392 protein-coding genes, 3 tRNA genes and 2 pseudogenes (1 of these 397 only partly in view) are annotated in these 411,828 nt (G+C 60.1%); 238 read left to right on the top strand and 159 right to left on the bottom strand.

Translation table 11 applies throughout. The annotated features are described in order from the left end of the window. Window positions 1-95: 95 nt before the first annotated feature. The 15 genes from B1722_RS09335 to yaaA form a co-directional block, all read right to left on the bottom strand. Window positions 96-920, bottom strand: a complete 825-nt coding sequence (locus B1722_RS09335) for an SDR family oxidoreductase (RefSeq protein WP_086792238.1) — start codon at window positions 918-920, stop codon at window positions 96-98. A 37-nt stretch (window positions 921-957) separates the two neighbouring features. After that, window positions 958-1,422 carry a hypothetical protein gene (locus B1722_RS09330; RefSeq protein ID WP_041064846.1) on the bottom strand — a complete coding sequence of 155 codons (465 nt, stop codon included), beginning with the start codon at window positions 1,420-1,422 and terminating at the stop codon, window positions 958-960. Window positions 1,423-1,656: 234 nt separating this feature from the next. Beyond that, window positions 1,657-3,108 (bottom strand): mannose-1-phosphate guanylyltransferase/mannose-6-phosphate isomerase, encoded by a 1,452-nt coding sequence (locus tag B1722_RS09325; protein WP_003221833.1) that lies wholly within the window; start codon window positions 3,106-3,108, stop codon window positions 1,657-1,659. 211 nt (window positions 3,109-3,319) lie between these two features. Continuing rightward, window positions 3,320-3,976, bottom strand: a complete 657-nt coding sequence (locus B1722_RS09320; RefSeq protein ID WP_086792236.1) for an alginate O-acetyltransferase AlgF — start codon at window positions 3,974-3,976, stop codon at window positions 3,320-3,322. A 15-nt stretch (window positions 3,977-3,991) separates the two neighbouring features. Then, complete coding sequence (locus B1722_RS09315) at window positions 3,992-5,164, bottom strand: alginate O-acetyltransferase (protein WP_086792234.1); 1,173 nt, start codon at window positions 5,162-5,164, stop codon at window positions 3,992-3,994. 10 nt (window positions 5,165-5,174) lie between these two features. Further along, a complete protein-coding gene (locus B1722_RS09310; RefSeq protein ID WP_086792232.1) occupies window positions 5,175-6,740 on the bottom strand; it encodes an MBOAT family protein in 1,566 nt (521 codons plus the stop codon). 210 nt (window positions 6,741-6,950) lie between these two features. Then, a complete protein-coding gene (locus B1722_RS09305) occupies window positions 6,951-8,075 on the bottom strand; it encodes a mannuronate-specific alginate lyase (RefSeq protein WP_086792230.1) in 1,125 nt (374 codons plus the stop codon). 8 nt (window positions 8,076-8,083) lie between these two features. Continuing rightward, window positions 8,084-9,544, bottom strand: coding sequence for an alginate O-acetyltransferase (locus B1722_RS09300; RefSeq protein WP_086792228.1), 1,461 nt, complete (start codon window positions 9,542-9,544; stop codon window positions 8,084-8,086). A gap of 10 nt (window positions 9,545-9,554) precedes the next feature. Next, the gene (gene algG / locus B1722_RS09295) at window positions 9,555-11,141 is read right to left on the bottom strand and encodes a mannuronan 5-epimerase AlgG (protein WP_041064886.1); all 1,587 of its coding nucleotides are present in this window, start codon (window positions 11,139-11,141) and stop codon (window positions 9,555-9,557) included. A 26-nt stretch (window positions 11,142-11,167) separates the two neighbouring features. Then, window positions 11,168-12,649, bottom strand: a complete 1,482-nt coding sequence (locus B1722_RS09290) for an alginate export family protein (protein WP_086792226.1) — start codon at window positions 12,647-12,649, stop codon at window positions 11,168-11,170. Continuing rightward, entirely contained in the window at window positions 12,646-14,157 is a 1,512-nt protein-coding gene (gene algK, locus B1722_RS09285) for an alginate biosynthesis TPR repeat lipoprotein AlgK (protein ID WP_174377057.1), read from the bottom strand. Before algK ends, B1722_RS09290 begins: the two co-directional genes overlap by 4 nt. A gap of 9 nt (window positions 14,158-14,166) precedes the next feature. Continuing rightward, window positions 14,167-15,336, bottom strand: a complete 1,170-nt coding sequence (locus B1722_RS09280; protein ID WP_086792223.1) for an alginate biosynthesis protein Alg44 — start codon at window positions 15,334-15,336, stop codon at window positions 14,167-14,169. A gap of 35 nt (window positions 15,337-15,371) precedes the next feature. Then, window positions 15,372-16,853, bottom strand: coding sequence for a glycosyltransferase family 2 protein (gene alg8, locus B1722_RS09275; RefSeq protein ID WP_217436834.1), 1,482 nt, complete (start codon window positions 16,851-16,853; stop codon window positions 15,372-15,374). Window positions 16,854-17,049: 196 nt separating this feature from the next. Beyond that, on the bottom strand, window positions 17,050-18,366 hold the full coding sequence (locus B1722_RS09270) for a nucleotide sugar dehydrogenase (protein WP_041064820.1): 1,317 nt from the start codon (window positions 18,364-18,366) through the stop codon (window positions 17,050-17,052). Window positions 18,367-19,176: 810 nt separating this feature from the next. Then, window positions 19,177-19,956, bottom strand: coding sequence for a peroxide stress protein YaaA (gene yaaA / locus B1722_RS09265; RefSeq protein WP_086792221.1), 780 nt, complete (start codon window positions 19,954-19,956; stop codon window positions 19,177-19,179). A 373-nt stretch (window positions 19,957-20,329) separates the two neighbouring features. Between yaaA and B1722_RS09260 the strand changes: the two genes are divergently transcribed. The 6 genes from B1722_RS09260 to B1722_RS09235 all read left to right on the top strand — a co-directional run bounded on the left by B1722_RS09260 (window position 20,330) and on the right by B1722_RS09235 (window position 25,593). After that, a complete protein-coding gene (locus B1722_RS09260; RefSeq protein WP_371260339.1) occupies window positions 20,330-21,406 on the top strand; it encodes a polysaccharide deacetylase family protein in 1,077 nt (358 codons plus the stop codon). 337 nt (window positions 21,407-21,743) lie between these two features. Beyond that, window positions 21,744-23,138 (top strand): PhoH family protein, encoded by a 1,395-nt coding sequence (locus B1722_RS09255; protein WP_041064814.1) that lies wholly within the window; start codon window positions 21,744-21,746, stop codon window positions 23,136-23,138. A 240-nt stretch (window positions 23,139-23,378) separates the two neighbouring features. Continuing rightward, entirely contained in the window at window positions 23,379-23,852 is a 474-nt protein-coding gene (moaC, locus tag B1722_RS09250) for a cyclic pyranopterin monophosphate synthase MoaC (protein ID WP_008080206.1), read from the top strand. After that, window positions 23,849-24,091, top strand: coding sequence for a molybdopterin converting factor subunit 1 (gene moaD / locus B1722_RS09245; RefSeq protein WP_041064806.1), 243 nt, complete (start codon window positions 23,849-23,851; stop codon window positions 24,089-24,091). Before moaC ends, moaD begins: the two co-directional genes overlap by 4 nt. Before the next feature lie 3 nt (window positions 24,092-24,094). Next, window positions 24,095-24,547: a molybdopterin synthase catalytic subunit MoaE gene (gene moaE, locus B1722_RS09240; RefSeq protein WP_086792219.1), complete on the top strand. Its 453-nt coding sequence runs from the start codon at window positions 24,095-24,097 to the stop codon at window positions 24,545-24,547. 269 nt (window positions 24,548-24,816) lie between these two features. Beyond that, window positions 24,817-25,593 carry an ABC transporter substrate-binding protein gene (locus tag B1722_RS09235; RefSeq protein ID WP_086792217.1) on the top strand — a complete coding sequence of 259 codons (777 nt, stop codon included), beginning with the start codon at window positions 24,817-24,819 and terminating at the stop codon, window positions 25,591-25,593. A gap of 123 nt (window positions 25,594-25,716) precedes the next feature. On the opposite strand, the gene B1722_RS09230 is transcribed toward B1722_RS09235, so the two are convergent. From B1722_RS09230 to B1722_RS09210, 5 genes are all read right to left on the bottom strand, one after another. Further along, a complete protein-coding gene (locus B1722_RS09230; protein WP_047292678.1) occupies window positions 25,717-26,343 on the bottom strand; it encodes a transcriptional regulator in 627 nt (208 codons plus the stop codon). Between the two features lie 92 nt (window positions 26,344-26,435). Next, the gene (locus B1722_RS09225) at window positions 26,436-27,563 is read right to left on the bottom strand and encodes an FAD-binding oxidoreductase (RefSeq protein WP_086792215.1); all 1,128 of its coding nucleotides are present in this window, start codon (window positions 27,561-27,563) and stop codon (window positions 26,436-26,438) included. Window positions 27,564-27,714: 151 nt separating this feature from the next. Next, a complete protein-coding gene (locus B1722_RS09220) occupies window positions 27,715-28,659 on the bottom strand; it encodes an ornithine cyclodeaminase family protein (protein ID WP_086792213.1) in 945 nt (314 codons plus the stop codon). A gap of 137 nt (window positions 28,660-28,796) precedes the next feature. Then, window positions 28,797-30,269 carry an ATP-dependent RNA helicase RhlB gene (gene rhlB / locus B1722_RS09215; RefSeq protein WP_041064789.1) on the bottom strand — a complete coding sequence of 491 codons (1,473 nt, stop codon included), beginning with the start codon at window positions 30,267-30,269 and terminating at the stop codon, window positions 28,797-28,799. A gap of 96 nt (window positions 30,270-30,365) precedes the next feature. Further along, the gene (locus tag B1722_RS09210) at window positions 30,366-31,022 is read right to left on the bottom strand and encodes an alpha/beta hydrolase (RefSeq protein ID WP_041064786.1); all 657 of its coding nucleotides are present in this window, start codon (window positions 31,020-31,022) and stop codon (window positions 30,366-30,368) included. A 467-nt stretch (window positions 31,023-31,489) separates the two neighbouring features. Here B1722_RS09210 and B1722_RS09205 point away from each other — a divergent pair, with 467 nt between their 5' ends. The 9 genes from B1722_RS09205 (at window position 31,490) to B1722_RS09165 (ending at window position 39,891) form a co-directional block, all read left to right on the top strand. Then, window positions 31,490-32,521 carry an amino acid ABC transporter substrate-binding protein gene (locus B1722_RS09205; protein ID WP_007965188.1) on the top strand — a complete coding sequence of 344 codons (1,032 nt, stop codon included), beginning with the start codon at window positions 31,490-31,492 and terminating at the stop codon, window positions 32,519-32,521. A 65-nt stretch (window positions 32,522-32,586) separates the two neighbouring features. Beyond that, window positions 32,587-33,768, top strand: coding sequence for an amino acid ABC transporter permease (locus tag B1722_RS09200; RefSeq protein WP_041064783.1), 1,182 nt, complete (start codon window positions 32,587-32,589; stop codon window positions 33,766-33,768). A gap of 10 nt (window positions 33,769-33,778) precedes the next feature. Further along, the gene (locus B1722_RS09195) at window positions 33,779-34,876 is read left to right on the top strand and encodes an amino acid ABC transporter permease (RefSeq protein ID WP_041064780.1); all 1,098 of its coding nucleotides are present in this window, start codon (window positions 33,779-33,781) and stop codon (window positions 34,874-34,876) included. 13 nt (window positions 34,877-34,889) lie between these two features. Further along, on the top strand, window positions 34,890-35,654 hold the full coding sequence (locus B1722_RS09190) for an amino acid ABC transporter ATP-binding protein (protein WP_003221897.1): 765 nt from the start codon (window positions 34,890-34,892) through the stop codon (window positions 35,652-35,654). Between the two features lie 232 nt (window positions 35,655-35,886). Then, window positions 35,887-36,546 carry a FadR/GntR family transcriptional regulator gene (locus B1722_RS09185; protein WP_041064777.1) on the top strand — a complete coding sequence of 220 codons (660 nt, stop codon included), beginning with the start codon at window positions 35,887-35,889 and terminating at the stop codon, window positions 36,544-36,546. Next, a complete protein-coding gene (locus B1722_RS09180) occupies window positions 36,536-37,822 on the top strand; it encodes a CynX/NimT family MFS transporter (RefSeq protein ID WP_041064775.1) in 1,287 nt (428 codons plus the stop codon). The genes B1722_RS09185 and B1722_RS09180 overlap by 11 nt, the downstream gene beginning before the upstream one ends. A 236-nt stretch (window positions 37,823-38,058) precedes the next feature. Next, a complete protein-coding gene (locus tag B1722_RS09175) occupies window positions 38,059-38,529 on the top strand; it encodes a nuclear transport factor 2 family protein (protein WP_003221901.1) in 471 nt (156 codons plus the stop codon). 39 nt (window positions 38,530-38,568) lie between these two features. Then, the gene (locus B1722_RS09170) at window positions 38,569-38,871 is read left to right on the top strand and encodes a GIY-YIG nuclease family protein (RefSeq protein WP_041064772.1); all 303 of its coding nucleotides are present in this window, start codon (window positions 38,569-38,571) and stop codon (window positions 38,869-38,871) included. A gap of 84 nt (window positions 38,872-38,955) precedes the next feature. Then, on the top strand, window positions 38,956-39,891 hold the full coding sequence (locus B1722_RS09165) for a glutathione S-transferase family protein (protein ID WP_041064767.1): 936 nt from the start codon (window positions 38,956-38,958) through the stop codon (window positions 39,889-39,891). Between the two features lie 145 nt (window positions 39,892-40,036). Here the strand turns inward: B1722_RS09165 and B1722_RS09160 are convergent, their stop codons facing one another. Both B1722_RS09160 and yejK read right to left on the bottom strand, forming a co-directional pair. Further along, on the bottom strand, window positions 40,037-40,387 hold the full coding sequence (locus B1722_RS09160) for a glutaredoxin family protein (protein WP_041064764.1): 351 nt from the start codon (window positions 40,385-40,387) through the stop codon (window positions 40,037-40,039). Next, window positions 40,387-41,391: a nucleoid-associated protein YejK gene (gene yejK / locus B1722_RS09155; protein WP_027610948.1), complete on the bottom strand. Its 1,005-nt coding sequence runs from the start codon at window positions 41,389-41,391 to the stop codon at window positions 40,387-40,389. The genes B1722_RS09160 and yejK overlap by 1 nt, the downstream gene beginning before the upstream one ends. Before the next feature lie 395 nt (window positions 41,392-41,786). On the opposite strand from yejK, the gene B1722_RS09150 reads away from it, so the two are divergent. Continuing rightward, window positions 41,787-42,068 (top strand): HU family DNA-binding protein, encoded by a 282-nt coding sequence (locus B1722_RS09150; RefSeq protein ID WP_003221909.1) that lies wholly within the window; start codon window positions 41,787-41,789, stop codon window positions 42,066-42,068. A 225-nt stretch (window positions 42,069-42,293) separates the two neighbouring features. Here B1722_RS09150 and rlmF read toward each other — a convergent pair whose 3' ends face one another. The 5 genes from rlmF to B1722_RS09120 all read right to left on the bottom strand — a co-directional run bounded on the left by rlmF (window position 42,294) and on the right by B1722_RS09120 (window position 49,026). Continuing rightward, complete coding sequence (gene rlmF / locus B1722_RS09145; RefSeq protein ID WP_041064757.1) at window positions 42,294-43,313, bottom strand: 23S rRNA (adenine(1618)-N(6))-methyltransferase RlmF; 1,020 nt, start codon at window positions 43,311-43,313, stop codon at window positions 42,294-42,296. Between the two features lie 226 nt (window positions 43,314-43,539). Next, on the bottom strand, window positions 43,540-46,386 hold the full coding sequence (locus B1722_RS09135) for a valine--tRNA ligase (protein ID WP_041064754.1): 2,847 nt from the start codon (window positions 46,384-46,386) through the stop codon (window positions 43,540-43,542). 265 nt (window positions 46,387-46,651) lie between these two features. After that, window positions 46,652-47,038 (bottom strand): hypothetical protein, encoded by a 387-nt coding sequence (locus tag B1722_RS09130; RefSeq protein ID WP_041064751.1) that lies wholly within the window; start codon window positions 47,036-47,038, stop codon window positions 46,652-46,654. A gap of 8 nt (window positions 47,039-47,046) precedes the next feature. Then, on the bottom strand, window positions 47,047-47,475 hold the full coding sequence (locus B1722_RS09125; RefSeq protein ID WP_041064748.1) for a DNA polymerase III subunit chi: 429 nt from the start codon (window positions 47,473-47,475) through the stop codon (window positions 47,047-47,049). A 60-nt stretch (window positions 47,476-47,535) separates the two neighbouring features. After that, window positions 47,536-49,026 carry a leucyl aminopeptidase gene (locus B1722_RS09120; protein ID WP_047292705.1) on the bottom strand — a complete coding sequence of 497 codons (1,491 nt, stop codon included), beginning with the start codon at window positions 49,024-49,026 and terminating at the stop codon, window positions 47,536-47,538. 308 nt (window positions 49,027-49,334) lie between these two features. Here B1722_RS09120 and lptF point away from each other — a divergent pair, with 308 nt between their 5' ends. From lptF to pdxJ, 8 genes are all read left to right on the top strand, one after another. Further along, window positions 49,335-50,456, top strand: coding sequence for an LPS export ABC transporter permease LptF (lptF, locus tag B1722_RS09115; protein ID WP_041064742.1), 1,122 nt, complete (start codon window positions 49,335-49,337; stop codon window positions 50,454-50,456). Beyond that, window positions 50,449-51,510: an LPS export ABC transporter permease LptG gene (lptG, locus tag B1722_RS09110; RefSeq protein ID WP_041064739.1), complete on the top strand. Its 1,062-nt coding sequence runs from the start codon at window positions 50,449-50,451 to the stop codon at window positions 51,508-51,510. Before lptF ends, lptG begins: the two co-directional genes overlap by 8 nt. 172 nt (window positions 51,511-51,682) lie before the next feature. Next, on the top strand, window positions 51,683-53,479 hold the full coding sequence (gene lepA / locus B1722_RS09105; RefSeq protein ID WP_041064736.1) for a translation elongation factor 4: 1,797 nt from the start codon (window positions 51,683-51,685) through the stop codon (window positions 53,477-53,479). 9 nt (window positions 53,480-53,488) lie between these two features. Beyond that, on the top strand, window positions 53,489-54,343 hold the full coding sequence (lepB, locus tag B1722_RS09100) for a signal peptidase I (RefSeq protein WP_041064734.1): 855 nt from the start codon (window positions 53,489-53,491) through the stop codon (window positions 54,341-54,343). Window positions 54,344-54,526: 183 nt separating this feature from the next. Further along, window positions 54,527-55,216, top strand: a complete 690-nt coding sequence (gene rnc / locus B1722_RS09095) for a ribonuclease III (RefSeq protein ID WP_024011703.1) — start codon at window positions 54,527-54,529, stop codon at window positions 55,214-55,216. Further along, the gene (gene era / locus B1722_RS09090; protein ID WP_041064729.1) at window positions 55,209-56,111 is read left to right on the top strand and encodes a GTPase Era; all 903 of its coding nucleotides are present in this window, start codon (window positions 55,209-55,211) and stop codon (window positions 56,109-56,111) included. The genes rnc and era overlap by 8 nt, the downstream gene beginning before the upstream one ends. A gap of 167 nt (window positions 56,112-56,278) precedes the next feature. Beyond that, window positions 56,279-56,968 (top strand): DNA repair protein RecO, encoded by a 690-nt coding sequence (gene recO, locus B1722_RS09085; protein ID WP_041064726.1) that lies wholly within the window; start codon window positions 56,279-56,281, stop codon window positions 56,966-56,968. 39 nt (window positions 56,969-57,007) lie between these two features. Continuing rightward, complete coding sequence (gene pdxJ, locus B1722_RS09080; protein ID WP_065118207.1) at window positions 57,008-57,754, top strand: pyridoxine 5'-phosphate synthase; 747 nt, start codon at window positions 57,008-57,010, stop codon at window positions 57,752-57,754. 85 nt (window positions 57,755-57,839) lie between these two features. Here pdxJ and mltF read toward each other — a convergent pair whose 3' ends face one another. Continuing rightward, a complete protein-coding gene (mltF, locus tag B1722_RS09075) occupies window positions 57,840-59,300 on the bottom strand; it encodes a membrane-bound lytic murein transglycosylase MltF (RefSeq protein WP_084234320.1) in 1,461 nt (486 codons plus the stop codon). Between the two features lie 285 nt (window positions 59,301-59,585). On the opposite strand from mltF, the gene purL reads away from it, so the two are divergent. The 3 genes from purL (at window position 59,586) to B1722_RS09060 (ending at window position 65,249) form a co-directional block, all read left to right on the top strand. After that, window positions 59,586-63,482 (top strand): phosphoribosylformylglycinamidine synthase, encoded by a 3,897-nt coding sequence (gene purL, locus B1722_RS09070; protein WP_041075026.1) that lies wholly within the window; start codon window positions 59,586-59,588, stop codon window positions 63,480-63,482. Between the two features lie 5 nt (window positions 63,483-63,487). Then, window positions 63,488-63,799 (top strand): YqfO family protein, encoded by a 312-nt coding sequence (locus B1722_RS09065; RefSeq protein ID WP_041075024.1) that lies wholly within the window; start codon window positions 63,488-63,490, stop codon window positions 63,797-63,799. Window positions 63,800-64,886: 1,087 nt separating this feature from the next. Then, window positions 64,887-65,249: a DUF6124 family protein gene (locus B1722_RS09060; RefSeq protein ID WP_041063089.1), complete on the top strand. Its 363-nt coding sequence runs from the start codon at window positions 64,887-64,889 to the stop codon at window positions 65,247-65,249. Between the two features lie 247 nt (window positions 65,250-65,496). Here B1722_RS09060 and nagE read toward each other — a convergent pair. The 7 genes and pseudogenes from nagE to B1722_RS09025 all read right to left on the bottom strand — a co-directional run bounded on the left by nagE (window position 65,497) and on the right by B1722_RS09025 (window position 74,110). After that, window positions 65,497-67,213: pseudogene (gene nagE / locus B1722_RS09055) on the bottom strand (N-acetylglucosamine-specific PTS transporter subunit IIBC). A gap of 35 nt (window positions 67,214-67,248) precedes the next feature. Beyond that, window positions 67,249-69,762, bottom strand: a complete 2,514-nt coding sequence (gene ptsP, locus B1722_RS09050) for a phosphoenolpyruvate--protein phosphotransferase (RefSeq protein ID WP_041063095.1) — start codon at window positions 69,760-69,762, stop codon at window positions 67,249-67,251. A 34-nt stretch (window positions 69,763-69,796) separates the two neighbouring features. Beyond that, window positions 69,797-70,807 carry an SIS domain-containing protein gene (locus tag B1722_RS09045; protein ID WP_041063098.1) on the bottom strand — a complete coding sequence of 337 codons (1,011 nt, stop codon included), beginning with the start codon at window positions 70,805-70,807 and terminating at the stop codon, window positions 69,797-69,799. Further along, window positions 70,800-71,906, bottom strand: coding sequence for an N-acetylglucosamine-6-phosphate deacetylase (gene nagA / locus B1722_RS09040; protein ID WP_041063102.1), 1,107 nt, complete (start codon window positions 71,904-71,906; stop codon window positions 70,800-70,802). The genes B1722_RS09045 and nagA overlap by 8 nt, the downstream gene beginning before the upstream one ends. Window positions 71,907-71,936: 30 nt before the next feature. Beyond that, a complete protein-coding gene (locus B1722_RS09035) occupies window positions 71,937-72,668 on the bottom strand; it encodes a GntR family transcriptional regulator (protein ID WP_027610964.1) in 732 nt (243 codons plus the stop codon). Window positions 72,669-72,950: 282 nt separating this feature from the next. Beyond that, a complete protein-coding gene (locus B1722_RS09030) occupies window positions 72,951-73,466 on the bottom strand; it encodes a murein L,D-transpeptidase family protein (RefSeq protein ID WP_041063109.1) in 516 nt (171 codons plus the stop codon). A gap of 92 nt (window positions 73,467-73,558) precedes the next feature. Further along, a complete protein-coding gene (locus tag B1722_RS09025; RefSeq protein WP_041063112.1) occupies window positions 73,559-74,110 on the bottom strand; it encodes an NUDIX hydrolase in 552 nt (183 codons plus the stop codon). 146 nt (window positions 74,111-74,256) lie between these two features. Here B1722_RS09025 and B1722_RS09020 point away from each other — a divergent pair, with 146 nt between their 5' ends. The 5 genes from B1722_RS09020 to purT all read left to right on the top strand — a co-directional run bounded on the left by B1722_RS09020 (window position 74,257) and on the right by purT (window position 77,607). After that, window positions 74,257-74,856 carry a CoA pyrophosphatase gene (locus B1722_RS09020; RefSeq protein ID WP_007967803.1) on the top strand — a complete coding sequence of 200 codons (600 nt, stop codon included), beginning with the start codon at window positions 74,257-74,259 and terminating at the stop codon, window positions 74,854-74,856. A gap of 47 nt (window positions 74,857-74,903) precedes the next feature. Then, the gene (locus B1722_RS09015) at window positions 74,904-75,428 is read left to right on the top strand and encodes a gamma carbonic anhydrase family protein (protein ID WP_084321873.1); all 525 of its coding nucleotides are present in this window, start codon (window positions 74,904-74,906) and stop codon (window positions 75,426-75,428) included. Continuing rightward, window positions 75,425-75,634 (top strand): DUF1289 domain-containing protein, encoded by a 210-nt coding sequence (locus tag B1722_RS09010; RefSeq protein ID WP_007967801.1) that lies wholly within the window; start codon window positions 75,425-75,427, stop codon window positions 75,632-75,634. Before B1722_RS09015 ends, B1722_RS09010 begins: the two co-directional genes overlap by 4 nt. A gap of 224 nt (window positions 75,635-75,858) precedes the next feature. Beyond that, window positions 75,859-76,326: a preQ0 transporter gene (locus B1722_RS09005; RefSeq protein ID WP_086792211.1), complete on the top strand. Its 468-nt coding sequence runs from the start codon at window positions 75,859-75,861 to the stop codon at window positions 76,324-76,326. Window positions 76,327-76,425: 99 nt separating this feature from the next. Then, a complete protein-coding gene (gene purT / locus B1722_RS09000; protein ID WP_086792210.1) occupies window positions 76,426-77,607 on the top strand; it encodes a formate-dependent phosphoribosylglycinamide formyltransferase in 1,182 nt (393 codons plus the stop codon). A gap of 114 nt (window positions 77,608-77,721) precedes the next feature. Here the strand turns inward: purT and B1722_RS08995 are convergent, their stop codons facing one another. From B1722_RS08995 to B1722_RS08980, 3 genes are all read right to left on the bottom strand, one after another. Beyond that, complete coding sequence (locus tag B1722_RS08995; RefSeq protein WP_086792209.1) at window positions 77,722-79,038, bottom strand: MFS transporter; 1,317 nt, start codon at window positions 79,036-79,038, stop codon at window positions 77,722-77,724. A gap of 357 nt (window positions 79,039-79,395) precedes the next feature. Continuing rightward, window positions 79,396-80,628, bottom strand: a complete 1,233-nt coding sequence (locus tag B1722_RS08985; RefSeq protein ID WP_086792206.1) for an HlyC/CorC family transporter — start codon at window positions 80,626-80,628, stop codon at window positions 79,396-79,398. Between the two features lie 12 nt (window positions 80,629-80,640). Next, window positions 80,641-81,453, bottom strand: coding sequence for an inner membrane protein YpjD (locus B1722_RS08980; RefSeq protein WP_041063136.1), 813 nt, complete (start codon window positions 81,451-81,453; stop codon window positions 80,641-80,643). 195 nt (window positions 81,454-81,648) lie between these two features. Here B1722_RS08980 and ffh point away from each other — a divergent pair, with 195 nt between their 5' ends. From ffh to B1722_RS08950, 6 genes are all read left to right on the top strand, one after another. Beyond that, window positions 81,649-83,025, top strand: coding sequence for a signal recognition particle protein (gene ffh / locus B1722_RS08975; protein WP_041063139.1), 1,377 nt, complete (start codon window positions 81,649-81,651; stop codon window positions 83,023-83,025). A 249-nt stretch (window positions 83,026-83,274) separates the two neighbouring features. Further along, window positions 83,275-83,526, top strand: a complete 252-nt coding sequence (gene rpsP / locus B1722_RS08970; protein ID WP_003185073.1) for a 30S ribosomal protein S16 — start codon at window positions 83,275-83,277, stop codon at window positions 83,524-83,526. A gap of 5 nt (window positions 83,527-83,531) precedes the next feature. Continuing rightward, complete coding sequence (rimM, locus tag B1722_RS08965) at window positions 83,532-84,068, top strand: ribosome maturation factor RimM (RefSeq protein WP_041063145.1); 537 nt, start codon at window positions 83,532-83,534, stop codon at window positions 84,066-84,068. 3 nt (window positions 84,069-84,071) lie between these two features. Further along, window positions 84,072-84,824, top strand: a complete 753-nt coding sequence (gene trmD, locus B1722_RS08960; protein ID WP_003221981.1) for a tRNA (guanosine(37)-N1)-methyltransferase TrmD — start codon at window positions 84,072-84,074, stop codon at window positions 84,822-84,824. Window positions 84,825-84,869: 45 nt separating this feature from the next. Beyond that, window positions 84,870-85,220 carry a 50S ribosomal protein L19 gene (gene rplS, locus B1722_RS08955; RefSeq protein WP_003175895.1) on the top strand — a complete coding sequence of 117 codons (351 nt, stop codon included), beginning with the start codon at window positions 84,870-84,872 and terminating at the stop codon, window positions 85,218-85,220. Between the two features lie 91 nt (window positions 85,221-85,311). Beyond that, window positions 85,312-85,725, top strand: coding sequence for an acyl-CoA thioesterase (locus B1722_RS08950; RefSeq protein WP_086792204.1), 414 nt, complete (start codon window positions 85,312-85,314; stop codon window positions 85,723-85,725). Window positions 85,726-85,831: 106 nt separating this feature from the next. Here B1722_RS08950 and B1722_RS08945 read toward each other — a convergent pair whose 3' ends face one another. Further along, the gene (locus B1722_RS08945; protein ID WP_041063161.1) at window positions 85,832-87,640 is read right to left on the bottom strand and encodes a sodium:proton antiporter; all 1,809 of its coding nucleotides are present in this window, start codon (window positions 87,638-87,640) and stop codon (window positions 85,832-85,834) included. A 108-nt stretch (window positions 87,641-87,748) separates the two neighbouring features. Between B1722_RS08945 and xerD the strand changes: the two genes are divergently transcribed. The 7 genes from xerD (at window position 87,749) to B1722_RS08910 (ending at window position 94,976) form a co-directional block, all read left to right on the top strand. Beyond that, on the top strand, window positions 87,749-88,645 hold the full coding sequence (xerD, locus tag B1722_RS08940) for a site-specific tyrosine recombinase XerD (protein ID WP_041063163.1): 897 nt from the start codon (window positions 87,749-87,751) through the stop codon (window positions 88,643-88,645). Between the two features lie 236 nt (window positions 88,646-88,881). Then, window positions 88,882-89,613, top strand: a complete 732-nt coding sequence (gene dsbC / locus B1722_RS08935) for a bifunctional protein-disulfide isomerase/oxidoreductase DsbC (RefSeq protein ID WP_007967782.1) — start codon at window positions 88,882-88,884, stop codon at window positions 89,611-89,613. A 131-nt stretch (window positions 89,614-89,744) separates the two neighbouring features. After that, window positions 89,745-91,049, top strand: coding sequence for a homoserine dehydrogenase (locus B1722_RS08930; protein ID WP_007908972.1), 1,305 nt, complete (start codon window positions 89,745-89,747; stop codon window positions 91,047-91,049). Between the two features lie 66 nt (window positions 91,050-91,115). Beyond that, window positions 91,116-92,525, top strand: a complete 1,410-nt coding sequence (thrC, locus tag B1722_RS08925; RefSeq protein ID WP_041063169.1) for a threonine synthase — start codon at window positions 91,116-91,118, stop codon at window positions 92,523-92,525. Window positions 92,526-92,644: 119 nt separating this feature from the next. Next, entirely contained in the window at window positions 92,645-93,997 is a 1,353-nt protein-coding gene (locus tag B1722_RS08920) for a transporter substrate-binding domain-containing protein (RefSeq protein WP_041063172.1), read from the top strand. Between the two features lie 127 nt (window positions 93,998-94,124). Then, window positions 94,125-94,532, top strand: a complete 408-nt coding sequence (locus tag B1722_RS08915) for a response regulator (protein WP_086792202.1) — start codon at window positions 94,125-94,127, stop codon at window positions 94,530-94,532. A 162-nt stretch (window positions 94,533-94,694) separates the two neighbouring features. Beyond that, entirely contained in the window at window positions 94,695-94,976 is a 282-nt protein-coding gene (locus tag B1722_RS08910; protein ID WP_041063178.1) for a DUF3509 domain-containing protein, read from the top strand. A 176-nt stretch (window positions 94,977-95,152) separates the two neighbouring features. Here B1722_RS08910 and B1722_RS08905 read toward each other — a convergent pair whose 3' ends face one another. Next, window positions 95,153-96,133: a TIGR02285 family protein gene (locus tag B1722_RS08905; protein ID WP_174377144.1), complete on the bottom strand. Its 981-nt coding sequence runs from the start codon at window positions 96,131-96,133 to the stop codon at window positions 95,153-95,155. Continuing rightward, window positions 96,060-97,259, bottom strand: coding sequence for a CaiB/BaiF CoA-transferase family protein (locus B1722_RS08900; RefSeq protein WP_047292761.1), 1,200 nt, complete (start codon window positions 97,257-97,259; stop codon window positions 96,060-96,062). Before B1722_RS08900 ends, B1722_RS08905 begins: the two co-directional genes overlap by 74 nt. A gap of 146 nt (window positions 97,260-97,405) precedes the next feature. Here B1722_RS08900 and B1722_RS08895 point away from each other — a divergent pair, with 146 nt between their 5' ends. From B1722_RS08895 to B1722_RS08880, 4 genes are all read left to right on the top strand, one after another. Continuing rightward, complete coding sequence (locus tag B1722_RS08895) at window positions 97,406-97,948, top strand: YaeQ family protein (protein ID WP_041063193.1); 543 nt, start codon at window positions 97,406-97,408, stop codon at window positions 97,946-97,948. Between the two features lie 55 nt (window positions 97,949-98,003). Beyond that, on the top strand, window positions 98,004-99,713 hold the full coding sequence (recJ, locus tag B1722_RS08890; RefSeq protein WP_086792200.1) for a single-stranded-DNA-specific exonuclease RecJ: 1,710 nt from the start codon (window positions 98,004-98,006) through the stop codon (window positions 99,711-99,713). A 253-nt stretch (window positions 99,714-99,966) separates the two neighbouring features. After that, window positions 99,967-101,073, top strand: a complete 1,107-nt coding sequence (locus tag B1722_RS08885) for an NADH:flavin oxidoreductase/NADH oxidase (protein ID WP_041063201.1) — start codon at window positions 99,967-99,969, stop codon at window positions 101,071-101,073. A gap of 89 nt (window positions 101,074-101,162) precedes the next feature. Next, window positions 101,163-101,696, top strand: coding sequence for a GNAT family N-acetyltransferase (locus B1722_RS08880; protein WP_086792198.1), 534 nt, complete (start codon window positions 101,163-101,165; stop codon window positions 101,694-101,696). A 125-nt stretch (window positions 101,697-101,821) separates the two neighbouring features. Here B1722_RS08880 and B1722_RS08875 read toward each other — a convergent pair whose 3' ends face one another. Then, window positions 101,822-103,450 carry a glucan biosynthesis protein D gene (locus B1722_RS08875; protein WP_041063208.1) on the bottom strand — a complete coding sequence of 543 codons (1,629 nt, stop codon included), beginning with the start codon at window positions 103,448-103,450 and terminating at the stop codon, window positions 101,822-101,824. A gap of 393 nt (window positions 103,451-103,843) precedes the next feature. Between B1722_RS08875 and B1722_RS08870 the strand changes: the two genes are divergently transcribed. Further along, a complete protein-coding gene (locus B1722_RS08870) occupies window positions 103,844-104,029 on the top strand; it encodes a hypothetical protein (protein ID WP_041063212.1) in 186 nt (61 codons plus the stop codon). 106 nt (window positions 104,030-104,135) lie between these two features. Here the strand turns inward: B1722_RS08870 and B1722_RS08865 are convergent, their stop codons facing one another. From B1722_RS08865 to B1722_RS08830, 8 genes are all read right to left on the bottom strand, one after another. Further along, on the bottom strand, window positions 104,136-105,620 hold the full coding sequence (locus tag B1722_RS08865) for an APC family permease (protein WP_086792196.1): 1,485 nt from the start codon (window positions 105,618-105,620) through the stop codon (window positions 104,136-104,138). Between the two features lie 212 nt (window positions 105,621-105,832). Next, window positions 105,833-107,257 carry a gamma-aminobutyraldehyde dehydrogenase gene (locus B1722_RS08860; protein ID WP_086792194.1) on the bottom strand — a complete coding sequence of 475 codons (1,425 nt, stop codon included), beginning with the start codon at window positions 107,255-107,257 and terminating at the stop codon, window positions 105,833-105,835. 161 nt (window positions 107,258-107,418) lie between these two features. Next, the gene (locus tag B1722_RS08855; RefSeq protein ID WP_007967757.1) at window positions 107,419-108,228 is read right to left on the bottom strand and encodes an ABC transporter permease; all 810 of its coding nucleotides are present in this window, start codon (window positions 108,226-108,228) and stop codon (window positions 107,419-107,421) included. After that, on the bottom strand, window positions 108,218-109,153 hold the full coding sequence (locus B1722_RS08850; protein WP_086792192.1) for an ABC transporter permease: 936 nt from the start codon (window positions 109,151-109,153) through the stop codon (window positions 108,218-108,220). Before B1722_RS08850 ends, B1722_RS08855 begins: the two co-directional genes overlap by 11 nt. A gap of 1 nt (window position 109,154) precedes the next feature. After that, a complete protein-coding gene (locus tag B1722_RS08845) occupies window positions 109,155-110,192 on the bottom strand; it encodes an ABC transporter ATP-binding protein (protein ID WP_041063227.1) in 1,038 nt (345 codons plus the stop codon). 251 nt (window positions 110,193-110,443) lie between these two features. Next, entirely contained in the window at window positions 110,444-111,595 is a 1,152-nt protein-coding gene (ydcS, locus tag B1722_RS08840) for a putative ABC transporter substrate-binding protein YdcS (protein ID WP_086792190.1), read from the bottom strand. Window positions 111,596-111,678: 83 nt separating this feature from the next. Next, window positions 111,679-113,166 carry a gamma-aminobutyraldehyde dehydrogenase gene (locus B1722_RS08835; RefSeq protein WP_084234106.1) on the bottom strand — a complete coding sequence of 496 codons (1,488 nt, stop codon included), beginning with the start codon at window positions 113,164-113,166 and terminating at the stop codon, window positions 111,679-111,681. Between the two features lie 100 nt (window positions 113,167-113,266). After that, window positions 113,267-114,181: a LysR family transcriptional regulator gene (locus B1722_RS08830; RefSeq protein ID WP_007954670.1), complete on the bottom strand. Its 915-nt coding sequence runs from the start codon at window positions 114,179-114,181 to the stop codon at window positions 113,267-113,269. Window positions 114,182-114,358: 177 nt separating this feature from the next. Between B1722_RS08830 and B1722_RS08825 the strand changes: the two are divergent. From B1722_RS08825 to B1722_RS08755, 15 genes and pseudogenes are all read left to right on the top strand, one after another. Next, window positions 114,359-115,095 (top strand): annotated as a pseudogene (locus B1722_RS08825) (tellurite resistance TerB family protein). 357 nt (window positions 115,096-115,452) lie between these two features. Continuing rightward, a complete protein-coding gene (locus B1722_RS08820) occupies window positions 115,453-117,075 on the top strand; it encodes a methyl-accepting chemotaxis protein (RefSeq protein ID WP_041063242.1) in 1,623 nt (540 codons plus the stop codon). Continuing rightward, window positions 117,075-117,593 carry a chemotaxis protein CheW gene (locus tag B1722_RS08815; protein ID WP_086792189.1) on the top strand — a complete coding sequence of 173 codons (519 nt, stop codon included), beginning with the start codon at window positions 117,075-117,077 and terminating at the stop codon, window positions 117,591-117,593. Before B1722_RS08820 ends, B1722_RS08815 begins: the two co-directional genes overlap by 1 nt. Continuing rightward, complete coding sequence (locus tag B1722_RS08810) at window positions 117,590-118,858, top strand: protein-glutamate O-methyltransferase CheR (RefSeq protein ID WP_086792188.1); 1,269 nt, start codon at window positions 117,590-117,592, stop codon at window positions 118,856-118,858. The genes B1722_RS08815 and B1722_RS08810 overlap by 4 nt, the downstream gene beginning before the upstream one ends. Continuing rightward, a complete protein-coding gene (locus B1722_RS08805) occupies window positions 118,855-119,550 on the top strand; it encodes a chemotaxis protein CheW (protein ID WP_041063251.1) in 696 nt (231 codons plus the stop codon). Before B1722_RS08810 ends, B1722_RS08805 begins: the two co-directional genes overlap by 4 nt. After that, window positions 119,547-121,841 (top strand): hybrid sensor histidine kinase/response regulator, encoded by a 2,295-nt coding sequence (locus B1722_RS08800; RefSeq protein ID WP_041063254.1) that lies wholly within the window; start codon window positions 119,547-119,549, stop codon window positions 121,839-121,841. The genes B1722_RS08805 and B1722_RS08800 overlap by 4 nt, the downstream gene beginning before the upstream one ends. Then, window positions 121,838-122,848, top strand: coding sequence for a chemotaxis response regulator protein-glutamate methylesterase (locus B1722_RS08795; protein WP_041063258.1), 1,011 nt, complete (start codon window positions 121,838-121,840; stop codon window positions 122,846-122,848). Before B1722_RS08800 ends, B1722_RS08795 begins: the two co-directional genes overlap by 4 nt. Before the next feature lie 48 nt (window positions 122,849-122,896). Further along, on the top strand, window positions 122,897-123,898 hold the full coding sequence (locus B1722_RS08790) for a PleD family two-component system response regulator (RefSeq protein WP_047292797.1): 1,002 nt from the start codon (window positions 122,897-122,899) through the stop codon (window positions 123,896-123,898). A 202-nt stretch (window positions 123,899-124,100) separates the two neighbouring features. Continuing rightward, window positions 124,101-125,196, top strand: a protein-coding gene (gene prfB / locus B1722_RS08785; protein ID WP_096795805.1) for a peptide chain release factor 2 whose coding sequence is annotated in 2 segments (ribosomal slippage) — window positions 124,101-124,172 and window positions 124,174-125,196 — 1,095 coding nt in all. Because the reading frame shifts where the segments join, the coding sequence is not laid out codon by codon here. 112 nt (window positions 125,197-125,308) lie between these two features. Further along, window positions 125,309-126,811 carry a lysine--tRNA ligase gene (lysS, locus tag B1722_RS08780; protein ID WP_041063265.1) on the top strand — a complete coding sequence of 501 codons (1,503 nt, stop codon included), beginning with the start codon at window positions 125,309-125,311 and terminating at the stop codon, window positions 126,809-126,811. Window positions 126,812-126,916: 105 nt separating this feature from the next. Beyond that, window positions 126,917-127,630 (top strand): TetR/AcrR family transcriptional regulator, encoded by a 714-nt coding sequence (locus B1722_RS08775; RefSeq protein WP_007964212.1) that lies wholly within the window; start codon window positions 126,917-126,919, stop codon window positions 127,628-127,630. Between the two features lie 156 nt (window positions 127,631-127,786). Next, window positions 127,787-128,344, top strand: coding sequence for a hypothetical protein (locus B1722_RS08770; RefSeq protein WP_041063270.1), 558 nt, complete (start codon window positions 127,787-127,789; stop codon window positions 128,342-128,344). Between the two features lie 24 nt (window positions 128,345-128,368). After that, complete coding sequence (locus tag B1722_RS08765; protein WP_003222055.1) at window positions 128,369-129,646, top strand: flavohemoglobin expression-modulating QEGLA motif protein; 1,278 nt, start codon at window positions 128,369-128,371, stop codon at window positions 129,644-129,646. 176 nt (window positions 129,647-129,822) lie between these two features. Next, on the top strand, window positions 129,823-130,728 hold the full coding sequence (locus B1722_RS08760) for an alpha/beta hydrolase (protein ID WP_041063273.1): 906 nt from the start codon (window positions 129,823-129,825) through the stop codon (window positions 130,726-130,728). Then, window positions 130,725-131,054: a hypothetical protein gene (locus tag B1722_RS08755; RefSeq protein ID WP_007964217.1), complete on the top strand. Its 330-nt coding sequence runs from the start codon at window positions 130,725-130,727 to the stop codon at window positions 131,052-131,054. Before B1722_RS08760 ends, B1722_RS08755 begins: the two co-directional genes overlap by 4 nt. A gap of 139 nt (window positions 131,055-131,193) precedes the next feature. Here B1722_RS08755 and B1722_RS08750 read toward each other — a convergent pair whose 3' ends face one another. From B1722_RS08750 to B1722_RS08740, 3 genes are all read right to left on the bottom strand, one after another. Further along, complete coding sequence (locus tag B1722_RS08750) at window positions 131,194-131,982, bottom strand: OmpA family protein (RefSeq protein ID WP_041063276.1); 789 nt, start codon at window positions 131,980-131,982, stop codon at window positions 131,194-131,196. Window positions 131,983-132,038: 56 nt separating this feature from the next. Further along, window positions 132,039-132,443 (bottom strand): DUF4398 domain-containing protein, encoded by a 405-nt coding sequence (locus tag B1722_RS08745; protein ID WP_007964219.1) that lies wholly within the window; start codon window positions 132,441-132,443, stop codon window positions 132,039-132,041. Between the two features lie 367 nt (window positions 132,444-132,810). After that, the gene (locus tag B1722_RS08740; RefSeq protein WP_086792187.1) at window positions 132,811-133,155 is read right to left on the bottom strand and encodes a pilin assembly protein; all 345 of its coding nucleotides are present in this window, start codon (window positions 133,153-133,155) and stop codon (window positions 132,811-132,813) included. A 210-nt stretch (window positions 133,156-133,365) separates the two neighbouring features. On the opposite strand from B1722_RS08740, the gene ppc reads away from it, so the two are divergent. The 7 genes from ppc to B1722_RS08705 all read left to right on the top strand — a co-directional run bounded on the left by ppc (window position 133,366) and on the right by B1722_RS08705 (window position 140,749). After that, window positions 133,366-135,996 (top strand): phosphoenolpyruvate carboxylase, encoded by a 2,631-nt coding sequence (gene ppc, locus B1722_RS08735; protein ID WP_086792186.1) that lies wholly within the window; start codon window positions 133,366-133,368, stop codon window positions 135,994-135,996. A 290-nt stretch (window positions 135,997-136,286) separates the two neighbouring features. Then, a complete protein-coding gene (gene adk / locus B1722_RS08730) occupies window positions 136,287-136,934 on the top strand; it encodes an adenylate kinase (RefSeq protein ID WP_025112233.1) in 648 nt (215 codons plus the stop codon). 93 nt (window positions 136,935-137,027) lie between these two features. Further along, window positions 137,028-137,702 carry a tRNA (adenosine(37)-N6)-threonylcarbamoyltransferase complex dimerization subunit type 1 TsaB gene (tsaB, locus tag B1722_RS08725; protein WP_086792185.1) on the top strand — a complete coding sequence of 225 codons (675 nt, stop codon included), beginning with the start codon at window positions 137,028-137,030 and terminating at the stop codon, window positions 137,700-137,702. A 313-nt stretch (window positions 137,703-138,015) separates the two neighbouring features. Next, the gene (locus B1722_RS08720) at window positions 138,016-138,324 is read left to right on the top strand and encodes a hypothetical protein (RefSeq protein WP_086792184.1); all 309 of its coding nucleotides are present in this window, start codon (window positions 138,016-138,018) and stop codon (window positions 138,322-138,324) included. Then, window positions 138,324-139,184 carry a DUF72 domain-containing protein gene (locus B1722_RS08715; RefSeq protein WP_041063287.1) on the top strand — a complete coding sequence of 287 codons (861 nt, stop codon included), beginning with the start codon at window positions 138,324-138,326 and terminating at the stop codon, window positions 139,182-139,184. The genes B1722_RS08720 and B1722_RS08715 overlap by 1 nt, the downstream gene beginning before the upstream one ends. Before the next feature lie 33 nt (window positions 139,185-139,217). Then, the gene (locus B1722_RS08710; protein ID WP_086792183.1) at window positions 139,218-140,054 is read left to right on the top strand and encodes an oxaloacetate decarboxylase; all 837 of its coding nucleotides are present in this window, start codon (window positions 139,218-139,220) and stop codon (window positions 140,052-140,054) included. A gap of 2 nt (window positions 140,055-140,056) precedes the next feature. Then, entirely contained in the window at window positions 140,057-140,749 is a 693-nt protein-coding gene (locus B1722_RS08705) for an extensin family protein (protein WP_041063291.1), read from the top strand. A gap of 4 nt (window positions 140,750-140,753) precedes the next feature. On the opposite strand, the gene B1722_RS08700 is transcribed toward B1722_RS08705, so the two are convergent. Continuing rightward, window positions 140,754-141,374, bottom strand: coding sequence for an energy transducer TonB (locus B1722_RS08700; protein WP_086792244.1), 621 nt, complete (start codon window positions 141,372-141,374; stop codon window positions 140,754-140,756). A gap of 93 nt (window positions 141,375-141,467) precedes the next feature. Between B1722_RS08700 and B1722_RS08695 the strand changes: the two genes are divergently transcribed. Beyond that, window positions 141,468-142,250, top strand: coding sequence for a class I SAM-dependent methyltransferase (locus B1722_RS08695; RefSeq protein WP_086792182.1), 783 nt, complete (start codon window positions 141,468-141,470; stop codon window positions 142,248-142,250). 129 nt (window positions 142,251-142,379) lie between these two features. On the opposite strand, the gene B1722_RS08690 is transcribed toward B1722_RS08695, so the two are convergent. After that, window positions 142,380-143,015, bottom strand: coding sequence for a TetR/AcrR family transcriptional regulator (locus tag B1722_RS08690; RefSeq protein ID WP_086792181.1), 636 nt, complete (start codon window positions 143,013-143,015; stop codon window positions 142,380-142,382). A gap of 94 nt (window positions 143,016-143,109) precedes the next feature. On the opposite strand from B1722_RS08690, the gene B1722_RS08685 reads away from it, so the two are divergent. Both B1722_RS08685 and B1722_RS08680 read left to right on the top strand, forming a co-directional pair. After that, complete coding sequence (locus tag B1722_RS08685) at window positions 143,110-144,210, top strand: efflux RND transporter periplasmic adaptor subunit (RefSeq protein ID WP_041063297.1); 1,101 nt, start codon at window positions 143,110-143,112, stop codon at window positions 144,208-144,210. A gap of 6 nt (window positions 144,211-144,216) precedes the next feature. After that, window positions 144,217-147,285 carry an efflux RND transporter permease subunit gene (locus tag B1722_RS08680; RefSeq protein WP_086792180.1) on the top strand — a complete coding sequence of 1,023 codons (3,069 nt, stop codon included), beginning with the start codon at window positions 144,217-144,219 and terminating at the stop codon, window positions 147,283-147,285. Between the two features lie 1,191 nt (window positions 147,286-148,476). Here B1722_RS08680 and B1722_RS08675 read toward each other — a convergent pair. The 4 genes from B1722_RS08675 to plsB form a co-directional block, all read right to left on the bottom strand. Continuing rightward, window positions 148,477-149,166, bottom strand: a complete 690-nt coding sequence (locus tag B1722_RS08675; RefSeq protein ID WP_086792179.1) for a DUF4197 domain-containing protein — start codon at window positions 149,164-149,166, stop codon at window positions 148,477-148,479. 21 nt (window positions 149,167-149,187) lie between these two features. After that, entirely contained in the window at window positions 149,188-149,586 is a 399-nt protein-coding gene (locus B1722_RS08670) for a YbaY family lipoprotein (RefSeq protein WP_086792177.1), read from the bottom strand. A gap of 50 nt (window positions 149,587-149,636) precedes the next feature. Beyond that, window positions 149,637-150,323 carry a hypothetical protein gene (locus tag B1722_RS08665; protein ID WP_041072373.1) on the bottom strand — a complete coding sequence of 229 codons (687 nt, stop codon included), beginning with the start codon at window positions 150,321-150,323 and terminating at the stop codon, window positions 149,637-149,639. Between the two features lie 97 nt (window positions 150,324-150,420). Continuing rightward, window positions 150,421-152,919, bottom strand: coding sequence for a glycerol-3-phosphate 1-O-acyltransferase PlsB (gene plsB, locus B1722_RS08660; protein WP_041072371.1), 2,499 nt, complete (start codon window positions 152,917-152,919; stop codon window positions 150,421-150,423). A gap of 236 nt (window positions 152,920-153,155) precedes the next feature. Here plsB and B1722_RS08655 point away from each other — a divergent pair, with 236 nt between their 5' ends. Next, window positions 153,156-153,365, top strand: a complete 210-nt coding sequence (locus tag B1722_RS08655) for a cold shock domain-containing protein (protein WP_041072369.1) — start codon at window positions 153,156-153,158, stop codon at window positions 153,363-153,365. Window positions 153,366-153,502: 137 nt separating this feature from the next. On the opposite strand, the gene B1722_RS08650 is transcribed toward B1722_RS08655, so the two are convergent. The 4 genes from B1722_RS08650 to B1722_RS08635 form a co-directional block, all read right to left on the bottom strand. After that, window positions 153,503-153,880 carry a hypothetical protein gene (locus B1722_RS08650; RefSeq protein WP_007964251.1) on the bottom strand — a complete coding sequence of 126 codons (378 nt, stop codon included), beginning with the start codon at window positions 153,878-153,880 and terminating at the stop codon, window positions 153,503-153,505. A 75-nt stretch (window positions 153,881-153,955) separates the two neighbouring features. Beyond that, the gene (locus B1722_RS08645; RefSeq protein WP_086792175.1) at window positions 153,956-154,765 is read right to left on the bottom strand and encodes a putative RNA methyltransferase; all 810 of its coding nucleotides are present in this window, start codon (window positions 154,763-154,765) and stop codon (window positions 153,956-153,958) included. Next, complete coding sequence (gene dapE, locus B1722_RS08640; protein WP_086792174.1) at window positions 154,765-155,916, bottom strand: succinyl-diaminopimelate desuccinylase; 1,152 nt, start codon at window positions 155,914-155,916, stop codon at window positions 154,765-154,767. Before dapE ends, B1722_RS08645 begins: the two co-directional genes overlap by 1 nt. A 238-nt stretch (window positions 155,917-156,154) precedes the next feature. Continuing rightward, the gene (locus tag B1722_RS08635) at window positions 156,155-158,746 is read right to left on the bottom strand and encodes a glycosyltransferase (protein ID WP_086792173.1); all 2,592 of its coding nucleotides are present in this window, start codon (window positions 158,744-158,746) and stop codon (window positions 156,155-156,157) included. A gap of 382 nt (window positions 158,747-159,128) precedes the next feature. Between B1722_RS08635 and tcdA the strand changes: the two genes are divergently transcribed. Then, window positions 159,129-159,947, top strand: coding sequence for a tRNA cyclic N6-threonylcarbamoyladenosine(37) synthase TcdA (gene tcdA, locus B1722_RS08630; RefSeq protein ID WP_086792172.1), 819 nt, complete (start codon window positions 159,129-159,131; stop codon window positions 159,945-159,947). Window positions 159,948-160,063: 116 nt separating this feature from the next. On the opposite strand, the gene B1722_RS08625 is transcribed toward tcdA, so the two are convergent. The 4 genes from B1722_RS08625 to B1722_RS08610 all read right to left on the bottom strand — a co-directional run bounded on the left by B1722_RS08625 (window position 160,064) and on the right by B1722_RS08610 (window position 163,249). Next, the gene (locus B1722_RS08625) at window positions 160,064-160,468 is read right to left on the bottom strand and encodes a SufE family protein (protein ID WP_041072360.1); all 405 of its coding nucleotides are present in this window, start codon (window positions 160,466-160,468) and stop codon (window positions 160,064-160,066) included. Then, window positions 160,465-161,670 carry an aminotransferase class V-fold PLP-dependent enzyme gene (locus B1722_RS08620; RefSeq protein WP_086792171.1) on the bottom strand — a complete coding sequence of 402 codons (1,206 nt, stop codon included), beginning with the start codon at window positions 161,668-161,670 and terminating at the stop codon, window positions 160,465-160,467. Before B1722_RS08620 ends, B1722_RS08625 begins: the two co-directional genes overlap by 4 nt. A gap of 149 nt (window positions 161,671-161,819) precedes the next feature. Then, window positions 161,820-162,854, bottom strand: a complete 1,035-nt coding sequence (dapD, locus tag B1722_RS08615) for a 2,3,4,5-tetrahydropyridine-2,6-dicarboxylate N-succinyltransferase (protein ID WP_007954762.1) — start codon at window positions 162,852-162,854, stop codon at window positions 161,820-161,822. A 32-nt stretch (window positions 162,855-162,886) separates the two neighbouring features. Continuing rightward, a complete protein-coding gene (locus B1722_RS08610; protein ID WP_041072357.1) occupies window positions 162,887-163,249 on the bottom strand; it encodes an ArsC family reductase in 363 nt (120 codons plus the stop codon). 293 nt (window positions 163,250-163,542) lie between these two features. On the opposite strand from B1722_RS08610, the gene B1722_RS08605 reads away from it, so the two are divergent. Continuing rightward, on the top strand, window positions 163,543-165,174 hold the full coding sequence (locus tag B1722_RS08605) for a Na+/H+ antiporter (RefSeq protein WP_041072355.1): 1,632 nt from the start codon (window positions 163,543-163,545) through the stop codon (window positions 165,172-165,174). 21 nt (window positions 165,175-165,195) lie between these two features. On the opposite strand, the gene B1722_RS08600 is transcribed toward B1722_RS08605, so the two are convergent. The 4 genes from B1722_RS08600 to map all read right to left on the bottom strand — a co-directional run bounded on the left by B1722_RS08600 (window position 165,196) and on the right by map (window position 171,037). Further along, entirely contained in the window at window positions 165,196-165,945 is a 750-nt protein-coding gene (locus tag B1722_RS08600) for a hypothetical protein (protein WP_254616358.1), read from the bottom strand. Between the two features lie 158 nt (window positions 165,946-166,103). Beyond that, window positions 166,104-167,303, bottom strand: a complete 1,200-nt coding sequence (gene dapC, locus B1722_RS08595) for a succinyldiaminopimelate transaminase (protein ID WP_041072351.1) — start codon at window positions 167,301-167,303, stop codon at window positions 166,104-166,106. A gap of 207 nt (window positions 167,304-167,510) precedes the next feature. Then, a complete protein-coding gene (locus B1722_RS08590; RefSeq protein WP_047291863.1) occupies window positions 167,511-170,213 on the bottom strand; it encodes a [protein-PII] uridylyltransferase in 2,703 nt (900 codons plus the stop codon). Window positions 170,214-170,254: 41 nt separating this feature from the next. Then, a complete protein-coding gene (gene map, locus B1722_RS08585; RefSeq protein WP_086792169.1) occupies window positions 170,255-171,037 on the bottom strand; it encodes a type I methionyl aminopeptidase in 783 nt (260 codons plus the stop codon). Window positions 171,038-171,410: 373 nt separating this feature from the next. On the opposite strand from map, the gene rpsB reads away from it, so the two are divergent. From rpsB to ispD, 23 genes are all read left to right on the top strand, one after another. After that, complete coding sequence (gene rpsB / locus B1722_RS08580) at window positions 171,411-172,148, top strand: 30S ribosomal protein S2 (protein ID WP_003222119.1); 738 nt, start codon at window positions 171,411-171,413, stop codon at window positions 172,146-172,148. Window positions 172,149-172,351: 203 nt separating this feature from the next. Further along, window positions 172,352-173,215: a translation elongation factor Ts gene (gene tsf / locus B1722_RS08575; protein ID WP_025110889.1), complete on the top strand. Its 864-nt coding sequence runs from the start codon at window positions 172,352-172,354 to the stop codon at window positions 173,213-173,215. A 211-nt stretch (window positions 173,216-173,426) separates the two neighbouring features. Beyond that, window positions 173,427-174,170 (top strand): UMP kinase, encoded by a 744-nt coding sequence (gene pyrH, locus B1722_RS08570; protein ID WP_011332683.1) that lies wholly within the window; start codon window positions 173,427-173,429, stop codon window positions 174,168-174,170. Continuing rightward, window positions 174,167-174,724: a ribosome recycling factor gene (gene frr / locus B1722_RS08565; RefSeq protein ID WP_008019552.1), complete on the top strand. Its 558-nt coding sequence runs from the start codon at window positions 174,167-174,169 to the stop codon at window positions 174,722-174,724. The genes pyrH and frr overlap by 4 nt, the downstream gene beginning before the upstream one ends. Window positions 174,725-174,737: 13 nt before the next feature. Then, window positions 174,738-175,493 (top strand): polyprenyl diphosphate synthase, encoded by a 756-nt coding sequence (gene uppS / locus B1722_RS08560; protein WP_041072340.1) that lies wholly within the window; start codon window positions 174,738-174,740, stop codon window positions 175,491-175,493. Beyond that, window positions 175,493-176,299: a phosphatidate cytidylyltransferase gene (locus tag B1722_RS08555; protein WP_086792168.1), complete on the top strand. Its 807-nt coding sequence runs from the start codon at window positions 175,493-175,495 to the stop codon at window positions 176,297-176,299. The genes uppS and B1722_RS08555 overlap by 1 nt, the downstream gene beginning before the upstream one ends. After that, window positions 176,296-177,486 (top strand): 1-deoxy-D-xylulose-5-phosphate reductoisomerase, encoded by a 1,191-nt coding sequence (gene ispC / locus B1722_RS08550; protein ID WP_086792167.1) that lies wholly within the window; start codon window positions 176,296-176,298, stop codon window positions 177,484-177,486. The genes B1722_RS08555 and ispC overlap by 4 nt, the downstream gene beginning before the upstream one ends. A 54-nt stretch (window positions 177,487-177,540) precedes the next feature. Then, window positions 177,541-178,893: a sigma E protease regulator RseP gene (gene rseP, locus B1722_RS08545; RefSeq protein ID WP_086792166.1), complete on the top strand. Its 1,353-nt coding sequence runs from the start codon at window positions 177,541-177,543 to the stop codon at window positions 178,891-178,893. A 74-nt stretch (window positions 178,894-178,967) separates the two neighbouring features. Beyond that, window positions 178,968-181,358: an outer membrane protein assembly factor BamA gene (gene bamA, locus B1722_RS08540; protein WP_041072332.1), complete on the top strand. Its 2,391-nt coding sequence runs from the start codon at window positions 178,968-178,970 to the stop codon at window positions 181,356-181,358. 45 nt (window positions 181,359-181,403) lie between these two features. Continuing rightward, window positions 181,404-181,907 carry an OmpH family outer membrane protein gene (locus B1722_RS08535; RefSeq protein WP_003222140.1) on the top strand — a complete coding sequence of 168 codons (504 nt, stop codon included), beginning with the start codon at window positions 181,404-181,406 and terminating at the stop codon, window positions 181,905-181,907. Between the two features lie 3 nt (window positions 181,908-181,910). Further along, the gene (gene lpxD, locus B1722_RS08530; RefSeq protein ID WP_086792165.1) at window positions 181,911-182,966 is read left to right on the top strand and encodes a UDP-3-O-(3-hydroxymyristoyl)glucosamine N-acyltransferase; all 1,056 of its coding nucleotides are present in this window, start codon (window positions 181,911-181,913) and stop codon (window positions 182,964-182,966) included. A gap of 106 nt (window positions 182,967-183,072) precedes the next feature. Continuing rightward, a complete protein-coding gene (gene fabZ, locus B1722_RS08525) occupies window positions 183,073-183,513 on the top strand; it encodes a 3-hydroxyacyl-ACP dehydratase FabZ (protein ID WP_003222142.1) in 441 nt (146 codons plus the stop codon). After that, window positions 183,510-184,286 carry an acyl-ACP--UDP-N-acetylglucosamine O-acyltransferase gene (gene lpxA / locus B1722_RS08520; RefSeq protein WP_086792164.1) on the top strand — a complete coding sequence of 259 codons (777 nt, stop codon included), beginning with the start codon at window positions 183,510-183,512 and terminating at the stop codon, window positions 184,284-184,286. The genes fabZ and lpxA overlap by 4 nt, the downstream gene beginning before the upstream one ends. A gap of 2 nt (window positions 184,287-184,288) precedes the next feature. Continuing rightward, the gene (gene lpxB, locus B1722_RS08515) at window positions 184,289-185,419 is read left to right on the top strand and encodes a lipid-A-disaccharide synthase (protein WP_086792163.1); all 1,131 of its coding nucleotides are present in this window, start codon (window positions 184,289-184,291) and stop codon (window positions 185,417-185,419) included. An 8-nt stretch (window positions 185,420-185,427) separates the two neighbouring features. Beyond that, a complete protein-coding gene (gene rnhB, locus B1722_RS08510) occupies window positions 185,428-186,054 on the top strand; it encodes a ribonuclease HII (protein WP_086792162.1) in 627 nt (208 codons plus the stop codon). 76 nt (window positions 186,055-186,130) lie between these two features. Beyond that, window positions 186,131-189,652 (top strand): DNA polymerase III subunit alpha, encoded by a 3,522-nt coding sequence (gene dnaE / locus B1722_RS08505; protein ID WP_086792161.1) that lies wholly within the window; start codon window positions 186,131-186,133, stop codon window positions 189,650-189,652. A 139-nt stretch (window positions 189,653-189,791) separates the two neighbouring features. Then, window positions 189,792-190,739 (top strand): acetyl-CoA carboxylase carboxyltransferase subunit alpha, encoded by a 948-nt coding sequence (locus B1722_RS08500; protein ID WP_041072320.1) that lies wholly within the window; start codon window positions 189,792-189,794, stop codon window positions 190,737-190,739. Between the two features lie 132 nt (window positions 190,740-190,871). Next, complete coding sequence (gene tilS, locus B1722_RS08495) at window positions 190,872-192,200, top strand: tRNA lysidine(34) synthetase TilS (RefSeq protein WP_086792160.1); 1,329 nt, start codon at window positions 190,872-190,874, stop codon at window positions 192,198-192,200. A gap of 274 nt (window positions 192,201-192,474) precedes the next feature. After that, on the top strand, window positions 192,475-194,106 hold the full coding sequence (locus B1722_RS08490) for a CTP synthase (protein WP_003222153.1): 1,632 nt from the start codon (window positions 192,475-192,477) through the stop codon (window positions 194,104-194,106). A gap of 4 nt (window positions 194,107-194,110) precedes the next feature. Continuing rightward, window positions 194,111-194,956 carry a 3-deoxy-8-phosphooctulonate synthase gene (gene kdsA, locus B1722_RS08485; RefSeq protein ID WP_007954807.1) on the top strand — a complete coding sequence of 282 codons (846 nt, stop codon included), beginning with the start codon at window positions 194,111-194,113 and terminating at the stop codon, window positions 194,954-194,956. A 156-nt stretch (window positions 194,957-195,112) separates the two neighbouring features. Beyond that, on the top strand, window positions 195,113-196,402 hold the full coding sequence (gene eno / locus B1722_RS08480) for a phosphopyruvate hydratase (RefSeq protein ID WP_041072316.1): 1,290 nt from the start codon (window positions 195,113-195,115) through the stop codon (window positions 196,400-196,402). 171 nt (window positions 196,403-196,573) lie between these two features. After that, the gene (ftsB, locus tag B1722_RS08475; protein WP_007964293.1) at window positions 196,574-196,852 is read left to right on the top strand and encodes a cell division protein FtsB; all 279 of its coding nucleotides are present in this window, start codon (window positions 196,574-196,576) and stop codon (window positions 196,850-196,852) included. Next, complete coding sequence (gene ispD / locus B1722_RS08470; RefSeq protein ID WP_086792159.1) at window positions 196,849-197,556, top strand: 2-C-methyl-D-erythritol 4-phosphate cytidylyltransferase; 708 nt, start codon at window positions 196,849-196,851, stop codon at window positions 197,554-197,556. The genes ftsB and ispD overlap by 4 nt, the downstream gene beginning before the upstream one ends. Window positions 197,557-197,644: 88 nt before the next feature. Here ispD and B1722_RS08465 read toward each other — a convergent pair whose 3' ends face one another. Then, window positions 197,645-198,541, bottom strand: coding sequence for a LysR substrate-binding domain-containing protein (locus tag B1722_RS08465; RefSeq protein ID WP_041072312.1), 897 nt, complete (start codon window positions 198,539-198,541; stop codon window positions 197,645-197,647). A 117-nt stretch (window positions 198,542-198,658) separates the two neighbouring features. Here B1722_RS08465 and B1722_RS08460 point away from each other — a divergent pair, with 117 nt between their 5' ends. From B1722_RS08460 to rpoS, 8 genes are all read left to right on the top strand, one after another. Beyond that, on the top strand, window positions 198,659-199,771 hold the full coding sequence (locus tag B1722_RS08460) for an S-(hydroxymethyl)glutathione dehydrogenase/class III alcohol dehydrogenase (protein WP_027611042.1): 1,113 nt from the start codon (window positions 198,659-198,661) through the stop codon (window positions 199,769-199,771). A gap of 65 nt (window positions 199,772-199,836) precedes the next feature. Continuing rightward, the gene (gene fghA / locus B1722_RS08455; protein WP_041072310.1) at window positions 199,837-200,682 is read left to right on the top strand and encodes an S-formylglutathione hydrolase; all 846 of its coding nucleotides are present in this window, start codon (window positions 199,837-199,839) and stop codon (window positions 200,680-200,682) included. 42 nt (window positions 200,683-200,724) lie between these two features. Continuing rightward, window positions 200,725-201,198, top strand: a complete 474-nt coding sequence (gene ispF, locus B1722_RS08450) for a 2-C-methyl-D-erythritol 2,4-cyclodiphosphate synthase (protein WP_007964300.1) — start codon at window positions 200,725-200,727, stop codon at window positions 201,196-201,198. Further along, complete coding sequence (truD, locus tag B1722_RS08445; RefSeq protein ID WP_041072308.1) at window positions 201,195-202,253, top strand: tRNA pseudouridine(13) synthase TruD; 1,059 nt, start codon at window positions 201,195-201,197, stop codon at window positions 202,251-202,253. The genes ispF and truD overlap by 4 nt, the downstream gene beginning before the upstream one ends. Continuing rightward, a complete protein-coding gene (gene surE, locus B1722_RS08440) occupies window positions 202,241-202,990 on the top strand; it encodes a 5'/3'-nucleotidase SurE (RefSeq protein ID WP_041072306.1) in 750 nt (249 codons plus the stop codon). The genes truD and surE overlap by 13 nt, the downstream gene beginning before the upstream one ends. A 41-nt stretch (window positions 202,991-203,031) precedes the next feature. Next, window positions 203,032-203,667 carry a protein-L-isoaspartate(D-aspartate) O-methyltransferase gene (locus B1722_RS08435; protein ID WP_169841266.1) on the top strand — a complete coding sequence of 212 codons (636 nt, stop codon included), beginning with the start codon at window positions 203,032-203,034 and terminating at the stop codon, window positions 203,665-203,667. Window positions 203,668-203,879: 212 nt separating this feature from the next. Then, entirely contained in the window at window positions 203,880-204,761 is an 882-nt protein-coding gene (locus B1722_RS08430; RefSeq protein ID WP_041072302.1) for a peptidoglycan DD-metalloendopeptidase family protein, read from the top strand. 105 nt (window positions 204,762-204,866) lie between these two features. Further along, window positions 204,867-205,877: an RNA polymerase sigma factor RpoS gene (gene rpoS, locus B1722_RS08425; protein ID WP_016985073.1), complete on the top strand. Its 1,011-nt coding sequence runs from the start codon at window positions 204,867-204,869 to the stop codon at window positions 205,875-205,877. Between the two features lie 606 nt (window positions 205,878-206,483). On the opposite strand, the gene fdxA is transcribed toward rpoS, so the two are convergent. Continuing rightward, window positions 206,484-206,807, bottom strand: coding sequence for a ferredoxin FdxA (gene fdxA, locus B1722_RS08420; protein WP_007908827.1), 324 nt, complete (start codon window positions 206,805-206,807; stop codon window positions 206,484-206,486). 163 nt (window positions 206,808-206,970) lie between these two features. Beyond that, window positions 206,971-209,553: a DNA mismatch repair protein MutS gene (gene mutS, locus B1722_RS08415; protein WP_041072297.1), complete on the bottom strand. Its 2,583-nt coding sequence runs from the start codon at window positions 209,551-209,553 to the stop codon at window positions 206,971-206,973. Window positions 209,554-209,762: 209 nt separating this feature from the next. Between mutS and B1722_RS08410 the strand changes: the two genes are divergently transcribed. From B1722_RS08410 to recX, 46 genes are all read left to right on the top strand, one after another. Continuing rightward, entirely contained in the window at window positions 209,763-210,497 is a 735-nt protein-coding gene (locus B1722_RS08410) for an XRE family transcriptional regulator (RefSeq protein WP_041072295.1), read from the top strand. Window positions 210,498-210,525: 28 nt separating this feature from the next. After that, window positions 210,526-210,834, top strand: a complete 309-nt coding sequence (locus tag B1722_RS28840) for a hypothetical protein (RefSeq protein WP_140395996.1) — start codon at window positions 210,526-210,528, stop codon at window positions 210,832-210,834. Window positions 210,835-211,023: 189 nt separating this feature from the next. Beyond that, a complete protein-coding gene (locus B1722_RS08405) occupies window positions 211,024-211,599 on the top strand; it encodes a DUF642 domain-containing protein (RefSeq protein WP_041072293.1) in 576 nt (191 codons plus the stop codon). Window positions 211,600-211,673: 74 nt separating this feature from the next. Next, on the top strand, window positions 211,674-212,015 hold the full coding sequence (locus tag B1722_RS08400) for a phage holin family protein (protein ID WP_003222183.1): 342 nt from the start codon (window positions 211,674-211,676) through the stop codon (window positions 212,013-212,015). Between the two features lie 72 nt (window positions 212,016-212,087). Then, a complete protein-coding gene (locus B1722_RS08395; protein ID WP_041072291.1) occupies window positions 212,088-212,609 on the top strand; it encodes a hypothetical protein in 522 nt (173 codons plus the stop codon). A gap of 3 nt (window positions 212,610-212,612) precedes the next feature. Beyond that, a complete protein-coding gene (locus tag B1722_RS08390; RefSeq protein ID WP_041072289.1) occupies window positions 212,613-213,221 on the top strand; it encodes a phage baseplate assembly protein V in 609 nt (202 codons plus the stop codon). A 14-nt stretch (window positions 213,222-213,235) separates the two neighbouring features. Next, the gene (locus tag B1722_RS08385) at window positions 213,236-213,568 is read left to right on the top strand and encodes a phage baseplate protein (protein ID WP_003222189.1); all 333 of its coding nucleotides are present in this window, start codon (window positions 213,236-213,238) and stop codon (window positions 213,566-213,568) included. Further along, a complete protein-coding gene (locus B1722_RS08380) occupies window positions 213,565-214,560 on the top strand; it encodes a baseplate J/gp47 family protein (RefSeq protein ID WP_041072287.1) in 996 nt (331 codons plus the stop codon). Before B1722_RS08385 ends, B1722_RS08380 begins: the two co-directional genes overlap by 4 nt. Beyond that, window positions 214,557-215,192 (top strand): phage tail protein I, encoded by a 636-nt coding sequence (locus B1722_RS08375; RefSeq protein ID WP_041072285.1) that lies wholly within the window; start codon window positions 214,557-214,559, stop codon window positions 215,190-215,192. The genes B1722_RS08380 and B1722_RS08375 overlap by 4 nt, the downstream gene beginning before the upstream one ends. Next, window positions 215,193-217,970, top strand: a complete 2,778-nt coding sequence (locus B1722_RS08370; protein ID WP_086792158.1) for a phage tail protein — start codon at window positions 215,193-215,195, stop codon at window positions 217,968-217,970. Window positions 217,971-217,980: 10 nt separating this feature from the next. Next, the gene (locus B1722_RS08365) at window positions 217,981-218,490 is read left to right on the top strand and encodes a DUF4376 domain-containing protein (RefSeq protein ID WP_041072281.1); all 510 of its coding nucleotides are present in this window, start codon (window positions 217,981-217,983) and stop codon (window positions 218,488-218,490) included. Between the two features lie 103 nt (window positions 218,491-218,593). After that, window positions 218,594-218,779 (top strand): hypothetical protein, encoded by a 186-nt coding sequence (locus B1722_RS08360; protein ID WP_047291936.1) that lies wholly within the window; start codon window positions 218,594-218,596, stop codon window positions 218,777-218,779. Between the two features lie 2 nt (window positions 218,780-218,781). Further along, window positions 218,782-219,948, top strand: a complete 1,167-nt coding sequence (locus B1722_RS08355) for a tail protein (protein WP_041072277.1) — start codon at window positions 218,782-218,784, stop codon at window positions 219,946-219,948. Further along, window positions 219,948-220,454, top strand: a complete 507-nt coding sequence (locus tag B1722_RS08350; protein WP_007908799.1) for a phage major tail tube protein — start codon at window positions 219,948-219,950, stop codon at window positions 220,452-220,454. The genes B1722_RS08355 and B1722_RS08350 overlap by 1 nt, the downstream gene beginning before the upstream one ends. Window positions 220,455-220,605: 151 nt before the next feature. Next, a complete protein-coding gene (locus B1722_RS08345) occupies window positions 220,606-221,187 on the top strand; it encodes a phage tail assembly protein (RefSeq protein WP_086792156.1) in 582 nt (193 codons plus the stop codon). 128 nt (window positions 221,188-221,315) lie between these two features. After that, window positions 221,316-223,442: a phage tail tape measure protein gene (locus B1722_RS29995; protein ID WP_086792154.1), complete on the top strand. Its 2,127-nt coding sequence runs from the start codon at window positions 221,316-221,318 to the stop codon at window positions 223,440-223,442. After that, window positions 223,442-223,825, top strand: a complete 384-nt coding sequence (locus B1722_RS08335; protein WP_086792151.1) for a phage tail protein — start codon at window positions 223,442-223,444, stop codon at window positions 223,823-223,825. The genes B1722_RS29995 and B1722_RS08335 overlap by 1 nt, the downstream gene beginning before the upstream one ends. Next, window positions 223,818-224,030 (top strand): tail protein X, encoded by a 213-nt coding sequence (locus tag B1722_RS08330; RefSeq protein ID WP_086792149.1) that lies wholly within the window; start codon window positions 223,818-223,820, stop codon window positions 224,028-224,030. Before B1722_RS08335 ends, B1722_RS08330 begins: the two co-directional genes overlap by 8 nt. Before the next feature lie 9 nt (window positions 224,031-224,039). After that, window positions 224,040-225,068, top strand: a complete 1,029-nt coding sequence (locus B1722_RS08325) for a phage tail protein (protein WP_086792147.1) — start codon at window positions 224,040-224,042, stop codon at window positions 225,066-225,068. 172 nt (window positions 225,069-225,240) lie between these two features. Further along, window positions 225,241-225,825, top strand: coding sequence for a hypothetical protein (locus B1722_RS08320; RefSeq protein ID WP_086792145.1), 585 nt, complete (start codon window positions 225,241-225,243; stop codon window positions 225,823-225,825). Next, window positions 225,822-226,004, top strand: coding sequence for a DUF2635 domain-containing protein (locus tag B1722_RS08315; RefSeq protein ID WP_041072263.1), 183 nt, complete (start codon window positions 225,822-225,824; stop codon window positions 226,002-226,004). The genes B1722_RS08320 and B1722_RS08315 overlap by 4 nt, the downstream gene beginning before the upstream one ends. Further along, window positions 226,004-227,500 carry a phage tail sheath subtilisin-like domain-containing protein gene (locus B1722_RS08310; RefSeq protein ID WP_041072261.1) on the top strand — a complete coding sequence of 499 codons (1,497 nt, stop codon included), beginning with the start codon at window positions 226,004-226,006 and terminating at the stop codon, window positions 227,498-227,500. Before B1722_RS08315 ends, B1722_RS08310 begins: the two co-directional genes overlap by 1 nt. A gap of 67 nt (window positions 227,501-227,567) precedes the next feature. Then, the gene (locus B1722_RS08305; RefSeq protein ID WP_007964335.1) at window positions 227,568-227,915 is read left to right on the top strand and encodes a phage tail tube protein; all 348 of its coding nucleotides are present in this window, start codon (window positions 227,568-227,570) and stop codon (window positions 227,913-227,915) included. Then, window positions 227,912-228,208: a phage tail assembly protein gene (locus B1722_RS08300; protein WP_003222226.1), complete on the top strand. Its 297-nt coding sequence runs from the start codon at window positions 227,912-227,914 to the stop codon at window positions 228,206-228,208. Before B1722_RS08305 ends, B1722_RS08300 begins: the two co-directional genes overlap by 4 nt. A 130-nt stretch (window positions 228,209-228,338) precedes the next feature. Further along, on the top strand, window positions 228,339-230,237 hold the full coding sequence (locus B1722_RS08295; protein WP_086792143.1) for a phage tail protein: 1,899 nt from the start codon (window positions 228,339-228,341) through the stop codon (window positions 230,235-230,237). Further along, on the top strand, window positions 230,224-231,462 hold the full coding sequence (locus B1722_RS08290) for a DNA circularization protein (protein WP_086792136.1): 1,239 nt from the start codon (window positions 230,224-230,226) through the stop codon (window positions 231,460-231,462). The genes B1722_RS08295 and B1722_RS08290 overlap by 14 nt, the downstream gene beginning before the upstream one ends. Before the next feature lie 2 nt (window positions 231,463-231,464). Further along, a complete protein-coding gene (locus B1722_RS08285) occupies window positions 231,465-232,514 on the top strand; it encodes a phage baseplate assembly protein (protein ID WP_086792134.1) in 1,050 nt (349 codons plus the stop codon). Window positions 232,515-232,667: 153 nt separating this feature from the next. Next, window positions 232,668-233,177 carry a phage baseplate assembly protein V gene (locus B1722_RS08280; RefSeq protein ID WP_041072253.1) on the top strand — a complete coding sequence of 170 codons (510 nt, stop codon included), beginning with the start codon at window positions 232,668-232,670 and terminating at the stop codon, window positions 233,175-233,177. Then, the gene (locus B1722_RS08275; RefSeq protein WP_007964342.1) at window positions 233,177-233,575 is read left to right on the top strand and encodes a phage GP46 family protein; all 399 of its coding nucleotides are present in this window, start codon (window positions 233,177-233,179) and stop codon (window positions 233,573-233,575) included. The genes B1722_RS08280 and B1722_RS08275 overlap by 1 nt, the downstream gene beginning before the upstream one ends. Next, window positions 233,565-234,611, top strand: a complete 1,047-nt coding sequence (locus tag B1722_RS08270; protein ID WP_086792132.1) for a baseplate J/gp47 family protein — start codon at window positions 233,565-233,567, stop codon at window positions 234,609-234,611. The genes B1722_RS08275 and B1722_RS08270 overlap by 11 nt, the downstream gene beginning before the upstream one ends. Next, complete coding sequence (locus B1722_RS08265; protein WP_007964344.1) at window positions 234,599-235,198, top strand: YmfQ family protein; 600 nt, start codon at window positions 234,599-234,601, stop codon at window positions 235,196-235,198. The genes B1722_RS08270 and B1722_RS08265 overlap by 13 nt, the downstream gene beginning before the upstream one ends. Before the next feature lie 14 nt (window positions 235,199-235,212). After that, a complete protein-coding gene (locus B1722_RS30095; RefSeq protein ID WP_371851368.1) occupies window positions 235,213-235,833 on the top strand; it encodes a hypothetical protein in 621 nt (206 codons plus the stop codon). 7 nt (window positions 235,834-235,840) lie between these two features. Beyond that, window positions 235,841-236,302: a phage tail assembly chaperone gene (locus B1722_RS08255; protein ID WP_086792130.1), complete on the top strand. Its 462-nt coding sequence runs from the start codon at window positions 235,841-235,843 to the stop codon at window positions 236,300-236,302. A 250-nt stretch (window positions 236,303-236,552) separates the two neighbouring features. Beyond that, window positions 236,553-237,647 carry a hypothetical protein gene (locus B1722_RS08250; protein ID WP_041072245.1) on the top strand — a complete coding sequence of 365 codons (1,095 nt, stop codon included), beginning with the start codon at window positions 236,553-236,555 and terminating at the stop codon, window positions 237,645-237,647. A gap of 8 nt (window positions 237,648-237,655) precedes the next feature. Beyond that, on the top strand, window positions 237,656-238,222 hold the full coding sequence (locus tag B1722_RS08245) for a tail fiber assembly protein (protein ID WP_041072243.1): 567 nt from the start codon (window positions 237,656-237,658) through the stop codon (window positions 238,220-238,222). 23 nt (window positions 238,223-238,245) lie between these two features. Beyond that, window positions 238,246-239,172, top strand: coding sequence for a hypothetical protein (locus B1722_RS08240; protein ID WP_041072242.1), 927 nt, complete (start codon window positions 238,246-238,248; stop codon window positions 239,170-239,172). After that, window positions 239,172-239,639: a phage tail assembly chaperone gene (locus B1722_RS08235; RefSeq protein ID WP_041072240.1), complete on the top strand. Its 468-nt coding sequence runs from the start codon at window positions 239,172-239,174 to the stop codon at window positions 239,637-239,639. The genes B1722_RS08240 and B1722_RS08235 overlap by 1 nt, the downstream gene beginning before the upstream one ends. 37 nt (window positions 239,640-239,676) lie before the next feature. Further along, window positions 239,677-240,597, top strand: coding sequence for a hypothetical protein (locus tag B1722_RS08230; RefSeq protein ID WP_041072238.1), 921 nt, complete (start codon window positions 239,677-239,679; stop codon window positions 240,595-240,597). An 80-nt stretch (window positions 240,598-240,677) separates the two neighbouring features. Further along, entirely contained in the window at window positions 240,678-241,040 is a 363-nt protein-coding gene (locus B1722_RS08225; RefSeq protein WP_256578840.1) for a phage tail assembly chaperone, read from the top strand. Window positions 241,041-241,072: 32 nt separating this feature from the next. Beyond that, window positions 241,073-242,275, top strand: coding sequence for a carbohydrate binding domain-containing protein (locus tag B1722_RS08220; RefSeq protein WP_041072234.1), 1,203 nt, complete (start codon window positions 241,073-241,075; stop codon window positions 242,273-242,275). Between the two features lie 9 nt (window positions 242,276-242,284). Then, window positions 242,285-242,503 (top strand): hypothetical protein, encoded by a 219-nt coding sequence (locus B1722_RS08215; RefSeq protein ID WP_041072232.1) that lies wholly within the window; start codon window positions 242,285-242,287, stop codon window positions 242,501-242,503. A gap of 33 nt (window positions 242,504-242,536) precedes the next feature. Then, a complete protein-coding gene (locus B1722_RS08210; RefSeq protein WP_086792126.1) occupies window positions 242,537-243,103 on the top strand; it encodes a glycoside hydrolase family 19 protein in 567 nt (188 codons plus the stop codon). Next, window positions 243,082-243,600 (top strand): lysis system i-spanin subunit Rz, encoded by a 519-nt coding sequence (locus tag B1722_RS08205; protein ID WP_086792125.1) that lies wholly within the window; start codon window positions 243,082-243,084, stop codon window positions 243,598-243,600. The genes B1722_RS08210 and B1722_RS08205 overlap by 22 nt, the downstream gene beginning before the upstream one ends. 68 nt (window positions 243,601-243,668) lie before the next feature. Then, window positions 243,669-244,169, top strand: a complete 501-nt coding sequence (locus tag B1722_RS08200; RefSeq protein ID WP_041072379.1) for a CinA family protein — start codon at window positions 243,669-243,671, stop codon at window positions 244,167-244,169. 83 nt (window positions 244,170-244,252) lie between these two features. Next, complete coding sequence (gene recA, locus B1722_RS08195) at window positions 244,253-245,311, top strand: recombinase RecA (RefSeq protein ID WP_003222269.1); 1,059 nt, start codon at window positions 244,253-244,255, stop codon at window positions 245,309-245,311. 8 nt (window positions 245,312-245,319) lie between these two features. Further along, entirely contained in the window at window positions 245,320-245,790 is a 471-nt protein-coding gene (recX, locus tag B1722_RS08190) for a recombination regulator RecX (RefSeq protein ID WP_041072226.1), read from the top strand. Between the two features lie 55 nt (window positions 245,791-245,845). Here the strand turns inward: recX and B1722_RS08185 are convergent, their stop codons facing one another. After that, window positions 245,846-246,964 carry a TIGR00730 family Rossman fold protein gene (locus B1722_RS08185; protein WP_041072224.1) on the bottom strand — a complete coding sequence of 373 codons (1,119 nt, stop codon included), beginning with the start codon at window positions 246,962-246,964 and terminating at the stop codon, window positions 245,846-245,848. Window positions 246,965-247,322: 358 nt separating this feature from the next. Here B1722_RS08185 and B1722_RS08180 point away from each other — a divergent pair, with 358 nt between their 5' ends. Then, window positions 247,323-247,517, top strand: a complete 195-nt coding sequence (locus tag B1722_RS08180) for a hypothetical protein (RefSeq protein ID WP_041072222.1) — start codon at window positions 247,323-247,325, stop codon at window positions 247,515-247,517. Here B1722_RS08180 and B1722_RS08175 read toward each other — a convergent pair whose 3' ends face one another. After that, the gene (locus B1722_RS08175) at window positions 247,518-247,943 is read right to left on the bottom strand and encodes a PA3611 family quorum-sensing-regulated virulence factor (RefSeq protein ID WP_041072220.1); all 426 of its coding nucleotides are present in this window, start codon (window positions 247,941-247,943) and stop codon (window positions 247,518-247,520) included. A 189-nt stretch (window positions 247,944-248,132) separates the two neighbouring features. Here B1722_RS08175 and B1722_RS08170 point away from each other — a divergent pair, with 189 nt between their 5' ends. Next, the gene (locus B1722_RS08170) at window positions 248,133-248,879 is read left to right on the top strand and encodes a tRNA-uridine aminocarboxypropyltransferase (protein ID WP_041072377.1); all 747 of its coding nucleotides are present in this window, start codon (window positions 248,133-248,135) and stop codon (window positions 248,877-248,879) included. A gap of 72 nt (window positions 248,880-248,951) precedes the next feature. Here the strand turns inward: B1722_RS08170 and B1722_RS29565 are convergent, their stop codons facing one another. Next, window positions 248,952-249,110, bottom strand: a complete 159-nt coding sequence (locus B1722_RS29565; protein ID WP_155416796.1) for a hypothetical protein — start codon at window positions 249,108-249,110, stop codon at window positions 248,952-248,954. Between B1722_RS29565 and erdR the strand changes: the two genes are divergently transcribed. Beyond that, a complete protein-coding gene (gene erdR / locus B1722_RS08165; RefSeq protein ID WP_041072218.1) occupies window positions 249,103-249,753 on the top strand; it encodes a response regulator transcription factor ErdR in 651 nt (216 codons plus the stop codon). The two genes, B1722_RS29565 and erdR, sit on opposite strands and share 8 nt — an antisense overlap. Window positions 249,754-249,827: 74 nt before the next feature. Continuing rightward, window positions 249,828-250,190 carry a diacylglycerol kinase gene (locus B1722_RS08160; protein WP_003222276.1) on the top strand — a complete coding sequence of 121 codons (363 nt, stop codon included), beginning with the start codon at window positions 249,828-249,830 and terminating at the stop codon, window positions 250,188-250,190. Here B1722_RS08160 and B1722_RS08155 read toward each other — a convergent pair. Then, window positions 250,187-251,113: a LysR family transcriptional regulator gene (locus tag B1722_RS08155; protein ID WP_007964377.1), complete on the bottom strand. Its 927-nt coding sequence runs from the start codon at window positions 251,111-251,113 to the stop codon at window positions 250,187-250,189. The two genes, B1722_RS08160 and B1722_RS08155, sit on opposite strands and share 4 nt — an antisense overlap. A gap of 133 nt (window positions 251,114-251,246) precedes the next feature. Here B1722_RS08155 and fpr point away from each other — a divergent pair, with 133 nt between their 5' ends. Beyond that, a complete protein-coding gene (gene fpr, locus B1722_RS08150; RefSeq protein WP_003222277.1) occupies window positions 251,247-252,026 on the top strand; it encodes a ferredoxin-NADP reductase in 780 nt (259 codons plus the stop codon). A gap of 179 nt (window positions 252,027-252,205) precedes the next feature. Here fpr and tsaA read toward each other — a convergent pair whose 3' ends face one another. The 5 genes from tsaA to rimO form a co-directional block, all read right to left on the bottom strand. Continuing rightward, a complete protein-coding gene (gene tsaA / locus B1722_RS08145; protein WP_041072214.1) occupies window positions 252,206-252,904 on the bottom strand; it encodes a tRNA (N6-threonylcarbamoyladenosine(37)-N6)-methyltransferase TrmO in 699 nt (232 codons plus the stop codon). A gap of 9 nt (window positions 252,905-252,913) precedes the next feature. Further along, window positions 252,914-253,381 carry a DUF1456 family protein gene (locus tag B1722_RS08140; protein ID WP_041072212.1) on the bottom strand — a complete coding sequence of 156 codons (468 nt, stop codon included), beginning with the start codon at window positions 253,379-253,381 and terminating at the stop codon, window positions 252,914-252,916. A gap of 72 nt (window positions 253,382-253,453) precedes the next feature. After that, window positions 253,454-254,164, bottom strand: a complete 711-nt coding sequence (locus B1722_RS08135; protein ID WP_047291998.1) for an rRNA pseudouridine synthase — start codon at window positions 254,162-254,164, stop codon at window positions 253,454-253,456. Window positions 254,165-254,353: 189 nt separating this feature from the next. Further along, window positions 254,354-254,827 (bottom strand): GNAT family N-acetyltransferase, encoded by a 474-nt coding sequence (locus tag B1722_RS08130; RefSeq protein WP_041072208.1) that lies wholly within the window; start codon window positions 254,825-254,827, stop codon window positions 254,354-254,356. A gap of 327 nt (window positions 254,828-255,154) precedes the next feature. Then, window positions 255,155-256,492, bottom strand: coding sequence for a 30S ribosomal protein S12 methylthiotransferase RimO (gene rimO, locus B1722_RS08125; RefSeq protein ID WP_041072206.1), 1,338 nt, complete (start codon window positions 256,490-256,492; stop codon window positions 255,155-255,157). A gap of 348 nt (window positions 256,493-256,840) precedes the next feature. Here rimO and B1722_RS08115 point away from each other — a divergent pair, with 348 nt between their 5' ends. From B1722_RS08115 to B1722_RS08105, 3 genes are all read left to right on the top strand, one after another. Further along, window positions 256,841-258,682 carry a potassium transporter Kup gene (locus B1722_RS08115; RefSeq protein ID WP_371260436.1) on the top strand — a complete coding sequence of 614 codons (1,842 nt, stop codon included), beginning with the start codon at window positions 256,841-256,843 and terminating at the stop codon, window positions 258,680-258,682. Between the two features lie 172 nt (window positions 258,683-258,854). After that, entirely contained in the window at window positions 258,855-259,145 is a 291-nt protein-coding gene (locus B1722_RS08110; RefSeq protein WP_086792120.1) for a Phd-YefM, read from the top strand. A gap of 11 nt (window positions 259,146-259,156) precedes the next feature. After that, on the top strand, window positions 259,157-259,444 hold the full coding sequence (locus B1722_RS08105; RefSeq protein WP_086792119.1) for a type II toxin-antitoxin system RelE/ParE family toxin: 288 nt from the start codon (window positions 259,157-259,159) through the stop codon (window positions 259,442-259,444). 248 nt (window positions 259,445-259,692) lie between these two features. Here B1722_RS08105 and B1722_RS08100 read toward each other — a convergent pair whose 3' ends face one another. From B1722_RS08100 to B1722_RS08085, 4 genes are all read right to left on the bottom strand, one after another. After that, window positions 259,693-260,985: a virulence factor family protein gene (locus B1722_RS08100; protein ID WP_047292008.1), complete on the bottom strand. Its 1,293-nt coding sequence runs from the start codon at window positions 260,983-260,985 to the stop codon at window positions 259,693-259,695. Then, window positions 260,985-263,624: a bifunctional lysylphosphatidylglycerol flippase/synthetase MprF gene (mprF, locus tag B1722_RS08095; protein WP_041072202.1), complete on the bottom strand. Its 2,640-nt coding sequence runs from the start codon at window positions 263,622-263,624 to the stop codon at window positions 260,985-260,987. The genes B1722_RS08100 and mprF overlap by 1 nt, the downstream gene beginning before the upstream one ends. A 279-nt stretch (window positions 263,625-263,903) precedes the next feature. After that, a tRNA-Met gene (locus B1722_RS08090) sits at window positions 263,904-263,980 on the bottom strand. Between the two features lie 208 nt (window positions 263,981-264,188). Next, window positions 264,189-264,265, bottom strand: a tRNA-Met gene (locus tag B1722_RS08085). 279 nt (window positions 264,266-264,544) lie between these two features. Between B1722_RS08085 and dinB the strand changes: the two genes are divergently transcribed. Continuing rightward, the gene (dinB, locus tag B1722_RS08080) at window positions 264,545-265,606 is read left to right on the top strand and encodes a DNA polymerase IV (protein WP_041070728.1); all 1,062 of its coding nucleotides are present in this window, start codon (window positions 264,545-264,547) and stop codon (window positions 265,604-265,606) included. Between the two features lie 85 nt (window positions 265,607-265,691). On the opposite strand, the gene B1722_RS08075 is transcribed toward dinB, so the two are convergent. The 4 genes from B1722_RS08075 to B1722_RS08060 form a co-directional block, all read right to left on the bottom strand. Beyond that, on the bottom strand, window positions 265,692-266,645 hold the full coding sequence (locus tag B1722_RS08075; protein ID WP_027614341.1) for a hypothetical protein: 954 nt from the start codon (window positions 266,643-266,645) through the stop codon (window positions 265,692-265,694). A gap of 17 nt (window positions 266,646-266,662) precedes the next feature. Next, entirely contained in the window at window positions 266,663-268,378 is a 1,716-nt protein-coding gene (locus tag B1722_RS08070) for a proline--tRNA ligase (protein WP_041070725.1), read from the bottom strand. A gap of 129 nt (window positions 268,379-268,507) precedes the next feature. After that, window positions 268,508-270,067, bottom strand: coding sequence for an AmpG family muropeptide MFS transporter (locus B1722_RS08065; protein ID WP_041070722.1), 1,560 nt, complete (start codon window positions 270,065-270,067; stop codon window positions 268,508-268,510). 43 nt (window positions 270,068-270,110) lie between these two features. Continuing rightward, on the bottom strand, window positions 270,111-270,464 hold the full coding sequence (locus B1722_RS08060; protein WP_041070719.1) for an MGMT family protein: 354 nt from the start codon (window positions 270,462-270,464) through the stop codon (window positions 270,111-270,113). 166 nt (window positions 270,465-270,630) lie between these two features. Here B1722_RS08060 and B1722_RS08055 point away from each other — a divergent pair, with 166 nt between their 5' ends. Next, complete coding sequence (locus tag B1722_RS08055; protein ID WP_041070716.1) at window positions 270,631-271,638, top strand: DUF481 domain-containing protein; 1,008 nt, start codon at window positions 270,631-270,633, stop codon at window positions 271,636-271,638. Between the two features lie 163 nt (window positions 271,639-271,801). On the opposite strand, the gene B1722_RS08050 is transcribed toward B1722_RS08055, so the two are convergent. Continuing rightward, window positions 271,802-272,011, bottom strand: coding sequence for a cold-shock protein (locus B1722_RS08050; protein WP_002554837.1), 210 nt, complete (start codon window positions 272,009-272,011; stop codon window positions 271,802-271,804). 353 nt (window positions 272,012-272,364) lie between these two features. On the opposite strand from B1722_RS08050, the gene dcd reads away from it, so the two are divergent. Continuing rightward, window positions 272,365-272,931 (top strand): dCTP deaminase, encoded by a 567-nt coding sequence (gene dcd / locus B1722_RS08045; RefSeq protein ID WP_003222308.1) that lies wholly within the window; start codon window positions 272,365-272,367, stop codon window positions 272,929-272,931. 102 nt (window positions 272,932-273,033) lie between these two features. Continuing rightward, entirely contained in the window at window positions 273,034-273,243 is a 210-nt protein-coding gene (locus B1722_RS08040; RefSeq protein ID WP_027614346.1) for a hypothetical protein, read from the top strand. Window positions 273,244-273,288: 45 nt separating this feature from the next. Here B1722_RS08040 and pdeM read toward each other — a convergent pair whose 3' ends face one another. The 10 genes from pdeM to B1722_RS07990 form a co-directional block, all read right to left on the bottom strand. Further along, window positions 273,289-273,945, bottom strand: coding sequence for a ligase-associated DNA damage response endonuclease PdeM (gene pdeM / locus B1722_RS08035; protein WP_041070644.1), 657 nt, complete (start codon window positions 273,943-273,945; stop codon window positions 273,289-273,291). Beyond that, the gene (locus tag B1722_RS08030; protein ID WP_041070642.1) at window positions 273,942-276,431 is read right to left on the bottom strand and encodes a ligase-associated DNA damage response DEXH box helicase; all 2,490 of its coding nucleotides are present in this window, start codon (window positions 276,429-276,431) and stop codon (window positions 273,942-273,944) included. The genes pdeM and B1722_RS08030 overlap by 4 nt, the downstream gene beginning before the upstream one ends. A gap of 170 nt (window positions 276,432-276,601) precedes the next feature. After that, window positions 276,602-277,366: an ABC transporter ATP-binding protein gene (locus B1722_RS08025; protein WP_003222314.1), complete on the bottom strand. Its 765-nt coding sequence runs from the start codon at window positions 277,364-277,366 to the stop codon at window positions 276,602-276,604. Window positions 277,367-277,379: 13 nt separating this feature from the next. Further along, window positions 277,380-278,498 carry a succinylglutamate desuccinylase/aspartoacylase family protein gene (locus B1722_RS08020; RefSeq protein WP_041070640.1) on the bottom strand — a complete coding sequence of 373 codons (1,119 nt, stop codon included), beginning with the start codon at window positions 278,496-278,498 and terminating at the stop codon, window positions 277,380-277,382. Window positions 278,499-278,509: 11 nt separating this feature from the next. Then, complete coding sequence (locus B1722_RS08015) at window positions 278,510-279,220, bottom strand: ABC transporter permease (RefSeq protein WP_041070638.1); 711 nt, start codon at window positions 279,218-279,220, stop codon at window positions 278,510-278,512. Further along, window positions 279,217-279,945 carry an ABC transporter permease gene (locus B1722_RS08010; RefSeq protein WP_003222319.1) on the bottom strand — a complete coding sequence of 243 codons (729 nt, stop codon included), beginning with the start codon at window positions 279,943-279,945 and terminating at the stop codon, window positions 279,217-279,219. Before B1722_RS08010 ends, B1722_RS08015 begins: the two co-directional genes overlap by 4 nt. Before the next feature lie 57 nt (window positions 279,946-280,002). Next, a complete protein-coding gene (locus B1722_RS08005; protein WP_041070636.1) occupies window positions 280,003-280,785 on the bottom strand; it encodes a transporter substrate-binding domain-containing protein in 783 nt (260 codons plus the stop codon). 388 nt (window positions 280,786-281,173) lie between these two features. Beyond that, a complete protein-coding gene (locus B1722_RS08000) occupies window positions 281,174-282,862 on the bottom strand; it encodes an ATP-dependent DNA ligase (protein ID WP_041070634.1) in 1,689 nt (562 codons plus the stop codon). Then, complete coding sequence (locus B1722_RS07995; RefSeq protein ID WP_041070633.1) at window positions 282,859-283,893, bottom strand: ligase-associated DNA damage response exonuclease; 1,035 nt, start codon at window positions 283,891-283,893, stop codon at window positions 282,859-282,861. Before B1722_RS07995 ends, B1722_RS08000 begins: the two co-directional genes overlap by 4 nt. A 179-nt stretch (window positions 283,894-284,072) precedes the next feature. Continuing rightward, window positions 284,073-286,523 carry a penicillin acylase family protein gene (locus tag B1722_RS07990; RefSeq protein WP_041070631.1) on the bottom strand — a complete coding sequence of 817 codons (2,451 nt, stop codon included), beginning with the start codon at window positions 286,521-286,523 and terminating at the stop codon, window positions 284,073-284,075. 442 nt (window positions 286,524-286,965) lie between these two features. Here B1722_RS07990 and B1722_RS07985 point away from each other — a divergent pair, with 442 nt between their 5' ends. After that, on the top strand, window positions 286,966-287,523 hold the full coding sequence (locus B1722_RS07985) for a cysteine hydrolase family protein (RefSeq protein WP_041070629.1): 558 nt from the start codon (window positions 286,966-286,968) through the stop codon (window positions 287,521-287,523). Window positions 287,524-287,716: 193 nt separating this feature from the next. Here the strand turns inward: B1722_RS07985 and B1722_RS07980 are convergent, their stop codons facing one another. After that, entirely contained in the window at window positions 287,717-287,920 is a 204-nt protein-coding gene (locus B1722_RS07980; RefSeq protein WP_003198420.1) for an SEC-C metal-binding domain-containing protein, read from the bottom strand. Next, window positions 287,917-288,411 carry an LEA type 2 family protein gene (locus tag B1722_RS07975; protein WP_041070625.1) on the bottom strand — a complete coding sequence of 165 codons (495 nt, stop codon included), beginning with the start codon at window positions 288,409-288,411 and terminating at the stop codon, window positions 287,917-287,919. The genes B1722_RS07980 and B1722_RS07975 overlap by 4 nt, the downstream gene beginning before the upstream one ends. 798 nt (window positions 288,412-289,209) lie before the next feature. Here B1722_RS07975 and B1722_RS28830 point away from each other — a divergent pair. From B1722_RS28830 to B1722_RS07950, 5 genes are all read left to right on the top strand, one after another. After that, window positions 289,210-289,938: a hypothetical protein gene (locus tag B1722_RS28830; RefSeq protein ID WP_140395995.1), complete on the top strand. Its 729-nt coding sequence runs from the start codon at window positions 289,210-289,212 to the stop codon at window positions 289,936-289,938. Further along, window positions 289,935-290,300 (top strand): hypothetical protein, encoded by a 366-nt coding sequence (locus tag B1722_RS07965; RefSeq protein ID WP_086792115.1) that lies wholly within the window; start codon window positions 289,935-289,937, stop codon window positions 290,298-290,300. Before B1722_RS28830 ends, B1722_RS07965 begins: the two co-directional genes overlap by 4 nt. 374 nt (window positions 290,301-290,674) lie before the next feature. Continuing rightward, entirely contained in the window at window positions 290,675-292,846 is a 2,172-nt protein-coding gene (locus B1722_RS07960) for a hypothetical protein (protein ID WP_086792113.1), read from the top strand. Further along, window positions 292,843-293,121: a hypothetical protein gene (locus B1722_RS07955; RefSeq protein ID WP_086792111.1), complete on the top strand. Its 279-nt coding sequence runs from the start codon at window positions 292,843-292,845 to the stop codon at window positions 293,119-293,121. The genes B1722_RS07960 and B1722_RS07955 overlap by 4 nt, the downstream gene beginning before the upstream one ends. 406 nt (window positions 293,122-293,527) lie before the next feature. Then, complete coding sequence (locus B1722_RS07950) at window positions 293,528-294,154, top strand: hypothetical protein (RefSeq protein ID WP_086792109.1); 627 nt, start codon at window positions 293,528-293,530, stop codon at window positions 294,152-294,154. A 437-nt stretch (window positions 294,155-294,591) separates the two neighbouring features. Here the strand turns inward: B1722_RS07950 and B1722_RS07945 are convergent, their stop codons facing one another. Next, on the bottom strand, window positions 294,592-295,431 hold the full coding sequence (locus tag B1722_RS07945) for an AbiJ-NTD4 domain-containing protein (protein ID WP_086792108.1): 840 nt from the start codon (window positions 295,429-295,431) through the stop codon (window positions 294,592-294,594). 402 nt (window positions 295,432-295,833) lie between these two features. Between B1722_RS07945 and B1722_RS07940 the strand changes: the two genes are divergently transcribed. The 3 genes from B1722_RS07940 (at window position 295,834) to B1722_RS07930 (ending at window position 297,004) form a co-directional block, all read left to right on the top strand. Next, entirely contained in the window at window positions 295,834-295,968 is a 135-nt protein-coding gene (locus B1722_RS07940) for a multidrug transporter (RefSeq protein WP_086792107.1), read from the top strand. 55 nt (window positions 295,969-296,023) lie between these two features. Beyond that, window positions 296,024-296,239: a hypothetical protein gene (locus B1722_RS07935; protein WP_086792105.1), complete on the top strand. Its 216-nt coding sequence runs from the start codon at window positions 296,024-296,026 to the stop codon at window positions 296,237-296,239. A 144-nt stretch (window positions 296,240-296,383) separates the two neighbouring features. Further along, entirely contained in the window at window positions 296,384-297,004 is a 621-nt protein-coding gene (locus B1722_RS07930; RefSeq protein WP_086792103.1) for a recombinase family protein, read from the top strand. A gap of 340 nt (window positions 297,005-297,344) precedes the next feature. On the opposite strand, the gene B1722_RS28825 is transcribed toward B1722_RS07930, so the two are convergent. From B1722_RS28825 to B1722_RS07910, 5 genes are all read right to left on the bottom strand, one after another. Next, window positions 297,345-297,572, bottom strand: coding sequence for a hypothetical protein (locus tag B1722_RS28825; RefSeq protein WP_140395994.1), 228 nt, complete (start codon window positions 297,570-297,572; stop codon window positions 297,345-297,347). A 152-nt stretch (window positions 297,573-297,724) separates the two neighbouring features. Beyond that, entirely contained in the window at window positions 297,725-298,252 is a 528-nt protein-coding gene (locus tag B1722_RS07925) for a hypothetical protein (RefSeq protein ID WP_140395993.1), read from the bottom strand. 950 nt (window positions 298,253-299,202) lie between these two features. Next, on the bottom strand, window positions 299,203-300,867 hold the full coding sequence (locus B1722_RS07920) for a recombinase family protein (protein ID WP_086792101.1): 1,665 nt from the start codon (window positions 300,865-300,867) through the stop codon (window positions 299,203-299,205). Window positions 300,868-300,883: 16 nt separating this feature from the next. After that, the gene (locus B1722_RS07915; protein ID WP_086792100.1) at window positions 300,884-301,363 is read right to left on the bottom strand and encodes a YchJ family protein; all 480 of its coding nucleotides are present in this window, start codon (window positions 301,361-301,363) and stop codon (window positions 300,884-300,886) included. 4 nt (window positions 301,364-301,367) lie between these two features. Next, on the bottom strand, window positions 301,368-301,865 hold the full coding sequence (locus B1722_RS07910) for a DUF6231 family protein (RefSeq protein ID WP_041070621.1): 498 nt from the start codon (window positions 301,863-301,865) through the stop codon (window positions 301,368-301,370). 197 nt (window positions 301,866-302,062) lie between these two features. Between B1722_RS07910 and B1722_RS07905 the strand changes: the two genes are divergently transcribed. The 4 genes from B1722_RS07905 (at window position 302,063) to B1722_RS07890 (ending at window position 304,760) form a co-directional block, all read left to right on the top strand. After that, the gene (locus B1722_RS07905) at window positions 302,063-302,758 is read left to right on the top strand and encodes an OmpA family protein (protein WP_041070618.1); all 696 of its coding nucleotides are present in this window, start codon (window positions 302,063-302,065) and stop codon (window positions 302,756-302,758) included. A gap of 90 nt (window positions 302,759-302,848) precedes the next feature. Then, the gene (locus B1722_RS07900) at window positions 302,849-303,571 is read left to right on the top strand and encodes an OmpA family protein (RefSeq protein ID WP_041070617.1); all 723 of its coding nucleotides are present in this window, start codon (window positions 302,849-302,851) and stop codon (window positions 303,569-303,571) included. Between the two features lie 162 nt (window positions 303,572-303,733). Beyond that, entirely contained in the window at window positions 303,734-304,009 is a 276-nt protein-coding gene (locus B1722_RS07895) for a DUF1145 domain-containing protein (protein WP_041070615.1), read from the top strand. Further along, the gene (locus B1722_RS07890; RefSeq protein ID WP_041070613.1) at window positions 304,002-304,760 is read left to right on the top strand and encodes a collagen-like triple helix repeat-containing protein; all 759 of its coding nucleotides are present in this window, start codon (window positions 304,002-304,004) and stop codon (window positions 304,758-304,760) included. Before B1722_RS07895 ends, B1722_RS07890 begins: the two co-directional genes overlap by 8 nt. A 172-nt stretch (window positions 304,761-304,932) precedes the next feature. On the opposite strand, the gene B1722_RS07885 is transcribed toward B1722_RS07890, so the two are convergent. Continuing rightward, the gene (locus B1722_RS07885) at window positions 304,933-305,397 is read right to left on the bottom strand and encodes a CopD family protein (RefSeq protein ID WP_041070611.1); all 465 of its coding nucleotides are present in this window, start codon (window positions 305,395-305,397) and stop codon (window positions 304,933-304,935) included. 98 nt (window positions 305,398-305,495) lie between these two features. On the opposite strand from B1722_RS07885, the gene dinG reads away from it, so the two are divergent. The 5 genes from dinG to pdxH all read left to right on the top strand — a co-directional run bounded on the left by dinG (window position 305,496) and on the right by pdxH (window position 313,329). Then, window positions 305,496-307,640 carry an ATP-dependent DNA helicase DinG gene (gene dinG / locus B1722_RS07880; RefSeq protein ID WP_041070609.1) on the top strand — a complete coding sequence of 715 codons (2,145 nt, stop codon included), beginning with the start codon at window positions 305,496-305,498 and terminating at the stop codon, window positions 307,638-307,640. Between the two features lie 92 nt (window positions 307,641-307,732). Continuing rightward, window positions 307,733-310,069: a beta-galactosidase gene (locus tag B1722_RS07875; RefSeq protein WP_086792099.1), complete on the top strand. Its 2,337-nt coding sequence runs from the start codon at window positions 307,733-307,735 to the stop codon at window positions 310,067-310,069. 192 nt (window positions 310,070-310,261) lie between these two features. Beyond that, window positions 310,262-311,407 carry a serine hydrolase domain-containing protein gene (locus B1722_RS07870; RefSeq protein WP_086792098.1) on the top strand — a complete coding sequence of 382 codons (1,146 nt, stop codon included), beginning with the start codon at window positions 310,262-310,264 and terminating at the stop codon, window positions 311,405-311,407. 113 nt (window positions 311,408-311,520) lie between these two features. Then, a complete protein-coding gene (locus B1722_RS07865) occupies window positions 311,521-312,657 on the top strand; it encodes an OmpA family protein (RefSeq protein ID WP_086792097.1) in 1,137 nt (378 codons plus the stop codon). 24 nt (window positions 312,658-312,681) lie between these two features. Continuing rightward, window positions 312,682-313,329, top strand: a complete 648-nt coding sequence (gene pdxH, locus B1722_RS07860) for a pyridoxamine 5'-phosphate oxidase (RefSeq protein WP_086792096.1) — start codon at window positions 312,682-312,684, stop codon at window positions 313,327-313,329. Window positions 313,330-313,334: 5 nt separating this feature from the next. Here the strand turns inward: pdxH and B1722_RS07855 are convergent, their stop codons facing one another. Then, window positions 313,335-313,571 carry a hypothetical protein gene (locus tag B1722_RS07855; protein WP_047292092.1) on the bottom strand — a complete coding sequence of 79 codons (237 nt, stop codon included), beginning with the start codon at window positions 313,569-313,571 and terminating at the stop codon, window positions 313,335-313,337. 167 nt (window positions 313,572-313,738) lie between these two features. Between B1722_RS07855 and B1722_RS07850 the strand changes: the two genes are divergently transcribed. Further along, complete coding sequence (locus tag B1722_RS07850) at window positions 313,739-314,203, top strand: glycine zipper 2TM domain-containing protein (protein WP_007969461.1); 465 nt, start codon at window positions 313,739-313,741, stop codon at window positions 314,201-314,203. Window positions 314,204-314,277: 74 nt separating this feature from the next. On the opposite strand, the gene B1722_RS07845 is transcribed toward B1722_RS07850, so the two are convergent. Genes B1722_RS07845 through B1722_RS07835 form a run of 3 tightly spaced genes read right to left on the bottom strand, consistent with a single transcriptional unit; the run spans window position 314,278 to window position 316,033 of the window. Then, window positions 314,278-314,529 carry a pyocin S6 family toxin immunity protein gene (locus B1722_RS07845; protein ID WP_086792095.1) on the bottom strand — a complete coding sequence of 84 codons (252 nt, stop codon included), beginning with the start codon at window positions 314,527-314,529 and terminating at the stop codon, window positions 314,278-314,280. A 27-nt stretch (window positions 314,530-314,556) separates the two neighbouring features. Further along, on the bottom strand, window positions 314,557-314,802 hold the full coding sequence (locus B1722_RS07840; RefSeq protein ID WP_041070595.1) for a colicin E3-like toxin immunity protein: 246 nt from the start codon (window positions 314,800-314,802) through the stop codon (window positions 314,557-314,559). 7 nt (window positions 314,803-314,809) lie between these two features. After that, a complete protein-coding gene (locus B1722_RS07835) occupies window positions 314,810-316,033 on the bottom strand; it encodes an S-type pyocin domain-containing protein (RefSeq protein WP_086792094.1) in 1,224 nt (407 codons plus the stop codon). 336 nt (window positions 316,034-316,369) lie between these two features. Between B1722_RS07835 and B1722_RS07830 the strand changes: the two genes are divergently transcribed. Continuing rightward, complete coding sequence (locus B1722_RS07830) at window positions 316,370-317,464, top strand: PLP-dependent cysteine synthase family protein (RefSeq protein ID WP_041070591.1); 1,095 nt, start codon at window positions 316,370-316,372, stop codon at window positions 317,462-317,464. A gap of 133 nt (window positions 317,465-317,597) precedes the next feature. On the opposite strand, the gene B1722_RS07825 is transcribed toward B1722_RS07830, so the two are convergent. Beyond that, window positions 317,598-319,211 (bottom strand): NAD(P)/FAD-dependent oxidoreductase, encoded by a 1,614-nt coding sequence (locus tag B1722_RS07825; protein ID WP_041070589.1) that lies wholly within the window; start codon window positions 319,209-319,211, stop codon window positions 317,598-317,600. 97 nt (window positions 319,212-319,308) lie between these two features. After that, window positions 319,309-319,962 (bottom strand): COG3650 family protein, encoded by a 654-nt coding sequence (locus B1722_RS07820; RefSeq protein WP_086792093.1) that lies wholly within the window; start codon window positions 319,960-319,962, stop codon window positions 319,309-319,311. Between the two features lie 144 nt (window positions 319,963-320,106). Between B1722_RS07820 and B1722_RS07815 the strand changes: the two genes are divergently transcribed. Continuing rightward, window positions 320,107-321,213, top strand: a complete 1,107-nt coding sequence (locus tag B1722_RS07815; RefSeq protein WP_086792092.1) for an acyltransferase — start codon at window positions 320,107-320,109, stop codon at window positions 321,211-321,213. 21 nt (window positions 321,214-321,234) lie between these two features. Here B1722_RS07815 and B1722_RS07810 read toward each other — a convergent pair whose 3' ends face one another. Beyond that, window positions 321,235-321,834 (bottom strand): short chain dehydrogenase, encoded by a 600-nt coding sequence (locus tag B1722_RS07810; RefSeq protein ID WP_041070583.1) that lies wholly within the window; start codon window positions 321,832-321,834, stop codon window positions 321,235-321,237. 104 nt (window positions 321,835-321,938) lie between these two features. Between B1722_RS07810 and B1722_RS07805 the strand changes: the two genes are divergently transcribed. Then, window positions 321,939-322,853: a LysR family transcriptional regulator gene (locus B1722_RS07805; protein ID WP_041070581.1), complete on the top strand. Its 915-nt coding sequence runs from the start codon at window positions 321,939-321,941 to the stop codon at window positions 322,851-322,853. 132 nt (window positions 322,854-322,985) lie between these two features. Here the strand turns inward: B1722_RS07805 and B1722_RS07800 are convergent, their stop codons facing one another. From B1722_RS07800 to B1722_RS07785, 4 genes are read right to left on the bottom strand one after another with little or no spacing between them, the layout of a single operon-like run. Beyond that, window positions 322,986-323,462: a DoxX family protein gene (locus tag B1722_RS07800; protein WP_086792091.1), complete on the bottom strand. Its 477-nt coding sequence runs from the start codon at window positions 323,460-323,462 to the stop codon at window positions 322,986-322,988. Next, complete coding sequence (locus tag B1722_RS07795) at window positions 323,459-324,217, bottom strand: DNA-binding domain-containing protein (protein WP_086792090.1); 759 nt, start codon at window positions 324,215-324,217, stop codon at window positions 323,459-323,461. Before B1722_RS07795 ends, B1722_RS07800 begins: the two co-directional genes overlap by 4 nt. Beyond that, window positions 324,214-325,101, bottom strand: coding sequence for a DUF692 domain-containing protein (locus B1722_RS07790; protein ID WP_086792088.1), 888 nt, complete (start codon window positions 325,099-325,101; stop codon window positions 324,214-324,216). Before B1722_RS07790 ends, B1722_RS07795 begins: the two co-directional genes overlap by 4 nt. A 25-nt stretch (window positions 325,102-325,126) precedes the next feature. After that, window positions 325,127-325,435 carry a DUF2282 domain-containing protein gene (locus tag B1722_RS07785; RefSeq protein WP_007969475.1) on the bottom strand — a complete coding sequence of 103 codons (309 nt, stop codon included), beginning with the start codon at window positions 325,433-325,435 and terminating at the stop codon, window positions 325,127-325,129. A 303-nt stretch (window positions 325,436-325,738) separates the two neighbouring features. Between B1722_RS07785 and B1722_RS07780 the strand changes: the two genes are divergently transcribed. Then, window positions 325,739-327,112: a DUF2599 domain-containing protein gene (locus tag B1722_RS07780; protein WP_086792087.1), complete on the top strand. Its 1,374-nt coding sequence runs from the start codon at window positions 325,739-325,741 to the stop codon at window positions 327,110-327,112. A 30-nt stretch (window positions 327,113-327,142) separates the two neighbouring features. After that, window positions 327,143-328,381: a DUF2599 domain-containing protein gene (locus B1722_RS07775; protein WP_086792085.1), complete on the top strand. Its 1,239-nt coding sequence runs from the start codon at window positions 327,143-327,145 to the stop codon at window positions 328,379-328,381. A 154-nt stretch (window positions 328,382-328,535) separates the two neighbouring features. On the opposite strand, the gene B1722_RS07770 is transcribed toward B1722_RS07775, so the two are convergent. The 5 genes from B1722_RS07770 to B1722_RS07750 form a co-directional block, all read right to left on the bottom strand. After that, the gene (locus B1722_RS07770; protein WP_003222380.1) at window positions 328,536-329,237 is read right to left on the bottom strand and encodes an ABC transporter ATP-binding protein; all 702 of its coding nucleotides are present in this window, start codon (window positions 329,235-329,237) and stop codon (window positions 328,536-328,538) included. Next, window positions 329,238-330,005 (bottom strand): high-affinity branched-chain amino acid ABC transporter ATP-binding protein LivG, encoded by a 768-nt coding sequence (gene livG / locus B1722_RS07765; RefSeq protein ID WP_007969480.1) that lies wholly within the window; start codon window positions 330,003-330,005, stop codon window positions 329,238-329,240. Continuing rightward, complete coding sequence (locus B1722_RS07760) at window positions 330,002-331,258, bottom strand: high-affinity branched-chain amino acid ABC transporter permease LivM (RefSeq protein ID WP_041070567.1); 1,257 nt, start codon at window positions 331,256-331,258, stop codon at window positions 330,002-330,004. The genes livG and B1722_RS07760 overlap by 4 nt, the downstream gene beginning before the upstream one ends. Next, a complete protein-coding gene (gene livH / locus B1722_RS07755; RefSeq protein WP_027614381.1) occupies window positions 331,255-332,178 on the bottom strand; it encodes a high-affinity branched-chain amino acid ABC transporter permease LivH in 924 nt (307 codons plus the stop codon). Before livH ends, B1722_RS07760 begins: the two co-directional genes overlap by 4 nt. A 230-nt stretch (window positions 332,179-332,408) precedes the next feature. Continuing rightward, entirely contained in the window at window positions 332,409-333,536 is a 1,128-nt protein-coding gene (locus tag B1722_RS07750; RefSeq protein ID WP_041070565.1) for a branched-chain amino acid ABC transporter substrate-binding protein, read from the bottom strand. A 352-nt stretch (window positions 333,537-333,888) separates the two neighbouring features. Here B1722_RS07750 and B1722_RS07745 point away from each other — a divergent pair, with 352 nt between their 5' ends. Next, entirely contained in the window at window positions 333,889-334,194 is a 306-nt protein-coding gene (locus B1722_RS07745) for a DUF2288 domain-containing protein (protein WP_041070563.1), read from the top strand. A gap of 319 nt (window positions 334,195-334,513) precedes the next feature. Here the strand turns inward: B1722_RS07745 and B1722_RS07740 are convergent, their stop codons facing one another. After that, window positions 334,514-336,712, bottom strand: coding sequence for a hypothetical protein (locus B1722_RS07740; RefSeq protein ID WP_041070561.1), 2,199 nt, complete (start codon window positions 336,710-336,712; stop codon window positions 334,514-334,516). A gap of 197 nt (window positions 336,713-336,909) precedes the next feature. Here B1722_RS07740 and B1722_RS07735 point away from each other — a divergent pair, with 197 nt between their 5' ends. Then, on the top strand, window positions 336,910-337,806 hold the full coding sequence (locus B1722_RS07735; RefSeq protein WP_161794905.1) for an NAD(P)-dependent oxidoreductase: 897 nt from the start codon (window positions 336,910-336,912) through the stop codon (window positions 337,804-337,806). Here B1722_RS07735 and B1722_RS07730 read toward each other — a convergent pair. After that, window positions 337,697-339,979, bottom strand: a complete 2,283-nt coding sequence (locus B1722_RS07730; protein ID WP_086792084.1) for a bifunctional diguanylate cyclase/phosphodiesterase — start codon at window positions 339,977-339,979, stop codon at window positions 337,697-337,699. The genes B1722_RS07735 and B1722_RS07730 overlap by 110 nt on opposite strands. A gap of 147 nt (window positions 339,980-340,126) precedes the next feature. After that, window positions 340,127-340,495, bottom strand: coding sequence for a YkgJ family cysteine cluster protein (locus B1722_RS07725; protein ID WP_041070557.1), 369 nt, complete (start codon window positions 340,493-340,495; stop codon window positions 340,127-340,129). A gap of 301 nt (window positions 340,496-340,796) precedes the next feature. Between B1722_RS07725 and B1722_RS07720 the strand changes: the two genes are divergently transcribed. Further along, window positions 340,797-342,146 (top strand): MFS transporter, encoded by a 1,350-nt coding sequence (locus tag B1722_RS07720; protein ID WP_086792082.1) that lies wholly within the window; start codon window positions 340,797-340,799, stop codon window positions 342,144-342,146. Between the two features lie 185 nt (window positions 342,147-342,331). On the opposite strand, the gene rapA is transcribed toward B1722_RS07720, so the two are convergent. Next, window positions 342,332-345,178, bottom strand: coding sequence for an RNA polymerase-associated protein RapA (gene rapA / locus B1722_RS07715; RefSeq protein WP_041070553.1), 2,847 nt, complete (start codon window positions 345,176-345,178; stop codon window positions 342,332-342,334). 252 nt (window positions 345,179-345,430) lie between these two features. On the opposite strand from rapA, the gene B1722_RS07710 reads away from it, so the two are divergent. The 3 genes from B1722_RS07710 (at window position 345,431) to ccoM (ending at window position 346,308) form a co-directional block, all read left to right on the top strand. Next, window positions 345,431-345,772 (top strand): hypothetical protein, encoded by a 342-nt coding sequence (locus B1722_RS07710; protein WP_003222394.1) that lies wholly within the window; start codon window positions 345,431-345,433, stop codon window positions 345,770-345,772. Window positions 345,773-345,884: 112 nt separating this feature from the next. Next, window positions 345,885-346,046: a hypothetical protein gene (locus B1722_RS29560; RefSeq protein ID WP_086792081.1), complete on the top strand. Its 162-nt coding sequence runs from the start codon at window positions 345,885-345,887 to the stop codon at window positions 346,044-346,046. A 148-nt stretch (window positions 346,047-346,194) separates the two neighbouring features. After that, complete coding sequence (ccoM, locus tag B1722_RS29990; protein ID WP_041070550.1) at window positions 346,195-346,308, top strand: cytochrome c oxidase subunit CcoM; 114 nt, start codon at window positions 346,195-346,197, stop codon at window positions 346,306-346,308. Window positions 346,309-347,389: 1,081 nt separating this feature from the next. Here the strand turns inward: ccoM and B1722_RS07700 are convergent. The 4 genes from B1722_RS07700 to B1722_RS28805 form a co-directional block, all read right to left on the bottom strand. Then, on the bottom strand, window positions 347,390-348,865 hold the full coding sequence (locus tag B1722_RS07700) for an inorganic phosphate transporter (RefSeq protein ID WP_007963152.1): 1,476 nt from the start codon (window positions 348,863-348,865) through the stop codon (window positions 347,390-347,392). Continuing rightward, window positions 348,862-349,113 carry a hypothetical protein gene (locus B1722_RS28810; RefSeq protein WP_140395992.1) on the bottom strand — a complete coding sequence of 84 codons (252 nt, stop codon included), beginning with the start codon at window positions 349,111-349,113 and terminating at the stop codon, window positions 348,862-348,864. Before B1722_RS28810 ends, B1722_RS07700 begins: the two co-directional genes overlap by 4 nt. Before the next feature lie 128 nt (window positions 349,114-349,241). Further along, entirely contained in the window at window positions 349,242-349,442 is a 201-nt protein-coding gene (locus tag B1722_RS07695) for a hypothetical protein (RefSeq protein WP_003222398.1), read from the bottom strand. Window positions 349,443-349,925: 483 nt separating this feature from the next. Next, window positions 349,926-350,105 carry a hypothetical protein gene (locus B1722_RS28805; protein WP_140395991.1) on the bottom strand — a complete coding sequence of 60 codons (180 nt, stop codon included), beginning with the start codon at window positions 350,103-350,105 and terminating at the stop codon, window positions 349,926-349,928. Between B1722_RS28805 and pcaR the strand changes: the two genes are divergently transcribed. The 11 genes from pcaR to pcaC all read left to right on the top strand — a co-directional run bounded on the left by pcaR (window position 350,094) and on the right by pcaC (window position 361,163). Continuing rightward, the gene (pcaR, locus tag B1722_RS07690; protein WP_041070522.1) at window positions 350,094-350,936 is read left to right on the top strand and encodes a pca regulon transcriptional regulator PcaR; all 843 of its coding nucleotides are present in this window, start codon (window positions 350,094-350,096) and stop codon (window positions 350,934-350,936) included. The genes B1722_RS28805 and pcaR overlap by 12 nt on opposite strands. A 294-nt stretch (window positions 350,937-351,230) precedes the next feature. Further along, entirely contained in the window at window positions 351,231-352,577 is a 1,347-nt protein-coding gene (locus B1722_RS07685; protein WP_086792080.1) for an MFS transporter, read from the top strand. A 264-nt stretch (window positions 352,578-352,841) separates the two neighbouring features. Further along, complete coding sequence (locus B1722_RS07680) at window positions 352,842-353,699, top strand: CoA transferase subunit A (RefSeq protein WP_041070518.1); 858 nt, start codon at window positions 352,842-352,844, stop codon at window positions 353,697-353,699. Further along, complete coding sequence (locus B1722_RS07675) at window positions 353,699-354,478, top strand: CoA-transferase subunit beta (RefSeq protein ID WP_041070516.1); 780 nt, start codon at window positions 353,699-353,701, stop codon at window positions 354,476-354,478. The genes B1722_RS07680 and B1722_RS07675 overlap by 1 nt, the downstream gene beginning before the upstream one ends. After that, window positions 354,475-355,680 (top strand): 3-oxoadipyl-CoA thiolase, encoded by a 1,206-nt coding sequence (gene pcaF, locus B1722_RS07670; protein WP_174376848.1) that lies wholly within the window; start codon window positions 354,475-354,477, stop codon window positions 355,678-355,680. Before B1722_RS07675 ends, pcaF begins: the two co-directional genes overlap by 4 nt. A 37-nt stretch (window positions 355,681-355,717) precedes the next feature. Further along, the gene (gene pcaH, locus B1722_RS07665; protein WP_041070512.1) at window positions 355,718-356,422 is read left to right on the top strand and encodes a protocatechuate 3,4-dioxygenase subunit beta; all 705 of its coding nucleotides are present in this window, start codon (window positions 355,718-355,720) and stop codon (window positions 356,420-356,422) included. Between the two features lies 1 nt (window position 356,423). Beyond that, window positions 356,424-356,990: a protocatechuate 3,4-dioxygenase subunit alpha gene (gene pcaG / locus B1722_RS07660; protein ID WP_003222412.1), complete on the top strand. Its 567-nt coding sequence runs from the start codon at window positions 356,424-356,426 to the stop codon at window positions 356,988-356,990. 259 nt (window positions 356,991-357,249) lie between these two features. Further along, window positions 357,250-358,545 carry an MFS family transporter gene (locus tag B1722_RS07655; RefSeq protein ID WP_041070509.1) on the top strand — a complete coding sequence of 432 codons (1,296 nt, stop codon included), beginning with the start codon at window positions 357,250-357,252 and terminating at the stop codon, window positions 358,543-358,545. 46 nt (window positions 358,546-358,591) lie between these two features. After that, the gene (locus B1722_RS07650; protein WP_086792076.1) at window positions 358,592-359,956 is read left to right on the top strand and encodes a 3-carboxy-cis,cis-muconate cycloisomerase; all 1,365 of its coding nucleotides are present in this window, start codon (window positions 358,592-358,594) and stop codon (window positions 359,954-359,956) included. 12 nt (window positions 359,957-359,968) lie between these two features. Then, window positions 359,969-360,760, top strand: a complete 792-nt coding sequence (gene pcaD / locus B1722_RS07645) for a 3-oxoadipate enol-lactonase (protein WP_086792074.1) — start codon at window positions 359,969-359,971, stop codon at window positions 360,758-360,760. Window positions 360,761-360,770: 10 nt separating this feature from the next. Further along, on the top strand, window positions 360,771-361,163 hold the full coding sequence (gene pcaC, locus B1722_RS07640; protein WP_041070503.1) for a 4-carboxymuconolactone decarboxylase: 393 nt from the start codon (window positions 360,771-360,773) through the stop codon (window positions 361,161-361,163). 92 nt (window positions 361,164-361,255) lie between these two features. On the opposite strand, the gene B1722_RS07635 is transcribed toward pcaC, so the two are convergent. The 5 genes from B1722_RS07635 to emhA form a co-directional block, all read right to left on the bottom strand. Further along, a complete protein-coding gene (locus B1722_RS07635; RefSeq protein ID WP_086792073.1) occupies window positions 361,256-362,062 on the bottom strand; it encodes a methyltransferase domain-containing protein in 807 nt (268 codons plus the stop codon). Between the two features lie 288 nt (window positions 362,063-362,350). Then, on the bottom strand, window positions 362,351-363,610 hold the full coding sequence (locus B1722_RS07630) for an OprD family porin (RefSeq protein ID WP_041070499.1): 1,260 nt from the start codon (window positions 363,608-363,610) through the stop codon (window positions 362,351-362,353). Between the two features lie 442 nt (window positions 363,611-364,052). After that, entirely contained in the window at window positions 364,053-365,513 is a 1,461-nt protein-coding gene (gene emhC / locus B1722_RS07625; RefSeq protein WP_041070497.1) for an efflux RND transporter outer membrane subunit EmhC, read from the bottom strand. Then, the gene (emhB, locus tag B1722_RS07620; protein ID WP_086792071.1) at window positions 365,510-368,659 is read right to left on the bottom strand and encodes an efflux RND transporter permease subunit EmhB; all 3,150 of its coding nucleotides are present in this window, start codon (window positions 368,657-368,659) and stop codon (window positions 365,510-365,512) included. The genes emhC and emhB overlap by 4 nt, the downstream gene beginning before the upstream one ends. A gap of 3 nt (window positions 368,660-368,662) precedes the next feature. Beyond that, window positions 368,663-369,817 carry an efflux RND transporter periplasmic adaptor subunit EmhA gene (gene emhA / locus B1722_RS07615; RefSeq protein ID WP_041070493.1) on the bottom strand — a complete coding sequence of 385 codons (1,155 nt, stop codon included), beginning with the start codon at window positions 369,815-369,817 and terminating at the stop codon, window positions 368,663-368,665. Window positions 369,818-370,084: 267 nt separating this feature from the next. On the opposite strand from emhA, the gene emhR reads away from it, so the two are divergent. After that, window positions 370,085-370,717 (top strand): efflux system transcriptional repressor EmhR, encoded by a 633-nt coding sequence (gene emhR / locus B1722_RS07610; protein ID WP_008080104.1) that lies wholly within the window; start codon window positions 370,085-370,087, stop codon window positions 370,715-370,717. A 217-nt stretch (window positions 370,718-370,934) separates the two neighbouring features. On the opposite strand, the gene B1722_RS07605 is transcribed toward emhR, so the two are convergent. The 3 genes from B1722_RS07605 to B1722_RS07595 are packed head-to-tail and all read right to left on the bottom strand — an operon-like array spanning window position 370,935 to window position 373,507. Then, window positions 370,935-371,984, bottom strand: coding sequence for an alkene reductase (locus B1722_RS07605; protein WP_047292174.1), 1,050 nt, complete (start codon window positions 371,982-371,984; stop codon window positions 370,935-370,937). Between the two features lie 30 nt (window positions 371,985-372,014). Continuing rightward, window positions 372,015-373,181 (bottom strand): MFS transporter, encoded by a 1,167-nt coding sequence (locus B1722_RS07600; RefSeq protein WP_086792069.1) that lies wholly within the window; start codon window positions 373,179-373,181, stop codon window positions 372,015-372,017. Window positions 373,182-373,186: 5 nt separating this feature from the next. Then, window positions 373,187-373,507: a helix-turn-helix transcriptional regulator gene (locus B1722_RS07595; protein WP_003222436.1), complete on the bottom strand. Its 321-nt coding sequence runs from the start codon at window positions 373,505-373,507 to the stop codon at window positions 373,187-373,189. Between the two features lie 169 nt (window positions 373,508-373,676). On the opposite strand from B1722_RS07595, the gene B1722_RS07590 reads away from it, so the two are divergent. Continuing rightward, complete coding sequence (locus B1722_RS07590; RefSeq protein WP_041070485.1) at window positions 373,677-374,255, top strand: ACP phosphodiesterase; 579 nt, start codon at window positions 373,677-373,679, stop codon at window positions 374,253-374,255. Window positions 374,256-374,380: 125 nt separating this feature from the next. Here the strand turns inward: B1722_RS07590 and B1722_RS07585 are convergent, their stop codons facing one another. Next, the gene (locus B1722_RS07585) at window positions 374,381-375,172 is read right to left on the bottom strand and encodes a 1-acyl-sn-glycerol-3-phosphate acyltransferase (protein WP_086792067.1); all 792 of its coding nucleotides are present in this window, start codon (window positions 375,170-375,172) and stop codon (window positions 374,381-374,383) included. Next, on the bottom strand, window positions 375,172-375,927 hold the full coding sequence (gene olsB, locus B1722_RS07580) for an L-ornithine N(alpha)-acyltransferase (RefSeq protein ID WP_007963187.1): 756 nt from the start codon (window positions 375,925-375,927) through the stop codon (window positions 375,172-375,174). Before olsB ends, B1722_RS07585 begins: the two co-directional genes overlap by 1 nt. Window positions 375,928-376,080: 153 nt before the next feature. Here olsB and B1722_RS07575 point away from each other — a divergent pair, with 153 nt between their 5' ends. The 5 genes from B1722_RS07575 to B1722_RS07555 all read left to right on the top strand — a co-directional run bounded on the left by B1722_RS07575 (window position 376,081) and on the right by B1722_RS07555 (window position 380,385). Continuing rightward, window positions 376,081-376,962, top strand: coding sequence for an acyl-CoA dehydrogenase family protein (locus B1722_RS07575; protein ID WP_041070480.1), 882 nt, complete (start codon window positions 376,081-376,083; stop codon window positions 376,960-376,962). 74 nt (window positions 376,963-377,036) lie between these two features. Beyond that, window positions 377,037-378,131, top strand: coding sequence for a serine hydrolase (locus tag B1722_RS07570; RefSeq protein WP_086792065.1), 1,095 nt, complete (start codon window positions 377,037-377,039; stop codon window positions 378,129-378,131). Beyond that, window positions 378,128-378,445: a hypothetical protein gene (locus B1722_RS07565; RefSeq protein WP_041070476.1), complete on the top strand. Its 318-nt coding sequence runs from the start codon at window positions 378,128-378,130 to the stop codon at window positions 378,443-378,445. The genes B1722_RS07570 and B1722_RS07565 overlap by 4 nt, the downstream gene beginning before the upstream one ends. A 190-nt stretch (window positions 378,446-378,635) precedes the next feature. Further along, entirely contained in the window at window positions 378,636-379,226 is a 591-nt protein-coding gene (locus B1722_RS07560) for a YceI family protein (RefSeq protein ID WP_041070474.1), read from the top strand. Between the two features lies 1 nt (window position 379,227). Then, a complete protein-coding gene (locus tag B1722_RS07555) occupies window positions 379,228-380,385 on the top strand; it encodes a phosphatidylserine/phosphatidylglycerophosphate/cardiolipin synthase family protein (protein WP_041070472.1) in 1,158 nt (385 codons plus the stop codon). Window positions 380,386-380,517: 132 nt separating this feature from the next. Here B1722_RS07555 and bglX read toward each other — a convergent pair whose 3' ends face one another. Beyond that, entirely contained in the window at window positions 380,518-382,809 is a 2,292-nt protein-coding gene (gene bglX, locus B1722_RS07550; RefSeq protein ID WP_086792063.1) for a beta-glucosidase BglX, read from the bottom strand. A gap of 258 nt (window positions 382,810-383,067) precedes the next feature. On the opposite strand from bglX, the gene B1722_RS07545 reads away from it, so the two are divergent. The 4 genes from B1722_RS07545 to B1722_RS07530 all read left to right on the top strand — a co-directional run bounded on the left by B1722_RS07545 (window position 383,068) and on the right by B1722_RS07530 (window position 386,594). Then, window positions 383,068-383,676 carry a LemA family protein gene (locus B1722_RS07545; RefSeq protein ID WP_007963199.1) on the top strand — a complete coding sequence of 203 codons (609 nt, stop codon included), beginning with the start codon at window positions 383,068-383,070 and terminating at the stop codon, window positions 383,674-383,676. Between the two features lie 13 nt (window positions 383,677-383,689). Then, window positions 383,690-384,439 (top strand): YgcG family protein, encoded by a 750-nt coding sequence (locus B1722_RS29985; RefSeq protein ID WP_086792061.1) that lies wholly within the window; start codon window positions 383,690-383,692, stop codon window positions 384,437-384,439. Between the two features lie 33 nt (window positions 384,440-384,472). Then, on the top strand, window positions 384,473-385,090 hold the full coding sequence (locus B1722_RS07535) for a TPM domain-containing protein (RefSeq protein WP_041070466.1): 618 nt from the start codon (window positions 384,473-384,475) through the stop codon (window positions 385,088-385,090). A gap of 280 nt (window positions 385,091-385,370) precedes the next feature. Then, the gene (locus tag B1722_RS07530) at window positions 385,371-386,594 is read left to right on the top strand and encodes an SAM-dependent methyltransferase (RefSeq protein ID WP_086792059.1); all 1,224 of its coding nucleotides are present in this window, start codon (window positions 385,371-385,373) and stop codon (window positions 386,592-386,594) included. Window positions 386,595-386,653: 59 nt separating this feature from the next. Here B1722_RS07530 and B1722_RS07525 read toward each other — a convergent pair whose 3' ends face one another. After that, entirely contained in the window at window positions 386,654-387,559 is a 906-nt protein-coding gene (locus tag B1722_RS07525; protein ID WP_086792057.1) for a DMT family transporter, read from the bottom strand. A gap of 207 nt (window positions 387,560-387,766) precedes the next feature. On the opposite strand from B1722_RS07525, the gene B1722_RS07520 reads away from it, so the two are divergent. From B1722_RS07520 to B1722_RS07510, 3 genes are all read left to right on the top strand, one after another. Continuing rightward, window positions 387,767-388,348, top strand: a complete 582-nt coding sequence (locus B1722_RS07520) for a DJ-1/PfpI family protein (protein ID WP_086792055.1) — start codon at window positions 387,767-387,769, stop codon at window positions 388,346-388,348. A 13-nt stretch (window positions 388,349-388,361) separates the two neighbouring features. Next, a complete protein-coding gene (locus tag B1722_RS07515; protein ID WP_041070458.1) occupies window positions 388,362-388,673 on the top strand; it encodes a ribbon-helix-helix domain-containing protein in 312 nt (103 codons plus the stop codon). Window positions 388,674-388,859: 186 nt separating this feature from the next. Continuing rightward, window positions 388,860-389,204, top strand: a complete 345-nt coding sequence (locus tag B1722_RS07510) for a YegP family protein (protein WP_041070456.1) — start codon at window positions 388,860-388,862, stop codon at window positions 389,202-389,204. Between the two features lie 131 nt (window positions 389,205-389,335). On the opposite strand, the gene B1722_RS07505 is transcribed toward B1722_RS07510, so the two are convergent. Further along, window positions 389,336-390,220: a dihydrodipicolinate synthase family protein gene (locus B1722_RS07505; protein WP_174377386.1), complete on the bottom strand. Its 885-nt coding sequence runs from the start codon at window positions 390,218-390,220 to the stop codon at window positions 389,336-389,338. Window positions 390,221-390,242: 22 nt separating this feature from the next. Then, complete coding sequence (locus tag B1722_RS07500; RefSeq protein WP_086792051.1) at window positions 390,243-391,025, bottom strand: aldolase; 783 nt, start codon at window positions 391,023-391,025, stop codon at window positions 390,243-390,245. A 106-nt stretch (window positions 391,026-391,131) separates the two neighbouring features. On the opposite strand from B1722_RS07500, the gene B1722_RS07495 reads away from it, so the two are divergent. Next, window positions 391,132-391,674, top strand: a complete 543-nt coding sequence (locus tag B1722_RS07495) for a helix-turn-helix domain-containing protein (protein WP_041070450.1) — start codon at window positions 391,132-391,134, stop codon at window positions 391,672-391,674. Window positions 391,675-391,771: 97 nt separating this feature from the next. Here B1722_RS07495 and B1722_RS07490 read toward each other — a convergent pair whose 3' ends face one another. After that, window positions 391,772-392,791, bottom strand: coding sequence for a DUF4917 family protein (locus B1722_RS07490; protein WP_086792049.1), 1,020 nt, complete (start codon window positions 392,789-392,791; stop codon window positions 391,772-391,774). A 153-nt stretch (window positions 392,792-392,944) separates the two neighbouring features. On the opposite strand from B1722_RS07490, the gene yiaY reads away from it, so the two are divergent. Beyond that, the gene (gene yiaY, locus B1722_RS07485; RefSeq protein WP_041070446.1) at window positions 392,945-394,093 is read left to right on the top strand and encodes an L-threonine dehydrogenase; all 1,149 of its coding nucleotides are present in this window, start codon (window positions 392,945-392,947) and stop codon (window positions 394,091-394,093) included. 144 nt (window positions 394,094-394,237) lie between these two features. Here the strand turns inward: yiaY and B1722_RS07480 are convergent, their stop codons facing one another. Further along, window positions 394,238-394,726, bottom strand: a complete 489-nt coding sequence (locus B1722_RS07480) for a DMT family transporter (RefSeq protein ID WP_086792047.1) — start codon at window positions 394,724-394,726, stop codon at window positions 394,238-394,240. 77 nt (window positions 394,727-394,803) lie between these two features. On the opposite strand from B1722_RS07480, the gene B1722_RS07475 reads away from it, so the two are divergent. From B1722_RS07475 to B1722_RS07440, 8 genes are all read left to right on the top strand, one after another. Next, complete coding sequence (locus tag B1722_RS07475) at window positions 394,804-395,715, top strand: LysR family transcriptional regulator (protein WP_174377385.1); 912 nt, start codon at window positions 394,804-394,806, stop codon at window positions 395,713-395,715. Window positions 395,716-395,737: 22 nt separating this feature from the next. Then, window positions 395,738-396,472 carry a hypothetical protein gene (locus B1722_RS07470; RefSeq protein WP_086792045.1) on the top strand — a complete coding sequence of 245 codons (735 nt, stop codon included), beginning with the start codon at window positions 395,738-395,740 and terminating at the stop codon, window positions 396,470-396,472. Between the two features lie 37 nt (window positions 396,473-396,509). Next, window positions 396,510-397,226, top strand: coding sequence for a hypothetical protein (locus tag B1722_RS07465; protein ID WP_086792043.1), 717 nt, complete (start codon window positions 396,510-396,512; stop codon window positions 397,224-397,226). A gap of 4 nt (window positions 397,227-397,230) precedes the next feature. Continuing rightward, entirely contained in the window at window positions 397,231-397,647 is a 417-nt protein-coding gene (gene fos / locus B1722_RS07460) for a fosfomycin resistance glutathione transferase (RefSeq protein WP_086792041.1), read from the top strand. A 60-nt stretch (window positions 397,648-397,707) separates the two neighbouring features. Next, window positions 397,708-398,346, top strand: coding sequence for a LysE family translocator (locus B1722_RS07455; protein WP_086792039.1), 639 nt, complete (start codon window positions 397,708-397,710; stop codon window positions 398,344-398,346). 77 nt (window positions 398,347-398,423) lie between these two features. Continuing rightward, the gene (locus B1722_RS07450; protein ID WP_041070430.1) at window positions 398,424-399,773 is read left to right on the top strand and encodes a bifunctional diguanylate cyclase/phosphodiesterase; all 1,350 of its coding nucleotides are present in this window, start codon (window positions 398,424-398,426) and stop codon (window positions 399,771-399,773) included. Between the two features lie 118 nt (window positions 399,774-399,891). After that, on the top strand, window positions 399,892-400,050 hold the full coding sequence (locus B1722_RS07445; RefSeq protein ID WP_084234198.1) for a general stress protein: 159 nt from the start codon (window positions 399,892-399,894) through the stop codon (window positions 400,048-400,050). Between the two features lie 75 nt (window positions 400,051-400,125). Next, window positions 400,126-400,629: a DUF4142 domain-containing protein gene (locus tag B1722_RS07440; protein ID WP_041070428.1), complete on the top strand. Its 504-nt coding sequence runs from the start codon at window positions 400,126-400,128 to the stop codon at window positions 400,627-400,629. A gap of 117 nt (window positions 400,630-400,746) precedes the next feature. Here B1722_RS07440 and B1722_RS07435 read toward each other — a convergent pair whose 3' ends face one another. After that, window positions 400,747-401,157, bottom strand: a complete 411-nt coding sequence (locus B1722_RS07435; RefSeq protein WP_027614440.1) for a low affinity iron permease family protein — start codon at window positions 401,155-401,157, stop codon at window positions 400,747-400,749. Between the two features lie 187 nt (window positions 401,158-401,344). Here B1722_RS07435 and tam point away from each other — a divergent pair, with 187 nt between their 5' ends. Then, complete coding sequence (gene tam, locus B1722_RS07430) at window positions 401,345-402,115, top strand: trans-aconitate 2-methyltransferase (protein WP_086792037.1); 771 nt, start codon at window positions 401,345-401,347, stop codon at window positions 402,113-402,115. A gap of 128 nt (window positions 402,116-402,243) precedes the next feature. On the opposite strand, the gene B1722_RS07425 is transcribed toward tam, so the two are convergent. The 7 genes from B1722_RS07425 to B1722_RS07395 all read right to left on the bottom strand — a co-directional run bounded on the left by B1722_RS07425 (window position 402,244) and on the right by B1722_RS07395 (window position 406,401). Continuing rightward, on the bottom strand, window positions 402,244-402,972 hold the full coding sequence (locus B1722_RS07425) for a class I SAM-dependent methyltransferase (RefSeq protein ID WP_041070422.1): 729 nt from the start codon (window positions 402,970-402,972) through the stop codon (window positions 402,244-402,246). Between the two features lie 148 nt (window positions 402,973-403,120). Continuing rightward, window positions 403,121-403,528, bottom strand: coding sequence for a type II toxin-antitoxin system HicB family antitoxin (locus B1722_RS07420; RefSeq protein WP_041070420.1), 408 nt, complete (start codon window positions 403,526-403,528; stop codon window positions 403,121-403,123). Between the two features lie 36 nt (window positions 403,529-403,564). Next, window positions 403,565-403,744, bottom strand: coding sequence for a type II toxin-antitoxin system HicA family toxin (locus B1722_RS07415; RefSeq protein WP_007963251.1), 180 nt, complete (start codon window positions 403,742-403,744; stop codon window positions 403,565-403,567). Window positions 403,745-404,010: 266 nt separating this feature from the next. Continuing rightward, window positions 404,011-404,084 (bottom strand) — tRNA-Gly (locus B1722_RS07410). 159 nt (window positions 404,085-404,243) lie between these two features. Then, complete coding sequence (locus B1722_RS07405; RefSeq protein WP_041070418.1) at window positions 404,244-405,128, bottom strand: alpha/beta fold hydrolase; 885 nt, start codon at window positions 405,126-405,128, stop codon at window positions 404,244-404,246. Between the two features lie 316 nt (window positions 405,129-405,444). Continuing rightward, window positions 405,445-406,137, bottom strand: a complete 693-nt coding sequence (locus B1722_RS07400) for a pseudouridine synthase (protein WP_086792035.1) — start codon at window positions 406,135-406,137, stop codon at window positions 405,445-405,447. 33 nt (window positions 406,138-406,170) lie between these two features. Continuing rightward, window positions 406,171-406,401, bottom strand: a complete 231-nt coding sequence (locus B1722_RS07395; RefSeq protein WP_086792033.1) for a cysteine-rich CWC family protein — start codon at window positions 406,399-406,401, stop codon at window positions 406,171-406,173. Window positions 406,402-406,775: 374 nt separating this feature from the next. On the opposite strand from B1722_RS07395, the gene B1722_RS07390 reads away from it, so the two are divergent. The 5 genes from B1722_RS07390 to B1722_RS07370 all read left to right on the top strand — a co-directional run. Further along, window positions 406,776-407,039: a hypothetical protein gene (locus B1722_RS07390; RefSeq protein ID WP_041070412.1), complete on the top strand. Its 264-nt coding sequence runs from the start codon at window positions 406,776-406,778 to the stop codon at window positions 407,037-407,039. A gap of 179 nt (window positions 407,040-407,218) precedes the next feature. Next, window positions 407,219-407,617 carry a hypothetical protein gene (locus B1722_RS07385; RefSeq protein WP_041070410.1) on the top strand — a complete coding sequence of 133 codons (399 nt, stop codon included), beginning with the start codon at window positions 407,219-407,221 and terminating at the stop codon, window positions 407,615-407,617. A 203-nt stretch (window positions 407,618-407,820) separates the two neighbouring features. Next, window positions 407,821-409,029: a glycosyltransferase family 4 protein gene (locus B1722_RS07380; protein ID WP_041070408.1), complete on the top strand. Its 1,209-nt coding sequence runs from the start codon at window positions 407,821-407,823 to the stop codon at window positions 409,027-409,029. A gap of 36 nt (window positions 409,030-409,065) precedes the next feature. After that, window positions 409,066-409,926 carry a hypothetical protein gene (locus tag B1722_RS07375; protein WP_086792031.1) on the top strand — a complete coding sequence of 287 codons (861 nt, stop codon included), beginning with the start codon at window positions 409,066-409,068 and terminating at the stop codon, window positions 409,924-409,926. A 2-nt stretch (window positions 409,927-409,928) separates the two neighbouring features. Continuing rightward, window positions 409,929-411,828, top strand: partial view of a calcium-binding protein gene (locus tag B1722_RS07370; RefSeq protein WP_086792029.1) — the start only. Its footprint extends 3,620 nt past the window's final position; 1,900 of the gene's 5,520 nt are visible here — the first part of the coding sequence; it begins with the start codon at window positions 409,929-409,931; its stop codon lies beyond the right edge, outside the window.

Genomic DNA, 411,828 nt, shown 5'->3' with positions numbered 1-411,828 from the left:
GAGATTCTAGGGTTGCTGAGCAACATAGAATCTCCCACATTAGGAATGCATTCTCCTGTGGGAGCGAGCCTGCTCGCGAAAGCGTCAACCCGGTCTCAGAGCTTTGCGCGCAACCCGAACCGCCGCATCAACGTCGACTCCAGCAACCCCTTGGGCAACACCATCGCCAGCAACGGCAACGCCCGGCTACCATTACCCAGGCGGATCAGTCGTGGCGGTGTGCTTTGTTGCACAGCCTTGAGCAACTCAGCCGCAAACTCACTGGCCGGCGTCGGCTTGTCCTGCGATGCTTTGGCCCGCGCGCGAATCCCCTCGCGCAACGGAAACCACGGCGATTGCTCGTTGATCAACTGCTCGGCCTCATGCCCTGCGTTCTTGGCGAAGCTCGACTGAATCGCCCCGGGCTGGACCTCCATCACGCGAATGCCGAACGGCGCCAGCTCCATGCGTAAGGCATCGCTCAGCGCATGCACCGCCGCTTTCGAGGCGCAGTAGGCGCCAGCGAACGGCGTCACCAGCACGCCTGAGACACTGCCGATGTTCACCACCAGGCCCTTGGCCCGGCGCAGCATCGGGAACAGTGCGCGAGTCACGCCGACAATCGAGAACACGTTGGTTTCGAACTGGCGCTGCATGGCCGGCACGCCGCCGTCGAGCAGCGGCCCCATCGCGCCATAACCGGCGTTGTTGATCAGCACATCGAGGCCGCCGTGTTGCTGGTTGAGGCGTTCGGCGAGCTGTTCCAGCGCCACGTTGTCATTGACGTCCAGCGCAATGGCGGTGAACCCGGCAGCGGTGAGGGCCGCGACATCTTCGGTTTTGCGCGCAGTGGCCCAGACTTCGTAGCCGGCGGCTTTGAATGCATCGGCGAGGGCGCGGCCAATGCCGCTGGAGCAACCGGTAATCAACGCAACGGGCATGGCGCATTCCTTGTGCAAAAAAAGCTGGGGAGAAGGATCAGTCGGAGAAACTGCCCTGCAAACGCTCGGCGCGAAACTCCAGGGTTTGTGGGCGATAACCGGGGCGCAGCGGAGGCAGCGGCAGGCAGTCTTCCCAGTCGCCACCGGCCTGCAGTTCGCCGGGGCCGCGATAGCGCGGGGCGGTGTATTGGTTGTCGGCCAGATTGACCGTGTCGCCGGGCGCGTAGGCTGCAATGCGCCAGCGTAATTCGGTCAGCGGCACGTCGTTGCCGTTTTTCATTTTCAGTTGCAGCGGACGATCCGCCGGGCATTGTTCAGGCGCATAGACAATGCGCATCTCCAGACGCGCCAGTTGCTTGAGCTCGCGGTTGTCCAGCCACACCACCCAGACCGCGACCAATCCCAAACCAATGGCAGCCGCGACAGATACCGGCACAGCCTTGGCCGGATAGCGCAGCAACAGGATCAGCCAGGTAATGACCAGCAAGACGCCGATGAACATGTCGCACAACCTCGAGTAGAGAGAGGGTCATCCTACCTAAGCGTAGGTGAGGTTGGCGATGGGCAGGGTAAAGTCAAAAGATCGCAGCCTGCGGCAGCTCCTACAGTTGGAACGCGTTTTCCCTGTAGGAGCTGCCGCAGGCTGCGATCTTTTGCTTCTAAAAAAAGCCCCCGCCCAACCCACTGCGGATAGGGGACGCAGCGGGCTGGACGGGGGCTTCTTATTGCCGGGAGATCACTGCGCGATGGTTTTCACCGACACGCCGCGTTCGATCGGGGTGGAGCGACCGTAGATGTCTTCGAATCGTTCGATATCGTCTTCACCCAGGTACGAACCCGACTGCACTTCGATGATTTCCAGCGGGATCTTGCCCGGGTTGCGCAGGCGATGCACCGAAGCGATCGGGATGTAGGTCGACTGGTTCTCGCAGAGCAGGAACACGTTGTCATCGCAGGTCACTTCGGCGGTGCCGCTGACCACGATCCAGTGTTCGGCGCGGTGGTGGTGCATCTGCAACGACAGGCACGCGCCCGGCTTCACCGAGATGTGCTTGACCTGGAAGCGGCCGCCCATGTCCACCGAGTCATACGAGCCCCACGGACGGTAGACCTCGCAGTGGTTCTGGGTTTCGCTGCGGCCCTGCTCGTTGAGGGTGTTGACCATCTGCTTGACGCCCTGAACCTTGTCCTTGTGGGCGATCATCATCGCGTCTTTGGTTTCGACCACGACGATGTTTTCCAGGCCGATCACCGACACCAGTTTGCCGTTGCCGTGGATCATGCAGTTCTTGCTGTCCTGGATCACCACGTCGCCCTTGCTGACGTTGCCGTTGGCGTCTTTCTCGTTGACTTCCCACAGCGACGACCAGCAACCGACATCGCTCCAGCCGGCGCTCAGCGGCACCACGCAGGCGCGCTGGGTTTTTTCCATCACCGAGTAGTCGATGGAGTTGTCAGGGCAGCAGGCGAAAGTGGCTTCGTCCAGGGTGACGGTGTCGGCGTCCTGCTGGCTGCGCTCGAGGGTCAGCAGGCAGGTGTCGTAGATGTCCGGATCGTGCTTTTTCAGCTCTTCGAGGAAGCGGCTGGCGCGGAACAGGAACATGCCGCTGTTCCAGTAGTAGCCGCCGGATTCAACGTATTCGGTGGCGCGTTTGACGTCAGGTTTCTCGACGAAGTGCGAGACGCGGCTGACGCCTTCGGGCAGCAGCGAGTCGCCGGTGGATTTGATGTAGCCGTAGCCGGTTTCCGGTTTGGTCGCCGGCACGCCGAACAGCACCATCTCACCGTTTTCGGCGGCGACGGTGGCCAGGGCCAATGCGCGTTGCAGGGCTTTCTGGTCTTCCAGCACGTGGTCGGCCGGCAGCACCAGCATCAGTTCGTCACGGCCTTCGTTGACCAACATCATCGCGGTCAGCGCCACGGCCGGCGCGGTGTTGCGGCCAAACGGCTCCATGAGGATGCGCTGGCATTCAAGGTTACGGTTGGCCAACTGTTCGTTGACGATGAAACGGTGATCCTTGTTGCAGACCACGATCGGCGTGTCCATGCCTTCGAACACCAGGCGCTCCAGCGTTTGCTGGAACAGCGTGTGTTCACCGGTCAGGGCCAGGAATTGTTTAGGGAATTGCTTACGCGAAAGCGGCCAAAGACGTGAACCGCTACCACCTGACAAGATCACCGGAATCATGTTGTTTACTCCATAAAAATCGATTGGTTAGAGGCACGAACGTTGTGTCGTTTCACTCTTGTTGTTGTCGCGTATCCGAACTCTTGCCTCGGTCCCTGTGGGAGCCTGGCTTGCCAGCGATGGCATCACCTCGGTGTATCTGCAGAACCGAGGTGTCTGCATCGCTGGCAAGCCAGCTCCCACAGGAGGCCGGGTCAGTTCATGAAATGTGTTAGCGCGTCGACACCGGGCGTTTTACCCAGACTGGCGACAGGCTGCTGCCGGAGCCGGTGACGTACAGCACCGCGGCTTCACCACGCTCCAGCGCGACCGGTTTCACGTCGCCGACTTTCTTGTCGCCTTCGTACAGCGCCAGGCTGACTTTCACCGGGTTGATTTCACGCTCGCCACGGCCCTTGGCGGCCACGTTCGGCACCACCTCGGTCTTGCCGTCGGCGGTCTTCAGGGTCAGCGGCTTGTCGCTGAGGTTCTGCACGCGCACCAGGGATTTCTGCTTGTTCTTGAACGGCGGTTCTTCGATCAGTTGCGGCGCGCCGGACGCGTTGTTGACCAGGGTGTAGTAGTGGTCACCGGCCAGTTTGACCGGCAGGGTCTGGCTGCCGACTTTGGCGCTGTAGTCACCGCCCGGCATGAAGCTGAAGTCGCTGCTGGCCAGTGGCGCTACGTCACTCAGATTGGTGCTGCCGACGGTGGCGCTGACTTCGGCGTTGCTGGCGTTGTAGACCCGCACGAAGGTCGAGCCTTTCGGTGCGGTCGGGCCGTACAGCGCGGCGTCGCCAGCGGCGAAAGCCTGGACGGAAAGCACGCTGAGGCCTGCAACCAGTGCGAAGCGTTTGGCGAGACGACGAGGAGTAGTAGTGAAAGTCATGGTGTTACCTCTCTTTCAGTTTTGCGCCCGATCGGGCGTCTCGGATTTAGTGTTGATGGCTACGTTTTGTTGGCGAGCACCGGCTTGTTTGAGCTCTGCGACCCACTGCGGGTCGGCGTCGCCGATTTCGTTGTTCACAGGCAGATATCGTTCAGGAAACTCCCAGATCAGCACCTGTGGCGGGCTGTTCTTGAAGTCATCGCTTTTCAGGTAGCTGAGCATCGGCAGGATCGGGCCGTGGCCGTCCTCGGCGTAATTCACGACGTCGCTGTGCAGCGCTTGTTTCAGCGCCCCGACGAAGTTCCAGTTGGGGTTGGCGCTGTAGCTGGTGCCGATCAGTGCGACCGGGACTTCGTTGCTGGCGAACAGCGCGTCGTCACCGGCCGGTTGCTCGGCGGCCACGGTGTTGCGCTTTTGCAGCGGCTCTTGCGCCGGCATCAGGTTTTCGAACAGCGGATCCAGCGGCAGGAACAGACGCAGGTCGCCCTTGTGCGTGACCCTTTCCGCTGGCGTGGTGACAAAGCGCTGCGGCTCGCCGCTGAGCGGGAACTTGTCGGCGATGGTCTTGGCCAGGGTGTTGGCCGCAATCTCGGCGCCTTCCGGGGTCCAGTGGGTGTCGGTGCGCAGGAACACTTGCTGACCGTTTTGCTTGGCCTGTTGCAGCGGGCCGAGCAGGTCCGGGGCGAGGATCTTGTCCGCCGCGACACGGGCGTGGAAGTCCTGATAAAGGTTGGCGTGAATGCTCGCCGGTTTCACTTCACCCAGGTGTTCCGGGTACAGGCGCACCTTGGCCGGCACGATCGCCATCACCAGTTTCACGCCTTTCTCTTTCAGGGTCTGACGCACGCCTTCAACCAGCGCGTAGTTGCCTTGCAGGTTCAGCTCTTCGTTGACGATCGGGTTGAATTCCTCGTCGCTGTACAGCCACTGATCGCGACCAAGCACTACGCCCGGACGCCCTTCGTTGAACAGTTTGAAATCCAGCGCCGCCCAGAGGTTGGTGCCCAGTCGCTTGATCGGAAACTGATCGTCGTAGTGGGTTTCCACGGCTTTGGTCCAGCGACCGTTGAGCACCGTCGCGTCGGCATTGGTGTTGAAGCCGAAGAAGCTGCGCATCGACCACAGACCGAGCACCAGCAGGGTCAGCAGAAACAGCGCGATGTAGAAGATGCGTAATGAGCGGGTCATGTCAGATCCCTCAGAACTGGAAGTAAAGGAACGGCGAGAAGCTTTGCGCCGAGAGTTTGAGAATCGAGGCGATGAACAGCAGCAGGATCAGCCCGCGCATCACGTAGCGCGACCAGTCCGCCGTCCAGTACGCCGGTTGCACCTGGGCTTCGACGCCGACGGTGTAGCCAGGCTCGTGGATGCTCGCCGGGTTTTCGCCGGGGGCTGCCTTGATCATTCCCGGGGTCGCGGTGGCAGGGCCGTTGGCCTCGACGTTGACTTCAGGTTTGCTCTTCACTGGAGGCTGGTTGGTGTACAGATCACGCAGGCCGAAGAACGCCAGCGTTGCGTACGCCACCACCAGGGTTGCCACTTGCAGACCGGTGAGGCTGGCGCGGTTGAGTTCCGACAGCGACCAGTCGCTGAAGCTGAACATCGCGCCGTACATGCGCCCGGCGACGTGCAGGTTCTCGGCACGGAAGATCACCCAGCCCATCACCACCAGCAGGAAGGTCAGTACCCAGCGGATCGGGTTCAGGCTGCGCGGCGAGGTGTTGATGCCGAGCATTTTTTCGATCGCCAGCCACATGCCGTGCCAGGCGCCCCAGACGATGTAAGTGATGTTCGCGCCGTGCCACAGCCCACCCAGCAGCATGGTCAGGAACAGGTTGCGATAGGTCATCAGCGTGCCTTTGCGGTTACCGCCGAGGGTGATGTACAGGTAGTCACGCAGCCAGGTCGACAGGCTGATGTGCCAGCGACGCCAGAACTCGGTGATCGACTGGCTGATGTACGGCTGCTTGAAGTTTTCCATGAAGCGGAAACCCATCATCAGGCCCAGACCGATGGCCATGTCGCTGTAACCGGAGAAGTCGAAATACAGCTGCGCGGTGTACGCCAGTGCGCCCAGCCAGGCATCCCCGGTGGTCGGGTTTTGCAGGGCGAAGCAATGGTCGGCGACCACCGCGAGGGTGTCGGCGATGAACACCTTCTTGATGAAACCCTGCATGAACCGCGTGCAGCCTTCGGAGAACTTGTCGAGGGTGTGGGTGCGGTTGTTGAACTGGTCGGCGAGGTCGCGAAAACGCAGAACCGGGCCGGCAATCAGGTGCGGGAAGATCGCCACGAACGCCGCGAAGTCGATCAGGTTGCGCGTGGCCGGGGTATCGCCGCGGTACACGTCGATGATGTAGCTGATCGACTCGAAGATATAGAACGAGATACCGATCGGCAGCAGCACATGGGTCAGGATGAACGGCTCCAGACCGAACGAGGTCATGATCGCGTTGATGCTGTCCACGCCGAAATTGGCGTATTTGAAGTAGCCGAGGATGCACAGGTCGACCGCGACGCCGAGCAGCAGCCAGCGCTGCGCCGGTTTGGTGCGCACGCCGGCGGCACCGACTTTCAGGCCGATCCAGTAGTTCCACAGGGTGACGCCGGCGAACAGCGCCAGGAAGTCCACCCGCCACCACGCGTAGAACACGTAGCTGGCGATCAGCAGCAACAGGTTGCGATAGCGTTGCCCGCTCAGGTAGTACAAGCCGAGAAAGATCGGCAAGAACAGAAACAGGAACACGTTGGATGAAAATACCATCCCGATCTCTCCATGTTTGAACCAACAGTCAAGGGCCAAAGCCCCCCCAAACCCCCCATGAAAATTCCGGGGGATGTATTGCATCCAGATTCACCACAACCCGTGTGGGAGCTGGCTTGCCAGCGATAGCGTCAGGTCGGTCGACATCCGTGTTGAATGTCGGATTGCAATCGCTGGCAAGCCAGCTCCCACAGGGTTTTGTGTCCTGCCTTATGAACCCTTGTTGCCCTTCTCGTGGGACGGGTCGTAGACCTTGGTCAGGTCGCCGCCGAGGCGGAAGGTCTTGAACGGTTGCATGCCGTGCTTCTTCTCGATCACATCCGCCGGGCAGGTGTAGAGGGTGCAGAACGGTTCGAGCCAGGCGAATTTCATGTCCTCTTTCAGGTCGGTCATGTCCTGCTCTTTGCCGTTCTTATTCTCGAACTGATCCGGGTCTTTCACCCCGGCCAGCACCCGGTCACCCAGACGCTTGAGCGCGCTGTTGTTTTCCTGACGCAGATCGACACCGTTGACCTGGGCGAAGCTGGCGATCATCGCCAGTGGCGGCAGGGCGTAGTTGTGATAGGCGAGGGCGCGTTGCTGGCGCTTGAGTTCGTTGGGCAGGAAGCCGTCGGCGTCGACTTGATTGACCCCGACCTTGTATTCCTTGACCGCCCAATCAAACAGGTCGCGACGGTTGGTGGCGATCGAGGTCGCCATCACCGACCACGCGGCCCAGTACGAGTGGTTGTTGGTTTTTTCCAGCGGCAGGTTGTCCCAGTCGCTGACCACCTGATCGGCCATCTTGCTGAACCACGCCTCGATCTGCTGCGCTTCTTGCTGATGCGTGGCCAGCGGATGCGAGTCGGAGAACTTCAGGCGAATGTACGACGAGGCCATGCTGCCCAGCGCCCATTTGCGCATCGACTTGCCGGTGTGGTTGAAGTCTTTCGACATCAACGCATCGGCCTTGGCCCACGCGGTCAACCAGTTGAGCGTGCAGTCGAGCTGCTCCGGACGACCGTCGCGCATGAACTGCATGACGCGTTTGGCGGTGCCGCGCTCCAGCGTGGTGATGTCCTTGGTGGTGTCGCGGAAGGCTTTTTCCGACTGCACGTTCAGGGTCGCGCGGGCCTTGTCCGAGCCTTCGTATTTGCTGCGAAATTGCAGCGGTCCGGTGTACGGCGCCGGCATCGCATCGCAGCCTTCGCTCTTGTCGCCGGACTTGAATTTATCCACCGGGGCGAAGTAGCCCTGCGGCGGGCGCAGTGGCGCGGCGGCCTGAGTGGCCCCGGCGAACATCGCCAGGGTCAGCAGGGATGGTGCAAGCAAATGTTTGATCGTTCGATTTCGCATAGCAGACCTCATTGCCCGAGCTGAGCGGTTTGTGGCCCAGCGCCCGGGAATACGTTGCGTTTGCAGATTTTCGCTTCGACTTTTTGCGGCGCAGTACCCGCTTCCGGGCCCTGGACTTCGACTGCCAGCAGATTTTGCGAGGCCCAGTCTTCGTCCGTGCGCAGCTCAAAGGCGAAACGACCGTCGGTGTCGGAGGTTTCCGGTTTCTCGATCTTGATGTCCTCGTGGCGACCGTTCATGTACCAGAGGGTGGCTTGCAGGGTTTTCACCGAGGTGTCGGCGAAGCGGATGTCGACCTGATGGCTGCTGTTCTGCAGGTTCAGGTTCTTGCTGTTGACCAGCAGTTCCTGTTTGCCGCCAGGCCTGAGCGTGGTGCTGGCGGACATTTGCGCGTCTTTGCCTTCGCAGCCGTTGTCGAGCAGCGACATCATCTGGCGGTAGATGGTCTCCTGGTCGAGACGGTACAGCGGCGAGAATTCCCAGATCAGAATCTTCGGCGGGGTCTTCTGGAATTCGTCGCTACCGAGGTACTGCAGCATCGAACCTTCGAGACCACCGCCGGGGAAGGCGACGTTGAGGATGTCGGCGCCGATTGCCTCTTCGAGGAAGCCGGCGAAGTTGTAGTTCTTGCCGCTGTGCGAGGTGCCCACGAGGGTGATTTGCGGGTTGCCGGAATCACCGAACAGGTCGCCGTCACCGGCCTCGCCTTTTGGCTCGGTGGTGAACTGGTCCATGTACTGGATCGCGTAACTGGTGCCGCACAGTTGCCCGGCCATGTTGTGCAGGGTGCCGGTCTTGCCCATGCGCCCGGTGCGCTTGGTCTCGAATTCACGCTTGGGAATGTCGGCGAAGGCCGGGATCTGCTTGACCTTCTCGGCGACGATTTTCGCTGTGCGCTGAGCACCGTATGGCGTCCAGTGCTGGTCGCCACGGAAGTAGAAATCGTGGGCGGGCAGGGTGTCCGGCAGCGATTCGTTGGTCAGCGGCGACAGGTCCGGTACCACGTAACCCATCTTGGCGAAACGGCCGAGCATGGTCTTGTAGTTGCCCAGCGCTTTCTCGTAATCGAACGCGGCTTTTTCCTGCGGGTTGAGCTTGTTGCGGTTCACCAAACCACGGGTCGGCTGATAGACGATCACCAGTTCGACGCCTTTGGCCTTGAACGCATCGTGCAGCTGTTGCAGGCGTTTGTAGCCGGCCGGGGTGGTGTTGAACTCGGTGCGCAGATCTTCCTGGGTACGGAACAGCCAGTCGCCCTGCGCCTGCACCAGGGTGGTGAAGTTCTGCTGATAACGCGTGGTGTAGTTCTTCGCGTCGTGCGCGGCCGGGCACAGGTTGCAGCACGGTTCGGCGCTGAATTTTGGTGCGGTGGCGCCCGCCGCTTCATCGGCGCGGGCAGCATTGCTGGCCGCCAGAATGCCCACGGTCAGGGCCGACAGGCTGAGTAATTTGATCAAGTGTGGGTGCATAAAATTATCCTCAGTCCCGCAGTTCGGTCTGGCGTTCGACAGGGTCGATCAGTACGGCTTTCTGCTGGCGTACCAGCAGGTCGAGAATTTCATCCTGGCGCTCACCGAGGATGCCGTTGAAGCTGATGCCGCTGGATTTGGTCGGCGCCAGCATCGATACGCGATACAGCTCGACGCTCAACGGCGAGTCGATGGCCATCGGGCCGCTGCCGTTGGCCGCCAGTTCACCGCCAACCACGATCAGCGAGACCTGGGCGTCGAACGGGTCGAGCTTGATGTCTCGGTCGGTGTCGGTCAGGTCCTTGATGTGGCCGTAGACGCCGGTCAGCCCGTTGGCCATGGCGACGTTTTCGTAGAGGCGGATGTTCACGCTGTTACGAATGCGGATGCCGTGGCGCTTGTTGCTGATGACCTTGTTGCCCCACAGCAGGTTGTCGGCGGACTCGTAGAGGGTGATGCCGTCCGTGTGGTTCTTGTAGATCTCGTTGTAGGCGATGATGTTGTTGACGCTGTTACGGTCGATCACCAGGCCCGAGAGGTGGTTGTCGTAGCTCTTGTTGTTGAAGATGAAGCTGTCGTTCACTTCACGGGAAATGATGATGCCGTGCTTCTTCTTCGTACCGTGGACGGTGTTCTCGGCAATGATCAGACCGTGGGAACGGTCGTGCGGGTCGATGCCGTAGACGATGTTGTCCTTGTAGGTGTTGCCCTTGACCACGAAGTCGCGGGTCTCGTAGCAGTAGAAGCCGTACCACATGTCGGAGAACTCGGAGCCGACGATCCAGCCGGTCGGCTCTGGACGCTTGAGGACCTTGGCCATGTTCGGCGTGTACTGGGAAATACTCACCCCGTACGACTTACTGTTGGCGTAACCGAAACTGGCCATCTTGCTGTTGACGATGTAGGTCTCGGTGCCGCCCCAGGCCAGCAGGAACGGACGGAATTCCTTCGGCGAACGGAAGGTCGCCGGGCCGTTGTCCTTCTCGCGCCAGCCAGTGACTTTGGTGTCACGCACGAACAGCTGACCGTCGTTGACCAGGAACGAACCAGCCTCTTGCGACAGGCGCAATTCCTGGGTCTGGCCGTCGATTTCGAGGATGCCTTTACGGCCCACCACGATCGGCAGCTTCGCCAGGTACACGCCCGGCGAGGTCTCGCTGAAGTACTGCTTGGGCAGCTTCTGCGCCAGATCCTTGAGGTTCAGGTAACCGTCGTCGACGAAGATCGCCTGCGGGATACCGTGCTGACGCACCACCCATTCGGCCATCTTGTTGTCGCCGCCGATGAAGTCCTTCAGGGCGTCTTCCTGCATCATCCGGCGCACGCTGATCTTGCCCGGTTTGCTGCGGTTGATCTTCGCAGCGGCAGCCTCGGCGGTGAAGCCGGACAGGTCGGGCAGTTTCGGCTTGGCCAGTTCCAGCGCCTCGGTCGGCGCGCTGCTGACGGTGTAGGTCTTGGCTTGTTGCAGCTCTTTGGCGGTGGTCACCGGCTTGCCCTGTTGAGGCACGGCCGGTTCCACCGTGGCGAACGCGCCAGCGGAGGCCAGCAGCATGGCGCCGGCCAACAGGCTGAGCGAGCCTTTCCTTGCGTGGTGCATGTCGGGCACTCCCTTGGCGGTTTGCATCAGAAGCGCCAGATCACGTCGATGAACGCGCGGTGCATGTACGAATCGACCTGGCTGCCATAGGCATCACCCGGCTTGAACACACCGCCACGGAAACGCACCAGCGCCGACGGTTCGTCGATCGACTGGCTCAACGCCGCCGGCAGCAAGCCTTGCTTGAAGTACTTGGTCACCACCAGGTCCATTTCCTGACCCAGGTCCTTGTTGCCATCCTGCAGCGGCAGCGAGGTGCTGGAGAGGATCGCGCCGGTGACGTCGTCGGTGTTGTTCTCCACGGCGTTGATGCCGTTGCTGCCCACCGGCTTGTTGCCGTCCACGCGCCAGAACTTGTGGTAGATCAGGCTGGCGTCGTACTGGTCGTTGAGCATCCACGAACCGAACAGGGTCGCAGTCTGCATGTTGTTCATTTCGCCACGGAACGCTTCGCCGAAACGGTGCACGCGCGAGCGGGTACCGGTGTAGTTGGAGCGGTTGCTTTCCAGACCGTTCTGCTGGTAATCGGCGCTGGCGCGGGCGTAGGCCGCACCGACCTGCCATTGCGGATCGAGGCGCAGACGCACGCCAAGGTCGGTGGCCCAGCCGTTGATGTCATCACTGCGCTTGGCTTGCGCCGGACGGCTGCCATCGGCGTTCAGCGGGTTGACCGAATCGAGGTCGCCGCTCATGCCAGTGATGCTGCCCCAGTAGTTGACGGTGTTGGTGTTGCGCCAGTTGTAGGCGTCGCTGTCGGCGGTCAGACCGAGCCAGCTGATGTCGCCGTTCTGGGTTTTGTCGAGGGTGTCGCGGGGCACGCCCGGTTCGGCGTAATCGAGCTTGCCGTTGTCGTGGGTGTGATGACCGCGAATGCCGACCCAGTTACCCGGTGTCCACTGGTAGGCGGCATCGGCGTAGGCGTGCAGGCGATCCTTGTCTTTCGGCGCCAGCTCTTTGAGGTCAGTGCGGTATTCGCTGAAGCGTTCGGCAACACCGACATTGGCGCGCAACAGGGTGGTGTCGAAGGTCCAGTTCAGCGCTTCGATGTTGGTGTCGCGCCATTGGCCGTCGTCATTGCGCAGACGCTGGCGACCGAACTTGAGCATCTCGCCGGGGTACGGCGTCAGGCCGCTGTAGCCGACCCAGAACTCGCGCATCGCCAGGTAGTTTTTCTTGGTTTTGCGATCACTGTTGTCGGTGGTTTGTTCACCGTCGGACTGCTGCAGGGTGTCGGTCTCGATGATGTCGGTCGAGGTCACGGCCTGACCCATGGCGTAGGCGCTCCACGCGCCGCTTTCGCCGTAGATCCATGGACGCAGGTCCAGGCCCACACCGTTGACGTCGCCACCGCTGGCGGTGCCGAGGTCGCGGTCGTCTTCGGACTGGCCGGTGATTTTCACTTCCAGACCGAAGTTCTTGGTTTCCGTGATCGCGGCCAGTGTCGGGCAAGACCAGATCAGCGCGAACGTGAGGCCAATGCCGGCCTTCACAAAGGGATTCAACTTCATAGGGATTCCTCGCCGTCTTCTTCTTGCAGGGCGTGCAGTTGCAGCGTGTTCTGGTTCAGGGCGCCACGGCTGGCCTGTTCCTGTTGCAGCAGGCGCTGGGCTTCGGCCAGACGCTCGGGCGGCAATTGCGCTGCGAGGGTGGTCGCCAGTTCATCGGCTTGCGGGGTGTTCTGCGCCTTGGCCAATTGGCTGAATACATAGGCGTTGAGCGGATCGGGCTTGGTGCCCTTGCCTTGGGAAAACAGTTGGGCGATGGCGAAATCGGCGCTGTTCTGGCCATTGCGCGCAGCGGTCAGCAGGTGGTCGAGAGCCTTCTGCGGATAGACCTTGCCCAGGTAACCACGGCGATAAATCTGGCCGAGGTAATAGTCGGCGGCGACTTCGCGGCCGACGGCTTTCTGGAAGTGTTCTTCGGCGACTTTCGCGTCGGCCGGCACCAGTTTGCCTTCGTAGTAGAGCTTGCCCAGCAACAGTTCGGCGCGCGGCTGGTCGGCGGCGCGGCCGTTGTCCAGGTACTTCATCATCTGATCGACGTCGCCCAGTTCCGGGAAGTCGTAAAGCAGTTGCGCGAGGGTCACCCACGATGCCGGGTAGCCCGGTGCGATCGGTTCGAGCAGCGACTGCGCGGTCTTCTCGTCGGTTTTGCCGAGGGTCGAATCGGCCAGCACGCGGGCCACCGAATCGACGCGCTGCGCGCTGACCGTGCCACGGCTGTAACCGGCCTGCATCTGCTTGATCAGCTCGGCCTGTTGCTCCGGCTGGGCGCGTTTCTGATAGACCGTGGCCAGTTCGACGTAGCAGATGTCGGTGGTGTTGAGCGCGGCCTTGCAGATCTTTTCCACGTCATCCAGATGCTGGTCGTAAGTGCCTTGGGTGCGATACAGCAGCACCTGCGCCAGACCCGCTTCCGGGTAGCCGGATTTGCGCCACTGATCGATCTGCTGCTGCGCGTTGATGTTCGGGAAGCTGTGCGGGAATTGCAGGTACAGCATCGCCAGCGGGATCAGCGTGTTGCCTTCGCCATTGGCGGCGGCTTTTTTCAGCAGACTTTCGGCTTCGTGGTGCTCGGCTTCGGTGGAGCCCGGTTTGGCCACCAGCAGGCGACCGAGACGGGCCTGGGCCCGTGGCGAAACATCGGCGGCGGCGCGGTAGGTGGCCTCGGCCTGTTTGATCTGCTCGGGGTCGCGGCTGTCGACCTGGATATCGGCCAGACCGACCTGCGCCTCGCTGTAACCCAGATCCGCCAGCGCACGGTAGTTCTGCGCGGCGGTGGCGGTGTCGCCACGCTTGAGCGCTTCGTTGGCCAGACGCTGGTCGGGCAGGCCGGCGCAACCGGCCAGACTGACTGCCAAAGCCAGCGAGCACACCATATGACCTTTGTGGGAGCTGGCTTGCCAGCGATTCAGGCGACTCGGTGTGTCAGACAGACCGCAGTGATCCAATCGCTGGCAAGCCAGCTCCCACAGGGATCGCGGTGTTCTCAGGAGACTGATGATGGTCACAGGCATGTCCTCGACTTAAAGACCGGCAGCCATGGCTTTGTCGATCAGCCAGTTCAGGTTCGGACCACGGTCGCTGTTCACTTCCACCGGGCGGCCGGCGAAGCTGCTGTCCAGCGGTTCGTCCGGCTGGATCTGCACGCGGATGTCGGAGGACAGGTCGGCGCTCTTCAGGCTGGTGCTGCTGACGATCTTGCCGGTGCGGCTCTTGTCTTCGCCGGCGATCTGGAAGCTCACTGGCGTACCCGGACGCACGTCGCCGAACTGGCGATAGGAGAAGCGTGCATCGACGGTGGCCTGGGTGTTGCGCGGCACCAGAGTGAAGATCACATCACCCTTGCTCGCGTACTGACCGTCAGCCACCAGTTGCTGGGCCACGGTGCAATCGCACGGCGAGGTCAGGGTGCCGGTCATTTGTTTGCCGAACAGTTCTTCCACCTTGGCCGGTTGCAACTGGTCTTCGTCCAGATGGCCCTTGAGCACGTCGAGCATGCTGGTGCTGAAGGTCGCCAGCGGGGCGCCTTTGGCGGCCACGCCGTCGGACTTGACCAGGCTCTGCACGGTGCCGTCACGCGGCATGGTGATGTTCATCCCCGGCACGCTGACCAGACCGGCTTGCGCATGGCTGACGAAGTACATGCCGTACACCGACTTGAAGACGAAACCGAACGCCACCAGGCCGATGGCGAATACCCCGGCGCTGAAGGTCACCGCTTTCAGACGCCCGAACGGGGTCATGCCGCTGCCGCCGTCCTTGACCTTGCGCGCCTTGGTGAAGTTGTCACGCTGCAGGGTCGCCAGCACTTCACCCATGCTGACGATGTCGCCGGCCAGGTGCGACGTGATCAGGTGACGCAGGGTCGAGATGTCTTGCGGTTCGAGGTTCTGGAACTGGCAACCGACGCGGCCGCTCTGGCGGTCGTAGGAGCGCACTTGCAGTTCGACGTCCATGGCCAGGCCGAGATTGTCGATCACGAATTGCAGGCGTGCCTTGTACACGTCGCCGGTCTTGAGCGGCAGTTGTCCGGCGTTGAACGCCAGACCACCGGCGGACAGGTCCAGGACCCGCGCCTCGACCGGCGTCCGGTCCGGGCCGAAGAAGCGCAGTTTGGCCGGGATTTTCACTCGGGCGTGCTGACGCTGGGCTTCGGATTCATGCACTACGTTGGCGTTGACGGCGGTATTCATGGGGGCGATTTCCTTGTTAATTCAATAGGGGCAGGTCAGACCATCATCAGCAGCACGGCGACGAAAATGCTGCCGGCGGAGAAGGTCATGGTCCGAGACGACCAGGTGTTGAACCAACGTTGAAAGCTGGCGAGATCACGGGTCAGGGAAGTGGGTTGGCGCGTCCAGGATTGCTGGTCGAGGCGGAAGAACACGTAGATCTTCACCAGCGCACCGACGATCTGGTTGTAATACAGAATCACGGGATAGGCCGGGCCGATCCGGTGACCGGAGCACGACAGCAGCAAGGTCAGAATCAGGCGCGTGATGCCGATCCACAGCAGGTAGGCGAGGATGAACGCGCCGCCGTACTTGAAGCTGGCGATGATCGCCACGGTCAGGCCCAGCAGCGAGGTCCACATCGATACGCGCTGGTCGAACAGCACCACCGAAGTGAAGGCGCCGAGGCGTTTCACACCCAGGCCCAGCGCTCGCGAGTTCTGGCGCAGGTTGTTGCCGTACCAGCGGAACATCAGTTTGCGGCTGGCCTTGATGAAGCTCTTTTCCGGCGGGTGTTCAACGGTGTTGATCGCGGCGTCCGGCACGTAAAAGGTGTCGTAACCCAGGCGCATCAGGCTGAACCAGCTCGATTTGTCGTCACCGGTGAGGAACTTGAAACGGCCCAGGCGCCAGTGTTGCAGCGAGTCGCTTTCGACGTCAGCGATGAATTCCGGGTCGGTCACCACGGTGGCGCGGAACACCGACATACGCCCGGTCATGGTCAGCACGCGCTTGGACAGGGCCATCGAGCACATGTTGATGTGACGCTGGGCGAAACGCAGCTTGTGCCATTCGCTCATGATGTAGCCGCCGCGCACTTCGCAGAATTCGTTGGTGGTCAGGCCGCCGACATTGCCGAACAGCTGGAACCACGGCACGGTCTTGCGCACGGTGCCTTCACCGAGCACGGTGTCACCGTCGATCACGGCCACCACGGCGCGGTCGTCCGGCAGGTGACGGGAGATCGCGCGGAAACCGTAGGCCAGGCCATCACGCTTGCCGGTGCCGGGGATGCGCACGAAGTCGAGCTTCACCCGGTCTGGCGGATTCATCCGCGCCCACAGCGCCTTGACCAGCAGCTCATCGGACATTTCGACGATCGAGCAGACTACGGTGGTCGGCAGTTCGCAGTCGATGGCTTCGCGGATCACCGAGCTGTAGACCTGCGCGGTGGTGAGCGCGTCGATACGGAAACTGGTGACCATCAGAAACACATGCGACGGGTCCGCCGCTTTACCCAGCTTGCGCACTTTGCGGCGCAGGTGCGGGTAGACGATGTAGAGAAAAATCATGCCGCGCACAAAGTGCGTTGCACCCATCGAGTAGCGCCAGATACCCACGGCGCCAATCAGGAAAATGAAGTCCTTCGACTCGGAGTCGAATGTGGACGTGGGCAGCATCAAGGCCAGACCCATCAACAAACTGAGGTAAAACAGCCAACCGGCGGCCTGAAGTAGGCCGTGCTTTAGCCTGTGCATAATCTGCATCCGTCTCTATCTCGGGCGAGCCTGTCGGGTGGCCCGATGGGGTTAAGGCAGGCATACAAAAACTTGCAAGGACATGTAGGAGCTGCCGAAGGCTGCGATCTTTTGATCTTTGCGGGTTCACTCAAGACTCAAGTGGCCGGGGTAAAGATCGCAGCCTCGTTTCACTCGTCAGCTCCTACAGGGCTGTTTACCAGCAGATACCTTCAGTGCGAGTACCTGGGTTGGTGGCTTTGGCCATGAAGCCGACCAGGTCGATGACCTGTTTGCCTTGCGGTGCTTCCTGGGCCAGCGCGCGGAATTTCTCGTCGCGGTTGCCGAGGATGATCACGTCGGAGTTGTCGATCACCGAATCGAAGTCCGCGTTGAGCAGGGACGACACGTGCGGGATCTTCGACTCGATGTAGTCCTTGTTCGCGCCGTGAACACGGGCGTACTCGACGTTGCTGTCGTAGATGCTCAGGTCATAGCCCTTGCCGATCAGCATTTCGGCCAGTTCCACCAGCGGACTTTCGCGCAGGTCGTCGGTGCCGGCCTTGAAGCTCAGGCCGAGCAGGGCGACTTTGCGTTTGTCGTGGCTTTCAACGATGTCGAAGGCGTTCTGCACTTGTGATTCGTTGCTGCGCATCAGCGAGTTGAGCAGCGGAGCTTCGACGTCCAGCGAACCGGCGCGGTAGGTCAGGGCGCGTACGTCTTTGGGCAGGCACGAACCGCCGAAGGCGAAGCCCGGGCGCATGTAGTACTGGGACAGGTTGAGCGTCTTGTCCTGGCAGACCACGTCCATCACTTCACGACCATCGACGCCGACCGCTTTGGCGATGTTGCCGATCTCGTTGGCGAAGGTGACCTTGGTTGCGTGCCAGACGTTGCAGGTGTACTTGATCATCTCGGCGACCGCGATGTCCTTGCGGATGATCGGCGCGTCGAGTTCTTCGTACAGCGATTGCAGAACGTCGCCCGAGGCCTTGTCGAACTCGCCGATGACGGTCATCGGTGGCAGGTCGTAGTCCTTGATCGCGGTGGATTCACGCAGGAATTCCGGGTTGACCGCGACGCCGAAATCGACACCGGCCTTCTTGCCCGAGCAGTCTTCGAGGATCGGGATGACCACGTTGGCGACGGTGCCCGGCAGCACGGTGCTGCGCACCACGATGGTGTGACGGGTGGATTTTTCACGCAGCACGAAACCGATCTCGCGGCACACCGCCTCGATGTAGTTCAGTTCCAGGTCGCCGTTCTTCTTGCTCGGTGTACCGACGCAGATCATCGACAGGTCGGTGTCACGAATTGCCTCGGCGAAGTTGGTTGTACCGCGCAGACGACCGGTCTCGATACCCTGGGCCAGAAGTTCGCCCAGACCCGGCTCAACAATCGGCGACTTGCCGGCGTTGATCATGTCGATCTTGTCTTTGGCAACATCGACGCCAACCACGTCATGGCCCCGTGCTGACAGGCAACCGGCACATACTGCGCCAACGTAACCCAAACCAAATATGCTGATGCGCATCGCAAATACCTCTGTGTTTTATCAAGCCATTAGATGGCCGGAGTTAATGGTGTTCAGCGGTCATAGTGCACTCGAAAGTGCGGCAAACAGGCGCCACAATGCCGTGTGCAGGCATACTAAGTTCCGAGTGTCTAAATAAGTGCACTCAAGATGTGCGCAACTAGGCCTGGTTGTTATGACTTGCCCTGTTATGCAGCGGATCTTCTTGCTGGAAGACTCTTGTGCATGTGTTCAGTCCACCTGATGTCGGACGAAAGGCCCGTAGATCAAGCGGTTGGGTGCTCAGGCGAGCACAATTACAGGGGCGCAGCCTTGGCCTTGTAGAGGATGTTTATGGTGCGTATCACCTATCCATCGTTAGTTGATCAGATGAGTGAACCATCTAGGCAAGTTGCTGTGACAACTTGGTTACATGGTTCTCCGCTCTGCGTAAGTTATCTCGTACAAGCTCGGCGAGAATCGTTACCGGTGGTATGAGCTATGCATTTGGACATAGTTCCTACCCGCTCATCGCGAAATCTGAAATTTTTTGAAATATTGCCAAAGATGGCACTGGTCTCAATTTGATAGCACTTTCGATTTGGGCCTTTGTTAATCGGTGCGTAATTGAGCTAGATAGTTTTGTGCCACTACCGTAAAAAAATTTGCGTGCCACTACTGAAAAAAAGTGCGGCTGTCGAGTGAAACTAAAATTAGAATTGGGTGGGACGATTTTATGGCGCCAATAAAACGGCGAAATGTGGCGGGGGATTTTTGACGTCGTGCGAGCTGCACGACTCTTTATAGAAAGAGTCGTGCAATGGGCATGCTTTATTCCGGGGCGTGATCGCGCAAAAACACCAGATTGTCCGGTTTCGATTGTTCGGCGCTGTAGCGATAACCCTGCACATCGAACTGCTTGAGCAGGGCGGGATCGTTGATTTTTTCCTGAATCACGAAACGGCTCATCAGGCCGCGGGCCTTTTTCGCGTAGAAACTGATGATCTTGTACTGACCGTTCTTCAGGTCCTTGAAATCGGTGTTGATGATCCGGGCGTTCAGGGCGCTGCGTTTGACCGCCGAAAAGTACTCGTTGGACGCCAGGTTCAGCAGCACATCGTCGCCTTGCTCGACGAGCGCTTCGTTGAGCCATTCGCTGATGCGGGTGCCCCAGAACGCGTACAGATCCTTGCCACGGGCGTTGGCCAGTTTGGTGCCCATTTCCAGACGATACGGCTGCATCAGGTCCAGCGGACGCAGCAGACCATAGAGCCCGGAGAGCATGCGCAGGTGCTTTTGCGCATAGTCGAACTGGGCTTCGCTGAACGATTGCGCGTCTAGCCCGGTGTACACGTCACCCTTGAACGCGAGCAGCGCCTGCTTGGCGTTTTCCGGGGTGAAGGCGGGCGTCCAGCTGCCGAAACGCGCGGCGTTGAGCCCGCCGATCTTGTCGGACACGTGCATCAGTGCGCTGATTTGCGCCGGGCTCAGTTCGCGCAGTTGCTGGATCAGCTCCTGGGAATGGTCCAGGTATTGCGGCTGGGTAAAGCGCTGGGTCGCCGGCGGTGTTTCGTAATCGAGGGTCTTGGCGGGGGAAATCACCATCAGCATGAAGTCGTCTCCTTTAATCGTGGGGGCGATTCTAGGGGGTTGGCCGAGTGGACTCCAGCTATGAGGGTAATAGGTATCAGGAAGCTCGGGCTTTTGCGACGGCTGGTGGATTTTCCCCTCACCCCAGCCCTCTCCCGGAGGGAGAGGGAGCTGACCGTGTTGTTCTAGAGTCATACATCGACCTGAAATATCCAGTCGAACTCAGGTTTGAAAACATGAAGATCGGCTCCCTCTCCCTCCGGGAGAGGGCTGGGGTGAGGGCAGCGTCCTTGAAGCTTGCACATCAGCTATAGTGCCGCGCGGGTTTGGTTATGGAGACACCCCTTTGCGCATTGTTCTTTTATTCACGGCGTGGCTGCTGAGCTGCGGGGCCATGGCGGCACCGGGCGATGTGGCGACGCTGGATCGCAGCACCTGGCCGGAGCAGCTCAGCAATCCGACGCTGTTCGACGTCGCCTCGCGCGCGGAAATCCTCATGTTCGCCCGGGGCCTGCTAGGCACCGAGGCGCTGGACGAGGCCGCGCTGGCCCAGCGCCTTGGGCTGCGCACGGTCAACGTCGACGCGATCAGCCACCTGCGTCAGCGGCTTTGGGAACGTCTGTTGGCCAACTACAACTTCGCCCAGCAGAGCTGCGATCAGGATGCCTCGTTCTGCTTCCTCGTCGAAGACCTGCCGACCCTGCGCGAGCAGGCCGCCAAGTTCGTGGTCAGCGACGACAGTTATTACACCAAATGGGCCGAACCGAGCCGGTTGTTTCATCTGCAGTACCTGGACGAGCTGATGCGCAAGGCCGCGCTGTCGCCGCAGACCAGCAGTGAAATCGATCGTTTCGGCGACTATGAACGCAGCGGCGACGAGATGCATGACCGGCTGTTTCTGCTGAGTTTCGACAGCGCTGCAAACCTGCAGCCGGACAACACCGACTGGATCGCCGACTACCTGCGCAAAGCCAATCTCAGCGGCACGTTCTTCCTGTTGGGCAAGGACGTGCAGGCGCGACTGGCGGATCGCTCGGTGAGCAATCTGCAATCGGAGTTCTCGAAACAGTGTGTCGGGGTGCAGGGTTGGGAGTTCCGTTCCCACAGCTATTGGCAGGACTGGCAGGACTCGGTGCGCCGCAGCAGTGACCTGGTGAAGAACAAGTTGCCGGAAAACTACGTGCCGCTGTTCCGTCCGCCGGAGGGGCAGCGTCGCTCTGATGCTGGCAGTTTCTTGCGCAATCAGGGCCTGCAAGTGGCGCTGTGGGACATCGATGCCCAGGATGGTGCCGGCAAGCTGAAGGGTGCGCAGAGCGCGCAGCGAGTGCTGACCCTAATGCTGCTATGGCGTCACGGGGTGATCAATTTCAACATGAAACAGGATGCGGTGAAGACCGCGTTGCCGTGGCTGATCACGCAAACTGCGCAAAGTGGCATCGGCTTTGAAGACTGTCAGGACGGGTTTCGCTGACAAACGGAAAAAGCCCGGAAACATTGGGCTTGGGGCGATTTTTCTAGAGGATTCGATGCAGGCGGACTTCCGACTTTAGCGGGGTCTGGACGGTCCGCCAAGGGCTTTTCGTCACTCTGCAAAATAAACTTAAAAAAACCGTCAAAGTGCTTTTTTATGTCATGGGTTTTGGAGTATTACGAAGACAGACCGCCGAAACCTGCAACACAGGTGGCGTCTTCCAAGACTCCTTTTGTGTGCAGTTCATCCAGGCCCTCGTGGATGAATTCGGCAGTCACTTCGAGGCGCAGCACCGCCCAGGTATTGCGTCGAATGGCTCCCACAAAGGTGACCGAGTATGGATGATCACGGACGTAGCCCTTCTTCCAACCAGCCAATCCTTTATGTACTCGATACCAACGTATTGATTCACGATCCAAATGCCCTGCTGAATTTCGAAGAACACCACGTCGCGATCCCGATGACCGTGCTTGAGGAGCTGGACAAGCTCAAGAGCGGCCATCACAGCGTTGCTGCCGAATGCCGCCAGGCGATCCGCCTGATCGACAAGACCCTGGGCGATGCCTCCCCCGAGGACGTCGAGCTGGGCGTGCCGATCCAGCGCGGCAAGGGCGGGCCGAAAGGCTTGCTGTCAATTCTGATGAGCAAACAGGCCGAGTCGAACCTGATTCTGCCCGAGCACCTGAACGACAACAAAATCATCAACCAGTTGATCGACCTGCACACCCGTGATCCGCAGAAGGCGGTGGTGCTGGTCACCAAAGACATCAACATGCGCCTTAAGGCACGCGCCTGCGGCATCGATGCCGAGGACTACAGCACCGACCAACTGGTCGACGACGTGTCGCTGCTGCCCAACGGTTATCACAACATGACCGGCTCCTTCTGGGACCGCGTGAGCAAGGTCGATACCCGTCAGGATCACGGCCGCACCTGGCATCAGGTGCAGCTGATCGACAACCTGCCCGCAGTGCACATCAACGAGTTCATCATTGACGAACAAGGCTTTGTAGGCTGGATCAAGGAAATCCAGGAAGACAAGCTGCTGATCCTCGACCTGCACCAGGAACCGCTGCTGCACCAGGAAGCCTGGGGCCTCAAACCACGGGACATCTATCAGAGTCTGGCGCTCTACGCGCTGCTGGATCCGGACATTCATCTGGTCAACCTGTCGGGTGCTGCCGGTTCCGGTAAAACTATTCTGGCGCTGGCCGCGGCGATCGAGCAGACCATGGTCAGCAAGCGCTATCGCCGCATCATCGCGACCCGCAGCGTGCAGGGCCTGGACCAGGAGATCGGCTTCCTGCCCGGCACCGAAGCGGAAAAAATGGAGCCTTGGCTGGGCGCCATCACCGACAACCTCGAAGCCTTGCACATGGATGATGAAAACACCCATGGCAGCGTCGATTACATCCTCAGCAAAGTGCCGTTGCAGTTCAAATCGCTCAACTACATTCGCGGTCGCAGCTTCCAGCAGAGCCTGATCCTGATCGACGAATGCCAGAACCTTACGCCGCACCAGATGAAAACCATCATCACCCGGGCCGGCGCCGGTTCCAAAGTGGTGTGCCTGGGCAACCTGGCACAGATCGACACCCCTTACCTGTCCGCGACCAGCTCCGGGCTGACCTACCTGACCGAACGCTTCAAGGATTTCCCCAACGGGGTGCACATCACCCTGCAGGGCGTGCCACGCTCGATTCTGGCCGAATACGCCGAATCGCATCTGTAACCCTTCACCCAAAACCGGGCGGCCTGACAGCCGCCCGTTTTTTTTATGGATAGATACACAACCCAATGTGGGAGCGAGCTTGCTCGCGAATGCGGTGTGTCAGTCACCATCGATGTAGCCTGATGCACCGCCTTCGCGAGCAAGCTCGCTCCCACAGGGTGCAACGGTGAATTCATAATCAGTGGTGCGGAAATTTGACCCACAGGTTTACAATCCCTGCTCCTGATCAGGAGTAATCCCGTGCTGACTCATCTCGATTCCCAAGGTCGCGCCAACATGGTCGACGTCACCGAAAAAGCCGTGACATTCCGTGAGGCGACCGCCCAGGCGCTGGTGCGCATGCTGCCCGAAACCCTGCAGATGATCGTCAGCGGCGGCCATCCCAAGGGTGACGTGTTTGCCGTCGCTCGGATTGCCGGCATTCAGGCCGCGAAGAAAACCAGTGATCTGATCCCGTTGTGCCATCCGCTGATGCTCACCGGTGTCAAGGTCGAACTCAGTGCAGAAGGCGAAGACAGCGTACGCATCGTCGCCCGCTGCAAGCTCTCCGGGCAGACCGGCGTGGAGATGGAAGCACTGACCGCTGCCAGCGTTGCCGCGCTGACCATTTACGATATGTGCAAGGCCGTGGACCGGGGCATGACCATCGAAAGCGTGCGTTTGCTGGAAAAGGTCGGCGGCAAGAGCGGGCATTTTCAGGCGGAGCAACCATGAAACTGACGGTTAAATTCTTTGCGCGTTATCGTGAAGCGTTGGGCGTGGACTCGGTCAAGGTCGAAGGCGATTTCGCCACGGTCGACGATGTCCGTGCGCTGCTCGCGCAACGCGATGGCGCGGAGGTCTTGAGCGAGCAGAACCTGATGTGCGCGCGCAACGAAGACCTGTGCCAGCTCAACGAGCCGGTGAGCGACGGCGACGAAGTGGCGTTTTTTCCCACCGTGACCGGAGGCTGACGGATGGCGATTCGTGTGCAGTCCACGGCGTTCGATCCCGGCGCTGAAGTCAACGCGATGCACGCGGCGAATGTCGGCGTTGGCGCGGTGGTGAGTTTTGTCGGCTACGTGCGCGACTTCAATGACGGGCTGGATGTGGCCGGGATGTTCCTCGAACACTATCCGGGCATGACCGAAAAGGCGTTGGCCAAGATTGCCGTCGAGGCCGAGCAGCGCTGGCCGCTGCTGAAGCTGGAAGTGCTGCACCGCATCGGCGCGCTGGAGCCGGGCGAGCCGATTGTGTTTGTCGGCGCGGCCAGCGCCCATCGCCAGGCGGCATTCGACGCCTGCGCCTTTGTCATGGACTACCTGAAAACCCGCGCGCCGTTCTGGAAAAAAGAGAACACCCGCGACGGCCCGCGCTGGGTCGAAGGGCGTGACAGCGATCATGCTGCGGCGGATCGCTGGAAGAAGTAATTTCTGCATCGCCCTCTAGTCAGTCATCGCTGGCAAGCCAGCTCCCACAGTGTTTTGTGTCATGCACGTATTCATGTACACCACTGAACCCTGTGGGAGCTGGCTTGCCAGCGATGAGGCCATCCGCAACACCAAATACCTTTCTTCAGCTAATTGACGATTTGTACGCGCGAGTCCAATATGGATTTATAAGTACAAAAAAGGCATTCCCCTTTCCAGCTCTTTTCTTCTGTCTTGCCAAACCAACAACAACCCGCGAGAGAACGAACATGAAGAAACTCCCCCTCATCACCGGTCTGGCCCTGAGCCTGTTGGCGTGCACCCATTCGTTTGCTGCGGAGAAAACCCTGCGCATCGGCATTGAGGCCGCTTATCCACCGTTCGCCTCGAAAACCGACAAGGGCGAGATCGTCGGTTTCGACTACGACATCGGCAACGCCCTGTGCGCGCAGATGAAGGTCAATTGTGTGTGGGTCGAGGGTGAGTTCGATGGCCTGATCCCTTCGCTGAAAGTGAAGAAAATCGACATGGCGCTGTCGTCGATGACCATCAACGAAGACCGCAAGAAGTCGGTGGATTTCACCCACAAGTACTACTTCACTTCGTCGCGGCTGGTGATGAAGGAAGGCGCCACGGTCGACGACCAATACGCCAGCCTCAAGGGCAAGACCGTCGGTGTGCAGCGCGCGACCACCACCGACCGTTATGCCACCGAGGTGTTCGAGCCCAAGGGCATCATCGTCAAGCGCTATGGCAATAACGAAGAAATCTACATGGACCTGGCAGCAGGGCGGCTCGATGCGATTTTTGCCGACACCATTCCGCTGACCGACTTCCTGTCGATGCCGCGCGGCAAGGGTTACGCGTTTGTCGGGCCGGAACTGAAGGATCCGAAGTACGTGGGCGAGGGCGCGGGGATTGCGGTGCGCAAGGGCAATACCGAACTGGTCAGCGAGTTGAATACGGCCATCGACGGTATTCGTGCCAGCGGCGAATATCAGAAGATTTCCGAGAAATATTTCAAGTCCGATATCTACGGCGACTGATCTACCGCTTTCGCTGGCAAGCCAGCTCCCACAGTGACCGAGTCGTGCACAGATTTTGTGTACACCAAAAAACTGTGGGAGCTGGCTTGCCAGCGATGGGGCCGGAACTGCCAATGCAGATCTTCAGCCCTTCAATTCCTTCAAATGCTTGTACACCGTCGCTCGCCCCATGTTCAGCACATTGGCCACATAGTTCGAGGCGCTCTTGCCCTTGAACGCGCCTTCGGCATGCAGCGCCAGCACCAGTTCGCGCTTGTGATCGCGGGTCAGCAGATTCAGGCTCAGCTGGCGCTCGCGCAGCCAGGCGTGGAGGAAGGTATTGATGCGCTCCTGCCAGTCATCGCGAAACAGTGAATCCGGCTGCGGGATCAGTTTGCTCGGCGACAGGAACAGGTCCAGCGCAGCCTTGGCATTCTCGAACAACGAAATATTCAGGTTGATGCACAGCACCGCCAGTGGCCGCTCTTCGCTGTCGCGCAGCACGGTGCTCAGGCTGCGTATCTTCTGGCCGTCCCAATTGAGCTTTTCGTACGGACCGATGTTGCGCTCACTGACCTCCTCGCTGAGCATGTCTTCAAGCGATGAATCGTCGCCGATCTCGCGTTTGGACAAGTTGTTGGCGATGTAGTCGACCTTTTGCGTGCGCAAGTCGTGCAGCACCACTTCGGCGTGGGGAAAGAACAGCGTGGCGATGGCGTCGGCGATGGCACGGAAATTATCCAGTGCCGGATCGAATTCGGGGGCGGTCATGTTTGTGGAGCTCCAGGCGGCGTCAACGCCCCCGTGCACGGGGGCGCTGCGAGTGTGCCGCAATCCGTTGGGCGCGTCATCCGCCAAGGGGTTCAGCCGAGCCTTGCGAGGGAGAGCATGGCGCTGCTCAGGCCGAACTGCTGCAGATGTTCAGGCAAGGCTTCACCGCGTACCAATGCCGCACTGGCCTGGCCCATGGCCGGCGAAGTCTGAATGCCGTAGCCACCCTGGGCGGCGACCCAGAACAGCCCCGGCACCTGCGGATCGAAACCGCTGAGCAAGTCCCCGTCGGCAACGAAACTGCGCAGCCCGGCCCAGGTGCGGGTCGGGCGGCGAATGGTCAGGGTCGTGGCCTCTTCGATCTGGTAGATGCCCATGGCGATGTCCAGCTCTTCCGGCTGCACGTCGTGGGGTTCGACCGGGTCGGCGTTGGCCGGCGAGCCGAGGAACATACCGGCGTCGGGCTTCATATAGAACGACTCATCGAGGCTGACCAGCATCGGCCAGTGATGAATGTCCACGCCCTCGGGACCGGCGAAAATGAACGCCGCGCGGCGCTTGGGTTGCAGGCCCAGCGCTTGTGCACCGGCCAGTGCGCCGATCTGGTCGGCCCAGGCGCCGGCGGCGTTGATGATGACCGGCGCGCTGAAGGTCTGACCGTTGGTCTGCACTTGCCACTGGCCGTCAGTGTCACGACGCAGGCCCAGCACTTCGCAATCGGTGTGCACCTGGCCGTTGTTGCGGCGGATACCGCGCAGGTAGCCCTGATGCAGGGCGTCGGTGTCGATGTCGCTGGCGGTCGGGTCGTAGATCGCGCCGTGGACTTTTTCCCGACGCAGTATTGGCAGGCGAGCGCAGGCTTCATCGGCGCTGAGCAGTTGCATTTCTGGCACCGTGGCTTTGGCACTGAGGTACTGATTGTTCAGCTCGGCGGCATCACCGCTGAAATCCACGGTCATTTCGCCGCGTGGCGTCAGCAATGGGTGCTCACAGAAACCGCTCGGCGGATGGTCGAAAAACTCGCGGCTGGCCAGCGTCAGCGCGCGCACCTGCGGCGTACCGTAGGCGGCGGTGTACAGCGCGGCAGAGCGCCCGGTGGAGTGATAGGCCGGGTGCGATTCACGTTCGAGCACGATCACTTTGGCGTGGGGCGACAGCCAGAAACCGGTGGAAGCGCCGGCAATCCCGCCGCCGATGATGATGAAATCTGCCTGGCTCATGAAAGGTCTCCGGTGTTTACGCAATATCAAGGCGTTCACTATTCCCCTGTGGGAGCGAGCCTGTTCGCGAAAGCGGTGTATCAGTCGACATCTTCGGTGAATGTCAGACCGCATTCGCGAGCAGGCTCGCTCCCACATGGGATATTTGGTGTTAGCGGGTTAAGAGATAAATCGCATTGGCCAGTGCAATGTCTTCCAGGCCCAGGCCAATTGAACGGAAAAATACGTGACGGTCGTAACCGGGACGCGGCACTTTCTCGCTGAGCAGATCGGCCAGGTCGCCGATGATCAAATCCTTGTTCCAGCCATGCTGCTCGGCGGCGATCAGCATTTCACCCGCCGAACCCGGCGTGGTCAGCCGATAGTCACAGAACACCTGCATGTCGCCCAAGCTCTGTGGGGGCACCTCATGGGCGCGCGGAGCGTTGGTGCTGATGGAGGTGATCAGTGCCGGTTTGCTCAAGCTGGCCGGGTCGATGACCGGGCCGGCGGACGAGGTGCAGAGCATGATCACGTCGGCCTCGGCGAGGGCGGTTGTGCGGCTGTCGGCAATGGTCACTCCGGGGTAGATCTCTTTCAGCAGCGCCCGGGTTTCAGCGTCTTCAGACAGACTCGGCGAATACACGCTGATGCGCTGCCAGTCGCGCAGCCCTTTCACGTAATGCAGATGCGCCTGGGCAACCTTGCCGCTGCCGATGATCGCCAGTCGTGTGGCATTCAGCGGGGCGAGGGCGTCGACCGCCACGGCGGTGGTCGCAGCGGTACGGGCGGTGGTCAGTTCGCCGGCGTCGCACAGCAGCAGTGGCTGGCCGGTTTGCATTGACATCAACAGCGTCCACGCTGTCACCAGTGGCCCTTGCTCGCGGACGATGTACGGCGAGGTTTTCACGCCGTACAAGCCGTCCTCGGCCAGCACCCCCAGATAATTGATGAAGTCGCCGGCGCCCTGTGGAAACTCCACCAACTGCTGCGCCGGTTGCACGGCGTGGCCGGCGGCGAGGTCGCGGAACAGTTTGCGCAGGGTCTGCGGCACGTCGATGCGCGCCAGCAGCTCGCGGGCCTGAGTGTGGTCGATCACGTAGGGTGTACTGGACATGTCAGGCTCCGCGGTCTGGATATGAACTTATTTGTCCATTATGGACTTTTAGATATCTATCGCAAGCGCCTGGTGAAAACGTCGGGCAAAAAAAAGCGCAGTCCGTTGCCGGCTGCGCTTTTTGCGTTACAAGTTGCTTACTGCGGCTGCGGACGCTTGCGTTCTACTGCGCGCAGCAGGTGCGTCGGCGGTGTTTCGCAGCTGATCTTGCGGCCGAGCTTCTCTTCGATGGACGGCAACTGGTACGAGTCGTCCTCACCGGCGAAGCTGATCGACACGCCGTCGGCGCCCGCGCGACCGGTACGGCCGATGCGGTGTACGTAGTCGTCCGGGACTTCCGGCAGGGTGAAGTTGATCACGTGGCTGATGCCGTCGATGTGGATGCCGCGACCGGCGACATCGGTGGCCACCAGTACGCGGATCTTGCCTTCGCGGAAGCCTTCGAGGGTCTTGATGCGCTTGTGCTGCGGCACGTCGCCGGACAGTTGCGCGGCGTTGATGCCGTCGCGCACCAGGCGCTCTTCGATGCGGCGCACTTCGTCCTTGCGGTTGGCGAAGACGATCACGCGTTCCCAGCCGTTGTCGTTGACCAGGTTGTAGAGCAATTTGTATTTGTCAGCCGCGGCCACCGCATAGATGTGCTGTTCGACGTTTTCGTTGGCCACGTTGGTGACTTCGATTTCGACGATTGCCGGATCGGTGGTCCATTGCTTGGCCAGGTTCATCACGTCTTCGGTGAAGGTCGCGGAGAACAGCAGGGTCTGACGCTCGGACTTCGGCGGAGTCTGGCGAATGATCTGCCGCACTTGCGGGATGAAACCCATGTCGAGCATGCGGTCGGCTTCGTCCAGCACCATCACTTCGACCATGTCCAGGTGCACGTCGCCGCGCTGGTTGAAGTCGAGCAGACGGCCCGGAGTGGCAACGAGAATGTCGCAGTGGCGCGCTTCGAGGTGCTTGAGCTGCTTGTCGAAGTCCATGCCGCCAACGAACGTCATCACGTTGAGGCCGGTGTACTTGGTCAGGTCGGCAGCATCCTTGGCGATCTGCACCACCAGCTCACGGGTCGGCGCGATGATCAGTGCACGGGGTTCGCCCATGTAGCGTTCTTTCGGCGGCGGGGTCTGCAACAGCTGGGTGATGATCGAGATCAGGAACGCGGCCGTCTTGCCGGTACCGGTCTGCGCGCGGCCGATGGCGTCTTTGCCGGCGAGGGTGAAACCCAGCACCTGCGCCTGAATCGGTGTGCAGTATGGAAAGCCCAGGTCCTGAATGGCGTGCATCAGTTCCGGAGCGAGTTTGAAATCGTGGAAGCGGGTTTTGCCTTCTTGGGGTTCGACGACGAAATCTTCGAGTTTCCAGGGAATGACCGGTGCCTTGGGCTTCGGTTCGCGGCGCGGCCGAGGCGGTTTCGGTGCTTCGGCGCGGACAGATTCGGTGGCGATGGCAGGCTGCGGCTCGGGCTGAGGTGTCGCTACCGGTGCCGGACGTTCGGCTTTGGGCGTATCGCTGCGAGGGCCGGGGGCGCGTGAGGGCGCACTGGGGGCTGGCGCGAGCTGCTCAGCCTCGCTTTTGCCGAACATTTTCTTGAGTGCTTTGAGCACGGTCATCTCATCAATTGGTTAAGGAATGTACGCCGGCCAGTGTAATGCAAGAAGCGGGCTCGGCGTAGTGGGATGATCAAAGGGACGTTCGAACTGAAACGATCAACGCAGGTGTTCACCCAGCCAGACCCCGATGTCGCGAATTTCTTCGGGTAACACTTCGTGCTCCATTGGGTATTCCTGCCATGTCACGGTGACACCATGCTTCAGCAGATGCTCATAGGCGCTGCGTCCCATCGAGTTCTGCACCACGCCATCGAACTGGCCGTGCAGGCACAGCGCAGGAATACGCTGCTGACTGGCTGAAAGCTCCATTTCATCGGTGAAGGTCGGGGCATAAGTGGACAGGGCAAGTACGCCACCCAACGGACCTTGCCACTTTATATAAGCGGTGTGCAGAACAACGGCGCCACCCTGGGAAAACCCGGCGAGAAAAATCCGCGAGGCGTCTATCCCGGCCGCGCGCTGCACATCGATCAGTTTGACGATGCGCTCTGACGATTCTTCCAGTTGCTCACGATCAATCGCCCGCGCCGGACTCATGGCCTTTATGTCGTACCAGCTCGGCATCGCGTAACCGCCGTTGATGGTGACGGGCAGGGTTGGCGCTTGCGGTAATACGAAGCGCGTGCTCAGCAGGCTTTCCTGCAGCGCTTCGGCGACCGGCAGAAAGTCATAGCGATCCGCGCCGAGGCCGTGCAGCCAGATCACGCAGGCGTCTGCGGGCTTTACGGGTTCAAGAATCAGGGGCTCGGTCATGGCTGCTCCAAAAATGTGCGGGCGCTCTCATTAAGTGCGTGATTGAGGTGCGCGCCCGGTCGATCCGTTAAGAAGATGTCGCAAGGCTACAAGTTTTGCTATTGACCTGTCGCGCAATCGCTTCAGCAGGCGGTGTGGTACGGGCTTTGCTATGGCTCTAAGCGTGCAACCGATCTCGCGTGTGGCGGTAACACTATCAGTGTACGTCGTGCGAAGGGATTGCAAAGAATCCGGTGATGGATGTTCGCCAATGGCCGCTACGGGCAACGCGAACGTGAAAGGGCTACAGCCCGTTCGGCCGACTGGTGAGAAGTGAGTTGTCCATGATGTGGATTTTCTCCTACTAGACTCATAGCGAAGGTCTTACGTCGGTTGACCCCAAAAAAGCCAACACGGGTCAACAACGCCTCAAAAGGGTGCGACTGGACTCAAGCTCCGACACAACAAGAGCAAAACTGGAGGTTTGAATGAAGATGTTGAAATCCACTCTGGCGGTCGTGACTGCTGCAGCAGTACTCGGCGTCAGCGGGTTCGCTCAGGCGGGTGCAACCCTGGATGCCGTGCAGAAGAAAGGTTTCGTGCAATGCGGCGTGAGCGACGGTCTGCCGGGTTTCTCGGTGCCGGACGCCTCGGGCAAGATTCTCGGGATCGACGCTGACGTTTGCCGCGCTGTGGCCGCTGCCGTATTCGGCGACGCCAACAAGGTCAAGTTCAGCCAGTTGAACGCCAAGGAGCGCTTCACCGCGCTGCAGTCCGGCGAAATCGACCTGCTCTCGCGCAACACCACCATGACCAGCTCGCGTGACGCCGGTATGGGCCTGAAATTCCCGGGCTTCATCACTTACTACGACGGTGTGGGCTTCTTGGCCAACAACAAGCTGGGCGTGAAAAGTGCCAAGGAACTGGACGGTGCAACCATCTGCATCCAGGCCGGTACCACCACCGAACTGAACGTCTCCGACTACTTCCGCGCCAACGGCCTGAAATACACCCCGATCACCTTCGACACCTCCGATGAAAGCGCCAAGTCGCTGGAATCCGGTCGTTGCGACGTGCTGACCTCCGACAAGTCGCAGCTGTACGCACAGCGCAGCAAACTAGCGTCGCCGAAAGACTACGTGGTGCTGCCGGAAACCATCTCCAAAGAACCACTGGGCCCGGTCGTGCGTAATGGCGACGACGAGTGGCTGGCGATTGTTCGCTGGGTTGGCTACGCGCTGCTGAACACTGAAGAAGCCGGCGTGACTTCGAAAAACGTGCTGGAAGAAGCCAAATCCACCAAGAACCCGGACGTCGCTCGACTGCTGGGTGCTGACGGTGAATACGGCAAGGACTTGAAACTGCCGAAGGACTGGGTTGTGAAAATCGTTTCGCAGGTCGGTAACTACGGTGAAATCTTCGAGAAAAACCTCGGCAAGAGCACTCCGCTGGAAATCGACCGTGGCCTGAACGCGCTGTGGACCAACGGCGGCATTCAGTACGCACCACCAGTGCGCTAATGGTTCTATCACCCGGCGGGCCAACCGCCGGGTGATGTTCTGTTCCATTTTTTCCGGGGCACTTCATGCAAAATTCAATCGGCGCACCAAAGCAGAGGTTCAGCCTCAGCGATCCGCGAGTGCGTGCGTGGCTGTTTCAGATCATCACCGTCGTGGCGGTGGTCGCCATGGGCTGGTATCTGTTCGACAACACCCAGACCAACCTTCAACACCGGGGCATCACCTCCGGTTTCGACTTTCTCGAGCGCAGTGCCGGGTTCGGCATCGCTCAGCACCTGATCTCCTACACCGAAGCGGACAGTTACGCTCGGGTGTTCGTGATCGGCTTGCTCAACACCCTGTTGGTGACCTTCATCGGCGTGATCCTGGCGACCCTGCTGGGCTTCATCATCGGTGTGGCGCGGCTGTCGCCGAACTGGATCATCAGCAAACTGGCGACCGTGTACGTGGAAGTGTTCCGCAACATTCCGCCGCTGCTGCAGATCCTGTTCTGGTACTTCGCGGTGTTCCTGACCATGCCGGGACCGCGTAACAGCCACAACTTCGGTGACACCTTCTTTGTCAGCAGCCGGGGCCTGAACATGCCGGCCGCGCAAATGGCTGACGGCTTCTGGGCATTCTTCATCAGCGTGGTGCTGGCCATCGTCGCCATCGTGCTGATGTGCCGCTGGGCCAACAAGCGATTCGAAGACACCGGCGAACCATTCCACAAGTTCTGGACCGGCCTGGCGATCCTGCTGGTGATCCCGACCTTGTGCGCGCTGATCTTCGGTGCACCCCTGCACTGGGAAATGCCGCAACTCAAGGGCTTCAACTTCGTTGGTGGCTGGGTGCTGATCCCGGAACTGCTGGCGTTGACCCTGGCGTTGACCGTGTACACCGCAGCATTCATCGCGGAAATCGTTCGTTCCGGGATCAAGTCGGTCAGCCATGGCCAGACCGAAGCGGCGCGTTCGCTCGGCTTGCGCAACGGCCCGACCCTGCGCAAGGTGATCATTCCGCAAGCCCTGCGGGTCATCATTCCGCCGCTGACCAGCCAATACCTGAACCTGGCGAAGAACTCGTCGCTGGCCGCCGGTATCGGTTATCCGGAAATGGTTTCGCTGTTCGCCGGCACCGTGCTCAACCAGACCGGTCAGGCGATCGAAGTCATTGCCATCACCATGAGCGTGTACCTGGCGATCAGTATCAGCATTTCCCTGCTGATGAACTGGTACAACAAGCGCATTGCGCTGATCGAGCGGTGAGGAATAGCGCATGACAACCCATACTTTCAAACCCGACATGCCACCGCCGGCCAAGGTTTTCGGCCCGATGGCGTGGATACGCGCCAACATGTTCTCCAGCTGGCTCAACACTCTGCTGACCCTGTTTGCGTTTTACCTGATTTATCTCGTCGTGCCGCCGATCCTCAGCTGGGCGATCCTCGACGCCAACTGGGTCGGCACCACCCGCGCCGACTGCACCAAGGACGGCGCCTGCTGGGTGTTCATTCAGCAGCGTTTCGGCCAGTTCATGTACGGCTACTACCCGGTGGAACTGCGCTGGCGTGTAGACCTCACTGTTTGGCTGGCAGTGCTCGGCGTGGCGCCGCTGTTCATCTCGCGCTTCCCGCGTAAAGCGGTGTACGGCCTGAGTTTCCTGGTGATCTACCCGATCGTCGCCTGGTGCCTGCTGCATGGCGGCGTGTTCGGCCTCGATGCCGTGGCAACCAGCCAGTGGGGCGGCCTGATGCTGACCCTGGTCATCGCCACCGTCGGTATCGCCGGCGCCTTGCCGCTGGGGATCATTCTGGCACTGGGCCGTCGCTCGAACATGCCGGCGATTCGCGTGGTCTGCGTGACGTTCATCGAGTTCTGGCGCGGCGTGCCGTTGATCACGGTGCTGTTCATGTCCTCGGTGATGCTGCCGCTGTTCCTGCCCGAAGGCATGAACTTCGACAAGCTGCTCCGGGCGCTGATCGGGGTGATTCTGTTCCAGTCGGCCTACGTCGCCGAAGTAGTGCGCGGTGGTCTGCAAGCGATCCCCAAAGGTCAGTACGAAGCGGCTGCGGCGATGGGCCTCGGTTACTGGCGCGCCATGGGTCTGGTGATTCTGCCGCAAGCCCTGAAGCTGGTGATCCCGGGCATCGTCAACACCTTCATTGCGCTGTTCAAGGACACCAGCCTTGTGATCATCATCGGCCTGTTCGACCTGCTCAACAGCGTCAAGCAAGCCGCTGCCGATCCGAAATGGCTGGGCATGGCCACCGAAGGCTACGTGTTCGCCGCCCTGGTGTTCTGGATTTTCTGTTTTGGTATGTCGCGCTATTCCATGCATCTGGAACGCAAGCTCGACACTGGCCACAAGCGTTAGGAGTTCTCTGTAAATGAGCGAAGCAATCAAAAAGCCTGTGGGCCCTGAAGGCATTATCCAGATGCAGGGCGTGAACAAGTGGTACGGCCAGTTCCACGTGCTGAAAGACATCAACCTCAACGTCAAGCAGGGCGAGCGTATTGTTCTGTGCGGTCCGTCGGGCTCCGGCAAGTCGACCACCATCCGCTGCCTCAATCGCCTGGAAGAACACCAGCAGGGCCGCATCGTGGTTGATGGCGTGGAGCTGACCAACGACCTCAAGCAGATCGAAGCGATCCGCCGCGAAGTCGGCATGGTGTTCCAGCACTTCAACCTGTTCCCACACCTGACCATCCTGCAGAACTGCACGCTGGCGCCGATGTGGGTGCGCAAGATGCCCAAGCGCAAGGCCGAAGAAATCGCCATGCATTACCTGGAGCGCGTACGCATTCCGGAGCAGGCGCATAAATTCCCGGGGCAACTGTCCGGCGGTCAGCAACAGCGTGTGGCGATTGCCCGCGCGCTGTGCATGAAACCGAAAATCATGCTGTTCGACGAACCGACTTCGGCACTCGACCCGGAGATGGTGAAAGAGGTGCTGGACACCATGATCGGTCTCGCCGAGGACGGCATGACCATGCTCTGCGTGACCCACGAAATGGGCTTCGCCCGCACCGTGGCCAACCGGGTGATCTTCATGGACAAGGGTGAAATCGTCGAACAGGCGGCGCCGAACGACTTCTTCGACAACCCGCAGAATGACCGCACCAAACTGTTCCTGAGCCAGATCCTGCATTGATTCAGGTTGATGCACCAGACAAACCCGGCCCTGTGCCGGGTTTTCTTTTGCCTGCGATTTTCATTTTCCCCTGTAGGAGCTGCCGCAGGCTGCGATCTTTTGACGTTGATCGTTAAGCACAAGATCAAAAGATCGCAGCCTGCGGCAGCTCCTACCCGGGGTTGTGTGAACTGGAGCATCTGACTAAGATGTCAGAAAATTCATCCTATGATTGGATGAAAGGGCGAATTTCATGACAGACATCTCACCTTTGATCAAGCGATCCCTGGTCGATCAGGCCTTGGATCAACTGCGCCAACGCATCACCGATGGCGTGTGGCAGGTCGGCGAACGGCTGCCGACCGAGCCTGAGCTGTGCGCCGAGCTGGGCATCAGCCGCAACACCGTGCGTGAAGCCATGCGCGTGCTGGCGTTTTCCGGGTTGATCGAAATCCGGCAGGGCGATGGCAGTTATTTGCGCGCAGTGGTCGATCCGATGGACACGCTCAAGGCATTGTCCCGTTGCTCGCTGGAGCAGGCGCGCGAGACCCGGCACATCCTCGAAGTCGAGGCGATTGGCTTGGCCGCGTTGCGCCGCACCGATGAAGATCTCGCCGCATTGCGCGAAGCGCTCGGCACCAGCGGCAGCCACTACCACGGCGATCTCGACACTTACATTGCCTGCGATCTGGTGTTCCATCGCCGTCTGGTGGACGCCGCGCACAACCCGACCCTCAGCGAGCTGTATCGCTATTTCTCCAGCATCGTCGGCGCGCAATTGCGCCAGACGCTGAACATCGTCCCGCGCCGTCAGGAAGTATTCGACCTGCACATCGAGTTGCTCGATGCGGTCGAACAACGCGACCCGGAACGGGCCAAAGCCATATCGAGGCAGTTGATCAATGAACCTTGAAAGCGAGAAAAACTTTTCAACCCCCAAGCGCACGGCGGAGCTCGAAGAGCTGCTGATCGACGCCGAGGCTGACGACGAACAAGTACAGCAAAGCCATCCACTGGTGCGCCGGCCGTGGCTGTTGCTGCTGGGGCTGATTCTGGTGGCACTGAACCTGCGCCCGGCGCTGTCGAGCATGGCGCCGCTGCTCAGCGAAGTGTCGAAAAGCCTTGGTCTGTCTGCGGCTAAGGCCGGTTTGCTGACCACGTTGCCGGTGTTGTGCCTGGGACTGTTCGCGCCGCTGGCGCCGATTCTGGCGCGGCGTTTCGGCGCCGAACGGGTGGTGCTGGGGATTCTGCTGACCCTGGCCGCCGGAATCATTGTGCGCAGCAACTTCGGTGAGATCGGGCTGTTCGCCGGCAGTGTGCTGGGTGGCGCGAGCATCGGCATCATCGGTGTATTGCTGCCGGGCATTGTCAAACGCGACTTCGCCAAACACGCCGGAACCATGACCGGCGTCTACACCATGGCCCTGTGCCTGGGCGCGGCAATGGCAGCGGGTTCCACCGTGCCATTGAGCGAACACTTCGACCACAGCTGGGCGCTGGGCCTGGGTTTCTGGGTGATCCCGGCGCTGGTGGCAGCGCTGTTCTGGCTGCCGCAAGTCGGGCAGAAACACGGCGCACACCACGTCGCCTATCGGGTGCGTGGGCTGCTGCGCGATCCGCTGGCCTGGCAAGTGACGTTGTACATGGGCCTGCAATCCTCGCTGGCGTACATCGTGTTCGGCTGGTTGCCGTCGATCCTGATCGGTCGTGGCCTGACTCCGACCCAGGCCGGCCTGGTGCTGTCCGGTTCGGTGATCATTCAGCTCGCCAGCTCCCTCGCGGCACCGTGGCTGGCGACCCGGGGCAAGGATCAGCGCCTGGCGATCGTGGTGGTGATGGCGCTGACCCTCGGCGGTCTGTTCGGTTGCCTGTACGCGCCGATTGAAGGGCTGTGGGGCTGGGCGATTCTGTTGGGGCTGGGGCAGGGCGGTACGTTCAGTCTGGCGCTGACCCTGATCGTGCTGCGCTCGCGGGATTCGCACGTGGCGGCGAACCTGTCGAGCATGTCCCAGGGCTTCGGCTACACCTTGGCGTCGATGGGGCCGTTCGCCGTCGGCGTGGTGCATGACTGGACTGGCGGCTGGAATGCCGTAGGCTGGATTTTCGGCATCATCGGCACCGGTGCGATCATTGCCGGCCTTGGTGCCGGCCGGGCACTGTACGTGCAAGTGCAAAGCGAAAAGATCTGACGCGTAACCCTTTTGTGGGGCCAGTGATATCCCATGTGGGAGCGAGCCTGCTCGCGAATACAGTGGTTCAGGCACAGATCGTGTTTAATGTGCCGGCCTCTTCGCGAGCAGGCTCGCTCCCACAGTTTTTGCGGTGCTTTAAATCTTGCGTGGTATTCGCTTTGCGAATGCCGATAGTGTTTCTGCGATTTGCAGCTTATCGTGCTGGCAATCTGTCCATTCCCCGGAGTTTGCCCATGAGCGAAGCCCACGCCGCCCTGATCACCCGCTTCTACCAAGCCTTCCAGCGCCTCGACGCCGAGGCCATGGCCGCGTGCTATACCGACGATGTGGTGTTCAGCGATCCGGCCTTCGGTGAACTGCGCGGGCGCGATGCCGGCGACATGTGGCGCATGCTCACCACTCGCGCCAAGGACTTTTCCCTGACCTTCGACAATGTCCGTGCTGACGAGCGCAGCGGCGGCGCTCACTGGGTGGCCACTTACCTGTTCAGCCAGACCGGCAACGTGGTGATCAACGATATCCAGGCGCGCTTCGTCTTTCGTGACGGCAAGATCTGCGAGCACCACGACCATTTCGACCTGTGGCGCTGGTCGCGTCAGGCGTTGGGTTTCAAGGGCTTGCTGCTGGGCTGGACACCGCTGGTACGCAACGCCGTCCGGGCGCAGGCGCTGAAAGGGCTGAAGGCATTTCAGGCCGGTCGCTGATAAGATCGCGGCCTGTTTCCTACACGTCCAGATCCCGAAGTGACCAGCCTCAGCGAAAAAACGGTTGATGTTGTCGAACCCGTGAGCAAGTCCTGGTTCGTCTACCTCGTGCGCGCGGCCAATGGCTCGCTGTACTGCGGGATCAGCGACGACCCGGTGCGCCGCTTCGCCAAGCATCAAAGCGGCAAGGGCGCGCGGTTCTTCCTGTCCAGCCCGGCGATGGCGCTGGTCTACACCGAACGTTGCCGCGACAAGAGCGATGCGTTGCGCCAGGAACGCTTGATCAAGAAGCTGCGCAAGAGCGCCAAGGAATGTCTGGTGGCGTCTTATCAATCTGACTGATCGGTTCCCATCAGCCAGATCTGTAGGCTGCTAATCAAATGCACGCTAAGCTGCCGATTCACTTTCTGTGCGGCGGAGCCGAGCATGTCCGAGTTGATTCTGCATCATTACCCGACCTCTCCATTTGCCGAAAAGGCTCGCCTCCTGTTGGGCTTCAAAGGCTTGTCCTGGCGCTCGGTGCACATCTCGCCGGTGATGCCCAAGCCGGATCTGACCGCGCTGACTGGCGGCTACCGCAAGACTCCAGTGTTGCAGATCGGCGCGGACATCTATTGCGACACCTCGTTGATCGCCCGTCGTCTGGAGCAGGAAAAAGCCCTGCCGGCGTTTTTCCCGGAAGGTCAGGAAATGACCAGCGCCAGCTTCGCGGCATGGGCCGATTCGGTGGTGTTCCAGCATGCGGTCAGCCTGGTGTTCCAGCCGGAATCGGTGGCGGTACGTTTCGGCAAGTTGCCGCCGGAGGCGATCAAGGCGTTTATCGCTGACCGTGCCGGTCTGTTCAGTGGTGGCAGCGCCACGCGGTTGCCGGCCGAACAGGCCAAACACCAATGGCCAACGATCATGGCGCGCCTGGAGCAGCAGTTGCAGCGCGAGCAGGGCGACTTCCTGTTCGGTGAGCCATCGATTGCCGACTTCGCCTTGGCGCATCCGCTGTGGTTCCTCAAGGCGACGCACGTCACTGCGCCGTTGGTCGATGAATATCCGGCCGTGACGGCCTGGCTTGGGCGTGTGCTGGGCTTTGGCCATGGCGCCGCGAGCGAAATGACCGCCGAAGCGGCGCTGGAAGTGGCGCGCACCTCGACGCCGGCGGCGCTGCCGGATGAGCGATTTGTCGATCCGAACGGGTTCAAGGCCGGGCAGCAGGTGGCGATTGCTGCCATCGACTACGGGGTGGATCCGGTGGAAGGCGAGTTGCTGTTTGCTGGCCGCGAAGAGCTGATCCTGCGCCGCGAAGACCCGCGTGGTGGCGTGGTGCACGTGCACTTCCCGCGCTTTGGTTTCCGCATCGAAGCCAAGTAACGGTTACACACAACATCCTGTGGCGAGGGAGCTTGCTCCCGCTCGACTGCGCAGCAGTCGTAAACCTGCGAACGCGCGCTCGCCCGGAAAAGCGCGGGCCGCTCCGCAGCCCAGCGGGAGCAAGCTCCCTCGCCACAGGTGTGTGTTATTTCAGGGCAGCGAGGATCTCGTCCGGGTCAAACCCGCGAATCAACGTGCCATTCACGTCGATCAGCGGAATCCCGCGTCCACCCAGCGCCTCATACGCCTTGCGCGCCTCGGCGTCCTTATCGATGTCGAATTCCTTGAAAGGAATCCCCTTGCTGTCGAGAAAGCGCTTGGTCTGCTTGCAGTAGCCGCACCAGTCGGTGGCATACAGCACGACACGGGCCTGCGCCCGCGTCTGCTCAGAGACCACCTGCGACGGGTTGAACACCCGCTCGATCTTGCCCCAGTTCTGATAGATCACCACCACCAGCAGAACCAGCGCAACCTTCTTCAGCACATTGCCCAGCATCAGTTACGGCGCTTGAGCTGATCGGTGAGCGAGGTCGGCAGGCCCTTGATGATCAGGGTGCCGGCCTCTTCGTCGTATTCGATCTTCGAACCCAGCAGGTGCGCTTCAAAGCTGATTGACAGGCCTTCGGCGCGGCCGGTGAAGCGGCGGAACTGGTTGAGGGTGCGTTTGTCCGCCGGAATTTCCGGCGACAGACCGTAGTCCTTGTTGCGGATGTGATCGTAGAAGGCTTTCGGCCGTTCTTCGTCGATCAGCTCCGACAGCTCTTCCAGGCCCATCGGCTCGCCGAGCTTGGCCTGACTGCTGGCGTAATCGACCAGGGTCTTGGTTTTCTCGCGGGCGGAGTCTTCCGGCAGGTCTTCGCTTTCGACGAAGTCGCTGAAGGCCTTGAGCAGCGTGCGCGTCTCGCCCGGGCCGTCGACGCCTTCCTGGCAGCCGATGAAGTCGCGGAAGTATTCCGAAACCTTCTTGCCGTTCTTGCCCTTGATGAACGAGATGTACTGCTTGGACTGCTTGTTGTTCTGCCACTCGGAGACGTTGATCCGCGCCGCCAGGTGCAATTGGCCGAGGTCGAGGTGACGCGACGGGGTGACGTCCAGCTCATCGGTCACCGCCACGCCTTCGCTGTGGTGCAGCAGGGCAATCGCCAGGTAGTCGGTCATGCCTTGCTGATAGTGGGCGAACAGCACGTGGCCGCCGACCGACAGGTTCGACTCTTCCATCAGTTTCTGCAGATGCTCGACCGCAACCTTGCTGAACGCGGCGAAGTCCTTGCCGCCTTCCATGTATTCCTTCAGCCAGCCGCTGAACGGAAACGCGCCGGATTCCGGATGGAACAGGCCCCAGGCTTTGCCTTGCTTGGCGTTGTAGCTCTCGTTGAGGTCGGCAAGCATGTTCTCGATGGCCGCGGACTCAGCCAGTTCGGAGTCACGGGCGTGCAGAACTGCGGGCGTGCCGTCGGGTTTTTTGTCGATCAGGTGGACGATGCAATGACGGATCGGCATGGGCTTCTCGGCTGGTGGAAGGGAGGAGGGCGGGCTCCCCCGAAAAAGCGCCCAGTGTACCGCAACCACTGGTTTTGGCGCGGGGTGAAGGGCAAATCCGGGGCGGGTGGCCGCCCTTATGCAGTTTTTTACCGATTTAGAGCAATAAACCTGACCAAATGGGTAGCTAGAGGCGGATATTTCCCCGTCTCTGTGCTAGTTTTGCCCGGTCTTACGCGAAGTCACTGCGTTAAGCGTGCAATCAGCATTTGTCAGGTCGAACCAAACCCTGATTTCGGTATCTATAACCCGACTCGTCGTGGTTATCGCCGAGGGTGCCAGATCCAGAAGATCGGGCTCGATGGCTGACACTGCACTCTGCAATCCATATGAATTTGATAGGGAAGGAACACTACATGGCTCTTACTAAAGACCAACTGATCGCCGACATCGCTGAAGCTATCGACGCGCCGAAAACCACCGCGCGTAACGCTCTGGACCAACTGGGCCAAATCGTTGCCGATCAGCTGGAAAACGGCGGCGAAATCACCTTGCCAGGTATCGGCAAGCTGAAAGTGACCGAGCGTCCTGCCCGCACTGGCCGTAACCCTTCGACTGGCGCTGCCATCGAAATCCCTGCCAAGAAAGTGATCAAGCTGGTTGTGGCCAAAGGCCTGACCGACGCTGTGAACAAGTAAGACGCAGCGATAAAAAAACCGTGCACCGGAGCGATCCGGGCACGGTTTTTTTGTGCCTGCGATTTGGCGACTGACTCCTGAACTCCGCAAACCTTTGTGGGAGCGAGCTTGCTCGCGAAAGCAGTGTGTCAGTCAAAGTCGAATTGACTGATGCGCCGCATTCGTCGGAGCGCCGCCCGGAGCAAGCTCGCTCCCACAATTGATTTGTGTCCGGCGATGCAATGTTTAGCGGACCCAGCGCTCGCGACGCCAGATCTGCTGCTCGGACTTGGTCTGGAAGGTCCACGCCACGAAGCGGCTCTGTTTCTGCCCCTGCGACATCTCCACCACCTGGCTTTCCAGCACGCCGGCCTTTTTCAGGGCGGTTTCGATGGCCGGCAGGTTCGAGGCTTTCGAGACCAGGGTGCTGAACCACAGCACCTTGTGCTGGAAGTTCGCGCTCTCGGCGATCAGTTGGGTCACGAAACGCGCTTCACCACCTTCACACCACAGCTCGGCAGACTGACCACCGAAGTTCAGCACCGGCAGTTTGCGTTTCGGATCAGCCTTGCCCAGTGCGCGCCATTTGCGCTCGCTGCCCTTGGTTGCCTCCTCCATCGAGGCGTGGAACGGCGGGTTGCACATGGTCAGGTCAAAGCGCTCACCCGGTTCCAGCAGGCCAATCAGGATGTGTTTGCGGTTTTCCTGCTGGCGCAGCTGGATCACCTTGTTCAGGCCGTTGGACTGGACGATGGCTCGGGCGGCAGCCACGGCGGTCGGGTCGATTTCCGAGCCGAGGAAGTGCCAGCGGTATTCGCTATTGCCGATCAGCGGATAAACGCAGTTGGCGCCCATGCCGATGTCCAGCACGTTGACGATTGCACCGCGCGGCACCTTGCCGTCGTTCATGCTGGCCAGCAGGTCCGCAAGAAAGTGCACGTAATCGGCACGGCCCGGTACCGGTGGGCAGAGGTAATCGGCCGGGATGTCCCAATGCTCGATGCCATAGAACGCCTTGAGCAGCGCCCGGTTGAACACGCGCACCGCGTCGGGGCTGGCGAAGTCGATGCTTTCCTTGCCGTACGGGTTGGTGATCACGAACTTCGCCAGTTCCGGCGTGGTCTTGATCAGCGCCGGGAAGTCGTAGCGACCCTGGTGGCGATTGCGCGGGTGCAGGCTGGCCTTTTCACGCGGCTCGACGGCTTTGGCCGGGGTCGCGGCATCAGGTTTCTTGCGCGCAGGTTTGGGGGTGCGGGGGGCGTTCATGGGTGTGATCGATTCGGGTATGGCTGAAAGTGGCGGGTATTGTCCCACATTGATGAGTCATGCGCCGAACGCATGTAGGAGCTGCCGAAGGCTGCGATCTTTTGATCTTGTTTTTAAAAAAATCAAAGTCAAAAGATCGCAGCCTTCGGCAGCTCCTACAGGGGATTGGTGTTCTGGAATAAAAAAGGGAGGCCACTTGGCCTCCCTTTTTCATTGCGGCTTGCCCTTACAGGCTGGAAATCCGCGCATGTTGCTCGGCCAGTTTGCCCAAGGCCTGTTCAGCCTCGGCCAGTTTGGCGCGTTCCTTCTCGATGACTTCGGCCGGCGCCTTGTCAACGAAACCGGCGTTCGACAGCTTGCCGCCAACTCGCTGGACTTCACCTTGCAGACGCAGGATTTCCTTGTCCAGACGCGCCAGCTCGGCGCCCTTGTCGATCAGGCCGGCCATCGGCACCAGCACTTCCATCTCGCCAACCAGCGCGGTGGCGGACAGTGGTGCTTCTTCGCCAGCGGCCAGCACGGTGATCGATTCCAGACGCGCCAGCTTCTTCAGCAGCGCTTCGTTCTCGGTCAGACGACGCTGGTCTTCAGCGCTGACGTTCTTCAGGTAGATCGGCAGCGGTTTGCCCGGGCCGATGTTCATCTCGCCACGAATGTTGCGCGTGCCGAGCATCAGGCCTTTGAGCCATTCGATGTCGTCTTCGGCGGCCGGATCGATGCGCTCTTCGTTGGCCACTGGCCAAGGCTGCAGCATGATCGTCTTGCCCTGAATACCGGCCAGCGGCGCGATGCGCTGCCAGATTTCTTCAGTGATGAACGGCATGAACGGGTGCGCCAGACGCAGTGCCACTTCCAGCACGCGCACCAGCGTGCGACGGGTGCCGCGCTGACGCTCGACCGGCGCGTTTTCGTCCCACAGCACTGGCTTGGACAGTTCCAGGTACCAGTCGCAGTACTGGTTCCAGATGAACTCGTACAGCGCTTGCGCGGCGAGGTCGAAACGGAACTGATCCAGTTGACGGGTCACTTCGGCTTCGGTGCGCTGCAGTTGCGAGATGATCCAGCGATCCGCCAGCGACAGCTCGTAGGCTTCGCCGTTCTGGCCGCAGTCTTCGCCCTTGTCCAGAACATAACGCGCGGCGTTCCAGATCTTGTTGCAGAAGTTGCGATAGCCTTCGACGCGGCCCATGTCGAACTTGATGTCGCGACCGGTGGACGCCAGCGAGCAGAAGGTGAAGCGCAGGGCGTCGGTGCCGTAGCTGGCGATGCCGTCGGCGAACTCGTCGCGGGTCTGCTTCTCGATCTTCTTCGCCAGTTTCGGCTGCATCATGCCGGAGGTGCGTTTCTGCACCAGGGCTTCCAGCTCGATACCGTCGATGATGTCCAGCGGGTCCAGGACGTTGCCCTTGGACTTGGACATCTTCTGGCCCTGGCCATCACGCACCAGGCCGTGCACGTAAACGGTCTTGAACGGTACTTGCGGGGTGCCGTCCTCGTTCTTGATCAGGTGCATCGTCAGCATGATCATCCGGGCAACCCAGAAGAAAATGATGTCGAAACCGGTGACCAGCACGTCGGTGGAGTGGAATTTCTTCAGGAACTCGGTCTTTTCCGGCCAACCCAGAGTGGAGAACGTCCACAGACCCGAGCTGAACCAGGTGTCGAGCACGTCGTTGTCCTGTTGCAGCGCAACGTCCGGGCCGAGGTTGTGCTTGGCACGCACTTCGGCTTCGTCGCGACCGACGTAGACCTTGCCCGCCTCGTCGTACCAGGCCGGAATCCGGTGGCCCCACCACAGCTGACGGCTGATGCACCAGTCCTGGATGTCGCGCATCCACGAGAAGTACATGTTTTCGTATTGCTTCGGCACGAACTGGATGCGGCCGTCTTCAACGGCGGCAATCGCCGGCTCGGCCAGAGGCTTGGTCGACACGTACCACTGGTCGGTCAGCCACGGCTCGATCACGGTGCCGGAACGGTCGCCTTTCGGCACTTTCAGGTTGTGATCGTCGACGCTGACCAGCAGGCCGGCGGCGTCGAACGCAGCGACGATCTGCTTGCGCGCTTCGAAACGCTCGAGACCGGCGTACTCGGCCGGGATCTTGCCGTCGATGCTGTGGTTCAACGTGCCGTCAAGGTTGAACACCTGGGCTGCGGGCAGCACGTTGGCGTTCTTGTCGAAGATGTTCAGCAGCGGCAGGTTGTGGCGCTTGCCGACTTCGTAGTCGTTGAAATCGTGGGCCGGGGTGATCTTCACGCAGCCGGTGCCGAATTCAGGATCGCAGTAATCGTCGGCGATGATCGGGATGCGGCGGCCAACCAGTGGCAGCTCGACGAATTTGCCGATCAGGGCTTTGTAGCGTTCGTCGTTCGGGTTAACCGCGACGGCGGAGTCGCCGAGCATGGTTTCCGGACGGGTGGTCGCGACGATCAGGAAATCGTTACCTTCAGCGGTTTTCGCGCCGTCGGCCAGCGGGTACTTGAGGTTCCACAGGAAACCTTTTTCGTCGTGGTTTTCCACTTCGAGGTCGGAAATCGCCGTGTGCAGCTTGGTGTCCCAGTTGACCAGACGCTTGCCGCGGTAGATAAGACCGTCTTCGTGCAGGCGTACGAAGGCTTCCTTGACCGCTTCCGAGAGACCGTCGTCCATGGTGAAGCGCTCGCGGCTCCAGTCCACGGACGAGCCGAGGCGGCGGATCTGACGGCTGATGTTGCCGCCGGACTGATCCTTCCACTCCCAGACTTTCTCGAGGAATTTCTCGCGGCCCAGGTCGTGGCGGTTCTGCCCGGTGGCTTCCAGTTGACGCTCCACCAGCATCTGCGTGGCGATACCTGCGTGGTCGGTGCCCGGCTGCCACAGGGTGTTGCGACCCTGCATGCGGCGGAAACGGATCAGGGCGTCCATGATCGCGTTGTTGAAACCGTGACCCATGTGCAGGCTGCCGGTGACGTTCGGCGGCGGGATCATGATGGTGTAGGAATCGCCCGCGCCTTGCGGTGCGAAATAGTTCTCGGACTCCCAGGTGTTGTACCAGGAAGTTTCAATGGCGTGCGGCTGGTAGGTCTTATCCATGCGCGGCGGGACCCTATTGGCATTTATTCAGGAAAAGCCGGGAAGTATAGCGGGGCATGGGGCCGAGGGCGAGCGGGGCGGGCCGGATGGAGCTCTAAATGTGGTCGCGAACTCTGTGGCGAGGGAGCTTGCTCTCGCTCGGCTGCGCAGCAGTCGTAAACACTGCCACGCAGGCTTCGCGGACAAAACACTGTTGGATGGTTTTGGGGGCGCTTCGCACCCCAGCGGGAGCAAGCTCCCACGCCACAAAATACCGGGGGCCGGGTTATTCGTACTGGCTGAGGAGCCGTTCCATCCGCGCCTCGAGGCGGCGTTTGATTTCGGTTTCGATGTGCGGTGCGAAGTCGTCGATCACGTCCTGCATGATCAACTGCGCGGCGGCGCGCAGTTCGCTGTCCAGGTGCAGCAGCGCGTCCGGGCCTTTATCCACAGGTGCGGCAGCGGGTGCCGGAGCCGGAGCAGGTGGCGGTTCGATGGTCGGCGGCGTGGCGTCGACGGCCTCGAACAGCATCGGAATCTGTTCCTGTTCACCGTCATCGACCGTGTCGGTCAGCAGCGGCGGTTGCAGGTTGTCATCGCCGAGCAACTGGCGGATCGATTCGAGATCGTCCAGCAGGTGCGCAGGCTTTTGCAGCGGTTTTGGAGTGTCCATCGGCGTACTCAGAGTCGCTGTAAACGGTGATCTTGCAGAGGATAGCCCTGTTCGCGGTAGAAACGGAAACTCTCCCGTGCCGCCGCGCGAATCGTCGGATCTTCCACCACCACTTCCGCCACGCGGGCGAATTTGCTGGCGAAGGCCGGGATTTTCAGGTCGAGGTTGACCAGCAGATCCTGATGCTCGCCGCAGTCTGCGCTCAGTCCCAGCACGATCAAACCATCCGGCTCGCTCTCGGCAGGGCCGTGCGGCACGAACGTTTCACCCTTGAACGCCCACAGGCGCGCATCGAGATCATCACGCTGAGCAGCATCGCTGCAATGCAGGTAGATGCGATGGCCCATACGCCAGGCTTTTTCGGTGAGCTTGCAGGCAAAGTCCAGGCGAGCCGAAGGGTCGGCGCTGGGCAGGATGTAGAAGTCGACTTTGGTCATTGCGGTTCCTGAGCCTGGAACGGCGTCACCATAGAGTGACGCCGCCCAGGTTCATCGGTTTCAGGCTTTGGCGCGGTCCAGCAGGTATTGGGTCAGCAGCGGAACCGGACGGCCAGTGGCGCCTTTGTCCTTGCCGCCGCTGGTCCATGCGGTGCCGGCGATGTCCAGGTGCGCCCAGTTGAGGTTCTTGGTGAAGCGCGACAGGAAGCACGCGGCGGTGATGGTGCCGGCCTTCGGTCCGCCAATGTTGGCGATGTCGGCGAACGGGCTGTCCAGTTGCTCCTGGTATTCGTCGAACAGCGGCAGTTGCCAGGCACGGTCGTCAGCGGCCTTGCCGGCACTGAGCAGTTGCTCGATCAGTTCGTCATTGTTGCCCAGCAGGCCAGACGTGTGTGCACCGAGTGCAACCACACAGGCACCGGTCAGGGTGGCGATATCGATCACCGCTTGCGGCTTGAAGCGCTCGGAGTAGGTCAGCGCGTCGCACAGCACCAGACGGCCTTCGGCGTCGGTGTTGAGGATTTCCACGGTCTGGCCGCTCATGGTGGTGACGATGTCGCCCGGACGCGACGCAGTGCCGCTCGGCATGTTTTCCGCACAGGCGAGGATGCACACCAGATTGATCGGCAGCTTCAGTTCGAGCACAGCACGCAGGGTACCGAACACGGAGGCCGCGCCGCCCATGTCGTACTTCATTTCGTCCATGCCGGCGCCCGGCTTGAGGCTGATGCCGCCGGTGTCGAAAGTGATGCCTTTACCGACCAGCGCGTAAGGCTTCTCGGACTTCTTGCCACCGTTGTATTGCATGACGATCAGGCGCGGTGGCTGGGCGCTGCCCTGACCGACGGCGTAGAACGAACCCATGCCCAGTGATTTGATCTTCTTCTCGTCGAGGACTTCGACTTTCAGATCCTTGAACTCTTTGCCCAGGTTCTTGGCTTGTTCGCCAAGGAAGGTCGGGTGGCAGATGTTCGGCGGCAGGTTGCCCAGATTACGGGTGAAGGCCATGCCGTTGGCGATCGCGGTGGCATGGTTCACCGCGCGCTGCACTTCGGCCTGAGCGGCTTTGATGGTCAGCAGGGTGATTTTCTTCAGGGCACGCGGTTCGGCTTTCTGGCTCTTGAACTGATCGAAGGTGTATTCGCCATCCACCAGGGTTTCCGCCAGCAGGCGGGTCTTGCCGTAGCTGTCGCGATTTTTGACGATGATCTCGTCCAGGGCCAGCACGGCGTCGCTGCCGCCCAGACCTTTCAGGGTGTTGAGGATGCCGGCAACGATTTTGCGGAACGGACGGTCACCCAGTTCTTCATCCTTGCCCACGCCGACCAGCAGCACGCGCTCGGCCTTGAGGTTCGGCAGGCTGTGCAGCAGCAGGCTTTGACCGACCTTGCCGGCCAGATCGCCACGCTTGAGCACGGCGCTGATCGCGCCACCGCTCAACTCGTCGACCTGTCTGGCGGCAACGCCGAGTTTGCGGCCTTCGCCGACGGCAACCACCAGGGTGGCGGTTTTCAACGTTTCTGGGCTAACGCTTTTTACAACCAGTTCCATGTCCGGATCCCTGAATGAATGGTCAACACGCAGGCGTTCGACGGTGTCCGCAGTCGCCTGCTTATAGATAGAAGAGGCGCAGGTCTGTGCCTGCGACGAAGGCGGCAGTTTGAACCTCGCTCACCGCGCCTGACAACCCTCGGTTGTGCGATCTTCAACGGAATCTACGCTTGGGTGAGTGTGCGCAGTGACAGGCGGCCTCAATCACAGGATAATGCCGCATCTTTTTTCGACGGCTCTGCCTTGCGGGTCGCTCGAAACGTTTGCTTGTTTGGCCGCCTTAGCCTGACAACCCTGGAGTGTCTGGTTTGATCGTCTTCCGTTATCTGTCCCGTGAAGTGATGTTGACCCTGAGCGCCGTCAGCGCCGTGCTGCTGGTCATCATCATGAGCGGTCGCTTCATCAAATACCTTGCCCAGGCCGCTGCGGGCCAACTCGATCCGGGATCGCTGTTCCTGATCATGGGTTACCGCCTGCCGGGTTTCATGCAGTTGATCCTGCCGTTGGGCCTGTTTCTCGGGATCCTGCTGGCTTACGGACGGTTGTACCTCGAAAGCGAAATGACCGTGCTCTCGGCCACCGGTATGAGTCAGCAGCGTCTGCTGCGCATGACCCTGTTCCCGGCAACCCTGGTGGCGCTGGTCGTCGCGTGGCTGAGCTTGAGCCTGGCCCCGCAGGGCGCCAACCAGTTTCAGCTGCTGCTGAACAAGCAGGACGCCCTGACCGAGTTCGATACCCTCGAGCCTGGCCGTTTTCAGGAGTTGCGTGACGGCACCCGGGTGACCTACACCGAAAGCCTGACCGATGACCGCGTCAACCTCGGCGGCGTATTCATCTCGCAGAAAAACCTTGGGGCCAATCAGAAGGACCGCGGGATTTCCGTGCTGGTGGCTGAAAAGGGTCGTCAGGAGATCCACCCGGACGGCAACCGCTACCTGATCCTGCACAACGGCTATCGTTATGACGGCAGCCCGGGTCAGGCCGATTACCGCGCGATCAAATACGACACTTACGGCGTTTTGCTGCCCAAGCCCGATGCCAGCGACGAGGTCACCGACCGAGACGCGATCTCGACTTCGACCCTGCTGGGCAACAACGACGAACGTTCCAAGGCTGAACTGCAATGGCGTCTTTCGCTGCCGTTGCTGGTGTTCATCGTGACCCTGATGGCGGTGCCGTTGTCGCGGGTCAATCCGCGTCAGGGCCGTTTCCTGAAGCTGCTGCCGGCGATTCTTCTTTATATGGCTTACCTGACCATTCTGATTGCCGCCCGCGGCGCCCTCGAAAAAGGCAAGATTCCACCGGCCCTTGGCCTGTGGTGGGTGCACGGGATCTTCCTGGTCATCGGTCTCGGCCTGTTGTACTGGGAACCCTTGCGCCTGAAGCTGGCCAGCCGTCGCAGCGCTGCGCTGGAGGTGGCCCGTGGTTAAACTCGACCGCTACATCGGCAGCAGCGTATTCGTGGCGATCATCGCCGTGCTGGCGATCATTCTGGGCCTGGCGACCCTGTTTGCCTTCATCGACGAGATGAGCGACGTCAACGATACCTACACGCTGACCGATGTGCTGAGCTTCGTCCTCCTCACCGCACCGCGTCGAATGTATGAAATGCTGCCGATGGCCGCGCTGATCGGCTGTCTGATCGGCCTCGGCAGTCTGGCCAGCAGCAGCGAGCTGACGGTCATGCGCGCTGCGGGTGTGTCCATCGGGCGCATTGTCTGGGCGGTCATGAAGCCGATGCTGGTGCTGATGCTGGCTGGCGTGCTGATCGGCGAGTACGTGGCCCCGGCCACCGAAAGCATGGCCCAGGCCAATCGCTCGCTGGCGCAAGGCAGTGGCGACGCACAGAGCGCCAAGCACGGCATGTGGCACCGTCAGGGTGAGGAGTTCATCCATATCAACGCTGTGCAACCCAACGGCCTCTTGTATGGGGTGACCCGCTATCACTTCGACAAAGAGCGCCACCTGCTGAGCTCCAGTTTCGCCAAACGTGCGGATTTCGACGGCAAGCGCTGGCTGCTCAGCGACGTGACCACCACGGTGTTCCACGAGCGCAGCACCGAAGTGGTGAATGCGCCGAGCGAGGAGTGGGACGTGTCGCTGAGCCCGCAACTGCTCAACACGGTGGTGATGGCGCCTGAGTCGCTGTCGATTTCCGGTCTGTGGGGCTATATCCACTATCTGGCGGATCAAGGCCTGAGCAACGGTCGTTACTGGCTGGCATTTTGGGTCAAGGTGTTGCAGCCGCTGGTCACCGCTGCGCTGGTGCTGATGGCGATCTCCTTCATCTTCGGCCCATTGCGCTCGGTAACCCTCGGTCAGCGAGTGTTCACCGGCGTGCTGGTGGGCTTCACCTTCCGCATCGTCCAGGATCTGCTCGGCCCGTCGAGCCTGGTGTTTGGCTTCTCGCCGCTGTTCGCGGTGCTGGTGCCGGCCACGGTCTGTGCGCTGGCGGGTGTCTGGTTGCTGCGACGCGCCGGTTGATGGCCACGTTGTTGCCAATGCTTTAACCGCGAAAACGCCTCGGTCGACAGATCGGGGCGTTTTCGTATGCAATCCGGGTGACAGGCGAACGTGACGCTTGCGCCGTGTATCAGGTACAATTCCCGGCTATTTTTCGGCGGGCCAAGCCTGCAGCCTTTTTGAGTGTTGATCCGTGAGTGATTTGAGTCATATCCGCAATTTCTCCATCATCGCCCACATTGACCATGGCAAGTCGACGCTGGCTGACCGTTTCATCCAGATGTGCGGTGGCCTGGCCGAGCGTGAAATGGAAGCCCAGGTACTGGATTCCATGGATCTGGAGCGCGAACGCGGGATCACCATCAAGGCCCACAGCGTTACCCTCTATTACAAAGCCAAAGACGGCGTCACCTACCAGCTGAACTTCATTGACACCCCGGGTCACGTCGACTTCACCTACGAAGTCAGCCGTTCCCTGGCCGCGTGTGAAGGCGCATTGCTGGTGGTCGATGCCGGTCAGGGTGTTGAGGCCCAGTCCGTGGCCAACTGCTACACCGCCATCGAGCAGGGCCTCGAGGTCATGCCGGTGCTGAACAAGATCGACCTGCCACAGGCCGAGCCCGACCGCGTCAAGGACGAGATCGAGAAGATCATCGGCATCGACGCCACCGACGCCGTCACCTGCAGTGCCAAGACCGGCCTGGGTGTCGACGAAGTGCTCGAGCGTCTGGTCGCGACCATTCCTGCGCCGACCGGCAACATCGAAGATCCGCTGCAAGCGTTGATCATCGACTCCTGGTTCGACAACTACCTGGGCGTTGTTTCCCTGGTGCGCGTGCGTCATGGCCGCGTGAAGAAGGGCGACAAGATCCTGGTGAAATCCACCGGCAAGATCCACCTGGTGGACAGCGTCGGTGTGTTCAACCCGAAACACACTGCCACTGCTGACCTCAAGGCCGGCGAAGTGGGCTTCATCATCGCCAGCATCAAGGACATTCACGGTGCACCGGTCGGTGACACCCTGACCCTGAGCTCGACCCCGGACGTTGAAGTGCTGCCCGGCTTCAAACGCATCCAGCCACAGGTTTACGCCGGTCTGTTCCCGGTCAGTTCCGACGACTTCGAGGACTTCCGCGAAGCGCTGCAGAAACTGACCCTGAATGACTCCTCGCTGCAGTACACCCCGGAAAGCTCCGACGCCCTGGGCTTCGGCTTCCGTTGCGGGTTCCTCGGCATGCTGCACATGGAGATCATCCAGGAGCGCCTCGAGCGCGAATACGACCTGGACCTGATCACCACCGCGCCAACGGTAATTTTCGAGCTGGTGCTGAAAACCGGTGAAACGATTTACGTCGACAACCCGTCCAAGCTTCCGGATGTGTCGGCCATTGAAGACATGCGCGAGCCGATCGTGCGAGCCAATATCCTGGTTCCGCAGGAACACCTGGGCAACGTCATCACCCTGTGCATCGAGAAACGCGGCGTACAGGTCGACATGCTGTTCCTCGGCAATCAGGTACAAGTGACCTACGACCTGCCGATGAACGAAGTGGTCCTGGACTTCTTCGACCGTCTCAAATCCACCAGCCGCGGCTATGCTTCGCTGGATTACCATTTCGATCGTTACCAATCGGCTAATCTGGTGAAACTGGACGTGCTGATCAACGGTGACAAGGTCGACGCCCTGGCGTTGATCGTGCACCGTGACAATTCGCACTTCAAAGGTCGCCAGTTGACCGAGAAGATGAAAGAACTGATTCCTCGTCAGATGTTCGACGTGGCGATCCAGGCGGCCATTGGCGGTCAGATCGTTGCCCGGACAACCGTCAAGGCACTCAGAAAGAACGTATTGGCCAAATGCTACGGCGGTGACGTAAGCCGTAAGAAAAAGCTGCTTGAAAAGCAAAAGGCCGGTAAGAAACGCATGAAGCAGGTCGGCAACGTGGAAATTCCACAAGAAGCCTTCCTCGCCGTGCTCAGGTTGGAATAGTCAGGTCCTATGTCACTAAATTTCCCGCTGTTGCTGGTCATCGCCGTGTTCGTCTGCGGCCTGTTGGCGTTGCTCGATCTGCTGTTCCTGGCGCCGCGCCGGCGTGCTGCGATTGCCTCTTATCAAGGCAGTGTCAGCCAGCCCGAGCCCGTGGTGGTCGAGAAGCTGAACAAAGAGCCGTTGCTGGTCGAATACGGCAAGTCGTTCTTTCCGGTGCTGTTCATCGTGCTGGTGCTGCGTTCGTTCCTGGTAGAACCGTTCCAGATTCCGTCCGGCTCGATGAAACCGACGCTGGATGTCGGCGACTTCATTCTGGTGAACAAGTTTTCTTACGGGATCCGTCTGCCGGTGATCGACAAGAAAATCATCGAAGTCGGTGATCCACAGCGTGGCGATGTGATGGTGTTCCGCTACCCGAGCGACCCGAACGTCAACTACATCAAACGTGTAGTCGGCGTGCCGGGCGACACGGTGCGTTACACCGCCGACAAGCGTCTGTTCGTCAATGGCGAGTCGATTGCCGAGCAACTGGTCGGCTCCGAGCCGGGCACGCTGGGCAGCGCGGAACTCTACAAGGAAAAACTCGGCGCCGCCGAGCACCTGATCCGCAAGGAAATGAGCCGCTACCGCGCGACGCCGGACCATACCTGGACCGTGCCGGCCGGGCACTACTTCATGATGGGCGACAACCGCGACAACTCCAACGACAGTCGCTATTGGGATGATCCGAACATTCCCAAGGATCTGCTGGGCATGGTTCCCGACCAGAATATCGTCGGCAAAGCCTTCGCTGTCTGGATGAGCTGGCCGGAACCGAAACTCAGCCACCTGCCGAATTTCTCGCGGGTTGGCCTGATCAAGTAATCAATCACGGCGCTGTTGACCACAGCGCCGAATGCATTTCTGGCGTCGACACAAATCGGCACCAGGGCATGAAGCCACGATATTCAGGACGTCATTTTTGAACACAGCGTTATTTGTCCCAGGCCTGCGCCGTACCCCGGCGATGGCAGTGGAATCCAGCCACGAACTCAGCGTGGGTAAACCGTGAGCGTTTCTCTAAGCCGTCTCGAGCGCCAGCTCGGTTACACCTTCAAGGATCAGGAGCTGATGCTGCTGGCCCTCACGCACCGCAGCTTTGCCGGGCGTAACAACGAACGCCTGGAATTCCTTGGCGATGCCATCCTCAACTTCGTCGCCGGCGAGGCGCTGTTCGATCGCTTCCCGCTGGCTCGCGAAGGCCAGTTGTCGCGTTTGCGCGCACGTCTGGTGAAGGGTGAGACACTGGCCGTGCTGGCTCGTGGTTTCGATCTGGGCGACTACCTGCGTCTGGGTTCGGGCGAACTGAAAAGCGGTGGTTTCCGTCGCGAATCGATTCTGGCCGACGCCCTCGAAGCGCTGATCGGCGCGATCTACCTGGATGCTGGCATGGACGTCGCTCGCGAGCGCGTGCTGGCCTGGCTGGCCGGTGAGTTCGAAGGCCTGACGCTGGTCGACACCAACAAGGATCCCAAGACCCGTCTGCAGGAACACCTGCAATCGCGCGGTTGTGAACTGCCACGCTATGAAGTGGTGGACATCCAGGGTGAGCCGCACTGCCGTACCTTCTTCGTCGAGTGCGAAGTGGTCTTATTGAATGAAAAAAGCCGAGGTCAGGGTGTGAGCCGTCGTATTGCCGAACAGGTAGCGGCCGCCGCAGCACTGATTGCCCTGGGCGTGGAGAATGGCAATGACTGATACAAACGCAACTCGCTGTGGCTACGTTGCCATCGTCGGCCGTCCCAACGTCGGCAAGTCGACGTTGCTCAACCACATCCTCGGCCAGAAGCTCGCGATCACCTCGCGCAAGCCGCAGACCACCCGCCACAACATGCTAGGGATCAAGACCGAAGGTGACGTGCAGGCGATCTACGTCGACACCCCCGGCATGCACAAGGGTGGCGAAAAGGCTCTGAACCGCTACATGAACAAAACCGCCTCGGCGGCGTTGAAAGACGTCGACGTGGTGATCTTCGTGGTTGACCGCACCAAGTGGACCGAAGAAGACCAGATGGTCCTGGAGCGCGTGCAGTACGTGACCGGCCCGCTGATCGTCGCGCTGAACAAGACCGACCGCATCGAAGACAAGGCCGAGCTGATGCCGCACCTGTCGTGGTTGCAGGAACAGCTGCCGAACGCACAGATCATCCCGATTTCCGCGCAGCAAGGGCACAACCTCGACGCCCTGGAAAAGGTCATCGCCGATCACTTGCCGGAGAACGATCATTTCTTCCCGGAAGACCAGATCACCGACCGCAGCAGCCGTTTCCTTGCCGCCGAACTGGTGCGCGAGAAAATCATGCGCCAGATGGGTGCCGAGCTGCCGTACCAGATCACCGTCGAGATCGAAGAGTTCAAGCAGCAGGGCAAGACCCTGCACATCCATGCGCTGATCCTCGTTGAGCGTGACGGCCAGAAGAAGATCATCATTGGCGACAAGGGCGAGCGCATCAAACGCATCGGCACCGAAGCGCGCAAGGACATGGAGTTGCTGTTCGACGCCAAGATCATGCTCAACCTGTGGGTCAAGGTGAAGGGCGGCTGGTCCGACGACGAGCGTGCTCTGCGTTCGCTGGGTTACGGCGACCTGTAATTACGCGGTTGTCGCAACACCGAAAAAACCTGTGGGAGCGAGCTTGCTCGCGAAGGCGTAGTGCCAGACGACATATTTGTTGACTGACACCCTGCATTCGCGAGCAAGCTCGCTCCCACAGTGGTTTTTGGGTGAATATAAAACCGCGTTTTATCCATGAGAGTTCCATGTCTTCAAACCCACCTCCCGCCCAACCCGCCTACGTCCTGCATTCGCGCGCCTACCGCGAAACCAGCGCGCTGGTCGATTTCCTCACGCCGCAAGGTCGGCTGCGGGCGGTGTTGCGCAGTGCGCGGGGCAAGGCCGGGACATTGGCGCGACCGTTCGTGCCGCTGGAAGTCGAGTTTCGTGGCAAGGGTGAGCTGAAGAATGTCGGGCGCATGGAAAGCGCCGGCAACGCGACTTGGATGGTCGGTGAGGCGCTGTTCAGCGGCCTCTATCTCAATGAGCTGCTGATCCGCCTGCTGCCCGCCGAAGATCCGCACCCGGCGGTGTTCGATCACTACGCTGCAACCCTGCTGGCCCTGGCCGAAGGGCGCCCGCTGGAGCCGTTGTTGCGCTCCTTCGAATGGCGCCTGCTGGACGATCTCGGTTACGGCTTCTCGATGAACACTGACATCCACGGCGAGCCAGTGGCTGCGGATGGCCTCTATCGCCTGCAAGTGGATGCCGGGCTGGAACGCGTCTTCCTGTTGCAGCCGGGGCTGTTCAACGGCACCGAACTGCTGGCCATGGCCGAAGCCGACTGGACCGCGCCCGGTGCACTGTCGGCGGCCAAACGTCTGATGCGTCAGGCACTGGCCGTTCACTTGGGCGGTCGCCCCCTCGTCAGCCGCGAGCTATTTCGCAAGCCCTGATATGCTGTGCGCCGAATCTTTCCCTTCAGGAGCGCATCCGTGACCACCAGCAATCGCATTCTTCTTGGCGTGAACATCGACCACGTCGCCACCCTGCGTCAGGCCCGTGGCACTCGCTACCCGGATCCGGTCAAGGCAGCGCTGGACGCGGAAGAGGCGGGCGCCGATGGCATCACCGTGCACCTGCGTGAAGACCGTCGGCACATTCAGGAGCGCGACGTGTTGCTGCTCAAGGATGTGCTGCAGACTCGCATGAACTTTGAAATGGGCGTCACCGAAGAAATGATGGCGTTCGCCGAGCGCATCCGTCCGGCGCACATCTGCCTGGTGCCGGAAACCCGTCAGGAGCTGACCACTGAAGGCGGTCTGGATGTAGCGGGGCAGGAAGAACGCATCAGGGCAGCGGTCGAGCGTCTGTCGAAGATCGGCAGCGAAGTGTCGCTGTTCATCGATGCTGACGAACGCCAGATCGCTGCTTCGAAGCGCGTTGGTGCGCCGGCCATCGAGCTGCACACCGGGCGTTACGCTGATGCCGAGACCCCGACCGAAGTTGCTGAGGAATTGAAGCGCGTGGCGGACGGCGTGGCGTTTGGTCTGGCGCAGGGCCTGATCGTCAATGCCGGGCATGGTCTGCATTATCACAACGTCGAAGCCGTGGCAGCGATCAAGGGCATTAACGAATTGAACATCGGCCATGCGCTGGTGGCGCATGCGTTGTTCGTGGGCTTCAAGTCGGCAGTGTCCGAGATGAAGGCGCTGATTCTGGCGGCTGCGCTCAAAGGCTGAAGATCAAAAGATCGCAGCCTTCGGCAGCTCCTACAGATGTACGCAAAACCCTGGAGGAGCTGCCGAAGGCTGCGATCTTTTGCTTTTAGAGCGGGGCAGGCTCTTGCGCCGGCTTGGTCTTGTCGATCCCCGGCACATGCAGATTGCCCTCGGCCACCTGATCGCCTTCAAGCTGCGGCTGGGTCACCCAGGTCAGAATGTCGTAGTAGCGACGGATGTTCGCCACGAAATGCACCGGCTCGCCGCCCCGGGCGTAGCCGTAGCGGGTTTTGCTGTACCACTGCTTCTGCGACAGGCGCGGCAGCATCTTCTTCACGTCCAGCCACTTATCCGGGTTCAGGCCTTCGCGGGACGCCAGTTTGCGCGCGTCATCGAGGTGGCCGCTGCCGACGTTGTATGCCGCCAGCGCAAACCAGGTGCGGTCCGGTTCCTGAATCGATTCGTCGAGCTGATCCTTCATGTAGGCCAGGTACTTGGCGCCGCCCATGATGCTTTGCTTGGGATCGAGCCGGTTCGACACGCCCATCGCCTGAGCGGTGTTCTGGGTCAGCATCATCAAGCCGCGCACGCCGGTTTTCGAAGTGACCGCCGGTTGCCACAGCGATTCCTGATAACCGATGGCCGCGAGCAGGCGCCAGTCGATTTTCTCTTTCTTGGCGTAGGCCTTGAAGTGCTGTTCGTATTTGGGCAGGCGCTGCTGCAGGTGCTGGGCGAAGGTGGTGGCGCCCATGTAGCCGAGGACATCGACGTGGCCGTAGTAACGGTCTTTCAGGCGCTGCAGGGTGCCGTTTTTCTGCACCTTGTCGAGGTAGGCGTTGATCTCGTTGAGCAGGCTGCTGTCTTCACCGGCGGCCACCGCCCAGCTCTGACTGCGCGCATCGCCCAGGTCGAAGGCCACGCGGATGTTGGTGAAGTACACCTGGTTCATTGCCACTTCGTTGGAATCAACCAGCGTCAGGTCGATCTGGCCTTCATCGACCATGCGCAACAGGTCGACCACTTCCACGGCGTCGGATTCTTCGTATTCGATGCCGGGGAATTTCTTTTTCAGCTCCGCCAGCTGTTCGGCGTGGGTGCTGCCCTTGAGCACCATGATCTTCTTGCCGACCAGATCGCCGGGATCCGTCGGCCGCGACTGGCCGTTGCGATAGATGATCTGCGGGGTGACTTCGAGGTAGGAGTGGGAGAACCGCACCTGCTTCTTGCGCTCCTCGCTGCTGACCAGGCCGGCCGCCGCCAGTACCGGGCCGTTCGGCTTGCCGATCTGGTTGAACAGGTCATCGAGGTTGTCGGCGGTCTCGATCTTCAGTTCGACCCCCAAATCGTCGGCGAAGCGCTTCACCAGCTCGTATTCGAAGCCGGTTTCACCGCTGCGATCCTGAAAGTAGGTGGCGGGGCTGTTACGGGTAATCACCCGCAGCACACCATCCTCCTTTACGCGCTCGAGTGTGTTGGGTTTATCAACACAACCACCGAGCATCAGGAAGAGTCCGGTTGCGATCAGCCATTTGGCGTACCGCGGACGCAAAGCCGTTGGGAAAAACATGTGCGCAGTATACGCAAACGGCTGCGGGCGCCATATCTCGACAGTGAGGGGCTTGTCTGCTAGAGATCACAAAACCGCACGAAACCCCGCAGGAATGGGGCTTAGCGGCATTTTGTGACAGAAAAAATAAGCGTTGGCCGCGCACTCTCGAAATTTGACTTCAAAGGCAGAAACACAGATTGATATCCGAGTGCAACCGTGCGTAGCGTTTCGGGTGATGTTGAGGGCGGTTTAGGCTAGAATGCACGGCCTCAAAGCACACCCCTTCCCGAGGCTGTCCCGAAGATGTTGATCCTGCGCGGCGCTCCTGCCCTTTCTGCCTTTCGCCACAGCAAACTCCTTGAGCAACTGAGCCAGAAGGTTCCAGCTGTCAATGGCCTGTATGCTGAATTCGCTCACTTCGCCGAAGTCACCGGCGTCCTGACCGGCGACGAACAGCAGGTGCTTGCGCGCCTTCTGAAGTACGGCCCAAGCGTTCCGGTACAAGAGCCGACCGGTCGTCTGTTCCTGGTGTTGCCGCGTTTCGGCACCATCTCGCCATGGTCGAGCAAGGCCAGCGACATCGCCCGCAACTGCGGCCTGAGCAAGATCCAGCGTCTGGAGCGCGGCATCGCGTTCTACGTGGCCGGCCAGTTCAGCGACATTGAAGCCCAGCAGATTGCCGACGTGCTGCATGACCGCATGACCCAGATCGTCCTGGGCAATCTGGAACAGGCCGCGGGTCTGTTCAGCCACGCCGAGCCGAAACCGCTGACCGCGATCGACATCCTCGGTGGCGGTCGCGCCGCGCTGGAAAAAGCCAACACTGAACTGGGCCTGGCCCTGGCCGAAGACGAGATCGACTATCTGGTCAACGCCTTCAACGGTCTCAAGCGCAACCCGCACGACATCGAACTGATGATGTTCGCCCAGGCCAACTCCGAGCACTGCCGCCACAAGATCTTCAACGCCAGTTGGGATATTGACGGCGAGAGCCAGGAAAAAAGCCTGTTCGGCATGATCAAGAACACCTACCAGATGCACAACGAAGGCGTGCTGTCCGCTTATAAGGACAACGCTTCGGTGATCGTCGGCAACGTCGCCGGCCGCTTCTTCCCGGATCCGGAAACCCGCCAGTACGGCGCGGTGCAGGAGCCGGTGCACATCCTGATGAAGGTCGAAACCCACAACCACCCGACCGCGATCGCCCCGTTCCCGGGCGCGTCCACCGGTTCCGGTGGCGAGATCCGCGACGAAGGTGCAACCGGTCGTGGCGCCAAGCCAAAGGCCGGCCTGACCGGTTTCACCGTGTCCAACCTGCAGATCCCGGGCTTCGAACAGCCGTGGGAGGTGCCGTACGGCAAGCCTGAGCGCATCGTTACCGCGCTGGACATCATGATCGAAGGCCCGCTGGGCGGCGCCGCATTCAACAATGAATTCGGTCGTCCGGCCCTGACCGGCTACTTCCGTACCTTCGAACAATCGATCAGCACCCCGCACGGTGACGAAGTTCGTGGCTACCACAAGCCGATCATGCTCGCGGGCGGCATGGGCAATATCCGTGAAGAGCACGTCAAGAAAGGCGAGATCGTCGTCGGCTCCAAGCTGATCGTCCTCGGCGGCCCGGCGATGCTCATCGGTCTGGGCGGCGGCGCCGCGTCCTCGATGGCCACCGGCACCAGCTCGGCGGATCTCGACTTCGCTTCCGTACAGCGTGAAAACCCTGAAATGGAACGTCGCTGCCAGGAGGTCATCGACCGTTGCTGGCAGCTGGGCGACAAGAACCCGATCAGCTTCATCCACGACGTGGGCGCGGGCGGTCTGTCCAACGCCTTCCCAGAACTGGTCAACGACGGCGACCGCGGTGGCCGTTTCGAACTGCGCAACATTCCAAACGACGAGCCGGGCATGGCCCCGCACGAAATCTGGTCCAACGAATCCCAGGAGCGTTACGTTCTGGCAGTCGGTCCGGCTGACTTCGAGCGCTTCCAGGCGATCTGCGAACGTGAGCGCTGCCCGTTCGCCGTGGTCGGCGAAGCCACTGCCGAGCCGCAACTGACAGTGACGGACAGCCACTTCGGCAACAACCCGGTGGACATGCCGCTGGAAGTGTTGCTGGGCAAGGCCCCGCGCATGCACCGTTCGGTGGTTCGCGAAGCCGAGCTGGGCGACGATTTCGATCCGTCGAACCTCGACATCGCCGATTCCATCGAGCGCGTCCTGCATCACCCGGCCGTGGCGAGCAAAAGCTTCCTGATCACCATCGGCGACCGCACCATCACCGGCCTCGTGGCCCGTGACCAGATGGTTGGCCCATGGCAGGTTCCGGTGGCCGACGTCGCCGTCACCGCCACCAGTTTCGACGTCTACACCGGTGAAGCGATGGCCATGGGCGAGCGCACTCCGCTGGCGCTGCTGGACGCTCCGGCGTCGGGCCGTATGGCTATCGGCGAAACCCTGACCAACATTGCCGCTTCGCGCATCAACAAGATTTCCGACATCAAGCTGTCGGCGAACTGGATGTCCGCTGCCGGCCACCCGGGCGAAGACGCGCGTCTGTACGACACCGTGAAAGCGGTCGGCATGGAACTGTGCCCTGAGCTGGGCATCACCATTCCGGTGGGCAAGGACTCGATGTCCATGGCCACCCGCTGGAACGACAACGGTGAAGAAAAAACCGTGACCTCGCCGATGTCGCTGATCGTGACCGGTTTCGCCCCAGTGGCTGACATCCGTCAGACCCTGACCCCGGAACTGCGCATGGACAAGGGCACCACCGACCTGATCCTGATCGATCTCGGTCGCGGTCAGAACCGCATGGGTGCCTCGATCCTCGCTCAGGTTCACGGCAAGCTCGGCAAGCAGGCACCGGACGTCGACGACGCGGAAGACCTGAAGGCCTTCTTCGCGGTGATCCAGGGCCTCAACGCCGACGGTCACCTGCTGGCTTACCACGACCGTTCCGACGGTGGTCTGCTGACCTCCGTGGTGGAAATGGCGTTCGCCGGCCACTGCGGTCTGAGCTTGAACCTGGACAGCGTTGCCGAAAATTCGGCAGAAATCGCCGCGATCCTGTTCAACGAAGAACTGGGTGCGGTGATCCAGGTCCGTCAGGACGCCACGCCAGATATCCTCGCGCAGTTCAGCGCGGCCGGTCTGGGTGATTGCGTGTCGGTGATCGGTCAGCCGATCAACAATGGCCAGATCAACATCACCTTCAACGGTGACACCGTGTTTGAAGGCCAGCGTCGTCTGCTGCAACGTCAGTGGGCCGAGACCAGCTACCAGATCCAGCGTCTGCGCGACAACGCCGACTGCGCCGAGCAAGAGTTCGATGCACTGCTGGAAGAGGACAACCCGGGCCTGAGCGTCAAGCTGAGCTACGACGTCAACCAGGACATCGCCGCGCCTTACATCAAGAAAGGCATCCGCCCACAGGTTGCCGTGCTGCGTGAGCAGGGCGTCAACGGTCAGGTGGAAATGGCCGCCGCGTTCGACCGCGCCGGTTTCAACGCGATCGACGTGCACATGAGTGACATTCTCGCTGGCCGTGTCGACCTGAACGAGTTCAAAGGTCTGGTGGCCTGCGGTGGCTTCTCCTACGGCGACGTCCTCGGCGCCGGTGAAGGCTGGGCCAAGTCGGCGCTGTTCAACAGCCGTGCCCGCGATGCGTTCCAGGGCTTCTTCGAGCGTAACGACAGCTTCACCCTCGGCGTGTGCAACGGTTGCCAGATGATGTCCAACCTGCACGAGCTGATCCCGGGCAGCGAGTTCTGGCCGCACTTCGTGCGCAACCGCTCCGAGCAGTTCGAAGCGCGCGTGGCGATGGTGCAGATCCAGGAATCGAACTCGATCTTCCTGCAGGGCATGGCCGGTTCACGCATGCCGATCGCCATCGCGCACGGTGAAGGCCATGCCGAGTTCTCCAGCGAAGAAGCCCTGCTGGAAGCCGATCTGTCGGGTTGCGTGGCGATGCGTTTCGTCGACAACCACGGCAAGGTCACCGAAGCCTACCCGGCCAACCCGAACGGTTCGCCGCGCGGGATTACCGGTCTCACCAGCCGCGACGGTCGTGTGACGATCATGATGCCGCACCCGGAGCGTGTGTTCCGCGCGGTGCAGAACTCGTGGCGTTCGGAGGACTGGACCGAAGATGCTCCTTGGATGCGCATGTTCCGTAACGCGCGCGTCTGGGTGAACTGAGGCCTGTGTACAAGCTCGCGTTTTTTGTTCCCGACAGTCATGTCGAGGTGGTCAAGGACGCTGTATTCGCTGCCGGTGGTGGGCGGATCGGTGACTATGACCGCTGTGCGTGGCAGGTGCTTGGGTCTGGTCAGTTTCGGCCTTTGCACGGCAGTCAGCCGTTCATTGGTGAGGCGGGGCGGGTTGAGCGGGTCGAGGAATGGAAGGTTGAGCTTGTGGTTTGTGATGAGCTGATTCGTGAGGTGGTGGCGGCTTTGAAGTTGAGTCACCCTTACGAGACGCCGGCTTACGAAGTGTGGCGGCTGGAGGATTTCTGATCTTTTTGCCGCTGGAACGGGAAACCCGCAGATGAGTGATTGTCTGCGGGTTTTTTGTTACCTGCGATTTGAGGGGTGACTGCGTTTCATTGTGGGAGCTGGCTTGCCAGCGATGGCGCCCTTATAGGCGACCATGCTCTGTCTGATTGAGTGAGTATCCGTTGCTTCGGGTGCGGCGGCTGGCGGTTTCGCCCTTACGGCGACTCACTTTTTTTACAAACGCCTAAAAAAAGTAAGCAAAAAAACGCTTGCTCCTGCGTTCGGCCCGCTCGCTGAGGCTCGGGGTCCCTTCGCTCCGGGTTTGATCCGGGCGCAGCGCCTACGGTTTGCTTCGCTGCACCTCCTCTCGCTGTGTTTGGCTGCGCCAAGCGGTCGCTGCGCTCCCACCCCCGGATCAATCCCTCCACTCAGCCTTCCGACGTCGCCCGTGGATCAAGATCAAGATCAAGAACGACAGCCGAGCTTGCGCTCATCCTGGAGTGGGGCGGCTTCGCCGCATGGCGGTGTTCACAAGTTAAAAATATGGGAGCTGGCTTGCCGGCGAAGGCGCCCTGCCAGCCAACCGTTCTCCAATTGAATACCCCCAATCCATTGTGGAGCTGGCTTGCCAGCGATGGCGGCCTGAAAGCCGACCAATTTCTATCTGGTGCAGTACTCACCTGTAGGAGCTGCCGAAGGCTGCGATCTTTTGACTTTGGTTTTTTACAGGCAAAGGGCAGATCAAAAGATCGCAGCCTTCGGCAGCTCCTACACGAGATGTTTTGTGTTTAAGAGTGTGTGGAATTACCAGAACCTTCCCACAAGATTTTCAGGTTGTCCCTCGGACGTCCGGTCTCTAGGCTTCGTCTGTCGCTGCCAATTCAGCGACCGGGAGGTGAGATACCCGATTTGGATCCCCAGACAAGTGCCCCCATAATTGCGGCCAGCTTTCGCTGTCAGCAATTCCTTATGGCGGCTATGTACGGGCGGACTTCGGTCCGGCCGGATTTGGGGTCCTTACCGGTAATCTCACTCCGTACATGGCTGCCACCTCTTCTCCGAGTGAGATCGGGATCAAGTGGCTACAACACTTAAAAGGACTTGTTCGATGGACAAACTGATCCCCGACCCACCCCACAAAACCACAGCACCACCCGTCGACGCCATCCGCGTCGAAGACCTGACGAAAGACCGTGAAGCCATCAAGCGCGCTGTCGATTTCTACTTCACCCAGCAACCCGCTCAGGCGCATCAGCCCAGCACAATGTTCCTGGTCAACCCCAGCATCGACACCGAAACCCTGCTAGCCCACGCCTACGAATCGTTGGCCTGCGCCAGTGCCATGGCCAGCAACTTCGCCAGCGAACTCAGCGGCCTGCAACGCAGCAACGCACTGGCGATCCAGCAAATCGTCATGCTCGCCGAACTGGCGGTAAACCGCGCGCTGGACCGGGTCGATCCACAAACCTGACAACGCGACATCGTTGATCGCCAGTAGGCTTGCTTCCACAACGTCGTGTACGATTTTGAGAACTTTGCCCAACCTGTGGGAGCCTGGCTCGTCAGCGATGGCGACCTGATTCTTGGGAAAGATAGCTTCCATGTAGGAGCTGTCGAGTGAAACGAGGCTGCGATCTTTTGATCTTTGCTTATGATTGTAAAAAGCAAAATCAAAAGATCGCAGCCTGCGGCAGCTCCTACATGGGTGATGTGTGGGGTCAGACTTTGGCGCTGACCTCACTGCGATTAACCAACGCCTCAATCGCCCCACTCAAACTCGCGGCTTTCTCGCCAATCAACAAGTGCCAGACCCCACCTTCCAACGGGCTTACACCCTGGCAACCCAGCTCTTTCAACTGAGCCTCGGAAAGCGCTTTACCATCGGCCAGTTGCAGGCGAATGCGGGTCAGGGCGATGCAGTCCAGCTGCAGCACATTCTCGCTACCACCCAGTGCTGTCAGCCATTGCTGGGCTTCCGGTGCAGCGACGAATGCAGCTTTCGATTCCTCGACCACCACCGTAGGCGTAGCCACCAACGCACGCCCCAGCGCTGGCATCGCGAGCCGGATTTCGTCGGCGATGCTGTCGGCCAATGGCCCAACCACCACCTGCAAGCTGCCGCCCTTGCCCGGGCGTACCACGGCCATCGCGCCCAGCGCTTTCAAATCCGCATCGGATGCCTTGTTGCGATCGACCATTTCCAGGCGCAGACGAGTCGTGCAGGCGCCCACGGTAAGCAGATTCTCGGCACCGCCCAAGGCCTTGATGTACGCAGCGGCACGTTCGTTTTCCGTGAGCACTGACTTCTCGGTGGCGGCCACATCCTCACGACCCGGCGTCTTCAAATTGAAGCGACGAATGCAGAAATCAAACACCGCGTAATACACCACGGCGTAAGCCAGCCCGACCGGAATCACCAGCCAGCCATTGGTCGAGCGCCCCCAACCGAGCACCATGTCGATGAAGCCGCCGGAGAAGGTGAAACCCAGGTGAATGTTCAGCGCATTGGTGATCGCCATCGACAGGCCGGTCAGCAGCGCATGCAGCAGATACAGCAGCGGGGCGAGGAACATGAAGGCGAATTCGATTGGCTCGGTCACGCCCGTTAAAAACGAGGTCAGGGCCATCGACAGGAAGATCCCGCCCATGACCTTGCGCCGCTCCGGCAGCGCGTTGCGGTACATCGCCAGGCACGCAGCAGGCAGACCGAAGACTCATCATCGGGAACATGCCGGTCATGAACTGGCCGCCCTTCGGATCGCCGGCGAAGTAGCGTGACAGATCGCCGGTGACCAGTGCACCGGTGGTCGGATCGGTGAAGTTGCCGAACACGAACCACGCCATGTTGTTGAGGATGTGGTGCAGGCCGGTAACGATCAGCAGGCGGTTGAACACGCCGAAGACGAACGCGCCAATGCTGCCGCTTTCCATCATCAGCGCGCCGAAGGCATTGATGCCGTGCTGGATCGGCGGCCAGATGTAGCCGAACACCACGCCCAGCCCGACGGCTGCGAACCCGGTGACGATCGGCACGAAGCGCCGGCCGCCGAAGAACGCCAGGTACTCCGGCAGCTTGATGTCCTTGAAGCGGTTGTACAGCGCGCCGGCCATCAGGCCGCTGACGATCCCGGCGAGCATGCCCATGTTGATGCTCGCGTCGAGCACCTTGAGGGTGGAGATCATCACCAGGTAACCGATCACCCCGGCCAGGCCTGCGGTGCCGTTGTTGTCCTTGGCAAACCCGACAGCGATGCCGATGGCGAAGATCATCGCCAGGTTGGCGAAGATCACTTGCCCGGCGTCGTGAATGATCGCGATGTTTAAAAGGTCGGTGTCACCCAGACGCAGCAGCAGGCCGGCAATCGGCAGGATCGCGATCGGCAGCATCAGCGCGCGGCCGAGGCGTTGCAGGCCTTCGATGAAGAGTTGGTACATGGTGGTTCTCCCTGCTCTTTATAGAGAGCTTGTTGTTAGTGCAGAGGCCAATGCTGGTGGCAGGCGTGACGTACCGCAGCGGCGCTGTTGAGTTTCAACAGGTCGAGGCTGAGGCGTTGGCATTCGGCCTCGTGCAACTGGCGCACGCGGTCCTTGATTTCACCGATCTGCACCGGGCTGACCGACAGTTCCGTCACGCCCAGGCCGATCAGTACCGGCGTCGCGAGCGGGTCGGAGGCGAGGGCGCCGCACACGCCGACCCAGCGCTTGTGCACTGCCGCGCCTGCGCAGGTCATGGCGATCAGGCGCAGCAGCGCCGGGTGCAAGGCATCGACCCGGGCGGCGAGGCCGGCATGGTCGCGGTCCATGGCCAGGGTGTATTGCGACAGATCGTTGGTGCCGATCGAGAGGAAGTCGGCGTGCTCGGCGAGTTGTTCGGCTTGCAGCGCGGCGGCGGGGACTTCGATCATCACGCCGATTTCCGGGCGCTGGCTGATGTTCAGTTCCAGGCACAACGCATCGACGCGTTGACGAATGTGCAGCAGTTCGTCGACTTCGGTGACCATCGGCAGCAGGATCCGGCAGCGGCGCAGCGGGCTGACTTGCAGCAGTGCGCGCAGTTGTTGATCGAGGATTTCCGGACGGGCCTGAGCCAGACGAATGCCACGCAAGCCGAGTACCGGGTTGGCTTCGGCAGGCAGCGGCAGGTAGTCGAGTTGCTTGTCGCCGCCGACGTCGATGGTGCGGATGATCACCGAATGTTCACCCATGGCATCGAGCACCGCTTGATAGGCAGAGCGCTGCTCTTCGACGTCCGGCGCGGTCTGCCGGTCGACGAACAGAAACTCGGTTCGCAGCAGGCCGACGCCATCGGCGCCGTTGGCAAAGGCGTCTGCCGCCTCATGGCTGGAGGCAACATTGGCGACCACTTCGATGACCACGCCATTGCGGGTTTCGGCGGGCAGGTGGGCCTTTTTCTGTTGCGCATCGCGGCGTTGCTGACGCTCGATTTGCGCCTGCTGCACTTCGGCCAGACGCTCGGCATTTGGCTTCAGTTCGAGGCGACCGCCATCGGCATCCAGCACCACCGACTGACCTTGTGCTTGATCGAGTAAAGCGGCGCCCAGTGCAACCAGGCACGGCAGACCTTTGCCGCGCGCCAGAATCGCCACATGCGAGGTCGCGCCGCCTTCGGCCATGCACAATCCCGCGACACCTTGCGCGCTGAGTTGCAGCAGATCCGACGGCGTCAGTTCATGCGCAGCAACGATGGCGCCGGCCGGCACCTCGTAATGCCAGGCTTCGCCGAGCACGGCGCGCAGCACCCGTTGCTTGAGGTCGCGCAGGTCATTGGCCCGTTCGGCCAGCAGCGCGCTGCCGGTGCGTTGCAGCACCTCGCACTGGGCATCGATCGACTGGCTCCAGGCGTGAGTCGCCGCTGCGCCTTGAACGATGGAATGCTGCGCAGCGTCGAGCAGGGCCGGGTCTTCGAGCAGCGCCAGATGCGCGGCGAAGATCGCCTCTTCGTCGACATTCTTGTGTTTTTTCGCTTGCGCGAGGGTGCCGTCGATTTCGCTGCGCACCTGATTCAGCGCCGCGTCGAGCACCTGCTGTTGCTGCAGCGGATCATGATTGCCCGCATCCGCCGGCAAACTGATCGTGTTCAGGCGAAACAGCGGCCCGCCAACCAGTCCCGGCGCAGCACATACTCCGTGCAACACGCCAGCCTCGGGCGGGCGCTTAAGAGTGGCAACACTGACCGGCGCCGCCGCGTGATGATCATCCGGCAGCGCCGTGGCCAACGCGCTGAGCAACGCTTGCAACGCTGCTTCGGCATCCGGCCCCTGACAACTGACGTGCACCTCATCCTGTTCGCCAACCGCCAGGCCCATCAGCCCGATCAGGCTGTTGCACGGCGCCGATTTGCCGGCGAAGTGCAACTGCGAGTGGCTTTTGAAACCTTGTGCAGTCTGCCGAATCAGCGCGGCCGGGCGTGCATGCAAACCGCCACGATGCGCCACCGACACCTGCCCATGCACCTCAGTCCCGCCAGGTTCCTCAACATTCACTGCCGCACTGTTGCGGGCAATGATGTGCAGCAACGGGTCGCCGACCTTCACCGCTTTGAGGGTGATCGGGCGAACCTCGAAGTCTTGACTGTTGGTCAGGATCAACAGGCTGACCAGGCTTTTGCATTGCTGGCCGACCTTGTCCAGGTCGTAGCGCAACAACGGCTGCCCCTTGCTGACACGGGTGCCGTCCTTGACCAGCATCGAGAAGCCTTCGCCGTTCAGTTCAACGGTGTCGAGGCCCAGGTGCAGAAGGATTTCCGCGCCGTTGTCGGCGCGTACTGTCAACGCGTGCCCGGTGCGCGCGACGTGGATGATCAGCCCGGCGCACGGCGAATACAGAGTGTCATTCAACGGGTCGATGGCGATGCCGTCGCCCATCGCGCCACTGGCGAACACCGCGTCCGGGACTTTGGCGAGCGTGAGCACCGGGCCGCTGAGCGGGGCGCTGAGGGTCAGCTCTTTATTGTTGTTGTGCATGGCTCGGTCTCATCAGGTGTGCAGTCATTCGGACTTAGTGCGTACGGGTCACTTTGCTCAGGTGACGCGGCTGATCCGGGTCCATGCCGCGAGCCACGGCCAGGCCGGCGGCCATCACGTAGAAGCTCTGGATCGCCAGAATCGGGTCGAGGGCCGGGTGTTCGGCGCGGCTCAGGGTCAGGTCGCGTTCGAGAATGTCGTCCGGTGCCGCGAGCAGCACACGGGCACCGCGTTGACGCATCTCTGCCGCAAGACTGATCAGGCCGGCCTGTTCGGCACCGCGCGGGGCGAATACCAGCAGCGGGTAATGCGCGTCGATCAGCGCCATCGGGCCGTGACGGACTTCGGCGCTGCTGAACGCTTCGGCCTGAATCGCCGAGGTTTCCTTGAACTTCAGCGCGGCCTCTTGGGCGATGGCAAAACCGGCGCCACGGCCGATGACCATCAGCCGTTCACAGTCGCGCAAGGCGTCGATCGCGGTGCTCCAGTCCTGTTTTGCCGCTTCGCGCAGACCTTCGGGCAGGGCGTTGTGCGCTTCCAGCAGTTCGCGGTCTTCTTTCCAGTGCGCGATCAGGCGGGCGCTGGCGCTGAGGGTGGCGATGAAACTCTTGGTCGCGGCGACGCTGCTTTCGGTGCCGGCGAGCAGCGGCAGACTGAATTCACACGCCGCTTCCAGTGGCGAATCGGCGGCGTTGACCATCGACACGCTCAGCGCGCCACGCTTGCGCAGCAGACGCAGGCTGTTGACCAGATCCGGGCTTTGCCCCGATTGCGAGAACGCGAACGCGACCTGACCGCTGACCTTCAACGGCGCCTGCTGCATGGTCACCACCGACATCGGCAACGACGCCACCGGTACCCCCAGTTGCTGCATGGTCAGGTAGGCGAAGTAGCTCGCCGCGTGGTCGGAGCTGCCGCGCGCAACGGTCATCGCCACTTGCGGCGGCTGGCGGCGCAGGCGCCCGGCGATCTCGATCATCTGCGGGTCGAGCTGTTGCAGTTGGGCTTGCACGGCCTCGAACGAGGACAGCGCCTCTTCAAGCATTTTTGAAGTCAATGTCTTCTCCTTCGACCATGACGGCGGTCAGTGTGAGTGAGCGATCCAGCCGCACGCAGTCGGCCCAGGCGCCCGGTTCGAGGCGCCCGCGTTCGGTGATGCCGAGGTAGTCGGCGGGGAATTGCGAAAGACGTTGCGAGGCCTCGGCGATCGGCAATCCGATCTTCACCAGGTTGCGCAGGGCCTGATCCATGGTCAGGGTGCTGCCGGCCAGCGTGCCGTCGGGCAGGCGCACGCCACCCAGGCATTTGGTCACGGTGTGACTGCCGAGCTTGTATTCACCGTCGGGCATGCCGGCGGCGGCGGTCGAATCGGTGACGCAGTACAGGCACGGGATCGAACGCAGCGCCACGCGGATCGCGCCGGGGTGCACGTGCAACAAGTCCGGGATCAGCTCGGCGAATTTGGCGTGGGCCAACGCGGCGCCGACGATGCCCGGCTCGCGGTGATGCAGCGGGCTCATGGCGTTGTACAAATGGGTGAAACTGGTCGCGCCGGCATCGAGGGCGGCAACGCCTTCCTCGTAGCTGCCGAGGGTGTGGCCGATCTGCATGCGGATGCCGCGGCTGCTCAGTTCACGAATCAACCCGTCGTGGCCGGCGATTTCCGGAGCGATGGTGATCACCCGGATCGGCGCCAGCGCGAGGTATTGCTCGACTTCGGCCATCAACGCGGTGTGGGCGAAATTCGGTTGCGCGCCGAGTTTGCCGGGGTTGATGTACGGACCTTCCAGATGCACACCAAGGACGCGGGCGGCACCTTGCGGACGCTGTTCGCAGAACTCGCCGACCTCTTTCAGCACGCTGGAAATCTCGGCGCTCGGCGCGGTCATGGTGGTGGCCAGCAGTGAAGTGGTGCCGAAGCGCACGTGGGTTTTGGTGATGGTTTCGAAGGCGCTGGCGCCTTCCATGATGTCTTTGCCACCACCGCCGTGGACGTGCAGGTCGATGAAACCCGGCAGCAGGTACGGCAGGTCATTCTCGGCCGGATCGCAGGGCACGCCTTCGATCGACACGACTTTGCCGTGTTCGTGAATCAGCCGGCCGCGAACCCAGCCGCTGGCGGTGAGGATGTTGTCTTCGGACATTTTGCTTCTCTCGTTTGGCCTGGCTGCCGGTCAGCGGCGAAGCTCTGCAACAAAGTCGTAGTAGTCGTTGCGGCAATAGGTGTCGGTGACTTCGATCGGCGTGTTGTCTTCCAGATAGCCGACCCGGGTCATCAGCAGCATGGCGGTGCCGGGGGCGATGCCGACCAGTGCGGCGAACTCGTCCGAGGCGTTGATCGCCTGAATATGCTGCAGGGCGCGGACGATCGGTTTGCCGATGCCGTCGAGGTACTCGTAGAGCGAATCGCCGACCAGGTGCGGCTTGGGCATGATCGAGGCGGGCAGGGTGCTCATCTCGATGGCCATAACGGTGTCGTCGGCCTTGCGCAGGCGTTTCATGCGCGCCACCTTGTCGTTCGGCGACAGGCTCAGGCGGATCAGTTCTTCGTGAGTCGGCAGGGTGATTTCGCGCTCCAGCCACTGTGAGCTGGGGACGAAGCCCTTGAGGCGAAGCATTTCGCTGAAGCCCGAGAGGCGTGACAGCGGTTGTTCCAGACGGGGGGTGATGAAGGTGCCGGAACCTTGCAGGCGGCGGATCAGACCTTGATCGAGCAGCACTTCCAGCGCCTTGCGCGCGGTGACCCGGGAGATCCCGAGTTGCTCGCTGAGGTTGCGCTCGGAGGGCATGGCCTGCTCGGCCTTCCATTGCCCGGAATGGATCGCCGATTCCAGATTGCGCGCCAGCTGCAGGTACAGCGGCGTCGGCTGGGAGTCATCTGGGCGTAGGGCCTGGAGGTCGTTCATGTAGGTCATTTCCGACGCGAGTATAGGATTGTTGTGGCTCGCTTGTGGGGCGGAAATTAATACCACTTGAATACCATGTCAACGCAGTGAATTGGCGTGTAGCCCAATGAAATGGCGGGTTTCGGGGTTTGTGGTTTGAAGTGGTATTAGGGGTGGGCTGTAAAAAGCAAAAGATCGCAGCCTGCGGCAGCTCCTGCAGTGGGAAGTGGTATCAACCCTGTAGGAGCTGCCGCAGGCTGCGATCTTTTGATTTATTTTTTTCAGGTGACCAGTGGTCAGTCGTTAAGGACGAATCTCGATCATCGTGCCGTCCGGCACCAGACCCCAGACTTCACGCATGTCCATGTTGCGCATGGCGATGCAGCCGTCGGTCCAGTCCAGAGTGTGGAACAGGTCTTCGGGGGTTTCTTCCGAATCCGGCGTGCCGTGAATCATGATCATCCCGCCAGGCTCGACGCCTTCGCGGCGGGCGCGGGCCGAGTCGCTGATGTTCGGGTAGGAGATGTGCATCGCCAGGTTGAATTTCTCGCTGACCTTGCGCCAGTCGATCCAATAAAAGCCTTCCGGGGTACGTTTGTCGCCTTCAATCAGTTTCGGACCTTTTTTCGCGCCCTTGCCCAGGGAAATCCGATAGGTCTTGATCGGCTTGCCGTCGGCGATCAACTGCAGTTGATGCGCCGATTTGAGCACCAGGATTTTTTCGATCAGCGGGGTGTTCGACGGCGTCACGGTGGTCACGAAGGACGCTTGGGAGACTGAGACGAATGACAGGCAAAACAGAGCAAACAACCAGCGCATTGAAACAATTCCCCAAAGAGTGACGCAACGTTAAGTGTAGGAGCTGCCGAAGGCTGCGATCTTTTGATCTTTTGATCTTTGGATTTTTTGAGTCAGCTAATGGCAGGCTGAGCCAGCGGCGGAATCGATTCGGAGCGAACCGGGTAGTTTTCGGCGCGGCGATCAGCGAAGAAACATTCTAAGGTACGCCCCACGGTGCGGAAAGCCAGCTCGTCCCAGGGAATGTCGGCTTCGTCGAATAGTTGCACTTCGAGGCTTTCGGGGCCGGCCGCGAAGTCCAGGTCGGCCAGTTCGGCGCGAAAGAACACATGCACCTGGCTGATGTGCGGCACATCGATCAGGGTATAGATGCTCAGATTGCGCACTCGGGCGCAGGCTTCCTCGGCGGTTTCGCGGATCGCGGCCTGTTCGATGGTCTCGCCGTTTTCCATGAAGCCGGCGGGCAGCGTCCAGTAACCCAGGCGTGGTTCGATGGCACGGCGGCAGAGCAGCACCTGGCGACCCCAGGTCGCGACGCAACCGGCGACGATATTGGGGTTTTGATAGTGAATGGTCTGACAGCTGTCACAGACAAATCGCAGTCGCGAGTCGCCTTCGGGAATGCGCTGGGTCACCGGGTTGCCGCACTGGCTGCAAAATTTCATGCTGGGGTTCCTGAATGCTGCGCCTATCTTGGCGCGCAGCGGTGTCGGTCGGCAAGTTGTCGTTTCGCGACATGGCCCGGCGAAGGGCTTGGGCGGCTGCAATGATTGGTGCATGATGCAGGGTAAGGCACAGATCGAGAACACTCATGCTGGACGAGCTACTGCATAGGGTAAGCAACCACACACCGCGCACGCTGGAGACCGATAAACGTTTCCCCGAGGCCGCTGTTCTGGTGCCGATCACCCGCAGTGACGAGCCCGAGCTGGTGCTGACCCTGCGGGCCAGCGGCCTCTCGACCCATGGCGGCGAAGTGGCCTTTCCCGGCGGTCGCCGCGACCCCGAAGACCCCGACCTGATTTTCACCGCCTTACGCGAAGCCGAAGAAGAAATCGGCCTGCCACCGGGGCTGGTCGAAGTCATCGGCCCGCTCAGCCCGCTGATCTCCCTGCATGGCATCAAGGTCACGCCGTATGTCGGGGTGATTCCGGACTTTGTCGAATACCAGGCCAACGATGCCGAGATCGCTGCCGTCTTCAACGTGCCGTTGGAGTTCTTCCGCAAAGACCCGCGTGAGCATACGCATCGTATCGATTATCAGGGCCGCAGCTGGTACGTGCCGAGTTATCGTTACGGCGAATTCAAGATCTGGGGATTGACCGCTATCATGATTGTCGAGCTGATCAATCTGCTCTATGACGAACAGATCAGCCTGCATCACCCGCCCAAAAGCTATATCAACACCTGAAGCCATCGCTCGAATGGCCCGTCATCGTGAGCCCTGAGGAAAACAAGATGAAATACCGCCTGGGCGACGCCCGCGTCGAGACCCATCCACAGAGCTGGGTTGCACCCAATGCCGTGCTGGTGGGCAAGGTCAAGCTGGAAGAAGGCGCCAACGTCTGGTTCAACGCCGTGCTGCGCGGCGACAACGAGCTGATCCTGATCGGCAAGAACAGCAACGTCCAGGATGGCACGGTGATGCACACCGACATGGGCTATCCGCTGACCATCGGCACCGGCGTGACCATCGGCCATAACGCCATGCTGCATGGCTGCACCGTTGGCGACTACAGCCTGATTGGCATCAACGCGGTGATCCTCAACGGCGCGAAAATCGGCAAGAACTGCATCATCGGCGCCAATTCGCTGATCGGCGAAGGCAAGGAAATCCCCGATGGCTCGCTGGTGATGGGGTCGCCGGGCAAGGTCGTGCGTGAACTGACCGAGCCACAGAAGAAAATGCTCGAAGCCAGCGCCGCGCACTATGTGCACAATTCCCAGCGCTATGCGCGTGATCTGGTAGAGCAGGAAGCATGAACACGCCCGAAAGACCGGTTGCCTCGCCGTGCGTGAATATCTGTGCGCTGGATGAGGATGATATCTGCACCGGCTGCCAGCGCACGGTCGCGGAGATCACCCGCTGGGGCCGCATGACCAACGACGAGCGGCGGGTGGTGCTCGGCTTGTGTCATGAGCGGGCGAAAGCGAGTGGGTTGGTGTGGATGATCCCGGCCAAGCGCTGAGATATTGGTTGAAGTGCTTTTGTGGCGAGGGAGCTTGCTCCCGCTGGGTCGCGAAGCGCCCCCTCTTTTGCTCTTGAAAGCAGGGACTGCTGCGCAGCCCGGCGGGAGCAAGCTCCCTCGCCACAGGTAGTTCGCTTGCCAATACGCGTGTATACAATTTTCGATCGACTTGGCCGAACTCTCCTCCTCAAGTAACCTGTGCGCCAATTTCCCAGGTCGCCGCCATGATTTTCCTCATCGCCTACATCAGCAGCGTCGTGCTGATCAACTTCGCCTTCTCCACCGCGCCACACCTGGACATCATCTGGTCGGCCTGGGGCGGATTGGTGTTCGTGTTGCGCGACATGGTGCAAACCCGTTTCGGCCACGGTGCCATCGTGGCGATGCTGGTGGCGCTGGTGTTGTCCTACGTCACCTCGGATCCTTCCATCGCCCTGGCCAGCGCCACGGCGTTTGCGATCTCCGAATGCATCGACTGGCTGGTCTTCAGCATCACCAAACGGCCGCTGCGCGACCGCCTGTGGATCAGTTCGGCGCTGAGCATTCCCCTCGATACCTTCATCTTTTTCGGCATGATCGACCTGATGACGCCACCGGTGATCATCACCGCATTGGCCTCGAAGTTCGCTGGCGTCACTGCCGTCTGGCTGATCATGGCCTGGCGCGAGCGCAAACAGGCTGTCGCCAGCTGAGCCAAACCCTGCGGTTCATGTAAAATGCCGCGCTTTCTCCCCATGGAAAGCGCGTCTGGCGTTGCTTTCCTCGATGATCCGCTTCTTTGAGGACCTGAGATGACCCGTATCGGAACTCCATTGTCGCCGACCGCGACCCGCTTATTGCTGTGTGGCTGTGGTGAGTTGGGCAAGGAAGTGGTGATCGAGCTGCAACGCCTGGGCGTTGAAGTGATTGCCGTCGACCGTTACGCCAACGCGCCGGCCATGCAGGTGGCGCACCGCAGTCACGTGATCAACATGCTCGACGGCGCCGCGCTGCGTGCAGTCATCGAAGCCGAGAAGCCGCACTTCATCGTGCCGGAAATCGAAGCCATCGCCACCGCCACGCTGGTCGAGCTGGAAGCCGAAGGCTTCACCGTGATACCGACCGCCCGCGCCGCGCAATTGACCATGAACCGCGAAGGTATCCGTCGCCTGGCCGCTGAAGAGCTGGACCTGCCAACCTCGCCGTACCACTTTGCCGACACCTTCGAGGACTACAGCAAAGCCGTTCAGGATCTGGGCTTCCCGTGCGTGGTCAAGCCAGTCATGAGCTCGTCGGGCAAAGGCCAGAGCCTGCTGCGCAGCGCCGATGACGTGCAGAAAGCCTGGGATTACGCGCAAGAGGGCGGTCGCGCCGGCAAAGGTCGGGTGATCATCGAAGGCTTCATCGATTTCGACTACGAAATCACTCTGCTGACCGTGCGCCACATCGGCGGCACCACGTTCTGCGCACCGGTCGGTCACCGTCAGGAAAAGGGCGACTATCAGGAGTCCTGGCAGCCGCAGGCCATGAGCCCGATTGCCTTGGCTGAGTCCGAGCGCGTGGCCAAAGCCGTGACCGAGGCTCTGGGTGGTCGCGGGCTGTTCGGCGTCGAGTTGTTCATCAAGGGTGATCAGGTGTGGTTCAGCGAAGTCTCGCCGCGCCCGCACGACACCGGTCTGGTGACCCTGATTTCCCAGGATCTGTCGCAGTTCGCCCTGCACGCGCGCGCCATTCTCGGTCTGCCGGTGCCGCTGATCCGTCAGTTCGGCCCATCCGCTTCGGCGGTGATTCTGGTGGAAGGGCAGTCGACCCAGACCGCGTTCGCCAACCTTGGCGCAGCGCTGAGCGAGCCGGATACCGCACTGCGGCTGTTCGGCAAGCCTGAAGTCAACGGTCAGCGCCGGATGGGCGTGGCGCTGGCGCGGGATGAGTCGATTGAGGCGGCTCGTGCCAAGGCGACCCGTGCGGCTCAGGCTGTTGTTGTAGAGCTGTAAACCGAGGCGCGGCATTCGCGAGCAAGCTCGCTCCCACAGGTTTTTTGGTTGTGCACAAAATTTGTGATCAACCGAAAACCCTGTGGGAGCGGGCTTGCCCGCGATAGCGATCTATCAGGCAACCTGATTCAGATCGTTGCCACGCGTTTCCTTCAGGCACAGCACCGCAATCAGGCTGAGCACCGCTGCCGCCGACACATACCCGCCGACATAACTCAAACCGCCCATCGCCACCAGTTTCTGCGCAAAGAACGGTGCCGCCGAGGCGCCGACGATGCCGCCCAGATTGTAGGCCGCCGATGCGCCGGTATAGCGCACGTGGGTCGGAAACAGTTCCGGCAGCAGCGCGCCCATCGGGGCAAACGTCACGCCCATCAGGAACAGCTCGATGCACAGGAACAGCGCCACGCCCCAGGTCGAGCCCTGCGTCAGCAACGGCTCCATCAGGAATCCGGACAGGATCGCCAGCACACCGCCGACGATCAGCACCGGTTTGCGCCCGTAACGATCGCTGGCCCAGGCGGACAACGGTGTAGCCGCCGCCATGAACAGCACGGCAAAACACAGCAGTCCAAGAAACGTCTCACGGCTGTAGCCGAGGGTGGACACGCCGTAGCTCAGGGAAAACACCGTCGAGATGTAAAACAGCGCATAACACACGACCATCGCCGCCGCGCCGAGCAGGGTGGGCGCCCAGTATTGGCTGAACAGCTCGACCAGCGGCACTTTCACTCGCTCCTGACGGGCAATCGCGTTGGCGAACACCGGCGTTTCGTGAAGCTTGAGGCGTACATACAGACCGACCATCACCAGCACTGCGCTGAGCAGAAACGGAATCCGCCAGCCCCAGCTGCGGAACTGCTCGTCATTGAGGGTCATGGCCAGGGTCAGGAACAACCCATTGGCCGCGAGAAAACCGATCGAAGGCCCCAGTTGCGGGAACATGCCGAACCACGCCCGCTTGCCCTTCGGCGCATTCTCGGTGGCCAGCAACGCCGCGCCACCCCATTCGCCGCCCAGGCCCAACCCCTGACCGAAACGCAGCACGCACAACAGAATCGGTGCCCAGGCGCCAATGCTGTCGTAACCCGGCAGCACGCCGATCAGGGTGGTGCACACGCCCATCAGCAAGAGTGAAGCGACCAGCGTCGATTTGCGCCCGATGCGGTCACCGAAGTGGCCGAACAGCGCCGAACCCAGCGGTCGGGCGAGGAAGGCGATACCGAAAGTGAGAAACGCCGAGAGCATTTGCGCGGTGCCGGACGTCTGTGGAAAGAACACCGGTCCGATCACCAGTGCAGCGGCGGTGGCGTAGACATAGAAGTCGTAAAACTCGATGGCGGTGCCGATGAAGCTCGCCGTTGCCACGCGGGTGGCGGAGTTGGTCGGCTGGGCAGGCGCGGTGGCGCTGTAAGCGGTACTGGTCGTCATGCGGTGATCCCTGACAGTCATGGCTCCGTTGGAGCGAATTATTATGGTCGAGCACCCAGGGATGTGGGATGAGACGCGAGCGCTGTTTCGAGTAGGAACAGTCGTCGGGGTAGTGCGGAAAATGGCCGAAACCGCTTCAGTGCGGGGTAAGCACAGGGCTCGGCAGCGCTTGGGTAAGCGGCTCGATTATAGGAAGGGGGCTAACGATCAAACAAGAGCAAAAGATCGCAGCGGATTGACGTCGATTGATCTTCCTGTGGCGAGGGAGCTTGCTCCCGCTGGGTTGCGAAGCGACCCCAACACATTTACGGCCGCTGCGCGCCCGAGCGGGAGCAAGCTCCCTCGCCACAAAAGCGCTTAAACCTTGGCAGGCACCGAGCTCGTATGCCAGATCAGCACCTTGCTCACCCGGTTGTCCTCGGTCTCGAGAATCTCCAGTCGGTAGCGGCCGATCTTCAGGCACACCGCGCTGTCCGGAATGGTTTCCAGCGCCTCGGTTACCAGGCCGTTGAGGGTTTTCGGCCCGTCGCTCGGCAAATGCCAGCCCAGGCATTTGTTCAACTCGCGGATCGACGCAGTGCCGTCGATCACCATGCGCCCGTCGGGCTGCGGATGGATGTGCGGGTTGTCGAGGCTGTGCTCGCTTTCGAATTCTCCGACGATTTCTTCGAGAATGTCTTCCAGGGTGACGATGCCCAGCACTTCGCCGTACTCGTCCACCACCATGCCCAAGCGGCGTTGCTGCTTGTGGAAATTCAGCAGTTGCAGTTGCAGCGGCGTGCTTTCCGGGACGAAGTACGGTTCGTAGCTGGCGGCCAGCAGCGCTTCGCGAGTCAGTTGGCCATCGTTGAGCAGATGGCGGATCTGCCGGGTGTTGAGTACCGCTTCGACCTGGTTGATGTCGCTGTGGAACACCGGCAGGCGCGTGCGCTTGTTGTGGCGCAGTTGTTCGACGATCGCTTCGATCGAGTCGTCGAGGTTGATGCCGTCGACATCGCTGCGCGGCACCAGAATGTCGTTGACCGTGATGTTGTCCAGCGCATGGATTCCTGACACCGGGTGGGTGCGAGACGGATGTTCCGGGTCGTCGTTCGGGTCGGCAGGTTCTTCGTCTTCGCTTTGCTGCACCACCTGGGCTTTGCGCGCAAAGGGGCGCAGCAGCAAACCGCTGATGCGGCTCAGCAGCCAGGCCAGCGGATAAAGAATCTTCAGCGGAACGGCCAGCAGGGTATTGCCGAACGACAGCACTGCATCCGGATAGCGCTGGGCCACGGTGCGCGGAAAGTAGTCGGCAAACACCAGCAACACGGCACCGGCGCCGAGGCAGGCGGCCCACGGGCCGTTTTCTTCGCAAAGGAAGATTGCCAGCAGTGTGGCAATGACCACCGCGAGGGCGCGGCACAGGGTGTTGCACAGGATCAGACTGTCGAGCGGGAAGCTCAGCTTCGCCAGCGGCTTATCGCTGGCGCGCGAGGCGGTGCGTTGCGCGAGCAGGTGCTGCTGCGCGATTTCGACGGCGGTAAACAGCCCCGACCATAAAATCAGCAGGACAAATACCGCGACCATCGGCCCTATGGGCAAACCGTCCATTTATGCCGCCCGTCAGATGTGCAGGATGTATTCACGAACCAGTTTGCTGCCGAAATACGCCAACATCAGCAGGCAGAAACCGGCGAGGGTCCAGCGAATCGCCTTGTGACCGCGCCAGCCGAGGCGGTTGCGGCCCCACAGCAGCACGCTGAACACGATCCAGGCCAGGCACGCCAGCAGGGTCTTGTGCACCAGATGCTGGGCGAACAGGTTCTCGACGAACAGCCAGCCGGAGATCAGCGACAGCGACAGCAGCGTCCAGCCAGCCCAGAGGAAGCCGAACAACAGGCTTTCCATGGTTTGCAGCGGCGGGAAGTTCTTGATCAGGCCCGACGGGTGCTTGTGCTTGAGCTGGTGATCCTGCACCAGCAGCAACAAGGCCTGGAACACCGCGATGGTGAACATGCCGTAGGCGAGGATCGACAGCAGGATATGAGCGAGGATGCCCGGCTCTTCGTCGATGATCTGTACCGTGCCGGCCGGCGCGAACTGCGCCAGCAGCACCGTCGCCGCGCCGAGCGGGAACAGCAGCACCAGCAGGTTTTCCACCGGGATCCGCGAGCAGGCCAGCAGCGTCAGGGCGATGACGGCCGCGGCGATCAGGCTGGCGGCGCTGAAGAAGTCCAGGCCCAGGCCGATCGGGGTCAGCAGGTGAGTGAGCAGGCTGGCGCTGTGGGCGAGCACGGCGAGGATGCCGAGCGTAACCAGCAGGCGCTTGTTCGCCTTGGCGCCGGAGGCCAGGCGTGTGCCCTGATAAAGGGTCGCAGCGGCATAAAGAAGAGCGGCGGCGAGCGTGGTCAGCAAACTGGGTGACAAGGGGAGCATAAATCCTGTTAGGCAGGCCCGAAAGGCGCTGAGTTTGGCATAGAACCGCCACACCACGAAAGTGCGAGGTGTCCGCCCGACGCAGTCTTCGCTATAATCCGCGACCTGCCCACGCCGCAGGCTCGCCGAGCACATGTTGAATCCGGTCTGGGCCGCCATTATCCCGGTCTACACAGGGCCTGAAAGGATCGCGCAATGTTTGAAAACTTAACCGACCGTCTCTCGCAGACGCTGCGCCATGTCACCGGCAAGGCGAAGCTGACTGAAGACAATATCAAAGACACCCTGCGCGAAGTGCGCATGGCGTTGCTCGAAGCCGACGTCGCCCTGCCGGTGGTCAAGGACTTCGTCAATTCGGTCAAGGAGCGCGCTGTCGGCACCGAGGTGTCGCGCAGCCTGACGCCGGGCCAGGCATTCGTGAAGATCGTCCAGGCCGAACTCGAAAGCCTGATGGGCGCGGCCAACGAAGACTTGAACCTGAGCGCTGTGCCGCCCGCCGTCATTCTGATGGCCGGTCTGCAGGGTGCCGGTAAAACCACCACCGCCGGCAAGCTCGCGCGCTTCCTTAAAGAGCGCAAGAAGAAGTCGGTGATGGTCGTATCGGCGGACATCTACCGCCCGGCGGCTATCAAGCAGCTGGAAACCCTGGCCAACGACATCGGCGTGACGTTCTTCCCGTCCGATCTGAGCCAGAAGCCGGTCGACATCGCCAACGCGGCTATTAAAGAAGCAAAACTCAAATTCATCGATGTGGTCATCGTCGACACCGCCGGTCGTCTGCACATCGATGAAGAGATGATGGGCGAGATCAAGGCGCTGCACGCCGCGATCAAGCCGGTCGAAACCCTGTTCGTGGTCGACGCCATGACCGGTCAGGACGCCGCCAACACGGCCAAGGCCTTCGGTGATGCGCTGCCACTGACCGGTGTGATCCTGACCAAGGTCGACGGCGATGCCCGAGGCGGTGCGGCGCTGTCGGTACGCGCGATCACCGGCAAGCCGATCAAGTTCATTGGTATGGGCGAGAAGAGCGAAGCACTCGATCCGTTCCACCCTGAGCGTATCGCTTCGCGGATCCTCGGCATGGGTGACGTGCTCAGCCTGATCGAACAGGCTGAAGCGACCCTCGACAAGGACAAGGCCGACAAGCTGGCCAAGAAGCTGAAGAAGGGCAAGGGCTTCGACCTCGAAGACTTCCGCGATCAGCTGCAACAAATGAAGAATATGGGCGGCCTCGGCGGGCTCATGGACAAACTGCCGAGCATCGGCGGCGTCAACCTGTCGCAGATGGGCAATGCCCAGAACGCGGCAGAGAAACAGTTCAAGCAGATGGAAGCCATCATCAACTCCATGACCCCGGCCGAGCGCCGCGACCCTGAGCTGATCAGCGGTTCGCGCAAACGCCGGATCGCCATGGGTTCCGGCACCCAGGTGCAGGACATCGGTCGCTTGATCAAGCAGCACAAGCAGATGCAGAAGATGATGAAGAAATTCACCGCCAAGGGCGGTATGGCGAAAATGATGCGCGGCATGGGCGGTATGTTGCCCGGCGGCGGCATGCCAAAAATGTAAAGATCTCGCCGGTCGTCGCACCGGCGCAGACCCTGCAAGGACGCAGGATCAACAGCAAACCCGCACTCGGCGGGAGCTGACCGGCCGTTTTCATCAACGGCTCTATATGCAAATCCGCACGGCATGCCATAGGCGCCGGAAAAAGTCATTTGCAAAAGTCCGGATATTCCTTAGAATATGCGGCCTTTCGGGCACCCATGCCCGCTGTGCATTTAGATTTGCAGCACCGACTACAGGAACGATGTTCACATGCTAACAATCCGTCTTGCCCTTGGCGGCTCCAAAAAGCGCCCGTTTTACCACCTGACCGTAACCGACTCGCGTAACCCGCGTGACGGCTCCCACAAAGAACAGGTTGGCTTCTTCAACCCTGTTGCCCGTGGTCAGGAAATCCGTCTGTCCGTGAACCAAGAGCGCGTAGCCTACTGGCTGAGCGTTGGTGCACAGCCTTCTGAGCGTGTTGCTCAGTTGCTGAAGGAATCTGCCAAGGCTGCAGCCTGAGCAGTATGAGCGCGACGCCAGAAAAAGCTGATGACCTGATCGTTGTCGGCAAGATTTTTTCGGTTCACGGCGTTCGCGGCGAGGTGAAGGTCTTTTCCTTTACCGATCCGATTGAAAACCTGTTGGACTACCGCCACTGGACGCTTCGGCGCGAAGGCGTGGTGAAACAGGTCGAGCTGGTCAGCGGCCGGTCCACTCAAAAGGATCTGGTTGCCAAGCTCAAAGGCCTCGACGATCGCGATGAAGCCCGTCTTCTGAGCGGTTACGAGATTTGCATCTCGCGAAGCCTTTTGCCCAACCTGACAGGCAACGAGTACTACTGGTACCAGTTGCAGGGTCTGAGCGTCATCAACCAGGACGAGCAATTGTTCGGCAAGGTTGATCACCTGTTGGAGACCGGCGCGAACGATGTATTGGTGGTCAAGCCCTGCGCGGGCAGCCTGGATGATCGTGAGCGGTTGTTGCCCTACACGGAGCAATGCGTGCTGACAATCGATCTGGATGCAGGCGTGATGAGGGTGGAATGGGACGCGGACTTCTAAGCAATGGCCAGCCTGCGCGTAGACGTCATAACGTTGTTCCCCGAGATGTTCTCGGCCATCAGTGAGTACGGCATTACCAGTCGTGCGGTCAAACAGGGGCTGTTGCAGCTGACCTGTTGGAATCCGCGGGATTACACGACGGATCGGCATCACACTGTGGACGATCGCCCGTTTGGCGGTGGTCCGGGCATGGTGATGAAGATCAAGCCCCTGGAAGATGCTCTGGTTCAGGCCAAGGCAGCAGCCGGGGAGGCGGCGAAGGTGATTTACCTGTCCCCCCAAGGCCGTCAACTGACTCAGTCGGCGGTACGCGAGTTGGCAAAATCGGATGCATTGATCCTGATTGCCGGCCGCTATGAAGGCATTGACGAGCGCTTTATTGAGGCTCATGTCGATGAAGAGTGGTCGATTGGTGACTATGTATTGTCTGGCGGCGAGCTGCCGGCCATGGTCATGATCGATGCGGTTACACGACTGCTGCCCGGAGCTTTAGGGCATGCGGATTCCGCTGAGGAAGATTCCTTTACGGATGGTCTGCTGGATTGCCCGCACTACACCCGACCTGAGGTGTATGCGGATCAGCGTGTTCCCGACGTGTTGCTAAGTGGCAATCACGCGCATATCCGGCGTTGGCGTTTACAGCAGTCCCTTGGTCGGACCTATGAACGACGCGCCGATCTTCTGGAAAGCCGCTCGCTTTCTGGAGAAGAGAAGAAGCTGCTCGAGGAATACATCCGCGAGCGGGACGATAGTTAACAACGTATCGATGGTAGATCAGTTGATTTACCTTAGGAGCACAGCATGACCAACAAAATCATCCTTGCACTCGAAGCAGAGCAGATGACCAAAGAAATCCCTACCTTTGCCCCAGGCGACACCATTGTCGTTCAGGTGAAAGTGAAGGAAGGCGATCGTTCCCGTCTGCAAGCGTTCGAAGGCGTTGTCATCGCCAAGCGTAACCGCGGCGTGAACAGTGCGTTCACCGTTCGTAAAATCTCCAACGGTGTTGGCGTAGAACGTACTTTCCAGACCTACTCCCCGCAGATCGACAGCATGGCTGTCAAACGTCGCGGTGACGTACGTAAAGCCAAGCTGTACTACCTGCGCGACCTGTCGGGTAAAGCAGCTCGCATCAAGGAAAAACTGGCTTAAGTCCAGCTTCCGATGCAGAAAAAAGCAGCCTACGGGCTGCTTTTTTGTTGCCTGTAATTTATCCACAGCATTTTTGTTTCAGGCCAGAACCATGACCACCCGCGATCAGGAAATCCAGCGCCGCACCGAACTCTCGGTAACGCGCGTGACCAAAGCCGTCTTCCCGCCGACCAGCAACCATCACAACACCCTGTTCGGCGGCACCGCGCTGGCGTGGATGGACGAAGTGTCGTTCATCACCGCCACACGCTTCTGCCGTCTGCCTTTGGTGACTGTGTCCACCGACCGGATTGACTTCAATCATGCGATCCCGGCTGGTTCGATCGTCGAGCTGGTAGGGCGGGTGATCAAAGTCGGCAACACCAGTCTCAAGGTTGAAGTGGAAGTGTTTGTCGAGAGCATGAGCTGCGATGGTCGCGAGAAGGCCATTCATGGGCAGTTCAGCTTTGTCGCTATTGATGATGACAAGCGGCCGGTGCCGGTGCTGCCTGGGTTTGCAGCCTGATCCGGAACCGAGTCGCGGCATTCGTGAGCACGCTCGCTCCCACAGGTTCTGTGTTGGACACAATTTCCGATCACAGTGGGAGCGAGCCTGCTCGCGAAGCGTCAGATCAGACGCCGCTGGCCTCCGGCTGAATCAGCGCCAACAAAGTCCACCCGGATCCCGGTTTCACAGCAGTCTCCGGCGTCACCACGTGCACCCACCCGCTGTCATCGCGCATGAACAGCAGCGTCGCCCGATTGCCATGCAATGCCTGGTAATCCTCCCAACCGAACCCGTCCGTCAGCGTCGTGCTGTAGACCTCGGCGCCGTTGCTGATCAGGCTGGCCAGCTTGGCATAGGTCAGCGCCTCGCTGCCCAGCTGATTACCGCGATGCTCCAGACTCGCGCGATGCTTGTCAGTGCGACGAGTTTCCTGACCGCTGGCCAGACCGAACAAACGCTGGTGACCAAAGTCGTGGCGAAAGCGCATTGCCGCCAAAGTATTCAATTCGCCCGAGGGCGATAGCGCCAATAGATGCCCCAGCCCCACCAGATCCAGATGCGCATCGGCATGCTGCGATGCCGGGTTGCCAAAGTACGTTGGCAACCCCTCCATACGCGCCGCACGAATATTCTCCCAGCTCGAATCGGTCAACAGTACGCGGCTGCCCAGTTGCTGCAATGACTTGCCCAGCAACCGCGCTGGGCCGTTGGCGCCGACGATCAGGAAGCCGCTCGGTGCCGGTTCAGCGACGTTCAGCAAGCGTGCCAGTGGCCGAGCGGTTGCACTTTGCAGCACCACGGTGCCGATGATCACCGCGAAAGTCAGCGGCACCAGCAGCAGCGCACCTTCGTGCCCGGCTTGATCCAGACGAATCGCGAAAATCGCCGACACCGCTGCCGCCACGATCCCGCGCGGGGCGATCCAGCACAGCAAGGCGCGTTCACGCCAGCTCAGGCTGGAGCCAGCAGTGCTCAACAGCACGTTCAGCGGACGCGCGATCAGTTGAATCACCAGCAGCAGAATCAGCACCAACGGCCCGAGGCTGATCAGTGCATGCAGATCCAGCCGCGCCGCCAGCAGAATGAACAGTCCGGAAATCAGCAAAACGCTCAGGTTTTCCTTGAAGTGCAGGATGTGCCGCACATCCACGCCCTTCATGTTCGCCAGCCACATGCCCATCAGCGTCACCGCCAACAGACCGGACTCATGCATCACCTGGTTGGCAGCAATGAAAATCCCCAACACCGCCGCCAGCGAGGCGAGGTTGTGCAGGTATTCCGGCAGCCATTGGCGACGGATGATGGTGCCGAGCACCCAGCCGCCGACCACCCCGAATACGCTGCCGCAGGCAATCACGCCGCCGAAGGTCAGCAGGCTCTGTTCGAGGCCGTTACCCTCGGAGCGGGCGATGATGAAGCTGTAGACCACCACCGCAAGCAGGGCGCCGATCGGGTCGATGACGATGCCTTCCCAGCGCAGGATGTTGGCGATCGAGGCTTTCGGTCGCACCACCCGCAGCATCGGCACGATCACCGTCGGCCCGGTCACCAGCGTCAGGCTGCCGAACAGAATTGCCAGCAACCAGTCGAAGCCGAGCAGGAAGTGGGTCGCGACGGCAATCACCACCCAGGTCGTGAGTGCGCCGATTGTCACCAGCCGATGCACGACGCTGCCGATCTCGCGCCATTCCGACAGGTGCAGGGTCAGACTGCCCTCAAACAGGATCAACGCGACCGCCAGCGACACCAGCGGCATCAGCAACGGGCCGAACATTTCCTGCGGGTCGAGCCAGCCCAGCACCGGCCCGGCGAGAATCCCGGTCAGCAACAGAAACAGAATCGCCGGCAGCTTCAGGCGCCACGCCAGCCACTGGCAACCCAGCGCCGCGGCGCCGATCCCGCCAAATGCCAAGAGAATTTGCTGCTCGTTCATTGATGCTCCCTGTTCCTTGAATTAGCGGGCTATGAAAGACTAGCGGCCATTCCTACAGTTCACTCTACATTTGCGCACGGCCCCGGAGGTTGTGTGTCTTGAGCGCCCATGCCTGCCATCGACCATCCGCTGATTGACCAATTCCTCGACGCCCTGTGGCTGGAAAAAGGCCTGTCCGACAACACCCGCGGCGCCTACCGCAGCGATCTGGCGCTGTTCAACGGCTGGCTGCAGGAGAAAAACCTCGAGCTGATCAATGCTGGTCGTGAGTTGATCCTCGATCACCTGTCCTGGCGCCTGGAGCAGAACTACAAGCCGCGTTCCACCGCCAGATTTCTTTCCGGTGTGCGTGGTTTTTATCGCTATCTGCTGCGAGAAAAGCTGATTACGGTCGATCCGACCTTGCGCGTCGACATGCCGCAGCTGGGTCGGCCTTTACCCAAATCATTGTCGGAAGCCGACGTCGAGGCGCTGCTCAAGGCGCCGGATCTGAGCGAAGCCATCGGCCAGCGTGATCGCGCCATGCTTGAGGTGCTGTACGCCTGTGGTCTGCGGGTGACCGAACTGGTCAGTCTGACGCTGGAGCAGGTCAACCTGCGTCAGGGCGTGTTGCGGGTGATGGGCAAGGGCAGCAAGGAGCGCCTGGTGCCGATGGGCGAGGAGGCGATTGTCTGGGTCGAACGCTACCTGCGCGATGGCCGAAGCGAGCTGCTGGGCGGGCGCCCCAGCGATGTGCTGTTCCCCAGCCAGCGCGGCGAACAGATGACGCGCCAGACCTTCTGGCACCGGATCAAGCATTGGGCCAAGGTCGCCGGGATCGGCAAATCGCTGTCACCGCACACCTTGCGTCACGCCTTCGCCACGCACCTGCTCAACCACGGCGCCGACCTGCGGGTGGTGCAGATGTTGCTCGGGCACAGTGATTTGTCGACGACGCAGATTTACACCCATGTCGCCCGCGCCCGTCTGCAAGACCTGCATGCCAAACACCACCCAAGAGGCTGATTGCCCCCCCCTGTAGGAGCTGCCGAAGGCTGCGATCCTTTGATCTTGCTTGTGATTCCAAAAGCAAAGTCAAAAGATCGCAGCCTTCGGCAGCTCCTACATGTCTTGTGTCAGGCGCATTCGGCCATGCGAGCCTTATGTGGTAGGCTTTGCCGGTTTGCACGATGGACGGTTATGACCCGGTGTTCCGGCACGGGCGTTCTGACCGTTTCATTTGTCCGCCTTCAGGAGTTCTCATGCGTCTGACCCAGATTTTCGCCGCCGCAGCCATTGCGTTGGTCAGCACCTTTGCCGTCGCCGATGACGCGGCCGACAAAGCCATTCGTCAAAGCCTGGAAAAACTCGAACTCGAGGTTCCGGTAGAAAGCATCAGTGCCAGCCCGTTGCCGGGCATGTATGAAGTCAAACTCAAGGGCAGCCGCGTGCTGTACGCCAGCGCTGACGGCCAGTACATCGTTCAGGGCTACCTGTTCCAGCTCAAGGACGGCAAACCGGTCAACCTGACCGAGAAGACCGAGCGTCTGGGCATCTCCAAACTGATCAACGCCATTCCGGTGGCCGAAACCGTGGTGTATCCGGCGGTGGGCGAGACCAAATCGCACATCACCGTGTTCACCGACACCACCTGCCCGTACTGCCACAAACTGCACGCCGAAGTGCCCGAGCTGAACAAGCGCGGTATCGAAGTGCGTTACGTGGCGTTCCCGCGTCAGGGCCTCGGCTCACCGGGTGACGAGCAACTGCAGGCCGTGTGGTGCTCGACCGACAAGAAAGCCGCCATGGACAAAATGGTCGATGGCAAGGAAATCAAGGCCGCCAAGTGCGCGAACCCGGTTTCCAAACAGTTCGCTTTGGGTCAGTCGATCGGCGTGAACGGCACACCGGCCATCGTTTTGGCCGACGGACAAGTCATTCCGGGCTACCAGCCGGCGCCACAAGTCGCCAAACTGGCGCTGGGCGCCAAGTAATTCGCATCGTCACGGTCCGCCGTTGACGATCATGGTCCGGCAGCAGCATCGCCGGGCCATTAATAGAGAGCCGCGAACACGCGGTTGTTTTCCGGCCGACCTTGCGTCGGCCGTTTCATGGGGAGTTCACAGTGAATCCGGTCAAAGTAGGCATCTGTGGGTTAGGGACCGTCGGTGGCGGTACCTTCAACGTACTTCAGCGCAACGCCGAGGAAATTGCTCGTCGTGCCGGGCGTGGGATCGAAGTGGCACAAATTGCCATGCGCACGCCAAAGCCTCAGTTCCAGACGACCGGTATTGCGATTACCAACGATGTCTTCGAAGTGGCCACGAACCCTGAGATCGACATCGTCATAGAGCTGATGGGCGGCTACACCGTTGCCCGCGAGCTGGTACTCAAGGCCATCGAGAATGGCAAGCATGTGGTCACCGCGAACAAGGCACTGATCGCCGTTCACGGTAATGAGATTTTCGCCAAGGCACGCGAGAAAGGCGTGATCGTGGCGTTCGAAGCGGCCGTGGCCGGTGGCATTCCGGTGATCAAGGCGATCCGTGAAGGCCTGTCTGCCAACCGCATCAATTGGGTGGCCGGGATCATCAACGGTACCGGTAACTTCATCCTCACCGAAATGCGCGAGAAGGGTCGCACCTTCGAAGACGTGCTGGCCGAAGCGCAAGCGCTGGGCTACGCCGAAGCCGATCCGACCTTCGACGTCGAAGGCATCGACGCCGCGCACAAACTGACGATTCTGGCTTCCATCGCGTTCGGCATTCCGCTGCAATTCGACAAGGCCTACACCGAAGGCATCACCAAGCTGACCACCGCTGACGTGAACTACGCCGAAGCGCTGGGCTACCGCATCAAGCACCTCGGTGTAGCGCGCAGCACCGCTGCCGGTATCGAGCTGCGCGTACACCCGACGCTGATCCCAGCGGATCGTCTGATCGCCAACGTCAACGGCGTGATGAACGCCGTGATGGTCAACGGTGACGCTGCCGGCTCGACCCTGTTCTACGGCGCTGGCGCCGGCATGGAGCCGACCGCTTCGTCGGTGATCGCCGACCTCGTGGACGTGGTTCGCGCGATGACCTCCGATCCGGAAAACCGCGTACCGCACCTGGCCTTCCAGCCGGACTCGCTGTCGGCCCATCCGATCCTGCCGATCGAGGCCTGCGAAAGTGCCTACTACCTGCGCATTCAGGCCAAGGACCATCCGGGCGTTCTGGCTCAGGTGGCAAGCATCCTTTCGGAGCGCGGTATCAACATCGAGTCGATCATGCAGAAGGAAGTCGAAGAGCATGACGGTCTGGTACCGATGATCCTGCTGACCCACCGCGTGGTCGAGCAGCGTATCAACGATGCGATCGCTGCCCTCGAAGCCCTGGCCGGCGTGAATGGTCCGGTTGTGCGGATCCGCGTCGAGCACCTGAACTAAGTCGTTGTCCTGCAATGGCCCCGTGAAAGGGGCCACTGTTGTGCACACTCTCCATTGGAGTCAGTCATGCGTTACATCAGTACCCGCGGCCAGGCACCGGCCCTGAATTTCGAAGACGTCCTGCTGGCCGGTCTGGCCACCGACGGCGGTCTGTACGTCCCGGAAAACCTGCCACGTTTCACCCAGGAAGAAATCGCTTCCTGGGCCGGTCTGCCGTACCACGAGCTGGCTTTCCGCGTGATGCGCCCGTTCGTGACCGGCAGCATCCCGGACGCCGATTTCAAGAAGATCCTCGAAGAAACCTACGGTGTGTTCTCGCACAACGCCGTGGCGCCGCTGCGTCAGCTCAACGGCAACGAATGGGTGCTCGAGCTGTTCCACGGCCCGACCCTGGCGTTCAAGGACTTCGCCCTGCAACTGCTCGGTCGTCTGCTCGATTACGTGCTGGAAAAGCGCGGCGAGCGCGTGGTGATCGTCGGCGCCACCTCCGGTGATACCGGTTCGGCCGCCATTGAAGGCTGCAAGCACTGCGAAAACGTCGACATCTTCATCCTGCACCCGCACAACCGCGTGTCCGAAGTGCAGCGTCGGCAGATGACGACGATTGTCGGCGAGAACATCCACAACATCGCCATCGAAGGCAACTTCGATGACTGCCAGGAAATGGTCAAGAACAGCTTCGCTGACCAGAGCTTCCTCAAGGGCACGCGCCTGGTAGCGGTGAACTCGATCAACTGGGCGCGGATCATGGCCCAGATCGTCTACTACTTCCACGCCGCTCTGCAGTTGGGCGGCCCGGCGCGTTCGGTGGCATTCTCGGTGCCGACCGGCAATTTCGGCGACATTTTCGCCGGGTACCTGGCGCGCAACATGGGTCTGCCGATCAACCAGTTGATCGTCGCCACCAACCGCAACGACATCCTGCACCGCTTCATGAGCGGCAATCAGTACGTCAAGGAAACCCTGCACGCCACGCTGTCGCCGTCGATGGACATCATGGTCTCGTCGAACTTCGAACGCCTGCTGTTCGACCTGCACGGTCGCAACGGCGCGGCCATCGCCGGGCTGATGGATTCGTTCAAGCAGGGCGGTGGCTTCAGCGTCGAGCAAGAACGCTGGACCGAAGCCCGCAAACTGTTCGACTCGCTGGCCGTGGATGACGCGCAAACCTGCGAAACCATCGCCGAAGTCTACGCGCAATGCGGCGAAGTGCTGGACCCGCACACCGCCATCGGCGTCAGGGCCGCCCGCGAATGCCGTCGCAGCCTGGACATCCCGATGGTGATTCTGGGCACTGCACATCCGGTGAAATTCCCGGATGCCGTGGAGAAAGCCGGTGTAGGAAAAGCTCTCGAACTGCCTGCACATCTTTCTGATTTGTTTGAGCGAAACGAGCGTTGCACCGTTCTGCCGAACGAACTGAAAGCCGTACAGGCCTTTGTCAGCCAGCATGGCAACCGCGGCAAGCCGTTGTAAGCCGAAAAAGCTGTCACATTTTGAAGCCCGTCTCCTGACGGGCTTTTTTGTTTCTGCTGCCACACTGCTCGGGTTTTCGCCCATGAAGGACGGGTGAGTCGATCACGAAGGAAGTGGCAATGCTGTTTGAAAGAGGATGGAAACACACCCTGAAGCAGGTTCTGCTGTTGTGCCTGTTGTACGGCTGGCGCGTGAGCGCGGCGGCGCATCTGGCGCATGAGGAAGACAAGTTGAACATCGGCACCGTGGTGCTGGATGAGGAAGAGCGGCAATGGATTCGCGATAATCCGACGGTGATCGTGGCGGCGGAGCAGTACCCGTTGTACCTGTTTCTGGACGAGCACGGTCATTGGAGCGGCCTCAACAGCGATGTGCTCAAGCGCATCAGCGCCATGACCGGCTTGCAGTTCATCTACCGGGAATCCTTTTCCACCGCGCAAATGCTCGAGCGCCTGGAAACCGGTGCTGCGGACATCAGCACAACCCTGGCGATGAATGATGAACGCCGATTGAGCCTGGATTTCAGTCATGCCTTTGGCGGTGCCGGCTGGGTATTTGTCGGCCGCGCCGGCGAGCCGCAGGTGCAGTCACTGGAGCAGTTGGCCAAACGGGTGCTGGTATTGCCGGGTCGGCATGCGCTGGAGGGGGTGATCCGGCGCGATTATCCGTCCATCGAGTTACGTTCGGTGAAAACCTATGCCGAGGCGCGGGCGCTGGTCGAAAGCGGTGAGGCCTATGCCACCATCGAAAATGAAATCGGTGCGCAACTCTATCCCTCCGGCCTGCTGAAGGTCGGCGAATTGCTGGAGGGGAAATGGGAGGCCGATCTTCTGGCCGTGCGCAAGGGTCAGCCGCAATTGCTGAGCATCCTGAACAAGGCGCTTGAAGCGTTCCCGGCTTCCGAACTCCGGGCCATTCGCCTGAACTGGCTGGGCGGCATCGGGCCGAAACCTGCCGCCGCCGGTTGGCAGCACTGGCTCCGCTCGAGCTGTTGGGGGGTGGTTTTGGTGGGGGGCTTTTGCGTGATGTCGCTGTTATGGAATCGGCGAATGGCGGCCGTGATCAAGCGGCATCGAGACGTGCAAAGCGTGCTCGACGATCAGTTGGTCTTCCAGCGTGCATTGATTGATGCCATGCCCGATCCGGTGTTCGTCCGTGACCTGGAAGGGCGCCTGATCCTGTGCAACAAGAGTTACGAAGAGGCATTGTCGCTCCGCTTTGAGCAGGTGCAGGGATGCCGTTTGATCGAGGTCGATGCGCTACCGCGAGCCACTGCCGCCACGCTGCATGATGAGTTCATGATTCAGTTGAGAACGCGCAGGACCCGCTTCAGCAAGCGCCGTTTGCAATTCAACGATGGCAATCGGGAAATCTATCAGTGGACCGTCCCGTTCTACAGCGCCAAAGGGGAATTGCGCGGCCTGCTCGGGGGCTGGACAGATATCACCCAGCGTGAGGCTGAGGCGGGATAAGGTCCGCATTGATATTGGGAAATTTCCTATGTCACGCGCCTCTTTTTCCGATGGGGGACTGAAGGAGGCTCGCCTAAAGTGGGCAACCACTGCGGCGAGTCCGCGATTGCCGTTTCCGAGGTCGCCCATGCGCTCGCTCAAAGTCCTGATTCTCGAACCTGACCCTTATCGAATGATGGCGTTGCACCAGATGCTCAACGCGTTCGGTATCTATGACGTACTCACGGCGTCATCGCTGGCCTCGGCACGCTGCTCGCTGGAGCGTCGTACCCGGGTCGACATCGCGATCTGCGATCCGCAGCTGAAAGGCGGGGAAGGCCTGGCGCTGATCCGGCATCTGGCGGCCGAGCGGGAGGCCAGTGCTGTCATTCTGTTGGGGCGAGTAGCACCGGGCCTGCTGAGCGATCTCGAAAGCCTGCTGCAAACACAGGCGTTGATGCTGCTGGGGCGCCTGCAAACGCCGGTTTCGGCGGTGCTGATGCGCGGGCTGCTGGACCGCTACCTGCAAACGGCAGCCCAGCCGGCCGGTGCCTGAACCGACGGTTATGTTTCTGTCATCTTCACCGTGCATGCTCTGACAGACCGCTAACTGCTTCGTGAGCAGCGCGGCATTCAGAACTTTCTTCTCGGGCCGGTGGTCACTTAATGTGAACACGCCCCAGGCACAATGTTTTCGGACTATTGAGTGGAGATCGAGATGGAAAGTATCAGTCTATTGCTCGGTGAGGCTCTGAGCCCGTATCAGGTGACGTTGACTCCGTGTGGCGCCCATGGCGAATGCCTGGTGACGCTGAAGAACAGCAACGGCGCCCTCGTGGTGGAGCGCGAATTCAATCAGGCGCAGTTGACCGACAAACGCCTGCTGACCGATGTGGTCGACGGGTTGCACCGCGACGTCCTGATCGCCGAAGGGCGGCTGGAGCCCTGTGTCATCGCGGCTTTGCGCAATGCGGCGCTGGATAAGCGTGCGGCACTGTAAAGATGAAATATTTTTTGTGGGAACCTTCCTGCATTCCCGTCAGTCAGACCCCGTAACAGCAGGATCAAGCATTGTGCTCCGGTGCTTGTCGCTTGCTGCTACGGGTCTTTATGTAGACCGCGTTTAACCCCGAGTCGTTTCCCCACTTCTCGGGGTTTCTTTTTGCCCGCAGGTTTTTATTGCGCGGCCTGTTGTTCGAAAAAGATTCGTGCCTGTTGCAGGTAATCCGTGCGCATTTCGGGGTCAAGCCAGTCGGCATACGACTGGTTCAGTTGCTCATGGGGCAGGGTACGCAGCAGTTGGTTGATCTCACTGATCGCCTGACGGCCCTGAGGCGTATCGGAACACCCGACATAGCCGGACAGATATTTGCCGGTGCCTCGAATCGGATAGAACACCAGTTGGTCTTCGGCGATTTGCGCCTGATGCGCCTGATAGCGGATCTCCGGCCAGTAACCCAACACCACTTGCAGCCGACCCAGGCGCTGCATCGATAGCAGGCTGCTCAGGGCGTCGTTGCCATAATGCGGCGTCAGCGCACCGTCCGGGGCCTGCTTGAGCAGCGTGTCGAGATACTCGCCGTAACTGCGTTCTGCGACGACGCCGATCTTGATTTCGCCGTTGGCCAGAAATGCCGTCAGATCGACTTCACCGTCGACCAGGTATGGCGCCAGTACCTCGCGATCTTGCTGACGCACCACCAGACCATTACTGACAGCGCGAAACGCCGGAATAGAGAAGGCGATCCATTGCGTGCGTTCCTTGCTCCAGATCAGCGACGGATCGCAAGTGAAGGTCGGCTCGTGCAGCATCTGCATGCCCCGGGCGCGATTGACCCGCATCAGCGTGTGTTCGTATTGCGGCATGCCGGCGATCAGCATCGGCATCAGTTGATCGATCACGCCTTGGCCCTTTTTCGAGCCTTCGAAGATGGTCAGGGGCGGCAAGTCGCGCAGCAACCAGATCAGCGTGGGTTTCGCTTGCGCCCAGGCGGGCAGGGCCAGCAGAAACAGCAGGCCGAACAGCCGCCACGTCCACCAGTGGTGGGCGCGGTTGGCGGCCGATGTCTGGCGATGTTTCAGCTTAAATGGCTCCGTCTGTGCGCAACCGGGCGATCTGCTGTTCGTCGTAGCCAAGATCGTGCAGCACCTGCGCATTGTGTTCACCGAGCTGTGGCCCGACCCATTCGGAAGTGCCCGGCGTCTCGGAGAGTTTCGGCACGATGCCCGGCATCTTGAAAGGCTTGCCGTCCGGCAGTTTCGCCTGCAGGAACATTTCCCGGGCGAGGTACTGCGGGTCGCTGAACATGTCTTCGGCACTGAAGATCCGGCTGGCCGGCACTTCCGCCTGGTTGAGCAGGTCGAGCACGCTTTGCAGCGGCAGCGAATTGACCCAACGGTCGATCACCCCATACAACTCGTCACGGCGAGTGTCGCGCCCGTCGTTGCTCGCCAGCGTCGGGTCGTTGGCCAGATCCTCGCGGCCGATGATCAGCATGAAACGTTTGAAGATCGCGTCGCCATTGGCGCCGATCTGCACATGCTTGCCGTCGGCGCTGGTGTGGATCGATGACGGCGTGATGCCCGGCATGATGTTGCCGGTGCGCTCGCGGATGAAACCGAACACGTCGAACTCCGGCACCATGCTTTCCATCATGGCGAAAATCGCCTCGTACAACGCGACATCGACGACCTGGCCGAGACCGCCGTTGACCTCGCGGTGACGCAGGGCCATCAGCGCACCGATCACGCCCCATAACGCGGCAATCGAATCACCGATGGAAATCCCGGTGCGCACCGGTGGCCGATCCTCGAAACCGGTGATGTAGCGCAAGCCGCCCATGGATTCACCGACCGCGCCGAAGCCCGGTTGATCCTTCATCGGCCCGCTCTGGCCGAACCCCGAGAGGCGCACCATCACCAGTTTCGGGTTCAGGGCATGCAGGGTTTCCCAGCTCAGCCCGAGTTTTTCCAGGACACCGGGGCGAAAGTTCTCGATCAGGATGTCGGCTTCGCCCAGCAGTTTTTTCAGGATCGCCAGACCCTCGGGGTGCTTGAGGTTCAGCGTCAGCGACTTCTTGTTGCGCGCCTGAACGAACCACCACAACGAAGTGCCTTCATACAATTTGCGCCATTTGCGCAGCGGATCGCCGCCGTCGGGCGATTCGACCTTGATCACTTCGGCGCCGAACTCGCCGCAAATGCGTGAGGCGAATGGCCCGGCAATCAACGTACCCAATTCAATGACTTTCACACCGCTGAGCGGTTTGTTGGCGAACGGCATACTGAATCCTGTAGGACAAGGCTGAGCAGATACAGCGTTTTAACATAGCCGGCTGTCAGACGCCGCAGCTTGATCGCCATCAATTCGATGATTGCCTACCGCATCGGTTAGACTTGCCGACTTTCCTCGTATCAAGAAGCCCGTTCATGGCCCAGCCGTCTACCACTTACAAATTCGAACTGAACCTCACTGACCTCGACCGTGGTGTCTACGAGAGCGTCAAGCAGACCATCGCCCGTCACCCTTCGGAAACCGAAGAGCGCATGACCGTGCGGCTGCTGGCCTACGCCCTTTGGTACAACGAACTGCTGTCGTTTGGCCGTGGTCTGTCGGATGTGGATGAACCTGCGCTGTGGGAAAAAAGCCTGGACGACCGTGTTCTGCACTGGATTGAAGTCGGCCAGCCGGATGCCGATCGCCTGACCTGGTGCTCGCGTCGCACCGAACGCACCAGCCTGCTGGCCTATGGCAGCCTGCGCGTATGGGAAGGCAAAGTGGTGCCGGTGGCGAAGAACCTGAAAAACGTCAACATCGCCGCCGTTCCGCAAGAGGTGCTGGAAACCCTGGCCAAGGACATGCCGCGTGTCATCAAGTGGGATGTGATGATCAGCGAAGGCACGATCTTCGTCACCGACGACCGTGGTCAGCATGAAGTCCAGCTGGAATGGCTGGCAGGCGAGCGCGGCTGATCCCGCGTCGCCTGCTGATTAATCCCACGTATTCAAGAGAAGTTTCCGTTACCCCATGCGTATTGATCCTCGACCGTTGCCTGCCACGCTGCCGTTTCTCGGTGATCTGCCACCTTTGCTGACCCGTTTGTACGCGGCGCGTGGCGTTCAATCCGAGGCCGAGCTGGATAAAAGTCTGGCGCGGCTGATTCCGTTCCAGCAGCTCAAGGGCATCGAGGCAGCGGTGGATCTGCTGGTGACGGCGCTGGACCAGCGTCAACGGATTCTGATCGTCGGTGACTTCGACGCCGATGGCGCGACGGCCAGTACGGTCGGCGTGCTTGGCTTGCGTCTGCTGGGCGCGGCGCATGTCGATTATCTGGTGCCGAATCGCTTCGAATACGGCTATGGCCTGACCCCGGAAATCGTCGAGGTTGCCCTGACCCGCGAGCCGCAGTTGCTGATCACCGTCGACAACGGCATCTCCAGCGTCGAAGGCGTGGCTGCCGCCAGGCGCGCGGGACTCAAGGTGTTGATCACCGACCACCACTTGCCCGGCGATGAACTGCCGCTGGCCGATGCACTGGTCAACCCGAATCAGCCAGGCTGCGAGTTTCCGAGCAAGGCGCTGGCCGGGGTCGGGGTGATTTTCTACGTGCTGATGGCCTTGCGCGCGCGCCTGCGCAGTCTCGGCTGGTATGAGAGCAAGCCACAGCCGAACATCGGTGAGTTGCTCGATCTGGTGGCGCTGGGCAGCGTCGCCGACGTGGTGCCGCTGGACGCCAACAACCGGATTCTGGTGCATCAAGGCCTTGAGCGGATTCGCGCCGGGCGCGCACGGCCGGGGATCAAGGCGATTCTCGAAGTGGCCAAGCGTGATGCGGCGCGCATCACCTCCACCGACCTGGGTTTCATCGTCGGCCCGCGCTTGAATGCGGCGGGGCGCCTGGATGACATGAGCCTCGGGATCGAATGCCTGCTCACCGCCGATGCCAATCTGGCGCGGGAAATGGCCGCGCAACTGGACGGCATGAATCAGGACCGCAAATCCATCGAGCAGGGCATGCAGCGCGAGGCGCTGGCCCAGCTCAAGGATTTGCCGGTGGAATCAATGCCGTTCGGCCTGTGCCTGTTCGATCCCGAGTGGCATCAGGGCGTGATCGGCATTCTCGCCTCGCGGATGAAAGAGCGTTATTTCCGCCCGACCATTGCCTTCGCCGATGCTGGCGACGGGCTGCTCAAGGGCTCTGGACGTTCGGTGCAAGGCTTCCACATTCGTGACGCGCTGAGCGTGGTGGCCGCGCAGCATCCGAACCTGATTGCCAAATACGGTGGTCACGCGATGGCGGCGGGCCTGACCTTGCCGCAGGAGAATTTTGCGCTGTTCGCCGAGGCTTTCGATGCCGAAGTGCGTCGGCAACTCCGCGAAGAAGACCTGACCGGGCGGATGCTCTCGGACGGTACGTTGGCGGTCGAGGAGTTCCATCTGGAACTGGCTCGCGCATTGCGCCATGCCGGGCCTTGGGGCCAGCATTTCCCGGAGCCGCTGTTCCATGGTGTGTTCCAGTTGGTCGAGCAGCGCGTGGTCGGCGAGCGCCATCTGAAAGTAGTGCTGAAAAGCGAGTGCGGGTCGGTGAAGCTGGATGGCATCGCGTTCGGCATTGACCGCGATGTGTGGCCGAACCCGACTATTCAGTGGGTCGAGCTGGCTTATAAGCTCGACGTTAACGAGTTTCGGGGCAACGAGTCGGTGCAATTGATGATTGCCCACATCGAACCACGCTGACCCCATTCGCGAGCAGGCACGGTGTTGTCTTTGTGGGAGCGAGCCTGCTCGCGAAAGCACCCTTTCACACACTGAATCACTCTGAACCCTCCCTCATCCCCGGTTGTCGACTAGGCTCTAAGCACTGCTTGATTGGCCTTGTGACGTCTTGTCGAATTTTTTGCCCGCGGGGGCGGGTGCTGCGCCTTTTTTGTCACTCGTCGACTTTTCAAACAGAACCCTGGAGCCTGCCCACTGATTTGAGAGGTGCCCCATGAGTCTGCTGCTCGAACCCTTTACCCTTCGCCAACTGACCCTGCCCAACCGCATCGCCGTGTCACCGATGTGCCAGTACTCCAGCGTCGACGGTCTGGCCAACGACTGGCATCTGGTGCACCTGGGCAGCCGCGCGGTGGGCGGTGCCGGACTGATTTTCACCGAGGCCACGGCGGTCACTGCCGACGGACGAATCACCGCCGAAGACCTCGGTCTGTGGAACGACGAACAGATCGAACCGCTGCAACGCATCACCCGTTTCATCACGGCACAGGGCGCGGTTGCTGGCATTCAACTGGCCCACGCCGGGCGCAAGGCCAGCACCCATCGGCCATGGATCGGCAAACACGGTAGCGTCAAACCGGAGGATGGCGGCTGGACCCCGGTCGGGCCATCGCCGATTGCCTTCGACCCGCAGCACACGCAACCGAAACAGCTCGATGAAGCGCAGATCGCCGAAATGATCCAGGCCTTCGTTGCTGCGGCCAAACGCGCGTTGACCGCGGGTTTCAGCGTGGTCGAGGTGCATGCCGCCCATGGTTATCTGCTGCATCAGTTTCTGTCGCCATTGAGCAATCAGCGCCGCGATCAATACGGTGGTTCGTTCGAAAACCGTATTCGGCTGGTGTTGCAAGTCACTGAGGCCGTGCGCGAGGTCTGGCCACAAGAGTTGCCGGTGTTTGTCCGGGTTTCGGCTACCGATTGGGTCGAAGACGGCTGGAACCCGGATGAAACCGTCGAACTGGCGCGTCGCCTCAAGGCACTGGGCGCGGATCTGATCGATGTCTCGTCTGGTGGTACCGCCGCCAACGCCGAGATTCCTGTGGGGCCGGGTTATCAGACGCGCTTCGCCGAACGGGTGCGCAAGGAGTCAGGCATCGCCACCGGCACCGTCGGCATGATTACCGAGCCGGCGCAGGCTGAGCACATTCTGCGCACCTGTCAGGCCGACATCATCTTCCTCGCCCGCGAACTGCTGCGTGACCCTTATTGGCCGCTGCACGCCGACGATGATCTGGGCGGGCGCAAAGCGGTGTGGCCGGCGCAGTATCAGCGCGCAACCCATCGTGATCAGCCGATCCATGAGTCTGACCTGCGCGATTGATTTCAAAACCGCGTAACGTCTATAAAACCCGCCATTGGAACGGCGGGTTTTTTCTTGTCCGCCGTTCTGGAATTTCAGGGAAGACAGCCATGTTGATCGAACGAGAACTGAGCGAACACGACTTGCCGTTGCTGGCGCAGATCGACCGCAGTGAGCGGGTTGAGGCGAACTATCGTCTGGAAAACGGTGAGCTGATTCTGTACCCGGTGCATGTCGACATGCGTGGTTGGCCCGAAGGGGAGGCCGAAGAAAACGCATTGGTGCTGGAAAAGTGTTTGCGGCGCGGAGGTTGGCTGTATGGCGCTTTCGACGGGCAGGCGCTGGTCGCGGCGGTGGTTGTGGATAACCGGGTTATACACAACCAGGGGCTGAGCATGCGTCAGCTGAAGTTTTTGCACATCAGCCGTGATTACCGCGGGCAAGGGCTGGGGGCGAAGCTGTTTGCGTTGGCTTGTGAGCAGGGGCGGCGGTTGGGTGCCGAGGCGTTGTATGTTTCAGCGACTGAATCGCGCAACACTGTGGAGTTTTATCAGCGACAGGGTTGCCGGTTGGTTGATCAACCGGATCCGGAGTTATTCGCTCTGGAACCCTGCGACATCCATTTGTATTTGCCGCTGACCTGACGGACGCCATCGCTGGCAAGCCCGCTCCCACAGTGGTCGGTGTCGATCACGAAATGTGTGTACGGCACCGAACTTGTAGGAGCTGGCTTGCCAGCGATGAGGCCCGATCAGACGCTAGACAACCTTCAAGGATACTTGCGCTTGTCCGGCGCCGGCGGGAAGTACTGGTACAACCAGGTCTCGCTCAGCGTGCGGTCATTGGTGCGGATGAACAGGCGCAGTTCCACCGGGTCGACGCTGTCGCTGGTCGGGTACCAGTCGAACAGGATCCGGTAACCCTTGATGTCATCGAGCACCAGCACGCTGAAGTCCTGCACCTTGCCGTTGGAGCAGGTGACCACCGGTTCGATCCCGGTGCCCTGCGGCAGGCGATCCAGGCCGCCACCGGTGAAGTCCACGGCAAAGCGCCGTGCCCACACCGGCGGATAGTGCTCGCCCGGTGCCCAGCCTTCGACGAAGCCCCCCATGCCCGAGCGGGTCGCATGCACCCGCGCCAGCGGTGTGCCAACTGGCGGCAGAGCGCTCCAGTAGAGCTTGTAGCCGTAATTCAGCGAGTCGCCGGCGGCGACCGGCTTCTTCGGGGTCCAGAACGCGACGATGTTATCGAGGGTTTCGCCGGTGGTCGGAATTTCCAGCAGATCGATGGAGCCTTCGCCCCACGCGGTTGTAGGCTCGACCCACAGGCTCGGGCGCTTGCTGTACCAGTCGACAGTGTCCTGATAGTTGGCGAATTCGTGGTCGGTCTGTACCAGACCGAAGCCTTTCGGATCGGTGTCGGCAAACGCGTTGAACTGCAGGGTCGCCGGGTTGTTCAGCGGACGGCAAATCCACTCGCCATTGCCACGCCACATCGCCAGGCGATCGGAGTCATGGATCTGCGGGTGAATGGTGTCGCACATGCGGCGTTCATGGGTGCCGCAACTGAACATGCTGGTCATCGGCGCAATGCCCAGCTGTTCGATGGCTGTCCGCGCGTTGATGTGGGCGTCGATCTCCATCACCACGCGCTCGGCCTGGCAATCGATGTCGAAGCGATAGGCGCCAGTCGCACTCGGCGAGTCGAGCAGGGCGTAGACCACAAAACGCGTGGCGTTCTGCTCCGGAGTCTCGAACCAGAACTTGGTGAAGTCAGGGAATTCTTCGCGCTTTTTCGCGTAGGTGTCGACGGCCAGGCCACGGGCCGAGAGGCCATATTGGCCAGTGGCATCCACCGCACGGAAGTAGCTGGCGCCGAGGAACGACACCACGTCGTGACGATCCAGCTCCGGCGCCTTGAACAGCTTGAAGCCGGCAAAGCCCAGGTCGCCCTTGAGCTGCTGGGTATCGACCGAGGTGTTCTCGTAATCGAATAATGTCGGGCGGAAATGCACTTCGCGCGCGGTGCGGGTCTTCGGATCGACGCTGTACATGCGCACTGGCTGGCGGAAACCCATGCCGACGTGGAAGAACTGCACGTCCAGCTGACCCTTGTTTTCCTTCCACAGCGAATGTTCGCCGTCGTAGCGGATCGCGTTGAAATTCTGCGGGGTCATGGTCGCCAGGGTCGGCGGCAGCACCTGTTTAGTGTCCTGATAGGCCGAACCGGCCAGTTGCTTGGCCTGACGCTTGAGCGCTTCGAAATCGAAGGCCTGCGCTTCGCCATCAGCGGCGCCACCATTGGCGGCCCAGGCACGGGCGGCCAGCAGGCCGGAAGCCGAGAGACCGGTGTAAGCCGCAATGGCCATCGACGCTTTGAGCAAATTCCTGCGGTGCATAAATACAACCTGTCGTGAGCAATCCCGCGCCTTTCCTGGCACGTGCTGGATCAGAAATTACGGTTCGGACAAGCCTTCGGCCAAACGCAACGGACTATAAACAGATGCCGGCTAGCTTAAACGGTTCGCTCGCCGAGCAAAATTCGTTGATACACGATGACAGCGTGTCAATGAAACAAGACATGTCGGTTAAACGTCCTACGGCACTTACTGATTTACAGGGCATATCTGCTTTTTTCGACTAATTACTCTAAAAACCGCTTTTCAGCGCCGATTAAATTTCTATTCTATGGGCATGGCCGGTACGACCGGCAGGGCACAGGCGCTGCTGTAAGGGGCAGGGCGATGTGGTGATCAAGCAATTCTTCGACGTATCAGAGAAGGACATCGTCCATGGCAAAAATACAAGGCATCGCCGAAATGCTCGGCATCTTTCCCTGCCTGAGCAGCGGACGCAGAAGGCGTCGATTGAGTTCTGAAGAGCTGAAGCTGGTGGAGCGTTATCGCGAGTTGTCGGAGAGTGACCGGATTGCGATGCGGTATCTGGTGGATGCGATGCGCAGTGTTTCGCGGTTTTGAGTGTGTCTAGCCCTGAAACAGGCTTACACCTGTTTCAGGGCTAGACAATTGATGACGGCGCTTCGAGGAGGCCCCGGAATCAATATTCGATTCCGGGGAACTCGTCTTAGCGACTCACCTTCCACGCATCCCCAGCCGGCGCCTTCCCATGGTCATACGGCTTGCCAATCCACATATAAATCAACCCCAGTCCAATCACAATCACCGTGCTCAGCACCATCGCGTAGTTGATGTACCACGCCGCATCCGGCGTACGTGGCCAGGCCATGTTGATGATCGCGCCGACGCCATACACCAGCGCGCCGATGTTCACCGGCCAGCCCCACGCGCCGAGGGTGAATTTGCCGCTCGGTTTCCAGCCTTTCATCCGCGCATACAAAGCAGCCAGTACGATCATCTGGAACGCGAGGTAGATGCCGATAGCGGCGAAGCTGACGATGGTGGCCACGGCGTCTTGCAGGAAGAAGCCGAGGGCGATGATCAGGGCGGGCAGGACACCGGACACGAACAGTGCGGCAACCGGTACTTGGTTTGTAGGAGAAATCTTTTTCAGCAGTCGGCTGCCGATGACCATTTCGTCGCGAGCGTAGGAGTACAGCAGACGACTCGCCGCAGCCTGCAGGCTGATGACGCAGGAGATGAAGGAAATCATCACCACGCCCATCACCACTTTCGAGCCGATCGGGCCGAAGGCGTTATTGAGGATGGTGGTGACCGGGTCTTTGTCAGTGCCGTTGATCACCGCTTGCATGTCCGGCACGGCGAGGATCAACGCCAGGCAGGCGAACATCGCCGCGATGCCGCCGATGTAGATGGTCATGCGCATGGCCACCGGGATTTTTGCGCTCGGGTTCGGGGTTTCTTCGGCGACGTCGCCGCAGGCCTCGAAGCCGTAGTAAAGGAACATCCCCGCCAGCGACGCGGTGAGGAACGCCGGCAGGTACGAGCCGTCAACGCTGATGTCGAAGGTGTTGAACAGCACGCTCAGCGGCTGATGACGTTCGAAAACCAGCAGGTAGACGCCGACGATCACCGCGCCGACCAGCTCGCAGAGGAAGCCGAACATGGCGATCCGCGCCAGCACTTGGGTGCCGCTCAGATTGACGAGCGTGGCGAACAGTGTCAGTACCAGCGCGATGACGATATTGGTGTTGTTGCTCGGCTCAAACCCGAGCATCGCCGCCAGATACGGCCCGGCACCGACAGCCACTGCCGCAATGGTCACGCACAGGGCGATGGAGTAGATCCAGCCGACCATCCATGCCCATTTCTTGCCAACCAGGCGCCGCGCCCATGGATAGACGCCGCCGGAAATCGGGAACTGCGACACCACTTCGCTGAAGATCAGGCACACCAGCAACTGGCCGCAACCGACCAGCAGGTAAGCCCAGAACATCGGTGGTCCGCCGGCGGCGAGGCACAGGCCGAACAGGGTATAAACCCCTACGACCGGTGACAGATAAGTGAAGCCCAGCGCGAAGTTTTCCCACAGGCTCATGCTGCGGTTGAAGTTCGAGGTGTAGCCCAGTTTGCGCAGTTGTTCGGCATCGCTGTCGGCAACGCCGGCCGAGAATTCGGGTGAGGCACTCATGTGTGTTTGCTCCGTGAAATCGGCAGATTTCGGATGGCCGAGGCCGTGGCGGTGCTTTGCGGGCGCCGCCCGGTTCGGTAGTTATTGTTTTGGAATCCTGGTGGTGCGTAATGCCGGTTTCCTTCCTGAAGCCGGGTGACGCCATCGCTGGCAAGCCAGCTCCCACAAGAGCTGCGCTGAACCTTGTGGGAGCTGGCTTGCCAGCGATGCTTTTAGTGCTTGAACATCACATGCCGAACCGTGGTGTAGTCCTCCAGCCCATACATGGACATGTCCTTGCCGTAGCCGGACAGTTTCTGACCGCCGTGGGGCATTTCGCTGACGAGCATGAAGTGCGTGTTGACCCAGGTGCAGCCGTACTGCAATCGCGCGGACAGGCGATGCGCGCGTCCTACATCCGCCGTCCACACAGAGGAAGCGAGGCCGTAGTCCGAATCGTTGGCCCATTCCAGCGCCTGGGCTTCATCGGTGAACTTGGTCACCGACACCACCGGCCCGAACACTTCGCGGCGCACGATTTCGTCATCCTGCTGTGCATCCGCCAGCACCGTCGGTTCGAAGAAGAAGCCGTTGCCTTCCACAGCCTTGCCGCCGGTGATCAAGCGAATGTGTGGCTGCGCCACGGCACGTTCGACAAAACCAGCGACGCGGTCGCGATGTTGCGCAGTGATCAACGGCCCAAGCTCAGTCGACGGATCTTCCTGCAAGCCATACTTGATGCTGCTGACCGCCGCGCCGAGCTTCTCGACGAATTTTTCGTAAATGCCCTGCTGCGCATAGATCCGGCACGCGGCGGTGCAGTCCTGCCCGGCATTGTAGAAACCGAAGGTGCGAATACCTTCCACTGCAGCATCGATATCGGCGTCGTCGAAGATGATCACCGGCGCCTTGCCGCCCAGTTCCATGTGCATGCGTTTGACGCTGTCGGCGGTGCTGGAAATGATGTTCGAGCCAGTGGCGATGGAGCCAGTCAGCGAGACCATGCGCACTTTAGGATGCGTGACCAACGGGCTGCCGACGGCAGGACCGCGACCGAACACCAGATTGAGTACACCGGCCGGGAAGATTTCCGACGCCAGTTCGGCCAGACGCAACGCGGTCAGCGGGGTTTGTTCCGACGGCTTGAGCACCACGGTATTACCGGCAGCGAGGGCCGGGGCGATTTTCCAGGCGACCATCATCAGCGGGTAGTTCCACGGCGCAATCGAGGCGATCACGCCCACCGGGTCGCGGCGAATCATTGAGGTGTGGCCGGGCAGGTATTCACCACCGGCCGAACCGCTCATGCAACGGCTGGCGCCGGCGAAGAAACGGAACACGTCGGCAATCGCCGGAATCTCGTCATTCAGCGCGGCGCTGTAGGGCTTGCCGCAGTTGTCGGATTCGAGTTTAGCCAGTTCCTCGCCATGGGCTTCGATGGCGTCGGCGAGTTTGAGCAGCAGCAGCGAACGGTCTTTCGGTGTGGTTTGCGACCACTCGGCGAACGCGTTATCGGCGGCGCGCACGGCGGCATCGACCTGGGCCTCGGAGGCTTCGTTGATTTCTACCAGTACGCTGCCGAGCGCCGGGTTGAGCACCGGTTGCGCCGGGCCTTCGCCGTTGACCAGGTGGCCGTTGATCAAGAGTCTGGTTTGCATGGTTTTGTCCTCGTTAACACTTTTATTGTTCTGGCCGAATCGAGATCCCTGTGGGAGCGAGCTTGCTCGCGAAAGCGGTGCGCCAGTCGACATCAATGTTGGATGTCATGGCCTCTTCGCGAGCAAGCTCGCTCCCACAGGGGGAAAGTGTCTGTCATGAATCATTTGCCGCCGCTACCGGCGACACTCTCGCCACCCCGGGTCAGGTAATACGCGCCTAGGATCGGCAGCATGGTCACCATCATCACCAGCATCGCGACGACGTTGGTCACCGGCACATCCCGAGGACGGCTGAGTTGATTGAGCAACCACAGCGGCAACGTGCGCTCATGCCCGGCGGTAAACGTGGTGACGATGATTTCATCGAACGACAGCGCAAACGCGAGCATGCCGCCGGCCAGCAGCGCCGAGCCAAGGTTCGGCAGAATGATGTAGCGAAAGGTCTGCCAGCCATCGGCACCGAGGTCCATCGAGGCCTCGATCAAACTGTGCGAAGTGCGGCGCAGGCGGGCGATGACGTTGTTGTAGACGATCACCACGCAGAACGTCGCGTGACCAACGATGATGGTGAACATCCCCGGCTCGATCCCCAGCGTCTTGAACGTCGCCAGCAGCGCGATCCCGGTGATGATCCCCGGCAACGCAATCGGCAAAATCAGCATCAGCGAAATACCCTGCTTGCCGAAGAAGTCCCGGCGATACAGCGCGGCTGAAGCCAATGTGCCGAGCACCATCGCAATCAGCGTGGCGATAGCGGCAATCTGCAGCGAGAGCTTGATCGCCTCCAGCACGTCCGGCCGCGAAAACGCCACGCTGAACCAGTGCAGGGTGAAACCCTTTGGCGGAAAACTGAACGCCGCTTCCTCGGTGTTGAAGGCGTAAAGGAAGATGATCAGGATCGGGAAGTGCAGAAACACCAACCCGCCCCAGGCTGCGATGCGCAGACCGAGAGAGGCTTTTTCAGAGTGCATCGAAGGCCCCCAGTCGTTTGACGATGGACAGGTAAATGGCGATCAACACAATCGGCACCAATGTGAACGCTGCCGCCATCGGCATGTTGCCGATCGCACCTTGCTGCGCGTACACCATGCTGCCGACGAAGTAGCCCGGCGGGCCGACCAGTTGCGGCACGATGAAATCGCCCAGGGTCAGGGAAAAAGTGAAGATCGAGCCGGCCGCAATTCCTGGCACCGAAAGCGGCAGAATCACCTGCATGAAGGTCTGGCGCGGCTTGGCGCCGAGGTCGGCAGACGCCTGCAGCAGCGACGGCGGCAGACGCTCCAGCGAGGCCTGAATCGGCAGGATCATGAACGGCAACCAGATATAGACAAAGACCATGAAGCGCCCCAGATGCGAGGTCGACAAGGTGCTGCCGCCCACCCCGGGAATGCCCAGAACGAACTGCAACACCGGCTCCAGTCCCAGATGCTGCACGAACCACTGCGCCACACCGCCCTTGGCCAGCAGCAACGTCCACGCATAGGCCTTGACGATGTAACTGGCCCACATCGGCAGCATCACCGCGATGTAGAAAAACGCCTTGGTCTTGCCCGTGGTGTAGCGCGCCATGTAATAGGCAATCGGGAACGCGACGATGGCGCTGGCGATCGACACCACGATGGCCATGCTCAGCGTGCGCAGGATGATGTCGAAGTTCGACGGCTGGAACAGCGCGGCAAAATTGGCCAGGGTCAGGTCAGGGGTGACCGCCATGGTGAAGTCGTCGAAGGTGTAGAAACCCTGCCACAACAGCACCAGCAGCGAGCCGAGGTAGATCGCGCCAAACCACAGCAACGGTGGTACCAGCAGCAGCGACAGATACAGATTCGGCTTGCGGTAGAGCAGGTTGGAAAACCGCCGCAACGGCGGTGCTTGAGTCATTGCGAGCGTGCTCATCTCACACCCCGCTCGAGACAGTGTCGTGCAGTGGGATCATCGCTTCCCGCGCCCAGCGTGCGTGCAGGCGCTGGCCGGTCTGGTGCTGCGCGCTGCTGTCGATCCACTGATTGTTGGCGTGGCTGATGCTCAGGGTCTGGCCGTTTTCCAGGGTCAGTTCATAGCGCGTGGCGCTGCCCTGATACTGGATGTCATGCAGCACGCCACTGACTTCGATTTCATGGCTGGCGAGCGGCCCTTCGGCGAAACGCACGTGCTCGGGGCGAATCGAAAACGGCTGCGGATGGCCGCTGAGCTGGCGCGCCAGATCGCCGCGAATCACGTTGGAAGTGCCGACGAATTCGGCGACGAAGGTGGTGGTCGGTTTCATGTACAGATTGCGCGGGGTATCGACCTGTTCGATGCGGCCCTTATTGAACACCGCCACGCGGTCGGACATCGACAGTGCTTCGGTCTGATCGTGAGTGACGAAGATGAAAGTGATGCCGAGCTGGCGTTGCAGCTTCTTCAGTTCACTCTGCATCTGCTCGCGCAATTTCAGGTCGAGGGCGCCCAATGGCTCATCAAGCAACAGCACGCGCGGGCGATTGACCAAGGCGCGGGCGAGGGCGACACGCTGGCGCTGACCGCCGGACAACTGCACCGGTTTGCGTGCGCCGTAGCCGCCGAGGGCGACCATGGCCAACGCCTCTTCGGCGCGCTTGTGGCGTTCGGTTTTGCTCACGCCTTTGACCTTCAAACCGTAGGCGACGTTGTCCAGCACGTTCATGTGCGGGAACAGTGCGTAATCCTGGAAGACGGTGTTCACATCACGTTGATACGGCGGCAGACCGGCGGCTTCGGCGCCGTGAATGCGGATCGAGCCGGCACTCGGTTGTTCGAAACCGGCGATCAGGCGCAGGCAGGTGGTCTTGCCCGAGCCGGATGGGCCGAGCATGGAAAAGAACTCGCCGTCCTGGATATCGATGGAAACCCGGTCAACGGCCTTCACCTCGCCGAACTGCCGGGAAACGTTGGTGAACTGGACTGCAAGCGTCATGGTGCGGTGCTCCAAAAAGGCGCGGGCCGTCGCAGCGGCCCTGCCTGGACTTCTGAAAAAGCTGAAACATCTAACGGTGAATGCGATCCGCTTTTAGCTCCCTCTCCCTCCGGGAGAGGGCGGGGGGTGAGGGTGGCCTCATTGGCCGTCGCCCTTCAATCAAGAACAAAGTCAAAAGCCACCCCCTCACCCCAGCCCTCTCCCCCAGGGGGGAGAGGGGGAAAGGGAGTTAGACCAAGTTGCTCTCGGGCTTACCTGCCGCCCATGATCGCGATGTAGTCCTGGGTCCAGCGGCTATAAGGCACGAATTTTCCGCCTTCAGCCTGCGGGGTTTTCCAGAAGGCGATCTTGTCGAACTGGTCGAAGCCATTGGTCTTGCAACCCTCGGCGCCGAGCAATTCGCTCTCCTTGCACGCCGCCGGCACGGCTGGCAGCGAACCAAACCACGCCGCCACGTCACCCTGGACTTTCGGCTGCAGCGACCAATCCATCCACTTGTACGCGCAGTTCGGGTGCTTGGCCTCGGCGTGCAGCATGGTGGTGTCTGCCCAACCGGTGGCGCCTTCTTTCGGAATGGTCGAGGCAATCGGCTGTTTCTCATTGATCAGGCCGTTGACCTGATACGGCCAGGCACTCGACGCCACCACGCCTTCGTTCTTGAAGTCGCTCATCTGTACCGTGGTGTCGTGCCAGTAGCGGTGGATCAAAGGCTGCTGCGCACGCAACAGATCGAGCACCGCTTTGTACTGTGCTTCGGTCAATTGATATGGATCCTTGATCCCCAGCTCAGGCTTGGCGGTCTTCAGATACAGCGCCGCATCGGCGATGTAGATCGGCCCGTCATAGGCCTGCACGCGGCCCTTGTTCGGCTTGCCGTCGGGGAAGTTCTGCGCGTCGAACAGCACATTCCAGCTGGTCGGCGGCGTCTTGAACACGTTGGTGTTGTACATCAGCACGTTCGGGCCCCACTGATACGGGGTGCCGTAGGTCTGCTTGTTGACCACGTACCATGGCGCATCTTTCAGGCGTGGATCGAGGGTGTTCCAGTTCGGGATCAACGCGGTGTTGATCGGTTGCACGCGTTTGCCGACGATCAAGCGCAATGACGCATCACCGGACGCGGTGACCAGGTCGTAACCGCCCTTGGCCATCAGGCTGACCATTTCGTCGGAGGTGGCGGCAGTCTTCACATTGACCTTGCAGCCAGTGTCCTTTTCGAAACCGGTGACCCAGTCGTAAGCCTTGTCGCTCTCGCCACGTTCGATGTAGCCGGGCCAGGCCACGATATCCAGCTGACCTTCGCCGGCGCCGACGGCCTTCAGCGGCTCGGCGGCTTGCAGGCTGGCACTGGCCAGCAGGGCCGTGGTGATTGCACTGAGCAGTGCGGTCTTGTGCACGAACATGGTTGAACCCTCTTCTTTAAATTATGGTCGGGGCAGTTGTGAACGCGGTGCAGCATGCCGTTGATGGCTTGTTATTAGCGTAGTCAGAGATGCTGGCCGTGGCGGGCCATGATGTGCCGCACCACGCTGTAGTCCTGCAGCGAATCACTGGACAAGTCTTTGCCGTATCCGGAGCGTTTCAGTCCGCCGTGGGGCATTTCGCTGACCAGCATGAAATGGCTGTTGATCCAGGTGCAGCCGTACTGCAAACGGGCGGCGACCTGCATTGCCTTGTCCAGATTCTGCGTCCACACCGACGAGGCGAGGCCGTATTCGGAGTCGTTGGCCCAGTCCACCGCTTGTGCGAGTTCGTCGAAGCGGGTCACGGTCACCACCGGGCCGAACACTTCGCGCTGGACGATTTCATCCGTTTGTTTGCAACCGGCCAGCAGCGTCGGCTGGTAAAAGAACCCGGCGCCGGAATGCACCGCCGCGCCGGTCACCCGCTCGATGTGCGGCTGGCCGAGGGCGCGTTCGACGAAACTGGCGACGCGGTCGCGCTGGCGGGTGCTGATCAGCGGGCCGATCTCGTTGTCGGCATCGCGCTTGCCGGCGAAGCGCAGGCTGCTGACTGCCGCACCCAGTTCGGCAACCAGTTTGTCGTGAATCCCGGCCTGCGCGTAGATGCGGCACGCGGCGGTGCAGTCCTGACCGGCGTTGTAGTAACCGTAGGTGCGCACGCCGTCGACCACGGCTTGCAGGTCGGCGTCGTTGCACACGATCACCGGGGCTTTGCCGCCGAGTTCCAGATGCGTGCGCTTGAGGGTCTTTGCAGCGGCTTGAAGGATTTTCTGCCCGGTGACGATATCGCCGGTCAGCGAGACCATACGCACCTTGGCGTGACCGACCAGATGGCTACCGACGCCTTCGCCACCGCCGCAGATGATGTTGATGACCCCGCGCGGCAGGATCTCGGCGAGTGCTGGCGCCAGTGCGAGGATCGACAATGGTGTGTGTTCCGAGGGTTTGAACACCAGGGTGTTGCCGGCGGCGAGGGCCGGGGCGATTTTCCACGCGGCCATCATGATCGGGTAGTTCCACGGCGCAATCGACGCCACCACGCCAATCGGATCGCGACGCACCATGCTGGTGTAGCCCGGCAGGTACTCGCCACTGAGCTGGCCGGTCTGGCAGCGCACGGCACCGGCAAAGAAGCGGAACACATCGACGGTGGCGCTCAGATCGTCCTGCCGCGCCAGGTGCAGCGGCTTGCCGCAGTTCAGCGATTCGAGGCGGGCGAGGTGATCGGCGTGTTTTTCGACGGCGTTGGCGATGTCCAGCAGCAGACTGGAACGTTGTTGCGGCGTGGTGCGCGACCATTCGGCAAAGGCGCGGTGGGCGGCGAGAATCGCGGTTTCGACCTGCTCGGTGCTGGCCTCGGCGATGTGGGTGAGGATTTCACCGGTGGCCGGGTTGAGGATCGGTTCGACGAAACCTTGACCGGCGACCAGTTCGCCGTCGATCAACAACGCGGTACACATCGGGGTCTGCACGCCAGCCATTTTCCGCGATCTCTTTTCTTGTGTGGTCATTGTTGCTCCCGTGCCCGGGAGCCGACCGTCTTATAGATGCAGCAAGACTAGTGCGCGGCTCCGAGGTCGACAAATTCTAAATACTGAAGGTGGCATTCGATTAAATAGATGGCTTGCGTCCGCCGTGCGGCTGCTCGCGGGCTACGGTCAGGAATGGATCAACCAGTGCGGGGCGCGCGGTCCCTCGGCGCCAGGCCAGACCGACATCGAGGGTCTGGTTGAGGTCGGCGATCGGCCGCGCTTCGATGATGTCGCCCTCCAGTGACCATGGGCGGTACGTCATGTCGGGTTGAATCGAAACGCCGAGCCCTGCCGCCACCAGACTTCGCACCGCCTCGGTGGATGCGGTTCTGAGGGTGATCTTCGGTTGCAGCCCGGCGCCGCGCCATAGGCGTTGGGCGTTGCGATCCATTTCATCAACATTCAGTTGAATCAGCGGTTCGCGAGCGACGTCGGCGAGGTTGATGCTGTCGTGTTCCAGCAGCGGATGCTGGGCCGGCAGCCACAGACGGTGCGGCGAGTGAGTCAGCACTTCGGTTTGCAAGGCGTGGCGGTCTTCGAGGTTGGACAGGATCAGCACGCCGACATCGATCTCGCCGCTGACCAGCAAATGTTCGATGTACGGCCGCTCGTCCTCCATCACCCGGATCTCGACATTGGGATAGGCGCGTTGAAAACGGGTAAGCAGATCGGCGAGGTAATAACCGGCCACCAGACTGGTCACGCCGACAATCAACTGCCCGGCCACTTGATCGGTGCTTTGTTGCAGGCTGCGCTTGGCGTTATCCACCGTTGCCAGAATCAGATGCGCCTGGCGCAGGAATTGATGACCCTGATGAGTCAAGGTCATGCCCTTGGCGTGACGGTTGAACAGGCTGACGCCGATTTCCTCTTCCAGTTGCTGGATCGCCAGCGTCAGGGTCGACTGGGATATGAACGCGGTTTGCGCGGCGGCGGAGATCGAGCCGGTCTCGGCCACCGCGATGAAGTGACGGATCTGACGCAGGGTCATCATGAGAAGGGTACCCGGTGGGCGGTTTTTATCGATTGGCCTGAGTGTATATCGATTTTCACGAAGGGCCTGCGCCTGCTGAGCAACATCTGGAAGCACACTCGCAGGCCGGGCCAAGGCACTTTCGAACTAGGCTGAGGGCCTGATAGATCCGGATAACCCCTGCTTTGGAGGCGGAACATGAACACCCGTGGATTGCTCGACCAACTACTCAAATCCGGCCAGGATCTGTTGCAGAACAAGGCCGGTGGTGCGCAGAACAAACCGGCGGCTGGCGGCCTGGGCGGTTTGCTTGGTGGGTCTTCTGGTGGCAGTGGCCTCGGCGGTCTGCTGTCAGGTGCTGGCGGCGGCGCATTGGCGGCGGCGCATTGGCGGCGGGCGCGATGGGCTTGCTGCTGGGTAACAAGAAAGTGCGCAAGGTCGGCGGCAAAGTTGCGATTTACGGCGGGCTCGCAGCGCTTGGCGTGCTGGCCTACAAAGCCTACGGCAACTACAACGCCCAGAAAGGCACCGCACCGCAAACCGAACCGCAAACCCTCGACCGCTTGCCACCGGCGCAGGCCGAGCAACACAGCCAGGCCATCCTCAAAGCACTGGTCGCCGCCGCAAAGGCTGATGGCCATATCGATGATCGCGAGCGCCAATTGATCGAAGGCGAATTCACCAAACTCGACAACGATCAGGAACTGCAACACTGGCTGCACGCCGAACTCAACAAACCCCTCGACCCAAGCGACGTCGCCCGCGCCGCGAGTACGCCGGAGATGGCGGCGGAGATGTACATCGCCAGCGTGATGCTGGTGGATGAGGAGAGCTTTATGGAAAAGGCGTATCTGGAGGAACTGGCCAAGCAACTGAAGCTGGAGCCGGGGTTGAAGGTAGAACTGGAGAAACAGGTGCGACAGGCGTCGCTATAGAACTGCCTGAACACGCTACTCATGTAGGAGCTGCGGCACGCTGCGATCTTTTGATGTTGACTTTAAAAATCAAAAGATCGCAGCGTGCCGCAGCTCCTACACGTCAGGCGCCGAAATGTGTAGGAGTCAGCCTGCTCGCGATTGCTTTCCAGCCTCACAACAACAGCAATGGCCGATCCATCGCCCCTTTTTGCCGTTCCATCACTGGCACGTCAGCCCCCGATTGTCGGACAGTCCCACCCCAGAGCCTTCCCGCCAATCACCTCGGGTCGGCCCGAGGGTTAAAAAGCGTCTTATAAATGAGACACCGCCCTCGGCTATACTCCCCGCATTTCGACTTAGGCACGAGGAATCACTGTGAAGAACTGGACGTTGCGCCAACGCATTTTGGCGAGCTTTGCGGTGATTATCGCCATCATGTTGCTGATGGTCGTTGTTTCGTATTCCCGCCTGCTGAAAATCGAAGCCAGTGAAAGCAGCGTGCGTGATGACGCCGTTCCCGGCGTCTATTACAGCTCGATGATTCGCGGTGCGTGGGTCGACAGTTATCTGCAGACCCAGGAGCTGCTGGGCCTCAAGGAAGGGCAGGGAATCAGCAGTGAAGATGCGGCGGACTACAAGGCGTTCGAGACGCGCCTGCAAGAGCAGATGGCCAACTACCGCAGCACTGTCACCACCGACGAAGACCGGGTCGAGTTCGCTGCGTTCGAGAAGGATCACGACACCTACATGCAGATCCAGGATCAGGTACTCGATCTGCACAAGCGCAACCTGGAAGCCGAGGCCGTCAAGCTGTTCACCGAGAAGCTGACCCCGGCCTGGTACACCGGTCGCATGAAACTCAATGACATCATCGGCGAGAACAAGCGGGTCGCCGATCAGGCCATGGCCAACATCGACGAGGCGGTAGCGGCGGCCAAGGTCAGCATGTTTGTCTCGCTGCTGGTGGCCGTGCTGGCGGCAGGTGCCTGTGGCCTGCTGCTGATGCGCGCGATCATGGCGCCGATGAACCGCATTGTGAAGATCCTCGAAATCATGCGCACCGGCGATCTGAGCAGCCGTCTGAATCTGGATCGCAAGGACGAGTTCGGCGCGGTGGAAACCGGCTTCAACGACATGATGACCGAGCTGACTTCGCTGGTGTCTCAGGCCCAGCGTTCGTCGGTACAGGTGACCACCTCGGTGACCGAGATTGCCGCCACGTCGAAGCAGCAACAGGCCACCGCCACCGAAACCGCGGCCACCACCACCGAAATCGGCGCGACCTCGCGGGAAATCGCCGCCACCTCGCGGGATCTGGTGCGCACCATGACCGAAGTGTCCACCGCCGCCGATCAGGCCTCGGTACTCGCCGGTTCCGGCCAGCAAGGCCTGGCGCGCATGGAAGACACCATGCACTCGGTGATGGGCGCAGCCGATCTGGTCAATGCCAAACTGGCGATCCTCAACGAGAAGGCCGGCAACATCAATCAGGTGGTGGTGACCATCGTCAAGGTCGCCGATCAGACCAACCTGCTGTCGCTCAACGCCGCCATCGAGGCCGAGAAGGCCGGTGAGTACGGCCGTGGTTTTGCCGTGGTCGCCACCGAAGTACGGCGTCTGGCGGATCAGACCGCCGTCGCCACTTACGACATTGAGCAGATGGTCCGCGAGATCCAGTCGGCGGTGTCTGCCGGCGTGATGGGCATGGACAAGTTCTCCGAAGAAGTGCGCCGGGGCATGGCCGAAGTGCAGCAGGTCGGCGAGCAACTGTCGCAGATCATCCATCAGGTGCAGGCGCTGGCGCCGCGGGTGTTGATGGTCAACGAAGGCATGCAGGCCCAGGCCACCGGTGCCGAACAGATCAACCATGCGCTGGTGCAGTTGGGCGACGCCAGCAGCCAGACCGTCGAGTCGTTGCGTCAGGCCAGTTTCGCCATCGACGAACTGAGCCAGGTGGCCGTCGGGCTGCGCAGTGGCGTTTCGCGATTCAAAGTCTGATGAGCGAAATCACCGCCAAACGCAGCGCTGCGCCGGTGGCGAAGCAGGCGTTGTTCCTGCTGTTTCGCATCGGCAGCGAGCGTTACGCCTTGCGCGCCACCGAGGTGGCGGAAGTGTTGCCGCGCCTGCCGTTGAAGCCGATTGCCCAAGCGCCGAACTGGGTCGCCGGGGTGTTCGCCTATCGCGGTGCGGTGGTGCCGGCCATCGACCTCAGTGCGCTGACCTTCGGCCAACCGGCCGAGGCGCGTACCAGCACCCGGCTGGTGCTGGTGCATTACCGCCCGGATGAACGGCAGCCGTCACGCTGGCTCGGACTGATACTCGAACAGGCGACCGATACCCTGCGCTGCAATCCCGAGGATTTTCAGCCGTATGGTCTGGACAATCGTCAGGCGCCGTACCTCGGCCCGGTGCGCGAAGATGCCCAGGGTCTGGTGCAGTGGGTGCGGGTCAACGATTTGCTGGATGACGCCGTGCGCAGCCTGCTCTTTCCCGCGCCGCATGAGGCGCCGTCATGAGCAGCGATCAACGTTTTTTCGATTTTCTCAAGGAACGCATCGGTCTGGATGTCACGTCGGTGGGGCCTGCGATCATCGAGCGTGCGGTGCGCCAACGCACCACGCTCTCGCAAGCGGCGCACAGCGATGAATACTGGCAACTGTTGCAAGGTTCGCGGGACGAACAGCAGGCGTTGATCGAGGCGGTGATCGTCCCCGAAACCTGGTTTTTCCGTTACCCGGAATCCTTCGCCACCCTCGGCAAGCTGGCGCGCAAGCGTCTGGACGAATTGAACAACATGCGCGCGCTGCGCATCCTCAGCCTGCCGTGTTCGACCGGCGAGGAACCCTATTCGATCGCCATGGCCTTGCTCGATGCCGGGCTCAAGCCCCATCAGTTCAAGGTCGATGGCATGGATGTCAGCCCGCTGTCGGTGGACAAGGCGCGGCGCGGGCTGTACGGCAAGAACTCGTTTCGCGGTCAGGATCTGGACTTTCGCGAGCGTCATTTCACCGCCGAACAGGACGGCCATCGAGTCAGCGACGCCGTGCGCGAACAGGTGCGCCTGCAGGCCGGCAATGTGCTGGATCCGGCGCTGCTGGCGGGTGAGCCGCCGTTCGATTTCGTGTTCTGCCGCAACCTGTTGATCTATTTCGACCAGCCGACCCAGAAGCAGGTGTTCGAAGTGCTCAAGCGTCTGACTCACGTGGATGGCGTGCTGTTCATCGGCCCGGCCGAGGGCAGTCTGCTCGGGCGTCTGGGCATGCGCTCGATTGGCATACCGCAGTCGTTTGCCTTCAGTCGACAAAACGATCCGGTACCGCAACCGCTGTCGCTGCCGACTCCGCCACCATTGCCCGTGCGCCAACCGCTGCGCACGCCGCCGCCACCCGTGCGCCCGCGTCCGTTTGCCAACGTTGCACCGTTGCCCGTCAGCAGCAAAAGCGTCAACCCGGACGCGGCGACCTTGCTCGCCAACATCGCTGCGCTGGCCAACGAAGGCAAAAGCGCCGAGGCCCGTTCGGCGTGCGAGCAGTACCTGCGCAGTCACGAACCGGTGGCGCAGGTGTTCTACTGGCTCGGCCTGCTCAGTGACGTGGCCGGCGCCACCCTCGAAGCCCAGAGCCATTACCGCAAGGCCTTGTACCTTGAGCCGCAACACCCCGAAGCATTGATGCACCTGGCTGCGTTGCTGCAGGCCCAGGGCGACAGCGCCGGTGCCAGACGATTGCAGGAACGCGCCGCGCGCAGCGGTCGTACCGCCGACAGTGAGCGTAAACGATGATCCCGTCCGACACCTTGAACGTCACCCACGAAGACGCCCGGGCCATCGATGACTGCTGGAACCGCATCGGCATTCACGGCGACAAGTCCTGCCCGTTGCTGACCGAGCATATTCACTGCCGAAACTGCGCGGTGTATTCCGCTGCCGCCACGCGTCTGCTCGACCGCTATGCGTTGCAGCAGGATGAGCGCGACCCGGTCGCCGTGGCGGTCGAAAGCGATGTGAAAACCCGTTCGCTGCTGATGTTCCGCCTCGGCGAAGAGTGGCTCGGCCTGGCCACTCGCAGTCTGGTGGAAGTCGCTCCGCTGCAGGCGATCCACTCGTTGCCACACCAGCGCTCGCGGGCCCTGCTCGGCGTGGCGAATGTGCGCGGCGCGCTGGTGGCGTGCCTGTCGCTGGTCGAGTTGCTCGATCTGGATGGCAACGCCGCACCGGCCACGGGCGCGCGGATCATGCCGCGTATGCTGATCATCGCCGCCCACGGTGGGCCGGTGGTGGTGCCAGTGGATGAGGTCGACGGCATCCACGCCATCGATGAAAAAATTCTCGACGCCGCGTCGCGTGCCGGCAGTGAGCACAACAGCACTGCCAGCGCCAAATACACCCGTGGCGTCCTGCAATTCCGGGGACGCAGCCTGCGTTGGCTGGATGAAGAACAGTTGCTGTCCGCCGTGACCCGGAGCCTCACATGACCCCCGAGCAAATGCGCGACGCCTCGCTGCTGGAACTGTTCAGCCTCGAAGCCGAGGCCCAGACCCAGGTGCTGAGCAGCGGGCTGCTGGCGCTGGAGCGTAATCCGACTCAGGCCGACTATCTGGAATCGTGCATGCGTGCGGCGCACTCGCTCAAGGGCGCGGCGCGGATCGTCGGCATCGACAACGGTGTCAGCGTCGCCCACGTGATGGAAGATTGTCTGGTCAGCGCTCAGGAAAAGCGGCTGTTGCTGCGCCCCGAACACATCGATGCGTTGTTGCAGGGCACCGATCTGTTGATGCGCATCGCCACACCGGCCAATGCCCCGCAAGCGCCGGACATTGAGGCGTATGTGGCGTTGATGGGCCGCCTGCTCGACCCTTCGACACCGCCCGCCGTGGCGTCGCCGCCCATGGCCGAATTGCAGATGCAGGCACCGTCTGCGCCGATTGAAACGCCACCGCCAGCGCCGCCGGCGGTTGATGCACCGCTGGAAACCTCCGATCCGGCGCCGCGCAAGAACAAACGCACCACCGAAGGTGGCGAGCGCGTGCTGCGGGTCACTGCCGAGCGTCTGAACAGCCTGCTCGACCTGTCGAGTAAATCACTGGTCGAAACCCAGCGACTCAAGCCGCATCTGGCTACCATGCAGCGCCTCAGGCGCATGCAGAACAATGGTCTGCGGGCGCTGGAAAGCCTCAATGTGCATCTCAAGGAACAGACGCTGAGCCTCGAAGCCCAGGAAGCCCTTGAAGATGCGCGGCGCTTGCTGGCCGAGTCTCAGCAATTGCTCGCGGAAAAGAACGCCGAGCTCGACGAATTCGCCTGGCAGGCCAGCCAGCGCGCACAAGTGCTCTACGACACCGCGCTGGCCTGCCGCATGCGCCCGTTTGCCGACGTGCTCACCGGTCAGGTGCGCATGGTTCGGGATCTGGGGCGCAGTCTTGGCAAACAGGTGCGGCTGGAAATCGAAGGCGAGAAGACGCAGGTCGACCGCGACGTACTGGAAAAACTCGAAGCGCCGCTGACTCATCTGCTGCGTAACGCGGTCGACCACGGCATCGAAACCCCGGAACAACGCCTGCTCAAGGGCAAGTCCGAAGAGGGCCTGATCCGCCTGCGTGCTTCGCATCAGGCCGGTTTGCTGGTGCTCGAACTGAGTGACGACGGCAATGGTGTCGACCTGGAAAAGGTCCGCCGCAGCATCGTTGAACGCCAATTGTCACCGGCCGAAACTGCCGCGCAGTTGAGCGAAGAAGAACTGCTGACGTTCCTGTTCCTGCCAGGTTTCAGCCTGCGCGACACCGTCACCGAAGTGTCGGGGCGTGGCGTCGGCCTCGACGCGGTGCAGCACATGGTCCGGCAACTGCGCGGTGCAGTGGTGCTGGAGCAGACGGCGGGCGAGGGCAGCCGCTTTCATCTGGAAGTGCCGCTGACCCTGTCGGTAGTGCGCAGTCTGGTGGTGGAGGTCGGCGAGGAAGCCTATGCGTTTCCGCTGGCGCACATCGAGCGCATGTGCGACCTGGAGCCACAGGACATCGTGCAGATCGAAGGTCGCCAGCATTTCTGGCACGAAGGCCGACATGTCGGGTTGGTCGCCGCCAGCCAGTTGCTGAATCGTCCGGCCAGTCAGAGCAGCGGCGAAACCCTCAAGGTCGTGGTGATCCGCGAGCGCGATGCGGTCTATGGCGTGGCGGTCGAACGATTTGTCGGCGAGCGCACTCTGGTGGTGCTGCCGCTGGATGAACGACTGGGCAAGGTGCAGGACATCTCCGCCGGGGCGCTGCTTGACGATGGCTCGGTGGTGCTGATCGTCGATGTCGAAGACATGTTGCGCTCGGTGGACAAGCTGCTCAACACCGGGCGTCTGGAGCGTATTGCGCGGCACGGCAACCAGGCCGCCGAAGTGGCGCGCAAACGGATTCTGGTGGTCGACGATTCGCTCACGGTGCGCGAGCTGCAGCGCAAGCTGCTACTCAATCGCGGCTACGACGTGGCGGTCGCGGTGGATGGCATGGACGGCTGGAACGCGCTGCGTTCGGAGGACTTCGATTTGCTGATCACCGACATCGACATGCCGCGCATGGACGGCATCGAACTGGTTACGTTGCTGCGCCGTGATACCCGTCTGCAATCGCTACCGGTGATGGTGGTCTCGTACAAGGACCGTGAAGAGGACCGCCGTCGTGGACTGGATGCGGGCGCCGACTATTATTTAGCCAAGGCCAGTTTTCATGACGACGCCCTGCTCGATGCAGTGGTTGAGCTCATTGGAGGAGCGCGGGCATGAAAATCGCAATCGTCAACGACATGCCACTGGCGGTGGAGGCTTTGCGCCGTGCGCTGGCCTTCGAGCCGGCGCATCAAGTGGTCTGGGTGGCCGGCAACGGCGCCGAGGCCGTGCGTCTGTGTGCCGAAAACACCCCGGATCTGATCCTGATGGACCTGATCATGCCGGTCATGGACGGTGTCGAGGCCACGCGACGGATCATGGCTGAAACCCCGTGCGCGATCGTCATCGTCACAGTCGACCGCCAGCAGAACGTGCATCGGGTGTTCGAGGCCATGGGCCACGGTGCGCTGGATGTGGTCGATACCCCGGCCCTGGGGGCCGGTAACGCGCAGGAAGCGGCGGCGCCGTTGCTGCGCAAGATCCTCAATATCGGCTGGCTGATCGGCGAGAAAACCCCGCGTTCGCGTCCGGTGCCGACACCGCACCGCAGTTCGGCGTCGTGCAAGCGGCTGGTGGCGATCGGCTCCTCTGCCGGCGGGCCGGCCGCGCTGGAAGTATTGCTCAAGGGCCTGCCACGCAATTTTTCGGCGGCCATTGTGCTGGTGCAGCACGTCGATCAGGTGTTTGCGGCGGGCATGGCCGAATGGCTGGCCAGCGCCAGTGGCCTGGACGTGCGCCTGGCCCGCGAAGGCGAGCCACCACAGGCCGGCGCGGTGCTGCTGGCTGGCACCAATCACCATATTCGCTTATTGAAAAACGGCACGCTGGCCTACACCGCCGAGCCGGTCAACGAGATCTACCGACCCTCGATCGACGTCTTCTTCGAAAGTGTCGCCAACTATTGGAACGGCGATGCCATCGGGGTTTTATTGACCGGAATGGGACGCGACGGGGCGCAAGGGCTTAAGCTCATGCGCCAGCAGGGATACCTGACCATCGCGCAGGATCAGCAAAGCAGTGCGGTGTACGGCATGCCCAAGGCCGCAGCGGCGATCGATGCAGCCGTCGAAATCCGTCCACTGGAAAAGATAGCGCCACGATTGCTGGAGGTTTTCCCCAAATGAACAGCGTTTTCCGCAATCCTGGCCCCCGTAGTACTCAGGTGACCGCCCATGAATGATTTACAGATCGACGACATTAAAACCGACGAGAACGCCGCCATGGTGTTGTTGGTGGACGATCAGGCGATGATCGGCGAAGCCGTGCGCCGTGGGCTGTCGAACGAAGAGAACATCGACTTCCACTTCTGTTCCGACCCGCACCAGGCCATCGCCCAGGCGGTACGGATCAAGCCGACGGTGATTTTGCAGGACCTGGTGATGCCCGGCCTCGACGGCCTGAGCCTGGTGCGCGAATACCGCAATCACCCGGCGACCAAGGACATCCCGATCATTGTGCTGTCGACCAAGGAAGATCCGCTGATCAAGAGCGCGGCGTTCTCCGCCGGGGCCAACGATTATCTGGTGAAACTGCCGGACACCATCGAGCTGGTGGCGCGCATTCGCTATCACTCGCGCTCCTATATGACCCTGCTGCAGCGGGATGCGGCGTACCGTGCGCTGCGCGTCAGCCAGCAGCAGTTGCTCGACACCAACCTGGTGCTGCAACGGCTGATGAACTCCGACGGCCTGACCGGGCTGTCCAATCGCCGGCACTTCGACGAGTACCTGGAGCTGGAGTGGCGCCGCTCGTTGCGCGATCAGAGCCAGTTGTCGTTGCTGATGATCGACGTCGATTACTTCAAGTCCTACAACGACAGCTTTGGCCATGTCGAAGGCGATGAGGCGCTGCGCAAGGTCGCCACGGCGATCCGCGATGCCAGCGCCCGACCGTCGGATCTGCCGGCACGCTACGGCGGTGAAGAGTTCGCGCTGGTACTGCCGAACACCTCGCCGGGCGGTGCCCGGCTGGTGGCAGAGAAGCTGCGCCAGACCGTGGCGGCGCTGAAGATTCCGCACAACACCCCGAGCGAAGGGGCGAGCCTGACCATCAGCATCGGCCTGGCGACCATGGTGCCGCAGGCGGGCAGCGATTGCCGGTTGCTGATCTCGGCGGCGGATCGCGGGTTGTATCAGGCGAAAAACAATGGCCGTAACCAGGTAGGTATCGAGTAACCCATCAATTGCTGTAGGAGCTGCCGCAGGCTGCGATCTTTTGATCTTAAAATGCAAAATCAAAAGATCGCAGCCTGCGGCAGCTCCTACAGGGCAATGTGTCAAGTGATTCACCCCGACAGCCGCCAGACGGGCTGCCGTGACCGCGTGATTACGTTATACTCGCCGGCTTTCAAAAGTTCGCCAACGAGTGCTGCCCGTCATGGAAATCAACCCGATCCTGAACACCATCAAGGACCTGTCCGAGCGCTCCGAAACTATTCGGGGGTATCTTTGACTACGATCAAAAGCATGAGCGTCTGATCGAAGTCAATCGCGAGCTTGAAGATCCTGCAGTCTGGAACAAACCTGAATACGCCCAGGAACTGGGCCGCGAGCGAGCATCGTTGGCGCAGATCGTCGACACCCTGGATGAGCTTTCCAGCGGTCTGGCCGATTCCCGCGAGCTGCTCGACATGGCCGTTGAAGAAAACGACGAAGGCGCGGTAAACGACGTCGTTGAACTGCTTCAAGGGCTTGAAGAGTCACTGGCCAAGCTTGAATTCCGCCGCATGTTCAGCCACGAAATGGACCCGAACAACGCCTACCTGGACATCCAGGCCGGTTCCGGCGGCACCGAGGCCCAGGACTGGGCCAACATCCTGCTGCGCATGTACCTGCGCTGGGCGGACAAACGCGGTTTCGACGCGACCATCATGGAACTGTCGGCCGGTGAAGTCGCCGGTATCAAAGGTGCGACCGTGCACATCAAGGGCGAATACGCCTTTGGCTGGCTGCGCACCGAGATCGGCGTGCACCGTCTGGTGCGCAAGAGCCCGTTCGACTCCGGCAACCGTCGCCACACTTCGTTTTCTGCCGTTTTCGTCTCGCCGGAGATCGACGACAAGGTCGAAATCGAAATCAACCCGGCAGACCTGCGGATTGACACCTATCGTTCATCCGGTGCTGGTGGTCAGCACGTAAACACCACCGACTCGGCCGTACGTATCACTCACGTACCGACCAACACCGTGGTCAGCTGCCAGAACGAACGTTCCCAGCACGCCAACAAGGACACCGCGATGAAAATGTTGCGGGCCAAGTTGTACGAGCAGGAAATGCAGAAGCGCAACGCCGCTTCCCAGGCGCTGGAAGACACCAAGTCGGACATCGGCTGGGGTCATCAGATCCGTTCGTACGTGCTCGACGCGTCGCGGATCAAGGACTTGCGCACCAACATCGAACGCAGCGACTGCGACAAGGTACTCGACGGCGATATCGACGAATACCTGGAAGCCAGCCTGAAATCGGGGCTGTAACAGACGCACACAGGGTCGCTGATGCAACGCGATCCCTGTAGGAGCCAGCCCTGCTGGCGATTCCCGGGCCGCCAGGCCCGGGGGCAACGAACCTGATGGAATATCTGAAGACATGAGCGACCAACAACTCGACCCGCAAGCCCTGCAACAGGAAGAAAACTCCCTGATCGCCCTGCGCAAGGAAAAGCTGGCTGCCGAGCGCGCCAAGGGCAACGCCTTCCCGAACGACTTCCGCCGTGAAAACTACTGCGAAGATCTGCAGAAGAAATACGCGGACAAGACCAAGGAAGAGCTGGCCGAGGCTGCAATCCCGGTCAAGGTTGCCGGTCGCATCATGCTCAACCGTGGCTCGTTCATGGTGATCCAGGACATGACCGGTCGCATCCAGGTCTACGTCAACCGTAAAACCCTGTCCGAAGACACCCTGGCCGCCGTCAAGACCTGGGACATGGGCGACATCATTGCCGCCGAAGGCACCCTGGCACGTTCCGGCAAGGGCGACCTGTACGTCGAAATGACCAACGTGCGCCTGCTGACCAAGTCGCTGCGCCCACTGCCGGACAAGCACCACGGCCTGACCGACACCGAACAGCGCTACCGTCAGCGTTACGTTGACCTGATCGTCAACGAAGAAGTGCGCCAGACCTTCCGCGTGCGTTCGCAAGTGATCGCGCACATCCGCAGCTTCCTGATGAAGCGCGACTTCCTCGAAGTCGAAACGCCGATGCTGCAGACCATTCCTGGCGGCGCAGCGGCCAAGCCGTTCGAAACCCACCACAACGCGCTGGACATGGAAATGTTCCTGCGTATCGCGCCTGAGCTGTACCTCAAGCGTCTGGTGGTTGGCGGTTTCGAGAAGGTGTTCGAGATCAACCGCAACTTCCGTAACGAAGGCGTTTCGACCCGTCACAACCCTGAATTCACCATGTTGGAGTTCTACCAGGCTTACGCCGACTACGAAGACAACATGGACCTGACCGAAGAGCTGTTCCGTGAACTGGCACAACTGGTGCTGGGCAGCACCGACGTGCCTTACGGCGACAAGGTGTTCCACTTCGGCGAGCCGTTTGCCCGTCTGTCGGTGTTCGACTCGATCCTCAAGTACAACCCTGAGCTGACTGCCGATGACCTGAACGACATCGACAAGGCGCGCGCCATTGCCAAGAAGGCCGGCGCCAAGGTGCTGGGCTTCGAAGGTCTGGGCAAGCTGCAGGTGATGATTTTCGAAGAACTGGTCGAGCACAAGCTGGAGCAGCCGCACTTCATCACTCAGTACCCGTTCGAAGTGTCGCCGCTGGCTCGTCGTAACGACGAGAACCCGAACGTCACCGACCGTTTCGAGCTGTTCATCGGCGGCCGTGAAATCGCCAACGCCTACTCCGAGTTGAACGACGCGGAAGACCAGGCCGAGCGTTTCATGGCGCAGGTGGCCGACAAGGACGCTGGCGACGACGAAGCCATGCACTACGACGCCGACTTCGTGCGTGCGCTGGAGTACGGCATGCCGCCAACGGCCGGTGAAGGCATCGGCATCGACCGTCTGGTGATGTTGCTGACCAACTCGCCATCGATCCGCGATGTGATCCTGTTCCCGCACATGCGACCGCAAGCGTAAACGTTTCAGTTAAAAAGCCGCCTAAAACAGGCGGCTTTTTATTGCCTGTCTGGTACAAATGTATCAATTGGTTAATTTTGCAATAGCAGAGGAAGTCCAGTCGTGATGGTTGCAATCGCTCAAGAAGGTGCAGCGGGTATCGCCACTGCGGTCGCTGAAAGTGTTCAGTACCAGGGCCGCAAGGCCAGCCGACAGGGCAGTGAGCAGCGTCGACAGGACATTCTCGACGCGGCGATGCGCATTGTCGTACGCGACGGCGTGCGTGCCGTGCGCCACCGGGCCGTGGCGGCCGAGGCCGGTGTGCCACTGTCGGCCACTACCTATTACTTCAAGGACATCGATGACCTGCTCACCGATACCTTCGCCCAATACGTCGAACGCAGCGCGGCCTACATGGCCAAGCTATGGATCAACAACGAAGGCCTGCTGCGCGAGATGGTCGTCAGTGGCGACGGCAGCCCCGAGTCGCGCTCGCAACTGGCCGACGACATCGCGCGGCTGATGGCCGACTATGTGCACCGGCAACTGGTCAACCGTCGCGAGCATCTGATGGCCGAGCAGGCGTTCCGCCAGGAAGCGCTGCTCAACCCGCGCCTGGCGGATCTGGTGCGCTCCCATCAGCAGATTCTGCTGCAGGGCACCTGCCAGTTGTTCCAGGTCCTGGGCTCGCGTGAACCGCAACAGGATGCCAAAGTGTTGACGGCGATTATCGGACGGATGGAATATCAGGGCCTGCTCAACGACGCCGAGCCTTTGGCCGAACAGGACATGCTCGGGATTCTGACGCGGTATATGCATCTGGTCCTGGCCTCGGTGTAAGCCACTGTTGATTTACCCTGTGGGAGCGAGCTTGCTCGCGAAGGCGGACTGACATTCAACATTAATGTTGGCGGTACCACCGCTTTCGCGAGCAAGCTCGCTCCCACAGGGGGAATGTGGCGGTGTTCAGGGCTATGTGTTCATAGGGAGTATTGAATGAAAGCCTGGCGTGGCGTGCTGATCGCCTTGTCGTTCCTGCTGCTCAGTGGCTGTCTGGTGACTTTCAAGGATCCGTTGCCCGCCAGTGAGTCGGCGCCCAAGGGCCTGCTGGGCACGTGGTCGAGCACCAATGCCTGGGGCGAGCCGATGAACCTTGAGTTGACCCGCGTCGGCCATGATCGCTATCAGGCCGTCACCTGGTTCAAGGCCCGGCCTCACGAGCGCGAGGCTTACCCGTTCACGGTGTCGCGCCACGGCAGCCGCTGGTACCTGTCGGCGAAAGTGCCGGCGCGTTACGGTGGCCAATACGCCATCGCCGGTTTCGAACTCACCGACAAACACGAATTGGTGGTGTACAACCTCGACCTCGAACAGATCAATCAGGCGATCAAACAGCAAGCCCTCGACGGCCAGTCGTTCCAGACCGATGACGATGGCGACGGCGTGCAGGTCGACAGCCGTCTCGACAAGGTCTTTGCTTACCTCGACGATCCGGCCAATTCCGATGTCTTCGTCGAGGCCGCACGCTATCAGCGCCAGGCCCGCGCCAAATAATTCAGTTTTCTACAGGAGTTTCGGGTGGACGATTACCAGCAGACGATACGCACGCTGTCCGATCGCATTGTGCTGGCGCAGACGCCGATCCGCGTGCTCGATGCGGTGAAGTGGGACGAGAACATCCGCAAGGGCTTTCTCAAGGCCAAAGGCAAGGAAATGCCGGCGGTGGATCGCGACTACTACCTCAATCGGCCACTGAGTTTCGATTCGAGCAAGGTCAAACTCGAGTTCCAGAACATCGAACGCGACATCACCCGCCAGCTCGGCCAGTTCAACCCGGTCGGGCAGATCATGCGGCGCATGTGCAAGGAATACCGCATGGTGGTGCGCATGCTCGAAGCGCGCGGCACCGAGGATTTCGGCCTGATCTCGCAAGAGCTGTACGGCGCCGCCTCCGATGCGTTTCACGCCGGCGACCCGACCCTGGCCGACCTCGGCCTGATGATGTCCGACTACCTGAACAACATCGATGGCCGTGGCGACCTGAAGGACGAGCCGAAAATCCTCACCGCCAAGGATGCCGTGCACCTGCTGCAAACCCGCTTGAACAAGGTGTTTGGCGAGGCCGAGGAAACCATCCGCGTGTTCGAGTCCGACGGCATCGTTGCCGACGCGGCGGCGGGGGCCGATTACATCAAGATCCGCACTGACGCGCTGTTCAACGACCGCGACGTGCGTGCACTGGAAGTCCATGAAGGTCTGGTGCACGTCGGCACCACGCTTAACGGCCTGAACCAGCCGATCTGCACCTTCCTGTCCAAGGGTCCACCCTCGTCGACGGTGACTCAGGAAGGCCTGGCGATCCTCATGGAAATCATCACCTTCGCCTCCTACCCGAGCCGCCTGCGCAAACTGACCAACCGCACCCGCGCCATTCACATGGTCGAGGAGGGCGCGGACTTTTTGCAGGTGTTCGAGTTCTTCCGCGAACAGGGTTTCGAAATGGCCGAAAGCTACGGCAACGCCAGCCGGGTGTTCCGAGGCTCGACGCCAACCGGTCTGCCATTCACCAAAGACTTGTCCTACCTCAAGGGCTTTATCATGGTTTACAACTACATTCAGTTGGCCGTGCGTAAGGGCAAGCTTGAACAGGTACCGCTGCTGTTCTGCGGCAAGACCACGCTGGAGGACATGCGTACCCTGCGTCAACTGGTCGATGAAGGTCTGGTGGTGCCGCCGAAATACCTGCCGGAACAGTTCCGCGACATGAACGCGCTGTCGGCGTGGATGTGCTTCTCCAACTTCCTCAATCACTTGAGCCTGGACCGGATCGAGGCGGATTACTCCAATATCCTCTGACCACATACAAACCCTGTGGGAGCTGGCTTGCCAGCGATTGCAGTCTGACAGTCAATATTGATGTTGGCTGACCCACCGCTATCGCTGGCAAGTCGAATCGTCGCACCGCAGCTCCCACAGGGTTATTTGTTGACACAATTATTGTTTTCAACCCGAATTCTGCGAGGTTTCACCGGATGAGAATCCTCGGCATCCTTTGCCTGCTCCTGACCCTCGGCGGTTGCAGTTCGCTGTTGTTTTACCCCGAGCCGGGCCAGGTCTTTACCCCGGAAAGAGCCAAGCTCGAATACCGCACCGTCACCCTGACCACGGCCGACGGCCTCAAGCTCAACGCCTGGTGGCTGCCGGCCAAGCCCGGTGTCGAGGTCAAAGGCACAGTCCTGCACCTGCACGGCAACGGCGGCAATCTGCCGATGCACTTGGGTGGCAGTTGGTGGTTGCCGAAAAACGGCTATCAGGTGCTGCTAGTGGATTATCGCGGATATGGCTTGTCCGAGGGCGAGCCGAGTTTGCCGGCGATCTATCAGGACATCGACGCCGCATTCGCCTGGCTGGATCAGGCGCCAGAGGTCAAAGGCAAGCCGCTGATCCTCCTCGGCCAGAGCCTCGGCGGCTCAATGGCCGTGCATTGGCTGGTGCAGCACCCCGAGCGGCAGAAACAGCTGAAAGCCTTCGTGCTCGACGGTGTACCCGCCAGTTACCGCAGCGTCGGTCAGTACGCCCTCAGCACGTCGTGGCTGACCTGGCCGTTCCAGGTGCCGTTGTCGTGGCTGGTGCCGGACGGCGACAGCGCGATCAACTCGATGCCGCAGCTTAACGGCGTGCCGAAACTGATCTTTCACAGCATCGACGACCCACTGGTGCCAATGTCCAACGCCATCCGCCTGTATCAGGCTGCGCCGCCACCGCGCGTGCTGCAGCTGACCCGTGGCGGCCACGTGCAGACCTTCGGCGACCCGGTCTGGCGCCAAGTGATGCTGCGTTATCTGGAAGATCCCGAGCACTTCAACGGCCTGCGCCGCCTCGGCGAGATCCCCAATTATCCGCAACCCCCGAATTCTGAAGACGAGAGTCCGCAATGACTGAAGAACGTAACGCCATCCCGCTGATCATCACCGGTATCTGCAGCATCCTCGGCACCGTTGGTGCCCTGTGGTATTACGGCTACCTGCACTTCGCCAAACCCGAGGATGCGCTGCTGCTCAACGAATTCACCATGCTCAAGACCGTGCCGGGCGAAGACTACAAAGTCTCGCTGGACCCGGCGCCGCAGGTGGCGCAGTGCATCGATGGCGTGCTGGTGCTGTTTGACACCGAGCAGAAAGGCCTGACCGGGGTGCTGATCAATGCGCAGAAAAAAGCCGTGCGTTGCATGGGCCAGGAAACCCCGCAGAAACTCGAGCCTTAAACGCAAAAGATCGCAGCCTTCGGCAGCTCCTACATTGGAACGCGATCCCTGTAGGAGCTGCCGAAGGCTGCGATCTTTTGATCTTAAAAAAAGCCCCGCCTGATCACTCAAGCGGGGCTTTTTCATTAGCGCGTGTTGCTTAGTTCGAGCTGACCGCCGAACGTGGCACCACTGGCTGATTGTCGTTGGAAATGGTCACTTCCACACGACGGTTCATCGCACGACCGGAAACGCTGCCGTTGTCGGCAACCGGGTATTCCTTGCCGTAACCCTGAACCACGATGCGCGAAGGATCTACGCCCATCTTGATCAGAGCGACTTGTACCGAGGTGGCACGACGCTCGGACAGCGACTGGTTGTACGAAGCCGCGCCGGTGCTGTCGGTGTAACCCTCGACGATCACTTTGCGATCAGGGTTTTCCTGAAGGAACTGCGCCAGTTTGTTGATGTTCACCAGACCGCTGGATTTCAGGTCAGCCTTGTTGGTGGCGAACAGCACGTCACCGAAAGTCACCAGCGTACCGCGATCGGTCTGCTTGGCGTTCAGGCTCTGCTGCAGTTGTTTGATCTGCTGATCACGAGCGTCCAGACGCGCTTGGGCACGTTGCGCGGCAGCGTTTTTCAGGTTGTTCTCAGCGGTGCGCAGGGCGATGGTCTGCTTGGCCACTTCCACGCGCTGGTTGGTCAGGTAGGCCAGTTGGTCAACCTTGGCTGCGTCTTGCTTGTCCAGATAAGCCTTGTCGGCCTTGTCCAGGTAATCGCTGGCGTCCTTGGTTTCCAGGGCAGCGACTTTGCTCGCCTGTGGGTTGGCCTGCAGGCCGGCGTAGTTGGTGCGCGCCTGTTCCAGGTTCGGGTTAGGCGGAGTAGAGCAGGCAGCCAGGGCAACGCTTGCGGCCAGAAGAGCGGGGATCATCAGTTGCTTACGCATAATTTGTCGTCCTTTCTATCGATAAAAGTTTCAGCTTTGCGATTCGGGATGCGCGCTTACTGCACGGTGCGCTGACTTTCCTGACGCAGTTCCTGAACACCTTTCTGGGAATCCTTCACAGCCTGTTCGGCCTTGGCAGCCTGAGCCTTGCGTTCTGCTACGCGAGCGTCCCATTCGGCTTGCTCGGCGAGGGTGCGAGCTTGTTCATACTTCTTGTCGTGCATGGCGATTTCGGCTTGCTTGAGCTTGTCCTGCGCCTGCTTCATTTCCACAGCAGCGAACTCGGTACCACCGGCGCTGACCGCACTGTTGACGGCCGATTGAGTCACGGCGTACTGCTCGGTCGGCGGGTTACCGGCGCAACCGGCCAGTACGAAGCTGGTACCGATGGCCAGAGCAGCCAGTTTCAGACCGCGCAGGTGGGAGAACGAGGTTTGGGTCTTCATGGTCTTCAACTCCATTGTTTAACTCCTGATAAAACCGAAAATCCATCCTGGTCGAGGAGCCGCAAGCGTCGTGTAAAAGCGCGTTTTTGAAACGCTCGTTCCAGGCGTGGTTACAGCTTCCGACCGAAGGCGTTTTTCAAAAGTTCAGAAAAGATGGCCTATCGCCAAAATTTTTTTTGACCAAGTCGACAAGGCTCTAAACCGGGAACTTTAGAGGCGGGGAGAGGTACGCGCGGGGTAAAAAGCGTGCGATTTTTGAAGTTCGATACAGTCAATGTGGGAGCGAGCCTGCTCGCGAATGCGGTGAATCAGTCGCTATCAATGTCGGCTGAAATACCGCATTCGCGAGCAAGCTCGCTCCCACAGTTTGATCTATGTTCTGTCAGTGCTTTTGCTTGCCGGCAGCGGCGGACAAATCCTGCAGATGCCGGCGTGAAAGCGCCAGAAACCGCGGCGTCGGACCGACGTCCTCATACAGCGGATCACCTTCTTCATCCGTCGCCACCACCGTCGAACCTTTCACATACGGCAGGCTCGCCTCGAACTCTTCGAGCGCGGCGCCGATCAGTTCGCCGAGCAGTTCTTGCGGATGACGTTTGGGGTACATCTCGGCAATCGCCGCCAGGCGCGCAGCGGCCTCGACGTCCAGATGAATCGTGTAGCCAGTGTCGGTCAGGCGACCCTTGGCGTTTTCTTCCCAATGCTGGGCGAGTTCACGGATTTTCATGATGACCTCATGTCGTACCTGCTCATGGCAGGATCGGGTGAGTGTCCGGCGCGGCCGGCAAGCCGTTGTGCGGCTTACTGTTGAGACTAGCTTCAGGCCGCAAGGTTTAAAGTCCCTTCGTCGTCTGCTTGTAAGAAGCGCCGTAGAGCGGCACTCTCTGGGCAAAGCATTCGTTTCTGAGCCGTCCCGATTACCGCTGGAGAACTGCTGATGACCGATATCGATGCACGCTTGCGCGAGGACGTTCACCTGTTGGGTGAGCTGTTAGGCAATACCATCCGCGACCAGTACGGCGAGGAATTTCTCGACAAGATCGAGCAGATCCGCAAGGGCGCCAAGGCAGATCGCCGTGGCTCGATGGACGCCGAACTCAGCGCCAGCCTCAATCAGCTGAGCGAAGACGAACTGCTGCCGGTGGCGCGGGCGTTCAACCAGTTTCTCAACCTGGCGAACATCGCCGAGCAGTATCAGCTGATTCATCGCCGCGAAGAGTCGCAGCCGGCACCGTTCGAGTCCCGTGTACTGCCGGAACTGCTCGCCCGCCTGCGCAACGAAGGCCACAGCGCCGAATCCCTGGCCCGGCAACTGGCGCGCCTGGAAATCGAACTGGTGCTGACTGCGCACCCGACCGAAGTGGCGCGGCGCACGCTGATCCAGAAGTACGACGCGATCGCCGCGCAATTGGCCGCGCAGGATCACCGCGACCTGACCAGCGCCGAGCGCGAACAGATCCAGAACACCCTGCAACGGTTGATCGCCGAAGCCTGGCACACCGAAGAAATCCGCCGTACCCGGCCGACCCCGGTCGATGAAGCCAAGTGGGGTTTTGCAGTCATCGAACACTCGCTGTGGCAGGCGATTCCCAACCATATGCGCAAGGCCGACAAGGCGCTGTATGAAGCGACGGGCCTGCACTTGCCGCTGGAAGCGGCGCCGATCCGCTTTGCTTCATGGATGGGCGGCGACCGTGACGGCAACCCGAATGTCACGGCAGCGGTGACCCGCGAAGTACTGTTGCTGGCGCGCTGGATGGCTGCCGACCTGTACCTGCGCGATGTCGATCATCTGGCTGCGGAACTGTCGATGCAGCAGGCCAGTGATGCGCTCAAGGCCAAGGCCGGTGACAGCGCCGAACCTTACCGTGCGGTGCTCAAGCAGTTGCGCGAACGCCTGCGTGCCACGCGCAATTGGGCGCATGCCTCGCTCAGCGCCAGCACACCGGCGCCGGCCGACGTGTTGCACAACAACCGCGATCTGCTCGATCCGCTGGAACTGTGTTTCAACTCCCTGCACGAATGCGGCATGGGCGTGATTGCCGACGGGCCGTTGCTCGATTGCCTGCGCCGGGCGGTGACTTTCGGCCTGTTTCTGGTACGCCTCGATGTGCGTCAGGATTCGACGCGGCACTGTTCGGCAATGACCGAAATCACCGATTACCTTGGCCTCGGTCGCTACGAAGACTGGGACGAAGAACAGCGCATCAGCTTCCTCACCCGCGAATTGAGCAATCGTCGCCCGTTGTTGCCGGCGCATTTCAAACCGTCCGCCGACACCGCTGAAGTGCTCGCCACCTGCAAGGAAATCGCCGCCGCACCGGGCGCCTCGCTGGGCTCTTATGTGATCTCGATGGCGGGCGCGGCTTCCGATGTGCTGGCGGTGCAACTGCTGCTGAAAGAGTCCGGCGTGTTGCGGCCGATGCGCGTGGTGCCGCTGTTCGAAACCCTGGCGGACCTCGACAACGCCGGGCCGGTGATGGAGCGTCTGTTGCTGCTGCCGGGCTACCGCGCAAGGCTGCAAGGCCCGCAGGAAGTGATGATCGGTTACTCCGACTCGGCCAAGGATGCGGGCACCACCGCCGCCGCTTGGGCGCAATATCGCGCGCAGGAGCGGCTGGTGGAGATCTGCCGCGAGCAGCAAGTCGAACTGCTGTTGTTCCACGGTCGCGGTGGCACCGTGGGCCGTGGCGGCGGTCCGGCGCACGCGGCGATTCTGTCGCAGCCGCCGGGGTCGGTGGCGGGGCGCTTCCGCACCACCGAGCAGGGCGAAATGATTCGATTCAAATTCGGCCTGCCGGACATCGCCGAGCAGAACCTCAATCTGTATCTGGCCGCGGTGCTCGAAGCGACGCTGTTGCCACCACCGCCGCCAACGTCGGAATGGCGGCACCTGATGGATGAACTGGCCGCCGACGGCGTCGCCGCGTATCGCGCCGTGGTGCGGGAGAATCCGCAGTTCGTCGAGTATTTCCGCCAGTCGACACCGGAGCAGGAGCTGGGACGCTTGCCCCTCGGCAGCCGTCCGGCCAAGCGCCGTGCGGGTGGGATCGAGAGTCTGCGGGCGATCCCGTGGATCTTCGGCTGGACCCAGACCCGCCTGATGCTGCCGGCCTGGCTCGGTTGGGAAAGCGCGTTGAGCAAGGCGCTGGAGCGCGACGAGGGCGAACTGCTCGGGCAGATGCGTGAACAGTGGCCGTTCTTCCGCACCCGTATCGACATGCTGGAAATGGTGCTGGCCAAGGCCGACGCCGACATTGCGCTGTCGTATGATGAGCGTCTGGTCGAGCCGGACTTGCTGCCGTTGGGCGCGCAGTTACGCGACCTATTGTCGCAGGCGTGTGCGGTGGTGCTCGGCTTGACCGGTCAGTCGCAACTGCTGGCACATAGCCCAGAGACGCTGGAATTCATCCGTCTGCGCAACACTTACCTCGACCCGCTTCATCTATTGCAGGCCGAGCTGTTGGCCCGTTCACGGCAGCAGAATGTCGAACAGGGCAGCCCGGTGGAGCAGGCGCTGCTGGTGTCTGTGGCGGGGATTGCCGCCGGTTTGCGCAATACCGGCTAAGGTTTTTGCGGTGGTATCAGGCGCCCGGTGCACAGGCCGGGTGCCGCTTTGTACACAGGCAGAAAGTGCGGGCAGGCGACAGTTAATGATGGGGTTGCGACTTGGGTTACCGCGTCGCAAGGTCGCGGCGGGCGCCGGTTTCTCCGACTTTTGGCGTCTTGTGTGGGCGCAGCCTGCTGTGTATCTTGATCAGCCTTTGGCCGTTTGTGCGGCCACGACCCGTTTTTTTGAGATTGGCCCAAAGAGGCGAATCCCGTTGTTTTCTATATAAAAAATTGAGGAGCACATCGATGCGCGTCATTCTGCTGGGAGCTCCCGGGGCCGGTAAAGGTACTCAGGCTAAGTTCATCACCGAGAAATTCGGCATTCCGCAAATCTCCACCGGCGACATGCTGCGTGCTGCGGTCAAGGCCGGCACTCCGCTGGGCGTTCAAGCCAAGAGCATCATGGATGCCGGCGGCCTGGTGTCGGATGACCTGATCATCGCGCTGGTGCAGGATCGCATCGCTCAACCCGACTGCGTCAATGGCTTCCTGTTCGACGGCTTCCCGCGCACCATTCCGCAAGCCGAAGCCCTGGTGACTGCCGGTGTCGAACTGGACGCCGTGGTTGAAATCGCTGTTGAAGACGAAGAAATCGTTCAGCGTATCGCCGGTCGTCGCGTTCACGAGGCCAGCGGCCGCGTTTACCACATCGTCTACAACCCGCCGAAAGTGGCTGGCAAAGACGACGTTACCGGCGACGATCTGGTGCAGCGCAAGGACGACACCGAAGAAACCGTGCGTCATCGCCTGTCGGTCTACCATTCGCAGACCAAGCCGCTGGTGGATTTCTACCAGAAGCTCTCCGCTGCCAACGGCAAGCCGAAGTACAGCCACATCCCGGGCGTTGGTTCGGTTGAAGCGATCACCGCCAAGGTGCTCGAAGCGCTGAGCTGAAAAAGCTGATCCGCTGCATCATCCACGGCCCGCTTGCGGGCCGTAGTTGTTTATACTGACGCCCTTTTTCTCCCACCTGTTTTGGAAACATCGATGAGCACCTTGCTGGCCCTGGACACCGCGACCGAAGCTTGCTCCGTTGCCTTGCTGCATGACGGCAAGGTCACGAGCCATTACGAGGTGATCCCGCGTCTGCACGCGCAGAAGCTGCTGCCGATGATCCAGCAACTGCTGGCCGACGCCGGCACCACGCTGCAAGCGGTGGACGCCATCGCGTTCGGTCGTGGGCCGGGTGCGTTCACCGGTGTGCGGATCGCCATTGGTGTGGTGCAAGGTCTGGCGTTTGCGCTGGATCGTCCGGTGCTGCCGGTGTCCAACCTCGCCGTCCTGGCGCAACGTGCATATCGCGAACACGGCGTGAGCCAGGTCGCGGCGGCTATCGATGCGCGGATGGATGAAGTGTATTGGGGCTGCTACCGCGAAACGGCTGGCGAGATGCGTCTGGTCGGCGTCGAGGCGGTACTGCCGCCGGAAGTGGCGGCGCTGCCGGGCGATGCCAGCGGTGAGTGGTTCGGTGCGGGCACCGGTTGGGGCTATGGCGAGCGGATCGCGCTCAGCCTGAGCGGCTCGGATGCCGGCATGCTGCCTCACGCCGAAGACCTGCTGACCCTGGCGCGATTTGCCTGGGAACGCGGCGAGTCGATCCCGGCCGACGAGGCGCAACCGGTTTACCTGCGCGATAAAGTCGCTACTCCAAAGGCTCGCTGATCATTCAAAGCGGCGGGGTCTATTGTGGCGAGGGAGCTTGCTCCCGCTCGGCTGCGGAGCAGTCGCAAAACCTGCGACCGCGATTTATCTGATAATCCAGTGGGGGCCGCTTCGCAGCCCAGCGGGGGCAAGCTCCCTCGCCACAAAAGCACTCCCGCAGAATTCAATGCCTTATTCCAAATTCTGCCAATCGTCAGTTTCCAACCCCGCGCTTTAAACCTTTTACGCTTTATGTGTTCTAGTTATCACTCGGCGGTTTGCTAAGTCGGTCAAGTGCCGCTAAATTGCCATCATCGATACCGAGCATGAAATTATGCGTATAGACGGCCTTTCCTCTCAGTCCTACCCCATCAAGCGCAAGCCTCGCAAAGGCAATGTGGTGCTGGATGAGTCCGTCGACGATATCGATGGCGAGCTGGAATTCCCGACTGAAGAGCAACTGGCCGCCCGCGCTGCCAAAGCCTCCGCACAACGCCTGGCCAATCTGCCTGCCCGTCAGCAAGACATGATTTATCACCGCGCCATGAGCAAAAGCGTAGCGATGGCCCTGGCCAGCTACCTGAGCACCGCCGGTTTTGTCGATTGGGATGCGGATGTGCTGGGCCTCGACCTGTACATCTGATGGATCTGCCTTACTACCTCGGTTGTCCGTCCTGGAGTGAAAACGCCTGGCGCGAGTATCTGTATCCCGAAGACGCCAAGACCTCCGACTTCCTCGCTCTCTACTCCCAAGTATTCAATGCCGTCGAAGGCAACACGACCTTCTACGCCAGTCCCTCGCCGGCCACCGTGCAGCGTTGGGCCGAGACCATGCCCGAACATTTTCGCTTCACCGCCAAGTTTCCCGGCGACATCAGCCACAGCGGTGACCTGCGCGATCAGCTGACCGCCGCCGAAACGTTCGTAAATCTTCTCAGCCCGCTCGGCGAACGGGTTTCGCCGCTGTGGCTGCAATTGTCGAAAAGCTTCACCCCGCATCGATTGCCCGAGCTGACGGCGTTCATCGACGCGCTGGACCGGCCACTGGCAGTGGAAGTCCGTCACGAACAATTTTTCGCCAAGGGCGAGAGCGAGCGCCTGCTCAATCGTCTGCTGCTTGAGCGTGGCGTGGAGCGCATCTGCCTCGATCCACGGGCGCTGTTCAGTTGCCTGTCGACCGAGTCTTCGGTGATCCACGCGCAATCGAAAAAGCCTCGGGTGCCGACCCGTCCGGCGGCGTTCACTCAATGTCCGCAGGTGCGCTTCATCGGCCACCCGGAGCTGGAAGCCAACGATCCGTTCCTCGTGCCATGGGTGGCGAAAATCGCCGAGTGGATCGAAGAGGGCCGCACGCCGTACATCTTCCTGCACACCGCCGACAACGTGATGGCGGCGAAGCTGGCGCAACGTTTTCACGCACAATTGATGCAACGTTTGCCTGGCCTGCCGTCCCTGCCTGAGCTATACAGAGAACCCGCCGCCGAGCAACTCGGCTTGCTCTGAAGGCGGATTTTTCCCCTGCCCAGGAGCCTGCCGATGGACGCCCACGCCCTTCAAGAACAAGCCCGCAAAGCCCAGGCCTTCAAGGCCCTGCATGAAGGTGCGGGGATTTTTGTGATTCCCAACCCGTGGGATGCCGGCTCGGCGAAAATGCTCGCCAGTCTGGGCTATCAGGCGTTGGCGACCACCAGTGCCGGTTATGCGTTTTCCCAAGGCAAAGCCGATGGCGCCCTGAGTCTCGATGACACCTTGGCCAATGTCCGGGCAATTGTCGCAGCGACCGATCTGCCGGTGGCGGTGGACCTGGAAAACGGTTTCGCCGATGACCCGGCTGAGTGCGCCATAAGCTTGCTGCGTGCGGCCGAGGCCGGCGCGGTCGGTGGTTCGATCGAGGACGCCACGGGCCGTGCCGATGCGCCGATCTACTGCTTCGAACACGCCGTGGCACGCATCGAAGCCGCCGTCGCTGCGGTGCGCACGCTGCCATTTCCCTTCATCCTGACTGCCCGCGCGGAAAACTATCTGCACGGCAATCCCGATCTCAACGACACCATCCGCCGCCTGCAAGCCTTTGCCGAGGCGGGTGCCGACGTGCTGTATGCGCCGGGTCTGCGCAGCGCCGAAGAGGTGTTGGCGGTGGTGCGCGCGGTGGCGCCAAAACCGGTCAACGTGCTCATGTCCGGCGGTTTGAAACTGACCGTACAGGAGTTGGAAGAAATGGGTGTGCGGCGAATCAGTACCGGCTCGGCATTGGCGCTGGCGGCATTTGGCGAGTTCTTCCGCGCGGCTGAAGAGATCCAGCAGCGCGGGACGTTCGGCTTCACGTCGCAATCGATGCCGTACGCCAAGGCCAATCAGTTTTTCAAAGGCTGAGCATGGGCCGCTGGATCGCGCTGTCGGTACTGTTGATGATTGCTGGCGCCATGGTCAGCGTCTGGCGCGGCTGGGTCGCCGTGCCGGCCGAATGGAATCCGTGGGCGCCGCTGGACGTGAAGGCCGCGCCGAACTGGTTGACCGGTTTCAAGCTGATGCGCCTGCGCGGCAATCCCGAGTTATGCGCACAAGTGCTCAGCAACTCGGGTCTGCGCATCACCGCGCAAGCCGACAGCCCCGACGCCAAGTGCCCGCTGATCGGCGCCGTGCGCGTGCAGGGCGGCGAGGTGGCGCTGAGCAGCAGCTTCCTCGCCAGTTGTCCGTTGGCGGTGGCTTACGCGATGTTTGAACGGCACACCCTGCAACCCGTCGCGCAAGCGCTTTACGGACAGCCTGTGGCGCGGCTCGATCACCTTGGCAGCTTTGCCTGCCGTAATGTCTACAACCGCGAGAGCGGGGCGCTCAGCCGCCATGCCAGTGCCGATGCGCTGGACATCAGCGGTTTTCGTCTGGCGGACGGGCGCAACATCAGTGTGCTCAAAGACTGGCCGAAGCAAAACCAGGACGCGCAGTTTCTGCGCCAGGTGCGCGATGGCGCCTGCGAGGCGTTCAGTGTGGTGTTGAGTCCGGATTACAACGCCGCCCATCGCAATCACTTTCATGTCGATGTCGGGCGCTGGAGCGTGTGTCGCTGAAGTATCAGGCAGCGAGGCGCAGGTTCTGCAGGACGATCGGGCGCGCCCAGCCGTTATCGAAGTCCAAAGCCTTCTGCTGCTCGACGATTTCTTCCGGCGGGAACGGCGGATAAGGTTTTTGCAGCAGGTCGAGATCGAACTCGGCAATCGGCAGGTACAACGGCTTCTTCTGCGGCGCCGGGCCAGGCTCGGGAAGCGGCTGACCATTGTTGATCACGATCGGACGGACCCAACTGCTGTCGAAGTCCTGCTGCTCCTGCTGAGCCTTGAGTTCTTCTGGCGGGAACGGTGGGAACGGCTTGTCCAGCAGATCGGTTTCGAACTCTGCGATCGGCAGGAACAGCGGCTCTGGCGGACGCACTTCGGTCTCGACCACGTCGCACTGACGCTGCTCGACGATGTGCGCGTGCAGCTCGCTGCCCAGGGTCGGTTCTTCCGGGCTGTTCAGGTCAACCGGTGGAAAGGTGCCACAGGCCGGCACCACATCACTCGTCTGTTCGGCCATCGCCTGGGCAAAGAAATCCTGCCACAGGTGACTGACGCCGCCCAATGCTTGAGTGTTATGACGGCTGAAGTCGCCCTTGGGCGAAATGTAGCCAATCGATGTGGGAAGAATGCCTGACATTTTTTTCGGTTGACGCTCAGCTCTGGCAAAATGCGCGTTGATTGGTTTATCGGCCACTTTTTGCCGATCCTTAACTTTTTTGAGCGTGTTTTCATGATTGAGCAACCCGCGGCCTGCCGCATCCATGTCCAGGCCCTCGGCCCGACGTTTGAAGCGCAAGCCGAGCAATGGGCCGAGCGTCTGGGCCTGCCGCTGCAGGTGGCCGCCGGCGAGTTCGCCTTGCAGGTGGGCGAGCAGGGTTTGCAACTGCAGCAGCTCGGCCCGGATGCGCCGGGACCGGTGCGGGTGGACTTTGTCGAGGGGGGCGCGGCGCACCGGCGTCTGTACGGCGGCGGCAGCGGGCAGATGATTGCCAAGGCGGTTGGCATCGCCCAAGGCGTGCGCCCTCGGGTGCTGGACGCCACGGCGGGGTTGGGCAAGGACGCTTTCGTGCTGGCCAGTCTGGGCTGCGAGATGAGCCTGATCGAGCGCCAGCCGCTGATCGGGGCGTTGCTGGAGGATGGTCTGGCACGGGCGGCGGAAGATTTCGACGTGGCGCCAATAGTCGCGCGGATGAAGCTGCTCAAGGGCAACTCCATTGAGGTCATGCGCAATTGGCAAGGCGAGCCGCCGCAGGTGATCTACCTCGACCCGATGTTTCCGCACCGCGAGAAAACCGCGTTGGTGAAGAAAGAGATGCGCCTGTTCCGGCCGCTGGTCGGTGATGATCCGGATGCGCCGGCGTTGCTCGAAGCGGCGCTGGCCCTGGCGACACATCGTGTGGTGGTCAAGCGCCCGCGCAAGGCGCCGTGTATTGATGGGCCGAAGCCGAGCCATGCGCTGGATGGCAAATCCAGTCGGTATGACATCTACCCGAAGAAAGCGCTCAAGGCTTGAGACCGAGTCGCCTTAATCGCTGGCAAGCCAGCTCCCACAAGTTTTTGTGTCGTTCGCACAATTTGTGTTCAGCACGATCCCTGTGGGAGCTGGCTTGCCAGCGATGACGTCAGATCAGGCGCTAAAAAATCAGGGCCGATACGCCCGCATGAACAACCCCACTACCTCCTGCACATGACTCTCTGCCGCCTCTTCGCTCAGCGGCTCACCGCAGCAATACAGCAAACGAAAATTCCCCGCACCCTTGAGCAGGCAAAAGAAGTGCTCGGCGGCATTGCGCGGCAGGTCGATGCTCAGCACGCCGGTCTCGTCGATGCGTTTGAGTAGCCGCTCCATGCCTTGCACCATGCGCTCAGGGCCAGCGTCGAAGAAGATCTGCGACAGCTTCGGATCCTGCGTACCCAGCGCCATCATCAAGCGATGCAAATTCACCGACTCGTCGCTGTTGATCAGCTGATGAAAGCCCCGGGCAATGTTCAGCAACACATTTTTCACGGGGATGCCGGCGGGCAATTCGAAGAACAGCGGCGGTAACTGCTCCTCGCATTTGGCCATCACCGCGGAGGAGAACAGCGTCTCCTTGTCGTTGAAGTGGCTGTAAACCGTCAGTTTCGACACGCCAGCCTCGGCGGCGACCGCGTCCATGCTGGTGTTGGCGTAGCCGTGACTCAGAAACAGGGTTTTCGCCGCATCGAGGATTGCCCGGCGCTTGGCCGGATCCTTCGGACGGCCAGGGCCGTTTGGAGCTGAAAGATTGTTCGACATTCTTCGCTTTTAATACTGGACTGGTGAGTTTGCTATTAATACCATACCGGCCAGTATAAATATTCCAAGCACCATAAGCGAAAGGTCCGTCACCATGTTCCGCTATGCGTTGTCCTTTGCCGTGCCAGTCAGCCTGGCTGTTTTATTGTCCGCATGCGGTCAGGAAGAGGCGACGCCAGTCAGCGTTCGACCGGCCATGGTGGTGCAGCCAGAGCCTTCGGCGCAGGCGATGGAAAGTTATCCGGGTGAGGTTCGCGCCCGTTACGAACCCGATCTGGCGTTCCGCATTGGCGGCAAAGTCAGCCGACGACTGGTCGAGGAAGGTCAGCGCGTGAAGGCTGATCAACCATTGGCCGAACTCGATCCGCAGGACGTGCGCCTGCAACTGGAAGCCACCCGCGCTCAGGTCGCCGCCGCTGAAGCCAATCTGAACCTGGTGCGCGCCGAGCGTGACCGCTACAAAACCTTGATGGAGCGGCAGATGGTCAGCCGTTCCGCCTACGACAACGCGGAAAACCTCTACCGCTCCGGCGAAGCCCGCCTCAAGCAGATCAAAGCCGAATTCAACGTCTCGACCAACCAGGCCAGTTACGCCGTGCTGCGCGCGCCGCAGGACGGTGTGGTGGCCAAGCGTTCGGTGGAAGTCGGGCAGGTGGTCGCCGCCGGGCAAACCGTGTTTACCCTCGCCACCGACGGCGAGCGCGAAGTGTCGATCAGCCTCCCGGAGCAGAGCTTCGGGCGGTTCAAGGTCGGCCAGCCAGTCACCGTTGAACTGTGGACCCAGCAGAACCAGCGCTTCGCCGGGCAGATTCGTGAGCTGTCGCCGGCGGCCGATCCGAAATCCCGTACCTTCGCCGCGCGCATCTCGTTCACCAGCGGCAAGGTCCCGGCTGAACTCGGGCAGAGCGCCCGGGTGTTCGTGCAATCGGCAGACAGTGTGCCGCTGTCAGTACCGCTTTCGGCCCTGACTGCCGAGAACGGTGCGACCTATGTCTGGGTCGTCAGCGCCAACAACACCCTGAAGAAGACCCCGGTGCGCATCGGCCCATTCGGCGAGAAAAGTGTGCCGGTGCTCGAAGGCCTCAACGCCAGCGACTGGGTGGTGGCAGCCGGCGTCCATGTGTTGCTCGATGGTCAGCAGGTGCGTCCCGTGGATCGCTCCAACCGAGTGGTCAATCTGGCGGACAAGGAGTAAGTCCCGATGCGCTTCAACCTTTCCGAATGGGCGCTGCGTAATCGCCAGATCGTCCTGTTCCTGATGCTTTTGCTGGCCATCGTCGGGGCCTTGTCCTACACCAAACTCGGCCAGAGCGAAGACCCACCGTTCACCTTCAAGGCCATGGTTATCCAGACCCGCTGGCCGGGGGCGACCGCGCAGGAAGTCTCGCGGCAGGTCACCGAACGCATCGAAAAGAAATTGATGGAAACCGGCGAGTACGAGCGCATCGTGTCGTTCTCTCGCCCCGGTGAGTCGCAGGTCACCTTCATTGCCCGTGACTCGATGCACTCCAAGGAAATCCCCGACCTCTGGTACCAGGTGCGCAAGAAGGTCAGCGACATTCGCCAGACCTTGCCGCCGGGGATTCAGGGGCCGTTTTTCAACGATGAATTCGGCACCACGTTCGGCAACATTTACGCGCTGACCGGCGACGGTTTCGACTACGCGGTGCTCAAGGATTACGCCGACCGCATCCAGATCCAGCTGCAACGAGTCAAGGATGTCGGCAAGGTCGATCTGCTCGGTTTGCAGGACGAGAAGATCTGGGTCGAACTGTCCAACGTCAAACTCGCCACCCTCGGTTTGCCGCTGGCGGCGGTGCAGCAGGCACTGGAAGAGCAGAACGCGGTGTCCACTGCGGGGTTCTTTGAAACCGGCAGCGAACGTGTGCAGCTGCGGGTTTCGGGGAATTTTCAAACGGTCGAGGAGATCAAGAACTTCCCGATCCGCGTCGGTGACCGGACGTTCCGTATCTCCGATGTCGCCGATGTGCATCGCGGTTTCAACGACCCTCCGGCGCCACGCATGCGCTTCATGGGCGAGGACGCCATTGGCCTCGCTGTTGCGATGAAGGACGGCGGCGACATTCTGGTGCTGGGCAAAGCGCTGGAAGGCGAGTTCTCGCGCCTGCAGAAAAACCTCCCGGCCGGCATGCAACTGCGCAAAGTCTCTGACCAACCGGCGGCGGTGAAGACCGGTGTCGGCGAGTTCGTCCAGGTGCTGGTAGAGGCGCTGGCGATTGTGTTGCTGGTGAGCTTCTTCTCCCTCGGCGTGCGCACCGGCATGGTGGTCGCGCTGACCATTCCGCTGGTGCTGGCGATGACCTTCGCCTGCATGTATTACCTGGGCATCGGTCTGCACAAGATCTCGCTCGGTGCGCTGGTGCTGGCGCTGGGCTTGCTGGTGGACGACGCGATCATCGCCGTGGAAATGATGGCGATCAAAATGGAGCAGGGCTTCGACCGGATCAAGGCCGCAAGCTACGCCTGGACCAGCACCGCGTTCCCGATGCTCACCGGTACGCTGATCACCGCCGCCGGGTTTCTGCCGATTGCCACCGCGCAGTCCGGCACCGGTGAATACACCCGTTCGATCTTCCAGGTGGTGACCATCGCCTTGCTCGCGTCATGGGTGGCGGCGGTTATGTTCGTGCCGTATCTGGGGGAAAAGCTCCTGCCGGATCTGGCGAAGATTCATGCGGCCAAACATGGCACAACTGACGGGCAAGCCGATCCGTACGGCACGCCGTTCTATCAACGGGTGCGGCGTCTGGTGGAGTGGTGCGTGGCGCATCGCAAAACCGTGATCGTGCTGACGGTGGGGCTGTTCATCGCGTCGGTGATGCTGTTCCGTTTCGTCCCCCAGCAGTTCTTCCCGGCCTCCAATCGACTGGAGTTGATGGTCGATCTGAAGCTGGCCGAAGGGGCGTCGCTGGCCAACACCACGGCCGAGGTCAAACGCCTGGAAGCGATGCTCAAGGATCACGCCGGCATCGATAACTATGTGGCGTATGTCGGCACCGGTTCGCCGCGTTTCTACCTGCCGCTGGATCAGCAACTGCCGGCGGCGAGCTTCGCCCAGTTTGTGGTATTGGCGAAAAACATCGAGGAGCGCGAGACCCTGCGCACCTGGTTGATCGAAACCCTCAACGAGCAATTCCCGGCCCTACGCTCGCGGGTCACGCGTCTGGAAAACGGTCCGCCGGTGGGCTACCCGGTGCAGTTCCGCGTCACCGGTGAGCACATCGAGGAAGTCCGTGCGCTGGCGCGCAAAGTGGCGGCCAAGGTGCGCGAGAACCCGCACGTGGTCAACGTGCACCTGGACTGGGAAGAACCGAGCAAAGTGGTGTACCTGAACATCGATCAGGACCGCGCCCGGGCACTCGGTGTGAGCACGGCCAATCTGGCGAAATTCCTCCAGAGCTCGCTGACCGGTTCGAGTGTCAGTCAGTATCGCGAGGACAACGAACTGATCGAGATCCTGTTGCGCGGCACGGTGCATGAGCGTACCGAGTTGTCGTTGCTGCCGAGTCTGGCGGTACCGACCGATAACGGTCGCAGTGTGGCGTTGTCGCAGATTGCCACGCTGGAATACGGGTTTGAGGAGGGGATCATCTGGCACCGTAATCGTCTGCCCACCGTGACGGTGCGTGCCGACATCTATGGCAAGGAGCAGCCGGCGACGCTGGTGAAGCAGATCGCTCCGACGCTGGATCCGATTCGTGCTGAATTGCCTGACGGGTATCTGTTGGATGTCGGCGGGACGGTGGAGGATTCGGAGCGTGGGCAGAAGTCGGTGAATGCCGGGGTGCCGATGTTTATCGTGGTGGTGCTGACGTTGCTGATGGTGCAATTGCGTAGCTTCTCGCGCACGGCGATGGTGTTTCTGACGGCGCCGTTGGGGTTGATCGGGGTGGTGTTGTTTCTGATGGTGTTCCGTCAGCCGTTCGGGTTTGTGGCGATGCTGGGGACGATCGCGCTGTCGGGGATGATCATGCGCAACTCGGTGATTCTGGTGGATCAGATCGAGCAGGATATTGCTTCTGGTCTCAAGCCTTGGCAGGCGATTATCGAGGCGACGGTGCGGCGGTTTCGGCCTATCGTCTTGACGGCTTTGGCGGCGGTGCTGGCGATGATTCCGTTGTCGCGCAGTGTGTTTTTCGGGCCGATGGCGGTGGCGATCATGGGGGGGTTGATTGTGGCTACGGCTTTGACGCTTTTGTTTTTGCCTGCTTTGTATGCGGCCTGGTTCAGGGTTCGTCGCGACGCTTGATGGTTTTGGACTTGGCGGCCTTTGGGCCGACCAGGTTCTGGGGGTTCTTTGTGAATATCCGTCTCTTCGGGGGTTGCGGCTGGCGGTTTCGCCCTTACGGCGAGTCACTTTGGCAAACGCCCCAAAGTAACCAAAGGTCTTGGCCCCGGCGTACGGCCCTCGCCTAGGCTCGGGTTCCTTCGTTGCGGGGTTCATCCGGGGGCATCGCCTCCGGTTTGCTTCGCTGCACCTCCTCTCGATGTGTTTGGCTACGCCAAACGGTCGCTGCGCTCCCACCCCCGGATAAACCCCTCCACTCAGCCTGCCGATGGGGCCGGCACGGCCAGATCAAGAGCTGCAGCCGAGCTAACGCTCATCCTGTTGAGTGGTGAAAAGCATGCGGTCTGACTGGATTGCTTTGCTTTTCTGTGGGAGCCAGCCTGCTGGCGAAGGCGGCCTATGGGCCGACCAATTTCCAACAGACCGCACCCATTCCCACTGTGGGAGCTGGCTTGCCAGCGATGGCGGCCTGACAGCCGATCAATCTCCAACTGCCTGCACCCAATCCAAATGTGGGAGCGAGCCTGCTCGCGAAGACGACCTGACAGCCGACCAATCTCCCACTGAATACACCCAATCCACCTGTGGGAGCTGGCTTGCCAGCGAAGACGGCCTATGAGCCGACCAATCTCCAACTGCCTGCACCCAATCCAACTGTGAGAGCTGGCTTGCCAGCGATGGCGGCCTGACAGCCGATCAATCTCCAACTGCCTGCACCCAATCCAAATGTGGGAGCGAGCTTGCTCGCGAAGAGGTCCGCCCTGCTACCCAACATCTTTGGTCTTTTTAAAGATGTTCCAGATAACCAGAACCTTCCCATAAGGTTTTCAGGTTGCCCGTCGCAGGCGCGATCCCTAGCCTGAGTCTGTCGCTGCCAGTTCAGCGACCGGGTCTGCAAGCGCGCTCATCATCTGCAAGTGATGGTGGTTACTCCACTCGAACAGTCAGGCGTTCCACTCTGTTCAACCCCCCCCGAATCCGAACCAGAATGTCCAAGCGACCCTGCACCTTACGCCTTCCTCGACTCGCGCAAGCTCCACGACGCCCTCGGTAAACCGCCTCCTCGATCAAGTCGATCCGCAAGGCTGACTCGCAATAAAAAGCCCGCTGACCTTCACCGGTTCAGCGGGCTTTTTCGTGCAGCGACAAAAATTACAAGGTGCCGAACACTTTCTTCGCCAGACCGGTCGCTGCAGCCGCCGGATTCTTGCGGATGGTTTCTTCCTGTTTGCCGATCATTTCGAACAGGCCATTGAGCGCTTGTTCGGTGACGTAGTTTTCGACGTTGGCGCTTTTCGCATCCACCACACCCAAGGTCGCGGCCTGGCCGGCGAAGGCGTTGTACTTTTGCGCTACGCCGACTTTGTCGGTGGCTTGTTTGACGATGGGCAGGAATTTGGCGCGGATCTGTTCGCGGCTGGTTTTGTCCAGGTATTGGGTGGCCGAGTCGGTGCCGCCGCTGAGGATGCCTTTGGCGTCGGCCACGGTCATTTTCTTCACGGCGTCGACGAGGATCGGCTGGGCCTGGGTCACGGCGCTTTCGGCGGCTTTGTTCATGGCGGTTTCGAGTTCGTCGACCTGGGCGCCCATGCCGAAGGCTTTCATCTTGCCGGCGACTTTGCCGAGTTTGCCCGGCAGTTCGATTTTCACTTCCGGGTTGTTGCTGAAGCCGCCCGGGGTGCCGAGTTGTTTGACGGCGATTTGTGCGCCTTGGGTCAGGGCGTCCTTGAGGCCGCCGGTGGCGTCTTGTTGCGAGAGGTCGCTGAGCGACAGTGCCAGGGCGCTGGCAGAGATCATCAGGCCCGCGCACAGGCCGGCGAAGCGAAGGGTAGGGCGGAGCATGGCAGCTTCCTTGAAAGACAGTTAGCGAATGGCGTCGACGCGGATTTTCAGCGGCTGCGGATCGTTGCCGTTCAGTTGCACGGCGTGGTTCTCGGTGGAGATGAACATCAGCTCGCCGTTGACTTCGATGCGCGCGCTGACCGAGTAGCGGTGGCCGGGTTTGACCTGGGCCGGATCGTAACTCAAGTGGAACGGCAGCGGCACCTGGCCTTTGACCGGGCCTTTCTGCTCGTCGAGGACCACCGCCGGGGCGTCGGCCAGCGATACGTCCTGCAGGCTCACGCTCAACGTCGCGCTCGGTGGCAGGGCGATGCGTTGCAGGTAGAACACTTCACCGTCGAGGCCGACTTTGCCGGCGGGGGTGGTCGACTGGCAGGCGCTCAACAGGGTGGCTGCGGCGAGAAGGGTGAGTTTTTTCATCGGGACCTCTGAGGCAGGTGCGCCGGAAGAATCCCGGCGCCGATGGAAATCTAGCGGATTTTGCTTTCAGCGTCAGTGAACAAACGTAAGGGTTTTTCCATCCACTGCGCCAGTGTCTGCATGAACCACCCGCGTTGTTCGCGTGGCGGCGGGCACAGTTCTATTCGACCGGGACTGACCGGAATACGCTGGTGGTAGCGATTTTCGATGCCGCTGAGTGCATAACGTTTGCCGGGAGTAACGCTGGCCGGGTCGTATCGCAGATAGAACGAAGTCGCGGTCTGTTCGTCATGGCTGACGCGCACCAGTTCAACTTCAGGGCTGTCGGCTTCATGCAGGCTGATAGTGACCGCTTCTTCGGTCGGGAAACTTTCCGGCTCTTGAACTTCAACATACAACAGCCCGATCGGGCTCAAGTGCACAGTCTGGCGATGAGGCAGCGTGTTGACGATAACAAAGTGTTCCTGATCAAGCAGCAGGGGTTGGCGGTTGTGGAACATCCGCACGGTAATCCGGTACTTCACGCCGATATTGGTATGGGAATGGGCAAACTCGAACTTCCAGTCGCCTTCGAACAGTCTCGCGAAGCGCTGTTCCCTGGCGGGCGTCGCCAACTTCGGATTAACCACCTCGATACTGACAATGGTTTCATGTTCACCGTCGAAGGGGATTTGAAAGGCTGCAGGCAAGCTGAAGTTTAAAGTCACTGCCGAAGCGGGATCTTGTAACAGGCTCATCTCGATATCCTTATCGTGATTGTTTTAAAGAGCCTATTAATTCACGGATCAACTAACGGGGGAACCCGAGTGGCACCCCGTTAGTTGTCGGCAAGTTTCAGACTTGCGGTGTCACTGCCGTTTCCGCGGCATCTTCACTGCGATGCAGGGCCACTTGACGAATCGACAGACGAATCTCCGCCGGCAACACGCGTTTGGCCGCGCCCTCCGCCAGTTCGCCGAGCAGTTCGTGGTAGCTCAACTTGCCGGCTTCGTCGCGGCGCAGGACGTCGAGGTCGAGCATCGTCTGGATGAAATGACGGAACAGGCTCTTGTCGAAGAACTCCGGGGCATTCAGGCCGTGCAGGATCGACAGGCGCTGGGCCATGACCGTGCACAGGTCTTCCAGCTCTTCGGCACTGATGCTGTTCTGCCCGGCGTTGAGCAGCAGCGAGACGGTCATGTAGAAGCGCTGCAGGGTCTGCGCGATGCTTTTCGACAGCAGGGTCAGCAGCACAAAGTGCCGCGAACTTGGAGCGGGGCGCAGGTACACGTCCTTTTCGAAACGCAGCAGGCCTTGCTCGACGAACGCTTCCAGCCATTGATCGATTACCGCGTCCAGTTCCTCCAGGCTCCAGCGGATGAACAGCTCCGACTGCAAGTACGGATACAGCGCGCGGGTGTAGCGCAGGATCTGCTCGCGGCTCATGCGCGAGGTGCTCTGGAAGAAGCTCGCCAGCAGCGCAGGCAAGGCGAAGATGTGCAGCACGTTGTTGCGGTAGTAGGTCATCAGGACGGCGTTCTGCTCGTCCAGATACAGAATCTTGCCCAGCGCATCGTTTTGCTCGGACAGCAGGTCCATGTCCTTCACATGCTCGATCAGTGCGCGACCGTCGCCTTCGGGCAACGTGGTGTGCGGCGAGTAAGGGACTTTGCGCAGCAGCGCCAGATACAGATCCAGCACCCGCGCCATGGCCCGATCGTCCAGCGCCAGGCGGGTGGTCGAGAGCAGCGCCAGCGCCACCAGATTGACCGGGTTAATTGCCGCCGCTTCGTTCAGGTGCTGCGCGACTTTCTCGCCGAGGCGGTTGGTGGTTTCGTTGAGCCAGGCCGGTTTGTACTGCGGGCCGAGTTCCTGCTGGCGCCAGTCTGGCTGTTCGCTGTCGAGGAACTCTGCAAGTTTGATCGGTTCGCCGAAGTTCACCGCGACCTGACCGAAGCGCTGCTTGAGCGCGCCGATGACTTTGAAGATGTCGAAGATCGACTCTTTCTTCTTGCTCGCGCCACGCAATTCGCCGAGGTAGGTGCGACCTTCCAGCACGCGCTCGTAACCGATGTACACCGGCACAAAGACGATCGGCATCCGCGATGAACGCAGGAAGCTGCGCATCGTGATCGCGAGCATGCCGGTTTTCGGTTGCAGCATGCGCCCGGTGCGCGAGCGGCCGCCCTCGACGAAGTACTCGACCGGGAAACCTTTGGTGAACAGGGTGTGCAGGTATTCGTTGAACACCGAGGTGTACAGCGGATTGCCCTTGAACGTGCGGCGCATGAAGAACGCGCCACCACGGCGCAGCAGGCTGCCGATCACCGGCATGTTCAGGTTGATCCCGGCGGCAATGTGCGGCGGGGTCAGGCCGTTGCGAAACAGCAGGTACGACAGCAGCAGGTAGTCGATGTGGCTGCGGTGGCACGGCACGTAGATCACTTCGTGACCCTGGGCGACCTTCTGCACGCCTTCGATGTGGTTGACCTTGATCCCGTCGTAGATCTTGTTCCAGAACCAGCTCAGCACCACTTCGAGGAAACGGATCGCGGTGTAGGTGTAGTCCGAGGCGATCTCGTTGCCGTAGCGCAGGGCCTGGGCCTTGGCTTTTTCCAGGGAAATGTTCTCGCGTTCGGCTTCGTCGACGATCGCCTGCTTGACCAGTGGCTGATTGAGCAGACCCTTGACCAGATTGCGCCGGTGGGAAATGTCCGGGCCGATCACTGCCGCTTTCAGGTTGCGGAAGTGCACGCGCAGGATGCGCTGGGCCATGCGTACGGTGCGTTCGTGGCCCTTGTTGTGCTCGATCAGTTCGCGCAGGTGAATCGGCGCGGAGAACTGCACACGGGTCTTGCGTCCCAGAACGATGATGCTCAGCAGTCGGCGCAGACGCCCGGTGACGGCCCAGCTGTCGGCGAACAGCAACTTCCACGGACTGTTTTCGCTGTCCGGCGACTGGCCCCAGAACACGCTGACCGGAATGATCTGCGCGTCTTCGGCGGCGTTCTGCGTCAGGGCGCTGACCAGACGGGTCAGGGTCGGCGGTGCTCCGCGCTTGTCCTGACGGCCGAGCCAGTCCGGGTCCGGCGTCAGGTAGAAAAACGCCGCCGGTTCGATCAACGGCCCCACCGACACCGGCAGCACCGGACGCGGCAGACCGGCCTTGGTGCACTCGGTGTCGACCACCGCCAGATCAGTCAGCGATGGGTTTTGCAGGACGTAGAACACCGGACGACTGCGGTCGAGGTTGAGGGTGAGCGACGACTGGTTGATCGTCTCGGAGCGAACCCAGAGGTACAACAATCGGCGCAAGGTGCCAAACACAAGACGGCGGAACGGGGAACGGGTCATACGGCTTCTGCGTGAGTTGATAAAACCGAGCAGATGCTCGGGCGGTCGACAGTTTGCCGGATTCATCGAAAATCGGCAAAAAAGCGGCGAAGTAATCTCCTGTTGAGAGTTTTGCGCCTGTCATATACTCGGCAATCTGTCGCCGGGGCCCTTTATGGACGTCGGGCGCAGGCTGACGTTCCGCAAAGGCTTTCCTGCGAAAAGCCTGTTCAATAATAAAAAAGGAGTATGAACAGATGGCAACACGTGAAACCGGCAATGTGAAGTGGTTCAACGACGCCAAGGGCTACGGCTTCATTCAGCGCGACGACGGGGTGGACGTGTTCGTGCACTACCGCGCGATTCGCGGCGAAGGGCATCGCTCGCTGACTGAAGGTCAGCAGGTTGAATATGCGGTGGTGGAAGGGCAGAAGGGGTTGCAGGCTGAAGACGTGGTCGGATTGTAAACCGCACTCTTCGGATACTCGGAAAACACTGTGGGAGCGGGCTTGCCCGCGAAAGCGGTTTGTCAGCCACCTCTATTTTGGATGTGCCGCCGCCTTCGCGGGCAAGCCCGCTCCCACAGATTTTGTGTACGGCTTTGTTATGCCGTTTTCCAGGTGATTTCTTCTTCACCGTCGGCGCTGATGCGAATCCAGCGATCCGCCGTTTCCTCACCTTCTTCCTCGACCCACGTGCCCGGTGCGCAACGCACTTCCACGTTCAGCGCGGCAAAGGCTGCACGGGCGCAGGCGATGTCGTCGTCCCAAGGGGTCGCATCGCTTTCCAGGTACAAGCTGTTCCATTTGCCCACGGCTTTCGGCAACCAGGTCACCGGGATGTTGCCGGCCTTGCACTTGTAGGTCTGGCCTTTCTGTACCCAGTCGCTGCACGGGCCCAGAGCCTCACCGAGCCAGGCGGAAATCGCCTTGTGGTCGACGTCGGCGTCTTTCAGGTAAATCTCGATATCCGGTTGGCGCATGGATGTCCTCACTGCGGGTCTGAAAAATCCATTCGCGGATTTAGCCGGCCCCGGGCACTTGCCCGAGACCAAAAGTTATTGAAGAACGAAATAATCGTAGCGCATCGACACGGTGGTCACGAACGGCTCGGCCTGTTCGATTACTGCGGCGCGGCGTTCGGCACTGGCGCGCCAGCCGTGGGGTGTCATCGCCAGCAGGTTGGCGCGGTCCTCGGGCTTGTCCAGCGTCAGTTTGAATTCCAGAGTTTCGCTGTGCGCCAGCGCCATGCCTTCCGGCACCAGGGCCAGATGCTTGTCGTCGGTGTATTCGCGCACTTCGTCGTACAGGCGTTCGCGCAGTTCCATCAGGTGGCCGCTGGTCGGGCCGACTTTCATCAGGCCGCCACCGACGCTGAGCAGGCGCTTGGCTTCTGCCCAGTCCAGCGGGCTGAAAACGCTGGCAAGAAACTGGCAACTGCCCGACGCCAATGGCACGCGGGCCATGCTGGCGATCAACCAGGTGAGCGCCGGGTTGCGCTTGCAGGCGCGTTTCACCGCCTCGCGGGAGATGTCCAGTGCGTAGCCATCGGCGTCCGGCAGGGCCTCAGCGATCTGTGCGGTGTAGTAACCCTCGCCACAGCCGATATCGACCCAGCGCGCTGGCGCATAACTCGCCGCCAGCTCGGCCAGACGCTTGGCCACCGGCGCGTAATGCCCGGCATTCAGGAAGTCGCGGCGCGCCTCGACCATCGCCTGATTGTCGCCAGGGTCACGGCTGTTCTTGTGCTGCACCGGCAACAGGTTCAGGTAGCCCTGACGCGCGCGGTCGAAGCGGTGGCCGGCGGGGCAGACCACGCCGTTGTCCACGCTGCTGAGAGGTTCACTGCAGATCGGGCACGCGAGCATCAGGCGAGCAACTTGATCAGGGTCTGGTAGTAGATCTCGGTCAACACGTCGAGATCGGCCGCCAGCACACGCTCGTTGACCTGGTGAATGGTCGCGTTGACCGGCCCCAGCTCAACCACTTGCGTACCCATGGTGGCGATGAAACGGCCATCGGAAGTCCCGCCGCTGGTCGACGCGTGGGTCTCGCGGCCGGTGATGTCCTTGATGCTCGACGACACCGCGTCAAGCAGCGCGCCCGGCTCGGTGAGGAACGGCAGGCCGGACAGCGCCCAGTCGATGTGCCAATCCAGATTGTGTTTGTCGAGGATGTCGGCCACGCGTTTCTGCAGGCCTTCGACGGTGGATTCGGTGGAGAAGCGGAAGTTGAACACCGCCACCAGATCACCCGGAATCACGTTGGTCGCGCCGGTGCCGGAGTTGAGGTTGGAAATCTGGAAACTGGTCGGCGGGAAGAAATCGTTGCCGTGATCCCAATGCTCGGCAGCCAGCTCGGCCAGCGCCGGAGCCGCGAGGTGGATCGGGTTCTTTGCCAGATGCGGGTAGGCCACGTGACCCTGCACGCCGCGCACGGTCAGCTTGGCGCCCAGCGAGCCGCGACGCCCGTTTTTCACCACGTCACCGACCAGTGTGGTGCTCGACGGTTCGCCGACGATGCACCAGTCCAGACGTTCCTTGCGCGCCACCAGACGTTCAACCACCGCTTTGGTGCCGTGGTGCGCCGGGCCTTCTTCGTCGCTGGTGATGAGGAACGCGACCTTGCCCTTGTGGTTCGGGTAGTCGGCGACAAAGCGCTCGGCGGCGACGGTCATCGACGCCAGGCTGCCTTTCATGTCCGCTGCGCCACGGCCACAGAGCATGCCGTGTTCATCGATCACCGCGTTGAACGGGTCGATCTGCCAGGCAGTCACCGGACCGGTCGGCACCACGTCGGTGTGGCCGGCGAAGCACAGCACCGGGCCGTCGTCCTTGCCGTGGGTGGCCCAGAAGTTGTCCACATCTTCGATGCGCATCGGCTCGAGGGTGAAACCGGCATCGCCCAGGCGCTGCATCATCTGCTTCTGGCAATCGGCGTCGACCGGCGTCACGGACGGACGGCGGATCAGGTCGATGGCGAGTTGGAGGGTCGGCGAAAGGTCGGCGTGGGCCGTCATGGAAAACTCCGGGAGCTTGAAATTGGGCTGGGGCCACTGTGGGAGCGAGCTTGCTCGCGAAAGCGGTATATCAGGCAACATAAGGGTTGAATGTTACAAAGCCTTCGCGAGCAAGCTCGCTCCCACAGGGATTGGGTTCGGTCGGTTACACCGCGTATCACGCCAAGCCCCGCAAAATGGCGGTTATCTTAAAGCAAAACGGCGACCATTGGCCGCCGTTTAGTGGATCAAAGAGGAATTAGACGACAGGCGCCGGTTCAGGCTCCGCCGCCGGTTTTGGCAGCGACGAGAGGAACGCCATGATCAGCGCCGCAACGTACGGCAGCGACTGCACCAGCAGCATCGCCACCCAGAAGCGCATGTCGTTGCTCGGAATGCCTTGCACCAGGTAAATCCCCAGCGCCGCGCCCCACAACAGCAGCATGATGAACAGCTCTTCCCGCGCTTCGGAAATCGCCACCCAGAAGCCGTGGTTGTCGGCGTTTTTCGGTGTGCGGAAGAACGGAATGCTGCTGGTGAAGAAGCCGTACAGCACCGCTTTGGCGATGGTGTGCGACAACGCCAGCCCGGCCAATGCCGCGCAGAACGCATCCTTGAGGTTCACGCCGACGGCGCGACGGTAGAGGAAGATGATCTTACCGACCTTGAACACGAACAGCGCCAGCGGCGGGATGGCGAAAATCAGCAGCGGCGGATCGACCCGCTGCGGCACGATGATCATCGCCGCCGACCACAACAGCGCGCCGACGGTGAAGAAAATGTTCATGCCGTCCGCCACCCACGGCAGCCAGCCCGCAAGGAAGTGGTAACGCTGGCCACGGGTCAGCTCGGTGTCCTTGCCGCGCAGCAGGCTGCGGGTGTGGCGCTTGATGATCTGGATCGCGCCGTAGGCCCAGCGGAAACGCTGCTTCTTGAAGTCGATGAAGGTGTCCGGCATCAGACCCTTGCCGTAGCTGTCGTGGTAATACGCCGCCGACAGGCCTTTTTCGAACACGCGCAGACCGAGTTCGGCGTCTTCACAAATGCACCAGTCGGCCCAGCCCAGCTCTTCCAGAACCGAACGCCGGGTCATGGTCATGGTGCCGTGCTGGATGATCGCGTCGCGGTCGTTACGGGTGACCATGCCGATGTGGAAGAAGCCTTTGTATTCGGCATAGCAGAGCTTCTTGAAGGTGCTTTCGTTCTGGTCGCGGTAATCCTGCGGCGACTGCACCACGGCGATTTTCGGGTCGGCGAAGTGCGGCACCATGTGCTTGAGCCAGTTCGGGTGTACGCAGTAGTCGGAGTCGATCACCGCGATCACTTCGGCGTCCTTGGCGGTGTGCGGAATCAGGTAGTTCAGCGCGCCGCCCTTGAAACCGGCCAGGGGCGAGACGTGGAAGAACTTGAAGCGCGGGCCGAGGGTCGCGCAGTAGTCGCGCACCGGTTCCCAGACGGCTGGGTCCTTGGTGTTGTTGTCGATGATCAGGACTTCATAGTCCGGGTAATCGAGGGCGGCCAGGGCGTCGAGGGTCTGTTTGACCATCTCCGGCGGCTCGTTGTAGCACGGTACGTGGATCGAGACTTTCGGTCTGTAGTCCGAATCGCCCACCACCGGCAGGAATTCACGCCGGCGCTTGTGGGTCCAGACCGCCTCGGCCAGTTCATGCGCCTCGGTCAGCAACACGATGAACACCCCGAGCGCACCCAACGCCAGGAGGAAACCCACCGTCAGGCTGAACCACGTGCTGTATTGCTGGCTGTAGTCGTAGCCGATCCACACCAGCACCGAACCGCAAAGGAACGCGATAAAGGTCAGGAAGGTGCGGCCACGCTGGCGCAGGGCCGAGCCGTCGATCATCAGCAGGGTCAGCGACAACAGCGCCAGCACCACCGAACCGATGGCCAGCACGCGCCATTGCGGGATGGCGACGACCGGGCCTTCGAAGTTGAATTTCTGCTGGCGCGCAGCGTTGAACACGCCCCAGTAGGCGCCGACCGAACCTTCGTCACTGGCCTTCCACGGCTGGTCGAAGGCTTCAATCACGAAGTAGTTGAAGCCCTGACGGTTGAGTTTGTTGACCAGCGTGCGCAGGTAGATCGCCTGATCCGCCGGCGACGCATCGGCGCCACCGCGCATGCGTCCGTTGCTCGGCCAGCCGACTTCGGAGAGCAGCAACGGTTTTTTCGGGAACAGTTTTTTCAAGTCGCGGGCGCGGTCGAAGACGAACTGCCCGGCCTTGTCCACCGGAATGAATTCCCAGTAAGGCAGCACGTGCGCGGCGATCAGGTCGACGTGTTTGGCCAGCTCCGGGTGTTCTTCCCAGACGTGCCACTGCTCGGAGGTGGTCACCGGCACTTTCACCGCCGCGCGCACGCGATCCAGCAGCACGCTCAGTTGCTCGGCAGTGATTTCCTTGCGGAATATCGCCTCGTTACCGACCACCACCCGCACCACGCTGCGCGAGGTGTTGGCCAGTTCGATGGCGCGCTGGATCTCGCGCTCGTTGCGTTCCTGATCGGGGCTGATCCAGATCCCGAGGGTCACGCGCAGACCGAACTCTTCCGCCAGTTTCGGGATGTCCTGCAGCGAACCGTCGACCGAGTAGATGCGGATGTTGTCCGTCAGCTTGCTCATGATCTCCAGGTCGCGGCGCATTTCATCGTCAGTCGGATACTGATCCTTCTGCGGGAATTGGCCCTGCTGGAAGGGCGAGTAAGAGAAACCGGAGATCTGCTCCGGCCAGTTGGGCGCGGAGACCGGGCGGTTGATCAGCGCCCAGAAACCGGTGAACAGGGCGGCGATTGCCAGAACCACCACCAGGTTGAGACCAAATTTACGCGATGACATAGCTATTTCGGGTTCCAAAGGCTGTGGAACGAAGGAACGGATCGGCTTACGCCAAAAGGGCGCGAATCCTACACCGGCAGTTCACTGCTCGTACACCGGGCAGGAAAATGCCCGACATTGGGCAGTCCAACCTGATTTAAGTTCTTTAGTAACAGCTTGTAAGAGAAAACTTTGTTGCTTAGTTATAGCAATTCCCAGTGGCGAGGGCGCTTGCTCCCGCTGGACTGCGAAGCAGGCCGCTTTTCAAGGGCCGCTTCGCGACCCGGCGGGAGCAAGCTCCCTCGCCACAAGGGTTGCGCAAAACGGCGGCGTTCACCGTTCATAGCGTCAAAGATGTTCTTGGCCGCCGACGGCCCTATAATGCGCGCCGGTTTTTGGGGTAATGGTCATGAGTACAGAAGATCCGCGGTTTGCAGGCATCGCCCGTTTGTATGGCATCGAGGGCCTTGGGCGCCTGCGTGCGGCCCATGTGGCGATTGTCGGCGTCGGTGGCGTCGGTTCCTGGGCGGCGGAAGCCATGGCCCGCTGTGGCGTGGGCGAGATTTCGCTGTTCGACCTCGACGACGTCTGCGTCAGCAACGCCAACCGTCAGCTGCACGCACTGGACAGTACCGTCGGCAAACCCAAGGTCGAGGTGATGGCCGAGCGTCTGCGCGGGATCAACCCGGATTGCACCGTGCACGCGGTGGCGGATTTCGTCACCCGCGACACCATGGCCGAGTACATCACACCGAACATCGACTGCGTGATCGACTGCATCGACGCCGTCAACGCCAAGGCTGCGCTGATCGCCTGGTGCAAGCGGCGCAAGATCCAGATCATCACCACCGGCGGTGCCGGCGGACAGATCGATCCGACGCTGATTCAGGTCTGCGACCTCAACCGCACATTCAACGATCCACTGGCCTCGAAAGTGCGTTCGACGTTGCGTCGCGACTATGGCTTCTCGCGTACCGTGACTCGCCATTACAGCGTGCCGTGTGTGTTCTCCACCGAACAACTGCGCTATCCGAAACCGGACGGCAGCATCTGTTTGCAGAAGAGTTTTGTCGGCGACGGGGTGAAGCTCGACTGCGCCGGCGGGTTTGGCGCGGTGATGATGGTCACGGCGACGTTCGGCATGGTCGCGGCGACCAAGGCGGTGGACAAGATTGTGGCGGGTGTGCGGCGGCCGGCTGACCGAGTAAAACCTCAGGTTTGATCTGTGAGGCTGATGACCTCATCGCTGGCAAGCCAGCTCCCACAGTTATTGGGTAAGTTCACCGCATCTATGAACACCATCGAACCCTGTGGGAGCTGGCTTGCCAGCGATGGCGATTAACCGGCCAACTCATTCATCCGCTGGAGCACGGCATTCAAGCCATTACTGCGCGACGGCGACAACTGCCGCGACAGTCCCAGCTGATTGAACCAGTCCGGCAGGTCCACTTGCTGCAACTCGACAGCGCTCAAACCGTTGACCCGCAACAGCAACAACGCCACCAACCCGCGAATCATCCGCGCATCGCTGGCAGCGCTGAACTGCCAGTGGCCGTCCTGCAATTCCCCCACCAGCCACATTTGACTCTCACAGCCATGCACCCGATTGGCTTCGCATTTGTCCGCGTCGCTCAGCGGCGGCAGACGATCGCCAAACTGCATCAGCAACCGCGCGCGTTGTTCCCAACCGGCGGCATTGTGAAAGGTCTGCAGCGCTTCGGCGGCGGCGAGCGGCAGGTTCATCGCAGCAACTCCAGGGCCTGATCCAGCGCGTCAAAGAAACGCTCCAGATCCTCCGAATCGTTGTACAGCGCCAGCGACACACGAATAGCACCGGCCAGCTCAAAGCTTTTCAGCAACGGCATGGCGCAGTGATGCCCGGCGCGCACGGCGATACCTTGCTCGGTCAGCAAGTGCGCCAGATCGGCGTTGTGCACACCCTCGACGACGAAACTGGCCAGCGCCAGTTGCGGCTTGCCCAGCAGACGAATGCCGTTGCGCGCGGCCAGGCCTTGCAGCAGATAGGCGTGCAGCGCCGCTTCGTGAGCGGACACCGCGTCCTGATCCAGCCCGGCCAGATAATCGAGCGTGGCACCGAGGCCAATCACGCTGGCGATCGGCGGCGTGCCCGCCTCGAAACCCAGCGGGGCAGGGCGGAAGCGTGAATCGTGATAATTGGCTTCCAGCACCATTTCGCCGCCGAACTGCCAGGGCTGCAGTTGCTCAAGCGCCTTGTTGCGCCCGAACAGCACGCCGAGGCCATCGGGGCCGTACAGCTTGTGGCTGGAAAACACATAGAAGTCGCAACCCAGCGCCTGCACGTCGTGGCGACCATGCACCACACCCTGGGCGCCATCGACCACGGTCAGCGCGTTGTGCGCCTTGGCCATCGCCAGCAGCGCCGGCAGCGGTTGCCAGGCACCGAGCACGTTGGACAGCTGACTGACCGCCAGCAAGCGAGTGCGCGGACCGATCAGGTGAACGGCAGCAGCGAGGTCGATCACCCCGTCTTCGTCCAGTGGCAGGATCACCAGTTTCAGCTCGCGACGCTGCGCCAGTTGCTGCCACGGCAGCAGGTTGGCGTGATGCTCCAGGGCGCTGATGACAATTTCATCGCCCGGGTGGAAAAGATGTTCCAGGCCGTAAGCCAGGAGATTCAGCGCGCTGGTGGCGCCGTGGGTGAAGATGATCTGCCCGCTGTCACCGGCATTCAGCCACTGGGCAACCTTGAGCCGACTGTCTTCGAACGCCTGTGTGGCGTGGGCGCCGGGCAGATGCTGCGCACGATGCACATTGGCCGCGCCGTTGGCGTAGTAATGCGTCAGTGCGTCAAGCAGGGCCTGGGGTTTTTGCGTGGTGGCGGCGTTGTCCAGATAGGTCTGGTCTTGCCGTTGCAGGGCGGCGATGGCCGGAAAGTCGGCACGCCACGGGGAGGGAATCATCATAGGTTCAGCCCTGTGAACTTGGGCGGGGGTACATCGAACCTTGTGGGAGCGAGCTTGCTCGCGAAAGCGTCGTGTCATTCAGCACTGTTGTTGACTGACCGGACGCCTTCGCGAGCAAGCTCGCTCCCACAGGGGGATCGTACGGCTGCTTAGTTGTGCGCGTGCAGCGCTTCGTTCAGCTCGATCGCCGATTTGTGGGTCTTGCACTCCACGGCACCGGTTTCCGAGTTGCGACGGAACAGCAGGTCGGTCTGACCTGCCAGTTCACGCGCCTTCACCACTTTGACCAGGTTGTTGTGCTCGTCCAGCAGCGCGACCTTGGTGCCGGCGGTCACATACAGGCCCGACTCGACGGTGTTGCGGTCGCCCAACGGAATACCGATACCGGCGTTGGCGCCGATCAGGCAGCCTTCGCCAACCTTGATCACGATGTTGCCGCCGCCCGACAAAGTGCCCATGGTCGAGCAGCCGCCGCCCAGGTCCGAGCCCTTGCCGACGAATACGCCAGCGGAAACGCGGCCTTCGATCATGCCCGGGCCTTCGGTGCCGGCGTTGAAGTTGATGAAGCCTTCGTGCATCACGGTGGTGCCTTCGCCCACGTACGCACCCAGACGCAGACGTGCGGCGTCAGCGATACGCACGCCGGCCGGCACCACGTAGTCGGTCATTTTCGGGAACTTGTCCACCGAGAACACTTCCAGCAGCTCGCCGCGCAGGCGGGCTTCGAGTTGCAGCTCGGCCAGTTCGCTCAGGTCGATCGCGCCCTGGCTGGTCCAGGCCACGTTCGGCAGCAGCGGGAAGATCCCGGCCAGGCTCACGCCGTGCGGCTTGACCAGGCGATGGGACAGCAGGTGCAGCTTCAGGTACGCCTCTGGCGTCGAGGTCAGCTGTGCGTCTTCGGCCAGCAGGGTGGCGACCAGCGGCTTGTGGCTTTCGGCCAGACGGGTCAGCAGTTTGCCTTGAACGGCGTCGATGCCTTTGACCGCTTCAGCCAGTTGCGCAGCCTGCGCGGTGGTGAAGGTGATGGCCTGGTTACCTTCGGTGTAGCCGAGGATCGGCGCCACGGCAGCGACCAGTTCGGCCGACGGGTTGAGCAGTGGCTGGGCGTAGAACACTTCCAGCCAGGCACCTTGACGGTTTTGCGTGCCGACACCAAAGGCGATGCTGAATAGAGAGTTGGACATGTGAATACCTCTAGCAATAAGTGACGGGCTGCTTACTTGAGTGCGGCCGCGTAGATGTCTGGCTTGAAGCCAATCAGAGTTCGATCACCGAGATCAAGCACCGGGCGCTTGATCATCGAGGGCTGCGCGAGCATCAGTTCGATGGCTTTCGACTGGTCGAGATCGGCTTTACGTTCGTCGTCGAGTTTGCGAAAGGTCGTGCCGGCACGGTTCAACACCGTTTGCCAGCCGTGCTCGTTGCACCATTGGGTCAGGTGCTCACGGTCGATACCGGCGGTTTTGTAGTCGTGAAAGTCGTAGCTGACAGCGTGTTCATCGAGCCAGGTGCGCGCCTTCTTCATGGTGTCGCAGGCTTTGATGCCGAAAAGGTGCAACGTTTTACTTGAAACGGTCAAGGAATCGCCCCCTTTACAGGTGCTGGAAAAAAATGGTGTCGGATTATGCCATGGCCAACGCGTTTCGCGGCGCCCGGCTTCATTTGGCAATGCAAAACCCTGTGGGAGCGAGCTTGCTCGCGAAGGGGCCGTGTCAGTCAAAATCTCTGTTAATGACACACCGTATTCGCGAGCAAGCTCGCTCCCACACTGGAATGGCGTTGCGGGCGTGCGACATAGGTGCAACGGTCAGACGTATCCTGAGCGGCTAATATGGCAGTTCAACGCTGTCGATTGTCTGAGATTTCCGCTTTATGCAAACCGCTTATACCGTCCTGATCCTGCTGATGCTGGTCAGCGTCTCGCGGCTGGTCGGACGGGTCATCCCGCTGCCGCTGCCCCTGGTGCAAATCGCCGCCGGTGCCTTGCTGGCCTGGCCGACATTGGGCCTGCACGTAGCGCTGGATCCGGAGCTGTTCCTTTTTCTGTTTCTGCCGCCGCTGCTGTTTTCCGACGGCTGGCGGATGCCCAAACGCGAGTTCTGGCATTTGCGTGGGCCGATCCTGACGCTGGCGGTCGGCCTGGTGCTGTTTACCGTGGTCGGTGCCGGGTACTTCATTCACTGGCTGTTGCCGACAATTCCACTACCGGTGGCCTTCGCGCTCGCCGCTGTGCTGTCGCCGACCGACGCCGTGGCGGTGTCGGCGATCTCGCAGAACCGTTTGCCGACGCCGCTGATGCACATACTGCAGGGCGAAGCCTTGATGAACGATGCCTCGGGTCTGGTGACGTTCAAGTTTGCCCTGGTTGCGGCGGTCACCGGAGTGTTCTCACTGGCCAATGCCAGCCTGACCTTCGTGCTGGTGGCGGTCGGAGGCTTGGCCGTCGGCGTGGTGCTGAGCTGGCTGGTCGGGCGTTTGCGCGCGTGGATGATCGCCCGGGGCTGGGACGATCCGGCCACCCACGTGGTGTTCATGTTGCTGCTGCCGTTCGCGGCTTATGTGTTGGCCGAGCGGTTGGGCGCTTCGGGCATCCTGTCGGCGGTGGCGGCGGGGATGATGCAGAGCTGGCTCGATCTGTTGCCACGACAGACCAGCACTCGCTTGCTCAACCGTAGCGTCTGGTCATTGCTCGAATTTGCCTTCAACGGTCTGATCTTTCTGCTGCTGGGCCTGCAATTGCCGGACATCATCAAAGCGGTGGTCAGCCACGAGCCGACGTTGTGGCCGACGCTGCTGTACCGTGGCCTCGACGTGGTGGCGATTTTCCTCGCGCTGGTGCTGTTGCGCTTTATCTGGGTGCAGAGCATCTGGCGCCTGTCGGTGCTGCTGCGGCGTTTGCGCGGCAAGGGCGACCTGACGCAAGTGCCGACCGCGCGATCCTGCTGGCTGCTGACCGTCGGCGGTGTGCGCGGCGCGGTGACGCTGGCCGGTGTGATGTCGGTGCCGATGTTGATGGGGGCCGAGGCGTTTCCCGAGCGCGATCTGCTGATCTTCATCGCCGCCGGGGTGATTCTGTTGTCGCTGATTTGCGCCTGCATCGCTTTGCCATTGCTGCTGCGCGGCATCGAGAAAAGTCCGGACGACAAGCGCCGTCAGGAAGTGCGCGATGCCTGGCGCAAGACCGCCGAGGCGGCGATCCATGCGCTGGAAACCGAAGAGGTCGCGCCGCAGGATGCTGCTCAGGCAGCACTCTCGGCCGAACTCAAGGCGCGGATCATGTCCGAGTACCGGCATCAGCTAGAAGTGTTCAACGATTCGGCTGAAGCCCAGGCGCTGGCGTTCCAGATGGATCTGCTGGAACGCCGTTTGCGACTCAAGGCGCTGCGGGCGCAGCGCCTTGAGTTGTATAGCCTGAGCCGTCATCACCAGATTGGTGATGATGTGCTCAGAGAAGTATTGAGCGAGCTTGATTTGAGCGAGGCAAATCTGGGGCAGGTCAAATAGTCCGATACGGACCTGACAGGCTCACTGACTCGCGGGGTAGGGGTAAGCGTTCGACATGAAGGTTTTATCCTGTTCGCTGAGACCCAGATTGATGAAGATCTGGAAGTCACCGAGTGTCCAGGACTGGCTGACGGGATAGTGCATGATCGACTTCTGGTCGTAATCTGAATAAATGCTTTCGTCGGGATTGCCGACGTCAAAGTACCAATCGTGCAGTCGTTTGCGCGTCACGCTGGCCTGGTAGTTGTCTTCTTCCGGGTCGGCAGTTATTCCGTGTTGTTTATAAATCGCCGGTTTGTCCCAGGGAATGTTTGCCGTGGGGTTGGTCTGTTCATGTTCTGCACCGAGCATGTGACCGAACTCATGCATGACATTGGCTGCGAAATAACGTGCCTGGCTCGGTGGGTGTGGCCAGAGTCTCATGGTCGGCTCATCGGGATGTAAGAGAGCATCGGTACCGATCAGAGAGGAAAACGTTCCCGGTTGACTGAGTATGCGGATATCGCCTTCTTCACCTTCGACGAAATCGAACTTCAAGTTGATGTGCGGCAACCAGTTGCTGGCGGCGGCGATCGTTTCGTCCTTGAATGCCTGTGTACCGTTGAGGAAGGCGATGCGAAGTGTGCTGCCGGGAGTCCAGAATTTTGCCGGATTGTTTTTAGCCCACATTTTTCTGAGTCTCCCAAGTGCATGTGATAGTGCGGGAGGCGCGTGTGTTTTTGAATTGCTTGCTTGGCTGAAGCCGGGTTGAGTGCATAACTGAACATCCATGTTTTCATTCTTCAGGTTTAACTTATCCGGTTGCTTATTGTTCCCGGGAAGTTGCTTTGAATGAGGGATGCTAGTGGCTGAGCTGGAGTCGGTAAATTGATATATGTACGGTTTTATGACCGGTTACCGTGCCAGCGGAACTGGCACGGTAAAGACACTTACGCCTGGCGAGAGACAAACGCGCGAATCCGCTCTGCGGCCTCGACGCATTCAGCCAGTGGCGCAACCAGCGCCATGCGCACTCGACCGGCGCCCGGATTCACACCGTCTACCTCGCGGGACAGATACGAGCCTGGCACCACGGTCACGTGTTCCTGCTCGAACAGGTCGCGACAGAACGCCGCGTCGTCACCTTGTACGTTCGGCCACAGATAGAAACTGCCGTCCGGACGCTGCACGTCCATCACCGGGCTGAGGATCGCCAAGACAGCGTCGAATTTCTCGCGGTACAGCGCACGGTTGGCGCGCACATGCACTTCGTCATTCCACGCCGCAACGCTGGCCAGTTGGGTCTGCACCGGCATCGCGCAGCCGTGGTAGGTGCGGTAGAGCAGGAAGCCTTTGAGGATATCGGCGTCGCCCGCGACGAAACCGGAACGCAGTCCCGGCAGGTTGGAGCGCTTGGACAGGCTGTGGAACACCACGCAACGCTTGAAGTCCTTGCGGCCCAGTTCGACACACGCACTGAGCAGGCCCGGCGGTGGGGTCTGTTCGTCGAAGTACAGTTCGCTGTAGCACTCGTCGGCGGCGATCACGAAGTCGTGTTCGTCGGCCAGGGCGATGAGTTTTTTCAGCACATCGACCGGGATCAGCGCGCCGGTCGGATTGCCCGGCGAACACAGGAACAGGATCTGGCAGCGTTTCCAGATGTCTGGCGAGACTGCGTCGAAATCCGGGTTGAAGCCATTTTCGTCCAGGCACGGCAGGTAGTGCGGCTTGGCGCCGGCGAGGAACGCTGCCCCTTCGTAGATCTGATAGAACGGATTCGGGCTGACCACCAGTGCATCGTCACCGCGATTGACCACGGTCTGGGTAAAGGCGAATAGCGCTTCGCGGGTGCCGTTGACCGGCAGCACGTTGCGCGCCGGATCAATCCAGCCGCTTGGTACGCCGAAGCGACGTTCGCACCAGCCGGCGATGGCTTCGCGCAGGGCCGGAATGCCGAGAGTGGTCGGGTACACCGCCATCTGATCCAGATTGTTCGCCAGCGCTTCGGCGACAAAGCTTGGCGAACGGTGTTTCGGCTCGCCGATCGACAAGGCGATCGGGCGTTTGTCCGGGTTCGGCGTCACGCTGCCGAGCAAGGCGCGGAGCTTTTCGAACGGGTAAGGCTGGAGCTGGTTCAGAGCGTTGTTCATGGGGGCCTCGTTCAATGTGGAGAGAACTCCGTGGCGAGGGGATTTATCCCCGATCGGCCGCGCAGCAGCCGCAAAACCATCGCATGCGGTGTAACGGATACTCCGCGATTGCCGGTTCGGGGCTGCTTCGCAACCCATCGGGGATGAATCCCCTCACCACAAAAGCCCCGGCAGCTATATCTGCCTCCACAGGGGTAGTTTGCTGATTCAAATACTGATGCGCGAAAGCTTGATATCCGGTTCCTGATTGACGCTCAGTTGCTCGACGATTGCGTCCTGCAAGCGGCTGCACAGCAGTGGGTCGGAGAGCGGCTGGTTGTGGGCGTCGGTGATGAAGAACACGTCTTCCACGCGTTCGCCCAGGGTCGCAATCTTGGCGTTCTGCAGCGACAGGTCGAACTCGAGGAAGATCCCGCCGACCCGCGCCAGCAGGCCCGGGCGATCAGGGGCGGTGAGTTCCAGCACCGTCACCGGACGCTGAGCGTCGTTGTGGATCGTTACCTGCGGCGCGAAGGCAAAGTGTTTGAGCTGGCGCGGCACCCGGCGCTGGATGATCGTCGGGTAGTCGTCCGGGTTGCGCAGCGCTTCGGTCAAACCGTCGCGAATCTGTTTGATCCGTGTCGGGTTGTCGCCGATGGATTCACCGTCGTTGTCGAGCACGATATAGGTGTCGAGGGTGAACTGGCTGCTTGAGGTGATGACCCTGGCGTCATGAATGTTCAGGTTGAGCTGATCCATCGCGGCCACGGTCACGGCGAAGAAATCGTGTTGATCCGGCGCATAGATGAAGATCTGCGTGCCGCCCTCGAACTCGCGCTGGGTGGTTTCCTTGATCAGCACCAGCGGGCCGCCATCGGCCGGTTGCTGCAGGATCGCGTCACTGTGCCAGGCCACGTCGCCGGCGGTATGACGCAGGAAATAGTCATCGCCCAGTTGCGCCCACAACTGCTCGACGTCGTCCGGATCGGTGCCGCCACGCACGAGGATGTCCAGTGCGGCGCTCTGGGTCTGGCGGATCTGCTCTTCGCGATCCACCGGGTTTTCCAGGCCACGACGCAGAGCGCGTTTGGTCTCGGTATAGAGCTGGCGCAACAGGCTGGCGCGCCAGGAGTTCCACAGCGTCGGGTTGGTCGCGTTGATATCGGCAACCGTCAGCACGTACAGGTAGTCCAGACGGGTTTCGTCGCCGACGATCTGCGCGAAATCATGGATCACCTGCGGATCGGACAGATCCTTGCGCTGCGCGGTGGTCGACATCACCAGGTGATTCTGCACCAGCCAGACGATCAGGCGGCTGTCCCACAGCGGCAACTGATGGCGCTGGCAGAACGCTTCGGCATCGACCGCGCCGATGTCCGAGTGATCGCCATGCCGGCCCTTGCCGATGTCATGGTACAGGCCGGCCATGTAAATGAGCTCAGGCTTGGGCAGTTTGGCCATGAGCTTGGCGGCCAGCGGGAATTTTTCCGACACTTGGGTGTACTGCAATTTACGCAGGTGTTTGATCAGATTCAGCGTGTGCGCATCGACCGTATAGATGTGGAACAGGTCGTGCTGCATTTGCCCGACGATAAAGCCGAACTCCGGCAGATAACGCCCGAGGATGCCGTAGCGATTCATCCGGCGCAGATTGCGGTGCACGCCGATCTTGCACTTGAACAGCTCGATGAACAGGCTGGTATTGCGGATATCGTTGCGGAAGTTGTCGTCGATCAGGTGCCGGTTCTCGCGCAGCAGACGAATGGTGTCGGCGCGCACACCTTTGATTTCCGGCTGCTGGGCCATCAGCACGAAGATCTCGAGCATGGCGAACGGCGTGCGACGGAACACGTTGTCGTTGCGCGCTTCGATGTAGCCGTCGTGCAACTGGAAGCGCGAGTTGATCGGCTGCGGCGGTGCTTCGTCTTCCGGGGCGAGGATGACTTCCTCGAAATGCTGGATGATCAGGTCGCTGAGCTGGGCAATGCTCATCACCACGCGGAAATATTGCTGCATGAAGTTTTCGACCGCCTGTTTGGCGTCGTCGCCTTCAAAGCCGAGCAGGCCGGCAATGGTCCGTTGATGATCGAACAGCAGACGGTCTTCGGAGCGACCGGCGAGCATGTGCAGGGCATAGCGCACTTTCCACAGAAATTCCTGGGACGACGCCAGCAGGGCGTTTTCGCTCTCGACCAGAAAACCTTCGCCGGCGAGGGCGCGCAGGTTCAGGGTGCCGTACTGACGCCGGGCCACCCACAGAATCGTCTGGATATCCCGCAGGCCGCCGGGCGAGCCTTTGACGTTGGGTTCCAGGTTGTATTCGGTGTCGTTGTACTTGTGGTGGCGGGCCTTCTGTTCGGCGCGCTTGGCCAGGAAAAACTCCTTGGCCGGCCACATGTGGGCCGTGCTGGTGACATCAAGCATGCGCTGACGCAGGCGCTCGGGGCCGCAGATGGTGCGGCTTTCCATCAGGTTGGTGACCACGGTCAGGTCGGCACGGGCTTCCTCGGCGCATTCATCGACCGAGCGTACGCTCTGGCCGACTTCCAGGCCGATGTCCCACAGCAGCGTCAGAAAACGCTCGATGGAGTCGCGGAAAACTTCGTGATCGGCGCTGTCCAGCAGGATCAGCAAGTCGATGTCAGAGTAGGGATGCAACTCGCCCCGGCCATAGCCACCGACCGCGACCAGCGCGATGTCGGCGTCTTCGCTCCAGTTGAACTGCTCCCAGGCCTTTTGCAGGATGTTGTCGACGAACCATGCGCGGTCTTCGATCAGGCGGCGGATGTCGCGGCCATTGCGAAAACGCGTATCGAGGACCTCGCGCGCCTGGCGGATCGCCTTTTTGAACGCCGCGATAGGACTCGCTTTCAGGGCCAGTTCAGCCTGGAACTGGCCGCGGTCGAAGAGTTCGGGATCCACCTGCGGCATCGATTGGCTTTCCTTCTATAAAGGTGGGAGCGTTCTAGGGGTCAGGTCGAGACGCGCGGGATGGTGTCGTCGGCGCGCAGGGTGAAGATCTCGTAGCCGGTGTCGGTCACCAGCAGGGTGTGTTCCCACTGCGCCGAGAGCTTGCGGTCCTTGGTGATCGCGGTCCAGCCGTCGCCCAGCACCTTGGTGTCGGCTTTGCCCTGGTTGATCATCGGCTCGATGGTGAAGGTCATGCCGGCCTTCAGTTCCATGCCGGTGCCGGCGCGGCCGTAGTGCAGGATCTGCGGTTCTTCGTGGAACACCTTGCCGATGCCGTGGCCGCAGAACTCGCGAACCACCGAGAAACCGTTCTTTTCCGCGTGCTTCTGGATGACTTCACCGATGTCGCCGAGGCGGCAGCCGGGCTTGACGATCTCGATTGCCTTGTACATGCATTCCTGAGTGACCTGCGACAGGCGCTCGGCCCAGACAGGTACTTCGCCAACGTGGAACATGCGGCTGGTGTCGCCGTGGTAGCCGTCCTTGATCACGGTGACGTCGATGTTCAGGGTGTCACCGTTTTTCAGCGGCTTATCGTTCGGGATGCCGTGGCAGACCACATGGTTGATCGAGGTGCAGATCGACTTCGGAAAACCCTTGTAGTTGAGCGGGGCCGGGATGGCCTGCTGCACGTTGACGATGTAGTCGTGGCAGATCTGGTTCAGTTGATCGGTAGTCACGCCCGGTTTGACGTGTTCGGCAATCATTTCCAGCACATCGGCGGCCAGTTTGCCGGCGACACGCATGCCAGCGATGTCCTCGGGGGTTTTGAGGTTGACGGTCATACAGGCTCTCTCTGCGCTCGGCGGCGCTTGCTGATACGGATAGGGTGGCAGGTGTACGTTTCGCGACCCTGAAAAACCCGATTCTAACAGACGAAAGGCGCAAATCCGCGCCTGCGTACATCGTCTCTCTCTATACAATGGTGTGCCTGACGGCGATTCCAAGGGGGCTGCGCCCATGTCTCTGGTGCGAATACAGATTCCGGGTTCCGTTTCTGTGCACCCTGTGGTATAAAATGCGCCGCTTTCCGGGGATGCCCCGAGAAGCTTAAATCCACACACGTGTCGACACGATGACCTGGGTGCCTTTGGCTTTATGCCACTGGTTGGTCATTGGGATACGTGGAGGCCAAACCCGACTTATTAAGGAACTATCATGTCCCAAGTCAACATGCGCGATATGCTGAAGGCCGGTGTGCACTTCGGTCACCAAACCCGTTACTGGAATCCGAAAATGGGTAAGTACATTTTCGGCGCGCGTAACAAGATTCACATCATCAACCTTGAAAAAACCCTGCCAATGTTCAACGAAGCTCTGACTTTCGTAGAGCGTCTGGCCCAGGGCAAAAACAAGATTCTGTTCGTCGGCACCAAGCGTTCCGCTGGCAAGATCGTTGCTGAAGAAGCAGCACGTTGCGGTTCGCCGTACGTCGACCACCGCTGGTTGGGCGGCATGCTGACCAACTTCAAAACCATTCGTGCTTCCATCAAGCGTCTGCGTGACCTTGAAGTTCAAGCCGAAGACGGTACTTTCGCCAAGCTGACCAAGAAAGAAGCGCTGATGCGCTCCCGTGACCTGGAAAAGCTGGATCGCTCCCTGGGCGGCATCAAGGACATGGGCGGTCTGCCAGACGCACTGTTCGTGATCGACGTTGACCACGAGCGCATCGCGATCACCGAAGCCAACAAGCTGGGCATCCCGGTCATCGGCGTTGTCGATACCAACAGCAGCCCGGAAGGCGTTGACTACATCATCCCAGGCAACGATGACGCAATCCGCGCTATCCAGCTGTACATGGGTTCGATGGCTGACGCAGTGATCCGTGGTCGCAACAATGTTGCTGGCGGCACTGTTGAATTCGCAGCTGAAGAAACTCAGGCTGCAGCTGAGTAATCGACGCCCTGGCGTTGACTCAGTAAGCAAAAAGGGGGCTTGGCCCCCTTTTTGCCACCTCGAAAACCGTTTGTTGGCGCCCACGTGTGGCAGCGCACCTCCTGCATTTGTAACGTGCAGCAGCTACAAGGTGTTTCGGGAAGAATTGAACGCCCGTTCGATCGGGTGGAATGGTTGAAAACCTATCCAAGAGGAATTTGAAAATGGCAGCAATTACTGCAGCGTTGGTTAAAGAACTGCGCGAGCGTACCGGCGAAGGCATGATGGACTGCAAGAAAGCCCTGGAAAAGGCTGACGGCGACATCGAAAAAGCCATTGATGACATGCGTGCTTCGGGCGCGATCAAGGCTGCGAAAAAGGCTGGCAACGTTGCCGCTGAAGGCGCAATCGCAATCAAGGACGACGGTAAAGCTGCCGTTATCCTGGAAGTGAACTCGCAGACCGACTTCCTGGCTCTGCAAGACGACTTCAAAAACTTTGTTGCTGCCAGCGTAGAAAAAGCCTTCGCTGACAAGCTGACCGACGCTGCTCCGCTGATCGCTGCTCAAGAAGCCGCTCGCGAAGCACTGGTTGCCAAAGTAGGCGAAAACGTCAACATCCGTCGTCTGACCCGTATCGAAGGTGACGTTGTAGGTTCCTACCTGCACGGCAACAAGATCGGTGTTGTTGTGGCTCTGAAAGGCGGCGACGTCGAGCTGGCCAAAGACATCGCGATGCACGTAGCTGCAAGCAACCCTGAGTTCCTGCTGCCTTCGCAGGTTTCGGCTGAAGCGATCGAGCGTGAAAAAGCTGTGTTCCTGCAGCTGAACGAAGAGAAGATCAAAGGCAAGCCGGAAAACATTGTTGAGAACATGGTCAAAGGCCGTATCAGCAAGTTCCTGGCAGAAGCGAGCCTGGTTGAGCAGGCGTTCGTCAAGAACCCTGAAATCAAGGTTGGCGAGCTGGCCAAGAAAGGCGGCGCAGAAATCGTTTCCTTCACTTACTTCAAAGTAGGCGAAGGCATCGAGAAGCCGGTCGACAACTTCGCTGAAGAAGTTGCTGCCCAGCTGGCTGCCGCCAAGCAATAAGACGGTTTTTCAACTGTCGCCCGAAAGAGGCTGCCCGCTCACGCGCGCAGCCTCTTTTCAGATGGGTTACCAATTTTTAATTGGTTTCCACTGGGAACTGACTTACAAAGCCAGGTTCCGATGGCGCTGAAGCAGCGCCAAGCTAGAGTGAACGGCAGCTGTAAAACAGCTTGCACAGATTTTTTTAAATACGCCGCAGGAGAGATTCGCAATGGCTCAGCAGGGCAGTGGTTATCAGGCTCGCTATAAACGCATTCTACTCAAGCTTAGCGGCGAGGCCCTGATGGGCTCGGAAGAGTTCGGGATCGATCCAAAAGTGCTGGATCGGATGGCGCTGGAAGTCGGCCAGTTGGTCGGCATCGGCGTACAGGTCGGTCTGGTGATCGGCGGTGGCAACCTGTTTCGTGGCGAGGCCTTGAGCAAGGCCGGCATGGATCGGGTGACAGGCGACCACATGGGCATGCTGGCCACTGTGATGAACGCCCTGGCCATGCGCGACGCGCTGGAACGTGCCAATATCTCGGCCATCGTGATGTCGGCCATTTCCATGGTTGGCGTGACCGATCACTATGATCGCCGCAAAGCCATGCGCCACCTGAACTCCAAGGACGTGGTGATTTTCGCGGCCGGTACCGGCAATCCGTTCTTTACCACGGATTCGGCAGCCTGCCTGCGTGCCATCGAAATCGATGCCGACGTCGTGCTGAAAGCGACCAAGGTCGATGGCGTCTACACTGCCGACCCATTCAAGGATCCGCATGCCGAGAAGTTCGATCATCTGACATATGATGAAGTGCTGGATCGCAAGCTGGGTGTGATGGATCTGACAGCTATTTGCCTGTGCCGCGATCACAAGATGCCGCTGCGCGTATTCAACATGAACAAGCCCGGCGCCCTGCTGAACATCGTACATGGCGGCGCTGAAGGAACCCTGATCGAGGAAGTTCAACAATGATCAACGAAATCAAGAAAGACGCCAAAGAGCGCATGCAGAAGTCGGTGGAATCGCTGTCCCACAACTTCGGTCGCATCCGTACCGGTCAGGCGCACCCAAGCATCCTGGAAGGTGTGATGGTGCCGTACTACGGCGCTGACACTCCGATCAAGCAAGTGGCCAACATCACTGTCAAAGACGCCCGTACCCTGCAAGTCGTTGCGTTCGAACGCAACATGCTGGGTGCCGTCGACAAAGCGATCGGCAGTGCAGGCCTGAACCTGAACCCGACCAACCTCGGTGAGTTGCTGCTCATCAGTATGCCGGCCCTGACCGAAGAAACCCGTCGTGGCTTCACCAAGCAAGCGCGTGACGTTGCTGAAGACGCGCGTGTTGCCGTGCGCAACATTCGTCGTGACGCGAACAGCTCGCTGAAGGACCTGGTCAAGGAAAAAGAGATCAGTGAAGACGAAGAGCGTCGCGCGACTGGCGAGATCGACGATCTGACCAAGAAATTCGTGGCTGAAATCGACGCGAAGCTGGCAGAGAAAGAAAAAGACCTGATGGCCGTATAAGGGTCGCGTTTCAATGGAAAAGACCAAGCAGTCTGCGCCGTCCGCGGTGCCGCGCCATGTCGCGATCATCATGGATGGCAATAATCGCTGGGCGAAAAAACGCTTTATGCCGGGTGTCGCCGGGCATAAAGCCGGCGTGGATGCTGTGCGGGCAGTAATCGAGGTGTGCGCCGAGGCCAAGGTCGAAGTGCTCACCCTGTTCGCCTTTTCCAGTGAAAACTGGCAGCGCCCGGCCGATGAGGTCAGTGCCTTGATGGACCTGTTCTTCAAGGCCCTGCGTCGTGAGGCCAAGCGCCTCAACGACAACAACATCAGCTTGCGCATCATCGGTGATCGCTCGCGCTTCCACCCTGAGCTTCAGGCGGCGATGCGCGAGGCCGAGGCCATGACCGCCGGTGCCAACCGCTTTATTCTGCAGATCGCCGCCAACTACGGCGGCCAGTGGGATATTGCCCAGGCGGCGCAACGTCTGGCGCGTGAGGTTCAGGCCGGGCATCTGCGTCCGGAAGACATCACTCCGGAGCTGTTGCAAACCTGTCTGGCAACCGGCGACCTGCCGCTGCCGGACTTGTGCATCCGCACCGGTGGCGAGCACCGCATCAGCAACTTCCTGCTGTGGCAACTGGCGTATGCCGAGTTGTACTTCTCCGACCTGTTCTGGCCGGACTTCAAACACGAAGCCATGCGCACTGCGCTGGCCGATTTCGCTTCGCGCCAGCGTCGCTTCGGTAAAACGAGCGAACAGGTCGAAGCTGGAGCCCGGGTTTAATGCTTAAACAACGAATCATCACTGCGCTGATCCTGCTGCCGATCGCTCTGTGCGGTTTTTTCCTGCTCGAGGGATCCGGTTTTGCGCTGTTCATCGGTGTGGTCGTGAGCCTGGGTGCCTGGGAATGGGCGCGTCTGGCGGGCTTTACCGCGCAGTCGTTCCGTGTCGGCTTTGCCGCTGTCGTCGCACTGATGCTGTTCGTCATGTACGTCCTGCCGGGCCTTGCCCCTTGGGTGTTGGGTGCTTCGGTGTTGTGGTGGGCGGTGGCGACTTACCTGGTGCTGACGTATCCACGCTCGAGCGAGCATTGGTCCACCGCAGCCACCAAACTGGTGATCGGCTTGCTGATCTTGCTGCCGGCCTGGCAGGGGCTGGTTCAGATCAAACAGTACCCGCTGGGTAACTGGCTGATCATGGCGGTGATGGTGCTGGTCTGGGGTGCCGACATCGGTGCTTACTTCTCCGGCCGTGCTTTCGGCAAGCACAAGCTGGCGCCGCAGGTCAGTCCTGGTAAGAGTTGGGAAGGTGTTTACGGTGGTCTGGCGCTGAGTCTGGTGATCACCGCGATCGTCGGTCTGGTTCGCGACTGGACGGTGGCTGAGCTGCTCAAGGGGCTGATCGGTGCTGCATTGATCGTATTCATTTCGGTGGTGGGCGACCTCACCGAAAGCATGTTCAAGCGTCAGTCCGGCATCAAGGACAGCAGTAACCTGCTGCCAGGCCATGGCGGCGTGCTTGATCGCATCGACAGCCTGACCGCGGCGATCCCGATTTTCGCTGTCTTGCTGTGGATGGCTGCACCGTGAGCCGTCCTCAACAGATCACTGTTCTGGGGGCTACCGGTTCGATTGGCCTGAGCACCCTCGACGTCATCGCGCGTCATCCTGAGCGCTATCAGGTGTTCGCCCTGAGCGGCTTCACGCGCCTGAGCGAGTTGCTGGCCTTGTGCGTGCGCCATGTGCCGCAATTCGCAGTCGTGCCGGAAGTGGCAGCGGCGCGCGGTTTGCAGGATGACCTGCGGGCTGCCGGTCTGCCCACTCGCGTGCTGGTGGGGGAGGAGGGCCTGTGTCAGGTTGCCTCTGCACCTGAAGTCGATGCCGTGATGGCGGCCATCGTCGGTGCCGCGGGCCTGCGCCCGACGCTGGCGGCGGTGGAGGCTGGCAAGAAGATCCTGCTGGCCAATAAAGAGGCGCTGGTGATGTCCGGCGCGCTGTTCATGCAGGCCGTGCACAAGAGCGGCTCGGTGCTGCTGCCGATCGACAGCGAGCACAACGCGATCTTCCAGTGCATGCCGCAGGATTTTGCCCGTGGCCTGAGCACTGTCGGCGTGCGACGGATTTTGCTCACGGCTTCGGGCGGGCCTTTCCGCCAGACGCCGTTGAGCGAGCTGGCGCACGTTTCGCCTGATCAGGCGTGTGCGCACCCGAACTGGTCCATGGGGCGCAAGATTTCCGTGGATTCGGCCAGCATGATGAACAAGGGCCTGGAGTTGATCGAGGCCTGCTGGCTGTTCGACGCCAAGCCGTCGCAGGTCGAGGTGGTGATCCATCCGCAGAGTGTGATTCACTCGCTGGTCGACTATGTGGATGGCTCGGTGTTGGCGCAGTTGGGCAACCCTGACATGCGCACACCGATTGCCAATGCGCTGGCCTGGCCCGAGCGTATCGACTCAGGCGTGGCGCCGCTGGATCTGTTTGCTGTTGCGCGCCTGGATTTCGAAGCGCCGGATGAAGAACGTTTCCCTTGTTTGCGCCTGGCGCGACAGGCAGCCGAGGCGGGTAACAGTGCGCCGGCGATGCTCAATGCGGCCAACGAAGTGGCGGTCGCCGCGTTTCTCGACGGACGGGTGGGTTATCTGGAAATCGCGAGTATCATCGAGGACGTGCTGAACCTCGAGCCCGTGGTTGCGCTGGAGGATCTGGACGCGGTGTTTACCGCAGACGCGAAAGCGCGGGCTCTGGCCGGGCAGTGGCTGAGTCGTCACGACCGATAGCCATTGCAGTACCATGGCGTCACGCGGCACTGAACAGGATTGCGGAGAAAGTAGATGAGCGCGCTCTATATGATTGCCGGCACCCTGATCGCTTTGGGTGTGCTGGTCACCTTTCACGAATTCGGCCACTTCTGGGTCGCGCGTCGCTGTGGCGTCAAGGTTCTGCGTTTTTCCGTGGGCTTCGGCATGCCCCTGTTGCGCTGGCACGACAAGCAGGGCACTGAATTTGTCGTCGCCGCGATTCCGCTGGGCGGCTACGTCAAGATGCTCGATGAGCGTGAAGGCGAAGTCCCGGCCGATCAGCTTCATCAATCCTTCAATCGTAAATCGGTGCGCCAGCGCATCGCCATTGTCGCGGCGGGGCCGATTGCCAACTTCCTGCTGGCCCTGGTGTTTTTCTGGGTGCTGGCCATGCTCGGCAGCGAGCAGATCCGCCCGGTCATTGGTGCCGTCGAGTCCGGCAGCATTGCGGCCAGGGCTGGTTTGAGTGCCGGTCAGGAAATCGTTGCCATCGATGGTGAACCAACGTCCGGTTGGGCTGCCGTCAATTTGCAGCTGGTGCGTCGACTCGGGGAAAGCGGCTCCCTGCAATTGCTCGTGCGCGAGCAGGGCTCTACCGCCGACACGCCGCGTGAGCTGGCGCTGGATCATTGGCTCAAAGGCGCTGATGAGCCCGATCCGATTCGCTCGCTGGGTATTCGCCCGTGGCGCCCGGCTTTGCCGCCGGTGCTGGCCGAGCTCGATCCAAAAGGCCCGGCACAAGCCGCCGGTCTGAAAACCGGTGATCGCCTGCTGGCGCTCGACGGCCTGGCGCTGAATGACTGGCAGCAAGTGGTCGACAGCGTTCGTACGCGTCCTGATACCAAAATCATGCTGAAAGTCGAGCGCGATGGTGCTCAAATCGACGTCCCGGTGACCCTGGCAGCGCGCGGCGAAAGCAAGTCGCCAAGCGGTTATCTCGGGGCGGGTGTAAAAGCCGTGGACTGGCCGCCGGAAATGATTCGCGAGGTCAGTTATGGTCCGTTGGCCGCGATTGGCGAGGGTGCCCGTCGTACCTGGACCATGAGCGTGCTGACGCTGGACTCGTTGAAGAAAATGCTGTTTGGCGAGCTCTCGGTAAAAAACTTGAGTGGGCCGATAACCATTGCTAAAGTGGCGGGCGCTTCTGCCCAGTCGGGCGTTGCTGATTTCCTGAATTTCCTTGCTTATCTGAGTATTAGCCTGGGGGTTCTGAATTTGCTGCCCATTCCTGTACTGGATGGGGGGCATTTGTTGTTTTATCTGATTGAGTGGGTGCGTGGTCGCCCCTTGTCGGATCGGGTGCAAGGTTGGGGGGTGCAGATCGGTATCAGTTTGGTGGTCGGAGTGATGTTGCTTGCTCTGGTCAATGATCTGGGTCGACTGTAAAGCTTCGCTGAATTGCGAATCTGCCGCATTTTGCGGCAGTTTGTTTATTGCCAGTTGGAATAAGAAAGGACTTCATGAAACGTCTGCTGCTAACTGCGGTTCTCACCGTATTGATGATCGCCGAAGTTCACGCCGAGTCCTTCACTATCTCTGATATTCGCGTCAACGGCCTCCAGCGGGTCTCCGCGGGTAGCGTCTTTGGTGCCTTGCCGTTGAACGTCGGCGAGCAGGCGGATGATCGTCGCCTGGTGGAATCCACTCGTGCGTTGTTCAAAACCGGTTTCTTTCAAGATATCCAGCTGGGCCGCGAAGGCAACGTTCTGGTGATCACGGTCGTCGAACGTCCGTCGGTCGCCAGTATCGAGATCGAGGGCAACAAGGCGATCTCTACCGAAGACCTGATGAAAGGCCTGAAGCAGTCCGGTCTGTCCGAAGGTGAAATCTTCCAGCGCGCCACCCTCGAAGGTGTCCGTAACGAGCTGCAGCGTCAGTACGTTGCCCAGGGCCGTTACTCGGCGACCGTCGATACCGAAGTGGTCTCGCAGCCGCGCAACCGCGTGGCGCTGAAAGTGAAGATCAACGAAGGCACCGTGGCCGCGATCCAGCACATCAACGTGGTGGGTAACACGGTCTTCCCTGATGACGACCTGATCGACCTGTTCGAGCTGAAAACCACCAACTGGCTGTCGTTCTTCAAGAACGATGACAAGTACGCCCGTGAAAAGCTGTCCGGTGACCTGGAGCGTCTGCGTTCCTACTACCTGGACCGTGGTTACATCAACATGGATATCGCTTCGACCCAGGTATCCATCACCCCGGACAAGAAGCACGTCTACATCACCGTCAACATCACCGAAGGCGAGAAGTACACCGTACGTGACGTCAAGCTCAGCGGTGACCTGAAAGTCCCTGAAGACCAGGTCAAGTCGCTGTTGCTGGTGCAGAAAGGCCAGGTGTTCTCGCGCAAGCTGATGACCACCACTTCCGAACTGATCACTCGTCGCCTGGGTAACGAGGGCTACACCTTCGCCAACGTCAATGGCGTTCCTCAGCCGCATGACGACGATCACACTGTGGACATCCTGTTCGCCGTCGATCCGGGCAAGCGTGCCTACGTCAACCGTATCAATTTCCGTGGCAACACCAAGTCCGAAGACGAAGTGCTGCGTCGTGAAATGCGTCAGATGGAAGGTGGCTGGGCTTCGACCTACCTGATCGACCAGTCCAAGACCCGTCTTGAACGTCTGGGCTTCTTCAAGGAAGTGAACGTCGAGACGCCGGCTGTACCGGGTGTCGACGACCAGGTGGACGTGAACTACGCCGTTGAAGAACAAGCTTCCGGTTCGATCACCGCCAGCGTCGGTTTCGCCCAGAGCGCCGGTCTGATCCTCGGTGGTTCGATCACCCAGAACAACTTCCTGGGTACCGGTAACCGTGTGAGCGTGGGCCTGACTCGCAGCGAATACCAGAGCCGCTACAACTTCGGCTACGTTGACCCCTACTGGACCGCCGATGGCGTGAGCCTGGGTTACAACGCGTTCTATCGCACTACCGACTACAAAGATCTCAACATCGATGTAGCCAGCTATGCGGTAGACAGCCTGGGTGCCGGCGTCAACGTTGGCTATCCGATCAGCGAGACTTCGCGTCTGACCTTCGGTCTGTCCGCACAGCAGGACAAGATCAAGACCGGTCAGTACACCGTTGACGAGATCTTCGACTTCGTGAACAAGGAAGGCGATCAGTACCTGAACTTCAAGGCGTCGGCCGGCTGGTCCGAATCGACCCTGAACAAGGGTGTATTGCCGACCCGTGGCCGTTCCCAGAGCCTGACACTGGAAACCACGATTCCAGGCAGCGACCTGTCGTTCTACAAACTCGACTACCGTGGTCAGTTGTTCCAGCCGATCACCGAAAACTACACCCTGCGTCTGCACACCGAGCTGGGTTATGGCGACGGCTATGGTTCGACCGACGGCTTGCCGTTCTATGAAAACTACTATGCTGGTGGTTTCAACTCGGTTCGCGGTTTCAAGGACAGCACCTTGGGTCCTCGTAGTACGCCGAGTCGTGGTTTCGACAAAACCGGTAACGTAGGTACCATCGCTGACCCGGACCAGGATCCGTTGCCATTTGGTGGTAACGTGCTGATCCAGGGTGGTGCCGAGGTTCTGTTCCCGCTGCCATTCGTGAAGGATCAACGCTCCCTGCGGACTTCGGTATTCTGGGATGTGGGTAACGTATTCGATTCCAAGTGCCAGAAGACGACAAACGCGACAGCAGGCTCCACGTCAGACACACAGTGCAACGACATCAGCCTGAGCAACATGGCCAGTTCCGTTGGTGTGGGTGTGACCTGGGTCACCGCACTGGGTCCTCTGAGTTTTGCTCTGGCGATGCCGGTCAAGAAACCGGATAACGCTGAAACTCAAGTGTTCCAATTCTCCCTCGGCCAGACGTTCTAAGCGTCTGACCCAAGATAACGACAATGGATTTTGTAGGAGTGCATCGTGCGTAAGTTGACTCAATTGGTTCTCCTGGCCTCCGTACTGGTGGCAGGCCCGGCGTTCGCCGACATGAAAATCGCCGTTCTGAACTATCAGATGGCATTGCTGGAATCCGATGCGGCCAAGAAATACGCGGTGGATGCCGAGAAGAAGTTCGGTCCGCAACTGACCAAGCTCAAGACGCTGGAAAGCAGCGCCAAAGGCATTCAGGACCGTCTGATGGCCGGTGGCGACAAGATGCAGCAGGGCGAGCGTGAGCGTCTGGAGCTTGAGTTCAAGCAAAAGGCCCGTGACTTCCAGTTCCAGTCCAAGGAACTGAACGAAGCCAAGGCAGTTGCCGACCGCGAAATGCTCAAGCAGCTGAAGCCGAAACTGGATAGCGCAGTGGAAGAAGTCATCAAGAAAGGTGGTTTTGACCTGGTGTTCGAGCGTGGCGCAGTGATCGATGTCAAACCTCAGTACGACATCACGCGCCAGGTTATCGAGCGCATGAATCAGCTGAAGTAACCCATGACCGTGACTATCAAGCTCGGCCAGTTGGCCGAGTTCCTCGGCGCCACCCTGCGTGGCGACCCCGAGACGCAAATTACTGGGCTAGCCACCTTGCAGGAGGCTGGCCCAGCTCAGTTGAGCTTTCTGGCAAATCCTCAGTATCGCAAATACCTGGCAAGTTCCCAGGCGGCTGCGCTATTGCTCAAGGAGGCTGATGCCGACGGTTTTGCCGGTCACGCACTGGTGGTGCCGGATCCTTACCTGGCTTATGCACGCATCTCGCACCTGTTCGATCCGAAACCGAAAGCCACTGCGGGTGTTCATCCCACAGCGGTGATTGCGCCGGATGCAGTGGTTGATCCAAGCGCCAGCATTGGTCCGTTCGTGGTGATCGAAGCGGGTGCGCGCATCGGTGCGCAGGTCACGTTGAGCGCCCATTGCGTCATCGGTGCACGCAGTGAAATCGGTGAGGGCGGCTGGCTCGCTCCGCGGGTGACGCTGTACCACGACGTGCGCATCGGCAAGCGCGTAGTGATCCAGTCCGGTGCCGTGCTCGGTGGTGAAGGTTTCGGTTTTGCCAACGAGAAAGGTATCTGGCAGAAGATCGCCCAGATCGGTGGCGTGACCATCGGCGACGATGTCGAGATCGGCGTGAACACCGCCATCGACCGTGGTGCGCTGGCAGATACCGTGATCGGCAACGGCGTGAAACTCGACAACCAGATCCAGATCGCGCACAACGTCCAGGTCGGTGATCACACCGCCATGGCGGCGTGTGTCGGTATCTCCGGCAGCACCAAAATCGGCAAGCATTGCATGCTCGCCGGTGGTGTCGGCCTGGTTGGGCACATCGATATTTGCGACAACGTTTTCCTGACCGGGATGACCATGGTGACCCACTCGATTACCGAGCCGGGTGCCTATTCGTCCGGCACAGCCATGCAACCGGCGGCCGAATGGCGCAAAAGCGCGGCCCGCATCCGTCAGCTCGATGACCTCGCGCGACGTTTGAAGCAGCTGGAAAAGCGCGTCGGGGAAGTGACCCCCGGCAGCAATGCTTCATCTGATGGCTGATACCATTTCCATATCAAGTGTGCACAGCCTCTAGACTGCCTCCTTGATTTGCTAGAGGAGTGCGCGTCAGTCGCGCTCCCAATCTTTACATAGGCTTCCCCCCGAAATGATGGACATCAACGAGATTCGCGAATACCTGCCTCACCGTTACCCGTTCCTGCTGGTGGACCGGGTGGTGGAACTGGACACTGAAGGCAAGCGCATTCGCGCCTACAAGAATGTCAGCATCAATGAGCCATTCTTCAACGGCCACTTCCCGGCGCACCCGATCATGCCGGGCGTACTGATCATCGAAGCGATGGCCCAGGCTGCCGGGATCCTCGGTTTCAAAATGCTTGACGTAAAACCGGCCGACGGCACCCTGTACTACTTCGTCGGTTCCGACAAACTGCGTTTCCGCCAGCCAGTGCTGCCGGGCGACCAGTTGATCCTTGAAGCCAAGTTCATCAGCTGCAAGCGTCAGATCTGGAAATTCGAATGCCAGGCTTCGGTCGACGGCAAGCCGGTCTGCTCGGCGGAAATCATCTGTGCGGAACGCAAGCTATGAGTTTGATTGACCCTCGTGCAATCATCGATCCGTCGGCCATTCTGGCTGACGGCGTCGAGGTCGGCCCGTGGTCGATCATCGGCGCAGGTGTGGAAATCGGCGAGGGTACTGTGATCGGGCCGCACGTGGTCCTCAAAGGCCCGACCCGCATCGGCAAGCACAACCGCATCTACCAGTTTTCCTCGGTAGGCGAAGACACGCCCGATCTGAAGTACAAAGGTGAAGAAACCCGTCTGGTGATCGGTGACCACAACGTCATCCGCGAAGGCGTGACCATTCACCGTGGCACCGTGCAGGACCGTTCGGAAACCACGCTGGGCGATCACAACCTGATCATGGCCTACGCCCACATCGGGCATGACAGCGTCATTGGCAACCACTGCATTCTGGTCAACAACACCGCGTTGGCCGGGCATGTGCACGTTGACGACTGGGCGATCCTGTCCGGGTTCACCTTGGTTCATCAGTATTGCCATATTGGCGCGCACAGCTTCTCCGGCATGGGCACTGCTATCGGCAAGGACGTTCCGGCGTTCGTCACCGTATTCGGCAACCCCGCCGAAGCGCGCAGCATGAATTTCGAAGGCATGCGCCGCCGCGGTTTCAGTGAAGACGCGATTCATGCGCTGCGCCGCGCCTATAAAACGGTGTATCGCCAGGGGCTGACCGTGGAGCAAGCGCTGGCCGAACTGGTTGAACCTGCTGCGCAATTCCCGGAAGTCGCGCTGTTCCGTGATTCGATCCAGTCCTCGACTCGCGGCATCACCCGCTGATCATGGCCAATCTGCGTATTGCGCTGGTGGCGGGCGAAGCTTCCGGGGATATTTTGGGCGCCGGTTTGATGCGCGCCCTCAAGGCGCAGCATCCGGCAGTCGAGTTTATCGGTGTCGGCGGTCCGTTGATGCAGGCTGAAGGCCTGACGTCGTATTTCCCCATGGAACGCCTTTCGGTCATGGGGCTCGTGGAGGTGCTCGGGCGGCTGCGCGAGTTGCTCAAGCGCCGCAAGGACCTGATCGCCACGCTGATCGCCGAGAAGCCGGACGTGTTCATCGGCATCGATGCCCCGGATTTCAACCTCAATATCGAACTCAAGCTGCGTCAGGCCGGGATCAAGACCGTGCACTACGTCAGCCCGTCGGTGTGGGCGTGGCGCCAGAAGCGTGTGCTGAAGATTCGCGAAGGCTGCGATCTGATGCTCACCCTGTTGCCATTTGAAGCAAAATTCTACGAAGAGAAAGGCGTGCCGGTGCGGTTCGTCGGTCATACGCTGGCCGATACCATTCCGTTGCAGGCCGACCGCGCCGCTGCGCGTGCCGAACTCGGCTTGCCCGACGGGCCGCTGGTGGCGTTGATGCCCGGCAGTCGCGGTGGTGAAGTGGGTCGTCTGGGCGCGCTGTTCCTTGATACGGCCGAGCGTCTGCGGGCCATGCGCCCGGGGCTGCGCTTCGTCATCCCGTGCGCCAATGCCGAGCGTCGCGCACAGCTCGAAGCGTTGCTGGTTGGCCGCGACTTGCCGGTGACCCTGCTCGATGGCAAATCCCATCTGGCTCTCGCGGCGTGCAACGCGGTGCTGATCGCTTCGGGCACGGCGACGCTTGAGGCGTTGCTGTACAAGCGACCAATGGTCGTTGCGTATCGCCTGGCGCCGCTGACCTTCTGGATTCTCAAGCGCATGGTCAAGAGCCCGTACGTGTCGCTGCCGAACCTGCTGGCCCAACGGCTCTTGGTGCCGGAATTGTTGCAGGATGATGCGACAGTCGAGGCATTGGCGCAGACCTTGTTGCCATTGATCGAAGGCGGCGAAGAGCAGACCCGAGGCTTCGACGAAATCCACCGAACCCTGCGGCTGGATGCTTCCAATCAGGCGGCGGATGCCGTCCTTAACCTGATCGGTCGGAAACAATGAGCAAGACGATGCAAATGGGCCTGGATTTCACCCTGGTCGCCGAAGTCGAAGAACTGGTGGCCGGTGTCGACGAAGTCGGTCGCGGCCCGTTGTGCGGCGCAGTGGTGACGGCGGCGGTGATCCTCGATCCAAACCGGCCGATCCTCGGTCTCAACGACTCGAAGAAACTCACTGAAGCCAAGCGCGAGAAGCTCTACGACGAGATCATCGAGAAATCCCTGAGCTGGTGCATCGCCCGCGCCGAAGTCGAGGAAATCGACGAGCTGAACATCCTCCACGCGACCATGCTCGCCATGCAGCGCGCGGTGGCCGGTCTGCATATTCAGCCGAAACTGGCGATGATCGACGGTAACCGCTGCCCGAAACTGCCGATGCGCGCCGAAGCGGTGGTGAAGGGTGACAGCAAGGTACCGGCGATTGCCGCGGCGTCGATTCTGGCCAAAGTCAGTCGCGATCGCGAGATGTCGGCATTCGAATTGATCTACCCGGGTTACGGCATCGGCGGCCATAAAGGCTATCCGACGCCCGTTCATCTGGAAGCGTTGGTGCGTCTTGGCCCGACGCCGATTCACCGGCGCTCGTTCGCCCCGGTGCGTCAGGCTTACGAGGCGCTGGAAGGTCTGACGCAGGTTTAGGCGCAAGGCTGATGTTTTGTTCGAGGCCCGGTACAATCCGGGCCTTGTTGTCTCTATGTAACTGGACAGGATCACTATGCCGGCTTCATTCGTTCATCTACGCCTGCACACTGAATACTCCCTGGTCGACGGGCTGGTGCGGATCAAGCCACTGGTCAAGGCGCTGACCGGCATGAACATGCCGGCCGTGGCGGTCACCGATCAGAACAACATGTGTTCCCTGGTCAAATTCTATAAAAACGCCATGGGCGCCGGCATCAAGCCGATCTGCGGCGCCGACCTGTGGCTGTCGAACAAGGATCCGGACGGGCCATTGAGCCGGATCAGCCTGTTGGTAATGAACGCCAAGGGCTATCGCAATCTCACCGAGCTGATCTCGCGCGGCTTCATCGACGGCCAACGTAACGGCATGATCATCATCGAGCGCGAATGGGTCGCCGAGGCCAACGAAGGCCTGATCATGCTGTCCGCCGCGAAGGAAGGCGAGATCGGCATGGCCATGATTGGCGGTAACCCAGCCGAAGCCGAGACTTTGGCGCGCGAGTGGATGGCGGTGTTCCCTGACCGTTTCTATCTGGAAATCCAGCGCACCAATCGCCCCAACGACGAAGAGCAATTGCACGGCGCCGTGGCCCTGGCCGACAAGCTCGGCGCGCCGCTGGTGGCGACCAACGATGTGCGCTTCATCAAGCAGGAAGACTTTGCTGCCCACGAAACCCGCGTGTGCATCGGTGAGGGCCGCGCCCTCGACGATCCGCGGCGCTCGAAGAATTACAGCGATCAGCAGTACCTGAAAAGCGCCGAGGAAATGGCCGAGCTGTTCAGTGACATTCCCGATGCGATCGAAAACACCGTCGAGATTGCCAAGCGTTGCAACATCGACGTGAAGCTGGGCAAGCACTTCCTGCCTGACTACCCGATTCCTGATGGCATGACCATCGATGAATACTTCCGCAAGGTGTCGTTCGATGGTCTGGAAGACCGCCTCAGCGTATTGCTGCCCAAGGACACCACCGAAGACTATGAGGCCAAGCGTCAGGTCTACGTCGACCGGCTGAATTTCGAGCTGGATATCATCATCCAGATGGGCTTCCCCGGTTACTTCCTGATCGTGATGGACTTTATCCAGTGGGCCAAGAACAACGGCGTGCCGGTGGGCCCGGGCCGTGGGTCGGGTGCCGGATCGCTGGTGGCCTATGTGCAGAAGATCACCGACCTCGACCCGCTGGAATACGATCTGCTGTTCGAACGTTTCCTTAACCCGGAACGGGTCTCGATGCCCGACTTCGACGTCGACTTCTGCATGGACGGTCGCGACCGGGTAATTGATTACGTGGCCGAAAAATATGGCCGCAACGCTGTAAGCCAGATCATCACCTTCGGTTCCATGGCCGCCAAGGCGGTGGTGCGCGACGTGGCGCGAGCCCAGGGCAAATCATTCGGCCTGGCGGATCGTCTGTCGAAGATGATTCCGTTCGAAGTCGGCATGACCCTGGAAAAAGCCTACGAGCAGGAAGAGATCCTGCGCGACTTCATCAAGGTCGATGAGGAAGCGGCGGAAATCTGGGAGATGGCGCGCAAGCTCGAGGGCGTGGTGCGTAACGTCGGCAAGCACGCCGGTGGTGTGGTAATCGCCCCGACCAAGCTGACCGATTTCTCGCCGATCTATTGCGACGAGGCCGGCGATGGCCTGGTGACCCAGTTCGACAAGGACGACGTTGAGGCGGCCGGTCTGGTGAAGTTCGACTTCCTCGGCTTGCGGACCCTGACGATCATCGACTGGGCGCTGAAAACCATCAACCGCGACCGCGCCAAGGTCAACGAGCCGCCGCTGGACATCGCGTTCATCCCGCTGGATGACAAACCGACTTATCAGCTGCTGCAAAAAGCTGAAACCACCGCGGTGTTCCAGCTCGAATCCCGGGGCATGAAAGAGCTGATCAAAAAGCTCAAGCCTGACTGCCTCGAAGACTTGATCGCACTGGTGGCCCTGTTCCGTCCGGGCCCACTGCAATCGGGCATGGTGGATGACTTCATCAACCGTAAGCACGGTCGCGCCGAATTGGCTTATCCGCACCCGGATTACCAGTATGAAGGCCTGCAACCGGTACTGGCGCCGACGTACGGCATCATCCTGTATCAGGAACAGGTGATGCAGATCGCCCAGGTCATGGCCGGTTACACCCTCGGTGGTGCGGACATGCTGCGTCGGGCGATGGGTAAGAAGAAACCCGAAGAAATGGCCAAGCAGCGCGGCGGTTTCATTGAAGGTTGTGCGTCGAACAATATCGATGCGGATCTTGCCGGTAACATTTTTGACCTGGTGGAGAAATTCGCCGGTTACGGCTTCAACAAGTCCCACTCCGCCGCTTACGGCCTGGTGTCGTACCAGACCGCTTGGCTGAAAGCCCATTACCCGGCGCCGTTCATGGCGGCGGTGCTTTCGGCGGATATGCACAACACCGACAAGGTCGTGACCTTGATCGAGGAAGTGCGCACGATGAAGCTGCGCCTCGACGCGCCGGACGTGAACACTTCGGAGTTCAAGTTCACGGTGAACGACGAAGGCCGCATCGTGTACGGCCTGGGCGCGATCAAAGGTGTCGGTGAAGGCCCGGTGGAAGCGATCACCGAGGCCCGTCAGGCCGGTCCCTTCAAGGATCTGTTCGACTTCTGTGCCCGGGTCGACCTCAAGCGCATCAACAAACGTACGCTGGACGGTTTGATCCGCAGCGGTGCGCTGGATCGTCTCGGCCCGTACTTCCACGATGAACAAAAGGCTTATCAGGCCAACATCGACCGCAACCGCGCCGTGCTGCTGGCGGCGATGGAAGAGGCAATCAAGTCGGCTGAGCAGACTGCGCGCACCCGCGACAGCGGTCATGCCGACCTGTTCGGCGGGCTGTTCGTCGAGGAAGATGCCGACGTCTACGCGACGCACCGCAAGGCCAAGGAGCTGACCCTCAAGGAACGCCTCAAGGGTGAGAAAGACACCCTGGGCCTGTACCTGACCGGTCACCCGATCGACGAATATGAAGGCGAGATTCGCCGCTTCGCCCGGCAGCGCATCATCGACCTGAAACCGGCTCGCGACACGCAAACCGTGGCCGGGATGATCATTGCCCTGCGCGTGATGAAGAACAAAAAGGGCGACAAGATGGGCTTCATCACCCTCGATGACCGCTCGGGACGGATCGAGGCGTCGCTGTTTGCCGATGCGTTCCATTCTGCGCAGTCGCTGTTGCAGACCGACGCGATGGTGGTGGTCGAAGGCGAAGTCAGCAACGACGACTTCTCCGGCGGCCTGCGCCTGCGGGTCAAACGGGTGATGAGCATGGAGGATGCACGGACCAATCTGGCCGAAAGCCTGCGCCTGAAGCTGCACACTCAGGATTTGAAAGGCGATCAGCTACGCTGGTTGGGTGAACTGCTCAAGCGTCACCGCGGGGCGTGCCCGATCACCATGGAGTACACCAGTCCCGATGCGAAGACCTTGCTGCAGTTCGGCGAGACCTGGCGAATCGACCCGGCAGATGCGTTGATTCAAGCCCTGCGTGACCAGTTCGGGCGAGACAACGTCTTCCTCCAATACCGTTGACCGGCAAGTGCCATCATTGCGCTTGCCCACAACCTGAATTTTTAATCTCGACCTCAGCGCGCCTCTCCCTTAAGGTAGGGCGCGAATAGACAACCGGCCGGCCCAAGCTCATTTGGGACACGACCCAAGACGGACGCCTATGAACCCGAATTTTCTAGATTTCGAACAGCCGATCGCCGACCTGCAAGCCAAGATCGAAGAGTTGCGCTTGGTCGGTAATGACAATTCGCTGAATATCGGCGATGAGATCTCCCGCCTGCAGGACAAGAGCCGCACGCTGACCGAAGACATCTTCGGCAAGCTGACCAGCTGGCAGATCGCTCGCCTGGCGCGCCACCCGAAACGCCCGTACACCCTTGATTACATCGAGCACATCTTCACCGAGTTCGACGAACTGCACGGTGACCGTCACTTCTCCGACGACGCCGCCATTGTGGGTGGCGTGGCCCGTCTGGAAGACCAGCCAGTGATGGTCATCGGTCACCAGAAGGGTCGCGAAGTGCGCGAGAAGGTGCGCCGCAACTTCGGTATGCCGCGTCCGGAAGGCTACCGCAAGGCTTGCCGTCTGATGGAAATGGCCGAGCGTTTCAAGATGCCGATCCTGACCTTCATCGACACCCCGGGCGCCTACCCGGGTATTGACGCCGAAGAGCGCAACCAGAGCGAGGCCATCGCCTGGAACCTGCGCGTGATGGCGCGCCTGAAAACCCCGATCATCGCCACCGTGATCGGTGAAGGTGGTTCCGGCGGTGCGTTGGCGATCGGTGTTTGCGATCAGTTGAACATGCTGCAGTACTCGACCTACGCGGTGATCTCGCCGGAAGGTTGTGCTTCGATCCTGTGGAAAACCGCCGAAAAAGCGCCGGACGCTGCCGAGGCGATGGGCATCACCGCCGAGCGCCTGAAAGGTCTGGGTATCGTCGACAAGGTGATCGGCGAGCCACTGGGCGGCGCCCATCGTGATCCGGCCGCTGCCGCTGCGTCGATCCGCGCCGAGCTGAGCTCGCAGCTGGCGATGCTGAAGAAGTTCGACAACGAAGCGCTGCTCAAGCGCCGTTACGATCGTCTGATGAGCTACGGTCTCTAAGTCGAAGCGCGATACCCATGTGGGAGCGAGCCTGCTCGCGAAAGCGGTATGACACTCGACGAATGAGTTGAATGTTAAACCGTCTTCGCGAGCAGGCTCGCTCCCACAGTTGTTTGGGGCAAAGAGAAAGGTATGGGTCAGTCCATGATTGATTTGCCTTCACGGCTTTTGCGCAACCTTGAGCCTTGGCGCGACGCCGCTCATTGGCGCATCGCGTTTTCCGGTGGTCTCGACTCCACCGTCCTGCTGCACCTGCTTGCCGATCTGGCAAAAACCGAATCATTTCCTGCGCTCAGCGCCATCCATATCCACCACGGCCTCCAGGCTGCGGCCGATGCGTGGCCGGCGCATTGTCAGTCGGTCTGCGATGCGCTGGGTGTGCCGCTGCACGTGATGCGGGTGATGGTGCAGCCCGGCGCCAGTCTTGAAAGGGCGGCGCGGGAGGCGCGTTACGCGGCGTTCATGTCGCTGACCGAAGCGGATGACGTGCTGCTGACCGGGCAACACCGTGATGATCAGGCCGAAACCCTGTTGTTTCGCCTGATGCGCGGTGCCGGCGTTCGCGGACTTTCGGCGATGCCGGCGCAGCGGCCGTTGGGGCAGGGCACGCTGTTGCGGCCTCTTCTCGATGTCACGCGTGCCGAGCTTGAGGTGTACGCCCGTGCGCATCAGTTGCACTGGATCGAAGACCCGTCGAACGAAGACCGGCAGTTCTCCCGCAACTACTTGCGTCATCAGGTGCTGCCGCTGCTCACCGCGCGCTGGCCGCAAGCGCAGGCGAACATGGCGCGCAGTGCGGCGCACCTGCGTGAGGCGCAAGGCCTGCTCGATGAGCTGGCGCAGCTCGATCTGGCACAAGCCGCCACGCCGAGCGGGTTTCCATGGCTGGCCCTGCCGTCGCTGGAGCTGGCGCCGCTGGCGAATTTGTCCGCCGCTCGTCAGCGCAATGCACTCAGCCACTGGCTCGAACCGCTGACCCGGCTGCCCGACACTGACCATTGGTCGGGTTGGGACAACCTGTGCGGCGCTGCCAGCGATGCATCCCCGGTCTGGCGTCTGGCCGATGGCGAGGTCCATCGCAGCGCAGGTCGGATATGGTGGTTGAACGGCGACTGGCTGCGTGCGCCAGCGGTCAGCGTTGACTGGCATGACCCATCGATGCCGCTACCCTTGGCGAATAACGGGCGTGTCATGTTCAGCGGGCAGACTCCCATCGGGCCGTTGCGGATTGGCTATCGACAGGGCGGCGAAGTCATGCACCTGGCCGATCGTGGGCACCGCGATCTCAAGCGCCTGCTCAATGAGCGCGCGGTGCCGGGCTTCGTCCGTGGCAGATTGCCGCTGCTGTTTCGCGGCGCAGAATTGCTCGCCGTGGCGAACCTGCCGGGGCTTGACGGGCGGGAGTCGGACGGCTGGAAATTGCATTGGCAGCCAACAGACGAAGATCAAGGTTTGAGATGAAAGGGGCATTCCGGTAGACTACGCTCCCTTCTTGATACAACTTCTGTGGATTCGCCTGAATTGCAGGAGTTGCCGATTACCAAGCAGTCTTTGCTGGGCGATTCCAAAAAATGTGTAGCGAGCAACGTACCGGTGTTTCATCTGCCGGTCTGTCCCAACGCGGCGGTTTTTTTGAAAGGTGCACTGTGATTAATGCAGGTGATCGGGGGCTTCGGCCTTCCTTCGCTTTCCCCGGCGGCTCGTACCGCTTTAACGCAGACTTCTAGGGTTTTTCATGACGCGCTACATATTCGTCACGGGCGGTGTTGTTTCTTCATTGGGGAAAGGCATTGCCTCGGCTTCATTGGCGGCCATCCTGGAGGCGCGGGGGCTTAAGGTCACCATGCTTAAGCTGGATCCGTACATCAACGTCGACCCGGGCACCATGAGCCCGTTCCAGCACGGTGAAGTGTTCGTCACCCACGACGGCGCCGAGACCGACCTGGACCTGGGCCACTACGAGCGGTTCATCCGCACGACCATGACCCAGAACAACAACTTCACCACCGGCCGTGTCTACGAGCACGTGCTGCGCAAAGAGCGCCGTGGTGATTACCTGGGTGCAACCATCCAGGTGATTCCGCACATCACCGACGAAATCAAGCGTCGCATCATCAAGGGTGCCGGCGATGCCGACGTGGCCCTGGTGGAAATCGGCGGTACCGTTGGCGACATCGAATCGCAACCGTTCCTCGAAGCCATCCGTCAACTGCGTGTGGAAGTCGGTTCCAAGCGCGCGATGCTGATGCACCTGACCCTGGTTCCGTACATCGCCACCGCTGGCGAGACCAAGACCAAGCCAACCCAGCACTCGGTTAAAGAGCTGCGTTCGATTGGCCTGCAGCCTGACGTGCTGATCTGCCGCTCCGACCATCCGGTGGATGTGTCGTCGCGTCGCAAGATCGCGCTGTTCACCAACGTTGAAGAGCGTGCGGTGATCTCCCTGGAAGACGTCGATACCATCTACAAGATCCCGGCCGTGCTGCACGCCCAGGGTCTGGACGATTTCGTCGTCGAGCGTTTCGGCCTGCAATGCAACGGCGCCGACCTGTCCGAGTGGGAAAAGGTCGTCGATGCCAAGCTCAATCCAGAGCACGAAGTGACCATCGCGATGGTCGGCAAGTACATGGAGTTGCTGGACGCCTACAAGTCGCTGATCGAAGCGATGAGTCACGCCGGCATCACCAACCGTACCAAGGTCAACCTGCGTTACATCGATTCCGAAGACATCGAGAACCAGGGCACTGCGCTGCTCGAAGGCGTCGACGCGATCCTCGTACCGGGCGGCTTCGGTCTGCGCGGCGTGGAAGGCAAGATCACGGCCGTTCAGTACGCTCGTGAAAACAAGGTTCCGTACCTGGGCATCTGCCTGGGCATGCAAGTGGCGGTTATCGAGTTCGCCCGTAACGTGCTGGGCTGGAAAGACGCCAACTCCACCGAGTTCGATCGCGCCAGCGGCCATCCGGTCGTGGGTCTGATCACCGAGTGGGAAGACGCCACCGGCGCGGTTGAAGTGCGTACCGAAGCGTCCGATCTGGGCGGCACCATGCGCCTCGGCGCTCAGGAATGCCTGCTCGAAGCCGGCTCCAAGGTGCACGATTGCTATGGCAAGGACGTGATCGTTGAACGTCACCGTCACCGCTACGAAGTGAACAACAACCTGCTGCCACAAATCATCGAAGCCGGCCTGAAAATCTCCGGTCGCTCCGCTGACGCCGCGCTGGTTGAAGTGGTCGAAGCGCCGGATCATCCATGGTTCGTCGCTTGCCAGTTCCACCCGGAGTTCACCTCGACGCCTCGTGACGGTCACCCGCTGTTCAGCGGTTTCGTAAAAGCAGCGTTGGCTCAACACCAGAAGAAGGCGTAACCCGATGGCACAGAAGATCATCCGCGTCGGCGACATCGAGATTGCCAACGACAAACCCATGGTGCTGTTCGGCGGCATGAACGTGCTGGAAAGCCGCGACATGGCCATGCAGGTTTGCGAGGAGTACGTGAAGGTTACCGAGAAACTCGGTATCCCTTACGTGTTCAAGGCCAGCTTCGACAAGGCCAACCGCTCTTCTGTGACCTCGTATCGCGGCCCTGGCCTGGAAGAGGGCATGCGCATCTTCCAGGACATCAAGCAAGCCTTCGGCGTGCCGATCATCACCGACGTCCACGAGCCTGATCAGGCTGCGGTCGTCGCTGAAGTCTGCGACATCATCCAGCTGCCGGCCTTCCTGTCGCGTCAGACCGATCTGGTCGTCGCGATGGCTAAGACCAACGCGGTGATCAACATCAAGAAAGCCCAGTTCCTCGCCCCTCAGGAAATGAAACACATCCTGAACAAGTGTGTGGAAGCGGGTAACGATCAATTGATCCTCTGCGAGCGTGGTTCGAGCTTCGGCTACAACAACCTCGTGGTCGACATGCTCGGCTTCGGCATCATGAAGCAGTTCGAGTACCCGGTATTCTTCGACGTGACCCACTCGCTGCAAATGCCTGGCGGTCGTTCCGACTCCGCCGGCGGGCGCCGTGCACAGGTCACCGATCTGGCCAAGGCAGGCATGAGCCAGTCGCTGGCCGGTCTGTTCCTCGAAGCGCATCCGGATCCGGACAACGCCAAATGCGACGGCCCCTGCGCCTTGCGTCTGGACAAACTGGAGCCATTCCTGGCCCAGCTCAAAGCCCTGGACGAACTGGTGAAGAGTTTTCCGACGGTAGAAACCGCGTAAACCTCAATTCTCCGGTAAAGTACCGCACGATTTGTCGCACATGCCCTCGGGCATGTGCGTTGTCGTCTGCAAGCTGCCCGCTGCACACCACTTGCCGACGGTAAAAAGATTTCCTCTAGCTGCGTCGTTTTCGTCAACTTTGGAGTGTTTACAACAATGGCAAAAATCGTCGACATCAAAGGTCGTGAAGTCCTCGACTCCCGTGGCAATCCCACCGTGGAAGCGGACGTGCTTCTCGACAACGGCATCATCGGCAGCGCTTGCGCGCCGTCCGGTGCATCCACTGGCTCGCGTGAAGCGCTCGAGCTGCGTGATGGCGACAAGAGCCGTTACCTGGGCAAAGGTGTGCTCAAGGCGGTAGCCAACATCAACGGTCCGATCCGCGATCTGCTGCTGGGCACTGACCCAAGCGACCAGAAAGCCCTCGACCACGCGATGATCAAGCTCGACGGTACCGAAAACAAGGCAACTCTGGGCGCCAACGCCATCCTCGCGGTGTCCCTGGCTGCGGCCAAGGCGGCTGCACAGGACCAGGACCTGCCGCTGTACGCACACATCGCCAACCTGAACGGCACCCCGGGTGTGTACTCGATGCCGGTGCCGATGATGAACATCATCAACGGTGGCGAGCATGCCGATAACAACGTCGACATCCAGGAATTCATGGTGCAGCCGGTTGGCGCCAAGACCTTCTCGGAAGGTCTGCGCATGGGCACCGAGATTTTCCATCACCTCAAAGCCGTGCTGAAGGCCCGTGGCCTGAGCACTGCCGTTGGCGACGAAGGCGGTTTCGCACCAAACCTGGCGTCCAACGAAGACGCGTTGAAAGTGATCTCCGAAGCGGTGGCCAACGCCGGCTACAAGCTGGGCACCGACGTGACCCTGGCGCTGGACTGCGCCGCGAGCGAGTTCTTCGAAGACGGCAAGTACAACCTGTCCGGCGAAGGCCAGGTGTTCACCGCTGAAGGTTTCGCCGATTATCTGAAAGGCCTGACCGAACGTTATCCGATCATCTCGATCGAAGACGGTCTGGACGAGTCCGACTGGGCTGGCTGGAAGATCCTCACCGACAAGATTGGCGAGAAAACCCAACTGGTCGGCGACGACCTGTTCGTGACCAACACTAAGATCCTGAAAGAAGGCATCGATAAAAAGATCGCCAACTCGATCCTGATCAAGTTCAACCAGATCGGCACCCTGACCGAAACCCTGGAAGCCATCCAGATGGCCAAGGCCGCCGGTTACACCGCCGTGATCTCGCACCGTTCGGGCGAAACCGAAGATTCGACCATTGCCGACCTGGCCGTGGGCACCTCGGCTGGCCAGATCAAGACCGGTTCGCTGTGCCGTTCCGACCGCGTTTCCAAGTACAACCAACTGCTGCGTATCGAAGAGCAGTTGAATGGCAAAGCCAAGTACAACGGTCGCGCCGAGTTCCGCGGTTAAGCTGTAGATGGTAAAAAGACACCGGATTGTGTCGGAAAAGTCGTGACAGCGATGGATTTGCCACTAATCTGATGCCTTATATGCACAAGCCTGGATCTTCCAGGCTTCGTGCTATCAGACGTTTCAAAGTTTTCGCGTGGCTGTCTTTTTTCACTGGATACCTGATATTCGATGCGCAGTCCTTACTGGTTGTTTCTCGTTTTGCTCTTGCTGCTGGCCGGTCTGCAGTACCGCCTGTGGGTGGGCAATGGCAGTCTGGCGCAGGTCGCCGAGCTGAAGCAGCAGATTGCTGATCAGCACGCCGAGAACGAAGGCCTGCTGGAGCGCAATCGGGTGATGGATGCTGAAGTCAGCGAGTTGAAAAAAGGCATGGAGACCGTTGAAGAGCGGGCTCGCCATGAGCTGGGCATGGTCAAGGACGGTGAAACCCTTTACCAGCTCGCGCAATGATCGATTCCCTGCCGGCCTTCTGGGCCGTGATTCCTGCCGCGGGCGTCGGTGCCCGAATGGCTGCGGACCGTCCCAAGCAATACCTGCAACTGGGCGGACGGACAATTCTCGAACACAGCCTCGGCTGTTTCCTCGATCACCCAAGCCTCAAGGGGCTGGTGGTCAGTCTGGCGGTTGATGATCCTTATTGGCCGCACCTTGCGTGCGCCAACGACTCGCGGATTCAGCGGGTCGAGGGCGGCGCGGAGCGTTCCGGGTCGGTGCTCAATGCCTTGCTGCATTTGCATGCGCAAGGTGCCGACGATGAAGACTGGGTGCTGGTGCACGATGCCGCGCGACCGAACCTGAGCCGTGACGATCTCGACAAATTGCTGGCTGAGCTGGCGGACGATGCCGTCGGTGGTCTGCTGGCCGTGCCGGCGCGCGACACCTTGAAGCGGGTCGACAAGCACGGTCGTGTGGTGGAAACCGTGGATCGCAGCGTGATCTGGCAAGCCTACACACCGCAGATGTTCCGCCTCGGTGCCTTGCATCGGGCGTTGGCTGACAGTCTGGTGGCGGATGCGGTGATTACCGATGAAGCCTCGGCGATGGAGTGGGCTGGTCTGGCACCGCGTTTGATCGAAGGGCGGGCGGACAACCTCAAGGTCACCCGGCCGGAAGATCTGGAGTGGTTGCGTCAGCGTTGGGCTAACCGCCGCTGAAAGATCAAAGGATCGCAGCCTGCGGCAGCTCCTACAGGGAGTTCGCGGTTTCCCTGTAGGAGCTGCCGCAGGCTGCGATCTTTTGCTTTTAAATCCGATACTCCGGCCGCTCGGCCAACCCTTCCTTCAAGAAATCCACCAGCTTGCGCACCTTCGGCGACAAATGCCGCTGCTGTGGATACAACGCCCACACCGCCGTATTCGGTGGCTGATGCGCCTCCAGCAGCGAAATCAGCGCCCCGCTGTGCAAATGCTCCAGCACGTAGTAGTCCGGCAACTGACACAGGCCGACCCCTTGCAGCGCCGCATCCAGTACCGCCTGCCCACTGTTGCAGCGCCAGTTTCCCTGAACACGTTGGGAAAATTCCCGCCCGTTCTGTTCCAGCTGCCACAGATCCGAGCTGCCGATCAGGCAATTGTGGCGGCTCAGTTCCGACAAACTGTGTGGGCGGCCATACCGTTCCACGTAGGACGGAGACGCGCACAGATACATCCGGCGCGGCGCCAGGCGAGTGGCGACCAATCGCGAATCCTGTAGCCGGCCCAATCGGATCGCCAAATCCAGCCCCTCATGCACCAGGTCGAGCTGGCGGTTGGTTAACTCGATGTCGACGCGCAATTGCGGATATTGCCCCATGAAGCGTGTCACCAGCGGCACGATGAACCGCTCGCCATAGGCCACGGCACAGGTCATGCGCAGCATGCCTTTGGGCTCGCTGGTCAGGTCGCCAACTGCGCGCAGGGCTTCTTCGCGACCGTCCTGCAGGCGTTGGCAATGCTGCAGAAAAGTTTGTCCGGCTTCGGTCAACGTCACGCGGCGGGTACTGCGATAAAGCAGACGCGTCTGCAAGCGCTCTTCCAGTCGTACGATTTGTCGACTGATGTGCGAGGACGAAACCCCAAGACGCTCTGCTGCGGCGGTGAATTGGCTGCATTCGGCAACGGCGACGAACTCGTCGATGCCTTCCCAACGATTTTCCGACATCGGGATTATCCCTGTATGGCAATAATGTTTTGCTTTGGTCCGGATTATTCATCAGATCGCGCTGTACTACACTGCCGGTCTGGTTTTTTTAATCAATGGATTCACTGGAGAGTCAGCATGATCAAGTCGCGCGCCGCCGTTGCCTTCGAGGCCAAGAAGCCGCTGGAAATCGTAGAAGTCGATGTGGCCATGCCCAAGGCCGGTGAAGTGTTGCTGCGCGTGGTGGCTTCCGGGGTTTGCCACACTGACGCCTACACCCTGTCCGGCGCAGATCCGGAAGGCATCTTCCCGTCGATCCTTGGCCACGAAGGTGGCGCAATCGTTGAAGCGATCGGCGAGGGCGTCACCTCGGTCGCCGTCGGTGACCACGTGATTCCGCTGTACACCCCGGAATGCGGCCAGTGCAAATTCTGCAAGTCGGGCAAGACCAACCTGTGTCAGGCGATTCGCGCTACTCAGGGCAAAGGTCTGATGCCGGACGGCACTTCGCGCTTTTCCTACAAGGGCCAAACGATTTTCCACTACATGGGTACTTCGACGTTCTCGGAATACACCGTACTGCCGGAAATCTCCGTGGCGAAAATCGCCAAGGACGCGCCGCTGGAAAAGGTCTGCCTGCTCGGTTGCGGCGTGACCACCGGTATCGGTGCGGTGATCAACACCGCCAAGGTCAAGCCGGGTGACACCGTGGCGATCTTCGGTCTGGGCGGCATCGGTCTGTCGGCCGTCATTGGTGCGGTTAAAGCCAAGGCTGCGCGGATCATCGCCATCGACATCAACCCGGCCAAGTTCGAGATCGCCAAGCAGTTGGGCGCCACCGATTGCGTCAACCCGAAAGACTTCGATCGTCCGATCCAGGAAGTGATCGTCGACATGACCGATGGCGGCGTCGACTTCTCCTTTGAATGCATCGGCAACGTGCAACTGATGCGCGCGGCGCTGGAATGCTGCCACAAGGGCTGGGGCGAATCGGTGATCATCGGTGTTGCCGGTGCCGGTCAGGAAATTTCGACCCGTCCGTTCCAGCTGGTGACCGGTCGCGTCTGGCGTGGTTCGGCATTTGGCGGCGTGCGTGGTCGTACCGAGTTGCCAAGCTACGTTGACATGGCGCAGAGCGGCGAGATTCCGCTGGATACTTTCATTACCCACACCATGGGTCTGGAAGATATCAACAAGGCCTTCGATCTGATGCACGAAGGCAAGAGCATCCGTACCGTCATTCATTTCTGATCATTCGCGACGCCACGGCTACAGACCTTGAAGGTTTATAGCCGGGGCCGCGTAGGAGTCTTTACATGAGTCTGGAAAATATCTCCTGTCAGAAAAGTTTCGGCGGCTGGCACAAGCGCTATCGCCACCGTTCCGACATGCTCGGCTGCGACATGGTGTTTGCCGTGTACCTGCCGCCGCAAGCGGAGCAGGGCGGCAAGTTGCCAGTGCTCTACTGGCTGTCCGGTCTGACCTGCACCGACGAGAACTTCATGCAAAAGGCCGGCGCGATGCGCATGGCCGCCGAACTTGGCCTGATCATCGTCGCACCGGACACCAGTCCGCGCGGCCCGGATGTGCCGGGTGATCCGGATGGCGCCTGGGATTTCGGCCTCGGCGCCGGGTTCTACCTGAATGCCACGCAGGAACCATGGGCGCGGCACTATCGGATGCATGACTATGTCGTGCAGGAATTGCCTTCATTGGTTGAAGCGCATTTCCCGGCGTCGGACAAACGCAGCATCAGCGGCCATTCAATGGGCGGCCACGGCGCTTTGGTTTGTGCGCTGCGCAATCCGGGGCGTTACCAGTCGGTCTCGGCGTTTTCGCCGATCAACAATCCGATGGATTGCCCATGGGGACAGAAGGCGTTCTCGCGTTATCTGGGTGAAGACCGTTCGAAGTGGAAAGAATGGGATGCTTGCGCGCTGATTGCCGAGGCCGGCGAAAAACTGCCGTTACTGGTCGATCAGGGTGATCGCGACGACTTCCTCGAAAACCAGCTCAAGCCCCAGGCCCTGCAACAAGCGGCAAAACAAGCGGGTCATCCGCTGACGTTGCGCCTGCAACCGGGCTACGACCACAGCTATTTCTTCATCTCAAGCTTCATAGATGACCACTTGCAGCATCACGCACGCGCCCTGCGCGGTTAATGCAGGTAGAATCACGCCCTGACAAAAATCGGGGCGTTTTTTATGCGTATTGGCCACGGCTACGATGTGCACCGTTTCGCTGAAGGCGATTTCATTACTCTGGGCGGCGTGCGCATTGCACACAGCTTCGGGCTGCTCGCTCACTCCGACGGTGACGTCCTGCTGCACGCCTTGAGCGATGCCTTGCTCGGCGCGGCCGCGCTGGGTGATATCGGCAAACATTTTCCGGACACTGACCCGCAATTCAAGGGCGCCGACAGCCGCGTGCTGCTGCGTCATGTGGTCGCGCTGATCCACGCCAAGGGCTGGAAAGTCGGCAACGTCGACAACACCATCGTCGCCCAGGCACCGAAAATGGCCCCGCATATCGAAGCGATGCGAGCGTTGATCGCCGCCGATCTGCAAGTTGAACTGGATCAAGTGAACGTGAAAGCTACCACCACCGAAAAGCTCGGCTTTGTCGGTCGCGAAGAAGGCATCGCCGTGCATTCCGTTGCCTTGTTGCTGCGCGCATGAACGAATTGCAACTGCTCGGCCCGCGCGCCTATGGCGAACCCCTCGGCACTGCGGTTCTGAAAGCCATCGCCGAAGATTTTCAGGTCGATGAAGTGCTCGACATCCCGTTCAGCGGCGATGGCGAACACCTGTGGATCTGGGTGGAAAAACGCGGTCTGAACACCGAAGAGGCAGCGCGGCGGATTGCCAAGGCGGCTGGCGTGCCGTTGCGCACCGTCAGTTATGCCGGGCTCAAGGATCGTCAGGCGTTGACTCGTCAGTGGTTCAGTGTGCAACTGCCGGGCAAGGCTGATCCGGATCTGTCGGCGGCGGAAAACGACACGCTGAAGATCCTCAAGACCACGCGCCACAAACGCAAGCTGCAACGCGGCGCGCATTCGGCCAACGGCTTCACCTTGCGCCTGACCCAGTTCGCCGGCGACAAGGACGCAATCGAGCAGCGTCTGCAACGGATCGCCAGGCAAGGCATTCCCAATTATTTCGGCGCCCAGCGTTTCGGCCATGACGGCGGCAACGTCGTCGATGCGCGTGCGTGGGCGGCGCGCAAGGCATTGCCGGAGCAGCGCAATGTGCGCTCGCGGCTGCTGTCGACGGCGCGCAGTTTTCTGTTCAATCAAGTGCTGGCGGCGCGGGTGGCCGATGGCACCTGGCAGCAGGCGCAAGTCGGCGATCTGCTGGCGTTCACCGACAGCCGCAGTTTTTTCCCGGCCGGTGAGGCCGAATGCAGCGATCCGCGCCTGGCGATTCTCGACCTGCACCCGACCGGCCCGCAGTGGGGCGAAGGTGACTCACCGGCCGCCGGCGCTGTCCATGATCTGGAGCAGGGGATTGCCGAGCGTGAGGCGGATCTGCGCGATTGGCTGATCAATGCCGGAATGAGCCACGAACGTCGCATCCTGCGGCTGCCCATTGGCGGGTTGTCGTGGCATTATCCCCAGCCTGACATTCTGCAACTGGAATTCGTCCTCCCGGCCGGATGCTTCGCCACCGTATTGGTGCGCGAACTCGTTGATCTGGTGCCGGTGGGGCAGACGGACAGCCCATGCGTATTCTGATTTCTAACGACGATGGGGTAACCGCACCCGGTCTCGCCGCGCTTTATGCTGCGCTGGCGGATTACACCGAATGCGTGGTTATCGCCCCGGAGCAGGACAAAAGCGGCGCCAGCAGTTCGCTGACGCTCGACCGTCCGCTGCACCCGCAATACCTGGCCAATGGTTTCATCAGCCTCAACGGAACACCGACCGACTGCGTGCATCTGGGCCTCAACGGCCTGCTGGAGCGCGAGCCGGACATGGTGGTTTCCGGGATCAACCTCGGCGCCAACCTCGGCGATGACGTGCTGTATTCCGGCACGGTGGCCGCCGCCCTCGAAGGGCGCTTTCTCGAGCGTCCTTCGTTCGCGTTCTCGCTGTGTTCGCGCCAGGTGGACAATCTGGCGACAGCTGCACATTTCGCGCGCAAACTGGTCGAGGCCCATGCCGGGCTGGACCTGCCACCGCGCACGGTGCTGAACGTGAACATTCCCAATCTGCCGATCGACCATATTCGTGGCATTCAACTGACCCGTCTGGGCCATCGCGCCCGGGCCGCGGCGCCGATGAAAGTAGTCGACCCGCGTGGCAAGGCCGGTTACTGGATTGCTGCTGCCGGCGATGCCGAGGACGGCGGGCCAGGCACCGACTTTCATGCAGTGATGCAGGGCTACGTTTCCATTACCCCGCTGCAGCTCGATCGCACCTTCAACGATGCCTTCAGGCATCTCGACGGCTGGCTGGAGGGACTGCGCTAATGGCTCGTGAACACGAAGACAGAATGCGCAGCGGCATCGGCATGACGTCGCAGCGTACCCGTGAACGTCTGATCCAGCGCCTCTATGAAGAAGGCCTGTCAAACGCCAAGGTGCTGGAAGTGATCCGCCGTACGCCGCGTCATCTGTTTGTCGATGAAGCGCTGGCGCACCGTGCCTATGAAGATACCGCGCTGCCGATTGGCCACAACCAGACCATCTCCCAGCCTTATATGGTGGCGCGCATGAGCGAGCTGCTGCTGGAGGCAGGGCCTTTGGACAAGGTTCTGGAAATCGGTACCGGTTCGGGCTATCAGACGGCGGTGCTGTCGCAACTGGTTGAGCGGGTGTTCTCGGTCGAGCGCATCAAGGTCCTGCAGGACCGGGCCAAGGAACGCCTGGTCGAGTTGAACCTGCGCAACGTGGTGTTCCGCTGGGGCGATGGCTGGGAAGGCTGGCCGGCGTTGGCGCCGTACAATGGCATCATCGTCACCGCAGTCGCGACTGACGTTCCGCAGGCGTTGCTCGATCAACTGGCACCGGGCGGGCGGATGGTGATTCCGGTCGGCTCCGGAGAAGTGCAGCAACTGATGCTGATCGTGCGTGAAGAACACGGCTTTTCCCGTCACGTGCTGGGGGCGGTGCGCTTCGTGCCATTGCTCAATGGTCCGTTGGCCTGAGCATTTATTTGCGCGCGCTGAATTCCTTGCGCTGGCCTGTGTCTTACACCGTCAGTGAGGGTTTAAACGCTATCAATTGCCCAAGGGCAAACGTGTGCGTGAAGCGTTTTCGCATCTTTAACGGTAAAGCCCATTCGGCCCGTTATACTTGCGACACTACTTGCCGCGATTCGGCATTCCACATATTTCAGCCACCACAAAGGGAGCGGCGGGTGAGTCTCACAGTCATTGCGCAGCGTATGGGTAACACGAGCTTTCAGCGCCTGGTGACTGGCCTTGTATTGAGCACCTTGCTGGTCGGTTGCTCCAGCACCAAATCGAGCAATGTGCGGGTGGTCGATCGCAACAGTGCGGCGGCTCAACGCCCTGCGGTAACGACCGGGCAGTACGTAGTCCGTCCGGGCGATACGCTGTTTTCCATCGCTTTTCGCTACGGCTGGGACTACAAAGCCCTCGCGGCCCGGAACAATATTCCTACGCCGTATACGATCCACCCGGGTCAGACAATTCGCTTTGATGGCCGCACCGGCTCAACGCCGACGGCGGTGGTCAGCAACAGCAGCTCTTCGCCGTCTTCGTCGAGCAAAACCACGGTAATCCGGCGTCAGGCGAATGGCACTACAACCACGACGGTGACCGGTTCCGGCGCCGGCTCTGCGGGGGCTGCACCGTCCGTCGCCAGCAAACCGGCCCCGGCTCCGCTGCCTCCACCGGGGCCAGCCCCGACCGGCTGGGGATGGCCATCTAATGGCATTCTGATTGGAAAATTCTCTTCAAACGGTAGTTTGAATAAAGGAATTGATATCGCCGGAGATTTGGGACAGCCTGTTTTAGCTGCGTCTGATGGGACGGTGGTTTACGCCGGGAGTGGCTTAAGGGGCTACGGCGAATTAGTCATCATCAAACACAGCGAAACCTACGTCAGTGCCTACGGACATAACCGCAGGCTGTTGGTACGGGAGGGGCAGCAGGTCAAAGTCGGACAGACAATTGCCGAAATGGGGTCAACGGGTACAGACCGGGTGAAACTGCATTTTGAGATTCGCCGACAAGGTAAACCTGTAGATCCGCTGCAGTTCCTGCCCAGACGTTGATTTGAGGCCAGCCTGTTCCGTCGCGTAGAGGGGACAGGCTCCAGCGCTGCCAAGGATAAAGGCGTCGCTTGAGCTTGGGGTCGAACTCACCAAAGGACTATAACAATGGCTCTCAGTAAAGAAGTGCCGGAGTTTGACATCGACGATGAGGTTCTCCTTATGGAGGCCGGCATCGATTCGGAATCTTCGATGTCGAATGATGAAGGGGCTGCTCCACCTTCCGTTCGTTCCAAATCCAAACACTCCGCTTCACTTAAACAACACAAGTACATCGACTACACTCGGGCACTCGATGCCACGCAGCTGTATCTCAACGAAATCGGCTTTTCACCACTGCTCTCCCCGGAGGAAGAAGTTCATTTTGCGCGTCTGTCGCAAAGTGGCGACCCTGCCGGGCGCAAGCGCATGATTGAAAGTAACCTGCGGCTGGTCGTGAAGATCGCCCGGCGTTATGTCAATCGGGGGCTGTCGCTGCTGGATCTGATCGAAGAGGGCAACCTCGGCTTGATCCGAGCGGTGGAAAAGTTCGATCCCGAGCGCGGCTTCCGCTTCTCGACCTACGCCACCTGGTGGATTCGTCAGACCATCGAGCGTGCGATCATGAATCAGACCCGGACCATCCGGCTGCCGATCCATGTGGTCAAGGAGCTCAACGTGTACCTGCGGGCCGCACGCGAGCTGACGCAAAAGCTCGATCACGAACCTTCACCCGAAGAAATCGCCAACCTGCTGGAAAAACCGGTGGGCGAGGTCAAGCGCATGCTCGGCCTGAACGAGCGGGTTTCTTCGGTCGATGTCTCGCTGGGTCCGGATTCGGATAAAACCCTGCTGGACACCCTGACGGATGACCGTCCGACCGATCCATGCGAACTGCTGCAGGATGACGACCTGTCGCAGAGCATCGATCAATGGCTCTCGGAACTGACCGACAAGCAGCGTGAGGTGGTCGTTCGCCGCTTTGGCCTGCGCGGCCATGAGAGCAGCACGCTGGAGGATGTAGGCCTGGAGATCGGCCTGACTCGGGAGCGGGTGCGGCAGATCCAGGTAGAGGGCCTCAAGCGCCTTCGTGAAATCCTTGAGAAGAATGGCCTGTCGAGCGAGTCGCTGTTTCAGTAAGCGCCTCTGGCAACCGTCCATAAAAGCCCCGACTGGTTCGGGGCTTTTTTATTGCTCGGATATCGGCTGAAGACGGTCTGTGGCGAGGGAGCTTGCTCCCGCTTGAGTGCGCAGCGCTCATGAATCTCAGGGGTTGCTGCGCAACCCGGCGGGAGCAAGCTCCCACATCGTTCATTGCCGGACAAATGGTCAGCATTTCCATCGTTTGTAGTCTCGCGACGTAAGCCTTGGCTTACTCTCTCGTAAGCGTTCCCTATTTTTGCAGGACGGTAGACGTCGACTACTAACGACGCGTGTATTTAAGTAATTGATTTAAAAGCTTATTTAATAATATGAAATGCTTATGACAGCGATTTTCAGCCCATGGGGCCGGTTGCTCTCGGCAGGGAACTCTCTAATATCAGCACTGTGTCGACGGACAGACACGCCCTTCAAGGAAGAGGGGAACGGACATCGCAGGACGCGATTCATCAGGACGATGAAAAGGAATACAGGGAATAGGGAAAAATGTGGGCGGGTCAAACCGCCCCTTTTTTTGCCTGTAGAAAAGTAAAACCCGCAAAAGCAAAAAGGCCCGCAAGGGGCCTTTTCGTAACGCGCGACAGATCAGCGTTCGAGGTCTTTGATCTTGCCTTTGACGCCATCCCACTCTTCGGCATCCGGCAGCGATTCTTTCTTCTCGGTGATGTTCGGCCAGATTTCAGCCAATTCAACGTTCAGCTGAATGAACTCCTGCATCTCTTCCGGGACTTCGTCCTCGGAGAAAATCGCGACGGCCGGGCATTCCGGTTCGCACAGGGCGCAGTCGATGCACTCGTCCGGGTGAATCACCAGGAAGTTCGGGCCTTCGTAAAAGCAGTCCACCGGACAGACTTCTACGCAGTCGGTGTACTTGCACTTGATGCAGTTGTCGGTGACGACGAAGGTCATTTCTAATTTTCTCCTCAGGCGGCGGCAGCGTAGCCCCTTCACGGTTGGGGTCGCCAGGTTCGGGAGCGATGTCTGCCAGCCAGGCTATTAACCGGCAGCATCCCGAACCGCGCGAGATTCTAACAGCTTGAAGCCGTTTGCGTTATATCCGGTTCTTTGCTGCTTAGATCCGGTTCTTAAGTGCATATAACAATTCGAGTGCTCGACGCGGGGTCAGGTCATCGAGATCCACTTTCGCCAATTCGTCCAGTACCGGATGCGGCAGGCTGGCAAACATGTCGCTTTGCTGAGGGGCCGCCGGTTTGCCTTTGATGGCAGGCTTCGGCGCTTCGTGCGGCAATGCGGTGTCTTCCAGTCGGCTCAGATGCTCACGGGCACGCACGATGACTTCGCTCGGTACGCCGGCCAGTTGCGCCACGGCCAGGCCGTAGCTTTGGCTGGCAGGTCCCGGCAAGACGTGGTGCAGGAACACGATGCGCTCGTTGTGCTCGGTCGCGTTGAGGTGCACGTTGGCCACCAGCGGCTCGGCTTCCGGCAACACGGTCAGTTCGAAATAGTGTGTGGCAAATAAAGTATAGGCACGCAGATGTGCCAGGCGCTCGGCAGCGGCCCATGCCAGCGACAGACCGTCGAAGGTGCTGGTGCCGCGACCGACTTCGTCCATCAGCACCAGACTGCGTTCGGTGGCGTTGTGCAGGATGTTGGCGGTTTCGCTCATCTCGACCATGAAGGTCGAACGGCCGCCGGCCAGGTCGTCGCTGGAGCCGATCCGGGTGAAGATCCGGTCCACCAGCGACAACTCGCAACTGGCCGCCGGGACAAAACTGCCGATATGCGCCAGCAGCACGATCAATGCGGTTTGGCGCATGTAGGTGGATTTACCGCCCATGTTCGGCCCGGTGATCACCAGCATCCGGGTGTTGTCATCCAGGCTCAGGTCGTTGGCCACGAACGGCGTGGTCAGCACCTGCTCAACCACCGGGTGACGCCCTTGGGTGATGCGCATGCACGGCTCGCTGACGAAACGCGGGCAGTTCAGGTCAAGGTTCAGCGCACGTTCAGCAAGGTTGCTCAGTACGTCCAGTTCCGCCAAAGCGCCGGCCGTGTCCTGCAGCGGTGGCAGTTGGCTGATCAGATCTTCCAGCAACGCCTCGTAGAGCATTTTCTCACGGGCGAGGGCACGGCTCTTGGCTGACAGCGCCTTGTCCTCGAATTCTTTCAGCTCGGGCGTGATGAAACGCTCGGCGCCCTTGAGCGTCTGGCGCCGGATGTAATCGGCTGGAGCCGATTCGGCTTGCTTGCTCGGCAGTTCGATGAAGTAGCCGTGAATGCGGTTGTAGCCGACTTTCAGGTTGGCCAGACCGGTGCGGGCCTTTTCCCGGGCTTCGAGGTCGATGAGGAACTGGCCGGCGTTTTCGCTCAACGACTGCAGCTCGTCGAGTTCGCTGTCGTAACCGGTTTTCAACACGCCGCCGTCGCGGATCACCGCAGGCGGGTTGTCGATGATGGCTTTTTCCAGCAGCGCCGCCAGTTCCGGGTAGGTGCTGGTGGTGGCTGCCAGGCGCTGCAGGTGCGGCGCTTCCAGGTCGGTCATCGCCACTTGCAGTTGCGGCAGGGCACCGAGGGCATCGCGCAGGCGAGCGAGGTCACGGGGGCGCGCGTTGCGCAGGCCGATCCGCGCCAGAATCCGCTCGATGTCGCCGATTTCCTTGAGCTGCGGCTGGAGTTTTTCGAAGCGGTAGCCGTCGAGCAGGCAAGTGATCGAGGTCTGCCGCGCCAGCAGCACGGTCAAATCACGCAGCGGACGGTTCAGCCAACGGGTCAGCAGGCGGCTGCCCATCGCGGTCTGGCAACGATCGACCACCGATTGCAACGTATTGTCGCGCCCGCCAGCCAGGTTGGTATCGAGTTCGAGGTTGCGGCGGCTCGCGCCGTCGAGCACCACGGTGTCGTCCAGACGCTCATGACGCAGGCTGCGCAGATGGGGCAGGGCGGTGCGCTGGGTTTCCTTGGCATAGGCCAGCAAGCAACCAGCGGCGCCGATGGCCAGGGTCAGGGTTTCGCAACCGAAGCCTTTCAGGTCTTGTGTGGAAAACTGCTGGCAGAGACTTTTCAACGCCGAATCGCGCTCGAAATCCCACGGCGCGCGACGACGCACACCACGGCGTTTTTCCGCCGGCAGGTCTTTCGGCCAATCGTCCGGGATCAGCAGTTCCACCGGGTTGACCCGCTCCAGTTCCGCCAGCAGGTTCTCCCAGCCCTTGATCTCCAGCACAGTGAAGTTGCCGCTGGTGATGTCCAGCACTGCCAGACCGAACAGGCGCTCATCGCCCAGCACCGCTGCGATCAGGTTGTCGCGGCGCTCATCCAGCAACGCCTCATCGCTGACCGTACCCGGGGTGATGATCCGCACCACCTGACGTTCCACCGGGCCCTTGCTGGTGGCCGGGTCGCCGACCTGCTCGCAGATCACCACCGACTCGCCGAGCTTGACCAGTTTCGCCAAGTAACCTTCCGCCGCGTGGTAAGGAATCCCGCACATCGGGATCGCTTGCCCTGCCGACTGGCCGCGCGCAGTCAGGGTGATGTCGAGCAACTTGGCTGCCTTCTTTGCGTCTTCATAGAAGATCTCGTAGAAGTCGCCCATGCGATAGAACATCAGCTGATCCGGGTGCTGATTCTTCAGGCGCCAGTACTGCTGCATCATCGGGGTGTGGGAGGACAGGTCGGAGACGGCTTTATTCATCGGATTGTCAGGTAACTCGTTAAATGATGTAGGGCAAAAGCGAGGGCAACCGCCGGGCTTTTCCGCGATGGACGCAAGGTTACCATGGGCGGTCGGCTCGACGCAGGCATGACGGCCGGCTGACACTTTCTGCGTTTAATTGTGATTTATGCACGATTTATGCAAATCAGCATTTGTCTTCGGAAAAAACTTCAAGCACTATGCGCGTTATGCAAAAACGCAACGTATCCTCCGTCTTAAGAGCACTGCTCGACCAGCACGGGATCTCCCCCACGGAGCTCCACCGTCGCACCGGCGTGCCTCAATCAACGCTCTCGCGGATTCTCAGCGGGAAGATCGTCGATCCTTCGGATAAACACATCTCGAAGATCGCCGAATACTTCAATGTGAGCACTGATCAATTGCGCGGTCGCGCCGATGTCGCGATCGCGACCGGTGGCGCGCGCGATGACATGCATGCGGAACTCAAGGACATAAGCCTGTGGGACGACGATACCCCTGTCGATGACGACGAGGTGTCGGTGCCCTTTCTTCGTGAGGTTGAATTGGCTGCTGGATCAGGAAGATTCGTCATCGAAGAGAGCGAACGCTCTAGCCTGCGCTTCGGCAAGCGCAGCCTGCGTCATAACGGTGTGCAGTTCGACCAGGCCAAATGCGTGACAGTGCGCGGTAACAGCATGATGCCGGTGTTGCGGGATGGCGCCACGGTCGGAGTGAACGCCGGCAAGTGCGGGATCGGCGACATCATCGATGGCGATCTGTACGCGATCAATCACAACGGTCAGTTGCGCGTGAAGCAGCTCTATCGCCTGCCGACCGGTATCCGTCTGCGCAGTTTCAACCGCGATGAACATCCGGACGAGGACTACAGCTTCCAGGATATGCAGGACGAGCAGATCGTCATCCTCGGTCATGTCTTCTGGTGGGGCATGTACGCCCGATAGATTTCACCGGTCATAGGAAACCCGCCTCATGGCGGGTTTTTTTTCGCCTGAACAAAACCCTCGGCGCCTTGATTTATGCGGCCTGCATGAGCCCGTGCATTTCTTGTGCATAAATAAATGCATTTATGCATTGACTGTATATGCATCCATGCATATTCTTGCCACCAAGCCGCTCGACAAAGCGGCTGGCAACAACAGCTCTTTAGTTCCACAAGAACAGGCAGCGATGAACCGGCCTCAACGGTTCAGAGGGTTGGCAACTGACCCGGGTGTGCAGCGTAAAGCACCAAGAGCAGTTATCCGGCGGGCAGGGACCGCGGTCGGAAAAACAATTTGAATGGACTCGTACCGCGCCAGTAGCGCCGAAAAGTCAGCTTCCTTCTCGGATACAGGATTTGAAGGAAGGCGAAGGAACGCATTACTGAAAAGCCCGGCGTAATTGCCGGGCTTTTTGGAATGCCTACCTTGTTCGCAATAACCCCTGAGGCATTACCCATCAATCCTTTCACGGAAGAGAAACCCGAATATGTTTAAGAAATATCTTGCTCCGTTCCTGGCCAGCGCAATGTTGCTCGGTGCAGGCACGAATGTGCTGGCAGCCAACTTGTTGGTCAACGGCAGTTTTGAACAGTCGACCTGCGGTGGTGGCTGCATTCTGGACACTCCCGCCAAAACCAATGCGATCACCGGCTGGACAACCTTTCTGTCCGGTGCCGAGTACTTCAACATGCCAAATGCAATTGGCGGCTCCGTCGCAGCCGACGGCGTGATGATCGTAGATCTGGCCAATTATGTTTATGGCAATGGTGGCGGGATTCAACAGAACTTCGCCACGACCATCGGGGCGAAGTACCGACTCACCTTCAGCGCAGGTAATTCGCGGTTTGCCAGCCGCTCCGGTGACGGTGTCATCCACGTCAAAGTGGCCGGGCAAACGTCGACGTTCAATACCCCGACGGCTAAAGGTGTTGCAGTGGAGTGGAGCACCATCACTTACGAATTCACCGCCATCACAGCGCAGACAACGCTCGCGTTTTTCAACGAGCAAAACCCGAACGCCAACTTTGCCTTTATCGATAACGTCATTGTTGAGCGCCTGTAGCGCCCACAACCGGGGAGCAGCGTGGGTTGGCTTTTCACCGTTCTTTATTCATCCGCACTTACAGGAGGCGTGACATGACAAACGAGCAACAAGCGTTGGCGGACATGCCTATCTGGCTGGTCATCCTCCTTGCCGTGGTGGGCGGGGTGTCCGGCGAAATGTGGCGCGCCGACAAGGAGGGCGCTCGTGGCTGGTCATTGCTGCGGCGTCTGGCCCTGCGCTCCGGTGCCTGCATGATCTGCGGCGTCTCGGCGATCATGCTGCTGTATGCCGCCGGATTATCCATCTGGGCCGCGGGTGCCTTCGGTTGCCTGACCGCCATGGCCGGTGCCGACGTCGCCATCGGTCTCTACGAACGCTGGGCCGCCAAGCGCATCGGCGTCTGCGAAGTTCCCCCGCCGCGCGATCCCCAGTAACTCAACACTTTCCTGCCTCGCTGCAACTGATGCGGCGGGGCTGCGCGTGGACATTTGAAAAGGAGGTTCTGCATGCCCGCACCGATCCAGCAGCCTTCGCAGCTGTTCACGGCGATGGCGACAACCTTGCGCAACAGCGCCGGCCTGAATCTGCAGGTTGGCAATCACGACGACTTCACCGCTCCCGGCGCTCAGGCCTGGGCGTTGATCGACTTCGACCGTAATGCGCCCGGAGTGCGTGGCGCCGACGGACGTATCGCCCACGTCATGACGGTGTCGCTGCAAGTCATTCCGGCACTTTCTGCGAGTGCATTTGCCGCGTGCGATCTGATCGCCGTACTGAAAAACCTGATCACCGACAACCGCTGGAACCTGCCCGGCGCTCAATGTGATCTGCCGATGAACATTGATGGTTTGCCGTCAGTGCTCACACGCGCCGACCAGCCATACAAGGCGTGGACCCTGACTTTCACGCAGACCCTCTACCTTGGCCCGACGCTGCTCGACGACCCGCTCGGTACGCCAAAATTCGCCCGTACCTGGGAAGTCAGCAACATCGACGACCCCGACCAATACACCGCGCTGGAGGCCTGACCGATGTTCGACGCATTACTGCGCATGCAACTGGGGCCGATCATCGAGCGGCTGGCGGAGATGGAAGCGGAGATCGACGACCTGCACCGCCGTGCCGAGAGTTTCTGTCGCATCGGCGTGTGTCAGGCAGTCGATGCGGCGAGCAACACTTGCCAAGTCAGCCACGGAGGACTGCTGACGCCAGCCATCAAATTCTTCAACCCTAGCGCCGGAGCGCAGAGCGAATCGCGGATTCCGAGCGTGGGCGAGCAGTGTCTGCTGCTCAACTACGGCAGCGGTGAAAGTGGCGCTCAAAGCGTGGCGTTGTTCGGCTTGAACAGTGAGCGCTTTCCACCGACGGCGACGGTTCCGACGCTGACGCGCCGGGTGCATGTCGACGGCACTGAAAGCGGCTACGACGACGCCACGCATACCCTGCATTGGCAAAACGGCCCGGCCGCATTCAGTGGCTCTCGCGAGTCGCTTGCACTGAGCATCGGCCCGGCGCAACTGACGATGACGCCGCAGCTGATCAGCCTGCAACTGGGCGCGGTCGGCCTGAGCATCGACGCCTCGGGCGTGCACTTCAGCGGCCCGTTGGTGGATCACCAGGGCCGCGTCATCAGCCCCTGAATCAAGAGCTTCCCATGATCGGAATCGATAGAGACTCCGGGGCCACGGTCGACGACTGGCTGCAGTTTGTGCAGCGCGCGACCCGGGCCCTGACCACGCCGCTGGGCACCCGGCAAAAAAGGCCCCTTTATGGCTCGCTGATCCCGACGCTGCTGGGGCAGAACCTCGGTGACGACGTTCTGCTTCTGGCCCAGAGCCACGCGGCTCAGGCGTTCTACAACGCGCAGAACGGGATCAGCGATTTTCAGCCGAGCGTGATCGTCGCCAGCCGCCAGGGCGCGGGCCTGCTGCTGCGCTTCGCCGGCACCTGGAAAAACCGTCAACAGACATTCGAGGTCGTGACATGAGCATGTTGATCCCCGGCCAGAATCAATTGGCCGAACCGGCGCTGATCACCGTCGACGCCTTCGAAGACCTGCTCGCCGAGTTCAAGACCTTCGTCGTCGAGTACGTCGGCGCCCGAGCGCCGGACAGCGCGGCGAAACTCAAGACCAGCCTGGAAAACGAGAGCGAATTGCTGACCCTGGCGCTTGAGGCTTTCTGCGTACGACTGCAAACCCACGAACGCAAATACAACGCCCGCATCAAGCAGATGCTGGCGTGGTGGGCCACTGGCAGCAACCTCGATGCACGGCTGGCGGACATGGGCCTTGAAAGGCAGTTGCTCGACGCGGGCGACCCGGCAGCCTTCCCGCCGGTACCGCCGATTTATGAAAGTGATGACGACGCCCGGCTGCGCTATTACCTGGCGCCGCATGCCCCGGCTGCGGGTTCGCGAATGCAGTATCGCCGCGAGGTATTCACCCTCGGTGAACGGCCAACGGTGAAGGTCGAATCCAGCGATGGCGGTGTGGTGAACGTCACCTACACCTTCAACCCGGACGGCCTCGCCGCACAGGTCAAGGACGGCAACGGTCGCCGCACGGCGCCGGGTGAGGTGCAGGTCACAGTGTTGTCCCGCGACGGCGATGGCACTCCGTCTGCAGCGTTGCTGGAAGGCGTGCGTCAACACTTCGCCCGCCCTGATGTGCGACCGGAAACCGACCTCGTCACGGTCAAGGCTGCCGACATTCACCGCTACAAGATTCGCGTGGTGGCGAAGATCAATTCCGGCCCCGACTCGGGCCTGACCAAAGTTGCCGCACAACAGCAATTGCAGGCCTACGCCGACAGTTGTCATCGCCTGGAAGGGCGGGTCGATCCGAGCTGGATCGACTACACGTTGCACAGCGCTGGCGCCGTGCAACTGCAGATTCTTGAACCGCTTGAGCCGATCATCACCAGCGCCTTCGAGGCGCCGTACTGCACGGCGGTCGAAGTCGAGGTGCTGACGCTATGAGTGAGCCAACGCATAGCCCGACGTTGCTGCCGGCCAACAGCTCTCCACTCGAACGTGGACTGGATCTGGGCTTCGGCGCACTGCTGGATCGCATCGCGCCGCCGTTCCCCGAACTGATGAATCCGAGCGAAACACCGGTCGCATTCCTGCCGTATCTGGCAGCGGATCGCGGTGTCGCCGAATGGAGCACCAGCGCACCGGAAGCGGAAAAGCGCCTGACCGTCGAACTGGCCTGGCCCACCGCGCGCCAGGCCGGTACTCGCAAGGCGTTGGAAAACGCGGCCAAGGGTTTGCAACTACGCCCCGAAGTACGCGCTTGGTACGAACAGACGCCGCCCGGCGTGCCTTACAGCTTCTCCGTGCGGGCCTTCAGCGAGCAACCCTACAGCGCAGAAATCGACGCCCGTCTCGACCGACGCCTTGCCGATGCCAAGAGCGAACGGGACATTCTCTCGGTAACAGTTGGCTTGAGCGCGTTCGGCAGTCACTCCATCGCCGCCGCGACCTTTTGCGGTGAGCTGACGACGGTTTATCCGGTGTTCATCGAAGGGCTCGAAACCTCTGGCGAGGCGTTCATGGCCGCCGCGATGTACACCGTCGAAACATCCACTATTTATCCTCAGGGGGCCTGAATGGCTGACTATTACACCCTGCTCACCAACGCAGGGATTGCCTACGAAACGGCGTGCAAGGCCGCGGGCGTGCCGATCAAGCTGACGCAGATTTCCGTCGGCGACGGCGGCGGCGCGGTCTACAACCCGGCCGCGACCGCCACCGCGCTGAAACGCGAAGTCTGGCGCGGGCCGCTCAACGCCCTGTTCCAGGACGAGAAGAACCCGAGCTGGCTGCTCGCCGAAGTGACCATTCCGCCGGACGTTGGCGGTTGGTACGTGCGAGAAGCGGGGCTGTGGACCGATACCGGGATTCTCTACGCCATCGTCAAATACCCGGAGTCGTTCAAGCCGGTGCTGGCGACGTCGGGGTCGGGTAAAGAGTTCTACATTCGCTCGATTTTCGAGACCAGCAATGCGTCGTTGGTAACGCTGCTGATCGATGACACCGTCGTCAAGGCCACGCGTGCCTGGGTCATGAGTTACCTCGCTGAAGAACTCGGCAAACTCGATGGCAAGCAATCGGTGCGCGTCGCGGCCTCTACCAACATCGTGCTGAACGGTGCGCAACAGATCGACGGCGTGGCCGTGATTGCCGGTGACCGCGTTTTGCTGGCGAACCAGACCCTGGCCAAGGACAACGGCCTGTGGATCGTCGCCAATGGCGACTGGGTGCGGGCGGCGGATGCCAATACCAGCGCCAAGGTCACGCCGGGCCTGACGGTCATGGTGGAAGAGGGTACGACCAACGGTGATTCGCTGTGGTACCTGACGACCAATGCGCCGATCACCCTTGGCACTACTGCATTGAATTTCAAGATGCTGGCGGGGCGCACCGGGATTGCTGCCGGGACTTACAAAAGTCTGACGGTTGATGAATATGGTCGCGCTACGGCTGGGGCCAATCCTGAAACGTTGGCCGGTTTTGGCATCAAGGATTCCTACACCAAGGCTGAAGTCGAGGCGTTGATTGCCAAGGCATCGGCATTGCCGGTGGGTTCGATTGTCGCGTTCCCGGTGGATGCACCGCCGCCGGGTTTTCTGGAGCTGGATAACAGCGTCAAGAGCAGTGCGACTTACCCGGACTTGAGCGCTTATCTGGGCGGCAAGTTCAATAAGGGTGATGAGGGTGTCGGGAATTTCCGTTTGCCGGAAGCGCGTGGGGAGTTTTTGCGTGGTTGGGATCATGGACGGGGAGTCGACCTGGGACGTCAAGTCGGTAGCGTTCAGGCTGATGATTATAAAAGTCACAGTCACCGGTACTTTGACAGCGTAGCTGCAAACATTGACCCTTTTGGGGGTACGGGCGCTGGAGTTGTTAACGGTGTCGTAACACCTCCCGCTACGGGTGGGTATCTGGCAACTTCAGGGCCTGATTCAAACAACCTGACGTCGCCCACAACTACTGTCAATGCAGGGGGAAATGAAACTCGCCCGCGCAACATCTCTGTCATGTGGTGCATCAAAGCCTGGAACGCCCCGGTCAATCAGGGAACCATCGATGTAGCCGCGCTGGCCAAGGAAGTCGAACGGCTCAAATCCGCTGTTCCGGTGGGGGCGGTTCTGGCATTCCCGACCGGGATCGTCGCGCCAGGTTATCTGGAGCTGGATGGTAGCGTGCAGAGCATTGCGACTTATCCGGATCTGGCGGCTTTTCTCGGTACCACTTACAACAAAGGCAATGAGGGAGTAGGTAATTTCCGCTTGCCGGAATCACGTGGTGAATTTTTGCGCGGCTGGGATCATGGGCGTGGAGTCGACGCCGGGCGAAACGTAGGCAGTTACCAGGCCGGTACGAAGATCCAGGGTGACAACGTCGAGGCGCCAGCCGTTCAAGGCATTGGAAACTCCGACGCGATTGATGCCGATCCGGCACCTGATTTCAAAGGCGATATTTACTACACGTCCACCGGTGTCACTGTCCTCAATACAGGCTCGTACTGGAAAACCGTGCGCCCGCGCAACCTCGCCGTCATGTGGTGCATCAAAGCCTGGAACGCGCCGGTCAATCAGGGAAGCATCGACATTGCCTCTCTAGCTACTGAAGTCAGACTGGCTCGCCTAAATGGTGCGGAAGTAGGCGCCATGCGTAATCTGAGAGTATCGCTGCCTGTCGCTGCTTCCGTTGCAACGGTTACTGCTGATCAACTGATTATCGAGCAACCGGGGGGCGCGCAGTACAAGTTGTCGAATCTCAATCTATCGCTCGATCTGACAACCGTCGGTGCAGGTGGCATGGACACCGGTATCGCTCCAGCAAGCGGCAGTGTCGGGATTTACGTCATCTACAACCCCGAGTTGAAGGTTGCGAAGCTGCTGGGCGTCAATGCGACATTGAGTACCGCTCCTGAAATTTATGCGGGCACGAATATGCCCGCCGGTTATAGCGCCAGTGCGCTGGTCAGCGTGTGGCAAACCGGTGCCAGTCGATTGATGAACCCCGGCATTCAACATCAGCGTTCAATTTCCATTGCTCGGACGGTAGTGCTGGAAAACGGCATGTCGATGTCGCCGACACCGATCTCGCTGGCCTCTGTTGTTCCGAAGAATGCAAAAACCGTCGGTGGCTACATTCATTACATTGGTAGCGCTGATTTTCCGGGCGGTGGCTCTCTGGGGCTTTCTCCGGATGTTACCGAAGTAGGTATGAAAGCATGCGGCATTGGTGGAATCGTCGGACTGGGTGTTCTAAGTCCGTTCTCGGACCTGGTCATGGCGACTCCACAGACGATCTATTACCGTCTCTATGCGTCGGTCTCTCGTGCAAACGATGTCCACATCTCCCAATACACTTTTTAAGGAGTCATCTATGTTGAGAGCCTACTCAAATGTGGGGACGACCTTTCGATGTGTCGCCTCGGACTGGCCATTGGCTGACGGTGAAGTACTCTTCGACCATGAACCCACCCTTCAGGAACTGGAAAACTCATTTGGTTTTGCGAACGGCGAGCTGGTCTTGAAGCGCCAATTGGACCTGATTGCGCAGGAGCGATTTCGCCGAGAAGGTTCGGGTATCGTGGTCGCCGGTTTGATTATCGATTCATCCCGTGACAGTCAATCGCTGATTGCTGGAATGGCGGTTTCCGCGATGCTCGATCCTGAATATCGTTGCAGCTACAAGTCTGTTGCCGGGTTTGTCGATTTGACAGCTCAACAGATCCTGCAAATTGCACAGGCTGTACGGTCTCATGTTCAGGCCTGTTTTGATCGGGAAAAAGCGCTGTCCGAGTCTGCTCGAGCAGGAACGTTCGGCAACGAAATGCTGACCGAGGGCTGGCCAGATTCCTTGCCTGAAACGCGAGTCCCAAACCTTCAGTAAAACGCCCCTGCACCCCGGGGCGTTTTCTTGTCCGCTTAAAACAAATCAACACCCGCCAAGCCCCTCCCCACGAGGGGCTTTCCCGTTTATGGAGAAACGAAAAATGGCAACCCGCCAAACCTACACCGTGCTCGTCCCATTCCCCACCGGCGGTGGGCACTGGTCGAGCGTCGGTCAAGACCTGGATCTGCTCGACGTCGAGGCCAGTGCGCTGCACAGCGCCGGTCGACTGGAACTGAAAACACCTACCACCCAGGCCAAAAAGGCCGCTGCCAAGAAGGCTGACTAACCATGGCTGAGGTTTTGAACTTCGAGCACAACGGCATTACCGTCAATGCCACCGAATCCCCCGAGGCCATGGGTGGCCTGGGTGACAACGTCATCGGTCTGGTCGGCACCGCGCCGAAAGCCGATCCGCTGATTCCGCGCAACGCACCGTTCCGCATCAACAGCTTCACCACTCACGCGCTGCTCGATCCGACCGGTGCCGAAGAGGGCACCCTGTACCACGCGGTTTACCAGATCCTCAAAGTGGTCAAGGTGCCGGTCTACGTAGTGATCGTCGAGGCGGGCGCGAGCCCGGCCGACACCGTCAACGCAGTGATCGGCGGTGTCGAGCCAGCCACCGGCCGCAAGCTCGGTCTGGCGGCGCTGGGCAGTGTCCCGGAAGACCTGACCATCATCGGCGCGCCGGGCTTCACCGGCACCAAAGCGGTAGCCAGCGAGTTCGCCTCGTTCGGCAAGCGCATCAAGGCCCGTGTGGTGCTGGACGGCAAGGACGCCTCGGTCGCTGATCAAGTGACTTACAGCCAGGAACTGGGCGGCGCCGACCTCGGTTTCGACCGTTGCTTGGTGGTACACAACATGCCGGCGGTGTACTCGAAAGCGGCGAAGAAAAACGTCTTCCTCGCACCGTCCAGCCTGGCGATTGCCGCACTGGCGAAGGTCAAGCAGTGGGAAAGCCCGGGCAACCAGGTGACCTACGCCGAGGACGTGTCCCGAGTCGTTGAATACAACATCCTCGACACCTCCACCGAAGGCGATCTGCTCAACCGCTACGGCGTCAGCTACTACGCCCGCACCGTGCTCGGCGGCTTCTCGCTGCTGGGTAACCGCTCGATCACCGGCAAGTTCATCAGCTACGTCGGCCTTGAAGATGCGATCAGCCGCAAGCTGGTCAAGGCCGGCCAGAAAGCCATGGCGAAGAACCTGACCAAGTCGTTCATGGATCAGGAGGTCAAGCGCATCAACGACTGGCTGCAGACCCTGGTCGCCGACGAAACCATTCCTGGCGGCAGCGTCTATCTGCACCCGGAACTCAACAGCGTCGAGAAGTACAAGAACGGCACCTGGTACGTGGTCATCGACTACGGCCGCTACGCGCCGAACGAACACATGGTTTATCAACTCAACGCCCGCGATGAAATCATCGAGCAGTTCCTGGAGGACGTTCTCTAATGTTTACCAACCGCGTAAGACAGGCCATCGCGGCCACCCTGCAAGGCCTGCCGTTGTCGGCGACCGTTGAGGAGTTCACTCCGCCGAAGATCGACTTCGACATGGAAAACATGACGGGCGGGCGCTTCATCGTTGAGGAAATGGCCAAGAGCGCCAAGCCGCTGAACGCTCAGATCAAGCTGCAAGGCACCGGTGCTGAAGTGTTGCTGGCAATGGGCGTGAAACTGGGCGACGACATCCTGCTGAATGTGCGTGAAGCCGGTCAGGATCAGGACGGCAACACCTGGTTCACCTATCACACCATCGGCGGCAAGCTCAAAACCATGGGTGAAGACGCGATCAAAATGGGCGGCAAAGCCCTGACGACGCTGGACTTCTCCTGCCGCACCTACAACCGCCTGGAAAACGGCATTCCGGTGATCGACATCGACGTGCGCACCCAGAAGTTCGTGCTCAACGGCGTCGACATCCTCGGTGATGCGCGTCGTGCGGTGCTGATGCCGTAACCCCGGCTTACAGGCAATCATAAAACCCTGTGGGAGCGAGCTTGCTCGCGAAGGCGCCAGGTCAGTGGCCATCAATGCTGAATGTCAGGCCGCTTTCGCGAGCAAGCTCGCTCCCACAGTGGATCTAAAAGAATCACCAAGGAATTCATACATGTCGTGGATGCCACCCCAGCATGACCTGCTGTCACCGATCACCGGCGACGACGGCGCGCAGATCGAGCAGATCCAGCTCAAGCCACTGTTCTACGCCGCGCAAAAAGAAGCGCTGGAGCGCGCTGGCGATGATGAAGACGATCAGTTCTTCGAACTGGCGCTGCTCGCCACCGGCCTGTCGGTCAAGGAACTCGACCAGCTCAAACGCCCGGACTACGTGAGCATCGCCCAGTACGTGCACGAGATGTCGACCCGTCCGGCGTCGTACTTTCTGGAGCAGGTCGAGGATGCAGAAAAGTCCGCCGACCCTGACGAAGTGCAACTGCTGCAACCGCTCGCCGTGACTGGCCGCACCGTGACCTCGCTGTCGCTGGAAATGCCCGCACTGCGCGCGACCAAAGTGATGAAGAAACTGAAAACGGCCAAGGAACGCGCCGAGTTCATCACTGCCCATTGCACCGGGCTGATGATCCCCGATCTGGCCCACATGAGCGTCCCTGACTGGACGCAATTGCAGGTGCGCATCGACGATTTTTTAAACCAGCCGGCGGCCTACTTTCGGAACGCGACATCGAAGTAATCCTCGATATCGTCCCGCTCATTTACCCGGTAAGTGAGGCGGAGATTCTGGAATGGGACGCCGAAAAGGCGTTGCGCCGCTACGACATAGCGATCACTCGCCTTGGCGTGAAACAGGAGTAGAGCGGCATGGCAGAGAGTAAAAATGCGCTCATGAACGCCGGTGAGAGCACGGGTTCCGCGAGCCGCAATATCGGCTTGACCACTGCAGCAACGAGCACGACTACAGCAGGCCTGGATCGGGATAAGGTCGCCGACCTGAGGCATGCGTTGAGTACGGCAAGTGACCGAATCGTTTCGCTGACTGCAGCCATCGATTCGCTGATCCTCACCTTGGCGACCCAACGTTCTTTGTCGAAGAGCGCGGTCAATGGCGACGGCGGATCTTCCGCGCAGAAGGCTGCAGACAAGGTAGCCGGCGCCGTCCCTCCCGAACTGCTCAAAGCCGCTGTCGCGATGGACACAGCCGCTGCGAACCTGAGCGAAGTCGCTCGACTGACTCCGGTTCAGGGCAAGGAAATGGCTCAGGCAAGCCTGATCATGGCCAGCGCCCCGTTGGTGGCTGCCGGAGGAACCACCGGGGTTGAATTGCTCAATGCCGCGGCGTTGGGTGCCAAGGCGGGGATTGGCATCGACTTGTCCAATGCCTCGGACAAGCAGTTCGAACTGCTGAAGTTCGCCGATGACGCTGCGCTCACCGCGTCAGCATTCAAGGTGCCTGCGCTACAAGTCGCCGAGATGATGGCGGCCTGGCGTACCTCGATGAAACTGACCCGTGATCAGGCCATCGATCTGGCAGATGCGGCTCACCACTTGGGCAAAATGCCCGGAGATGTAAACGCGGCAGACATCGGCTCGGTGTTGCAGCGTTCCGGCGACGCGGCGATTGCTGCGGGGTTGCAACCCGAGCAAGCCGCAGCGCTGTCGGCAGCCTTGCTGAACACCGGAACGAAAGAAGGTGAAGCAAGCGTCGCGTTGAAGAGCATTTCCACAGCCTTGAGCAAGGGAGACCAGGTCTCTGTTGCCGAACAGGGGGCGTGGAAACAACTGGGGCTCGATCCCAAGGCCGTGTCTGCGGCGATGCGTGATCCGAACAAGGACAATGCGCAAGGTGCGTTGCTGACAGTGTTGGCCGCATTGAACGCCAGACCGCCAGAACAACGCGCAGTGCTGGCCAGGACGTTGTTCTCCGATGGCGGTGATGCTGCGCAGAAGCTCTCGCAAAACCTCGGTGAGGTTAATGAGACGTTCTGGCAGGTCAAGGACAAGCAGCGATACGCGACGTCGGAGCTGGGCGAGAAGGGGTCGATAAAACAGGCTGCCCTGACGCTTTCCGGTACTCAGCAAGGACAGCTGAATATTCTGAATGCCCGTAGCGAACGATTGGCCGTCGCCAAAGGCAACGCGTTGGCACCCTCCAGCGATTCGCTGGCCTCTGCCGGGGTCGACAAGCTCAGTGAACTGACTGAAGCCTATCCGAAAACTGCTGGCGTGGTGTTGACGGTGAGCGCGTTTCTCAAACCGTTGTTCGATCAAGCGCTCGATGCCATTGGCAGCGATATCAAAGAACGGGTTGGCAAGAAAGTCGTGGATAAGGGCCTGTCCGTTTTCACCGGCGCCGCCACCGGCACAGCGGGGGCCGCCGCTGCTGGCAGTGGTTTGAAGATCCTCGAGCAAACTTCGCGGGTGCGGGCCCCGCTTCTGGAGTCGACCGCTGCTGCCATGCGCCCTCTGTCGCGCGCAATGCCCTGGCCTGTGAAAACCGTCGCTGCCCTCACAGGCCTGGCGGCCGGGGTGGCCAGCGGTGACGAAACCCAGATAGCTAAAAGCGTCGGCGCAGCGGGCGGTGGAATGGCCGGCGCTCTTGCAGGCTCTGCTTTCGGCGCGTCACTCGGAGCCGTGGGTGGCCCACCCGGCATGGCCATAGGTGGCCTTCTCGGTGGATTGCTTGGCGGGTGGCTTGGCAGTGAGGGCGGTTCCCTTCTTGGCGAAAAACTCGGCAATGCTGCACCGGACAAACTGGCAGCACCGGCTCAGGTCAGTCAGGCGCTGGCCAGCGCCCAGGCGCCCACGGTGCCAGCCCCCTACGCGCCCACCGTTCAGGTGTATTGCAGCGACCCGGGCAGTGTGGAAAAGATCGGTCAATTGGTCGACTTTCACCTGAGATCCCAATTCAACAACGAATTCATTCCACTGATGAACACCAACAGCCTCGCCACTCGCCGTGACGCAGCCCTGACCGATGGAGTCGCCTGATGAAACAACAAATGGCGCTGGGCAGTTTCATCTTCGGCCTGTCGCGCAACTTCGCTTACAGCACGCTGGCGCGAAAGTCCGACGGTGGCTGGAGCGACATCCAGATCCTGACCAGCAAACCCAAGTCCAGTCAGACCGGGCAGAAAGCGGAATCGCTGACCATCAGCGGCACCTCAATGTATGCCGTGGCCATGGATCGACTCGATGAATTGCGCGCACTTCAGGCATTGCGTGCACCGTTGCCGTTGATTGACGGCATCGGCCGCAACTGGGGTCTGTGGCGGATCAACAGCATCGACGAGAACCAGAGCGAGGTCATCGATGACGGCACCGCGATGGTGATCAAGTGGGTCATCGGATTGTCGGAGTTCAACAATGCGTAAGGTACGAAGCGTGGCCGGTGACTCGGTGAATCTGCTGCTCTACCGCGAAACCGGGCGCAGTGATGACAGCGCCGAAGAAGCCCTGTGGACACTCAACCCGACCCTGGCCGAACACGGCTCGATCCTGCCTGCGGGCGTCTGGGTCACGTTGCCGGAACTCGATTCGAAACCGGCCACGATCAAACCGCTCACGGCCTGGGATTAAGGAGGTTGCATGACACTGGGTTTTACGCCGGTCGTTAAGATTTACGGCGCAAACGCGGATCTGCTCAATCAGCGCCTGATCAGTTGGGAGCACATCGACGCTGCCGGTTTCGAGTCCGATCAGTTGACCTTGACCATCGATCTTGAAGGCCTCGAAGGGCTGCCGGATCTGGGCGGGAAAATCGGCCTTGAGGTCGGTTATCTGGAATCGGGAATGGTCGACAAGGGCCAGTTCAAAGTGACACGCCTGATGCCGACGCTGTTCCCGTTTCGCCTGACGCTGGTGGCCACGGCGGCACCGTTCAGCAAGGAGGATGAGACGGGCTTCAAGCAACGTCGCACGGCCAGTCATGGCCCGACTACATTGGGTGCGCTGTTTCGCAAACTGGTGTCGAGCCATGGCTTTTCACCGCGCGTCGCGCCCGAGGTGGCGATGATCAGGATCGAGCACGTCGACCAGTCCAACGAAACCGACATGAGCTTTCTGACGCGCCTGGCGAAAAAGTACAACGCGGTGACCAAACCCTACAACGACGTGTACGTGCTGGCCCGTCCCGGTCAGACCAAATCGTTGTCGGGCCAGGTGCTGGCGGACGTGACCTTGTCGGTGACCAGCAACAACCGTCCCGGCGATCACGCATTCATCAGCGCCACGCTGGAGGAGTCCGCCCGCGAGCAAACCAAGGGTTGCAAGACCTGTTTCGTGGAGGCTGCCACAGGTTTGTTGCAGTGGGTCGAAACGGGGCTTGCGCCGTTCAAGATCATCCGCCAGAAGCAACCCAGCGAAGCCGATGCGATTGCCGTTGGCGAAGGCGAAGTGCGCAAGATGCTCCGGCAGAAGTACAAGGTGAAAATCACTTGTCCCGGCAATCCACTGCTGGCGGCCGAAGGGCTGGTGCTGCTCGATGAGACCTGGCCGGACTTCATGCGTGGGCGCTGGTCGATCGAAAAAGTCACCGCCAGTGGCAATCGCGAGAACAGCTATCGCTGTGTGATCGATGCCAGCGGCCTTGATCCCAAGGCTGAAGCCAAGGACTGATTCCCCGCTTTGTCACTGCGATGAAGATCCCTGTGGGAGCGGGCTTGCCCGCGAAGAGGCCAGCCCATTCAAAAGAGACGCCGGCTGATCCACCGCCATCGCTGGCAAGCCAGCTCCCACAGGTTTTGCAGTGTTCTGCAGACCGCTTTTCATTCAACTCTGGAACACCACCATGAAGATCACCCCGATCCTCACGCAGCTGCGTGCGCAATGCCCAAGCCTTGCCAACCACATTGCGGTGGGTGTCGATCTGGCGTTGCTGCAAGGCAATGCCGATCTGCCGACACCCTCGGCCCATGTTCTGCCGCTGGCCGATCTCGCCAGCAACAGCAGCGCACAAAACCTCACCGCGCAACCGATCCGCGACCGCTTCGACATCGTCCTGGCGCTCGACGCCAGCGACAGCACAAAAGCGCTGGATCTGTTGCACGACCTGCGCGCCGAACTGTGGCGCGCGCTGGTGGGATTCAAACCGGGCAATGACTACAGCGCCGTCGTCTACGACGGCGGCGAGATGGTCTCGATCAACAGCAGCCGCACCTTCTACCGGCTGCGCTTTTTTGCCGAGTTCCAGCTCGGCCGCAATCTGCCCAGTCAGCCTGCGGAGAGTTGGCACGAACGTGAACTGGACGGTTTGTCGTCCTTTACCGGGGTCACCGTGCGGGTCGATGCGATCGACCCGGCCGACCCCAATCTGAAACACCCGGGCCCTGACGGGCGCGTGGAACTGACTTTCTCTGGAGACGTAACCCCATGAGCAATCGCATCACCGTACTGCCGGCCGCTGGCCGTGCCGTGCCTGACCCGGAAGCGGGCGATCTGCTGCCCAAGGAAGGCCGTGAAGTGCTGGACAGCGCCTGGTGGCGCCGGCGTCTGGCCGACGGCGATATCACACTCAAAACCGCAAAAGCGGCTAAACCACAGGGAGCCAAATAATGGCGATCGGATTCAGCAACATCCCCGCGGACATTCGTGTACCGCTGTTCTATGCCGAAATGGACAACTCGGCCGCCAATAGCGCTACTTCGGCCATGCGCCGTCTGATCGTCGCTCAGGTCAACGACAACATCGCCCCGACCGAAGTCGGCAAACTGGTGCTGGTCTCCAGCGTCGCGCTGGCAAAAAGCATCGGCGGTCAGGGCTCGATGCTCGCCTCGATGTACGAGACCTTCCGCAAGGCCGACCCGATCGGCGAGATCTGGTGCCTGCCGCTGCACAACACTGAAGGCGCCATCGCCAAAGGCGTGCTGACCCTGACCGGCACCGCCACTCAGGCTGGCGTGCTCAACCTGTACGTCGCTGGTGTGCGGGTGCAGGCCACCGTGGTCAACGGTGCCACCGCTGCTCAAGCGGCTACCGCACTGGCACAGAAAATCAACGCCACCGCCGATCTGCCAGTCAGCGCTGCGGCTGCTGAAGGCGTGGTCACTCTGACCGCCAAATGGACCGGCGACAGCGGTAACGACATCAGCCTGCAGTTCAATCGCCTGGGCAAGAGCAACGGCGAAGAAACCCCGGCCGGCCTGACCACCGCGATCACCGCCATGACCGGTGGCGCCGGTGTGCCGGACCAGGTCGCAGCCGTGGCTGCACTGGGCGACGAGCCGTTCGAGTTCATCGCTCTGCCGTGGTCGGATCTGTCGACCCTCAACACCTGGCAAGCGGTGATGGATGACAGCACCGGTCGCTGGTCCTGGGCCAAGCAACTGTTCGGTCACGTCTACAGCGCCAAGCGCGGCACCGTCGGCACCCTGGTTGCTGCTGGCCAGGCACGCAACGACCAGCACATGACCATTCAGGCGCTGGAACCGGGCGTACCGCAACCATTCTGGGTACAAGCGGCAGCACTGGCTGCGCGCACCGCAGTGTTCATTTCCGCCGATGCCAGCCGTCCGACGCAAAGCGGCAGCCTGCCGGGCGTTGATCCGGCGCCGGCCAGCGAGCGTTTCACCCTGACCGAGCGTCAGTCGCTGCTCAACTACGGCATCGCGACCGCTTACTACGAAGGCGGTTATGTGCGCATCCAGCGTTCGATCACCACCTACCAGAAAAACGCTTACGGCCAGGCCGACAACTCCTACCTGGACAGCGAAACCATGCACCAGTCGGCGTTCATCGTGCGTCGTCTGCAAAGCGTGATCACCAGCAAATACGGCCGGCACAAACTGGCTTCCGACGGCACCCGTTTCGGCGCCGGCCAGCCGATCGTCACTCCGGCGACCATTCGCGGCGAGTTGATCGCGCAGTACGCCAAGCTGGAACTGGAAGGCCACGTGGAGAACGCCGAGCTGTTCGCCGAGCACCTGATCGTCGAGCGCGACGTGCAGGACCCGAGCCGCGTGAACGTGCTGTTCCCGCCGGATTACATCAACGGTCTGCGCGTGTTCGCACTGCTCAACCAATTCCGTCTGCAATACGACGACGCGGCCTGATCGCCGCGTTTGGCCGTAAGCATTCAGCCCACCTCGGTGGGCTTTTTTATTTGAAGGGAGTAACACCATGGGTCAAGTGATTGCAGGCACCTGCTACGTCAAAGTCGACGGTGCACAACTGACTATCAACGGCGGCTGCGAAGCCCCGCTGATGGCCGTCAAACGCGAAACCGTCGTACCGGGTTTCTACAAGGAAACCGACGTCGCGCCGTCGTTCAAAGTGACCGCGCTGCACACCGCCGACTTCCCGCTGAAGAAGCTGATCGAAGGCACCGACATCACCGTCACCTGCGAATTCAGCAACGGCAAAGTCTACGTGCTGGCCGGTGCCTATCTGGTCGAAGAGCCGGTTTCCAAAGGCGACGACGCCACCATCGAACTGAAATTCGAAGGCATCAAGGGGACCTGGCAATGAGCGGCGCCGTGAAGCTTCAGGTTGCGATCGAAGCTCACGGCGAGCCCCTGACCGAACTCGTCCTGCGCCGTCCGACGGTGCAGGAAGTGCGAGCGATCAAGGCGCTGCCGTACAAGATCGACAAGAGCGAAGAAGTCAGCCTCGACATGGACGTGGCGGCCAAATACATCGCCGTGTGCGCCGGCATCCCGCCGTCGTCGGTCAACCAGCTCGATCTGGCTGACCTCAATGCGTTGAGCTGGGCCGTTGCGAGTTTTTTCATGAGTGCGGCGTCGGAGCCATCACCGACCTGATCGCAGTCGCCTATGACCTGGCCTGGTTCTGGAAGGTTGACCCCGAACAGATGATGGCCAGGCCACTGGATGTGCTCCGCGAGTCGCTGGAGCACGCGCAACGGATCAATGCGATGCAGCAGGTGCAGTGATGGCAGACGAAGAAAAGCAAGTCAAAACACCGGTGCTGATCACGGGCATCGATGAACTGTCGCCCAAACTCGGCGCCCTGCGAGTAAAGGTCGAGAGCTTCAAGAAAAATCTCGAGCAGACCGGCCTCGGCAAACTGGACATCAGCGGTCTGTTCAAGGGCGGCAGTGTGATCACGCCGTTCGTGGACGGGATCAAATCGGCGGCGGCGTTTCAGGGCAAACTGACTGAAGTCAGCGAGACGGCGAAAACCGTTGATCTGCCCGCCGCACCGCAAACCGCCGCGCAGAACATGAACGTGTTCAGTGCGTCGATGGAAAAGGTTTCCTCCGCTGTCGACGCAGCGCTGGTGCCGGCGGTGGGGGCGTTGGTGATCGGGCTTGAGCCGATGATGACTCAGGTCGGCAGCCTGCTTGCCGACAATCCGAAACTGGTTGAGGGGCTGGCGGCGGGGGCCATCGCCTTTTCGGCGATGCAAACCGCCGTCACTGGCGCGACGCAAGTGTTCGATGTCATGAGCATGGTGCTCAAGACCAACCCGATCATGCTGATTGCCATGGGCATCGCGGTGGCGGCCGGTTTGATCTATGCCAACTGGACACCGATCAGCGCGTTCTTCACCGGGATGTGGGAAGGCGTCAAAAACGTCGGGGCGAATGCCATGGCGATCTTGCGTTCGGTGCTCGACTGGCGCCCGCTCGATGCGCTGGCGGCGCTCTGGCAACCGGTCACGGGATTTTTCTCGGGGATCTGGGACAAGGTCAAGGCGGTCACCCGCCCGGTGATCGACTTCTTTAAAACAGTTTTCTCCTGGACGCCTTACGGCATGATCCTGGACAACTGGGGGCCGCTGACGGGACTGTTTGCGGCGATCTGGGAACTGCTCAAGGCCTTGAGTGTGCCGGTGATGGCGTTCCTCAGAAATCTGTTCGATTTCTCGCCGATGCAGATGATCAACAGTGCGTGGGGCGGTGTTGTCAGGTTCTTCGAGCCGATGTTCGATGGCCTGCGAAAAGCCGCGCAGCCGGCCAAGGCGTTCCTGGCTTCGTTGTTCGACTTCTCGCCGATGCAGATGATCACCAGCGCCTGGGGCGGTGTTGTTGCGTACTTCCAGCCGCTGTGGACGACGCTGCAATCGGCTGTGCAAAGCACCCGGGATACATTGCGGACGTTGTTCGATTATTTCCCGATGGAAATGATCACCAGCGCCTGGAGTGGTGTCGTGGGGTATTTCGAACCGATCTGGACGGCCCTGCAAACATCAGTGCAGCGGGTCCAGGGCTTTTTCACCAGCCTGTTCGAGTGGTCGCCGCTGGAGCAGATTGCGCAGTACTGGCAGCCGGTCGGCGAGGTTTTTTCAGCGCTGTGGGATGTTGTGCTGGCGGTGTCTGCGCCGGTCGTGGACTTTCTGCACACGCTGTTCGAATGGAAACCTCTGGATCAGCTCATCGAGAGCTGGGGGCCGATCGTCGGGTGGTTCGGCGAGTTGTGGCAAAAGCTGCAAACCGTCATCGCGCCGATCAAGGAACTGTTCGACGCTGGTTTTGCCGGGTTGATCGCCAAGGTCACCGGCAAGGTCGAAACGCTGACTGAGGCGCAACGCCAGACCAATGCCGAAGGCAAGGGTGAACTGGCGCCGGCATTCTTTGGCGCGAATCCAGCGCCTGCAGGAAACGGGACGTTGCAAAGCGGTTCGCTGCCACAATCCTCCAGCGCCCTGATTCAGCAAAGCGCTGCCAACAACCGCACGCAACTCGAAGGCGGCCTGACCGTGCGCTTCGAAAATGCGCCGGCGGGGCTGCGCACCGATCAACCGCAAACCAATCAACCTGGCCTGGCGCTGTCTTCGCGCATCGGCTATCGCTCGCTGTCGGCAGGAGGTTCCAATGAATTGGCGTGACCGCTTGTTGCCGGCATCGTTTCGCGGTGTCGGGTTCTGGACCGATCAGGCGAAAACCCCGGTCGGTCGCAAAGGTCAGTTGCATGAGTATCCGCAACGCGACCTGCCGTATTTCGAGGATCTCGGCCAGCAGGCCAAGACCCACGACCTGACGGCGTTCATCATCGGCGCCGATTGCCTGGAGCAGCGCGACAAGCTGCTCAAGGCCTTGGAGGCGGGCAGTGGTGAACTGGTGCATCCGTGGCTCGGACGTTTGCAAGTCAAGGTCGGCGAATGCGACATGACCCACACCCGCCAGGATGGCGGGCTGGTGACGTTCAGTCTGAAGTTTTACCCCGACCGGCCGTTGCCGTTTCCGACCGCCACGGTCAGTACGCAAAAAATCCTGTTGGCCAAGGCTGACGCGTTGCTGGGGTCAGCCGTGTCGCGTTTCGAGGAGGTGATTGTCCGGATTCAAGCGGCGCGGATCGGCATCAATAATCTGCGAAACAGCCTGACCGGGGTGTTCGATGTCATCAAGGAACAGCTGAAACCGCTGATCGCGCAATACAAGGAAATCACTGAACTGGTCAGAGCCGTCAAGGAATTGCCCAAGGAAGTGGCGGCGGAGTTCAAGGGCTTGCTCGGCGATATCAAGGAACTCAAGGCATTCGCGAAGGAGGGCTACCGTGGCGTGATTGCCGACGTGTCCCAACAACTCGAAGCCATTCGCAAGGCCGATGCGCCGAAGATCACCACCGGCAAGGACACCAACGCGGCGGCCCAAGCCATGGCCGATCTGGTGCAAGACACCCTGATCGTCAAAGTGGCGCAATGGGTCGCCTCGATGCCGGTGGCGTCGAAGCCAGTGAAGCTGGCGTCGACACCTTCGCTTGATCAGCAATCAAAGCAGCAGGTCACTCGTCAGGACGTGCCGGCCACGGATGATTTGCAGGCGCTGCAGAACAACCTGGTCGAGGCGCTCCAGATGGCCAAAAACAAAGCCGGCCCGGCGCACTATCAAGCGATCAGCGATGTACAGGATGCTTTGGTCGCGCACCTCAAAGCGGTAGCGTCTTCGGGTGTGCGTCTGGTCACCAAGTCGTTTCAGGAGAGTTTTCCGGCGCTGGTGGTGGCGTACAAACAGTTCGGAGATGCGACGCGCGTTACCGAAGTGATCCAGCGTAACGCGGTAACCAACCCGTTGTACCTGCCGCCCAATGACGTGAAAGTCTCCCGGGAGTAGTCATGAGCGAGATAGACAACCGCGTCACGCTGACCGTCAACAACATGGAATACGGCGGCTGGAAAAGCGTCGAAATCACCGCCGATCTTGAGCGCCAGTTCCGCACCTTCAAACTCGACATCACCTGGCAGTGGCCGGGGCAGACGGTGGATCAACGGATCAAACCGGGTGACCCGTGCGAAGTGAAAATTGGCCAGGACCTGGTGCTCACTGGCTACGTGTTCAAGGCCCCGATCAGTTACGACGGACGCCAGATCAGCCTGAGCATCGAGGGCAGTTCCAAGACTCAGGATCTGGTCGATTGCGCAGCCACCAACCGGCCGAACCAATGGCAGGAGCAACCGCTGCTGAGCATCGTCCAGGCTCTGGCGGCGGAATACTCGCTGTACGTGGTCAACGAAATTCCCGAGACCGCGCGGCTCGCCAAACACACCATCGTGCCGGGCGAAACGGTGTTCCAGTCGATCGACCGTCTGCTCTCGCTGTTCCGAGTGTTTTCCACCGATGACGAGCAAGGCCGGCTGGTTCTGGCCAAGCCCGGCAGTGGTGGTCGGGCCAGTGACGCGCTGGAGTTGGGCAAGAACATTCTGTCGGCGAACGCGCCGATGGATCAGAGCCAGGTGTTTTCTGAATACCGAGTGATCGGTCAGCAGAAAGGCTCGGACAAGAAGAGCGGGGCGGCCGTCAGCGAGGTTCAATCCAGCGCGGCTGATCTGAGCTTCAAGCGCCGACGCACCACGATCATCAACGAAGGCACCGCGCTGACGTTCGAGTTGGCCCAGCAACGCGCCCAATGGGAAAGCGCCACCCGCATCGGCCGGGCGCAGACCACCACCTATCAGGTGCAGGGCTGGCGTCAGTCCAATGGCGATCTGTGGCGCCACAACACGCTGGTGAAGGTCACGGATCCGGTGCTCGGTTTTGACGGTGACATGCTGATTTCCAAAGTCACGTATTCGCTGTCGGCGCAAGGCTCGGTGACCACGCTGCAAGTGGCGCCACCGCATACCTTCGATCCTGATCCCACGCCCCCGAAAAAAACGCCGGCCTGACACCGGAACCGAAGGGCATCACCTGATCCTGTGGGAGCGGGCTTGCCCGCGATAGCGCAGGTTACCGCAAACACTTCTTTGCCTGACACGCCGCCATCGCGGGCAAGCCCGCTCCCACAGGTTTTGTGTTGGCAAAGTATCGAGGATCAATTCATGAGCCTACTGACACGCCTGCTGGCGCGCGGCACTGTCGTGCTCGCCAACTCGGCATCCAAGCTGCAATCGCTGCAAATGCGCCTCACCGCCGGTGAAGTGAACGACGACCTGGAGCACTTCGAACCCTACGGTTTCACCAGCAATCCGCTGGCCGGCGCCGAAGGCATCGTCACGTTTCTCGGCGGCGACCGTTCCCACGCCATCGCCCTGGTGGTCGCCGACCGCCGCTATCGCCTGCAGTCGCTGGCCTCGGGTGAAGTGGCGATCTACACCGACGAGGGCGACAGAATTCACTTCAAGCGCGGGCGCATCATCGACATCGAAACCGCCACCCTGAACATCCGCGCCAGCAGCGCGGTGAACTTCGACACGCCGGTGATCAACCAGACCGGCAAGATCGTTTCCACCGGTGATCAGCTCGCCGGTGGCATCAGCCAGATCAAACATGTGCACGTCGGCGTGCAGGCCGGCAGCGGCCAGACCGGTGCGCCGGCAGGAGGCAAATAATGCTTGTCAGCCAGAACCTCCATGCCGCGCTGACCCGCGCCGTGCTCATCAGCCTGTTCACCTGGCGCCGCGCCGCCGATGACGACGCTCTCGATGACGAGGAGCGCTTCGGCTGGTGGGGCGACAGCTTTCCCACCGTCGCCGACGATCGCATCGGTTCGCGGCTGTGGCTTTTGCGTCGGGTCAAGCTGACCCGACAGACCCAGATGGACGCCGAGTTCTATGCCCGCGAAGCCCTGCAATGGCTGATCGACGACGGCCACTGCAGCGCCATCGACATCATCAGCGAACGCCTCGACGCCCAGCGCCTGAACCTGCGCACGGTCCTGACCCTGGCCGACGGCGAACGTCTGGACATCAACCCCGATAACAGTTGGCAGGTGATCTATGCCGTTTGAAACCCCTTCGCTGCCGGTGCTGATCAAGCGCACCCAAAGCGACCTGGCCGGCGATTCGCTGCGCCAGTCCGATGCGCAAGTGCTGGCCCGCACCCTCGGCGGTGCCGCTTATGGCCTGTACGGTTATCTCGACTGGATTGCCGAGCAGATCCTGCCAGACAAGGCCGACGAATCGACCCTGGAACGCATCGCCGCGCTGCGCCTGAACCAGCCGCGCAAACCGGCGCAAGTCGCCACCGGCAGCGTCAGTTTTACCGCCACTGCCGGCGCGGTGCTCGACGTTGACACGCTGCTGCAAGCAAGCGATGGCCGTACTTACAAAGTCACCACCGCGCGCACTACCGTCAATGGCAGCAACACCACCACGATTGCTGCGCTCGATGCCGGCAGCCTGGGCAATGCTGACGCCGGTCTGGCGCTGAACCCGGTGCAGCCGATCGCCGGTGTGATCGGCAATAGCTTCGTCGTGCTGGCGCCCGGCCTCAGTGGCGGCGTGGCGCGGGAAAGCCTGGAGTCGCTGCGTTCGCGGGTGATCCGTTCCTATCGGGTCATTCCGCACGGCGGTTCGGCCAGCGACTACGAGACCTGGGCGCTGGAAGTGCCTGGCGTGACGCGAGCCTGGTGCCGCGGTGGCTTCCTGGGGCCGGGCACGGTGACGGTGTTCATCATGCGCGACGAAGACCCGCAACCGGTGCCCAACGATGAACAACTGGCGGAGGTTCAGGCGTACATCGAACCGCTGCGTCCGGTGACCGCGGAAGTACACGTGCAGCGGCCGATTCAGGTGCCGGTGGTGTATCGCTTCAAGAGCGTCAACCCGGACACCACTGCTGTGCGCGCCGCCGTGGAAGCGCAGCTGCGCGACTTGCACAACCGCGAGGCCGACCTCGGCGTGCCGCTGCTGATCAGCCATATCCGCGAAGCCATCAGCAGCGCCGGCGGTGAATACGATCACTCGCTGACCGCGCCGGCCGCTGACGTGCCTGCCGGGCAAAGCGAACTGCTCACTTTCGGAGGTTGCGTATGGGGGGCATAAGAACCGCCGCGCAATACCAGGCGCAACTGCGCGCCTTGCTGCCGAGCGGCCCGGCATGGGATCCGGAACGCGTCCCGGAACTCGAGGAAGTGCTGCAAGGCGTCGCCGTCGAGCTGGCCCGTCTCGATGCCCGTGCCGCCGACCTGCTCAACGAGATGGACCCGGCCGGCGTCAGCGAACTGGTGCCGGACTGGGAGCGGGTGATGGAACTGCCCGACCCGTGCCTGGGCGCCACGCCGCTGTTCGACGACCGCCGCCTCGCCGTACGCCGGCGCTTGCTTGCGGTCGGCAGCCAGGCTGTCGGTTACTACCTCGACATCGCCAAAAGCCAGGGCTACCCCAACGCCAGCATCACCGAACACGAAGCCCCCCGCATGGGCCGCTCGCGTTTCGGCGCAGCGCACTGGGGCACCTGGGAAGCGCAATTCATGTGGACCCTCAACACCGGCGGCCGGTTGCTGCTCGGTCGGCGCTACGGCGCGAGCTACTGGGGCGAGCGCTTTGGCGTGAACCCGGGCTCGGCGCTGGAGTGCCTGATCCACCGCAGTGCGCCGGCGCATACCAAGGTGCACATCAACTATGACTAGGGAGGAATGACCGGATGGATTATCCGAAAAGTGTGCCCAGCGCCGGTCTGGTGAATGGGAAATTTGTTGACGAGGATGCCATCAATGGCAAACCGGGTTCGCTGATTCCGGCTGCGTGGGGCAATGGCGTGACGGAAGAAATCGTCAATGTCATCAAGGCTGCTGCCATCGTGCCGGATGAACAGAATCACGCTCAGCTTCAGCAGGCGATCACAAAAAGCATCAGCGACCGGTTGCCTGGACAGGCGAGCGAAGCCGCTGCCGGGGTGATGAAAGTCGCGACTCAGGATCAGGTGGGGACAGGTGTTGATGACACAGTGGCGGTGACACCGAAAAAGCTCAAGCTCGGGTTCAGTCTGGCTAACACTGGAGGCACCGGTTACCTCGCCTTTCCGTCCTGGATGGGCGGCTTGATTATTCAGTGGGGATGGATCAATAGCGCCACCACAGATGTCATCACCACGCTTCCGGTGAGCTTCAACTCAAATTTCTTCCGGGTGATGGTTTGCAACGATTACACCGCATCCTCTGGATCAATCGGTTATATCGCGGCCAGCACCCGGAGCCTGTCCACCATTGTTTCCCGGGGCTCTAGTCCGTCTCTGGGCGCGCAGTACATCGCCATAGGCAAGTAGGTCGTTCATGAAAATTTATTGGAGCCCTTCGGTTCAGGGATTTTTTGATTCTCGTGTCAATTCGACGATTCCCAAAGACGCCGTCGAGATCTCGCCGTCTCACCGCAACGAGTTGATCGAAGGATGCAAGCGCAATCAGGTAATTGTGTGTCGCGCCAATGGCTTTCCCATTCTGGCCGATGCACCGACTGCTACGCCGGCAGAGTCCACGACCGCTGAACGCCAATGGCGGGATGCGCAATTGAGTGAAACAGATCCCCTGGTTGCACGTCACCGCGACGAGTTGGAAAACGCGCAAGGCACCACTTTGTCCGCCGAGCAATACACAGCGTTGCAGCAGTATCGCCGCGACCTGCGCAACTGGCCCTCATCGACGCAGTTTCCTGCCATTGCACAGCGCCCCATGCTGTCGGTCGCAGGTGAGGTCGTGGTGAAAAAGCCCCGGGCAAGGTCCAGAGCCAAACCGTGACGCTCATGACGCAAGCGTTCGGGAGTCGAGTCAGTCAATTATCCGAAAAGTGTGCCCAGCCCCGCACGGGCGAACGGCAAACTTGCCGATGAGCCTCCGCTGACCTGACGCCGAAGCCCACCGGCAGGAATCAAGCACCCAAGCCCACGTCACCGTGGGCTTTTTATTTTCAGAAAACAGACCGCCGCTGGCTCGTACTCGCGATCGCCACGACGCGGTTCATTTGTTATTTCAGAGGAACGAAAGACCTATGGATTATCCAAAAAGCGTCCCCAGCGTCGGCCTGGTCGATGGCCGCTTCGTCGATGAAAACCCGGTGGCGGGAACCCCGGGTTCGTTGATTCCGGCGGTGTGGGGCAACAGCGTGACTCAGGAGATCCTGAGTGTGATTAACGGTGGCGGGTTGGTGCCGTCCGAGGCGGATACCGGGCAGCTGTTCAAGGCAATTCAGTCGATTATCGGCAAGGCCAGCCCCATGCGTTCGGTCATCACCCGACTGGCCGCGTCGAAAGCCCTGACCGAGGCCGAGCTTGGCCTGGTGCTGATCGACGGCAGCCCGGGGCCTGTGACCGTGCTGCTGCCTCCGGCCAACGCCGCACTCGGTGTGCGCGACGTGATTGTTCGTCGAGTGGACAACAGCGGTAATCGCATGGTCATCCAGGCGTCAGGTACTGACGGGATTCGTTTTCACACCCATCTGTCGGCCAGCGGTTATCCGTTCTTCGTATTGATGGGCGGCGGTGACTGGTGGCACCTGCGCAGTGATGGGGCGGGGAGTTGGTGGCCGGTCGGGCGCTTTGACAATACGCCGTTGGGGCGGCCGTTTTTCGAGACGACCCTGATGCTCAGTCCCGGCGGATACGGTGCATTGAATGGCACCGTGATGAAACGCGCGGAATGGCCGTGGCTGTGGGATCACGCCCAGCAATCGGGAATGCTGGGGACTGAAGCCTTACGCGTGGGCTCCGAGGGGAAGTGGACCACGGGTGACGGTGCGACGACCTTTCGTGGCCCCGAAGGGCGAGGGGAATTCTTGCGGGTTCTGGATGAAGGTCGTGGTGTGGATGCCGGGCGCGCGATGGGTACTTTTCAGACTGGATCGACTCATTCGTATGCACAAGGTGCCAATGGCGCAGGCGCTGTGGGCGCGTACTGGTCAGATAGCTTGACCAGTTTTGGCGCGGATACCCGGGAAGAACCGCAATACGTGACGGGATTGATCAATGGTGGTCCGACTTTTCCGGTGAATACCAGTTATCAGAGGGATACCGCAGCAACATTGCTCTACGCCTTCAAATCCCGCCCGCGCAACATCGCCTATCCCGGCCGCATCAAACTCATCTGAGGCACTTTATGTTCAATTATCTATTTGATGGTTCGGGCGCTCTGTCCGGGCCAGTCGAGTTCATTGTCACGCCGGGCATTGGCATCCAGTTACCCGGTAATGCTGTTGAGCTGGCGTACGAGTTGCCTGAGCCGGAAACCGGTCGTAGCTGGGCACTGATCAACGGTGTACCGCGTGAGGTGATCGATCGTCGGGGCATGGTTTATCGCAAGGACGGCGGCGCGCAACAGATCTGGACCGAGCTGGGTGAGTTGCCGGACACCCTGACCGCGCAGCCATGGCCAGGCGACTTCCACATCTGGCGCGACAACGCCTGGGTGCTGGATGAGCAGGCTCGTTTGGCGAGCATCAGACAGCAATCTCTCGGCCAGCGCGACGCATTGTTACGCGATGCCGTCCTGCGCATCGCTCCGCTGCAATACGCCGAAGACATCGGCGATGCCAGCCACGACGAACAACTGCTGCTGATCGAGTGGAAGCTCTATAGCGTCGAGCTGAACCGCATCGAAAAACAGGCCGGTTTCCCCGATGAGATTACCTGGCCGGTCGCTCCCGGCGCAGCCATAACCAACTGATTTTCAGCACAGGGAGCAGTGCAATGGATTATCCAAAAAGCATTCCCGGCGTTGGCCTGGTCAACGGCGGCTTCGTCGATGAAAACCCGCTCGCCGGTTCACCGGGCTCGTTGATCCCGGCCGCGTGGGGCAACAGTGTCACGCAAGAAATTCTCAACGCGATCAAGGCTGCCGGTCTGACGCCTGATGAAGCGAAAACCGATCAGTTGGCAGCGGCCATCGGCGCGTTGGTCGACTTCAGCAAACTGAAAAATACCCCGACCACGTTGGCCGGTTACGGCATCACCGATGCGGTGGGGCGGTTGTTGGCGGTGCGGCAGATCGAGACGCTCGGGATCACGGTTTACAAGCCCAATCCCAGGGCCAAACGGATTCGCGTGCGTCTGGTTGGCGCTGGTGGTTCGGGAGGCGGCTGTGCGCCGGTGGCAGCGGGTTATCACAGTATTGGAGGTGGCGGTGGTGGTGGCGCCTACGCCGAGAGCTTATATGACGTGACAGCAGAAATGATGACCGGCGTTCCTGTTTCTCTGGGGGCTGGTGGTGCCTCACGTAACTCGATGGGGCAGGCCGGCGGAGGCGCTTCTTTTGGCAGTTACCTGAGCGCGTCCGGTGGCATGGGCGGGCAAATACTGACCTTTCCTGTGACCGCCACGGCAGTTGGCTTCGTTCAGGGGGGCGCTGGAGGACAAACCGTGACGGGCGGCAATCTCGCTAACGCACGTGGAATAGGCGGTGGCTATGCCATGTACAACGCCAATTGGGGCGTATTGGCGGGTGGCGGAGGCGCGAGTCCGTTTGATGGCGGTGGCCCGTTGATGGGCCTCAGTGGCGCTGGCACTTCAGGAAACCGAGGGTCAGGTGGCAGTGGTTCATGTTCGACCAGTGCCTCCGCGTCAGTCCTCAGCGGCGTCGGCGGAAACGCCTTCTGTGAAATCTGGGAGTACGAATAATGGCCCGTTATGCACGAGTGGAAAACGGCGTTGCGGTCGAGGTGATCGATACCGGCGACTACCAGATTACCCAGCTTTTTGCCCCGTCCTTCGTCGAGTCGATGGTGCCCGTGCCGGAGGGCATGCAGATCGAAATCGGCGCACCTGTCGGCGAACTGCGCGAGGAGATTGCGCCGTTGCCGGTGATGGAAAGTCCGGTCGTTATCTCTGACGTCGTCGTAGAGGAGCAAGACGCTCTGGCGGCAGCACGCACCTGGCGCCAGTCCAGCCTGTCGGCCACCGAATGGTGGGTGACGCGGCATCGCGATGAGCAAGAGCTGGGGCGCGGGACGACGCTCAAGGCTGCGCAATATCTGGAATTGCTGGAGTACCGTCAGGCGCTGCGCGACTGGCCTGAAACAAGTCAATTTCCTTCCGCAGTTTCCCGGCCTTCGGTCCCCACGCGGTTAGCCGCACTCATAGGCTGAGACCAGCCCCAAATATTTCGGATTAAGGAGACAACCCTTGGACTATCCCAAGAGTGTGCCCAGTGTCGGACTGGTGAATGGACAATTTGCTGATGAGGACCCGGTTGCCGGCAAACCTGGTTCGCTGATTCCGGCGACATGGGGCAATGGCGTTACGCAGGAAATTCTTAATGTGGTGCAAGCGGCCGGCATGACGCCGAATGAGTCGGCCACTAATCAGTTGCTCGCTGCGCTGCGCAGCCCGACGCTGTTCAACACAGCACCGCAGTTTGATAGCGGACGCTCGGCGGCAACTGCGCAATTTGTACAACGAGCGTTGGGCAGTCATGCGAGTGCTCGCGGGATATCCGCAGCGACTCAGTTGACGCTGGCCGATGTCGGTTCCTCGATTGGTCTGGGCGGCACAGTGACTTATACCGTGACGCTTCCGGACGCAGCCTCGGCGCCGGATGGCGCGACGATCAGTCTGCATTGCCGCAACGCAGGCTCGGTCATGGTAGCCAGCAAAACCGGCTCACAAATCAGCCCTCAAGGGGCTTACGTGGCGTCGATCGTGATGAACGCCGGTGAGAGTGCGAACTTCGTCAGGGAGTCTGGTACTTGGGTGGTTTATGGCACGGCTGCGTTGAAGCACTGCGCCTCCTACGGCGCTCAGTTCACCACGCCGGGTTATCAGAAATTCCCCAGCGGATTGATCCTGCAATGGGTCGTCGGTGGCTCTGACGCCAACGGCAACATGACGCTTTCACTGCCGATCAAGTTTCCGTCGGCCATTTTGGGTGGCGTCGCCAATGAGGCAAATCCGACAGGCTGGAGTGCCGCAAATGCGACCGTCTGGGCGTTCGATCTGGGGTTATCGACCACCACTCAGGTGGTGGCGCGGGTTCGCAACATTGATTCCACAGGGATCAAGCCATCGACGGGAATTTCGGGTCGCATTCTGGTTTGGGGAGTTTAACCGTGGCTATTTACTTTTACGCACAAACGCTTGGATTTGACCGGGTTGAAAATCCTGGGGCGGAACCTCCAGCAGGCGCAGTGGAAATCACTCAGGCCCAATACATTGAGCTATTCGCCGGGCAGGCCGCAGGCAAAGTCATCAGCGCCACTGCCACAGGTCAGCCAGTCCTTGGCGAGCCGCAAGTCTCCCCAGTGGCGCTGATTGCCCTGGAGCGCGGCTGGCGCAATAACGTTCTGCAGAGCACTCAATGGCTGGTTCTTCGCGATGCCGAAGAACTGGAAATGGGCGAGGGCACCACCCTGCGCAGCGAAGAGTTCAAACAACTCCTGACGTACCGTCAGGCACTACGCGACTGGCCTGACAATCCGGATTTCCCGAACGTACGTTCGCGGCCGGTTGAACCTGACTGGCTCGAACGCTTGCTGCAGGCCAATGGTTGAGCGGTTTGCTGAGCAACCGAGGATAAATAAACATGGATTACCCAAAAAGTGTCCCGGGCTCCGGCCTGGTCGACGGCAAATTTGTTGACGAAGACGCCATCGCCGGAACACCGGGATCGCTGATCCCGGCCAGTTGGGGCAACAGTGTTACTCAGGAAATACTCAACGCAATTACCGCGGCCGGTTTGAAACCGGATGAAGCACAGACCGATCAGTTGGCGCAGGCCATCCGCCAATTATCCAAGCCTGACCCTCTGCAGCAGTTTCCGGTGCAGGTCTATCGCCGGAATGTGCTGATCAATGGCGGCTTCGATATCTGGCAGCGCGGAACAACCAACCAAGGTCCCAATATCGGTGGGTATGTAGCCGATCGTTTTCGCTGTGACTGGAATGGCAATGCTGCCGTGGCCATTTCTCGCCAGGATTTTGCCCCTGGCCAGACAGACGTGGCAGGTGAGCCGAGCTATTTCTTGCGCTGGCAGCAAACCACGGCGGGCGTTGGCGCTACCGAGCACAAGATTTCCCAAGGCGTTGAATCGGTCAGGACTCTGGCTGGAAAAACCGCCACCGTGACATTTTGGGCGCGCTCCGACGCCGCGCGCCCGTTGAAGGTAACCATCGGTCAGTACTTCGGCAACGGTGGTTCGGAAGCCGTCGTCAAAGTGGTCGATGTCTTTGCATTGAACACTGCATGGACCAAATACAGCGCGACGTTTCAGGTGCCAGTGATCGCGGGAAAAATGCTCGGCACCAATGATTACTTGCGGTTGGCTTTTGATCTGCCACTTAACGTTTTGCAAACCGTGGATCTTGCACGGGTTCAACTCGAGGAGGGACCGGTTTCCACGCCGTTCGAATATCGTCCTGTTGGTGAAGAGCTGATGTTGTGTCAGCGCTACTTCGAGAAGTCGTTTGCCAGTCGTTTACCGATTCGTGCAAACAATGGTGTCGTAACCTGCATCGTTACGTTCACTCAGGCTGCGGCCGGGAATACCGGTCAATACGGCATGGTTATAGACATGCAGGTTCAGAAGAGAGTGCAACCCACCGTCGTCCTGTATTGCCCCGGAAATGAAAGCAGTCAGGTCTGGAACTACTCGCAGGGTGTGGCATGCACGGGGACTACGGTGCAAAGTGTGACACAGCGAAGTTTCGCCATCGGCACCGTGACGCCTGTGAGCAGTCAGCCCGGTAACGGATTGCAGATTGAATGGACAGCGGACGCTGAAATCTAGGGGTAGCTCATGACATATCAACTGACCGCCTGTGGTGTATTGCGCGTTGAAGATGCCGCGTTTATTCCGCAGGACACGACCAATCGCGACTGGCTTGAGTATCAGCAATGGCTGTTAACCGGCGGACAGGTGCTGCCATCGAATGACGCACTCGAAGAGTCTGTACCCAACAACACCCTGACAACTCTGGCAAAAAAATGGCTGGGGGCCGTTGCTCGCCAACCATGATTCAATCGGAGCATCCAGGGAGGATTACGCATTATGCAAATAACTGAAGACAACCTTAAAACCATCATGCCCAACGCCCGCTCCCAAGCGGGCGTTTTTGTTTCTGCACTGAACAAAGCAATGACTCGCCGCCATATCGACTCGCCCAAACGCATCGCCGCGTTCCTGGCACAAGTTGGTCATGAGTCGGGGCAGCTGCAATACGTGCGCGAGCTGGGCAACAACCAGTACCTGAGCAAATACGACACGGGCACGCTGGCCTTGCGTCTGGGCAACACGCCCGAGGCCGACGGCGACGGGCAGAAGTACCGCGGTCGCGGGCTGATCCAGATTACCGGGCGCAGCAACTATCGCCAGTGCAGCCTCGGCCTGTTCGGCGATGAGCGTCTGCTGTCCTTGCCTGAGTTGCTTGAGCAACCGCAATGGGCAGCGGAATCGGCGGCATGGTTCTGGGAACAGAACGGCCTGAACGATCTGGCCGATCGCGATCAGTTCAACAGCATCACTCGCCGAATCAACGGCGGGTTGAATGGCCTGCAGGATCGGCTCGACATCTGGGCGCGGGCGAGGGCGGTGCTATGTCCATCTCCTGGCGCCTGATCGGCATTTTGCTGCTGGCTGCGGCGGCCGCTGCGCTGGCCTGGCAGTTTCAGGACTGGCGCTACGGTCGACAACTCGCGGAGCAGGCGCGGTTAAACGCCGACACTCTCAATCAGCTGAATGCGGCCGCAGCCAGCGCGCAGCAGATCGAGCAGGATAAACGTCTGGCCCTCGAGCGACGCCTGGCGGCCAGTGAACAAACCCACTATCGAGCCATGAGCGATGCCCAACGTGATCAAGATCGCCTGCGCGATCGTCTTGCCACTGCTGATTTGCGCCTGTCAGTCCTCATCGACGCCGGCGATGCTGCCCAAGGCTGCGGGGTGCCAGCCACCGCCGGCGCCGGCGGCGTGGATCATGCAGCCGTACGCGCCCGACTTGACCCGGCGCATGCTCAACGAATTATCGCCATCACCGACGCCGGCGACCGCGGACTGATTGCCCTGCAGGCCTGTCAGGCCTATGTCAGAGCGCTGGCGCCCGAACATTTTGAATGAGTCTGTGTATTGAAAGCGCAACCGGGTCGTGTACGGTGGTAGTGATTCCAACCGATCTGGAGCGCACCGTGAAAGAGATCACTCAACTGGCTGCCGAGCTTGGCCGACGTTTGCAGTTGCTCAACGCCCACGTCACCACGGCCGAATCGTGTACCGGTGGCGGGATTGCTGAGGCGATCACGCGGATTCCCGGGAGTTCGGCGTGGTTCGAGGCCGGTTATGTGACCTACTCCAACCGGCAGAAGACCCGGCAACTGAATGTTCCCGCCGAGTTGTTCGGCACGGTGGGCGCGGTCAGTCGCGAAGTGGTCGAGTCGATGGTGCGTGGTGCGCAGAAGCACAGCCTGGCGCGGTTTGCCGTCGCAGTCAGCGGCGTGGCCGGGCCCGATGGCGGTACACCGAACAAACCGGTGGGCACCGTGTGGCTGGCCTGGGGCGTGGGCGATGCGGTTTCCAGTGAGGTTCAGCACTTCCCCGGTGGCCGCGACGAAGTGCGCCGACAAACGGTGAAGGCCGCGCTAGAGGGGCTGTTGCGACTAGCGGCACGAGAAATCGAAAATCAGGGGTAGGCGATCCGCGAACGCTGTGGAATAATACTGGCTACTTATACAGGTGTTGGCCGTCAGGCCTTATTGATTACGTGAGGACTTTAATGGACGACAACAAGAAGAAAGCCTTGGCTGCGGCCCTGGGTCAGATCGAACGTCAATTCGGCAAGGGTGCCGTGATGCGTATGGGCGATCAGGACCGTCAGGCGATCCCGGCTATCTCCACCGGCTCTCTGGGTCTGGACATCGCACTCGGCATTGGCGGTCTGCCAAAAGGCCGTATCGTTGAAATCTACGGTCCTGAATCTTCCGGTAAAACCACACTGACACTGTCCGTGATCGCCCAGGCTCAAAAAGCCGGCGCGACCTGCGCTTTCGTCGACGCCGAACACGCCCTCGACCCTGAGTACGCCGGCAAGCTGGGCGTCAACGTCGACGACCTGCTGGTTTCGCAGCCGGACACCGGCGAACAGGCACTGGAAATCACCGACATGCTGGTGCGCTCCAACGCGGTTGACGTGATCATCGTCGACTCCGTGGCGGCACTGGTACCGAAGGCTGAAATCGAAGGTGAAATGGGTGACATGCACGTGGGCCTGCAAGCCCGTCTGATGTCCCAGGCGCTGCGTAAAATCACCGGTAACATCAAGAACGCCAACTGCCTGGTGATCTTCATCAACCAGATCCGCATGAAGATCGGCGTAATGTTCGGCAGCCCGGAAACCACCACCGGTGGTAACGCGCTGAAGTTCTACGCTTCGGTCCGTCTCGACATCCGCCGTACCGGCGCGGTGAAGGAAGGCGACGAAGTGGTCGGCAGCGAAACCCGCGTCAAGGTTGTGAAGAACAAGGTGGCGTCGCCGTTCCGTCAGGCCGAGTTCCAGATTCTTTACGGCAAAGGCATCTACCTCAATGGCGAGATGATCGACCTGGGCGTGCTGCACGGTTTCGTCGAGAAGTCCGGCGCCTGGTATGCCTATGAAGGCACCAAGATCGGTCAGGGCAAGGCCAACTCGGCCAAGTTCCTGGCAGATAACCCGGAAGTCGCTGCCAAGCTCGAGAAGCAGTTGCGTGACAAACTGCTGTCGCCAGCGGTGATCGCCGACTCCAAGGCTTCTGCGGTCAAAGAGACCGAAGACGACCTGGCTGACGCTGATATCTGATCGCAGCGATGACCACCGCTGTACTGGATACCCTCGTCGCGGTGCGGCGAACCGCCATGGACCTGCTTGCTCGACGCGAGCACGGTCGAGTTGAGCTGACGCGTAAACTGCGTCAGCGCGGCGCTGAGGCGGAAATGATCGAAACAGCCCTCGACCGGTTGACGGAAGAGGGGCTGCTTTCTGAAGCCCGTTACCTTGAAAGCTTTGTTTCCTACCGTGCCCGCTCCGGTTATGGCCCCTTGCGCATTCGCGAAGAGCTGGGTCAGCGTGGTTTGCAACGCGCCGACATCGAACTCGCACTGCGTGAGAGCGGTATCGACTGGCAGGAGCAGCTTCGGGATACATGGCAGCGCAAGTTCTCCGGACACTTGCCGATTGATGCCAAGGAGCGGGCCAAACAAGGTCGATTCCTCGCCTATCGGGGCTTTTCGATGGAGATGATCAACCGCTTGTTCAGCGGCAGAGGGATGGACGACTAAGTCGGTTTAAATAGAAACGGCCCGCTATGAAAATAGCGGGCCGTTTTTTTTGCCTTCAAATAACCTTCGAAGGTTCGCGTGTGCGATGTGTGGTCTGCGGTTTGCTATGGGCCCAATTTTCCGGAAGGTTGATGTAATCCACCAGTTCCCTGAGTCGGCCGTGGTCCCGGGCGTTGAAGGCGAACGCCAGCCGCACCAGATGGCTGTACTGCGCTTCGTCGTGTTCTTCACCGCTGTAGGCGTGTTGATGGAACTGGTCGCTCAGACACAGATCGGCGAAAGCCTCCTGCATATGCGCCAATGCCTGGTCGCTGAGCTTGTGGTGCATACGAATAACGAACTGACGCTTGAGCCAGCGGCTGGAGTGGAAGTTGCTGTAGAACTGGTTGATTTGCTGCACCGCCTCATCGACGTTATAGACCAGTCGCATCAGTTTCAGGTCGGTGGGCAGGATGTAGCGGTTTTCTTCAAGTTGCTGGCGAATGAAATCCAGTGCGCTTTGCCAGAAGGTTCCGCCCGGCACATCCAGCAATACCACGGGCACCAACGGACTTTTACCGGTCTGGATCAATGTCAGGACTTCCAGTGCTTCGTCCAGTGTGCCAAACCCGCCAGGGCACAGCACCAGCGCATCGGCTTCCTTGACGAAGAACAGTTTGCGGGTGAAGAAAAAATGGAACGGCAGCAGGTTGCCTGTGCCGTCCACAGTCGGGTTGGCATGCTGTTCGAAGGGCAGGGTGATATTGAACCCGAGGCTGTGGTCACGTCCGGCACCTTCGTGTGCGGCGGCCATGATTCCGCCACCAGCGCCGGTGATGACCATCATGTCTGAACGTGTCAGGGCCGCGCCGAGTTCCCGGGCCATTGCATACAGTGGATGCTCGACCGGCGTGCGTGCCGAGCCAAACACGGTGACTTTGCGTCGCCCCTTGAATTGTTCCAGCACCCGGAACGCCTGCTCCAGTTCGCGCAGGGCTTGCAGGGTGATCTTGGCGTTCCAGCGGTTGTGATCTTCCTGGGCCATGCGTAGCACGGTCAGGATCATGTCGCGATAGATCGGCAGGTTCGGGCTGTTGGGAGAAACCTGGTCGAGTTGTTCTTCGACCTTGTTGATGAGGTCGGGAAGTTGTTCCTGAAAATGCCGGCTGAGCAGGTCATTCGGTTGGTAAGGCATTCAACGTCTCCTTCTGCACAGAGCTTGTGGCCCTGACGTGCGGCGTCAGTGCCGCGCTGCAAAAAAACACACACTCGGCAGCTCCTTGTCCTGCCGTGAACAGATGATCGGGAATACTTTGAATCTAGACCCTCGCGAGCCATTGCGCTGAGTTGATCATTACGCCGCGCAGTCTTTTTCTGGCAGCCGTCGGGTGTCATTGGCAAAGAATGTTCACCGCTCGTCCGAACGTACGCCGTAGAGCAATCGCTCTGATTTACTAACTTACAGGCACTGTACGACAGCTTGGAGTCAGCCGCCGTACGCAGGGTGCGCGCTTTTCAGGGATTCGCGGGTAGCAGGCAAGGAGGCGGGATAGATGGCCAGAGTGGTTCTGGAAATCGATACGCAGCTGTATCGGATGTTGAAAGCGTCAGCCGAGGCCAATCAAGTCAGTCTCGAAGAGGAGTGCTGCCGACGTCTGGCAGGTGGTGAACGGCGTTCACGCTATTTACAGGCCCTGGTGGCCGAATTGCGCGCCGAGGATGAACAGCGGCGCGCCAATACCCGGTGATTACTTCTTCTTCGCCGGGGCTGCTTTCGGGCAATCGGAATCCTGATAGCTGGCCGAGCCGATGGCTTTGTTGGTTTTATATTCAGTGAAGTCGTAACGCATGACCGCGCCTTTGGCCATCAGCTTGCGGTACGACGGGTTATTGCACACCGAAGCACCCAGCTGGAAATACACCGCTTTTGGATCAGCGCGCATCTTTTCGGCGTGGCTGGCCTGCACGCTCAGGTGGTTGATCAGGGTGATGCCTTCAACGGTGTAGCCCTGATCGAGAATGTCTTCGTTGATCGCCCGTGGCGTACCAACGCTGCTTTGTTCGGCGATGTTGCGCAGTTCTTTGTTCAGATTCTGCTCTTTCAACGACGCCGCTTGTGCGCTGAAGGACAACGCCAGCGCGATGGCGGCGGTGGGAACGATTAGGCGCAGCATGAAACTCTCCTGATTCAGTGACTGGTGGTTCGACCAGCCCTGTGGCTGTGCGTTCAGTGGCGCCGGATTATAGGGGAGCCGGTCGGGACGGTACAGGTTTGCGCTCGCCGCTCTGGTAAACTGCCGGCCTTTATTACCTTGCCGAGTGCTGTGCGTGTCGAGTTTTCCTGCTGTGGTGCGTTGCCTGTGATCAAACATGCCCCCAACGCTGTAGCCCGTTTGCGCGACCAGCGCGAGGACGAGGGCATCAAGCCGATTCAGGCCCGAGGTTTTCGCTCCGAACGTTGCCGCGACTGCCGGGTGATCATCAGCCATTGCCTGTGCGCCTGGCGACCAACGGTCGAGTCCCGTTCCGGCGTGTGCCTGATCATGACCGGCAAGGAAGTGTTCAAACCGAGCAACACCGGCTGGCTGATTGCCGATGTGGTACGCGACAACCACGCGTTCATCTGGTCGCGCACCGAGCCTGACTCGCAGATGCTCGCGCTGCTCAACGACCCGCAATGGCAGCCGTACCTGGTATTTCCCGGCGAATACGTAGAACCGTCACGGGTGACCAACACCGTCGCCGTCGATAGCAGCAAGCGTCCGTTGTTCATTCTGCTGGATGCGACCTGGACCGAGGCGCGCAAGATCTTCCGCAAGAGTCCGTATTTCGATCGCTTGCCGATTCTCAGCCTGTTGCCCGACAGACTCTCGCGTTATCGCCTGCGTCGCTCCACCCGTAGCGAACACCTGTGCACCGCCGAAGTCGCGGCGTTGTGTCTGGAGTTGGCAGGGGACCGCGATGCGGCTTCGGCACTGGACGCATATTTCGATGTGTTCAGCCAGCATTACCTGGGCGCCAAACAACAGCTGGACATGAACGAGTCGACCCCGGCGCACGCCGAGTTGTTGCCTTATATACGAAAGCCGCAGGCAGTGTTGGCGCCATAGTGGCCCATACTTCACGCAGCGGCGGCCGTGCTGCTTGACCACCCCGGCTTCGCTGGGCATGCTTGGCGCCGATTAGGGTGCGGCCAAGGTTTGAAACGCCGTGTTTGCTTGTGATTGGCGTTGAACGTGCCCCTGTGGATAGCGCTGTGCAGCGCTCTCTTGAGTTGCTTTGGCGAGGCCCGAATGCGTCGGGTCTGCCATCAAAAACAGGATCATTTGAATAATGGCCACATACGACATCCTGATTGCCGATGATCACCCTCTGTTTCGTAGCGCACTGCATCAAGCGGTGACGCTGGGCCTCGGCCCGGATGTACGACTGGTGGAGGTGGCGAGCATCGCCGAGCTGGAAGCACGCCTGACGGAAAAATCCGACTGGGATCTGGTCCTGCTGGACCTGAACATGCCCGGCGCGTTCGGCTTTTCCGGTCTGGTCATGCTGCGCGGTCAATATCCACAGATTCCAGTGGTGATGGTCTCGGCGCAGGAAGAAGCCTCGGTCATGGTCAAGTCCCGCGAGTTCGGTGCCAGTGGCTTTATTCCCAAGTCCAGCGACCTGAGTATGATCCAGCAAGCCGTGCGCAAGGTGCTCGATGGCGATGTGTTCTGGCCACCGCAGGCGTTCGAAGCGGTCAGCGTCTCCGCCGAAGCCAAAGCTGCCAGCGACGGCCTTGCCAGCCTTACCCCGCAACAGTTCCGCGTATTGACCATGGTCTGTGAGGGCCTGCTGAACAAGCAGATTGCCTATGAGCTGAACGTGTCCGAAGCGACCATCAAGGCTCACGTTACAGCGATCTTTCGCAAGTTGAACGTACGCACCCGGACACAGGCTGCATTACTTCTGCAACAACTTGAGTCAATTCCGAGCCAATAAAGGCTGGCGTCTTCACGCTTTTTTGACTTTTGTTGCTCTAGCTTTCCCACTCCTTTCTGGTTGGTTTTTACCTTATGTCACCTTTCAAGGGCCAGACCGGCCTGAAACGCATCCTCAACGCTTCCGGTTACTCGCTGGACGGCCTGCGCGCAGCCTTCACCGGCGAAGCGGCATTCCGCCAACTGGTGCTGCTCAATGTGGTGCTGATTCCGCTGACGTTCTTCCTGAATGTCAGTCGCGTCGAACAGGCACTGCTGATCGCCGTCTGCCTGCTGGCGCTGATCGTCGAGTTGTTGAACTCGGCAGTAGAAGCGGCGATTGACCGCATTTCCCTGGAACTTCACCCACTGTCCAAGAATGCCAAGGACATGGGCAGCGCTGCGCAATTCGTAGCCCTGAGCATGATTGCCCTGGTGTGGGCGGTGATTCTGCTTTAAGCGATACTTGGCAAGACGATCTCGTCGCTGCGCTGCACCCCAGCGGTGAAAGCGCGGCACAGATCGAGAAATTCGCGCATGGCCGACGTCTGATATTTCTGCTTGTGCCAGATGAAGTAAAACTGTCGCGCCAGATCCAGATCAGGCGTTTCCACCGCCACCAGGCTGCCGCGCCGAAACGCATCGCGCAGCGCCAGCCGCGAAATACAGCCAATCCCCAATCCTGATTCCACCGCGCGTTTGATCGCTTCAGTGTGTTCCAGCTCCAGGCGGATATTCAGCGCACTGCGATGGTGACGCATGGCCTGATCGAACGTCAGTCGTGTGCCAGAGCCTTGTTCGCGCAGAATCCACGCTTCGTGCGTCAACTCTTCCATGGTCGCGCTGCCGCGTTTGGCCAACGGATGTTGCGGCGCGCAGAACACCACCAGCTCATCTTCGACCCAGCTCTGCACTTCGATGTCCGGATGGCTGCAGTCACCTTCGATTAGACCCAGATCAATTTCGTAGTGAGCGACTTGATGCACGATATTGGCCGTGTTCTGCACATGCAGCTTTACTTGGCTTTCGGGATGACGCTGCATGAAGCCGCCGATCAACAGGGTCGCCAGGTAATTGCCGATGGTCAGGGTGGCACCCACCGACAGTGAGCCGAAACCGGATTTGCCATTGAGCAGGTCTTCGATTTCCTTGGACTGATCAAGCAGGGCCACGGCTTGCGGCAGCAGCTGTTTGCCCAGCGCGTTGAGGCTCAGGCGTTTGCCGGCGCGGTCGAACAGCTGGCAGCTGGACTGGCGCTCCAGTTCGGTAATAGAGGTGCTTGCCGCCGATTGCGAGAGGTTGAGCAGACCCGCAGCACGGGATACGCTTTCCTGCTGGGCGACGGCGACGAAGACTTGCAGTTGACGAAGAGTAAATCGCATATCGATATAACCGATAACCCTTATCTTAATAATCCAGTTAACAGATATTGTCGTCGCTATTAGAATGCGTTGCAATTGCGCACTGTCGGCCGCAAAGGCGAGCGCAGACCCAATATCCAGGAGTCCCACGTACATGAGCAACATGAACCACGAGCGTGTCCTCAGTGTTCATCACTGGAACGACACTCTGTTCAGCTTCAAGTGCACCCGCGATCCGGGCCTGCGCTTCGAGAACGGTCAGTTCGTGATGATCGGCCTGCAACAGCCAAATGGCCGCCCGCTTATGCGCGCTTACTCGATCGCCAGCCCGAACTGGGAAGAGCATCTCGAGTTCTTCAGCATCAAAGTGCCTGATGGTCCGCTGACTTCGCAGCTGCAGCACCTGAAGGAAGGCGACGAGATCATCATCTCGAAGAAGCCTACCGGCACCCTGGTCCTGGACGACCTGAACCCGGGCAAACACCTGTATCTGCTGAGCACCGGCACGGGTCTGGCGCCGTTCATGAGCGTGATTCAGGACCCGGAAACCTACGAGCGCTTTGAAAAAGTGATCCTGGTGCACGGCGTGCGCTACGTCAACGAAGTCGCCTATCGCGAGTTCATCACCGAGCACCTGCCGCAGAACGAGTTCTTCGGTGAAGCGCTGCGGGACAAGCTGATCTACTACCCGACCGTGACCCGCGAGCCGTTCGAGAACCAGGGCCGTCTGACCGATCTGATGCGCAGCGGCAAGCTGTTCAGCGACATCGGCCTGCCACCGATCAACCCGCAGGACGACCGCGCGATGATCTGCGGCAGCCCGAGCATGCTCGACGAGACCAGCGAAGTGCTCGACAGCTTCGGCCTGAAGATCTCGGCGCGGATGCGCGAGCCGGGTGATTACTTGATCGAGCGTGCGTTCGTCGAGAAGTAAGCCCCACGAAAAAAGCCCCCATTGCCGGCGAAGGCAATGGGGGCTTTTTCATGCCCGAGATATTTCATTCCTGCCTGCCAAAATCCATGTAGGAGCTGCCGAAGGCTGCGATCTTTTGATCTTGAAAAGGCAAAATCAAAAGATTGCAGCCTGCGGCAGCTCCTACATTGAGCGAGGTCTCAGGTGTTGGCCGGGATGACTTCCAGTACGCAAATCTGCTCCGGCGTCGGGTAATGCCAGCGCACGTCCAGATCCCAGAACTGCGCACCGTACTCGCGCTCCGGCGCCGGCGTCTGATACGCCGGGCGCGGATCCTGGGCCAGACACTGCTCGATCAACTCGACCAGTGGCTCGTCAAGGCGCTGAGCATGGCCGTGCGCCTGTTGCAGCGCGGCGTCCGTCCACTGCACGTCAATCAGCTGTGGCGCGGCGCTGGCGATGCTGTTGGAGGCTCCGGGGATGATATCGGCGTAAGGCACATAGGGTTTGATGTCGAGGATCGGCGTGCCGTCGAGCAGGTCGATGCCCGAGATGAACAGCCGATGTGCCTCGACCTTGTCCAGCTTTACCACCGACTGGCCGATGCCATTGGGACGGTGAGTGGCGCGGGTGGCGAACACGCCCATGGACTTGTTGCCACCCAGACGTGGTGGGCGCACTTTCAGGCGGGGCTTTTCTTCCAGCGCCTGATGAAACAGGAACAGCAGCCAGACATGGCTGACCTGCTCCAGCCCTTGCACCGCGTCACCCTGATCGAACGGCGCCACCAGCTCCAGCACGCCACGGGCGGCGGGGGCCAGTTGCGGCTGGCGCGGGATGGCGAACTTCTCCTTGAAGCAGGAGCGCACAAAACCAATGGGGGAGACGCTGTAAGTCATGTTGCGTGATCAGCCACGAACGCGCAGGGTCAGGCCCTTGAGGAAATTGCGCAGCAACTGATCGCCGCACGGGCGGTAGTTGGTGTGGCCGACCTTGCGGAACAGCGCGCTCAGCTCAGGCTTGGACACCGGGAACTCGGCAGCCTTGAGGATCGCGTGCATGTCGTCTTCCTTGAGTTCGAAAGCCACGCGCAGCTTCTTCAGAATGATGTTGTTGGTCACCGGCACTTCGATCGGCTGCGGTGGACGACTTTCGTCCTTGCCACGCTTGAAGATCACCAGGCCATCGAGGAAGTGCGCCATGACCTCGTCCGGGCAGCGCACGAAGCCTTCTTCGTCTTCTTCTTTCTTGTCGAGGTACGCGACGACGTCTTTCAGCTCCACGTCCAGGCCACCGAGCTTGATGATCTCGATGACTTTCTTGTCGCTGATGTCGAGCATGTAGCGCACGCTGCGCAATACGTCGTTATGAATCATGTGGGTCATCCTGATAATCGTTGTGGGCAGCATGCAGGCGCGCTGCCGGAATGTGTGGCGGCAACAGAGGTGTCAGAACTTCTCTTTGCCGGACAGGTAGCGCCATTGGCCCACCGGAACCTTGCCGATCGACACGCCGCCGATGCGGATGCGGCGGATGCCGACGACCTTCAGGCCAACCGCTTCGCAGAACTGCGCGATGATCCCCGGTTGCGGGTTCTTCATGGCGAAGCGCAGGCGGTTTTCGTTCTGCCAGCTGGCCTTGACCGGCGGCAGCTCCTTGCCCTTGTGGGTGAGGCCGTGCTGCAGGCGATTGAGGCCGTGGGCAACCATGTCACCTTCGACCTCGACCACGTATTCCTGCTCGATCTTGGCCGCATCGGCAGTCAGTTTGCGCAGCACTTTCCAGTCCTGAGTGAATACCAGCAGGCCGCTGGCCTTGGGCTGCAGGTCGGCGCTGGCGGTCAGGCGCAGGAAGTGTCCGCGCAACGGACGTTTGCCGTAGCGGTGCTCTTCGCTGAGGGTGTCGGCGCTGAGCGATTGCATGGCGGTGTCGACGTCCATACCGGCCGGCACGTTGAGCAGAATCGTGACCGGCTCCGGCGCGGTGGCCTTGGCGTCCTTGTCGAGTTCGACCTTCTGGTCGCCGACCTTGAACTGCGGTTCGTCGATCACTTCGCCATCCACGGTGACCCAGCCGCCCTCGATGAACAGCTCGGCCTCCCGGCGGGAGCAACCGACCAGTTCGATGAGGCGTTTGGAGAGGCGAATCGGGTCAGTCATGACAGGGCCGTAACAAAAAAGGGGTGGGCATTGTACCTGCCTGGCGCCGGTTAAGCCCGGTTCCATTTGCAGGGTGTTCGCAATTGCTGTGGGAGCTGGCTTGCCAGCGATGGCATCACCTCGGTGCATCTGTCAGACCGAGTCGCCGGCATCGCTGGCAAGCCAGCTCCCACAGGGTTCTACGATGTGTCAGCCGTTACTGGAGCGCTGCTGGTTCTGGCGCAAACGCATATGCAGCAGCGGATACGGCTGGCCCATGCCGTCGACTTCCGAGCGGCCGATCACTTCAAAACCCTGTTTGAAGTAAAACCCCAGCGCCTGCGGGTTCTGTTCGTTGACGTCCAGTTCATCGGCATTCAGATGTTGCATGGCGTAGTTGAGCAGTTTCTTGCCCAAACCCTGGCCGCGATGCTCGGGATCGATGAACAGCATTTCGATCTTGCCCGCCGCCACGCCGGCAAACCCGGTGATGCGCTGGTTGGCGTCCTTGGTACAGATCAACATCACCGCGTCCAGGTAACGGGTGAGCACCAGATTGCGCAGCAATTCGATGTAGCTGTCCGGCAGAAAGTCATGGGTCGCGCGGACCGAGGCCTCCCAGACTCGGGTCAGTTCCTGATAGTCGCTGAGTTTCGGCGTGTGAATGACCGAATGCTGACGCATGCCCGGCTGCCTCTTTTCAAATGGATGAGCGGGATTCCTTCCCACTGCAAACGATAGACGCAAAAAAGCCCCGCATCTCGTAAAAAGAGCGGGGCTTTTTGTATTTATTTCGGTGTCTGGCTGGCTGTTAATGTTGCCTGCAAGAGCTTCCCCCTCACCCCAACCCTCTCCCCCAAGGGGGGCGAGGGGGGAAGGGAGCTGATCTTCATGCTGTTCAAAATCTGAGGTCGACTCGATATTTCAAGTCGCCGTCATTCGAAAGAGCAACTCAATCAGTCCCCTCTCCCTCAGGGAGAGGGTTAGGGTGAGGGGCTTTTGATCTTCAGATCAGAGCTGCTCAGCCCACAGGTCGTATTCGTCAGCGTCAGTCACCTTGCACCAGACCTTGTCGCCCGGCTTGAGGTTGCTGCCGTTGTCGATGAACACGTTGCCGTCGATTTCCGGGGCATCGAAGAAGCAGCGGCCGACAGCGCCTTGCTCGTCGACTTCGTCCACCAGCACTTCGATCTCGCGGCCGATGCGCATTTGCAGGCGTGCCGAGCTGATCGCCTGCTGGTGCGCCATGAAACGCTCCCAACGGTCTTGCTTGACGTCGTCCGGGACCACTTCCAGGTCCAGGTCATTGGCCGGCGCGCCATCGACTGGCGAGTACTGGAAGCAACCGACGCGGTCGAGCTGGGCTTCGGTCAGCCAGTTCAGCAGGTACTGGAAATCTTCTTCGGTTTCGCCCGGGAAGCCGACGATGAAGGTCGAACGGATGATCAGGTCCGGGCAGATTTCGCGCCAGTTCTTGATCCGCGCCAGGGTCTTGTCTTCGAACGCCGGGCGTTTCATCGATTTCAACACTTTCGGGCTGGCGTGCTGGAACGGGATGTCCAGGTACGGCAGGATCTTGCCGGCGGCCATCAGCGGGATCAGCTCGTCGACGTGCGGGTACGGGTAAACGTAGTGCAGACGCACCCACACGCCCAAGGTGCTCAGCGCTTCGCAGAGTTCGGTCATGCGGGTTTTCACCGGCGCGCCGTTCCAGAAACCGGTGCGGTATTTCACGTCGACGCCGTAGGCGCTGGTGTCTTGCGAAATCACCAGCAGCTCTTTGACGCCGGATTTGACCAGACGCTGGGCTTCGTCGAGTACATCACCCACCGGACGGCTGACCAGTTTGCCGCGCATCGACGGGATGATGCAGAAGCTGCAGCTGTGGTTGCAGCCTTCGGAAATCTTCAGGTACGCGTAGTGGCGCGGAGTCAGCTTGATGCCTTGCGGCGGCACCAGGTCGATCAGCGGGTTGTGGTCCTGTTTCGGCGGCACCACTTCGTGCACCGCGTTGACCACTTGTTCGTACTGCTGCGGACCGGTCACGGCCAGCACGCTCGGGTGTACGTCGCGGATGTTGCCTTCTTCTACGCCCATGCAACCGGTGACGATGACCTTGCCGTTTTCCTTGATCGCTTCACCGATCACTTCCAGCGATTCGGCCTTGGCCGAGTCGATGAAACCGCAGGTGTTGACCACCACCACGTCGGCGTCCTGATAGGTGGACACCACGTCATAGCCTTCCATGCGCAGCTGGGTCAGGATGCGCTCGGAGTCGACCAGTGCTTTCGGGCAACCCAGAGATACAAAGCCAACCTTTGGATTGGCCGGCGCAGGAGTGGTGGACATGTCTAACCTCGGTATTTTGTGACGTCGCTTGCCGTGTGGGAAAGTCGACGGACGGGCGCTCAGGGTGCGCCTCTGATCAAAAAGTGCGCAATTCTAGCGATGAGCAACGCACTTGACCAGCTTTATGCAGGGAAATACGACGAGTGCTGCGCTATGCTTCGCGCCGTTGAGCTTTACCGTTTTTTACAGTCAACAAAACGACTGTAACAACAGGTAAAACAGCGCATGCTGCACCACAAAGCATAGTGCTTCATTCAAAGAAGCCGGTTTGAGAATCAGGAGTGTTGGATGGGTCAGGCAAGTAGTCAGGCGGCGGGCGCCGAGCATTCGGCTGCAAAACCGCTGAGCATGCTGGTCGCGGCAGTCGGGGTAGTTTACGGCGACATCGGCACGAGCCCGTTGTACACCCTCAAAGAAGTATTCGCCGGTCATTATGGGGTGCCGGTCAATCACGACGGCGTCTTCGGGATTCTGGCATTGATATTCTGGTCGCTGATCTGGGTCGTTACGATCAAGTACGTGTTGTTCGTCTTGCGGGCCGACAACCAGGGCGAAGGGGGGATCATGGCGCTGACCGCCCTGGCGCGACGCGCATCCAGCCGCTATCCCAAATTGCAGGCGGTGCTGGTGATCCTGGGATTGATCGGTGCCGCACTGTTTTACGGCGACAGCATGATCACCCCGGCGATTTCCGTATTGTCGGCGGTGGAAGGTCTGGAGCTGGCATTCGATGGCCTGGAGCGCTGGGTGGTGCCGATGGCGCTGGTGGTCCTGGTCGGACTGTTCCTGATCCAGAAGCATGGCACCGATCGCATTGGCAAGCTGTTTGGTCCGGTGATGGTGGCGTGGTTCCTGGTGCTGGGCGGTCTGGGTGTCAGCGGGATCGTTCGACACCCTGAAGTATTGAGCGCGCTGAACCCGATCTGGGGCGTGCGATTCTTCATCGTGCATCCGGGCATGGGCGTGGCGATTCTCGGCGCGGTAGTGCTGGCATTGACCGGCGCCGAAGCACTGTACGCCGACATGGGCCACTTCGGGCGCAAGCCGATTGCCCGCGCCTGGCTGGCGCTGGTACTTCCGGCACTGGTGCTGAATTACTTCGGTCAGGGCGCATTGCTCCTGGAGAATCCGGAAGCGGCGCGTAACCCGTTCTACCTGCTGGCGCCGAACTGGGCACTGGTGCCTTTGGTGGTGCTGGCAACCCTGGCCACGGTGATCGCTTCGCAAGCCGTGATTTCCGGTGCGTTTTCGCTGACCCGTCAAGCGATTCAGCTTGGCTACATTCCGCGCATGCACATTCAACACACCTCCAGTGCCGAACAGGGGCAGATCTATATTGGTGCGGTGAACTGGGCGCTGATGGTGGGCGTGATCCTGCTGGTGATCGGTTTCGAGTCCTCCGGCGCATTGGCGTCTGCCTATGGCGTGGCGGTGACGGGCACCATGCTGATCACCAGTATTCTGGTGGCGGCGGTGATCTTGCTGCTATGGAAATGGCCACCACTGCTGGCCGTGCCGATTCTGGTCGGCTTCCTGCTGGTCGATGGCATGTTCTTCGCGGCCAACGTGCCGAAAATCATTCAGGGCGGTGCCTTCCCGGTACTGGCGGGGATCGTGCTGTTCATCCTGATGACCACCTGGAAGCGCGGCAAAGAGCTGTTGGTCGATCGGCTGGACGAAGGCGCGTTGCCGCTGCCGATCTTCATCAGCAGCATCCGCGTGCAACCACCGCACCGCGTGCAGGGCACCGCGGTGTTCCTCACCGCGCGCTCCGACGCCGTGCCCCACGCGCTGTTGCACAACCTGCTGCACAACCAGGTATTGCACGAGCAAGTGGTGCTGCTGACCGTGGTCTACGAAGACATCCCGCGCGTGCCGCCATCGCGGCGCTTCGAAGTCGAAGCTCACGGCGAAGGCTTCTTCCGGGTGATCCTGCACTTCGGCTTCACCGACGAGCCGGACGTGCCGCAGGCACTGAAGCTATGCCATCTGGATGATCTGGACTTCAGCCCGATGCGCACCACCTACTTCCTCAGCCGCGAAACGGTGATTGCCTCGAAACTCGAAGGCATGGCCCGCTGGCGCGAGGCGCTGTTTGCGTTCATGTTGAAGAATGCCAACGGCAACCTGCGGTTCTTCAATCTGCCGCTGAACCGGGTGATTGAGTTGGGGACGCAGGTGGAGATGTAGCTGCACCCTAACTGAAAAGCCCCCGTCAGCTTCAAGGCTGGCGGGGGCTTTTTTGTGCGTGTCCGGTTTGAGTGCTTGGTCGGATAGAGGAAACAGCAAGTTGCACTATGTTTAATTCAGCACAATACTCTGTGCATTAACGTACGCATCAGCATGTGAGTGAGAGGTGATTATGACGGCATTATTAGAGCGTGCTGACCAGGCTATTTCCGTGACTGCCATGGTCAGGAGCTTCAGCGCGAAGCTCAAGGAGATTTCCAGTCGTGCCACTGAGCGTCTGGTCATCTTCAAGGACAATCAACCGGCAGCGGTCATCATCAACGTGCAGGCCTATCAGGAATTGCTGGATGAACTTGAGAACCTGCGCATTGAAGCGGCAGCCCGTGAACGTCTGAACAATTTTGATCAGACCAAGGCTGTCAGCCATGAGGATATGCGGGCAAGGTACGCCCGGAAGGATTAAGGGAGCGCTGGATGGTTTGGGGAGTGATTTATCATCCGGAAGTCCAAAGGGATCTTGATCAATTGGGGGCAGCAGCTGCCAACCGGATTCTGGATGTAATCGAAGAACGGATCATCCATGGCGAGCCGGACAAAAGTGGCAAGCCTCTGAGAGCCAGTCTTGCGGGGTGCAGACGAATTCGAACGGGCGACACGCGAATCGTTTATCGAGTCGATGGCCGGGCCATCCAAGTGTTGATCGTCGCGGTGGGGGCTCGACGTGACGAAGAAGTGTATGGCGCTGCTGAAAAACGCCTCTAAACAATAAGCCCCCGTCAGCCTTGTGGCTGGCGGGGCTTCTTTGTGGCTGTGTATAGCCTCAAATCCAGCGCAAATCCCCTGTGGGAGCGAGCCTGCTCGCGAAAGCGGTGAGTCAGTTAACATATTCGTCGACTGACACTACGCCTTCGCGAGCAGGCTCGCTCCCACAGAGGATTCTGACGGCAGCTGAAATGTAAAAAGCCCCCGCAAGCGTAGGCTGCGGGGGCTTTTTGTTTGGCCGGCTCAGATCACTCTGCCGGCTGATCCTTGCTCTGACGCTTCTCGATCAAGTCCACTAGACGCTTGGCCAGCGCCGGGTAATTCTCGTCGAAGTGGTGGCCACCAGGCAGTTTCACTGCTTCGCCCACCGCAGTCTTGTCGGTGCAGCCGCTTTCGTCGGTTTCTTCGGCCCCGTAGATGCACACCACTTTGGCGGCGGGCAGCTTGGCCATTTCCGGGCCAGTGGCGGCTTCTTTGCCGGCGTTGCCGAGCCAGCCTTCGACTTCGATTTCGAAGCTGCCGGTGCGTGCGAAGGCCAGCAGGATGATGGCGTCGACGCGTTGCTGCTCGGTCTCCGGCAGGCGGTTGTAGATCGCTGGCAGGACGTCGGCACCGAACGAGTAACCGGTGAGGATGAAGCGCTTGGTGCCCCATTTCTGGCGGTAGTGCTGCATCAGTTCGGTCAGATCCAGTGCGCTTTGCTCCGGGCTCTTGTGCTGCCAGTAGTAGCGCAGGGTGTCGATGCCGACCACCGGGTAACCGATCTTGGCCATCTCGCCGGCCACGTCGCGGTCGAGGTCGCGCCAGCCGCCGTCACCGGAAAGGAACAGGGTCACGGTGTCCTTGGCTTGACCGGCTGGCACTTCAACCACCGGGATCGCCAGACCACCATTGGCCTTGTCGCCGCCGACGAGGATCTTGCGCAGTTCGTTGTTCAGCACCTGCGGCAGGTTGATGTCGTAGTCGCTGATGCTGGTTTCGGCGTTCGGTTGATCGCGCACGAAACCGGCGCTGGTGTCGTCCGGGTTGTCGTTCCACGCCACCAGCCAGTGGCCGTGGGCGGCAGATTTCGGCAGCAGGTGGGTGCAGCCAGGTTTTTCCAGGGCCAGGTCGACCGAGATCGCCTGGGCCTTGTCGTCCTTCTGCTCGGACAACCAGCGCCAGGCCAGCACCGCGCCAGGGCCGATACCGCTGACCAGCGTGGCCGGGCCATTCAGTTCGCGCAGGCCGGTTTGCAGGGCGCGGCTCTGTTGCAGGCAGTCCTTGGGCAGAATCACCTGAACGATCTGCGCCGAGGCGCTGCGGCTCAGTGTGCTCAATTGGTTGTCGGTCAGCTTCTGGTCGTCATTGACCGCGACCAGCACCTGAGCCTTGGGCTGGGTGCCGGGAATGACGCGGGTCATGACCGTGCCGTCGGCAGCCGTCAGTGGTTGCAGTGTCGGTTGCGGTGCCGGGCGTTTGAGGTACCAGTAACCGCCGCCGGCAATCACGGCCAGCACGATCAGTGCGGCCAGGATGTACTTCAGGGAGCGTTGAATCATCAGCGTTTCACCAATCCAGTCAAGCCGCCCGCGATCAGGGCAGCAGTATCGGCCAGCGCCACCAGCGGATCGAGTCCGGCGGGCACTGCCATATAACGGGGTTCCCAGTCAGGCTGGAACTTGTCTTTGAAGCGGCGCAAGCCTTGGAAGTTGTACAGCTGCTCACCACGGCGGAAAACCATCGAGCCCAGACGCTGGGTCAGCGGTGCACCTCGCCGGGGTTGCAACCCCGACAACGGCACCATGCCCAGGCTGAAGCGCGCGTATCCGTGACTCTTATAGTGTTGAATCAGGCCGACCATGAGGAACTCCATGGTCAGCTTGGGGGCGTCCGGGTGCGAGCGCATCAGGTCGAGACTGGCCAGGTCATGGCTGTAAGTCTCGAGCAGGTTGGCGAACGCCACCGGGCGGCCCTCGAAGCGAATCACCGCAATGCGGAAATGCTTCAGATAATCGTCGCTGAAACGGCCGAGGGAGAAGCCTTTCTCGCGCACGTTCTTGCCGGTCAGCCACGCATCGGAAATCACTTTCAACTCATCCATCGGCGCCTGGCCCGGCTCATGGATTTCCAGCGACAGACCGTCGCGGGTGCCACGGTTCCAGGTGTAGCGCAGGTCCTTCATCTCCTTGCCCTTAGCTTCCAGGTCAAAGCGATGCAGATCGACCCGGGCTTCTTCGCCGAGCTTGATCGCGGTCAGGCCGATGTCCATGTAGTACGGCAGGTTCTCGGCGCGCACCTGATAGAACACCGGACGGGTGTGATGGATGTCGCACAGGTCGCGGAACTGCCAGATCATCTCGGCACGCTGCTGGCCGGGGCCGATCGGGTCGTACAGCGCCACCAGGCTGCGGCCGCGACGGGCGTACATCAGAAACGCCTCGTCGTTGGGGTGAAACAGCAGCGCCTTGTCACCGGTCAGGGCGAGGCCGCCATCGGGTTGCGACGAGGCCATCAGGATTTTCGCGGCGCGATCCAGTTCGTCCGGGGTGGGCAGATGAATCACCGGGCGTGCGGTGCGCAGCAGCCAGGTCAGGGCGATCACCAGCAACAGCACCGCCGCGCCGAGCAGCGAGCGCAGGCCGCGCGGGGCGTCAGCGTCGAGGGTGAACTGCCACCACAGTTGATGGCTGTACGGCACGTCCTGATAGGCGAACAGCAGCAGCCAGGTCGAAGCGCCCAATACACACAGGCTGGCCACCAGATACAGCGGCGAGAACGGCAGTTCGGTCAGTCGACTCGGACGATAGAACGAACGGCGGAACACCCCGAGCAGCGCCGCGGTGAGCGTCATCAGCGTGGCTTCTTCCCAGTCGAAGCCTTTGAGCAGCGACAGCAGGGCGCCGACCAGCAACAGAATGGTGGTCAGCATCCACGCGGCCGACAGGCGACGGCGCAGGCCCTGAGCGAGCAACAGACACAACACGCCAATCAGGCTGGCGCCGAAGTGCGAGGCGTCGACCAGGCGATGCGGGATCAGAAACCCGATGTGTTCAAGGCGCGTATCGACCTCCGGGGTGGCACCGGAAAACAGCAGTACCACGCCGGACAGGAACACCAGCACCGCCAGAATCGGCGCGGCCAGACCGGACGCGGCGCGCATGGTCTGGGTCTGGAACAGGCGCTGGCCTTCGTTGATCAGCAAAAACAGGCAGGCCACCAGCAGCGGCAGCACCACATAGATCAGGCGATACAGCAGCAGGGCAGCGGCCAGTGGCGCGGCTCCGAGGGTGTCAGCGAAAGCTGCCAGCAGGATCGCTTCGAAGACCCCGACCCCGCCCGGCACATGGCTGAGGACGCCGGCGGCCAGGGCCAGCAGGTACACCAGCAGGAAGGCGCCGAACGGCGGGGCTTCCGGCAGCAGCAGATAAAGCACGGTGGCCGCTGCGGCGACGTCGAGAGCGGTGATGATCAGTTGCAGGAAGGTCAGGCGTCGGCCCGGCAGGCGCAATGTGCGGCGACCGACCCTGACCAGCAGGTTGTCGCGGTATGGCTGCTCCGGCAGGCGGCGGCGATAGATGCCGACGGCCAGAATCGCGCCAAGCCCCAGCACCACCGCGGCGATCGTGCCGAGCAGGCCTTCTGACAAACCCAATGCAGTGGAGGCGGCGGGCAGATCGCTCAGGGTCGCGAGGGCGGCCAGCGGAGGCAAGGCGCAACCCAGCGACAGGCTGGCGAACAGCGTCATGTGCGCGACTTCCGATGCCCCCAGGCCATGTCGTGCATATAAACGGTAGCGCACCGAGCCGCCGGACAGCAGCGACAGGCCGATGGCGTTGCCAATCGCAAATGCGGTGAAGCCGCCCAGTGCCAGGGTGCGCGGCGGCAAGGCCACGCCGGCATAGCGGCTGGCCGACCATTCATAGCCGAGCAATATGATGAAGCCGACCACCGTCGCACTCACGGCTCCCAGCAGGGCCGGTTTCGGCACGGCCAGGATCGAGTCATGCAGGGCGTAGAGATCGAGTTCGCTCAGCAGATGGCGGCAGGCAATCAGCGCAATGGCAAACAGCAGCAACGTGACCGCCAGACCGATCGGCTGGCGATATTTGCTCAACCGATCCAGCAAGCGCAGGCGCTCGGGTTTGATCGGATGTTCTGCTGTGACGGTGTCTTGTGAATCAGACGAGTTGGCGCGCATCAATCACCTCTTGGATTGTGCGCGACAGGATGGAGGTATCCAGCCAAGTTACCAATCCCTGTAGAAAAAAATAATCACAAAATACTACGCCTCTCATCCGGGATCGGCGAGGGCGGGTCATGGATTGCAGACGTCTTGCCTGCGACTCAAGCATAGTCGCAACTGGGCGGGTCTGATGATCCTGAGCGTTTCACTGCAGCGTGACAGATCATTGTTGCGAAAGGACTTTTTCCACAGATACAAAAAAGGCCACTCTTTCGAGCAGCCTTTTTTGATGTTTGGTTGCGGGAGCCGGATTTGAACCGACGACCTTCGGGTTATGAGCCCGACGAGCTACCAGACTGCTCCATCCCGCGTCTGTGTGGCGGCATTCTACAGGCGAACGGCGAGGTGTCAACCGCTAATCCCGTAAAGGGTCAAATAAGTGTGAATTTGCGTCAAACGGTCGCAGCGCAACGGTAAGTTTCGGAAATGCAACGAATTCCTGTTTGCTCGACTGCGCGTTGATTGAAAAACAGACGCGCACAAAAAAGGCCACTCTTTCGAGTAGCCTTTTTTGATGTTTGGTTGCGGGAGCCGGATTTGAACCGACGACCTTCGGGTTATGAGCCCGACGAGCTACCAGACTGCTCCATCCCGCGTCTGTGTGGCGGCATTCTACAGAGGATCACCGGAGTGTCAACCTTGAATCTGGATAAATCTGTTCCTGTTCAATCGCTTAGCGCTTTTTGCAGGGCGGGAGAAGGGACGCAGGGCAGGTGGGACAAGGCTTTCAGCTCTATCGGCCAATGATTTTCGATTGAGAAAATAAATTCATTGTCGTTGTCCTACAAACTGAAAAGAACATTCAGACCACTGGTGCTATATACAGGTGTCAGTGAGATACTGCGGATCCGGCTCGCCATGTTTCCTTTTCTGTCATGACTCAACGAAAAATCATCCACGTCGACTGCGATTGTTTCTACGCCGCCATCGAGATGCGCGACGACCCGAACCTGGCCGGCAAGCCATTGGCGGTGGGTGGGTCGGCGGATCGGCGTGGAGTGATTGCAACCTGCAACTATGAAGCGCGGGCCTATGGTGTGCGCTCGGCAATGTCATCCGGACACGCCTTGAAGCTGTGCCCCGACCTGACCATCGTCAAGCCACGCATGGACGCCTATCGCGAAGCCTCTAAGGAAATTCATACGATCTTTCGCGATTACACCGACCTGATAGAACCGCTGTCGCTGGACGAAGCCTATCTCGACGTCTCCGACAGCGCGCATTTTGGCGGCAGCGCCACGCGTATCGCTCAGGATATCCGCCGGCGCGTATCCAATCAGTTGCACATCACCGTGTCTGCGGGTGTGGCGCCGAACAAGTTTCTGGCCAAGATCGCCAGTGACTGGAAGAAGCCCAACGGGCTGTTCGTCATTACTCCGGATCAGGTGGAAGATTTCGTCAGCGGTTTGCCGGTGAGCAAGTTGCACGGCGTCGGCAAAGTCACCGCGGACAAGCTGGGCAAGCTCGGCATCGTCGATTGCCTGCAACTGCGCGAGTGGGACAAATTGGCGCTGGTGCGCGAATTCGGCAGTTTCGGTGAGCGACTCTGGAGTCTGGCCCGTGGGATTGATGATCGGCTGGTGCATAACGACAGTCGCCGTCAGTCAATCAGCGTGGAAAACACCTACGACGTCGATCTGCCGGATCTGCGCAGTTGCCTCGACAAACTGCCGGAGCTGCTGGACACCCTGAAAACCCGCATGGAACGGATCGACAGCAGTTATCGGCCGGGCAAGCCGTTCGTCAAAGTGAAGTTTCATGACTTTACCCAGACCACATTGGAGCAGGCCGGGGCAGGGCGCGATCTGGGCAGTTATCAGTTGATGCTGACGCAGGCATTCAATCGTGGCGGGAAACCGGTGCGGTTGTTGGGCGTGGGGGTCCGGCTGGAGGATTTGCGCGGCGGGTTTGAGCAGATGGAGTTGTTTGAGCGTTAAGAGTCAAAAGATCGCAGCCTGCGGCAGCTCCTACATTGGAATGCGTTCCCTGTAGGAGCTGCCGCAGGCTGCGATCTTTTAAGGCTTAATTCGGTCCTGGATCAGCCACCAGGCGCCCGGCATCCTTGGTCAGCGACTTGAGAAACTCGGCCTGCAATTCAGGATCGTTACGCGTCAGTTCGATCAGGCTTTGCTCCAGTTCGCTGGCTTCTTCTTCCAGACCCAGCTCCGACAGGCGCTTGACTCGGTGGACCCATTGGCTCACTTCGTCGTCTTCCAGATCGTCATAAATCAACCCGTGGGCTTCGAGCAACTTGCTGCGCAAATGACTGCTGATCGCCAGGGACGAATCGCTGTGCACGTCATCCTTGCCGTCTTCGACGCTGATCTGCAGTTTGCCGATGTGATTCAGGTCATTTTCGGCGAACGGACTGTCCAGCAGGTTCAGGCGCAGCACGCCGTTGCGGTCAGTGGTCATGTCGAAGGTCTGCTTGCCGGCCTTGACCTGCACCGGGCGCTCGCTCCACGGCAGGCTCGAATATTCCGTGCGCTTGTCGCGCTGGACTTCATCGATACCGGCCAGGTTCTGTTGTGCACGACCGTGAGACTGCACGTTCATGAACGGGTTGACCCCGGCAATGCCGTAGTTCAGCCAGTCCTTGGTCACGCTGTCCGGCAGATTGCCCAAAGCGAACACGTTGACCACATTGGCACCGATACCAGCGACCACCGCCACTGCACCCAACGGAATCTCATAGATTTCGCGCCAGGGCTGGTAAGGCGTGTAGCGGTCGTAACGGCGTGTGACTTCGAACTCGGTGACTTCGAAGGTCTTCTGTTCGTTGATCTTCACACGTCGTTGCGGCAGCTCGAGCACCTTAGGCTCACCGACATCGATCTGCAGGCTGTGGTCGAGCAGTTTGCGCTCGACCCGCTCTTCGTGCTCGCTGCGCTGTGACATCTGATTGGCGCAGCCGCTGACCAGCAGGGCGCCGCACAAGGCGGCGCCACCGAGGCCCAAGGTGTTTCGCTTGAACATGAGGTCTCTATCTGGATTCAGCGGCGGATACGGGCCTGAAGGAAGGACAGCACATCGGCGACCGGCAGCGCTTGCGCTTCGGCCTCGGTGCGGCTCTTGTATTCCAGGTTGCCTTCGGCGAGGCCGCGGTCACTGACCACGATCCGGTGAGGAATGCCGATCAGCTCCATGTCCGCGAACTTGATGCCCGGGCTGGTTTTCTTGTCGCGATCGTCCAGCAGCACTTCGAAACCGGCCGCCGTCAGTTCTGCGTACAGCTTGTCAGTGGCTTCGCGCACCTGCTCGGTTTCATAGCGCAGCGGTACCAGGGCGATCTGGAACGGCGCCAGGGTGTCGCTCCAGATGATGCCTTTGTCGTCGTTGTTCTGCTCGATGGCGGCAGCGACCACGCGGGATACGCCGATACCGTAGCAACCCATTTCCAGGGTGACCGGCTTGCCGTTCTCGCCCAGCACTTCGCACTTCATCGCCTTGCTGTACTTGTTGCCCAGCTGGAAGATGTGCCCGACTTCGATGCCGCGCTTGATTTCCAGGGTGCCTTTGCCGTCCGGGCTTGGGTCACCGGCCACGACGTTACGCAGGTCGGCGACGGTTGGAACCGGCAGATCGCGCTCCCAGTTCACGCCGAAGTAGTGCTTGTCGTCGATGTTCGCACCGATGCCGAAGTCGCTCATCAGCTCGACCGAGCGGTCGATGATAATCGGCAGCGGCAGGTTCAGCGGGCCGAGGGAACCGGCGCCGGCGCCAATGGCGTCACGCAGTTCGGCATCGGAAGCCATCACCAGCGGGCTGGCCACGCCTGGCTGGTTGGCAGCCTTGATTTCGTTGAGCTCGTGGTCGCCACGGATGATCAGCGCAATCAGCTTGCCTGGCTCTTCGGCGTGGACGATCAGGGTCTTGATGGTCTTTTCAATCGGCAGATTGAATTTTTCCACCAGCGCGGCAATGGTCTTGGTGTCCGGGGTGTCGACCAGGCGCAGCTCTTCCGCTGGTGCTGGACGCGAGGTTTCCCGTGGCACGGCTTCGGCTTTCTCGATGTTCGCCGCGTAGTCGGAGCCGTTGCTGAAGACGATGTCGTCTTCGCCGGACTCGGCCAGTACGTGGAACTCGTGGGAGCCAGCGCCGCCGATCGAACCGTTGTCGGCCTCAACCGGACGGAATTTCAGGCCCAGGCGGGTGAACACGTTGCAGTACGCCTGATGCATGCGGTCGTAGGTGACCTGCAGCGAAGCCTGATCGGCGTGGAACGAGTAGGCGTCCTTCATGATGAATTCACGGCCACGCATCAAGCCGAAGCGTGGGCGGATTTCGTCACGGAATTTGGTCTGGATCTGGTACAGGTTGATCGGCAGCTGCTTGTAGCTGCTCAACTCGTTGCGCATCAGATCGGTGATCACTTCTTCGTGGGTAGGGCCCGCGCAGAAGTCGCGACCGTGGCGGTCTTTGATGCGCAGCAGCTCAGGGCCGTATTCTTCCCAGCGCCCCGATTCCTGCCACAGCTCGGCCGGTTGGGTGCTCGGCATCAACACTTCAAGAGAACCGGCAGCGTTCATTTCTTCGCGAACGATGGCTTCAACCTTGCGCATTACCCGCAAGCCCATCGGCAGCCAAGTGTACAGGCCCGAAGCGAGTTTGCGGATCATGCCGGCGCGCAGCATCAGTTGGTGGCTGACGACGACCGCATCGGAAGGCGTTTCTTTCTGTGTGGCGAGCAAAAATTGACTGGTGCGCATGGTTGGCCGTTGTCGGTTGCTATGACTGGAAATGACGGAGCAGTGTACCGGCGAGATTTGCCGACGTACAGGATTGCGCTTGGCGGTGAGGCTCGACGGCGGGAATCCTCCCGCCGTATCTGAAATGTCCTACGACTCTTCGACGACGGAGGTCGGTGCAGGCTCGGGCGTTGGCGTCGGGCCCGCGCGGCGATTTTCCTGGAACCAGTGCAGGGCAATCAGCACCAGCGTCGGCACCCCGAGCAGCGCGGTGATCATGAAGAAGTTGTGGTAACCGAACTTCTCGACCATGACACCGGAGTAACCGCCCATCAGGCGCGGTAGCAACAGCATGATCGAACTGAGCAGGGCGTACTGCGTGGCCGAAAACTTGAGGTTGGTCAGGCTCGACAGGTAGGCGACGAACGCCGAGGTCGCGAGCCCGGAACTGAAGTTGTCGAGGGAGATGGTCACCACCAGCATCTGCAGGTTCGGCCCCATGTCGGCCAGCATCACGAACAGCAGGTTGGTCGCCGCCGAAGCCGCGCCACCGATGAACAGAATCGGCAGGATACCGAAGCGCACAATCAGCAGGCCGCCCATGCCGGCGCCAACCAGGGTCATGATCAGGCCAAAGATCTTGCTGACGCTGGCGATCTGATCCTTGGTGAAGCCCTGGTCGATGTAGAACACGTTGGCCATCACGCCCATCACCGTGTCGGACATCCGGTAGGTGGCGATCAGTCCAAGTAACAGCAACGCCTGCCAGCGGTAGCGCAGGATGAAGTCGTTGACCGGGGTCAGTACTGGCGCCAGGCCGCGACGGCCCATGGTCGACAGGCACAGGCCGGTGAGCAGGGTATAGAGGATGGCACGCAGGAAGGCGCGGTCTTCGAGCAGCAGGTCGAGCGGACTCATCTGACCGAAGAGTACGCTGGCGAAATCGGTGTTGTAGAGCTGGGTGAACATCGCCGGAACCGACACCAGCAACACGATCAGCACGAATACCGAGGCCAGTTGATGGACGAAGCTGTAGCGACCGGCCTGCAACTGCGTGCGCAATGGCACGGGCGGTTCGCGCATCAGCAGCGAGGTCAGCAGGGCAGGGACCATCAACACCCCGAACAGGGCGTAGGTGCCGGTCCAGGCTGAATGTTGATAGTTGAAGCCGGTGGAGCCGAAGCCCTCGGCGAAGAACAGCGCGCCCGCCGTGGCCAGCAGGGCGGCGACGCGATAGCCGGACATGTAACTGGCGGCCAGTGCGGCCTGACGGCTGTCGTCGGCGATTTCCAAGCGATAGGCGTCGACCGCGATATCCTGGGTGGCGGAGGCAAAGGCGACGATGACGGCAATGGCGATCAGCCAGGAGAGGTGTTTCTGCGGATCACAGAAGCCCATGCCGATCAGGCCCAGAATCACTAACGACTGCGAGAGTACCAGCCACGAACGGCGGCGGCCCAGCTTGCCCAATAAAGGCAGGCGCCATTGGTCGAGCAGCGGTGACCAGACCCATTTGAAGGCGTAGGCCAGGCCGATCAGGCTGGCGTAGCCGATGGTTTCACGGGCAACGCCGGCTTCACGCAGCCAGACGGACAGCGTCGAAAACACCAGCATGTACGGCAGGCCGGCAGCAAAACCGAGCAACAACAGCACGAGCGTCGAAGGACTGGCATAGGCGGCTAGCGCGGCGCGCCAGGTTTTACGGGGCATGGGCTGAAGTCTGCCTCAAGATTGCGAAAACAAAGCGCGCACTCTAACCGCTGTGCTCTATCGGACGCCAGCCATGGCGCTGAATATCCACACGATTGTTCAGGATGGTGACGCCTTCAGAACGTAATCGTGCCCGTTGTTCGTCTCCCGAGGGGCTGCCCGGCGGCAGGCTGATCCGACCGCCGGCACCCAATACCCGGTGCCACGGCAGTCTGGTATCGCCGGGTAGTTGGCTGAGGGTCCGGCCGACCCAGCGGGCGGCGCGCCCCAGACCCGCGAGTTCGGCCAGCTGACCATAGCTGACCACTTTGCCTTCAGGTACTTGGGCAAGGGTGGAATAAAGCGCCGTGCGTCGGATTTGCGCTTCGCTTTCATCGGGAGGGTTCGGCTCTTTCACCGGTGCGGTTCCTGAACATCGGTCGTGTGGATGGGCTTAAGCGTAATCGCTCGTCGGCCAGATGAGAAATGAACTCAATGGAAATCGTCCGGTCAGTCCTTGTCAGGGTCTTATTCCTACGGATAATGCCGACCTTTTTTCGCAAACTTGAGCCCTTGAACTGCTTATGCTGTCCAGAACCCTGCTGTGCCTTGCTGTTTTCAGTGCATCCACGCCCCTGCTTGCCGACACCGTCTGGTTGAAGAACGGTGACAAATTGAGCGGCAAGATTTCCGTTTTCGATGGCGGCAAATTGCTGATTCAGACCCAGTACGCGGGTGCGGTCACCATTGACTGGAAAGAGGTCAAGACCCTGCAGAGCGATCAGGAACTGCTGGTGAAACAGGACGCCTACAACGGTGAAAAGGCCAAGTCGCTGACCGCCGCCGATGACGGCAAGGTCACTCTGGCCAACGGCGAGGCGCCGAGAACCGTCGAGCTGGCGAGTATCCAGCAGATTCTCAAACCAAAACCGGTGGTCGAAGATCTGGTGTGGAAAGGCAATATCGGCCTGGCGATGGACTATCAGCGGGCAGAAAAGGACACCGACGATTACGACATCGACTTCAAGACCACCGCACGTCATGGTCGCTGGCGGCACACTGCCGAGGGCGAATACAACCGCGAAGTGCAGGACGACGCAGTCACCACCAATAACTGGCGCGCTGAATACGCGCTCGACCGTTTCCTCACCGACAAGTGGTTCTGGCAGGGGCGCCTGAACTACAAGCGTGATTACGTTGAAGAGCTGTCACGTCAGCGCGTGGTCGGTACCGGTCCGGGTTACCAGTTCTGGGACGACGAGCTGGGGGCGTTCTCGCTCGGCTCGCTGCTCAACCGCACCGATTACGAGTACAGCGATGGCGGCAAGGACAATTTCTATTCGGTCGCGATGAAGTGGGATTACAACCGCTACCTGATCGGCAAGAAGGTCGAGTTCTTCACCAACGGCGAACTGGGCAAGCCGCTGTCGGACGTGGCCAACTACGCGCTGGATGCCGAGATGGGCCTGCGTTACAAGGTCACCGACTGGGCGTCGCTCAATCTCAAGGCCGAGCGCGACATCATCAGTGGCACGAAAGACGCAGATTTGAACAAGACCCGCTATACCGCAGGGTTTGGCGTGGCCTGGTAAGGCACAAGCAAAAGATCGCAGCCTGCGGCAGCGCCTACAGGGGAATGGTATTTATCCTGTAGGCGCTGCCGCAGGCTGCGATCTTTTTTTGCGTCTGGAAAACAGACACCCACAAAAAAGCCCCGCTTTTGAGGGCGGGGCTCTTTTCTAAAGAAGCTACAAGTTAGATAACTTGTACTTCTTCAGCTTGCATGCCTTTCTGACCGCGGGTAGCGATGAAAGAAACCTGTTGGCCTTCTTTCAGGCTTTTGAAGCCGTCGGATTGGATAGCTTTGAAGTGAACGAACAGGTCGTCACCGGATTGTGGAGTGATGAAGCCGAAGCCTTTTTCATCGTTGAACCACTTAACGGTACCGGTTTGGCGATTAGACATGGTGTAACTCCTTGAACAAAGATAACTGCGACTCAGGAAGAACCCTGGCCGAGACTGAGTGCAAAGAGCAGGAAAAATTCTTGTAGATGGTTGGATCGAAATTCAACATATCGTGTAGAGATTCTCAGTGACACAAGCAGCACAGTGGCGCCACCTTAACCCTTTTTCCGGAACGTGCCAATGCTTCTTGCGAAGGTTTCTCTGTTTTAAGGATCGGCGGTGTGACGCTTCGTCGCCAGGGCGCGTATTTCCAGCGTGTTCGCCGAGAATTGCAGCGCACACTTTGAACCCGGCGGCGCGCCCGGTAAGATGCCGGACAGATTTTTTCCACCTCGCTATTCAGGACACCCGCCATGAGCATCAAATCGGACAAGTGGATTCGCCGCATGGCGCAGGAACACGGCATGATCGAGCCTTTCGTCGAGCGCCAGGTGCGCGGCAGCGACGACAGCCGTGTGATCTCCTACGGTGTGTCGAGCTACGGCTACGATGTGCGCTGCACCAACCATTTCAAGGTGTTCACCAACATCAACTCGGCGATCGTCGACCCGAAAAACTTCGACGCCGGCAGCTTTGTCGACATTCACAGCGATGTCTGCATCATTCCGCCGAACTCCTTTGCCCTGGCCAGCACCGTCGAATACTTCCGCATTCCGCGCAACGTATTGACCATCTGCCTGGGTAAAAGCACCTATGCGCGTTGCGGCATCATCGTCAACGTCACCCCGCTCGAGCCTGAGTGGGAAGGTCATGTGACCCTGGAGTTTTCCAACACCACCAACCTGCCGGCGAAGATTTACGCCAACGAAGGCGTGGCGCAAATGCTGTTCCTCGAATCCGACGAACAATGCGAAGTTTCCTATAAGGATCGCGGCGGCAAGTATCAAGGCCAGCGTGGCGTGACCCTGCCGCGTACCTGATCCGTCCGGCAGTTCGCGGGAATTCTTTGGCGGGCAGACACTCTATGGGGTGTACTGCCCGTTTTTGCTTCTGGCAAAACGGGCCTTCGCCGAGGAGGTTGCATGAAGATCGATCCGCATATCACCGCCCAACTGGCAAGGCTTGAGCCCAATCAGGTTGGCGTTTTGGCCTGGTCATTGTTGGCACACCCGGCTTTCCATATGGCTGGCGGCATTCCCGGTCAGCCTGATCCCGATACGCCCAACGAACAACCGACCGAACCGGGCGAGCCGACGCTGCCGGACGAGCCGCCACCCGCGCCAGTGGCTTGAGCCGCTGCCCGATAATGGCCAGTTGGCCGAGGTGTGCCCTTTACCTCAGATGACCGGCCATATTTCGTTGTCGCCGACGACGAAAATCCTGCAGGTGTCATCCTTCTCCACCGCAAAGCCGCCGGTAAACGCGCCAAACGCTGGCAGCAGGCTCAAACCCTCGCCCAGCCGGAAACACGCCAGACGCAAACGCTGCCGCCCTTTGCCGTTAAGCCGATAGACGGGATGCACGTGCCCGGCCAGCACATGCCGTTCCGGGTGCGGGTCGGGTTCATGTTGCAAGGCAAACGGCCCGAGCAGCATCGGTTCCGGAACCACGCGAATATTCAGTGCCGCCGGCGGATCCCCAGCGTGTTTGTCGTGGTTGCCGCGAATCAGTGTCATCGGCAGATCCGCGTGACGTGCGCGCCATTCGGCCAAGGCATTGAGCGTGCCCGCCGCATGCGAACCGGGACCGTGCAGAAAGTCACCGAGGAAAAGCAGCTGCCGGCAGGGCAGCCTCGCCAGCAAGCGGTCGAGCACTTCGATGTTCGCCGTCGTGGTGCCTTGTGGCACTGGCTGGCCGAGGCTGCGGTACGCCGCAGCCTTGCCGAAATGCACATCGGCGATCAGCAGCGCTTGCTGCGCCGGCCAGTACAGAGCCTTTTCCGGCAGCAGCCAGAGTTCCTCGCCGGCCAGGCGCACGGGATAGGCTGCACTCATGAGGCTTGACCCTTGTCGGCGGATTGCTCCAGATCACCGACCATGCGCCGGATGCGGTCGGCGAGTTTTTCCGAGCTCATGCTTTCGCGCATGCGCTCCACCAGCAATGGAAAGCCCAGCGGTGTAGGCCGTTTGATCAGGTGCATGTCCAGTTTCATCCGGTTGATTCGCTCCAATGTCTGTTCCAGACGACGAATATCCAGTTCTTCGCGCAGGACTTCTTCCCCGGCCTGGGCCAGCAGCAGGTTGTCGGCGTCGTATTGCTTGAACACCTCGAAGAACAATCCGCTGGAGGCCTGTACCTGACGGGTACTTTTCGGCGCGCCGGGATAGCCGGCGAACACCAGCCCGGCGATCCGCGCAATTTCGCGAAAGCGCCGCAACGCCAGCTCCCCGGCATTCAGGCTGGCGAGCACGTCGCGCAGCAGATGCTCGGGGCTGAGCAGCGCTGCATCGAATTGCCCGGACCAATCGACCGGTGTGGCGCTGAGCAACTCCAATCCGTAATCATTGACCGCAATCGAAAACGTCAGCGGCTGGCGCTGGCTCATGCGCCAAGCCAGCAGGCTGGCGAGCCCCAGATGCACCTGGCGCCCGGCAAACGGGTAGAGGAAAAGGTGCCAGCCTTCGCGTGATTTCAGTACCTCCGCCAACAGACTGTCGGAGGTGGGCAGACCCGACCAGCGCGCCTGGGTTTGCAGCAACGGTTGCAGCGCCTGCATTTCCGGGCCGGCGAACTCACCCCGCGCGGCCGCTGTGAAGCGACTGACCACGGCGGCGGCCAGCTCGTTGGAAAGCGGCATCCGCCCGCCATTCCAGCGCGGCACGGCGGCTTTTTTCGCGGTGCTGCGTTTGACGTACGCGGTCATGTTCTCCACCCGCACCAACTCCAGCAGGCGCCCAGCAAAGAGAAAGCCATCGCCCGGTTTCAGCCGCGCGATAAAGCCTTCCTCGACACTGCCTAACTGCTTGCCACCCCCACCCTTGCTCCAGAATTTCAGATTAATGCTCGCGTCGCTGACGATGGTGCCGATGCTCATGCGATGGCGGCGGGCGAGCCGTGCATCGGGGACGCGCCAGACACCGTGTTCATCCGGTTCGACCCGGCGGTAATCCGGATAGGCCGTCAGAGAAAGCCCGCCGTGACGTACGAACGCCAGCGCCCAGGCCCAGTTCGCCAGCGTCAGGTCTCGATAAGCCCAGGCACCACGCACTTCTTCGTACAGCTCTTCGGGAATAAAGCCACCACCCAGCGCCATGCTGACCAGATGCTGCACCAGCACATCCAGCGGTTGGTGCGGCGACAGGCGCGGTTCGATGTGGCGTTGCGCCACGGCATCACGTGCGGCGACGGCTTCGATCAGCTCCAGGCTGTGGGTCGGCACCAGCGTCACTCGCGAGGTGCGCCCCGGCGCGTGTCCGGAGCGCCCTGCACGCTGCATCAGCCGCGCCACGCCCTTGGCCGAGCCGATTTGCAGCACCCGTTCCACCGGTAAAAAATCCACGCCCAGATCCAGGCTTGACGTACAGACCACGGCTTTCAACTGCCCGTCCTTCAACGCTTGCTCGACCCAGTCGCGGGTCTCGCGAGACAGTGAACTGTGGTGCAGCGCGATCAGTCCGGCCCAGTCCGGCCGCGCTTCGAGTAACGCCTGATACCAGATTTCCGACTGCGCGCGGGTGTTGGTGAAGACCAGGCTGCTGGCGCAGGCGTCGAGTTCGGCGACAACCTGCGGCAGCATCTTCAGACCGATGTGCCCGGCCCACGGAAAACGTTCGATGGCGGGCGGGATCAAGGTGTCGACCTTGAGTGATTTTTCGCTCTGGCCCTGCACGCTGATGCCGCCGCCCTGTGGGATCAGCACCTGTTCGGCGTGGGCTTGATTGCCGAGGGTCGCGGACACGCCCCAGACGATCAGCTCCGGTTGCCAGTGGCGCAGGCGGGCGAGGGCCAGTTGCAGCTGTACGCCGCGTTTGTTGCCGAGCAATTCGTGCCATTCATCGACGACGATCATGCGCAGGCTCGACAGTGCGGTTTGTGCGTCGGCGCGGGCGAGCAGCAGGGTCAGGCTTTCCGGAGTGGTGATCAGCGTAGTCGGCAGGCGTCGGCCCTGACGTGCGCGTTCAGCGCTGCTGGTGTCGCCGGTGCGCAGACCGATGCTCCACGGAATCTGCAAATCGCTGACCGGCGCTTGCAGGGCACGCGCGGTGTCGGCAGCGAGGGCGCGCATCGGCGTGATCCACAACACGGTCAGCGGTTCGCTCTGGGGTTTGCGTTTGCTGGTCGTGGCTGCGGGCGCGGCTGAACGGGCGAAGCGGTTGAGCGCGGCGAACCACACTGCATAGGTTTTACCGGCGCCGGTGCTGGCGTGGAGCAACCCGGACTGACCTTTTTTAACGGCGGCCCACACCTGCTTTTGAAAGGCGAACGGCTTCCAGTTGCGTACGCTGAACCAGGTTTTTGCGAGGTCGGTGGATTTCGCCATGCCGGTTGTGCGCGCTCTGGAAGTGTTCTTCCAGTGACCACGCCGACATACGAAAGGTTTAAAAACACCGCAATCTCAATGTAGGAGCTGCCGCAGGCTGCGATCTTTTGATCTTGAAAGGCAAATCAAAAGATCGCAGCCTGCGGCAGCTCCTACATTGGAGATTCGGGTTACTTGAGGTTTCCGCTGAGGAACTGCTTCAGCCGTTCGCTCTTCGGGTTGCCCAGCACGTCTTCCGGCGCGCCTTCTTCTTCCACCAGCCCTTGATGCAGAAACAACACCTGGCTGGAGACCTTGCGGGCGAAGCTCATTTCATGGGTCACCATGATCATCGTCCGGCCTTCCTCGGCCAGCCCCTGAATCACCCGCAGCACTTCGCCCACCAGCTCCGGGTCGAGTGCCGAGGTCGGTTCGTCGAACAGCATCACTTCCGGCTCCATCGCCAGCGCCCGGGCAATCGCCACCCGCTGTTGCTGGCCGCCAGAGAGAAACGCCGGGTACTGATCGGCAACCCGCGCCGGCAGGCCCACTTTATCCAGATAACGGCGGGCGCGGTCTTCCGCTTCCTGCTTGCTGCAACCCAGCACCCGGCGCGGGGCCATGGTGATGTTTTCCAGCACGGTCATGTGGCTCCACAGGTTGAAGTGCTGGAACACCATGGCCAGTCGCGTGCGCAGGCGTTGCAGTTCATTCGGGTCGGCGACGTGCATGCCGTGGCGGTCGGTGACCATGCGGATCGCTTGGCCATCGAGGCTCATGGCGCCATCGTTGGGTTGTTCGAGGAAGTTGATGCAGCGCAAAAAGGTGCTTTTGCCCGAGCCGCTGGCGCCGATCAGGCTGATCACGTCGCCGGTTTTGGCCTTGAGCGAAACGCCTTTGAGTACCTGATGGTCGCCATAGCTTTTGTGCAGACCTTCAACCGTCAATTTGTACATGGGACAGACATCCTCAAGGCGAAAGTAGATAGCCGCTGCGATAGGCTTCGGCGCCGGCCACGTGGGCGATCACCATGCCGGCAGTGGCCATGCGCCGCAGCGAGCGGGCGTACATCACGCCGGCAGCGGTGCAGCAAATGGGGGTAACCCGATCACTGATCGGGTCGATGATTTCGGCAATCTGTTGCCCGGCTTGCAGGTACTGGCCGGCTTGCGCGGTGTACACCAGCAGCCCGCCGGCCGCTGTCGCGACCGGCTCGACACCGGCCAGCGGTGTTGCGGGGAAGGGCAAGGGCGGTTGCGGCCGGGTCTCGCCGACGATCGCATCGAACTGGATCAGGTAATCGATCAAGGCCTGGCAGTCACGACTGGCCATCGGGTGATTGACGTCACCCTGGCCGCGCAACTCCACGGTCACCGAAAAACTGCCCAGCGGAATCTCGAAGTGCTCGCCAAAGCGTTCCTGCAGTTGCCACCACAGCAGGGTGAAGCATTCGTCGAACGACTGGCCGCCGGAATCGGTGGCCAGCAAGCTCGCCTGGGCTTCGATATAACGCGCCAGCGGCTCGACCTGCGGCCACGCCTCGGGCGTGGTGTAGAGGTGAACCACCGATTCGAAATCGCAATGCAGGTCCAGCACCATGTCGGCATCGCACGCCAGCCGTTGCAGGGTCAGGCGCTGGGATTGCAGTTGTGTGGCGGGCGTCTGGCGGGCGAGGGCGTTGCGCAGGCTGGCGCGGATCAACTCAAGGTTGCGATGCGGATCGTCGCCCAGTTGGCCCTCGATGTCGTTGCCGATTTCTTCGCTGAGGTCGACGAACCAGCGATTGAAATTCTGCCCGCTCTCCAGCTCGTAACGGCCCAGCGGCACGTCCATCAGCACTTGTTCGAGGCCGACCGGATTGGCCACCGGCACCAGCACGATCTGACTGCGCAGGCGCCCGGCGGCTTCCAGCTCCGCCAGGCGCTGCTTGAGGTGCCAGGCCACGAGCATGCCGGGCATTTCGTCGGCATGCAGCGAGGATTGGATGTAGATCTTGCCTTGGGCCTGCTCCGGGCCGAAGTGGAAGCTGTGGATCTGGCGTGCGGTCCCCGGCACCGGGGCCAACAGGTCATGGATCTGGTGTCGCATTACAGGGTTTCCTAGTGGGTCGGCCCGAGGAAGGCCAGCCATCGGCGTTCGGCGAGGCGGAACAGGCCGACCAGCGCAAAGGTGATGGTCAGGTAGATCAGCGCGGCGATGCCGAACGACTGGAAGGTCAGGTAGGTCGCCGAGTTGGCGTCCCGTGCCACTTTCAGGATGTCGGGGATGGTCGCGGTGAAGGCCACGGTGGTCGAGTGCAGCATCAGGATCACTTCGTTGCTGTAATACGGCAACGAACGGCGCAGCGCCGAGGGCATGATCACGTAGGCATACAGCTTCCAGCCGGTCAGACCGTAGGCCTTGGCCGCTTCGACTTCACCGTGGTTCATGCTGCGGATCGCCCCGGCGAAAATCTCCGTGGTGTAGGCGCAGGTGTTCAAGGCAAACGCGAGGATCGTGCAGTTCATCGCATCGCGAAAGAAACTGTCGAGCAACGGCTGCGCGCGCACGGCGGCCAGGCTGTAGATCCCGGTGTAGCAGATCAGCAACTGGATGTAGAGCGGCGTGCCACGGAACAGGTAGGTGTAGAACTGCACCGGCCAGCGCACATAGAAGTGCGAGGACACCCGGGCAATCGACAGCGGGATCGACACCAGGAACCCGATGAAGATCGAGGCGCTGAGCAGCCACATCGTCATCGCCAGTCCGGTGATGTTGGTGCCGTCGGTATAAAGGAAGGGTTTCCAGTATTCCTGCAGGAGTTCGATCATCGTACGGCCTCCCGGGCACCGGCGGCGTAACGACGCTCAAGCCAGCGCAGGATGACGTTCGAAGCACTGGTGATCAGCAGATAGATCAAGGCGGCGAGTACCAGGAAGTAGAACAGTTGATAGGTGCTTTTACCGGCGTCCTGCGCGGCTTTGACCAGATCCGCCAGACCGATTATCGACACCAGTGCGGTGGCCTTGAGCATCACCATCCAGTTGTTGCCGATGCCTGGCAGGGCGAAGCGCATCATTTGCGGGAACACCACGAAGCGAAAACGCTGGCCACGTTTGAGGCCATAAGCGGTGGCCGCTTCAACCTGACCGCGTGGTACGGCGAGGATCGCCCCACGGAAGGTTTCGGTGAAATACGCACCATAGATGAAGCCCAGCGTGATCACCCCGGCGGTGAAAGAGTCGATTTCGATGTAGTCCCACTCCATGACGTCGGTCAGGGCGGTCAGCCAGGTTTGCAGGCTGTAGAAAATCAGCAGCATCAGCACCAGATCCGGCACGCCGCGAATCAGCGTGGTGTAGAGCTGGGCAGGCAGGCGCAGCAGTTTGGATTTCGACAGTTTGGCACTGGCGCCCAAGAGACCGAGCAACACGGCCACCAGCAGCGACAACGCCGACAATTTGATGGTCATCCAGGTGCCTTCCAACAGCAACGGACCGAAGCCCTTGAGGCTGAAGGCGGAGAGCCCCAGATTTTGTAAGAGGTTTTCGAACATAAATCAGCAACCTGAGCGGATGGAAAAGGCGCCCATCGAGTGATGGGCGCCAGGGCATTATTTACCGCTGTACAGATTCAGATCGCCAAAGTGTTTCTTTTGAATCTCGGCGTATTTGCCGTCATCGTGTAACGCTTTGATACCTTTATCTAAAAGCGCCTTCAGCTCTTTGTTACCTTTCTTAATACCGACAGCGGTTTTGGCTGGCAGCAATTCGCTGTCGACCGGCTTGCTGACTTCGTAGTTGGCGCCATCCGGCGACTTCAAAAAGCCCAGTTCGGCTTGCAGCATGTCCTGGATCGAGGCGTCGAGACGGCCGTTTTTCAGGTCGGCGTAGACCTGATCCTGGTTGGCGTAAGCCTGGATTTTCACCCCTGCCTTCTCCAGTACGGCCTTGGCGTAGGCTTCCTGGATGGTGCCTTGCTCGTAACCGACGGATTTGCCCTTGAGAGAGGCGACGTCATCGCTCAGGCCGGAACCCTTCTTGAACACGTAGGAAGTCGGGCCGGAAAACAGCTCGCTGGAGAAGTCGATCGCCTTTTCACGGGCCGGGGTCACGGTCATCGACGAAATCACACCGTCGAATTTGTTGGCGTTGAGGCCCGGAATCATGCCGTCGAAGTCGCTTTCAACCCATTTGCACTTGACCTTCAGCTCGGCGCAGATCGCGTTGCCCAGGTCGATGTCGAAGCCCACCAGGCTGCCGTCGGACGCTTTCGACTCGAACGGTGCGTAGGAAGGATCAACGCCAAAACGCAGCTCTTTGTATTCCTTGGCCAGCGCGGAGCCGGCAGCCATGCACAACGCCAGTGCAGAAAGGGTCAGCAATGCTTTTTTCATTATTCAATCCCTAAGAACCAATATGAGCGCTTGTGGCGCAGAATTATTGTTACTGGAACGCGTACGACCTATAGAAAGTAGCAATTTCCGAACCAGAGTCCCGAACAAGTGTTTTAAAAGGTTGGGGGAGGGGAGAGGGAAAGGGATTGGTGCACGGAACCGGGCGTCGGTTGAAGGCTGCACCAAGTTGGGTCGAGGTATGCATTTTTAAGTGATGGGATGAGCCATTGTGGCGAGGGAGCTTGCTCCCGCTGGAGGGCGAAGCACTCCCCAGGATTTTTCAGACTGACCGTCTTTTTTGCGACTGCTACGCAGCCGAGCGGGAGCAAGCTCCCTCGCCACAGGGAGTTCATTCAGTTGGATGTGATCAGTGTCCCCGGAAACCGGGTCAGGCCAACAAATCCTGCAACGTCGCCAGGCTGTCGGCCTCATCCACCGTCTTGTCCTGCCGCCAGCGCAGCATGCGCGGAAAACGCACGGCAATGCCGCTCTTGTGCCGTCGCGACAGGGCGATCCCTTCGAACCCCAGTTCGAACACCATACTCGGTTTGACGCTGCTCACCGGGCCGAATTTTTCTACGGTGGTCTTGCGTACGATGCTGTCGACCTGACGCATCTCTTCGTCGGTCAGCCCCGAATAGGCCTTGGCAAACGGCACCAGCGCCCGTTGGCTGGATTCGGGGGGGCCGTCCCACACGGCGAAGGTGTAATCGCTGTACAGACTGGCGCGCCGGCCATGGCCGCGTTGGGCGTAGATCAATACCGCATCGACGCTGAACGGGTCGACCTTCCACTTCCACCACACGCCCATGTCCTTGGTCCGGCCCACGCCATACAGGGCGTCGCGGGCCTTGAGCATCATGCCCTCGACCCCCAGTCGCCGTGAGGCTTCACGCTGCCGGGCGAGATCCAACCAGTCACTGCCGGTGAGAATCGGCGAGGCCAGTAACACCGGGTTGTTACCGTGGGCGATGACCTGCTCCAGTTGCGCACGTCGTTCGGCCTGCGGACGGTTGCGCCAGTCTTCGCCCTGCCACTCCAGCAAGTCGTAGGCGAGCACTACCACCGGCACTTCTTCGAGGATCTTCTTGTCGAGGGTTTTGCGGCCGATGCGTTGCTGCAGCAGGGCGAAAGGTTGCACCGCTGGTGGCGCGCTCGATTGCGGATCGAAGGCGTCTTCGGTGCTCGGATGGGTACTTTTCCAGACCACGATTTCGCCGTCGATCACCGTGCCGTCGGGTAACGCGTGGATCAACGTATCGAATTCGGGAAAGCGTTCGGTCACCAGTTCTTCACCGCGCGACCAGACCCACAACCGCCCCTCACGTTTGACCACCTGCGCGCGGATCCCATCCCACTTCCATTCCACCTGCCAGTCGCTCGCCGGGCCCAGCAATGTTTCGAACTCCTCCACCGATTGCGACAAGGCATGGGCGAGGAAAAACGGGTAGGGCTGACCGCCACGCTGAGCGTGTTCGTCGGCGGATTCCGGGGCGATCAGTTTCAGGTAGCTGGCCGCATTCGGCCGGTTCGACAGGTCGGTGTAACCCACCAGTCGCTGCGCCACGCGTTTGCTGTCGAGGCCGGCCATCGATGCCAACGCGCGAGTGACCAACAGTTTCGACACGCCGACGCGGAAGCTGCCAGTGATCAATTTGATGCACAGCATCAGGCTCGGCCGGTCCAGCTGCGCCCACAGTGCGGGCAGTTGGCGGGCGAGATACTCCGGGGTCTCACCGCGCAGCGGCAGCAGCTTGTCTTCGATCCATTCGGCCAGGCCGGCCTCGGAGCTGTGCAGGTTTTCTGGCAGCACCAGCGAAATGGTTTCCGCCAGATCGCCGACGGATTGATAGCTTTCCTCGAACAGCCACGGCTGCAACCCCGAGACCTCCACCGCCAGTTCGCGCAGGATGCGCACCGGCACCAGTTGTCGCGGGCGCCCGCCCGACAGAAAGTACACCGCCCATGCCGCGTCTTGCGGTGCAGCCTGGGCGAAGTAGGCTTGCATGGCGGCCAGTTTGGCGTTGCTGGACGTGGTGGCGTCGAGTTCGGCATACAACTCGGCGAAGGCTTTCATGCTTGCACCTCGGCGATGGCAGGTTCGGCGTCAATGTTTTCCTCTTCATCGTCGCCGTATTCGGTGTTGAAGCCTTGCGCATCCAGGCCTTGTTCACGCAGATGGCGCACCAGCACGCCGATCGAGCCGTGGGTGACCATCACCCGTTCGGCGCCGGTCTGTTCGATGGCCCAGAGCAGGCCCGGCCAGTCGGCGTGATCCGACAGCACAAAACCACGATCCACGCCGCGCCGCCGGCGGGTGCCGCGCAGGCGCATCCAGCCGCTGGCGAAGGCGTCGCTGAAATCACCGAACCGGCGCATCCAGGTGCTGCCACCGGCCGAGGGCGGGGCGATGACCAGCGCCTGACGCATGATCGGGTCGGATTTTTTGATGTCGCCGGCGTAGATCGTCGGCGGTAGGTACACGCCAGCCTCGCGGTGGACCCGGTTCAGCGGCTCGACGGCACCGTGACTGAGGATCGGGCCGAGGCTGGCGTCGATGCCATGCAGGATCCGCTGAGCCTTGCCGAATGAATAACAGAACAGCACGCTGGCCTTGCCCGCCGTGATGTTTGCCTGCCACCACTGGTTGATCTCGCTGAACACCTGCGCCTGTGGCTGCCAGCGGTAGATCGGCAGGCCGAAGGTCGATTCGGTGATAAAGGTGTGGCAGCGCACCGGTTCGAACGGCGCGCAGGTGCCATCGGGTTCGATCTTGTAGTCGCCGGACGCGACCCAGACTTCACCGCCGTATTCCAGACGCACCTGGGCCGAACCGAGCACATGCCCGGCCGGATGGAAACTCAAAGTCACGCCGTGGTGGGTCAGGCGTTGGCCGTAGGCGAGGGTTTGCAGGTTGATGTCCTGACCCAGACGCGCGCGCAAAATCCCTTCGCTGGCGCTGCTGGCAAGGTAGTGCTGATTGCCGTTACGGGCGTGATCGCCGTGGGCATGGGTGATCACCGAGCGCTCGACCGGGCGCCACGGATCAATGTAGAAATCCCCGGCAGGGCAGTACAAGCCTTCGGGGCGGGCGATAACAAGGTCCATGTCGTTACCAGAATGGAGGGCTTGTTAGCTATGAGGTTGGCGCGAGTCTGGAAGTTCTATCGGGTTTTTATGTGGGGCGAAAAGCAAAAGATCGCAGCCTTCGGCAGCTCCTACAGGATGTTCACCATTCCCATGTAGGAGCTGCCGAAGGCTGCGATCTTTTGATCTTGCTCTAGCGTTTATTTGCCCGGGGTGAGGGTCAAACGCGTCTTGCCATACACCCGGTCAAAGTTCTGCGGCTGCATCGGCAGACCGATGTACTGACCCTTGAGCCACGCATCAACGCCATTGAGGTAATTCGGGCTGGCCGGGTTGCCGGACTGGCCGGTACCGTTCTGCCCCATCAAGGGTTCGGTCTGGCTGAAGTCGACAATGAAACGCATCGACGGCGCCCGCGTGGTGTTGAAGTCCTGACCCCAGGCAAATGCCGAGGTATTGAGCGTGGTGTGATCGCCGCCGGCTGCCAGTGGGCCGCGAACGGCCTGGCCGTTGGCGTTTTTCCATGTGTAGCTGTGCAGTTTGCCCCACTGCCAGGCCTTGTGATCGCCACCCAACTGACTGTCGCCGGCGTTGATCGCGGCCGCCAGACTGCGCGCCAGAATCTGCGCCTTGTCTTCTTTCTGCGGGGTGTGGATGTCATCCCAGAACGGGCTGTCTTCGCGACCGAGCAGGTGATCGGCCTGCGCCGAGTAAGACAAGTCACCGTTGGCGATAAAGGCTTTCCACGCCGGGCTCGACTCGGGGCCGAGCTCATCGAGGAAGATCTGCTTCATGCTTGCTTGCAGGAACAGTTCATAGATCGCCGCATCCGCCGAGGTCGGGCTGAGCTTGCCGTCGAACGCCATCAATCGGGTGAACGCCTCGCGCGCCTTGCTGCGATCGGCTTCCGGCAGAGCGTCGATCGCCTGTTTCAGCGGCTGCTTCATGCCTGGCGCTTCAAACATTTTCTTCAGCTTGGCGGCGAAGGTGGTGGTCTGGTCGTACTGCATGGCGATCACGCTGCGACTGTCCTGTTTGCCGCTGCCGGCCAGTTCCGCCAAACGCTCGCCGCGCTCTGGCGCCGCCCACGAGTTGGACAACTGCATGCCGTAGCCGTGAGGAATCACCCGCTGGTTGGCAGTGCCGAGCCAGCCCTGGGTCGGGTCCTGATCGTACGGGTGCAACATCGGGTCGGCGTAACCGTCCCAGTCGTAGCGACCTTCCCAGCCCGGCGATGGCAGCAGGCCTTCGCCTTCGCGACGGTTGGGGAAGCGCCCGGTGACTTGCCAGCCAATATTGCTGGCGTCGGCGAACACCATGTTCAGGGCGATGGCGCGGATTTCGCGACTGGCGTCCGAAGCGCGTTCAACGTTTTGCGCGCGGGTCAGGTCGAAAAAAGCGTCCAGCGATTTGTCGTCGGCGAAGTTCGGGGTTTGCAGGGCCAGGCCAAAACCGTTGCCCTGTGCCGCAGCCTGGGCACTGTTGAGCAGTGCACCGTGACGGGTTTCGTACACCGCTTCGCGAATCGGCCGCTGGCCTTTGACGAAATAGGTTTCGTTGCGCACGCCCAGCGGCTGCCATTTGCCGTTGACCTCGTAGGTCAGGCTGCTGCCCTGACGGCGGATTTTTTCCAGGAACAGGTCCTGGTTATCGCCGAGCACGCTGGTGGCGCTCCACGCCACTTTGCCGTTGAAGCCACCGAGGACCATTGGCAGACCGGCAACGGTGACACCGGCAGCCTGATATTTCGGCGCGCGGATCTGCACGAAGGTCCACAGCGACGGCGCGGCCAATGGCCCATGACTGTCGCTGGCAAGAATGCTCTTGCCGCTGCGGCTGCGTTGCGGGGCGATGGCCCAGTTGTTCGAGGTGCTGGCGCCCAGCAGATTCACCGCCGCCAATTGTTGGCTGGCGTTGCTCAGTTCGGTGAGGCCAGGGATCTGTCCGTTGAGCTTGAGGCCTTGCAGCTTGTCAGCCTCGGCCAGCGGCAGGTTTTCATCCGGTGCAGACGGGGTCAGCCAGGCGAGTTTGTCGGTGGTCACGGTTTGCGCCAGCACCAGCGAGGAAATTTCCTCCGGCAGGTTGGCTGACTGGCTGAAGTTCAACAGTGCGAACAGCAGCGCCGAGTCTTCCGGTTTCCAGTATTCCGGCTTGTAGCCGCTGGACGCGAGGTCGCCTGGCAGTTTGTCGGCGTAGCGGAACAGGTAGGCGTTGACGCCTCGCGCATAGACTTCAAAGAAACGCTTGAGGCGTGGCGACGAGGCCTTGTACAGCTCGTCGGCGCTTTTCTTCAGGTTGACTGCGCGCATGTAGCGGTCAGCATCGAGCATTGAGGCGCCGGACATTTCCGCCAGACGGCCCTGGGCCAGCAGGCGCAGGGTCACCATCTGGTTGATGCGGTCGCTGGCATGCACGTAACCGAGGGTGAACAGTGCGTCGTGGAAGCTGTTGCTTTCGATCAACGGCATGCCCATGGCATTGCGACGCACCGAAACGTTCTGCGCCAGCCCCTTGAGCGCTTGCACGCCGGAGGTGGGCGGGAGGGTGTCCTGCGCGTTCCAGGTCTGGCAACCGGACAGGCTCAAGACACCGGTCACTGCTGCGGCAACGCCGAACCGGGGAAGAAAATGTGTAAGGGCTGGCGAGGCCATGGCAAAGCTCCTGCGGGGGTAGAGGCTGGGGGCGCAATAAAGCCGCTACGTTAGTGAGCAGGCGGTGGCCGCGCAAGCGGGGCGAGCGGTTATTTCTGTATTTGTCTGACCAACAGCAAATCTGCAGAGATAACAGTGTTTTTGTGGCGAGGGAGCTTGCTCCCGCTCGGCTGCGCAGCAGTCGTTATCCAGACTGCGCATTTTTCTGATAGATCGCGGCAACCAGTTTGGGAGCGCTTCGCCCTCCCGCGGGAGCAAGCTCCCTCGCCACAACAACGATCCATCCAGATATCAGGATTTCGGCGGGTTGATCTTCTGCACCAAGACATACGCGTTCACCGTCGCCGGGCGATCCTTGATCGGGTTGAATCAGAGCTTGCTCACCCCGTGGCGGTGATGCTGAACTGCGAAGCTCACCGACCCCGCATGAGAAAAAAACGCCATGGAGCTCAAGGCCAACGCTGCACTGATCATCATCGACCAGCAACAAGGCATTCTGCAGCCGCGCCTGGGCCGACGGAATAATCCGCAGGCCGAAGAACGCATGCTTGATTTGCTGAGGGCGTGGCGCAGCAGCGGGCGGCCGGTGATTCATGTGCAGCATCTGTCCCGTGAAGCGGATTCGGTGTTCTGGCCCGGGCAGTCCGGGGTGGAGTTTCAGCAGCAATTCCTGCCGCAGGACGGCGAATGGCTGATCCAGAAACAGGTGCCGGACGCGTTTTGCGCCACGGGGCTGGAGGCACGGCTGCGTGAGGCGGGGATCGGGCAATTGATCATTGTCGGTGTGGCGACCCACAACTCGGTGGAATCCACAGCGCGTACGGCGGGCAATCTGGGATTTGACGCCTGGGTGGCGGAGGACGCGTGTTTTACCTTCGATAAGGCCGATTATTTCGGTACACCGCGTTCAGCCGAAGAGGTGCACGGGATGTCGCTGGGGAATGTGCACGGGGAGTATGCGACGGTGGTCAGTGCGAAGCAGATTCTGGCAGTCGCCTGAGAAACCTGTGGGGGCTGGCTTGCCAGCGATAGCGGAGCGTCAGGCTGCATCGATGCTGGATGCGCCGGCCTCATCGCTGGCAAGCCAGCTCCCACAGTCGACTGCGTTCAGCCAGCGGGAACGCGGTCAACTGTGGGAGCGAGCTTGCTCGCGAAGGCAATGTGTCAGGCGAAGAGTATCTTCACCCGAAACATCAAGCGCCGTGGCACTTCTTGAATTTCTTGCCGTTGCCGCAAGGGCAAGGGTCGTTGCGACCGACGTCTTTCAGGGCGTTGCGCACCGGTTCCTGGTGAGCGTGGCCGCAGTTCGGGCCGTGGACATGGCCATGGTCGTGATCGTGATGATGGTCATGATCGTGGTTGCAGTCAGGGCCATGGACATGAGGTTGCTGAGTCATCGGTTGTGCTCCGGAATTAAATCGGCGGGGATTATCACGCCATTGCGCTCCAGGTGCACGTAGTGGGCGATGAATAAACCGGTTTCCATCTCGCCTTGCAGTCGGTAAGGCACCTGCTGGTGCGGACTTTTCAGCATTTTCACCACGTCCTTGACCCGTGGCCACAGGTTGGTGCGGATGGGGATCCGATAGAACGCGCTGCTTTTCGGCCCCACGGTGATCCAGTGTTCATGCTCGCCTTCGGCCAGCAACATATCCGCCAGATGAATGCGATATTCCATGCCGCGCACGGTCAGGTCGCTGTCGTTGGGATTGTCGATGCGAAAATGCAGGATGAATTTCTGTTCGAGCAATTTGGCCCGCACCACCTCGACTTTCACCAGGTGCACGGCGGGATCGACGCTGTCGTCGCTGAACCATGAGGCGCAACCGCCGAGGTTCAGGATCAGCAACAGGGGAAGAATGTTGAGTGTGCGCCATAGTCCGAGCATGAGTTAACTCCCTTTGCTGGCAGTCTAGACGCTAAAAGATCGCAGCCTGCGGCAGCGCCTACATGAGTCGCGTCCTCTGTAGGCGCTGCCGCAGGCTGCGATCTTTTGATCTTATGCGCCGAAATACCCCGCACAGCACTTCTTAATGTAATGCAACAATTCACTACCAGATAAATGCATGCTCGCTTTGTTGCCCTCTGGAGAGGGTAGGGCAAGCGTAGCTTGCGGGTTGAAGCGGTAGAATCGAATCGCCTCCTCATCGGCTTTTCATTTAAAATGACGAATGGCTATTGACAATTCTGACGAATGGTACTATGCAAATTGCCATTGTCGTGGTACAATAGGTCGTAATAGAGAAGATTTCCACGCAAGCTTCAGCTTCAATGCAGGACTCTAAACCGGGCCAGACGCTAACTCTGAGTTCGGTTTTGTCGTTCCTGCATTTAAGAATTCCATAATCACCCGCTCCGAACCTGTGTCGCCATAGAGTTCGGAGATGTCGTGAGGCCGAGGCCCTCAGAATGCCTCTGACGCTGTATTGCAAGACAGTGGCCGTACATTGCTAGACCGGGGCAGCAACCCTCCTTAGCCGCTGACAGGGCGGTGGGTCGATACTCTGTCAGAGGGTGTGTAATTAGATCCTCCACCCTCGATCCAAATTCGTTTCAAACTCATAGCTTCATTTTGTCGGGTGCGACGCAAACTGTCTCACCCGATACTTTTGCCCTTTGTATTTTTCCGTCGCGCCCACAACTACATACGCCCTCACGAGCCACCTATTAAAAAGGAGATACGCCTATGGCTATCGTTCTCAGAAAATGCATTGTTTGCGAAGCCGAATTTCCGTCGAAAAACATGCGTGCAAAGTTTTGCAAATCCACTTGCAAATCCATTCATCACCGAGCAACAAAGCAACTTGCAGCACCCATAAAAGAAATACCAAACACAATAGGAGTTAAGACTATGAGTACACAACCACAAGCCCCAATGCTATTTGTCTTCCAAGAAAGCGAATATCAGTCTCGCTGCAATGAAGCGAAGGTGAGATACGAAAATACACTTGAAACATCTGTTATTGCTGCTCAGGGTGCAATCGTTGAGTTCACTCCTTCGTCTGTCGAGAGTGCATTTGAGGACTATCATAATTACCGAGTAGCAGGTTGTGCGCCTCTTGATTCAGCATCACCGTTACCTTCAATTAGCGTCATTAGTAGCCCGGTAACCGGAGCATTGGTCGTGCTGTACATGCTAAAACCTGAAGCGTTGCAAGAGGCCGAGCTAAAAACCATTTACGCTGATGTACGTGCCGAATACCAAGCAGAGCTTGATCGTGAGTTAGAAGCCCATATTGATCGAACAGTGCAAAGTTTGATTGATGCTGAAGATCGTGCCAAGGCGAAAGCAGAGGCTGAGCTATTGGAAAAGCGCCAAGAGGAGAAACGTGCTGAGGCTTTGGCTGCACGTGAAAAGCTGCGTGCTGAATTGATTGAGGCGGGCAAGCTTAACCCCGATGGAAGTGCAGCATGATTGACGGTCTAGAACGGATTCTGCTTGAGAAATACCAGCCTGATAGCCCTAAGTTGCAAAGGCCTCTAGAAGCCCCTGTAAGCGCTTCTAAGAGTGAGCTGGTGTCATCAGAAGGAATAACTACTAAAGCCTCTCATGTTAGCTCTCAGGGGTATTTGTATAAGTCTGCAAGTGGTCGCGCTGGTGTAATAACTGTCCTGATGGATTCAACGAAGTATCCAGACGAAATTATCGCCAAGGCTTGTGCGGAGTTCAATCGGAACAATCCCAGCCTAATGAGCAATAGCTACCAGCTACCAGTAGAATTTGAAGGTATTCCCGCTGGAAGCTGGATCTATATAAACTACATTGATAAGGAATAAATGAATAATACTGCTACACGGTTCACGGCTCTGAGAAAAGGCCCTTGCTTCACTCTGCTGCACTTAACCAATCCCAATATTGATATCCGCACATTTAACGATAACTGTCGCGCTTATATTTCTTATGTGTCTGGCGGGCTATTCACATACGATTATTTTTGGTGGATCGCTGAGGATGATTCTGTCTATCTAGCTGTCTCGGGTAATCGTATTGCTATCACTGTCATCATGAATTACATAAATAATTCCTCTCACGTCTTTGAAGTGATGCACCTCAGTCGTGGCGTGCTTACATTCAACGCTCTTGTGTCCAAACTATTCCAGCGCCGTAAGCGCACAGTGGGGCATAAGAGATCTTTCGGAGGATCCCGTAAATGAGTATCACTGAAGAGATTGCTCGTTTAACGGGCGTATTGAAATTTAATGTAGACACGAGCGGTCTACAGCGTTTCAACGGCATGATGCGTGCTGTTGAGCGCCAAATGAATCAGTTGGGCAAACAAGCGGACATTCTAGGCAAAAAACTTAGTGCCAAGATGGGCATCAAGGTTGATGCAACCGGGCAAGCAAAATTGGCTAAGTCTGTTCGGGCGAATCTGGATCGTGAGTTAAAGCTTGAACAGGCTGTGCAACGTACCAGACGTGCAACCTTTGCCGCCGAGCTTCAGGGACAAAAACTCATCAACCTTCGCCAGAAAGAGACGACAGCAACTCAGAACCTGGCCCTCCGCGACAAGATCGCTCAGGCCGTTCTAGATGCCAAATCAGCAAAGGCTGAAGCTGAACGTTTGAAGGTGCAAGGTGTAGCTGTGAAGCAGGCTCAATCGCTTGAACAGCACAAGGCTCGCCAAGCTCGTTGGGAAGCGCTTCTAGGCCAGCAACAACAGAAGACCGCCATCCTTCAGCAGAAGCAATTCCAAGCGATGACGGCCACCCAGAAAGCAGAGTTTGCCCTACAGCAATCAAGAGTGGCTGCCCACCGTACAGCGGTGAAATTCGCAGCGTCGCAAGAAGCTGAAAAGCTTCGTGCAAAGCGCCTTGAAGTGAGCCATGCCCAACGAGGGGAGCGCTTCCAATGGGCGCAGACAAGACAAGCTGTATGGGCTGCAAAACAGGCCGAGCCGAAGCCATCCACAGGCTTTATGGGGCTTGGTACAGGTGCTTTGGCTTTGGGTGGGGTTACTGCTGGACTTGCCGCAGTTGTGGGAGCTGTGAGTGCCCTAGGGAATCGCCTTGCCGCTACACAGACTCGCGTGTCTGAGAGCCAGCAACTTGAAAACGTCTTGTCCCAAGCCGGGGGCAAGAATCCCGCTAATGCTGAGTTCGCCAAATCGGAGTGGCTACGGATCAATGCCAAATACGGCACCGAAGCCAGTCTTGAATCAGCCAAGGCATACAGAACATTCCTGATGGCAGAGATGGCTCGTGGTCGTAGCATTAGCCAAGCTACCGGCACATATGAAACACGCCAAGCAGCCTTTCGCGGTGCTGGCATGACTGCTGAGGAACAGCGCCGTGCGAACCTGCAACTCCAGCAGATTGCGAGCAAGTCACAGGGTGACAGGGAAGACCTAAATACCTTCAGTGAGGCCGCTCCTTTGCTCGTAGAGCCGATTCGTCGTGCATGGGCTGAACGTAACAAGCATCCCCTAGACGCCAATCTTGAAAAGGATTTCAGGGCTAGCACCAAGACGGGCAACTTGAAGGCAATCGACTTCACCAAGGGCATCGAGCTTTTCGTAAAGGAAAACGCCGCTGCTATTGAACGTCAGAGTGGCAGCATCGATGCCAACGCCACTCGCCTTGCCAACCAGCAGTTCCTGCAACAGCAGGGGCTGGATCAGAACCCAGAGCTGATTAGCTCGATCAATGATCGCATCAAGAGCGAAATGGAGCTGGCAGAGGCCATGAAGCCCCTGAAGGAAGCAGCGGTGCAGGCGGATATTGCGCTCAACAAAATGGCTGCTTCGTTCTTCAGATTTGCCTTTGGCAAGGGTGATACGCCGGAGCAGTCTGCTAAGAAGATTGATGTGTTCTCACCGGATCAGCCAGCCATTGATCCAAGTGCATTGAGTTCACCTCAGCCATCAACCGGCGAGAAAGTGAAAGACCCAATCGACAGGTTTTACCGTTGGCTCACCAATGCACCGGATTACGGAGAGGGGCCAGCCAAGGAGCTGAAAGTGCGGGAGCCTAATCTTCTAGGCGTTCAGTTTCCGAAGCTGGATTTGTCAGCGTTTGAAGAGAAGCTTGCCGACATCGCTGAGCGCGTTGGGGAATACAAACGCTTCCGTGAGGACTCGATTCAACCCATCACCTCAAGGGAGTTGATGAGGGCGTCTGGTTCATCTGTGCAGTACCCAGTGCAACAGATCACTACTACGAACGAGCACGTCACGAACAACAATAACGAAGTGCGTAACGAAATCACTGTCAATGTAACGGCTCCTGCCGGTGCAGATGCTCCCGAAATTGGGAGAGTCGTTCGGGAAGAGGTTGGGAAGATGCTGCGTGAGACAGGCGTCAACCAACAAGAGGTTCAATGAACGGGATCATCAAGGCAATCCTGCTTGGTGCGTTGTTGCAGATAGCGGTGGGAGCTGGTCTCACCGTTTATTTGTTCAATCACACAAGCGATATGGCTCTGCAATATGCCCAAATGGCTGAGCGTAACGCTAATACCTATACGGATGAAGTGGTACGTGATCAATACAATCGCCTCCAGCGTGAGCAGAGCATTGAGCGTGAGGATATGAAGAGTTGGGTTGATCGTCGTATAGATTTGAAGGTGTCTCAGGCGTTAGGGGAGATCAAGCATTGAAATACGAAGACCTCCCTAACGAAGCTAATCACATGCAAGCATGTCGTGAATACGTCGCTGCTGTTTACGGAGAAACTGTGGTGCATCAAATGCCTGCTGTAATTGAAACTCTGTGGGATTGCGTCCTATTCGGTATGCCTGAAGGGCTGGCACACATTGCCATCTTTGGTCGGCACGGATTAGCGATACTCACGCAGAACTAACTGCACTCCATGCACATAAAAGACCTTGACAAGATAAGGTAAAAAAGCGTATAAGGGTGCTCTTTCCAGCAGTCCGCACCGAACGTTCTCGACACGCCATAGAGTGATGTCAGGCGTTGGTTTTCGTTCGTCTGGAATTCGACCCAACCCAATACACGACGAGGCACACGCCTATGTAATGAACTGACACAGGAGATACACAATTGAATAACCAAACACCGCTTTCGCAACAATGCCATACCAGTAACATCAATGGATTCAGAGTCGATCAAGAAACTGGTGAAATCTATGGCGAATACACCGTTACCCATTACACAGCAGCAACGGATGCGCTGAAGCCAGAGCTTGGTAAGTGCCGAAGCGTTGATGATCTACACATATTCCTTAAGCACGTAGACCTTCGCACACTGCCTCCCTTTTCCAAGTTTCCACTTGTTGATGCACAAGATCACGCTCATGGCCAATGGAAAAGAACCGGGGTGGATTGTCGTATCACTCTTCCGATGATGAACACGCTTTACACTCTCCATGGTCTTGTGAGATACGCTAACATTATAATTATGACCAAGGCGGACTTGGCGAAGGCCCTGGGTGTCGCCGAATCCAACCTGACGAAGAAACTTGCACCTCTGGTAAAGGCGAAGCTTTTAAGGACATATACCTCCCGCGATGGCATTCGAAAGGGTGAAATCAAATTGCTCGTAAACCCTCGCCTGATTTTCCGTGGCTTCGACACTGTCCGCGAAGCATACGTAGAGAAATGGTACTTGGATGAAGCTAGAGAAAGTTGCCTGCTCTATGATCGAGATTTTCTTGCAGCTGCTGCGTAAGAATTTAAAAAAAATTACGCAAGAAATGGGCTGCAAGCCTTTGTATTCAAGGGGGGGTCAAAAGTCCTCTTATATATAAAAAATTTGCCTAGTGCGAAGCACTGAGGTGATAACACGTTGATGGACAATAGCCGCATCGTCCCGATTCTGGATCAGCTCACCAATAAATACATAGAATCAACACACATCAAAGCTCTTCGCTTTTGATCTGCTACACCGAAGGTGACGTGCAATGACTGTCAGCGGAGGCTGACGGGGTAACTACTGAATGCGTACGCATTCGTTTATGCACCGAAGAAAAAGGCAAGATCAAAAGCAAGAGCTGGATTTTTGTTATATTTTATTTATGTCGAGGTACACCCGGAGGGTAGTCGGCGGTCACGCCATAGCTTAATCAGATGAAAGCTAAACGCTTTCGGTGCGACCACCAACGCACATCAATCTTCGACGCTGTCAATTGCGAAGTTGATGAAGGCTGAACAACAGATGAGCATGAAACGAGCGTCAGCTTTAGTTGGTGCAGTGGCATTGTCTAACAGCGCATGCCTAATACCACTAGCATCACTGGTGTAGCCATAGAGTGTGAGGAATGCTGACTTCAAGCTTCCATGCAAATTGTGCTTGGTCTCAAGAATCTTCAGTGCTTGTCCTAACGTAGCTTTGTCATCGCCCACAAGTTTCTTTGCAAGAGACTCAACAGCACTGATGCTTTCTTTGATCGAGTTTCGATAATCAGGATTCTGTCTGTCGGTGAGGAATCCTAGAGACGTAGAAAGGTGAACTTTCACACCTCCATACTTATCTGAATTGAGAATCGCTTGCTCAATCTCATCAATCTCTTCAGGAGAGGTTACCTCCGTTATTTTTCCAGCAACAAAGCGGTAGGCTGAGTTCTCTTTCTCAAGTGTAGTATTGCAAAGGGAAAAATAACTTTCACCTAAATTTTCAGGAGCATGTATCGGTACAAACTCTAAAAGGCTATATATTCTATGCCATGAGATTGTAAAGAAGGTTTTACGCACTGAGGCAAGGAAATCATCCCAGTGTCGAGGAAGCTGATCTATAGGGGCTTTGAAAAATTCTGAATATAGTGCTATGGAAAATTGATGGAAATTCGACCCACGCAAAAGATCAGAGCTTACTCTATAAGACCTTCGGTAGTTAGAAAAGTAGCATGCTGTTAATACGTTCCAAAGGGAGTTTTTTAATTCGATGTCAATATTGTCAGCCTGAACGGCCTTTGCCTGTATCAGCCCCATCCGCTGCGAGAAGTCCATTACCACCTCGTTCGTGTGATCGCTTGCCTTGGCCAAAGCTGGCCGCGTCCTGACAGTTCCATTGTACATGATGGCTGGTCGCCAGTTGAGTCTCAGAGAAAACCTCTGAAAACCACCCGAAAACCCGTGCCAAACATGCCCTTGTGGCCGGTTATAACCAAGCTTCTGGTTAGATCCTCAGTCTATAGGCCAGCATTTCCGGGGCTTCCCATATTTCAGGATAAGTTCGATCCGCTGGCGGCACCTCAAAACTGACGTTTTCACACCAAAACGGTAGTTTTGAACCGGAATCACGGATTTTGTGCGAAAGCACGCTTTCCTTTCAGCCTTCTTGCACAAAGGCCTTCCTCTACTAGCTTTGATGGTGTCGCCGACGTGGCGACGTGCCATTAAGGAGCTGACATGGCAACGAGATATCGTGATGCGGTCACCGGTGAATACGTCACCAAGGAAGAGGCGGAGAAAAGGCCTAGGGAGACGGTAAAAGAAAAAGACAAGCCTCCACCCAAGAAGCCTAGCGGCCCCAAGAAGAAGTAGCGTTTCCGTGAGGGAAGTCGCTAGTCTCCCTCGCACCCTTCAAGGATGACCCTCCATGCCTAACACCCCTCATGCCAACATCGCCACAGCAGACGCACTCACGCTCCTGTTGCACAACCAGCATGCAATAGCCGCTGCCATCGAAGAGTTATCCCTGTGGGTGAGGTTACAGGGCGAGCCTGTGGTTCATCTGAATGTCATGACCGCACTGAAAACCATCGACAAGAACGCGGCTGCTATCAGCGCTGAAATTTACAAGCTCAGGCAATAATCGCTATCAAAGAAGTCTAGTTTATTGGTAGTGCGATAACCGTCTGTCTGAGGATTGATCTGGCTATCAAATATCTATGGTTGGCTTTCTATCTGATAGACTATCATTGGTCTATCGGTTTATTACTCTATAGGATAGCCAGCCATGAACGCCCATCTCTACCTGAGAGCATCCACCAAGGATCAAGACGCAAACCGTGCTCGGGCAGCGCTGGAAGCGTTCGCTGCTGAAAAGGGTCTGACCATTGTCGGTGTATACGCTGAGAACATCAGCGGAACCAAGCTCAACCGTCCTGAGTTGATGCGTTTACTAGATGCAGCCAAGCCGGGAGAGATAATCACCTGTGAGTCAGTAGACCGTCTAAGTCGCCTTTCGCATGCTGATTGGGAGACTTTGAAGGCAGCGATCAAGGCTAAGGGTCTACGTTTGGTAATCGCTGATCTACCAACCACTCACATGATGGCTCAGGACAAGGGCATCACCGGTCAAATCATGGAAGTGATCAACGCAATGTTGCTTGACCTGATGGCTACCATGGCACGCCTTGACCAAGAGAAACGTGTTGAGCGGATCAATGAAGGGCTGAAGAACAAACGTGCTGCTGAACCTGACTGGAAGCCAGCGGGGAAGAGTAAGAACGCTGAACTCTGGAAGAAGGTGCAAGCGCTGATCAGTAAGAATCCAACCCTGTCAGCCGATGACGTGGCAAAGCTCGCTGACTGTGGTGTAGCGACTGTGTATAGGATCAAGCGTGAAATGAAATAGGGGTTCAGACAGCCTATCAGCCCGCCTTGAGCGGGCTTTGTCGTCTCTGATGTCACATGTGATTCAGGTTGGTATGGCGTGGCTTGTAGAGGCTCTGAGAGTGCCTGATAGGCTCATTATTTCCATATTCCGGCGCTCTGCATGTTCATCCGTGTCGTGGCGTTCAACACCTCTCGCTTAGTCACCGAGAGTAGGCCACTAGCTTATTTTTCCAGTTCTGAACACAGTCAACCCCACCCTTTGCAAAGTCTGAAAACGGCGGGGGAACCAAGAGCTCAAAAAAGGTGTAGTTCAAAAGGCTCGTACCAAGAATGCAAATACAAGCCCTTCGGCTTACCAGTCAGCAAAGCCCGCCTGCCCATATCCACACGCCATCACCGTTGCAGTGCATGGTTTTCCCGTTGTCGCAGACGGTGCCGCCGGGTGAATAAGTCGCACCATTCCATGAGCAGGTTACGCCGCTCGGCATGCCCTTGATATCACCGAGTGAAGACTTGCCCTCTAAAATCTTAGAGTTTTTCAATGATGGGTCTTGGGGTTTTACAACGACCGGTTTTTCAGTGGTCATGACAAATACCTCCTATCGTGGGAGGTATCAGTTAAGTTTAATTATATTATTTAAGTCCATTTTTCCGACGGCTGGTTGAAAAGTGTCTCGATTGGTTAACAGTTGTCGCCCTAGAATAATTGCGTTGTTATCGGGCTAGGAACTGAGATTCGCTATTTCAGATTGCAAGCCTGAAGAAACTTATCTGTCTCGCGAGTTGATCCAGTCGCAGGCACTGTTCCAGACCATTTGGAATCAAATTCTTCTGATTGCAATCCTAGCAAAATAGGCGCTTTCGCATTGCGAAGTTCTGTCAACAATTTAAGGATTTCTCCCTTCTCGTATGTGATGAACTGAACATATGCATCATTACGTTGAGCGCTTTGAGCCTTGAATCGGTGAATCTCGCCTTTGTCCACCTTAACCAGTAGATCCCAGTCGGTGCTCGCTCTAGTATCGGCCCACTTTTCTTTTTGTAGCAGTGCAAGGGTCAACTGTTCCGCGTCGCAATCGAAAGCAATGGCTTGAGCAGGGCTTATGGAGCCGAACATCATTGCCTTTTTTCCACCTGAGAAAATGTCGTCTTGAGTCGTTGTATTCCATTCAGCGAGCGTGGGTGATGAAAACGCTAATCCTAGTAATGCAATTGTTACCGCTATCCCTGTTCTCATGGCAAATCTCTTAGGCGTGAGTGTTTGCAAGAGCTTAGATCCTCATTGGGCACTGCGCTATCACGTGGCGCATTGTTCAATGGTTGGGATTGTCGCTCGATTGCTTCTGTAGATGATTTTCCGCCCGCTCAATTACCTCTGCTATCCACATCTTAGCTTCGTTCCAGCTTCTGAGTTGGTCGCCACAAACAGGGCAGTACAGTTCGTCTTTATCTCTCACTCGAAGCTTGATGCATCGGATGGAGAGGGTAGACCCGCACTTACTGCAATTAACGTGTTCTGTAGACAACTCTTGCTCCTCATCTCGTTTGAAGGGAATCACCAACCTGAATCAAGTTGGTGATTCGTCTCATTGATTACAGGTCGAGAACATATTGGAAAGGCGGGCTACGGAAATGCTGCCTCACGTGCTCCCACCGCCCAAAGCGCCAGCGGGGGTAGTCGTGGACGAAAACACTTTTGGTGCGTTGAGACGACGAGCGGTGACGGGGACGTCTAGCCATGAGAAATGGAGCCTCTAGAGAAATTGCAGTGATGCAATCCTCTGGGCGTGACAACGTACACTCAAAGTGTTGTTGACGTGACGGTCACGCTGTTGGCTTAATAACCGCCTGCCCAGATTCATGCGTTTTTGAAACGTGTGTATCGGGGGTGGTGCGGGTGGATCACGTTCTGTCGCCAAACTTCGCGTGACCACTCGCAAGCATTTCCCTTCTACAGACCTATTACGGTCTTCCATCTACGGCAAAAACCCAATATGTAGGGTTTCTCTTGCCGTCGGGTACAGGATATTGCGTATCGTGTGGTGATTGCAATGTACTACCTGTGGATAAACCGGTGCGTAAATTGTGTTAGAAACAAGGAAACCGCGTGTAGGCCGCGAACTTGCTGAGCCAGACCGTTTATCACTGTTTTTTCGACTGTAGAAACGTTCGCGATGTTTTTTAAGGGCGCGAACGCTATCACAAGAATTCTTGCTTTCAGCGGAGCTGACGTTTCAGTTCTGGCCGGGCGGGCACTTTGATTTCCTTCATCCAGTGCGTCGCCGCCCGCTGCCATTTTGGCGAATCGCCGTGGAGCTTTTGCAGTTCGTCAAACGCATCCGATGCGCTGTCGATCCGAATCCGCTTATTGGTATGGGTGATGGCCCCGATGACTGACGACTCTGATCCACCAGCCGACGTCACGCTGATCAAATATGTTTCATTACAGCGCCCGTTCTTCCGAACAAAGATTTTCGTGCCTAGCCGTTTAGTCAGGTTATTCGCAGCGTTGCGCCCCTCGAAGGACGTTAGGTCGAGCCTTTCAAAGAAGTGTTCTTTACTCATTACCCGGTCAACTGCCATTTGCTGACGGAGTGCATCCCTCTCAGCGTCTACAGCCGCAAGTTGGCTTTCCAGCTCGTGGAGTAGTTTTGCCGTTGTCCTGCTGGGGTATTCGTTGTGTGCATCTTCAGCGGCTGCAAGCTTGGCTCGCAGTTCTTCACCACGACCTTCAGCAACATCCAGCTTCTTCCTGATTGCCCCTGAACTACCTTGAACGAGGCTCAAGGAATCGAGCTTCGCTAAGATTTCCCGAAACACTGTTTCGGTGCGTGTGGCGCTGACAACTCCCGCGCTGCACATTCCTCGGATGCTGTGGCTGCACTTGTAATACTTGTGGCCTCTCTGGCTTTGCAGGTGCATGGCAGCGCCACAATCGAAGCAGAAGAAGACGCCCGCCATCACGTTGAAGTCTTTCGTCTGTCTGGTGATCTTGTGTAGTCGCCGGGAGCCTCGTGCAGCCTGTGCCCGGTAGAAGGTTTCTTCATCCACGACAGCCGGGAAAAAGCCCTTGATGGGATCGCCATCTGGCGTCCTGACGCCGTCGATGAAGATGTGGGGCTGATACTCGCCTAACGTTGTTCGGCTATCTAGGATGTGGCGAACGGTGCTAAATCCCCAGAGGCCGGAGAAGTTCTTTCGCCCCGCAGAGAACGCCGGTATGCCTTCCTGATTCAGCGTGGCTGCAATGTTGCGCGAACCGTGTCCTTGCGTTGAGAGATCGAAGATCCGTCGCACCACTTGAGCGTGGTCAGGGTTGAGGGTGTAACCCTCCGGGGTGATATCCAGCCAAAGCGGCCTGAGCTTTCCTAGAGGCTTGCCTGTGGCACGGGCATCAGCCTGTTTCTTCCGCCACGCAGATGAAACCCTATTCCCCTTAATGGAAGACTCTTCATGAGCACGTGCCATTGAGATGATCGAGATGATCAAATCGAGTTCGTTGTACTCACGGGTATACAGACGCTTGTCAGTGCTGGTGTAGACGTTGATTCCCTTGGCAAGCAAATCAAGAAAGCGGGGTAGGGCGTCCCGCACCTTTTCACGTGACAGACGATCCAGTGACTCAACCACCAAGAAGCTACCGGGCGGTATGGTGCCGTCCTCGACGTAACCAAGGAACCTAGCTAGTTCGCTTGTATCATCGACGTGTTTACCTTTGTATGCAGAGCGTCCACGGTCGAAGAACAGATATTCCTTTGGGTCTGCTAACTCAAGCCCGCGCTCAGCAGCAAACTCCTTCGCGGCTCTCATCTGACGGGCTTCACTGTCGCCTGCCGATTGTTTTGCACTACTAAACCGGATGTAACTGAACACCTTGCGCATTACGCTACCTAAAAACTCAATTGCTTTGTAGGTAACTGTAGCAACACTTCTTGAACTTCTGCCCGCTGGCGCATGGACACGCGTCATTGCGCCCCAGCTTCAACTGCACGGTCGGGTCGATGAAGTACCAGCGCCCGGCGTTCTGCACGAATGAAGAGCGCTCGCGGTGGCTGTGTTCGCCCTGGCTGTCGTGCCAGCGCGCGGTGAAGGTGACGAAGGCGTGCTCGGGCTGGCCGCCGAACACTTCCGAGCTTTCGACCTCAAGGCCGAGCCAGGTGCTTTGCGCGCTCCAGGCACTGATCGACTGGCGATCCAGACCGGCCTGCTGGGCGGGCAGGGTAGTGGCCACCAGGTAATCGATCAGCCCCAAAACGTAGGCGCTGTAGCGCGACCGCATCAGCGCTTCGGCGCACGGCGCCGGGTGGCCTTCGTGGTAGGGACCGCAGCAGGCCAGCAGCAGGTTGCCGCTGCCGCATGGGCAAATGGCTGTACTCATTGCATTACCACCAGTATTTGCCGAAGTTTTCCGGATTGGCCCAGAACCGCGAGTTGAGCCAGTCGGGGACTTGCTTGTAGTCAAGCAGATCGTAAGTGAACAGGGTCAGTACCTGCTCGTCACGCTGAAAGCGCTCACTGGCTTGCAGCGCCAGCGAGTAGAAATCGGTTTCCTGCCAGCCGCTGGCCGGCAGATCCGCCAGCACCGCAATGCGACTGGCGTTGAGGTTGCGAATCCCGCCCAGCAGGTTCAGACCGTCACGCTTGGGCAAGTGCTCCAGGCAATCGACCACCAGCGCCAGGTCGAAGCGCCGCGCCGCGAGTTCGGCGGGCAACGCACCGGGTTCGGCGTGGGCCACGCAGCAATCCGGGTGCGCCTGTTTAAAAGCGGCGAGCGCCGGAAATTCGCTGGCGCCGATCAGCAGCAAACGCGCCGGGGCATAGCGATCCAGTAAAGCAGCCAGCGCCTGTTGCGGCGTGCGCGAAGAAATGGCGACGTTCATCGAAGCTCCTCAATCAGATCGCCAAGACTAGCGCGCCAGACGGATCCGGCCTAGACCCCGATTTGTCGCGCGTGGCAAAAGTGCCGAATCCCTGTGAACACGGTCCCAAATGCCAGTGGCCTATTGCTGGCGGAGATTAAAACTCCGGTCTTTACTCCGTGAATCGGTTCTAAGCCGATCCCTCAGGAGAAAACCAGATGAGCATAGTTCGGACAGCATTACCTTTGATTCTGCTAACCAGTGTGTTGACTGGTTGCGCAGGTTTGCAGAAAACCGATTGGCCGACCTGTGCGGCGGTCGGCGGTGTGGTCGGGGCCGGTCTCGGTGCGACGGAAAGTTCGGCGTGGGCCGGCTACGGCGCACTGTTGGTCGGCGGTACGGCAGCGGCCTATTGCTGGGTGCACGGTGATGGCGACGAAGACGGCGACGGTGTGCCTGACAGCCGCGACAAGTGCCCGCACACGCCTAAAGGCGTGCAGGTCGATGCTGACGGCTGCCCTCCACCAGCCCCGGCGCCTGTGGTAGAAGAGGCGGTTGTGGTCAAGGAAGAAACCATCGTCATCCGCGATGTGCACTTCCAGTTCGACAAAGCCACCCTGACCGGCTCTGATAAACAGGTGCTGGACAAAGTTGCCACGCGCCTGAAACAAGAGTCGTCCACGGCGCAACTGACCGTGACCGGTCACACCGACAGCGTGGGCAGCGATGCCTACAACAAGAAACTGTCGGATCGTCGTGCGCACTCGGTGGTGGAATACCTGATCCAGCAAGGTGTGCCGCGTGCCAGCTTCGTTTCGGTGTCGGGCATGGGTGAAAGCCAGCCAGTGGCGGATAACAAAACCGCTGACGGTCGCGCACAGAACCGTCGTACCGAAATCAAAATCGTCCGCTAGCCCCTCACGCATCCGCGGCTTGTGCAGTCGCGGATGCGCGTCTTTACTCCTGTGTAACCGGTATGGGCCGGTGACACAGGAGCTTTCACAATGACTGTTTTCTCAAGGTCCGTCTTGCCGGTGCTGCTGCTGGGCAGCTTGCTCACCGGTTGCGCCACTCACAGCGACGGCGACGCCCCCCTCAATCAACGTACGTGGCCGATTTGCAGCCTGATCGGCGGGCTGGTCGGTGGCGGCCTTGGCGCCATTGAAAGTGGCGGCTGGGCCGGTGGCGGTGCCGCGCTGGGGATCCTTACCGGCGGGCTGATCTGTTATGCCCAGGATGGCGATGAAGATGGCGATGGCGTGTTCGATCGCCGCGACCGTTGTCCGGACACTCCGGCCAATACCCCGGTCGATCATCGTGGTTGTCCGCTGCCGCAATACCCGGTCACGGAAAAAGCGCCAGAGCCTGCACCGCAATCGGAAGTCATCACCCTCAGCGATGCCGGCAATGTGTTGTTCGATTTCGACAAGTCGGACCTGACCCCGGCCGCGAAAGCCCAGCTCGATACGCTGATGGACAAGTTGCGCAATGCTGACGTGGTCAGCATCAAAGTCATCGGCCATACCGACAGCAAGGGTTCGGACGCCTATAACCAGGCGTTGTCGGAGCGGCGTGCCAGCAGTGTGGCGGCGTATCTGCTGAGCCAGGGCCTGGAACCGGCCAAACTGACCAGCGAAGGGCGCGGCGAGAGCGAGCCGGTGGCCGATAACGCGACGGACGAAGGGCGGGCGAAAAACCGTCGGGTAGAGTTGCATATCAATCGCTAGGACTTGTCTGTAGTCCGCAGGCTAGAGCTGCCGGGCGACGATCATCGTCGAACCGGCAGCGATCCGACGACTGACAAAAGTTTTTTCTTTTGCCCCTCTGGCTTATCCCCCGCGTAAGCCGTTACTGTGCGCCCAAAGAATAATTCCGAGACGGGGGAGCGTATGAAGGTTTTCTGGGGGCTGGGGCGTTTGCTGACCCTGCTGTTCTGGTGCGTGGTGGTGGTCAATCTGCTGCTGCCGTTTGTGCATCCGCTGCATCTGCTGGTCAATCTGGCCGGCGCCTTGTTGCTGGCGCTGCATGGGCTGGAGTTGCTGTTCTCTCGCCTCAAGGGGCGTCCCAACCCATGGCGCGATCGTCTGCGCATCCTGCTGTTCGGCGTTTTTCACCTGCAAACCATCCCGGCCCCGGCCGCTCCGGAGGCTTCTTCCCATGCGTAAACTTTGCCTGCTCGCCGCATTCATCAGTCCCCTGGCCTGCGCCCAGGTGGTCAGTGTCGAAACCAATTCCCTGATGCGTTTGCCCAACACGGCCAGCACCCTGCAGCTGGAGCGGCTGGACGTCGCGGACTACGGCACCTTGCTGATTCCTGCCAACGTGACCGAGCTGACCGTCGGCGAATTGCGTCTGGGTCACGAAGCACGCATCGCGATCGTTCCGAGCGAACAGGCGCTGGACATGAAAGTCATCCGTGCCGAACTGTCCGAAGGCAGCCTGATCACCGCGCGCGGTGCGCCGGGCACGTATGAGAAAGCCGCCCGTGCCGGACGCAATCTGAATTTGCAGTTCAAGGCCCTGAGCGCGCCAAAACTGTTTGTGGATGCTCGCGGCGGTACCGGCGCGCCGGGTTTTGTTGGCCTCGATGGCGGCAACGGTGAAGATCCGGGCTGCACCTGGGGCGCGGCCGGTCACGGTTTTGATGGCAGCAACGGCAGCGATGGCCAGCCGGGAGCGCCGGGAGCGCTGGTGCGCCTGGAAGTGCCGCGTGAGTTTCCGGCTGAGCTGATCAAGGTCAATGTCGCGGGCGGCGCCGGTGGCCCGGCGGGTGTTGGCGGCAAGGCGGGCAAGGGCGGCCAGTCCAAGGGCTGCCTGGTGTATCGCGCCGATGGCGGCAAAAACGGCAAGGCCGGGGCTGATGGCCAGCCTGGGCCGGTGGGTGCGGCAGGTGCGGTGACTGTGCAGCGCCTCTAAATACAGCGCTATTCACAATTGTGGTGAGGGAGCTTGCTCCCGCTGGGTCGCGTAGCGGCCCCTACGCCATATACCGCGTTTCGTCAGATTGAACGCGTCAGCTGATTTGGGCTGCTGCGCAGCCCAGCGGAAGCAAGCTCCCTCGCCACAAAAAGTGCTGGTTGTCAGTGGGTCAGAACATCGGCCGCGCCGCCGCAATCGCCACCAGCACCAACCCCACAATCAAATTGATCCCCACCACCCGGCGAATCCGCCCCAGCACCGCCGCACCCACCGGCCATTCCTTGGCTTCAACGGCTTTGCGCAACTCTGGCAGCATCAAACCCTGAATCCGGATAAACAGCGCCGTCATCACCACATACAGTCCGATCATCACCTGCACGTATTTCGGCGCGGTCTCGAAGCCGACCTGCTGCAAGTGCAACATGCCCACGCCGCTGATCGGCAACAGGATCACCGCGACCCAGACCCAGCGGAAAAAACCTTGAAACACTTCTACCCACAAGGTCAGGCGGGCAGGGCCGTCGAGCGCCTTCACCGCTGCCGGGCGCAGGACCATCCAGGCGAAAAACATGCCGCCGACCCAGACCAGGGCGGACAGGACATGCAGCGGATAAACAAGGCTAAAAGGTGTCATTGGGGTACTCCGTTCTGCGCGGGACTGATTAGCGGGGTATGATAGCGGCCGATCCGAACTACTGAAAATTTATCCAGCGTTTTTACGCCCGACATTCAATGATCAGCACTGAACTCAAAACCACGATCCAGGGCGCCTATTCGCGTTTTCTTGAAGCCAAGAGCCTCAAACCGCGTTACGGCCAGCGCCTGATGATCGCCGAAGTCGCCAAAGTCCTCGGGGATATCGACACCGACGACGAAGGCCGGCGCAGTGGCGACCCCGCGATTGTCGCGGTGGAAGCCGGCACCGGTACCGGCAAGACCGTGGCCTACAGCCTGGCGGCAATTCCCACGGCGAAGCTGGCGGGCAAGCGTTTGGTGATCGCCACCGCGACCGTGGCGCTGCAAGAGCAGATCGTCTACAAGGACTTGCCCGACCTGATGCGCAACAGCGGGCTGAACTTCAGCTTTGCGCTGGCCAAGGGCCGTGGCCGCTACATGTGCCTGTCCAAGCTCGACATGTTGCTGCAGGAAGGCCACGCGCAAACTGCCACCGCGCAGCTGTTCGAAGAAGAAGGCTTCAAGATCGAGGTCGATGAGGCCAGTCAGAAGCTGTTTACCAGCATGATCGAGAAGCTCGCCGGCAATAAATGGGACGGCGACCGTGACAGCTGGCCCAACGCCCTGGAAGACGCTGACTGGGCACGGCTGACCACCGATCACAGCCAGTGTACCAACCGCCATTGCCCGAATTTCGGCCAGTGCGCCTTCTACAAGGCGCGCGAAGGCATGGGCAAGGTCGATGTGATCGTCACCAACCATGACATGGTACTGGCTGACCTGGCCCTCGGCGGCGGTGCGGTGTTGCCGGATCCGCGTGACACCATTTACGTGTTTGACGAAGGCCATCACCTGCCGGACAAGGCCATTGGCCACTTCGCTCATTACACGCGCCTGCGTTCCACCGCCGACTGGCTGGAAACCACGGCCAAGAACCTCACCAAACTGTTGGCCCAGCATCCGTTGCCGGGCGACCTCGGCAAGCTGATCGAGCAGGTGCCGGAGCTGGCGCGGGAGATCAAGACCCAGCAGCAGTTCATGTTCACCGCGTGCGAACAGATTGCCGATTTCAAACCCGGCGAAGACGTCGAAGGTCGCGAGCGGCCACGCCATCGTTTCGTCGGCGGGGTGATTCCCGAGCACATGCGCGAGATGGGCATCGAGCTGAAGAAAGGCTACTCACGTCTCAACGACCTGTTCACCCGTCTGACCGACCTGCTCAAGGAAGGCATGGACGGCGAGGTCAACATCGGCATCGCCAGCAATCAGGCCGAAGAGTGGTATCCGCTGTTCGGCAGCCTGTTGTCCCGCGCCTCGGGCAACTGGGAACTGTGGACCGCGTTCACCGCCGAAGACCCGGAAGACAGCCCGCCGATGGCCCGCTGGCTGACGCTGGCCGAAAGCGGCTCGCTGTTTGACATCGAGGTTAATGCCAGCCCGATTCTCGCCGCAGAAACCCTGCGCCGCAGCCTGTGGAACGTCGCCTACGGCTGCCTCGTAACGTCGGCAACGCTGACCGCGCTGGGCACCTTTGACCGCTTTCGCATGCGCGCCGGGCTGCCGAAGAAAGCCGTTACCGCTGTGGTGCCGAGCCCGTTTCATCATGCCGACGCCGGCGTGTTGCGCGTGCCGGACCTCAAGGCTGATCCGCGTGATGCGGCGGCCCACACGGCGGCGATCATCCGCGATCTGCCGGACCTGGTGGAAGGCTCGCGCGGCAGTCTGGTGCTGTTCTCTTCGCGCAAACAGATGCAGGACGTGTTCGACGGCCTCGACCGCGACTGGCGCAAACAAGTGTTCATTCAAGGCAACCTGTCGAAACAGGAAACCCTGAACAAGCACAAGGCGCGGGTCGATGGCGGCGATTCCAGCGTGCTGTTCGGCCTCGCCAGTTTCGCCGAAGGGGTGGACTTGCCGGGCGCCTACTGCGAGCACGTGGTGATCGCCAAGATCCCGTTCTCGGTGCCGGACGATCCGGTCGAGGCGGCGCTGTCGGAGTGGATCGAGGCCCGGGGCGGCAATCCGTTCATGGAAATTTCGGTGCCCGACGCCTCCTTGAAACTGGTTCAGGCCTGCGGCCGACTGCTGCGCACCGAAGAAGACCGCGGCACCATCACCTTGCTCGATCGGCGCCTGGTCACCCAGCGCTATGGCAAGGCGATCCTCAATGCGTTACCGCCATTCCGTCGTGAAATATCCTGAGACAACGGTGGGCAGTTTTGCCCGCCGCGCTGTCTATCTCTCTGCCATGCTTTTCCATTGGCCTTTTGGTCGTTAGGGAGAACTCCGTTCTTATGATTCGCCGCTCGTTGCCTGCCGTTTTTGCCTTGATCTTTGCCGCTCCGTTACTGGCGGCGCCTGCCGGTCAGCAGACCCTGTTCAACTTCGTCCGTCCTGCCGATGTGGTGAAAGTCGTCACCGAAAACACTGACCTGCCACAAGCCAACGCCGAGCAAACCCCGGAAGGTGAAGTGCTGCGCCGGGTGACGTTCAACCCGGTAGCCCGCCCGACCCTGCGCCTGACCCCACAAACCGGCGCCTGGGACTGGTCGCAGTCGGGCATGATGAGCCTGCGTCTGCAGAGCGCAATGAACTGGGCCGTGACGGTCTACGTGCAAATCCAGAGCAACAACGGCCAGACCCTGACCAGCCGCGTTGACCTGCCGGCCGGCCCTGCGCAAACCCTGCTGGTGCCGCTGGTGGCAACTTCGCCGCTGAGCCAGGGCATGAAGGCCGGGCCGCCGATGCCGATGACCGTCGATGGCCAGCGCATTTTGCTGGCCAGCAGCAGCGGCGAACTGGATCGCAGCCAGGTGGTGTCGGTCAGCCTGTGGATGGATCAGCCGAAAGCCGCGCAAAGCTTGCTGCTCGAACGTTTCGGTGTGCAGGACGGCGATGCCGTAACCCGGGCCGTCTACGGCAATCTGGTGGACGCCTACGGGCAGTCGACCCGCAGCAAATGGCCGGAAAGAATCAGCAACGACGAACAACTGAAATCTGTGGCCGCCAAGGAACAGCAACAGCTGAAAACCTGGCTGGCCGAGCGCGAAAAATCTTCGCTGGACAAGTTCGGTGGCTGGAACAAAGGCCCGGCGTTCAAGGCCAGCGGCTTTTTCCGTACTGAAAAACGTGATGGTCGCTGGTATCTCGTCACGCCGGAAGGACATCCGTTCTATTCGCTGGGGGTCAACACCGTCAGCCCGCAGGTCAACCAGACCTACGTGGCCGGGCGTGAGTGGATGTTCGAATCCCTGCCCAAGCCTGACGAACCACTTGCCAGTCATTTCGGCGAAGGCGACAACCGTGGCGGCAACGGTGCCGATCAGGGCCGAGGCTATGGCAACGGGCGCTGGTACGATTTTTACGGCGCCAACCTGCAACGCCTGTATGGCGAACCTTGCGCAGCACAGGCGCATGCCGAACCGCCAGCCGCGCCGTGCAAGGCCACTGTCGATCAGCAGAAGTGGGCCACCCACACCCTCGACCGCCTGCAGGCCTGGGGCTTCAACACGGTCGGCAACTGGAGTGCCGACTCGCTCGCCGACGCCGAGCGGGTGCCATACACCTTGCCGCTGTCGATCGTCGGCGACTACACCAGCATCAGCACCGGCAGCGACTGGTGGGGCGGCATGCCTGATCCGTTCGACCCGCGTTTCGCCATGGCCACCGAGCGTGCCGTGGCCATCGCCGCCCGCGATCATCGTGATGATCCGTGGCTGATCGGTTACTACGCCGACAACGAATTGGCCTGGGCCGGTCCGGGCGATGATCCGCAGTCGCGCTATGCCTTGGCCTATGGCACGTTGAAAATGACCACCGACGTGCCGGCCAAACGCGCGTTTCTCAAGCAGCTGCGCGACAAGTACCGCAACCAGGCGGGCCTGTCGAAAGCCTGGGGCATTGATCTGCCGGCGTGGGAGTTGATGGAAGACCCGGGTTTCGTGCCACCGATGCCGAATCCGGAGCACCCGGAAATCGAAAACGACTTCAAATACTTCCAGAAGGTGTTCGCCGACACCTACTTCAAAACCATCTCGGATTCGCTGAAATGGCACGCGCCGAACCAGTTGCTGCTCGGCGGCCGTTTCGCCACCAGCACTCCGGAAGCGGTTGCGTCCTGCGCGCAGTATTGCGACGTGCTGAGTTTCAACCTGTATACGCTGAAACCGCAGGACGGCTATGACTTCGCCGCTCTGCGTGCCCTCGACAAACCGGTGCTGATCACCGAATTCAACTTCGGCTCCAGTGATCGTGGCCCGTTCTGGGGTGGCGTGACGCAACTGGCCAAGGAAGAAGACCGTGGCCCGGCGTATGCCAACTTCCTCAAGCAGGCGCTGAGCGAGCCGTCGATTGTCGGCGTGCACTGGTTCCAGTATCTGGATCAACCGGTGACCGGGCGTCTGCTTGATGGCGAGAACGGGCACTTCGGTCTTGTAGGGATTACCGATCTGCCGTATCAGGGCTTTGTCGAGGCGGTACGCAAGAGCAATTTGCAGGCGATCGATCAGTTGGGCAAGGAGGCTGAGAAAGCGGCCGCCGCCGGTCATGAGGCTGAAGGAGGGCGCAAGGGTGAAGCCGGCAAAGGCCCGGGGGCCGGGCATGCGGGTGGGCATTCGGGCAATGGTCACTGAGGTTTGATGCCTTAAAGATCGCAGCCTTCGGCAACTCCTGCAGGGAATGCGTGATTTTGTAGGAGCTGCCGCAGGCTGCGATCTTTTGATTTTGCTTTGAAATGACCACCCGGCCCGCAGCTGTTCCCAAATCCCTCAAGGGCTGGAACAATGCGGACCACTTTGTAGAGCGTTTTCGCGGGGGAGTTGCGGGTGCAGATTCAGGGACATTACGAGCTTCAATTCGAAGCGGTGCGCGAGGCTTTCGCTGCACTGTTCGACGATCCCCAAGAACGCGGCGCAGCCCTGTGCATCAAGGTCGGCGGAGAAACCGTCCTCGACCTTTGGTCCGGTACCGCCGACAAGGACGGCACCGAGGCCTGGCACAGCGATACCATCGCCAACCTGTTTTCCTGCACCAAGACGTTCACTGCGGTCACCGCGCTGCAATTGGTGGCCGAAGGCAAACTGCAACTGGATGCACCGGTTGCCCGCTACTGGCCGGAATTTGCCGCCGCCGGCAAAGAATCCGTCACCCTGCGCCAATTGCTCTGCCATCAGGCCGGTCTGCCAGCGCTGCGCGAGTTGCTTGCGCCCGCCGCCCTCTACGAATGGCAGACCATGGTCGACGCACTCGCAGCCGAAGCGCCGTGGTGGACGCCGGGCACCGGTCACGGCTATGCCGCCATCACTTATGGCTGGCTGGTCGGCGAGTTGCTGCGCCGTGCTGACGGTCGTGGGCCGGGCGAGTCCATCGTCGCCCGCGTCGCCAGACCGCTGGGGCTGGATTTCCACGTCGGTCTGGCGGACGAAGAATTCCACCGCGTGGCGCATATTGCTCGCGGCAAGGGCAACGTCGGCGATGCCGCGGCCCAGCGTCTGCTGCAGGTGACCATGCGCGAACCGACCGCCATGACCACCCGTGCCTTCACCAATCCGCCGTCGGTGCTGACCAGCACCAACAAACCGGAATGGCGGCGCATGCAGCAGCCTGCCGCCAATGGTCATGGCAACGCGCGCAGCCTGGCCGGTTTCTACGCTGGCTTGCTCGATGGCAGCCTGCTCGAAAGCGAAATGCTCGAAGAACTGACCCGCGAACACAGTTACGGCGAAGACAAGACCCTGCTGACCCGCACCCGTTTCGGCCTGGGCTGCATGCTCGATCAGCCGGACATGGCGAACGCCACCTATGGCCTCGGCCCGCGGGCGTTTGGTCATCCGGGGGCGGGCGGTTCGGTGGGTTTTGCTGATCCCGAGCACGATGTCGCGTTCGGTTTTGTGACAAATACCCTTGGGCCGTACGTCTTGATGGATCCGCGCGCGCAGCAACTGGCGCGGGTACTTGCCACTTGTCTGTAAAGCGTTACATGAGGTTCCAGGGTTGGAACCAGATCCGGTTTTTTGATTCAAAGCGTCTGTTTATCCGGGCAAAAGAGCTCTGATCTTTCATTACTTCACTTTGTGGATTTTCAATGTCATCCAAAAAAACTCTCGCCCTGGCCCTGTGCGTTGCAATGACCGGTTGCGCACAGACTCCTAAAAACGATGCGGACGGCGGCAGCTGGTGGCCGTTCGGCTCTTCCGACAAAGTGGCGGCCAAAGAGCCGGCCCCAGCCCCGGCTTCTGTCGCAGCCCCGGCGCCGCTCAAACCTGCCGCGACCGCACCTGTGGCCAAGACTGAAAGCAGCAGCCACTGGTACTGGCCGTTCGGCAGCTCCGATGACGCGGCGGCCAAGGCCGAGGTGAAACCCGAAGTCAAACCAGAAGCAAAACCGGCGGTAGTGGCCAAGGCCGATGCTGACACCGGCACAAAGTGGTGGTGGCCGTTCGGCGGCAAGGATCAGTCCACGGCCAAAGTGGTGCCGATGCCTGACCCGAAAGTCACCCAGGCCTGGCTGGATGACTACGAGCCACGCCTGCGTGCAGCGATCAAGGACAGCAATCTGCAACTCGAGCGCCGCGACAACGTTCTGGTGGTGATCGCGCCGGTTGAAGGCTCGTTCAACCCGAAACGTCCAGCGATGCTGTTGCCGGTGACCCTCAGCCCGTTCACCAATGTCGCGAAAATCCTCGAAGCTGACCCGAAAACCGCTGTCCTGGTGCTCGGTCACAGCGACAACACTGGCGCCGCGCCGGCCAACGTCAAACTCAGCCAGGAGCGTGCTCAGTCCGTGGCGGCAATCTTCCGCCTGAGCGGCTTGCAGCGTGATCGCCTGATGCTGCGCGGCATGGGTGGCGATGCCCCGCGTGCGGCCAACGACAGCGCCGAAGGCCGTGCCCTGAACCGTCGCGTCGAACTGCTGGTGACCCCGCAGAACACCATGGTGGCCCTGCTGAGCAAATACAACATGCCGGCGCCCGCACCGACCACGATGCTTGCCGCACAGGACGTCAAACCGGCAGCCAAACCGGTAACCCCGGCGCCGGCCGCTTCGAAGGCCGCCGTACCCGCAACCAAAAAGGCTCCGGCGAAGAAAGCCGCTGCCAAGGCACCTGCGAAGAAAGCGGCGACCAAGGCTCCGGCGAAAACCCCAGCCAAGAAAACCGCTCCGGCCAAAGCCGCGACGACTGACAAGAAAGTTGCCGCCAGCGATACTTCCAAGCAGTGATCCGCTAACGAAAAGGAATGCGCCATGACCCAGGCTCTGGCAGATATGCGTCGTGATTACACCCGGGACGGTCTGACCGAGGCGCAAGCCCCGGCCGAACCCTTTGCGCTCTTCCACCAATGGTTTGCCGACGCGGTGAAAACCGAACAGGTGCCGGTGGAGGCCAATGCCATGACTCTGGCCACGGTCGATGCGGACGGTCGCCCGCATTGCCGCATTCTGCTGCTCAAGGGCCTGGACGAGCAGGGCTTCACCTTTTTCACCAATTACGACAGCGCCAAGGGTCAGCATCTGGCGGCCAACCCGTTGGCTGCCATGACGTTCTTCTGGCCGACCCTGGAGCGCCAGGTGCGGATCGAAGGGCGTGTGGTGAAAGTCACGCCTGCGGAGTCCGATGCTTATTATCAGGTGCGTCCGCTGGGCAGTCGGCTCGGGGCCTGGGCTTCACCGCAGAGCCGGGTGATCAACGGGCGCGGCGAACTGGAAGAGCTGCTCAAGGCCACCGAGCAGCGTTTCAGCGATACGCAACCGCACTGTCCGGAACACTGGGGCGGTTATCGCCTGCTGCCTGAGCGCATCGAGTTCTGGCAGGGCCGTCCAAGTCGTCTGCACGATCGCCTGAACTACCGTCAGCAGGGTGCCGACTGGATTCTTGAACGTCTGGCGCCTTAAGCAGTCTACCGAGCGGGATAGCTTGCCGCAGCGGCCTCAAGCCACTTCGGCAGGTCCCGACGCTTGATCTTCTGCACGCGGGCATCGGCCAGTCGTTGCAGCATGAAGGCGCGTTTGTCTTCATCCTTGCCCGCCAGCGACAGGGCCAGATCACGATCCATCCAGCGTTTGATCCGCACGTACAGCCACCCATGGAAGTACAGACCGGCGACGGTGGTGACGAAAATGATCAGGTAATCCATGAAAATCCTTGGGTTGGCAGGGCGGATTGGGCGATTTGGCGCTACTGTTGGGTGGGTCTGCAGGTGCCTGTACCGGGCCTGAATAAAATCAAGTTTATCCGGGCTGCGTCGTGACAGGCGTCAAGCAGCGGGGTTTAATGAACACCTGTTCTTTTGGAGTTGATGCTATGCGTAAGTCTGTTCTGCTGGTTGCTTCTTTTTCCACGATGGCGATGTTGCTGACCGGCTGCCAGTCGAGCCTGACCGGTGACTCCTACTCCCGTGACGAAGCGCGTCGTGTGCAGACGATTCGCATGGGCACCATCGAATCCCTGCGTCCGGTGAAAATCGAAGGCACCAAGACCCCGATCGGCGGCGCTGCAGGCGCAGTGGTCGGCGGTGTCGGCGGCAGCGCCATCGGTGGCGGCAAGGGCAGCATCGTTGCGGCGGTCATCGGCGCCGTGGCCGGCGGCCTGATCGGTTCGGCCACCGAAGAAGGCCTGACCCGCACCCAGGGCGTGGAAATTACCGTGCGCGAAGACGACGGCAGCATGCGCGCCTACGTGCAACAGGTTCAGGAAAACGAAGTGTTCCGTGTCGGTGAGCGCGTACGCATCTCCACCGTCGGTGGCACCAGCCGCGTTTCGCACTAAGCGCGAACGAGCGGTAAAGAAAAACCCCGATCGGGTGACTGGTCGGGGTTTTTTGTTTGTTTCAATTCGCTCGCTCAGTGCTGGGCACAGATGCCCATGAAATATTCCAGACCCTTCGGGAATCTGACATTCAGAAGGTTCTCTAGCGCGGGTATCTGATCTTGATTCAACAGCAACTCGCCGGGTTCAACCTCACCAAGAGGCTTGGACTCTATGAGCAGGGCGATTTTTTCATTCATCTCGCTGCTCGTGATCTCCAGCTCGAACTGCAAAGAGTCGTCCTGAACTACATCGGGAAAAAAACCGGTGATCGAAAGGTAGCGCATTGAGGTCAAACAACCTGTTTATCGATATCAACTGTAGTCAAACGAAATTTGATAGTCGTTAGTATTCAGAGCGATGCGATGTTGAAAGTACGGCTGAATGGTAGCAACCCAATTTTCGACGACGTTGAAGCTGCCATTGTTGATGTTGCCATCCACTGGAATACCTAAGGCATTCAATACTGATTCATCATCTCCCAGATCTTTTGACGTCTCCTCGCCCTGAAATTGCAGGGTTGTCGTGTCGTACCACTCAAGTCTTAGTTCCAGTCCCATTTCTTCCTCACAGATACCTTTTTTTAATGCTTCTTTCTTTTAAAGGGCCTTCGCGTCGTTCACCTGTTTGGGGATCGAAGGCTCCCAGGTGTGCTCCATCGCTTCGATACATTTCTAACTCCCCATGCCTTGAATCCCATTCGTAAATTTTCTTTCCTTTGGCATCTGTCCAGCGCTTACGAAGTCCACCTCCACCCTGAACCGGATTTTTGTCTTTAACTTTTTTCAAGTCTGGAAATGCGGTGATTTGCTCCGTAGTCGGCGGTTTATGGTAGCTATGACCAGCAGGTGCCAAGCCTTTGCGTTCTGTACTCAGTACAACGTATAACGGTTTTACCCCCGAATCCGCCGGAAATACCAGAATGAAATCCCGATACTCCGGCGGATAAACCGGATTCACCAGAATCCCGTCCGCCGCTTTCGTCGGCGGATATACCCAGATGTGCGGTGTTTGCGGTGCAGCCTCCAGCGCGGGGATGCCGAGGATGTCGGAGCCGTCCACCGCCGGCGTCCAGATCAGTTCGACGCCTTCACCAAGGTCTGCAATGAATCGGTTGCCGCGCGCTGTGAACTGCACGACATCGACCATTTCCCAATCGCGATTCCTGCCGGTGTAGAAGCCGTAGCCCCGCAGACTGCCGTCGGCCTGTTGTTCGACGCGCAGGCGCACGCGGGTACGGGCCTGTTTGAGGCTGCGCAGTTGCTCGTCGCTATAGAGTGCGCTGTCGCCGAGGCTGGAAGGCATGAGCAGCGCCACCAGTCCTGCCAGGGTGGCGGTGGCCGTTCCGGCGGCGATGGCGGGTAGCGCCTCGAAGGCGGCGCCGGCCAGGGCGAAACTGCCGAGCCCGGCGGGAATGGCTGCGGCGCCGATTTTCTTCAGGGCAATGCCGCCGGTTTCATCGCTTTCGCGTGCACCCAGCAGGATCAGCTCGCCGTAATCCTTGAGGCTGTCGGTCGGCACCATCCCCGAAGGATTCGCGTAGTCGATGATCGCGTCCGGCAATTTGCAGGACTTGGCGAACACGCATCCGGCACGCACCGGATCCGGCTTTTTCGCCGCTACCTCGCGGCTGCGCTCAAAGGCCTCCTGCCGAGCCAGCATGGCGTCGTAAGCGTTCTGCCGGGCTTCGCGCTCGGCCAGTTCGGTGGCCGTCATGTAGCGCCAGGTGACGTGATGACCGTCGCCCGCCGGTGGGTTGGGGACCCGGGGAATGTCCTTGTTGCGAGCCACTGAGCGTCCTTTCGTTCATCCATCGACAGGCCCTTGAAAGGGCTGCACGACGTTAACGAAGCGGACAAAGGCTGGCTGTAGGACGGATCTTTGATTAAGTGCGGATTGTTCGCTATTGCTCAGGCAGGGATTCGAGCAGGCCGCTTCAGCGCAGAGAACGGGAGGAAAGGTTCTGCGCCGTTACTGAAAAAGCCTGATACCCATTTGCACAGAACCTGGCAGTTGGTGGATGAATTGAGCCTCAGCTGTATCTGTGAGGCCTGCAGGTTTTTTCCTATGCTTGAGAGCTGAGCCTGTGACGAGGCAATTCCTGCCCGAATCAACGAGAACATGACCATGAGCGACAACCGCCAGTGGGCCCGCGAAGCGATCCGCATCATCGAAGCGGACTTCCAGCGCAGCGCCGACACCCATCTGATCCCCTTGCCGCTGCCGGGGTTTGCAGGCATCGAGTTGTATTTCAAGGACGAGTCGAGCCATCCCACCGGCAGCCTCAAGCACCGTCTGGCGCGCTCGTTGTTCCTGTACGCGTTGTGTAACGGCTGGCTCAAGCCCGGCGCGCCGGTGATCGAGGCGTCCAGCGGTTCGACGGCGATTTCCGAAGCGTATTTCGCGCGCATGCTTGGCTTGCCGTTCATTGCGGTGATGCCGGCGACCACTTCGAAAGAAAAGATCGCGCAGATCGCCTTCTACGGTGGCCAGAGCCATCTGGTTCAGGATCCGACGCAGATTTACGCCGAGTCCGAACGTCTGGCCCGCGAGCATGGCGGTCACTTCATCGATCAGTTCACCTACGCCGAGCGGGCCACCGACTGGCGGGCGAACAACAACATCGCCGAGTCGATCTTCCAGCAGATGCGTTTCGAGAAACACCCGGAACCGAGCTGGCTGATTTCCAGCCCCGGCACCGGCGGCACCACCGCGACTCTCGGCCGCTACGTGCGTTATCGCCAGCATTGCACCCGGGTGTTGTGCGCCGATGCCGAGCGTTCGGTGTTCTTCGATTACTACCAGACGGGCGACGCGAGCCTGCGCCTGGACTGCGGTTCGCGGATCGAAGGCATCGGTCGGCCCCGGGTCGAGGCGTCGTTCCTGCCGCAGGTGATCGATGCGATGGTCAAGGTGCCGGACGCCTTGTCGCTGGCGGCCATGCATTATCTGGCGCAGCGTCTGGGACGGCATGTCGGCGGGTCGAGCGGCACCAACCTGATCGGCGCGCTGATGGCGGCGCAGCAGATGAAAGCGGCGGGGGAGTCGGGGTCGATCGTGGCGATTCTGTGCGATGGCGGCGAGCGTTATGCCGACACGTATTACGATCAGGCGTGGCTCAAGGCGCAGGGCTATGAGCTGGAGGGATTGATTGCAGCGGTGGCGGCGAGTGCCGAGAAAGGTGAGCCGTTGCCGACCTCGGTGTTGCGCGCGAATATCTGATACACCGAAAACCACTGTGGGAGCTGGCTTGCCAGCGATAGCGGATTGTCAGTCAACATCAATGTCGAATCTGAGTCCGTCATCGCTGGCAAGCCAGCTCCCACAGGATTGCGCGTTTTGCAGATTTGGCTGATCAGGCTTCCAGACCGAGGATATCCCGCGCCACGGCCTCGGCAATCCGAATCCCGTCCACACCCGCCGACAGAATCCCGCCCGCATAACCCGCGCCTTCACCGGCCGGGAACAGACCTTTGACGTTCATGCTCTGCAGCGATTCGTTACGCGTGATGCGCAGCGGCGACGAGGTGCGGGTTTCGATGCCGGTCAGTACGGCATCGTGCAGCGAGTAGCCACGAATCTGCTTCTCGAACGCCGGCAACGCTTCACGAATCGCTTCGATGGCAAAGTCCGGCAGCGCCAGGGCCAGGTCGCCCAGGGCCACGCCCGGTTTGTACGACGGCTCGACTTCGCCCAACTCGGTGGACGGGGTGCCGTTGATGAAGTCGCCGACCAGTTGCGCCGGGGCCTTGTAGTCGCTGCCGCCGAGGATGAACGCGTGGGACTCCAGACGCTCCTGCAACTCGATACCGGCCAGCGGGCCGCCCGGGTAATCGACCTCCGGGGTGATGCCGACGACGATCCCGGAGTTGGCGTTGCGCTCGTTACGCGAGTACTGGCTCATGCCGTTGGTGACCACGCGGTTCGGCTCGGACGTCGCCGCGACCACGGTGCCGCCCGGGCACATGCAGAAGCTGTAGACCGAACGACCGTTCTTGGCGTGGTGCACCAGTTTGTAATCGGCAGCGCCCAGCTTCGGGTGGCCGGCGTACTTGCCCAGCCGCGCACGGTCGATCAGCGACTGCGGGTGTTCGATGCGGAAGCCCACCGAGAACGGCTTGGCTTCCATGAAAACTCCACGGCTGTGGAGCATGCGGAAGGTGTCGCGGGCACTGTGGCCGAGGGCCAGGATTACGTGTTTCGAATGCAGGGTTTCACCGCTCGCCAGCTCGACGCCGACCAGTTGGCCGTCTTCGATCAGCACATCGGTGACGCGCTCCTGAAAACGTACTTCGCCGCCCAGGGCGCGGATCTCTTCACGCATGGTCTCGACCATGCCGGTCAGACGGAAGGTACCGATGTGCGGTTTGCTGACATAGAGAATTTCTTCCGGCGCGCCGGCCTTGACGAATTCGTGCAGGACTTTGCGGCCGAGGAACTTCGGATCCTTGATCTGGCTGTACAGCTTGCCGTCGGAGAACGTGCCCGCGCCGCCTTCGCCGAACTGCACGTTGGACTCGGGGTTGAGCACACTTTTACGCCACAGACCCCAGGTGTCCTTGGTGCGCTGACGGACTTCGGTGCCACGCTCGAGGATGATCGGCTTGAAGCCCATCTGTGCCAGCAACAGGCCGGCGAAAATCCCGCACGGGCCGAAACCGACCACGATCGGGCGCTGGTTCAGGTCGCTCGGCGCCTGACCGACGAATTTGTAGCTGACATCCGGTGCCACGTTGACGTTACGGTCGTCGGCGAACTTGCCGAGCACCTTGGCCTCGTCGCGCACGGTGAGGTCGATGGTGTAGATGAAGCACAGTTCGGAGGACTTTTTGCGCGCGTCGTAGCTGCGCTTGAACAAGGTGAAATCGAGCAGGTCATCGCTGGCGATGCCCAGGCGCTGCACGATGGCGGCACGCAGGTCTTCTTCGGGATGGTCGATTGGCAGCTTGAGTTCGGTGATTCGTAACATGGCGAGGATCCGGATTCGCGGGGCGCACAACTGCGCCAGGGCGTTTGAAGGCCGCGATTATAAGCCGCAAAGGCCGGATCCGGTGAGGCTAAAACGCTCAGTCGTTGCGCGATCCGCCGAAATACCCGCAACCACGCTTGACCTTGCCGTCGATGCGCAACTCGGCGCTCATGTGCTGCACGCTGCCGGTGCTGCTGTCGACGCAGCGTTGCGGCGCGACCCACAACTCGATGCGCTGGTTGTTGGCTTCGCTGCTGAGGTTGAAGCGGCCGTCGCCCAGTTGTTCTTCGACATACGGCACGGCCAGCGCCGGTTGGCCTTCACGGTCGATGACCATGCCCTTGCCACTGACTTTGACGTTCCACTCGGGACCGTGGCCGGCGGCGCGCAGGATCAACAGTTTGAAATTCGGGTCATCGCACGCGGTGCCGGAACGCTCGACGCGATATAACTGACCGAGGTCGAGGCGGTCGCCGGCGATCTTCCCGCGTACATCGGCAAACAGCTTGCCCTGCTGATCGGCGAGGGTCGCGGCCTCTTGCAGCACGCTGGTGCCGCCGATGTCATTGACCACGTACTGACGTTGTTCGCCACACGGCTGGAACACCAGCTTGCCGTCGGCTGCGGTCAACTGCCCCTGCATCCGGGATTGCCCGACATGGGACGCACTTTCGCGCGGGCCATCGAGCAATTGGCAGGCGGCGAACAATGGCAGCAGGGCAACAACGATCAACGAACGGGCAACACGCATCTTCGGCTCTCCAGACAAGTGCCGCCACGTTACGCAGGCTGACCGTCGATCACAAGACTTGAGTGGCCGGTTCAGGCTGGCTATTGAGTTGCCCGTTACCCGCCAGCATAGTGGCGTACCTGTGCGGGCATGGATTGATGGTGCATGAAGCAAAACCCTTCGGTATTCCCTGAGCGGCTGTACGCGCTGGACGCCCTGCGCGGCATCGCGGCATTGGCGGTAGTGTTCTGGCATTGGCAGCACTTCTTTTTTCAAGGCGCAGTACCCGGTCCGTTACAACGTGAAGACCAGCCGTTGTACAGCCTGTTTTCATTGTTCTACCGGCATGGCGGTGATGCCGTATCGCTGTTCTTCAGTCTTTCCGGATTCATTTTTTTCTGGTTGTTCGCCCGAGCGCTGGCGCAACGCGAAATCAGCGGAAAACAGTTCTTCAGCGAACGTTTCAGCCGGATCTATCCCTTGCACCTGGCGACTTTTTTGGCGGTAGCCATGCTGCAGAAAATCTACAGCGCGCACACCGGCAACGCGTTTGTTTACCCGTTCAACGATGCCTGGCACGCGCTCCTCAATGTGTTTCTGGCGCCGGCCTGGGGGCTTGAGCAGGGCTGGTCATTTAACGGCCCGGCCTGGTCGATATCGGTGGAAGTGTTGCTTTACGCAGGGTTTTTCCTGCTGTGGCGTTACTCACCGGCGCCGCTGCTGATCAGCGCGTTGCTGATTGCCGTGAGCCTGTGGGTGTTTCCGGCGCAGTACAAAATCAGCCTCGGAGTGTTTGGTTTTTTCTGTGGTGGATTGGGTTACATCGCCGTGGAGTGGTTGTTGCGGCGTTTTGATCTGCGTTGGGTCGCTGTCGGCCTGGTGTTGGCTTGTGTGGCGGGCTGGTGGTGGATCGGCAGCGCTGAGGTGCAATCACAACGCATCAGGTTTGCCGTGCTGTTCCCGTTGACCATCGTTGCCGTTGCGGCTTGCCACCCATGGTTGCAGCCGCTGGCGCGCCGTTTGTCCTGGCTTGGCGACATCAGCTATGCCTCCTACCTGCTGCACTTTCCGCTGCAGATTGTCGCGGCCCTGCTGGCTGATAAATTCCTGCCCGGACGCGCCGTGTTTTATCAGCCGTGGAGCCTGCTGCTGTTCTTTGCCGTGCTGATCGGCAGCAGCCTGCTATGTCACTACGGGTTCGAACGGCCGGTGCAGCGCTGGTTGCGCGAACGTGCGGGCGGGCGCACCGCAGGAGCCAAAGTAGCCCGTTGATGCACCCTGCCTGCGAGCTCTTCAGTTGACGTGAAAGGTCTGACCGGTTTGCAGGCCTTCGACACTTTTGGCGTAGGCCAGTGCCACATCGGCTGCCGGAACCGGCTTATAGCCACGGAAGTACGGGGCGTAGCTGCCCATCGCTTCCAGCAGCACGGTCGGGCTGATCGAGTTGACGCGCAAGCCACGCGGCAATTCGATGGCGGCGGCTTTGACGAAACTGTCCAGGGCGCCGTTGACCAGTGCTGCCGAGGCGCCGGAGCGGATCGGGTCGTGGCTGAGCACGCCGGTGGTGAAGGTGAACGAGGCGCCGTCGTTGGCATATTCGCGGCCGATCAGCAGCAGGTTGACCTGGCCCATCAGTTTGTCTTTCAGGCCCAGGGCGAAGCTGTCAGCGTTCATCTCGCCGAGTGGGGCGAAGGTAACGTTGCCGGCGGCGCAGATCAGCGCGTCGAACTTGCCGGTTTGCTCGAACAGTTTGCGAATCGATGCGCTGTCGCTGATGTCCACCTGGAAGTCGCCGCTGCTGCGACCAATGCGGATCACTTCGTGACGCTGGCTCAGCTCTTTATCCACGGCCGAACCGATGGTGCCGGCGGCACCGATCAACAGAATCTTCATGGGACTGTTCCTCAATGGGTTGAACGAGGTTTCAGTCTAGAGTGGTTTTTTCCGCGGATAAGCGCACTAATAGGCAACCTTTGGTTTTCAAATGGAAACAATCCATGAGCGAAATGGATGATCTGGCGGCGTTCGCGGTGTTGATCGAGGCCGGCAGTTTTACCTTGGCGGCACAGCAACTGGGTTGCAGCAAGGGCCAGTTGTCCAAACGCATCAGTCAGCTGGAAGCACAGTTTTCCGTGGTGTTGCTGCAACGCACCACGCGCCGCTTGACCCTGACAGCGGCGGGCGCCGCATTGTTGCCGCAAGCCCAGGCGCTGGTGGTGCAAGTGGAGCGGGCACGTCAGGCGTTGGCGCGTTTGAAAGACGACATGGCCGGTCCGGTGCGGATGACGGTGCCAGTATCGCTGGGGGAAACGTTTTTTGACGGCTTGCTGCTGGAGTTCTCGCAGAAGTATCCCGAGGTGCAGATCGAGCTGGAGCTGAACAACCACTATCGCGACCTGTCCCGGGACGGCTTCGATCTGGCGATTCGCTCCGAGGTGGCCAATGACGAGCGGTTGGTGGCCAAACCCCTGCTGGCGTGGCAGGAGTTGACCTGCGCCAGCCCGATATACCTTGAACAATTCGGCGAACCGCTGACCCCGCAGGAGCTGGCCGAACACCGCTGCCTGCTCAACAGTCATTACAGTGGCCGTGAAGAATGGCTGTATCACCAACAGCACGAATTGCTCCGGGTGCGGGTGTCGGGGCCGTTCGCCAGCAACCATTACAACCTGCTGAAGAAAGCCGCCCTGGCCGGCGCCGGTATCGCACGGTTGCCGTCGTATCTGCTGCAAACGGAACTGGCTGACGGCCGGTTGCGCTGGCTGCTGCGCGATTTTCAGACGCGCCGGATGCCGATGTATCTGGTGCACCCGTACCAAGGTGGGTTGCCCAAACGCACGCAGGTGCTGGCGGATTATCTGATTGGCTGGTTCAAACGCAGCGGCGAGGCGCTGGATCGCCTGGCGCATTGACCACGATGCCCGTGATACCTCTGTAGGAGCTGCCGAAGGCTGCGATCTTTTGACCTTAAAAATCAAAAGATCGCAGCCTTCGGCAGCTCCTACAGAGACATCAGAGACATCAGACATCAGAGACATCAGACATCAGCGTTTGTAGTAACTGGCGATCAGGTGATCAATCGACAATCTGCCCGGCCCGGTCGCCATCAGGTACAGCAACACCGCCGCCCAAGTGCCATGGGTCGGGTAGGCATCGGGATAGACGAACACCTCGATGACCAGCGTCATGCCCAGCAGCGCCAGCGCCGAAAACCTCGTGGCGAAGCCGATCAATATCAGCACCGGAAAAAAGTGTTCGGCGAACGCTGCCATATGCGCGGCGATTTCCGGTGACAGCAGCGGCACAGTGTATTCGCTCTGGAACAACGGAATCGTCGAGTCCGCCAAGCGTGGCCAGCCGAGTTGAAAGCTGCCATCGACCAAATCGATGGCCAGTCCCTCGACCTTGGTCTGCCCGGACTTCCAGAACACCGCGGCAATCGAGAACCGTGCGATGAAGGCGATCAGGCTGTGGGGAATCTTTTCCATTAGCCCGATGGCGCGAGTGATGAGGTTGTTCATGGCGATACCTTGTTGTTCAGGTCGGTGATGGCATGGTGGCCGATCAGCAGGGCGAGGGTCTGCGGCAGATCGAAGGGCGGGCTGTCTTGCGCCGCTTGCAGCAGCGGTCGGTGATGGAGCAGATGGCGGATGAATACGCTGGCGCCGTGATCGAGGGCAAAGACCTCGACCTCCAGACCGTTGCGCAGCACCAGTGCGTGTTGCCCTTGATGGATATCGATACCCGCCAGTGTCGAGTCCTGCTGATGCGCGGCCCAGATCGAAACCACTGCGTAGGCGGAGTCGAGCAGGTGCAGCGAGGGGTGCAGGGCGATGTGCAGTTCGGCCAGTGTTTGCGGATCGGCCAGTGCAGCGCTGATCTGTTGCGCACTGACTGTCGCCGCATCGGCGGCGTGATAAGCGCGGGTGCGCAAGCGTTCGAGCCGTGCGACATCGGCCAGATACGGCACCCCGGCCGCCGGTTCGAATGCACCAATGAAGTCCGCCAGTCCGTCACCATAACGGCTCATCAACGGACTGTGCGGCGGCTGCTGCTGGATGAAAATGCTGGCCATGCCACGGAAGAATTCCTCGCCGACCAACTGCTGCACCACCGGATAACTGTCGGCCAGCGCGTTGATCAACGAGCCTTGCACGTTATTGCGATACACCAGGAATCGGCTGGCAGGATCGGCACCGTTGGCGCTGCACAGGCCAGCGGGGCAGGGCCGGCGAGTGTCGAGCAGGGCGGCGCTGAAGTCGGCTTGAGTGCTCATGGCTGACTCCTTGAGCGCCGCAGCAACGCTTCGGCCTGCTGCGCCTCGGCCAGCAGCACGTTGAACGTCGGGAGGTGATTGTCCCGTTCGATCAAGGTTGCCACCGGGCCAACGCGTTCGAGCGCCTGTCGGTATAGCGCCCAGACTGCGTCATCAATCGGCGCGCCGTGATCATCGATCAGCAAGCGGTCGCCGAGGCTGTCGGCATCTTCGGCGAACCCGGCCAAGTGAATCTCGCCGACGGCGTGCAAAGGCAGTGCGTCGAGGTAGGTCAGTGGATCGCGTCGATGGTTTATGCACGAGACGTAGACGTTGTTGACGTCAAGCAGCAGACCGCAGCCGCTGCGACGGATCACCTCGGCGATGAACTGCGGCTCATCGATGGTCGAGCGCTCGAAGCCGAGATAGGTCGCTGGATTCTCCAGCAGCATCGGCCGCTTGAGGCTGTTCTGCACTTGATCGATGTGTTCACAGACGCGGTTCAGTGTCGGCGTGTCATACGCCAGCGGCAGCAGGTCATTGAGGAACACCGGGCCGTGGCTCGACCAGGCCAGGTGTTCGGAAAAGGCTTGCGGTTGATAACGCTCGATCAGTGTTTGCAGGCGTTGCAGGTGTTGCAGATCCAGTGGCCCTTCGGCCCCGATCGACAGCCCGACGCCGTGCAGCGACAGCGGATACTGCTCGCGGATCAACCCGAGAAAATGATGAAACGGACCGCCGTCGACCATGTAGTTTTCGGCGTGGACTTCAAAGAAACCGATGTCCGGTTGGGTGCCGAGCACTTCACGAAAGTGCCCGGTCTTGAGTCCCAGCCCCGCGCGGGGCGGGAGCCCGCAGAGGGCTGCCCGAGTGCGCGGTGGGACAGGTTCGTTGAGGGTGAACATGAGCGTCACTCGGGCAGGTCGTGGATCAGGACTTGGCTTTGAAGGCTTCCATCTGACCGAAGCCGGTCGGCGAGGTTTTGCTCTCGGTGGTGGTGCAGGTGCCTTTTGGCACGAACTTCCAGGAGTTGGCCTGGTAATCCATTTTCGCGGTGCCGGCACATGTGGTGCCTGCGCCCGCGGCGCAATCGTTGTGACCCTTCATGGCCACACCGAAGCATTTTTCCATGTTGCTGTTGTCGGCGGCATTGGCGCTGGAAACGGCAGTCATGCTCAGGGCGGAACCAAGAGCCAGAACCAGTGCAGCGGCGGACAGGGTACGAGTGGTAGCAGTCATGATGTTTCTCCAGATTTGAGCTTGGGTTTTACAAGCGAAGTGCGCTTGCTTACCCCACTAGAGAACGCCCATGGCGATGCGTTACAGCGCCACCGAAATTTTTCAGAAAAAAATGCAAAACCCTGTAGGAGCTGCCGCAGGCTCGGGCCGCGATCGGACGATCTTTTGACTTTGATTTTAAAACCAGAAGCCAGATCAAAAGATCGCAGCCTGCGGCAGCTCCTACAGGGGATTTCTGTGGTTGCGCGTCTATAGTCATTGCAACGGCCCCTGTCACAGGCCGATTTACCAGGACGGTATCTCATGACGAAGGATCGCTCAGCCCGCGCTGTGCTATTGCGCACGGCTTCATCTTTTACGCTCGCCTGCACGCTGCACCTGCTGTCTGGCACGGTTTGCGCGCAGACGCAGATTGATCCGCTGGACACGCTCAAGCGCATCAACCACAACTACAACACCCTCAAGGACAGCTGTCAGGAACCGGATACCGGCGCCGCGCGCGGGCTGTATTACTGCAGCGGCGTGACCCTGCGCATGGTCAATGACGGGCCCTTCAATCCGTGGGATTACAGCCCTTATGCAATCAAGATCGGCGCGACGTCCTACTCGTGGATTCGCAAGGATCTGAGCACGCGCATTCTCATTCACCCGGCCGGTTTCATCCTGCGCACACCCACCGATGCAGCGGCGCTGAAGCTGCCGGTCAAGGAGCAAGGCTTCACCTGCATCTATGCGTTTGATGGCGGTACCGGGCCGGAGCGCAAGTGGTATGGCTGCGGCTTCTTCGACAGCCGCGAACCGCCGCGTGCGGCGCAAGGCACGCTGAACAACCGCAATGCCGCACTGGCCTACGGCACTTGTGCCGAGGCGGGTGTCACCACCGCCGAGCAGTGGACGCAGAAATACACCGGGCTGATGAAGGGGCCGATCCAGTACAGCCAATGTTCGTGGAACGCGGAAAAACCCAGCGACTGGCACGCGATGATCCGCGTGCATGAGTCGCGCCCGAACACCACCAACAGGGACCCCTTTGCCTTCAGTGCCCAGGTCAACGAGTTCATGTTGAAGAACGCCACCGCGAGCAACGACGGCAGCGAAAACATGAAGTACATCGATGCCTTTATCTACAACGTCAACAGCACGCAGAACTTCGCCACTCGCGGAGATCAGGCGCCACCGAAACCGGAGAACGGCTTGAACAGCGCGCGCAATTTCCAGAAAAAACTTCAGGCCCAGGGCTACAGCGTGCCGATCCTGCGCCTGGATTTCACCCAGCCTGCGGAGCGGCGTTTCAGCTATGTCGCCGCCGATCAGGCGATCGACGAAATGGTGGTGGGTGGCGCCCCGGTGCCGCAATACATCGCCTCCGCCAACTGGGTCAAACGTTACGACCCCGGCACCCGCAAGGATGAATGGAGCCTGAGCGTTGTGCCCACGGCAGCGGGGCGCGCCTTGCCCGGTGAGCAGGTCGACGCTCTTTACGATCAGTTGTTCGCCCTCAAGGGGCCGGACAGCAACTGGCGCGACAACGAAAAGTCCGCTGGCAGCATGCGTCAGCAACTGCGCTGCGTGCTGGTCAATTACCGCAACAAGACGCCATGGAACCTGGAGCCGTTTCGGCCGGCGTTGTCGGACAGCGAGACTCGCGCCGCGGGTTGCAACCCGGTCCCGCGTTGAGTGTGTTGGCTAATCAAGGAGATGCAAGCCATGAAGAAACGTTTGAACAGGATCGCCCCGTTGCTCGTATTGCCGCTGTTGGTGCATGCGGCATGGGCCAGTGCCGAGTCATGCGACGAGACGCTGAGGAAGGTGGAAAAGCTCTATAACAATACCGTCGACAGTTGCGGGCAGGACCCCGCATCGGACTGCTCGGGGCTGCTGGTGCGCGGCACGCACCGCGCCGATCCGGCCAAGGGGCAAAAGTGGGACGTCTGGAACCCCAGCCCGAAAGCCGTGGAGCTGGGCACGTTTGCCGCCTCGTTCATGCGCGCCGACGGCATCAGTTATGAAGACCCCGGCATGAGCACGCAGAACGGCTACCTGATTACGCCACGGGATCTGGTGAAAGACCCCGAGACGCCGGTGCATGTCTATTGCGCGTTTCCCAACGATGCCTGGACCGACTTTCGCAACGACCGTGGCTGTGGCGACAACAAGAACACCGCCCCGACCGAAGCAGTCTGTCAGGCCATGAAACCACCGATCACCACGCCGAATGCCTGGGTCGCGCACTTCACCCAGTACAACAACAATCGCCAGCAGGATCAGTTGCAGTGCGGTTTCAACATGCGCAATCCGATGAGCAGCAAAGAGCGGGTCGATGCCTTTCGCAATTTCATGGGCGCGCGCAAAGTCATCAACAGCCGCGAGTTCCAGACTCAGACCGAGCTGCGTCTGGGTAACCCGAAAACCGATGAGCTGCCGATTCTGGCGTTCTTCTACAGCGATCAGCGCGGTCTGAACGATGCGTTGGCCAATCAAAAGGACTACAAGGCCAAGACCGGCAAGGATCGCAATATCATCAAGATCGACTTCCCGAAAACCCCGGTCGCCAAGGCTTCTTTCTCGTGTATCCAGACCTCGACGCCGGCCGCACCAAAATTTTGCGACAAGTACATCGAGTCCAGCACCTGGGTGCAGCGTCCCGATCCGAAACTGGGGCCGAACACCTGGTCGCTCTCGGTAGTGCCGACCGCGTGCGGGCGGGCAATCAAGGACGACCAGACCGACCGGATGTTTGCCGAGCTGTACAACAAGCACAAGGACGATGCGCAATGGCGCGAGTACAGCGTCAATGGCGGGTCGTTGCGGCGGCAGATGGTTTGCCATCTGGCGGCGGTCTACGACGGCAAACCGGTGAGGAACAAGCCTGAGTGGAACCTTGAACCGGCCCGGCCGTATGTCGATCAGGCGACGGCGGTGGCGCAGTACTGCAACCCGTACTGACGGCGCTTCCCTGTAGGAGCTGCCGCAGGCTGCGATCTTTTGATCTTGCAAAAGGCAAAGTCAAAAGATCGCAGCCTGCGGCAGCTCCTACACGGGGGATGTGTGAGGTATAAAAAAACGGCCCGAAGGCCGTTTTTCTGTTCAGCGAAAAGCCTCAACCGCCGAGGTACGCCTCGCGCACTTTCGGGTCGGTCAGCAGCGCTTCACCAGTACCTTGCATGACCACGCGGCCGTTCTCCAGAACGTACGCACGGTCAGCGATTTTCAGCGCCTGGTTGGCGTTCTGCTCGACTAGGAACACCGTTACACCGTCCTTGCGCAGTTGTTCGATGATGTCGAAGATCTGCTGGATGATGATCGGTGCCAGGCCCAGCGACGGCTCGTCGAGCAGCAGCAGTTTGGGCTTGCTCATCAGCGCGCGGCCGATGGCGAGCATTTGCTGTTCGCCGCCGGACATGGTGCCGCCGCGCTGGTTGAAGCGTTCTTTCAGGCGCGGGAACAGGCCGAGGACCTTGTCCATCTGCTCCTGATAGTCGCCCTTGTCGGTGAAGAAACCACCCATCGACAGGTTTTCTTCGACGGTCAGCCGGGCGAATACCCGACGACCTTCCGGCACCACGGCGATGCTCTTGCGCATGATCTGCGACGAGTCCTGGCCGACCAGTTCCTCACCCATGTAGCGGATGCTGCCGCTGTGCGCCTGCGGTGAACCGCAGAGCGTCATCAGCAGCGTGGACTTGCCGGCACCGTTGGCGCCGATCAGGGTCACGATCTCGCCCTGACGGACTTCGACGTTGACGCTGTGCAGGGCCTGGATCTTGCCGTAGAAGGTGGAAACGTTTTCGAACTGCAGCATTTACGCTTCCCCCAGGTAGGCTTTGATCACTTCAGGATTGTCGCGGATCTGTTCCGGCGTGCCATCGGCCAGCGGTGTGCCCTGGTTGATCACGACGATGTGGTCGGAAATGCTCATGACCAGTTTCATGTCGTGTTCGATCAGCAGCACGGTCACGTTGTGCTCTTCACGCAGCACGCTGATCAGCGCCTTGAGGTCTTCGGTTTCCTTCGGGTTCAGGCCGGCGGCCGGTTCGTCGAGCATGAGGATCCGCGGACGGGTCATCATGCAGCGGGCGATTTCCAGGCGCCGTTGCTGACCGTAGGCCAGGGTGCCGGCGGTACGGTTGGCGAACTCTTTCAGGTTGACCTTTTCCAGCCAGTATTCGGCGTACTCCATGGCCTCGCGCTCGCTCTTGCGGAACGCCGGGGTCTTGAACAGACCGGACAGGAAGTTGGTGTTCAGGTGACGGTGCTGCGCGATCAACAGGTTCTCGACCGCCGTCATGTCCTTGAACAGCCGCACGTTCTGGAAGGTGCGCACCACGCCCTTGAGGGCGATTTTGTGCCCCGGCAGGCCCTGGATGGGCTCGCCGTCGAGCAGGATGCTGCCGCCCGATGGCTGGTAGAAACCGGTCAGGCAGTTGAACACGGTGGTTTTGCCCGCGCCGTTCGGCCCGATCAGCGCCACCACTTGTTTTTCCTTGACGGTCAGGGCCACGCCATTGACCGCCAGCAAGCCGCCGAAGCGCATGCTCAGGTTTTCGACTTTCAGGATCTCGCGGCTCATTTTCGCAACTCCATGTGTGGGCGTTGCATCGGCAGCAGACCTTGTGGACGCCAGATCATCATCAACACCATCAGCGCACCGAACATCAACATCCGGTATTCGCTGAATTCACGCATCATTTCCGGCAACAGGATCATCACCACGGCCGCGAGAATCACGCCCAGCTGCGAGCCCATGCCACCCAGCACAACGATGGCGAGAATGATCGCCGACTCGATGAAGGTGAACGACTCCGGTGTCACCAGCCCCTGACGGGCGGCGAAGAAGCTGCCGGCGAAGCCGGCGAAGCTCGCGCCCAGGGTGAACGCCGACAGCTTGATCACGGTCGGGTTGAGGCCAAGTGCGCGGCAGGCGATTTCGTCTTCACGCAGCGCTTCCCACGCACGGCCGATCGGCATGCGCAGCAGACGGTTGATGATGAACAGCGCCGCCAGTGCCAGCAACAGAGCAACCAGGTACAGGAAAATCACCTTGTTGATCGAGTTGTATTCGAGGCCGAAATACTCGTGGAAGGTTTGCAGGCCTTCCGCCGCTTTGCGTTCGAAGGTCAGGCCGAAGAACGTCGGTTTCTCGATGTTACTGATACCGTTCGGACCGCCGGTGATGTCCGTCAGGTTACGCAGGAACAGCCGGATGATCTCGCCGAAGCCCAGGGTCACGATCGCCAGATAGTCACCGCGCAGACGCAACACCGGGAAGCCCAGCAGGAAGCCGAACGTCGCCGCCATCAGGCCGGCAATCGGCAGGCAGATCCAGAAGCTCAGGCCGTAGTAGTGCGACAGCAGCGCGTAGCTGTAGGCGCCGACGGCGTAGAAGCCGACGTAACCCAGATCGAGCAGACCGGCCAGACCGACGACGATGTTCAGGCCGAGGCCGAGCATCACGTAGATCAGGATCAGCGTGGCAATGTCCACCGCGCCACGCGAGCCGAAGAACGGCCACACCAGTGCACCGAGGATCAGCGCAATGATGATGTAGCGTTGCGTGGTCGGCAGGGTCAGGAAGTTGCTGGCTTTGGCCGGGATCAACGGCAGGCCCGGCGAGGATTTCCACGCCTTGCTGATCTGCTGGTTGAACAGCACCCGCAGGAACATCAGCACCGAGCACACGGCGATGGTCGCCAGAATGGCCGGGCTGGTGCCGTGCACTTCGAGGTTGATGCCGACAATGGTCAGTTTCAGACCGAGTACCGGGTAGGCCACGGCCCACACCAGCAAGGCACTGAACAGTGCCTGTTTAAGATTCCTAGTCATACTTTCTCAACCTCCGGACGGCCCAGAATGCCGGTCGGACGGAACAACAGCACCAGAACCAACAAGCCGAAAGCCACGACGTCCTTGTACTGGTCGCCGAAGATATCGGCGCCAAAGGCTTCCGCCACCCCGAGCACCAGCCCGCCGAGCATGGCGCCGGGGATGCTGCCGATCCCGCCGAGTACCGCAGCGGTGAAGGCCTTGAGGCCGACGAGGAAACCGGCGTTGGGGTTGATCACGCCGTACTGCATGCTCAGCAGCACAGCCGCAACGGCCGCCAGCGCAGCACCGATGACGAAGGTCAGGGCGATGATGTTGTTGGTGTTGATGCCCAGCAAGTTGGCCATCTTGATGTCTTCGGCGCAGGCGCGGCAGGCGCGACCCAGGCGAGAGCGGGAGATGAACAGCGTGAGGCCGAGCATGGCGACCAGGGTCACCACGAACACCACGATTTGCATGTAGGAAATCAGCACTTCATGTGCGCCACCTGGCCCGATGGAGAAGTTGCCGGGGATCAGGTTGGGGATGGATTTGTCCTTGGAGTCTTGCGCGAGCAGAACCGTGTTCTGCAGGAAGATCGACATACCGATCGCGGAAATCAGCGGAATCAGACGGTTGCTGCCGCGCAGGGGGCGGTAGGCGATCCGTTCGATGCTGTAACCGTAGGAACTGGTGACGACGATGCTCGCGATGAACGCGGCGGTCATCAACAGCGGGACGTTGTCGATTCCCATCATGGCCAGCCCGGCGATGGCGATGAACGCCACGTAGGAACCGATCATGTACACCTCGCCGTGGGCGAAGTTGATCATTCCAATGATGCCGTAGACCATCGTATAGCCGATGGCGATCAGGGCATACGTGCTGCCAATGGTCAGGCCATTAACCAGCTGTTGGAAGAAGTGATAGATGTCAGGCATTACAACGCTCCTAAAAACCTGATACGCATTTCACTGGTGGAGTCATTTTCCCGCCCGGCCCCGTGGATCTTTATCCACTTCGAATCCGGGTTTTGCCAGCGAACCGCTGATGACGGTTTTGAGATTTTCAGGTGGGGAGACTGGCGGATCACGCCAGCGCGGCCCATACATTCGTAAAACAAAGCCCACGGCACGCCGTGGGCTTTATTGGCAGTCAGTCAGGGCGCGCCTTACTGAGGCGAAACTTCAGTTTTCGGTTTGCCGAAGTGCCACTCGTAAACCACAAATTTGAAGTCCTTCAGGTCGCCCTTGGCGTCGAAGCTCAGGTCGCCGGTAGGGGTCTTGAAGGTGCCGGCGTGAATGGCTGCGGCCACTTTGGCTGCGTCTTCGGACTTGGCTGCCTTGATGCCTTCGGCAATCACTTCAACCGCCGAGTAGGAAGGGAACACGAACGGGCCGCTCGGGTCTTCTTTCTTCGCCTTGAACGCATCTGCCAGGGCAACGTTGGCCGGATCCTGGTCGAAGGATTTCGGCAGGGTCACCAGCAGGCCTTCGGAGGACTCTTTGGCGATCTGCGAAATGGAGTCGTTACCCACGCCTTCCGGGCCCATGAACTTGGCTTTCAGGCCTTTTTCCTGGGATTGACGCAGGATCAGGCCCAGCTCCGGGTGGTAGCCGCCGTAGTAAACGAAGTCGACGTTGGCTTGTTTGAGCTTGGCGATCATCGAGGAGAAGTCTTTGTCGCCGGCGTTGACGCCTTCGAACACGGCGACTTTCACGCCTTTCTTCTCAAGAGTCGCCTTGACGGCGGTGGCGATGCCTTCACCGTATTGCTGCTTGTCGTGCAGTACGGCAACGATTTTCGGCTTCACGTGATCGGCAATGTAGTTACCGGCGGCAGGGCCCTGGGCGCTGTCCAGACCGATGGTGCGGAAGACCATTTTGTAACCACGGGCGGTGATGTCCGGGCTGGTGGCAGCCGGGGTGATCATCACCACGCCTTCGTCTTCGTAGATGTCCGAAGCAGGCTGAGTGGAGCTGGAGCACAGGTGACCAACCACGAACTTGACGCCGTCGTTGACGACCTTGTTCGCGACCGCTACGGCTTGTTTCGGATCGCACGCGTCATCGTATTCAACGGCTTCGAGTTTCTTGCCGTCGACGCCGCCCTTGGCGTTGATCTGCTCGATGGCCATTTTCGCGCCACTGAACTGCATGTCGCCGTATTGGGCTACAGGACCGGTTTTAGGGCCGGCGATACCGATCTTGATGGTGTCAGCGGCGAACGAATGGCTGGCAACCCCGGCCAGAACCATAGCGGCAAACAGTTTGGAAATCTGCTTAGTAGCCTTAGTCATAGTGCTCCACTCTTACTGTTGTAATTTTTTTGAGTTCTGGCGCCGTAGCAGCAGAACCGGGTCAGATATCTTGGCGATACCCTCCGGAAATGCCCCCGGCAACTGTACCGGTACAGTGTAGAGCGCCGGTTGTTGGCCTGGGAAGCTGGCGCCAGGGGGCAAAACTTGTGGGTGTCGCATTTTTGAATGAAAAAGACAGAATTGCGGCGGGGCTTTCGGGGGGCTTATGCCCCAAACAGCAGCATTCCTTGGCGTTCCTGCTCTTTTCGTTCGGTGAAGCCATTTGCAACCGGGTTTTTCTGCCGAACCACCGACGTTATCATTCGCGTCGATTTCTTTTCCGGACAAACCCATGAATCAAGAACCTAGCACCCTCTATGCCAAGCTGCTTGGTGAAACCGCATCTATTACCTGGAAAGAGCTGGAGCCGTTCTTCGCCAAGGGTGCCCTATTGTGGGTCGACCCGGCCCTGGATTTGATCGCCGCTGCCGAGGCCGTGGCCTCGGATGATGGCGAGAAAGTCGCCGCCTGGCTGGCCGAAGACAAGGTCGCCAAGCTGTCTGAAACGCGGGCGCTGGATATTTTCGAGCGTGATCCGCAGATGTGGGCGGTGGTGGTAAGGCCGTGGATTCTGGTCCAGGAAAGGGCGCAGGCCTGAGTGTGTGCACCTTGATGGTGCGCTCGTTGTGCGCCGGAAAGTGTGTAGCCGAGTAGCGTGATGGCACGTTGCCGTAGAGAAAGGCCACAAGCGTGCGTGGCATAACGGTGACGTAAACGTAACGGGAACAGTTTATTGAGCAGCCTGAGGGCTGCTTAATTGTTTCTGGATGTTGGAAGGGCTGAGATTTTCAGGGAATTTGCGGGCCCCATCGCTGGCAAGCCAGCTCCCACAGGTTGTGTGGTGTTCACAAATGGTTGTGTTCACATGGACCCGGTGGGAGCTGGCTTGCCAGCGATTGGGGCGACTCGGTCGTCAATCAGACCGAGTAAGTCTTGCCCGTATGGTTATTCAGGGAAATAACCTTGGTCTTGCCGATGCGGTGACGGTAGATCTCGCGCAGGTACTTGATCGACTTCTTCACGCAGTCGCGCGACAGGCGAATGTCGTTGATCGAAACAAACTTGTCCTTGTCGTTGATCAGTTCGCGGTATTTCTTCTCGTACATCGGCTTGATCGCGTACCAGTTGGTGTCGAGGATCTTCGCCGGGTTTTCGAACTCGTTGAGCAGGTCGTCGATGCGGTCTTCGTCAAAGTCTTCATTAATGATGAAGTCGAGGATCGAGTTGTCCAGGGTCTCGTCGAAACGGTACGGGGTCTTGGCGAAGCAACGCTTGATGAACGCCACGATCAGGGTCAGGAAGTCGTCCGACAGGCACGGACTCTTGGCGATCAGGGTGGTCAGCGACAGGTTGGCCGACGCACCGATCACCAGCGCATAACGCTTGAGCGTGGTGTTGGGGAACAGGCTGTTGAGGTGGGTCTTCAACCGGTTCAGATCCATGTAGGACAGCTTGTAGTCTTTCGGCAACGAAACGATCGACACCACCGACGAGCAGTTCTTGAAGAAGTGCAGGTCGTGCAGTGCGGCGGCGTCGTAGCCGGAATTCTTGTACTGCTCCAGCGACGCGCGATAGCGCTTGGATTCGATGGGCAGCAGGCTGATGCCTTCGATGGCCTGGGTGACCTTGTTGAAGTGCGGCAGGTCGATCGAGCGGAAGAACAGGTCGTCGATGTTCAGGCGCTGCGGCTCTTTGTCGAAGACCTTGAACTTGTCGCTGCTCGGCGGCGGGGTTTCCGGCACCACCGATTCGGCGTAGGCAATCGCCACCGGGCCGGCCAGGCTCATGAACAGGTCGTTGGCGTCGAGGCGAATGGTTTCGCCGATGTCGATGCCGGCGCGACGGAAGTAGTTCTGGTCGTAGTCGGTGGTCACCGCCTGCGCCGTCAGAATGTTGAAGATCTGCTGCGAGATGTACTGGTTGGCGTGCTTTTCCATCGCATTGACATCAATGTTCTGGATGTTGCCGTCATCGCTCTCTTCGGCGTAACGCATGATGTCGTTGGAGATCAGCATCATCGCGTTCCAAGGGCGAATACGGCCCATGACGCTGGCTTCGCTGCTGTCTTCATTGGCGAAGTTGTAGGAGAAATCCCATTCTTCCGACAGGTATTTGCACAACAGGCGTCCGGCGTTGATGTGTAGCGCCTCGGACATTTCGCTGCGGTGATCGGAAATGTTCGGCAGCACGCAGATGCCGCTGGTGAAGATCGGCTCGAACACGAACGAATGCCCGCTCTTGCCGTCGTGCTCGTCCATCGGCTTGGTGTCGAACGTCTTGTTCATGTACGAGTGCTGCTGGGCCAGGCCGAATTCCGAAGCCATGCCCGAGCCGGTACCGCCGCCGGCACTGAAGATCGAGAAGTAAAGGCGCGACTGGTTGGCCTTGATGCCGCAGCTGTCGATCAGGTACGAGTGGATCATTTTCCAGTCAGGGCTGGAGAAGCGCTGGGTGTCCTTGTTGAGGATGATCTTGGCCAGGTACTGGCCGAGGATCGGCGCGTTACCGGCGCCACCGGCATGGACTTCGGACAAATCCATGATCTTCATTTTGCTGTAGTCACGCAGAAAGCCGCTTTTCTCGCCCTTGCGCGAGAACCGGATGCGCCCGGCGATGTCCTTGTCGAGGTCGCCGAGCATCACCAGCGGTTCGACCAGGAACACCGGTTTGCTCGACTTGTTCGGGCCGATCCGCAGATTCTGCTTGATCCACTGGGCCGGGCTGTAGCCCTTGTCGGCCAGACGCCGGTCAGCGGCGCGGTCTTCGTTGTTGAATTCGTTGAGGTAGAACTTGCGCGCGTTGTACACCAGCTCCGCGACGTCGAGGGCGATGTTCGAGCCGCAGCGACCGAGGCCGATCAGGCATACCGACGGGAATTCCTGGTCGTTGTGCTGTTCGTTGTCGCCTTCCAGGTGCGGCGGGCGCGGGAACACCAGATCGCGCAGCCCGTCCAGGTTGTCTAGGATGCGGTCGGTGTTGGTTTCGGTGTAATACAGATATTGCTGAGTGCCCAGCGGGCGCGAAGGAGGCAATGGCTTCATCGGAGCCGGGCTGTTCGCCGCAGGGCTCAGGGGCAGATCGGATACCGCAGTGGCCGGATTGTTTTTAGAAGTCATTGTGCGCCATATACCTGGACAGGGTTGGCTCGGCGACCGTTGTCATCGAGCCTCACGGAAAGAGGATCTCGCGTCTTTGACTGCGCGTATTTGGCCCGGGCGTCAGGGGCTTGGCCTGATCGTCGCGCGGGGGAATCCTTTCCTGATCGTTCATGAATCGGCCATTATTCGGTGATCTTTAATCGAAAAGAGGCAAAATGATGTCAACGCTACCTTCGTTGGGCTTTGCCGGAATCGGCCTGATGGGCTTGCCGATGTGCCACCGTTTGCTGGCGGCGGGCTACCCGTTGACCGTGTGGAACCGCAACCCGGCCAAGTGCGCGCCCCTGGTTGAAGCTGGCGCCCGGCAGGTGGCGACTCCAGCCGAGCTGTGCGAACACGCGGACGTGGTGATGCTGTGTCTGGCCGATACGGCGGTGGTGCGCGAGGTGGTGTTTGGCACTGGCGGCGTTGTTGAAGGTGCGAAAAACGGCCAGTTGCTGGTGGACTTCTCCAGCCTCGAACCGACGGCTACTCGCGAGATGGCCGCCGACCTGGCAGGCAGAACCGGCATGGCCTGGCTTGATTCACCGGTGTCCGGCGGCGTGGTCGGTGCCGAGGCGGGCAGCCTGGCGATCATGGTCGGTGGTGCGGTGACGGATCTGGATCGGGTGCGCCCGGTGCTGCTCAGCCTCGGTCAGCGTGTCACGCACATGGGAGGCATCGGCGCCGGGCAGGTGACCAAGGCCTGCAACCAGATGATTGTTGCCTGCAACGCGTTGGTGATTGCCGAAGTGGTGGCGCTGGCCGAGCAGGCCGGAGTCGATGCGCGTCTGATTGCCGAGGCGCTGGCCGGTGGTTTTGCCGATTCGAAACCGTTGCAGATCCTCGCCCCGCAAATGGCCGAGAGCCGTTTTGAACCGGTGAAATGGCACGTGCGCACGCTGCTCAAGGATCTCGATACGGCGGTGAAATTCTCCCGCGAACAAGGCTCGGCCACGCCAATCAGCGGATTGGCCGCACAACTGATGCGCCTGCATGGGGCGCAGGGTTTTTTGCAGAAGGATCCAGCGACTCTGGTACACATGTACCGCGCGCCAGACTCAGTGGATTGACCACATGCGCGTGTTTGCGCTGGTTGATTTCCTCCAGCACCGGACGGAGTTCATCCAGTGGCACCGGGCGGCTGAGCAGATAACCCTGAATGAAGTCGCAGCCCGAACGTTCGAGAAACTCGTATTGCTCCAGGCTTTCCACGCCTTCGGTCACCACCTGCAAGTGCAGGGTGTGGGCCATGACGATGATCGCCTGGACGATCTCCATGTCGGCTGTCGCCGCAGGAATGTCGAGGATGAACGAGCGGTCGATTTTCAGCGTATTGAGCGGCAGACGTTTGAGGTAGGCCAACGATGAGTATCCGGTGCCGAAGTCGTCGATCGACAGCGATACGCCGAGGGCCCGGATCTGCCGCAACAGCACCAGCGTGTTGGCGATGTTGCCCATCAATGCGTTTTCGGTGACTTCCAGCTCCAGCCGTTCCGGCGCGACGCCAGCGCTGCGCAGTGCACTTTCGATTTCGTTGGCCAGTTCTTCCCGGGCGAGGTTGAGCGGTGAGCAGTTCCAGGCGATTTTCAGTTCGTTGCAGCCGTGGCGCGTCAGTTCGCCGAGGTCGGTGCAGGCCCGGCGCAACACCCAGTTGTCCAGTTCGGCAATCAGGCCGTTGGTTTCGGCAATCGCGATGAAACGGTCCGGGGCCAGCAGGCCATGCACCGGATGCTGCCAGCGAATCAACGCTTCGAGTTTGGTCACCCGGCCGGTCTTCAGTTCGAAGATGGGTTGGTAATACAGCGTCAGCCCGTGGTCTTCACGCAAAGCCTGGCGCAGTTCCTCTTCCAGTTGCAGTTCGAGGCTGGCGCGGGTCTTCATGTTCGAACTGAAAAAATGCAGGCCGTTACGCCCGGCACCCTTGGACTGATACAACGCCAGATCGGCGTGCTTGAGCAGTTCTTCGCAGCTGGTGCCGTCGTCGGGGAACAGGCTGATACCGATGCTGGTGGTCATCACCATACGACGTCCGGCCAATTCGATCGGCTCCTTCATTTTCTGCATGATCCGTTGCGCCATGCTGCGCGCTTCCTCGCGGTCGTGCAGGCCGATCAGGATGCAGAACTCGTCACCGCCAAAGCGTGCGACCACGTCTTCATGGCTGCGCACCGAGCCTTTGATGTGGTTGGCGATGACTTTGAGCAGGGCGTCGCCGGCGTCATGGCCGAGGCTGTCGTTGATTCGCTTGAAGTGGTCGATGTCGAGAAACATCACCGCGAGCATGCCGCCTTCGCTGGTTTTCTGGCTGAGTTTCTCGGCAAAGATCTGGTTGAAACCGCGACGGTTGATCAGGTTGGTCAGGGCGTCGTAATTGGCCACTTGTTGCAGCGACATCCGAGCCTGATCGAGCTGACTGAGCAGGGCATTGACTCGGCGCAGATCCTGCTCCTTGCTTTGCAGTTTCTTGTCGGCCAGTGCCGCGCTGATCGCGCTGCCGAGAATCAACAGTGTGATCAGCGCGATGGTCAGGCCCAGTTGCAGGTGATTGGTTTCGGCACTCAAGGTCGGCGTGGCGCCTTCGGGCAACACCAGATGCAACGCGGCCATCCCGGTGAAATGCATGCTGATGATGCCGGCGCCGAGGATGATCGCGGCGGTGTATTTGAACAGGTGATGAAAACGCCCACTGCCTTCACGCAAGTAACCGGCGACCCACAGCGCGGCGAAACTGGCGCTGATCGCAATCACGATCGACAGGCAGAACAACAGCGGCTCGTAATAGGCGGTGGCCACCGAGTGCATCGCCGCCATGCCGACGTAATGCATGCCGGCGATGCCCAAGCCAATGACGATGGCGGTTTTCAGGTAATGCACCCGTGAGGGATGGGGCACGCTCAGGGTGTGCATCGCCAGCCACGAAGCGAGCAGGGCGATCACCAGGGAAAACAGGGTGGTGGCCAGTTCGTAATGGATTTCGATCGGTGTCTGGAACGCCAGCATGGCAATGAAGTGCATCGCCCAGATACCGCCGGCCAGGCAAGTGGCGCCGATCCAGCGCCAGACCCGTTGCGAGCCCGGGTCTTCGGCATGGCCGACCCGCTCGGCCATGTCGAGGGTGGCAAAACTCGCGGCGCAGGCGACCAGATAAGCCACCAGCACCAGCAAGGGATTGTGTGTGCAATCGAGAATGACCTGCCCGCCGTCCGGCAGCTCGGTAACAAACTGCAAACCAAGCCACTCCATAGCATCCCCGTCTCTGAAGTCGTCCCTTCTGCGTCAGAAACGCAGGCGAATGAGAGGAGTATAGAGGCGGTTTTTATCGTGCAAGCGATAGTGGCATATTGGCGCCAACCATTTCGGCATGAGCCTCATAGCGATTGGCGCTAAGCGTCAGGCGCTCTGGTCGTAGGGGATCTGATTCCAGTCCTTCTCGAGGGGCGGCAAGCCGAAGCGGGCGCGGGCCTTGTCGCAATCGACATTCTGTTCGCCGTTCTCCCAGGACGATTCGAATTCGCGGCAGGGGCTGGAGCGCTGCTCATAAATCGAGCACTGCACCTGACTGCCCACCTCGCCGACCAACGCCGTACAACGCGGTGATTTGCAGTCGGTGCCGTTCATCGCCACCCGGCTGGGGCTGATCTGCGTCACCAACTCATCGGGCACTGTGCCGCCGGAGGAGGCGCATTCACCCCAGAAAAAAGACACGCGAAAATGGGAACAGCAGGCACCGCAATTCAGACACGGACTGACTTCGGACATTAGGAGGGCATCAAAGGAGTTGATCGGCGAATCCGGACGGATCCGGCGGCTATTCTAGGCTTCGCCATGAACTTGGGAAGGGGGGCGCGAAAGTATTTTTTTGTAGCCGGGTTTTGCCGCTAAACCCCCGGTTTACGGGGGATTGCCGCGTTATCAAGGGCTTACGTTTCTTTACAGTGCCATGGCTCATTATCAGCTTGACGAATGATCACAGACAGCTACGCACCGCCTGTCTAGATTGCAGGTTCCGGGCTCGGATGCGTCGGCAGTGAAGCCCTCATAACAATAAAGAGACGGACCCATGCAGAACTCGACCCAAGCGGCGAATGCCTGGCGCATTCTGTTCCTGTTGTTCCTTGCCAACCTGTTCAACTTCTTCGACCGCACCATTCCGGCGATCATCATCGAGCCGATCCGCATGGAGTGGCACCTCAGTGACTTTCAACTGGGGATCGTCGGTACCGCGTTTACCCTGGTTTATGCGATTGCCGGTCTGCCTTTAGGCCGCATGGCCGACACTGGCTCGCGCAGCAAACTGATGGGCTGGGGCCTGGCGACCTGGAGCGCACTGACGGCGGTCAACGGCCTGGTTGGCAGTTTCTGGAGCTTTCTGTTGGTGCGCATGGGGATCGGCATTGGCGAAGCCAGTTATGCACCGGCCGCCAACTCGCTGATCGGCGACCTGTTCCCGGCGCACCGCCGGGCGCGGGCCATGGGCATTTTCATGCTCGGGCTGCCCTTGGGATTGTTGCTGGCGTTCTTCACCATCGGTGCGATGGTCAAGGCGTTCGACAGCTGGCGTGCGCCGTTCTTTATCGCGGCGGTGCCGGGGCTGATCCTCGCGGTGTTCATGTTCTTCATCAAGGAACCCAAGCGCGGCGCGGCGGAAACCGTGCAGGTGTCCCAGGATAAAGTCGACAGGCCGATCCGCCGTGTCCTCGCCGTGCCGACATTCCTGTGGCTGGTGATGGCAGGCTTGTGTTTCAACTTCGCCACCTATGCCTGCAACTCGTTTCTGGTGCCGATGCTGCAGCGGTATTTCCTGATGCCGTTGCAGGACGCGGCGGTGGCAACCGGGGTGATTGTGGGGATCACCGGGTTGATCGGCCTGACACTCGGCGGCTGGCTCGCTGACAAGATTCATCAGCGAGTCGCCAACGGCCGGCTGCTGTTTGCCGGCTTCAGTCTGATCATCTCGACCCTGTGCACGGCCTGGGCGTTGCACGCCGGACGGGTCGAGATTGGCGTGTTCGTCGCGGTGTTCAGCGTCGGCTGGCTGTTTGCCTATAACTTCTACACCTGCGTGTACACGGCGATCCAGGACGTGGTCGAGCCGCGCCTGCGAGCGACGGCGATGGCGTTGTTCTTTGCCGGGCTGTACTTGCTCGGCGGTGGATTGGGGCCGGTGGTGGTGGGGGCCTTGTCCGATCACTTCGCCAAGTCGGCGATGCTTTCGACGGGGGCTGAGCAGATGACCGAGGCGTTCAAGGCTGTCGGCCTGCATGACGCGATGTATCTGATTCCGGTGGCGCTGTTCTTGACCATGGTGTTTCTGTTTCTGGCCGCGCGGTGTTTTGTGCGGGATGCACAGCGGATGAAGGAGGGGTTGGTGGCAGTGGTTGAGCCTGATGTTTCTGTGGCGACTGCATGATTGCTATCGCTGGCAAGCCAGCTCCCACAGTGACCGAGTCACACGCATAATTTGTAAACACTCCAAACCCTGTGGGAGCTGGCTTGCCAGCGATGGGGCCATCAGCATCAGCTGATAAATACCATGCAAACAAAAAGGCCCGCATCACTGCGGGCCTCTTCATTTATAGCGGTAGAGCAAGGGGCTTAACCCGCCACCAGTACCCGAATCGCTTCCAGACGCAGCGCCGCTTTATCCAGCATCGCCAGACCCTGCTCACGCTGCTGGCGCAACGCATCGAGTTCGCTGTCGCGCACGGTCGGGTTGACCGCTTGCAACGCGGTCAGGCGCGCCAGTTCTTCTTCGGTGTCGGCTGCCAGACGGCGCCGGGCCTCGGCCACGCGCTCGGCGTGACGCGGAGTGACCTTGTCTTCACCCGCGTTGATCCGAGGCGTCAGCTGATCGCGCTGGGCCTGGATGAACTTGTTGGCGCTGGCGCGAGGTACGCTTTCCAGTTGATCGTTGAGGGTTGCGAACGAGACCCGTGGCGACAGGTCGTTACCGTTGGCATCGAGCAGGCAGCGCAAGGCGGCCGGTGGCAGGTAGCGGCCCAGTTGCAGCGAACGCGGGGCAACCACTTCGCTGACATAGAGCAGTTCCAGCAGCACGGTGCCCGGTTTCAGTGCCTTGTTCTTGATCAGCGCGACGGCGGTGTTGCCCATCGAACCGGACAGCACCAGGTCCATGCCGCCCTGCACCATCGGGTGTTCCCAGGTGATGAACTGCATGTCTTCGCGCGACAGCGCCTGGTTGCGGTCGTAGGTGATGGTCACACCTTCGTCGTCGCCCAGCGGGAAGCTGGCGTCGAGCATCTTCTCGCTCGGCTTGAGGATCAGGGCGTTTTCCGAGTGGTCTTCGCTGTCGATGCCGAACGCATCGAACAGGGTTTCCATGTAAATCGGCAGGGCGAACTGGTCGTCCTGTTCAAGGATCGCCTCGACCAGCGCATCCCCTTCGCCAGCACCGCCGGAGTTGAGTTCCAGCAGACGGTCGCGACCGGTGTGCAGCTCTTGTTCCAGACGCTCGCGCTCGGTGCGGGCCTCGTCGATCAGTGCTTGCCACTCGCCGTCATCGGCTTCTTCGAGCAGCGGCAGCAGGCGCGGGCCGAACTGATGCTGCAAGGCGTTGCCGGTCGGGCAGGTGTTGAGGAACGCGTTCAATGCTTCGTGGTACCACTGGAACAGACGCTCTTGCGGGCTGGTTTCCAGGTACGGCACGTGCAGTTCGATGATGTGCTTCTGGCCGATCCGGTCGAGACGACCGATGCGCTGCTCGAGCAGGTCCGGGTGCGATGGCAGATCGAACAGCACCAGGTGATGAGCGAACTGGAAGTTGCGACCCTCACTGCCGATTTCCGAGCAGATCAGCACTTGCGCGCCGAACTCTTCGTCGGCGAAGTAGGCGGCGGCGCGGTCACGCTCAAGGATGTTCATGCCTTCATGGAACACCGTGGCCGGAATGCCGGAACGCACGCGCAGGGCATCTTCCAGGTCCATCGCGGTTTCGGCGTGGGCGCAGATCACCAGCACTTTGGTGCGCTTGAGCATTTTCAGCTGATCGATCAGCCACTCGACGCGCGGGTCGAATTTCCACCAGCGCTCTTCTTCGCTGGCGTCCGGCTGGGCCTGGAAGCTGACTTCCGGGTACAGCTCGGCGTGATCGCCCAGCGGCAGTTCGAGGTATTCGTCCGGGCATGGCAGCGGGTAAGGGTGCAGTTTACGCTCGGGGAAACCCTGCACCGCGGCGCGGGTGTTACGGAACAGTACGCGGCCGGTGCCGTGGCGGTCGAGCAGCTCACGCACCAGACGGGCGCTGGCTTCGCTGTCGCCATCGTTGACCGCGGTCAGCAAGGCTTCGCCTTCGTTGCCGAGGAAACCGTGGATGGTCTTGTGCGCTTCCGGCGACAGGCGCCCCTTGTCGAGCAGTTCCTGAACGGCTTCAGCCACCGGGCGATAGTTCTCGCTCTCGGCGCGGAACGCGGCCAGGTCATGGAAACGGTTCGGGTCGAGCAGGCGCAGACGGGCGAAGTGGCTGTCCTGACCGAGTTGTTCCGGGGTCGCGGTGAGCAGCAGTACACCGGGAATCACTTCCGCCAGTTGCTCGACCAGCGCGTACTCCGGGCTGACCTTGTCTTCATGCCACACCAGGTGATGGGCTTCGTCGACCACCATCAGGTCCCAGCCGGCGGCGAACAGTGCATCCTGCGCCTTCTCGTCTTCGACCAGCCATTCCAGGGCAACCAATGCCAGCTGGGTGTCTTCGAACGGGTTGGTGGCATCGCTTTCAATGAAGCGTTCTTCGTCGAACAGCGCGACCTGCAGGTTGAAGCGGCGGCGCATTTCCACCAGCCACTGGTGCTGCAGGTTTTCCGGCACCAGAATCAGCACGCGATTGGCGCGGCCCGAGAGCAGTTGGCGATGGATCACCAGACCGGCTTCGATGGTTTTCCCCAGACCCACTTCGTCTGCCAGCAGAACCCGTGGCGCGATGCGGTCGGCGACTTCACGGGCGATGTGCAACTGGTGCGCGATCGGTTGCGCACGCACGCCGCCCAGGCCCCAGAGCGAGGACTGCAATTGGCGGCTGGTGTGTTCCAGGGTGTTGTAGCGCAGGGAGAACCATGGCAGCGGGTCGATCTGTCCGGCGAACAGACGGTCGCTGGCCAGACGGAACTGAATGAAGTTCGACAGCTGGGTTTCCGGCAGGGTGACGGCTTCGTTCTGCCCGTTGAGACCGTGATAGACCATCAGCCCGTCGACATCGTCGACTTCGCGCACGGTCATCTTCCAGCCTTCGAAGTGAGTAATGGTGTCACCCGGCGAGAACCGAACGCGGGTGAGGGGCGCATTCCGTAGCGCGTACTGGCGGGTTTCGCCAGTGGCCGGGTAAAGCACGGTCAACAAGCGGCCGTCCTGTGCCAGAACGGTGCCTAAACCAAGCTCTGCTTCGCTGTCACTGATCCAGCGTTGCCCCGGTTGATACTGCTGCGCCATGCTGCCTGACTCCCACCTTGAAAAAGCGGGCTATCTTAACGGAATGCAGGCTTCAGGGCCAAAGATTACTGGGCAGAAGCTGCCGCAGACAGCGATCTTCTGATCTTTGGAAACACTTGAGTTTTGTGATGTCCGATTAAAAGATCGCAGCCTGCGGCAGCTCCTGCAGTGCCAACCCGATCACAGATTTGCGACGGATGGCTCAAGGCGCCTTTGCCGCAGCCGATAGCCTGCTGACAGGAGACCCTTTATATGCTGCCACCGATGCTCCCCCTGAGCGCTGTGCCGATCACTTCCCAGCAGGATCCGATTCGCCAGCGGCCGGACATTCCTCCGGTGGTGCCGGTGCAGGAAAGCTCCAACGAAAGCACGATCGACCTGCAAAAGCGCGACCCGGAAGAGGACCGTCTGCTGGCGCGCGAAGAACAGCGCCGTCAACAGGAACGCGATCGGCGACGTCGCGAAGCCGACGAAGACCCGGAGGAGCATCTGGCCGTGCCGGGGACCGAGCTCAATGCCGACAACACTGTGCCGGTGGTGCCGCTGATGGAAGATCAGCCGCGCCAGGGCTTGTGGGTCGATATCGAGATCTGAGTCCGCCGATTTACACGAATTGTTGTCGGGTGCTGGTGTCAGGCTGCATGATTGGCGCAGCCCTGCCGCTGATGCGGCAGTTGTGTTTTCTTCAAATGATGCGCTGAACGCCATGAGCCAAGATGAAAAACTGATCGACCTCGGCACTGAACGCGCCAAGCGTGTGCATGATCTCAACGAAAAGCGCCTGAACGAAGTGCGCAAGGCCTTCGAGCAGGCCATGCCGTTGGGAAAAACCCAGAAAAAGCCGAAAAAGAAACCGAAAAAGCGTTGATCTTCCCCTGCATCCTTTGATGCAGGTCAGTTATTTTCCCGCCTTTATCCTCTGTGTTGACCGGACTTGATCCTGGTCAATTTCTGCGCCTGCGCGATTGGTTAACTTAGCTCCATCGCAGCAAAGCAGGGGCCAGGAGGCCACAGTCATGTTTTTCGATAACGTGGTGTTTGCCGGGGTTCTGACCGTAGGTCTCATGGTTCTGTTTTTTGCAGGGTTTGGATTTTTTATCTGGAAGGACGCGCATAAGCGCAAGAAGTAGTCCTTTCTGGATTGAATGAGCACGCAAGGCATTTTGGGCGACTTCGGTTGCCCTTTTTTTTTGTCTTGGCGGCCTCTGGGCCGACCATGTTCTTGGGGTTCTGGGTGTAGATCCGTTTCTGCGGGTGTTGCTTATTACGGTTCCGCCCTTACGGCGGGTCACCTTTTCCAAACGCCGAAAAGGTAACCCAAAAGGCTTTACCCTGACGTTCGGCCCTCGCTTAGGCTCGGGTTCCTTCGCTACGGGATTCATCCGGGGGCAGCGCCTACGGTTTGCTTCGCTGCACCTCCTCTCGCTGTGTTTGGCTGCGCCAAACGGTCGCTGCGCTCCCACCCCCGGATAAATCCCTCCACTCAGCCTGCCGACGGGCCCTCAGATCAAAAGCGGTACTCGAGCTAACGCTCATCGTGTTGAGTGGGGCGGCCTCGCCGCATGGGGTGTGCACGAATAAAGTTGTGGGAGCTGGCTTGCCAGCGGCGGCGGCCTGACAGCCGACCAATTTCTAACTGATGGCACCCGATCCCACTGTGGGAGCTGGCTTGCCAGCGCTGGCGGCCTGACAGCCGACCAATTTCTAACTGATGGCACCCGATCCCACCGTGGGAGCTGGCTTGCCAGCGATGGCGGCCTGACAGCCGACCAATTTCGAACTGAAGACACTCAATCCCATGTAGGAACTGCCGAAGGCTGTGATCTTTTGACCTGGCTTTGGCTTTGGCTTTGGCTTTGGCTTTGGCTTTGGCTTTGGTTTTGGTTTTGGTTTTGGCTTTGGCTCTTGATGTGGCTTTTGATCTTCAGCCCCTTCGGCAGGCCGAGCGAAGGTGTCCATCCGGGGGGTAGGCGCGCAGCGCCGTGCGGCGAAGCCGCATACATCGAGAGGAGGTGCAGCGAAGCAAACCGTAGGCGATGCCCTCGGATGGACACCGTAGCGAGGGAACACTGAGCCTAAGCGAAGTGCCGCACGCCGTAAGGGCGGAACCGTAATCAGCAACACCCGCAGCAACGGATATGCTCACAAATCCAAACCCAAAAAAAAGGCGCGATCCTCACGAATCACGCCTTTCTCATGCACCGCTGTCTATCAGCTACCCAGCGCTTTGGATGCCAACCAGAACAACCCAGCCGACAGCGCCACCGTCGCCGGCAAGGTCAGAACCCACGCCAGCAAAATGGTGCGAACAGTCCCGCCTTGCAGGCCGCTCTTGTTGGCGACCATGGTGCCCGCCACGCCCGAGGACAGCACGTGAGTGGTCGATACCGGCAGACTGAAGATGTTGGCCATACCGATCAAACTGGCGGTAGTGATCTGCGCCGACATGCCCTGGGAATAGGTCATGCCTTGCTTGCCGATCTTCTCGCCGATGGTCAGTACCACGCGTTTCCAGCCAACCATGGTGCCCAGGCCCAAGGCCAGCGCGACCGCCAGAATCACCCAGAACGGGGCGTATTCGGTGGTGGTGGTCAGGTCTTTGCGCAGTTTGTCCAGGTCAGCCTTTTCACGCGCTTCCAGGCCTGGCAGCTTGCCGACTTTCTTCGCAGTGTCGTCCAGGCACAGCAGGTAGCGGCGCACTTCGATGCGGCTTTCCGAGGACAGCGAATGGTAGTCCGCTACACCTTTGAGCGTATCGAGCAGGGCGTTGATGGTCGGTTCGGTCTGCTGCGGGTTGCAGCGGAATTTCTCCGGCAGGTCGCCTTCAACACTTTTGCCCAGGGCCAGGAATTCGCCCAGGGAATCGGCATTGCGCTTGTAGAACTGGCTCAGGTGCAGGGTCGCATCACGGGTGCGTTCGATCTGGTAAGTGGTGCTGCTCAGGTCGAGGACGAACTGCGCAGGCACGATACCGATCAACACCAGCATGATCAGGCCGATGCCTTTCTGGCCATCGTTGGAGCCGTGCACGAAGCTCACGGCCATGGCCGAGATCACCAGGACCAGGCGGTTCCAGAACGGCGGATGTTTCTTGTCGTCGATCTTGCGGCGCTGTTCCGGGGTCTTGTGCATCTTCGACAGCGGGCGCCACCACTTCAGGCCGATCAGGATCAGCGCGGCGATCAGGAAGCCTGCCATTGGCGAGAACACCAGCGAGGCGCCGATGTCGATCGCTTTCTGCCAGTTCACACCGTCGGCCAACGGGATGTTGTTGATCAGGGCGTTGGCCAGGCCAACGCCAAGGATCGAACCGATCAGGGTGTGGGAACTGGAGGCCGGGATACCGAAGTACCAGGTGCCCAGGTTCCAGGTGATCGCCGCGGCGAGCAACGAGAACACCATTGCCAGGCCATGGCCGGTGTTCACATTGATCAGCAGTTCTACCGGCAGCAGGTGAACAATGGCATACGCCACGCCAACGCCGCCCAGCAACACGCCGAGGAAGTTGAACACACCGGAGAAGAACACCGCCAGGTGAGGCGGCATGGCTTTGGTGTAGATAACAGTGGCTACCGCGTTAGCGGTGTCATGAAATCCATTGATGAACTCGAAGGCGAGGACAAACGTCAGGGCGAGCAAGAGGCTCACAAGCACCCAAGCATCCAGTCCGCTGAATAAATCGATCATGAAGGTTTTCTGACCCGGTCATAAGGGGGCGCGATTATGCCAGAAAAGACTGGAAATCGATCCCCTACCTGCTCATCGGTAGCAATCAATGTCGAATTAAATTGTTGCAAGGTGCAAAGCCCGAGTGTGTTGCAGGGTTTTTCAAGTGTTTGATTCTCTTGAAAAAAACCTTCAGGCAGCAGGCGTTTCGTCGAGTGCGCGAGGGCCTCAAACGCTTGTGTGAAATATCTCTGAAACGAGTCAGACACGCTCCTTTCCCGCACAACACGGGGGAGGTGGCCGCTGCCCGCGGATAGCGGGCGCGCAAGGCATTGTCGGGTCACCGCGCTTGTAGCCGGTGGCGACGCAGACCCTCGAAAAACTCACAGTCGCCCGTTCATGGCTCTTCGGTTTTGAGTTCTTCTTCCATCTTTTTCAGTTCTTGCTGGAAAACCTGATCCTGAACAGTGGGGCGTTTACGCCATGCTTTGCGTTCCGGTTCCGGTTGAGCGGCGTAGGTGGTGACTTCCCCGCCGTAAACTTCCTTGTAACGTTGTTCCTGGCGCTCAAGTTCCGCGCGCAGTTCGTCTTTCGTCACAGTGCTACCTGTTTGAGTTGAGATGAATGTCTGGTGAAACGCACGGCAACGAGTCGATTGAGCGCGTCCACCGAAAGGTCATGCCCGTAAAGGCATTGGAGTTATCGGCAGGGCGGTCAAGACTTCCATGTTGCAGGCGGCTGCGACACCAGATTAAAACTGAACGCAGCATCAGTTGCCTGTTTCAGCGGGCGCTGTCGTTGCATGAGTCATGCGCGTCAGCGCTGGCCGGAGCTGTCGGCGATTGGCATCGCTTCGGCAGGTGGCGGCTTCGGTGAATAAAACCGGCCCCACTGAGAGGCATTATAGCGGTCGATTCGGGATTGACTATCTTTGCCAAGTTAAAAACGGTTCCGGATGTGTGATTGTTTTTGTGACTGACAATTTTTATCGCTAGTTGAAATCCGCTGAAACCTTTATGCGCCCAGCGTTGTGTTTCTGACGCCATTAAGTCGAACAACTAACGCACGATGGAAAGTTGGATTAATCCGTTCCATGGTCGATCAGGCAAACCATGAAGAGCCTGTGCCGCGGATTGCGATAATCGGTCGACGGTTCGATAATCGCCCAATCTTGGCGTCCCGGTCCTTGTGCATTTGCCGGCGAGCCGCTTGTATAGCCATTGATCCGCGCCGCAAAAAAGGACAAGAAATGAACGATCAAATGCGCAACTCCTTCACCTCCGTGGCGCCGCCGATCGTCGCGTCGCCAGCCAAGCGTATCCAGGCGCTGACCGGCGATCCGGATTTCATGACCTCGCTGGCCCGTGGCCTGGCAGTGGTGCAGGCGTTCCAGGAGCGCAAGCGGCACCTGACCATCGCCCAGATCAGCCATCGCACGGAAATTCCCCGCGCCGCCGTGCGCCGTTGTCTGCACACCTTGATCAAACTGGGTTACGCCACCACCGATGGCCGTACTTACTCGTTGTTGCCCAAAGTGTTGACCCTCGGCCACGCATATCTGTCGTCGACGCCGCTGGCGGTCTCGGCCCAACCGTACCTCGACCGCATGAGCGAGCAACTGCACGAAGCCTGCAACATGGCCACGCTCGAAGGTGACGACATTCTGTACATCGCCCGTTCGGCAACCACACAACGGCTGATCTCGGTGGATCTGTCGGTGGGCGGGCGTCTGCCGGCCTATTGCACTTCGATGGGCCGTATCCTGCTGGCGGCGCTGGACGACACTTCGTTGCGCGAATACTTAGACCATGCCGAACTGGTGGCCAAGACCAGCCGCACCCTGCATACCCCGGAAAGTCTGCTCGCATGCCTGCAGGAAGTGCGGCAACAGGGCTGGTGCATCGTCGATCAGGAGCTGGAGCAGGGCCTGCGCTCGATTGCGGTGCCGGTCTACGACGCGTCGGGCCAAGTGGTGGCGGCGCTCAACGTCAGTACCCACGCCGGCCGCGTCAGCCGCACCGAACTGGAACAACGCTTCCTGCCGGGCCTGCTCAGCGCCAGCCGCGACCTCAGCGCACAACTGTTCGCCTGATGAAGCTGTTCGATAAACGCACAGTGTTGCGTTTATCGAATTGACGCTAAAACCCTCGGATCATTAATGTCGCGGCAGCGTCATCCGGCGCCGATATGAATGAGCCTGCCGGATTGTCGACTCCCATAATAATGACAAGAGGCAACTCACCATGCGCATGCTCCCCGACTGTCTCAGCTCCGTTCCCTGTTGCCGGATTCACCGCAACGCCTGATCCCGACCTTCTATTCTTGTGACCGTGCCGCTCTCTGGCCGGCCGCCGTTCGACTGCGTTTTTTGCGTGGAATAAAAATAATGAACCAGCCTCAGTCCGCTGTAGGTAACTGCCTCGACGTGCAGACCTTCATCAATGCCCAACCGATCTCGCGCTATCAGTGGCGGGTGGTGATCCTGTGTTTCCTGATTGTGTTTCTCGATGGCCTCGACACAGCGGCGATGGGCTTTATTGCCCCTGCGCTGTCTCAGGATTGGGGCATCGACCGCGCCAGCCTCGGCCCGGTGATGAGTGCCGCGTTGATCGGCATGGTCTTTGGCGCTCTGGGTTCGGGCCCTCTGGCGGACCGTTTCGGGCGCAAAGTGGTACTGGTCGGCGCGGTGCTGCTGTTCGGCGCTTTCAGCCTGGCCTCGGCCTACAGCACCAACGTCGAGCAATTGCTGGTGCTACGTTTTCTGACCGGTCTCGGCCTGGGCGCCGGCATGCCCAACGCCACCACGCTGCTCTCGGAATACACCCCGGAGCGCAAAAAGTCATTGCTGGTGACCAGCATGTTCTGCGGCTTCAACCTCGGCATGGCCGGTGGCGGATTCATTTCGGCGAAGCTGATCCCGGCGTTCGGCTGGCACAGCCTGCTGCTGATCGGCGGGATCCTGCCGCTGATCCTCGCGGTGGTGCTGCTGTTCTGGCTGCCGGAGTCGGCGCGTTATCTGGTGGTGCGCAATCGCGGCACCGACAAAGTGCGCAAGACCCTGTCGCCAATCGATCCGGTCGCCGTGGCGCAAGCCTCGAGTTTCAGCGTTCCGGAGCAGAAAACCGTCAAGGCGCGCAACGTCTTCGCGGTGATTTTCTCCGGCACTTACAGTGTCGGCACTTTGTTGCTGTGGCTGACCTACTTCATGGGCCTGGTCATCGTCTATCTACTGACCAGTTGGCTGCCGACCCTGATGCGTGACAGCGGCGCGAGCATGGAGCAGGCGGCGTTTATCGGCGCGTTGTTCCAGTTCGGCGGGGTGTTGAGCGCGGTCGCTGTCGGCTGGGCGATGGATCGCTTCAATCCGCACAAGGTCATCGGCACGTTCTACCTGCTGGCCGGGGTGTTTGCTTACGCGGTGGGGCAGAGCCTGGGCAATATCACATTGCTGGCGACCCTGGTGCTGGTGGCAGGGATGTGCGTCAACGGTGCGCAATCGGCGATGCCTTCGCTGGCGGCGCGGTTTTATCCGACGCAAGGGCGGGCGACCGGGGTGTCGTGGATGCTCGGGATTGGCCGGTTCGGCGCGATTCTCGGGGCGTGGATGGGCGCGACGTTGCTGGGGTTGGGCTGGAACTTCGAACAGGTGCTAACGGCGCTGGTGATTCCGGCGGCGTTGGCGACCACGGCGGTGGTGATTAAAGGTGTGGTCAGTCATGCGGATGCGACCTGATATTTCGATGTAAAGCGAAAAGATCGCAGCCTTCGGCAGCTCCTGCATGTGAACGCGTAACCCTGTAGGAGCTGCCGCAGGCTGCGATCTTTTGGCGGTCAACACGGAACGATAGGGTGATAACAATCCGTTCGATAAACGAACACTCAGTCGATTATCGGATTGTTTGGCGATTTTCAGCGGCTTAATCTGCAGTGACTCCGGCGCTGAACCTCGCGCCTTTTTCTCACTGGCGATTCACTACAAAAAACGGGAGCCCGCTCCATGGCTGAGATCCTTTCGCTGCACGACGCGGTGAAGCAATTCGTCAACGACGGCGACACCGTCGCGCTCGAAGGCTTCACTCACCTGATCCCTACGGCGGCGGGTCATGAAATCATTCGTCAGGGCAAGAAAGATCTGACCCTGGTGCGGATGACGCCTGACCTGATCTACGACCAACTGATCGGTGCCGGTTGTGCACGCAAGCTGATCTTTTCCTGGGGCGGCAACCCCGGTGTGGGTTCGCTGCACCGCCTGCGCGATGCGGTCGAGAAGCAATGGCCGCATGCCCTGGAAATCGAAGAGCACAGCCACGCCGACCTGGCCAACGCCTACGTCGCCGGCGCTTCCGGCCTGCCGTTCGCCGTGCTGCGGGCCTACGCCGGTTCCGACCTGCCGAAGGTCAATCCGCTGATCAAATCCGTGACCTGCCCGTTCACCGGTGAAGTGCTGGCCGCGGTGCCGTCGGTGCGTCCGGACGTGACCGTGATCCACGCGCAGAAAGCCGACCGACAAGGCAACGTGCTGTTGTGGGGCATTCTCGGGGTGCAGAAAGAAGCCGCGCTGGCAGCCAAGCGCTGCATCGTCACGGTCGAAGAAATCGTCGACAACCTCAACGCGCCGATGAACGCTTGCGTGCTGCCGACCTGGGCCTTGAGCGCGGTCTGCCATGTACCCGGCGGCGCGCATCCGTCCTACGCCCACGGTTACACCGAGCGTGACAATCGTTTCTATCAGGCGTGGGATCCGATCGCCCGTGACCGTGAGACGTTTACCGCGTGGATCAACGAATACATCCATGGCTGCGCTGACTTCAGCGCGTTCCAGGCCAAGTTGGCCGCTGCTTCGGAGGCCAAGTAATGACTTACACCACCAATGAAATGATGACCGTCGCTGCGGCCCGTCGCCTGAAGAACGGCTCGGTGTGCTTCGTCGGCATCGGCCTGCCGTCGAAAGCCGCCAACCTCGCGCGCCTGACGTCGTCGCCGGACGTGGTGCTGATCTATGAATCGGGCCCGATTGGCGCCAAGCCAAGCGTGCTGCCGCTGTCGATCGGTGATGGTGAACTGGCGGAAACCGCCGACACCGTCGTGCCGACCGGTGAGATTTTTCGCTACTGGCTGCAGGGCGGGCGCATCGACGTCGGTTTTCTCGGCGCCGCGCAGGTCGACCGTTTCGGCAACATCAACACCACCGTGGTCGGCGACTATCACGCACCGAAAGTACGCCTGCCGGGTGCCGGTGGCGCGCCGGAAATCGCCGGTTCGGCGAAGAGCGTGTTGATCATCCTCAAGCAGTCGGCGCGTTCGTTCGTCGACAAGCTCGACTTCATTACCTCGGTCGGGCATGGCGAGGGCGGCGATTCGCGCAAGCGTCTGGGCCTGCCGGGTGCCGGTCCGGTCGGGATCATCACCGACCTGTGCATCATGGAACCGGAGCAGGGCACCCACGAATTCGTGGTCACCGCTCTGCATCCGGGCGTGACCCGTGAACAAGTGGTCGCCGCCACCGGTTGGGCCATTCGTTTTGCCGACAACGTGGAAACCACGGCTGCGCCGACCGAGACCGAACTGACCGCGCTGCGCGATCTCGAAGCGCGCACCGCCGCCGCCCACGGCCAGGCACCGGGAGAAGCATGATGCGTGACGTGTATATCTGCGATGCAATCCGTACGCCCATCGGCCGTTTCGGCGGTGGACTGGCCGCCGTCCGTGCCGACGATCTGGCCGCTGTGCCGATCAAGGCACTGATGGAACGCAATCCTTCGGTGGACTGGAATGCAATCGATGAAGTGTTCCTCGGCTGCGCCAACCAGGCTGGCGAAGACAACCGCAACGTGGCGCGCATGGCGCTGCTGCTGGCGGGCTTGCCGGAGAGCGTGCCGGGGGTGACCCTCAACCGTCTGTGTGCTTCGGGCATGGACGCGATCGGCACCGCGTTCCGTGCGATTGCCAGCGGCGAGATGGAGCTGGCGATTGCCGGTGGCGTCGAGTCGATGTCCCGCGCGCCGTTCGTGATGGGCAAGGCGGACGCAGCGTTCTCGCGCAACATGAAACTGGAAGACACCACCATCGGCTGGCGTTTCATCAACCCGCTGATGAAGGCCCAGTACGGCGTCGATGCGATGCCGCAGACCGCCGACAACGTCGCCGACGACTATAAGGTGTCGCGCGCCGACCAGGACGCGTTCGCCCTGCGCAGTCAGCAACGCACGGCTGCTGCACAAGCGGCGGGCTACTTTGCCGAAGAAATCGTCGAAGTGCGGATCGCCCACAAGAAGGGCGAAACCGTGGTCAGCCAGGACGAACATCCGCGCGCCGACACCACGCTTGAAGCGTTGGCCAAATTGAAGCCGGTCAACGGCCCGGACAAGACGGTTACCGCTGGCAACGCGTCCGGCGTCAACGACGGTGCTGCTGCGCTGATTCTCGCGTCTGCCGAAGCGGTGAAAAAACACGGCCTGACAGCACGGGCCAAAGTGCTGGGTATGGCCAGCGCCGGTGTTGCACCTAGGGTGATGGGCATCGGCCCGGTGCCGGCGGTGCGCAAACTGATCGAGCGCCTCGGCGTGGCGGTCAGCGATTTCGATGTGATCGAACTCAACGAAGCCTTCGCCAGCCAAGGCCTGGCGGTGCTGCGTGAATTGGGTCTGGCGGATGATGCGCCGCAGGTCAACCCGAACGGTGGCGCGATTGCCTTGGGCCATCCGTTGGGCATGAGCGGCGCGCGCCTAGTGCTGACGGCGCTGCATCAGCTGGAAAAGACCGGCGGCCAGAAAGGTCTGGCGACCATGTGCGTCGGCGTCGGGCAGGGTCTGGCCCTGGCCATCGAACGCGTCTGACGCAGCGCGTCGACTGATAAGAACAGAGGAAAGCGAAATGACTGACAAGCCTGGCTACCGTCGTCCGCAGGAAGGCACCCAGCCTGAGTACCTGCACCCGACGTATCAATCCACCAACCTGCGCTCGCCGTCCAAGCCGTTGGTGTTTCTGCCGCATTCGTTGTCGGAGATCACCGGCCCGACTATCGGTGCCGAACGTGTCGCCGACAAGGACAACGACCTGACCGCCCAGCACGACGGCGAGCCGTTGGGCGAGCGCATCATCATTCACGGCCGTGTGCTCGACGAAAACGGTTTGCCGGTGCCGGGGATTCTGGTGGAGATCTGGCAGGCCAACGCCGCCGGTCGCTACAACCACAAGCGCGACCTGCACGACGCGCCGCTGGACCCGAACTTCACCGGCACTGGCCGCACCGTGACCGATGCCGACGGCTGGTATCAGTTCCAGACCATCAAGCCCGGTGCCTATCCGTGGGGCAACCACCACAACGCGTGGCGCCCGGCGCACATCCATTTCTCGCTGTTCGGGCCGAGCATTCTCACCCGCCTGGTGACGCAGATGTATTTCCCCGGCGACCCGCTGCTGGCCTACGACCCGATCTACAACTGCGTGCCGGACACTTCGGCCAAGGAACGTCTGATCGCCGCTTTCGATCTGGAAAAAACCATTCCGTCCTACGCCCTCGGCTATCGCTGGGACATCGTCTTGCGCGGCCGCGACGCCACGCCGATGGAGAAATAAGATGACGCTGACTGCCACCACGTCCCACACCGTCGGGCCGTACTACCACATCGGCCTGACCTGGCTGAACCGCGAAAACCTCGCGGTCGAACAAACCCTCGGCGAGCGCGTGGCGATCACCGGCCAAGTCGTTGACGGCAACGGCGATGTGGTCAACGACGCGATGCTCGAAGTCTGGCAGGCCAACGCCGCTGGCAAGTACGCGCACCCGGAAGACGAGCAGGACAAACCGCTGGACCCGCATTTCGAAGGTTTTGGCCGGGTGCCGGTGGACGCCGAAGGGCGCTTCCGTTTCACCACGATCAAACCGGGCACGGTCGAAGGCCTGAAGGGCTCGACCCAGGCCCCGCATCTGGTGGTGCTGGTGTTTGCCCGTGGTCTGGTCAAGCACTTGCTGACACGCATCTACTTCGAAGGCGACCCGGCGAACGTGAATGATCCGCTGCTGGAATGTGTGCCGGCGGAGCGCCGCGGGACGTTGCTGGCGAAGCCGGATGCGGCGGGGGTTTATCAGTGGAATGTGATTTTGCAGGGCACTGAGGCGGAGACGGTGTTCTTCGATTATTAAGATCAAAAGATCGCAGCCTCATGGCTGGCGATCGTCTGTGGCGAGGGAGCTTGCTCCCGCTGGCTTGCGCAGCAAGCCCAAAGCCGAGGTACGCAGTGAATCAGGTTATCTGCGTTATCTGGTTTACGACTGCTTCGCAGTCGAGCGGGAGCAAGCTCCCTCGCCACAGGATTGTGTAACGCCCTGCTAATGTATCTGTGGAACGGGACTGTTGCGAAGTGTGTCTAGACTCTCACCTGTCCCTTCAGAGTAAAAAACAATGACAACTACCACCGCTCATTACACCGGCGAAGAGCGCAGCAAGCGCATCTTCGCCATTGTCGGTGCCTCGTCCGGCAACCTGGTCGAATGGTTCGACTTCTACGTCTACGCCTTCTGCGCGATCTATTTCGCTCCGGCGTTTTTCCCCTCCGACAACCCCACGGTGCAACTGGTCAACACGGCCGGGGTGTTCGCTGCCGGGTTTCTGATGCGCCCGATTGGCGGCTGGATCTTCGGGCGGCTGGCGGACAAGAAGGGCCGCAAGACCTCAATGATGATTTCGGTGCTGATGATGTGCTTCGGCTCATTGCTCATCGCCTGCCTGCCGACTTACGCCAGCATCGGCGTCTGGGCACCGCTGCTGTTGCTGTTCGCGCGTCTGCTGCAAGGTCTGTCGGTGGGCGGCGAGTACGGCACCACCGCCACCTACATGAGTGAAGTCGCGCTCAAGGGCCAGCGCGGCTTTTTCGCCTCGTTCCAGTACGTGACGCTGATTGGTGGGCAACTGCTGGCGGTGTCGCTGGTGGTGATCCTGCAACAGTTCCTCAGTGAAGATGAACTGCGTGCTTACGGCTGGCGGATTCCGTTTGTGGTCGGTGCGGTGGCGGCGGTGATTTCACTGTTCCTGCGTCGTTCGCTGAAAGAAACCACCAGCAAGGAAATGCGCGAGAACAAGGACGCCGGCAGCATCCGCGCGCTGTTCCGTGATCACAAGGCCGCGTTCATCACCGTGCTCGGTTACACCGCCGGTGGCTCGCTGATTTTCTACACCTTCACCACGTACATGCAGAAGTACCTGGTGAACACCGCCGGCATGCACGCCAAGACCGCCAGCTACATCATGACCGGCGCGCTGTTCCTGTACATGTGCATGCAGCCGCTGTTCGGCATGCTCGCCGACAAGATCGGTCGACGTAATTCGATGCTCTGGTTCGGCGCGCTCGGTACGTTGTTCACCGTGCCGATCCTGCTGAGCCTGAAAAGCATCAGCAGCCCGATTCTGGCCTTCGTGCTGATCACCGTGGCGCTGGCGATCGTCAGTTTCTACACCTCGATCAGCGGCCTGGTGAAAGCCGAAATGTTCCCGCCGGAAGTCCGCGCCCTCGGCGTCGGTCTGGCCTACGCGGTGGCGAATGCGATCTTCGGCGGTTCGGCGGAATACGTGGCCCTGAGCCTGAAAGCCGGGGGCATGGAAAACGCCTTCTACTGGTACGTCACGGTGATGATGGCGGTGGCGTTCCTGTTCAGCCTGCGCCTGCCGAAACAGGCGGCGTACTTGCACCACGATCTGTAAACCGATGTGCGCGGGCCGCATTGGCCCGCGCCGGCAAGGACTGTTTATGACTCAGCGACCGGGCAATCAATTGTTCGATGCCTACTTCACGGCCCGCGATATGCGCGAGGTGTTCTGCGATCAGGGCCGGGTGCAGGCCATGCTCGATTTCGAAGCGGCGCTGGCCCGGGCCGAGGCGCGGGTCGGGGTGATTCCGGCGTCCGCTGTCGCGCCGATTGCCGCCGCCTGCGACGCCGGTCTGTATGACTTCGCGGCGCTGGGCGAGGCGATTGCCACGGCCGGTAACTCGGCGATTCCACTGGTCAAGGCATTGGGCAAGCAGATCGCCGCGCGCAGTGCCGAGGCCGAGCGCTATGTGCATCTGGGCGCTACCAGTCAGGACGTGATGGATTCCGGGCTGGTCCTGCAATTGCGGCAGGCGCTGGCACTGATTGAAAGCGACCTGGCAGCGCTGGCCGATTCGCTCGCCACCCAGGCCCAACGGCATTCGGCGACGCCATTGGCCGGGCGCACCTGGCTGCAACATGCCACGCCGGTCACCCTCGGGATGAAAATCGCCGGATGGCTCGGTGCGGTGACCCGCAGCCGTCAGCGTCTGCGCGAACTCAAACCGCGCCTGCTAGTGCTGCAATTCGGCGGCGCTTCCGGCACCCTCGCGGCGCTCGGCGAGCAAGCGCTGCCGATCGCCCAGGCGCTGGCAGAAGAGCTGCAACTGAGCTTGCCTGAGCAACCGTGGCACACTCAGCGGGATCGCATCGTCGAGTTCGGCGCGGTGCTTGGTTTGATCGCCGGCAGCCTCGGCAAACTCGGGCGCGACGTCAGTCTGTTGATGCAGACCGAAGCGGCGGAGGTGTTCGAGCCGTCGGCGCCGGGCAAGGGCGGTTCGTCGACCATGCCGCACAAGCGCAATCCGGTGGGTGCGGCGGTGTTGATCGGCGCGGCGACGCGGGTGCCGGGGCTGGTCTCGACGTTGTTCAGCGCCATGCCCCAGGAGCACGAACGCAGCCTCGGTCTGTGGCATGCCGAATGGGAAACCCTGCCGGAGATCTGCTGCCTGGTGTCCGGTGCGCTGCAACAGGCGCGCTTGCTGGCCGATGGTCTGGAGGTCGATGCCGAGCGCATGGCGCGCAATCTCCAATTGACCCAAGGGCTGGTGCTGGCCGAAGCGGTGAGCATCGTCCTCGCCCAGCGTGTCGGCCGCGACACCGCGCACCATTTGCTCGAACAATGCTGCAAACGCGCGGTGGCCGAACAGCGCCACCTGCGTGCGGTACTTGGTGACGAGCCGCAAGTGACCGCCGAACTGAGCAGCACCGAGCTGGATCATCTGCTCGACCCCGCGCATTACCTCGGCCAGGCGCAAACCTGGGTCGAGCGCGCGGTGGCCGAACACAACGCATTGTCTGTCTGAAAGGAGAGGGCTGTGGCTTTCGTTCAACTCGCCGATGGCGAACTGCATTACGTCATGGAAGGCCCGGTCGATGCGCCGGTGCTGGTGCTGTCCAATTCGCTGGGCACCAACCTGCACATGTGGGACGCGCAGATGCCGGCGTTCACCGAGCACTTCAGGGTGCTGCGTTTCGACACCCGTGGTCACGGTCAATCCCTGGTGACGCCGGGGCCGTACAGCATCGAGCAATTGGGCCACGATGTGCTGGGTCTGCTGGATGCGCTGCACATCGAGCGCTCACATTTCTGCGGACTGTCGATGGGCGGCTTGATCGGCCAGTGGCTGGGGATCAATGCCGGCCACCGTCTGCACAAACTGATCGTGTGCAACACCGCGGCGAAGATTGGCGATCCGTCGGTGTGGAATCCACGCATTGACACCGTGCTGCGTGATGGCCCGGCGGCGATGGTCGCCCTGCGTGATGCGTCGATTGCCCGTTGGTTCACCCCGGACTTTTCCGCGGCCAATCCGGCTGCAGCGAAGAAGATCACCGACATGCTAGCGGCCACTTCGCCTGAAGGTTATGCGGCCAATTGCGCGGCGGTGCGCGACGCCGATTTCCGCGAGCAACTGGCGTCGATCAACCTGCCGCTGCTGGTGATTGCCGGCACCGAAGATGCGGTGACGCCACCGTCCGGTGGGCATTTCATTCAGGAGCATGTGCGCGGCGCCGAGTACGCCGAGTTCCATGCCGCGCACCTGTCCAACGTGCAGGCGGGTGCCGCATTCAGTGATCGTGTGTTGGCGTTTCTGAACGCTCAGTGAGGAAGTTTTTGTGGACGAGAAACAACGTTATGACGATGGCATGCAAGTACGCCGTGCGGTGCTGGGCGATGCGCATGTCGATCGCAGCCTGACCACGCTGACCGAGTTCAACTCGGAATTTCAGGAGATGATCACCCGTCACGCCTGGGGCGACATCTGGACCCGCCCGGGCCTGCCGCGGCATACCCGCAGCCTGATCACCATCGCCATGCTGATCGGGATGAACCGCGAAGGCGAACTGAAACTGCATTTGCGCGCAGCGGCGAACAATGGCGTAAGTCGGGGCGAGATCAAGGAAGTGATTATGCAGAGCGCGATTTATTGCGGGATTCCGGCGGCCAATGCGACGTTTCACCTGGCGGAGTCGGTGTGGGATGAGCTTGGGATTGAGTCTCGGGAGTAAGCATCAGAATCAAAAGATCGCAGCCTCCGGCAGCTCCTACAGGGGAGTGCATTCCAAAGTAGGAGCTGCCGCAGGCTGCGATCTGTTGATCTTCAAACCCTGGCCACAATGAAAATCCGCTTGAACGGAAACAGCGTCTGCCCGTTTTTCTCCGGCGGATAATACTCATGCACGCGCATCAGGAAGTGATAGATAAACCGCGCCTGCTCCTGTGACGTCAGCGCCTGCATCACCGGCCGCAACGCCGAGACCTTTACCCAGTCGTACACCGGCGACTTGCCGTCCACCACTTGCAGTTGCTCGGTTTCCCAGATGTCCAGCGACGTGGTCAGCGGCGCCAGCAAGCGGTAGTAATCCTCCAATGCCAACAACGGCCGCGCGGCCATGCACTGGCGCAATTGCGGTGTACCGATGGGGGTGTGTCCCGGTCCGGCATCGTCGAGGGTGTCGAGCATCAGTCGATACCACAAGGCATCGCGCCAGTCCGGCATGTGTGCTGCCAGACAGCCACCGGGCTTGAGATGACCGAGCAGGCGCGGCAGCCGTTGTTGATGATCGCCAATGAAATGCAGCACCGCCGCCGCGAGCAGCAGGTCGGCGGGTTGCTCGGGGTGCCAGTCGAGCAAGTCGCACTCTTGCCATTGGGCGTTGATCGGCAGACATCGGGCCTGATCCAGCATCTGCCGTGAGCTGTCGACGCCCAGCAACTGCGCTCGCGGCCAGCGCTCGGCCAGCAACTGCGTGGCAATGCCGGTGCCGCAGCCCAGGTCATAAATGCGTTTGGGGTCGTGCAGATCGACACGGTCGAGCAATTCGTTGACCGGGCGCTGGCGTTGACGAGAAAACTGCTGGTAGGCCTTGGCGTCCCAGTCGGGTGTTGCGTTGAGACGAGTGATCATGAGGTGGTCCTCCGATGATCAGCAGTGTCTTCCGATGACAATCTGGCCAAATCTTGAGGACCAACAACTTTGGATAGCGGAAGCGGGGAGGGTGTGGCACCTGAGCCCTTCAGGTGTTTCCTACTCTACCCGAGGCTTAGTGAAGTGCCACAGATCCTGACGGATGGCTCTCTGATATCCCTTTCCTTTAGGAGCTGCCGCAGGCTGCGATCTGTTGATTCTGCATTTTAAGATCAAAAAATCGCAGCCTGCGGCAGCTCCTACAGATAATCCGGGGCCAATCTCGGATCAGAGCAAGCTGATCGGATAGCTGATGATCAGGCGGTTCTCGTCGAACTCGTTGTTGCTGAAGTCGCGGCGCATGGTCGAGTTGCGCCAGCGCACGTTGAGGTCGCGCAGGGTACCGCTCTGCACGGTGTAGCCCAGTTCCGATTCGCGGCCCCATTCCTTGCCATCGGTGATGGTTCCGGTGTGCACGTTGTCGCCGCTGATGTAGCGGTTCATCAGGGTCAGGCCGGGGATGCCCAGGGCGGCAAAGTTGTAGTCGTGGCGCACCTGCCAGGAACGTTCCTGGGCGTTGTCGTAGCTGGAGTTGTAACTGTCGTTGGCCAGGGTGCCGCCGCTGGTGCCATTGACGCGCATCCAGGCGCTGTCGCCGGTGAGTTTTTGCAGGCCGACATAGAAGGTGTTGCCGCCGTAGCGGGCCGAGAACATCCCCGACCAGGTCTTGTTGTCGAGTTCGCCGGCGCGGGCGCTGCCGTCATCCTTGCCGTAGAAGAAGCCGAGGTTGGCGCCCAGCGTCCAGTTACCGAGTGGCTGGCTGTGAGTCAGATTGACGTATTGCTGGCTGTAGATGTCTTTGAGTTCGGCGTTCCACAGACCGATCTGCGTGCGTTTTTCGTTGAACTGGTATTCACCGCCCTGGAAGTTGAAACGATCAGAGGTAAACGCCGCTTTGCCGAACATCGACATGTCGCTCATGCTGCTGTCGTCGCGCGGGCTGTTGGCGCGGAACTGGCCGCCGTAGAGGGTCAGGCCGTTGATCTCCTTCGAGGTGATCTGGCCACCACGGAAGGTTTGCGGCAGCGAACGACCGTCGTCCGAACGCAGGATCGGCAGCACTGGCATCCATTCGCCGACCTTGATTTCGGTCTGCGACAGCTTGGCCTTGAACGCGACGTTAGTGCGGCCGAAGTTGTCCGCCGGACGCCCGTCGTGATCCAGCGGCAGCAGTTGCGTGCCGCCGGTGCCTTTACCGCCATCGAGTTTTACCGAATACAGACCGAGCACGTCCATGCCGAAACCGACGGTGCCCTGGGTGAAACCGGATTTGGCGTCGAGGATGAAGTTCTGCGTCCATTCTTCGGCCTTGCCCTGCGCCTTGGTCGGGTTGGTGAAGTTGCGGTTGATGTAGAAGTTGCGCAGGTTCAGGTTGGCGCTGGCGCCCTCGATAAAACCGGCTTCTTCGGCTGCGGCGGGGAGGGCGACGCCAGTCAGGGCCAGGGCGATCAGGCCGGGGAGTGCGTACGGCGCAGTGGGATGAGTCATCGCAGGGTCTCTTGTTATTTTTTTGGGGGGACGAACGGGTTCGCTGCCGCCACTTTGGGGCGAGCACGACATTGCAGATCAGGAATGGAGCGGCGGCGATCAGCCGGGCGGGACAGGGCGCGGGAGCATGGTATCGAACCTGTTGTTATTGGTTTTGTGGAGCGAATGGTGCGGGGGGCGGATGTTTTGATTCAATTGGTAAAAGCGGGTTCTGGGCGATTATCGAACGCAAGATTCAGTTGGATTTCAGGGTGTCTGTGAAGGCCTCATCGCTGGCAAGCCAGCTCCCACAAGGATCTTCAGTGAACACATATTTTGCGGACCCCTGAAAACCTGTGGGAGCTGGCTCGCCAGCGAAGGGGTCAGTGCAGGCACCTAAACTTTTCCTGAGGCAACAAAAAGCCCACCAATCGGTGGGCTTCCTGTTTTCACCTGTTGATGATCAGAACAACTTCATCTTCGGTGCTTCTTCTTTCAGCGGTTCGTTCTGCGCGGTCTGCGCATTCCAGCCACCCCCCAGGGCCTTGTACAGGTTGACCGCACTGGTCAGCTGCGCGAGGCGGTCGGTGATCAGTGCCTGTTGCGCGCTGAACAACTGACGCTGGGCGTCGAGGAAAGTCAGGTTGCTGTCGACACCGATGCGGTAACGACGCTCGGCCAGACGGTAGTAATCCTGGTTGGCCGCGACGAAGTCACGCTGCGCTTGCAACTGCTCGGTGTAGGTCTGGCGGGCGGCCAGGCCGTCGGCGACTTCCTGGAAGGCGGTCTGAATCGACTTCTCGTAGTTCGCCACGCCAATGTCCTTCTGGATCTTGGCGTAGTCGAGGCTGGCACGCAGGCTGCCGGCGTTGAAGATTGGCAGGTTGATCTGCGGCTGGAACAGCCATGTGCCCGAACCACCTTTGAACAGACCGGACAGGTCCGGGCTCAGGCTGCCCGCATTGGCGGTCAGGCTGATGCTCGGGAAGAACGCTGCACGGGCGGCGCCGATGTTGGCGTTGGCCGCTTTCAGGTTGTACTCGGCCTGAAGGATGTCAGGACGACGTTGCAGCAAGTCCGAAGGCAGGCCGGCCGGTACGTCGCTGAGCAGATCATCCGACAGCGGTTTGGCCGCTTGCAGATTGGCCGGGATGCCGGTGCCGAGCAGCAGGGTCAGGCTGTTCTCGTCCTGAGCCACCTGACGGGTGTACTTGGCCAGTTGTGCCCGGGCGTTTTCCACCGAGGTGCGCGACTGCGCCAGGTCCAGCGCCGAGGCCACACCGACTTCGTTGCTGCGGCTGGTCAGCTTGTAGCTTTCTTCGAAGGCACCGAGGGTGTCCTGCGTCAGCTTGAGCAGTTCCTTGTCCGCCTGCCAGGTCATATAGGCGTTGGCCACACTGGCCACCAGACTGATCTGGGTGCTGCGGCGCGCTTCTTCGGTGGCGAAGTATTGTTGCAGCGCTTGTTCGCTCAGGCTGCGTACCCGTCCGAACAGGTCGAGTTCGTAGGCGCTGATGCCGACGGTCGCGGTGTAGGAACTGGTGATCGTCGAATCACCGGTCTGCGACGCTCGCGCCGGAATCCGCTGACGGCTGCCGCTGGCATTGGCCGATACGGCCGGGAACAGATCCGCTCGCTGGATGCGGTATTGAGCCGCATAAGCGTCGATGTTCAGCGCCGCGACACGCAGGTCGCGGTTGTTTTCCAGCGCCACCTGGATCAGCTGCTGCAGGGCCGGATCATGGAAAAACTGCTTCCAGCCCTGCTCGGCAGCGGCTTGCGCCGGCGCCTGGGCCGGCGAATAGGCCGGCCCTTGCGGGTACTGACCTGCGACAGGAGCCTCAGGCTGCTGATAATCGGGGATCAGCGAGCAACCGCTCAGCACGAAGGCGGCGACTGCGATGGAGAGTAGCGACTTGCTCATTGGCCAGCCTCTTTAGGAGTTTCAGTCGTCTCGTCCGGATCGGCGATTTTGCGCTGGCCCATGGACGAAACCGTGACGAAGAACAGTGGGACCCAGAAGATCGCCAGGATCGTGGCCGTGAGCATACCGCCAATCACGCCGGTACCGATCGCATGCTGGCTACCCGAACCTGCACCCGTGGAGATCGCCAACGGTACTACACCGAGAACGAACGCCAGCGAGGTCATGATGATCGGTCGCAGACGCATGCGGCACGCTTCGATCGCCGCATCGCGCAGACTGCGTCCTTGCTCGTGCAGCTCTTTGGCGAACTCGACGATCAGAATGGCGTTTTTAGCCGCAAGACCGATAGTCGTCAACAGACCCACCTGGAAGTACACGTCGTTGGACAGCCCGCGCAGGCTGGTGGCCATCAGCGCGCCGATGATCCCCAGCGGTACCACGAGCATCACGGCGATCGGAATCGACCAGCTCTCGTACAGCGCCGCCAGACACAGGAACACCATCAGCAGCGACAGTGCATACAGCGCTGGCGCCTGCGAGCCGGACAGCCGTTCCTCATAGGACAGACCGGTCCAGGAGATACCGACACCGGCCGGCAGCTTCTTGGCAATCGCTTCGACTTCGGCCATCGCTTCGCCGGTGGAGTAACCCGGCGCCGGAGAACCGAGGATCTCCATCGCTTCCACACCGTTGTAGCGCGCCAGTTTCGGCGAACCGTAGATCCACTCGCCCTTGGCGAATGCGGAGAACGGCACCATGGTCCCGGCGCTGTTGCGCACGTACCACTTCTTCAGGTCTTCCGGGCTCATGCGAGCGCCAGCCTGACCTTGCACGTACACCTTTTTCACCCGACCGCGGTCGATGAAGTCGTTGACGTAGCTACTACCGAAGGAGATCGACAGGGTGCTGTTGATGTCGGAAATGCTCACGCCCAGGGCGCGGGCCTTCGCATCGTCGATTTCCAGGTGGTATTGCGGCTCATCGTTCAGACCGTTCGGACGCACCTGGTAGAGCACCTTGCTCTGTGCAGCCATGCCGAGGAACTGGTTACGCGCTTCCATCAGTTTTTCGTGACCGATACCGGCGCGGTCCTGCAGGAACACGTCGAAACCGGTGGCGTTACCCAGCTCCAGTACCGCTGGCGGGGCGAAGGCAAACACCATCGCGTCGCGGAAGCTGAAGAAGTGCTGCTGGGCGCGCTGGGCCAGGGCAAACACGCTGTTGCTCGAATCACGCTCGTGCCACGGCTTGAGCATGATGAACGCCAGACCCGAGCTCTGCCCACGACCGGCGAAGTTGAAGCCGTTCACGGTGAACACCGAGGACACCGCTCCCGCTTCTTTCTCCAGCAGATACGAACGCATTTCGTCGATCACGACCTGGGTTCGTTCGGCACTGGAACCCGCCGGGGTTTGCACTTGGGCGAACAGTACGCCCTGGTCTTCTTCCGGCAGGAACGCAGTCGGAATGCGGGTGAACAGCCAGATCATGCCGACCACGATCAACAGGTAGGCCAACAGATACGGCGCCTTGCGCTGCAGGATGTTGCCGACGCCGCGCTCGTAGCTGCGCACGCTGCGGTCGAAGTTGCGGTTGAACCAGCCGAAGAAGCCTTTTTTCGGCGTGCCGTGCTCGCCTTTCGGGATGGCCTTGAGCATGGTCGCGCAGAGCGCCGGGGTGAAGATCAGCGCAACCAGCACCGACAGGGCCATGGCCGAGACGATGGTGATCGAGAACTGACGGTAGATCACACCGGTGGAACCGCTGAAGAACGCCATCGGCAGCAATACTGCCGACAGCACCAGGGCGATACCGACCAGAGCGCCCTGGATCTGCCCCATGGACTTCTTGGTCGCTTCCTTCGGTGACAGGCCTTCTTCGGCCATCACCCGCTCGACGTTTTCCACCACGACGATGGCGTCGTCCACCAGCAAGCCGATGGCCAATACCATACCGAACATGGTCAGGGTGTTGATGCTGAAACCGGCAGCCGCGAGGATGCCGAACGTGCCGAGCAATACCACCGGCACGGTCATCGTGGTGATGACGGTGGCGCGGAAGTTCTGCAGGAACAGGAACATCACCAGGAACACCAGCGCGATCGCCTCGACCAGGGTTTCAACCACACCCTTGATCGATTCGGTCACCACTGGCGTGGTGTCGTACGGGAACACCACTTCCATGCCTTGCGGGAAGAACGGCTTGAGTTCGTCAATCGTCTTGCGCAGCGCCTTGGCGGTGTCGAGGGCGTTGGCGCCGTTGGCCAGTTTGACCGCCAGACCGGACGACGGCTTGCCGTTGAACTGCGCCGAGATGGTCGAGTTTTCACCACCCAGGCCGACGTCGGCGACATCGCCGATGTGCACTTGCGAACCGTCCTGGTTGACCTTCAGCAGAATCGCCTTGAACTGCTCGGCAGTCTGCAGACGGGTCTTGCCGATGATCGTGGCGTTCAGTTGCTGGCCAGGCAGCGCCGGCAAGCCGCCGAGCTGACCAGAAGACACCTGAACGTTCTGCGCCGAGATCGCGCTGCTGACATCAGCCGGGGTCAGGTTGTACTTGTTCAACTTGGCCGGATCGAGCCAGATGCGCATCGCGTACTGGGCACCGAAGACCTGGAAGTCACCGACACCGGCAGTCCGCGAGATCGGGTCCTGCATGTTCGACACGATGTAGTTGGACAGGTCGTCCTTGGTCATGCTGCCGTCACGCGATACCACGCCGATCACCAGCAGGAAGTTCTTCACTGCCTTGGTCACGCGGATACCCTGTTGCTGCACTTCCTGCGGCAGCAGCGGGGTCGCCAGGTTCAGCTTGTTCTGAACCTGAACCTGCGCGGTGTCGGAGTTGGTGCCTTGCTCGAAGGTCGCGGTGATGGTCATGCTGCCGTCGGAGTTACTTTCCGAAGACACATAACGCAAGTTGTCGATACCGTTGAGCTGTTGCTCGATCACCTGGACCACGGTGTCCTGAACCGTTTGTGCCGAAGCACCCGGGTAGGTCACGGAGATCGCGATTGCTGGAGGCGCAATGCTCGGGTATTGGTTGATCGGCAATTTGAGGATCGATAGTGCCCCGACCAACATGATCACCAGGGCGATTACCCAGGCGAAAATCGGACGGTCGATAAAAAATTTCGACATGAGTTACTCCCCTTTGCCGCCGGCGGCTTTGTCAGCTGCTTGAGCGGGGGCCGGGTTCTTGGCTACGTTGGTCGCTTCGGTCGGGTTGACCTGGGCACCTGGGCGAACGTATTGCAGGCCTTCGGTGATCAGACGATCGCCGGCTTTCAGGCCATCTTCGATCAGCCACTGGCTGCCGACGGTGCGGCTGGCCTTGAGCTGACGCAGCTCGACCTTGTTGTCCGGGCCGACAACCAGTGCGGTCGGGGTGCCCTTGAGGTCACGGGTCACGCCTTGTTGCGGCGCCAGAATGGCGGCGGCGTTGACGCCGGCCTGCAATTGGGCGCGGACGAACATGCCGGGCAGCAGGGTGTGATCCGGGTTCGGGAACACGGCGCGCAGGGTCACGGAACCGGTCGTTGGATCAACCGATACTTCGGAGAATTCCAGTTTGCCGTCGAGCTTGTACTGGCTGCCGTCTTCCAGGGTCAACTTGACCGCTGCCGAGTTGTCACCGGCTTTCTGCAGGCGACCGCTTTCCAGCTCGCGGCGCAGTTCCAGCAGTTCAACCGAGGACTGGGTGACGTCGACATAGATCGGGTCCAGTTGCTGGATCGTCGCCATCGCGTCGGCCTGACCATTGCTGACCAGCGCGCCTTCGGTCACCGCAGAACGGCCAATACGACCGGAGATCGGCGCGTAGACCTTGGTGTATTTCACATTGATCTGCGCGCTTTGCAGCGACGCTTCCGATTCCATGCGGTTGGCCACGGCGGTGTCGTATTCCTGGCGGCTCACGGCCTGCTCGTCGACCAGTTGCTTGTAGCGGTCGGAGATCGACTTGGTCGAACGCAGATTGGCTTCGGCGCTTTTCAAGGTCGCTTCATAGACTGCCGGATCGATCTGGTACAGCTGCTGACCGGCTTTGACGTCGGCGCCTTCCTTGAACAGGCGCTTGAGAATGATGCCGTTGACCTGTGGCCGGACTTCAGCGATGCGGTACGCACTGGTGCGCCCCGGCAGTTCCGACGTGAGGGTGAACGCTTGTGGTTGCAGGGTGACGACGCCGACCTGAGGAGGCGGAGCGGCCGGGGCCGCTTCTTCCTTTTTACATCCACTGAGCAGCGATGCCAGGGCGACGGCAGTGACCAGAGCGGTAACAGCTGGCTTGAATTGCATGAAGATCCTCGGGTCAGGCGCGCAAAATGCGCACAAGAAGTGTGGAAGGGTAAAAAAATCGGGTCGGGTGGATAAGTAGCTTGCTAAGGAATATACTTACGTTCATGGTTGTTTGTAAATAGCTTGGCGTCGTACCCACCCTGTTACAAAATGCGTCGCAAGGTTTGAAATTGTAGGCCGGGGAGCCGATTCGTGAGAAATCGGCCCCCTCTTTATTCAGCGGATATTCAGCCATCCCTGAAACATCCTGTTTGAGGTTTTACTGCCATGGTCCGTCGTACCAAAGAGGAAGCTCAGGAAACGCGCAGCCAGATTCTCGAAGCGGCCGAGAAAGCGTTTTATGAAAGGGGCGTGGCCCGCACGACCCTGGCGGATATCGCGACAATGGCCGGCGTTACGCGCGGTGCCATTTATTGGCATTTCAGCAACAAGGCCGATCTGGTGCAGGCGATGCTCGACAGCCTGCACGAACCGCTGGATGAATTGGCCAAGGCCAGCGAGAGCGAGGATGAACTCGATCCGCTGGGGTGCATGCGCAAGCTGTTGATCCATCTGTTCCATCAGGTTGCCCTGGATCCGAAGACCCGTCGCATTAACGAGATTCTGTTTCACAAGTGCGAATTCACCGATGAAATGTGCGATCTGCGCCAGCAGCGCCGCACGGCCAGTCTCGATTGCAATCTGCGCATCGGACTGACCCTGCGTAATGCGGTCAATCGCGGCCAGTTGCCGGAAGATCTCGACACTGCCCGCGCGGCCATCAGCATTCATGCGTATATCGATGGCCTCCTGTATGGATGGCTATTGGCGCCGGACAGCTTTGAGCTGCATGCCGAGGCCGAGCGTTGGGTCGATACAGGGTTGGATATGCTGCGCCTGAGCCCCAGCCTGCGCAAATGAAACAAAATGCGTAATTGACATAGGTTATGTCAATTGGCCTGCTTTTACAGACGCCCGAACCGCGAGTTTAAACGTAGCGAGCTACGGATTTTGTAGGGATTTTGTGTCGTCCCTGTGAACGAATGTTAGCTGCCCCGTACCGGACGCCCAAGAAAAAGCCCCCGGCTCTCACGAGTCGGGGGCTTTTGCGTTTCGGCTGCTTTGTACTGAATAACGTTTACAGCGTCGGGTAGTCGATGTAACCGACCGGGCCCTTGCCGTAGAACAGCTCTGGGCGCGGATCGTTCAGCGGGGCATCGGCCTTCAGGCGCGCCGGCAGGTCCGGGTTGGCAATGAACGGTACGCCGAACGCTACCGCGTCAGCCTTGCCTTCAGCCAGCCACGCATTGGCGCTGTCCTTGGTGAAGCGTTCGTTGGCGATGTACGCGCCGCCGAAAGCTTCTTTCAGCTGTGGGCCGAGGCTGTCGGCGCCTTCTTTCTCGCGGGAGCAGATGAAGGCGATGCCGCGCTTGCCCAGCTCGCGAGCCACATAAGTGAAGGTCTCGGCCAGATTGTCGTCGCCCATGTCATGGGAATCGGCGCGGGGTGCCAAGTGCACGCCGACACGGCCGGCGCCCCAGACGTCGATCGCTGCGTCAGTCACTTCCAGCAGCAGGCGCGCACGGTTCTCCAGAGAGCCGCCGTAGTTGTCGGTACGCTGGTTGGTGCTGCTTTGCAGGAACTGGTCGAGCAGGTAACCGTTGGCGCCGTGGATTTCCACGCCATCGAAACCGGCGGCTTTGGCGTTTTCGGCACCGGTGCGGTAGGCCTCGACGATCTCGGCGATTTCAGCGGTTTCCAGCGCGCGCGGGGTCGGGTAGTCGGCCAGTGGGCGCACCAGACTGACGTGACCTTTGGGCTGGATGGCGCTCGGCGCGACCGGAGCTTCACCGTTGAGGTACGACGGGTGCGAGATGCGGCCGACGTGCCACAGTTGCAGGACGATCTTGCCGCCGGCAGCGTGCACGGCTTTGGTCACGTTGGTCCAGCCGCGCACCTGGTCGTTGGACCAGATGCCTGGGGTGTCCGGGTAGCCGACGCCCATCGGCGTCACCGAAGTGGCTTCGGACAGGATCAGGCCAGCCGACGCGCGCTGTACGTAGTATTCAGCCATCAGCGCGTTCGGCACGCGGCCTTCGTCGGCGCGGCAGCGGGTCAGCGGAGCCATGATGATGCGGTTGGACAGCTCGAGGTCGCCCAGTTTGATCGGATCGAAAATAGTTGCCATGTGTACAACCCTCGTCAGTGAAGTGGTTAATCAGTGGGTAGCAGGGGCCAGGTCGGCATTGCCGTTCTGACGGAAAGTGATCAGGGTCACCAGCAGCGCGAGCACGGCCAGCGCCGCGGCGGCCAGGGGCACGCTGGTCAGGCCGAAACCGTGGGCGATGACGCTGCCACCGACCCAGGCGCCCAAGGCGTTGCCGATGTTGAAAGCGCCGATGTTCAGGGTCGACACCAGATTCGGGGCCGCCTTGCCGAAGGTCACCACGTTGACTTGCAGCGCCGGGACGGCGGCAAACGAAGCGGTGGCCCAGAGGAACAGGGTGATCTCCGTCGGGATCAGCGCAACGCTGGTCCAGCTCAGCACGGTGGAAACCACCGCCATCGCCACGAACACGCCGATCAGGGTGGCGCCGAGACGCTTGTCCGCCAGTTTGCCGCCAATGATGTTGCCCACCGTCAGACCGAGGCCGATCAGCAGCAGGGACCAGGTCACGCCTTTTGGCGAGACACCAGTGACATCACCGAGCAGCGGCGCGACGTAGGTGAAGAGGGTGAACATCGACGCGGCGAACAGCGCGGTCATGCTCAGCGACAGCCAGATGCCGGCGCCTTTGAGGGCGGCGAGTTCGGCGCGCATGTCGAGTTTTTCCTCGTCACGCTTGGCCGGCAGGAAGCGGATCAGGCCGATCAGCGCCACGACACCAATCACGGTCACCGCCCAGAAGGTCGAACGCCAGCCGGCTTCCTGACCCAGCGCCGTGCCCAGTGGCACGCCGAGCACGTTGGCCAGGGTCAGGCCGGTGAACATCAGCGCCACGGCCGACGCCCGTTTGTTCGGCGCGACCAGCCCGGCGGCTACTACAGAACCGATACCGAAGAACGCACCATGGCACAGCGCCGTGACGACACGGGCAAACATCAGCACGTTGTAGTCACCGGCGATGGCACACAGCAGGTTACCGACGATGAAAATCCCCATCAGCGCTACCAGTGCAGCCTTGCGTGGCAGTCTGGCGGTGGCCAGTGCCATGAACGGCGCACCGATGGCCACGCCCAGGGCGTAACCGGTCACCAGCCAGCCGGCGCCGGGAATCGACACCTTGAGGTCGGCCGCCACATCGGGCAACAGGCCCATGATGACGAACTCGGTGGTGCCGATGGCGAAGGCGCTCAAGGCCAGGATGAGTAGCGAGAGGGGCATTTGAATCAATTCCTTGTGGGAGCGCTGAGCTCTTTGACGATGGCGTCGAGGAACGCCTGGATCACGTCCTCGTTGCGTTTGAAGAAGTGCCACTGGCCGGCTTTCTGGCTGCTGATCAGACCTGCGCGTTGCAGGGTCGCCAGGTGGGCGGAGACGGTCGACTGCGACAGGCCGCAGCGTTGATCGATCTGCCCGGCGCAGATGCCGTACTCGTGGTTGTGTATCTGCTCAGGAAACTGGGCTTTGGGGTCTTTCAGCCAGATAAGGATGTCTCGCCGTACTGGGTGTGCCAGGGCTTTTATTATTTCGTCGAGGTCGAGGTTCATGGCTTTGTGCTCGTGATGTGTAGCGCTATATCGCGATGAGGCGAACTTTAAATCGGTATTTCGCGATATACCAATATGAATTTGATCTGACGACCGTATAAATCGGTATATCGGGTTATAACGATACGTGTGCTGTAACGATGAAAGCGCGCAGTGCTAAGCTGCGCCCATGAACTATCTCGCACATTTACACCTCGGAGGCCAGCACCCCGAGCAATTACTCGGCAGTCTGTATGGCGATTTCGTCAAAGGACGCCTGCAAGGGCAATTTGCGCCGCAGATCGAAGCGGCAATTCAGCTGCATCGGCGGATTGATGTGTTCACCGATCGCCACCCCGTGGTGGACATCGCCCTCGGGCGTTTCACCGAGACCCGGCGGCGCTACGCGGGGATTGTCCTCGATGTGTTTTTCGACCATTGCCTGGCGCGGGACTGGACGCTGTACGCCGATCAGCCGCTGGAGGACTTCACCCGCGACGTGTACCGGGTGCTGTCGAATGAACGGCAATTGCCCGAACGCCTGGCGAAGATCGCACCGCACATGGTTGCCAATGACTGGCTGGGTTCGTATCAGGCGTTTGAAGTGCTGGAGCAGGTGCTGCGCGGGATCTCCCGGCGCCTGACCCGGCCGGAGGAACTGGCGATGGCGATGCAGGAGTTGCGGCGGTTGTATGAGCCGCTGAGTGAGGACTTCGCGTTGTTCTACCCGCAATTGCAAGACTTCGCACAATCCTCAACAACACCCTGAATCCCTGTGGGAGCTGGCTTGCCAGCGATGGCGTCGGCACATTCAACATTCGTGTCGGCTGGTCTACCGCTATCGCTGGCAAGCCAGCTCCCACAGGGGCCGAGGGTGATTTTAGCGGTTGTATTTCAGGCGGCGATGGCCGGGCGCATCGGGGGTTTTTGCTTTTCCGGAATCGCGCCAAACAACGCCTTCTGCACCGCCTGCTGCGCTTCGAACGCCAGTGCCGCACGCTCGCGGCCCTGACAGGCGATCGGCTTGAGCAGATGCACTTCAACATCGGCGCAATCATTGCTGAACAGACGCATCAGGTGCGACAGCAAATCATCGTCACCAATGAACGGCGCCAGCGCGTCGATCTCGCCATTGCGCAGATAACGGATCGCCACCGGTTGCAGCATCACCTCGGAATCGATGGCCGCCGACAGCAGGCGACCGTGAAAAGTGCGCAGCGAACGGCCGTCGGTGGTGGTGCCTTCCGGGAACATCAGCAGCGGATGCTGCGTCTGCAAATGGCGGGTCATCTGTTTGCGGATCAACTGGCTGTCACCCGAGCCGCGACGGATGAACAGGCTGCCGGCCTTGGCCGCCAGCCAGCCAGCCACCGGCCAGGTGCGCACTTCGGCCTTGGACAGAAACGAAAGCGGCGTGAGCATGCCCAGCAGTGGAATGTCAGTCCATGACACATGATTGCTGACCCACAGCATCGGCTGCTGCGGCAACTCGCCGTGCACCGTTACGCGAAAGGGCAGGGCATTGCTCAAACGTGCCATGAAGAAACGCGACCAGCGCTGCCGACGTTGCATCGAGTGCGCCAGGCCCAGACGTTCGAATACGCCGAACACGCTGGCCATGGTCAGGCCCAGCGTCACCACCAGCAGCACCCGCGCGATTCGCGCGTACACGCGCAGCCGGCTCATCACACGGCCGCCTTGAAGTGCTTGGCGTAGCGCGGGCAGAGTTCGTCGCGCTTGAGCAGGATGAACACGTCGGCGACCTGGAAGTCTTCGTCCCAGCACGGCTCGCCGCAGATCTTCGCGCCCAGGCGCATGTAGGCCTTGAGCAGCGGTGGCATTTCGGCGATCACGTTCGACGGAATGTCCAGCGATGGCAGCGGATTCTTCGGTTCGGCGCGCAGGTGTTCGGTGCACAGATAACGTTCGCGCAGACGCTGCATGATCGCGTGAGCCTGCACGCCGCCGTCCTGCATCGGGATGCTCGCGCAACCCATCAGGTAGCTGTAGCCGCCCTGATTCAACACTTCGGCCAGTTCTCCCCAAAGCACAGCGATGGTGCCGCCGTTGCGGTAGGCCGGATCGACGCAGGTACGGCCGATTTCGAGGATCGGACCTTGCAGGTGCGCCAGTCCGTGCAGGCTGAATTCTTCTTCGCTGTAGAACTTGCCCAGGCTGCTGGCGGCGGTGTGATCGAGCAAGCGGGTGGTGGCGACCAGACGCCCGGTGTTCAGGTCACGCACGCCGATGTGGCTGCAGTGAACATCATAGTCATCCATGTCCAGACCCAGTTCCGCGCCTTTCAGCTTGGCGTTGAATTCGCCGCTGAAGACGCTGAAGCGCAAGGCCTGGGCTTGCTGCAAGGCCTCGGCGCCGATCAGGCGTTCGGCTTGCAGGCGGCGTTCATTGCCGGTGTCGCTGATGCGGGCGATCTGAGTCATTTGAATCTCCGTACGGGCCTTGAACCCGTCGTGGGTTGCAGCCGATCGACTTTCTTTATGCAGCCATGTTGTGCAAAGTCAGGCTATGTAGCCCCGGTGTCATCGCCATGAACGTTTGGTGATGCTTGTATGACAGCCCACAAGGAGCCTCTTATGCCCTGGCCCAGCCTGCTCGAAAGCCCTGAACGCCTGCCCGCCGTCGCTGATCTGGCGGAAGGTTTCGCCACGTTGTTGCATCAACTGGGCAACGTGACGCCATTCGAACTGGCGGTGGCCGGAGGGCGGCGCATGGCGACGCCGGGGCTGGCGTTTCTGGTGGGGTATCAGGCGGCGTTGCGCATGCTTTGGCCGAGCGCGCCGCCGAGTCTTGGCGCGTTGTGTGCGACCGAACAGCGCAGCCTGCGCCCGGCGGACATGCAGACCCGTCTCAGCGATTTGCGCCTGAGCGGGCGCAAGGATTTCGTCACCGCCGGGGATGCGGCGGACTGGCTGTTGATCGCCGCGCGCAGTGAAGAGCCCGGTGAAAAACCGCGTCTGAGTCTGGCGGTGGTCTATCCCGGCGAGCCCGGCGTGCGTGTGGAAAAGCTCCCGGCGCTGCCGCTGATGCCGGACATCAGCCACGGTCGTCTGCACCTGGACGGCGCGTTGTGCGAGTTGCTCGCGGGGGATGGCTGGGATGCTTATGTGAAGCCGTTCCGCAGCCTGGAAGATGTCTATGTGCTGAGCGCGATGACCGCGTGGCTGTATGGCGTCGGTCAGGACAGTGGCTGGTCGCAGCCGCTGCTGTTGCGTTTGCTGGCGCTGCTGGCCGGCTGTGCGGAAGCGAGTCGCCAGCCGCCGAACAATCCGGCCGGACACGTGTTGCTGGGCGGGTTGTTTGCGCAGTTTGATGCGCTGAAGAACGAGATCGATCAGGCGTTGGCCGAGGGCAACCCGGAGTGGGCGCAGATGTGGCAGCGTGATCAGTCGGTGATGCAATTGGCGGCCGCCGCGCGGGCCAAGCGCTTGGCCAAAGCCCTGCACATTACGCTGTAGGAGCTGCCGCAGTGATCGGGAGATTGTCATTTTTCTGGGCCATGATCTTTGCACCCGTCCGTTGAGATTTTTCCATGATCAAAGGCCTGTCCCTGTTCCTGCTGCTGATCAGCTTCACGGTCCAGGCCGAGCAATGGCCGGATGAACAATGGCCAACGGGCGCAAAAAACAGCGGCGCAGCAGTCGAGGCATTAGAGGCCTACGCCTTCCCACCCCGCGACGACGACACCCGCCAGGGCATCCGCACCGACGCCTTGCTGGTCATTCGCGACGGTCAGGTTATCTACGAACGCTATGCCGGTCCGACCCGTGCCGAAACCCCGCACCTGACCTGGTCGATCAGCAAGAGTCTGATGGCCACGGTGCTTGGCGTGGCGTATGGCGAAGGCTTGTTCAAACTGGATGATCCCGTTTCAAAGTTTTATCCGGCGTTGGAAAAACACCCGGCGATCACCATGGCGGACCTGCTGCACTGGGCTTCCGGTCTGGACTGGCAGGAAGATTACGAATACGCCCCGCTGAAATCCTCGGTGGTGGCGATGCTCTACACCCGTGGGCAGCGCGACATGCCCGCGTTCACCGCCGATCACGACGCCTACGCGCCGCCGGGGCAGGCGTTCCGTTATTCCAGTGGTGACAGCAATCTGCTGGCGGCGGCGCTGAAGAACATGGTCGGCCCCGAGCGTTATCCCGACTATCCGTGGACGGCGCTGTTCGAGCCGTTGGGCATTCGCCATGCCGTGTGGGAAACCGATGCCGGCGGCACGTTTGTCGCGTCCTCTTACGCGTATCTCACCGCCCGTGATCTGGCGCGGGTTGGCCTGTTGATGCTGCGCGACGGACGTTGGCGCGACCGGCAATTACTGCCCAAGGACTGGATCGCCTTCAACCGTGAGCCATTTGCCGGCTACAAGGCGCATCAGGACGAAGCGGTGCCCGGCGGCCAGTGGTGGCTCAATCGCCCGGCGGATGGCGCCGCCGCGCCATGGCCCGACGCGCCATGGCCCGACGCGCCGCCCGACACCTTCGCCGCCCTCGGTCATTGGGGGCAGGCGCTGTATGTAATCCCCAGCGAGAAACTGCTGATCGTGCGTTACGCCGATGATCGCGACGGCAGCTATCGCCACAACGAATTGCTCAAACGCGTGCTCAAAGCGGTGCAGCCATGAAGCTGTTGAAGCGGGTGTTGCTGCTGGCGCTGATCGTGCTGCTCGGCTGGATCTGGCTCGAACGCGACAATCTGTGGGCGTTCCCCGACATCATCAGTGCGTACACGGCCAAGGAATATTGTTCGTGTCGCTACGTGATGAACAACCAGGCTGAATATTGTCGGGGTTATGTGAAACAGTGGCTGCCGACCAGCGGTTTTACCGATGACAGCGCGAGCAAAACCGTCACCGTCAGTGGCATGGGCCGCAGCAACCGCGCGCAGTGGCTGGGTGAACGGCAAGGTTGCCGCCTCAATCCTCAAGTCAATAGATAACCCCGTGGGAGCTGGCTTGCCAGCGATGACGGTGTATCAGTCAACAGAGAGATAGCCTGTCCCGACGCTATCGCTGGCAAGCCAGCTCCCACAGCAGGTTTCACCAATCGATAGATTTGCGGCGATCAGTTTGCAATAACGGCGTGGGCGGTTAAGGTTCGTGCAGGTTTATCGCCCCCACGAGTATTCAATGTTCAACCGCTCCCTCTATAAAGCCTTCGCCAGTCTGCTGCTGGCCGCCGCCGCGCTGCCGGCGCAGGCCAACTGGTATCTGGATGGCGAGTCGTCGCGGCTGTCGTTCGTCAGCACGAAAAACGCCCACATTTCCGAAGTGCAGCGCTTCCTGGTGTTGCACGGCAAGGTCGATCCGGATGGCCGCGCCGAAGTCGAAGTCGAGCTGGATTCGATCAACAGCGGCATCCCCCTGCGCGACGAGCGCATGCGCAAGGAGCTGTTCCAGATCGAGCAATTCCCCGAAGCGACCATCAGCACCCGGATCGACCTGCGCCCGATCAACGATCTGGCCCCCGGCGCGCAGCTGGAATTGCGTTTGCCACTGACCGTCAACCTGCACGGCAAGCAACATGAATACCCGGCGCAGTTGCTGGCAACCCGCCTCGATGACCGGCGTTTTCAAGTGGTGACCCTGGAACCGCTGGTGATCAACGCCGAGGATTTCGACCTGGTGCCGGGCCTGGAAACCCTGCGTAACCTCGCTGGCCTGTCGGCCATCAGTCTGTCGGTGCCGGTGGGTGCGGTGCTGATTTTCACGGCGCGCTGACATGCGCGGCGCGGTGTTCCCGTGGCGGGACGGCAACCGCTTCGAACTGTTGATTGACGGCCCGCAATTCTTCCCGCGCATGCTGGTGGAAATTGCCCGCGCCGAAGAACAGGTCGAACTCGAGTTGTATCTGGTGGAGGCGGGCGCCTGCGCCGAAGCCGTGGTGCAGGCGCTGGTGCAGGCTGCCGAGCGCGGGGTGCGGGTACGCTGCCTGTTCGATGACTACGGCAGTCTCGCGTTTACCCTGCACCTGCGTCAGCGCCTGATCAAGGCCGGGGTTGAACTGCGTTTTTACAATCGCCTGAGCTGGCGGCGTTGGGTCGGCAACTTTTATCGCGATCATCGCAAACTGTTGCTGGTTGATCAGCGTCTGGCGGTGGTCGGCGGCACGGGTGTCACCGATGAGTTCTGGACGCCGGGTCAGGACAGCAGCGAATGGCATGAAGTGATGGTGGAAATCAGCGGTCCGCTGGTGCTCGACTGGCAAGTGCTGTTCGACCGTCAATGGATCGCCAATCGCCATCGTCGGGCCTGGAAACCTTCGGCGCATGTCGGCCTGCCACGCTTGCCCAAGGTCCCGGACATGGGCGAGGGCATGGGCCGCGTGGCCTACGCCGATGCCCGCCAGCATCGCGACATTCTGCAGTCGCTGTTCCGCGCCTTGAACAGCGGACAGAAACGCATCTGGATGGCCACCCCGTATTTCCTGCCGACCTGGAAAATCCGTCGCTCGCTGCGCAAGGCCGCTGCCCGCGGTGTCGACGTGCGGCTATTGCTCACCGGACCGCGCACCGATCACCCGTCGGTACGTTACGCCGGCCATCGCTACTACCCGCGCCTGCTCAAGGCCGGGGTGCAGATCTTCGAATATCAGCCGTGCTTCCTGCACCTGAAAATGGTGCTGGTGGACGAGTGGGTGAGCATCGGTTCGTGCAACTTCGATCACTGGAATCTGCGCTTCAATCTGGAGGCGAATCTGGAGGCACTGGATCCGTCGTTGACGGCAGCGGTGGTGCAGAGTTTCGAGAAGGACTTCGGCCTGAGTCAGCAGGTCAGTCTGGAGGAGTGGCAGCGCCGGCCGCTGTGGCGGCGGGTGAAGCAGCGGATCTGGGGCTGGGTGGATCGGCTGGTGGTCAACATTCTCGATCGCCGCGGCTAGCAGTCACACCCGTAACACTGTGGGAGCTGGCTTGCCAGCGATGGCGGCCTGACAGTCAACTGAGATGTTGAATGTGCTGGCCTCATCGCTGGCAAGCCAGCTCCCACAGGTTTTTGCATAGGGTTTCAGGTGTTACAGCAACTCAAAGCTCTGCTGTGTCACATCCTGCGAATCCAGGCCGATCTGCACGTTGAACTTGCCAGGCTCGGCCGCGTACTTGAGCTGGGCGTTGTAGAACTTCAGGTCATCCTCGGTGATGGTGAAGTGCACGACTTTCTGTTCGCCGGCCTTGAGCATGATTTTCTGGAAGTTCTTCAGTTCTTTCACCGGGCGAATCATCGAGCCGGTGACGTCCTGAATGTACAGCTGCACCACGGTTTCGCCGTCACGTTTGCCGGTGTTTTTCAGGGTGACACTGGCGTCGAGCTTGCCGGTGGCGTTCAGCGTGGTTGACGACAGCGCCATGTCGCTCAGGGCGAATTGGGTGTAGCTCAAGCCGTAACCGAACGGGAACAGCGGGCCCGTGGTGTCATCGAAATACTGCGAGGTGTAGTTGCCCGGTTTGCCCGGCGTGAACGGCCGGCCAATGCTCAGGTGGTTGTAGTAGGTCGGGATCTGGCCCACGGAGCGCGGGAAGGTCACCGGCAGTTTGCCCGACGGGTTGTAGTCGCCGAACAGCACGTCGGCGATGGCGTTGCCGCCCTCGGTGCCGCTGAACCAGGTTTCCAGAATTGCATCAGCCGACTGGTTCTCTTCGAGAATGGTCAGCGGCCGGCCGTTCATCAGCACCAGCACCAGCGGTTTGCCGGTGGCTTTCAGGGCACGGATCAACTCGCGCTGGTTTTCCGGGATGTTCAGGTCGGTGCGGCTGGAGGACTCGTGGGACATGCCACGGGATTCGCCAACGGCGGCGACGATCACGTCAGCGTCCATGGCGGCCTTCACCGCTTCGTCGATCAGCACATTGGCCGGGCGTGGATCATCGACCACTTCCGGGGCGTCGAAGTTGAGGAAGTTCAGGTAATCCAGCACTTTCTTGTCGCTGGTGATGTTGGCGCCACGGGCGTAGATCAGGTTGGCCTTGTCGCCCATCACCGAGCGCATGCCGTCGAACAGCGTGACCGACTGCGCCGGTTTACCCGCAGCGGCCCAACTGCCCATCATGTCGATAGGTGCCTTGGCCAATGGACCGACCAGCATGACTTTCGCGTCTTTCTTCAGCGGCAGGGTGTCGTTCTGGTTCTTCAACAGCACCAGGCTGCGACGTGCCACGTCACGGGCTTCGGCGCGGTGCAGACGGCTTTCGGCGTAGGTGTCGGCCGGATCATCCTCGGCCTTGCCGATACGCAGGTACGGGTCCTTGAACAGGCCCATGTCGTACTTGGCGGCGAGTACTTCGCGCACCGCGTTGTCGATGTCTTTCTGTTCGATCTCGCCGGACTTGAGCAGCCCCGGCAGCTCTTTGCCGTACAGGGTGTCGTTCATGCTCATGTCGATGCCGGCCTTGATCGCCAGCTTCGCCGCTTCACGACCGTCGGCGGCCACGCCGTGCTTGATCAGCTCGAAGATCGCGCCGTGGTCGCTGACGGCCAGGCCCTTGAAGCCCCAGTCCTTGCGCAGCAAGTCGTTCATCAGCCAGGTGTTGGCGGTGGCCGGGATGCCGTTGATCGAGTTCAACGCGACCATCACGCCACCGGCGCCGGCATCAATCGCGGCGCGGTACGGCGGCAGGTAGTCCTGGTACATCTTCACCGGGCTCATGTCCACGGTGTTGTAGTCGCGGCCGCCCTCGACTGCGCCGTACAGGGCAAAGTGCTTGACGCTGGCCATGATGCTGTCGGCGGCGCTCGGGGTATCGCCCTGATAGGCCTTGACCATCACTTTGGCGATGCGCGAAGTCAGATAGGTGTCTTCACCGAAACCCTCGGAGCTGCGGCCCCAGCGCGGATCACGGGAGATGTCGACCATCGGTGCGAAGGTGATGTCGAGGCTGTCGGCCGCAGCTTCCTTGGCGGCAATGCGCCCGGACTGGCCGATGGCGCCCATGTCCCAGCTCGAGGCCAGGGCCAGCGGAATCGGGAAAATCGTACGATGACCGTGGATCACGTCGTACGCAAAAAACATCGGAATCTTCAGGCGACTGCGCATCGCCGCGTCCTGCATCGGGCGGTTTTCCGGGCGGGTGATCGAGTTGAACGTACCGCCGATGTTGCCGGCGGCGATCTCTTTGCGGATCAACTCGCGGGGCATTTCCGGGCCGATGCTGATCAGGCGCAACTGGCCGATCTTTTCATCGAGGGTCATTTGCTTCATCAGATTGCTGATGAACGCGTCCTTGTTTTCCAGGGGTACCGGGGTCGTGGCGGCCAATACTTGATGACTGGCCAGGCTGACGAACAGGCCCAGCAAACACAGCTTCTTCATGAATATTTTTCTCGAGGGCCCAAACGGCAATGCAATGCCGGCCAGCCAAAAGTTAGGGAGCGACTATTGTTGTTCGGGTGCAGGCTCAAAATGACCGAGCCAAAAACGCCCGCCGACCGTCGGCAGCGTTTGCGCAGGGCCTCTTTTTAGCCCATCGGCCCGTTGCAATCCAGTGGCGCGGCCGATTATGCCCCAACCGCCGATGCAGAAGGTTTCACGGTCGGTTTTTTATGAAATACGCCAGGGAGCATCACTTTGATGAATGTCAGTCCAACCTACCGCTCGCGTCTGCAGGTCGCCACGTTGCTGGTGCTTGCCACTTTGTTGACCGCATGTGGCATCAACAATATCCCGACCCTCGACGAACAGGCGAAAGCCGCTTGGGGCCAGGTCCAGAACCAGTATCAGCGCCGTGCCGACCTGATCCCCAACCTGGTGGAAACCGTCAGAGGCTACGCCAAGCATGAGGAAGCGACCCTGACTGCCGTGGTCGAAGCGCGGGCCAAGGCGACGTCGATCCAGGTCGATGCCAGCACCCTCGACAACCCGGAAAAACTCAAGCAGTTCCAGCAGGCCCAGGATCAGTTGAGCGGTGCCCTGAGCCGGCTGATGGTGGTGTCCGAGCGTTATCCCGACCTGAAAGCCAACCAGAATTTCCTCGCCTTGCAGTCGCAGCTCGAAGGTACGGAAAACCGGATTGCCGTGGCGCGGCGCGATTTCATTCTGGCGGTGCAGAAATACAACACCGAGATCCGCACGTTTCCCGGGCGCCTCTGGCACAGCGTGATGTACAGCGACCTGCCGATTCGCGAAACCTTCGAAGCCACCACTCCCGGCGCGGAAAAGGCCCCGGAAGTGAAGTTCTGACCCGAGGTTATTCATGCGTGTGTTGAAGATAGGCCTGGTGCTGATGCTCTGGCTGTTCGCCGTCAGCGCCCGGGCCGAGTTGACGTTCCCGGCGCTGAGCGGGCGAGTGGTGGACGAGGCGCAGATGCTCGAGCCCTCGGTGCGCGCCCAGTTGAGCCAGCAATTGCAGGCGCACGAGCAGGCCACCGGCGAGCAGTTGGTGGTGGTCACGGTGCCTGATCTGCAGGGCATCACCATCGAGGATTATGGCGTGCAACTGGGCCGGCACTGGGGCATCGGCCAGAAGGACAAGAACAACGGCGCGCTGCTGATCGTCGCCCGGGACGAGCGCAAGCTGCGCATCGAAGTCGGTTACGGGCTGGAAGATCGGCTGACCGATGCACAGAGTTCGGTGATCATCCATCAAGTGATCACCCCGGCGTTCAAGGCCGGCAATTTCAGCAAGGGCATCAGCGACGGCGTGGCCGCGATGCTGGTGGTGCTCGGCGGCAATCCTCTGGACGAACCATCGACGGTGTACGAGTCGAGCGGCGATCCGCAGAGCGATTTTGTCTCGCGTCATCCGCTGTTGTTCGTTTTTCTGGTGGTGTTGTTCATCCTGACCGTGTTTGTCTGCCAGATGCTCGGTATCCTTCCCGCCGGCCGTGGCGGCTCCGGAGGCGGCGGTTTCGGTGGGGGTGGATTTGGCGGCGGCGGTGGAGGCGGGGGCTTCAGCGGCGGCGGGGGCAGTTTTGGCGGCGGCGGATCGTCCGGCGGCTGGTGAACACACAACAATAATGATCAGGCACTTTTCGACATGGCATTACTGACCGAACACGAACAACGCAAAGTCGCCGAGGCGATCGCCCGGGTCGAGCGCGACACCGACGCCGAACTGGTAACGGTGCTGGCGGCGCGCGCCGATGACTACGCATACATCCCGCTGCTGTGGGCCAGCCTGCTGGCGCTGCTGGTGCCGGGCATCGTTCACTACCTGAGCGGCTGGATGACGATGCGCAGCCTGTTGCTGGTGCAATGGGGGCTGTTTATCGTCCTGTGCCTGCTGTTTCGTCTGCCGAAGGTCACCACCCACCTGATCCCGCGCCGCGTGCGGCACTGGCGCGCATCGAACCTGGCACGGCGCCAGTTTCTCGAACAGAACCTGCACCACACCGTCGGCAGTACCGGGATGCTGATCTTTGTCTGCGAGGCCGAACGTTACGTGGAAATTCTGGTGGACGAGGGGATTTCCCGGCGGCTGGACAACAAGAGCTGGGACGCGATTGTCGCCGCGTTCACCGAGCAGGTGCGGCAGGGGCGCACGCTTGAGGGGTTCATCACCTGCATCGAGGCCTGCGGTGAGTTGCTCAAGGTGCATGTGCCGGTGACGCAGGTGAGGAATGAATTGCCCAATCGGTTGGTGGTGCTGGCCTAGAAGCCCCTCACCCCAGCCCTCTCCCGGAGGGAGAGGGAGCCGACCGAGATGTCTTGCGCTCGACATCGGCCTGAGAAACCGAGTCGATTATGGATTCAAAGGCACTCTTTCAAGTCGGTGAACCTCTTCAATATCCCCCAATCAGTCCCCTCTCCCTCCGGGAGAGGGTTAGGGTGAGGGCGCTTTTAAAGCCGTTGGGTAAATAAGAGCGTGTCCCCAACCGCCATCCCCCCTAAAATACCCGCCATTCCCGTTTCGCCCCGCCCGAGGCTGCTTGTTCATGTCCGTTAACGCCCCATCCGCGCCGTCTGCCAAACCGGTGCCCGATCATCACGCCCAGTTCATCGAGCTGCTGCAAACCAGCCTCGAACAGAACGGCTTCATCAAGCTGGTGCTGGCCAAGTACGTGGGCGAAGAGGCGGAGCTGCAGCGGATCATCATCAAAGCGGTGACGGTCAAGGCGCAGCCCAACCTGTCGTTCGTCTATCGCTACAAGACCCGCGACATCACCAAGAACCTGCCGCTGAGCGAAGGCGTGGCGGTGATTGCCGAGCTGTTGCCGGTGGCGTTCAAGAATGCGCATTTGCTGACTGTGACCGACGAAGCCCAGCTCGAATACAGCAAAAAGGGCAAGTCTTCGCTGTTCAAGAGCAAACCTCAGCAATTGCGTGAAGCGCCGTCCGCCGAGCACAACCGTGAGAAAAACCGGTTTCTGGACTTGAGCCGACCGTTCCTCAAGGACCTGGGTGTGACCAACGCTCAGCACGAGCTGATCCCGGCGATGTCGCGCAAGTGGAAGCAGATCAACAAGTTCATCGAAGTCTTCAGCCACGCGCTGACCTCCTCACCGCTGGCGCTGGACAAACCGGTGCGGGTCGCGGATTTCGGTTCGGGCAAGGGCTACCTGACGTTCGCGATTCACGATTACCTGCGCAACACGCTGAAGGCCGAGGGTGAAGTCACCGGCGTCGAGCTGCGCGAGGAGATGGTCAACCTGTGCAACGCCGCCGCGGCGAAACTGGAACACCCGGGCCTGGTGTTCAAGTGCGGTGACGTGCGCAGCGTGGCGCCGAGCGAACTGGACGTGATGATTGCCTTGCATGCGTGCGACATCGCCACCGACTACGCGATCCACACCGGTATCCGCTCCGGCGCGTCGATCATCATGTGTTCGCCATGCTGCCACAAGCAGATCCGCCTGCAGATCCAGAGCCCGGCACTGCTCAAGCCGATGCTGCAATACGGTCTGCACCTGGGCCAACAGGCGGAAATGGTCACCGACAGCCTGCGAGCGCTGTTCCTCGAAGCCTGTGGTTACGAGACCAAGGTGTTCGAGTTCATCTCGCTGGAACACACCAACAAGAACAAGATGATTCTCGCGGTGAAGCGCGCCGAGCCGGTGGACCCGGCCCAACTGCTGGTGAAGATTCAGGAACTCAAGGACTTCTACAACATCAGCGAGCACTGCCTGGAAACCCTGTTGCGTTCGGACGGCTTCCTCTGATCCTGTGGGAGCGAGCTTGCTCGCGAAAGCGGGCTGACAGTCAACGATGATGTCGACTGTTAGGGCCCCTTCGCGAGCAAGCTCGCTCCCACATGGGGTTTGATGGCGGTCTTGCGCCCGAGCATCACCGTCGCGATCACCCCGCAGGCAAACACCCAGGTGATCGGCTCGACATGTTCACCAAAGAACAGCGCCGAAAACGCGATGGTGAAAAAGATCTGCAGCAACTGGATCTGACTGACCCGCGCGATCCCGCCCATCGCCAGTCCGGCGTACCAGGCGAAGAAGCCGAGAAACTGCGAGAACAGCGCCACGTAGCCGAACGCCCACCAAGTCTTGGCTGACACCGCGCCCTGATGTTGCAGCGCCAGATACAACACCGGGCCGATCAGCAGCGGCGTCGACAGCACCAGCGCCCAGCAGATCACCTGCCAGCCGCCCATTTCCTTGGCCAAACGGCCACCCTCGGCATAGCCCAGACCACCCACGGCAATCGCGCCGAGCATCAACAAGTCGCCGGCCTGAATGCTGCCGGCCCCGGTGTACAACGCGTAGCCGAGCACCAGCGCACTGCCCAGCGCGGCGCAGGCCCAGAAGGCTTTCGACGGGCGTTCATGGGACAGCCACGCCGCATACAGCGCCACGCACAGCGGCTGCAACCCGTTGACCAGCGCGCCGTGGGACGCCGGCAAGGTTTGCATGGCCCACGCCGACAGCACCGGGAAGCCGAGAATCACCCCGGCGATCACCAGGCTCAGGCCTTTGATCTGCTGCCAGCTCGGCCACTTCTCGCGCCGCCACAGCAACAGCGCCGCCGCCGGAATCGCCGCGAACAGCGCACGGCCCAAGCCATTGAGCAGCGGATGCAGTTCCTGCACCACGATCCGGGTGAAGGGCAGGGTCAGGCTGAAAATCACAACCCCAAGCAGGCCGAGGGCCATGCCGGTGTTTTCGCGTGAGGACATGATGAGAACCAGAATAGAGGGTGGCAGGGGATTACCTTAATCAAGCCATAAACCGGGGCGCTCGGGCTGGTACAGCCAGGCACAGAGTTATCCATACAGTTGGATCCCCTGTGGCGAGGGAGGCGTAGTAGCCGGTTGTTACCCGCCTAAACGGATAAGGTCTACCTTGAAGACTCCTGCAAGCCCATTTCCAGAGGAGTCCTCCCCATGGCCGCGAAAAAAATCCTGATGCTGGTCGGCGATTACGTCGAAGACTACGAAGTGATGGTGCCGTTCCAGGCCCTGCAGATGGTCGGCCACACCGTGCACGCCGTGTGCCCGGACAAGGCCGCCGGCAAGACCGTACGCACCGCGATCCATGACTTCGAAGGCGACCAGACCTACAGCGAGAAACCCGGGCACCTGTTCGCCCTCAACTTCGACTTCGCCAAGGTCGCCGAGGCCGATTACGACGCGTTGCTGATCCCCGGCGGACGAGCGCCGGAATACCTGCGCCTGAACGAAAAAGTCCTGGAGCTGGTGCGCGCCTTCGACAAGGCTGGAAAGCCGATTGCCGCGGTCTGCCACGGCGCGCAGCTGTTGGCGGCAGCGGGCGTTCTCGAAGGGCGCGAATGCAGCGCCTATCCGGCCTGCGCCCCGGAAGTACGGCTGGCCGGTGGCACGTTCATCGATATCCCGGTGACCGACGGCCACGTTCAAGGCAATCTGGCCACGGCACCGGCCTGGCCGGCGCATCCGAACTGGCTGGCCGGTTTCCTCGGCCTGCTCGGCACCCAAATCACCCTGTAACGAGGATTCGCCGATGTGCGAGCTCTACGTCAAGGCCGACCCGATTCTCTACGAATCCCGCTCGCGCTCACTGCGTATCTGCGGCGTGGTGACGACGCTGCGCCTGGAAAACCAGTTCTGGGACATCCTCAGCGAAATCGCCGAAGTCGATGGCATGACCACCAACCAGTTGATCGCCAAACTGTATGAGGAGGTGATGGATTATCGCGGCGAGGTGGTGAATTTTGCTTCGTTCCTGCGGGTGAGTTGTACGCGCTATCTGAGTCAGCGGCGGGTGACGGAGCCGCAGTTGTCGGTAGTGCGGGCAGTGGTGAAACAGTCCTGACCGAGTTGACCCCATCGCGGGCAAGCCCGCTCCCACAGGTTTCTCTGGTGCTCACAAATTTTGTGATCGCTGACGAACTCTGTGGGAGCGGGCTTGCCCGCGATGGGGCCGTTACAGGCGACAGAAGTCTTGGGCTGGTCTTTACTCTGAAGCGCGAAACCCCTCAACCGCCAAGGAGAATCGAGCATGTCCGGATGGTACGAAGTGAGCAAAAGCAGCAACGGCCAGTTCAGGTTTGTGCTGAAAGCCGCCAACGCCGAAACCATTCTCACCAGCGAGCTCTACACCACTCGTGCGGCAGCCGACAGCGGTATTGCTTCGGTGCAGACCAACAGCCCGCTGGATGAACGCTACGAGAAAAAGACCACCAAGGATGGTCATCCTTACTTCAACCTCAAGGCTGCCAACCACCAGATCATCGGCAGCAGCGAGTCCTACTCCAACGACGCCGCGTGCGCCAAAGGCATCGCCAGCGTCAAGGCCAACGGGCCGAGCAAAGTGATCAAGGACAAGACCCTGCCGGTGCTCTGAACCCGGAACACCCCTCTGTAGGAGCTGCGGCACGCTGCGATCTTTTGATCTTGATGGTAAAGAGCAGGATCACAAGATCGCAGCCTCGTTTCACTCGACAGCTCCTACAGGGATTTTTGTTTTGCCTGAGATCAGCGCAGGGTTTTCAGGATGGTTTGCAGTTGCGTTTGTCCCGCCTCGCTCAACGGAAACACCGGCAAGCGCGGATCACCAACCTCCAGCCCCGTCTCCCGCAGTCCGGCCTTGATCGTCGCTGGCAAACCGCCCTTGAGGATGAAATCCAGCAGCGGCAACTGGCGATAGAACAGCTCGCGTGCGCGTTCCAGATCACCGGCCAGCGCAGCCGCATACAGATCCAGATTCAGCTGCGGGATCAGGTTTGGCGCGGCGGTGCACCAGCCTTTGGCCCCGGCGGCAAACGCCTCCAGCGCCAGCGGATTGCAGCCGTTGTAGAACGGCACCTGACCTTCACCGAGCAATTGCAGCTTGTGCATGCGCTGAATGTCGCCAGTGCTCTCCTTGACCATGGTCACGTTTTCCACCGCATTGACGATGCGTAGAATCAGCTCGACCGACATGTCGGTGCCGCTGGTGGCCGGGTTGTTGTAGAGCATGATCGGCACGCCGATGCTGTCGCCGATGGCGCGGTAATGAGCGAGGATTTCCGCTTCAGTGAGTTTCCAGTAGGAGGCGGGCAGCACCATCACCACGTCAGCGCCGTGGGCTTCAGCGAAGCGTGCGCGGCGTACGGCTTTGGCGGTGGTCAGGTCGGACACGCTGACGATGGTCGGCACCCGTTTGGCGACGTGCTGGATGCTGAATTCGGCGACCTGATCCCATTCGGCGTCGCTCAGATAGGCGCCTTCGCCGGTGCTGCCCAGCGGGGCGATGGCGTGAACGCCGCTGTCGATCAGGCGATCGATGGATTGGCCGAGGGCCGGCAGATCGAGGCCTTCGCCGTTGGCGTTGAACGGGGTGATGGTGTAACCGATGATGCCGTGAATGTTGGACATGATGAGTCTCCAGGAAAAGCTGAAATCAGTTCAGGCAATCGGCGTGTTGGCGCAGGTTCTGCCGGGCGTAGTAGTTGAAAGCGGCGGCGTGGCGCTTGGGTTTCGACACCCAGTCATGGGCTTCGCGCCCCAGCGCCGGAATGATCGGTTTGATCGTACCGGCGGCCATCGCCAGCAACTGCAACTTAGCCGCGCGCTCGATCAGTTGGGCGATGACACAGGCCTCTTCGATCGTGCCGCCGGTCGACAGCTGGCCGTGGTGCGACAGCAGAATGGCGCGCTTGTCACCCAACGCACCGGCGATCAGTTCGCCTTCTTCGTTACCCACCGGCACGCCCGGCCAGCCTTCGAGAAACGCGCAGTCGTCGTACAGCGGGCACAGGTCCATGTGGGAAATCTGCAGCGGCACTTCCAGCATCGACAATGCAGCAATGTGGGTCGGGTGGGTGTGGATGATGCAGTTCACGTCCGGCCGGGCGCGGTAGACCCAGCTGTGGAAACGGTTGGCCGGGTTGGCCATGCCGTGACCTTCGAGCACTTCCAGGTCCTCGTTGACCAACAGCAGATTGCTCGCGGTGATCTCATCGAAACCCAGGCCCAGTTGTTGAGTGTAATAGGTCCCCGGTTGCGGGCCGCGAGCGGTGATCTGTCCGGCCAGACCGGAGTCGTGACCGTTCTCGAACAGGATCCGGCAGGTCAGCGCCAGCTTTTGCCGGTCAGTCCACGTATTATCCGCCAGGCTTTTTTGCATTTGGGTCAGCGCTTGCTTGACCAGTTGTTCTTTAGGTAGTGCTAATGTCTTGGCCATGTCTGTGTCCTTTGGGTGATTGTAAATGACACTAAAGAGCCTATATGACACAAAGTGTCATAAGCAAGCATCAATCGTCGTTTCCTTGATGGAATAACTGCTGCGCATGTCTATCCGTTTGAAATTGTTGAGAAAAAAACTTGGCGTGACACTTGAGGCGCTGGCGGAAAAATCCGGCATGACCAAGAGTTATCTGTCGAAGGTCGAGCGCGGGCTGAACACCCCGTCGATTGCGGCCGCGCTGAAACTGGCGAAGGCACTGAACGTGAAGGTCGAGGAATTGTTCTCCGAAGACAACGTCAGCCTCGACAGCTATAGCCTGGTACGCAGCCACGAACGCCAGTCACTGGCAGCCAACGATCAGAGTCCGGGATATGCGGTGCTGGCGCATCAGGTCAGCGAGCGCAACCTGCTGCCATTCATCATCTACCCGCCGCGCGAATTCACCGACAAGACCTTCAAGGAGCACTTGGGCGAGGAGTTTCTGTTCGTCCACGAAGGGCAGGTGGAAGTGGATTTCATGAACGAGCGGGTGCTGCTGGAGCGTGGCGATGCGCTGCACTTCAATGCGCAGAAGCCGCACCGGATCAGATCGGTGGGCGAGGTGCAGGCGCAGTTGCTGGTGGTGGTGCACAGCAGCGAAGATTGAGGTGCCCCCAAAAGCTTCGCGAGCAAGCTCGCTCCCACAGTAGTTCGCGTTCCAATGTGGGAGCGAGCTTGCTCGCGAAGGCGTCAGTCCGGTTACATCAAACCTCGACCGGCACTGAAAGCTTCGGATTCCCCAACGCATGCGTCTTCGCATCAAAGAACCGCAACGCAACACCGGTCCCTTCGAACACCTTCGCGTAATGGCGCTTCTGATGCTGAATGAACGCCGCACTGCGCGGATAGATCGAGATCGCCACGCTCGCCGTTTTCGCCAGGCGCAGCGCCCTCACGATGTGCGCATCCTGCTCGCCCAAGGCATGACCGAAGATGCACAGGTTATCCGCGTGCCCCAATAACTGTTCATAACAGAACGACAGATAATCCGAACTGCGGATGGTCTTGAGCTTGTCCGCGCTCGGCCCTTCGGTGACGAACAGCGGCACGTCGTCCAGCGTTTTGATCGTGTTGTTGATCGCGAAACTGCCGAGCAGGGTGCCCTCGGTCGAGGTCAGTTTGCGCGCGGTGCCGTCCTGGTTGCGCACCAGATGCAGGCCGCCGTGCAGGTACAGCAGACGCGGTTTGGTGCTGGCGCTTGCGCTCAGATCGAAACTGGCGTCGGGGCCGTTGAACAGGTCGTCGATGGCTTCGCTGCGGTGCTGGATCGCCCAGTGGTTGAGCAGGTCGTAGTTGGTGGTGAACACCGTGCGGTAGCGCGCCAGTTCCTCATTGAGCGTGACCAGGGTCGAGGCCTGTACCAGCCGCCACGGAATGTGTACGGCGTGCACGGTATTGATCAGTGCTTCCTTGATCGCGTAATAGCGATTGCGCGGTGCGGCCGAGCTGACGGCCAGCGCCTTGTTGACCCGACTGGTGGTTTTCAGTGCACCGAGCACCTGCTCGAAGCTGCGCGTCTGCATCGCGTCGAACACGCTCAGTTCTGACGGGCTCAGTGGCTTCTCTTCCACCGTGCGCGCGTTTTCGAACAGCGAGTCGTAGCCGAAATCGTCCCACACCGCGCGGCTGGCGCCATTGCCCACCAGCAGACCACTGAAGTCAGTGGTGGCACGCAGGGCGCTCCAGTCTTCGAGGGTGGCGTCGACATCCAGAAAATCGGTCATTGCGTGGGCAGTCTCAAAACTAAGGGCGGATGGACGGCGACTTTATCACGAGCGGGCGTTGAGCCAGATCAACATCGGCCGTGACCGATCAGTCGATCCTGTGCACATCCGCCGGATCGGAGCAGTCGATTCGGCCCCAGTCAGGAGACGCGCATGAGCAGCACCTTTTTCATTCCAGCCGTAAACATCATGGGCAATGGATGCCTCGACGAGGCCATGGTTGCGATCCGCAACTATGGGTTTCGCAAGGCGCTGATCGTCACCGACGCGGGGCTGGCCAAGGCTGGCGTGGCGACCATGGTCGCCGAGAAGCTGGCGATGCAGGACATCGACTCGGTGATCTTCGATGGCGCCAAACCGAACCCGAGCATCGCCAACGTCGAATCCGGGCTGGCGTTGCTCAAGGACAGTCGTTGCGATTTCGTGGTGTCGCTGGGCGGCGGCTCGCCCCATGACTGCGCCAAGGGCATCGCCCTGTGTGCGACCAACGGCGGGCAGATCCGCGACTACGAAGGCGTCGATCAATCGAGCAAGCCGCAGTTGCCGCTGATCGCCATCAACACCACCGCCGGCACCGCCAGCGAGATGACCCGTTTCTGCATCATCACCGATGAATCGCGGCATGTGAAAATGGCCATCGTCGACCGCAACGTCACGCCGTTGCTGTCAGTCAACGACCCGGCGCTGATGGTCGCCATGCCGAAAAGCCTGACTGCCGCCACCGGCATGGACGCGCTGACCCACGCCATCGAGGCCTACGTCTCGACGGCGGCCAACCCGATCACCGATGCCTGCGCGCTGAAGGCCATGACCCTGATCAGCAACAACCTGCGCCTGGCCGTGCGGGACGGCAGCGACCTCGCGGCGCGGGAGAACATGGCTTACGCGCAGTTCCTCGCCGGGATGGCGTTCAACAACGCATCGCTCGGCTACGTGCATGCGATGGCCCACCAGTTGGGCGGTTTCTACGACTTGCCTCATGGCGTGTGCAACGCCGTGCTGCTGCCGCATGTGCAGACGTTCAACGCACTGGTCTGTGCCGAGCGCCTGACTGACGTCGCCCACGCCATGGGCGCGGACATTCGTGGTTTCAGCGCGGAGGAGGGCGCTCAGGCGGCGATCAATGCGATCCGTTGTTTGGCCAGGGATGTCGATATTCCCGGCGGCCTGCGCGAACTCGGCGCCAAGCTCAGCGACATCCCGGTGCTTGCCACCAACGCTCTGAAAGACGCGTGCGGCCTGACCAACCCACGGGCGGCGGATCAGCGGCAGATCGAGGAGATTTTCCGTAACGCGTTTTGAGAGGCGCCGTCCTGATATGTTCAGCAGAGCTCACTGGCCCCTTCGCGAGCAGGCTCGCACCCACAGTTGAAATGCGATCACTGTGGGAGCGAGCCTGCTCGCGAAGACTGACTCGTCAACACCACAAAACCATGAGCTCTCAGATCAGCCAACCGCTGCCACATTCCGCTCAAACACCCCACCAAACTGAATCAACACCACCCCGCCAATCAGCAGCAACGCGCCCAACACCCGCGACGCCGTCAGCTGTTTCTCCACCAGCCCAAACAACCCGAAGTGATCCAGCACCATCGACGCAATCACCTGCCCGGCCAACGCCAGCGCAACAAACCCCGACGCGCCGAGTTTCGGTAACAACATCACCGCCAGCGCCACAAAGCACACGCCGAACGCACCGCCAGCCCACATCCACAACGGCGCCTTGCTGATAAAACCCAGCGACGGCAGCGGCAGGCGCAACGCCAGAATCACCGGCAACAGCACCAAAACACTCACCAGCAATGAGGCCAACGTTGCCCATAGCGGATGCCCAAGCCCCCGCGCCAGATTGCTGTTGATCGCACTTTGAAACGGCACCACCGCCCCGGCAAACGCGGCCAGCAGCAACAGACCGGCCCACTGCAACGTACTCATGATCACTCTCCAACAGGTTTTGCTGGACTCTAGAGTATTCGTCGAGCAGATTTAAATTCCGTTTTTTCATCCAGAACATGCACAAGATGAATGATCTGCGCCGTATCGATCTCAACCTGCTGGTGATCCTCGATGCCTTGCTCAGCGAGCAACACGTCACCCGCGCCGCCGAGCGGTTACACCTGAGTCAACCGGCGGTCAGCCATGCGCTGGCGCGTCTGCGCGACGTGCTCGGCGATCCGCTGCTGGTGCGCGCCGGTTCGACGCTGGTGCCCACGGCGCGGGCGCTGGAACTGGTCGCGCCACTGGCCGAAGCGTTGGCCCAGGTGCAATCACTGCTGGCGCCGAACACGTTCGATCCGGCCACTGCGCGGCGGACCTTTCGCGTGGCGATGTCCGACTACGGCGCGGCCATCATCCTGCCTGGACTGATCCGTACCTTGCGCCGCGAGGCACCGGGCATCGACCTGCAGATCAGCCACGCCAGCCGCGAAGGCATGCTCGACGGTGTGCTCAACGGCGACATCGATTTGGCCGCCGGGGTGTTCCCGGAAATGCCCAACGAATTGCGCAGCAGCGTGCTGTTCGAAGAACGCTACGTCTGCCTGCTGGATCGCCGCCGCTTGCCGGCCGACGGCGTACTGGATTTGCCGACCTACCTGTCGCGCCCGCACGTGTTGCTGGAAATGCGCGGCAGCGGCACCCCGGAAATCGAACGGGCCCTGACCGCATTGCGCGAACGCCGCCGCGTCGCCATCAGCCTGCCGCACTGGAGCGTCGCGCCGCAGTTGATCAGCGGCACGGATTTGATTCTCACGGTGTCGTCACGCAGCGTGCGCGACATTGATCAACAGCAATTGATTGTGCTGCCGCCACCGTTCGAGATTGCGCCGTTCACCTTTGTACTGGCGTGGCATAAGCGCCGGGGTGGGGATCAGGCGTTGAACTGGTTGAATCGCCGGATTGAGGAGGGGATAGTGCGCGGCTGAACACGTTATCAAGGAGTGGGAGGTGACAGTGAAGTCTGGATGGATCGGCTGGGTGGCCCTGAGTGGGTGGTTGATGGCGGGGCAGGTGTTGGCTGATTGCGTGCCAACACCGATGGCAGGAGATCTGGATCTTTCTGTCTGCAAGGAGTGGCCTGCATATCCAGGATTAACCATCAACGCCACTGCACAGTTTAAGCGCGGATCCCCATCTGATGACGCTGAGGCGCTGAGTACCTACGATTTCGACTTGTCCGTTCTGGACACTGCTCAATCGAAGCCCATTGCGACGTACTACAAAGCGGCTGCATTCGTATTGGATGGCGTCAGTTTGCGAGAATTAACGCTCGATACGGCTCGCTACACACTGACTACCGATCTTCGTGCCTTTGGCGTACGTGCGTTATCCACTAACGGATCCCGGATCAATCCGATGGAAGAAAACCTGCTTTCGCTCTACGTGAAAGAGGGCGAAAAATTGCGCCCGGTATTGGATAAATTAGTGGTTTATCGGTATGGCGGCGAGTGGGATGGTGACTGCGAAGGCGAGCGATATGAGATTTCAAGAACAGTAGAAATCGCTAAAACGAGCTCTCACGGCTATGCAGATCTGATTGTCAAAACCTTGGAGAAAGACACAACAAGTGTGGGGACGGGAGACGCATGTAAAACTGAAACCACTGACAACAAACCCGTTTTGACAACATTGCACTACGACGGAAAATCATACGTTTTGCCCAACGGTTTCCAAGGCCTGTAACCCGCCAGCCATACACAACAGCTATCAAGGAAGAACCATGCTCAACCCCACCAGACTCCTGCTCGCCCTCGGTTTGCTGGCCATCACCACCCAGGCCCACGCAGCCTGCACCACCCAGAGTTTCGACGGCAAATCCATGTCGCGTTGCAACGTCTGGCCGGCATTTCCGAGTCAGGCGATTTCGGTCAAATCCACCTACCTCGCCGACTCCGGTGGCGACGATGCCGGGGCGTTCGATCTGGAGCTGGCGCTCCTCAATGCGAGCAACGCCAAACCCATCGCCACTTACCATAAACCGGGCGCGTACAACTCCGATGCCGTGCGCCTGGAGGATGTACGCATCGATACGGCGCGCTACCGATTGACGCCGGACATCCGCGCGTTTGGGCTGCGCGCGAAGTTCGTTCACAGTTCCCATGCCATTCCCTACGAGAAAACCGATCTGGCGCTGTATGTGCGCGAGGGCGACGAGTTGCGTCCGGTGCTTGAAGGCCTGGTGGTCTTCAAGGACAACGGTGAGTTCGTGAATGACTGCGAGGGCTACAGCAAAAAAATCCGCCGGACCCTCGAGATCGCTCCAACGAGCCACAATGGTTTCGCCGATCTGATCGTCACCACCACCGGCAGTAAAATGAAAAACACCAAGTCCGGCAATCAGTGCGTATCGAACACCACCGAGCTGAAGAAAAAGCAGATCACCCTGACGTACGATGGCCAGCAGTACAACGTTCCTGAAGACCTCAGAGGTTACTGACCCCATGCTTACCGGCCTCAACCACCTGACCCTCGCCGTCAGTGATTTGCCCCGCAGCCTGGCGTTCTATCGCGATGTATTGAGTCTGCGCGTCGAAGCCACATGGGATGCCGGTGCCTACCTTTCGCTGCCGGGGTTGTGGGTGTGTCTGTCGCTGGACGCACAGCGCAGTAGCGAGCCGTCCGTCGACTACACCCATTACGCATTCAGTCTGGCCGAGGCGGATTTTTCGTCGTTCGTGCAGAGGCTAAAAGTGGCGAACGTGCGGGAGTGGCGTGACAACCGCAGCGAAGGTGCTTCGTTCTACTTCCTTGATCCTGATGGCCACAAGCTCGAAGCGCACGTCGGCGATCTGGCCTCGCGACTGGCAGCCTGTCGCTTGAAACCGTACTCGGGGATGCGTTTTTACGACGAGTCATGATCAGGCGTCGCAGGCTGATATAGACTGGCCATCATTTGTACTGGCGACAGCAGGTTTTTCATGACTCCATCGCTGTTAATGGCCGTTCTGGCCTCTGGTTTCATTTACGGCATCACACCCGGGCCGGGCGTTCTGGCGGTGTTCGGCATCGGCGCGGCACATGGCCGTCGGGCCGGGGCAGGGTTTCTTTGCGGGCATTTGCTTGGTGATGTGGTCTGGTGCAGTACCGCGCTGATCGCCATCGTCGGCGCCCGGGAAATCGGCAGCACGGCTTTTGACGTGCTCGGCGTACTCAGCGGCTTGTACCTGTTCTGGCTTGGCTGGCGCGCAGTGCGCGCCCAGCGGCGCAGCGATGATCAGCCGCAGGGCGCTGCGCGTCAGCCGTTCTGGCACGGAATCCTGTTTGGTTTGACCAATCCCAAGGCCTACCCGGTGGCGGTGGCGACGTTTACCGCGTTGCTGTCGAGTCGTGCCGAACTGCTCAACTGGTCGATGCTGCCGGCGCTGATCGCCCTGAGCTTTCTTGGCGGTTTGCTGGCCTACGCTATTCTGATCGGCGTGGTTGGCGCCCGACGCGTACGCACGCTGTATCAGCGCCACGAGCTGATGATCACGCGTTTATGTGGCGTGATGTTCATCGGTTTTGCCATCAATGCACTGGTGCACGCACTACCGGGATTGCTGCCGAACAAGGCTTGAAATTGTGTGCAGGGATGCTTGATCAAGGGCAAGGATGGTTGAACAGTGCTGCATTGTCCGGACACCCACGCTGAACCATGGAAAGCCGAAACTCCGCGCCGTTGGCGAGTTATATGGACCTGTTGCTGGATGCCGTCTGTGCGGTGGACAGGCAGGGCCGTTTCGTTTTTGTCAGTGCCGCCTGCGAGCGCATTTTCGGTTATACGCCTGACGAGTTGATCGGCCGGCCGATGATCGAACTGGTGCATCCGGCGGACCGCCAGCGCACGTTGGCAGCGGCCAGTGACATCATGGGCGGTGAACCGAAACACAACTTTGAAAACCGCTACGTGCGCAAGGACGGGCGCATCGCGAACATACTGTGGTCGGCGCGCTGGTCGGAGGTCGATCAGCTGCGCATCGCCGTGGCCCGCGACATCACCGAGCGCAAGCAGGCGGAATCGCGTCAGGCTGCGCTGTATGCGATTTCCGAAGCGGCGCATGTCGCCGAAGATTTGCTGGCGCTGTTCAAACGCATTCACTTGATCATCGGCGAATGGCTGCCAGCGCTGAATTTTTCCGTGGCGCTGTACGACGAGCACTGTGCGCAGCTGAATTTTCCCTATCACGTTGATGATCACGAATTGCAGCCCGAGCAACCGGGCACCGTCACCGGGCGTCTGTGTGCGCAAGTGATCCGCAGCGGTCAGCCGATTCTGCTGACGCCCGACAGCCCCGACGCCTCATCCGATTTCGCGGCGCTGGTGGCGGGGCAGGATTCACCGTGTTGGCTCGGTGTGCCGCTGAATTCGAAAAACGGCACCATCGGTGCGTTGATCGTCAAAAGCCTGCCCGGCGGCGAACGTTACACCGAACAGGACAAGGAACTGCTGCAATACGTCTGCGCGCAGGTCGCCACCGCCATCGAGCGCCAGCAACTGTACGCGCGGCTCAAGCGCATGGCGCAGTACGATCAATTGACCCAGTTGCCCAATCGCGGATTACTCAAAGACCGTCTCAAGGCTGCACTGGCCGGCGCCCGGGACGCGTCGGGAAACATGGCGTTGCTGTACGTCGATCTGGATCGCTTCAAACAGGTCAACGACACCTTCGGCCACGCGGTCGGCGACATGCTGTTGCAAACTGTGGCGAGTCGGCTCAAGGGCTGCGTACGCGATACCGATACCGTGGCGCGCATTGGTGGCGACGAATTCGTGGTGCTGCTGCACAGTATCCACGCCGCTGAAGACGCCGACAGCGTGGCCGAAAAAATCCGCCAGGTGCTTGTGCAACCCATGCGGCTGGACGGTCACAACCTGCACATCGAGCCTAGCATTGGCGTGGCTCGTTATCCCGAACATGGCAGCGAGGAGCAGCAACTGTTCCGGCATGCCGACCAGGCGATGTACGCCGCCAAACGCCTCAATCATCGGCTGGTTGATATCTGAACCGGTGCGCGCCGTTCGTCGCGGCGCGGGCAACTTTTCTAAACCTTTGGCAGCCTGGCAATTCTCAATCTAGGCGGGCACCTGCTCGCCAACGATCAACACCAAGAGGAAGAGAATCATGCCTAATTCAAGAAACTCCAACTCGGGAAACTTCGCCAACGATCGAACGAAGGCCTCTGAAGCCGGTCGCAAAGGTGGGAAAGTCACCACCACGACAGTCGACAAAGAGCCTGCGAAAGCCGAAATGGGCCGCAAGCCAGCTCAGAAGTCGAAGTAGTCGGCGAGGTTGTTTTGATTGAGAGGCGGGGGCGCAAGCCCCCGCTTGAATTTGCAGAGATAGGAGGGCGCGACCATGAGCCGGATGGCCACGCAGATACGTCATTTAAGTGTTGCCACCCTGTTGGGTTTGTTCGCTGGCACGGCATTCGCCCAGTCGCCTGCCGACTTCATCAACGATGCTTCTGCCAAAGGCATGGCCGACATCGAAGCCAGCCGTCTGGCGCACCAGAAATCCGAATCCAAAGAGGTCAAGGATTACACCATCGTGGTGATCAATGACCGCACCACGGCCAACCAGCATCTGGCGAAGATCGCCAAGAAACTCGATCTGCCGGTTGCACCCCGTGAAGAAATCGCCGACAAGGCCAAGAGCATGATCCCACAGGTCCAGGACGGTGAAACCTTCGACCAGGCCTACGCCGCCAGCCAAGTGAAAGCGACCGAAGAGGCCATCCAGCAGATCCAGAAGGAAGCGCAGTCGACCGATGTGCCGGAAATCAAGGCGTTTGCCGACGAGACCTTGCCAAAGCTGCAAAGCCATCTGCAAATGGCCCGGGCGCTGCAAGCCAGTCGCTGAGTTCGGATTTAACCAATTTCTGTGGCGAGGGAGCTTGCTCCCGCCGGGCTGCGTAGCAGACCTCTTCAGGGCTACTGAAACTCTCTCGCCGCAAAATTTGACCTGCCAGCAACGGTTTCAGCAGTCATTCAAATCCTGCTTCGGCTTGCTCTTCTCCCCCAGACCCTCAAGATCGAACACCTCGCTTTCCCCCAGGCTGCGGTAATGCTTGCGCAGCGCCTCCAGTTGTTTGAGATCCAGCGATTCCAACCCGAGCATCGCGTTCTGTGCTTCCTTGTTCACCCGCAGCAACTCATCAAGTTTGAGGTGCAGGATGTCGGTATCGCGGTTTTGCGTGTTCTGGATCAGGAACACCATCAGAAAGGTGATGATCGTGGTCGAGGTGTTGATAATCAGTTGCCAGGTGTCATTGAAATCAAAAATCGGCCCACTCAACCCCCACAGAAAAATCAGGATCAACGCGCCCATGAACGTTTTCGGGCTGCCGGCCCAAAGGGCCAGGGTCTGGGAGATTTTCGCGAATTTCATTGCGGTGTTCCTTATTGGGAGAGCATGAAATTCAGACATCCGGGATGCGATGAAAATTCTACTTACAATTGAAACCTGCCAATCATTGCGAGCAACCAGACACTCTTGGCAATAAGCCTCTCTGGAACTGCTCGCAGCGCTGCCTGTATGGTGACGAACCGCTGGAATGTCCCGACAGGAGAACGCAATGAGTTGGTCCGCCAGACAATACGTCGCTTTTGAAGATGAACGCACCCGCCCGGCCCGTGATCTGCTGGCGGCGATTCCCACGGTTCAGGCGCGATCGGTGGTCGATATCGGTTGCGGCCCGGGTAACTCCACCGAGCTGCTGGTGCAGCGTTTTGCGCAGGCGCAGGTCAGTGGTCTGGACAGCTCGGCGGACATGATTGACGCGGCGCGCAAGCGCTTGCCTGACGTGCAGTTCGAAGTCGCGGAAATCGGTAGCTGGGCGGATCAAGGGCCGTTCGATGTGATCTTCGCCAATGCCGTGCTGCAATGGGTGCCGGATCACGCGACGTTGCTGCCGACGTTGGCGGGTAAGCTGTCGGACGGAGGCAGTCTGGCGATCCAGATGCCGGACAACCTCAACGAGCCTTCCCATCGGCTGATGCGCGAAGTCGCCGCCAATGGCCCATGGGCCGCCAAACTGGCTGGCGCCGCCGGGCAACGCACCGACATGGCGAGTGCCAGCGATTACTTCTCGATGTTGCGTCCACACTGTTCGCGGGTAGATGTGTGGCGCACCACCTATCACCATCAGTTGTCCGGTGGAGCGGCGGGGATCGTGGAGTGGTTCAAGGGCAGTGGCTTGATTCCGTTTCTGAGCCCGCTGAGCGAAGAGGAGCAGGCGCAGTATCTGCAGCAGTATCTGGCGGCCGTTGCCGAGGCGTATCCGGCATTGCCTGATGGTTCGGTGCTGTTGCCGTTTCCGCGGCTGTTCATCGTCGCGACTCGCTGAAGCCAGCCTTCAGCCACCTGTAGTGAGGGGATTTATCCCCGAGGGACTGCGCAGCAGGCCCTTTAAGCGGTTGCTACGCAACCATCGGGGATAAATCCCCTCACCACATATTGTTTGCTCAGATCAGATTAGCGCTGCACCGCCACCAACATCATCATCGGCCGCTCCCGCTCTTCAGCCAGCGCCGGTTGCGCCGCCACCTCTGCATCGCTCGGGCCCCATTCGTTGACATGGCGAATGGCAAAACCCGCCGCGATCAACGAATTCAACAGCGTGCCCATCGTGCGGTGCTGCTTGATCACCCCGTCGGCCAGCCAGTGGGTCACCCGCTCGCCCTCCATCTGATAGCTGTCCAGCGGCCAGCGCTTGTGGCCATCGCTGTCGACCAGCCAGCCTGGATTGCGCGGGGCCATGAAGATCGGGTGCTCGATGGAGAACACAAAATGTGAACCCGGTTTCAACGCCGCGTACAGACGAGCTAACAGCCCTGGCAGATCCTTGATGTAATGCAGCGCCAGTGAACTGTAGGCGAGATCGAAACTGCACGCTGGGAGATCGAGATGCTCAAGATCGGCGCGTTCATAGCGGATGTTCGCCGCCGCAGTGGTTTCGCGCGCGCGCTCCAGCATCTTTTCCGAGACATCCAACCCCAGCACATGGGCGGCGCCATGTTCACTGGCCCAACGGCTGAACCAGCCATAGCCGCAGCCGAGGTCGACCACGTTCAAGTCGTGCATCGATGGCAGCAACGCCTTGAGCGCCGGCCACTCCGGCGCGGCATCGAGGCCGCCGATTGAACGGTTCATCTGGCTGTAACCGTGAAAAAATTCGGGGTCGTCGTAAATGTTTTGCGTCATGGGAAAGTGCTCTTTTGAGTTCGGTCATCAGCGGCACAGAGGCCGCGCCATGGAGTCCCTCGAAAGTCAAAACGCGTATTCGTCGATGGCCGCGCAGGGGGAGGGTGGTGGGTGATGGGGAAATGCTAGCGGAGGGCCGGATTTGTATTCAACCTTGCTGCAAGACCTTCAACGCTGCCGAGGCCAGAAACCCCGAACGACTTTTTTCTTCCGGGTGATGAAGCACATATTCATCTATGCGGTTGAGCAGATAGCCGGGCAGTGTGATGTTGAGTTTCTGCGCCTTGCCCAGGTATTTGGTAACGTCGATATCAACCACAGCCCAGGCACAACCGGAGTACTGCGGGTTCGCTACGTGCACGCCAAGCTTGCTGGCTGGCGGGATCGACGCACCGTCCTCGGCCAGAATTTCGAAATGCCCCTCAATGGCTTCACGAGCCATCGCGACGGCATCATCCAGGTCATCCCCGGCAGAAAAACAGCCGGGAATATCCGGTACCTCCACTCCCCAGGCGTGTTCTTCATCACCTATTGAAATTGCGATCGGGTAAAGCATGTTCGTGGACCTCCTGGACGCTGTCGGTGGAGTGAGTCAAAGCAGCGCCTGTTTCAAAATGCTGATGGCCGTTTTTTTAAGCAGGTCCTTCTTCGGATGCGGCACCGTCACCAGACCGGGTTTGATGGGATGTTTAAAGTGATGATGACTGCCTTTGACCCGCACCAGATACCAACCGTCTGCGACGAGTTGACCGATTAAAAAGCGGCTATTCACAACACCTCCTTGTGGTGTGCTTGGTGGGTACTATAACTACTGATTTTTTTTGATCAACACTATAACCACCGAACGGTCATCGTCCTTTGATTGGCTCGGTGGCAAGATCCAGTCTAGGCTGGGGCGTCGCGTTGGGATGATGGGTGTGTTACAGGCCTTTACGGGGCAATGCGGGCAAATCCCGGACACAAAAAAACCGGCCTTGTAGGCCGGTTTTTTCTGTTCCTGCATCCCCCGTCATAACCACGACGTGAGACCTGATTGAGTGGAGCGGGTAGAGGGAATCGAACCCTCAACTAAAGCTTGGGAAGCTTTCGTTTTGCCACTAAACTATACCCGCTCAGAGCGGCTGACTTTTTACCAGAGTCGGGCGCGAATTTGAAGTTTTTCTTTTCCTCGCAGCGCGTTACAGCATTGAAAACGGTCATTCGCGGGCGAATCCGCAGGGCCATCGATACTGGTTTTTCAGCCCCACAGACCCGCTCGCGACGACACTTTTTCAAATGGCCAGTGCATGGTGATCCTGAACGAACGCATAACGCGTTCGGCTCGTTTGCTGTGACGGTTTCAGGAAACCAAGCAGGGCGTTCTGACTATCGCGGCACGCAGCCTTGTGTTCCATGTCGAGAAAGTGACCGGTGGCCTGCAGCGTGGTGAAGGTGCTGTGCGCCACATGGTTGCCGAATATCCGTGCGTCTTCGGCGGCGGTGTATTCATCCCATTCGCCGTTGAGGAATAGCACCGGCACGTTGATCTTCCTCGCCGCATTCAAATAGCACTGACGATCGCTGTGCAACACGTCGTTGATGTGAAAGTGCATCTGCCCGTATTCGTGCTCGGCCAGGCTGCTGACGTGGCGATAGTTGAAGCGCTTGAACAGTGACGGCAGGTGTTTGCCAATCGTGTTGTTGACCAGGTGCCCGACCCGATCGCCATCGCGCTGGCCAAGGTAGTCGACACCGCGCTCCAGGTAATCAAGCATGTGTGCGTTGATCACTGGCGAGAACGAGCTGATCACAGCTTTTTCAATGCGCCGGGGCTGGTGGGCCAAGGCGACCAGGGTCGCCGCGCCGCCCCAGGAAAATGACAGCACATGTTCTGCGCTGAAGTGATCGATCAGCTCCAGCAGGATCTGCCCTTCGACTTCCTTGGTCAGATGTTTCTCGTGACGGTTGTGAATTTTCGACCTGCCCGCGTAGGGCTGGTCATAGCAAACCACGTTGAATTGCGGGTGCAGATTTTTCACGGTTTGAGCAAACGACGCAGTCGTGGCCATCGAGCCGTTGACCAGGATGATGGTCTTTTCTGCGGCGTCTGCGCGATAGAACTCCGTGTAAACCCGATACTGACCCTGTATATCCAGCACAGCGATTTCTGGCCTCATGTCATAAGACTCCTGGCAAGCAAGCGGGTATGCGCGCAAATAGAGATTGCACGAGCTTTGTGACAGGTAGGCATACGCCTGGAATTTGCTTGGCCCATGTCGATCCATGACTGCGGTCGACGGGTGTTGTTATTGGCGGGCAGTCTGCCGGCTGAGGCGCAACCCAGAGGGCTGACGACCGGCAAAAAGTTTCTTGGATGTATGTTGTGACTAATCGGTCACAATTTGGCCGACGTCCTGATTCAAGCAGTGGGATGGGGATCGCGCAAGTGCCGTTGGTAAATTGTTCGACAACTTCTGCTGAGCGGTCGCCGGCTTAGAACAAATGAATCTCTTCGGTGCGCAAAGCGCGGTACTCGCCCGGTTTTAGCGCGTTATCGAGCGACAGCGCGCCCATGGATTCGCGGTGCAGGCGCATGACTTTGTTGTTGAAGTGACCAAACATGCGTTTTACCTGATGGTAGCGACCCTCGACGATACTGAGGCGCGCCGCTCTCGGGCCCAGCACTTCGAGTTGCGCCGGTTGCGTGGTCAGGTTTTCGAAGGCGAAGTAGAGGCCCTCGGCAAACGTGACCGCGTATTGCGGCCCGATCTCCTGTTCGGTTTCGACGTAATAGACTTTTGGCAGTTTGGTCTGTGGCTGGGTCAGACGTCGTGACCAACTGCCATCGTTGGTGATCAGCATCAGCCCGGTGGTGTTGAAGTCCAGGCGCCCGGCGATGTGCAGGTCGTCCTTGTCCGGTTCATGGATCAGATCGAGCACGGTCGGGTGCTGCGGATCGCGGGTCGCACTGACGCAGCCAGGCGGTTTGTGCAGCATGAAGTAGCGCGCCGGTTTACCGACTTGCAGTACCTGCTCATCGACTTCGACGCGGCTGAACTCCAGCACTTCGCTGTGCGGGGCGCTGACGACTTTTCCGTCGATCCGCACGCGCTTTTCCACCAGCAACAGGCGAACCTGCTGACGGTTATAGCGGGGCAGGTTGCTGAGGAAACGATCGACGCGCATGGTCAGAAATCGGCGGACAAAGGGCCGCGCATCTTACGTGATCGGCCGCGCCGTTGCTTGCAACTGCGCCTCGACCTGCGCGCAGCGCGGGCACAGGCAGGATTTGTTGCGCAGCGCCGCTGGCAGCGCCTTGAGGACTGCCGGATCAATGCTCACGCCGTAGCACCAGCAGGCTCGGTCAGCGGTGCGCGGGTCGGCAAGGCTGCAATCGTTGCGTGCGCCGCAGGCTGGGCAGAGGTCGGGTTTAGTGTCGGAATCAGGCATAAGTCGGGTGAGGCATTTCCACGCAGGTGCGGTTACGGCCGGTTTGTCTGGCCTGCTACATCGCATGATCGGCCCGAGACAGCAGGGTATGCAAGGTGTCATGAGCATGTACGGTGGTGGCACCGATGTATTCCCGGACATTACGCAGGCTAACTGTGGGAGCGAGCCTGCTCGCGAAAGCGGTGGGTCAGCCAGCGTAAATGTCGTCTGACACTCCTTCTTCGCGAGCAGGCTCGCTCCCACAGGGGGGGGCAGTGTGACTGACGCCGCTGATCTGAAGCCTTTCCGCGCCCGGCACTTGCCCCGGACCTGACAGTCAAAACTGTGTCGGCTGCGCTGTCTTGCTGCGGCCGCTGGTCTTTCAGGAGGCCGTCATGAGTACTTCAAAACTGTTGCGCCGGGTGCTGCTGGGAGCGGTGCTCGGCCTGGGGCTGTCCGGGTGTTATTACTACGCCGGTCCTTACGATGCTTACCCTGCCACTTACTACTATCCCGGCTATTACTCACCGTATTACTACGGCGGTTATTACGGCCCGCGCTACTACGGTGGCGGGCACTATTACTACGGCGGTCACGGCTATCGCGGCGGTTATGGACGCGGTTACCACGGCGGCGGCTATCACGGTGGGCACCACTGATCGGCGGCTGAATGACAGTGTTTTCCAAATGAACAGGATTTCATCAATCACATGTTTCAACTTGTTACGAAAGCGCACCAGATTCGGAAAACGCTGTCAGATAATTCGTCAGTCACCGAATAACCGACTGATGCCTGCCAGCGTCGCTGGTGCGGCTACCCGCGGTCCAGGAGGCCGCCATGTATCGACGAATTCTTCTACTTGCTGCGATGATGTTTTCCGTTGCCGGTTGCGCTCCTTACTCCTACGCAGACAGTTACTACAGCTCGGAGGTCTACACGTCACCCGCTCCCGCGTACTACAACACTGGCGGCACGTATTACAGCGGTGGCGGCACCTACTACTCGGCCCCTCGCTATTACCAAGCGGCCCCGCGTTACTACCAACCGGCTCCGCGTTACTACTCGGCGCCGCGCTACTACCAGCCAGCGCCACGCTACTACGAAAGCCGTCGCTGGCACGACAACGATCGCGGGCGCTGGGACGGGCACCGCGGCGGGGGTTGGGATCGGGATCGTGGTGGCCGTGATCATCACGGTAACCGCGGTGACCACGGTGGGCGAGGCGGTCGCTGGTAATTCACCGCAAACAAAAAAGCGGCGCATTGAGCGCCGCTTTTTTTGTGCCTGCTGAAAAGTGCATGGATAGCTACATCTCCTAGGAAGCTCTCGGAAGGTTCCTACAGTTTTATTTCTTAATGTTTGATAGCGTTTTATTAAAACCCATTGATGTTGGAAGAACTCAATTTTGCGGAGTTGTATAAGCATGGAAGTCTTCACGTATGAATTTACTTGTTATTCATCAGAATTTCCCCGGTCAATTTCGTCACGTCGTATTGGAAGCGCTTCGCAGGCGGATAAAAGTACTGGCAATCGGGCGTGATACGGCACCGGGTGTCGTTGGTATAGAACTGCGTCAGTATCGGTCTTCAAGAATTGACTCCAATATTGGTCATCCATACTTGCGTGGTTATGAAGTGGCTGTGCGAGATGGACAAAGTGTTTTCGAACTGCTGAAGAAGCTTAAGCGTGAGGGATATCGACCCGATATTGTTCTTGCTCATCCAGGATGGGGTGAATCGCTATTCGTCAAAGACGTGTACCCGAATGTGCCCCTGATTCATTTCTGTGAATATTATTATCGTGCACAGGGAGCGGACTCTGGTTTTGATCGGGAATTTGCCGGTGCGTGGGATGCATCATCACGATTAAGAGTCTTGAACTCCATGCATCTTCTGAATATTGAACAGTGTGATGTTGGAATTGCGCCTACACAGTGGCAGCGTAGTCTTTTTCCTCAAGCCTATCAGCCCAAAATTCGTGTCATTCATGAGGGAGTGATTCAAAAACTGCATGCAGAAAAAGTTGAGGCAGTAACACTGCCCAATGGCGTGGTGATTAAAACGTGTCAACCCATCGTGACGTACGTCGCCAGAAACCTCGAACCCTATCGTGGATTTCATGTATTCATGAGATCCATTTCCCATATTCAAGCCCAATGTCCAACCGCACAAATAGTCATCGTCGGCGGAGATGACGTCAGCTATGGACGCAGGCCTGTCGGATTCAAGAATTGGCGAGAGCGAATGTTGTCGGAAGTGGGTTGCGATACTTCAAAAGTGCATTTTGCCGGGAGGCTGCCTTACCAGAAATATAGAGCGGTCCTGGAGCTTTCAAAGGTGCATGTATACCTGACTTATCCGTTTGTTCTGTCTTGGTCGTTGTTGGAGGCTATGGCGTCTAACTGCGTGGTGATCGGTTCTGACACAGCCCCGGTCACTGAAGTTGTTGTCGATGGGGTTAATGGTTTTATTGTCGATTTTTTTGATGGTGAAGCTATAGCGGCCAAAGTGTGTGGGGGATTAAGGTGTTTCAAAGAACTCGATGATCTCAGAAACGCGGCGAAGAGAACAGCAAGCCGGTTCTCTATAGATAATGGCTTGAAAGGTTACTTTCAGATTTTTGAAGATGCAGTGGCGGGTCGGTTTTAATTGGCGTGTTTCGTTATTTTGAAATGGAGATTTGAAATGTTCAAAGTTTCACGCAAGGATGCTTTAAAAAAAATCAAGGTCTTGGTGAAGTACGGTCTGATTCTGCTGATGTGTTATTGGGTTGTGAATTTTTATATCGAATGGGAGGAAGCAGCAGAGCGCAGGGCGATTTACCAAAAGGAGCAAGGGGACTGCAGCAAAAAGCTCGCCGGTATGGAGCGGGTTCCTATCAAGGGCGGGAGTTTGCTCGATCGGACCCGGATACCCGGGTTCCACTTCGGATCGACATTGAAGAGTGACGGATCGTGCATTGCCGATATTCTTGAAGGTTCGTTCTGGTGGACGGGAACGGAACTCCGTACGGAGTATGAGATGAGTGGGATAAAGCCGCCTGCGGGGTGGGGATATTTTCAGGTCGCGGCCATTCTTTCTACCCGGACGGGACGCACTGAGCCGCACAGGATGGGGTATCGACATACAGACTGGCCGGATGATCTGATTGTGGTACTGAAAAATTATCCAGGATTAGAACTTTGGCTTAATGCTCCCCCGCCTCATTTCAAGAATGCCTTTTCCGTTACCACATTTGTTATGCGTGATTGGCGTCGGCATGACGGAACACCTAGGACGATAGATTGTGATGGATTGAATTATCCTGGCGACAAGATTAAGGCGGCTGGTTTGGGCAGGCTGGACTTGTTGAAGTTTAATAAAGAACAATTGGAAAATCTGGATTTTGGAGAGTTACATACCTACTGCACAGTCGAGCTCTACAGTTTTGATTTTGCAGGTGGGATCGGACGTATCGGGCTGGACACAAGTTCGTTACGAGGTGCGCCTGAGGCGATTAAATTTGTTAGTGACTATCTTTCACGCGCCATAATTACAGGGAAGTAACTATGAGTTATGTTTTTGATGACTTACAAAAGTCAATGGTGCTACAGGCTGCTAGTATTTCTGAGGGGATGTGGTTTGATCAGGATGCTCAAAGGTATAAAGCCTCTGCGGAGCAGGGGCGAAATTGTGCTAATTTTTATCGGGTTTTATCCAAAATCATTGGCGAAAAAATTTCTGAGGATATTTTCTTCGAAAAAGATGTGGTTGATATTTTGAAAAGCGCGAGGCTTTGGCTTGATGTGGCAATTGATGCCAATGGTGGGCAGGGTGCTTACTCTGCTTTGATTCGTGCCTATACCATGCGCCAAGGGGAGCTTAGATCAAGTAAAAGGTTTACTGATTCGGAAATGCAGAAGTCCTCTAATCAGGTCGCTGTAAATTTCATGAATACTCTGGCTAATGGATCAGTTGAGTATGATTTGGCTCCATGGACCGTACCTTCAATAAGCCAGATTGCCGCCATCGATGCGAGTGCTATTGGACGGGTTTTATTTGATGATATTGGCACGGACGATACCGCTACAAGCCGTAACGCAGGTTGGTCTGGAACCATCGGTTTCAGCCTGTTAGGTGGAAAACCCCCGTATGAAACCTGGAGACTGATTTCCGCAGGCGACCCCAGTTCAGAAATCAAAGGTAATCATGAACTGGCTAAAGTTAATAGGCTCGATGATTTCAAGAATATTCTATTTGCCATTGACTCATATAGTGTCGGCCTTCGCGCGGCGGTCAATAACTTTGGTCTCAATGTGCTTGAAAGCGTGTTTTCGGTAGTGCCCGAGCAAATAAAAATTGCAATGGCCAGTGGAAACAGCAACCCATTAATCCAGTACGTGGTGAAAGGCACACCCATTTCTCCCATCGTTGATCTGATATTGCGATATGGCGTAAGTGCATTTTTTGACATGTTCAGACGAACATACGACGGCGGCTCTGATACCACACCTACGACCGATCAAACGTTCGCGGCCAACGCCTACGCATTTTTCTCAGGGTTTGCCCCGACGCAATCCCAAGGCATCGTTACCAAAACCATTGGCGAATATGGCAGCGCCACAGGATGGGCACGCCTCGCCATTCAGGACACGCCGCTTGGTATGGCTGTGCGCAATTCCCTGAAACAGCTCAGTGAAATAGTCATGGAGCGAGAGGACGGTTTCCCGGGTCGCGAACTGGAGCTTTATGACCCCGCAACTGGCAAAGGCTTTATTACCGAACAGTGGATTTCTGATCGCGCAGACATGTTGGCCCGGTTGATATCCAGAACCCATGGTTCGTTCGGAGAAAACACACTGCAGAAATTTTCTTTCACGGATATCGCATCGGGCAAACAGGCGCCCATGACCACTGGCGTATCCAACCCGCTGGTGATGTTCGGTGACGACGGAGGGCGATCTTTCGGTGGCGCGACAAATGCCGATCATCTGTATGGCGGTGCGGGCAATGACTCGATCAGTGGACTGGCAGGTAATGACGTTATCGAAGGTGCTCGCGGTAACGACTGGATAAGCGGTGGCGGCGGAAATGACGCGCTATACGGGATGGCGGGTGATGATGTTTTGATCGGCGGCAAGGGTAACGATTCTCTGACCGGTGGCGAGGGTAATGACCGATACACGTTTTACAGTGGTGATGGAATCGATGAAATTTTCGATGCAAATGCTGATGGGCAGTTATTGATAAATGACCGTCCGATTCCCGCCGTCAAACGCAGTGCTCTTCTGAGCAACACATGGTTCACGCAAGACCGATCCATAACGTTGACGCTCATTGAAGAACTCATGGAAAACACACTGAACATCCGCTACGGCCAGAGCGATCTGATCGTAATCAAGCACTACAGGCCGGGAATGCTGGGTATTCAGCTCCCGGACTTCGATGGCCACACCTTTTCAACACCCG

This window comes from Pseudomonas sp. SCPG-7 (assembly GCF_002156405.1).
Lineage (GTDB): Bacteria > Pseudomonadota > Gammaproteobacteria > Pseudomonadales > Pseudomonadaceae > Aquipseudomonas > Aquipseudomonas parakoreensis.
This window is presented reverse-complemented; position numbering and strand designations above follow the sequence as displayed.

Excerpts from the sequence above, each read along its gene's own strand:
- B1722_RS09335 (WP_086792238.1), bottom strand. The coding sequence starts at position 920 with ATGCCCGTTGCGTTGATTACCGGTTGCTCCAGCGGCATTGGCCGCGCC.
- B1722_RS09330 (WP_041064846.1), bottom strand. The coding sequence starts at position 1,422 with ATGTTCATCGGCGTCTTGCTGGTCATTACCTGGCTGATCCTGTTGCTG.
- B1722_RS09325 (WP_003221833.1), bottom strand. The coding sequence starts at position 3,108 with ATGATTCCGGTGATCTTGTCAGGTGGTAGCGGTTCACGTCTTTGGCCG.
- B1722_RS09320 (WP_086792236.1), bottom strand. The coding sequence starts at position 3,976 with ATGACTTTCACTACTACTCCTCGTCGTCTCGCCAAACGCTTCGCACTG.
- B1722_RS09315 (WP_086792234.1), bottom strand. The coding sequence starts at position 5,164 with ATGACCCGCTCATTACGCATCTTCTACATCGCGCTGTTTCTGCTGACC.
- B1722_RS09310 (WP_086792232.1), bottom strand. The coding sequence starts at position 6,740 with ATGGTATTTTCATCCAACGTGTTCCTGTTTCTGTTCTTGCCGATCTTT.
- B1722_RS09305 (WP_086792230.1), bottom strand. The coding sequence starts at position 8,075 with ATGCGAAATCGAACGATCAAACATTTGCTTGCACCATCCCTGCTGACC.
- B1722_RS09300 (WP_086792228.1), bottom strand. The coding sequence starts at position 9,544 with ATGCACCCACACTTGATCAAATTACTCAGCCTGTCGGCCCTGACCGTG.
- algG (WP_041064886.1), bottom strand. The coding sequence starts at position 11,141 with ATGCACCACGCAAGGAAAGGCTCGCTCAGCCTGTTGGCCGGCGCCATG.
- B1722_RS09290 (WP_086792226.1), bottom strand. The coding sequence starts at position 12,649 with ATGAAGTTGAATCCCTTTGTGAAGGCCGGCATTGGCCTCACGTTCGCG.
- algK (WP_174377057.1), bottom strand. The coding sequence starts at position 14,157 with ATGCCTGTGACCATCATCAGTCTCCTGAGAACACCGCGATCCCTGTGG.
- B1722_RS09280 (WP_086792223.1), bottom strand. The coding sequence starts at position 15,336 with ATGAATACCGCCGTCAACGCCAACGTAGTGCATGAATCCGAAGCCCAG.
- alg8 (WP_217436834.1), bottom strand. The coding sequence starts at position 16,853 with ATGCACAGGCTAAAGCACGGCCTACTTCAGGCCGCCGGTTGGCTGTTT.
- B1722_RS09270 (WP_041064820.1), bottom strand. The coding sequence starts at position 18,366 with ATGCGCATCAGCATATTTGGTTTGGGTTACGTTGGCGCAGTATGTGCC.
- yaaA (WP_086792221.1), bottom strand. The coding sequence starts at position 19,956 with ATGCTGATGGTGATTTCCCCCGCCAAGACCCTCGATTACGAAACACCG.
- B1722_RS09260 (WP_371260339.1), top strand. The coding sequence starts at position 20,330 with ATGGCGGCACCGGGCGATGTGGCGACGCTGGATCGCAGCACCTGGCCG.
- B1722_RS09255 (WP_041064814.1), top strand. The coding sequence starts at position 21,744 with ATGGATGATCACGGACGTAGCCCTTCTTCCAACCAGCCAATCCTTTAT.
- moaD (WP_041064806.1), top strand. The coding sequence starts at position 23,849 with ATGAAACTGACGGTTAAATTCTTTGCGCGTTATCGTGAAGCGTTGGGC.
- moaE (WP_086792219.1), top strand. The coding sequence starts at position 24,095 with ATGGCGATTCGTGTGCAGTCCACGGCGTTCGATCCCGGCGCTGAAGTC.
- B1722_RS09235 (WP_086792217.1), top strand. The coding sequence starts at position 24,817 with ATGAAGAAACTCCCCCTCATCACCGGTCTGGCCCTGAGCCTGTTGGCG.
- B1722_RS09230 (WP_047292678.1), bottom strand. The coding sequence starts at position 26,343 with ATGACCGCCCCCGAATTCGATCCGGCACTGGATAATTTCCGTGCCATC.
- B1722_RS09225 (WP_086792215.1), bottom strand. The coding sequence starts at position 27,563 with ATGAGCCAGGCAGATTTCATCATCATCGGCGGCGGGATTGCCGGCGCT.
- B1722_RS09220 (WP_086792213.1), bottom strand. The coding sequence starts at position 28,659 with ATGTCCAGTACACCCTACGTGATCGACCACACTCAGGCCCGCGAGCTG.
- rhlB (WP_041064789.1), bottom strand. The coding sequence starts at position 30,269 with ATGACCGTGCTCAAAGCACTCAAGAAAATGTTCGGCAAAAGCGAGGCT.
- B1722_RS09210 (WP_041064786.1), bottom strand. The coding sequence starts at position 31,022 with ATGACCGAGCCCCTGATTCTTGAACCCGTAAAGCCCGCAGACGCCTGC.
- B1722_RS09205 (WP_007965188.1), top strand. The coding sequence starts at position 31,490 with ATGAAGATGTTGAAATCCACTCTGGCGGTCGTGACTGCTGCAGCAGTA.
- B1722_RS09200 (WP_041064783.1), top strand. The coding sequence starts at position 32,587 with ATGCAAAATTCAATCGGCGCACCAAAGCAGAGGTTCAGCCTCAGCGAT.
- B1722_RS09195 (WP_041064780.1), top strand. The coding sequence starts at position 33,779 with ATGACAACCCATACTTTCAAACCCGACATGCCACCGCCGGCCAAGGTT.
- B1722_RS09190 (WP_003221897.1), top strand. The coding sequence starts at position 34,890 with ATGAGCGAAGCAATCAAAAAGCCTGTGGGCCCTGAAGGCATTATCCAG.
- B1722_RS09185 (WP_041064777.1), top strand. The coding sequence starts at position 35,887 with ATGACAGACATCTCACCTTTGATCAAGCGATCCCTGGTCGATCAGGCC.
- B1722_RS09180 (WP_041064775.1), top strand. The coding sequence starts at position 36,536 with ATGAACCTTGAAAGCGAGAAAAACTTTTCAACCCCCAAGCGCACGGCG.
- B1722_RS09175 (WP_003221901.1), top strand. The coding sequence starts at position 38,059 with ATGAGCGAAGCCCACGCCGCCCTGATCACCCGCTTCTACCAAGCCTTC.
- B1722_RS09165 (WP_041064767.1), top strand. The coding sequence starts at position 38,956 with ATGTCCGAGTTGATTCTGCATCATTACCCGACCTCTCCATTTGCCGAA.
- B1722_RS09160 (WP_041064764.1), bottom strand. The coding sequence starts at position 40,387 with ATGCTGGGCAATGTGCTGAAGAAGGTTGCGCTGGTTCTGCTGGTGGTG.
- yejK (WP_027610948.1), bottom strand. The coding sequence starts at position 41,391 with ATGCCGATCCGTCATTGCATCGTCCACCTGATCGACAAAAAACCCGAC.
- B1722_RS09150 (WP_003221909.1), top strand. The coding sequence starts at position 41,787 with ATGGCTCTTACTAAAGACCAACTGATCGCCGACATCGCTGAAGCTATC.
- rlmF (WP_041064757.1), bottom strand. The coding sequence starts at position 43,313 with ATGAACGCCCCCCGCACCCCCAAACCTGCGCGCAAGAAACCTGATGCC.
- B1722_RS09135 (WP_041064754.1), bottom strand. The coding sequence starts at position 46,386 with ATGGATAAGACCTACCAGCCGCACGCCATTGAAACTTCCTGGTACAAC.
- B1722_RS09130 (WP_041064751.1), bottom strand. The coding sequence starts at position 47,038 with ATGGACACTCCAAAACCGCTGCAAAAGCCTGCGCACCTGCTGGACGAT.
- B1722_RS09125 (WP_041064748.1), bottom strand. The coding sequence starts at position 47,475 with ATGACCAAAGTCGACTTCTACATCCTGCCCAGCGCCGACCCTTCGGCT.
- B1722_RS09120 (WP_047292705.1), bottom strand. The coding sequence starts at position 49,026 with ATGGAACTGGTTGTAAAAAGCGTTAGCCCAGAAACGTTGAAAACCGCC.
- lepB (WP_041064734.1), top strand. The coding sequence starts at position 53,489 with ATGTCACTAAATTTCCCGCTGTTGCTGGTCATCGCCGTGTTCGTCTGC.
- era (WP_041064729.1), top strand. The coding sequence starts at position 55,209 with ATGACTGATACAAACGCAACTCGCTGTGGCTACGTTGCCATCGTCGGC.
- recO (WP_041064726.1), top strand. The coding sequence starts at position 56,279 with ATGTCTTCAAACCCACCTCCCGCCCAACCCGCCTACGTCCTGCATTCG.
- mltF (WP_084234320.1), bottom strand. The coding sequence starts at position 59,300 with ATGTTTTTCCCAACGGCTTTGCGTCCGCGGTACGCCAAATGGCTGATC.
- purL (WP_041075026.1), top strand. The coding sequence starts at position 59,586 with ATGTTGATCCTGCGCGGCGCTCCTGCCCTTTCTGCCTTTCGCCACAGC.
- B1722_RS09060 (WP_041063089.1), top strand. The coding sequence starts at position 64,887 with ATGGACAAACTGATCCCCGACCCACCCCACAAAACCACAGCACCACCC.
- ptsP (WP_041063095.1), bottom strand. The coding sequence starts at position 69,762 with ATGCACAACAACAATAAAGAGCTGACCCTCAGCGCCCCGCTCAGCGGC.
- B1722_RS09045 (WP_041063098.1), bottom strand. The coding sequence starts at position 70,807 with ATGCTTGAAGAGGCGCTGTCCTCGTTCGAGGCCGTGCAAGCCCAACTG.
- nagA (WP_041063102.1), bottom strand. The coding sequence starts at position 71,906 with ATGTCCGAAGACAACATCCTCACCGCCAGCGGCTGGGTTCGCGGCCGG.
- B1722_RS09035 (WP_027610964.1), bottom strand. The coding sequence starts at position 72,668 with ATGAACGACCTCCAGGCCCTACGCCCAGATGACTCCCAGCCGACGCCG.
- B1722_RS09030 (WP_041063109.1), bottom strand. The coding sequence starts at position 73,466 with ATGCGCTGGTTGTTTGCTCTGTTTTGCCTGTCATTCGTCTCAGTCTCC.
- B1722_RS09025 (WP_041063112.1), bottom strand. The coding sequence starts at position 74,110 with ATGAAATTTTGCAGCCAGTGCGGCAACCCGGTGACCCAGCGCATTCCC.
- B1722_RS09020 (WP_007967803.1), top strand. The coding sequence starts at position 74,257 with ATGCTGGACGAGCTACTGCATAGGGTAAGCAACCACACACCGCGCACG.
- B1722_RS09015 (WP_084321873.1), top strand. The coding sequence starts at position 74,904 with ATGAAATACCGCCTGGGCGACGCCCGCGTCGAGACCCATCCACAGAGC.
- B1722_RS09010 (WP_007967801.1), top strand. The coding sequence starts at position 75,425 with ATGAACACGCCCGAAAGACCGGTTGCCTCGCCGTGCGTGAATATCTGT.
- B1722_RS09005 (WP_086792211.1), top strand. The coding sequence starts at position 75,859 with ATGATTTTCCTCATCGCCTACATCAGCAGCGTCGTGCTGATCAACTTC.
- purT (WP_086792210.1), top strand. The coding sequence starts at position 76,426 with ATGACCCGTATCGGAACTCCATTGTCGCCGACCGCGACCCGCTTATTG.
- B1722_RS08995 (WP_086792209.1), bottom strand. The coding sequence starts at position 79,038 with ATGACGACCAGTACCGCTTACAGCGCCACCGCGCCTGCCCAGCCGACC.
- B1722_RS08985 (WP_086792206.1), bottom strand. The coding sequence starts at position 80,628 with ATGGACGGTTTGCCCATAGGGCCGATGGTCGCGGTATTTGTCCTGCTG.
- B1722_RS08980 (WP_041063136.1), bottom strand. The coding sequence starts at position 81,453 with ATGCTCCCCTTGTCACCCAGTTTGCTGACCACGCTCGCCGCCGCTCTT.
- ffh (WP_041063139.1), top strand. The coding sequence starts at position 81,649 with ATGTTTGAAAACTTAACCGACCGTCTCTCGCAGACGCTGCGCCATGTC.
- rpsP (WP_003185073.1), top strand. The coding sequence starts at position 83,275 with ATGCTAACAATCCGTCTTGCCCTTGGCGGCTCCAAAAAGCGCCCGTTT.
- rimM (WP_041063145.1), top strand. The coding sequence starts at position 83,532 with ATGAGCGCGACGCCAGAAAAAGCTGATGACCTGATCGTTGTCGGCAAG.
- trmD (WP_003221981.1), top strand. The coding sequence starts at position 84,072 with ATGGCCAGCCTGCGCGTAGACGTCATAACGTTGTTCCCCGAGATGTTC.
- rplS (WP_003175895.1), top strand. The coding sequence starts at position 84,870 with ATGACCAACAAAATCATCCTTGCACTCGAAGCAGAGCAGATGACCAAA.
- B1722_RS08950 (WP_086792204.1), top strand. The coding sequence starts at position 85,312 with ATGACCACCCGCGATCAGGAAATCCAGCGCCGCACCGAACTCTCGGTA.
- B1722_RS08945 (WP_041063161.1), bottom strand. The coding sequence starts at position 87,640 with ATGAACGAGCAGCAAATTCTCTTGGCATTTGGCGGGATCGGCGCCGCG.
- xerD (WP_041063163.1), top strand. The coding sequence starts at position 87,749 with ATGCCTGCCATCGACCATCCGCTGATTGACCAATTCCTCGACGCCCTG.
- dsbC (WP_007967782.1), top strand. The coding sequence starts at position 88,882 with ATGCGTCTGACCCAGATTTTCGCCGCCGCAGCCATTGCGTTGGTCAGC.
- thrC (WP_041063169.1), top strand. The coding sequence starts at position 91,116 with ATGCGTTACATCAGTACCCGCGGCCAGGCACCGGCCCTGAATTTCGAA.
- B1722_RS08920 (WP_041063172.1), top strand. The coding sequence starts at position 92,645 with ATGCTGTTTGAAAGAGGATGGAAACACACCCTGAAGCAGGTTCTGCTG.
- B1722_RS08915 (WP_086792202.1), top strand. The coding sequence starts at position 94,125 with ATGCGCTCGCTCAAAGTCCTGATTCTCGAACCTGACCCTTATCGAATG.
- B1722_RS08910 (WP_041063178.1), top strand. The coding sequence starts at position 94,695 with ATGGAAAGTATCAGTCTATTGCTCGGTGAGGCTCTGAGCCCGTATCAG.
- B1722_RS08905 (WP_174377144.1), bottom strand. The coding sequence starts at position 96,133 with ATGCGCAGGTGCTGCACGATCTTGGCTACGACGAACAGCAGATCGCCC.
- B1722_RS08900 (WP_047292761.1), bottom strand. The coding sequence starts at position 97,259 with ATGCCGTTCGCCAACAAACCGCTCAGCGGTGTGAAAGTCATTGAATTG.
- B1722_RS08895 (WP_041063193.1), top strand. The coding sequence starts at position 97,406 with ATGGCCCAGCCGTCTACCACTTACAAATTCGAACTGAACCTCACTGAC.
- recJ (WP_086792200.1), top strand. The coding sequence starts at position 98,004 with ATGCGTATTGATCCTCGACCGTTGCCTGCCACGCTGCCGTTTCTCGGT.
- B1722_RS08885 (WP_041063201.1), top strand. The coding sequence starts at position 99,967 with ATGAGTCTGCTGCTCGAACCCTTTACCCTTCGCCAACTGACCCTGCCC.
- B1722_RS08880 (WP_086792198.1), top strand. The coding sequence starts at position 101,163 with ATGTTGATCGAACGAGAACTGAGCGAACACGACTTGCCGTTGCTGGCG.
- B1722_RS08875 (WP_041063208.1), bottom strand. The coding sequence starts at position 103,450 with ATGCACCGCAGGAATTTGCTCAAAGCGTCGATGGCCATTGCGGCTTAC.
- B1722_RS08870 (WP_041063212.1), top strand. The coding sequence starts at position 103,844 with ATGGCAAAAATACAAGGCATCGCCGAAATGCTCGGCATCTTTCCCTGC.
- B1722_RS08865 (WP_086792196.1), bottom strand. The coding sequence starts at position 105,620 with ATGAGTGCCTCACCCGAATTCTCGGCCGGCGTTGCCGACAGCGATGCC.
- B1722_RS08860 (WP_086792194.1), bottom strand. The coding sequence starts at position 107,257 with ATGCAAACCAGACTCTTGATCAACGGCCACCTGGTCAACGGCGAAGGC.
- B1722_RS08855 (WP_007967757.1), bottom strand. The coding sequence starts at position 108,228 with ATGCACTCTGAAAAAGCCTCTCTCGGTCTGCGCATCGCAGCCTGGGGC.
- B1722_RS08850 (WP_086792192.1), bottom strand. The coding sequence starts at position 109,153 with ATGAGCACGCTCGCAATGACTCAAGCACCGCCGTTGCGGCGGTTTTCC.
- B1722_RS08845 (WP_041063227.1), bottom strand. The coding sequence starts at position 110,192 with ATGACGCTTGCAGTCCAGTTCACCAACGTTTCCCGGCAGTTCGGCGAG.
- ydcS (WP_086792190.1), bottom strand. The coding sequence starts at position 111,595 with ATGTTCGTGCACAAGACCGCACTGCTCAGTGCAATCACCACGGCCCTG.
- B1722_RS08835 (WP_084234106.1), bottom strand. The coding sequence starts at position 113,166 with ATGACCACACAAGAAAAGAGATCGCGGAAAATGGCTGGCGTGCAGACC.
- B1722_RS08830 (WP_007954670.1), bottom strand. The coding sequence starts at position 114,181 with ATGATGACCCTGCGTCAGATCCGTCACTTCATCGCGGTGGCCGAGACC.
- B1722_RS08815 (WP_086792189.1), top strand. The coding sequence starts at position 117,075 with ATGAGCGAAATCACCGCCAAACGCAGCGCTGCGCCGGTGGCGAAGCAG.
- B1722_RS08810 (WP_086792188.1), top strand. The coding sequence starts at position 117,590 with ATGAGCAGCGATCAACGTTTTTTCGATTTTCTCAAGGAACGCATCGGT.
- B1722_RS08805 (WP_041063251.1), top strand. The coding sequence starts at position 118,855 with ATGATCCCGTCCGACACCTTGAACGTCACCCACGAAGACGCCCGGGCC.
- B1722_RS08800 (WP_041063254.1), top strand. The coding sequence starts at position 119,547 with ATGACCCCCGAGCAAATGCGCGACGCCTCGCTGCTGGAACTGTTCAGC.
- B1722_RS08795 (WP_041063258.1), top strand. The coding sequence starts at position 121,838 with ATGAAAATCGCAATCGTCAACGACATGCCACTGGCGGTGGAGGCTTTG.
- B1722_RS08790 (WP_047292797.1), top strand. The coding sequence starts at position 122,897 with ATGAATGATTTACAGATCGACGACATTAAAACCGACGAGAACGCCGCC.
- lysS (WP_041063265.1), top strand. The coding sequence starts at position 125,309 with ATGAGCGACCAACAACTCGACCCGCAAGCCCTGCAACAGGAAGAAAAC.
- B1722_RS08775 (WP_007964212.1), top strand. The coding sequence starts at position 126,917 with ATGGTTGCAATCGCTCAAGAAGGTGCAGCGGGTATCGCCACTGCGGTC.
- B1722_RS08770 (WP_041063270.1), top strand. The coding sequence starts at position 127,787 with ATGAAAGCCTGGCGTGGCGTGCTGATCGCCTTGTCGTTCCTGCTGCTC.
- B1722_RS08760 (WP_041063273.1), top strand. The coding sequence starts at position 129,823 with ATGAGAATCCTCGGCATCCTTTGCCTGCTCCTGACCCTCGGCGGTTGC.
- B1722_RS08755 (WP_007964217.1), top strand. The coding sequence starts at position 130,725 with ATGACTGAAGAACGTAACGCCATCCCGCTGATCATCACCGGTATCTGC.
- B1722_RS08750 (WP_041063276.1), bottom strand. The coding sequence starts at position 131,982 with ATGCGTAAGCAACTGATGATCCCCGCTCTTCTGGCCGCAAGCGTTGCC.
- B1722_RS08745 (WP_007964219.1), bottom strand. The coding sequence starts at position 132,443 with ATGGAGTTGAAGACCATGAAGACCCAAACCTCGTTCTCCCACCTGCGC.
- B1722_RS08740 (WP_086792187.1), bottom strand. The coding sequence starts at position 133,155 with ATGAAAATCCGTGAACTCGCCCAGCATTGGGAAGAAAACGCCAAGGGT.
- ppc (WP_086792186.1), top strand. The coding sequence starts at position 133,366 with ATGACCGATATCGATGCACGCTTGCGCGAGGACGTTCACCTGTTGGGT.
- adk (WP_025112233.1), top strand. The coding sequence starts at position 136,287 with ATGCGCGTCATTCTGCTGGGAGCTCCCGGGGCCGGTAAAGGTACTCAG.
- tsaB (WP_086792185.1), top strand. The coding sequence starts at position 137,028 with ATGAGCACCTTGCTGGCCCTGGACACCGCGACCGAAGCTTGCTCCGTT.
- B1722_RS08720 (WP_086792184.1), top strand. The coding sequence starts at position 138,016 with ATGCGTATAGACGGCCTTTCCTCTCAGTCCTACCCCATCAAGCGCAAG.
- B1722_RS08715 (WP_041063287.1), top strand. The coding sequence starts at position 138,324 with ATGGATCTGCCTTACTACCTCGGTTGTCCGTCCTGGAGTGAAAACGCC.
- B1722_RS08710 (WP_086792183.1), top strand. The coding sequence starts at position 139,218 with ATGGACGCCCACGCCCTTCAAGAACAAGCCCGCAAAGCCCAGGCCTTC.
- B1722_RS08705 (WP_041063291.1), top strand. The coding sequence starts at position 140,057 with ATGGGCCGCTGGATCGCGCTGTCGGTACTGTTGATGATTGCTGGCGCC.
- B1722_RS08700 (WP_086792244.1), bottom strand. The coding sequence starts at position 141,374 with ATGTCAGGCATTCTTCCCACATCGATTGGCTACATTTCGCCCAAGGGC.
- B1722_RS08695 (WP_086792182.1), top strand. The coding sequence starts at position 141,468 with ATGATTGAGCAACCCGCGGCCTGCCGCATCCATGTCCAGGCCCTCGGC.
- B1722_RS08690 (WP_086792181.1), bottom strand. The coding sequence starts at position 143,015 with ATGTCGAACAATCTTTCAGCTCCAAACGGCCCTGGCCGTCCGAAGGAT.
- B1722_RS08685 (WP_041063297.1), top strand. The coding sequence starts at position 143,110 with ATGTTCCGCTATGCGTTGTCCTTTGCCGTGCCAGTCAGCCTGGCTGTT.
- B1722_RS08680 (WP_086792180.1), top strand. The coding sequence starts at position 144,217 with ATGCGCTTCAACCTTTCCGAATGGGCGCTGCGTAATCGCCAGATCGTC.
- B1722_RS08675 (WP_086792179.1), bottom strand. The coding sequence starts at position 149,166 with ATGCTCCGCCCTACCCTTCGCTTCGCCGGCCTGTGCGCGGGCCTGATG.
- B1722_RS08670 (WP_086792177.1), bottom strand. The coding sequence starts at position 149,586 with ATGAAAAAACTCACCCTTCTCGCCGCAGCCACCCTGTTGAGCGCCTGC.
- B1722_RS08665 (WP_041072373.1), bottom strand. The coding sequence starts at position 150,323 with ATGAGCCTGTTACAAGATCCCGCTTCGGCAGTGACTTTAAACTTCAGC.
- plsB (WP_041072371.1), bottom strand. The coding sequence starts at position 152,919 with ATGACCCGTTCCCCGTTCCGCCGTCTTGTGTTTGGCACCTTGCGCCGA.
- B1722_RS08655 (WP_041072369.1), top strand. The coding sequence starts at position 153,156 with ATGGCAACACGTGAAACCGGCAATGTGAAGTGGTTCAACGACGCCAAG.
- B1722_RS08650 (WP_007964251.1), bottom strand. The coding sequence starts at position 153,880 with ATGCGCCAACCGGATATCGAGATTTACCTGAAAGACGCCGACGTCGAC.
- B1722_RS08645 (WP_086792175.1), bottom strand. The coding sequence starts at position 154,765 with ATGCTCGCGTGCCCGATCTGCAGTGAACCTCTCAGCAGCGTGGACAAC.
- dapE (WP_086792174.1), bottom strand. The coding sequence starts at position 155,916 with ATGACGGCCCACGCCGACCTTTCGCCGACCCTCCAACTCGCCATCGAC.
- B1722_RS08635 (WP_086792173.1), bottom strand. The coding sequence starts at position 158,746 with ATGTCATCGCGTAAATTTGGTCTCAACCTGGTGGTGGTTCTGGCAATC.
- tcdA (WP_086792172.1), top strand. The coding sequence starts at position 159,129 with ATGGTCATGAGTACAGAAGATCCGCGGTTTGCAGGCATCGCCCGTTTG.
- B1722_RS08625 (WP_041072360.1), bottom strand. The coding sequence starts at position 160,468 with ATGAACCTGCCGCTCGCCGCCGCCGAAGCGCTGCAGACCTTTCACAAT.
- B1722_RS08620 (WP_086792171.1), bottom strand. The coding sequence starts at position 161,670 with ATGATGATTCCCTCCCCGTGGCGTGCCGACTTTCCGGCCATCGCCGCC.
- dapD (WP_007954762.1), bottom strand. The coding sequence starts at position 162,854 with ATGTCCAACTCTCTATTCAGCATCGCCTTTGGTGTCGGCACGCAAAAC.
- B1722_RS08605 (WP_041072355.1), top strand. The coding sequence starts at position 163,543 with ATGCAAACCGCTTATACCGTCCTGATCCTGCTGATGCTGGTCAGCGTC.
- B1722_RS08600 (WP_254616358.1), bottom strand. The coding sequence starts at position 165,945 with ATGGATGTTCAGTTATGCACTCAACCCGGCTTCAGCCAAGCAAGCAAT.
- dapC (WP_041072351.1), bottom strand. The coding sequence starts at position 167,303 with ATGAACAACGCTCTGAACCAGCTCCAGCCTTACCCGTTCGAAAAGCTC.
- B1722_RS08590 (WP_047291863.1), bottom strand. The coding sequence starts at position 170,213 with ATGCCGCAGGTGGATCCCGAACTCTTCGACCGCGGCCAGTTCCAGGCT.
- map (WP_086792169.1), bottom strand. The coding sequence starts at position 171,037 with ATGACCGTCAACCTCAAAACCCCCGAGGACATCGCTGGCATGCGTGTC.
- rpsB (WP_003222119.1), top strand. The coding sequence starts at position 171,411 with ATGTCCCAAGTCAACATGCGCGATATGCTGAAGGCCGGTGTGCACTTC.
- tsf (WP_025110889.1), top strand. The coding sequence starts at position 172,352 with ATGGCAGCAATTACTGCAGCGTTGGTTAAAGAACTGCGCGAGCGTACC.
- pyrH (WP_011332683.1), top strand. The coding sequence starts at position 173,427 with ATGGCTCAGCAGGGCAGTGGTTATCAGGCTCGCTATAAACGCATTCTA.
- frr (WP_008019552.1), top strand. The coding sequence starts at position 174,167 with ATGATCAACGAAATCAAGAAAGACGCCAAAGAGCGCATGCAGAAGTCG.
- uppS (WP_041072340.1), top strand. The coding sequence starts at position 174,738 with ATGGAAAAGACCAAGCAGTCTGCGCCGTCCGCGGTGCCGCGCCATGTC.
- B1722_RS08555 (WP_086792168.1), top strand. The coding sequence starts at position 175,493 with ATGCTTAAACAACGAATCATCACTGCGCTGATCCTGCTGCCGATCGCT.
- rseP (WP_086792166.1), top strand. The coding sequence starts at position 177,541 with ATGAGCGCGCTCTATATGATTGCCGGCACCCTGATCGCTTTGGGTGTG.
- bamA (WP_041072332.1), top strand. The coding sequence starts at position 178,968 with ATGAAACGTCTGCTGCTAACTGCGGTTCTCACCGTATTGATGATCGCC.
- lpxD (WP_086792165.1), top strand. The coding sequence starts at position 181,911 with ATGACCGTGACTATCAAGCTCGGCCAGTTGGCCGAGTTCCTCGGCGCC.
- fabZ (WP_003222142.1), top strand. The coding sequence starts at position 183,073 with ATGATGGACATCAACGAGATTCGCGAATACCTGCCTCACCGTTACCCG.
- lpxA (WP_086792164.1), top strand. The coding sequence starts at position 183,510 with ATGAGTTTGATTGACCCTCGTGCAATCATCGATCCGTCGGCCATTCTG.
- lpxB (WP_086792163.1), top strand. The coding sequence starts at position 184,289 with ATGGCCAATCTGCGTATTGCGCTGGTGGCGGGCGAAGCTTCCGGGGAT.
- rnhB (WP_086792162.1), top strand. The coding sequence starts at position 185,428 with ATGCAAATGGGCCTGGATTTCACCCTGGTCGCCGAAGTCGAAGAACTG.
- dnaE (WP_086792161.1), top strand. The coding sequence starts at position 186,131 with ATGCCGGCTTCATTCGTTCATCTACGCCTGCACACTGAATACTCCCTG.
- B1722_RS08500 (WP_041072320.1), top strand. The coding sequence starts at position 189,792 with ATGAACCCGAATTTTCTAGATTTCGAACAGCCGATCGCCGACCTGCAA.
- tilS (WP_086792160.1), top strand. The coding sequence starts at position 190,872 with ATGGGTCAGTCCATGATTGATTTGCCTTCACGGCTTTTGCGCAACCTT.
- B1722_RS08490 (WP_003222153.1), top strand. The coding sequence starts at position 192,475 with ATGACGCGCTACATATTCGTCACGGGCGGTGTTGTTTCTTCATTGGGG.
- kdsA (WP_007954807.1), top strand. The coding sequence starts at position 194,111 with ATGGCACAGAAGATCATCCGCGTCGGCGACATCGAGATTGCCAACGAC.
- eno (WP_041072316.1), top strand. The coding sequence starts at position 195,113 with ATGGCAAAAATCGTCGACATCAAAGGTCGTGAAGTCCTCGACTCCCGT.
- ftsB (WP_007964293.1), top strand. The coding sequence starts at position 196,574 with ATGCGCAGTCCTTACTGGTTGTTTCTCGTTTTGCTCTTGCTGCTGGCC.
- ispD (WP_086792159.1), top strand. The coding sequence starts at position 196,849 with ATGATCGATTCCCTGCCGGCCTTCTGGGCCGTGATTCCTGCCGCGGGC.
- B1722_RS08465 (WP_041072312.1), bottom strand. The coding sequence starts at position 198,541 with ATGTCGGAAAATCGTTGGGAAGGCATCGACGAGTTCGTCGCCGTTGCC.
- B1722_RS08460 (WP_027611042.1), top strand. The coding sequence starts at position 198,659 with ATGATCAAGTCGCGCGCCGCCGTTGCCTTCGAGGCCAAGAAGCCGCTG.
- fghA (WP_041072310.1), top strand. The coding sequence starts at position 199,837 with ATGAGTCTGGAAAATATCTCCTGTCAGAAAAGTTTCGGCGGCTGGCAC.
- ispF (WP_007964300.1), top strand. The coding sequence starts at position 200,725 with ATGCGTATTGGCCACGGCTACGATGTGCACCGTTTCGCTGAAGGCGAT.
- truD (WP_041072308.1), top strand. The coding sequence starts at position 201,195 with ATGAACGAATTGCAACTGCTCGGCCCGCGCGCCTATGGCGAACCCCTC.
- surE (WP_041072306.1), top strand. The coding sequence starts at position 202,241 with ATGCGTATTCTGATTTCTAACGACGATGGGGTAACCGCACCCGGTCTC.
- B1722_RS08435 (WP_169841266.1), top strand. The coding sequence starts at position 203,032 with ATGACGTCGCAGCGTACCCGTGAACGTCTGATCCAGCGCCTCTATGAA.
- rpoS (WP_016985073.1), top strand. The coding sequence starts at position 204,867 with ATGGCTCTCAGTAAAGAAGTGCCGGAGTTTGACATCGACGATGAGGTT.
- fdxA (WP_007908827.1), bottom strand. The coding sequence starts at position 206,807 with ATGACCTTCGTCGTCACCGACAACTGCATCAAGTGCAAGTACACCGAC.
- mutS (WP_041072297.1), bottom strand. The coding sequence starts at position 209,553 with ATGAATAAAGCCGTCTCCGACCTGTCCTCCCACACCCCGATGATGCAG.
- B1722_RS08410 (WP_041072295.1), top strand. The coding sequence starts at position 209,763 with ATGCAAAAACGCAACGTATCCTCCGTCTTAAGAGCACTGCTCGACCAG.
- B1722_RS28840 (WP_140395996.1), top strand. The coding sequence starts at position 210,526 with ATGGCGGGTTTTTTTTCGCCTGAACAAAACCCTCGGCGCCTTGATTTA.
- B1722_RS08405 (WP_041072293.1), top strand. The coding sequence starts at position 211,024 with ATGTTTAAGAAATATCTTGCTCCGTTCCTGGCCAGCGCAATGTTGCTC.
- B1722_RS08400 (WP_003222183.1), top strand. The coding sequence starts at position 211,674 with ATGACAAACGAGCAACAAGCGTTGGCGGACATGCCTATCTGGCTGGTC.
- B1722_RS08395 (WP_041072291.1), top strand. The coding sequence starts at position 212,088 with ATGCCCGCACCGATCCAGCAGCCTTCGCAGCTGTTCACGGCGATGGCG.
- B1722_RS08390 (WP_041072289.1), top strand. The coding sequence starts at position 212,613 with ATGTTCGACGCATTACTGCGCATGCAACTGGGGCCGATCATCGAGCGG.
- B1722_RS08385 (WP_003222189.1), top strand. The coding sequence starts at position 213,236 with ATGATCGGAATCGATAGAGACTCCGGGGCCACGGTCGACGACTGGCTG.
- B1722_RS08380 (WP_041072287.1), top strand. The coding sequence starts at position 213,565 with ATGAGCATGTTGATCCCCGGCCAGAATCAATTGGCCGAACCGGCGCTG.
- B1722_RS08375 (WP_041072285.1), top strand. The coding sequence starts at position 214,557 with ATGAGTGAGCCAACGCATAGCCCGACGTTGCTGCCGGCCAACAGCTCT.
- B1722_RS08370 (WP_086792158.1), top strand. The coding sequence starts at position 215,193 with ATGGCTGACTATTACACCCTGCTCACCAACGCAGGGATTGCCTACGAA.
- B1722_RS08365 (WP_041072281.1), top strand. The coding sequence starts at position 217,981 with ATGTTGAGAGCCTACTCAAATGTGGGGACGACCTTTCGATGTGTCGCC.
- B1722_RS08360 (WP_047291936.1), top strand. The coding sequence starts at position 218,594 with ATGGCAACCCGCCAAACCTACACCGTGCTCGTCCCATTCCCCACCGGC.
- B1722_RS08355 (WP_041072277.1), top strand. The coding sequence starts at position 218,782 with ATGGCTGAGGTTTTGAACTTCGAGCACAACGGCATTACCGTCAATGCC.
- B1722_RS08350 (WP_007908799.1), top strand. The coding sequence starts at position 219,948 with ATGTTTACCAACCGCGTAAGACAGGCCATCGCGGCCACCCTGCAAGGC.
- B1722_RS08345 (WP_086792156.1), top strand. The coding sequence starts at position 220,606 with ATGTCGTGGATGCCACCCCAGCATGACCTGCTGTCACCGATCACCGGC.
- B1722_RS29995 (WP_086792154.1), top strand. The coding sequence starts at position 221,316 with ATGGCAGAGAGTAAAAATGCGCTCATGAACGCCGGTGAGAGCACGGGT.
- B1722_RS08335 (WP_086792151.1), top strand. The coding sequence starts at position 223,442 with ATGAAACAACAAATGGCGCTGGGCAGTTTCATCTTCGGCCTGTCGCGC.
- B1722_RS08330 (WP_086792149.1), top strand. The coding sequence starts at position 223,818 with ATGCGTAAGGTACGAAGCGTGGCCGGTGACTCGGTGAATCTGCTGCTC.
- B1722_RS08325 (WP_086792147.1), top strand. The coding sequence starts at position 224,040 with ATGACACTGGGTTTTACGCCGGTCGTTAAGATTTACGGCGCAAACGCG.
- B1722_RS08320 (WP_086792145.1), top strand. The coding sequence starts at position 225,241 with ATGAAGATCACCCCGATCCTCACGCAGCTGCGTGCGCAATGCCCAAGC.
- B1722_RS08315 (WP_041072263.1), top strand. The coding sequence starts at position 225,822 with ATGAGCAATCGCATCACCGTACTGCCGGCCGCTGGCCGTGCCGTGCCT.
- B1722_RS08310 (WP_041072261.1), top strand. The coding sequence starts at position 226,004 with ATGGCGATCGGATTCAGCAACATCCCCGCGGACATTCGTGTACCGCTG.
- B1722_RS08305 (WP_007964335.1), top strand. The coding sequence starts at position 227,568 with ATGGGTCAAGTGATTGCAGGCACCTGCTACGTCAAAGTCGACGGTGCA.
- B1722_RS08300 (WP_003222226.1), top strand. The coding sequence starts at position 227,912 with ATGAGCGGCGCCGTGAAGCTTCAGGTTGCGATCGAAGCTCACGGCGAG.
- B1722_RS08295 (WP_086792143.1), top strand. The coding sequence starts at position 228,339 with ATGGCAGACGAAGAAAAGCAAGTCAAAACACCGGTGCTGATCACGGGC.
- B1722_RS08290 (WP_086792136.1), top strand. The coding sequence starts at position 230,224 with ATGAATTGGCGTGACCGCTTGTTGCCGGCATCGTTTCGCGGTGTCGGG.
- B1722_RS08285 (WP_086792134.1), top strand. The coding sequence starts at position 231,465 with ATGAGCGAGATAGACAACCGCGTCACGCTGACCGTCAACAACATGGAA.
- B1722_RS08280 (WP_041072253.1), top strand. The coding sequence starts at position 232,668 with ATGAGCCTACTGACACGCCTGCTGGCGCGCGGCACTGTCGTGCTCGCC.
- B1722_RS08275 (WP_007964342.1), top strand. The coding sequence starts at position 233,177 with ATGCTTGTCAGCCAGAACCTCCATGCCGCGCTGACCCGCGCCGTGCTC.
- B1722_RS08270 (WP_086792132.1), top strand. The coding sequence starts at position 233,565 with ATGCCGTTTGAAACCCCTTCGCTGCCGGTGCTGATCAAGCGCACCCAA.
- B1722_RS08265 (WP_007964344.1), top strand. The coding sequence starts at position 234,599 with ATGGGGGGCATAAGAACCGCCGCGCAATACCAGGCGCAACTGCGCGCC.
- B1722_RS30095 (WP_371851368.1), top strand. The coding sequence starts at position 235,213 with ATGGATTATCCGAAAAGTGTGCCCAGCGCCGGTCTGGTGAATGGGAAA.
- B1722_RS08255 (WP_086792130.1), top strand. The coding sequence starts at position 235,841 with ATGAAAATTTATTGGAGCCCTTCGGTTCAGGGATTTTTTGATTCTCGT.
- B1722_RS08250 (WP_041072245.1), top strand. The coding sequence starts at position 236,553 with ATGGATTATCCAAAAAGCGTCCCCAGCGTCGGCCTGGTCGATGGCCGC.
- B1722_RS08245 (WP_041072243.1), top strand. The coding sequence starts at position 237,656 with ATGTTCAATTATCTATTTGATGGTTCGGGCGCTCTGTCCGGGCCAGTC.
- B1722_RS08240 (WP_041072242.1), top strand. The coding sequence starts at position 238,246 with ATGGATTATCCAAAAAGCATTCCCGGCGTTGGCCTGGTCAACGGCGGC.
- B1722_RS08235 (WP_041072240.1), top strand. The coding sequence starts at position 239,172 with ATGGCCCGTTATGCACGAGTGGAAAACGGCGTTGCGGTCGAGGTGATC.
- B1722_RS08220 (WP_041072234.1), top strand. The coding sequence starts at position 241,073 with ATGGATTACCCAAAAAGTGTCCCGGGCTCCGGCCTGGTCGACGGCAAA.
- B1722_RS08215 (WP_041072232.1), top strand. The coding sequence starts at position 242,285 with ATGACATATCAACTGACCGCCTGTGGTGTATTGCGCGTTGAAGATGCC.
- B1722_RS08210 (WP_086792126.1), top strand. The coding sequence starts at position 242,537 with ATGCAAATAACTGAAGACAACCTTAAAACCATCATGCCCAACGCCCGC.
- B1722_RS08205 (WP_086792125.1), top strand. The coding sequence starts at position 243,082 with ATGTCCATCTCCTGGCGCCTGATCGGCATTTTGCTGCTGGCTGCGGCG.
- recA (WP_003222269.1), top strand. The coding sequence starts at position 244,253 with ATGGACGACAACAAGAAGAAAGCCTTGGCTGCGGCCCTGGGTCAGATC.
- recX (WP_041072226.1), top strand. The coding sequence starts at position 245,320 with ATGACCACCGCTGTACTGGATACCCTCGTCGCGGTGCGGCGAACCGCC.
- B1722_RS08185 (WP_041072224.1), bottom strand. The coding sequence starts at position 246,964 with ATGCCTTACCAACCGAATGACCTGCTCAGCCGGCATTTTCAGGAACAA.
- B1722_RS08180 (WP_041072222.1), top strand. The coding sequence starts at position 247,323 with ATGGCCAGAGTGGTTCTGGAAATCGATACGCAGCTGTATCGGATGTTG.
- B1722_RS08175 (WP_041072220.1), bottom strand. The coding sequence starts at position 247,943 with ATGCTGCGCCTAATCGTTCCCACCGCCGCCATCGCGCTGGCGTTGTCC.
- erdR (WP_041072218.1), top strand. The coding sequence starts at position 249,103 with ATGGCCACATACGACATCCTGATTGCCGATGATCACCCTCTGTTTCGT.
- B1722_RS08160 (WP_003222276.1), top strand. The coding sequence starts at position 249,828 with ATGTCACCTTTCAAGGGCCAGACCGGCCTGAAACGCATCCTCAACGCT.
- B1722_RS08155 (WP_007964377.1), bottom strand. The coding sequence starts at position 251,113 with ATGCGATTTACTCTTCGTCAACTGCAAGTCTTCGTCGCCGTCGCCCAG.
- fpr (WP_003222277.1), top strand. The coding sequence starts at position 251,247 with ATGAGCAACATGAACCACGAGCGTGTCCTCAGTGTTCATCACTGGAAC.
- tsaA (WP_041072214.1), bottom strand. The coding sequence starts at position 252,904 with ATGACTTACAGCGTCTCCCCCATTGGTTTTGTGCGCTCCTGCTTCAAG.
- B1722_RS08140 (WP_041072212.1), bottom strand. The coding sequence starts at position 253,381 with ATGATTCATAACGACGTATTGCGCAGCGTGCGCTACATGCTCGACATC.
- B1722_RS08135 (WP_047291998.1), bottom strand. The coding sequence starts at position 254,164 with ATGACTGACCCGATTCGCCTCTCCAAACGCCTCATCGAACTGGTCGGT.
- B1722_RS08130 (WP_041072208.1), bottom strand. The coding sequence starts at position 254,827 with ATGCGTCAGCATTCGGTCATTCACACGCCGAAACTCAGCGACTATCAG.
- rimO (WP_041072206.1), bottom strand. The coding sequence starts at position 256,492 with ATGTCCACCACTCCTGCGCCGGCCAATCCAAAGGTTGGCTTTGTATCT.
- B1722_RS08115 (WP_371260436.1), top strand. The coding sequence starts at position 256,841 with ATGCTGGTCGCGGCAGTCGGGGTAGTTTACGGCGACATCGGCACGAGC.
- B1722_RS08110 (WP_086792120.1), top strand. The coding sequence starts at position 258,855 with ATGACGGCATTATTAGAGCGTGCTGACCAGGCTATTTCCGTGACTGCC.
- B1722_RS08105 (WP_086792119.1), top strand. The coding sequence starts at position 259,157 with ATGGTTTGGGGAGTGATTTATCATCCGGAAGTCCAAAGGGATCTTGAT.
- B1722_RS08100 (WP_047292008.1), bottom strand. The coding sequence starts at position 260,985 with ATGATTCAACGCTCCCTGAAGTACATCCTGGCCGCACTGATCGTGCTG.
- mprF (WP_041072202.1), bottom strand. The coding sequence starts at position 263,624 with ATGCGCGCCAACTCGTCTGATTCACAAGACACCGTCACAGCAGAACAT.
- dinB (WP_041070728.1), top strand. The coding sequence starts at position 264,545 with ATGACTCAACGAAAAATCATCCACGTCGACTGCGATTGTTTCTACGCC.
- B1722_RS08075 (WP_027614341.1), bottom strand. The coding sequence starts at position 266,645 with ATGTTCAAGCGAAACACCTTGGGCCTCGGTGGCGCCGCCTTGTGCGGC.
- B1722_RS08070 (WP_041070725.1), bottom strand. The coding sequence starts at position 268,378 with ATGCGCACCAGTCAATTTTTGCTCGCCACACAGAAAGAAACGCCTTCC.
- B1722_RS08065 (WP_041070722.1), bottom strand. The coding sequence starts at position 270,067 with ATGCCCCGTAAAACCTGGCGCGCCGCGCTAGCCGCCTATGCCAGTCCT.
- B1722_RS08055 (WP_041070716.1), top strand. The coding sequence starts at position 270,631 with ATGCTGTCCAGAACCCTGCTGTGCCTTGCTGTTTTCAGTGCATCCACG.
- B1722_RS08050 (WP_002554837.1), bottom strand. The coding sequence starts at position 272,011 with ATGTCTAATCGCCAAACCGGTACCGTTAAGTGGTTCAACGATGAAAAA.
- dcd (WP_003222308.1), top strand. The coding sequence starts at position 272,365 with ATGAGCATCAAATCGGACAAGTGGATTCGCCGCATGGCGCAGGAACAC.
- B1722_RS08040 (WP_027614346.1), top strand. The coding sequence starts at position 273,034 with ATGAAGATCGATCCGCATATCACCGCCCAACTGGCAAGGCTTGAGCCC.
- pdeM (WP_041070644.1), bottom strand. The coding sequence starts at position 273,945 with ATGAGTGCAGCCTATCCCGTGCGCCTGGCCGGCGAGGAACTCTGGCTG.
- B1722_RS08030 (WP_041070642.1), bottom strand. The coding sequence starts at position 276,431 with ATGGCGAAATCCACCGACCTCGCAAAAACCTGGTTCAGCGTACGCAAC.
- B1722_RS08025 (WP_003222314.1), bottom strand. The coding sequence starts at position 277,366 with ATGTACAAATTGACGGTTGAAGGTCTGCACAAAAGCTATGGCGACCAT.
- B1722_RS08020 (WP_041070640.1), bottom strand. The coding sequence starts at position 278,498 with ATGCGACACCAGATCCATGACCTGTTGGCCCCGGTGCCGGGGACCGCA.
- B1722_RS08015 (WP_041070638.1), bottom strand. The coding sequence starts at position 279,220 with ATGATCGAACTCCTGCAGGAATACTGGAAACCCTTCCTTTATACCGAC.
- B1722_RS08010 (WP_003222319.1), bottom strand. The coding sequence starts at position 279,945 with ATGTTCGAAAACCTCTTACAAAATCTGGGGCTCTCCGCCTTCAGCCTC.
- B1722_RS08005 (WP_041070636.1), bottom strand. The coding sequence starts at position 280,785 with ATGAAAAAAGCATTGCTGACCCTTTCTGCACTGGCGTTGTGCATGGCT.
- B1722_RS08000 (WP_041070634.1), bottom strand. The coding sequence starts at position 282,862 with ATGAAAGCCTTCGCCGAGTTGTATGCCGAACTCGACGCCACCACGTCC.
- B1722_RS07995 (WP_041070633.1), bottom strand. The coding sequence starts at position 283,893 with ATGGACCTTGTTATCGCCCGCCCCGAAGGCTTGTACTGCCCTGCCGGG.
- B1722_RS07990 (WP_041070631.1), bottom strand. The coding sequence starts at position 286,523 with ATGGCCTCGCCAGCCCTTACACATTTTCTTCCCCGGTTCGGCGTTGCC.
- B1722_RS07985 (WP_041070629.1), top strand. The coding sequence starts at position 286,966 with ATGGAGCTCAAGGCCAACGCTGCACTGATCATCATCGACCAGCAACAA.
- B1722_RS07980 (WP_003198420.1), bottom strand. The coding sequence starts at position 287,920 with ATGACTCAGCAACCTCATGTCCATGGCCCTGACTGCAACCACGATCAT.
- B1722_RS07975 (WP_041070625.1), bottom strand. The coding sequence starts at position 288,411 with ATGCTCGGACTATGGCGCACACTCAACATTCTTCCCCTGTTGCTGATC.
- B1722_RS28830 (WP_140395995.1), top strand. The coding sequence starts at position 289,210 with ATGGCTATCGTTCTCAGAAAATGCATTGTTTGCGAAGCCGAATTTCCG.
- B1722_RS07965 (WP_086792115.1), top strand. The coding sequence starts at position 289,935 with ATGATTGACGGTCTAGAACGGATTCTGCTTGAGAAATACCAGCCTGAT.
- B1722_RS07960 (WP_086792113.1), top strand. The coding sequence starts at position 290,675 with ATGAGTATCACTGAAGAGATTGCTCGTTTAACGGGCGTATTGAAATTT.
- B1722_RS07955 (WP_086792111.1), top strand. The coding sequence starts at position 292,843 with ATGAACGGGATCATCAAGGCAATCCTGCTTGGTGCGTTGTTGCAGATA.
- B1722_RS07945 (WP_086792108.1), bottom strand. The coding sequence starts at position 295,431 with ATGGACTTCTCGCAGCGGATGGGGCTGATACAGGCAAAGGCCGTTCAG.
- B1722_RS07940 (WP_086792107.1), top strand. The coding sequence starts at position 295,834 with ATGGCAACGAGATATCGTGATGCGGTCACCGGTGAATACGTCACCAAG.
- B1722_RS07935 (WP_086792105.1), top strand. The coding sequence starts at position 296,024 with ATGCCTAACACCCCTCATGCCAACATCGCCACAGCAGACGCACTCACG.
- B1722_RS07930 (WP_086792103.1), top strand. The coding sequence starts at position 296,384 with ATGAACGCCCATCTCTACCTGAGAGCATCCACCAAGGATCAAGACGCA.
- B1722_RS28825 (WP_140395994.1), bottom strand. The coding sequence starts at position 297,572 with ATGACCACTGAAAAACCGGTCGTTGTAAAACCCCAAGACCCATCATTG.
- B1722_RS07920 (WP_086792101.1), bottom strand. The coding sequence starts at position 300,867 with ATGCGCAAGGTGTTCAGTTACATCCGGTTTAGTAGTGCAAAACAATCG.
- B1722_RS07915 (WP_086792100.1), bottom strand. The coding sequence starts at position 301,363 with ATGAGTACAGCCATTTGCCCATGCGGCAGCGGCAACCTGCTGCTGGCC.
- B1722_RS07910 (WP_041070621.1), bottom strand. The coding sequence starts at position 301,865 with ATGAACGTCGCCATTTCTTCGCGCACGCCGCAACAGGCGCTGGCTGCT.
- B1722_RS07905 (WP_041070618.1), top strand. The coding sequence starts at position 302,063 with ATGAGCATAGTTCGGACAGCATTACCTTTGATTCTGCTAACCAGTGTG.
- B1722_RS07900 (WP_041070617.1), top strand. The coding sequence starts at position 302,849 with ATGACTGTTTTCTCAAGGTCCGTCTTGCCGGTGCTGCTGCTGGGCAGC.
- B1722_RS07895 (WP_041070615.1), top strand. The coding sequence starts at position 303,734 with ATGAAGGTTTTCTGGGGGCTGGGGCGTTTGCTGACCCTGCTGTTCTGG.
- B1722_RS07890 (WP_041070613.1), top strand. The coding sequence starts at position 304,002 with ATGCGTAAACTTTGCCTGCTCGCCGCATTCATCAGTCCCCTGGCCTGC.
- B1722_RS07885 (WP_041070611.1), bottom strand. The coding sequence starts at position 305,397 with ATGACACCTTTTAGCCTTGTTTATCCGCTGCATGTCCTGTCCGCCCTG.
- dinG (WP_041070609.1), top strand. The coding sequence starts at position 305,496 with ATGATCAGCACTGAACTCAAAACCACGATCCAGGGCGCCTATTCGCGT.
- B1722_RS07875 (WP_086792099.1), top strand. The coding sequence starts at position 307,733 with ATGATTCGCCGCTCGTTGCCTGCCGTTTTTGCCTTGATCTTTGCCGCT.
- B1722_RS07865 (WP_086792097.1), top strand. The coding sequence starts at position 311,521 with ATGTCATCCAAAAAAACTCTCGCCCTGGCCCTGTGCGTTGCAATGACC.
- pdxH (WP_086792096.1), top strand. The coding sequence starts at position 312,682 with ATGACCCAGGCTCTGGCAGATATGCGTCGTGATTACACCCGGGACGGT.
- B1722_RS07855 (WP_047292092.1), bottom strand. The coding sequence starts at position 313,571 with ATGGATTACCTGATCATTTTCGTCACCACCGTCGCCGGTCTGTACTTC.
- B1722_RS07850 (WP_007969461.1), top strand. The coding sequence starts at position 313,739 with ATGCGTAAGTCTGTTCTGCTGGTTGCTTCTTTTTCCACGATGGCGATG.
- B1722_RS07845 (WP_086792095.1), bottom strand. The coding sequence starts at position 314,529 with ATGCGCTACCTTTCGATCACCGGTTTTTTTCCCGATGTAGTTCAGGAC.
- B1722_RS07840 (WP_041070595.1), bottom strand. The coding sequence starts at position 314,802 with ATGGGACTGGAACTAAGACTTGAGTGGTACGACACGACAACCCTGCAA.
- B1722_RS07830 (WP_041070591.1), top strand. The coding sequence starts at position 316,370 with ATGAGCGACAACCGCCAGTGGGCCCGCGAAGCGATCCGCATCATCGAA.
- B1722_RS07825 (WP_041070589.1), bottom strand. The coding sequence starts at position 319,211 with ATGTTACGAATCACCGAACTCAAGCTGCCAATCGACCATCCCGAAGAA.
- B1722_RS07820 (WP_086792093.1), bottom strand. The coding sequence starts at position 319,962 with ATGCGTGTTGCCCGTTCGTTGATCGTTGTTGCCCTGCTGCCATTGTTC.
- B1722_RS07815 (WP_086792092.1), top strand. The coding sequence starts at position 320,107 with ATGAAGCAAAACCCTTCGGTATTCCCTGAGCGGCTGTACGCGCTGGAC.
- B1722_RS07810 (WP_041070583.1), bottom strand. The coding sequence starts at position 321,834 with ATGAAGATTCTGTTGATCGGTGCCGCCGGCACCATCGGTTCGGCCGTG.
- B1722_RS07805 (WP_041070581.1), top strand. The coding sequence starts at position 321,939 with ATGAGCGAAATGGATGATCTGGCGGCGTTCGCGGTGTTGATCGAGGCC.
- B1722_RS07800 (WP_086792091.1), bottom strand. The coding sequence starts at position 323,462 with ATGAACAACCTCATCACTCGCGCCATCGGGCTAATGGAAAAGATTCCC.
- B1722_RS07795 (WP_086792090.1), bottom strand. The coding sequence starts at position 324,217 with ATGAGCACTCAAGCCGACTTCAGCGCCGCCCTGCTCGACACTCGCCGG.
- B1722_RS07790 (WP_086792088.1), bottom strand. The coding sequence starts at position 325,101 with ATGTTCACCCTCAACGAACCTGTCCCACCGCGCACTCGGGCAGCCCTC.
- B1722_RS07785 (WP_007969475.1), bottom strand. The coding sequence starts at position 325,435 with ATGACTGCTACCACTCGTACCCTGTCCGCCGCTGCACTGGTTCTGGCT.
- B1722_RS07780 (WP_086792087.1), top strand. The coding sequence starts at position 325,739 with ATGACGAAGGATCGCTCAGCCCGCGCTGTGCTATTGCGCACGGCTTCA.
- B1722_RS07775 (WP_086792085.1), top strand. The coding sequence starts at position 327,143 with ATGAAGAAACGTTTGAACAGGATCGCCCCGTTGCTCGTATTGCCGCTG.
- B1722_RS07770 (WP_003222380.1), bottom strand. The coding sequence starts at position 329,237 with ATGCTGCAGTTCGAAAACGTTTCCACCTTCTACGGCAAGATCCAGGCC.
- livG (WP_007969480.1), bottom strand. The coding sequence starts at position 330,005 with ATGAGCCGCGAGATCCTGAAAGTCGAAAACCTGAGCATGCGCTTCGGC.
- B1722_RS07760 (WP_041070567.1), bottom strand. The coding sequence starts at position 331,258 with ATGACTAGGAATCTTAAACAGGCACTGTTCAGTGCCTTGCTGGTGTGG.
- livH (WP_027614381.1), bottom strand. The coding sequence starts at position 332,178 with ATGCCTGACATCTATCACTTCTTCCAACAGCTGGTTAATGGCCTGACC.
- B1722_RS07750 (WP_041070565.1), bottom strand. The coding sequence starts at position 333,536 with ATGACTAAGGCTACTAAGCAGATTTCCAAACTGTTTGCCGCTATGGTT.
- B1722_RS07745 (WP_041070563.1), top strand. The coding sequence starts at position 333,889 with ATGAATCAAGAACCTAGCACCCTCTATGCCAAGCTGCTTGGTGAAACC.
- B1722_RS07740 (WP_041070561.1), bottom strand. The coding sequence starts at position 336,712 with ATGACTTCTAAAAACAATCCGGCCACTGCGGTATCCGATCTGCCCCTG.
- B1722_RS07735 (WP_161794905.1), top strand. The coding sequence starts at position 336,910 with ATGATGTCAACGCTACCTTCGTTGGGCTTTGCCGGAATCGGCCTGATG.
- B1722_RS07730 (WP_086792084.1), bottom strand. The coding sequence starts at position 339,979 with ATGGAGTGGCTTGGTTTGCAGTTTGTTACCGAGCTGCCGGACGGCGGG.
- B1722_RS07725 (WP_041070557.1), bottom strand. The coding sequence starts at position 340,495 with ATGTCCGAAGTCAGTCCGTGTCTGAATTGCGGTGCCTGCTGTTCCCAT.
- B1722_RS07720 (WP_086792082.1), top strand. The coding sequence starts at position 340,797 with ATGCAGAACTCGACCCAAGCGGCGAATGCCTGGCGCATTCTGTTCCTG.
- rapA (WP_041070553.1), bottom strand. The coding sequence starts at position 345,178 with ATGGCGCAGCAGTATCAACCGGGGCAACGCTGGATCAGTGACAGCGAA.
- B1722_RS07710 (WP_003222394.1), top strand. The coding sequence starts at position 345,431 with ATGCTGCCACCGATGCTCCCCCTGAGCGCTGTGCCGATCACTTCCCAG.
- B1722_RS29560 (WP_086792081.1), top strand. The coding sequence starts at position 345,885 with ATGAGCCAAGATGAAAAACTGATCGACCTCGGCACTGAACGCGCCAAG.
- ccoM (WP_041070550.1), top strand. The coding sequence starts at position 346,195 with ATGTTTTTCGATAACGTGGTGTTTGCCGGGGTTCTGACCGTAGGTCTC.
- B1722_RS07700 (WP_007963152.1), bottom strand. The coding sequence starts at position 348,865 with ATGATCGATTTATTCAGCGGACTGGATGCTTGGGTGCTTGTGAGCCTC.
- pcaR (WP_041070522.1), top strand. The coding sequence starts at position 350,094 with ATGAACGATCAAATGCGCAACTCCTTCACCTCCGTGGCGCCGCCGATC.
- B1722_RS07685 (WP_086792080.1), top strand. The coding sequence starts at position 351,231 with ATGAACCAGCCTCAGTCCGCTGTAGGTAACTGCCTCGACGTGCAGACC.
- B1722_RS07680 (WP_041070518.1), top strand. The coding sequence starts at position 352,842 with ATGGCTGAGATCCTTTCGCTGCACGACGCGGTGAAGCAATTCGTCAAC.
- B1722_RS07675 (WP_041070516.1), top strand. The coding sequence starts at position 353,699 with ATGACTTACACCACCAATGAAATGATGACCGTCGCTGCGGCCCGTCGC.
- pcaF (WP_174376848.1), top strand. The coding sequence starts at position 354,475 with ATGATGCGTGACGTGTATATCTGCGATGCAATCCGTACGCCCATCGGC.
- pcaH (WP_041070512.1), top strand. The coding sequence starts at position 355,718 with ATGACTGACAAGCCTGGCTACCGTCGTCCGCAGGAAGGCACCCAGCCT.
- pcaG (WP_003222412.1), top strand. The coding sequence starts at position 356,424 with ATGACGCTGACTGCCACCACGTCCCACACCGTCGGGCCGTACTACCAC.
- B1722_RS07655 (WP_041070509.1), top strand. The coding sequence starts at position 357,250 with ATGACAACTACCACCGCTCATTACACCGGCGAAGAGCGCAGCAAGCGC.
- B1722_RS07650 (WP_086792076.1), top strand. The coding sequence starts at position 358,592 with ATGACTCAGCGACCGGGCAATCAATTGTTCGATGCCTACTTCACGGCC.
- B1722_RS07635 (WP_086792073.1), bottom strand. The coding sequence starts at position 362,062 with ATGATCACTCGTCTCAACGCAACACCCGACTGGGACGCCAAGGCCTAC.
- B1722_RS07630 (WP_041070499.1), bottom strand. The coding sequence starts at position 363,610 with ATGACTCATCCCACTGCGCCGTACGCACTCCCCGGCCTGATCGCCCTG.
- emhC (WP_041070497.1), bottom strand. The coding sequence starts at position 365,513 with ATGAGCAAGTCGCTACTCTCCATCGCAGTCGCCGCCTTCGTGCTGAGC.
- emhB (WP_086792071.1), bottom strand. The coding sequence starts at position 368,659 with ATGTCGAAATTTTTTATCGACCGTCCGATTTTCGCCTGGGTAATCGCC.
- emhA (WP_041070493.1), bottom strand. The coding sequence starts at position 369,817 with ATGCAATTCAAGCCAGCTGTTACCGCTCTGGTCACTGCCGTCGCCCTG.
- emhR (WP_008080104.1), top strand. The coding sequence starts at position 370,085 with ATGGTCCGTCGTACCAAAGAGGAAGCTCAGGAAACGCGCAGCCAGATT.
- B1722_RS07605 (WP_047292174.1), bottom strand. The coding sequence starts at position 371,984 with ATGGCAACTATTTTCGATCCGATCAAACTGGGCGACCTCGAGCTGTCC.
- B1722_RS07600 (WP_086792069.1), bottom strand. The coding sequence starts at position 373,181 with ATGCCCCTCTCGCTACTCATCCTGGCCTTGAGCGCCTTCGCCATCGGC.
- B1722_RS07595 (WP_003222436.1), bottom strand. The coding sequence starts at position 373,507 with ATGAACCTCGACCTCGACGAAATAATAAAAGCCCTGGCACACCCAGTA.
- B1722_RS07590 (WP_041070485.1), top strand. The coding sequence starts at position 373,677 with ATGAACTATCTCGCACATTTACACCTCGGAGGCCAGCACCCCGAGCAA.
- B1722_RS07585 (WP_086792067.1), bottom strand. The coding sequence starts at position 375,172 with ATGAGCCGGCTGCGCGTGTACGCGCGAATCGCGCGGGTGCTGCTGGTG.
- olsB (WP_007963187.1), bottom strand. The coding sequence starts at position 375,927 with ATGACTCAGATCGCCCGCATCAGCGACACCGGCAATGAACGCCGCCTG.
- B1722_RS07575 (WP_041070480.1), top strand. The coding sequence starts at position 376,081 with ATGCCCTGGCCCAGCCTGCTCGAAAGCCCTGAACGCCTGCCCGCCGTC.
- B1722_RS07570 (WP_086792065.1), top strand. The coding sequence starts at position 377,037 with ATGATCAAAGGCCTGTCCCTGTTCCTGCTGCTGATCAGCTTCACGGTC.
- B1722_RS07565 (WP_041070476.1), top strand. The coding sequence starts at position 378,128 with ATGAAGCTGTTGAAGCGGGTGTTGCTGCTGGCGCTGATCGTGCTGCTC.
- B1722_RS07560 (WP_041070474.1), top strand. The coding sequence starts at position 378,636 with ATGTTCAACCGCTCCCTCTATAAAGCCTTCGCCAGTCTGCTGCTGGCC.
- B1722_RS07555 (WP_041070472.1), top strand. The coding sequence starts at position 379,228 with ATGCGCGGCGCGGTGTTCCCGTGGCGGGACGGCAACCGCTTCGAACTG.
- bglX (WP_086792063.1), bottom strand. The coding sequence starts at position 382,809 with ATGAAGAAGCTGTGTTTGCTGGGCCTGTTCGTCAGCCTGGCCAGTCAT.
- B1722_RS07545 (WP_007963199.1), top strand. The coding sequence starts at position 383,068 with ATGAATGTCAGTCCAACCTACCGCTCGCGTCTGCAGGTCGCCACGTTG.
- B1722_RS29985 (WP_086792061.1), top strand. The coding sequence starts at position 383,690 with ATGCGTGTGTTGAAGATAGGCCTGGTGCTGATGCTCTGGCTGTTCGCC.
- B1722_RS07535 (WP_041070466.1), top strand. The coding sequence starts at position 384,473 with ATGGCATTACTGACCGAACACGAACAACGCAAAGTCGCCGAGGCGATC.
- B1722_RS07530 (WP_086792059.1), top strand. The coding sequence starts at position 385,371 with ATGTCCGTTAACGCCCCATCCGCGCCGTCTGCCAAACCGGTGCCCGAT.
- B1722_RS07525 (WP_086792057.1), bottom strand. The coding sequence starts at position 387,559 with ATGTCCTCACGCGAAAACACCGGCATGGCCCTCGGCCTGCTTGGGGTT.
- B1722_RS07520 (WP_086792055.1), top strand. The coding sequence starts at position 387,767 with ATGGCCGCGAAAAAAATCCTGATGCTGGTCGGCGATTACGTCGAAGAC.
- B1722_RS07515 (WP_041070458.1), top strand. The coding sequence starts at position 388,362 with ATGTGCGAGCTCTACGTCAAGGCCGACCCGATTCTCTACGAATCCCGC.
- B1722_RS07510 (WP_041070456.1), top strand. The coding sequence starts at position 388,860 with ATGTCCGGATGGTACGAAGTGAGCAAAAGCAGCAACGGCCAGTTCAGG.
- B1722_RS07500 (WP_086792051.1), bottom strand. The coding sequence starts at position 391,025 with ATGGCCAAGACATTAGCACTACCTAAAGAACAACTGGTCAAGCAAGCG.
- B1722_RS07495 (WP_041070450.1), top strand. The coding sequence starts at position 391,132 with ATGTCTATCCGTTTGAAATTGTTGAGAAAAAAACTTGGCGTGACACTT.
- B1722_RS07490 (WP_086792049.1), bottom strand. The coding sequence starts at position 392,791 with ATGACCGATTTTCTGGATGTCGACGCCACCCTCGAAGACTGGAGCGCC.
- yiaY (WP_041070446.1), top strand. The coding sequence starts at position 392,945 with ATGAGCAGCACCTTTTTCATTCCAGCCGTAAACATCATGGGCAATGGA.
- B1722_RS07480 (WP_086792047.1), bottom strand. The coding sequence starts at position 394,726 with ATGAGTACGTTGCAGTGGGCCGGTCTGTTGCTGCTGGCCGCGTTTGCC.
- B1722_RS07475 (WP_174377385.1), top strand. The coding sequence starts at position 394,804 with ATGCACAAGATGAATGATCTGCGCCGTATCGATCTCAACCTGCTGGTG.
- B1722_RS07465 (WP_086792043.1), top strand. The coding sequence starts at position 396,510 with ATGCTCAACCCCACCAGACTCCTGCTCGCCCTCGGTTTGCTGGCCATC.
- fos (WP_086792041.1), top strand. The coding sequence starts at position 397,231 with ATGCTTACCGGCCTCAACCACCTGACCCTCGCCGTCAGTGATTTGCCC.
- B1722_RS07455 (WP_086792039.1), top strand. The coding sequence starts at position 397,708 with ATGACTCCATCGCTGTTAATGGCCGTTCTGGCCTCTGGTTTCATTTAC.
- B1722_RS07450 (WP_041070430.1), top strand. The coding sequence starts at position 398,424 with ATGGAAAGCCGAAACTCCGCGCCGTTGGCGAGTTATATGGACCTGTTG.
- B1722_RS07445 (WP_084234198.1), top strand. The coding sequence starts at position 399,892 with ATGCCTAATTCAAGAAACTCCAACTCGGGAAACTTCGCCAACGATCGA.
- B1722_RS07440 (WP_041070428.1), top strand. The coding sequence starts at position 400,126 with ATGAGCCGGATGGCCACGCAGATACGTCATTTAAGTGTTGCCACCCTG.
- B1722_RS07435 (WP_027614440.1), bottom strand. The coding sequence starts at position 401,157 with ATGAAATTCGCGAAAATCTCCCAGACCCTGGCCCTTTGGGCCGGCAGC.
- tam (WP_086792037.1), top strand. The coding sequence starts at position 401,345 with ATGAGTTGGTCCGCCAGACAATACGTCGCTTTTGAAGATGAACGCACC.
- B1722_RS07425 (WP_041070422.1), bottom strand. The coding sequence starts at position 402,972 with ATGACGCAAAACATTTACGACGACCCCGAATTTTTTCACGGTTACAGC.
- B1722_RS07420 (WP_041070420.1), bottom strand. The coding sequence starts at position 403,528 with ATGCTTTACCCGATCGCAATTTCAATAGGTGATGAAGAACACGCCTGG.
- B1722_RS07405 (WP_041070418.1), bottom strand. The coding sequence starts at position 405,128 with ATGAGGCCAGAAATCGCTGTGCTGGATATACAGGGTCAGTATCGGGTT.
- B1722_RS07400 (WP_086792035.1), bottom strand. The coding sequence starts at position 406,137 with ATGCGCGTCGATCGTTTCCTCAGCAACCTGCCCCGCTATAACCGTCAG.
- B1722_RS07395 (WP_086792033.1), bottom strand. The coding sequence starts at position 406,401 with ATGCCTGATTCCGACACTAAACCCGACCTCTGCCCAGCCTGCGGCGCA.
- B1722_RS07390 (WP_041070412.1), top strand. The coding sequence starts at position 406,776 with ATGAGTACTTCAAAACTGTTGCGCCGGGTGCTGCTGGGAGCGGTGCTC.
- B1722_RS07385 (WP_041070410.1), top strand. The coding sequence starts at position 407,219 with ATGTATCGACGAATTCTTCTACTTGCTGCGATGATGTTTTCCGTTGCC.
- B1722_RS07380 (WP_041070408.1), top strand. The coding sequence starts at position 407,821 with ATGAATTTACTTGTTATTCATCAGAATTTCCCCGGTCAATTTCGTCAC.
- B1722_RS07375 (WP_086792031.1), top strand. The coding sequence starts at position 409,066 with ATGTTCAAAGTTTCACGCAAGGATGCTTTAAAAAAAATCAAGGTCTTG.